The organism is Geoanaerobacter pelophilus (assembly GCF_018476885.1).
GTDB lineage: Bacteria > Desulfobacterota > Desulfuromonadia > Geobacterales > DSM-12255 > Geoanaerobacter > Geoanaerobacter pelophilus.
This window is the reverse complement of record NZ_JAHCVJ010000002.1, coordinates 113,830-575,202: the sequence shown is the minus strand read 5'-3', so window position 1 is coordinate 575,202 and position 461,373 is coordinate 113,830. Positions and strand designations below refer to the sequence as shown.

Below are 461,373 nucleotides of genomic sequence, written 5' to 3'. Positions count from 1 at the left end.
GGTTGTCAGTGTGATAACCCTGTTGTTCTTATGCTGGCTTGACTTCATAACCGGTTATGAATTTGGCTTCTTCATTTTCTATTTTGTACCGGTTGCCTTTGCCTCATGGTATGGGGGAAAAGGCAAGGGCGTCGCCATGGCAGTGATGAGCAGCATCTGCTGGTACCTTTCTGATCGACTCACCCACCATCCCTACTCTCGTCCCTATTTTATCTACTGGGAAACATTCATGCGCCTGGCCTCATTCCTTACCACATCATTGACCCTTTCCAGAATCAGAGGTCTGGTATTAAACGAAGAGAAACTGATGGCCGACCTGGTGGCAGCACACGAAGAACTCCATCAATACCGTAAGGTTGATCAGGACAAGTAAGCAGCATGAAAAAATCTTAGTCAAAAGCATTTAACCACCTATTGCATAAAGCCCATTCTAATGTATTGTTAGCTCATAAATTCCCACACTGTTTTTACATGATTCTTGCTGGAGTTAAGTAAAAATATACAGTTATGTCGGTTTCATTTTCATAACGGAGGGGTGATGAAATTATTCCGACAAACGCTGCTTGCCGTGGTCTTGACAGCTATCATCGGCGTTCTTACCCACACCGCAGTTACCAAATACGTCGTACACAAAGCAGAAGAAAACCTCCAGAGCATCATTCTCTCCCACAGGGCATTCCATGCGTACATCCAGCAGGTGATGCACCCTGCCTACTACAAGGCCAAAGACGAAGGGAAGGTCGCTCAGGATTTCTATGCACCGCAACTGCTCTCGTCATCCCATATCATTAGGGTTATGCACGGTCTCTTCAACAAGGAACGAGAAAAAGAAGGGCTACCTCTCGTTTACTACAAAATGGCCTCGCAAAACCCCAGAAACCCGGTGAACATTGCCGATGACAGAGAAGCGTGGCTCATAAAACTTTTCAACGACCAGCGTGACCTCAAAGAGCATACCGAGATCAGAACCATCAATGGCAAGAAATATTTGCTCTACGCCAAACCGTTTCTCGAAACCAATCAAGCATGCCTACGTTGCCACGGCAAGCGCACAGATGCGCCTGTCGGGCTGCAACAGATCTATTCCGGTCAGGGGGGATTCAATGAATCTGCCGGAATAATCCGAGCAATCGAATCGATCCGTATTCCTCTTAATGATGAATTCACAGCCGCATTCGTCGCAACCACCGCAACACTAGCCGCCGCAGCTATCCTCATCGCTCTCTATCTCTTTAACATGCGGCTTCGCCAAAGAATAAGGGAGAACACCGCTGCTCTCGCCATAAGCGAGGCGAATTATCAGCACTTCACTGCCCTCACCTCTGATTATGTTCACAAATGCGCACGTAAAGGGAGTGCCCCGTACCGGATACAGTGGGTCGGCGGTGCCCTGAAAACCATATCGGGATTCAGCGCCGAGGAAATGCTTGAACGTGGATGCTGGGTGTCAATCGTGCACCCAGACGACAAGCAAGCCACGGTTGAAGCCCTCGACAGGCTTAGACCTGGGGACATCAAGGAGATTTCTTTCCGGATTATTGTCAAGGATCAAAGCGTTCGATGGATTTTGGATACGTGCCAGTGCGAACAGGGGACATCGAACGATGAACTGATATTGTACGGTGCTGCATCGGACATAACGGAGCGCAAGCAAGCCGAGGAGATGCTACAGTTCACCCGTGCCAGTGTCAATGCCGTGTCGGATGCAATCTTTTGGGTCACGGCTGACGGTCGTATCGTTGATGTAAATGATGCTGCCTGCCAGTCTCTTGGTTATTCACGTGAAGAGCTGTTAAAGATGGAAGTCTCCGACATTGACCCCAGCAATAGCAGTGAAGACATGCAGCGCCAGTTCCCCGAACTCCGCAGGCAGGGTACCCTGCGCTTTGAAGCAACTCATTGCGCCAAAGACGGTCGAGTATTCCCGGTAGAGATCGCTGCCAACTATGTGTGCTATGGCGCCGAGGAGCGCAATTGCGGTATTGCCCGGGATATTTCCGATCGTAAGCGTAATGAAGAAGAACGACTCAATCTTGAGAAGCAACTGCTGCATGCCCAAAAACTGGAAAGTCTTGGCGTCCTTGCCGGAGGCATAGCCCATGATTTTAACAACCTCCTAACCTCAATCGTCGGCAATACCGATCTTGCCTTGCTGAGGCTTAATCCGGAATCACCGGTGCGCGACAACCTACAGAGAGTCGAGGAAGCTGCTACCCGTGCCGCCGACCTTGCCAAGCAGATGCTCGCTTACTCAGGCAAAGGAAAGTTTGTCATCGAACCAATCGATCTGAATCGCATAGTAGAGGAGATGGCGAAGATGCTGGAAGTCTCTATCTCCAAAAAATGCGTATTGAGATTCAACTTCGCTGAATCGCTTCCGACTGTTGATGCAGACGCCACTCAGCTGCGCCAGGTCATCATGAATTTGGTCATCAATGCCTCTGAAGCGATAGGCAACAAGAGTGGGGTAATCGCAATCAGCTCTGGCTGTATGCAGTGTGATCGGCGGTACTTAAGCAGCGCGTGGTTGAACGAACAGATTCCCGAAGGTTTGTATGTCTGGCTTGAGATCGCCGACACCGGCTGCGGCATGGATAAGGAAACCGTGTCTAAAATATTCGACCCGTTCTTCACCACCAAGTTCACTGGCCGCGGCTTGGGGATGGCGGCCGTTTTGGGAATTGTCCGCGGCCATAAAGGGGCCATAAAGGTTTACAGTGAACCAGGTCGTGGGACGACGTTCAAGATTCTGCTCCCGGCAGGAGGCAGGCCAAAGGAATTGGGCAATGAGATAGCTGACGAGCATCTAGAGTGGAAAGGCAGTGGAACGGTTCTGCTGGTTGACGACGAGGAAACGGTCATCGCCATTGGTACTGAAATGCTGAAGGAACTCGGATTTGATGTTTTGACGGCAATGGATGGTAGGGAGGCGCTGGAGGTTTTCACGCAGCAACAGGGCAAGATTTGCTGTGTCATCCTTGACCTGACCATGCCACATATGGATGGCGAGCAGGCGTTCAGGGAACTACGCCTGCTTGCTCCGGATGTTCAGGTAATCATGTCCAGCGGTTACAACGAGCAGGAGATCAACCAGCGCTTTGCCGGCAAGGGGCTGGCAGGATTCATCCAAAAGCCTTACAAACTGTCGATGCTAAAGGAGGTTATCTTGAATGTTAATCAAGGAATCGACACAGTTGTAAGTTAGGTGCTGAATGAAGAGCCAGGCGTCATAGACGGTAACTTAAATACATGTCAAAAACCATCATCGAGAAAAATATGGGGGAAGCCTCACGGTGTGCAAAGTCGAAACGGCGCGGAATTCAGGATTGAAGTGTGAGCTGATTGCCAGCGGCTGGAAACCGCCTGTTTGCCGGGTGTCGCCTACTGTATTGACATAACCGGCAGGAAACATTATTGTATTTATTAATTTGAATGTTGGCATAAAGAAGGCAGTTATACCGATTTAATCCATTGCTGATGCTTGGCAGTGAACTGGCCTTACTTGATCCTAAGGCAACAGAAGCGAAGCAAAAGAATGAAACAACGCCTTGTCTGTACATTGGGCCAACGATGCTGAAAAGAGTTCTCCTGCTTAGTGGAGTTGGCCTTACAGTGGCCCTGCTCTGGTTTGCCATAAGCAATTATCGGACAGCAGTGCCTTTGGCGGAAGAGAATCTCCGGGGAGTTGCCCTGTCCATTTCTTCGGCTGTAGAAAACGCGGCAGTCCATGATCCTACCTTTCACTCCCTTAATACCCTTCGCCCCAAAGATTTAGCCTTTCTGGCAGTGCTGGACAGAGACGGCATCTATCGGTTCCATTCAAATCCCGATCTGATTGGGACTCGTTCAGATGATGGTCGCTACTCTGCGGTACTACAAAAAGCAGATGCGATTGAAGGCCGGGTTGTGCTCGGTACCGGGGAAAAAGCCTATGAATTCCTGGCTCCGCTTTACCTTCCTGACGCGGAAATGATCTTGCGGTTGACCCTGCATACCTATCGAGCCGATGCCGTTGTCCGCAAGGCAGAGTTGAACATGACGATCCTCATCGGGCTGCTGCTCACCGGCTGGGTCATGGCCGCCTTTATTTATCGTTTTGCCCTGCGGGAAGAGCTGCATCATCTGGAGATGGCCCGACAGGAAGGCCTGGCACGTTTAGGTGAGATGGGGGCAACGCTTGCCCATGAAATCCGCAATCCATTGGCAGGCATCAAGGGGTTTGCCCAGATTATCGAGAAGAAGCCTATCGATAGCCGTAACAGTGAATTCGGCCGGCTGATTGTTGCGGAAGTCCTCCGCCTGGAAAATCTCGTCACCAGCCTCCTGAGCTATGCCAAGACCGAGCGAAATGCGGTTAGTCTTTTCTGGCTCAAGGAGCTGATTGCCCATTCCGTGGCCCTAGTGAGCGCTGAACTCGCACAACAGAAAATTACACTGGTCACTGACTGCGCCGAGAGTGTGCAGTGCCGAGGTGACCGGGATCGTCTGGGACAGGTCCTGCTCAACCTGGTAAAAAACGCTGTTCAGGCAATGCCGGATGGCGGAACTTTGACCATTGCGGCACAGACGAGAGGTAGAGGCGTGGTTATTTCAGTCTCCGATACCGGACAAGGCATAAATGAAGAGGACCAAGCCAGGATATTCGAGCCTTTTTTTACCACAAAGGCCAGAGGAACCGGCCTGGGACTAGCGCTTTGCAAAAAAATCGTCGAGGAGCATCAGGGGACCATCAGCGTAACAAGCGCTGCCGGTAAGGGAACCTCGGTTATTATTGAACTACCCGGCGGGGTATGGGAGTGATACGACACATGACCGAAACAAAAGGGTCCATACTGTTGGTGGAAGACGATGCAACGTTCAGGATCTTCATCCAGACGATTCTTGAAGATGAGGGGTATCAGGTCACGGTTGCCGGTGACGGCCGTGATGGCGATCGCCTGCTTAAACGAGAGAGCTTTGACCTGGTTATTTCCGACCTGAAGATGCCTCACAAAAGCGGTATTGAGCTGTTCCGGGAAACCAGGCACGACCCGGGGGCTCCGCAGTTTATCTTTCTGACCGCTTACGGCACCGTCGATGAGGCGGTATCTGCCATGAAGGAAGGCGCCATCGACTTCCTCACCAAGCCGCTTGCCGCTCCTGAAACACTGTTAAACCTGGTGAACCGGGTCATGGAAAACCAGCAGCTCACCAGAGCCTTGCGCACTATTAAGGAGACTGGGTCATCTGGTCTGCCTCCTGATGAACTGATTTTCGCCGGCCAGGCAATGAAAAATGTACGCAAGCTGGTCCTTGATGTTGCCGGAACAACGGCAAATGTGTTGATCTACGGTGAGAGCGGCACCGGTAAAGAGTTGGTAGCCAAAACTATCCACCTGTTAAGCCCCAGAAGCAAGGCCCCCTTTGTCCCTCTCAACTGTGCCGCCATTCCGGAGAACCTCTTGGAAAGCGAACTGTTCGGGCATGAAAAAGGGGCGTTTACCGGGGCAATCCAGGCCAGACAGGGGAAGTTCGAACTTGCCAGAGGTGGGACAATTTTTCTTGATGAGATCGGCGAGATGCCGGTTGCATTACAGGCCAAGCTCCTGCGTGTTATCCAGGAACGCGTTTTTGAACGGGTTGGTGGCAGCAAGGAGATCAAGGCTGATGTCAGGGTGATCGCTGCAACCAATAGAAATCTCCAGGATGAGGTGGTTGGCCATCGCTTCAGGGAGGATCTGTACTACCGGCTGAATGTTTTTCCGATTCACCTGCCCCCTTTGCGCGAGCGGGTCGATGCCATGCCGTTGCTGGTAAATTTCTTTCTGGAGCGGTTCAGCGGGCAGATCGGCAAGAAAATAAAAGGGGTTGAAGCCGGTGTGCTGCGGGCCATGCAAAGTTATCCCTGGCCGGGGAATGTTCGCGAATTACAAAATGTTATGGAACGAGCTGTGATCCTTGCTCAGGGGTTGGTCCGGGCGGAAAACCTCCCGGATGCATTGCTGCGGCTCCCTGAGCCGCTGGTGCTGGACAGCCGGGATTACCTGAAAGCGGTGGAACGGGATATGATTGTCAAGGCGTTGGCTAAACATGGCGACAATCGCCGCTTGGCAGCAGAGGAACTGGGCATTTCCCGCCGGACTCTGCAATACAAGCTGAAGGAGTACGGCCTGTTGGCAGCCGATTAGTGTGGTGCAGAGTTCTTCGCAACAGGTGCAATAAATTGCACTAAAAATGGCATTACCCATAAAACAGTATTGTCTGTTGTGTAATAAATTCAAGCTGTTGTGGGCTTATGCGTTCTTGGCACAAACAATGGAATTCCTCCTTGCAGATCAACCATTTTAAAGGAGGACCATTCAGATGAACAAGACCACAGCACTCTATGCAGTAACAGTACTCGCAGTAGTCGCTTTCTCCGGCATTGCTTATGCTCGGGGAGGCAATCCGGGCGGCCAGGGACATGGCAGCGCCAACCACCAGGGACAGATGTCAAATCCAGTCTGTAACACTACAGGCATGAGCCAACAGTCAGGAACCCAGATTCGTCCGATGGACGGCACCGGCAAGCGCTATGGCCAGACTCGCGGTAAAGGCATGACACCGGCAGCCCCTCAAGCAGCTGTTACAGTATCGGTAAACTAATATTCAGGGAGCAGTCACCGCATGAAAAAAGGTCGCTTTTTACTTCTCGCGCTCGGAGCCTTCGGGATGGTTTGCCTGATGCAGGGTGCTGCGCTTGCCGGTTTCGGTTTCGGTGGCGATGATACTGGAAAAAGCGGCCTTGACCTGAACCGCGGTTACGACATCAACACGGTAACGACGATGTCGGGCAAGGTTACAACGCTTCCCCGTCAGATCGAGAAGGAGCATGTCGTTATCGAAATCAGAAGCGGTCACGATCCGGTTAGCATCTGCGTAGGCCCCCACGCATACTGGGAAGCTAAAGGGGTATTGATCAAGCTGAATGACGAGCTGAGCGTCAAAGGGGCCATTGCCCAGGGACAGGATGGCAAGACGTACCTGCTGGCGCAAAAATTGATGAACAAAACAACGGGCACCCAGGTGGAGCTCCGTAATGAAAAAGGGATGCCTTCCTGGTCAGGGCGAAACATGAACGCCGCGGGTTCTGGGCGAACCGACGGGGGGATGCGCAATCAGGGTGGCGGCATGATGCGCGGTGGCGGTGGCGGGATGATGCGTCGTTGATGTTTCCCTGGTAAGACCTGCTGATGGAAGAATGAGGTGAAGAGCGGTGTTAGATGGATTTAGAAAATTGTCATGGCTGGTATTCCTGTCCGGAATTGTATTATTACCTGCAACGGTGCTGGCTGGTGAGCCACTACTTACTTTTGGGGCTGGTTTCGAGTTCACTTCCGGAGATTACGGGACTGCGACGAGAACCAACTCGGTATATGCGCCGGTTACAATCGGGTTTAACCCATCTGACCGATTGGGATTGTCTCTTGAGATACCTTATGTCTACCAGAGCAATACCAATGTGATTGCCGGGCAGTTTCGCCAGATGCAGGGCCAGCAGATGGGCATGCAAAGTGTGGCCGGAGCAATGGCTGGCCCTGGCTCCGGAGCCGGCATGGGTAATAATTCGCTTCGCTCCAGTGCCAACAGTGACCCCTCAAAGGCTCAGAGCGGCATTGGCGATATTATTCTGAAAGCGGGCTATGTGCTATTTCAGGAGTCGGATTTCCTGCCACAGGTCCGCCCTGCTGTTTCGGTCAAGGTTCCCACTGCCGACAAAAACAAGGGGCTGGGCACCGGCGAGTTTGACGAAGGGGTCAGCGTTGAGCTGTCCAAGTGGTTTGGCGATTGGTATACCTTCCTTGAGCCAGGCTATACGATCCAGGGCAAATCAGCGGACCTGTCCCTGAAGAACTACGTCAGCTGTAACGGCGGGTTCGGATACCAGGTAACGGACAACTTTCGTCCGATGTTAATTATCAAAGGATCAAGTGCCTTGGCCGATGGTTTGACCGAGCTGCTCGAAGCCCGGCTGAAGCTGAAATACCAGGCGACTCCACATACCGGTATTGAAGGGTATCTTGCCAAGGGGATTACCACTTCAAGTCCTGATTACGGGACCGGAATAGCAGTTTTTTACGATTTCTAACTTTTGAGACAATAGAGGAGTTAAAGATGAGAAAGATTATTGGTGTACTGGGTTTGCTAAGCGTGGCGTTTATGGCAGGATGCGGCAGCAGCGGTAGTTCCGCTCCTGCAACACAAGTAAGCGGTGCCGTTGCCGATGGTTATCTGCAGAATGCCCAGGTGTTTCTCGACAAGAACGGCAATTACCAATTGGACGCTGGCGAACCATCGACAATGACAGATGCAAATGGCGCCTATACCCTGAGCATCGATCCCGCCGATGTCGGCAAATACCCGATTGTGGCCGTAGCGATCAAAGACCAGACCATTGATAAGGATACCGGCTTGGCAGTGCCGAACAGTTATGTGCTCTGCACTCCGGCTGCCGGTGTTTCCGGCACGGTCAGTAACTTCATCAGCCCGATGTCGACCCTGCTGCGGGAAAAACTGGAGGCCAATCCCGGCATGACCTTGGCCGAGGCCATGACCCAACTGCGTAACCAACTGAACATGCCTGTCGGGATGAACATGACCGGCGACTACGTTGCCGGTAGCATGGCTGGGCAGTATCAACAGCAATACCAGGAAATGCATCAGGTCGCCCAGCAGATGGCGGGTCTGATGGGGGCGGAGTCAGGATTGGTCATGAACGGCAATAACGTGAACATGGGCAGGTTCCGGAGCATGATGGGACAGATCAATCAGAACATGCCCCAGATTACCGATAACGTCGGCCAGGGGCTGGGAATGTCCAGCACTTTTATGAACTCCATGAAGACCCAGATGCAGACGACGCTTGGCGGAATGCCTGCTGCGAGCGGGTTTATGAATTACTCGGGTGGCCGGATGACCCCTGGAACAGGCATGATGAGCGGTAGCGCAATGCGGTAGCATGGGAGTAACCGATGTCGGATTCGTTCGACTTATGGTATTATTGATTTTTAATACGATTTCTGCAAAAAGGAGAGAATTTATGAAAAAGGTACTGATTGCCCTGCTGTTTGTGGTTAGCGCTGCAATACCTGTTTATGCCCAGATGGATGGCATGCCGATGCATGATCGTGCTGGTCATGGCCATGAAGGTCAGGGGCCGATGATGGAGATGGGCGGTATGGATCATATGGGCGACATGATGGGAGCTTGCCTGGATAATGCCGATAAAATTGGCCTTACTGATGAGCAGGTGAAGAAACTGACCCCTATTCACCGTGAGATGAAGAAAAAGCTGATTCGGAGCAAAGCTGATATTAAAATTGCCGAAATGGAACTTATGGATATCATGGAGGTGAAGGATTTCGACCTCGAAAAAGCCACCGCAGCGGTAAAAAAAATTGCTGATATGAAAGCGGCCCACCATATTGAAATGCTAAAATCTATGAAAGAAGTCCGGTCGGTCTTGACAGAAGAGCAGTTTCAGAAAATGAAGAAACTACACCCGATGAAAAAGGGGACTAAGGCAAAGCAAAAGAAAATGATGAAGAAATAGGTTATCGTAAAGAGAGGTAATCAAGATCGATGAAGACCGTTTGCCATGGCAAGCGGTCTTTTTTTATGGGGATTAACTTAGCCAACTGTTCTGGCTTTGACAGCAGGTGCGAACTCTTTGTCTGTAAGTAAAATATGGTTCAGCAGCCACTCTTCCAGAAAGAAAACAACTTCGACATTATAGATCTCCTCAGACGCCAGGAATTTATCCAAAAAACCATTTAAATGAGCCTTGAATTTTTCATGTTCTGTCATATGAGGTACCAGTTTATGGTAACCAACACTCCGCATTAATTCTTCTTCTGCTGAGAAATGATAATCTGCATAAGAAAGTAGTTCGTGAAACAGATACCTGACCTGATTCTTGTCCTGCAATTCAATAATGGCTTTATATGCCATATTGAGTAACTCGATTAGGTGTCGGTGATGTTTGTCGATCTGATGTATCCCAATGTTGAATTTATCTTCCCACTCCACAATGCTCATTATCACCTCTTTCAGGACCGACTGCATAATAGCTTTCTTGGCTGTTTTTAATTGTACCCTGAAGGTGTCACCCTGACAATGTAAGCGGGCAAAATGACAATGGGCTCATCTCGGCCAACGAACTGGATGAACTGGAGACCGAGCAGAAGAAGGCGGAACATCAGTTTGAAGAGGCCCAGGAGCGGCTGAAGACAAAAACCATCCTCAGCACCATTGACGGAGTTGTTGCCGAGCGGATGCTTGCCCCCGGAGATTATGTGGGTGAAGCGCCGATACTCAAGCTTGCCCGTCTTGACCCGCTCAAGGTGGAAGTCATTGTTCCGGTGCGACGATTTGGCGCCATCAAGACGGGGATGAAGGCTGAAGTACGTCCGGAACAGCCTGTTGGCGGCGTTTATATCGGCAAGGTGACTATCGTGGACAAGGTCATCGATGCGGCGCAATACCTTTATCGTGCGGGTGGACATTGCCAACCCGTCACTCAAGATACCGTCCGGCCTGCGATGCCGGGTAAGGTTTCTGAAATAATCAGAAGCAGAGCAGTAGGTCACCGTGGTGATTATGGAGCAGGCGCAGTGCCTTCGTTTCCTGCTCTCCTTTCGCAGTTCCCTATTTTACCTTGGTCAGCACCACTCCATTCGGAGCAACCAGCCGGTCGTCCTTGATTTCAAAGTTAACCGGACCGGGAGGCGTTATGACTGATACCTTGTTTTCCTTCTTAAGAACGACCCACTTCATGGCCTCACTCTGCTGCCTGCCTTCTTTATCAGGCCAGTAGGCCCGTCCGGTATGATTGCTGGCAAATACCAATACGCCCTTCGGGTTGCCGATTTCCTGCCAACGACCCACCAGTTGCTTATTCGGATCCTTGGTACAGCCCCCCAGTAAAAACAAAAAGGCTATCAGTAAAAAACATGCTTTCTTCAACATTTATCCCCTTCCCTGCTGATGACTGGCACTCGGCTATATAAATAGCAAATCCGCGTGAAAAATCAAAATACAATAACAGAAATGGCACGACTTCCCTCAATCACGGCTGCCAACAGTATTTATGCTTAATGCCAAGGCAATATTCTGGAGTTATGCTGAAAATGGCGGCGCAAAGTGGTCCCTGAAGGGAGCTGAATATCCGAACTGTCTCAAATCATAAGGCTATTTGACTGAAAGATAATGGCACGTGTTATGTACTGAAGGAAATATCGCGGCTCTTAGAGTGAATATCTGCTGCCGCCGTGTTTAAAGTTTGCATTCATGGGTTCTTGGCGTTATGTAGATGTTTATATTCAGGCTTTTTCTGGTATTACTTTCCTGGTGAGGCTTTGGCCCCGATCATGTTTTGTGGCGCCAAAGAGGTCTGCTGACGTAAAAGGGTTTGTGACAAGATAACCAATGATGACGCTATCCGCCACAGATTACGATGCCATAAGGCTATCGGTCCAGGTTGCCATTGCCGCAACGCTATTTTCGTTGCCGTTCGGCCTTGCTGTGGCCTATTTGATCACCTTTGTCCGGTTCCGCGGCAAGGTGCTGCTGGAGGTGCTGGTCAATCTGCCGCTGACCCTGCCGCCGGTAGTTGTCGGCTATTTCCTGCTGCTGTTGCTCGGGAAAAATGGCTGGCTGGGCTCTCTGCTCAACGATGCCGGCATCAGGCTGATCTTTACCCTCAAGGCTGCGGTAATCGCCTCCGCTGTGGTCGGTTTTCCCCTGCTGGTGCGCTCGCTGCGCATCGGTATGGAGGCCATCGATCCGCAGCTGATCAAGGCTTCCCGATCTCTCGGAGCGCCGTGGCATGACACCCTGCTAACGGTCATTCTCCCCTTGTCGCTGCCGGGGCTGGCAGCCGGCTCGTCGTTGATGTTCGCCCGCAGCCTCGGTGAGTTCGGCGCCACCATCATCGTGGCCGGCAATATTCCGGGTGTTACCCAGACCATCCCCCTGGCAATCTACGAGTATGCCAGTTCACCTAACAGTGAGCATATGGCGTTAACTCTCTGTCTGGTTTCGGTGGTGATATCGATGGCAGTGCTCTTTCTGCATGAAATACTGGTTAAGAAAATGACAAAGAAGAACTGACATGCGCATTTCCATGAAAGCAGAGAAGAGTTTCGGCGCCTTCACCTTGTCAACTGACTTCGTGGTCAGCGGTGACCGGCTCGGAATTTTCGGCGTATCGGGCAGCGGCAAATCGACCTTGGTGAGCATGCTGGCCGGTCTTCTGGAGCCTGACAGTGGCGAGATCCTTTTGGATGGAGACTGCCTGTTCAGCAGTGCCAAGAGAGTCAACCTTCGTCCGGAGCAACGCCGGATCGCCATGGTTTTTCAGCAGCACTGCCTGTTTCCTCACCTGAGTGTCAAAAACAACCTGCTTTACGGCTTTAAGCGCTGCCCGGCAAAACATCGCACCATCGACTTCGACAATCTGGTTGAAGTGCTGAAGCTTAAAGATCTGCTCAGCCGTGGGGTCACAAACCTGTCAGGCGGCGAAAAACAGCGGGTCGCCCTGGGGCGGGCCATACTGGCCAATCCCCGGCTGCTGCTGATGGACGAACCGCTTTCGGCATTGGACGACTCCCTGCGGTTTCAGATCATCCCCTACCTGAAAAGCGTCAGTGAACTTTTTGGCATTCCGTACCTGTTTATTTCCCATTCCCTGGTCGAAATGCGCTTGATGGCCGATTCGGTACTGGTGTTCGAGAACGGAAGGATGGTCGAGCAGGCCAGCAGTGAGCAGTTGGCCCGCGATCGCATGGGAAAGAGTCCGGTAGGCTACATCAACCTTCTGGAGTTGAGCGCCATGTCCGAGCGGGACGGCATGTGCGCCTACCGCTGGCAGGGGGGGGAGCTGCTGCTTTCAGGCAGTAATCGTGACACGGTCAATGGCCTGTTTGAGCTCTCTTCCAAGGACATCATCCTTTTCAAGAAACATCCGGAAGCCATCAGTGCCCGTAATCTGCTGCAATGCACTGTGGTCGGCCTGTTTGAAAGCGGTTCGAAAATGGGGGTTGAGCTGCAGTGCGGCGAGGGGAAGCTGGTTGCCGAGATCGTGCCGGAGGCTGCCCGGGAACTGCAAATTGCCGCGGGTGGGGTGATTCATGCTGCCTGCAAGGCATCGGCATTTCGGAGGCTGGCCGGTAATGGCAAGGTTTGACCGTTAGTCGGGAGGCTGCCTACAGCCAGCCGAGGCGTTTACAGGCACCGTAGACCAGGTAGATGCCGACGCCGGAGACAAATACTCCAAAAAGGAGCCGCAGTTGCGGCCCTTTCATCTGGTTCGCCAGATAGGCGCCCCCCCAGGCCCCGACGAACATGGTAGCTGCGACGATAAAGGCTGCCTTGAGATCTACGTTGCCGTTCCGATAGTATTCAAGGGTTGCGGCCAGACCGATCGGCGGGAGCAGAACGGCAAGGCTGGTTCCCGTTGCCTTGTGGTGTGAGAACCCGGCCCAGTAGATCAGGGCCGGGACAATGACGATGCCGCCGCCGATGCCGAACAGCCCCGAAGCCACCCCGCCACCCAAGCCGATGATCGCAAATGTAACCCATTGAAACATGAAAAAACCTCAGTTCTCTGTTTTATCTGTAACTTGATGCCGGGGAACAGCAAATCCATTCACCGTTGGAGCATTTACCTTTAATGATAACAGCGATGCACTTTGATCGCAATGAGTTGCATAACGGCATGATTGCAGATTCTTTTATGCAATAATTGTTGCTTATTGCTTAAAACATTGCAGGTTCACAATTGCTAGAGCCCCAAGATAAAATTTCTTTTTGATCCGATTAACCAGGCAGTTAAATTGGTGCAAGCAAAATAATTGGACCTTTTTTCTATTTTCACCTGCTGCTGTCACGGATTTTTCAGGGGCCTGCCACGCGGCATGTATGCTGCATAACTGTTAACACTAATTCAGAATTACAAGCCCTCATTCCCAACCGGGGTATTTAAAAGGTGGAGAGTGGTATAAATGGCTGATGCAAAGATAATCATATACTTTGGGGCGCCAGGGCATGTTTAGATCTTCTCGGGCCAACATTGCCTTGGTCCTCATGGGGATCTATCTCATGATCACCATAAGCCCCCTTGCGCCTCTTGCCCTGCAGTCAGCGGTAATCTCCCATGCCGTTACCGGTGAATGCACCGGCGATTGCGCGATTTGTGGTTGTGCCCCTGAGCGGAGCGCCACTCACAGCTGTTGTTGCTGGCAGAAAAAGTTGCAGAACGGGCAAAGCGAAGACCAGGAAGAGGTAGAATCTTGCTGCCAAAAAAAGCAGAAACCTGCTTCAGTTCCTGGCGCCAGCTACAAAAGTTCTCCATGCGGCAGTGGCAAGCTGATCGCTTTATGGGGTGGTGAATCGTTTGAGTACTATCTGGATTCGAACGACGCAGAACCTCTGATTTTCAACAAAGCAACCCTTGTCCCATCTCCTTATCGCACTCTCACCGGAAGATCGGTAGCCCCACCAGACCCGCCTCCAAAACTCTGCATTCTCTCCTGATAACTGCTTGAAAAGGCCAGTTCACTGTCACCAGGGTCACTCACAATCGGCGATCTGCGTCACTGCTGGAATGACTTCTGCCAACAGAGAAGGATCTGTACGCTGTCAGCGTATCCGAGGCAGCGCGCTATAGCCAGGTTCTTCTCTCGGCGGTTATGTCTGGACAGCCTCTGGTGCCTTATGGAACCGGCCCCTGTGCTACGGAAGCAAATGCCGAAGTGCATCCAGCACCGGGCATGTTGCCGTAGTGTATCCCCATACATTCATCCAGGGAGGGATCCGTGTTTTATAAACCGTATTGCATAGGTGTTCTTTGTTTGCTCTGTGCCGCTGGGGCATATGCAGAGGAGGCGGCACAGGGCCGCCAACAGCTCGACGACGTGGTTGTGACTGCCACCCGGACCGAGCGGAAAACCGAGGAAGTGGCGGCAGGAGTGAGCGTGGTCGGCAAGGAAGAAATTCAGAACAGCCGCATGTTCGGCATCAAGGAGGCGCTCACCGGCTTGTCCGGCGTCCAGTCCGAGACGAAAAACGGCGGTTACGACTCGCGGCTCATTATTCGCGGCGCCGGTCTCAAGGCCCGCTACGGCGTACGCGAGATCATGGTGTTGCTTGATGGTGTGCCCATTACCGACCCGGACGGGCTTTCGCGTTTCGACTTCATAGACACCCAGCTCGTGGAGCGGATCGATGTGGTGAAAGGGCCAAATTCCACCATGTACGGCGCCAATGCCGCCGGTGGCGTGGTGAATATCATCAGCCGCAATCCTTTTGAGGAGATCAAGAGCCTGAAGATCGGCTATGGCAGCGAAAATACCCAGATGTACAACCTCATTTACGGCACCAGCTTCGGCTCGACCTATGTCACCGTGGCAGGGAGCCGCAAGTCAACCGACAGTTGGCGGGCCTGGAACAAATTCGACACTAGCCAGACCAGTCTAAAGATCGGTCATCTGCTGGACGAGAAGACGTCCATTGACTTTAATTTCAGTTATACCGATGCCAATATCCAGCTGCCCGGGACGTTGACCAAGTCTCAGTTCGACAGCGACATCAGCCAGCTTACCTCTGAACCGTGGCGTCACTCGGGGCGCTACAGCGAGATATACTTCACCAACCTGAAGCTGGAAAAGGAGATCGGCGACTTCAAGCTCAAACCGCTCGTCTATTTCCAGCACTGGCAGCATTATCATCCGGTTACCGGGGCGATCAATGACGGTAGTGCCGACATCTACGGCAGCGATATTCAGGTGGACTGGAAGCATCATCTGCTCGGCTTGCCGGGAGTGCTTACCTCTGGGGTGTCGGCTCAGGTGGATACCCCCAATGGGAAAAAGTATACCTTTAGAGATGTCAGGACCCTGCCGACTGGCAGAATCACCGCTACTCTCTCTGACGCCTCGGGGTCTCTGATGCAGAGCGATGATGACACCGTTGCCAAGTGGGGGGTCTATGCCCAGGAATCGTTACAGCCGTCGCAATCCTGGATTGTCGATATCGGTGTCCGCTTTGACCAGGTACGGTTCGACCTTTCTTCTGATCTCTTCCAGGAGTTCGATTATGCCAGCGGGAGGTATGTGGCAAACCGGCAACAGATCGGTGTGGACAAGGCATTCAATTATGTGAGCCCGCGGATCGGAGCTGTCTACAAGGTAAATGACAGTTTGAACCTTTACGGAACAATAGCCACCGGGTTCCAGACCCCTCAGTCGAGTGAGCTTTCAGATAATCCCAATCTAGACCCGGCCACGACCATTAACTATGAGGTCGGAGCAAAGAGCCGTTTCTCCGGTGGCCACAGTATCGACCTTTCCCTGTTCTACATGGATGTATCCGATGAGATCGTGCAGACATACCTTGTCGGCGGAGCGACCACGTACAGCAATGCCGGCTCAACCATCAAAAAAGGGATCGAGCTGTCCGGCAAGTATCAGGCATTGACCAGTCTCTATCTGGGAGGGACTTATACTTACAGCGATTTCAGTTATGACAGCTTTCAGGAGCCGGTCCAGGGACAGCTCCTCAATAGGAGCGGCAACCGGCTGCCATATATCCCGGAGCATCAGTACAATCTCTATGCCTTTTACAAGCACCCTTCCGGGTTCAAAGCCAAGCTCGATACCTACAGCTGGGGCAGCTACTTTGTGGATAATGCCAACTCAGAAAAATACGACGGCTACGAGTTTCTGACGAACCTGCTGGTCGGTTACGAGGACAAGCACTGGGACATTACCTTTGACGTCAACAACCTTTTCGACAAGCACTATGCCATGGAAGTAACCAAGGACACTGCCACCCGTTACCGTCCCGGTGCTCCTATTACCTATTTTGGCAAGATTTCCTACAAATTCTGAGGTGAGGCATGCAACCGAAATCCATCATCATATTCATCATTGCCGTTGCCGTCAGCACCCTGGCAGCCAGCTACCGCTTTCATGACTCGGCACATGCCATGGGAACTCTCAAGAAGGGGGGAGGCGTGACGCGTCATCCGCCAGAACTGGACGGACAGAAACAGTCTGGTTCGCTTATTGTTACGGCCAAAGTGATACCGCCATTCCGGGGAGATGCCCGGGTCGTTCTTGAAGGGGCTCCGGGCTACAGCTATGCCCTTCATAATTCTGAGCCGGCAATCAGATTGCCGTTCCATCATCGTCCAATGTTTCGTGACAATGTCTACCATGACCTCCGCCCCAACGACCGGGTGGCGCTCTGGGTGGTGATGAAAAAAAGAGCGCAACTGCCGGTTGTAATCAATCAGGCGCAAAAACAGGATGCGGAAGCTGTGTGCTGCCCATTGGACCCTGATACTTCGAATGTTGCCCCTGGTAAGCAGCCGGGGCAACGCCCCGAAAAGAAAGGTCCGATGCTCGCTTTCTATGATAACCGGAGCAACGAACGACTGCTGGCGGTACCGATCCGCTTTACCGGCACAGGAGGGGGGCGTCATGGCGAATAGTGATTCTGCCCGGTCCTTTATGGCCCGGCACCGTACCGGCATTTTGCTCTGCTCACTAATGCTTTTCCTGCCACCGCTGGCCCTGATTGTTCAGGTGACTTCGGCTGATGTCGATCTCTGTGGTTCATGGTGCCCGCGCATGTTTTTCGCCATCAGGAAAGGTGCAGGAATAGGAGAGATTATCGGTGGCGTTGCCCGAAGCTACATGGGGGTGGCCCTGGTTGTCGGGATGCTGGTGACAACGATCTTTTTCGGCCGCTACTGGTGCAGTCACCTTTGCCCGGTTGGCGGGGCTACCGAGCTTGGCAGCAGACTCATCCCCCGATTTCTGAAGCTGGATTTCTCTGCTATCCCGGCGGCGCCGGTCCGCTACGGCTATTTTGCCGTCTATCTCGCCGCGCCACTGATCGGTATCGGCAGCCTGTGCTGCAATTACTGTAACTTCGCCACCATCCCCCGACTTTTCGGCGCCCCATTTATCCAGGCCGACATGGCCTATTTCCTGCGCACTGCCGGAATCATCAACCTGGCCCTGATCATCCTGCTCGGGTTCTTGGCTCACGGTGGCCGCGCCTATTGTAATTTTCTTTGCCCGATCGGCGCGTTGGATGCACTTGCCAGCCGCTTCGGCAAACGTTTCGGCAAACGGGTACAGGTTGATACACACCGCTGTAACGGCTGCGGAGAGTGTCATGCCGTCTGTCCCACCTGGGCCATTGCGGTTAAGGGGACAGCGGCCATCGATCAGCTCTCCTGCATGCCGTGTCGGCAATGCGAAAAGGTCTGTCCGGAAGGAGCCATCTGTTATGCGAAGTCTGTCTGAAAAAGTGACTTTTGGTATGGTCGAGGTCGTTGGAGGGGTCACCGGCATTGCGGCCTCTTCAGGGGCATGCGGCGCCTCGGGTTGTTTGACCTGCTTCGGTTGTGCCGGCATGGGGCTGGTGCTGGTTGCTGCAACATTTGTGAAACGAGCGAAAGAGGCACGACATGGACGGAATGTACACCATGAAAGAAATACGGCGATCAATCACTCCCTACCCAGGTAAGTGGTTCGGAATTTCCCTGGGGCTGCATCTGGTCGCATATGCTCTGATGGCAGCGTTCTCATCACAACTAGCGCCGCCTAGGGCGCCGGTCATTATCGACCTGACCTTTGACCCAGGGGTGGTTGCCAAGGAGGTTGCTTCACCCTTGCGCCAGTCTCGGAGTCCTGGATCGGCAGCAGCTACTCCGCGACCTCGCCCGGTTACGCCTGTTGAGACGAGGCAGGTTGCCGCGGATGTGCCGCCCCCAGCCCCGATGCCGGCTCCGGCCAGTGTTGCCCCGGTTTCCGGAGTGCGGGACAGCCTGCCGCTCAAAGCCCAGGGCGATGCGAATACAAATGCTCAGGCTGCCCGCCCGGGCAATGCTGCAGCCGGCGTTACGCACAAGGAGCCAGTGGCACAGGTTGCCGCAACCGGTCATGGGGATGCTGCCCCGGAAAAGGCCAAGCAGCGATACCTCAGAGAACATTTCAGCTATATTCGCGACCTTGTCATGAAAGGCCTGGTCTATCCACACCAGGCGCGGAAGATGGGGTGGAGCGGCAAGGTGACCGTATCTTTTCTGGTGTGCGAGGACGGCAGTGCCCGCGAGGTAAAAGTGGTGGAAAGCTCAGGGCACCAGATGCTGGACCGATGCGCGATAGAGACCATCCGTAAGGTGGCGCCGTTTCCCAAACCTCCGTTGCCGGCGGAAATTGTCATTCCGGTCCTCTTCAAGTTGATGTGACCCGGCCTCCAGCCTGGAAGCTGTTCAATGCAGGCCCCTGCAAGCTTTTTGCAGGGGCCGGTGCTGTTGATTCCATTGTGTCAGATCACGGTAATGTGCTACTTTGCCAACCAAGTGCTGATGAGCGCTGCCACTGTCCCCCAATGAAATGACGACGCTTATGACTCTGAAGGAACCTATCTCCGGCCGCCGGGTTGTGTTGGCAATGCTCTTGGCCGTGAACCTGCTGAACTACATTGATCGGCAGGTTCTTTACGCCGTCTTCCCCCTGGTGAAAGGTGATCTGCGGCTTTCCGATACCTCTCTCGGCTTGCTGGGGAGCGCCTTCATGCTGTCATACATGGTTGCCGCCCCTTTGTTCGGCTGGATCGGTGACCGGAAGAACCGGGTGCATCTGGCGGCCGGAGGGCTTGTTGTCTGGAGCCTGGCAACCGCCGGCGGAGGCCTTGCCCGGAGCTATGCGGCACTGCTGGCGGCGAGGAGCGTGGTGGGAATCGGTGAGGCAAGCTTTGGTACGGTATCGCCCGGGCTTATTTCCGACTATTTCCCCCAGGAGCGCCGAGGCCGCGCATTGGCATACTTCTACCTGGCGATCCCGGTGGGTAGCGCACTGGGGTACCTGGTCGGCGGTATTGTCGGGCAGCGCTACGGCTGGCAGAGCGCCTTTCTTCTGGCAGGTATCCCCGGGTTGCTTCTGACCATACCTCTCTGGCGGCTCAAAGATCCGGCCCGCATCAGAAATAGCGCCAGTATTGCCGCACCACGAGGCTCATACCGGCTGTTCCTGCAAAACCGCTCGTTCATTACTGCAACGCTGGCCATGGCCGCCATGACCTTTGCTCTGGGCGGACTTGCCCAATGGACCCCCTCATTCCTCAACCGGATGCATGGCTTGGATGTGGCAAAAGGGAATACTATTTTCGGTGCCATGACCGTGGTGTCCGGTATTCTCGGCACCCTCAGCGGCGGCTGGCTGGGGGACAGGATGCAGGCACGTTCGCCATCAGGCTATCTGATGGTCTCCGGCTGGGGGTTTGTCCTCGGAGCGCCGGTGCTGGCGCTGGCCATCTCCTCCGGCGATCTGACTACCTGTCTGGCGGCGATCTTTGTTGCCGAAACCCTGCTGTTTCTCAATACCGGCCCGCTGAATACCGTTATCGTCAACGTTTCGCCGGCCAGTTCCCGCGCCATGGCTTTTGCCATCAATATTTTTGCCATTCACGCCTTAGGTGACGCGGTTTCGCCAGCCATCATCGGCATGTTTTCCGATGCTTTCGGTCTGCGGAGCGCCATGCTGATCACCCCGGTCGCCATTGCCGTTGCCGCCTTTTTCTGCTTCCTATGCTGCCGCTGGATTGCCGGAGACGCGGAGCGCAGCGGGGACCAATCACTGCCCTGCAGTTAAAAGAATAAGTCGCCCATCCCTCTTTTGATATTGCCAACTGCTCTCGATTTGCACTAAGGCCGCAGCCGGATATACTCTCAGAAAAAGTTTTTTTGGGAGGGGATTATGAACCATGCCGAGTTTAGGGAACGCATCGAAGCATGCCGGCAGCCCGGACATTGTTTCATTAAATGGTGGGGGGAAGACGAGGCGCTTGTCGATTATGAAATCCTTGATAGCTTTCTGCGCAAAATCGAGACGATCGATGGCGCAGCAGGGTTCGAGCTATTCGACATGGAAGGAATTTGGCAGGTACTGACAGAACTGGACCCTGACCCGCTCACCCGGGAACCGGCAGCAGCAGGGGAAATTATCCGCTGGGTGTGGAAAGATCAAAGCGGCAAAGAGCATGTGACTACCTTCCCGTTTACGCCTGAAGGGGTCATGGAGCTGATGGAGAGCGAGTTTTTCGACTGATCCCGCTGCTTCATCTTCGTCTGCGTTGGCTATAAATCTCTTGCTACCCGGAAGCCGAGATAGACATATCTGTCGGTTGGCTTGCCACGGCCGCGGGCCGATGACCTGACATAGCGCGGCTTGCTGCCGAATGATCCGCCGCGTTCGACGCGCCGCTGATCTTCTCCGGTTTCCCAGGCAGTGCCATCGGCAGGCGCACCTTCGTAACTCTCATGCCACCGGTCCTGGCACCACTCCCAGACATTGCCGGCGGTATCAAACAGGCCGAACGGGTTTGCCTGAAACGATCCGACCGGCGCGGTTTTCTTGCCGTCAAACTTGCTGCCCGCCCCTTTGCAGTTGGCCCGGTTCTCTCCGATATTAAATCCCCACCAGTAGCGGTCTTCGCTGCCGGCTTTGGCCGCGTACTCCCATTCCGCTTCGCTGGGGAGCCGGTAATGTTTCCCGGTCTGCTCAGAGAGCCATTTTGTGTAAGCCACGGCATCGTTCCAGGAGACGTTGATCACCGGCCGTCGCTCTCTCCCCCAGTTGGAGAATGGGAACCAGCGCCGGCCGTCCTTTGGTTTCTCGCGGCCGGTTGCCGTGCAGAAGGTGTCATACTCGGCAAAGGTTACTTCGTATCGACCCATGGCAAAGGGCTTGGCAATGGTGACGCGATGTACCGGCTTTTCGTCGCTGTCGCCGCCACCCTGAACTGCACCCATCCGGAAGCTGCCCGCAGGGATGACTACCATTTCCGGGCCATCGCTGCCGTTGCTCAGCCGGTCCCGCACAAGCGCGCCCGGCTTTTCTGCGGCCCCGGCGGCAAGGGGAATAGCAACTACCAGATAAATTGCCAGCAAAATTCGGCGTAACCAGTACATGAGCCAACAACCTCGATCTTTGATTAGAATGGCAAACCGTCATTATACGAAAGGGGGAGGCGGTTATCGCGCCTCCCCCTTGATCAATCTCTCCGCCATGCCGTCGGCTTAGGGGCCTCTCAGCGAGTTCCCTTAAAAGTGGGCTCCTTTGTGCCGCTTTAGGCAATTCCCGCAAGGGGCAGCACACCGCGACCGCAAAAGGCTCCCGTGAAATAAGCATTCCGCCTGGGCTTTGTAAGCCTAACGAGCATGACAGAGAGAACGTTAATCTTGTGTCATTCTACTCGGCTCAACAGAAAAAAATCAAGGAGCTTTTTCGTCCCAGCCAAGAAAGACGGTCAGCCGGTCGATTTCCCCCATAAGCCGGTCAAAGCCGGCAAAGGTCAAAGATTGCGGGCCGTCAGAAAGTGCCTTCTCCGGTTCGGGGTGCACCTCAACCAGAACGCCGTGAGCCCCACCTACCAGGGCGGCCTTGGACATCGGTGGCACCAGGCTGCGCTTGCCGGTGGCGTGCGAAGGGTCAACCATGATCGGGAGATGGGAGAGTTCCTTTATCAGCGGCACAATGGCCAGATCAAGCGTATTGCGGGTAGCGGTTTCAAAGGTCCTGATTCCCCGCTCACAAAGGATGACGTTGTGATTGCCCTCGGCAAGGATGTATTCGGCTGCAGCAAGGAACTCTTCAACGGTGGCACTCATTCCCCTCTTGAGCAGAACCGGCTTGCGAATCTTGCCGAGTTCCCGCAGGAGGTCGAAGTTCTGCATGTTACGGGCGCCTACTTGAAGCAGATCGGCATGTTCAGCCACCAGCCCCACGGTGTCGGGGCTCATCACCTCGGTGACGATAGGGAGGCCCACTGCTTTGCCGGCTTTTTCCAGGAGCAGCAGCCCCTCTTCCCGCATCCCCTGGAAGGTATGGGGACCGGTCCGCGGTTTGAAGGCGCCGCCGCGCAGCAGCATGGCCCCGGCCTTTTTCACGGCGCGGGCAGTTTTCATGATCTGCTCCTCGCTCTCAACGGCACAAGGGCCGGCAGCGACTACTGGCGGCCGCCCCTCGCCGATCTCGACCGTGCCGACCTTGACAATGGTGTTGCGGGGGTGGAAGTCACGCGATACCAGTTTGTAAGGCTTGGAGACGTGGATTACCTCCTGCACGCCGGGAAGGTCGCGGATGGTAGAGTCATCGACGTATCCCTTGTTGCCAAGCACGCCGATGGCGGTGCGCTCGCTTCCGGGAATGGGAGCCGCGGTCAATCCCAAAGCCTTAACCGCCTCTTTCACCGCATTGATCTGCTTGTCCCCTGCCTTGTGGTGCATTACGATAAGCACGATTGTCACCTCCGGAGTATCGCATTATTGAAAAAAACGAAAAATTGCGGCCAGCGAAAAACTTCAAATGCAAAGTTTGTGAAAACCTGAGTAATTCATGAATAACCGGACTTTTTACGAAGCCTGCAAACAATAACAGGGGTAAAGGTGCCGGTCAACCCTTTACGCTTTTAATTTGCTCTGTACATGATACAATTACTCGATATTTTTCGGCAGGATGAATCGCATGGACTCTAATGAATTAAAACGGCTTCTCGAAGGGGTGGCAACGGGAGAAATCTCGGTGGAGCGATCCCTGGAGAGGCTCAAACATCTCCCTTTTGAAGACCTGGGTTTCGCCAATGTCGATCACCACCGGGAACTGCGGCAGGGTTATCCGGAAGTGATCTTCGGTCAGGGCAAGAGCATCGGTCAGATCGAGCGGATCATGGTCGCCCTGCTTGATCGGGGTAACAATGTGCTGGTCACCAGGCTTGCGGAAGAGCAGGCGCTGGCCTTGTGCGCCCGCTTCCCCAATGCCTGTCACCACCAGGATGCTCGGTGCATTACCGTTGAGCAGCGACCGATCGAGATTGTTGGCCGGGGCACGGTGCTGGTTATCTCCGCCGGTACTTCCGATATCCCGGTTGCGGCTGAAGCGGTGGTGACGGCAAGGATCATGGGCAACCAGGTCGAGCAGCTCTTTGATGTGGGGGTGGCAGGTATCCACCGTCTCCTGGCTCGCCGGGAGCTGCTGCAGACCGCTACGGTGCTGGTTGTGGTGGCAGGGATGGAGGGCGCGTTGCCGTCCGTGGTTGGGGGGCTGGTGGATCGCCCGGTCATTGCGGTACCGACTTCTGTCGGCTATGGCGCCTCTTTCGGCGGTATTGCCGCTCTCCTGGGGATGCTGAATTCCTGCGCCTCAGGGGTCACGGTCGTCAATATCGACAACGGGTTCGGCGCCGGTTATGCCGCATCCCTGATAAACAGGGCGTCATGAAAACCCTCTACCTTGATTGTGCAGCCGGGATCTCCGGAGACATGACCATCGGCGCGTTGTTGGATCTGGGATTGCCGCTGGAGGTCCTGCAGGACGGGCTTGATCGTCTCGGTCTCCCTCCCGGTTCCTTCCGGATCTCGCTAGAAAAAACCTCAAGGCTCGGTATTACCGCGACCCACTTCGTGGTAGATGCTCCGGACCAGCACCACCACCGCCACTATAGTGATATAAAAGGACTGATAGCTGCCAGCGGGTTGACCGATGCGGTAAAGGCGCTGTCCCAGAAGATCTTCCTGCGGCTGGCCCAGGCCGAGGCCGCTGTCCACGGTGTGCCGCTCGACAAGGTTCACTTTCACGAAGTCGGCGCCATTGATTCGATCGTCGATATTGTCGGTACTGTCATTGGCCTCGATTATCTGGGAGTGGCAACGGTCATCAGCTCTCCCCTGCCGTTTGGCTCAGGCTGGGTCGATACCGCCCATGGCCGGCTACCGGTACCGGCTCCGGCAACGGCAGAGCTGTTCAAGGGGCTGCAGGTTACGCCGGACAGCGTACCGGGTGAGTGGGTGACCCCGACCGGCGCGGCAATCGTTGCGGCATTGGCAACGGCTTGCGGCCCGGCGCCGGCAATGACCATGGCGGCCATCGGTTGCGGGGCCGGGACCAAAAAATGCGAGCAGCGGCCTAATCTGCTGAGGGCCTTCCTGGGAGAAACTGCCGGGGATCAGGAGCAGATTCTGGTGATGGAGACCCATCTTGACGATATGAATCCGGAAATCCTCGGATTTCTCATGGATCGTCTCTTCGAGGCCGGGGCGCTCGATGTGGCGCTCGCCCCGCTCCAGATGAAAAAAAACCGGCCAGGGACAAGGTTGACGGTAATCGCTGACCGGACAAGGCTTGACGAGCTTGCCCGGCTGGTGCTCACTGAATCCACTGCCATAGGGGTACGTTATTACCCGGTGGAACGGATAACTCTTGAGCGGAGCCTGGAATCATGCAGTACCTCGCTCGGACCGGTCCGGGTCAAACGGGTGCGGCTGCCTGACGGCAGATCGCGGGTATATCCTGAGTTTGAAGAGTGTCGCCGGCTTGCGATCGAGCGGGGAATGGCGCTGCTCGATGTCTACCGGCTCGTTGAAAACGAAGCAGCGGAACGTCCATGACTTTTCCGGCTTCGGATAAATTGGCCGTTGCCTCTGCCAACATCGGCGAGCTTATCCGCGAGCTGGCTGTTTTGCTGAAAGACAGGGGATTGACCATTTCGACAGCAGAATCGTGTACCGGCGGGCTTCTGGCAGAGTTGCTGACCGATATCTCCGGCAGCTCGGAATATTTTCTCGCCGGTGTCGTGGCATACTCCAATGCTGCCAAGTCTGCTTTTCTCGGGGTCCCCCCCGCTCTTATCGAAAGCTGCGGCGCTGTCAGCGCTGAAGTTGCAGCGGCAATGGCCCAAGGGATTCTGCGCTGTACCGGCAGCGATCTCGCCATAGCGGTAACCGGAATAGCCGGACCGAATGGCGGGACGCCGGAAAAACCGGTTGGCACCGTTTATCTTGGGTTTGCAGACTGCAGCGGTTGCCGCACCCGGCTGCTCAACCTTTTCGGTGACCGACATCAGATTCGCCTGCTCTCAGCCGCCAATGCAGTTGACTGGATCCTGGGCCACCTCTCTGCCGTTTCTCATGACAGGAAAAGGTAAGCGTATGAGCCCCAAGAGAATGGATCAGCTCTCTCAACTCCTTTGCACAGGGATCGGCCTCCTTTTTGGCCTGGTGCTGTCAATCGAGCTTGGCGCATGGGAACGTGCCGAAGTTATTTTCTGGCCAGCGGTTATTTTGATCACCAGTTTCCTGCTGGTTCAGCAGTTGATGCTCAAGAACGGGCGCGCCGAACTTGAAAGAAAAGAGGCCGACGCCCTGGAGCGGCTGGTTGATATGAAACGGGAAGTAGACAAGACTGCCCGTCGCTACAAGTGTCTTCTTGAAGGGGCCGGCAATGCCGTGTTCGTCTTTGATGCCAGAACCAACCAGCTCCAGGAGGTTAACCGGAAAGGCACCGAGCTGTTCGGCTACAGCAAGGAAGAGATGCTTGCCCTGACCGGCAAGGATCTCACCCCTACCTCTGAACGGCGGCGCTTCAGCGACTTGGTCCGCAGGGTCAAGCGCCGGGGGCGAGGCAGGGTCGAGTCCCTGACATTCCGGGGGAAGAATGATGAGGAGTTTCTTGGCGAGGTTGAAGCACGGCTGATCGACCTGGATGATGAAGAAGTGGTCCATGTAACGGTGCGCGATATCACTTTCAAGAGCCGGGCGGAAAAAGAGATCAAGCAACGCAACCGGGAGCTGTCGATCCTGAACAGCATCATCGCCAAAGCCAACCTGAGTCTGCAGATGGATAAGGTGCTCGATGTCATCCTGACCGAAACCATGGAGGCATTCGGGGCAGAGGCCGGCATGATTCATCTGCTGGATGGGGTTACCAACAAGATGCCGCTGGCAATCCAGCGGAATCTGGCCGATGAGATGGTTCAGCTCATTGAGCAATGCGTCTGCCCTACCCAGGAACGGCATTGCTGCCACTCGCTGCCAGCGGCTCATCAGCGGCCGTGCCAGGTGGTTCTGGCCGCCGGCGACCACGGCTGGCAATCTCTGGCAGGGGTTCCGCTTTTTGCCAACCAGAAAGCGGTGGGGATTCTGCATATTTTCTCGGAAACGGTCCGTTCCTGCAGCCAGGAAGACATCCGCTTTCTCAATACTGTCGGCAACCAGATCGGCATGGTCATCGAGCATGCCCGGGTCTTTGCCGAGCTCTCCTGGAAGACCGAGGAGCTGCTGCGCTCGTATACCCTGCTGGAAAAGAACAGCCATCAGCTGGCGCTCTCTCAGAAACGGCTGAAAATGAACCTTGCCCTGGTGGAGCGGGCCAATAAGGACCTGGAACGGCTCGACCGGATGAAGACCCATTTCCTGGGGATTGTTTCCCATGAATTCAAGACCCCGCTGACCAGTATCATCGGTGGCACCCAGTTCCTGATGGCAAGCAACGGTGTCTGGTCTCCCGAAGAGGAACGCCTGATAGCGATCATCCACGAAGGTGGCACCAGGCTCAATGACATTGTGACCAACCTCCTCAAGGTTGCCCGGCTTGAGTCCAAGAGCTTCTCCCTGAGCAAGGCGCCGATAAACCTTGAGGATATGCTCAAGGAGCTGAATGAACATTTTGTTCCGGTGCTGGGAGAGCGCGGCCAAAGGTTGACCATGGGGCATATCGAAGCCATTCCCTCCTTTTTCGCCGACCGGGAATATCTGGAAGAGGTTTTTTCCCAGCTATTGGAAAACGCGATCAAGTTTTCCTCTGACGGTGGAGATATTTTCATTTCCGCCCATATTGTTGACCGTTCACTGCTTGAGGCCAAAAGAGAAGTCCTGTCGCAGTTCAATGCCGCATTCCTTGAAAACGCCGGGACTGCAAGTTTCATCCTTGTTGAGATCAGGGACAGCGGTATCGGCATCAACAAAGACGATCATCTGCATATTTTCGACAAGTTCTATGGGGCCGGCGACATCCGCCATCACTCCAGCGGCAAGACCAAGTTCCAGGGCAAAGGTCCTGGATTGGGGCTTTCCATCGTCAAGGGGATGATAGAGGCCCATGGAGGGATGGTCTGGGTGGAAAGTCCTCACCAGGACCCCGACAAATCGCCGGGAAGCTCGTTTTTCGTGCTGCTGCCGACCGAGGAAGCCGAACTCCAGCCGGTACTCCCTTTCATGCATGGCAGTGACGACTCCGGCCAGACAGAGGAGACACATCCGCCACTATTAAACTGATCACAGTCCTCTTACACCAAAGAGGGGTTGAAAACTCGAAGGGTTATATGCTATCACCCACACTGCCGCCAGTGTTTGACGGTTTTTAAGACAACGACAACGGAGATTCGTTCATGAGCGATCGGGAAAAAGCTATTGAGCTTGCATTGACACAGATTGAGAAGCAGTTCGGCAAAGGGGCCATCATGCGGCTCGGCAACGATGAAGCACTGCCGGATGTTGCCGCCATATCCACCGGGGCGCTCTCCCTGGATATCGCCCTTGGGGTGGGAGGCGTTCCCCGCGGCCGAGTCGTGGAGGTCTTCGGGCCGGAATCTTCCGGGAAAACAACCCTAGCGCTGCATATCGTCGCCGAGGCCCAGAAACTCGGTGGTATCGCCGCTTTTGTCGACGCCGAACATGCCCTTGACATCGGTTATGCCCGCAAGCTCGGGGTTAAGACCGACGACCTGCTGGTATCGCAGCCGGACACCGGCGAACAGGCCCTGGAAATAGCAGAGATGCTGGTGCGCAGTGGAGCGATCGATGTCCTGGTAATAGACTCGGTTGCCGCCCTGGTGCCGAAGGCCGAAATCGAAGGCGAGATGGGTGATTCGCACATGGGGCTCCAGGCCCGGCTGATGTCCCAGGCGCTGCGCAAGCTGACCGGTATCATCAGCAAGTCCAACTGCTGCGTGATCTTCATCAACCAGATCCGCATGAAGATCGGTGTGATGTTCGGCAACCCGGAAACCACAACTGGCGGCAATGCCCTGAAGTTTTACGCCTCGGTCAGAATGGATATCCGCAAGATCGCCGCGCTCAAGAAAGGTGATGATATCATCGGTTCGCGCACCAGGGTCAAAGTGGTCAAGAACAAGGTGGCGCCACCGTTCAAAGAGGTGGAGTTCGACATTCTCTACGGTGAAGGGATCTCCAGGGAAGGTGATGTGCTTGACTTGGCGGTTGACCGGAATATCGTGGAAAAAAGCGGGGCATGGTACTCCTACGGCAAGGAACGGATCGGTCAGGGGCGTGAAAACGCCAGGGTTTTCCTGAAAGAGCACCCTGAGACCATGACCGAGATCGAAACCAAACTACGGGAAGAGGTCAGCCGCTAAGCGCTTTAAAGCCAGTTCACCTTACCACTGATCGACACTTGAGGGGGGCACCATGAACCTGAACGAGATCCTCACCCTTGCCGTTAAGGCACGAGGTTCCGATATCCATTTTAAGAGCGGGCAGCCCCCCATAGTCAGGATTGACGGCAAGTTGCACCCGATGCCCAATGTGCCGCGGCTCACCCCGGATATAATTAACGAGCTTGCCAACAGCATCATGAACGAACGGCAGAAGATGCAGTTCGCCCAGCATTATGAAACCGACCTTGCCCACGGCATTCCGGGGCTTGGCCGGTTCAGGGTAAGTGTCTACAACCAGCGGGGTTCAACGGCCATGGTGTTCCGCTCGATCCCGTTCGCCATTCCGACCCTGGATTCACTAAATCTGCCGCCGGTCCTGAAAAAAATTGCTGCCGAGGAACGCGGCATGATCTTGGTGACCGGCACCACTGGCAGCGGCAAGTCGTCCACTCTGGCGGCAATGATCGATTATATCAATGACACCCGTACCACCAATGTCATTACCATTGAAGACCCGGTGGAGTTCCTGCACCGCGACAAGAAAAGCATCATCAGCCAGCGCGAGGTCGGCTTTGATACCCTCAATTACGCCTCGGCGCTGAAAAGCGCCCTGCGCCAGGATCCGGACGTGATCCTGGTCGGCGAGATGCGAGATCTGGAGACGATTGAAACAGCGATGTCTGCGGCAGAAACCGGCCATCTGGTGATGTCAACGCTGCATACCCTCGATGCCGCTGAAACCGTGAACCGGATCATCTCGGTCTTTCCGCCGTACCATCAGCGCCAGGTGCGGACGCAGCTCTCATCCGTTATCAAGGGAGTCATCTCCCAGCGCTTGGTGCCGCGGGCAGACGGCAAGGGGCGGGTGCCGGCAGTAGAAGTGCTGCTCGGCACGGCGCGCATTCGGGAATGTATCGATGACGAGATGAAAACCAAACAGATTCCGGAGGCGATATCCCAGGGGGTTATCTCCTATGGCATGCAGACATTCGATCAATCTCTGATGAAACTGTACTCTAGCAAGCTGATCTCCTATGAAGAGGCGCTGCGGCAATCCTCAAACCCGGATGACTTCGCTCTCAAGGTCTCGGGAATTTCCTCAACCTCCAATGCCAGCTGGGACCAGTTTACCAAGGAGGAGAAACCGGACGAGAATGTCGGGGAAGACGGCAAGATCAAAATTGAGAAATTTTGATGACTGAAGAGGCGAAGGCCCGTGAATCGGCTCTGCGGATCCTGGCGCGCCGGGATCACAGCACGGCTGAGCTCAGGCGTAAATTAATCCGCAACGGCATCTCTCCGCAGATTGCAGACGCAACTCTCGCGGCTTTTCGGGAAAAAGGTTATATTGACGACCGCCGTTACGCAGAACACTGGGCAACGGCTGCCCTTGAAAACGGCAAATGCTACGGTCCCCGTCTGCGCGCGGAACTCCGGCAGAAAGGGATTGAGCCGGCCATTGCCGATGAAGTGATCAGCGGACTGACATCCGGGGCGAATGAGGCTGAGACCTTGCGGATGCTGTTACGGCGCAGGTTTCCTGATTTTGAGCCGTTAGTCGCGGATGTCCGTGAAAAACGCCGGATATTCGGCTTCCTGCAACGGCGAGGGTTTTCCGCAGGGGCGATCATGGCTTTTTTCAAGGACGTTAGCGACGAAGAATAAATTTCCACTTGTGTTTAGCAAATAATTCCAAGCAGAGGATCAATAAATGACCGGCAGAGAACTCAGGGCAAAATTTCTTACCTTTTTCATGGAGCGTGGCCACACCATAGTGCAGAGCTCAGGGCTCGTTCCGCACAACGATCCGACCCTGCTTTTTACCAATGCAGGGATGAACCAGTTCAAAGACTGCTTTCTCGGCATGGAGAAGCGTGATTACGTGAGAGCCGCCAGTTCGCAGAAATGCGTCCGGGCCGGCGGCAAGCACAACGACCTGGAGAACGTCGGCCGCACTGCTCGTCACCATACCTTTTTCGAGATGCTGGGCAATTTCTCCTTCGGCGATTACTTCAAAAAAGAAGCGATTGCCTATGCCTGGGAGTTCCTGACCAAAGAGTTGAAACTCGACAAGAGCCGGCTCTATGTGACGGTTTATACCGATGACGACGAGGCCGCCGAGATCTGGCATCAGCAGGAAGGGGTGCCGAGAGAGCGGATCTACCGGTTCGGCGAGAAGGACAACTTCTGGTCAATGGGTGATACCGGCCCTTGCGGCCCCTGTACCGAGATTTTCTGGGACAATGGCCCAGGAACTGGATGTGGTAGCCCGGATTGTGCGGTCGGCTGCGATTGCGACCGTTACATGGAGATCTGGAACAATGTCTTCATGCAGTTTGACCGGTCAGCAGACGGCACCCTGACACCGCTCCCCAAGCCATCAGTCGATACCGGCATGGGGCTTGAGCGGATTTCCGCCGTGATGCAGGGGGTAACGTCCAATTACGACACTGACCTGATCCAGGGGATCATCAAACATATTGAAAAACTGTCGGGCAAGAAATATCGGACCAATGACAAAGACGACGTCTCGATGCGGGTCATTGCCGACCACTCCCGCGCCGTAACCTTCCTCATCTGCGACGGCGTGCTTCCGTCGAACGAGGGGCGCGGCTACGTGCTCCGCCGGATCATGCGCCGGGCAGCCCGCCATGCCAAGATGCTCGGTTTTGCCGAACCGGTCCTGTACCGGGCGGTGGATGCAGTGAACAGCATCATGGGGGACGCCTTCCCGGAGCTGCTGGAGCGGGAAGAATACGTGAAAAAAGTGATCAAGGCCGAGGAGGAGCGTTTTGCCGAGACTCTGGACCGTGGTCTTGCCATCCTCAATGACGAGGTTGCCAGCCTGAAAAAGTCCGGGGTCCATGTGATCCCTGGGGAGATAATCTTTAAGCTTTATGACACGTTTGGCTTTCCGATCGACCTTACCGCCGACATCGTGGCTGCCGAAGGGTTCATCCTTGACGAGGCCGGTTTCGAGGCCTGCATGGAGCGACAGCGAGAGCAGGCCCGGGAGAACTGGAAAGGGTCCGGCGAGGAGGGGATTGCGGCCATCTTCAAGAACCTGCACAATTCCGGGGTGCGAACCAAATTTGTCGGCTACGGTGAAAAATGCTCCTACGGTACGGTCACGGCACTGATCCGTGACGGCAAAGAGGTGAGTGAGGCCGGAGTTGGTGAGGAGATCGAAATTGTCACTGATTCGTCCCCGTTTTACGGGGAATCAGGGGGGCAGGCCGGCGATACCGGCACCATTTCTACTGGTTCGGCTCATTTGACGGTCAAGTACGCTACCAGGCCGTTTGCCGATCTCATCGTTCACCATGCGGTGGTCACTGAAGGGACTATCCGCAAAGGAGACGCCGCCGACCTGAAGATATCGTCGAAAGAGCGCTCGGCAACCGCCAGAAACCATACCGCAACCCATCTCCTGCAGTCTGCCCTGCGTCAGGTGCTCGGGGACCATGTCAAGCAGGCTGGTTCTCTGGTGAACCCGGAGCGGCTGCGCTTCGACTTTACCCACTTTGCGGCCATGACCGATGAAGAGCTCTCCCGGGTCGAGGAGCTGGTCAACGGTTACATCATGGAGAACTCGGATGTCAACGCTACCGAGATGAGCGTCAGCGATGCCATGGAGAGCGGCGCCACCGCTTTTTTCGGTGAAAAATACGGCGAACGGGTCCGGGTGGTGCGGGTCGGTGAGGTCAGCATGGAGCTGTGCGGTGGTACTCATGTTCATGCTGCCGGTGAGATTGGCCTGTGCAAGATTATCTCCGAGGCTGGGATTGCCGCCGGAGTGCGCCGGATCGAAGCACTGACCGGTACCGGCGCGCTGCGCCACGTGCAGGAGCTGGAAGAAGGCAAGCGCCGCATTGCTTCGCTGCTCAAGGCCGAGGGCTCTGACCCCGTTGACAAGCTTGAGAAGCTTATTGCCCGCCAGCGAGAGATGCAGCGCGAGATAGAGGCGTTGCAGGGGAAACTGAACTCTGCCCATTCTTCGGATCTGCTCGCGGAAGCCAAGGAGGTCAATGGCGTGAAGCTGCTGGCAGTAGAACTCCCCGGCGCCAACCCGAAAGGGCTGCGAGAGCTGTCTGACACGCTTAAGGACCGTATCGGCTCCGGCATCATCGTGCTTGGCGCTGTTGCCGACAATAAGGCCAATCTGCTGGTTGCCGTTACCAAAGATCTGACTGCCCGGTTCAAGGCCGGCGACCTTGTCAGAGAACTGGCGCCGATCATCGGCGGCAGCGGTGGCGGCAAACCCGACCTGGCACAGGCAGGCGGCAGCAAGCCGGAGAACCTCAAGGCTGCTCTTGATAAAGCTGCCGAACTCATTGCCTGATAACCGGAGCGACAACTCTCGTTGAAAACGAAGATTTTACCGGTTTTGAACTATTTTACCTCAAAGGATCCTTATGGACCTCTCCCAAACGCAAAGCAGTGTCCCGGTCAAAGGAGATGGCACTAAAACGATCCTGATTGTCGATGACGAGGCAATCATTCGCGATCTCTGCAGCAGGGCGCTCAAGGGGTATCATGTCCTTGAAGCGAGCGACGGCACCGATGCCCTCTCGCTTTTCGAGCAGGGGGGGATTGATGTCATTCTGACAGATGTCATGATGCCGAAGATGTCCGGTCTTGATCTCCTGAAGCGGGTGAAGGAGATCGATCCGACTTCCGTTGTGATCATCATGACCGGTTTCGCGGAAAAGGAGGTCATCCTGAACGCCCTGAAGGATGACGCCGATGACTTTATCGCCAAGCCGCTCAACCTGCTGCAGCTGAAAACCGCTGTTGACAAGGCTTTGGTCAAGAAAGAACTGAAAGAAGAGCTGGCGAGCCTGAAGAATCTCGACCGGCTCAAGACTAATTTCCTGTCGCTCATCTCGCATAAATTCCGGACCCCGATCACCGCAATCTCCCTGTTCCTCCAGAACCTTTCCACCGGTCTTTTTGACCAGGAAGACGACATCTACCGGCAAAATGTAAAAATGGTGTACAACGAGGCCTGTTATCTGGAGCGGATGGTGGCTGAGCTGCTTACCTTCAGCCGGGTGATGGCCAACGGCGAATCGCTTCGCCTGGAACGGTGCGACATGGCAACCGTCATCATGCAGGCGATAGCCGAGTCCAGGGAGGTGCTGAGCAAGACCAGCCTCCAATCGGTTCTCGACATTGAGCCGCTGCCGCCGGTATCTGCCGATCGGGAGAAGCTGGGCTTTGCCATACGCCAGATCATCGAAAACGCCTACAAATTCTCAGGGGAAACCGGCACAGTCACCATCTCGCTGAAAGCGTCCGGCGATCGGGCAGTATTACAGGTGCGCGACTCCGGTGCCGGAATTTCCCGGGAAGAGCTGCCAAAGATATTCGAAAAATTTTACCAGGTAGACCCAGCCAACACCGGCCAGGTAAGGGGCTTTGGTTTGGGGCTTTATTATGCCCGGGAATTCGTTCGCCTCCACGGCGGAACAATCAGCATTGAAAGCGAAGCCGGCAAGGGGACCTGCGCCTCCATCACCATACCGCTAAACGATGGAATGCCAGCCGGTTAATTGTAGTTCACGTGACTCGAGTAATAGTTAAGAATTTTCGAGGATGTCATGAAAAAAAATGTGGGGACCTTAGACCGGATTATCCGGTTTACTCTCGGTTTGCTCTTTATGTATGTCGGGTTTTTCGATAATCCGATAGTTACCGGCGGAACGTTCAAGTTTTTAATCGGAGTATTCGGGACAATTGTTTTTCTTTCGGCACTCTTCAGGGTCTGTCCAATGTATTGGATTGTAGATTTAGATACTACAGGCAAAGGCTAGCTTTTTGCATTTTCAATTTCGCAGTACAATGCCACTGTATTCCTCCCTAAGCTTTTTGCACTGTAGAGAGCAATATCTGCCGAATCAATAAGCGCATCAGGGGTTTTCACCGCAATTAGTGAAAGCGACGAGACGCCGGCACTGATGGTGAAATTGATCTGCTGCCCTTTGAAATTAACAGATAGGGCTTCAATTGCTTTACGTATTCTTTCTGCCGTTTGGTTCGCTTCGCTGATTGCCACTCCAGGAAGGATTATCGCAAACTCCTCACCGCCAAACCTGGCAACTACGTCATAAATGCGAACATGAGATTTCAAAAGGGTGCCGAGGGCAATCAGTACTTCATCTCCCCCGAGATGTCCGTATTTATCATTGATACTTTTGAAGTGATCCATATCCAGCATTATGCATGACAGCTCTTCGCATGTACGGACTGACTTTGTTACCGCCATTTCAAGGGCATGCATCATATAGCGCCTATTGTAGACATCTGTCAAAGGGTCTATCGAGATGAGTTCCTTTATCTTCATGCGCATAATTTCAAGGTTTTTGGCGAGCTTTCCGACTTCATCATTGGAGGGACTAAAGTCCAGTGGTTCTCCATAGCTGAATGTTATAATGTCTTCACTCGCTTTGCTCAGTTTCACAATCGGTTTTGCGAGTCGATGAGCTATGAGCAGCACAATCCAGATTGAAATCCATCCAAGCAGCAGCAAAGCGGTGATAACCCTGTCTTTCAGTGTTATCACATCAGCAAGCATAACCTTCTTGGGAACGAGATAGGTAAGGCGGACTGAAACAGTTGAGCCTACATAAGAAAAAACATCGAACCGGTTGTTTAGCTTGTCAGCTTTGGCACGTGCTTCCGAACCAAATTCAGCAGGCTGGATGTCGGGAAAATCTTCTTTATTCCCTGGATAAACGGTAACGATGTGCTGACTGTCAAAAAAGACCATTAGAAGTGAATCTGGGATTGCCTGCTTTTTTAAAAAAGTTTCTAGGCTGCGGCTATTGACCCTCACCAATATAACAAAATTGGTCTTGGCCCCATTGTCATCCGTAATTGGCAGGGCTACGAAAAGCTCTTTGCCGACATTGAAGCTTGTTAATTTGTGATTACTGAGTATGGAGTGAAAAGAATCCGGGAAACCAATGCCGACCATTCCATAGGAAATAGCCAGATCTTGGCCATGCACATCGTACAGCGCTACTCCGCTAAGGACCGGGTGCTTTCTGAAATGATCGAAAATGTGGGCCATTCTCTGCGGATCGGGCCGGGTCAGTCTGCCATCTTTCACCAGAGGCTGCAAAGCATGCGTGACGACTTCAAGCTCCCGAACGAGATAGGCATCTACCATTTCTGCGGCATTCCTCGCAGAAGAATCGAAGTATCTTTTACGGTCTTTGAGGATTGTTTCGGAAAAAGTGAGATAGGTTATTATTCCGAGGGCAGTGAGCATACCGATTACCACTACGCCAAAGCTGGATACGAGTTTAATGCGGATATTCACGATGCCTCGCAGGTATGCGTTAATTGCTTCATTGTAGCAGAAAACTCCCTGGCGTCCACGGCGATATGTTTATCGATCTTCCCGTTGAAAATTTCAAATACGGCGCATTTCTCTGCGTAAAACCTGCTATCGGGGCTCATAAAGGTTGATAATTCACCTCGTTCTGCTATAGTAACCTCTTCTCATTATCCGGCATTTCTGCCTGCTTACGGAGATTCTATGCAGCATCTGATCGACAAGGCCAACACCCTGATGGAGGCCCTTCCCTATATCCGTCGTTTCTCAGGCAAAACGATCGTCATCAAGTATGGCGGCCATGCCATGGCTGACGAGCAGCTCAAGGAGTCGTTTGCCCTTGATGTCATCCTGCTCAAGTCGCTCGGCATCAACACGGTTATCGTGCATGGCGGCGGTCCGCAGATCAACGAAACCCTCAAACGGTACGGCATTGTTTCCGAATTCGTTCGCGGCATGCGTGTTACCGACAGCGAGACCATGAAGGTCGTGGAGATGGTGCTGGTGGGCCAGGTCAACCGGGAGGTTGTCGGCTATCTCAACCAGCATGGCGGTCGCGCCGTGGGGCTTTCCGGCAAGGACGGCACCCTGCTCCTTTGTGAAAAGATGCTCCAGGAGATCAAGGGCGACGACGGCAGCGTCGAAATGGTTGATATCGGTTATGTGGGCAACGTGGTGAAGGTCAATCAGGAGCTGATCCAGACCCTTGAGCATGGCAAATTCATCCCGGTGATCGCGCCGGTAGGGGTCGGTGCCGACGGCGCAAGCTACAACATCAACGCCGACCTGGTCGCCGGAAGGATCGCCGGGGCGCTGAAGGCAGAAAAGCTGATGTTGCTGACCGATGTCGAAGGAGTCAAGGACAAGGGTGGAACCCTGATACCAAGCATTCCGCTGGCCGATGTGCCGCGCCTGATCGATGACGCCACCATCTCCGGAGGGATGATCCCAAAGGTTGAATGCTGCGTCGATGCCCTGAAAGAAGGGGCGAGAAAAGCCCATATCATAGACGGCCGGGTCCGGCATGCCGTGCTGCTGGAGATTTTTACCGATGTCGGTGTGGGAACGGAGATAGCATAGATGAAACGCGCTAGTTGCACCATCTTGGCGCTGTCCTCGAATCTCCGCTTGTGCGGCGTAGCCTGCTACACCTCCGCGGGAGCTTCTGCGGGAGCACCAACCTGACGCAACTATCACGTTTCCTGGAGGACAGATAATGAACTCTGCACAATGGATAGAAAAATCTGACAAATACATAATGAAGACTTATGGCCGCTACCCGGTGGTGCCGGTGCGCGGCGCAGGGTGCAGGGTTTGGGATGCGGACGGCAAGGAATATCTCGATTTCCTGGCAGGCGTGGCAGTGAACAACCTTGGTCACTGTCATCCCAAGGTAGTTAAGGCAATCCAGGATCAGGCGGCAACCATGATCCATTGCTCCAACTACTACCAGATCCCGCCGCAGATCGAACTGGCCGAACTCCTTTGCAGCCATTCGTTTGCCGACAAGGCGTTTTTCTGCAACTCCGGGGCCGAAGCGAACGAGGCAGCCATCAAGCTGGCCCGGAAATATAGCCGGGAAACCCACGGCAATCCGGAACGCTACGAAATAATCACCGCCCTTGCTTCGTTTCACGGCCGAACCATGGCAACGGTCTCCGCCACAGGGCAGGAGAAGGTGCAGAAATTTTTCGATCCGCTACTGCACGGTTTCCGCTATGTGCCTTTCAACGATGCCGCTGCGCTTGAGGCCGCGATTACCCCCCAGACCTGCGCCATCATGCTGGAGCCGATCCAGGGCGAGGGGGGCGTAGTGGTGCCGTCGGCCGACTATTTTCGGGCAGTGCGGGAGATCTGCAATCGTCACCAACTGCTGTTGATCTTTGACGAGGTCCAGGTGGGGATCGGTCGGACCGGCAAGCTGTTTGCCTACGAGCATTTCGGTATCGAGCCCGATATTATGACCCTGGCCAAGGCTCTGGCCGGCGGTGCGCCGATCGGCACTATGCTGGCACGGGACGAGGTCGCGGCATCCTTCAGCCCCGGCACCCACGGCTCAACCTTCGGCGGTAATCCGCTGGTAACTGCCGCCGCCATAGCTACCATAAGGTGCATCCTGGAAGACGGCATCCTCAATCGGGCCGAGGAGATGGGAGAGTATCTTCTCGGAGAACTGGAAGCCCTGGCTAAGAAGTTCCCCTTTGTCGCCGAGGTGCGTGGCATAGGCTTGATGATCGGCATGGAGCTGACCGTACCGGCCGGCGATGTCGTTAAAAAAGGCCACGAGCGGGGCGTTCTGCTCAATGTGGCCCAGGACAAAGTGCTGCGGTTTGTTCCGCCGCTCATCGTTTCCAAGCAGGAGGTAAACGAGATGATCGGCATTCTCGAAGGAATATTTCAGGAGGTAACGGCATGACCCGCCATTTCCTGGCGCTCAGCCAGTATTCAAAAGCGGAACTCGACGCCCTGTTCAAGCTGACCGGCGAGTTGAAGGCCAAGCAGAAGAGCGGCCTTGAGCATCACCTGCTCAAGGGGAAGAGTGTTGCGCTGATCTTCGAGAAATCATCGACCCGCACCCGCATCTCGTTTGAGGTCGGCGTGTTTCAGCTCGGCGGCCAGCCGCTGTTCATCTCCTCGGCAACCTCGCAGATGGGACGCGGGGAGCCGATCAAGGACACTGCCCGGGTTATGTCCCGCTATTGCGATGGCGTCATGATCCGGACCTATGGTCAGGAGATCGTGGACGAATTTGCCCAGTATTCGAACGTGCCGGTCATCAACGGCCTGACCGACAAGTTCCACCCCTGCCAGATCATGGCCGACATCTTCACCGTCATCGAGCACAAGGGGCGCTACGACGGGCTCAGCTATGCCTGGGTCGGCGATGGCAACAACATGGCCAACACCTGGATCGAGGCAGCCGCGATCTTCGGTTTTGAGCTGCGTCTTGCCTGCCCCAAGGGGTATGAGCCGGATGCCGGTGTCCTTGCCTGGGCAAAAGACCGCGGGGCAAAGCTGGTCCTTACAACCGATCCCCGCGAGGCGGTAGCCGGGGCCGACGTACTCAATACCGATGTCTGGGCCAGCATGGGTCAGGAAGCGGAGCAGAAAGTTCGGGAGAAGGCGTTTGCCGGTTACTGCCTCGACGATGCCTTGCTCAGCCTTGCCAAGCCGGATTGCCTGGTCCTTCACTGTCTCCCTGCTCACCGTGGCGAGGAGATCAGCGACAGCGTCATCGAAGGGCCGCGCTCCGTGGTCTGGGACGAGGCTGAGAACCGGTTGCATGTACAGAAAGCGATTATGGCAACTTTGATTAAATAGCGTCACATAAAAGGAGAGACCACAGAATGGCTAAACCCAAGACCGAAGTGAAAAAGATAGTCCTTGCCTATTCCGGCGGGTTGGACACCTCGATCATCCTCAAATGGCTGAAGAATGAGTACGGCTGCGAAGTCATCGCCTTTTCCGCCGATCTCGGCCAGGGTGATGAGCTAGATCCCGTCCGGGAGAAGGCGTTTGCCACCGGCGCCAGCAAGGTCTACATCGACGACCTGAAGGAAGAATTTGTTCGCGACTTTGTTTACCCGATGTTCCGCGCCAATGCGGTCTATGAGGGGCACTACCTGCTCGGTACCTCCATTGCCCGGCCGCTGATCGCCAAGCGCCAGATGGAGATCGCCAAACTTGAAGGCGCCGACGCTGTTTCCCACGGCGCCACCGGCAAGGGGAACGACCAGGTCCGCTTCGAGCTGGCCTACTACCATTTCGATCCGTCGATCACCGTGGTTGCCCCGTGGCGGGACTGGAAACTGAACAGCCGCGCCGCCCTGGTGAGCTATGCTAAGAAGAACGGCATCCCGATCCCGGTTACCAAGAAGCGCCCCTGGTCCAGTGACCGCAACCTGCTTCATATCTCCTTTGAAGGCGGCATCCTGGAAGATACCTGGGCTGAGCCACCCGAGAACATGTACGTGCTGACCAAGGCCCCGGAAAAGGCTCCCAATAAGCCGCAGTTCATCGAGATCGAGTTCAAGAACGGCAATGCCGTGGCAGTGGACGGCGTTGCCATGTCCCCGGCCCAGCTTCTGGCCCACCTGAACTACATCGGCGGCGAGCACGGCATCGGCCGGGTTGATCTGCTGGAAAACCGCTCGGTAGGCATGAAGTCGCGCGGCGTCTATGAGACCCCGGGTGGCACCATCCTGCGCGAGGCCCACTCCGCCGTGGAGCAGATCACCATGGACCGCGAGGTGATGCGGATTCGCGACTCGCTCATTCCGCAGTATGCCTGGCAGATCTATGCCGGCTACTGGTTCTCGCCGGAGCGGTTGATGCTGCAGACCCTGATCGACGACTCCCAGAAGACCGTCAACGGTGTGGCCCGGCTCAAGCTGTACAAAGGCCACTGTCGCACTGTCGGCCGCAAGTCCGAGACCGATTCCCTGTTCAACCTCGACTTTGCCACCTTTGAGAAGGACCAGGTCTACAACCAGGCTGACGCCACTGGCTTCATTAAGATCAACTCCCTACGGCTGCGGATCCAGTCGTTGATGAAAAACAAGAAGTAACCACCGGTCACATATAACCGAAAGCAGAGGGGCATGGCCAGGTCATGCCCCTTTGTTGCGTCTGCCGTGTCTGGGTAGCGGCAACAGTGCCCGAGGGTCTTTTCCGGCGGAAGCGGTCGGTTATTTTTAGTTGCAACTCCAGGCTAATCGGGTAAACCTTACTTATACATGACGCGAACCAAGCCCAAATTCAAGAAAGACCATATCGTTACCTCGGTGGTAGCGGTTATTCTCAATGAGAATAAAGAGGTGCTACTGACCAGAAGAAACATTCAGCCGTTCCAGGGGGAATGGGTGATGCCTGGCGGCAAGATCGACCTCGGCGAGCCGATTGCCGCTGCGCTGGAGCGTGAGGTCATGGAAGAGGTCGGCCTGAAGGTGGAGGTGGAAGACCTTATTGACGTGTTCGAACATATCACTCCGGGCGAGGAAAATTACCACTTCATAATTCTCTATTACCTCTGCCACCCCTTCTACTGTGACATCAGCCATAATTCTCAGGAGGTTGACGAGGCGCGGTGGGTCAGTCAGGCGGATCTGGTCAATTATAAGATGCCGGTAGGAACGAAGTTCATTCTGCGCAAGATCTTCCCGGACCTGGAGCGCCGGACAGCGGGTACGGAGACCGCCGCACCTCAGCCAACATGATCCAGATAATCGACAAAAAACTGAACCTGGAGTTTCCCCTCGGCCACCACCTGCATTGCCTGATCGCGCAGGTACCGAACAGTCTGAGACGGGTGCCTGAAGGGTATCTGCTGACCGATCCGGAGGAGAAGTGGCTGCAGGTGAAAGCGATCCTGGAACTGGTAGCCGCCGGGGACGGTAACCTGAAGAAGCTCCATTTCCTGATGCTGCCCGAGACCAGCATCCCGTATCGCAATTTTGACGACATGATCTCAGCCGTTGCCGACAGCTTTCGGGTGAATACGGTTACCATGTTCGGGGTGGAGCATGTCTCGCTTAGGGAATACCGGGCCCTGCTTGAACGGTTCAGGGAAGATAACCAGGAGGCGATTGAACTGGTGGACCGGGACATCGACTCCGGTGATGTCCTGGAGATGCCGGTCAACTGGTGTTGCATCGTCGTAAAAGAGGCTTCGGGAACGTTGCGGGTCTTTCTGGAAGCAAAGAGCCATCCGTTTCATGGCGAAGAGTTCCTGGACAAGGGGCATGACCTCTACCGGGGGCGGCACGTCTATTTCTTCCGCTCCCGACCGTCCTGTTTCAATTTCATGATCCTGATCTGCCTGGATTACCTCTACCGGGATCTTTATTCATCTAACATCAAGCAGATTATCGACTACGCCAACCAGCTGTTTTTTACGACACGGCAAGGGCTTGACACCCTGTTTGTCATCCAGTGCAACCCGAAACCCGAACATCCGAGCTATCGCGATGTCATCTCCGGTTTTTACGGCGAGTACCTGGAGGATTTCCCCGGTGTCAGGGAGACGGTGACCGTATTCGGCAACAGCTCCAGCGACACCTCCCTGGAAGGTTCGACAACCAAAGGGGGATACGGCCATTCCAGCGTGGTAATCAATCGACGCCATAAGCTGGTGCAGATGCAGCAAAAAGAGTTTGCCACCGACGATTTCGGCGGAGCGCCGGTATGCCGCCTCCGCTTCGGAGCAGAAACCAGGCTGCTGTATTTCAATCTCCCGCTGCATCACGATCTTGACCCCCGCACCTCCCGCGTTCCGCTCAAGGTCCACAATATCATGCGTTATACCGAAGACCGCCGCTGGGAAAAGATCCAGGAGATGTAATTGTTGGGAGAGTCAGCCCGAGCAAAAACCTTCATACGCTTGCAATGGTTGATAAAATTGCAGCATCCGCAGCAAAATTGAGGTATATACAAACACTCGCGTACCTCCGTTGGTTTCGCGCGGGTTAGATCATTCAGATTACACAACAGGAGATGTACCATGTCCAAAGACAAACTCTGGGGGGGGCGCTTCACCCAGCCAACCGACAAATTCGTGGAAGAGTTCACCGCGTCGATTGATTTCGACAAGCGGCTCTATCACCAGGATATCAGGGGTTCAATTGCCCATGCCCGGATGCTCGGCAAGCAGGGGATCATCCCGATGGAGGATGTACTCGCTATTGAAAAAGGGTTGAATGAAATCCTGCAGCAGATCGAGGCCGGCACTTTCGATTTCTCGATCTCGCTTGAAGATATCCACATGAACATCGAGGCGCGGCTCTCGGAAAAGATCGGCGAGGCCGGCAAAAGGCTGCATACCGGGCGTTCTCGCAACGATCAGGTTGCCCTGGACATCCGTCTCTATCTCCGCGACGAAATCGTGGCGATCAGCGCCTATCTAGATATGCTGATCGATGCCCTGATCAGCCAGGCAGAGGCAAACCTCGGGGTGATCATGCCCGGCTTCACCCACCTCCAGACCGCTCAGCCGATCCTTTTTTCTCACCACATGCTTGCCTATGTGGAGATGTGCAAGCGGGACAAGGCCAGGATGGAGGACTGTCTGAAGCGGGTCAATGTGCTGCCGCTCGGCGCCGGTGCCTTGGCAGGGACCACCTTTCCGATCGACCGGGAACATGTGGCCGAGATCCTCGATTTCTCCGAAGTGACCCGCAACTCGCTCGATTCGGTGTCGGACCGTGACTTTGCCCTGGAATTCATTGCCGCCGCCTCTATCCTGATGATGCATCTGTCGCGCTTCTCTGAAGAGCTGATTCTCTGGTCCACCAGTGAATTCAAGTTTGTGGAGCTCTCCGACTCTTTCTGCACCGGCTCCTCGATCATGCCCCAGAAGAAAAACCCCGATGTCCCCGAACTGGTGCGGGGCAAGACCGGCCGGGTTTACGGCAATCTTATGGCACTGCTCACGGTGATGAAAGGGTTGCCGCTGGCCTACAACAAGGATATGCAGGAGGACAAGGAGCCGCTGTTCGATACCATTGACACGGTCAAGGGTAGCCTCAAGATCTTTGCCGACATGATCCGCGAGATGCGGATCAATGTATCAACCATGCGAGCCGCAGCTGCCAAAGGGTTCTCCACTGCCACTGACGTGGCCGATTATCTGGTGCGCAAGGGGTTGCCGTTCCGCGATGCCCATGAAGTCGTGGGGCGTGCTGTCCAGTATTGCATCGAAAACGAGATGGAACTGAAAGAGCTTTCTGTGGCCGAATGGCAGCTGTTCTCCGGCAAGATCGACCGAGACATCTTTGCGTGCATCACCCTGGAGGCCAGCGTCAATGCCCGTGCTGCCACCGGGGGGACGGCTGAAGAGCGGGTCAGGATGGAGATCGAGCGGTTGAAGGCCGGGAAATGATCAGGTTTGCCGCTGTTGTCTTGATGCTGTTCTGTCTGACCGCCTGTGGCAGGAAAGGGGCGCTCATAGCGCCGGAAGCGCTGGTGCCTGCCAAGATCAAAGATTTTACGGTGGTCCAGAAAGGTGAGGAGCTGCAGCTTTCCTGGTCTTTGCCCAAGCGGCTGGAGAGTGGCGGCAAGCTGACCGACCTTGCCGGGTTCAAGCTACTGGCGCGTGAGATGTCATTGGGCGCCGGCTGTCCGGATTGCCCGGAATCATGGCGACTGCTCAAGCAGTTTGATCTTGAATACCTTAAAGGTGCAACCAGTCTGGGAGACCGGCTGTTTTACCGCGACTTGGAGGCGAAACAGGGGATCGGCTACCACTATCGACTGATCGCTTTCACCAAGGGTGCTGCAGAAAGCGCTCCTGCTGAGGCCCGGTTCACCAAACAGCCGCCGTTACCTGCACCGGTCCTGAAAACAACGGCAACCACCAGCTCGGTAACCCTAGAATGCTCTGCGGTCGCCCTCCCCGCTGGATACCTGCCGACAGGGTGCGCCATCTACCGGGCAAAACAGGGAGAGTCGGCACCACTGACCCCGTATGCAAGACTTGCTAACTTCGGTAAATATGAGGACACCCTGCTGGAACCTGGGGTGACCTATCTATACCAGGCTACACAGACTGCCACAGTCAATGGCTACAGCTTTGAAGGAGTCCCGGCGACAGCTTCGGCCAAGCTGGCTGAACCGGATTAACCGTCGCTGAACCGGTTCAGCAGTCGCGGAATACTGCCAGCCGCTTTTCCAGAAAAGCGGCCATCCCCTCCTGCTGGTCAGCAGTGGAGAAACTGTTGGCGAACAGCTCCACCTCGTAGGCACACCCCCTGGCGATATCCATTTCAAGGCCGTTGACAATCGCCTGTTTGCAGAGCTGCACCGCCGGTTGGCCCTTTACTGCAATCTTCCGGGCTAGCTGACCTGTCTCTGCCAGCAGTTCACCCGGCGCCACCACCCGGTTCACGAGGCCAATGCGAAACGCCTCGCTGGCATCAATCATCTCACCGGTAAGGATCAGTTCCAGCGCCCGCCCCTTGCCGACCAGCCGTGGTAAGCGCTGAGTGCCGCCAAAGCCGGGAAGGATGCCGAGATTGATCTCAGGCTGACCGAACTTCGCGTTCTCTGTTGCGATCCGGATATCGCAGGCCATGGCCAGCTCGCAGCCGCCGCCCAAGGCATAACCGTTCACCGCTGCGATAAACGGTTTGGCGGACTGTTCGATTTCAGCGAAAATCCGGTGTGCTCGAAGCGACATTTCCCGGGCCTGCATCGGCGTCATCTCCCGCATCATGGCAATATCCGCCCCAGCAACGAACGCCTTGGTCCCGCTACCGGTGAGGATCGCTACGCGAATCTCAGGATTGTTGACAATCTTTCCTACTACATCGCCAAGCTCTGCCAGGGTTTCAAGGGTCAAGGCATTCATGGCCTTGGGACGGTTCACCGTGACGGTCGCCACTCCTTCCACTATCTCAAACAGCAGGTTCTCCAAAGACATTTCACCCTCCAAGGTCGATGCTCACATGATACTTGGTTTGCGAATTGATCGACCGTGCGGCCATTAGAAGCAAGATGAAACTGGGACACCAACTAAAAAGGGCTACACGCCAAAGACGTTATAGCCCTAAATTTACATTCATTTCAACAAAACCTAAAAAGGTGTTCCTCAAAACGGGATGTCGTCATCTGGGTTGAAGGCCGGCTCATCGTAGGACGGGGCCGAATTGTAGTCACCACCGGTACGCCCGCCACCCGGGCGGCCTCCTGATCCTCCTGAGCCTCCGGAGCTGCCTTCCCCTTTGCCGCCGAGCATCTGCATCCGGTCGCCGACGATCTCAGTGGTGTAGCGGTCGCGCCCGTCTTTGTCCTGCCACTTCCTGGTCTGGAGACGCCCCTCAATGAAAACCGTGCGCCCTTTGGCCAGATACTCGCCAGCGATCTCCGCCTGGCGGCCCCAGAGGACCACATTGTGCCACTCGGTCCGCTCCTCCATCTCGCCGTTCCTGTTCTTGAATTTTTCGCTGGTGGCAATGGAAAAGCTTGCTACTGCCTGTCCTGACGTGGTGTAGCGGACTTCAGGGTCTTTCCCCAGATTGCCGATCAACATCACCTTGTTGAGACTCGCCATTTTGGTAACTCCTTTTGATCTAATTGCCAAGATATAGCTATTCAATAGTTATTTTTCGGTATCCTATATCAATTTGTCCTGCGAGGCAAAATTTTCGTTTCCGCAATGGCGAGAAAATTTGTTTTCAGCGGAATATCAGGGCATTGTATTGGCCGGCGGCGGCCAAAGCCGGACTAGTACCTGCAGCAGGGCATCGTGGCTCCAGGCAGTACACCGGTATTGCAAGTTTTTGGATATTTTATTTGCGTACCAATTATTTCTGCGCTAATATTTTTTAGACAAACCTTATCTGCCGGCAACCGGTAAAACGACAAAGGAGAACAAGATGAAAACGGGTGGATCGTGGTTATCAGCATTACTGTTGTGCAGCCTTGTGGCAGCTTCCGGCTGCGCCAAGCAGGAGTTGGTGAAAAAGGAAGATTCAATGGCACCAGCGGCAAGCACAGTAGCCAAGCAGTCTGCCAGTTCAGAGCTCGGCAAGAATGCCGCTCTCACTAAACAGGAAAGTGCAGGAGTTCCTGTGAAGCCGACCACGCCGGCTGCCGATCAGGAAGTGACGGCCAAGGCCACAGCAAAGGCAGCACTGGAAAAGGTCTACTTCGGCTTTGATTCGGCAGTTCTTTCCGACCAGGCTCGCGAAGTATTGGTAAGCAACGCGAAATATCTGAAGAATAATCCTGCTGCCAAGATCCGCATTGAAGGCAATTGCGACGAGCGCGGATCAGCCGAATATAACCTTGCCCTTGGTGAAAAGCGCGCCAAATCGGCGCAGAGCTACCTGGTATCAATGGGCGTTTCACCCGAGCGGCTGTCAACGATCAGTTATGGCAAGGAAAAGCCATTCGATTCCGGCCATGATGAGAGTGCTTGGGCCAAGAATCGGCGAGACGAGTTTGCGGTTCTCTCCAAATAATGGCTGAACCTCTCCCTGCCCTCGGAGTAAGGGCAGGGAGAGGTAGCTTGATTTCCTCCTGCAGCTCTCCCCGTTCATCCTCCCTCCGGATAAGCACATTTTGTTGACTCTGTAAGTAAAAACAAGTAGATTTGTGCCGATTAACTGTGCGGGATTCAATAAAATGCTTCGTGCTCACCTATTCCTTTTGATCTTTATCCCGCTGACCTTTGCCTTTGCGGCAGTTGCGTTGCTCTGCACTCTTTTTGACGGCACCGGCAGCGCCTACCACCGGATTGCATGCGCGTGGAGCAGCACCAGCCTCTGGATGGCCGGAGTCGCCGTAGCCGTGACCGGCCAGGAACATATCCCGGAGAATGTTCCTGTCATATTCATGAGCAACCACCAGAGCAATTTCGACATTTTGGCTCTGTATCAGGCCATCCCCCGGCAATTCTCCTGGATCGCCAAAGAAGAGTTGTTTTCCTACCCGGTGTTCGGCCATTCCATGAGGCGGGCCGGGTATATCCCTCTTGACCGGAGCGACGGCCGCAAATCACTCAAGAGCATGATTGCGGCAGCTGCAAGGATCAACCAGGGGAGCAGTGTCGTGATCTTCCCGGAGGGGACACGCTCTGAAGACGGTGCCCTTATCCCGTTCAAAAAAGGCGCCTTTCTTCTGGCAGAAAAGGCCAATGTGCCCATTGTGCCTGTATCTATTAGCGGAAGCGGTGAGATAAACCCTGCCAAAAGGCGCTGGCTTAAGCCCGGCACCATCCGTATCAGATTTGCCGAGCCGATATCCGAGACAGCGCAGTCAGGCCGCAAGCGTACCGAGCTGATGGATCAGGTTCGGGCGGCAATCGCCGCAAACCTGGAGATATAAAATGATTTTAGCCATTGCCTTAATTGTGTGCGGTCTTGCGGGGGTGGCATGGGGCCTTCCCGCCATGCACCGCCTGCGCAAGCCTTTTGATATCCTTGCTTCCCTCCTGGTCTTGGTCGGGGTGATATCTTCTCTTCTGGGGGCGCTCATCCTTACTGTTCCCGGCTTTTTCAAAGGATATTTATGAGTAAAGCCAGAAGCATTGCCGAACATGTGATTGTCGCTGCCCTGATCTCCATCGTGCTGATCTGGGGGAACACCCTGTATCGCCAGTGGAGCCAGTATGGCATCGGTGAAGATGCCATGGCCAAAGGCGATGCCATTGCCGCCATCTCGGCCTATGAGGCCTCCATCCATATGTACACGCCACTTAGCCCTCTGGTCGAGCGTGCTGCGGAACGTCTCTGGCAACTCGGCCAGCAGCTTGAGCAGAAGGGGGATGCCCCCAAGGCATTGGTCGCCTATAGGGCGCTGAGAAGCTCTTTTTACGCGGTGAGCAGCCTGAATACCCCCGGGACTGATTGGATTGCCCGCTGTGACACTAGAATCGCCCTGCTGGTCAACACACAACCTACCCGCTAGATAGGATTAAATGGACCTTTTACCAAAAGACTCTTCAGGACTCAAAATCATCCCTCTCGGCGGTTTCGGTGAGATCGGCCTTAACATGGCTGTCTTCGAGTACGGTGAAGAGATCATTCTTGTCGATTGCGGCCTGATGTTCCCAGACGCATCAATGCTCGGCATTGACCTGGTGGTGCCCGACATAACTTACCTGCGTGATCGCGTTGAACAGGTCCGGGGTATTTTCCTGACTCACGGCCATGAAGACCACATTGGCGCGCTGCCGTACGTTCTCCCTGAAGTCAATCCACCGATATTCGGTACCGCTCTGACCCTCGGGCTGGTCAAGGCCAAGCTGAAAGAGTTTCATCTTGACGAGAAGGTTGACCTGCGAGTGGTCAAGCCTCGGGAAACCGTTACCGCCGGCTGCTTTTCCGTGGAATTCATCCGCGTCACCCATTCCATTGTCGATGGCTGCGGTCTGGCGATCCGCACCCCCGAAGGGGTGGTGATTCACACCGGCGACTTCAAGATCGACCAGACACCGGTGGATGGCGAACTGACCGATCTTGCCACCTTTGCCCGCTACGGCGAGGAGGGGGTTCTGGCGCTGATGTCCGACTCCACCAATGTCAAGCGTGAGGGGTATACCATCTCCGAGCGGGCTGTCGGCGAGGCATTCCACGAGCTGTTCCCCAAATGCCCCGGCAGGATCATCGTTGCCGCCTTCTCCAGTAATATTCACCGGGTCCAGCAGGTGGTAGAGGCAGCTGTGGCCAGTGGCCGCAAGGTACTGCTCAACGGGCGCTCCATGATCGCCAACGTCCAGATAGCCAGGGAGCTTGGCTATCTGCGGGTTCCGGAAGGGTTGCTCATCGATCTGAAAGAGCTGCCGCATCTCCCCAAGGAGCAGGTCTGCATCATCAGTACCGGTTCCCAGGGGGAGCCGATGAGTGCCCTCACCCGGATCGCCATGGATGACCACAAGCAGATCAAGCTGACCAAAGGCGATACTGTCATCCTTTCCTCCCGCGTCATTCCCGGCAACGAGAAGACCATCACCGACATGATCAATCACCTCTACCGCCGCGGCGCCGAGGTCTTTCATGAGCAGGTTTCCGAAGTCCATGTTTCGGGCCACGCCAGCCAGGAAGAGTTGAAGCTGATGCTCAATCTGACCCGTCCGCACTGGTTCATCCCGGTCCATGGCGAATATCGCCATCTGGTGCGCCATGCGCGACTTGCCCAGAAGGTCGGCATCCCTGCTGAGCGCTGCATTGTGGCCAATAACGGCGATGTCATGGCATTCTCCGCCGGCGAGGCGTGTATTATCGGCCAGGTCGAGAACGGCCGGGTCTTTGTCGACGGCAAAGGGATCGGCGATGTCGGCGAGATCGTGCTGAAAGACCGCAAACACCTATCCGAAGACGGCATGGTCATCGTCATCATCGGGATTGCCATGTATAACGGCCAGGTCATCTATGGCCCGGACATCGTGTCCCGTGGCTTTGTCTTTGAAGATGAGAGCCAGGATTACCTGGAGGCAGCACGCAAGGTGGTGACCGACAAGCTTGCGGAACTGAACGCCGAGGTTATGGGCGATCTCAACGAGGTCAAACAGGAAGTGCGGGCAACGCTCCGCCGGTTCTTTAAAAAGACCATAGAGCGGCGACCGGTGATCCTACCGCTTATTCTGGAAATGTAGGCCGATGAACGCGCTGCGTCCCCTGCTCAGATATAAGGTTCTCATCCCTCTGGCGCTGATTCTCGGCCCGGCCCCATATTTCCACGAGCCGCACTTGGCGGAAAAGCTCCGGATGCTGATGGCCGGCGCTCTCCATAAGCCGCTCGATATCTTTGATCTCTTCCTGCATTCCTCTCCCTTGCTGCTGCTAGGTTTCAAGGCCGGCGCCGACATCGCCCGGCTGACCTTCACCAAAAAGAGTTCCGCTTAGAGCCTTTGCATGAAAGATGACCATTACTGGATGGGAGAAGCGATCAAGGCCGCCAAGAAGGCCGGAGCCCGTGGCGAGGTACCGATCGGCGCGGTAATCGTTCGTGATGGCAGGATTCTTGGCTCAGGCTACAATCTGCGCGAGTCAAAGCAGGACCCGGCAGCCCATGCCGAGCTCGTTGCCATCCGTCGCGCCGCTCAACGTGCCGGCAACTGGCGGCTCACCGGTGCCACCCTGTATGTGACGCTGGAGCCGTGCCTGATGTGTATGGGCGCGTCGATCCTGGCGCGGATCGACCGGCTGGTGTTCGGCTGCTTCGACCCGAAGGGGGGCGCCGCCGGATCGCTCTACGATCTCTCCAACGACAACCGCCTGAACCACCGGTTCGCAGTGGAGAGCGGCGTCCGGGGCCAGGAGTGTTCCGAGTTGCTCAGTGACTTTTTCCGGGAGTTGCGACGGCATAAAAAGCGGGGATTGAGCGATTGATCGCACTGATGTGTTGAAATAATTCGTCAGATGGGATATACAGGAGACCTTCACGGAGAGGTGTCCGAGTGGTCGAAGGTGCCTGACTCGAAATCAGGTGTACGGCAACGTACCTAGGGTTCGAATCCCTACCTCTCCGCCAAAAAACAATCCGGCAATGTCCGATGTAGTATTGAACGCCCTGAGAAATCAGGGCTTTTTCTTTTATGGTTGTCCGATATAGTTCTTCCCTGTTCCTTGACATACCGTAAACGATACGGTATTTCTTACGGTATTCGCCATGCTTTAAAAGTCAGATACCGTAAATGGAGGTAAAGGGCCATGCGTAAAAGGATTGTGCCACTTTCCGATGTTCAGGTAAGAAACGCGAAATCGAGAGAGAAGGATTTCAAGCTTTCCGATGGCCAGGGGCTTTACCTTTTGGTGAACACTGCTGGGGGCAGACTATGGCGGCTTGATTATACTTTTGCCGGGAAACGCAAAACCCTAGCTCTTGGTTCCTACCCTTCCATATCCCTTGCAGATGCCAGACAGCGTCGTGAAGATGCCCGAAAGCTGTTAGCCAATGGAGTTGACCCAGGCTTAATAAAGAAGGCTCAAAAGGCTGCACAACAGGAAGCCGGAGAAAATAGCTTTGAGGTAGTTGCCCGCGAATGGCATGCAAAGTTTGCCCCCACATGGTCAGACTCTCATGCTTATTGGGTGATACGGCGTCTGGAACAATATATTTTCCCGTCGATGGGAACAAGACCTATTGCAGAACTAAAGGCCCCTGAAGTGCTCAGATTATTGCGACTTATTGAAGATCGGACACTGGAAACCGCACACAGGGTAAAGTTTGTACTCGGGCAAGTATTTAGATATGCCGTTGGAAGTGGAAGAGCCGAACGCGACCCGACAGCAGACCTCAAAGGCCAACTGGCACCTCGCAGCAAGAAACACTTTCCAACTCTTCTTGACCCAAAAGAAATTGCTGGATTGTTGAGGGCAATCGACGGATATAAAGGAACATTTCCAGTCAAATGTGCTCTAAAGCTCGCTCCTCTTGTATTCCTTAGACCCGGAGAATTGCGTAATGCTGAATGGTCGGAGTTTGACCTTGATGCGGGCGAATGGAACGTACCTGCTGAAAAATTGAAGCTCAAAAAACGAATTAAAGAAGAACGTAAAGGCCAAAAGCACCTTGTTCCACTGTCGAAACAAGCTGTTGCGATATTGAGCGACTTGAGGACACTGACCGGGAATAGCCCTTACGCGTTCCCCTCAGTCAGGTCGCTCCAGCGACCTATGAGCGAAAACACCGTCAACGCAGCACTCCGTTGCATGGGATACGACACAAAAGAGGATATCAACGGCCATGGCTTCAGGGCTATGGCGAGAACGATTATTGAGGAAACTCTTGGCTTCCGTCCCGAAATAGTTGAGCACCAGCTCGCTCATGCAGTAAAAGGGCCATTGGGGCGCGCTTACAACCGCACAACTCACCTTGAAGAACGCCGTAAGATGATGCAGCTATGGTCGGACTATCTCGATGGACTCAAGGCGGGTGCCACTGTGTTACCGTTTAAGCAAAAGACAGCTTGATTCATGACAACTATCATTTGACGAAACCTCTAAACTACATAACATGCTGATAACATGGAATATTGACACGGACGGCATTCGATGGTATAGCTAACTCACAATTAAATAGCAAAAAGCAATAAACCCTAAACATGCATGGAGGCAAAGTTGGACCTCTCTGCATATTTAGGGTTTTTTTTTGCCAAGTTCTCACTATCAGCGGAGGCAGAAATGAAATTATTACGAATTAAACAAGTTTTGGAAAATGTGCCCGTCAGCAAAAGTACTATATGGAAATGGGTAAAAGAGGATAAATTTCCTGCTCCCCAAAAGATGGGATGTTGCACAGTTTGGAAAGAAGAGGACGTGCAACGTTTTATTGATACCGTATTTCCAGACCATTCTTAAAGGATATGCCAATGAAAGAGCAGCCTATCGCTATTCTGAAAAATATTTGCAATCAAGAACCTTATGTGTCCGCCCGTGTCATTGCAAAGTATTTAGGACTAAACATCCACACAGTTTATAAGCAAGCGCAACGCCAGCAGATTCCAAGTCATAAATTTGGGAAGAGCCGCCGTTTCAAACTCTCAGAAATAGAGGCGGTAATTCAAGGTAAACAATCATGAGCAAGGTGATGATTCAAAATATCAGCCTGAGGGGAACGTTGGCAGCAGAGTTCTATGAGCGTTCACTTGAACCAGGCATGACTCATCGGAAACTGGAACAATTCGTTTTCAATATCATAAGAAGTGACAGCCCCAATATTCTCAAAATCCAAAATGACAACTCAACGCTTCTTATCGGCAAGCGATCCGAAGTCGGGATGTTTCCACCGGACTGGTAGCTACAACTAATAGAGGATTCATGGGTAAGATTCAAAGTGTAATAAGGTGAGTGTATATGGCAATAACAATAAAGAATAAACAGACTGGGGAGATCATAAAGCATGGGAAGCCAGTAGTAACAAGTATGACGATAGACTTTCTAACCATGACAGTTAACGTCCCTGAAAAAGAAAAAAGTGACGTTCTTAATGCCTTTATTGCTTATTGCGAAAATTGGGGAATAAAACATCATGCGACAGGGCTCTATAGAAACCAAGCAAAAATCAATTCAAACAAAGGTCAAATAATCCTTAGCATAGACCCATGGATTGAGGATCACAACTTCATCAGAGCTGAATTTAACCCGAGCAAAGTAAGTATTTATGAAGTCGCAACCGCATTGAATTTGCTCCTTAAAAACGGTTTCGAGAAGCTGATACATGAAGGTCGGATAACACGGATCGACCTAGCATTTCTTGTAAAGTATCTGCATGTAAGTAACCTGTTTGTCTATTATCCAAAATTTCAGTACAGCAAGAACACCCTGAAATCTGGAAAGATACAAACAGCGTATCTAGGTGATGATTCAGGCCCGAAAATCCTTGCCATATATGACAAGAATGCCGAGATACAGAACTGCAACAATAAACCTAACATGCCTAAAGAGAATATCCCCCCGTACCCTCTCACCAGAGTTGAGTTGCGTCTTAGAAAACAGAAAAATCTAAAATTCACAGACTTAAAGAATTTGGAGAATCCCTTTTCTTCGATGAGTATGGTAACTTCCCCAAAAACAAAAGATGATCCATTGCGTCTGGCCTTCCTCCGGCTCTGTCGCTATGAAGGTTTTAATGCTGCCCTCAACATTTTCAAAGACAAGAAAAAAAGGCAAGACTTTCGGGATTCGTTCTTTTCGGAAGGTGATAGTTCATGGTGGAATCCCGATGAGTTGTGGAAAACTTTGCCTGCAGCACTCGATAAAATTTATCCGTTCTCAGTCAAGGGATTGCACTTAATTTCAAAGGTTTAGCTTTATTTGGACAACTCAGAGCGTACTCCTAAAATTATCTCACATCGGCAAACACTGTATAAAATCCCACCAAGTAATTTCCTGCTAATCACTACTCCTTCATTTATTTGCATTGTTTTAGCGCTTCTGCTAGTTTTTGTAAGAGTGCGCTAACCTCAAAAGCGTAAATCATGATATCCGGCATGCTAAGGCCACAAATCGATGCGCTTTTCGACCTGACCAGATGATGTAAATTTGAGTCAGCTTCGATATATGCAAGCTCTCGTCTTCTGCTTCGCTACAAAAAACCCTCAAGACGTTGGCAAGAAGGAGATCAATATGACTTAGAATAAAAAGCATGGGGTCACGTCTACATACATGCGGAGTATGGACTCGACTCATTTAAAGTTCGCTATCCGAAGGGAGAATTCATGGTTTTTATCAGCTACAGTCATAAAGACGAGGCATGGAAAGATAACGTCGTAAAGCATCTCGGCGTGCTCGCAAATGACGGCCAATTGGCGTTGTGGGATGACCGCCGGATTTCGGGGGGGGATAATTGGCTGCCTGAGATCGAGAAAGCAATTCATTCATGCGACGTTGCATTACTCCTGATATCGGCCGACTTTCTCACCTCAATGTTCATCCTAGGAAAAGAAATACCTCCTTTGTTGCAGCGCCGAGAAAAGGACGGTGTTCGCGTTATACCGGTCATCTTGCGCCCCTGCGCCTGGGATGATGTTTCTTGGTTGCAATCCATCCAAGCCAGACCCAAAGATGGTAAAGCGCTTACTTCCATGACCGAAAACGATGCTGAAGAGGCATTGGCGTTGTTAACTAAAGAAGTAAATCATCTGATAAAGACAACTCCTACCGTAGAAAATCCTTCCACCCCTTCGCTAAGACCTAACTATCACCCCTCCAACCCGGTTTTTCATGTTCCTTATGCTACAAAGGGGAACCAGGTAATCGGCAGGGACGAGGCACTTTCGACCGTTAGACAGCATTTAGTGGAGGGACGCCGGACAGCCATCGGCCACACCGTATCATTCAAGGGGCTCGGCGGCCTTGGCAAGACGCAGCTCGCCGTGGAATATGCCCATCGGTATCGTGATTCCTATCCAAATGGCATTATCTGGCTCAACGCAGACCAGGAAATCGACGCCCAATTGACGGAGTTGGCGGTCTCGGCCCAATGGATTGCCCCTGAATCAGACCACAAGGACAAGCTGGACGTGGCCAAGCAGCGACTCCGTGGCCATGGCAACTGCCTAATCATTTTTGACAACCTAGAAGCACAACAGGCGATTAGCCCTTATTTCCCCAACCCCCATAGCACCGCCCACATCCTTGTCACCAGCCGGTTTGATCAGCCTGGCTTCACCCCTATCCCCATAGATCCCCTAGATCCAGAGTGCTCTTTTAAGCTTCTTTGTCAAGAATCTTGCCGTCTACCGGAAGATCCTACAGAGGAAACAGCAGCGCTGGAAATTGGGACCATTCTTGGCGGTCTTCCTTTAGCCATTGAACTGGCTGGGGCTTATCTTTGTCACCGCAGAACCTTCACCTTCGCCGATTATCTGGCTAAACTTCGAGAAGATCCCCTGAAAGCACTGCCGGAAAAATTTCTCAGAAGTTTTACTGGACATGACCCCGATCTTTTTCGAACACTAAAGATCAATGAAGAACTTTTTGAAGAAGAACCTCTTCTTACGCCGATTCTCAACCTTCTTACATGGAGCGGCCCCGCAACAATGGGGATCGAACTCATGGCATGTCTGCTCGGCAAGACGCCTGCTGAACTTCGCGGTGCCATGGCACTTGGTGTTGAGTTGCGAATTATCCAGAAAATTCAGGGAGCAGAACGCTATGCAATCCATCGACTGGTACGCGAAGTACGAAAAGTTGAAATACCTATAGCTGGGGAAATGATTTGGGCTGAAAATATTGCCAATAAGCTTGGAGACTGGTTCCAGGGATTGAGGGAAGAGTTTAAAAATTTACCAAGTTATGAGGCTGAGATAGATCACTTAATTGCCTGGTGCGACAACTGTAGTGGACTCCCCCGGACAAACGCCCGCTTGACCTGGCTTCAAGCATATCCACCTTATCACCGAGGTGATTACCGAAGAGCTCATGACATTGTGAAATCCTCTTTTTCAATGATCGAAAAAGAGAGTTCTGAGCCGACGGAATTGAACGCCCATATTAATGACGATCTTGGTCATACATATGGATTAATCGGCGACTTCAAAACTGCCCTAAAACTCAAGGAACATGCACTTTCAATCAGGTTAAGCCTCTTTGGTGAAAACCACTCCGATACTGTATTATCTTACAAGAGTGTCGGCATCGCTTACTGTGATTTGGGTGACTACAAAAAAGCTCTTGAATTCCATAGGAAAGCGCTAAATATCTGCCTTACTCTCTTTGGAGATAAACATCACAAGACTGCCTCTTCATACGACAGTGTCGGAACTATTTATAATTACCTGGGAGACTGCCAGACAGCATTAGAGCTTCTGCAGAAGTCTCTTGACATTAGCCGAGAGCTTTTTGGCGAAGATCACCCAGCAACCGCTACTTCATATAATAATATTGGCAACATCTATTTTAGTTTGAGGGACTACCGAAAAGCTTTAGAGTTTCAGCAGAAGTCAGTTGACATATACTGTAAGCTTTTTGGTGATAACAACATTTTTAGCGCCACTTCATATAATAATATCGGAAATACTTGCTGTGCATCTGGTGACAACAAAATGGGCCATGAGTTAATTCAAAAGGCCCTAAATATACGTCAGTCATTATATGGCGAAAACCATCCGGATGTTGTCAGATCATTTTTTAGTTTAGGAATATCCTATTACAGACTCGGCAAATCGCAACTAGCCGTAGATGCATTGAATAAAGCACTTCTTGTTGGAAAACGCATACTGTCAGCTACACATCCTTTGCTTGTAGATATCCAAGAAAACCTAAAAACTGTGCAGTCGCAGGCAAAAGGATTCCGTGCTTTTTCTCGTAAGAAAAGGCGATAACCAATGACTATTACAATATTTTGGCGTGGGATCATATTGGCATTTGAGCTCATGGCGAGGCACTGACCATAGGATTTGCGGTTGAAGGTTACAGAAAGGCAAGTCCCAGTTTTTGTCTGGACTCGATCGTGACAGAAAACCTTACCGACGGTCACACTCATTCCCGTTGCTGGGAAATGTTTCTTTCCAATGACCAGATTTGTCCGCAATGAGGCTTCAAGGCGACCATAACTTATAGTCACTTATATTCACTTCTTCTGTTTCATAGCCCCACACGTCACAGACATATATTATTTAAAATAAGCTGGACAAATCGGGCTTGCCAATTTACGTGGTCACTATATTATTACAGTACACGACCATTCACTGTTTTTATACATGGAGGTAAATCACAATGGCTAACGGTAAATTCGTTGGATATATAAGAGTATCAACCGCAAAGCAGGGAGCTTCAGGCCTAGGGCTTGAAGCACAGCGTAAAGCAATCAATGATTATCTAAACGGCGGGAGCTGGGAACTGATAGCGGAATATGTTGAAGTGGAAAGCGGCAAGCTTAACGAGCGTCAAGAACTTCAAAAGGCATTCAAGCACTGTCAGGTGACAGGAGCAACGCTAGTCATCGCAAAGCTCGATAGGCTTTCACGAGATTCACACTTTATTGGGTCAGTCATGAAGTCTGGTATCGAGTTCGTGGCTTGTGATATGCCAGCTGCCAATAAATTCACAATTCACATTCTCGCAGCTGTAGCAGAGCATGAGCGGGAGATGATCAGCCAACGCACCAAGGCAGCACTTCAAGCGGCTAAAGCCCGTGGCAAGACTCTGGGGAATCCTGGGAACCTAAATCAACACGCAGCGGCTATGGGACGAGTCCTAGGGGTACAGGCTCGGCAGGGCAAAGCAAACGATTTCGCGGGAAGTCTCTCCCCCATCATCCAGGATTATACGAACCAGGGAATGAGCTTGAATCAAATGGCGCGGGAGCTGAACAATAGAGGCATACTCACTGCCAGAGGGAAGCAGGGGAGCTGGACCCCAACCGCTGTAAAGAATGCTATGGCTAGGCTACCTCAAGCAATTTGATATAAGGCTACTTCGGGAGATCAATAATGAACGAAGAAATGACTATCGAAAGTATATTCATGCTCGCGGCCAAACGAAGCCTCAAACCTCGGGCCTGGACGTGGAAACCCTTACAAACCTATAACGGCTTTACCCATGATCAAAGAGTTTTGAAATGGCAAGCAATTTATCTTGGAATTCAGCTTGGCCTGATTACTCCAGCAGAGGACTATAATTGCGATATCTGCGGGACAAGCCCCAACCACGCAACAATCTCCTTCCACTCGGAAGATTACTCTAGCATGACAGGGCACTTCCCATTGTGTCAAAGTTGCCATACTCGAATCCATAGACGCTTCACCAACCCAATACCATGGGGGGAAATACTAGATAAATACGGAGATGGTTCAAAATGGTTCGAACGTCTTAAGTGAATACAATCAGCGTTTGTAGAAAGTATGCGACGGAGTTATGGTTTTGTTCACGAGATTGATTTTATATGCCGTATTTTTCGTATAGGAATAATCAATAATAGCTCAAAACATCAATAGTATAGGGCCATTAATTCATATTATGTATGTGACTTTGGTTCTCGTTTTGAGTATGTGAACTAATAACTTTCAAAAACTCCTGAAGTTTTTTACATTATATTTTGGAGGCATAACACTACTTGCAGTGCTGATAATAAATCGACTTTGACAAAACCCAGAAATCCCTGAATTCCAAATGAAAACGACATGATAATTTCATCCCGGATTATCGTGAACCACTCATATATTGATTTTAAGTCGCTTTCAGCATTCCACTCCAAGAATCTCAACTCAATATTTTTTCAATCATTTGCAATACTAAGTCGATTCTGATATTTTCCGTAAAATTAAACTGGTCTCACTGATTTAATGAGGAGTTAACATGAGAACAAGAATTGGTGATGTCGAAACGAAATATAGTGTTCGTGGTATTCCTTCTTATCAAATTGAGCTCTGGCATGATGGGCTCAAAAAGCATCGCTTAATCAAAGGTGGTGATTCTACTATTATCCGCCGCAAGGCCGACTTACAGTCTAATGAATGGGATGAGAAATGGAATCAGATGCAAACAAAGGAGACAACTAGACTTAGCAGAGAAACAAAAAAACAAACAGGTGTAAGACTTACAGAGGAAGCGCAGAAGGAACTTGATCGTCTCAGTAACATCTTATTGCACACGCTGGATATCAACGATGCCATAAATTGGGAAGCATTAAAGGATTCAACTCAATACCCAGAGCCAAAACCGAAGAGAATTACACAAGAGGTCAAGCCTACTAAAAGAAAAGCTACAGAGGAGCCAAAAAGAAATCAGCAAAAATATCAGCCCAAATTTGGCATCCTTGATAAGATATTTGCTTCACGGCGTGAGAAGATTGAAAATGCATGTAACAACCTTTTTATATCAGATCACGAAGCTTGGAAGCAGGAAATTTTAAACATTGAAATTGATCATGCTGCAGCAGTAAAAGACTATGAAGAGGCTTTACAGATGGAAGAACGTGCTTATCAAAGAGAGCTTCGAAAGTGGGAAGGTTTGAATACGGATTATATAAAGAAGCAGATATCGGCAAATGCAGTAATTGACAAAATGCGAGAAGACTACGTTAGCGGTATACCAGAAATAATTATTGAATATTGTGATATGGTATTATCAGCATCTGATTATCCCGATTATTTTCCTAAAGAGTTTGCCATTGATTATAACAATGAAACTAAAATACTACTGGTTGATTATACAATGCCAGCTCCAGAACATATTCCGACACTGAAAGAAGTGAAATATATTCAAGCTAGAGACGAACTTGTTGAGCAACATCTTTCGCAAACGCAACTTTTAAAGTTATATGACGATATTCTGTATAATATCGTACTCCGCACAGTACATGAGCTGTTTGAATCTGATGTTATTAACGCAATAGATACTGTAGTCTTTAATGGTTGGGTAAAATCTCTTGATCGTAGCACAGGAAAAGATATCAACCCTTGTGTTATGTCGTTGCAAGTTAGACGAAATGAGTTTTTAGCGATTAACCTGGCAAATGTTGATCCAAAGGCGTGTTTCAAAAGTTTGAAGGGCGTTGGGAGTTCAAAGCTTCACAGTTTAGCTGCAGTGCCGCCGATAATGCAAATGAGGCGAGAGGACGGGCGATTCGTTTCAGCATATGAGGTCGCAAATACACTTGATCCCTCAATAAATCTTGCTGCCATGGACTGGGAAGATTTTGAGCACCTAATACGAGAAATATTTGAAAAAGAGTTCTCTGTTAATGGCGGTGAAGTTAAAGTTACACAGGCAAGTCGCGACGGAGGAGTGGACGCAGTAGCTTTTGATCCAGATCCAATCCGAGGTGGCAAAATCGTCATTCAAGCAAAACGATATACGAACACTGTTGGCGTTGGAGCCGTCAGGGACCTATATGGTACCGTAATGAACGAAGGCGCAAACAAGGGGATTTTAGTTACCACTTCAGACTACGGTCCTGATTCTTATGAATTTGCCAAAGGCAAACCAATGATTCTTCTAAACGGTGCTAATCTTTTGCATATGCTGGAGAAGCATGGACACAAAGCAAAGATTGACATTCCTGAAGCACGGAAATTAGCCATGTCGCAAGCTGCACTGTGACCCGAAATTATAATGAATACTACAGGAATCTTGGCGTTAACCTAATCAGTCAGCATCGGGTATATGGAGGTATCCTAAAAACTGACTTGTATACCTTGCCCTTATTGCACCTTAAATTAACTGTATTGGAAGTTTGCAGAGTCAGAACTTTACGGTATATTTTACGGTATGATTATTTCTCATCATAAATATATTGCAGTAACAACAAATGCTTAAACTGACTATTCGGCCGACTACCTCGCCACTAAATCAAGGGGTTACGGCTACTGGCTGTAGCCCTTTTTTCCTTTTTTCATTCAGATCCTTCTCGTTACTTGATGCACTCGACATGGCATTGCCTGAGTTTTCCTGATTGCACTCTGTTGTGTACTCAGTTGAGTAAGATTGCTCCCTGGGAGCAGTGGGGTAGTGTGGTTTACCCCGCTTGAAGGCGGCTATGCGTGCTAAAAAAAGCAGTAATTTCAACTATTAATAACATTTATTTTCAATTGAGCGATTAAGGCACAATCGATGCTTATTGTAGAAAGCCAGAATAACTAACGAAGTCACTAACTCGCAAAGGCTGCATCATGAAAACAATCGGATTACCCAAGAAGCAAGGACTATATGATCCCCAGTTCGAGCATGACGCATGCGGCGTCGGTTTCGTCACCAATATCAAGGGGAAGAAGTCACACGAGATCGTCCAGCAGGCCATCACTGTCCTGGCCAACCTGGACCACCGTGGTGCGGTCGGTAGCGAACATAATACCGGCGACGGTGCTGGCATTCTCATCCAGATGCCCGACGCCTTCTTTCGCTCCGTCTGCCCTCAACAGGGTATCGAACTCCCGCCGGTCGGCGACTACGGCGTTGCCATGCTCTTCACTTCGCCGGAAGCCACCGAGCGGAGCGCCGCCAAGCATATCTTCAACCGGATCATTACCGAGGAGGGGCTGACCGTCCTTGGCTGGCGCGAGGTGCCAACCGACAATTCCCTGCTGGGCGATACGGCCAAGGCGGGCGAGCCACTGGTACGGCAGATTTTCTTCAAACGCGATGCCTCGTGCGCCGATGAAGACGCATTCAACCGCAAGCTCTACGTTGTGAATCAGCGGGCTATCCATGAAATCCGCGACAAGGGGGTCGATCCCCACTGGTACATCTCCAGTATGTCGACCCGGACCCTGGTCTACAAGGGGATGCTGATGCCCGCCCAGCTGGACCAGTACTATCCCGACCTGCGCGACCCGGCCATGGAGACGGCCATCGCCGTAGTGCATTCCCGCTTCTCCACCAACACCTTTCCCAGTTGGGACCGGGCTCACCCCTACCATTTTCTGGCCCACAATGGCGAGATCAACACCCTGCGAGGGAATGTGAACTGGATGCATGCCCGCCAGTCCATGTTCAACTCGGAACTGTTCGGCGACGACATCAAGAAACTGTTGCCGGTGATCAATACCAATGGTTCCGACTCCGCCATGTTCGATAACTGCCTCGAATTGCTGGTGCTGTCAGGTCGCTCGCTCCCCCATGCAGTGATGATGATGGTACCTGAGCCGTGGGAGAACCACGAGAACATGAGCAGGGAGAAGCGGGCTTTCTACGAGTACCACGCCTGTCTGATGGAGCCGTGGGACGGCCCGGCGGCCCTCACCTTCACTGATGGCCGGATCATCGGTGCCGTGCTTGACCGGAACGGTCTGCGCCCCTGTCGTTACTACTTAACCGACGACGACCTGGTGATCATGGCGTCCGAGGCCGGGGTCCTGCAGATACCGCCTGAGAAGGTTATCAAGAAAGGACGGTTGCAACCGGGCAAGATGTTCCTGGTAGATACGGTGCAGGGGCGGATCATCTCCGACGAGGAGATCAAGCAGGATCTCGCCACTGCCAAGCCTTACGGTGACTGGGTCAAGGTAAACCACCAGTTGCTGGCGGACCTGCCCAAGTCTTCCAAGGTGCAACCTCTTGAGCATTCCCCACTGTTGCAACGACAAAAGGCATTTGGCTACACCTTTGAGGACCAGCAGACGATCCTCGGCCCGATGGCTACCGATGGCATCCAGCCGCTCGGCTCCATGGGGACCGATACTCCGCTGGCGGTGCTGTCGGAGAAGCCTCAGCTGCTGTACAACTATTTCAAGCAGCTTTTTGCCCAGGTGACCAATCCTCCTATTGACCCGATTCGCGAGGAGATTATTACCGCCACTTCGGTTCGGATCGGCTCCGAATCAAACCTGCTCAAGCCGTCGCCGACCAGCGCCCGCGTGATCAGGCTGGAGCAGCCGATCCTCACCAATGACGATTTGGACAAGCTGCGTAACTTGAGTCGGGCCGGGTTCAAGACCACGACCCTGTCTCTGCTCTTCAAGGCAGCCGATGGTGCTGCGGGAATGGAGCAGGCCTTGGAAAGCCTGTTCAGTACCGCCATTCGCTTTATTGAGTCCGGCACTACCATCCTGATCCTGTCGGATCGGGGGGGCAATGAAGAGTATGCTGCCATCCCGGCCCTGCTGGCCGTGGCCGGCCTGCATCATTACCTGATCCGCACCGCCACCAGAACCCATGTATCGCTGATCCTGGAGTCGGGTGAGCCTCGCGAGGTGCATCACTTCGCGGTCCTGCTCGGGTACGGTGTTACCGCCATCAACCCTTATCTGGCCTTCGAGTCCATCGACGACATGATCCAGCAGGGGATGTTGCCTGGTCTTGACTTCAAGACCGGAGTGAAGAATTTCATCAAGGCCTCGGTCAAGGGGATCGTCAAAACCATGGCCAAGATGGGGATCTCTACCATCCAGAGCTATCGGGGCGCCCAGATTTGCGAGGCGGTCGGCCTGCACCAGTCGGTCATAGACAAATATTTCACCTGGACCCCGTCCCGCATCGGCGGCATCGACCTGAACGGCATTGCCGAAGAGCTGCTGCAGCGTCACCGCAAGGCCTACCCGCAGCGGGTGGCAGTGGAGCCGACCCTTGATCCGGGCGGGCAGTACCAGTGGCGCAAGGACGGGGAGGAGCACCTCTTCAACCCTCTGACCATCCAGTCGTTGCAGAAGGCGACCCGTACTGGCGACTACCAGGAGTTCAAGGTTTTCTCCAGCTTGATCGACGACCAGAACGAGCGGCTCTACACCCTGCGGGGCCTGCTGGACTTCAACACCGAAATCCGGGTGCCGGTATCGATCGACGAAGTGGAGCCGGTAGAAGAGATCATGAAGCGCTTCAAGACCGGCGCCATGTCCTACGGCTCCATCAGCCAGGAAGCCCACGAAGCACTGGCCATCGCCATGAACCGGATCGGCGGCCGTTCCAATACCGGAGAAGGTGGCGAGGACCCGGTACGTTTCACCTGGACCAATGAGCAAGGGGACTCCAAGAACAGCGCCATCAAACAGGTTGCATCCGGCCGGTTCGGCGTCACCAGCAACTACCTGACCAATGCCGCGGAACTGCAGATCAAGATGGCCCAGGGGGCCAAGCCGGGCGAAGGTGGCGAACTGCCGGGCCACAAGGTCTACCCGTGGGTGGCCAAGACCCGGCATACCACGCCGGGCGTCGGTCTGGTATCGCCGCCGCCGCATCACGACATCTACTCCATCGAGGATCTGGCGGAACTGATTCACGACTTGAAGAACGCCAACCGCCGTGCCCGGATCAGCGTCAAGCTTGTTTCCGAGGTAGGGGTCGGCACCATTGCGGCCGGGGTGGCCAAAGCCCATGCCGACGTGGTGCTGATCAGCGGTTACGACGGCGGCACCGGTGCTTCGCCGCTCTCCAGCATCAAGCACGCCGGCCTGCCGTGGGAGCTCGGCCTGGCGGAAACCCACCAGACCCTGGTACTGAATAACCTGCGCAGCCGGATCATCGTCGAGGTGGACGGCCAACTCAAGACCGGCCGGGACGTGGCCATCGCCGCTCTGCTAGGGGCAGAGGAATTCGGCTTTGCCACCGCACCGTTGGTGACCCTCGGTTGCACCATGATGCGGGTCTGCCACAGCAACACCTGTCCCACCGGCGTTGCCACCCAGGACCCGGTCCTGCGGGCCAAATTCGCCGGCAAGCCGGAGTACGTAGTCAACTACATGCGCTTTGTGGCCCAGGAAGTCCGGGAGATCATGGCCGAACTCGGCTTCCGGACCTTCAACGAAATGGTCGGCCGGGCCAACCGCCTGGAGCCGAAGCGGGCCGTCGCCCACTGGAAAGCCCGTGGTTTGGACTTCAGCAACATCCTTTACCAGCCGGAAATGGGGATCAATGGGAGCCGCTACTGTACTGAAACCCAGGACCATGGCCTGGACAAGTCTCTTGACATTACCCGGCTGCTGGCAATTTGCCAGCCGGCCATCGAGAAGGGTGAAAAGGTCACAGCCGAACTGCCTATTACCAACATCGATCGGGTGGTCGGGACCATCGTCGGCAACGAGATCACCCGCGCCTTTGGCGCAGACGGGTTGCCCGACGACACTATCAGGCTCAAGTTTACCGGTTCAGCCGGTCAAAGCTTCGGTGCCTTCGTCCCCAAAGGAATGACGCTGGAACTGGCCGGCGATGCCAATGATTATGTGGGTAAAGGGCTCTCCGGCGGGACCATCGTCATCTATCCGCCTGTCGGGTCGAAATTCAAGGCGGAAGAAAATATTATCGTCGGCAACGTGGCTTTCTACGGTGCGACCAGCGGCACCGCTTACATCAGCGGAATTGCCGGAGAACGGTTCTGCGTACGCAATTCCGGGGTCAATGCGGTGGTTGAAGGGGTCGGCGACCATGGCTGCGAGTACATGACCGGCGGCACCGTGGTGGTGTTGGGGGAAACCGGCCGCAACTTCGCTGCCGGCATGAGCGGCGGCATTGCTTATGTACTTGACAATGACGGGCAGTTCCGGACCCATTGCAACACTGAGATGGTGGCCTTGGAGCACCTTGATGACAAGGACCTGGCAACCCTCAAGGCTATGATCGAGCAGCATGCCCAGCTGACTGACAGTGCCCGGGCAACGATCATCCTGCTCAACTGGCGGACCTATGCCCATAAATTTGTCAAGGTCATGCCGATGGATTACAAGCGGGTCCTCCAGTCCCTGGAGCGGGCGGAAGCCGCGGGACTCTCCGGAGACGAGGCACTGGCGGCGGCATTCGAGGAAAATGCCGCTCAAGCAGGTCATTAATCGAGAGTTACTTTTTTAGATAGGATAGAGCTATGGGAAAACCAACCGGATTCATGGAATACAATCGCGAGCTACCGGCTGATCGCGAGCCGCTGGAGCGACTTAAAGACTGGAATGAGTTTCATCTGCATCTCCCGGAGCAGGCGCTTCGCACCCAGGGGGCCCGCTGCATGGATTGCGGCATTCCGTTCTGCCATACCGGCATGCTGGTGAGCGGCATGGCCTGCGGTTGTCCGATCAACAACCTGATCCCTGACTGGAACGATCTGGTCTACCGCGGTCTCTGGCGCCAGGCGCTGGACCGGTTGCATCGGACCAACAACTTTCCGGAGTTCACCGGCCGGGTCTGTCCGGCCCCGTGCGAGGGGTCATGCACCCTTGGCGCCACAGAACCTGCGGTCACCATCAAGAACATCGAGGTCAGCATCGTTGACCGCGCCTGGCAGGAAGGGTGGATCACCCCTTGCCCACCGCAAAACCGGACCGGCAAGAAGGTGGCAGTGGTCGGCTCCGGGCCGGCCGGTCTCTCGGCCGCCGCCCAGCTGAACAAGGCTGGACACCAGGTGACGGTATTCGAGCGGGCCGACCTCCCTGGCGGACTCTTGATGTACGGCATCCCCAACATGAAGCTGGACAAGCGGGACGTAGTGCTGCGCCGGATTCAACTGCTGGAGGCCGAGCAGATCACCTTTGTCTGCAACACGAACATCGGCAGCGCCGACTATCCTGTCGAGAAACTCCGTAGTGAATTCGATGCCGTTGTCCTTGCTACTGGCGCCACCCTCCCCCGCGACCTCCCCATCGAGGGGCGCTCGCTCAAAGGGATCCACTTTGCCATGGATTTCCTTACCGCCAATACCAAGGCGCTCCTCAATGAAGGAGCAGACTATATTTCAGCCGCGGGTAAGGATGTGATCATTATCGGCGGCGGCGATACCGGCACCGACTGCGTCGGAACCTCCCTGCGCCATGGCTGTAACTCGGTGGTGCAGCTTGAGATCATGCCCCGCTTCCCCGACAGCCGCGCCGATGACAATCCCTGGCCCGAGTGGCCCAAGACCCACAAGGTCGATTACGGCCAGGAAGAGGCTGCCGCTAAATTCGGTGCTGACCCGCGGGTGTTCCAGACCACGGCGACCAGATTCGAAGGCGATGCGGACGGCAACGTCACTGCCATTCATACCGTTCAGGTTCAGTGGGAGAAAAATGCCCAGGGGCAGTTTGCGCCCATTCCGGTACCCGGGACTGAGCAGGTTCGGCCGGCCAGCCTGGTGCTGTTGGCCATGGGCTTTCTGGGACCAGAGCAGGAACTCCCAGGTGCGCTCGGTCTTGAACGGGACGGCCGGAGCAATATCAAGGCGGACTATGGCCGCTATGCCACCAGCGTCGAGGGTGTTTTTGCCGCCGGCGACTGCCGCCGCGGGCAGAGTCTCGTGGTCTGGGCCTTCAACGAGGGGCGGGGCGCGGCGCGAGAGTGCGACCGCTACCTGATGGGGACAACGGAACTGCCCTGAACGTAGCAGAATATCGAAGGGCCGGCTTCAGACCGGCCCTTCTTTCGTTTAGTTTACGCAAACATGCTTTTGCTTCTCGGCTTGATCAGTCATCCCCCTCATCGCCTGCCATAGTATCGATATGCCCTCTTTCTGCCATTGTTTTATGGGCTCCGAGCCAGACACTCACGACCAAACCGGCAGAAATGAGCATGGTCAGCAGCATGCCGAATTTCAATCCGTAAAATTCCCAGCCGATGCTTGTCATGATCATTACCTCCTTTTCAGCTACTTCTTTCTGATAACATTATATCACTGAATATTCAGAAAAGTGTATGTGCTTTAGACAATGCCGCCGCAGAGATAATCATGGCAAAATGATGACAATATCTTGGAAATCCTTGACAAATCAGAGTGTCACGGTATTTTAAAAGGCACTAATCGCTTGATGTATACAATATGATTCGAGGCGGCGCTATGGCAAAGACCGATAAACGATGCAACATAAAGCTCTTATCCTGTAAAGGAATGATCAGCGCATTGTCGTTGCTCGCACTGGCCCTGCCTGCGGATGCGGCCAGGAAACCGGCGCATCTTGAAGCTGAACTGGCTTTGGCCACCACCAGGGAAGACTTGCAACTCTTCTGGGATGAAAAAGACCTGATCGTGGAATCCGCCACCCGCACCGACAAGCCGCTCTCCCAGACTGCGGAGAACATGGTGGTGATCACCGCTGAAGAGATCGAGAAGATGAACGCCCACTCGGTGGATGAGGTACTGAGCCGGGTGCCGGGGGTGTTCGTCGATTTCGGCCAGCCAGATTTCGTTACTACTTCCGGACTCTATATCCAGGGATCCAAATCGACCCAGGTGGCGGTCAAGATCGACGGTGTGCCGCTTAACCTCCTCTCCGGCGACATCGCAATGACATTTGAGGTGCCGCTGCAGATCATCGAGCGGATCGAGATCGTCAAAGGGGCCGCCTCCTCGGCCTGGGGTTCGGCGCTCGGCGGGGTGATCAACATCATTACCAAGGAGACCGGCGATACCGTCCTGCCACGAGGCGGTCTGTACGGCTCTATCGGCGAGGCCAAATCGCTGGATTATGGCGGTGAACTGTCGGGCAAGGCCGGGCCGGTGGGGTACTATCTGCATGCCGGTCGCCAGGAGTCGCAGGGGTTGCGCGTTAACCATCTCCTTAAAAACACCCTGTTCGGCAAGCTGACTGCTACCCCGACCAGCGACTTGACCCTGACCGTCAGCTCCGGTTTCATGGACCCGGACATCAGCTATGCCCCGCCGAAGGCGTTCAAGTTTGGCGAAAACCTGAAAGGGCGTCTTGACTCCAGCATTTTTTTCATTAACAGCGTGGCGGCTTACCGCTTCAGCGATGAACTGAGCCTGCATGTCAACCTTCATTCTATAAGGCTGGCAAATGACTCCACCTCGACCATGATCCAGTCGAACCGGCTGTATAACGGCAACAGGTCAGCTGACAAGACCATAGGCGGCGACATCCGCCTGACCTACAGCAGCGGCATCCACAACGCGGTGCTCGGGGGAGAGGCGAGCAACGGCGATACAGAAGTCACCACCCAATTCGGCCCGATCCTGTCGGCGGCGCTCGGCCTTCCAGCCAACAGCACGGTTTACCCGGATATCACCCGCTCGGCAGTCTATGCCAACGACACCGTGACCATTGGCCCGGTAAGCGTTACCCCCGGCATTCGCTATGACCACAACGATATTGCCGGTGGTTTTGTCTCGCCGAGCCTGGGGTTCGCCTGGAAAGTGGCTGACCGCACCGTGGCCAGGGCCTCGGTGGCTAGGGGGTTCACAACCCCAGTGCTGACACAGATGCAGGGGGGCGGGCCGATGCTCACCCCCAATCCGGATCTCAAGCCGGAGCAGGTATGGTCATACCAGGCCGGTATCGAGACCGGTGCCCTTGATTACCTGAACCTCTCAGCCACCTATTTTCGGCACGACGTGAAGGACGAACTGACCCAAACTGTTCTGTCGCCCATTATGGTTTACACCGTGAATGGTGGTAAAGTCACCCGGCAAGGGTACGAACTGGGGGCTGAGACTGTTCCGTTTTATTATTTGTCGCTGAAAGCGGCATTTAGCTATGTACGGATCAGCCCGGATTCCGATCTTTCGGGGCAGGATAATTACGTGACCCAGTTGCGGCTCCGCTACGATGACCGGAAATCGCTGAATATCGATCTCTACGGCCAGCAGACCTGGTGGAACCTGGTTAACTCGCAACCGGCGCAAGGAGCTAAATACAACAACTTCATCTGGGACCTGACCGCCACCAAGCGGTTCCAGCTTACCGATACCACGACAGCGGAGATTTTCGGCACTGTCCACAACATGTTCAGCGGCTCGTCGTACACCTATTATTTGTATGAGAATCCCCAGCGCTGGGTTGAAGGCGGGGTACGGTTCAAATTCTGATCCCGATTGTCGCCCTCGGTGCAGGCCATCTTTTAAGAAAGCCCCTCTCTGTGCGCTCCCCGGCCGATGAGGCATGGAACCGGTGGGTGCCCTTTCATGTAAATCGCCTTGACATTTCGCGCTGTTACGCGTATTGGTGGTCGCAGTTGCGAAGCTAATGAGAATGGAATCCCTGGAATAATGAACTGCTCAACTCCCCGAATTTTTCGTCTTGTTTTTGCTTTGTTGTTTGCCGCTATCATCTCCGGTAATGCCAGTGCCGCCGAGGTGGTGCTGGTTGGGGATACTCAGCTGAAGCCGGCGCTGGATATTATTGCCGGGGTCAAAAAAACTCTTTCTGCCTCACTGCGGGTCTATTCGCCGGCAGAGGTCAAAGGCCGGCTCAAGAGCATCGTGGAACGGGAAGAGGCCAAGGTTGTCATTGCGCTCGGCAAGGAGCCGCTTAGCGAAGCAATGACGCTGCCGCCTTCTATTCCGGTCATCTTCGACCTTGTGGTCACTCCGCCGGCGGTGAATCGCCCCAATACAACCGGATTTTACCTGGCTACCCCGGTGCGACCATATGCCGAGCTACTGAGAAACCATCTGCAGACCATCAAGCGGATCGCCGTGGTCGGGAGCCGTGAGCAGCTGAGTATCCTGGCCCGCGAGCGGATTCCACTCTTTGAGTCCTATAGCGTAAGAACCCCCTACGAACTGGTCAACACCGTGCGTCAGTTGGATGAGGCGGATGCGATCCTGCTGCTCCCCGACGCCTCGTTGCTGACCACTGCGGCCATGGATGAGGCGTATCTCCTTTCGTTCCGCCGCGGGATTCCGCTGCTGGGGATTTCAGAAAAGCATGTCAAGCAGGGGGCGCTTCTGGCCCTGGTTGTCGATATGATAGGCGTGGGCAAAACCATCGGCGAATACGCCACCAAGGCGTTGCATGGGGTCAACATCGGCCAGTTTGCCCCAGCGCCGGGTAAACGGTTCGAGCTGTACCTGAATACCGATACCGCCCGACGCATGAAGATCACCCTCCCCGAACAGATGGTGAAGACCGCCAAAAGGACCTTCCCATGAGGATGTCCTTCAGAACGAAGGCACTCCTGTTTGTAATCCCTGTGCTGGTGCTGATCTCCCTCAGCTACACCTACGAGTCGCTTCGCATCGAAAAACGGATCATCAGAAGCGAAATCCTCAAGCGAGCTGAAACCATAACCACTCTTGCCACGAAAACCGGCGAACTGCCGCTTCTCTCGCTCAACCAGGAGCAGATAGCCAACGCGGTTGCCTTTCTTAAAGCCAATTCCGAAGTATCTTCAGTAACTTTTTACGATGCCAATCACCAGGTTCTGCTGCACGACGGGGCACCGGCAGCGACCAAGGCGCCGGAGGTCAGTCATAATGCCCCGGTCTCCATGGTGGAGGGAGACGATTATTTCCTGTTCTTTGCGCCGATCAATGCGGTCAAGGCCAAGGACGAACTGGCTTTTATCGGCAGCGGCGAAATGTCGGAAAAGGTGCTGCAGAATATCGGCTGGATCAGGCTCGGCTTCTCAAAAAAGTCAATGCGTCAGACCGAGCAGAAACTGGTTGTTCAAGGGTTGGGGCTGGCGGCGTTCTTTACGTTGTTGGGCTCGATCCTGGTCTATGTGTTGATAAGCATGGCTACCCGACCTTTGGCGCGAATCGTGGCCGTTGCCAATGATATTGCCCGCGGCGACCTGAGCCGTAATATCGAAATCGAACGGACCGATGAGCTGGGCGCCCTGGCGTTGGCTTTTTTCAGCATGAAGAATACAATTCGCCAGGTGCTCCGGGAAACCGAGACCATTATCAGCGGAGTGCAGGCCGGAAATCTGGCAGTACGGAGCAGTGCGGAGCAGTTCCAGGGGGAATGGCGTGACCTGATCGAAGGGGTCAATCACCTTACCGACGCCTTTTCAACGGCCAATACCGAGCTGCAAGCGACCAATGTGGAGTTGAAACTGGCCAAGGAGCAGGCCGAGGCTGCCAACCGCGCCAAGAGTGATTTTCTCTCCAGCATGAGCCATGAACTACGGACGCCGCTCAATGCCATCCTGGGGTATGCCCAGATCCTCAAGCGCCAGAAAAATATGACAGAGCCCCAGCGGCAGCAGCTGGAAATCATGCATAGCAGCGGCGAGCATTTGCTGACGCTGATCAACGACATCCTGGATGTGGGGAAGATCGAAGCGGACAAGATGGAGATTGAGGCCGTCACCTTTGATTTGCCGGCTTTATTGAGACAGGTCTTTAACCTAACCAAGCTTAATGCCGAAGAGAAAGAACTGGGGTTCGATTATCTGGCCGACACGCCGCTGCCCTCTTATGTGCGGGGAGATGAGCGCAAACTCCGGCAGATCCTGCTCAACCTGCTTTCCAATGCGGTAAAGTATACGAACCGCGGCAATGTCAAAATGCGTGTCAGTTATGACATCGCTGGCGAAGGGGTGTTTCGCTGCGAAATAGAGGATACCGGGATCGGTATCCCTCCTGATAAGCTGGAAGCGGTTTTCGAGCCGTTCTACCAGTTGCCGGCAGATCGGAAAATCCGCGAAGGGACCGGCCTGGGGCTGAACATTACCAAACGCCTGCTGGCGCTGATGCATGGCCGAATCACTGTGGAGAGCGAGCCGGGCCGCGGCAGCAATTTCTGCATCGAGGTGGAATTGCCGTCGATCATGGATGATGATGCGCCATTGGCAGCTGCAGAGTTGCATGTCACCGGCTATCGGGGCGATCCGAAGCATATTCTGGTCGTTGATGACAATATCGGCAATGCTGCACTATTCGTTTCGCTGTTGGAGCCGCTTGGCTTCGAAATTGATACGGCCAGGAACGGTCTGGAGGCGTTACAGCGGGTTGAGGAGCGTCGGCCGGATCTGGTGCTGATTGATCTGGTGATGCCGGAAATGGATGGCCTGGAAGCGGTCACCGCAATGAGGCGAAAACCAGAGCTGGCTGCCACCAAGATAATCGGAGCCTCGGCAACGGTGACAGAGAGTGTTGACAAGGAAGAGTTTGTGGCGGTGTGCGACGCCTTCGTGGTGAAACCGGTCCGCATTGACCTCTTGTTAGAGAAGATCGGCGACTTGCTCGGGATCGAGTGGCAAACAGAGAAGCCTGAATGGCTGAGGGCCAGCGTCAGGGATGCTGACAAGGATGATGCTCCCTTTGCAGTTCCTTCGCCTCAGGAGCTGGAAAATCTGCATGATCTGGCTCTGAGGGGCGATATGTCCCGGATTGTTGAATGGGCCGTTGAGCTGGAACGGAAAAATGCCGCTTATGCATCTTTTGCTGCCAAGTTGCGGGAGTTGGCGGGAGGATTCAGGTCAAAAGCGATCCTGGCGCTGGTAGAACAGTATCGAGGTGGTGAATCATGATAAATGGTAAAGAGAAACAGGTCATCCTGACGGTTGATGACGATCCCAACAATCTGGCCGTTGTTATGGATTGCCTGACTGAGTGCAATTACACCATCCTCGTTGCCGAGGATGGTGAGAGCGCTATTGCCCGGGCTGACTATGCCAAGCCGGACCTGATTCTGCTCGATGTCATGATGCCTGGCATCGACGGCTTTGAGACCTGCCGCAGGTTGAAGGCCCAGAGAAGCACGCGGGAGATCCCGGTGATCTTCATGACTGCTTTGGCGGAAACCGGGCATAAGGTCAAAGGCCTTGAGGCAGGGGGTGTCGATTACATTACCAAGCCTTTTCATCGCGAAGAGCTGCTGGCCCGAATTGCTGTGCATCTTCAGCTCAGAGAGCTGACCTCCCGGCTGAGTGAAGCAAACGAAACCCTGGAGAAAAAGGTTTACGAGCGGACCCTTGACCTGGCCATAGCCAATAGTGAGCTGGAACAGGAAATTGCCGACCGTCAAGCTGCCCAGGAACAGCTTCAGGAAAAGGCTGCCGCGCTCGAAGAAAAGATTGCGGAGCTGCAGCAGACCCAGTTGGCGCTAGGCAAAAGCGAAAGAAAATTTCGTGCAGTATTCAACCAGACCTTTGAGTTGATGGGACTGCTGGCTCCTGAGGGGTCGTTGCTGGAGGCCAATCATACCGCACTGGCTTTTTGCGGTGCCGACGAGGCAGAAGTCATTGGCAAACCTTTCTGGGAGACTCCGTTGTGGTCTTACTCCGAGGAACAGCGGGCAAAAGTTCGCAATGCCGTGGCAGAGGCCGCTGCCGGCGAGATTATGCGTTTCGAGGCCGAGTATCGGGATGCGGCCGGCAAGATCAGTTTCATCGACTTTTCTCTGAAGCCGCTGATGAACGATGACGGTCAGCTCCTGATGTTGATCGCCGAAGGGCGCGACATCACCTCCAACAAAAAACTTGAAAATGAACTGCGCCAGGCACAGAAGATGGAAGCGATCGGCACCCTGGCGGCTGGTATCGCTTACGACTTCAATAATATCCTTACCTCCATTGTCGGCAATACTGAAATGGCCCTAGATCAAATGCCGGTCGATGACCCGGCGCGGCGCAATATCGAACGGGTGCGGCAATCAGGTTTCCGTGCCACTGATCTGGTCAAACAGATTTTGACCTTCAGCAGGCAGGCGGAGCAGGAGCGCAAACCGGTACTGTTGGCAGAAACCATCAAGGAAGTTTTCAACCTGTTGCGCTCGACTTTGCCGTCTACTATCGACATCCGCACTACCAGCGAAATCGACCCGCTGGATAGCATGGTGTTGGCTGATTCGACCCAATTGCATCAGGTGATGATGAACCTCTGCACCAACGCTGCCCATGCGATGCGCGCCGAGGGGGGCGTGTTGGCAATCGGCCTGGATGAGACAATGGTGGATGCCTCGCTGGCCTCCCGCTATCCAGACCTGAAGCCGGGACCGCATCTTGTCCTGACGGTGAGCGACACCGGCCAAGGGATGGACTCCTCGACCGTCGCCCGGATCTTTGACCCGTACTTCACGACGAAGAAACCGGGCGAAGGCACCGGCCTTGGACTTTCGGTAACACTGGGTATCGTCCAGGGCCATGGGGGGGCAATTTCCGTCTACAGTGAGCCGGGTCACGGGGCCCGATTTAAGATATATCTCCCAAAGGCCAAGGAGAAGACGGAACAGGTGGTTGTCGAGACAGCGACCTCGCTGCCCACAGGGGATGAACGGATCCTTTTCGTTGACGATGAACAGCTCCTTGCCGACATGGCTAAGGAGATGCTGCAACCCCTTGGCTATCAGGTCGCCGCTGGAACCAACAGCATTGAAACCCTGGAGTGCTTCAAAGCGCAACCTTTGGCGTACGATCTGGTGATCACTGATATGACCATGCCGGGTCTGACCGGTCGGGAGTTGGCCAGGGAGCTTTTAGCTGTTCGTCCGGATATTCCGATCATCATGTGTTCGGGTTTTACCGAGTTTGTCAATGCGGAAGAGGCAAGAGAAGCCGGGATCCGTGAGTTTATCATGAAACCTTATACTACCGGGAGCCTTGCCAAAACCGTACGCAGGGCCTTGGATGGCGACAGTTGAAAGAGTGATTGCTAACGTCAATCCAGAAAAACCAATATTTGCAGTGCCTGAGCGCCCCGGAACCACGGGGCGTTTTTTTGTGCATGCTTGACTGATGCGCCCATTTCCGGCATCAGCTTCACCTCTGTCGGATTGCCCTTGACATAACCCTTATCGGAGAGAAACTTTAGCTGATTGTTCAACTTTCATTTATCGGATCGCCATGTTCACCGGATTAAAAAATCTCAGGCTGAGCGTCAAAATCGCCATGCTTGGCGCCGGCAGTGTTCTTGTCACTGCTACCGCCCTGGTCCTGTTGGCATTGTGGCAAAGCAATCAATATAACTCGCTGGCACAATCCGAAGTGGACAAGCTGATCACCTCAGATTTCAATCATGTCACCGAAGGGGTGTACAACCTCGTCAGAACCCAGCATGAAGCCGCCCTGGAGCGCTTGAATAGGCCGCTCAAGGTAAGCGATGAACAGGCAATAGCCGCCCATGTTCGCCGACGGATACTGAGTATTAAGTTGGGGAAGACCGGCTATGTCTATCTACTGAAAGGCAAGGGCTCGAACCGGGGGAGCTATGTCATCTCCCAGAAAGGCGAACGCGACGGGGAAAACATCTGGGAGACCAAGGACTCTGACGGCCGACCGGTTATCAAGAGCATTATCGCCAAGGCGATTGCCTTAAAGCCGGAAGAGTTTGCCTCTGAGCGCTACCGCTGGCAGAATCCTGGAGAGCTGCAACCGCGATGGAAAATAGCACAGCTCGCCTATTACGAGCCTCTCGACTGGGTAATCGGCTCAAGTGCTTACGAAGACGAACTGCAGACGTACAAGGAGGTGCTGAACCAAGGCCAGAACCGATTGATGAAAACGTTGGGGATTGCCGGAGCAATCATCTCCTTGTTAATTGGCCTGCTCGGCGTTGCCCTCGCGTTGACCATCGCCCGTCCGATAAAGCAGTTGAAGCGAGGCGTTGAGACCATAATCGACGGCAACCTTGACCAGGTATTGGCGGTAAACGCAACTGACGAAATCGGTTCCCTGACCCAATTATTCAACATCATGACCGCTAGGCTCAAGGAGACCCACGAAGAGATCCGGCAGATGGTCGCAGGGGTTGTCGAGAGTGAAGAACTGCTGCGGCTGGCCGAGGAGATCTCCCATGTCGGATCCTGGTCGCACGACCTCGCAACCGACAAACTTTCCTGGTCTGACGAGGTGTTCCGCATTGTCGGCCTTGAGCCGCAATCGATCGAGCCGACTTATGATGCTTTTCTCGCCATGGTTCACCCGGAAGACCGGGCGCTGGTCAAATCGGCATATTTAGAATCGGTTGCTGCCGGCAACAGCAGTTATGAGATCGAGCACCGGATCATCCGGGAGAAATCAGGGGAGGTCCGGGTGGTGCTGGAGCGCTGTTTCCATGTCTGCGACAGCGCTGGGCAAATCATCAAGTCCACCGGCATGGTGCACGACATTACCGAGCGCAAGCAGGTTGAGGCGGCGCTTGAGCGACGGATTATGTCGCTGACCAGGCCTCTGGACGAAAACTGGAGCATTGATTTTGAAGACCTGTTCAATCTGAGCGATATCCAGAGGTTGCAGGATGAATTTGCCAAGGCTACCGGGGTAGCTTCGATAATCACCTATCCGGACGGCACTCCGATTACGCAACCGAGCGGTTTCTGCCGACTGTGCATCGACATTATTCGTCAAACAGAGAAGGGGCTGGCAAACTGCTATAAATCCGACGCAATGCTGGGGCGCCTTTCTCACAATGGCCCGGCAATCCAGCCATGCATGAGTGGCGGCCTGTGGGACGCCGGCGCCGGTATTTCGGTCGGCGGTCGGCATATCGCCAACTGGCTCATCGGCCAGGTGCGCGACGAAACGCAGACCGAGGAGCGGATGCGTGAGTATGCCCGAGAGATCGGCGCCGACGAACAGGAGTTGATCGCAGCGTTTCGCGAAGTCCCTGCCATGTCGCAGCAACAGTTCGAGGCTGTTGCCGGTGCCCTTTTCACCCTGGCCAATCAGCTCTCCACAACAGCTTATCAGAATGTGCAGCAGGCGCGGTTCATCGCCGAGCGCAAGCAGATGGAAACGGAACTGCATCTCCTGAATTCGGAGCTGGAGCAGCGGGTAGCGGTGAGAACCGCTGAACTTGAGCGGATGAACATTGAACTTGAGAGCTTCTGTTACTCGATTTCCCATGAGATTCGGGCGCCTATTGCCAGGTTGGCCGGGTTCAGCAGTACCATAAAAGAGATTGCCGATAACCCGGACCCCGAGCTGCTTGTTTACTGCGCCGAGCGGATTGAAACAGCCAGCAACCGCCTTCGTACGGTCATCGACAGCTTGTTGACCCTCAATCGCCTGTCTCGTGCCGAGATCACGCTAATGCCGGTCAATCTCTCCGAGATAGCAGTGCAGGTAATGAACGAACTGCTTGAGGACAGTAGCCGGCGCAGCATTGAGCAAAACATCTGCCAGGGGATTGTTGTCCTCGGAGACCCAGATATGCTGGAAATCTGCATGAGGAATCTCTTGGGCAATGCCATCAAATACACGGAAAAGACACAAAAGGCTGTTGTCGAATTCGGGCAGGCCGGCACAGGCACAGAGCATGTCTATTTCGTCAGGGACAATGGGGCAGGGTTTGACATGGAGGGGAGTAAAAACCTGTTCGTCCCTTTCTGCCGCCTTCACTCAGTAGAGGAGTTCGAAGGGATCGGTATCGGTCTGGCAACAGTGCAGCGGATTATTGAAAAACATGGCGGGAAAATCTGGGCAGAGGCGACGCCCGACAAGGGGGCGACCTTTTTCTTCACCCTCAAATCCTGACATGCCAGGAGTGGCTATCGGTAGCTTTTCCTCCGGAAAAGACCGGTCTTGATCGAAGCGATACGATCGAGAAACAGAACCCCGTCCAGGTGGTCCATTTCATGCTGCAGGGCAACCGCCTCGAATCCGGTTGCCTCCAGCTCACATGCGATACCTTGCTCGTTGAGGTAACGGATGACAACCCTGGTCGATCGGGCCACATCACCGGTATAGTCCGGCACGCTCATGCACCCTTCCCGCATAAACGCTTCCCCGTCGCGCTCAACAATCTCCGGGTTGATCAGGGCCAGCAGGCCATGGTTGTTCTCTTTGCCGAGCTTGCTGTTGGAGACATCCACCACGCAGACCCGCAGGGAAACCCCGATCTGCGGGGCAGCAACCCCGACTGAGCCGGGGCCTTCGCGCATGGTGTCGATCAGGTCCTCCAACAGCCCCTTGATTTCGTCATCAACGGTCTCCACGGCGCGAGCCATCTTCTTCAGGATCGGATGGGGGTATAGCAGTATCTTCTGGCTGGGCATGTGATCAGAGGGCGACCGGCGTGATGCTACGCACGGTAATCTCCACCTTCAACTCCTTCCGCAGATTTTCCAGCAGGCCGGATACCGTGTCGATGGTAACCCCGTCCGGCAGGGTAGCCTCCAGCATCAGCACATAGACCGGTTCTTCGACCGTGCCGATCAGCTTGGTATTCAGGTCGGCGATGTTGACCCGATGATCGGCCAGCACCCTGGTGACCCGGTAGACGATCCCGGGCTGATCAGAGCCGTACACCGAAATCAGGCACAACTCCCCCTCCTCCTTGATCGGGCAGATCTCTGCCTCCGAGAGGGTGCGGACATAGGTGACCAGGCCGGTCCGCTCATGCAGCTCCTTGAATTCGTCAACCAGTTTTGCCTTGGTGAACGGCTTTTCGTGGGAAACAATCAGGATCATGGCAAAATCGCCGCCGAGCATGGTGCAGCTCGAATCCTCGATGTTGCAGCCCAGGCGAAACAGCACTTCGGTAACATCGGCCACAATCCCGGGCCGATCCTTGCTGATAATGGTCACGGCGAAATGAACCAGGTTTTCCTTGCGACAATGGGTCATAAGCGTTACTCCCTCTGGAACTACAGCTTGTTGATAAACACTTCCCGCGGCTTACTGGTGCCGTCGGAGGGGCCGACGATCCCTTCCTGTTCCATCTTCTCGATGATTCTCGCCGCCCGGTTGTAGCCGATCCGCAGGCGGCGCTGGATCATGGAGATTGAGGCTTGCTTGGCCTCGGCCACCAGGGCTACGGCGTCGTCGTAGCGTTCGTCGAGCTCTTCATCGTCACTGCTGCTCTTGTCGTCACCGACTTTCACTTCGAGGATTCGTTTATCGTAAATCGGTTTCCCCTGCTTCTTGAGGAAATCGACTACCCGCTGCACTTCGGCATCGGAGACAAAGGCGCCGTGGCTCCGTTGCAGCTTGGAGGTGCCTGGCGGCAGGAACAGCATGTCGCCCGCTCCAAGGAGCGATTCCGCGCCGTTGCAGTCGAGGATGGTGCGCGAGTCAATCTTGCTCGATACCTGGAATGAGACCCTGGCCGGGAAGTTGGCTTTGATCAGGCCGGTGATGACATCCACCGACGGTCGCTGGGTGGCAAGAATCAGGTGGATGCCGGCGGCGCGGGCCATCTGGGCCAGCCGTGCAATCGACTCTTCGATCTCCCGGCCGGCCACCATCATCAGGTCGGCCAGTTCGTCGACAATGACGACAATGTACGGCAGGTGACCGTGCTCCAGCTCTTCTTCCTTGTCGAGAAAGGCCTGGATGGCGGCATCATCGGTCTCCGGTTCCACGACCTCGTCAACAACGACGATATCCTGGGCCTTGAGCTCTTCGATCTCTTTTTCCTGCTTTTCCAGGGTCTTGTTGTAGGAGTCGATATTCCGGACCCCTTTGTCGGCCATGAGGCGATAACGCCGCCCCATCTCCTCCACTGCCCAGCGGAGCGAGATGGACGCCTTCTTCGGGTTGGTCACTACCGGCAGCAGCAGATGGGGGATGCCGTCATAGACCGAAAGCTCCAGCATCTTGGGATCGACCATGATGATCCGGACATCCTTCGGCGTGTAGGTGTAGAGGAGCGACAGGATCATGGTGTTGATCGAGACCGATTTGCCGGAACCGGTGGCGCCGGCCACCAGCAGGTGCGGCATCTTGGCCAGGTCGGTCACCAGTGGCAGACCGGCGATATCTTTTCCCAGAGCCAGCGGCAGCTTGTATTTCCCCTTCTGGAAATCCTCGCTGGTGAAGATTTCCTTGAGCGCCACCATCTCCCGGTCGCGGTTGGGCAGCTCGATGCCGACCACCCCTTTGCCCGGAATCGGCGCGACGATCCGGATGGAGAGCGCCTGGAGCGCCATGGAGAGGTCATCGGCCAGCCCGGCGATCTTGCTGACCTTGATCCCCGGTCCCGGAGCGAATTCGTACATGGTGACCACCGGGCCGGGACAGATCTCCACCACTTCACCATCCACGCCGAAATCGCGGAGTTTTTTCTCCAGCAACCGGGCGTTCATGGTAAGCACTTCCTTGTCCACCTTGCGGTTGCTCGCCTGCGGAGCATCAAGCAGCGACAGCGGCGGGGTACGGAAACCATCCTCGCTCTTGGCGAATTCGAACAGCTCCTGCTGGGGTTTTAGCTTGTCGGACTCCTGTTTTTCCTTCTTTACCGATTTCGGCGGCACCGGGATGTTTACCTGAACCGGCTTGATCACCGGTTCGGGCTTGTCGGGATCCTTGGCCCTGGTATCTTTCATGATCTCCCGGTTCAGGGCCTTTTTCTCGCGGTACCGTGCCCAGCGATCTCCCATGGCATTGATCCACCAGTCAGCGAACAGGACAAAAGAGAAGCGCGACATGATAGTGATCGAAGCGGCCAGAACCGGCAGCAGCAACAGCAGCGCCCCGGCAACCCCCAGCAGCCCCTTGAGCATGGCGGCGGTTTTGTAACCAATGGCCCCGCCGGTCGGAACGCGCTGGCCGAACAGGGTGGTAAATTCGATATTGAAGGCGAACAGGGCCGACACCGAAACCATCAGGCCAAAGAAGGCAATGACCTTGTACACCGTTATCTTAAGCTCTTTGAAGCGGAGCAGGCGGTATGCGGTATAGAGCATGGCGCCGGCAATGATATAGCCGGCCACGCCAAAGAACTGGAGCAGCAGGTCAGCCACCTGGGCCCCCAACCTGCCGCCGAAGTTATGGACACCGCTTTCGGTGGAGAAGGTATTGAAGGAAAGGTCGTCGGCGTTGAACGAAATCAGTGCCACCAGTACAAACAGACCAGCGGCGCCAAGCAGCATCCCTTTGATCTCGCTGGTCAGCTTATCCTTTTTCGGGGCTTGGTCGTCCATGAAAGTCCTATAAATAAGGTGTTGAGAGTTGTGTCGACAATCTGAGAATTAGTACCACAAAAGAAAGGCGCGCACAATCATCTCCGCTCCTGCATCTTTTCACGCAATGCCGCGCGGAACATCTCGGCAGCCGGCGATAGAGAGCGCCCCCGACGCCAGACCAGGGAAAAACTCCGCTTAAGATCGATATTATCGACATCCACGGCTGCCAGTTCACCATTGGCCAGTTCCCCGGCTACGGCGAACTCTGAGAGAAAGGCCGGGCCGCATCCGGCCAGAACCGCCTGTTTGACTGCTTCGCTGCTTGAAAAAACCGCGCCGATTTTAAGTTCCTTTTCACTCACTCCGGCACTGCGCAACAGAGCGGCAACCGCTCGGCCGGTTCCTGAGCCCTGTTCCCTGGCTACCAGAAACTCTGATTTCAGCTCGGCAAGAGCAATCCGGCGTTGCTCACCCCAATGGTGGCCTTGTTTTACGACCAAGCGCATGGTGTCGCTGCCTACTACTTCTGACTCGAAGAACCGGTCATCGGGAACAATACCGACAATCGCCAGCTCCACTGATTCCTCTTTGAGTAATAGCAGTGCTTCGTTGCTGTCGCGAATCTCGGCGCAGACCGTTATTCCCGGAGCCTGCTTACGCAAAGCGACGACGACTTCAGGGAGCAGATAGGTGCCGGGGATGCTGCTGCCGGCAACCCGCAGTTCAACATGCTCTCCCCTGCGGAACCGGCGCATCGCCTGTTCGGTATTCCTGAGGGCTGCCAGCACCTGCTTGGCGCTTATCAGCAGTGTCTTGCCCGCCTCAGTCGGCACTGCGCCCCGGCCGGTTCGATCGAGCAACTTGACCCCGGCTGACAGTTCCAGTGCGGCAATATGCTGGCTGGCCGTGGACTGCGTAATGCAGGTCGCCTCCGCCCCCTTGGAAAAGCTGCCACTTTCGGCAATGGCCACCAAAACCTCAAGCTGCTTGATGTTCATATGCCATCCTATTCCCGGATCTCCTGCCCGGGGCTGACGAATGAAATCCCCTGGCCGCTGGTGGCGCCGATCATCACGCACTCGATCACCGGCGCATTGATGACCTTATCAGCAGTCCATCTGACGATGAAATTGGCCCCGAAACCGCCGCTGGTGTCCTTTTCCTCGACGTACACATGGGTTGTTCCCAACGGACCGAGGGTTAGCGGCCGGTCGAGGTGCCTCCTGACAAGCCTGCCGTCATTGTCGTAATAATCGATTGTCGTGACGCGAAACGATGCCGTCATATCGGTATTGCGGATACTGAGCATGGCTGCCAGATGAAACGGGTTTTTCTTCGGGCCGCTGTAAACATTGGAGTAGACCGGAACGTACACGGTTTGCCCCTTGGCAAGGCGTATCTCCGTCGGCGATCCCCAACTGGGATCCGGCAGCATTGAGCCGACTAGAAGCACGAGGAGCAGGAGTAGGTGCGGGGTGTTTCTGGCGATCATGGCGAACTCCTTGGTTTACGGTATATTCAATACAGTAATGATTTAATTCCGGGCAGACTGCCCATGATCCTACCATAACAAAATTTAATCGGAACCTGAAAATGGACGTGCTCTTCGACCTCGAAATCCTTTTCGGTTTAGCCATCCTGACTGTTTTGCTGGTCCGGCGGCTGGCGCTCCCCTCGATCATCGGTTTTCTGGCCGCCGGCATGATTGCCGGGCCGCATGCCCTGGGCCTGGTCAAGAGCAGCCATCAGGTCGAGCAGATGGCCGAGATTGGGGTGGTGCTCCTGCTGTTCACCATCGGCATCGAGTTCTCACTCAAAGAGCTGATGCGAATCCGGCAGATGGTCTTCCTCGGGGGAGGCCTGCAGGTTAGCCTTACCATTGTCGCCATAACTGCAATCAGTGTCGCCTGGGGGTATCCGGTCAATCAGGCGGTCTTTTTCGGCTTTCTGGTGGCGCTTTCCAGCACGGCCATCATCATGAAGCTGTTGATCGATGCCGGTGAAATGGATGCGCCTCATGGCAAAACCACCCTCGGCATCCTCATTTTCCAGGATCTCTGCGTGGTGCCGCTGATGCTGGTGACCCCCCTGCTGGCCGGCAATGGCCAAGGTCCCGGAGGCGTGCTGCTGATTTTGCTCAAAGCGGTCGCTGTGGTGGCGGTTGCCCACTATGGCGCCCGCTACCTGGTCCCATGGATTTTACGCCAGGTGGTCAATGCCCGTAGCCGGGAATTGTTCATCCTGACCGTCATTTTTATCGGCTTCGGCACGGCATGGCTCACTGCCGAGGCCGGGTTGTCACTGGCCCTTGGGGCATTCATCGCCGGTCTGGCGATCTCGGAATCCGAATACAGTCAGCAGGTGCTGGGTGACATTATCCCGTTTCGCGACGCCTTTATGAGCCTGTTTTTTCTCTCGGTCGGCATGTTGCTCGATCCGGCAGTGCTTTTGAAATACCCGGTGCTGGTCGTCGGTATTGTCACAACGATTGTCCTGGTCAAGTTCCTAGGGTCCACAGCAGCCGCACGGGCGATAGGCCTTCCCCTGCGCATTGCCATTTTTTCAGGGCTGGCACTGGCCCAGATCGGTGAGTTCTCCTTTGTCCTCTCTCAAAGCGGACTCAAGCACGGTCTTATCTCGGCAGATGTTTACCAGCTTTTTCTCGCCGCATCCATCGCTACCATGGCCCTGACCCCGCTCTGCCTGCGCCTGGCAGCGCCGCTGGCAGCGCTCGCTACCAAACAGCTTCCTGCCTGGCTTACCAGGGGCAATAACTCGCTGGTGGGACGGGAAAAGCGAGTCAGGTTGTCGGACCATGTCATTATTGCCGGTTATGGGCTGAATGGCCGCAACCTGTCAAAGGTGCTCAAGCATCTGGCTCTCCCCCATCTCATCATAGATACCAACCCTTTCACCATCAGCAGTGAACGGAAAAAGGGGGAGAAAATTATCTTCGGCGATGCCTCGCAACCTGAGGTCCTGGAACATGCCGCGATAATTCAGGCCAAGACCCTAGTCATTGCCGTCTCCGATGCCGCCGCCAGCCGGCGCATTGCCGCTCAGGCGCGGCAGCTGAATCCGGCCATCCATATCATTGCCCGGACCCGCTATCTGCTGGAAGTTGAACCGCTGTACCGTCTTGGGGTGAATGAGGTGATCCCGGAAGAGTTTGAGACCTCGGTGGAGATCCTGTCCCGGGTGCTCCGGACCTTGCTTGTCCCGCAGGACGAAATCGAACAGCACGTCGCCGAGGTACGGCGCGACGGTTACGGCATGCTGCGCGCCATGAGCCGCAGGCACAGCCACGCTGTGGGGATCAGTGGTTATCTTTCCGGGGCTGAAATCGCCACATTCAAGGTTCGGGCAGGATCGCAACTGGCAGGGGAGAGCCTCAGCAAGGGAACGATCCGCAGCCTGTCCGGAGCAACGGTGCTCGTCATCAAGAGAGAGCAGGAGGTTATTCCCAATCCTGACCCGGTATGGGAGTTGCTACCGGGCGATGTGCTATTGCTGCTGGGTACCCCGGAACAGCTGGCTGCAGCCGGTCGGCTGTTCTCGCCCCCGAAGCGATAAGCCGGCGGCTCAGTCAGCCGGCTCAAACATCTCCTTGCCGACGCCGCACACCGGGCAGACCCAGCCATCAGGGAGCTCTTCAAAAGCGGTTCCTGGAGCAATGCCGCTGCCGGCGTCGCCAAGCTCGGGATCGTAGATATACTGACAGATGGTGCAGACATACTTTTGCATTGGGCAACTCCTTTTCATGGGGAATTTACGCTTACCAACAAACATGCTGGTTTCTGTTAGAATATACCAGAGTGCGGCCACTTTGCAGCAACAGCTCTGGAGGAAAAGTTTTATCAGGGAGGTAAGCTGCCCGTTGAACACGTTTGCCTGTTGCTGCTATTTACCTAAATCATCCTCATCTGGAGAAAATGCATGCCTGAAAACCTATTGATCCCGTCCGTTGATCTGAGAGTCGGTGCCTTGGAGGAGTACAACCGCAGGCAGAAGGAAAAGGCCTTCAGGAATGACAGGAAACAGAAGCCCCGGCCATGCGTCACCCTATCCAGGGAGTTCGGCTGTGAAGGATACCCGTTGTCCGAGAAACTGTGCGAGATGATGATTCAGAGGACCGGGGAACCGTGGGTGATCATAGACAAGGCGGTTCTGGAAGAGGTGGCAAAGCGCCACAACATTTCGGAAGAGCTGTTGAAGGGGCTGGGTAAAAGAAACCGGATTCTGGAAGAGGTCCTCTCGACCTTTTCCCCGGAATGGAAAAGCGATAACGAGTATTTTCAGTTATTGTGCCGTCATGTGATCTCGCTGGCGGAGCAGGGCAATGTCATCATCCTTGAGCTGGGTGGGGCCATCATCACCCGCCACATTGAGCACTCCTACCACTTCCGGGTCTACGGTTCAATGGATTTCAAGGTTGCCAGTATTTCCCAAAGGCTGGAAATCGAGCCGGAAGAGGCCGAGAAGCTGATCGAGCGGCAACAGCGGCAGCGGGACCGCTTCACCAGGGATTTTTTGAGCCAGGATGACCACAACCCCGCTTTATACGACGTTCTGTTCAACAATGACCGGAATTCACCAGAAAAGATGGCCTGCATGATCGCCTGTTACCTCGAAAATGAGCTGCGTGCCTGCGGCGGCTTGAAATAACCGGCGTTGCCTAGCGGACGCAGATCTGCCCTGTAATACTCCCCTGCGTATATCTATTTTTGGCTCATGCCTGTAACTATGCGTAATTGCATAGTTTTGCGCCAGTCACCCTTTCTCTTGACAATAACAAAATCGTACTTATTTTTTTGACAGAAAGTCAGAAAAGAAAGGAGGTAATCCACATGGCAAGCTGGGATGTATTCAGAGAATTGGACAACCTTAGAAGGGAGATCGATGAGGCGTTTCGTGGAGCAGGATTAAACCGGCCGTTTGGCACAGCTGTACTTTCGCCGGCAACTGCTCGCCGATTCCCGCTGGTCAACTTCAGTGAAGATGAAGGGCACATTTATGTGGAAGCGCTGGTGCCCGGCGTCGATCCCAAGGAGATCGACCTCTCGGTACTACGCAATACCGTCACCATCAGCGGAGAGCGGAAGCCGTTTGTCGAACAGCAGGGCCAGATCGTACACCGCTCGGAGCTTGGTTCCGGCAAGTTTTCCCGTACTCTGGAATTGCCGGCCGATATCGATCCGAACAACATCTCTGCCGAGTGCAGGGACGGCATCATGACGGTCACCATGGCCAAGGCCGAACATGCCAAGCCGAAGAAGATCGACATCAGGCCAGCCTGAAAAATATCTTTAACATGATTGCTTAAAGCAGAAAGGGGGTAATGGATTATGGCAGCGCACGGAATCACTGAAAAGAATGAGGAAAGAGCTGTACAAAGCCGTGAAGAGACGCGGTCTAGCGAAAAATATATCAAGCCTGCGGTAAATATCATTGAGACCGAGGAAGGGCTCACCCTGACTGCAGATCTTCCCGGTGCAATCAAAGATGCTCTGGATGTGAATGTGGAGAAAGGGATTCTGACCATCAGCGCGCCGGTCAACCACAACATGCCCGGTCGGCCGGATTACACGGAATTCGAACTGGCTTCATACTACCGGCAGTTTTCAATTCCCGAGAGTCTTGACCACGAAAAGGCCAAGGCCGAGTTCACCAACGGCATTCTGACTCTGCGGGTGCCCAAGGCTGAAGTTGCCAAGCCGAGGAAGATTGAAGTCAAGGTCGGCTAGAGTATCAAAAATCAACGCTACCTGGGGCCGCCTTGTGCGGCCCTTACTTATTGGCCGGGCAGGTTTAATTACATTGCTTGTCAGTGCCAGTTCTGTCAATCTGGCTCATCAAAAGCAGTCGAGTTATGGAGGGCCAGATGCCCCATCAGATTGATGAGCTGATCCGCCGCATAAAAGAGCTGGAAGAGGAGCTGGAAGCCGAGCTTAAGCAGAAGCGCGAAGAGTTTCAATTTAGTATTGAAAAAAAGCGGGTTCGCTTTGCCGAAGAAGTGGCTCGCCAGCAAAAGCGCCTCAAAACCGGTCTGGTCCACTACCTGTTGCAGTCCCGGCCACTCAATATCATCACCGCGCCAATCATCTACTTTGGGTTCATCCCGTTCGGAATGCTGGATTTGTTTCTTTCCCTCTATCAGGCGTTTTGCTTCCCCATCTACGGCATCCCCAAGGTGAAGCGCGGCGAATATCTGGTTTTTGACCGCGAAGACCTCCCGTATTTGAATGTCATCGAAAAATTCAACTGTTTCTACTGCTCCTACGGTAACGGCCTGTTTGCCTATGCCCGGGAAATTGCGGCACGCACTGAACAGTACTGGTGCCCGATCAAACATGCCCGCAGGATCAAGGCGGCCCATGACCGTTACCCGCGGTTTTTTGAATTCGGCGATGCCGAAAGTTACAGTAAGGGGCTGGAGAGATTGCGCAAGGAATATGATAAAATCAAATAACTATATTTGAGGTCGAGCGAGGCGCGTATGGTGAGTTATCTGGTTCACTGCCCGTCCTGTGGCACAGCCAATAGTATTCCGGCCGATAAGGAAGGGGTAACAGGTCGTTGCGGCAGCTGTAAAAGCCCCCTGCCACAGCTTTACTGGCGACCGCAACAACTCTCAGACAAGACTTTCGACAGTTTCGTCAAAAACTTTCCCGGTCCCATCCTGGCCGAGTTCTGGGCTCCCTGGTGACCGCACTGCACCTCATTCGCACCGGCGGTGCGAACAGTTGCGGAGAAACTGGCAGGCACAACAGCGGTCGTTCAGGTGAATACCCAGGAAAACAGCCTGTTGCCGGTGAGGTTTGCGGTACGGGGAATTCCAGTCATGGTGCTCATCCGCAACGGAAAGGCCGTGGCAGAACTTGGTGGTGCCCAGTCAGCTGAGGCGGTAATCGCCTGGTTCAGGCAGCATCAAGCGAAGAGCGGCTAAAAACGATGCCTGACAGAGCAGGCTGGACCTAAGTGATATAACATCTATTCAATCCATGGGAATGTCGTGAATACTATACTGATCATTGATGACGAGCCAGCGGTTCTTAGCAGCTTTGCCGCTTTTTTTGAAGACTGTGGCTACCGGGTTCTGAAGGCGGCTAATGGCTATGAAGGGTTGGACCTTTTCAGGCAGCACCGGCCAGACATAGTGTTTACCGACCTCCGCATGCCCGAGCTTGACGGGTTTGCCCTGCTCTCGCTAGTGAAGGAAGAGAGTCTTGAAACTCCGGTGATTGTGATTTCGGGAATCGGGGTCATTGCTGATGCCATCAGGGCGGTAAAAATGGGGGCGTTCGATTTTATTTCAAAGCCGGTGAGAGATCTGACAGAGCTGGAGATCATCGCGAAAAAGGCTTTGGAGACAAAGGAACTCCGCTGCGAAGTTGCGGCGCTCAGGGATCGAATCCTTGATGGCAAACTCCTCCACAAAGAGGCTTTCCGTGCCATAATAACCAACGACCCTGGGATGACCAGGATTTTTCAATATATTGAAGCGATCTCGCCAAGCAGTCAGCCGATACTGATCAGCGGCCAGACCGGAACCGGTAAGGAGCTCGTCGCAGGTGCCATACACAAGGCAAGCGGCAGAAAAGGGCAATTCGTCCCCTTGAACCTGGGTGGGCTGGATGACCAGATGTTCTCGGACACGCTTTTCGGGCACCTCAAAGGCGCATACACTGGCGCCGATCGACTGCGGGAAGGGATGATAACCCAGGCTGCCAATGGCACCCTGTTTCTTGACGAAATCGGTGAACTGACGGATTCTTCTCAAGTCAGGTTGTTGCGGTTGCTACAGGAACAGGAGTATTTTCCCCTTGGCTCTGATGCCCCTCGTAAGAGCAGCGCCAGGGTTGTTGCAGCAACAAACCGGGACCTCACCGTCATGGTCAAGGAAGGTCGTTTCCGCCAGGACCTTTTTTACCGGCTTTGTACCCACCAAGTCCAACTCCCCCCTCTTGCCAGACGCAAGGAGGATATCCCATTGTTGCTGGACTATTTTCTGGATGAGGCTGCGACAACTATGAACAAGCCGAAGCCGGCCATTACTCCAGAATTGTATCACTACCTGAATACCTATGCCTTTCCAGGCAATGTCCGTGAACTGAAGTCTATGGCATATGATGCCGTTGCCAGGCATAAGCACGGCTCGCTCCCCAAGGAAAGTTTCGTAAATGCCATGGGAAAAGGTTTGGGAGCTGAATCCTTTTCTCATGAAGAGACGCTCGCCCTCATCCCGGTTGCCGGCGACCGGATGCCGACTCTCAAGGAAGCAGAGGAAGCTCTGGTTAGCAAGGCCCTGCAGTTGGCTGACGGCAACCAGGGTGTTGCCGCCCGTTATTTGGGAATCACCCGCCAAGGTCTGAACAAAATGCTCAATCGCAAAAAAGAGCGTTGATGCTGCGCGTCACCCTTGTCAACTTTGTTGCTTGAGCAACGTTGTTGCAGATACTCTCATCTCCTAACATGCTGATATCTAATATGTTGTTTCTCTTGGCTGCATGTCTCGGCAACGATGTTGACACGGGAGTGTATGCGTCTTGCAGGGTATAACCCATTAATCTTCTGATGTTTTCTCTGTAGCGGCCGATCGGCATCCTCTGTGCTGCATCTGTTTCGTCCAAAGTTCTGCAGTCCAATATTCTGCAAAAACCAGTGGCAGTCCAATAGTATCCGGACTAAAAACAGACACAATGGGGGAAGAGATGAAAAAATGGAGTGATTTCAAGGTCGGAACAAAGCTGATGGTTCTGGTGACATCTGCTTGTTTGGCGCTGACAGTTGTAGGCTCGCAAGGACTGATGGGAATGCGTAATGCCAACCACAGCTTGGCGGAGTCTAACAGCAGCATGGAGCAGACTGCACTGCTGGGCCAGATGAAGAGCGATTTTCTCGCCATGCGGCTCGATCTTGTCTACATGATGGCACTCAAAGATGAGGTAAAGCTTAGGGAGAAGTGGCTAGACTTTTCTGCTAAAACCTCTGCAGTCAGGGAATCTTTGAAAAAATTCCAGACATTTAAGCTCGATGCCCGTGAAGCTGAGGCGATAATCTCCTTTAAGGACGGTTTTGACCAGTACGTAATGACAGGTACCAAGCTGGGTGAGATGCTGCTTGCCGCGCATGCCGCCGGCAGTGGGAGCGCCCTCTCCGATGCCATCAAATATGGCACTGGCGTTGTCGCCCCTCTCTATAACAAGCCTGCTGAGACTGTTGCCACACTTGTTGCTGAGAACGTCAAGCAGGGGGCGGCGATGTTCTCAGCCTACAGCGCCACATATAAACGCTCCTTCGCCGTAACGCTTGGCATTATTGCCGCCTCGGTCATCGGGGCGTTCCTGCTCGGTCTTTTTATTGCCAGTTCTGTGACAGGTCCATTGAACATGGTATTTGCCGCCATGAAAAACCTGGCTGCCGGCGATCTCAGTACCCGCTGTCAGATAAACACCAAAGATGAAATGGGTCTTCTTGCAGTTGAAGTTAATCTGATGGCGGAAAAACTGAATCATACCATTGCCCTTGTTGCTCAAAACGGGATTGAGGTCGCTTCTGCCGCCAATCAGCTGCATTCAACCTCAGAACAGATCGCCACAGGCACTGAGCAGGTTGCCGCACAGACCCAGACCGTTGCCACTGCCAGTGATGAAATGGCGGCAACAACATCGGACATTGCCCGCAACTGCCATGTTGCAGCCGACAATGCCGGCAAGGTCAACGAGGCTGCCCTGACCAGTGCCGAGATCGTGCAGCACACCATCTCCGTAATGAGCCTTATCTCCGACCGGGTCAAGGAGTCGGCTCAAAAGGTGGAGACCCTTGGAGCACGCTCCGAAGAGATCGGCGAGATCATCGGGACCATAGAAGATATTGCCGACCAGACCAACCTGCTGGCGTTGAATGCCGCAATCGAAGCTGCAAGGGCAGGAGAGCAGGGACGGGGTTTTGCTGTCGTAGCCGATGAAGTGCGAGCCCTGGCCGAAAGGACCACCAGCGCAACCAAGCAGATTGCCCAAACTATAAAGACCATTCAGCAGGAGACCCGCGGCGCAGTACAGTCAATGGTTGAAGGGGTTAGGGAGGTGGAAACCGGCACCTCTGAGGCCGCACGGTCCAGCGCAGCCCTCCAGAACATTCTTGACCAGATTGGCTCACTCTCGATGCAGGTCAACCAGATAGCTACTGCAGCCGAAGAGCAGACCGCAACAACCGGTGAGATAACCAATAACATTCAGCAGATTGCATCCGTTGTCCAGTTGACGGCTAACGGCTCTCAGGAATCGTCAGCCGCTGCTGCCGAACTGGCTCGTTTGGCCGAAGAGCTGCGCTCACAGGTGGAGCAGTTCAAGCTTGCAGCGTGATTGCTCTGGTCCAAAGACGGTTCCTTTTTCTCTTTTGCCCTGAAAGTTCACAACGGGATCTGCGCTATGCACTTGACGCAGTAATGAGCAGAGCCCGTCCACCCTTTCAGAAAAAGGAGCGCTAATGACGTCACCTTTCAGGATAGTTCTCATTCCCGTACTGGTTTTCACGGTAACTGTGCTGGTTGCCTTTACCTTTTCTCTCACCCATATTTACCAGGAAGCCGAGTCGCAGTCCCGGATAGATATGGAGCGGAGAATAAAGACCTTTTGGGAATTGCTCCGGCAAAAAGGGGACGAGTTCAGGGTGGTTGAGGGAAAGTTGCTCGCCGGAGACTATGTTATCAATGGCAACTATGAACTGCCCGACAAGATCCAGGAGATTTTTGGCGGTACGGCAACAATCTTCATGGGTGATACCCGGGTTTCCACCAACGTCCTCAAAGATGACGGCACTCGTGCGGTAGGCACCAGGCTGATCGGCGATGCCTACAGCGCCATCTTTGTCAACGGCAAGTCATACCGTGGCGAGGCAACGATTCTCGGTAACCCTTATTTCACCGCCTATGACCCTATAAAAAACGCCAAAGGTGACACTCTCGGTGTTTTGTATGTCGGGGTAGAAAAGAATGCCTTTCTAGCCAGTTATGATGAGCTCCGCAGGGACATAGTGTTTGCAATTGTTGCCATTGCCACGATCTTCTCTATTCTGTATCTGCTGCTAATCCTTGCCGGTAAACGTTTCGCGACAGCCCAGAAACTGGCGATCAAATTCATGCAGGAGCTGATTGATTCCATACCAAACCCTGTCTTTTACAAGGATCTAAATGGCAGATATCTTGGCTGCAACAAGGCTTTTGAGATGTATCTCGGCATTCCCAGAGATTCTCTTGTCGGGAAAACTGTTTACGATGTTGCTCCTCCTGAGATAGCTGATCAATACCGGATAAGCGATACAAAGCTTTTCAACTCCCCGCATGGCACAATCCAGCAGTATGAATCCAGGGTTCAGAATGCTGATGGCGTCCTCCGAGATGTGATTTTTTATAAATCGCGGTTTTCAGACCATAATGGATCTCTCGGAGGGTTGGTAGGCAGCATTCTCGATATCTCAGAGCGTAAAAATGCCGAAGATGCCCTCAGGTCTCTACAGTTCCAGCAGCAGGCTATTCTCGACAATATCCCGGACATGGTGTGGCTCAAGGATGTTGAAAGTCGCTTTCTGACGGTCAATGAAGCTTTCTGCAAGGCCTGCGGGCGTACTCCGCAAGAAATTGCCGGAAAGTGTGACAGCGACATCTGGCCCCTCGACCTCGCTGAACAATACCGGCGAGACGATATTCTTGTCATGGACTCCCTGGCGCAAAAGAGTGGTGAAGAGTTGATTTCAGACACGGCAGGCAACCGTACGTGGATTGAAACGGTCAAAATGCCGGTTTTGGACAATGCCGGCAAGCTGATCGGCACAACCGGTATCGCCAGAGACATCAATGCCAGAAAACAGGCCGAACTGGTCTTACGGAGGAATGAACAGAACCTGGCTAATATTGTCAGCTCTTTGCCTGATGCCACCTGGGCAATAGATACCATGGGCCGGATCATCGCTTGGAACAGGGAATGCGAAGAGATGACCGGTTTTAAGGCAGAGGCCATGCTTGGCAAGGACAATTACGAATATGCCATCCCCTTCTATGGAGAACGGCGGCCAATCCTTATCGATGTTGCTCTTGAGCCAAATCCCCAACTTGAAAACAGCTATGTTTCATTCGAGCGAAGCGGGGATGCCGTCGGCGCAGAGATATTCGTCCCGCATTTTCGCACTGAGGGGATGTATCTCTGGGGGACAGCCCGGCGACTTTATGACGCCTCCGGCAAGCTGATCGGCGCCATCGAATCTGTTCGCGATATTACCGAGAAAAAGCAGAGCCAGATACGTGAACGGTCTCGCTCTGAAATACTTGAGCATATTGCCAAAGGCAGTTCGTTTTCAGCGGTTCTCGATGTTATCACCCTATCAGTGGAACGTGAGAAACCAGGGGCACTATGCTCCATCCTGCTTGCCAACAAAGAGGGGACCAGGCTATTCCACGGGTCAGCTCCAAGTCTGCCGGATAATTACATAAAGGCTGTTGACGGTACCCGCATCGGCAAAGGCATCGGCTCCTGTGGTACCTCTGCCTATCTCCGGGAGCGGGTAATCGTCGAAAATATCGATACCCACCCTTACTGGCGAAACTTTCATCCGGCAGCTGAAGCCGGCCTTAAATCATGCTGGTCCGAGCCGATTCTCTCCTCTGGCGGCAAGCTGCTCGGCACCTTTGCTATCTATTATCGAGAAAGCCGCTTGCCTGGACCTGATGCGATCCGGCTCATAGAGTCGGCAGCCCACTTTGCCAGCATCGCCATAGAGCATGCCGAGACTGAGAACGCTCTCAGGGAGAGCGAGCGCAACTACCGGGAACTGGTGGAAAATGCCAACAGTATTATCCTTCGGATGGATACTTGCGGACGGGTTACTTTTTTCAACGAGTTTGCCCAACGTTTCTTTGGTTACACCGAAGATGAACTGATCGGTCGGCACGTCATCGGAACTATTGTGCAGGAAGAGGGAAGTGCCGGTCAATGCCTGGCGGATATGATCAGTGGTATCTGCGAAAGCCCAGAAAAATATGCCTTGAACGAGAACGAGAACATCAAAAAAAGCGGCGAACGGATACGCATCTCCTGGTCAAATAAGGCTTGCCTGGACGATAACGGCAACCTCAGAGAAATTCTCTGCGTTGGGCAGGATATAACCGAGCGCAAGCGGCTTCAGGAGATGCTGGTCCAAACTGAAAAGATGATGACCGTCGGCGGTCTTGCCGCAGGTACGGCCCACGAACTGAACAACCCTCTCGGTGCTATCCTGCAGAACGCCCAGAATATAATCCGCCGGGTTTCCCCCGGTCTCCATGCAAACGAAAAGGCGGCCGCAGAAATCGGCATGGAATTCGATAAAATCCGGACATATATGGAACATAGAGGGATTATCGAAATGCTCAAGCATATCGATGTGTCAGTGAACAAGGCAGCCGATATTGTCTCGAACCTGCTCACCTTGAGCCAAAAGAGCGTTTCCCTGGTAGAGATGTCCCGTCTTTCGGATCTTGCCGACAAGGCAATAGCTCTCGCGGCAGCTGACTATACCCTGAAGAAGAAATTTCAGTTTCACCAGCTTAACATTATCCGGGAATATGCTGCAGATCTGCCGGAAGTGCCTGTCAATGCTCAAGAGATCGAACAGGTGATTTTCAATATCCTGAAGAATGCTGCCCAGGCGCTGTCAGGCGCTGATCCTGCCAAAGATCCAAGAATAATCATCCGTACATCCATACAAGGCAGATTTGCCCAGCTTGAAATCGAAGATAACGGCTCAGGGATCAGGCCAGAGTTTATCCCGAGACTTTTTGAACCGTTCTTTACTACCAGAGGAGTTGGCGGAGGCGTAGGACTGGGGCTTTCCGTTGCCTACTCACTTATTGTCAATAACCACAGTGGCCAAATCTTAGTCGATTCCGCCTTCGGAGCGGGAAGCAGCTTCAAGGTGCTGCTGCCGCTTAAGTAAGAAACGTCAGGGTGATTTGCATGAATGTAGAGATTGAGGAGCGAAAGAACGGGCTGACACTGCTGACGATTGAAGACGAGATCGGGCTCAGAAAAAGTATTGCCGACTATTTCGAAGACAGCGGGTTCACCGTCATAGAGGCGACTGACGGCAATGAGGGGCTGGCTGCATTCCGCACCCATAAACCTGACATCGTTTTTGCCGACCTCTGCATGCCGAACGTTCACGGCCTGGAAATCATTCCTGTGATGCACCGCGAGAGCCCCCTAACGCCGGTCATTGTCGTATCCGGCGCCGGGATGCTTCAGGATGCGGTTGAGTCGATGAAGCGCGGGGCATGGGATTACGTCTCGAAGCCGATTCGCGAGTTGGCCGCCCTCGAGCAGTTGGCGTACAAGATGTTGGCGCGTTCGGAGGATCTCAAGAGAGAAGCAGAGCGCAACTGCGACTTACAACAGAAATTAATGCGGGATCAGGACCTTGATTCGTTGACTGGCCTGCCCAATCGGAAGATGTTCAGAGAGCAGGGCGGTAAAATGCTTATGCATGAATCTGCCGGCTGCCTGGGGCTGATAGATCTTGATAATTTTAAGGCTATAAAGGAATCGTTTGATCACGAATCCGGAGATCAGCTGCTCATAGAAGTTGCCGATCGCTTGCGAGCAATGTCCTCGGGGAGCAACCTGCTGACACGGCTCGGCGGCGATGAGTTCGCCTGTTTAAAGATCCTGGATGCGCCACCATGCCCCGAAAATCTTGAGCAACTGGTAGACAACATAAAATCTGCATTTGCCGCTCCTTTCAATCTGAAGGGAGAAGAACTGCTCATTACTGCCAGTATCGGTATAGCATGCTCCCCAATTGATGGCGAGACCATTGACGATCTACTGAAGAATGCCGATACCGCCTTGTCGCGCGCAAAGCAACAGGGTCAAAACAGTTATAGGATCTACAATGCCGAGATTTCCGCCAGGTCAACAGGCTGGATAACGCTGCAAACCAGGTTGCGACGTGCTCTGGAAAAAAATGAGTTTGTCCTTCATTATCAACCCCAGGTCGATGTTGTTTCTGGTGAAATCGCCGGGGCGGAGGCGCTTATCCGATGGCAGCCGGATGGAGGGAAGCTTGTTCCACCGGGAGAGTTCATCCCAGCCCTGGAAGAGTCCGGTCTTATCCTTGATGTCGGCGAATGGGCACTGAGAACAGCATGCGTCCAACAGCGTCAATGGTTCTTGGCCGGTTATCCGCCGATCACCATGTCGGTAAATGTTTCGGCAGTGCAATTTCATACAGCTCAGTTCGTTGAAAAGATGGCGGTTATCCTTGCCGAGACGGGAATGGATCCGTCATTCCTTTGTCTTGAACTGACCGAGAGTATTGTCATGAGGGATGTGGCTGATACCATCGACACTCTTGGAAAGTTACGGGTACTAGGGGTCTCTCTTTCACTCGATGATTTCGGCACGGGCTATTCATCTCTCTGCTATCTCCGGAAAATGCCGATCAGCGAACTGAAAATTGATCGATCTTTCATTGCATCGCTGTCACATGACCAGAACAGCTCCATGATCGTCAGCACCATCATCAGCATGGCACACTGCCTGAACATGCGAGTGGTTGCAGAAGGAGTTGAGACTATGTCACAGCTGGAGTACTTGCGCACCAATAGTTGCCAGACGGTACAGGGTTTCCTGTTCAGCAAACCAGTGCCGGCGTGCGAGTTCCCTTCATCAGGCTTTGCTCATACCTAACGATGGATTACTGTTCAAGTTGGCTGAGTGATTGCCGATACAACAGGTAATGATTTGGCGCTGGCTATATGCCTAGCAGCTTATTGCACAGCAAGAAATGTGACCGGTTACTGATCGACCTGTTCAATCCCGGATACTCTGATGTCCCGCGGACCCCATGCAGCAATCATCGAAAGGAGTTGTTCATATGATGCGAAAAACCATTCTTTGTTTAATGGCATTGCTGTTAGCTGCGGCCCCGTCCCTGGCTGAAGAGTTGAAAATCGGGGCCGGCGCCGCACCCACAGAAAACGTGCTCAAGCCAGCCAAGACCGCTTTTGAAAAAAGCACAGGAGTGAGTCTCTCCATTGTCGCCAACGGCCCCAAACAGGCGTTCGTTGATCTGGATCGAGGTAGTGTGGATGCCGCTGCCGCCGGACTGTCCTATGACGACTGGCTGGCACTCCTGAAAAAAGAAGGGGTTGTCGTTGCCGATCCGACCGCGTACAAGCCGGTTATTATTGGCAAAGACAAGGTCGTGGTCATTGTGCACAAGGATAATCCGGTGGCAAAACTCAATAAGGAGCAACTTACCGGGATCTTCAGCGGCAAGATCAATAACTGGAAGGAAGTCGGAGGTAAGGATCTGGCGGTTCTGGTTGTTTGGGGAAGTCTCACCCAGGGAACCAACTCGATGTTCATCAAAAATGTCATGGATGGCGCCAAGCCTTCAAGTGAGGTAATCCCGGCATCGACCGCCGAGGATATCCGGCAGAATGTTGCTGCCAATCCGGAGGCAGTCGGCATTGGACCTCAGGCGATAGTCAACTCATCGGTTCGGTCGCCGGAAACCCCGGAAGTCGCTCGGCCAATTACCCTGATAACCAAAGGGGCGCCTTCGGCTAAGGTTAAAAAGCTGCTTGATTTCATCAAAACGACGGAGAAATGACAGCCTAAAAAGCTGTTATCGCCATATATACTTGAGCAAAAAGGCCGGGCCATCCCGGTCTTTTTGTTATTTGGGGTATTCAACGAACATTCGGAGTGGTATATACTCCCCCTTTAGCTACCTGATAATGGCCAGGGACCACGGCAATGACTCGCAGCGCAACGCAGAGCTGAGCAAAGAAAAGCGGCAGAGGTCCGTTAACGGTTGCCGAGGAGGATGAATGGGGAGAAGCACTCTGCTCAACATTATTGAACAGATCGAGCCTGGGATCGTTATCCTGAACCAGGATATGAGGGTATCCCACATCAACCGCATGTTCATGCTGCTCTTCAGCGGGGTCTCGCGGGAACAGCTGTTCCAGGGAGATATTTTCGGTTTTCACAGCGAGGAGAACCGCGGCCGAGTCAGCGAAATGCTGCGCCTTGCTGCTGAGGCGAAACGGCAGATCCCGCTTTCGCTCAAGATCATCCGCAGCGATGGCCAGGACCGCTATCTGCTTATCAAACTGATCCCGTTGGTCGATCGGGAGATGGCTGATGAGAGGATCAGCGCGCTCTTTTACGACATCACGCCGTATATCGCGACCGAGCGGAAGCTGACAAGGGTTCCGGTGACCTCCCGCAACGAGATTCACCTCCTCAAACCGGAAGAGATCGTCTATTTCAAGGCGGACAACATCTACACCACGGTTCGCACCGAATCCGGTGAGTACCATTGCGACCTCGCGCTCGGCGCCGTGGAGAAACGGCTCTCCCAGGAGATGTTCCATCGCATTCACCGGAGTTATCTGGTCAACACCGCCAAGGTGCGCAAGGTGCTGCGCGACCCGCCCGAATGCTCGGTGGAGATCGCCGGAAACGAGGTGCGCCTGCCTATCAGCCGGGACAAGATGCAGGAGTTCCTGGTCGCTGTCGGCTTGAAGTAGCCCTGCGTTCTAATCCGTTTACCCGAAAAATCCTACCCTTCACAAGTTCCAGCCCCCTTTTGCAAGCCTGGTGTTTCCGTATGTCCCCCTCATCGATTAACCTGATCCCGGAAGCTAACCGCGGGGAGGAATCTATGAACGAGGTGAAGGCATTAAACAATGACCACAGGAGCGTAGATCCGGCAGCAGTGGAAATGCTGCGGATCGCCGATCGTGAGGGGTACTCCAACATCTGGGAGCGTTACGAGAAACAGCAGCCGCAATGCGCTTATGGCCAGCTTGGCACCTGCTGCCGGATCTGTTCCATGGGTCCGTGTCGCATCGATCCGTTCGGCGACGGCCCGACCCATGGCGTCTGTGGGGCAACCGCCGACACCATAGTGGCCCGCAACCTGGCGCGCATGGCGGCAGTCGGCTCTTCCTCCCATTCCGATCATGGCCGCAAGGTGGCCCAACTGCTCCGGGCCGTGGCCAACGGCAGCAATACCGATTATCGAATCACTGATGCCGATAAGCTGATGGCAGTCGCGGCCCGCCTCGACATCCCGACCACCGGGCGTCAACAGCTGGAAATAGCGGCGGATGTGGCAAAGGTCGCCATCGACTGTTTCGGCAACCAGGATGAAGAGCCGCTCGTCTTCCTGGAAAAGTACATGCCCGCCAAACGCTTCGCGCGCCTGAAGGCTCTTGAAGAGTCACTGTACCAGACTACCGGCGCCAAAACCGGCTTTCTCCCCCGTGGCATCGACCGCGAGGCTGTAGATATCCTGCACCGGACCCATTTCGGCTGCGACCATGACCCGCTGTCGCTGGTGGCCCAGTCGGTCCGCTGCTCGCTCTCCGATGGCTGGGGCGGCTCGCTGATCGCCACCGAGCTGCAGGACATCCTTCTCGGAACGCCCACCATAAAATCGGTCAAAGCCAACCTGGGGGTTCTGGAAGAGGAGAGCGTCAATGTCGTGGTCCATGGTCATGAACCGATCCTGTCGGCCAAGATAGCAGAGATGGCTCAATCGGCGGAGAACCGCCAGGCCGCTGAAGCTGTTGGCGCCAAACGGGTCAACGTGGTCGGGCTCTGCTGCACCGGTAACGAGGTGCTGTTGCGCCAGGGGGTCGGTATGGCCGGCAACGAATCGCACAGCGAGCTGGCGATCATGACCGGCGCGGTGGATGCCATGGTCGTAGACGTTCAATGCATCTATCCTGCGATTGCCGATCTCGCCTCCTGTTTCCATACCAAGTTCATCACCACCAGTGAACAGGCCAAGATCCCCGGCAGCCTGCACATCCAGTTCGACGAGCACCATGCCGACGCCATTGCCAGCCGGATCATCAAAACCGCCATCGACGCTTTCCCCAACCGGAACAAGGGGCGGGTCTATATCCCAAAACACACGGCAACCGCAGTGGTCGGCTTCACGGTCGAAGAGATCCTGAAGGCCCTGGGAGGCACTCCCCAGCCGCTCATTGATCTGATTGTCAACGGCACCATCAAAGGGGTGGCCGGCATTGTCGGCTGCAACAATGTCAAGGTGCAACAGGACCACTTCCATCGCGTGCTTACTACTGAACTCCTGAAACGCGACATCCTAGTGATCGGCACCGGCTGCTGGGCAGTTGCCGCTGCCAAGGCTGGCCTAATGGACCTGTCGGCTCAGGAACTGGCCGGGCCTGGATTAAAGGCGGTCTGCCGGCAACTGGGGATTCCGCCGGTGCTGCACATGGGATCGTGCGTTGACTGTTCGCGCATGCTCAACCTGGCCGGGGCCATTGCCGACCATCTCAAGGTCGATATCTCGGATCTGCCGCTGGTCGGTTCCGCCCCGGAGTGGACCACGGAAAAAGCGGTCGCCATCGGCGCCTACTTTGTCGGCTCCGGGATTCCGGTCCATCTCTGGCCGCTGCCACCGATTCTCGGCGGGCCAGAGGTCACCAGGATTCTTACTCAGGACGCGAAAGAGGTTCTGGGTGGCTGGTTCTTCGTCGAAGAAGACCCGGTCGCGGCAGCAGACCAAATGGAACGGATCGTTATGGAACGGCGCAGCGCGCTCGGCATCTGACAAGGGGGATTGCTATGTGCCAACCACAACAAGAAGGGCTGCGCGTCGTGATCACCGGCAAGGGTGGAGTGGGGAAAACCACCCTTACCTCCTGCCTGGCAACGGTGCTCGCTGCCAACGGCATCAATGTCCTGGCTGTGGACGAAGACCCGCAGATGAACCTGCCGAATGCGCTCGGCCTGGCTGCCGATGCCGCCAGCCGGATCGTGCCGCTCAACCGCCATGCCGATTATATCGAGGAAAAAACCGGTATTCGCCCCGGCCGGAGCGGCTGGGGGGCGATGTTCAAGCTGAACCCGGACGTCGATGACGTGGTGGAACGTTTCGGACTGAAAATCCGCGATAACTTGAACCTACTGGTGATGGGGACCGTCAAGCAGGCTGGGGGGGGCTGCCTTTGCGCCGAGAACGTGCTGCTGGATGCCACGATCAGGCACCTGGCACTGCGGCGTAACGATGTTATCCTGCTCGACACCCAGGCAGGGATGGAGCACTTCGGTCGGTCTCTGGCCAAGGGGTTCGGCCAGTGCCTGGTGGTGGCCGACAACACCTTCAACTCCCTGAGCGTGGCCTGCCACTCTGCTAGCCTGGCCCGTGAGACCGGCATTCCTCTGGTATTCCTGGTAATCAACCGGATTGCTCCCGACGGCAATGCAAAGCTGGAGCGGTTTCAGCAGGAGAACGGCTGCAGGTTGGATGAGGTGTTCGACGCCATCGTCGAGCTTCCTGCCGAGCCAAGACTGGAAAGCCTCGATCCGGATGTTACCAGAATCATGGCAGAACAGGAGAGCCGCTATGCGGCGGCAGTCACCAGACTGGCCTCGCTGCTCAATGCGCCTCCCTGCAGCTGTTCGTCCAGCGCAGCAACACATCATCACGCACATTAGGTGAGGGAGATTCCCCATGAAAAGGATATTTGTCGATTACAAGAAATGCCTGGCCTGCAAGGCCTGTGAATCAGCCTGCGCCGTGGAACAGCATCCGTGCCACAGCCTGATGGCGGCCTTGGGGGACCACAAGACCCAGGTGAACGTTCGGGTTCTGGGCATCGACCATGAGGCGTTCCCGCTTTCCTGCCGTCACTGCGACCCGGCGGATTGCCTGAACGCGTGTCCGTCAGGCGCCATCAGCCGCGATCCGGAGAGCGGCGCAGTGCTCCTCGATGCGGCACTGTGCAAGGCGTGCGCGATGTGCGCCATGGTCTGCCCGTTCGATGCCATTTCGTTCAAGGTAACACACCGCTCGCTGTATGGTCGCGATGTTGCCTACAAATGCGACCTTTGTAACGAGCGGATCAAGGAGGGGAAGAGCCCGGCCTGCGTGACAGCCTGTCATTCCGGGGCGCTGGTCTATGCCGAACATGATGCCCTGCGAGGCAGGCAGGCGGTAAAGAGCCTCCGTACCTATCTGCTTGGGGCGGAAGGGATACCGGCGCACGTTGAACTGTTCAGGGAGCTGCGCCGGAAGGAGTTCGCCCGGCGCCGGGATGGTGAACAATGAAAGTTGTGACCGTAGGAACCGGCATGGCAGCAGCGGAGTTCGTGCAGCGCCTCCGCCTGGAGGGATTTGGCGGCGAGATCGTCATGTGCAGCGACGAAGGCTTTGCCCCGTACTCTCCATGTGTGATCCCGTTCTATCTGGCTGGCGAGCCGCTGCAGACCGTGTACTGGAAAGGGGCGGATTTTTACGACCGCTACCGGGTAACGCCCCGCCTCTCTGATCCCGTGGTCGAGGTGGATACGGCTCGGCGGCTGGTGCGAAGCGCTGCGGGGCGAAACGCCAGTTACGACCGGCTCTTCTTTGCCAGTGGCGCCCGGAGCTGGTATCCGCGCCCCGAATGGCTTGAAACCACTGGGGTCTTCGGCTTCAAGACCTTGACCGACATGGTGGCCATCGACCGCTATGTCAGTGAGAATAATATCAAGAAGGCGGTGGTTTTCGGCGGTGGCTTCATCGGCGTTGATGCTGCCCTGGCGCTGTGGCATCGGGGGCTTGAGATAACTCTGGTGCACCGCAATACTCGTCTGCTCTCGCAGATGACTGACGAGGACGGTGGCCGGTTCGCCACGGCCAAGCTGGCAGCAAAAACCGGCATTGATATCCGCCTGAAAACCACGGTCAACGAGATTGTCACGAATGGCGGGCAGCTCAAAGCAGTCGAACTTGCAAACGGTGAGCGGATCGAGACTGCGCTCCTGATCGTCTCTATCGGGGTTTCCCCCAATTCTGAGGCGCTGTGCGGTAACGACAAAGGGGTGGCGAGCAATGACCAGATGCTGGCCGATCCAGACATCTACACCGCAGGGGATGTCGCCGTGACCAGGCATGCCGTGACCGGCGAGCAGGGGATCTTTGCCACCTATCCCAACGCCATGCAGCAGGCGCGCATTGCAGCCCGTCATCTGGTCCATGGCGACGGTTCTTTCGGCGGTTCCATCAATACCAATGTGCTAAAAAAGCATATCGATTTTCCGATCGTCTCGGCAGGCCGCTTTGAGGGGGAGCCGTACACCTGGCAGCAGGGAGATATCTGGCGGCGGGTCTATCTGCAGGACGGCATGATCAACGGCTACCTCATCATCGGCGACACGCGCATCTCGGGCTTTATCTACCATCTCTACCTGTCCCGCAAAAGGGTTGACAGGAACATCGGCACGATCATTTCTGAACCCCGTCACGACAGCTATTATCGCGGCGTGCTCGGAGTTCATTAAGCTACTCTCGAAAAACACCGAGGGCGACTACCAAACAAAGAGTTGAGCTTGGTAACAGAGGTGCTATTATGGGCCTCCAAAGGAGACCAGCTGATGACGATTCGATCACTTAAAACCAGTGTTTTTGCCTTACTGACGGCACTTTCGCTTTGCTCTATGGCCATGGCTGCAGCGAGCGGCGCAACTCAGCCAAAGCAGCAGGCGGTATCAAGCGATAAATCTGTTCTCGATGAGGTATTGCCGGCCAGTAACGCCTACTTCAACCGCTTCCCGTTTATGCGGGCCGAAGATGTCTTTGACAAGATTGTCACCGCTGGCGACCAGTCCTTTTTGCTGGTTAGCGTTCAGTCTCCGGACGAGTACGCCAGGGGGCATGTGCCCGGGGCGATCAACATCCCGTTGCCGGAGCTTGCCAATGAGCAATCCCTTAAGCGGCTGTCGCGGGACAAGAAGCTCGTCTTCACCTGCGACAACGGCCATCGCTCTATGGCTGCGGCCCTGTTTCTTGGTCAGCTCGGTTATGAGACCTATGCCATGTCGATGGGGCTTAGTTACTGGAATGGCCCTGAATCCGGGATCGCATCCCCCTATCCCGGTTCGGCAGGCTATCCGGTCAGCACCGTTACTGCTACTACCCAGGAATCCCATGTGCCCCCGGTCATTGCTGGTAACAACACAAACGGTCAAGAGGCCATCATTGAGCGAACCAGAGCGGTTCTTGCCAACGAACGCAATCTGTTCATTGACAGAAAAGAGGTGTATGACAAGGCGGTAAAGGGTGGCGATAAGGGGTATCTGCTGGTCAGCCTCCAACGGCCGGGGGATTACGCCAAGGGGCATGTGCCGGGGGCAATCAATATCCCGGCCAGCGACATTGCCAAGTTGGAAAGCCTGCGCAAGCTCCCCAGAGACAAGAAGATCGTGCTGATCTGCTATGTGGGCCACTGGGGCGGGTCTGCGGCACTTTTCCTTAGGCAGCTGGGGTATGAGGCGTATGACATGCGCTTTGGCACTCTGGGGTGGAACAATGCTACGGAGGGGCTTGGCGAAGCCAAGGGCTATCTGGTGGCATTGGAAAAGACGCTGAATTTGCCTGTGGAGAAAGGTACTCTCAAGAGATAAAAGATTATCATGTTTCAACTGCAGCTGGAATGAGAAAGGCGGCCGATCGGCCGCCTTTGCTGTTTCAAAGACTGTAGCGCGGCAGCAGGTAACGGCCGACGTAGTTCTTGGCAAACTGATAAGCGGTGCGGCCGCAGCGCTTGCTCTTTTCGTGCGACCAATCGATGGCCTCGCGCTCCAGCTCCTTGGTTACCGGAATCTCTACCTTGCGTTCCCTGGCCTCGCGGGCCACTGCCAGGCGGACTGCATCCAGGTAGCGATCCTGGGAAAAGGCATAGAAAGCGATCCAGAGACCGAAACGGTCGGAAAGGGATACCTTTTCCTCCATGGCTTCGCTTTGCTGCATCTCACCCTTGACGAATTTACCGCCAAGGTGGTCGGACTCGTACTCCGGCAGCAGATGACGGCGGTTGGAGGTCACATAGATCAGCACATTTTCCGGTGGGGAATAGACTGAACCATCAAGGGCGCTCTTCAGCATTTTGTAACTCAACTCGCCAACCTCGAAAGTCAGGTCGTCGCAGAGCAGGATGAAGCGGTATGGCTGGTCTTCCACGGCATTGAAGATCTCGGAAAGGTAGATCAGATCTTCTTTTTCAATCTGAATTACCCGCAACCCCTTTGCGGCAAACTCGTTCAGCAACGCCTTTACCAGCGACGACTTGCCGGTGCCCCGGGAACCCCATAAGAGTGCATTGTTGGCCGGCAGTCCGGCCAGAAACTGGCGGGTGTTATGGATCATCACTTCTTTCTGCTCTTCAACGCCAAGCAGTTCGGCCAGCGTCGTGGTATCGGTGACCTTTACCGGTTCCAGATAACCAGAGAACGAATGCCTGCGCCAGTTGGCAGCATAGCAGACGGACCAGTCAACCGGTTTGACTGTCCGGGGAAGAAGCATTTCTACAGAACCGAGCACACGCTCCAGTTGGGCAACAACTTCGGGTTTCAGGTTGAGCATTGCTTTTTTCTCTTTCAAAGGGAATGGCACACACCACTACAGGGGCTGACGCGGCCTCACGGTTGCGCCGGAACACCGGTGGCTGAATTGTCTAGGCTAATGGAAACGGATGACACGGGCGGGGGTTCCGAAGAGGCCTGATTCAGTATGCGAGCACTTCGTATACACCAGAGCAAAGCAAGAAGTCAACTTGAAATGTCATAGATATCAAAAGGTTATAGGCTTTTAATCAGCCAGGATGTTGCCGGTTAGGCAAATGCTGAAGACCTATTTCACAAATGGTGACATTCGTAATCAGTTGGAGAGCGGTCCACTAAACAGCAAAGGCGGCCAGGAAGGCCGCCTTTGGAAGGTATTATGGCATTGCATTTTCAGGATGCTTGCTTCGTAAATGCTTATTTTTTCTTTTTTGCTACCCTGGGGGCTCTGGGTGCTTTTGCTGCAACCGGTGCCTCGGCAGGAGGCAGAAAAGAGGCCGACGGGGCCGACTCAAGGGTGGTGAAGTGAGATGCCGCAATCTTTCGGCTTTTGCCGTCGCTGAACTGAATCATCACCGAGGTAGGGGTAACTTCCAGAATTTTACCTGCGCCCCATTCCTGCCCACCGGTGTGACTTACGATATTGCCGACTTTAATCATCATTGCTTCTTACCTACTTTCTTTTTGCAGAGGTTATGATTGACAATTATCAATTCACGGGCCCAATACAAGAGAAGGATAATTATCAATGCACTCAATTTTGCTGATTTAAGTATACAGTAAGACGCTGATTTAGCAAGAAATATCCTTGTTTTTATCGTCACGCCGGGTAGCAATAACATGTATGGATCGCGTCAATGTCGTATTGGTAGCGTCTTGGTTATAGTTATGGCGAGACTTTCAATGTAAGATATTCTCGAAAATAACTGGAAATGTGGGACACGATCATTATTATTTCTTTTGAGCGTTTGAATATAATAGATTGACTTTATCTGATTAAAGCTGTTACTGTCACTTTAAGTTCAGCATTGAGCCGAACAAAAAAACAGGAAGTATCAGGAGAAAGTACACAAATGGTAAACGGAACAGTAAAATGGTTTAATGACAGCAAGGGTTTTGGTTTTCTTGAGCAGGAAAATGGCGACGACGTATTTTGTCATTTTTCCGCAATCGCAGGTGATGGATTCAAGTCCCTTGCTGAAGGCGATAGAGTTACGTTTGAAGTGACAAAGGGTCCGAAAGGGCTTCAGGCCGCTAACGTTTCCAGAATCTAACCGCAGCATCCAGCAGACACAAAAAGCCCCGGGATCTCTCGGGGCTTTTTTATTGCGATCCCCCGGTATATTTCAGAGGAGCGATATCTCATGGCAAAACCCAATTATCAATTCCAGAAGAGGCAGAAGGAACTTGAGAAAAAGAAGAAAAATGAGGAAAAGCTGCAACGCAAGCGGGAAAAGTTGACCGACCAGGCCGAAGACGGCACTGAGCAGCCCGCATCCGACGAAACCCCGGAAACATGACATAAGGAATCACATGCATTTCAAACAGTTCAATTTTCACCCTCTTATCGCAGCCGGGGTAACTGCTGCAGGTTACGATACCCCAACTCCGATTCAGCAACAGGCAATTCCACCGATTCTGAGCGGTCGCGATGTTATGGGACTTGCCCAGACCGGTACCGGCAAGACGGCCGCTTTTGCCCTGCCGATCCTCCATCGCCTTGTTGACGGACCACGCGGCCGAATACGGGCTTTGATTGTTGCCCCGACCCGCGAACTCGCCGAACAGATCCATGAGTCGATCAATACGCTGGGCCGGAAAACCCGGATCAGAAGCATCACGATCTATGGCGGGGTCAACATCAATCCACAGATCCAGAAACTCAAGCAAGGGGTCGAAATCGTCGTTGCCTGTCCGGGGCGGCTGCTTGACCACCTTTCCCAGGGCACCATCGACCTGAGTCATGTCGAGGTGCTGGTGCTGGACGAAGCTGACCAGATGTTCGACATGGGGTTTCTGCCCGATATCCGGCGCATCTTGAAACAGATTCCGGAACAGCGCCAGAACCTGCTCTTCTCCGCCACCATGCCGGCAGATATCAGGGCCCTGGCCAACGATATCCTGAGAGACCATGCTACCATCCAGGTCGGCAATACTGCTCCGCCGGTCACCGTGAGCCACGCTCTCTACCCGGTGGCACAGCATCTCAAAACTGCCCTGTTGCTGCAACTGCTGCAGCACACCGACACCGAATCGGTGCTGGTTTTTACCCGCACCAAGCACCGCGCCAAAAGGGTTGGCGAGCAGCTGGAAAAGGCAGGCTACAAGGCGACATCGCTGCAGGGCAATCTCTCCCAGAACCGGCGGCAGGCGGCCTTGGACGGCTTTCGTGACGGCACCTACCAAATCCTGGTTGCCACGGACATTGCTGCCCGCGGCATTGATGTTTCCCAGATATCCCACGTCGTCAATTTTGATATTCCCGACACTGCCGAGGCCTATGTCCACAGGATCGGCCGGACCGGTCGTGCCGCCAAAAGCGGCGATGCCTTTACCATGGTTACCAATGATGATGCGGCCATGGTTCGTGCCATTGAAAAGGCCTTGGGCACGGTTCTGGGGAGGCGTACGGTCGAAGGGTTCGATTACTCGGTTCCGGCACCGCACAAAGATACCGAATTTGCCCGGCCCCCGCGGGAACCTCGCCAAGTTCGCAAACCTTCCGGTGGCGCCAAAAAAGGGAACGCAACGGCCAAAACCGTGAAAACCGCGCCGGCAAAAGCAAATCCAGCGGTCTCCTCGCAACAGGCGCAACCGAAACCAGCGGTAAGCGGCAACAAATCTGGCTTAAGAACGCCACAACGAAACAAGGCCCGGCAAGCAGGCCGCCATTCTTAGGATTATCAGCGCCGGCCGGTGAACAAATAGATGAGTCAGTAACAGCAAAGGCGACCGATGGGCCGCCTTTGCTGTTACCAATGACCGTTAAATATTGGCTGCTATAGGGTCAGATCAGCATGCCCCTGGCAGAGAAGGTCGCGGGTCTGCGCCACCTCGGCGTTTTCCAGGTACTCTTCGAAGCCCATGGCCCGATCGATGATGCCGCCGGGAGTGATTTCAACGATCCGGTTTGCCACGGTTGCAACGAATTCGTGGTCATGGGAAGCAAACAGCACCACCTCGCTGAAGGCAATCAGACCGTTATTCAGTGCCGTGATCGATTCCAGGTCGAGGTGATTGGTCGGCTCGTCGAGGATCAGGGCGTTGGCGCCGGTGAGCATCATCCGGGCCAGCATGCAGCGGACCCGCTCCCCACCGGAAAGGACCGTAGTTTTCTTGGTCGCTTCGTCCCCGGAAAAGAGCATGCGGCCGAGAAAGCCGCGGGCAAACGACTCTCCCTCGGTAGGGGGCGAGTATTGGCCGAGCCACTCGATCAGGTTCAGGTCATTGCTGAAGAAGGCGCCGTTCTCCTTGGGGAAATAGGCGCTGGTAATGGTTACTCCCCAGCGGAAGCTGCCGCTGTCAGGCTCCAGCTCGCCGGCCAGGATCTGAAACAGGGTGGTTTTGGCCAAGCCGTTAGCGCCGACAAAGGCGATCTTGTCTCCCTTGCGTACCGTCAGGGTCAGGTCTTTCAGCACCGCTACCCCGTCGATCTCTTTGGAGAGGTCAGTGATTTCCAGGATGATATCGCCGCAAGGCCGCTCCGGCTTGAACGCCACGTAAGGATACTTGCGCGACGACACCGGCATCTCCTCCACGGTAAGCTTTTCCAGCAACTTTTTACGCGAGGTGGCCTGCCTGGCCTTGGAAGCGTTAGAGCTGAAGCGCTGGATGAACTCCTTGAGCTCATTGGCCCGGTCGGTAATCTTGCGGTTCTCGTCCTGCTTCTGTTTCAGGGTCAGCTGGCTCGCCTGATACCAGAAATCGTAATTCCCCACGTAGACCTGGATCCGGCTGAAGTCGATATCAGCCACATGGGTGCAGACCTGGTTGAGGAAGTGGCGATCATGGGAGACGACTACCACGGTATTGGGGAAGCGGAACAGGAAATCCTCCAGCCAGGAGATGGACTTCAGGTCCAGGTGGTTGGTCGGTTCGTCCAGCAGCAGCACGTCCGGGTTGCCGAACAGCGCCTGGGCCAGCAGCACCCGCACTTTGTCCCCGCCTTCAAGTTCCTTCATCTGCTTGTGGCGCAACTCTTCCGGGATGCCGAGACCGTTCAGCAGTACCGCTGCCTCAGACTCGGCCTCGTAGCCGTTCATTTCGGCGAACTCGGCTTCCAGTTCCGCCGAGCGGATGCCGTCTTCTTCGGAAAAATCACTCTTGGCGTACATCGCTTCACGGGCGATCATTACTTCATACAGTCGGGCGTGCCCCATGATCACGGTGTTGAAGACCGTGTGTTCGTCGAAGGCGAACTGGTCCTGCTTCAGAACGGCAATTCGCTCCCGCGGCCCTACCGAAATGGTTCCTGAATCTGCCTCCACCTCTCCGGCCAGGATCTTCAGAAAAGTCGATTTGCCGGCGCCATTGGCTCCGATAAGGCCATAACAGTTACCGGCAATAAACTTGATGTTGACATCCTTGAAAATGACTCGCTTGCCATAGGACAAGCTTATGTTGTTGGCACTGATCACGCGTTTTCTCTCTTTCTGCGCCCACAAAAAAACCACAGGGTTGTCCCTGTGGTAGACGCGTAACCTTTATAGCATGTTACGGCTCGTGGATCAATTCATTAAAATCATACCCCGGCGATACCTAACCAGAACGGCACAGTCCCGAAGGTAACTTAATTGGTCCGCACGATGCGAATTGTACAGCTCCTTGCCTTGCCGGCCTTGAAACCGACGGCTCAGTAGGTTATACTGCCGCACCAATTGCTGCTCTGTGGAAGAGAGCAGCCCTTCCCGAAACTCCCTGTTGCAGCCGGAGGATACTCCTGTGGGGCTTTTTTTCGACCTGTTTGAACGTCTCGGTATTTTTGCCATTCTTTTTATCTTTCTGCTTCGGTTCAAGGCGTTCAAGCGTCTACTCACCGGCGATGCCGACCGGTATGACAAGATGTTTATGGCATTGGCTTTTGGCATGGCCGGAGTCGTGGCCACCTATGGAGGCTTCCCGGTTCAAGGGGCCATAGCGAACCTGCGTGGTGTGCCAGTTGCCTTGGCAGGGGTTCTTGGAGGGCCGCTTGTCGGACTGACATCAGGCTTGGTGGCCGGCAGCCACCGCTTTCTCATGGATCCATACGGCATGACCTCTTTGCCGTGCGGCATTGCCACTATGGTGCAGGGGGTGACGGCAGCCATGCTTTACCATCGCCTGCGACGGAAGCAGTACGACAGCATCGCTGCTTTTATGGTAGGCGCGGTCAATGAAGGGTTAAAGATGCTGCTGATTCTGCTGATGCAGCCGTACGAATCGGCCATCAGCCTGGTAAGCCTCCTGGCAATACCTTCAATGCTTGTGAATGGCCTGGGAATTGCGGTTTTTGTACAACTGATATCAACCGTGTACAAGGAACAGCAGCTGGCCAAGGCCGAACAGGCCCAGACTACGCTGGGCATCGCTTTCCGAACGCTTCCATTCTTGCGCAATGGACTGACAAAAGAGAGCGCACGGGAGACCGCTGCAATCATCAGGGAGATGACCGGGATTGATGCTGTGCTGATCGCCGATAAAGAGCAGATCCTGGCATCTGAAGGGTGGGACAGTGACCGGTCGCACGTCAGCCCGGCTGCTGTTGATGTTGTGCAAAGTGCCTTGGTGACCGGCCAAATTTCGCTTGCCATGACCGCCGCCGGAGCGGGCATCAATCCGGAAGCGTCCGGGCTACGCTCAGCCGTGGCCGTGCCTCTCAAGAAGCAGGGGCAAACCATCGGTGTTCTTGCCCTGTTTCGGGGCGTAGAACAGGGAATCACGCCGCTGGACCAGGAACTGGCCTCAGGCTTGTCGCTGTTGTTTGCCAACCAGATGGAACTTGCGGACCTGGAAAACCATCGCAACCTGGCTGCCGCCGCCGAGATCAAGGCCATGCAGGCTCAGATCAATCCGCACTTCCTGTTCAATGCCATTTCCACGATCATCAGCTATATCAGAACCGATCCCAAGACCGCTTCCACTCTACTGGTTAATCTGGCTGAACTTTTTCGCAAAAGCACCGCCACCACCGACCGCGAGGTGCCGCTTTCCGTTGAGCTGGAGCATTGTGATGCCTATCTGACCATTGAGAAGGCGCGTTTTGAAGAGCGGATCGATGTCCGGTACGAAATCGACGATAGCGCTCTTCCCTGTCCGGTTCCGCCGCTAATCCTTCAGCCGTTGGTGGAGAACGGCATCCGCCATGGCCTGCTCTCCAGAGACGGAGGAGGCAGGATCAGTATCTGTGCTCACAAGGATGAGCATGAGTTGCTGATTCGCATCGAAGACAACGGCATCGGCATCAGCAGAGAACAGCTGGCCACCCTGTTTACCGATCATTCCGGAGGGCCGGCAGGTGAAGGGCTGGGTATTGCCCTGAAGAACGTCAACGGCCGCCTGGTGGCGCTTTACGGTAAGGATCGGGGGCTTAAGATCGAAAGCGAGCCGGGAGTGGGCACTGCCATCTCCTTCTCCGTGCCGGTGCCGGCATGACTATCTCGGTCCTGTTGATTGACGATGAAGCCCCGGCGCGGCGGGAACTTCACTACCTGTTTGAGCAGCTCGACGATGTTACCATAGCGGGCGAGGCTGCCTCTTCCGTGGACGCACTGCGGCTGCTGCGACAGTTAAAGCCGGACCTGCTGTTGTTGGACATCCAGATGCCGGGGCTTACCGGTATTGAGCTGGCCCGGATTATCCAGGAGTTGCCGGAACAGCCGCTGATAGTATTCTCCACTGCCTATAGCCAGTTTGCCGTTGATGCTTTCAGTGTCGAGGCCTTCGATTACCTGCTGAAACCGGTGACCCTTGAACGCCTCGCCAAAACCATGGAAAAGGTACGCAAGCATCTGACCCTGTGCAAAAAGCCCGCGGAACCGCTGTTACCTGATCAGCCCCATGAAGAGCGCAAGTGGATAGCTGCTCGCCAGGGGACTAAGATTCTTCCCATAGCCCCGGAGAGCATTATCTTTGTCCGGTGCAACGAAACCGTAACCCATATTCACACCTCGGATCGGGCCTATCATACCGGTCATACTCTCACCGCCCTGCAGGAACAGCTTGAGCCGTACGCCTTTTTCAGAGCCCACCGCAACGCCCTGGTCAACCTCAACTGCGTCCTGGAGATCATTCCCTGGTTCAGCGGTAGTTGCAAGCTGGTCATGAACGATCCGGCACGCACCGAGATCCTGGTCAGCCGGTATCATGCCAGGGACCTCAAAAAGCACCTTATTGCCCAGTCGTAGCGCCGCGTCTAATCTATTCAGTCTCCCGTATCTGCCATTCAGGCCGCGAAAGTGCCGTTCGCCGGTTCGCAGTTTGTGCTGCTGCCGCTATCGGTTATGGTGTAATCGGGACAAGGCGCCATATTGTGCCGTTGCCCGCTACCAATCAAAGGAGGCAAGGTTATGTCGCAGATCCATGATGAACAGGAAGAGGTTCCGGAAGGTGGTTTCAGCAGGCGTGATTTTATCAAGACCGCTGCGGTGGTCGGAGCCAGTGTGCTGGCGGTGCAGGCCGTAGGAACCGTGCGCGAGGCCAATGCCGCTGAAGAGACGAAAAAGGCCGCTGCCGGCGCCACTGCAGCTGCTACCGGCAAGAACGCTCTTAAGCTCGACCAGGTGCTGAAGGTTGCTCGCGAGAAACTCTATCCCCGTTGCCGGGTCTGCCCCGAATGCGACGGCGTAGCCTGTTCGGGCGAGACCCCCGGTTTTGGCGGTATCGGTTCCGGCATGTCGTTCAAGAACAACTACACCTCCCTGCAGAAGGTGCAACTCAGGATGCGCACTTTTCACGATGTAAAGAAACCGGACACCAAGGTTGATATCTTTGGCTATACCCTGCAGGTTCCCTTCACTAGCGCCGCTACCGGTGGTACTACCTACAATATGGGCGGCAAAATGGGCGAGGAGGAGTATGTTGAGGCGATCCTCGGCGGTTGCCTGCAGGCCGGCACCCTTGGGTGGGTAGCCGACGGTATCGGCGACCCCATGGATGTTTTCGAACGCCGGCTGAAGGTTCTGGCTGAAAAGTTCAAAGGGAAGGCGATCGTTACCATCAAGCCCAAGACCCAGGAAGAGATCATCAAGCGGATCAGGATGATCGAACAGGCCGGCGCTCTTGCCTATGCGGTAGATATCGATTCTGCTGGCCGGGCAGCCCGGGCAGTGCCTGGACAGACGGTTGAGCCGAAGACTCCCCAGCAATTAAGGGAACTGGCCAAGGCCAGCAAACTTCCATTCATCGTCAAGGGGATCATGACAGTGGAAGAGGCGGTATTGGCCTATGAAGCGGGCGCAGCAGGCATTGTGGTCTCCAATCACGGTGGCCGGGTGCTTGACCATACCCCTGGCGTAGCCGAGGTGCTGGCAGCCATCAGCGACAAGGTCAAGGGGAAGATGGTTATCTTTGCCGATGGCGCAGTTCGCTATGGCGCAGACGTCCTGAAACTTGCGGCGCTCGGAGCCGACGCCGCACTGGTGGGGCGGCCTTTGATCCGTGGCGCCCATGGTGGCGGTGCCGAAGGAGTGGCTCTCATGCTCAACAAGATGAAAAACGAACTGGTCGATTCGATGGTACTTACCGGCGTGGCATCAGCCAGCAAAGTGCCCCGTTCGATCATCGCCTAGGGGGAGCCATGAGATCCTTACTATTGGCTGTGTTATTGACGATTGCCTTCGTATCTCTGGCCTTTGCTACCGGTCAGGGGAAATCGCTAAACTACGGCGGAGCAGGGCAGGGAAGGGTGATTTTCGACGGCAGGGTTCATGCCGCCAAAGGGTATGTTTGTAAGGACTGCCACAGCTCCCTGTTTGAAACCCGCAAGCAAGCCAAGATCACCATGGACGACCATGCTGGCAGTGGCAAGTGCTTCGGCTGCCATAATGGCAAGACCGCATTGGCCGATTGTGCTGCCTGCCACCGTAAGGAAGCCGAGAAAACGGTGGTCAAACTGCACGGGGCCGCCAGTGTGGTGGATAGCCTGGTCAACCCGCACAAGAAGACCGTGGAAAAGAACACCGGCTACGTCCTGGATGTTGTCAAGAGTAATGCCGGCAAGGGGTTGATCGACTTGGCGGATGGCAAGTGTGACGCCTCCATGGCCTCGGCCTCAGTGGATACGGTGGTTCAGGCTGCCAAGGGCGCCGGCCGCGAGGTGGACGGCTCCAAGCTGCAACTGCATGTAATCGCAAAGGACGAGGTGGTCTTCGTGGTCAACCCCGCCAACAAGGTGCAGAAACTTTCCCTGCAGCAGGTAAAGGAAATCCATACCGGCAAGATAGTCAACTGGAAAGAGGTGGGCGGGGATGACCTGGCGATCACGGTGGTGACCGATACCCTTGCCAGTGCCACACGCGGGCTCATCAAGCAGTCGGTGATGAAGAACGAGGAGTACCGGGCCGATACTCTGCCGGTCAATGTGGCACAGATCAGCGACGAAGTGGCCAAAGTGCCCGGAGCCATTGGTGGTCTCGGCGCCGGTTTTGTAAAGCCGGAGTTGGTGCGGAAACTCGATACCGGCAGCAAGGTGGAGCGCCCACTGGGGCTGATTACCCTCGGGCCGCCGTCGGCAAAGGTCGCCAAAGTCATCGAAGCCTATAAAGCAGCCCTCAAGCAGTAGCTAACAGACGCCCTTCACCTTCACTGTCTACCGGAAAGCCCGCATTAACGCGGGCTTTCATTTTTCAGGGATTTAGCAGTTCAGGGATTACGGGGGACGCAGTTCCTGCAGCATTGCGGTACAATATAACAGTCGGCATAAACAGCTTACGCCAGGACTATCTCAGTGCCGTTCCCACCGATAACTGCCTGCTCGATCCCTTCAATGGCGGTGATGGCCGCTCGCTTACCGCCGCTCTCCAGGAACTGCACGGCTGCTTCCACCTTGGGTCCCATGGAACCGGCAGGAAACTCACCCTCGGCCAGATAGCGGCGTGCCTCGCTAACGGTCATCCGGTCGAGATAACGTGCGTCAGGGGTGTCGTAGCCGATGGCAACCCCCGGCACATCGGTGGCAATGACAAAGATATCCACCCCCACCTCCCCGGCAAGCCGGGCGCTTGCCAGGTCTTTGTCGATCACCGCATCGACGCCGTGAAAGGCGCGCCCATCGCGAATCACCGGAATGCCCCCGCCGCCGCAGCAGATGACAATGAAATCCAGGTCAATGAGGGCGCGGATCTCGCTCTTTTCCACGATGGTGACCGGTCGCGGCGAGGCAACCACCCGCCGGTAACCCTTGGCAGTTTTGCGCACCGGCCAGGGGAGGCTTTTTGCCTCTTCCTCGGAGTAAAAGGGACCGACCGGTTTGGAAGGGTCGAGGAAAGCCGGATCGCTTTCAGCCACCACTACGTAGCTGATCAGGCTCACCAGGTGCCGATTGCCGAGCCCGGCAGCTTCGAGTTCGCCGTCCAGGGTTGATTCGATCATGTAACCGATCTGCCCCTGGGTCTGGGCCACCAGGATCTCCAGCGGCAGCCGGGGCACTGCGCTACAGCACTCTTGTTGCAGCAGGAGATTGCCGACCTGCGGGCCGTTACCGTGGGTGATAATGATCCGGTAACGCTCAGATAGCCGAGCGATCTGTTGCATCGGCTGCCGGAGGTTTTCAAGCTGTTCGGCGATGGTCCCCTGCTGGCCGGCCCTGATAAGCGCATTGCCGCCGAGCGCGATCAAAATGGTTTCTTTTTTTGTATTATGCCGCATGATGCCCGCCACTTTTAATGTCAGGAGCCGGCCCAAGGCCGAGCGCCGCCGCCACACCCTGGTGAACGATCCGGCCGTCCAACAGGTTCAGAGCAGACGCCAATTCGGGAGATGCCTGCAGCGCAGCTGCGCTCCCCGACTTTGCCAGGATCCGGATATACGGCAGGGTTGCATTGGTCAGCGCCAGGGTGGAGGTCCTGGGGTATGCCCCGGGCATGTTGGCCACGCAGTAGTGGATGATTCCGGAAACGCTGTAGACCGGCTCGTCATGGGTCGTGGGGTGGCTGGTCTCAACACACCCTCCCTGGTCGATCGCCACATCCACGATCACCGCTCCAGGCTTCATCCTGGCGAGCATCTCGCCGGTAATGACGACCGGTGTCCTGCTGCCGGTTGCATAGAGCGCCCCGATAACGATATCGGCTGCAGACAGCTCATCATGCAGGGTGTCGTCAGCGAGGATCCTGGTACGCACCGCTCCTCGGAAGACCTGGTCGATTTGCTGCAGCCGTTCTACCCCCCGGTTCAGCACGACGGTCTCCATACCGATGCCGAGTGCGATCCGTGCTGCCCCGGCGCCGACCGTACCTGCGCCAACAATAACTGCTCGCGCAGGCGGTACACCCGGCATTCCGCAGGGCAGCAGGCCATTACCTCCCTGTGGCCGCTGCAGATAATAACTCCCCATGATTGGTGCCATTCTGCCGGCGATCTCACTCATAGGCTCAAGTAGTGGTTTCCTGCCGTCCTTTTCCAGGGTCTCGTAGGCAAAGGCGGTCACTCTGCTTGCCAGCAGCAGTTCGACGAGGGGGCGGTTAGGGGCAAGATGCAGATAGGTGAATAGCATCTGTCCCGGTCGCAACAGGGCGCATTCGGTCGCAAGCGGCTCCTTGACCTTGACCAGCAGCTCTGTCTCGCCAAACAGAATCGCGCGTTCCACCAGCGCTCCACCAGCCAAGCGATAGTCGTCATCACTGAAGCCGCTGCCAACCCCGGCGCCATGCTCGACCAGAACCTCGTGACCGTCAGTTCGCAGCTGCCTGACCCCTTGTGGAGTCAGGGCCACACGATACTCTTGCGCTTTTATTTCACGGGCAACCCCAACACGCATCTGCCACCTCCGCAACACGTTACGGCAAAAAGTAAAGGCGGCCATCAAGCCGCCTTATGATTCAGAATGGCAGTCTTCTGCGGCTACCCTTTCAGCTCGAAAGACACCTTGAGAACCACCTGATATTCAGCGACCTTGCCGTCAGGTCCTATGTGGCCGCGGATCTCCTGCACCTCGAACCAGGACAACTTGTCAAGCGAGGTCTGCGCCTTGACCAGAGCTGTTTCAATAGCCGCTTCAATGCTGCCGGCGGCAACACCTATTATCTCGACTTTTTTATAAATCCTGTCATTGCCGTACATGGAAATCCCCTTTCACATAGCGCTCAGACTGATAGAGTAAGCATAACAGAGTCTTGGCCTCCCGCAACAAGCAACACCTGCGCTGACGGCACAATTGGCAAATAGTCACACTAATCTTAGCCGCATGTTAACCGGTAGTTGCATGGTCGGAATTCTGCTATAATATAAGCAACCGGAGAGTTAATGTGATGGAGATGGAAGTTCCAAGTGGCCGCCAATTTTAACGAGCGCCAGGGAGGTTCATCATGAGAGCCAGCAGAAAACGGATGGCAAGGGGCATGTTTCACGAGGTACGGGGTACGGTCAAAAAGTTTGTCGGGTCCTTGTTCTCCAACAGGAAGCTGGAGGCGAAGGGTAGGGTTGAGCGTATCGCCGGTAAGCTTCATGGTAAAATCGGTAAAGCCCAGGCAATGTGCGGGTTTTAACGGCTGAGACTTCGTACTGTCTGATCAGTTTTATGTCTTCAGCAGGAATGTGGTGTGATAAGGCGGCCCAGCGGCCGCCTTTAGATTAATTAGCAGAGCGCGGAGAGCGGTTTTTAACTTTTACAACGGAGAGACAAATGGCAGATATCGATGTCCCTGATTATGAGGAACTGGCGGAACAGGCAAAGAACAGGTTCGGGCGGCGGGTCGCCCTGGTTACGGCACTGTATGCGGTGTTGCTGGCCATCACCTCTCTGGGGGGCAACAATGCCGGCAAGGATATGATGCTGTCGCAGCAACAGGCCTCGAACCAATGGGCTTTTTACCAGTCAAAGGTAATGCGGGAACATACCTACCGGATCGAGGCCATCAAAACAAAGGCGTTACTGGTAGAGCGCGGCGGAGCTATGGTGCCTGAAGCCAGAAAACAGTACGTGGAGTTGCTGGCATTGGCGGAAAAGGAATCGGCTCGTTATGCGGCCGAGAAGAAAGAGATCGAGGTCAAGGCGAAACAACAGGAGCAATCCCGCGATGTCTCCATGAGAAAAGACCCGTACTTCGACTTTGCAGAAGCCTTTCTCCAGATCGCTATTGTGATGTCTTCCATTGCCATACTGTCCAGCTCTTTTGTGGTGTTCTGTATTTCCGCGGCATCCGCAGCCTGCGGAACTCTGCTCATGGTCAACGGTTTTACGCTGATGTTCGCCTTGCCCTTTCTTGGTTGAGGCAAGTGGCGCAAAGCAGCGTTTAGTGAGGTTCAGTCGCTGTCGTCACAATCTGATTCACGGTTACTTTGTCGGTTGCCTAGCCATGCTCAGCACATTCAGCGAATAAAGCAGCAGCCCTAGCCAGATGAAGCCGAAACTCGCCAGGTTGGCCGCGGTAAACGGTTCGTGGTACAACAACACGGCTATCAGAAAATGCATGGTCGGGGTCAGATACTGCAGGAAGCCGATGGTGGCCAGTCTGAGCCGGCGCGCCGCCGCTGCGAACAGCAGGAGCGGCAGCGAAGTGACCAGCCCGCTGCAGATGAGCAGTGTAGCAATCCCCCCGCCTGAATGCCTGAAACCAGCCACCCCAATAATCTCGGCATACGCGAGATAGCCAGCCGCAGCAGGAGCCAGAATAAAAGTCTCGACTGCCAGTCCGGCAAGGGCATCCACCCCTGCCACCTTGCGCAGCAGCCCGTATGTGCCGAAGGTGGCTGCCAGGGTCAGCGCGGCCCAGGGAGGTGCGCTCTGTTGAGCTGTGATCAGCGCCACGCCGATAAATGCCAGCACCAAGGCTGCAACCTGCATCCGTCTCAGCCTCTCCTTTAAACGGAATACCCCGAGCACGACCGAAACGAACGGGGTCATGAAGTAGCCGAGGCTGGACTGCAGCACCTCGGCATGACCGACGGCGATGATGAAGATGAGCCAGTTGGTGGCGATGAGCAGGGCCGTGGTGACCAGGAGCAGCAGGTTTCCTCGAGAGGAGAAGGCGGCGGCAACCTCACCCCAGCCGCGGCGCAGGGTGATCAGAATTGCCAGAAAAAGCGCCGACCAGATAATCCGGTGACAGACCACCTGCAAAGGAGGTACGCTTTCCAGCCCCTTAAAGTAGATCGGGAAAAATCCCCAGATGAGGTAGGCGGAAATGCCAAAGGTCAGCCCCACTGAAGAGGGGCTAGTTGTCGGAATCTTGTTCACGCTTGAGCCGATTAAAAATTTGGTGGTTGCGTCTGCTATGTAACACAACTTTCCTGGCCCAAACAGTTAATAAAATTACATGCTGGGCAGAGTCTACAGTCTGGTCTCCTTGATTGTAGCGTACCCAATGGCTGGTATTATTGCTTTAGTACAACATCAAGGAACCCTGGATGGCCTGATCAGGAGCACAAGGAGTAACCCCATGAAGCAAAGCCCATTCCCGCCGCATTATCGGCATGAGCACGGACCGATAAAGAACGTCAACGAAGTCATCAAGGAGCGGTTAACTATTGGCCAGAAAGCGGCGGACTGGATTGCCGCCAAGGTGGGCTCATGGCATTTCATAATTGGCCAGTCGCTCCTGCTTACCTTGTGGGCGCTTCTCAATGTCACCGCCTGGGTACGGCACTGGGACCCCTACCCCTTCATTCTGATGAATCTGGTGTTGTCGCTTCAGGCGGCATATACCGCCCCGATGATCATGATGAGCCAGAACCGCAAAGCCGATCACGACCGGATTGAGGCACACGTCGATTATGAAGTCAATCTGAAGGCGGAAACTGAAATCCAGGTCATCTTGGAGAACCTCGAAGCGCAAAACACGGTCATTGCCGAGATCCACAAGATGTTAGAGGAACTGCGCAACAAGAGAGCAGGGGAGACCTAAGCTAAGTCCGGAAACGAAATAGGCGGCCAATTGGCCGCCTGAATTAGCGGTTCCCCAGCATATCACCTGGGCGAAGTTTGTTGTTACGGCCACGGTCGATACCGAGTATCATCAGAGAACCTCCCCGGTCGCGGCGTAACTATTCGCAACGGCACCTGAGCAATTCCTCCCCCTCCAAACCCGGCTTGCACTAGTGCCATCCTGTAGATTTTTATGAAATTGGACTAAAATGGTCTTGTGGAGTTGATTCTAAAGGGGAGGTGGCCCCATGAATTCATTCATGAGCAAATACAGTGACCATTGTTACGCGCTGATGCGGATAGTTGTCGGGTTTCTCTTTCTTTGGCATGGCGTCCAGAAGCTGTTGGGCTTTCCGCCGGGTATGCCTGACAATGTCCCGGCATTCATTACCTATGTCGCCGGTCCGATCGAGCTGTTTGGCGGCACCTTAATCATGATCGGCCTGCTAACTCACTGGGCTGCGTTTATCACCAGCGGGCAGATGGCTGTTGCCTACTGGATTGGGCACGGAACCAAGGCGCTGCTGCCGCTTCAGAACAACGGCGAACTGGCGGCGCTTTACTGCTTCGTGTTCCTGTTCATTGCCGCCTACGGGAGTGGCATCTGGAGTGTTGATGGCTTGCTAAAACGACGAAAAGATCATGGTTAAGCATGGACCCAGCGCTGGCTGATTACCGGCGCGGCTGCTTGGGGAGCGGTTTAAGGAAATTCACCGGCTAGCCTCGACCTCACTCAACAGTTCCAGGTACATGGAGTAACGGTCGTCCGGAATCTGTCCCAGTTCCACCAGTCTGATGACAGCACAACTTGGTTCGGTCCGGTGTCGGCAGTTGCGAAAACGACAGCGCATCTCCCCATGTTCTTCGAACCCTGGGAAGTGGCTGGACAGTTCCTCTGCCGTGATATCCACCAAGCCGAAATCCCTGAACCCGGGGGTGTCAACCAGTTCGCCACCTCCGGACAGTGCATGCAACGTGGAGACTGTGGTGGTATGTCGCCCCAGCCCATTGTAATCACTGACCGTACCCACCTTGAGGTCAATCTCCGGGCAGAGGGCGTTAAGCAGCGAACTTTTACCGACGCCGCTCGATCCGACAAAGACCCCTCTGTGTCCCTCATTCAGAAAAGCTTGCAGTGGCGCCAGCCCAGTCTGGTTCTTGGCGCTGAGGGCAAAAACGGGAACCGAACCGACATAGATCCGCTGAAGGTTGGCAAGCAGTGCGGAGGTGTCGTCCAGATCGCACTTGCTGACCACCACGAAGGGTTGCAACTGAGCTACCCGGGCCGAAACAATGGCCCGGTCTATGAACCCGGACGGCGAGTTGAGTGCGACCACTATTCCAAGCACATCCAGGTTTGCCGCAACCAGGTGGATGCCGCCCCGGGCATCGCGCCGTCGCAGTTCTGTCCGACGGGGCAACCGCCTCAGGACTTCACCCGTGACCTCCACATCATCGCCGACCACATGCCCGGAACTCCGCTTAACCCTTACCATGCGGCGTTTGCCCGTTGTGAAGAGAACTTCGACCTCAATGCCATGGTGGGCTGTTATTAAACCCTGGCATGCCTGATCCTGAGAGGTGCTTTGCGTAGCTGAGGCCTTACCGGTCCTGTTATGTTCCCTTTTCACTGGGTGACTCTCTCATTCTGCGCTCATAAAAAAACCACAGGGATGTCCCTGTGGTTCAGAGGCTGCTAAATATAGCATGTCTGTGGCTAACCGTGCAATTTATTTGCTGTTATCAGGCTGTGCAATCCTCTTGTTGGCTGCTTACCGAGGGGGCTGCTCCAGGAGCGGCTTGAGGAATTTTTCAAAGGTAGTCAGCTGTTTGGCTGATAACAGGTCGATGTTGCCTTCGTTATCGAGCAAAAAGGTGCCGACGCCGATCACTGTCCTGGCCAGGTAGCCGGTCCCCTCGACACTCCGTTCAATCTCGTCCCTTTGTTTGCTGATCAGGTTGCGCAACCGGCGCATGTCGATTTCCATGGTTACCTCCTGTGTTTGTCGAATCACGCCCGTGGCGTTACCGGAATTTTAACGTCATATCGTTGCCCAGTAAAGGGCCATGGTGCGTTGTGCTGAAGAATCCGTAATTTTAGTCCTTGTCGGCTAATAATCAATAGTTCTGTGCCGTTATGAAAAGCTGAACAGGCCTTTGAAAAATCTGCGGACTTTTCCGGTAAAGCTTTTATCGACCTTGCGCTGCATGCCGCTGATATCTGGCGTCTCGGCCAGAGCCATGCGGTATTCCGCCTCGCTCAGCACCCCACTTTGCCGCAACTGGCGCAGGATCGTGTCGGAGCGTTTCAGTACCCGGTCCAGGTGCCGGTACGGGTTGTAGACCTTTTGCGGGCCCGGAAGCATGGCAGCGAGGAACGAGCATTCCCTGGGAGTGAGGGCGCTGGCCGGTTTGTTGAAATAGTAGCGGGCACCATGGTCGATGCCGTACACCATTGGCCCCAGCTCGATGATATTGAGGTAGAGTTCAAGAATCCGTTCCTTGGTCAGCTCCTGCTCCATCCGCTTGGCGAGGTAGAACTCCTCGATCTTGCGGGTAACGGTTTTTTCCCGTGAGAGAAAGAGATTCTTTGCCGTTTGCTGGGTTATGGTCGAGGCGCCGCGTGCAAAGCGCTTCTTTTCCAGGTCATACTTGATAGCGTTTTTGATCGCTTTGACATCAATCCCCTCGTGTTGATAAAAGTTGGCGTCTTCCGACACGATGACTGCCCACTCCATTTCCGATGGGATGCGTGACGCCGGGGTCCAGTGGGGATTCGCCGGGCCTACGATAAATGGATGCTGTTTACCCTGCCAGTCCCTTACCTGGATGGTCAGGCTCAGATGTCTGTCGGCAAGTCCTGTTACCGAGGGGAGCCGGAAGAGCGTGATACCGACCCAGGCTGCGTAAGCCAACAGGCTGATGAGAATGATTGCTGTCAACCATTTTACGACCTTCAAAGATGCCTCCACCTGCCGGTTCCGGCGAGGAGCGAGTATATCCGAATCAATCGTAGATGGCACGAATTGTATTTGCCAATAACCGAATGGTGCGCATTCTCCAAATAGATGCTGCTTCCGCTGCATTGCGGTACAATATAACAAGAAAGCGGTTCAGCATGTCTGTCCGCTCAGATCAGTGAGGAAGTTCATATGTCCAATAAACGACCTTGTAGTGACTCCCCTTCCGGTGCGATTCTACAGGCGTTCGGCGAGTTCAATCGTGGGGACTGGTATGAATGCCACGAGACGCTCGAAGACCTCTGGATCGGTTCCGAGGATGAACCGCGCTGGTTCTACCAGGGGATGCTGCAGATCGCCGTTGCCCTGCTGCATTGGCGCAATGAGAATTATGGCGGTGCAATCTCTTTGCTGACCAGTGGCATTAAGTATTTGCAGCGGGTCCGGCCGGTTTGTCAGCGCATTGAAGTAGCACTGCTCGCCGCCGAGGCGGAACGTTTCCGGGAAGAACTTTCCAGGCTCGGCCCGGAGCGGATGAACGAACTGCCAGACGCGCTGATTCCCAAAATGCGCCTGGCGCCAGGCGATAGTTTGCCCTGCGCGCAAGTTAAAAGCCCGTAACTAACCTCCCATTGCGTTCATCTGAGGATGAGGGTAAACTGCCGCCCGGAGGATTGCTTTGTGACTCTGCTTTACAGCCTCGACCTGCTTGGCACTGCGGCTTTCGCAGCGTCCGGCGCGCTGGCGGGTATCCGGCGCGACATGGACCTTTTCGGCGTTCTACTCCTGGGAATGGTAACGGCAACCGGCGGCGGAACCCTGCGCGACCTGTTGCTGGGGGACACCCCGCCGTTTATTTTCAAGGACGAGACCTATTTCTACCTGTCAATCATCGTAGCGCTTGCAGTTTTCCTGTTTCACCGCCGGATCGGCTTTATTGAGTATCCCCTGCTCTATCTTGATGCCCTGGGGCTGGGGACCTTTGTGGTAATCGGCACCGGCAAGGGGCTTGATTTCAATATCGGCTTCGTCGGTTCGGTCATGATGGGTGTCATGACCGCCACGGCAGGAGGGATGATGCGCGACGTTCTCTCGTCACGGGTACCGCTGGTGCTGCAAAAAGAGGTCTATGCCTCTGCCTGCCTGGCAGGAGGAACCCTCCTCTATCTTCTCCATCAGACGCCGCTTCCTTCTTCCTGGGCGCTGGCGCTTTCCGCCATTGCCACCACCATGCTTCGTCTCTGCGCCATCCGCTTCAACTGGTCACTGCCGAAGGCCCACCACGCAGGCAGTAACAGCTGATCTCCCCCCTGTTTGTCTAAGCACTTTCCACCTGCGCTGCCAGGCTGTTGGCAAGGTTGCTCAAACTGGCGGCGTTTTCCAGCCCATCGATAAAGCGTTGCGGTATCCCTGTCAATCCTACCTGGGCACCAACCAGGGCACCGGCCAGGGTGGCGCGGGCCTGGTTCTGGCCACCACCGTTGATGGCATGAAGCAGGGCGGCCTCGAAATCGTCGTGGAATCGTGCCGCCAGATAGTAGACCGCAGGCAGCTGGTGGTAGATGGCACAGGGCATGCCGTAGACAATGGCAACCTTCCAGGCCGGCTCGATCCGAATCTCCGGGTCAACTGCGGCTGCTGCCATGTATGACGGTGTCAGCAGGGCATCGGGGGAGGCGAACAGCCCGGCATGGGACGGGTCCGGATCGCCGGGACGGGGTGGTTGCAGATTGTCGCTGGTGATATGGTGAAACGGGAGTTCCCCCTTGTTGACCAGCCGCATCAGCTTGCCCGAGAGTTGCGCGTTCAGGGCATGCCCCTGTACCAGCATGCCGAGCACAGCACCGTAGGCCACGGTCATGGAGACTATCGCCGGGTCGTTCTGGGTCAAAATGGTGTTAGCGGTGATGGTGGCTGCGAGGCGGCGAGGGTTGCGGGCATAGCGCACCGCCAGGGCCAGGGTACGTTCGATTGCCTCGGTGTCGTCGGCATTGCCGCCGGTCCGGCCCCAGGGCAGCTGTTGTTGCACCCGCTGACGCCACAGTTCGCGGATCGACTGGCTGGTATATCCTCCCGGCCCGCTGATTGGAGTGCCGTCAAGCAGCGGCAGCAGCTCCTCGTCCATGCGGCGGCAGAAATCAGCTTCGTGGTAACCGTTGCTGGCAACCAGTGACTCTAAGGTCAGCCTGAGGATGAAGCCGGCTTGGGAGAGCTGGCCTGCTTTGAGCCCGCTATGGTATCGGCCCGGCTTGGGATCGGTATAATCGGTGATCCACTCGCCGTAGTCACGGCGCAGCTCGTCAAGATCGTAATACCAGTGCGGGCCAAGCCCCATGGCATCGCCGATGAAAGCGCCCATGATGGCCCCTGCCGCACGGTCCTGAATGGTTCTCTCTGACATAGTGACCTCCCCTGAGCAACAGTGCGCCCCTACCGTAAATAGCGCAGAGCCTTACCCGCTCTTTCGGGCGACTATGAACAGCTCGATATCGATCCGGTCGTGCACCAGATGCATGCCCAATTTTTCAAACAGCTTGCCGGAACCGTAGCAGATGTTCCACATGGTTCGGTCGATGTCAAAGGTTGCCTGGGCCTTGAGGCTGCCGTCCTCCTGGGGCGCCACGGCTGCCGGGAAGGCTATTTCCCGGGTAACGCCTTTGATGGTCAGTTCTCCCTGAACCGTGTGATCGGGCGTTCCCGGTGTGGCTTCGGTGATCGCTTGCCAGCCGGTAATGGCAATGGAGGCGACCGGGTAACGGTCGACGGCAAAAAAGTCATCGGATTTCAGATGTCTGATGAGCATCTGCCGGTAGGTTTCGTCTTTCAGGTCCAGGTTGCTGATGCCGGTCATGTCGAGGCTCATTGCCCCACGCTGCAAGGCGCCGCCGCTGATGACGATCTCGCCATCCGTGAAGGGGATCCGGCCGTAGTGGCGATTGTTGAAATTGCGGCCGGTCCACTCCAGCACTGAGGCTGCCGGATCGAGCCGGTAAATGCCGTCTGCGAGGACCGGTTCCGGGGCAATCGGCGCAACTGCTTCTGCTGGATAGCCGCTGGTAGTCCAGCCATTCAGGCCGCCAGCCAGCAATCGCACATCGCTATAACCGGCTTTCAACAGCTTCTCCCGTGCTGTTGCCGCCGCCAAGGTGGTGCCGGAGGCGTCATAGAGCACAATCGGCCTTGCTGGGTCGGGTGCCAGCTCGGCAATGCGGTCCAGGAACACCATCTCATAGACACAGGCGTTACAAGCCCCGGGGATGTGCCGACCGGCGTAAATCTCAGGCGGGAGTACATCTACAACAAGCAGGGCATCACCATCGGCAAGCCGCTTGCTCAGCTCCTGGCAGGTAATGGTAGCGGTCATGACTGCGCCCTCCTTTCGCGTTATCTGTATAAATACATTTTAGCGCCGCTCTCCATTATTTGCCAGTAATTACGCAAGGTTAAGTGTGGCTCATAATTTACCTGAAGGCAGATGTTGCAGCCGGTTCAGTTCTCGCTGATAGGCCTTGGCGCTGTTGTAGCCGCGTGTGCCGAACGGCTGCAGTTTTTCCAGCCAGTGCAGCTCAACTGCCGCCAGTAACTGTTCGACGTTATCACCCGGTTCCGGTTTGTCCAAAGTAGCGAGGATGGAAAACTCGAAGCTCTTGGCGCCAAATTCGGTCAAGTCCTTTTGCAGCTCCCTGCTGAACACGACCTTGCCCATACGCAGCTGGAACAGCCTGCTGTTGCGGGTCCCTTCGAGATTCTGGCTGCTGCCCACATAGATCCGGCCATTTACCGTGTTGCGGATCTGGTAAATGCCCATGTCCGGCTGGTTTTGCTTGTACAACCGCTTGATATCGGCGCGACTGGAATTCTTTTGACTGTTCACGGCAGCATCTCCCTCTGAAACCGGCCATGGCAGCTTGGCCCCTGCAGTGCCGGGCTGTTCTTCGCGCCAATAACTGCTGCCGTCCCGCTGAATCATCCCTTCGTCCACCAGCAGGCGGCGAATGGTGCAGTAGTCGTCGAAAACCGGCTGAATCAGCCCGGTAACTTCCTGTTCGCTGTAACGGTGCCCAGCTTTGAAGCGCAAGGCAAACTGCTCCAGGACAATCAGCCGTTTCTTGTGCTGCGCCGGCAGTTTCTCCAGCCGGCCATGGCGGAAAAACGACTCCAGCACCTTGTAGCGGTACTGCTCCATCCGGTTGTCCTGGAGTTCTTTACCAACCGGATGCATCGAAACAATCTCGCGCAAAGTGGTGTTGAAGATCTCGTCATTGGCCTGAAACACAACGTAGTACTGCTCTTTGTGGCTGCTGACCAGGCCGGATTGTTCCAGCTTGCGCAGGTGAAAGGAGACGGTCGATGGGGCAAGTCCGTGGCGCTTGGCAATCTCCTCCACATACTGGGAGCGCTCCAGCAGCGAGTTGACAATGGCCAGTCGCGACCGGTCCGCCAAGGCCTTCATGATGGCAATGCTTTGTTCGGTTTTCATAAACGACTCCTGATTCGATATGCGTCGAATTAAAATATGCATAATTGCTCGTCGGCTGTCAATCTGTTTTTATTGTTATCGAATCACAATCTGGCGTTTTGGTAGAAACAGCGAAGGCGGCCAAGCGGTCGCCTTGTGAATTGGGGATTGCCCAGTCATTTCGTTCTGGTGTCAGGCTATGGGTCGCCGTCATCGGTTATAGCCATCAGCGATATGCCTATCTGGGCGATACAGAGCAGGGTAAGGATGGCGAGAATAGCCAGCCCGGGCAGTTGCCTGCTCAGGCTGCCGGTTGCAATGCCAAGGAAGGCAATCAGATAATAGGGCAAAGCCAGTCGCCGGATCATCCCCATTTCCTCTTCACGGGTCGAGGCCAGGAAAATGGCGCTCAGGGCCAGGACGGTCAGCCCCATGGAACAGCAGAGCAACCACCGTTCAAACAAGGGCAGCGGCTCTGTGGGTTGCAGGGAAATGACATGCTTGATGCCAACCGCTACGGCAGTAATCCCCATGAGCAGCGGCAGATGGGCATAAAGCCACTGCTGATAGTATTTTAAGTGGCTGCGAGCTTGTAAGCGGCGGGTCATGGCCCCCTTTGCCCCCTCGAAATAGCCCCACCACAGCGCAAAGGCTATCAGCAGCCCCATGAGGCCCGCCAGCGCGGAAACCAGCGTCAAGCCGTTCTTGCCGATGCCAAATACCACGCTTGCAACCGCTTCGCCGATGACAATGATCGTAAACAGTCCGAACCGTTCCGGCAAGTGAGAGAGATGCGGTGGGAACCTCACATGTAGTTGCCCTGCAGTCAACGGTGCGGCGAAATCTACCAACAGCGCCGCCCCCCAGAGCCAGAAACGCCAGGGGGCCGGAATCAGTATGGAGCCTGCCCATAAGGCCGCTGCTGCGCCAAACCCATGGACGTAGCGGTCAGTCAGGGGCCGGACCGCCGGGATATGTCTGCCGGCGCGGATATATTCAGCCACGAGGATGAAGCGTACCGTGGCATAGGAAAGCGCGAACCCGGCCGATCCAGTGGTCAGTGCCGTGGGAACATGCACCGCCAGACTGGCGACCGCAGTCATCTGCAGCATGGTGAGGAGACGATGTAACAGATCTTCGGTATCAAAGCGGGAGAGGTAAAAGGTGTGCCCGGCCCAGGCCCACCAGACCGGAATGAAGATCATTGCGAACTTGAGGAATCCGGTTGGCGAATAGTCTGCACTCAAGCCGTTGGCCAACTGGGAGAGCGCCGCCACAAAGACCAGGTCGTAGAAAAGTTCCAGCCAGGTCGCATGCCTTTCTACTTCGGCGGTGTTGGCCGAGCGAAGGGTTGGCGGTTTGATAAGACCTTTTTTCAACATGGCCGGTAACCTTGATCTTGCCACACTAGCGGCAGACAACGCTGATAGGTTGGTGTCCTTACTCTAAAGGTTATCGCATAAAACCGGCTTCGCCACTTGGTGCCCAAAACACCAAAGGCAGCCGATTGGCTGCCTTGCGGGTTGAGTGGAAAGGTGGCATTCAGGTTACTTGATGTTCTTGCTGGTGAAGAGGATCACCTTGTCTCCCACGAAATTAACCGTGATGTTCTGCTGTTCGTTGCCCCAGATGCAGTTTCTCACGAACAGGGCTTCCGAGCAGCTATCGGGCTTGCCGAGGATCTTGATCACCTCGCTGTAGCCCAGCCCCATCTTGATTTTAGAATAGTTCTCCATGGTCAGCTTGCTGCAACCAACAAGCATGACCAGCGCAACTAGTACGACTGCCAAACGCATCCTTACGAGCATAACCCTGTCCTTTTCTGATGATCACCGTAGCCGGCGCTTTTTGGTCTTTGGCCTGGGAGGTATGGCAAGTGGAACAAATTCGGGTTCATAGCCGACAACGAAGCTGACAGTGCTCTCGTTGCGCATGCTCAGGAAGTGCGCGTTGTTGTTGTCAAACGGGCAGATCGGGACAGTGCAGGGCGCAAAACCGAACCTCTGATAGTAGCCGGGCTCGCCCAGAACAAACAAAGTCTGGTTCTTGATCGCCTCCTGGCGCAAGGCAAATCTGAGCAGCTCAGACCCGATTCCCTGTTTTTGAAAGTCAGGCGCTACGGCCATTGGAGCCAGATGCAGGCCGCAGAGTTCATTGCCGTGATAGGCATTGGTAAAGGCGATGTAAGCGATGACCTTGCCGACATGAATGCAGACCCATTCGTGCATAGGCCGGCCATTTTCGTGGAGCTTCTTCACCAGCGTGGTTTCATAATCGCTGCTGGGAAAGGCGCGCTGCAAGAGCGCATAGGCCTTGACGCGGGTTTCGTCAGTCACTTTCTGTATTTTCACAATAGTCCCCTGTCACACCGTGGTTATCGGCTAAAATGCAAATGGCCGCCCCCTTGCCGGCTAAGCCAGCAGCAACGAGATTGCATGGAGCAGCAGGCCGATCACCCCGCCGACCAGGGTGCCATTCATCCTGATGAACTGCAGGTCGGAACCGATGCTCAGTTCAATCTCGCTGGCATAGTCATCGTTTTCCCATTGCTGCACCGTGCTGGTAATATGACCGGCAATGGCTGTGCGCAGCGTGTCCCCGTATTTTATCACCAAAGCTTCCAGGTGCTCGTTCAACGACTCTTTCAATCCCGGTTCGCGCGACAGGGTGGCGCCGAGCCCGGCTATCGCTGCCGTAATCTTTTCCTGTACCTTTGACTCGGGCTGGCGCAGGTCACTGCTCAGCCAGCTCTTCAGGTCGCCGGCAAGGTTCTGCGCATAATCGGCTATCGACTGGGTATGCACCACCTCGCGTTTGATCGCCTCGACCTTGGTGCGTAGCTCCGGGTCGGATTTGAGCCTGGCGATGAACCCGGTCACGGCAGTGTCGAACTTGTACCTGACCTCATGGAGAGGATCGGCATTAACCTCCTGGATGAAGGCGTTGATCCTGCTGGCGACCTTTTCCCCCGCCCCCTTGGAAAAACTTTCCCGATTGGGGATAAAGGCACTCAGCAGCGGGTATTCCTTGGTGCACATGTTGTCGATGGCAGTGGCCAGCCTGGCCTGGGCTTCCGCAGTTGCCAGCCAGGCGGCAAAGCGGCGCAGCAGGTCGTCAAGCACGATCTGGTGGCGATTGTCTTTCCTTAAGGTTTCGAGCATCGCCCCGGCAGAAGAGGAGAGATCGAAGTTTTCTATCCTGTTGCTCAGAGCGGCTCTGAGCAACTGTTGTACCCGTTCGTCATCGATGAAATCCAGGGAGTCGGAGCACAAACGGGTCAAGCCCTTGGCCAGGCCGGTGCTATTATCCTTCGACATCAGGTAAACGGCAAGGTGCTCCGCCGGGTTATACTCCCGCAGCTTGGCAATCAGGGTGTCGCTGGCCAGGAACTTGTCGCGGATAAAGTCGGCCAGGTTCCCGGCAATGACATCCTTTTTGCTTTTAATGATGGCCGTATGGGGGATCGGTATCCCCAATGGGTGGCGAAACAGCGCCACCACAGCAAACCAGTCAGCCAGGGCGCCAACCATGGCGGCCTCGGCAAAAGCGGCCAGCCATTCCCAGGCGCCATGTCCCTTCTGGCTGCGAGCAACCACGAATAGTAGGGCCGCGCCGATCATCAATCCCGTCGCTATTGCCTTGTTTCTGATCAATATCCGTTTTCTGTAGTCCACACGCTGTCTCCAGATCTGGTGTCGTCTAACAACAAAGCCGCTTCATCAGACCGAAGCGGCTTTCCCTTACGCCGTTAATGTATGGCATGGGGGCACCGCTTTTGTCAACGCCTGGTGCATCACAGCAGCCCAAATGGCCGGCTCCTGGGTTCTGCTACGCAATTACCTGTCAGCCATCATCAGTGATAAGGCGTTTCCCCCTGAGATGGATTATGCTATGATTCCTGACCCAAAAGGTAAGACACTAACCCAATAAGGAGTAGACAATGGCAAGAGCCACTGCCCGCCACATCCTGGTGGCAAGCAAGGAGGTCTGCGAAGACCTCAAGAAGCAGATTGAAACTGGCGCCGACTTTGCGGCCGTTGCCCAGCAGCATTCCCTTTGCCCATCGGGCAAGCAGGGTGGCGGTCTCGGTGAATTCGGCCCGGGCCAGATGGTTCCGGAGTTTGACCAGGCAGTATTCACCGGCGAAGTGGGCAAGGTCCTCGGTCCGATCCAGACCCAGTTCGGCTACCACCTGCTGGAGGTTACCAGTCGCACTGCATAGGCAGGCCTTTTCTGTAACAACAAGGGCCTGGCTGCTTTAATAAAGCAGCCAGGCCCCGGTACGGTTTTCGATCGTCACTTACCTATTTCCCCAATAATCCCAGATGCCGGTCATCCTTGGAATGCTTGCATACTTAGCCGTAGCTCCTCGGCCAGCTCCTCAAGATTTGCCACCTCCAGGTCGGCCAGTTCGGGCCACCGGAAGGCGCCGGTGAGGTCCACATGAATGGTGGCGGTGCCGGCAGCGCGCCCCACCTGCAGGTCGAACAGATAATCTCCCACCATTACCGCCTCGTCCGGGGTGCCCCCCCATGAACCGAGAAGTTTCGTTATCCCCTCTGGGTGCGGTTTTGGCACAGCTTCGTCGCGACCGAGGATCGCTTCCGGAGTAAAGTACTGCCTGAGGCCGATCTGTTCCAGCGTATGGAGGGCAATCTCCCGCGTATTGCGGGTAAGGATGCCAACCTGAGCACCGCGCCTCGATAACAGATCAAGCAGCCTTTCAGCGCCGGGCGCAGCAGCGGTCTTGGCCGCCAGCTCATACTCGATCGCCATCAGCCGGGCATGCTTAGTCGCGGCCTCTGCAGCCGGCAGAGAGGCAAGAAAGCCGAGAATGTCAAGATCACTGTCTGCCATGCCGAGCGTTTCCCGGATAGCGGCAAAATCATGCACCGCCAGGGTCAGAGTTCCATCAAGATCGAAAATCCAGCAGCGCCGATCAAGTATCTGGTGATAATGTGCCATAGCAGCAGGATAGCCTCTTTTGTCCTTTGCGGCAATCGCCATATTCAGGGGAGAGAAGACACCAACGACAAAGGAGGTTCCGCTCGAAAAAGAGCCTGTCCCTTAGCGCGATCTTAATGGCCCTTCAGCGAGCGAAAACTTACCAGCGTGCGTTGTTTTTCGTCGTAGAGATTCAGGCGCAGCGAACCCAGGCTCTTACGCACGGTGAGCGGTTTGACTTGCTGAAGTTCCGCTATTGCCTCGAAGCACTCCTGGAGCCGGTAGTTCGGAATTCCGGGACGCATGTGGTGGACATGGTGGAAGCCGATATTGCCCGTCACCCACTGCAACAGCGGTGGCAAGCGGTAATACGACGCCCCTTCCATGGCAACCCGCCACGGGTCCCACTCCTCGTGACGGGCCCAGTAAACCCCTTCGAACTGATGCTGATTGTAGAACAGCCAGATGCCGAGTGTTGCCGCCATTATCAGTACCGGCAGCTGGACCAGTACATAGGTTCTTAGTCCGATGGTCAAGCCGGCTGTTAACCAGATGACGACCAGTGCCAGATCGGTGCAGATCACGCTGATGAAGTCGATCTTCTTTGCTCCCGGAGACGGATAGCGGTTGCGCAGCAGAAAATAATAGAGCGGTCCGATGCCCAGCAGGATAAGCGGGTGACGGTACAGCCGGTACGCCAGTTTTTGCAGCGGTGCTGCCGACCGGTATTCGTCGACGGTCATGGTGGTGATGTCTCCCATGCCGCGCCGGTCCAGGTCGCCGGCAGTAATGTGGTGCCCGGCGTGGCTTCTGCGCCAGTCATGAAAAGCAGTGAACGTGAGGATGCCGCACAGGTAACCGACATTTCGGTTCCAGCGTGGCGCGGAGAACAGTGAGCCGTGGGTGCAGTCATGGAACAGGATGAAAATCCGGGCAAACAAGGCGGCGGCTGCTATGCCGAGAGTCAGGGTGAACCAATAAGGGTAGCCGTTTTGCACGGTGTAACCCATGGTAGCCAGCAGGGCGAGATAGGGAATGATGGTAGTAAGCAGTTGCCGGACTGCGGTACGGTTGTCAGCCTTGGCAAAGCGGGCGGAGGACTGGTACCACGCCGGTTTTTCAGTCTTGGTGATCACCAACACCGGGTTGAAGGACATAGGCAGCCCCTTCGACAGAAGACTCGGAACCTCGACAAGAATAAAGTATAGCAAAACAACACTGATCGACAAATTCTACGGAAATCGGACCACGGCTGATAACTGCCAGCACTACTTCAGCCGTGAGTTCAGCGGGGCAACAAGCAATGTTGGGTTAATGCCCTGGGTTTTGGCGTGATCTTCAATAAAGAAAAAAGGCGGCCAACTGGCCGCCTTTAACATTAAGCGTGAATAAATCGGTTGTGACCCGAGAGAAACAGGCCTGATTAATGTACCTGGGCCGCTATGCTGAATTGTTTCTCAGCCTTCTTGATCTTTTTAGCAGCCTTTTTTTCCTTCGGGGTCGTGGCGGCGGCTTTTTTGCCTTCTTTCCTGCTGCTCGTGCCTTTACTCATGATTTCTGCTCCTTAGTGCCGACTCGTATGGTGGGTATTCACCAAAGGTACGACTGATCTAACTATAGCATACATTCATGAAAGCACAGGATTTATTACTGGCGTGACCAGGACTCGGTTTTTGCATTTGTTGCCTTGTCCCCCGAGATCCCTCCTGTAAGCTACAGCAGCTCAAGCGGCGGCTCATCCAGCGCCGCCATCTGTTCGCGCAGCTCCAGGATCTGTTCGCCCCAGTAGCGCACACTGTTGAACCAGGGAAAGGCAATCGGAAACGCCGGGTCATCCCAGCGGCGGGCAAGCCAGGCGCTGTAGTGCAGCATGCGCAGGGTGCGCAGCACCTCTATCAGCCGTAACTCGGCTGGATCGAAGTCGAAGAATTCATTGTACCCTTCCAGCAAGGCATCCAACTGGGAAATCTTGCGCGAACGCTCACCGGACAGCATCATCCATAAATCCTGAACCGCCGGGGCCATACGGCTATCGTCGAAATCCACAAAATGGGGGGCATGGTCGCGCCAGAGAATATTGCCGCTGTGGCAGTCGCCATGCACCCTGATGTAGCGAATCTGCCCGGCTGCAGCCAGCCCCTGTTCGATCTTCTCCAACAGCTGATCGGTCAAGGCGGTGTAGCTTTCACGATACTCAGCCGGAATAAAGTTCTCCCGGATCAGGGCAACGCTCTCGTGGCCAAAGCTGAGGCTATCCAGAGTTGGCCGATAACGAAACGGCTTGACCGCGCCGATACGATGCATCCGGCCCAGCATCCGGCCCAGGATCAGCAGGTTGTCCAGATTGTCAAACTCCGGGGCATGCCCCCCTTGCTGGGGGTAGAGGGCGAATTTCAAGCCATGGTGCCGAAAGAGGCTCTCACCGGCGGGATTCTGCCAGGGCGCTACTACCGGCAGCTCATGTTCGGCAAGTTCGAGGCTGAACTGGTGCTCCTCGATGATCTGCTGGGAAGACCAGCGCCCGGAACGGTAGAACTTGGCGATCAGCGGCTTGGCATCCTCAATGCCGACCTGATAGACGCGGTTCTCGTAGCTGTTCAGGCTAAGATTGCGGCAATCGCAGTGAAACCCCTGGCTCTCGACGGCGTCCATGACAAAGTCAGGGGTGAGTTTGTGAAAGGAATGCTGGTGTACTGTCATTGTGCTCTTTCGCCTGGTTGTCCGGTTGCTTTCATCGGCACATTGTTGTGCGGGCGGCTAAGAATCGCACATTTTGAAAATTAAGCACAACCTATTTTGCACAAAGTCACCTCTTGTCGCTTTGTCTGCGCCGTTGCAAGCAGAATAGAGGTGGAAATGGCTCCAGCATCACTTTGGGAAACTATTGACAAGCCACGATAGAAATGATAGCAATGCTTGAAAATTGCTTGAGCGATAGACGATAATACTCAACCATTCGCAAGAATGGGGCGGAAAGCCTATAGGGTCTCACCGAGACAGCCGGGTTGCCGAAATATCACACGATATTTGGCCTCGGCTTTTTTGTTGTCAAATCAGTCAGTCGAGGTCGAACAAGCCAGGTGCGGCAAAGCTTAAAATTGGTGGTAAGCGATAATACTCAACCACCCGCGAGGGTGGGGCGGAAAGCCTACAGGGTCTCACTGAGACAGCCGGGTTGCCGAAATATCACGCGATGTTCGGGCCCGGCATTTTTTTATCAAGAACATTGTTGGGAAAGGGACCTCATTCAACCCATGTGCCGAATCATTGATCTGTCACGCTTAGCAAATTTAGGACTGCGCCTGCTGGCGCTATGTCTGGTCCTGGCAACTCTCAATGGCTGTGCCGTTATGAAAAGCGTTAAGGGCGATTCGGCGCTGTTCTCCGGCCCGCTTGCCCAGGATATCGAGAAGAACGAATTTTCCGTGGCCCGTGGCGACGACGTCATTGGCCGGCTGGCTACCGTGAGGCTGGAACCGGGAGACACCCTGCCGGATATTGCCCGGCACTTCGGCCTGGGACTCACTGCCATCAGCGCAGCCAATCCCGGCGTTGATGTCTGGGTGCCGGAACCCGGAGCGCGCGTGGTATTGCCGCTGAATTTCATCCTGCCGGACGCCCCGCGCAAGGGGATCGTGATTAACTTGGCCACCATGCGGCTGTTTCACTTCAAAGGTGATGGTAACTCGCTGGCGGTGACGACCTACCCGGTAGGCATCGGCACCAAAGAGCGCCCCACCCCCACCGGTCAGATGTACGTGCAACGCAAGGCAACCCGACCGACCTGGTATGTGCCTGCGTCCATTGCCGAAGATCATCGGAAAAAAGGGGATCCCCTGCCGGCAAAGGTTCCGCCGGGGCCTCTGAACCCCCTGGGGGACCGCGCGCTCTATTTGAGCAAAGCAGGCTATTTGATCCATGGCACCAATAAACCGGCCAGCATCGGCCTTAAGGCAAGCAATGGCTGTTTGCGGCTTTATCCGGAAAATGTGCAGATGCTCTACGACGACACCCCGGTAAAGACTCCGGTCGTGATTGTTAACCAGCCCTATCTCCTCGGCCAACAAGATGGGGTGCTGTATCTGGAGGCACATAAGCCCCAGGAAGACTCAGGTGTTGCTGAGCTGGAGAAGGTTTACGCAAAATTGCGGGACCTCGAAAAGAAAGCGGCGACTACGCTTGACTGGAAAAAAGTCAAGGAGGTTCAGCTGGCGGCCCAGGGAATTCCAGTGCCCATCTTTGCGATGAGACAAGGAGCCGCAACAGAGGCCGAACCGCCGATCGCAGTTGCACACCCGGCCAAACTGTACGGACGACCGGAATTACCGGAACTGAAACCTGATGCCTGGTATGTGCTGGCGGCTACTGTGCGTGACGAGACCGATGCTTTGCGGCTTGCCGCCATCATTAACCACCAGGGGCCACCGATCCCGGCACGGGTATTGGCAAAGAACGACAGCCACCGGGTAATTGCCGGCCCGTTTCCCGATATCAGTGCGGCCAGGGATGCGGTAAAACGCTTGAAAATAGATTTGGAAATAGACGGGATCTTGATTGAGCCTGACCAGCAGGGCTAGTCGCTGCCGCTTTATCTCAGGTCGGAGATGCGGTGAGCGGTGCATGTCCTCTCATTTTGCTGAGGGGACTTAACTAAACGGAGGTGACAAAAATGAAGAAAAGTCTTTTGGGGATCGCGATAGTGCTTGCTTTTGCCGCGTTGACCGGCTGTGCAACAACAAGGGAACTTGAGCAAGTGCAGGCGCAGGAAAAGCTGATTGGGGCTAAAGCCGATCAGGCAGTGCAGGATGCACAGGCTGCCAAGGCAGCAGCTGATGCCGCCAGATTGCAGGCAGACGCTGCCGCCGCCCGCGTCGAAAATGCGGTGAAGGCAGCGGAGGAGCGGGAAAAGGTAGCCGCTGAAAAGGAACGGATTGCCGATGAAAAGGCGGCAAAAGCCGAAGCCGTTTTCCAGAAATCAATGAGGAAGTAAGATTTGCCGATAATGAATGGCAGGGGCAAAACCCTGCCATTTCATTAGCTGGTTAGGATTGCAGCTCTGAGACTTTTTTTGATGCTTTTGCGTAGGGGAAAGCGATGCGTGCAAGGGGAATTAGCCACATTGGGCTAGCTGTCGGACTCTGGCCGTCACACAGGATTCGTGCCCGGATTGGTCGGCTCTTTATCGGCGTCGCGATGGTCCTGATCTGCGGCTGCAGCCACTTCAGTGACGATTTTAAGGCCAAGTCGACCTTTGAAGAAGCGAACACACTCTTCAGTCAGGGGAGCTATCCGGCCTCTCTGAGCAAATATCAAGAGATCATTGAAAAATATCCTGCCACAACGGATCGGGTGCTGTTCGAGATGGCTATTGTTTATGCCCATCCGCAGAACGAGCAAAAAGATTATCAGAAGGCCCTGGAATGTTTTCAGAAGCTGATAAAGGATTACCCGGGGAGCGGCTATCGGCAGGACAGTGAAATGATGGTCTTTTACCTCAACAATGTTACGGCTAAAGACCGGACGATTGCCGGGCAGCAACAACTCAACGAGACGCTCCGCCAGGAAGTTGCTGCTCTCCAGCAACAGGTGAAACTCAAGGAGACCGAGATCGAGCTGCTGCAGCAAAAGATTGCAGCACTGGAACAAAAGGCTGCTGGCCTGGCAATCCAGAAGGGGTCGGCAGACAGGATCCTGATTGAAAAAAAGCAGCGCCGCTTGACCCTGTTCTCCAAGGGCGAGGTGCTAAAAACCTACAAAATTGCCTTGGGGGGGAACCCTGACGGTCCAAAGGAGAAACAGGGTGACAACAAGACCCCGGAGGGGATCTATGCCATAGATTCACGGAACAAGGACAGCCGTTATCACCTGTCGCTGCATATTTCCTATCCCAACGAGCGCGACAAGAAGCGGGCAAGACAGCTGGGAGTCGCTCCGGGTGGCGATATCATGATCCACGGCATTAAGAACGGGTTCTCGTGGGTTGGCGATATGCACACCGGCATTGACTGGACAAAAGGGTGTATCGCTGTCACTGACGAAGAAATAGAGGAAATTGCCAAGGCAGTGCCAAATGGCACCGTTGTCGAGATAAAGCCATAGCAGACCAGACCACAACCGCTTGGCCGCATGTGGCATGCCGTAATGGTGTCACCGTAATCCCCGAGGTCCTACTCAACACAGCCCGTGCAGGGCAGTTGCGAACGCCTGCAAGGTTCTGGCCCGCCGCAGTTCCTTGAGCGGTTTGGTCAGTTCCGGATCATCCAGGTAGGCAATGATCTCCTTGATCTTGCTCAGCACCTGCATGTCGCCGCAGAACAGCTGGCTATAGCGGGTCAGCATCTCCCTCAGATAGCGGGCAAGCTCCAATCTCCGCTCTTCCCGGCTGGGTTCGGGAGGCACCTCTCCCCGCAGGCGCAGGAACAGCAGCGGATCGGCAATCGCGCCCCGCCCTAGCATCAGCCCGGCAGCGCCGGTTTCGCCCAGAAGCAGGTTGCCATCGGCAGCGCTCCGGATATCCCCGTTGGCAATCACCGGCAGCAGGGTCTCCCGCACTACCCGGGTGGTGACCCCATGGTCGGCAACTCCCTGGTACTTCTGGACCACGGTCCGGGGATGCAGCACCAGAAAATCCACTCCACTCGACTCGAAGAGCGGCAGCAACGACAGGATCTGGTCCGGATCGTCGTAGCCGGCCCGGATCTTTACGGAGAACGAGCCGGCGATGACCTCCCGCAGGGCGGGGATGACCTCTGCCAGATCATCCGGGCAGCGGAGCATCCCCCCGCCGGTCATGCCGCCGCCCATCCGACCATAGGGACACCCCATGTTGAGATTGATGTGAGCAGCTCCAGCCTCCTGCGCCACCCTTGCCGCCGAGACCAGCGCCTCCCGCCCATGCCCCACCAATTGGACTACCAGCGGCACCCCTCCCTGCTCAGTGGCCACATCCCGCAGGTCGGCAGCAGTGAGCGACGTTCCCGCCGGCGCGGTATTGACGCGCATAAACTCGGTAAAGATGACATCGGGCCGGACATGCTCGATGAAATAGGCGCGCAAGGCCCGGTTGGTCAGCCCCTGCATCGGCGCCAACATCAGCGGTGTGGTCCCGGTTTGCCACGGAAGTACCGTGTTCAATGTTTCCGGTGTTTTCTGCGCGGAGTAGCTGACGGTCGTGTCATTATGGGGGAAAAGAATAGGCATGCTGCACATTGTTGCTCACCTGGCGGAAAAATATCAAGCATGGAAATAGCAAAGCTGTCGGACTGGCTCTCTTTTTAACTAATTTTATGCAATAAACTTACAGAGATATGTTGCGCCGCACCGGTCGAAAATGCTACATAGATGGGCAACCCTCTTCACGTTGCCCTGATAGGATCAGGGAATGCGGAGTCATATCACATTTATGAGGTTTAAAAGCATGACAATGACAAACTTCGGTCCGACCAAGCTGGAGGCAACGCTTATCCCGAAAATAGCGCAGCAGTGGGGAACGCCGGTGTATCTGCATGATCAGGAATTCATAGAAAACAGCTGCGAGCAGCTGCTGAACATGCCCAATGCCTATGGGCTGCATGTGCGCTACGCCATGAAGGCCAACTCGGATCGTACCGTACTGCGGGTTGTTACCAATAAAGGGCTGGATCTGGATTGCTCGTCACTTGATGAGGCAGCCCGTGCCTTTAGCGCCGGGATTCCGTATAGCCGGATGATGCTGACCACTCAGGAGGTGCCGACCGGTGAGGAACGCGCCGAACTTGAGGCGATGATCAAAGCGGGCCTCAAGTACAATGTCTGCTCCATGACCCAGTTCCAGCTGATTGCCGACTTTGCCAAGGCTAACCGCATCGACCTCTCCATGCGAGTCCATCCGGGTGCTGCCGGCGGCGGTGAAAGCGCCACCCGCGATACCGGCAGCGAATACTCCTGTTTCGGCGTGCATCTGAACGATGTCCCGCAGGTAAAGGCCCTGGCCGATGAAAAAGGGTTGCGCTTTACCCAGGTGCACGTCCATATCGGTTCCGGGGGCGACCCGGAAAAATGGCGCCAGAACATCGACCGGGAGCTCGGCTTTGTGAAGAGCTATTTCCCTGATGCCACAACTGTCAGCTTTGGCGGGGGGCTCAAGGTCGCCCGGATGCCGGGAGAAAAACAGGCCGACATCGCCGCGCTGGGTGCCTATGCCAAGCAGCGGATCACGGAGTTCAAGGAGGCCACCGGTCGCGAGCTGCAGATGGAGATCGAGCCGGGCACCTATGTAGTGGCCAACTCGGGCCATATCATCACCCGGATCATCGACAAGAAGCTGACCAACGAGCTGAACTTCCTGATCGTCGACGGCGGCATGGAACTGCTGACTCGCCCGCTCTTGTACGGCTCCGAGCATCCCATTGCCATTGTCCGCCAGGACGGTACCCTGCTTTCCAGTGAGTACGACAGTACGCCAACTGCCGGGTTGAAATCGTTCGGCATTGTCGGGCGCTGCTGCGAAAGTGGCGATTCGGTGCGTCTGGACAACGACGGCAACATCGTGCCGGTGCTTATCGCTGAACCGGAAATTGGCGACTATGTGGTCATCGGCGGCACCGGTGCCTATTCCGAGAGCATGTCACCGGAAAACTACAACTCGCACCGCAAGCCGGGAGCCGTCATGAAGACCAAGAGCGGTGAACTGGTTCAGATCAGGAAGAAACAGGTTCGGGAGCAGATCTACCAGAACGAGCTGGATGTGCAACTGTAATTGATCAGTCATAGCTAGTGAAAGAGGCCAAGGGGCATGCCCCTTGGCCTCTTTTTTGTATAAGACAGCTGATAATAGAAACTGGCTGCTGAAGCCGGTTATCAATTTTCAGATCATAAGATAGGCCCTGTCGGAAATCTACGGCTTCGAGGACAGCTACCGGTATTACTAAAAATTGGCAGCTGCCAGCCGATATGAATTCCTGTAGTCCTGGCAAGCGAGCATTGCTCGCGATAAAATTAGACATTTACCTGGAGAGAAAGGTCATGCCTGACACTTATTTCGCCCCTGCCGGGCGGTCTTTTTCCGAACAGCTTGAGGAACAATGCAGGATTATTGATTCCAATCCATTAGCCCAGTCACTGCTGGATGCCATGCCTGATCCCGCCTTGATCCTGAACGGTCAGCGCCAGATTGTGGGAATTAACAGCCGATTGTTGGCGGTCTTTGGGGCACAGTCGGCAGAAGCTTTTATTGGCTTGCGCCCGGGAGAAGCCTTTGCCTGCATTCACCATCAAGAAGGACCCGATGGTTGCGGCACGGCACCGAGCTGCTCGGTTTGCGGGGCAGTGATGACCATCCTCGCCTGTATTGAAACCGGCCAGCAAACTCGGGGAGAATGCCGGCTCACATTGCGCCAGAAAAGAATTGTGGCTCTTGATCTTGAGATTGTCGCAACACCTTTGTACATAGGAGGAGAACCATATTTTGTCTGCGCGCTCAAGGATATCGGGGCTGAAAAATGGAAGTCGGTCATGGAGCGTACATTTTTCCATGACATCATCAATACTGCCGGTGGTATTCGCGGTCTCGCGGCACTATTGGCGGAACCGGAACTCGATCACAAAACGGAGCAGGAATGTAAACAATGGATGCTTTCCCTTTCCGATACCCTGATTGATGATATCAAGCATCAGCGGAATCTTATTGCCGCGGAGAAAGGGGAATACGTTCCAAAGTTAGAACATGTTGATCTTGGTGTGATGATGAAAGAACTGCGCGAGTCGTTTATTCATAATGAACGGACTGCGGGCCGTGGAATTTTGCTGGAGGTTCCCCCTGCTATCTCGATCAAAACCGACCCACCGATTTTTCGCAGAATCGTCGGCAACATGCTGATGAATGCCATCGAGGCCGCGCCTTCTGGGGCTTCGGTAACGGTAAGGTGCAGCAATACCGGAGAGACGGTACGGATCGAGGTGGAAAATCCGGGAGATCTTCGGGAAGACGTTCAGCTGCAGATATTCAAGCGCTCATTCAGTACGAAATCGACCCATGGTCGCGGGATTGGCACTTACAGTATCAAGCTGTTCGGTGAACAATATCTTGGCGGTGAGGTTGGATTCAGTTCCGGTGAGGGAAAGACCAGGTTCTATATCCTGCTGCCGGCAGGATAAATTGAACTGCAGGCGTTGAAACCTGTTTGCTGAAAATGGAAAGGCGGCCGATCGGCCGCCTTTTGAATTATCAAACCAGGTGCTCAGGCAGGGTTGATGGAAGCTGCTACACCCCAGAGGGGTCTTTAGGAGATGCAGCTTGTAGCGATCAAGGTATACTTAACTTACAGATCCGATGCTCGAGAATAGACCACGGCAGAAAAGGAGGCGATCATGACGGTAGATGTCCAGGAGGCAATCAAAAATTCACTGCTTACAGAGAAGAGCGCCATGCTCTTTTACCAGTACGGTGCCCAACAGTTCAAGGACCACGGCGCCAAACGTACCTTTGAACTGCTGGCCAGCGAAGAGCGGGAACATGCCGGCCATTTCCACCGGATTTACCCCGGCAGCGACATCCCATCTTTGGACGAATTCCTGGCGATCCAGGCTTCTGACGAGTCAACCTGGCTTGCTGTGGCGAAAAAAGTATGCGGTGCTGAGTTCACCGAGCAGAAGGCTCTTGAGGTGGCTCTGAACAAGGAGAAACAGCTGGAAGAGGCGCTGAGGGAGCTGGCCGTCAGAATGGACGATCCTGAAGTCCGGGCAGTGTACGAGTTGAATGCCTGTGAGACTCACAAACACTACCTGTTGATCGAGGCGGAATATGCACGGATCATGGGGATGGTGGACGAATCTGACATGGATACCTTTGTCAGGGAGTAATCCCCTCCGGGCAACAAGAAAGGCGGTCGAGTGACCGCCTTTGAATTACCTATTTATCCCCGGAATTTTCAGCAGGGGGACCTAATTCCAATTATCAATTTTCAGGTCATTCGGTGATGGCTTTCCTGTGCCCTTTTCCACATACTCACGCAGGCTTAACAGGAATGTGGCCCACTTCATACTGCAGTGATAGGTTGCTTCAACCGCCTCGCGCCAGTTTCTATGGCCGAAGAGGACAATGGTCTGATTGTCCTGCTCTGACAGTTGGAAGGTGATGTCTGTGCCAATCCATTCAGCCGGCCCTTCTACACAGCGCCAGCGAACCTCTTTATTCTCGCCCAGCTCTTGCACTTCCATAACCATCCCGCCCAGTAGTTCGCCTGACTTCGTGCGGAAGCGGAATTCGATCTCCCCTCCGACCCGGGTATCACCCGTAACCTCCTCGGTCCACCAGTGGGCCAAGCCTTCCAGAGTTGTCAGCGCGCTATATACTTGAGCCACCGGGGCCTTGATTCCTATTCGATGTAGAATGTCTACCATCTTAATCACCTCCAGTTCTATTCGTATGGTGAGGTCTCCTTGATATATGTTGTCAAAAGGCAAAGCAGGTGCAGCCGATCCCCCAGCTGCCACCCTTCCCGACGACCGTATGGGTATGCTGATGCAGCGGATTGCCGCATGACCTGCTGCGGCTGACGCTTACACCTGCGACAGCATGGGTATAACGGTACGCGCCACCATAAACCCCGGTCGGCGCCCAGTTCGGCGACACCGGCGGCAGCGGCGGGGCCAGTCCGGCAAACTCGGCACTGCCATGCACAATCTTGCCATCCATGATCGTCAGCACTGACTCGATACCCTTAATCTCATCCTCCGGAACCGTGAAGTAATCGGCTGAGAGTACGGCCAGGTCGGCCAACTCCCCTGGGATAATCCGCCCCTTTTTATTGTCGTCCCCTGAGAACCAGGCACTCCCCTCGGTGTAGAGGCGTAGAGCCATGTTACGGTCGAGGCGGTTCTTCTCATCGTAGAGCGTCAGCCCACCCACTGTCTTGCCGCTCACCAGCCAGTAGAGCGACACCCAGGGGTTGTAGCTTGAAACCCTGGTTGCGTCGGTACCGGCCCCGACAGGAATTCCCAGGTTCAACATGCGGGCGATCGGCGGTGTTCGCTGTGCTGCTGAGGCGCCGTAACGATTCACAAAATATTCACCCTGGAAGGCCATCCGGTCCTGGATGGCGATACCCCCTCCCAGCGTGTGTACCCGTTCCATGCTCTGCTCCGAGATGGTCTCGGCATGGTCGAAGAACCAGCGCAACCCGTTGAATGGGAGTTCCCGGTCGATCTCTTCGAACACGTCCAAAAAACGGCTGATCGACTCATCGTAGGTGGCGTGCAACCGGAACGGCCAGCGGTTGGTGACCAGCAGTCTGATCACCTTCTGCAACTCGGCCTCCAGAACCGGCTGTAGTTCAGGCCTCGGTTCCAGGAAGTCCTCGAAATCGGCCGCCGAAAAGACCAGCATCTCACCGGCGCCATTCATCTTGTAGATGTCATTGCCCTGTCCAGGCGTGACGATCCCGGTCCAGCCGGCAAAGTCGTCGTACTCCTCTTTCGGCCGCTGGGTAAATAGGTTGTAGGCGATGCGCAGGGTCAGCTGGTTCTGCTCAACCAGATGCTCGATAACCCGATAGTCATCCGGGTAGTTCTGAAACCCGCCGCCGGCGTCTATGGCACTGGTAAGCCCCAGCCGGTTCAGCTCCCGCATGAAGTGGCGAGTCGAGTTGACCTGATCGTCGAAGCCGAGCTTCGGTCCCTTGGCCAGGCTGGAATAGAGGATCAGGGCATTCGGTTTGGCGATCAGCAGCCCGGTAGGGTTGCCGTGCCGGTCGCGCTCGATCAGGCCGCCGGGAGGGTCGGGGGTCTCCTTCGTATAGCCCATGGCATGCAACCCCGCCCGGTTGACCAGGGCCCGATCGTAAAGATGCAGTACGAAGACCGGGGTATCCGGCGATGCTGCGTTGATTTCATCCAGGGTCGGCATGCGCCGTTCTGCGAACTGGAATTCAGTCCAGCCCCCCACGACCCGCACCCATTGTGGGGCCGGTGTAGCCAGCGCCTGCTCCTTCAGCATCCGCAGGGCAATTGCCAGTGATGGCACGCCGTCCCAACGCAATTCCATATTGTAGTTAAGGCCGCCGCGGATGACATGGATATGGGAATCATTCAGACCCGGAATCACGGTGTGCCCCTTCAGGTCAATGATCTGTGTGGTCGCGCCGGCCCGTTGCAAAATGGTTTGCTCATCACCAGTCTCCAGGATTCGACCCTCTGCGATGGCCACCGCTGATACTTCCGGCAACAGTGGGTCGAGAGTCGCTATGCTCGCGTTATGTAAAATGAGTTCTGCAGTTTTCATCGGAATCACCTCGCAACGGGCCGCTTTCTATCTCGGCCACTTTCATGGTCAGTTCCCTGCTACTCCGGCGCGGCTGGCTGGAGCGCCATGCACCATGGTGTAGGCATACTCAACTCCCTGTCCATAGGCACCGCAGTGCTCTTTAACCACTTCGATGACCGCGTTGTAGGTATCTTTGCTAGCCCAGTCACGTTGGTATTCAAGTAACACCTGCAGTGCGGTGACCGGCACCACACCGGCCTGCTCGATACGCCGCATGGCGGCATTGTGGGCCGCGACACTGGTGCCGCCTGAGGCGTCTTCGACGGCATAGACCTCGTAGCCTGCCTTGAGCGCCTCAAGGGCCGGGAAGGTCAGGCAGACTTCAGTCCAGAGCGCTGCCATGATCAGTTTTTTGCGGCCGGTAGCAACGACTGCCTCAACCAGCTTGGCATCTTCCCAGGAGTTCATGCTGCTCCGTTCGACCGGCTCCTGATCCGGGAAGATGTCGAGTATCTGTGGCCACATGTTGCCGGAGAAACTTTTCGTTTCTACGGTAGTCAGTATTGTGGGGACATTGAAAATTTTTGCTGCCTTGGCGAGCAGCATGACGTTGTTGAACAGGGTCTGACGGTCGATATTGGCAACTCCGAAGGTCATCTGCGGTTGAAAGTCGATCAGTATCAGAGCGCTGTTCTGCGGGTTCAATAGTTCGGTTTTCATGGCATGCCTCCTAATGAGACAATTATTGTCCTCTATAAGTCAACAATAGACCTCTGACCTTAAAATATCAAGCCAACGCCATAAGTCCGATCCTGGAAATGATGTGCGGCTGGGCGCGGCAGTATCTGCAGGGTTGAGAACAGTTGCGCCATGGGTATAAAAACAGCAAAGGCGGCCAATTGGCCGCCTTTGAATTAAGTATGGAGTCACTCTTTCTTTTTCTCCTGCTGCTGGCGCGGTTGCTTAGTGCGCTGCCGCGGTAGATTGCCGCTGCGGAGTTGCTTGATGATCACCTCCAGCCCTTTGTCCTTATGGGCGATCCACCAGTCGGCACTTTTTTCCTGGGTAACAATGGCTTCAACCGCCTTGAAGATCTCCGGCGAAGTCTCTTGCCAGACCTTCAGCCGGTCCTTCCTTATCTTCTCTGCCCAGACAACCAGTTTGGGTGCCCCTGTCAGCTGCATCTGTGCTCCTTTCCCGTTCATGGGAGTCCTCCGGTTAAATCAGGGGCCTACTCGGTTTCCTTCAAGGTGGCCGATCGACCGCCATTCGAGTTAAGCATGGTGTTCCCGGAACTCAACTTGTTATCTGGTTCTCCATAGCTGCTGACCATGTGCGTATTTGCTGTGCTTCTTTTTCCGAGATGCCCAGCGACAGCAGAAAGGCATGGTGGGCCTCCGGCTCCCGCCGCTCAAACTCCACATGGAGCTTTTTCATGGCAGCGTCATCCATCCCGGCAGCGCGCAGCATGGCAACGAACATCTCCTTGTTCACGGTGGCACCCGGTCCACCCTCACCCTGCACTTTCAACATCCCGGCCAGCAGGTGCTGCTTGGTGCGCAACGCCTCGATCTCCGCGCCGATCTCATCCAGACGCCGGCGCAACACAGTGGTCGTGTCGTCACCGGCAGTGGCGAGAATCGCCCTGATCCCGTCGATATCCATGCCGGCCCGGCGCAGAGAGCAGATCGACTCCAGCCGGCCTTGATCAGCGGGAGAGTACTGGCGATAGCCGGCCTCGCTCCGTCCCGATGGCGACAGCAGCCCGATCCGGTCATAGTAGAGCAGGGTACTGCGGGACAGACCGAACTGCCGGGCCAGTTGAGAAATGTGGTACATACAGACTCCGAAAGTGCCCCCGGCGCACAGCCGGGGGCAAGTCATATTATGCTGATTTCGCTCTGATTTCTGCGATCTTTTCCGCCGGCAGCCCCAGCCACTCCAGGAAACTCTGGTGCCCGGCCGGGTTTTCCCGCTCAAACAGGCGGTGCCACTGCTCCATCGTTGCCTGATCCAGGCCAATGGCCTTGAAGCGGGCTACCCACTCCTCCACGTTTACCTTTGGGTTCATCGTCGTTCTCCTTTTCAAATCGTGTAATTGTATCATGGCCATGACAGGGACAACGCTAAACTGTGAACTGGTAGACGGGTCAAGAGATATTTTGTTGCCAGGGAACTTCCCCTGTTTTCTCCCAGCCGTAAAGGACGAGATCGCCGTTACCGTTACGGCGGGGACTCAGACCCAGCTCCTCACTCTCCATCCCGAGTCAACCTCCGGATGATGCTGGCATGAACCGGGAACTGGCTGAGCAAGTCGGAGCGGCTCCCCATCTCGAAATCGGCAAAGTCGAAGCCGGGGGCCACGGTGCACCCCACCAGCGAGTAATCTCCCGTGGTCTCGGCACCGAACCAGCACCCCGCCGGCACCACCCCCTGGAACGTTGCGCCCGTGGTCGGATCGCTCCCCAGCGTCAGGGAACAGTAGCTTCCTTCGGGGGTTATCAGGTGCACGATCAGGGGTGCTCCGCCATAGAAGTGCCATAGCTCGTCCGACTTGATCCGGTGGAGCGCCGATATGTCACCTCGCTCCAGCAGGAAGTAGATCGCCGTGGAAAAAGAGCGCTCGCCGCCAGCCCGATCCGGGAGGAGAGTGCTGGGAATGGCCCCGCCCGCTCGGTAGGTCTCACGGTACCACCCTCCCTCCGGATGGCGTGTCAGGCCGAGGGATACAATCAGCTCTGCGCTGGCCGGTCCCATGGCACAGTCGGGGGCCACAAGTCTGAAGCGGGGCATTTCGGTGCCGTCCACCAGCACTGTCTCCTGAAACATCGCGAACGGACGCACCCAGAGGGAATTATTGTCGTAGAGGCAGCGGTAGACCACCATGAGTTCATCCGTCTCGCTGTGGCGTGCGGTGCCGATCACCCGGTACTCGCCCCCCTTGTAGTGCCGGTAAAGCCCCGGCGCCGGTTCCTGATGCATGGCTACTTTCTCCGATCTGCCCGTAATAACGATTGTGGTTTAATACCGGTAACGACCGATCCTAAAGCATGATACCGCATTTTTCCGGGGAAAACAGTAAAGGCAGCCGATTGACCACCTTTAGAAATAGTAACCTATCTCAAATTCTCCAACGGGAAATAATATGTAAATATCTTCGCAAAGAGCAGTAAAATGAAGGTGACAGAGCAATCGTCAAGGAGTCAGCACCCTGACCGCTCACCACCGACACAATTGCAGAGCGGCGCCGCACGAAGGAGAAATGACATGGCAACGCATACAAAGAACACAATTTGCCTTTGGTACGACCGCGACGCCGAGGAGGCGGCACGGTTTTACGCCAAGACCTTTCCTGATTCATCCGTTGACGCAGTACACCTCGCACCGGGGGACTATCCCTCCGGAAAGAAAGGGGATGTGTTGACGGTCGAGTTTACCGTGATGGGCATTCCCTGCCTCGGGCTTAATGGCGGTCCCGAGGTCAAGCACAACTGGGCATTCTCGTTTCAGGTCGCAACCGCTGACCAGGAAGAAACGGATCGTTACTGGAACGCCATTGTCGGCAATGGTGGCGAAGAGAGTTCCTGCGGCTGGTGCCGGGACAAATGGGGGCTGTCGTGGCAGATTACTCCGATCGCCCTGACTGAAGCGATAACTGATCCCGACCCTGCCGCTGCCAAGCGCGCCTTCGAGGCGATGATGCAGATGAAAAAGATCGACATCGCTGCCATAGAAGCGGCACGGCGCGGTATCGTGCTTTATAGTGGTGGGGTCTGCAAAGAGTGCTTGCATGAAGATTTTGATTCTTGCGTCTGCCCTGAACCAAAGGGGGGCGCGTAAACAGCAAAGGCGGCCGCTTGGCCGCCTTTTACATTAAAGTATGGTCCCTGCGGTCACTAGCGGTGGACTTCGTCATGACTGCCGATATCGAGGAGGATGATCTCCTTGTCGGTGATCATAACGGTCAGGGTGATCCGGTAGCTGTGGGTGATGCTCACCGCCTGGATTCCCTTCAGTTTACCGGTTAGATGGTGATATCTCAGGTCGGGCTGAAACGGGTCGTTCTCCAGGTCGCGCAGGGTAGCGGCGAGTTTGGTGCGCAGATCGCGATGCCGGTCAACGAACTTTTTCGCGGCGCGGGTAAAACCGGCTGTCCAGACAAGATCGTACATGCCTAGTCGTTCAGTCCCAGCTCTTTGATCAGGTCAGCGGCACTGCCCCGCTTTACCCGGCCGGCCTGCACATCCTCCAGCGACGCCTTCACCCGGGCCACATACGCTTCCTCCGCCTCGGCCACCAGCTCTTGGTAGCGAGCCTCGGATAACACCACGTACTCGGGCCGGTTGTTGCGGATGACATGGACGTCGCCCGTGGCGATCAGGTCGTCCACTGCAGCAATACCGCGGCGTTTTATCTCCTGGGCGGGGATGGTATTCATATAGGTGCTCCTAAAGATACTTGATTAAGTACTTGATAGTGTGCCACAGGTGATAGTGACTGGCAATATAATCTTGCACAAACAGCAAAGGCGGCCGCTTGGCCGCCTTGTGAGTTAGTATGGTGTCTACGGGATTCCGTGCTAACGCTGAAACTGCTGACGAATCTCCTCAAGTCTGCGGCGGTTTTTGCCAAGGTCCCAATAACCGGTGCGGGCGGCGGAACGCCAGTGTATCAGGCTGTTGGGGCCATCGAGGATGAACAGACCGTCATCGACAAAACCGAGGAAGGTCCTGAACTCGACCCGAATGGTTGTGCTGTCCGCGGCAATGATCTTGGTGTCGGTCCGTTGCCCCAGGATCTCCTTCAGCCGGGCCATGACAGCCTCGGGCGGGCCGGTGAGGGCAAGCGGTGCGATGAAATGGCTGTCCGTTGCCTGGCTGGAGACGCAGTTGGGCGACGCCGGGCAAGAGGGGAGGGGTGGTTCCGGAACTGCCATAACGGTCGAGGCCATCAGAACCACCAATGTGAGAGTAGTAAGTTTCTGGAAGGCGCGAAAGAATGTGCCAGCATAATGGTTAAGGTAAGTACCAGCCATAGTCAAAGGGTAGCGGCAAATAACAGAAAGGCAAGCGGCTGCTTTAGTCGAGGACATGAAGCGCCGGAAGCTTGTAAATAGGTCTGGTGTCCCCCAAATTATGCCTCGTAATTTCAGCAATGCACTCCTGCATAAATAATGGATGTCCCCAGTTTTCCCAAACCCGCACGTAAATGACATAATTCAACTTGAAACTCTAAATTAAGGCTAGTATACTTGCCTTAAATAGGAGCACTAAGGAGTATAGCAATGATTGCTTCAACTGCCGAGCTTATTGCCGTCCTGCGTCGATACAATCCGTGGTGGTCCGGTGGGCGTTTTGCCGATCTCCCTCCTTGGCGCCGGGCAGCGTTCAAGGAAATCAGCGATTGGATGCAGGCACCTCCCGCAGGCCGCGCACTACTCCTTTCGGGAGCCCGGCAAATAGGTAAAACCACCCTGTTCCTCCAGTCAATCGACCAGCTTATCCAACAGGGCGTTCCACCAACCAATATCCTCTACGCAACATTCGATCATCCGCTGCTCAAGTTGATTGGCCTGGACGGGTTACTGCAGCTCTGGCGCGAGTTCGAGCCGGGTCGCGACGGGATCGAATACCTCTTTCTCGACGAAATCCAGGCGACCAAGGACTGGCAGGTTTGGCTCAAACATCAGGTTGACTTCGAGAAGCGTCGGCGCATTGCAGTTACCGGTTCTGCCACGCCGCTGGAAACCGAGCACCTCGAATCCGGTGTGGGCCGTTGGCACACTGTCCGGCTGGCAACCCTCTCCTTTTACGAATACCTGCAAATCCGCCAGGATCCGATTCCCGAACTTCCGGCAGTTTCTTCCCTGATTGAACTATTCGACAGGCCCGCAAACTGGTTCGCCCGCATTGGCGAAGAAGCCAGGCCGCTCACCGGTTTGTTCCATGAGTATCTACTGCGGGGCGGTTTTCCCCAGAGCTCACTGGTCAGTAGTATCTCTATGGCACAGAAGCTTTTGCGTGAAGATATTGTCGATAAGGTGCTCAAACGGGATATGACCGCACTGTTCGGCGTCAGACGGGTACTTGAGCTAGAGCAGACCTTTCTTTATCTCTGTCTGCACGATGGCGGGCTGCTGGACATCCAGGCGCTTTGCGGCAACCTGGAGGTCAAGAAGGCAACAGCTAACAACTTCATCGACCTTCTGGAAGCAACTCACCTGATCTATCGTTTGCGCCCATTCGGTTACGGCAAGGAGATCCTGCGTGGCCGGGTCAAAGTCTACCTGGCTGATGCCGCCATCGCACCGGGTGTCATGCTCAAGGGAAAAGAACTGCTCGAGGATACCGTTCAACTCGGCCAAGCAGTGGAAACCGCTTTCTTCAAGCATGTCTTCAGCCGCTACTACCAACGGAGCATGGCGTTCTCCTACTGGCGGGGGAAGAAGGATCAGGAGGTTGACATTATTGCCGATACTGGCAAGCGGCTGGTCCCCTTCGAGGTGAAGTACCGTGGGAAGAACGTCGAAATTACCGAGCTGAAGGGGCTGATCCAGTTCTGTCAAGAGCGCAAGGTCAACCGGGGGTATGTGATTACCAAGGATGCCGCCGATTTCGGAGTGCTGCAGCTGCCAGGAGGTGAGCAGGCGCGGGCACTTAAAATACCGGCACCGTTAGCCTGCTACTGGCTCGGGCGTTCGGAGTTGGATGACCTGCAGGGGCTGGAGGCATAGATACAGCAAAGGCGGCCGCTTGGCCGCCTTTTGAATTAAGAATGGTGCCCCCGGAACTCTTCTATTTAATAACAGAGACGGCTATATATGCATCTTTTTGGGGTTCGTGTCCAAGATTATAATGCTTTCTCGCAAGTGTGGTCTCTGTTCTTTTCTTTTGGAAAGCTCATCCCATTGCTGACAGGATACCCGTTTCAAGTAACGGATTACCTTGATGTCTCTTAAGAACCATCCTACCTGAGTAGCTATATCAGCTATTATCAAATCTACAGGCAGTTCAACACCAGCGTATGCGGATGTAGAGACGACAATCCATACGCTAGCGTCCTTTTTTGCCATCAACTTTAAATTTACGAGGATTTTCTTCATGTCTTCGAAATAGGCTTGTACCATTGAAGGTATACGATTATTCCAAAGACTTCCTTTTCTCGCGTTCAGTTCTTGAAAACTTTCGAAAAAATGCCTGCCAAAATACTCCTCGTGCGGTTCAGCCCATTTTACCTGGACATGGGAACGCAGGGTATTATGACGTAGTATCTGCAGCTGTTCATTGTTCAACACGAAACGGCCTAAAAACAATTCCGGCCGATATACATCAGTGTAGTCAAAAGAGTTGAGATAAGGCGGGGACATTACGCAGAGTTTAAACTTTTGCTTTTGGAAAATACCAGAAGTCATTTTCCGTGAATCACCGATTTTTATCGATGATTCGATATCCTTGTCGATAGGACATATTTCAATATCATGGATAACTTCTTGTATCCTCTTTTCAAAGGCATCAACGAAGTCTGAGACCCCAAAGGAGCGTTCTTGCCAATCCTTACGATATCTAAGGCACTTCCCGTCCTTAGTCGCATTACAGACATCCATTGCGGCACCAATCAGGCAAAGCCGTGCTAAGTCGCGAACCGGTTTATACATGTTGCCCGTCGAAAGCCACCCGCCTTCGAAAGCTCGTAATACCTGTTTGTTGAACAACCACTTTTCTGCGTTGCTGGTTTCCGAAAAGGTAGAAAAATGCTCAAGCGGAGAGACTTCACCGCGCCGTATATTGGCAATAATGGTGCGGAGCTGTTTACTGATGGTGTCCGGTTTACATTGGGTCAATTTTGTGGCTGACACAAAGGCAAGAAATGGATTAACTTCGAATCCAATGGCTTTATAACCATTCAAAGTAGATGTAACCGCAACTGTGCCACTTCCACTGAACGGGTCAACGATGAGGTCTTTTGATTTATCACATTGGGCATCTTCTAAAGCATAATTAACCAGGTTCGGTGAGAATGCTTCTTTGAAATGATACCATCTATGCCTTGGCATATCAGTATTATCAAGCGCACTCAGACTGACTTGATTTGGTACAAATGACATCGCATTCAACGGCATATAGGCTCCGCAAACATTCTAATTGGTCTCGCAAAATCAGGCCTAATCGTGTGAAATTCAGGGGCATAGGCAATTTCTTGATTTCTATAATGCGCACCGTTCGCAGCGTTAACTGAGGTGGATGCGGTGTTGAGACCATAACGCCTGCCGTCAATCACGACGAGATAACCCATGGTCGTATGAACCGGGGCTTGTTGTTGGTTCCCGTCGAGATAATCATTCAATTGCTGGGCACCTTCTCGTGCGCGAGCATCAGTATAAGTGACGAAGTTACCTTCATCGTTCAACGACTTGCCTAACCACTTTATTTCAATCAAGGCCAGCTTAGACGTTAACATCCATGTTACTTTGATATCGACAGGGTGGCTGTCATCAACCACCTGTTCCGGTCTTACCTCGGCATCCGGCAGGACGGTTTTTAAGTAGTAGGTCAATGAATTTCTCATCGTTTCTTCAGGACCTGGCTTGAAGAAGAGTCTGTCGCTTCTCGGCCCGGAATGCCAACATTCGGAAAATATCGGGCATGATGAGAATCGGATGGCTCGGGCGCTGTAATTTTCTAAAGCGTCTGAAAGCTCCCCGAATGTGGGTATCGCGAAAACACTGGCGAAGGTAGGACATGGGTTGATTACTGGTGTGTCAGCGCCTTGCACCACGAAGGACTCGTTACGATGGGCATATTGGTAAACTATTCCAACCGCTGACAACTCGGCACAATCAACGGCGACATCATTCCAAAGCCAATAATCACCATTTCCATCTTGAACCATTAAGCTACAATTCCCATTATTCATGTCGTATGCTTGGCACAGATTGGTTAAGTCACGGAAAATTGTTGGCTGGCCGTATCTGTCGATTAAATTGCCATCCGCGATAGGTTTGAATATTACAAGAGTCCCTTGTGTTAACTCAGGGTCAACATGGACATATACGGTCTTTATCATGGAAAGCAGGTGCCTGAGAGCTAGAGTCCCATCAGAACCGAAGGCTCTCGAAACAACTGCGACATACATTGTTTCGACAATTTGATTAAGTTTGTCGATATCGATTCGCATTTAAATATCCACGTCGAGCTAGTTCTGAATTCCCGACAGGTAGGTGACCCAAACCACAGACGGTATCATTAAATCGTCAACAGCCACACCTATTGCCTTGCTTAAGACATCAAACTGTTCGTACAACATATCCACGCCATCGGTCGTCAGCAACATGCGCTTTTGGGCCAGCGCAATCGAATTGTTAATCTCAGGTTCGTTCATTATTCCGTTGCGTATCATGCCTATTGGCATCGCAAGTACACAAGAACAAGCACCTTCAAGATACGGCTCCCGCTCGGTAAACATCGTCATTTTCAATAATTCTGAAAATTCAGTCTCGCCGCTGGGGGTAACAATGATGTGCTTGTCATCGCTGATTGCGACCGTTCCATTTCGCAGCAGATACTTTATCGATTCATCCAAATCCGCGCTATAGGGATGACCTTGCGGTGTGGCAGCAAATGGATACCCCCAGAAGGCAACTGGCTGTTTCTTGTATAACCACAGCAGGCAAGATAGATACGAGAATAGATGAATCTCGGCAATGCTTACCTTCTGCATGCTATTGGATAGCTTGGAGGTGATTGACAAAACGTCAAAATACGATGAAGGATTAGGCATTGAGGCCATCCAATGCCTTTTCTATTTCATCGTAGGCTTTATTGAATAATCTCTCTTCAGACAGCTGAACATCGGATAGCTCTGTCCATGTCGTCATCTTGTGAAGAACCATCTTGTCTCTTCTGCAATCACCGGCCAATCGAAGAAGGAGCTGTGAACTGTTGATATTTGCAGTCATCAGCACATTGTGTCTAGTGCTTGCAAATAGTGCTATCATTTGCCCGGCTCTACTTTCATATGCGATATCCAAAGAACCTTCAGGCGTGTCTATAAATAGACAAGCTTCGCCCCCTGGACTTGATACATATCTTGCGATTGCCATTCTAAGGGCAATGTCGAGAAAGAACCTTTGGCTTTCAGACAATTGGTACTCTTCTCTGCGTGCTGACCCCCGCATTTCCAGCATAAGTGACAGGTTTGGAGAAGCTATGGATGAACTGACATTCATCCTGATTTCAAGCTCAATGCCGAGGAACAACGATGCAAGTTCTCCGAACAGAGGGACAAACTGAGACTCGGCAGCGATGTAAGCTTGCTGAAGTTCCTTTTGGAGCTTCAGGAGGGCCTTGGATTTTTCGTCACGTTTTGCATATTCCTTGTCTTTTTGGCTGATTAGCTCGGCCATTTCATCGTTTAACTTACTCAGAGCTGATTCTATGCCAGAATACTTCGACTTGTTGTTCAATACGAATTGTTCGTTTGCTTTTTCGAAGTCGGTAAGTTCTTTTTCTTTTGTTTCAAGTTTATTGGTTGATATCAGCAATTCGGATGAGATGCGTTCTTTACCTTTGACGATATCGCTTAGTTTGGTTTTTATTGTCTGTATGCTTGCATCTATGCCTTGTAGCTCTTTGAGATAGTCTGTATGGTTGGCAACATTCTCCAACGATGATTCACAAAGCGGGCAATGGCTGGAATTTATTTTGGTCAGTATTCGGCCTATCGAATCCTCGTGTTCGGTACCACATACAGCGCATCTATTGTCATTCAGTGATGAGGTGATTATTGGATTTGACTTGATGTTTTGGCTGCCAAGCAAGCGCCTGGAGAACATATTCGTATAATCATTTTGCAAGGTAGATAATTGCGAACTCAGCTCCATCCACATCAACGTGGTGTCGTCCAATTGTTTTTTCTTTGATTCAGCTTCTTTCCTTAAGCTGTCCACTTCATTGGTGAGAGATTGATGGTAAAGTTCAAGCTTGTTCAGGTCAACATCGGTCAATTTATCTTGTGAACTTGATGTGGCCTGGATTAGCGACTCTATCCTGCTCCTGACATTGGAGGCTTGATAATTCAGGTTTCTTGCTCTTGAGGCTGCACGTTCGGCTTCACGACGCAATTTGTCAGCTTCCTGGGCCTTTTGGTAATCAGAACCGATGCACATATACAAGACTTGGTTAAGAACCTTATCATCCCATAATAGAAGATGACGGCTTTCATCGAACGTAAAGACAAAATGCTGTAAGAAAACAAATTGGGAAAAGGACTCTAAGCCGACAGCTTTTGTCATGTCTCTCTGGAATTGGTCATGCAGCTCTGTTCCGGATTTCCCGGCACCGTCATACTCTACCGTACCATCTGCATCCGTTGTGAAATATGCTCTTAATTCACTCGGCTCAAATATGCCCCGAGTTACATGGAAAAATGATTGACCTACTTGCAGGGTCACACAGATTTCTGTCACATCTCTATCATTCTCAGCTATTCTGCCTGTAAAAAAGTCTTTGCTGAAATTGATGCCAAGCTTGTAATACTCATCCACCGATTTGAATTCACGATGGGGCGTTGGCACTATGCCAGTAATGCCGAAGTTCAAGGCAGCCAAGAACGTTGACTTACCCAATCCATTGGCTCCAGCCAAACAAAACACCCCATCTGGAAATGAAATATCAATGTTTGGTTGAAGAGAATAAAGCGAGAACCGGTTCAGTTTGACATTGCGAACTTTTGGTAATGTTAGTTTTTTTGCATGAGGCATATAAAGGCCCTTTTATGAGCAAAATGTTTCCTGCTTTGCGAGGAATATATTTAAATTTTGATTTGGACCAATTCTGGGGACAGTTTACTTAATTCCCTTCACAATCATCTGAACTGAATCCACCAACAAGTTTACTAATTCAAAATATCACTTCTTCGACATCTCCCCCAATACTGCCAGTTTCGCTTCCTCCGCCAGCTTTACTGCTTTGCGCGCAACTTCTTTGTCTGCTGATTCGCCCGGATAGCGGTATTCAACGGAATAGGCATTAAGGATTGCCAGTGTCGGTCTTATCAATTCAAGGGTTGGATAACGCTCTTTCAACAGATCAAGCAACAAGGAAAGATTGTGGGTTTTACCGAAGGGCTTTTCTGTTTCTTGCAACAACGCTTTCAGATATTTCTCGGCGCATTGCTGGGCGTGGAAGCAGGCAGCATCATAGTTTGGAGCCGTTCTGGCTCGTAACTCGCGATGCGCTGTTGCCAGATCTCCCTCCGCCTTTTGTATCCACTCAATGGTGAGGGGCTGCATACAGCTCCTTCCCCGTGGTTACGATTTCCCGCAGGAAAAAATCGTTCATGGCCAAGCGTTCTCGGATCTGCCGTGATGAGCGGACTATGAGTTCAACCGGCAAGGTCGGCTTCAGGCGGGTGATTATATCTGCGGCAACCCGTGCTCCCGAATCCTCACCCGGCATCACCACCAACAGATCCACATCCGACTCTTCCCTGGCGCTGCCAACGGCATAGGAACCGAACAGGATCACCTTCTCGGGCGAAAACTCGCGCGCCACATCCGCTGCGAACTGCTGTATGTCGCTGAACGATACTATAGCCATATCGGTTCTCCTGCTATGCTAATACCACAAAAGAAAGGGCGCCGCAACGGGCGCCCTTTCTATCTACTTGAGATTCTTTTTAATTCGTTCCACCGCCTCAATCACATTCTCGCGATGGCCGAAGGCCGACAGCCGGAAGAAGCCTTCGCCGCTGGGGCCGAAGCCGGTGGTGCCGACCACGTTGCACTCGAGACTGTGATTGTCGAAGAGAGAAGATTTCATGCTTGCGCCCGCCGCAACAGTATTAAAATATACACAAAAAGTCAATGAAGCACTGCCGTAACACCTGAAAACCTTTTTGGTAACCGCAGATGAGTGGGGTGAACGCTGAAAACCCGGTTAGGGGAACATTGGTGCATGAGCCTCAATCGTCTTCCGGAGACGCCCACTCTCCGCTCTTCCATCGCTCCACCGCCGCCCCGGCCCGAAACCCCAGCAACCCTGATTCGAGCGCAATTCGTCTCAACACCGCCAAGCAGGGTTCGCTGTTGTAGTGGATCGAATAGACCGCCGCCATTCCGGCCACAACTGGGTTGGCATCGTCAACCAATGCCAGCAGTGCCTCTCTGCCGACTTCACCCTCGCCGATGATTGACCCGTATAACCCGGAAATCACCCGCGCATGGGTGGCAGCGCCTTTTTCGTTCATCGCTTCCATCGCCTTGTGGTGCGCCGTGGCTGCTGCGGCAAATCGACGCAGCAGTCGTGCCAGTTTATCGTCGGACATGTTCAGTCCCCCAATCCCCTGCCCATCGTTTGTTCCCATCTTTTCAGTCACTTCGGCTTTAACATATATTTTACATCCTCGCAAGGGACAGGGGAATTCCGGGGAGGGATGGAAGAGCGGCAGGAGCTGGAGTTCCCCAAGGGACAAATTAAGTAAACAGCAAAGGCGGCCTTTGGGTCGCTTTTATCCCGCTAGGTTCATCTCCCCAGATCGACCAGCACCCAGTCATTGTCGGCATAGAGGATTCGCACGCCGGGTGACGATTCCAGGCGGTAGAGCAGCGGGTAATACTTGGGCTCATAGCGGTTGATCAGGAAATCGGCGCCAAATCGGCTCCGGATTATGGCAGCAGCATCGATAGGGGTCTGTGTTTCGAGCTGTCTCCAGAGATCGTACAGCGCCGGGTGCCGCACTGAGAAGAATGTTGGATCCAGGGCCACCATAAAGTACCGGTCGGGTAGATCCAGCATGAAGCGGCCGGTCCGGTCCCATTCGTGGCTGAAAATATGCGCCCCCGGCGGGATCGTATCGCGCATGGTCTTTACCAGGGCCTGCGGGAGGTCATCCTGTTGCGAGGTCAGGGTGGCCAGGGTCTGTCGGCTGCAGAGCAGGGTGTAGGCAAGCGACAGCGCGAACACCATCGGCAGCAGCCGGGGATAAGAGATCCGGCGGGAGGCCAGCGCCATGGTGGCGACGGCCAGCGGCACGAAGTACTCGGCGAATTTGCCGGAGGTGACGGTGAGCAGGGCGAACCCGGCAGTGGCCAGGGCGAAGGAGGTCAGTATTTCGTCACCCTGCCGCCGTTGGCGCCAGGCGATGACGCACCCGACAGCTCCCAACACCGAAACTACCATCAGCCAGACACTCCATTGCCTCAGGGAGAACGGCAGCAGTTCCGCGCCCATGATCAGCTTGTCATGCCCGCCCCAGGTGTTATTGACCAGCATTTCGGTCATGTTGACCCAGCTGACGCCGAAGAGGTGGGCGGCGTTGGGGTGAATGGCCACTCCTGTGAGGATGCCTGCCAGGACTACCGCAGCGGGCTGCCAACGGAGCTGCTTGCCGGTTAGCAACTGCGCCATGGCAGTGCAGGTGAGTACGATCAGTGGCAGCTGCCAGAACGCCACGTAGATCCAGGGGAAGGCCAGCGCCGCCAGCGCCAAGGCCGGGAGCCGCTGTCGTGCCGCTGAGTGCAGCATGATGAGCACCAGGGCTATCGCCAGAACATAAGGGCGGACCACCGCCATACGGACCAGGAAGATGCTGGAGGCAACTAGCGGCAGGATCGCCCAGAGTCCGGCCTGTCGCACCCCCTCCCGATCCAGCACCAGATAGAGAGCAAAGAGCAATGCCGCGGTGCTGCCGGTGCCGACGATCCGGCTCGCCGTAACCAGGTCGAAGGACTGCAATGGGACGAACAGGAGGTGGAAGAGCAGTTCCTTGTCGGCATAGTGGTCGGCCAGCCAGCTGAATTCGGTCCAAGGGAAAGCGTGCAGGAGTCCATGTTGGGCAATCAGCCGTCCGACCACGAAGTGGTAGACAGTGTCGCTGTCCACCGGGAAGGGAACAGCAGCTTGCAACGCTGCCGCCAGGACGATGAACAGCGCCAGCCAGGAGAGATCATAAACCAGTCGGGATTGTCTACCAACGTTTATTGCCATCTGATCTGTTTCCTAAGCAGGAAGGGCGGCCTCATCGGCCGCCCTTCAGATAATGCTATTTCAAATTCTTTTTGATCCTCTCCACCGCCTCAATCACATTTTCGCGATGGCCGAAGGCCGACAGCCGGAAGAACCCTTCGCCGCTGGGGCCGAAGCCGCTTCCCGGCGTCCCGACCACGTTGCATTCGTTCAAGAGCTTGTCGAAGAAGTCCCAGCTGCTCATGCCGCCCGGGGTCTTGAGCCAGATGTAGGGAGCATCTACGCCGCCGTAGCAGGTGACGCCGGCTGCGGTCAGCCCTTCGCGGATGATGCGGGCATTCTCCATGTAGTAGTCGATGATCTCCTTGGTCTGCTTCCACCCTTCGTCGCTGTAGACCGCTTCGGCAGCGCGCTGAACCGGGTAGGAGGCGCCGTTAAACTTGGTGGTGGTGCGGCGCAGCCAGAGCTTGTTGAAGCTGTACTTCTCGCCAGTGCTGGTGGTGCCCATAACCTCTTCCGGCACGACCACCAGGCCGCAGCGGACGCCGGTGAAGCCGGCGGTCTTGGAGAAGGAGCGGAACTCGATGGCGCACTTCTTGGCCCCTTCGATCTCGTAGATGGAATGCGGGATCTCCGGGTTGGTGATGAACGCCTCGTAGGCAGCGTCAAAGAAGATGATCGCGTCATTGGCATTGGCGTAATCGACCCACTTCTTCAGCTCAGCCTTGCTGGCCACGGTGCCGGTCGGGTTGTTGGGGAAGCAGAGGTAAATGATGTCCACCTTCTGGGTCGGCAGCGACGGGATGAAGCCGTTGGCCTCGTTGCACGGCATGTAGACGATGTTCTGGTAGTACCCTTTGTCGTCTGCCTCGCCGGTGCGGCCGATCATGACGTTGGTGTCGTTGTACACCGGGTAGACCGGGTCGCCGATGGCCACCACGTTGTCCAGGGCAAAGATGTCGAGGATGTTGGCGCAGTCGCATTTGGAGCCGTCGGAGATGAACATCTCCTCGGTCTTTAAGCTGACGCCGAGCGGCTTGTACGACTTTTCGATGATGGCGTTGATCAGCCAGTCATACCCCTGCTCCGGGCCGTAACCGGCAAACTGGTCGGTGGTGCCGAGATCGTCCACTGCTGCGTGGAATGCCTTCAATACAGCCGGGGCCAGCGGACGGGTGACGTCGCCGATACCGAGCCGGATTACCTTGGCTTGTGGGTTGGCAGCGCTGAACTCGCGCACGCGGCGGCCGATCTCCGGGAACAGGTAGCCAGCTTTTAACTTAAGGTAGTGATCGTTGATTTTTGCCATTCGAAAAAATCCTCCAAACGTAGTCTATAAAGTTAGGGCGGCCTGAGCCGCCCAGATCAATTATTTTAATCCTAATACGTCCTGCATGTCATACAACCCAGGTTTTTGGCCCACCACCCACTTGGCGGCACGGGCCGAGCCGCGGGAAAACATGTCACGGGTCATGGCGCGGTGGGAGATCTCGATCCGCTCTCCTTGGCCGATGAAGTAGACGGTGTGCTCGCCGACGATGTCGCCGCCGCGCACGGTCTGCATGCCGATCTCTTCCTTGGTCCGTTCGCCGCAGATCCCTTCGCGGTGGTAGTTAGCCACCTTGTTATAGTCCCGTCCCAGCGCTTCGGCGACGACCTCACCCATGCGCACGGCAGTTCCTGACGGTGAGTCTTTTTTCTTGTTGTGATGCAGTTCGACGATCTCGACGTCGAAGTCGTCGCCCAGGATCGTGGCCACGTCTTTCAGTACTTTGAAGCAGACATTGACCCCGACGCTCATGTTGGGGGCGAGCACTGCCGGGATCTCCCGGGCCAGTTCTGCTGCCAGGGCCCGTTCTTCCGGGGTGAAGCCGGTGGAGCCAATGACGATCGATTTTTTCTTGAGGCTACAGACTTCCAGGTTCTTGAGCGACACCTTGGGGGTAGTGAAGTCAATCAGCACGTCGCACCCCTCGACCACGGCATTGAGGTCGTCGGTGATGGCAACGCCCAGGGGGCCGCAACCGGCGATCACTCCGGCATCCTGGCCGATCTGCTCGTGACCGGGCCGTTCCAGTGCCCCGGAAATCTGGCAACCTGCCTCCTTGACCGCTACGATGATTCTCTGACCCATGCGGCCGGCGGCACCGCAAACAGCTACTTTAATCATGTCATGCCTCACGTATGAATTCGTAGGGCGATTCTTGGAATCGCCCAGAGCAATATCAGATCAGTTTATATTCCTTCATGATGGCCGTAAGCTTTTCTTTGTTGGCCGCGCCCATTTCGCACAGCGGCAGACGAACTTCTGCGGAGCATTTGCCCATCAGACCCAGAGCGGTCTTCACCGGGATCGGGTTGCTCTCGATGAACATGGCGTTGCCGATCTTGAGCGTATCCAGGTGCAGCTGGCGGGCCTTGGCCAGGTCTCCGGCAAAGAAGGCATCGGTCAGGTCGCCGACGGTCTTGGGCATGATGTTGGCCAGTACCGAAATGACCCCTTTGGCGCCGCAGGCCATCATCGGGAAGGTGATGAAGTCGTCACCGGAGAGGACGTCGATCTGGTCGCCACAGAGTGCCAGCACCTCGGACGCCTGCTGCAGCGAGCCGGTGGCTTCCTTGATGGCAACGACGTTCTTGTGCACAGCAATCCTGGCTACGGTCTCGGGGAGCATGTTGACCCCGGTGCGGCCCGGTACGTTGTAGAGGATCTGGGGGATCGCTACGGCGTTGGCTATTGCCGTGTAGTGGCGCACCAGCCCTTCCTGGGTCGGCTTGTTGTAATAAGGGGTCACCAGCAGCACGCCGTCAGCGCCGGCTTCTTTGGCCTTCTGTGACAGCTCGATCGCTTCGGCAGTGGAGTTGGAGCCGGTGCCAGCAATGACCGGGACCCGCTTCTTCACCTGGGCGATGACCGTCTTGATCACCTCCATATGCTCATCGTAATCGAGGGTGGAGGCCTCGCCGGTGGTGCCGCACGGCACGATGGCGTCGGTGCCGCCTTCAATCTGGAACTCGACCAGCTCGCGGAGCTTTTCAAAATCTACCTGGCCGTTGTTGAACGGGGTGACTATGGCGACGATGCTTCCTTTAAACATGATCTTCCTCCTCTTAAAGGATAGGGTAATGTTCAGTAACAGGCAATAAAGGTTATGTATGGTCCGACCTTGGCAATGCCGGCGCCGGTGATTGCCGGGTCGCGCATGTTCCGGTCGTGTTCAGGCGACTTTTGCCAGCCTTTAAACAGGCCATGGGCTGTTGAAAAATTCCAGGCCACGTTTTCTACGCAGCTGTTGGCACCGGTTGCCGTTGCTTTCCGGAAGCTGGCAGGAAAACCGTCATGGCTCATGCGGCCGACCTTGCGCATCGCCAGGCTTTCTTCATACGCCAGGTTGACGTAAGTCGGGCGCATGGTGAGCGGCTTGAGCCGGTGTTCCGCCCGATACTTGTTAATCAGTGCCAGCAGGTCATCTTCGTAGGTACCGGCCAGTGCCGGTCCTGCCAGCAGCAGCATCAGCAGGATGGCCGGCAAGGCCCTTGTCAAGAGCGTATCCATCAAACCTTGCCCGATAAGCATATTGGGTTCAGTGCTTATCCCTCCGGATCTTATGTCGCATATTATCTGAAAAGTTGCCAAACAGGGCTGTATGCGATAAAAGTGTTTTTGTGTATCATAAGGCACGGGAAAAGTAAAGATTTTCGGCAGTTTTACCGAAAGGGGGAGAGCCATGAAGATCCGCAAGAAAATCCTTGATTACGAGTACGAGGAGGTGCTCGATACCCGGACCCGCGAGTTGATCCGGGTCGGTTGCGCCGTGGCGGTCGGCTGCCCCACCTGACTGAAGAAACACTTCGCGGTCGCGAAGGAGGCAGGAGCAACCGAGGCGGAACTGAAGGAGGCCATGGCCTACGGCATCATCGCTCCATCCGGCCGGGCGAAAAATTTTGCCCTCAGCATGTTCGACGAGCTTGATTTGAAATCACCCTGACCTGATAATAGCGGATAATGACTGATCCAGTGACAACCGAAAATCGGGGCGGCCACCTGAAGCGGCGCCGCCCCGTCTCCATCAGACGCAACGTCATCAATCTCTCCCTGCCAGTACTCCTGTCATCGCTGTTTCAACGACTGGTCTCCATTGTCGATATCTTCCTGGTGGGCGGACTGGGCGCTGCCGCCATAGCAGCCACCGGGCTGGGGCAACTGCTGGTCTTCGTCACTATGACGGTGTTCTGGGGGCTGGCGACCGGCACCACCGTAGTTATTGCCCATTTATGGGGGGCCGGCCGGCGCAGGGAGGGGAAGCGGGCGGCGTTCGCCGCGTTCGTTGCCTGCGGCGTCATGGCAATCGTGGCATCGCTGCTCGGGTATCTGTTCGGCACCGACCTGGCGAGATTCCTCGGCGCCAACGACGAGATCATCCGCTTCGGCGACAGCTACATCAGGCTGGTCTTTCTCTGGTTCGGCTTTACTGCCGGGTTGAATATCCTCTCCGCCATCATGCATGGCAACGGCGACACCCGGACCCCGATGGTGGCGATCATCCTGGTCAATATCCTCCATGTCCTGATTGCCTGGCCGCTGATCTACGGCAAACTGGGTTTCCCGCGGATGGAGGTGATCGGCGCAGCCTATGCCATCAATATCTCCGAGTGCTTTGGCTTTACCTTCCTGTTGTTCCAGGCGTTCCGGCGGCGTTACCTCAAGATCGGCATCCCGAGCCTGGAGCTGTTCAAGCGGATCTGGCATGTCGGCTATCCGGTGGCTCTGGAACGGATCGCCCAGCAGTCGGGGCAGCTGTTCTATTCCAAGTTCATCATCTCCTACGGCACGGCTGCCTATGCCGCTCACCAGATCGGGTTGTCCATAGAATCGCTCTCGTTCATGCCCGGGGCCGGCATGGGGATCGCGGCGGCCACCCTGATGGGGCAGTCGCTCGGTGCGCGCAAGTTCCGCCGGGCAAAGATAGGGCACCGCGAGGCGCTACGCCTGGCAATCATCGTCATGTCGATCATGGCGCTGCTCTTTTTCTTTGCCCCGGCGCCACTGATCAAACTGTTCACCCACGATCCGGCGGTCATTGAAAAGGGGTGCGTTTTCCTGCGGCTGGTCGCTTTTGCCCAGGTGCCGCTGGCCATATCGTTTGTCTATGCCGGGAGCCTGCGCGGCACCGGCGACACCCATTACGTCTTCCTGGTGACCCTGTTTGCCATGTGGGGAATCCGGGTGTTGCTCGCCTATATCGCTGCCGAGCTGCTGCATTGGTCGCTGTATGTGGTCTGGGGGGTATTCCTGGTGGATTGGCTGTTCCGGTCGATCGCTTTCTGGTGGCGTTATCAGAAGCGGGACCTGCACCAGGTCATTATCTGAGGTTTGCTTTGCGGCACAAACAATAAAAGGGGCTTGCGCCCCTTTTTATTGCGTTGTCTGTGGAAGCCGGGCTATTTCAACCTGAGGACAACCGGGATGATCCGGTCGCTCTCTTTATCCCGCAACTGCAGCCGGATAGACTTGGCAGAGTCGGCTTCACCCGGGAAAAAGAGAAAACCGTTGGCAAGATGACTGGCCGGAATAACCTTGCCTTCCAGGCTCTTGGCCCGCAAGTCATCGGTTATCCGGTATTCGCGATCCGATGAGGTCCCTTCTTTTACTCCGCCGAAGATCGCACCACCGGCTGCGCCCAGTGCGGCACCCTTGCCGAGGGCTGAACCGACATTAGAGCCGGAGACTATTCCCAGGGCAGCGCCAATTACCGAACCGGCCGCAGCGCCGATCAATGCTCCCTTGCCGGCTCCTTTACCGAAGAAGGAGGCCAGCTGCGTTGATTGCTCAAGCCGCTCGATCGCCACTCCGGTAGGGATAAGCGTCCAGTACTTGCCGGTGTCATCCACCAGAAAGGTCTGGTTGGCAACCACTTCCAGGCTGGAACCGCTGTTGTTGTTCAACACCAGCTGTACCGGCAGGAGTCCAGCCCCCTTGATATCAAAGCCGAACGCGGTTTCAGCTGCATCCGCATTTGCATACGCCTCGCCACCGATGGAAATTCCGTTTATCACCTGATTGTTCATGTAATCTTCCGGCGGGCGGAACCCGGCGTACTGGGTTTTGTAGGTGGTGCACCCGGATATCACGAAAACAGTCAGAATAATGAGCGACATTAGCTTGTTGCGCATGGATTTTCTCCTCTCCCGTTACCCAATTTTATATGAACATTATATCAACTTAAAGCCGACAGGGTGAAATAAAAGCTGGCGCCCTTATCGACCTCGCCCTCAGCCCAGACCCGGCCGCCATGGCGTTGCACGATGCGCCGCACCGTGGCCAGGCCGACACCGGTCCCTGGAAACTCGTGGGCGGTATGCAGTCTGCTGAAGGCCTGGAAAAGCCGGTCAACGTACTCCATGCGGAACCCGGCGCCATTGTCCCTGACATGATAGACGGTCTCGCCGTCAATCCGGGAAGAGCCGAAACTGATCTCTGCCATCGGTTTTTTGGAGGTGTATTTCCAGGAGTTGTGGATGAGGTTCTGCACCACCGCTTTGAGCAGCCCTTCGTCGCCAGCTGCCGTCATCTGCTCTTGAATGTTGAAAACAACCTTGCGCTGCGGATACTGCAGTTGCAGTTCTGCCGCGACGGTCTGTGCAATTTCGCTCAGGTCCACGCTAGCGCACTGCAGTTCGGTCCGCGCCGCGCGTGACAGGCTCAGCAGGTCGTCGATCAGCTGGAGGGTCCGGTCGGTGATGTCGAGCACTCGGAGGATATAATCGCGCTCGGTGCATGCAGAAGCCTCCAGCTCGTCGAGGAGCAGCTGGCTGAAGCCGCGGATTCCGGTAAGCGGGCCGCGCAGGTCGTGCGATACCGTATAACAGAACGCTTCCAGCTCTTCGTTGGCCAGCTCAAGCTGGGCGGTTCTGCTCTTGACCCGCTCTTCGAGCCGCTGGTGCTGATAGGCGATTTCGTCAAGGGCCTGCTTGCGCTCAATATGCTGGCAGAGGGTGATGGCCGCAGACCGAAGAAAATAAATCTCGGAATCTTCCCAGTCCCGCTCCCGGTCACACTGGTCGAATCCGACAAAGCCGAACAGCGAACCATTGACCTGCATCGGCAGGATCAGAATACTCCTGATCTGTTGCGACTCCAGGAATTCTCGTTCTTCCTGCGAGAGCTCGCCGATTTTGCCGGTTACCGGCTTGCCCTGATGCAGGATCGGCATCCAGCGCTTGCAGGGCGAGTATTCCATCTGCACCCGCTGCAGAGACTGGTTGTCTATCTGTGGCTCTATACCGGGGGCGCACCATTCGGCGCGTTGGCTGGTCAGCACCTGCCCCTCTTCGCCGGGGTGATTTTCAAAGATATAGACCCGGCTGGCATTGGCCGCCAATCCCAACTGGCGCAGGATCTCCTCGTAAGCCTCGCGATAGCCGGGGTTAGACAGCAGCAGCTGGTTCACCTCTGACAGGGCCTTCAGGTAGCGGCTCCGGCGCTGCAGGGCCTGTTCGACCTGCATCCGTTCCCGGATCTCTTCTGCCAGTCTTCTTCTGGCCTGCCATTCGCGGTAAGCGACAAATATCAGGATTGCCCAAGTAACGGCAGGGAGCAGCACTTGAAGGGAAATTGCTGCCGGGTCGATGTCGAAGAGCCAGGGAGGAGCGTTCATTGGACCTTACCTATGCCGGATATCAATCGAGCATGCACGATATCACCAAATATACTCCTTCGCAATCTCTCGCTTGTCATGGCCATAGAGAATATGCAGGACCCGGATAGCTTTCAGCTTGACCGGGGAGAGGCTGCCGAGTGGCATAAAAACGATTTTCTTTCCCATACGGGCGGCTATCTGCCTGAAAATACTGCGCGGCGGACGCGGCGCAACGTAGACCACGTGGGGGTCGATGGTGTAATCAAGGGCTGCCAGTAACAGCAGTTCGTGTTTGCCGCGGGCAAAGGCATAGTCGGGATCGCGCCATACGTCGTGCATGCGCATCGGCGGATAGGAAAGCATGAAGCCGCCGTATTCACAGCGGCAGATGCCGGGGCCGGCTACATTGTCGGCCGGCGGGGTGGCGTAGAAGGCCATGTCAGATTCCTGGTCATGCTCGCCGAGCCAGGTCATCATATAGGGAAACCTGGTGCCGTCACGGTCGTGATCAAAGATCACCACCACGCTGCCGACGCCCCCTTTGACCCGCTGCTGCTCTTTGACGTAGATCTTCCCCTCATGGATATTGCGCAGGGTCTCGCGCATGTCGATGCCGTCGAGCAACGACGAGGTCAGCGGCTCAACCCGCCATTGCTCCTCGGACAGCTGCTTGGCCCCCTTTTTCTTTAGAAAACGGCCATAATCCTCGATTGCCAGGTCTTCCGGCGGGAAGGAGCAGATGGAAGCGTTGTCAAACCCTTTCAGCCAGTCGCCCGGATGCTTTTCCCGTTTTCGCTTGAGGAACTGCAGCGGCGACAACCCCTTGCCGAGTCGCTGCTGCCGGGGGCGAAACCTGATCAGACGGCTGCCGCCCCAGACATCCTCCGGGGAAAGCCTGATGTTCGGCAGCTCCGAGTCCTCGCGCTGCCAGGGATAAAAGGTCGCCAGGCGGCAGAAGGCAAAGGCGAAATTATCATCCACACACCCCCTGGCGCTGGCCAGCAGCTGGAACAGATCGGGCAGCAGCCGGCCCGAAAGCGCGGCGTAGTTGCGGGCAAACCGGAAAAAAGTGCGTTTCTGCCAGATATGGACCGGTTCCCCGGTCTCCTGTTTGTAGTGCTTTGCCGTTTCCTGGAACAGCCTCAGCTGGATCCGTTGCCGATCCGGCATCTCTCCTTCTGCCCCGACATGGAGTGCTGTCCGTTCAAGCGCCCGGCGCAGGATGCTTTCCTCGGAGACTTCGGTTTTGCCGCCATTGATCAGTTCGAGCATCTTGTAGCGCTTGCGCAGAGACCCCTCTTCTGCGGCCGGTTCCGGGGGGAGCTTGCTGCGCCGCAGCTCGTAGATTGAAGAGATGAACGGAAACTCTCCGAGGATCTCACGACACGAATCAGGGTGGAGATTGGCGATATTGACCCCGGAACGGCGGCTGCGTGTCAGCGGCTGGGTCTGCGGCAGGGAAAACTCGGTTCGCAGGCGCTCCAGGTGCGACATGCCGCAGAGCAGCAGGATCCGCTCATGATTTTTCGCCAACTGCTGCAGCCGCCAGGCCATGCCCGCTTCCCGGCGCCGGTCGATAGTGGACGGCGTTGTCGTAGCAGTCGCGCAGCAGTACTGAAGGTAGTACGGCGCCAGGCCGATTCGGTGCACGGCGTAGGAGTCCGGCAGCAGGTCGTGGTGCTCAGGATACTGTTCGACATCCAGGTCGATCAGCTGGAGCGGGATCTGCCGCTCCAATGCCAGCCGGGCTCCCTCCACCAACGGATCTGCCGGTTCGATGAGCAGATACGCCGTCTGGGTGCCGCCGTTTCCCTTGAGATCGTACCAAACAACGGAAATTTCGGGCAGCCGGCGTACCCCCCGGATAAATTGCTCTTCTATAGTGTCAGGGAGTTCAATGGCAATGCAGTCCGGCTTGACCCGGTCGATGGCCTGGCGCACCAGATGGGCAAACTCCATCCGGTAATGGAGAATCGGCAGGGCGTGGACCGGGCCGAACTGTTCCAGATGCAGGCGGTGAGGCATTAGCCCTGATCGCCTGCCACCTGGTTGCGCCCCTTGCGCTTTGCCAGGTAGAGCAGCTTGTCGGCCCGATTGAGCAGTTCTTTTGAGTCTGAAGCCGGGCTAGGGATCTCGCTTATTGCTCCCAAGCTGATGGTGACGCATGGGGCAACCATGGAGAACTGATGGGGGATGGCAGCTGATTCGATGGCCAGCCGGAGTTTTTCCGCCAGGACCAGAGTCCCCGGCATCTCCGTATCCGGGAGAACACAGATGAATTCCTCACCACCATAGCGGGCGATGAAATCTGCGGGTCGTTCCAGTGAGGCCTCCAGCAGATAAGCGACCCGTTTCAGGCAGTCGTCACCAGCAAGGTGGCCGTAAGCATCGTTGTAATCCTTGAAATGATCGATATCGATCATGATGATGGACATGGGACTCCGGTTGCGGATCGCCCGGCGCCATTCCCTGTCAATGAATTCGTCGAAACCTCGGCGGTTGTGGAGTCCCGTGAGTCCGTCCATGCAGGAGAGCCGCCCCAGGAGGTCGCGCTGGCGTTTCAGCTCCAGCTGGTTCCGGACCCTGAGCCGGACGATGGAGGGATTGAACGGTTTGGTGATATAGTCGACGGCCCCAAGCTCAAGCCCTGACGACTCATCCTCCTGTTGGGACATGGCAGTGATAAAGATGATCGGGATGTCCTTGAGCAGCGGATCAGCCTTGAATTTTCTGCAGACTTCGTAGCCGTCCATGTCAGGCATCATGATGTCCAGCAGGATTAGGTCCGGGAGCGAGGTGGCCGCAATCTTGAGGGCATCCTTGCCGTTGGTGGCAAAAAATACCCGGTGGTTCTCCTGCAAGGCATCATTGAGGAGTTGGATATTGATCGGGGCATCATCAACCACCAGCACTTTGGGGAGCTCATTGACTGTCTTCATTCCTTCTCCTCGATCCGAATCTGCAGTGCCGCAGCCAGTTGCTCCAGTAACGAGAGGGCGAGCCTGAAATCGAGCCTCTTGACATGTTCCATGATGGCTAGCCCTTTAGCGTTGGTCTCGCCGTGCGCCAGCAGGGTGCAGAGAGCCGTGCATGGCCGGATTGCCTGGAGGTCTTGCAGCTTCAGCAGATGGGCCAGTTCATTGATGACCGGCACTAACCCTTCACTGGAGATATCACCGTTGTTTACCTGAATCTGGAGACCGGTGGCGGTAGATGAGAACTTTTCGGCAGTTTCGATGACTTCGCCAAGGTACCGCTCCAGCTTATCAATAAGCCAGTTAACATCTTCTCCCGTATTCCGCTGGATGACGTCTTCCAGCATTTTGGTGGTGTCGTAGAGTTTTTCGGCGGCAATATTGCCGGACACCCCCTTGAGCCCGTGGATCAGTCGCAGCGCCGCATCCCGGTCACCGCTTTCCAGCGCTTCGCGGATGGCTGCTGCAGTGCCTTTATAGCCGCCGGCGAAATCAGCAAGGATCGATCGAAACAGTTCGATATTCTGGCCGACCCTGGCGAACCAGGCTTCCAGGTTGATCCCGGGCAGGGCCGGCAAGCCGCCATAATGCCGGGCCAGTCCTTCTTTACGTCCTTCCTGCGGCCGTTCGACCGCAGCGGCGAACCGGAGCAGGGTGGCATACAGTTCCATGACATCGATCGGCTTGGCAATATGACCATTCATCCCTGCTTTCAAACAGCGCTCCTTTTCCTCGACCAGGGCATGGGCAGTCATGGCAATGATCGGCAGGCTTTCCAGGCCATGGGTCTCCCGGATCATTCTGGTGGCTTCGTAGCCATCCATGACCGGCATCTGGATATCCATAAGCACGGCATCGAACTGGGGGTCAGCCTGGTTCACGGCAGCCACCGCCTCCTTGCCGTCGACCGCTATTTCTGTAATCACGCCGACATTCTTCAACACTTCCTTGGCAAAGAGGCGGTTCACGGCATGGTCTTCGACCACAAGCACCCGCATCCCTTCGAGCCCAGAGAGCTTTTCCGATGTTTCGCTGTCCCGTTCGGCATCGTGCTGCAACAGTTCGTTGCCGTAACCCATTGCCCTGCAGATGGAGCGATAGAGCCGTTGCGGATGAAACGGCTTTGCCAGGAAATCCTTAACATCAAGCTCTCGGGCCTTCTGGCGGATATCTTCATTGCCGAATGCCGAGACCATGACCACCACGGGCAGCGCGTCGATTAACTGCTCGCGCCTGATCCGTTCCACCGTTTCCAGGCCGTCCATTCCCGGCATGAACCAGTCCATAAGCACCAGCCGGTAAGGGTCGCCATCCTCGCCGGAAGCAGCAAGCAGCTCTGTTAGCCCCTCTTCTCCGGAAGCGACTGCCGTGACCCTGAAGCCATGAATGGTCAGTTCCTGCTGCAGGATCTCCCTGGCAGACACGTTGTCGTCAACCACCAGCACCCGCATGTCGCGCAACGGGAACGGTTCTTCAATAAGTGCCGGATGCTCGCCGGCGCGTTTCAGGGTCAGGGTGAAATAGAAGCAACTCCCTTGCTGCGGAACGCTCTCCACCCAGATATTCCCCCCCATGAGCTCCACCAGCCGACTGCAGATCGAGAGCCCCAGCCCGGTGCCACCGAACTTGCGGGTAGTTGAGCTATCGGCCTGGGTGAATGGCTGAAAGAGCCGGAGCCGTTCTTCTTCCGTCATGCCGATGCCGCTGTCCCGGACCGAAAAGAGGAGAGAGACATCATCTTCGTGTTCCCGAAGCTCTTCGACCGATACCTGCAGGACCACCTCGCCATGTTCAGTAAACTTTACCGCGTTGTTGAGCAGATTGCCCAGGACCTGGGTGAGCCTTAATGGATCGCCTTTCAGCAGTGGCGGGATCCGCGGGTCAACGGCGTAGAGGACTTCAAGCCCCTTGGCTTCAGCCCAGACCGTGATGATGTCGGCAAGGTTGTCCAGCAGGTCGGGCAAGCGGAATTCGACCGATTCCAGCACCAGCTTGCCGGATTCGATCTTGGAAAAATCCAGGATGTCATTGATGATGCCGAGCAGCGATTGGGCGGAAGAGTGGATCTTGGTCAGGTAGTCGCGCTGCTTGGGGGTCATTTCAGTCTGGAGCGCCAGGTGGCCGAGTCCGATAATGGCATTCATCGGAGTCCGGATTTCGTGACTCATGTTGGCCAGAAACTCGCTCTTGGCCCGGTTGGCACTTTCTGCGGCGACTGTGGCGCTGATAAGCTCCTGCTCCAGGATTTTACGCTCTTCAATGTCGAAGCAGTAGCCAATATAACCCAGGAACTCCCCGGTCGGCGAGAAATTGGGTCTGCCGAAATCGATAAGCCAGCGAAAGGCGCCATCGTGGCGCCGTAGCCGGTACTCCATCTCGAACGGTTCCCGGCTGTTGAAGGCTTCAAGGTAAATTTTGAGGCAGTGGTCGAAATCGTCTGGATGGACGCCTTCCGCCCAGCCGTTGCCCAACTCCTGTTCAATGGGCCTGCCAGTGAACAGGAGCCAGCTCTCGTTGAACCAGTCGCACAAGGTGTCGGTGCCAGCGCGCCAGATCAGGGCCGGTGCCCGTTGCAAAATGGTCAGGTAGTAGTTCATCGACTCCATTACCTGAGCTTCTGCCTTTTTACGTTCTTCATTCTCTGTGGTCAAGTTCCTGGTCAGTTGCGACAGCTCTTCTGTCCGCTCCTGTACCCGCTGCTCCAGCCTTTCATTCATCTGCACCAGGAAATGCTCAGCCTCTTTTTTGCGTACAATGCGCCACATGGCGTCCATTATCAGGGTGACAACGGAAATATCCTCATCGCTATAACCGGTTTTCTTGTTGGAAACGCCAGCAAGCAGCACGATCCGTTCGCCATCGAACAGCGGCACGTTCATGTGATTGACCAACGCCACATGCCCTTCGGGAAGCCCTTTCTTGAGGGGATTCGCTGCCATATAATCATTAAAGATCATTGGGCGGCGCTGACGGATGGCTTCACCCCAGATGCCGACATCAGAAACTTTGTAGAGAGTCTGTGGATCGACCACCATGCATTGAGGCATAACATCTTTGGACCAGGCATGGAGATTCAGCAGCGTCTCGTCCTCATTCAGAAAATAGATATAGCCGATCATACTTCCGGTCAGACGTACTGCTTCTTCGAGGGCAAAATTCTTGAGCTTGTCATCAGGGCCGCTGATCATTTGCGACAAGCGGTACAATGACTCGAAGACATCTTTGTTGTGCCGCAGACGCTCATCGTCAGCGTGCCGCTGTTCTGCCATCTGGTCAAAGGCCACAGCCAGTTCGCCGATCTCGTCAGTCGGCGCCAGTCCGATCCTGTGTTCAAGATCTCCCTGGGCCATGATCTCAATGCCGGATCGGAATTTCTGGACCGGCTGAGCAAATGCCCGATAGACAAGCCAGGAGGTAACCGGCACGCTTAATGAGATCGCCAGCAGGAACAACAATTCCAGGTAATCCAGCCGCTGTGCCCGTGTTTCTGCCTGGCTATGGTTGATGTCGTGCAGATTGGTCAGCAGGGGGGATACAGTCTGGAGTTCCTGGAGCAGGCGGCTGGTCAGCCGATCGGAGAACCGCTTCCAGGTTGCATCCCGGTTCTGGGGACCAAACTCTTTGGTGTGGGGACCATACTGGTTGAAAAGATAGCCGATGGTCTTGTAGTGGTGGGTCACTTCCCTGATGATCCGTTTGTCCTCAGGTGTTTTGAATACCGGCCCGCTCTCGGTCATTTTCTGGCCAATGGTCCGGTAGGTGGCCTGCCACTGCTCATGGGCGCGTAGTTCCGAATAGATGTAATATTCATGGGTGAGAATGGTCAGGTCGGAAAAGAGTTTCTGGATTTCATCGGAACGGATTGCCCGGTAATTCAGCCTGTCTACCTCCCGTGACACCCAATATTGGGCCACGGAAGAGCAGAGGAGAATGAACACCGGAACAACGGCAATTATCTTGAGCTTTGTGCGAATCTGCATGAAATATGTCCCGCTATTTTAGTTTCACTGCCGAGGGATCAATCCCTTTTAACACTGACGGATCAAGAAACCGGAGATAATTGGGAAGTGCTTTAGTCTTCACAACCCCATTTTCTCTCATCCACCGGGCTTCGTCTTCCAAGGCCAGCAGCAGGACCTGATCCAGTGTTACCTTGTTATGCTGTTCCGCAATGATGCTTTTCAGGTCGTCATGCCGGATGTTCAGCTTCTGGGACAGCATTTTGGTCAGCTCTTCCGAATTCTGGCTGAGCTCTTTTTCGGCTCGCAGCAATGCCTTCAATACGCTGTGCGCAACCCCTGGGTTGGCGGCCAGCCACTCTTTCCTGACCACGAGGCAGGCAGCATGGTTGGTAAGCCCCGGCTCGGTGAAGACCACCCTTTGCTGATCAGGGATCGCCTGTTTTCCCTTGAGGTAGGCAATGTCAGAGCCGGCAAAGGCATCAATTTCGCCGCGCTTCAGCGCATCGGTAATTTCTGCATGGGAAATGTCGAGAATTGTTATCCGGTCAGCAGGAATATGGTTCTTTTTCAGGAACTGGTCGAGGAAAAAACCTGAAATTGTCCCTTTTGACACGCCAATCCGCTTGCCAGCCAGATCGCCCAGTTCATTAATCCCTTGGTCGCGGCGTGCCACAACCTTGATTCCATTGTCCGAGGAAGCAAGAGTGGCAATGATGACAATGTCATCGCGGTCGAAACTCTGGCGTACTAATGGGAATTCTCCGGTCAGGCTGGCATCGCATTGCCCGTTCAGGAATTTACCCATGGCAGCCTTGCCATCGCCAACCAGTTCAATTTCTGCGGCTATCCCCTCTTCCCGGAAGAATCCTTTTTCCTTGGCAATCAATGGCAATGTTGCCAGAATCCCCCCTTGGCAAATCTTGAACGGGCGCTGTTTAACAGGAGGGGCCGGCTCATTGCGGCTACAGCCGGCGATAAACGACAATAAGAGGGCTGCCAGGACCAGCATGCTCCCTTTACCCGAGGTGAGAATAGTTCGCAAGGTTTGCCTCCACTCAAAAATTGACACTTTGCGGCGACACCTTCTGCAGCATTTCCGGCACCATGATCGACTTGAAGCTCTTGTTGACAGCCTTGCCGCCCTCTCGCTCCCTGAGCCATCTGGCATTGTCTTCGAGAGTGAGCACCATTGCCGCATCGAGCGACAGTTTCGGGGTTATGTTTTCCCATATTTGCTCTGAAATCGCCGGCGAAGTCTTCAGGTAGGCACTGAAAAGCTGTTTGGCCTCTTCAGGTTTTTCGTTCAACATCAGTTCTGCTTTTGTCAGGGCCGCCATCATCCGATTGATGTCACCCTTCTTCTTTTGCAGTGTTGCGTCCAATACCGTGAGATAGCCGTGATTCAGGACAATGCCCGGATCGTCTACGACAACGACTTCATTGCCAAACTTTTCCTTCAGGCTGTAGGCGTTCATATCCGTGGTCACGATAGCGTCAAGCTTGCGCTCAAGAAACGCCTGGTGGAGTTCATTGCCCTTCATGAACTGGAGCTGCACATCTTTTTCCGTCATCCGGTTCTTGTTCAGGACCAGATCGAGAAAAAAATGGGGTGCCGTGCCTTTGGTAACCCCTATGCGCAGCCCTTTCATGTCTCTTACCTTGTGGACTTCGGCATTCTTCCAGGAGACGATAGCGCTCAAACGGTCCGACTTGGCTATGCCGGTTATGATTCTCAGGTCATCCCGTTTGGTACCGAAATCGGCCACCGGGGTATCTGCTGATGTGGCAATATCGCAGTTTCCAGCAAGCATTGCTTCCATCGCATCCCTGCCAAGGGCATACGGCTTCAGCTCGACCTTCAGCCCCTCTTTGGCAAACAACCCTTTTTGCTCGGCAATGGTGACCAGGATGCTGTAGGTGGTGCCGGTACAGATCTTGAGCGGTTCAGTCGCTGGGGTAGCCTTTGATTCAGCTCCCTGCCCTGGTGGATTTTGGGTACAGCCCAAGAGAAAGCCTGCGAAGATTGCAGTGATTAGGATCGCAGCGCCTTTTAAGCCGGTCATGGCAACTCCTCTGTATGGAATTGTTAGATTTTAACAAGTGATTCCGAGGTTACAACCATGTGGCGGAGAGAAAAGCTAGAGGCTGGAATCAGGCAGGCTGAGAGACAGGGTGGGCTTATCCCGGACGGATATAGCGCAGCGACTCCTCACCGAGAATCCTTTCCACTGCCAAAGGGAAAAGCTCCTGCGGCTCCTTGCCAGTCGCGTGCATCATTTTCAGGGCATAGCGGGCGATGTTGATTCCGTCACGAACCGAATAAAGCTCATCCGCAGCATGAGCCCGCTGGAGAAAATCCACCACATATTTGAGGATTCTGGTGCCGGCAAACGGCAGATTTTCCTTGAGGATCTGCAGCTCCTCGTCAGCATCCGGAAAATCGATGTATATCTGGGGCTGCAATCGGGAATGGATGTATTCCGGGATATCGAAGGTCGAGGCGTCCTCGTTCATGGTAACGACAAAACGGAAATCCGGATGGGCCTGAATGCGCAGTCCGGTTATGATCGATTCCACATACCTTCGGTCGTCGAGCAGCGGCGCCAGTGAGGCCCAGGCCTTCTCGCTCATCCGGTTTCCCTCGTCGAGGATCAGCACGCCCCCCTTGAGCATGGCCGAAACCAGCGATGACCCGGCATATTGAATCTTGGCATCCGGCCCGACCACCGGCGAAACGATGAGATCTTCCGGCCTGGTATCCATGGTCGCCTGAAACAGATACACCGGCCGCTCCAGGTGCCGGGCCGCGGCATAGGCAAGGGTTGTTTTGCCCACCCCGGGTTTGCCGATCAGTCGCGGGCTGAACGGGATATCTCGTTCGTCAATGACCATCCAGGCTGCCAGCAACTGCTTGAGCAGTTCGGTCTGGCCCACCCATTTCAGCGGCAACTCAACCGGGTTGGCCAGGGTGAGTGCAATTCCGTCCAGCGTGATCCGTTCCATGAGCGACTCCTGTCTTACCGGTCAATAACATACATCATAGCCAGTTTTGCCCGATTTTCCAGGCACTGTCGGCAGAGTTCGCCGGCGTCCTGCCAGAACTCCTCGGAAAGCCACTCCCCGGCCTCAGCAAAGAGCGAGTCATCAGCCGCCTCATCATATTCTGCGTGACAGATACTGCATCGTTTCATAGCCATTAATCCGTTTACATTGTTGCAAAAGGACCAAATTGGTCCTATAGTGGTCAGAAAAAAACAGGAGTACTACTGATATGCTGACCATGAATGACATCAAGGCCCATTACTTCTTTACCGAGGAAGACGCCGTTCTTCTCAAGTCGTTGCAGCCGCTGATCATTGACAACCAGGAGCGGATGACGGCCCTTTTCTACGATTACCTGCTGGGCATTCCGGAAACCTCTGAGCTGTTGAAGGATGATGCCAAGCTGGAGCGGCTGAAGGCCACCCTGAAAAGCTGGTTTGTCGAACTCTTTTCCGGCAGGTACGACAATCAGTATCTTCATGCTTTGCAGCGGGTCGGACTCGCCCATGTCCGGGCCGGCCTCAATGCCCATTTTGTCAACGCCTCCATGAACATTGTCCGGCACTTTGTCATCGAACTGCTCCAGGAACATTATCCCGAAGTGAAGGTACGGCGCAGCTATCGGAATGCGGCGGAAAAGATCATCGATATCAACCTTGACATCCTCAGTGCTTCCTACCAGGAAGAGGCGCTGAACAAGGTCTTTGTCTCGCACCGCCTGGAGTCGAAGCTGATTACCGTTGCCGAACGCTTTACCTACGGCCTCAACCTGATCCTGGTGGTCGCCCTGGCCGGGGTCTCCATCTCCGTGGTGGCCCTGTTTTCCTGGGACATCCTGCATATCTTCCGGGGCGATGTCGAGAAAGGGATTCTCTCGGCCCTTGGCTCGCTGCTCATCCTCTGGATGATGATCGAACTGATGGACAACGAGATCAAGAACCTGAAGGGCGGGCACTTCAACATCCTGGTGTTCATCGGCGTCATCATTGTTGCCCTGATCCGTGAGATCCTCATCTCCACTCTGCGCCGCGATGAACTGACCACCCAGGCCTTCCTGGCAGGCACCTTGCTGATCCTCGGTGTCGTCTACTTCCTGGTGGCCAAGAGTCAGAAGATCCGCGCCTAGCTAAACGGGGCGCAAACGCGCAACCGTTGCGCCCCGTTTAGCTCTTATTCCCCTCCTGCTGCACCAGATCCGCCAGACATTCGATAAACAGCGGTGAGCTGTTGAGGGACTCGGTACGCCGGAAATCGGTAATGCCGAGCTGTCGCGCCTCGCTGCCGTATTCGATGTCGATCTCGTGCAGGGTCTCGATATGGTCCGAAACAAAAGAGAGCGGCACCATCAGCATGTTCTTGCAGCCATGGGCCGCGAGGTGCTTGACCATCTCGTCAGTGGACGGTTCCAGCCACTTCACCGGCCCGGCCCGCGACTGGAAAGCGAGGTGGTACGAAACCTTCTCAAACCGTTCCATCACGAGCCTGACTGTTTCTTCGATATGGGACAGGTAAGGGTCACCGTCATCGATAAACGACTGGGGCAGCGAATGGGCGGAGAAGAGTAGTTCCACCTGCGAGCGGTCAGCAAAACCGGCCAGCCCGGTTTCGATCTTCTCTGCCAATGCCTGAATGTAGAGCGGGTGGTTATAAAAGCTGTCGATGTAGCTGACCTCGAACTGGACCCCGGCTGCCTGCAATACCTTGTTCAGCTCGTTGATGCTCGAACCGGTAGTGGCGCGGGAATAGTGGGGGTAGAGGGACAGGGCGATCACCCGCGAAATCCCCTCTTTCCTGATTGCCGCCAAGGCCTCCAGGGTTGAGGGGTGCCAGTAGCGCATGGCCACGAAGCAGCGGTAATCCGGGCCGAGCTTCTCTTCTAGGGCCTTTGCCTGGGCGTCGGTAAGCTCCCTGAGTGGCGATTTGCCGCCGATCTGGCGATAGTTTTCCATCACTCGCGGAGCGCGGCGCCTGACGATAAACCGGGCGATAAGCGGCTGGAGAAACGCCGGGCCGATCTTGATGATGTCCCGGTCGGCAAAGAGATTGAGCAGAAACGGCTCAACTGCGTCCAGGGAATCCGGCCCCCCCATTTGGAGCAGGAGAATTGCGGTTTTAGCGGACATTGTGACCTCGAATCGTGCGGCATTGAAGTGAGCGCACTATAGCACACCTCTTTCAGAGAATCTTGCGCTGTTTCAACCACTCTCCCGCCATCCGCCAGAAGGCATCCGGGTCCGGCGGGCAGTCGTTGTGGCTGCAGTTGAATTCGATGAATTTGACCTCTCTGCCTGCCTTGGACAGCTCCAGGCCGTGACTGAAAGGGATGATGTCGTCCTGCCTGCCGTGCGCCAGCAATATCGGGCCGGGAAAGCGCCTTACCGCAGCCAGATTGTCGAAAACATCCCGCACCATGAACCCCGGCAGCAGGAACCTTCTGGCAAAGGGGCGGGCCGAGGTAAAGGTGGACTGCAGCACCAGTGCTGCCAGTGGCCGGTATCGGCTCAGGGCGCAGGCCGGGCCGCCGCCCACCGACCTGCCGAAGGCGATGATCCGTGCCGGATCAACGTCGGGCCGGCTGCTAAGAGCATCATACCCGGCAACCGCCGCGGCAGTTATACTCTCTTCGCTGGGGGCCCCTTCCGATCTACCGTAACCGGGGTATTCCACCAGCATGACGTGCAGTCCGAGCCGGCGCACCCCCTCCACCTGGCCTGGGAGAAAATCGATTACCTCGCCATTGCCGTGGAAAAAGAGCAGGGCCGGGCTTCGTGCCCCGGCCGGAATGCCTTTGGCCGGGAGGAACCAAGTCTCGACCTTGCCTGTAGCAGTGTCCAGCCTTGCAACCGACAGCTCCGGCGAGCTCTTGGGAGGGGCCGGCGCTACCTTTATCCCCCGGCCGGGATACATGATCGTTCTCTGGCCCAAATAAAGGAGCAGGGCATAGCAGCCGTAAGCAACGGCGGCCAGAACCAGCATCCTCAAGAGGGGCGGCGTAGAAGTCATCTATTCTTTAGCTGCTCAATCGCCTCGTCGCTGGCTCGTTGCGCTGCGGCCACGCAATCGTTGAGGCCGATGCCGCGGTAGGAGTTGCCGGTCAGGATCAGGCCGGGATGGGCCTTTGCTTGCTCTTCGAGCCCGGCCAGCCGCTTGGCGTGACCAACTGTGTACTGGGGAATCGCCTTCTCATGGCGGAAGATCTTGACGAAATCGGGCGGCTCGTTGATCCCCATGATGGTTTTCAGGTCAGCCTGGACCCGCTTCTGCACCTCCTCGTCCGGGAGGTTGATATACTCGGGGAAGCAGGCGCCGCCCATCATGCTTCTCAGCAGGACATGCCCTTCCGGTGCCCGATTCTCGAAGATGCTCGAATCCCAGAGGGTGCCGAGGATGTTCTTTCCTTCCTGCTTGGGGATCAGGTAGCCGAAGCCGTCCAGATCGCGGCTGATCCTTTCCCTGCGGTAGCCGAAACAGACCACGGTCATGGTTGCATAGGGGATCTCGTTGAGCAGCGCGGCCATGCCGGCATCCAATCCTTGCAGCATCCCGGCAGTGGCATAGGCCGGGGTTGCCAGCACCACCGCATCGGCTTCCAACTCTCCCCGGTCGCTGATGACACGATATGGCGCAGTCGAGCCTTTCGCAACTTTTTCCACCTGTTCATCAAGGGTGACAGCTGCTTCGCCGATCCTCGCTGACAGAATGTCGGTCAGATCTTGAATGCCGCCGCGGAAAGAGGTCAGTACTCCGCCGGGGCCGGCAGCGCTGGCAACCACCTTGCCTTCGGCAATGTCCTGTTTTTTCTTCTTGGCCAGCTTGATCATCGCCTTGATCAAACCGCCGTATTGGGCCTCAAGTTCGGCAATCCGCGGGAAACAGGACTTGAGCGACATGGTTTCCGGGTCGCCGGCAAAGATGCCGGAGACCATCGGAGCAATCAGCTTACGGAGCGCCTCGTCACCCAGCCGGCGCCGGCCAAAGGCAGCCAGGGTCTCGTCTATTTCTCCCTGGTACTGGGGAATGAGCGGTTCCATGGCAAGACGCAGTTTGCCGGGCCAGGAGATCAGCTTGCTGGCAAGAAAGGAGGGGCCGTTCTCCGGCAGCCGGTGCAGCACCCCTTCGGAGAAGATGAAGCGCTTCCGGGCGTTGTCATTGCTCCTGAGCAGCTGGCTGTCGGCGCCTGCTTGCCGGCACAGCTCCAGGGTCTGCGGCTTGTTATCGAGAAAGCCGTTCGGCCCCCATTCGCAGAGAAAACCGTTATCCTTGATGCTCAGGATCTTGCCGCCGGTCCGCTTCTCTTTTTCCAACAGCATTACTTCGAGCTCTAGACCGGCACTCCTGGCCTTTTCTCCAAGCAGATAGGCTGTTGCCAGCCCGGATATCCCCCCGCCAACCACTATTGCCCGTTTCATGAAGCAGACTCCTTATTGAGGCGAAACTCAGCCGGAAATTATGACGAACAGAAAGAATAGTAACGGCAGCACAGCATCACGTCAAGGTATACAGCTCATTGACAGGCAGCGAAGAAGCGATTAGATTGCTATCGTATAGATTGAAAGGAGCGGCATCAATGGCAGACAATGACTATTACCAATCGCTCGGCCTCCAGAAAGGGGCTTCGCCGGATGAGATCAAAAAGGCGTATCGCAAGCTGGCAGTGAAGTTTCACCCGGACAAGAACCCGGGAGACAAATCAGCCGAAGATCGCTTCAAGGAGATCAATGAGGCGTATGCAGTGCTTTCCGATCCCCAGAAAAAAGCCCAGTACGACCAGTTCGGTTCTTCGGGCTTCCACCAGAGATACAGCCAGGAAGATATCTTCCGGGGGTTCGATGTCAACGATCTGTTCCGGGATATTGGCGGTTCGGAGGATATTTTTTCGCGAATTTTCGGTGGTGGCGGAGGGTTTCAGCAGCAGCGCGGGGGAAGAGGTGCGGGAATGCGCCGCCAGCGGGGCGAAGATTTCACCATGGAGCTGAAGGTCTCGTTTCGCGATGCCTACTCTGGGGCTGAAAAGAAAGTGGCATTTTCCAAGAACGGCAAGCGGGAAGAGCTGGTGGTCAAAGTGCCGGCCGGGGTGGAAAACGGTTCGAGATTACGGCTGCAGGGCAAAGGAGGCGAAGGGTTCGGCGGAGGGGCCCAGGGTGATATCTACCTGACCATCGTGGTGGGGAGCGATGCGCAGTTTACGCGTGAGGGTGACGATATCTTGACCGAACGCTTGATCCGGTTCAGCGAGGCGGCCCTTGGATGTTCCCTTGAGGTGCCCACCCTTGAAGGCGCCAAGCGGATCAAGGTTCCTGCCGGTATCCAGCCCGGCACCAAAATTCGCCTCAAAGGGCTCGGTTTCCCGCATATGGGGAGCACCGGTAAGGGAGACCTCTATGTGAAGGTCGGAGTAAAGGTTCCGGAAAGTCTTGCCGCCGAGCAGCGGTCGCTGCTGGAGAAACTGGCCGAACAAGGGCTGTAGCCGGTAGCGCCGCGGCGCTACCGCCTGATCATGGCTTGATCTCGATAGCGGCATTTTTCCTGAGGTCGCTGACCCATTGATTAAAGCGGGCCTCTGATTTCTGCCGGTACAAGGTTTCCTCGATCTCCCCTTTTACCTCATCGAACGGCTTGATATCGCCGAGAAACTTCTTTTCCAGCTTGATGATATGCAGACCTGACTTGGAACGGACCGGATCACTGACCTCGCCGGGATTCAGCTTTATCACCACAGCCTCCATCTCCGGCAGCAGGTCCCCCTTCTTGAAGGTCCCGAGTTCGCCGCCGTCAGTGGCGGCATTCGGGTCATCGGAATACTTCTTGGCCAGTTCCGCGAAATCGGCGCCACCCTTTGCTTCTTTCAAAGCCTTGTCGGCCTTTTCCCTGGTCTTGGCCAGATCGCTGTCAGTGGCATCCTTTGGCAGGGCAAAGAGAATATGTCTGGCGCGGTACAGTTCCTGTTCACCGAATTTGGACCGATTGGCCTGATAATACTCCAGCACCTCTTTCAGCGTTACCTGGACCTTGGCTTTGACCTCCTGGCTCATCAGTCGCAGCCGTTCCAACTGATCCTTGATCTGTGCCTTGTATTGGTCAAAAGAGAGCCCCTGGCCTGCCAGCGCTTCGATCAGCCGCTCCTGGGACATCTTGTTCTGCTTTTTCACCTCTTCAATCGACTGCCTGATTTCCTCTTCAGAGACCTTGATGTCAAGCTCCTTGATCTTCTGATCCACAAGCCTCCGATCGATCAGGCGGTTTACCGCCGCAGTGCGGAGCTTGAGCTGCTCTTCCGGGGTAAATGGCTCCTTGCGGTTGGCCTCCCGGGCCATCACCTTGAATTCGTTGTCAAGATCGCGGTTGGTAATGATCTCATCGTTGACAATGGCCGCTATGCTGCTTATTACCTCAGCCCCGGCGTTCGCCGCGGGATAGGACGCCAGCAGCAGGGACAGCACTAGGAAAATGCGAATCATTGATCGCCTCTCTTCAATAAAAAAGGCCGGGAACGTGTCCCCGGCCCTTCATGATGTTTGGATATTATTTCTTTTCTGGGGCCGGAGGAGCCGATTTGGGGGCCTCTGGCTGCTTGTCTTTGTCAGCGCCGTCGCCGGAGCCATCCATCTTTTTCAGGACATCTTCCTTGATGGTATATTTTGAGCTTTTCTTGAGCTCATCTTTCAGTTTCTGGAAGACTTCCTGCTGCTTGGTCGGCAGCAACGCGGCCTTGATCTGGTCTTTCACCTCGGCAAAAGCTCTCTGCCCGGCGGCCCGCTTGCCGGTCAGCTTGATAATGTGAAAGCCGAACTTGGTCTTGACGATGCCGGAGGTCTCACCCTCCTTGAGGCTGAAAGCGGCCTTTTCAAACTCCGGAAGCATTGAGCCTTTGCTGAACCAGCCGAGATCGCCGCCTTTGGCACCGGCGGAATCCATGGAGTTCTTCTTGGCGAGTTCCTCAAAAGAGCCGCCAGCCTTGAGCTTGCCGAGGATCTCCTGGGCCAGCTTTTCGTCTTTTACAAGGATATGGCTTGCCTTGATCTGGTCGCCGCTTTTGAACTTGTCCTTGTTCTCGTCGTAGAATTTCTGCAGATCGGCATCAGAGATGTTGGACTGCTCCTCGACCTTCTTCTTTAGATAGGCCTCAACCACGAGGCGTTTTTTGATATCTTCAAGCTTGTCGGCCACGAGCTGGCTCTTGTCAATGCCGTCCTTTTTGGCCTGCTGCAGGATCAACTCCCGGATGACCATGGTTTCCAGCATTTCCTTCTTGCCTTCAGCGGTCTCAGTCATCGGTTTGAGGTACGGAGGGAGATTCTCCAGCTCTTTTTTGAAATCTTCGGTGGTAATGGTGGCGCCGCTTACCTCGGCAAGCACTTCCTCGCTACTTTTTGCAGGTTTTTGGCCTTCTTCGCCCTTCTTGGCGTTGCACCCGGCAATCAGTGCGGCACCGGCCAGGACCAACGCTAAACTATTAAGAATTCTAGGCACGTTAAAACTCCTTGCGACAAGGTTTTATGGTAACTGCGGCACGCTAACATACCTGGCCAAGGCATTTCAAGAGATTTCTGGCCTCGCTGAGGATGCCGTCGAATGAGCGGTCCGTCAGTTCGGCAATGAGCCGGAAATCCGGGGTAAACTGGTACTTCTTGGGCTGGCTCCTGACCAGGCCGATGATGGTGTCCGGCGAGACCACGGTCTTTTGATGGAACGAGAGCAGCAAACGGCTGCCATCGAACTCGATCTCCTGGATCAGCCGCTGTTTCAGCATGATCCGGATTTTCATCACCTCGATCAGGAAGGTGACTGCCGGCGGCAGCGGCCCGAAGCGGTCGGCAAACTCCTGGCCGACATCGGCGACGTCCTCCTCGTTCTGCGCCTGGGTGAGCTTTTTGTAGAGAATAAGCCGCAGGTTCGGTTGCGGCACGTAATCTTCGGGGATGAAGGCCGGCACGCGCAGCTTCAGTTCCGGTTCGATCCTGATCTCACGCTCTTCCCCTTTCATCTGGTCAACCGCCTCTTCCAGCATCTCGGTATACAGTTCAAAACCGACTGCGGCAATCTGGCCCGACTGCTTGCCCCCCAGCAGGTCGCCGGCGCCGCGGATCTCCAGGTCATGCGTGGCGATCCGGAACCCGGCCCCGAGCTCGGTAATCTCCTGCATGATCCGAAGCCGCTCCCTGGCATCCTGGGAGATCGCCCCTTCGCCGGGGATCAGGAAGTAAGCGTAGGCCCGCTGCTTGGAGCGCCCGACGCGCCCGCGCAACTGGTAAAGCTGGGACAGGCCGAAGGAGTCGGCGCGATTGATGATCAGGGTGTTGGCGGTCGGGATATCGAGTCCGGACTCGATAATGGTGGTGCAGAGCAGCAGGTTGGTCTCGCCGTGCATAAAGCCGAGCATCACCTTTTCCAGCTCTTTTTCATCCATCTGGCCATGGCCGACGGCGATCTTCGCCTCCGGAATGATCCGCTGCAGATGCTCCTGCATCAGGCCGATACTCTGTACCCGGTTGTGGACGAAAAATACCTGGCCGCCGCGGCGCAGCTCGCGCAGTACCGCCTCACGCACCAGCTCTTCGGAGAACCTGGCCACAAAAGTCTTGATCGCCAGCCGGTCCACCGGCGGAGTGTCGATGATCGACAGGTCGCGGATCCCCATCATCGACATATACAGTGTTCTCGGGATGGGAGTGGCAGTCAGGGTCATGATGTCAACGGTGGCACGGTATTTCTTGAGCTTCTCCTTGTGCGCCACCCCGAACCTCTGTTCTTCGTCAACGATGAGCAACCCCAGGTCCTTGAACTGGACATCTGCCTGCAGCAGCCGGTGGGTGCCGATGACGACATCGACTTCCCCTTTGGCCACCCGAGCCAGCGTCTCTTTTTGTTCCTTCGGGGTTCGAAAGCGGGAGAGCATCTCGACCGTTACCGGGTATTCGGCAAAGCGCTTGAGGAAGGTCTCCTGGTGCTGCTGCGCCAGGATGGTGGTCGGCACCAGCACTGCCACCTGCTTGCCGTCCATCACCGCCTTGAAGGCGCCGCGCATGGCCACTTCGGTCTTGCCATAGCCGACATCGCCGCATACCAGGCGGTCCATCGGCTTGGCTGACTGCATGTCGGCCAAGACATCCTCGATGGCCGCCATCTGGTCAGGGGTTTCATCCCAGGCAAAGGAGGCCTCGAACTCTTTGAACATCTCGTCCGGCGGCGAAAAGGCATGCCCTTCCTTTACCTGGCGCTCGGCATAGATCTTCAGCAGTTCGCCGGCCATCTCTTCCACTGCAGCGCGGGCCTTGGCCTTGGCCTTCTCCCACCCGGCACCGCCAAGCTTATCGAGATGTGGCTCGACCCCCTCGGCACCCACATAACGCTGCACCAGATTGAGCCGGTCCACCGGCAGGTACAGTCGGTCGCTGCCGGCGTATTCAAGTAGGAGAAAATCCCCTTCGACATCACCCAGGGTCAGGTGTTGCAGACCCCGGTAGATGCCGACGCCGAAATCGAGGTGCACCATATGGTCGCCCGGTTTCAGTTCAGCCAGGGAGGTGAGGATCTGCTTCTTGCGCGCCTCGGTAAGTCCTCGCCGCCGTGAGCGGGGGCCGAAGATCTCCTCTTCCGCCACCACCACGAGCTTCTCATCCGGCAGGCGAAAGCCTCGGGCAATGTCTCCGGTAAGGATCGAGACTCGCCGATCCCGGCGCTCCACCAGTATGGGAAAAGGATTCTCGTCAAGGGCCACCGGCAGCCCGTGGGGGGAAAGCAGATCGTAAAGCCGCTGCGATTGGGCTTTCTGGCTGCAGATCACCATGACGCGCTGCTGGTCGGCAAGCCAGTCGGAAATCTTATCGACCAGCGGTTTGAGGACCCCTTCGCTGTCTGGTGACAGGGACAGCCTCAAGTCTGAGTTGTCCTGGCATTTGATGGCAGTGGTGGTTACGCTCTGGTCAAGCAGTTCGAGCGTCGGCAGTGAAACAGCAGGCCCTGCTGCGATCAAACCCTTCACTTGCTCGCCAGGCAGGAACAGGGCGCTTCGCTCGCAGACAATCTCTTCGCGCTCCTGGGCCTTGGCTTCGGCAAGTTCGAGCTCCCCGGCAAACCTCTCAATTGAGGCATCTATGGCATCGGGGTCGGTCAAGACCCTGATGGCGGCGCTGCCCACGTAATCGAACAGGGTCTCCAGATCGGGGTGAAACAGTGGCTGGAGATACTCGACTCCGGGAGGATAAATGGCGTTCTGCAATTGCTCCAGCAGCTCGCGCCGCCGGGGCAGCGGGATGTCAAGAGAGTCGCACAGCTTTTTCAGCCGCGGCGGCAGTTGCTGCATCACCTCGTGGTTGAGGATGATCTCCCGGGAGGGGAGCAGGACCAGCTCTTCAAGGGGATGCAGCGACCGCTGGGTCAGCGGATCGAACGTTCGGATCGTCTCAACGAAATCGCCGAAGAACTCGATCCTGACCGGCGCGGCAAGGTTCGGTGGGAAAATGTCCAGGATGCCGCCTCTGGCGGCAAATGAGCCGCGGTCTTCAACCAGCGGCACGTGCGAGTAGCCAAGCCTTACCAATTTTGCCAGCAGTGCTTCGCGGTCAGCCTCTTCCCCGGCCAACAGGTAATCCGAGACCTTCCCCAGGTCGGCCCTGGAGAGGACCCGCTGGCAGAGCGCGGTGACCGGCGCGATCACCACCTTTGCCGTGCCGCTGGTGATGGCGAAAAGAGTGTTGAGCCTGCGACCGGTAAGATCAGGATGGGGTGAGGCATGCTCAAAGGGGGTGCTTTCCCAAGCGGGGAAAGTAAGGACCCCTTCCTGGAAGCCGCTGTAGAAAGATAATTCGCGATGCAGCTCGTCGGCGGCATCGCTATCCGGGGTGATGACGAGTAGCGGAACCGGCGTTGCCGGCATGATGCGGGAGAGCAGCCAGGCCGGAGCAGAACCGCGCAGTCCTGTTATGGATAATCTTCCGGCAGGAGATGCTCCGCCGGCCATCAGTTCTTTAATTTTTGCGTCTATGGCCATAACGGGTGAGGATAACAGAAATCTCAGCTATGTTCCACATCTAGAATAAGCTGTCGGACCCGGTTGCTGCCACTGCGTACTCAATCGTCAGGCTCTCCTGCCGGACAAATATTCCGCACTTTAATGAAAAAGCTTGCTTTGCTGTTAAATATATTGGTATAAGAGATATTCACTTTGCCCTGGCGGGCTAGTATGTCGTCCTCTTCAAGCAGGTTGCAGCTCTTCACAGCACCCCACTGGTATTCCGCAGGCCGCCTTTCTCGATCCGCCATCGCTTAAAACTCAGTTCAATAATATGCGTCCACCTGAAGGAATGCGCCGTTTTCGGTTTTGTCCGGCTATGTCTGCCTGCGACCGTCAGTGCCTCACCTTGAACGGCGGGCACAAACAGCAGTCCGGAAAGTTCCGGACCAATCCAGAAAGAAGGAACAGTTAATGACTTTTGCTGAACTCAACCTCTCTCCCTCAATTCTCAAGGCGCTTGACAACTGTGGCTACAAAGAACCGACCAGCATCCAGGCCGAAGCGATCCCCAAGGCGATGGCCGGTCATGATATCATTGCCTCTGCCCAGACCGGCACCGGCAAGACTGCCGCTTTTGTGTTGCCAGCGCTGCAACGGCTTTCATCTCCTCCGGTTGCATCAGGCAAGGGACCGCGTATCCTGGTTCTGACCCCGACCCGCGAACTGGCAAACCAGGTTACTGACGCGGTCCGTGCTTACGGCAAACTCATGCGGGTCCGGAGCGGCGCCATTCTCGGCGGCATGCCGTACCGCGAGCAGCTGCGGATGCTTTCCGCGCCGGTTGACTTTATCGTTGCCACGCCCGGCAGGCTCATCGACCACCTGGAAAATGGCAGGCTCAATCTGTCGCGCCTGGAGATGCTCATTCTGGACGAAGCCGATCGGATGCTGGATATGGGCTTTGTCGAAGATGTGGAGAAGATTGCTGCTGCCACACCGGCCGGTCGCCAGACCCTCCTGTTCTCGGCAACGCTTGATCATCGCATCAAAAAACTTGCTGGCGGGCTCCTGAGAAATCCTGAACTGATTCAGATCGCGCCAAACCAGATCACCCACGCCAATATCGAACAGCGCCTGCTGGTTGCCGACAACCTGCCGCACAAGAACCGGCTTCTGGAGCATCTCCTGGCCGAACAGGATGTAACCAAGGCGATTGTCTTCTCCGCGACCAAACGCGATGCCGATTCCCTTGCCAAGGACCTTGCCGCGCTCGGCCACAAGACGGCAGCGCTGCACGGTGACATGACCCAAGGGGCGCGCAACCGTACCATCACCAACATGCACCGCGGCCAGGTGAAGGTCCTTGTCGCCACTGACGTTGCGGCCCGAGGTCTTGACGTAACCGGCATCAGCCATGTCATAAACTTCGATCTCCCCAAGTTCGCCGAAGACTATGTGCACCGCATTGGTCGTACCGGCCGCGCTGGGGCATCGGGGATCGCCATCTCTTTCGTCTCCCATAACGAGATTAGCTACCTTGACCGGATCGAGAAGTTTACCGGTTCTGCTCTCCCCGTGCATGTCATTCCCGGTCTTGAGCCGCTTCAGGCGCTGCGCAGGCTTGCCAAGGGGAAAGGTGCCGGTGCTTCGCGCGGGCGTTCCGCTGCCGGACCCGCCAAAAGCGGGGCGAGGAGCAATGCTTCAACGGCAAACACTCCAGCTAGCAGCAAGAACAAGCGATGGGGCGCTCCGAGGCGTGATCAGGCTCCGGTAGTTGTCTACCGGAACAAAAGCCAGAAGGCCAGCTGACGTTCTGCTTTTCTGCAGGGCAATTGAAGACCGTATAGATTAATAGCGCCCCCTGACCGTTTACCGGCAGGGGGCACTTTAACTTTCCGCTTGCTACGTTCTGCCATATCATTGTAAGTTCCCCCCATGAAATGGCTCCTCATTACCTCGGCCGGCCTCTACCTGTTCGGCTCCTATTCCCGTCCGCTTTTTCTTGCAGGGCTCGTAGCAGAACTTATTCACATGGGGATGCGCGGCACAGCCCTGGGCCGCTTGCCATTGATCGGCCCCCATGACACCCTGGCATTCTTTTCCACCTCCATTGCCCTGATGGGGCTACCGTTTCTCTACGCCCGGGGCGTGAAAAAGGATTCGACCCTTTCCTGGAGCATCGGCGCCCTGGCCGCCCTTTTTGCCCTGCTGGCCCTGCCGTTTCGCTCCATGAACATGCCGTTGCCCCCGGTGCTCAACACCCTCTGGTTCGAACTCCACGTGGCACTTGCCTTTTTCGCCTACGGACTGTTCGGCATCGGCGCGATCCTTGGCGGGCTGTACCTTGCCCGCAACGACCGCACGTTGCTTGACCTCCAGTACAAGGCGGCGCTGATCGGCTATACCTTTTTCTCGGCATCGATGGTGTCAGGCGGGATCTGGGGATATTACGCCTGGGGCACCTACTGGCTCTGGACGCCCAAAGAGCTCTGGACATCGATACTCTGGCTCTTCTACTCGCTGTACCTGCACCTGCGCCTGAAAGGGGCTAATGCCGACCGACTGGTGGCCTGGGCCGGGATTATCGGCTTCGGGGTGACCCTGTTTACCTATCTTGGCGTGAGCATGCTGATGAAAAGTTCGCATAGTTTCTGATCGTGGTCTTTTTGGTGATTTTATGAAAAAACTGTATGATTTCCTTACGTCCCTTGACCTCGGCATCTGGCTGGTTTCCGGGGTGATGCTGTTCCTCGGCATTGGTTCTTTCATTGCCAAGGAAGGATCGGCCATCAATGATGTTCCGCTGTTCATCTGGCTGACCCAGGCGCCGCCTGCCGAGACCTGGTGGCTTTGGATCACGGTTGCCATTCTGGCGGTATTGGCGCTAAATACCGTGCTGTGCAGCATCGAGTCGCTCCGGGCCAAGTGGCAGCGGGGAAGTTTTCTGATCCGGATTGCCCCGCAGCTGATGCATCTTGGCTTCCTGTTGATCATGCTGGCCCATCTTTCCAGCGCCTATGGCGGGTTCAAGGATGGCGGGCCGCTTCCTGAAGGCGGGGCATTCAGTTTCCCCGACGGTTCCCGGCTGGACCTGGTCAAGCTGGATGTCCAGATTGGGCCGATGGGGATGCCGCTCGATTTCAGCGGTGTCTTACGGCATTCGACACCTTCCGGGGTTATCAAAGGGACCTTCAGCCCCAATCATCCTTACTTTTACAAGGGATTCGGTGTCTATTTGAAGAATGTCGAGCCTTCTCCAGTCAGGACCGCCCTGGTTGAAATTCACCGGGAGCCGGGAGCGCCATTGGCCCTGGCTGGCGCGCTGTTCTTTACCGTTGCCAACCTCATGCTGATCTGGCTGAGAAGAGGAAAAAGAGCGGCGTAATCTGGACTTTTGTCTCGCTACCGTTGAATAATGTGAATGCAGTATTATCTGGGAAAAATCTGTTAAAGCTTCAACTCCCCTTTCCGATAAGAATCCAACCAGCAGCTGCGAATGCTTTTGCTTACCCTTCCTGATACGCACTCGTCGCCTATTCCCTTTCCGGTCCGAAATTTCTGCAGATTCAATGACTGATAGCCTGCTCCAGTCATTTGGATGCTATTTCGGAAGGCACCGGCTGGAGAGTTAGATGCAAGACATCTTCGTGAACAGTATCATGTCGGAAACTGTAGTATGCACTTCTTTGGACGCAACCCTGCAGGATGTCACCACCCTGATGCGGGACAGCAAATGCTCCTGCGTGGTGGTAACTGAGAACGATATCCCTGTTGGCATTGTTACCGAGTTCGATTTCATCCGGTTACTGGCAAGCAGGGGCGCGCGAGAGGTGTTTTCCGCGATCAGGGTATCGGGGATCATGTCCCGGCCGGTGGTTTCCATTACCGAAAACACCACGCTGTTCGACGCCTTGGTCATAACAACGGCACGGAAATTTCGCCATCTCCCGGTTGTTGATGCTGACGGCAAGCTCAAGGGGATTGTCAATCTGGTCGATCTGGCCCAGGCCCATTTTCATACCTATGAAAAGCAGCGCGAGATCATCGAACAGACCATATCCACCCGGACCCGCGAGTTGGTGGAAGCCAATGACAAGCTCAAGGCGCTTTCATTCGTAGATGCCCTGATGGGGATCGGCAACCGGCGGGCAATGGAGGTCGACCTGGAGCACTCTCATGCCCAGGCGGCCAGGTATGGACGCTCCTATAGCGTGGCCCTCTTTGATTTCGATTTCTTCAAGCGTTACAATGACACCTACGGCCATCTCGCCGGAGATTATGCGCTGAAAACCGTTGCCGGTGCCATTGCCGGCCGGATCCGCACAGCTGACCGGGTCTATCGTTATGGCGGGGAAGAGCTGCTGCTGCTTCTGCCGGAGACTGAACTGGATGGCGCGGAAATACTGGTCGAGCGGGTGATGCACGCGATCAGAGGGGTGGCAATTCCACACTGCAAGAGCCCGTACGGGGTTGTTACCCTGAGTTGCGGCATCGCCTCATTCCCGCTTGCTGGTGAAAACTGCAGTTCCTGGCGGGACGTCGTCGCCATTGCTGACCAGGAGATGTACCGGGCCAAGCACAATGGCCGCAACAGGTCGTGCCGCTTACGCCCGAAAAAGCTGGCGGAAAATATCAGGGATTCGTTGCTGGTCCTTGAGCCTGACCCTCACTTTGCAGGGGCATAGCCCCATTTCTCCAACAACATCAAAACAGGATCCGGCCGGGAGCGGGAAGTGGTTGTCATCACCAGCGCGCTGGGCTATTGTAACGCCATGTCCGAAAAAAGATTCAATGCCTTCACTGCTGAGCTGCGCCGGCTCTTCGGCTGCCGGGTGCAGCGAATATCGGTTGACGCCGGGTTTACCTGCCCGAACCGCGATGGCAGCGTCGCTTCTGAGGGGTGCATCTTTTGCGGCGGCAACGGCTCCGGCGCTAAGGGGATCGTGCGCGACCGCTCCGTTGCCGAGCAGTTGGCGCATGGCAAGGAGTTCATGATCGGCAAGTACGGCGCCGGCAAGTTCCTGGCGTATTTCCAAGCGTATTCCAATACTTATGCACCGGTAGCTCACTTGGCCAGGCTTTATGACGAGGCGCTGGCCGTTCCTGATGTCGTCGGTTTGATCGTCGGCACCCGCCCCGATTGCCTGCCTGATGATGTCCTCGATCTGCTGGCGGATTATTCCCGAAAAACCTATTTGTGGCTGGAACTGGGGCTGCAATCATCGGTGGATCGGACCCTGGTTGCCATCAACCGCGGTCACGATACCGCCTGTTTCGTGGCAGCTGCCGAGCGCTGTGCTGCCCGAGGCATCAAGGTCTGCGTCCACCTGATCTTCGGCCTGCCGGGAGAGACCCGGGAAGAGATGCTCAAAACGGCAGACCTCCTGAACCAGCTCGGGATCGGCGGGGTCAAGCTGCATCATCTCCATGTGATGAAGGAGACCCGGCTGGAGGCGATGTATCAACAGGGGGAGCTGGAGCTGCTGGAGCGGGACCAATATGTTGGGCTGGTCTGCGATTTTCTGGAGCGGCTCGATCCGCGGATGCTGGTCATGCGGCTGGTGGGTGACGGCGGCTTCAACATGGTGGCCCCGGCGTGGGGAACCGCCAAGTTCGTGCTGCTCAACACCATCGATCGGGAGTTCGAGCGTCGCGGCACCCGGCAAGGGAGTTCCGTAAATAAAGATTGATCCAGGCGCGAAGACTTCGCAAGGTCAAGGCATACGAGGAGCTGGATGTGAGGGTCTGATTGCGCTCAAAAATGTCCAGATGCTAGGCACCGAGGAGCGAGAAGTGAGGCGTAGCAGCGCTACGCCGCAGCGACGAGCGACGAAGGGAACAACGCAGATGGGCGTTTTCAGCGCAATCAAGTCAGAACGGATGTCCTAGGCCGACAAATACCGCCGGACCATCCTTGCCGAACCCCAGATCCACCCTGCCAACGATGTTCGGTCGGACAATCGCCCGGAAGCCGACGCCGGGGTTGAATTCGAAGTTGCGCGAATTGGCCTTGTCCAGCTTTTCGATAACCGCGCCGAGATCAATGAACGGTGCCAGTTCCCAATCCGCAGTAACGTCAAAAATCTCCCACCGGAACAGCCGGATTCTCTCCTCAAGATTGCACAGGAAGTAGCTGGAGTCGATGAACCGGTTACGGCCGTAGCCCCGCAGGGTCGATTCTCCGCCGAGGATACTCCTCTCCAGGAATGGTACCGAGCTGCCAAGGGTCTGATTGTAGGCAAGCCGAAAGGCAGTGATGTAGCGGGTATTGTCCAGCGGGATGTACCCCTTGGCCTCTGCCTCGTAATGCTGGTAATTGGCACTGCTGCCGAGGTTCTCCGAACTGATTTCCACCGAAACCCTGGCGTAGCCGCCGAAAGTTGGAGCGATCATGCTGTCCAGGGTGCTGTAGCTGAGCCCGAATCTCTGGGCATGGGCGGTGAAGCCGTCGCTGCCCGGCACTTCGGCCGGGTTGAAGACGTCCTTTAAGAACGGTACCCCTTTTACTGCCCCTTCACGGATGGAGACGACCCGCAGGCGCTCTCCGGTAAAGAAGCTGACATGTCGCCAGAAGTTGTAGGAGGCGGAAAGCGTAAAGCCGGTCTCCTTGTTGGCATAGTTGGTTTCGTTGTCCTTGCTGCTGTCGGACTGGAAGCCGAAAAAGCGGGATGAACCGTCGGTCAGATGAAAAGCAAAGGCATTAAGCTCAAGTTTGCCATCTAAGAAACTCTTGTCAGTGATCCGCAGTTCATAATCGTTGTTGATCTTTGTCGACTGCGAGAGGTTGGTTTCCCAATTCCGGGAGGGGGTGGGGTAGAATGCCCCATAAAGTGAGGTCGTGACCCCGAAGTTTTCATTGTAGTTGACCTGCGGCGCCACCAGGGTGTTGATCTCATCTTTGGCGTTGTGGATGAGGAACGCGGTCAGTGCGCCGCCAGTTATCCCTTCATTGGGACTGGAGGCAATCACCGGCAACGGGATGCTCACCACCTTAACCTGTTTCGGCGAGTCAGCATTGGTAAGTGGGAAGGGGAGGCTCTCCCTGGGGACCATTGAGGTGCAGGCCGCAAGCGTTAATGACAGTAGGAGAATGGTAAATTTTAATAGTTTCATCACGGTCAACGAAAAAAAGAAATGGGGCCGACTACTCGGCCCCACAAGATAACCTACCTCCGGAATTTTCTCAACCCGGAACCGCCATTACCCCCAGCGAAGGAGTCCCGGCTCGTATATTGGCCCCAGTTCGGGGTGGCTGGGCATGATCCTGACCAGAAAGCCGTGACGCCCGCAGAACCGGCATTCAAGCTCTCCCTGGAAGCGATAGGTGCCGCCCCCCAGATCTTCAGCTTTGGTAAGGGGGATCAGTTCGCCGCCGACAATGTTGCCCCTGGAATCAAGCACTCCAAAATAGGCATCGACCGCGATTTCGTTCAAGGTCAGGTCACCGAGAAAAATCCGGGCAGAGGCCATGATTTTTGAGCCGCTGGCAACTTCGTCGGTGCCATTGGACTCAATGCCGTCGATCCTTATCTTGTGCCAGATAGATCGGATATTGGCCTTCCATTTCGAGAGATCGCTGGCCAGCTTTAAATCGTCTTCAGCCAGTTTCTTCCAATGGCTGTAAGAGTGGGTGTAGAAACGATCGGCATATTCCTGCACCATCCTGTCGGTGCTGAACACCGGACAGAGGGACATCATCGAGTTTTTCATCCATGAGATCCAACCGCGTGGCATGCTGTCTCCGCCGCGGTCATAGAACAGCGGCACCACCTCTTTCTCCAAGAGATCATAGATGGCGCGCCCTTCCACCTCATTCTGGTATTCGATATCGCTGTAGACTTCACCCTTGCCGATGGCCCAGCCGTTGTTGCCGTGATACCCTTCGCACCACCAGCCGTCGAGGATGCTCATATTGAGGCCGCCGTTGAAAGCGACTTTCATGCCGCTGGTACCGCTGGCTTCTAGCGGTCGGCGTGGCGTGTTGAGCCAGACATCGACCCCCTGGACCAGGTGGCGGGCCACCGACATGTCATAATCCTCGATGAAGACGATCTTGTGCCGGAACGGCTCCTGTTTGGAGAACTGGACGATCTGGCGGATCAGTTCCTTTCCTTCGGTATCGTGCGGGTGCGCCTTGCCGGCAAAGATAATCTGTACCGGCCGCTCGCTGTTGTTGAGGATTCGCGCCAATCGCTCCGGATCGCGGAGCAGCAGGGTGCCTCTTTTGTAGGTGGCAAAGCGACGGGCAAAGCCGATGGTCAGCGTCTCGGGATCAAGCACCTCGTCCGCCGCCTCGATCTCTTTCGGCGTGGCGCCTACCTGGGCCAGTTGGGCTTTCAGCCGCTCGCGGGCAAAGCCAACCAGACGTTCCCGGCAACGCTCATGAATCCGCCACAACTCGGCATCCGGAATTTTCGACATTCTCCGCCATACTCCTTGGTTGGTCGGCTCTTCCAGCCAGCGGTTGCCGAGGTATCTAGTCAGGAGCCCGGCCATATCGTGGGAAAGCCAGGTTTTGGCATGAACACCGTTGGTGATGGAAGAGAGCGGCAGATGCTCTTCCGGGAGCTCGGGCCAGAGATTTTTCCACATCTGCCGGGACACTTCGCCATGCAGTTCGCTGACGCCGTTGGCATGCGCCGCCAGTTTCAGCGCCAACACCGCCATGCAGAACGATTCATGGTGGTTGGCCGGATTTTGCCGTCCCAGTCCGAGGAACTCATCCTTGGACATGCCGATGCTCCGGTAATATTTCCCCAGGTATTTTTCGAGCAGGTCGGGGTGGAAGTGGTCGATTCCGGCCTCCACCGGAGTATGCGTGGTAAAGACGGTCCCGGCGCGCACTGCCTCCAGTGCCTCGTTAAAGGACACCTTGAATTTCGCCATCATCAGCCTGATTCGCTCCAGCCCCAGGAAGGCGGAATGGCCTTCATTCATATGGCAGACGTTGGGGATGATGCCGAGCAGCCTGAGCGCGCGGACGCCACCAATGCCGAGGAGAATCTCCTGGCGGATTCTCATCTCCTGGTCGCCACCGTAGAGCTGGGCGGTAATCTCCCGGTCCTCGGGGGAATTTTCCTCAAGGTTGGTGTCAAGCAGGTAGAGCGGTATTCTGCCGACTTGTACCCGCCAGATGTGGGCCTTCAGCTTGCGGCCGGGAAGATCGACCTCCACGGTAAGCGGCACCCGGTTTTCGTCACGCTCCAGATGCAGAGGGAGGTTGTAGAAGTCGTTTTCCGGGTAGTATTCCTGCTGCCACCCCTCGATATTGAGGTACTGCCTGAAGTATCCCTGCCGGTACAACAGCCCGACACCGACCAGCGGGATGCCGAGGTCGCTTGCTGATTTCAGGTGATCGCCGGAGAGAATGCCGAGACCGCCGGAATAGATGGGGAGCGACTCGTGAAAGCCGAATTCCATGGAAAAATAGGCGGTAGAGAGCTGATGGTCCTTGCCGTGCATCTTTTCAAACCAGGTCGTACCAGAGAGGTATGCCTGCAGCTTTTCGTCCACCTGCTCCAAGGTTGACATAAACCCTTCGTCGGCGGCCAGGCTGTCAAGGGTCGCCTGCTGCAGGGTGCCAAGCATCTCCACCGGGTTATGCCGGACGGTATGCCACAACTCCAGGTCGATTCGCTTGAAAAGCTCCCTGGCTTCGGGCTCCCAGGTCCACCAAAGGTTGGTGGCGATTTTCTGCAGGCGGGAGAGCTCGGGCGTAAGTGACGGGATTACGGTGAAACGGTGCAGCATGGTCTTGAAATCCATAGAGGCCCCTTTAGAGACGGTAATCTGCAATTTGTTAGTTGCGCAAGCTATCGGCCGTTAGCGCTAAGGCTTTTCGATGCCGAATTTGTCAAGCCGGTACTGCAGTGTTTTGTAGCTCATGCCGAGCAGCGGAGCGGCTTTGGCAATAACCCAGCCGGTTCGGTCCATTGCCTTGGTGATCAGTTCCCGTTCAAGCTGTTCCAGCGATACCCCTTCAGGGGGGAGATCAAAACGGATGGCCTCGACCGGGGAACTGCTCTGGGTGACTTCTCCCGGCAGATCCTCGGGCTGGATCAGGTCTCCTTCAGCCATCATGACTCCGCGCTCGATAACCGACTCCAGTTGCCGGACATTACCCGGCCAGGTGTAGTTCATCAGGTACTTTAAGGTCGGCTTGGCTATTCCTTTTATAGAAAGTCCTGAGGCTGAGCTGTATTTTTTGACAAAGAAATCGGCAAGCGCTGCGATGTCGTTGCCCCGCTCTCTGAGCGAAGGGAGATTTATGCGAATGACATTGAGCCGATAATAGAGATCTTCGCGAAACCCGCCTCGCTTGGTTTCCGCTTCAAGGTCCTTGTTCGTGGCAGAGATGATCCTGACGTCAACGGGAATATTGACCTTGCCGCCGACCCGGCGGACCTCTCGCTCCTGGATCGCCCTCAGCAGTTTGGCCTGCATCGAGACATTCATTTCGCCGATCTCGTCCAGAAAGACCGTGCCGCCGGTGGCAGCCTCGAAAATGCCGGTTTCCCGGGCAGTAGCGCCGGTAAACGAACCTTTTTCATGGCCGAACAGTTCACTCTCAATAAGGGTTTCCGGGATAGCGGCACAGTTGATGGCGAGGAACGGGGCGTTACGCCGGGGTGAAAGCTCGTGAATGGCCCGGGCAACCAGCTCCTTGCCGGTGCCCGACTCACCGTAAATCAGGACAGTGGATGTGGTTGGGGCGATCTTGTTGACAATCCGGTAGACCTCTTTGATCTTCTGGTGGTCGCCGATTATCTGCGGCAGCGTGATCGTGTCCTGCAGTTTCTTGTGCAGCAGCCTGTTTTCGTGCTGCAGGGTAATCTGCTCAAATGCCTTGCGCAGGGTAATCAGCAGCTTGTCCCGGTCCAGCGGCTTTTCCAGGTAGGAAAACGCCCCTTTTTCCATGGCCTCTACCGCGGAATCGACACTGCCGTGGGCAGTCATCATTATTACCGACTGGTCCGGATTCTGGGCAAGGATCGTCTCAAGGAGTTCCATGCCGGAGAGCCCCTGCATTTTCAGGTCGGTCAGGATCAAGTCGAATTCACTCTGTTCGAGCTTTTTGAGTGCTTCCCGGCCACCGGGCACTGATACGGCCTGATAGCCTTCACGGTTGAGGATTGCCTCAAGGATGTCGCGCTGGCCTTTTTCATCGTCAACGATAAGGATGCTGCCGGTCATTCATACTCCTCTTTCTAAACTATTGGGTCACCGGCCGGGTGGGTAGGGTCACGGTGAAGATCGTCCATGCGCCTGGTTCGCTGGCTACTTCGATGGTGCCGCCATGTTCCCGGATGATCCGTTCGGTTATGGCTAAGCCAAGGCCGATACCCGCTTCTTTGGTTGTAAAATAGGGCTGGAAAATCTTGTCCAACTCTTCGGGGTTGATGCCGGTCCCTTCATCGGCGAATGTCAATTCGAACTGGTTCTTGTCGGAGTCAAGCCTGGCACCAAGGGTTATGGCGCCGCCGTCCGGCATTGCCTGGGATGCATTGGTGATGAAGTTGACCAGACAGTTACGCATCAGTTCCGGATCAGCCCACATCAGCGGCAGGTCCGGCGCAATATCGGTTATGATCTTTATCCGCTGTTCCTCAAGCTTATCGGCCAATACCGGGAGCGCTTTATTGACAAGCTCTGAATATGATACTTCGCTTGGCCGAATTTTCAACGGCCGGCCGTAATTCATGAAATTCAGTACCATGTAATTGGCGCGCCGCACCTCTTCCTTGATCTTGTCCAGCAGATCGCTAAGGTCCGAACGCGAGCCGTCACAGGCAACTTGAATCTCGTTTTTGAGGTGATCGGCGGCCAGGCTGATGTAATTGAGTGGGTTTCTGATTTCATGGGCAATCCCAGATGCCAGTTGCCCGACCCGGGACAGGTGCTCAGCCTCGTAAAGCCGCTTTTCCAGAGATTCGCGTTCCCTGAGCTTTCCTACCATCTCGTTGAAGTTTACCGCCAGTTCGCCGATTTCGTCGCCGCTTTCCACCGGGAAGGTAACGCTCAGGTCTCCGGCAGAAACTTTCTTGACCCCTGCGGCGAGGCGATGAATCGGGTCGGTGTAGCGCCGGGCCAGGAAGATGATAGTGGCAGTACCGAAAATAAAGACCAGGAAAGTGGCTACCAGGCGGCGGACGAAATTATCGTGCTGAATCTCCCGGATATTGTCCAGCAGCAGGTTGATCTCAACGAATCCCAGCTGCTGGTCGCCGATGATCACCGGCACCACTAGTTTATAAGGCTTGACAATCGTCCCTGCCACCCCTCGCGCCCCTTTGGCGCCGGGGATGGGTTTGAACCCCTTCTGCAGCTTCTTCAGGTCCCGTTGCTTGCCGATCTTGGCCGGGTCAGACGAGTCGATGATTTCTCCGTCGTTGTCGATGATGTTGATCTCGTCGATCCCTTTTTTCCGGGCTTCATCGACGTATTCCGACAGCTTTGAGGTCTCGGCATCGGTCTCGGAGGTCAGGTCCTCGACGCTCTTCTGCAGTACTTCGGAAATGGCGCTGGAGCTGTCCTGGATCTCTTCGACCAGCTTGTGCTGACTGTACTGGTTCATGACGAACAATGTCAGCACGGCGATGACCAGCAGGGTAAGCATGATGATGACCAGCTTGGTATTGAGTTTCACCGGGGAACCCTCATTTCTTGTTCTGGAGCTGAAGGCGGAATTATACACCAGCAGTTCCGGCGAAACAAGGAATGCCGCTGCAAACCGGGCAATCGGGAGATGGCTATCTCTTACCGGCTTTTTCTGGTAGTATCCTGAGAAACCAGTCGCGGAGGGCCGATTAACCGATGCATGAAATGTCCATTACTCAAAGTGTGGTCGATATTTGTCTGGAACACTCAGCCGGGCGCCGAGTACTGTCAGTTACCATGGAGATCGGCGCCCTCTCCGGAGTAGTGCCGGATGCCGTGGAATTCTGCTTTACGGCATGCTGCCAGGGAACCCTGATGGAAGGGGCGCGGCTGGATATCATTGCCATTGAAGGAGTCGGTCGATGTACCGCCTGTGGCCTGGAGTTTAGCCGGAAATCATTGTTCGACCCATGCCCGGCCTGTGGCGAATACGGGATAGAGCAGCTTGCCGGTGAGGAACTCAGGGTGAGGGAGTTGGAAATTGCCGACGACCCGTTATCATGATGATGCGCTGATTCGAATTGCGGGGCTTAGGCCGCTGTGGCTGCCGGTTCGCCCTCCAGCTTGAACTTATTGACCATCAACGAAAGCTTCTTGACCTGTTGTTCCAGGTTGTGTGCCGCTTCTGACGATTCAAAAGCGCTTCCGGCGTTCTGGCGCGTTACCTCGTTAATCTGTGCCACCGCCCGGTTGATCTGCTCGATGCCGCTCGCCTGATCCTGGCTGGCAAGTGACATCTCCTCGGTAAGAGACCCAATCGTATATGCCCCTTCAACCGCACCGGCAAGATGGCCATCGATCTCCCTTGATAGCGCTTCACCTTTGCGTGACAGCACCACCGAGTTCTGGATCAGGTTGTCGGTCCGCTTTGCCGCATCGGTTGACCGTCTGGCAAGTTGGCGGATTTCATCAGTGAGGACCTCGAAATCGTTGCCTGCCCCCTCTACATGGGCTGCCTCGATGGCAGCGTTGACCCCCAGCAGATTGGAAAGCATGGCAATGTTGTCGAGGTCGTCTATCAGGTACTGGAATTCATCCATAAACCGCCCGGTTTCACTGGGGTCCAATGAGGCATCAAGCCGGATGTTTTTGCGAAAATCCTCCATCTTTGCGGCTGCGGTTTCGCATCTCATGGAAAGGTTGCGGATCTCGTTGGCGACCACGCCAAAGCCTCCGGCAGAGGAGCGCACCCGAACCGCCTTGTCCGCCGCGCTGGTGGAAAGCGTGTCGGTCTCCTTTGCTATGGCTTCTATCTCCTGGACGATCACGGCGGTATTGTCGGCAGACGAGCGGATGTCGGCCATGGCCTCCAGCATCCGTTCCATAGATTCTTTTGCCGTGGTAACCGAGTCCGCTGCCGATTGAGCGGTCTGACGGGCAACATCGGTATTGCGTGCACTGTTTGTGGAAGCCGCAGCCATATGAACCAGGTTCTGCGATGTTTCGGAGAGTTGGCGTTCCTGCTCGGCGGCGCCGCTGGAAACTGACTGGCTGCTCTTGGTAATCCGATTGCCGACGTCGGAAACAAGTTCAACTGTCTCGGAAACTTGCGAAATTGCTGAATGGAGGGCTTCGGCAGTTGTGTTCATTGCCTTCTTTATGACGGCATGGTCGCCGTGGTAGTGGCCCCTCATCCGCGCACTCAGGTCATAACCGGCAAGCCGGCCAAGCACGTCGCTCGCCTCACTTACCGGATGGGTGACCGCATCCAGGGTGCCATTGACTCCTCCGATCAGATCATTCCAGATCCCTTCGAAATCCCAGTTATTGCCCCGTGTCATCAGCTTGCCCTCTTCGATACTGACGATCAGGTTCCGGGTTTCACTGTGCAGCCCGTACAGGGTTGCCAGCAGGGTATTCAAGTTTCGTTTTATACTGTCATACTCTCCCTTGTAATCATCAATGATGAAAGGGGGGATCCTGCCATGGGCAATCTCGTCGATGGCCCCTGCCGCAACCCGGAGCGGCGTCACCAGGGTGTCAAGCATCCTGTTGACAAGCCCGATCAGTTCGGCATCCTCACCGCGATAGCAGCTGCAGTCGCCGCGTTTGTCCAGCTCGCCGTTCATCATCGCCTCGGCCAGCTTCTGGATCTCGTCGTGAACTCTTATGCCCCTGATGGGGTCTGCAACCGTTGACGCCTTTGTCTTCATTTCTGGATCCTCATTGATGCTGTGCTATAAGGTCTATACAGACAGCAACTGCCTTGTCGATTGCCTGGGCTGTTGCCGGGGTCATAAACTCCTTCATTTGGTTGAAACAACGCCCTTCTATGCCGACCAAGGTGATTTTGTCAGGCAGTCGCTCCGGATAGAGCAGTTTTCCGACGTTGATGGTCTCCTTCAGGCCGATGCCGTGCGCTGATATGGCGCTGTTATCGCAAGACGGGACCTCTTCCCACGGGAGGCAATGGATGGTTCCGGCTGGCGCGCCAAACTGCACCGCATCGACAACGATCATTGTCCGCTCTTTGCCGGTAAGGCTATCCAGTAGAGCGATTCCGCCCACCCCTGCATATTCCAGCCTGGTGCCTTCCGGAAGATCCCGCGCCTGCAGCCTGGAAAAAATCTCATGGCCGACAGCATCGTCGGCTACCAGTTCATTGCCAATGCAAACAACCAGAGTATGGGAGCGTATGTCCAGGGTCACTGGGTCCTGATCTTTGCCCGGCACTGCTGTCCGGACGAGACGATCTCGGATTTCACCGGGCGGCTGATCAGTTCGTTGACGATCCCGTCCAGGTATGAATGAAAGAGCCGGCACATGGCCCCGCCGGTATCGATGCCGCGCTGACAACAGACCTCGCGCAGCGAACAGCGCTGAAAGATGAGCTCCTGTTCCCGGTCTTCCCCTTCAATGGTGAATTCAAACCCGGCTTTCATCCTGGCGGAGAGAACGGCTATCGCCTCGTCAAGAGACGGCTTGTTCAGGTGCACCGGGAGCTTGCGCGCCATTTCCCGTCCGGCTATCCGACCGACAGGCGCGGTTGCGCCTCCCATGATATTGTCAATCGTCGCAGTGAAGATATCGATCAGAAAGGCAACTTCGTTGAAGGCATTCCGGTGGTCGTCAAGAGTAACTTCTTGCAGGGGCTCGCTGCTCATAGGAACTTCTCCATCCTGTTGCAGAATTCGAGGTCGCGGTAAAAGTTTTTCACTGTGTGGAAATTAGCGTGGCTGAGTGCGCCGGACGGGCAGATATAGGCACAGCTGAGGCAGGCGATGCAGTCTTCGGCATGCTTGATCTCACAGAGCCGCTTGGCGCCGTCGAACTCGAAAACCTTTGTCGGGCAGATATCGACGCACATCTCGCACCCTCTGCAGGCCTGTTCATGTAGGGTAATCTCGACCATCAGTCTTGCCTCCGAATGGTTTGTAGCACCTCGTTTCCGTGGGTCACGTGGATCTCCAGCGGCATTGTGCCGAGGGCATGGGTTGCGCACGACAGGCATGGGTCGTAACAACGGATGCCGAATTCAATGGCATTAAGCAGGGCGGCATCATCTTTCTTGCCGACGACATGTGACGTTGCCGCCTGCATGATGGTGCGGTTGATCGAGGTATAGTTCTGCTGGGTGGCCACGATAAGGTTGGCTGCGCGGACTATGCCGTTATCGTCGATCTCGTAGTCATGGAACAGGGTGCCACGGGGCGCCTCAACGTGCCCCACCCCCCTGCCGCCGAGATATTTGGCCGGAACCCGGGTTTCTCCTCGAATCTCGGGGTTGTTGATGGCCTGAATGGCGTATTCGACCGCCCAGATCAGCTCGATCAGCTTGGCATAAGGTTGCAGCACCGTGAGATGGGCCGGGGTGCCGAACTGCTTCCTGAACTCGGCGCATTCGCTGTCGGCCCATTCGGTGCCGTAGCTGCCGGCGACATTGAACCGAGCAAGGGAGCCGACCCGGTATTCGTGGAGATTCCCTTTTTGCGCGAAATGGACCTGCTTCATATATGACCAGTCGATAACCGATTCGACCAGATTGCTATGGTACTCATGGGTGGGGAATTCGGCCATGACCTTTCCGGTCTCGTCTATCGCTTTAAGCTCCCCTTCGATCATCGAGATCGTGCCGTTCCGGACAGTCCCCAGGGACCATGACGGAGTTGACCACTCAGTAAGCATTTCCGGATGGCTTGCCACCATCTTGAACAGGAGCTGTTTCACGGCCGGAGCGAGCTCTTTCAGCAGGGCCAACGCTTCATCAAGCCAGGTACGGAGTTGGGCGGTTTTTTCGTTATCAAGGGTGAAGGTGATGCCGCCAACCACCGAGGTTACCGGATGCGTGCCACGACCGCCGATCATCTCATTGATGAATTGGCCGATGCTGCGGATCCTGAGCGCCTTTTTGGCCAGTTCCGGATTGGCCTGGACAATGCCGACCACGTTCCGGATGGCCGGATCGGCATCAAGCCCCAGCACCAGGTCAGGTCCCTGAAGCACGAACAGGGAGAGGGAGTGGGAATGCACCAGGTGCCCCATGAACATCAGCTCGCGCAGGAGTTTAGCCGCTGGTGGCGGTTCAACACCGGCGGCATGGTCCAGGGCATTGGTGGCGGCGAGATGATGGGCTGTGGGGCATACCCCGCAGATACGGGCGGTGATGAGCGGTAGCCGGTCGGCCTCCATCCCTACCAGGATCTTTTCGAAACCCCGCAGCTCATTGACCACCAGCCCGGCGGAGGCGACTTCCCCGTTGTCGGCAAGGTTGATGAATACTTTGGCATGACCTTCAATGCGGGTTACCGGGTCAATGGTGATCGTTTTGCTTTTATTCATAGTCTGCCTCTGCATTGCCGATCCATTTCTTAATCAGGAAAGTGGGCTTTTCGCCGATCATTGAGGTGGCCATGGTGTAAGAGTAGTGAGATTTTGAGGTTCGCTCGATCTCCCGAATAATGGTGTCCTTCGGGATCTTGGTCAGCTTGGCCATCCGCTCGCCGATCTCGGTGCGGATATCCCGGTTCGGTTCGGTCAGCACCTGCATGGTAGCGCCTGCGCAGCCGGTGCAGGTCACACCGTTTTGTGGGCAAGGGGACATGCAGCGATCGAGGGTGACAGATCCCATGCAGATATACCCCTGGCTCAGGAAGCAGCGATCAGGATCGGCGATTCCCTCGGATATTTTCAGGATCCGCTCCACGTCGGTCTTTTCCATGGCCCGCTTGCAGCGGGAGCAGACCGTTTCCTTGGTTGCCTTCGGCGTACGCCCTTCCAGCAGCGCCAGCAGGCCGTCAAAGATGAAGGCCGGATGCGGAGCGCATCCGGGGAGGTAGAGATCGACATCGATTACCGAATCAAGAGGGGTAACGGTTGCCTCAAGTGGCGAAACCATGGCCTTGGGGGTGGCACCGGGAATGGTCGTCTTGTTGTTGGCATAGACGGCATCGAAAATCTCTTCCCTGGTATGGACGTTGCCAGCACCGGCGATGCCGCCGTAGACGGCGCACGAGCCCATGGCAATGATCAGGTCGCAGCTCTTTCTCATCGCCTCTGCTGCATGGCGGTCATGTTCGGTCCGGATGGCGCCGGAAACGATCCCGACTGTTGCCTTGGGGTAATCCTTGATATCGGTCAGCACCGGGCAGCGCTGGATGCTGACCGATTGCAGGACTGTCAGGATCTTTTCGTGGAGATCGACGATTGCCACATGGCAGCCGGCACAGTCGCTCAACCATTCAATATTCAGGGTCACTGCCGGGCTGCTCTCTTTGGCAGGTTTTTCAGAACGACGGGCACTCATCGAGACAATTCCTTTCTCTTCCGTGGCGCTGCGGTCTTTGCCGGCCTATGGATGGTAAGCTTCTTATAACAGGCATTTTCGCCGGCATGCAGAATCTCCAGGGTGGAATCGCACCCCATTATTGTCTGGAGCGCTCCGGAAAAGAAGCCGAACATCATGTTGCACAGAGACCCCTTCTGGTGATGGCCGAAGCGGAACAGTGACTGACGGATCATGCAATCCCTGAAGACCAGATTGATCTCGTCACCTTCCGGGGCAGCCTGGATCAGGGCAGGACGGTCATGGGGCTGGAATGCCTCGAAATTCCAGAGGCAGCTGTTCGAGGCGAGGACCTTGGTCACTGAGTCAAGGGCCTGCTCGATGTCATCGGTTTTGGCGATGTTTTCGGAGAGGCTCATTCCCAAGCGCTTACCGGCAAGGTAGGAAATGCTGTTTGCCGATTCGCCGATGGCCTCCTCGATGCCGCTGGCAATGGCGCCAAGAAATGTCATGGTTTCCTGCAAAGAGGCTCGGGTTGCACTAAGCTCGCTCATGGTCCGGTTCACCTTATTTATTAAATAGTGGCAATCCATGCTAATGTGTTCTCATGTATCGGTGTTAAAAAAATGGACTTTAACTATTTTTATATAAATTGCAGTAGGTTATTTGCGTAGCCCAAAGGTCGCGTGATGTGTATACATCATCCGGGCTATTTCACGGTATACATGATGCAGAACTGTTTGACCTTCAGAAAAGGATAGAGTAGTCTCGGGGTTATCCAGGTAACTGGGGGATATGACCGGAAAAACGGAGGACTGCTACGAATGTGCACTACCTGCGGGTGCTCACCGCATGACCATCATCATGACGACCATCACCACGAACATGAGACGACCGGCCCTGGCCGGAACGTCATTCAGGTGGAGATGGACATCCTGGCCAGGAACAACCGGCTGGCAGCAGGCAACAGAGAACTGTTTGCCGCAAAAGGGATCTTTGTGCTCAACCTGGTCAGCTCGCCCGGTTCCGGTAAGACCACCCTGCTGGAGCGGACGCTCCGCGAGATCGGCGGACGGTTTCGCTGTGCCGTGATCGAAGGTGACCAGCAGACCGATAACGATGCGGTGCGGATTGCTGCCACCGGAGTGCCTGCCCGGCAGATCAACACCGGCGCTGGCTGCCATCTGGACGCCCACATGGTGGGGCATGCCCTGGAGCATTTCGACCTCGATAGCCTTGACCTCATATTCATCGAAAATGTCGGCAACCTGGTCTGCCCGGCATCGTTCGACCTCGGCGAACAGCACAAGGTGGTGGTGCTTTCCGTAACAGAAGGGGAGGACAAGCCGCTCAAGTATCCCCAGATGTTTCATGCCGCCGATGTCATGCTGCTCAATAAGGTGGATCTTCTACCCCACCTGGATTTCAATGTTGACAAGTGCGTGGAGATGTCGCGCCGGGTTAGGCCCGATGCCCTGCTGTTACAGGTGTCGGCCCGGACCGGCGAGGGAATGGCCCAGTGGTACAACTGGCTGGCTGCAGGGGTCGAGGCAGCAAAAGCCGCCAACCGGTAACCGGGTAATGAGCTGAAAAGGGTTCGTGTCAAGATAACAGGGATTGTGCAGGGGGTCGGTTTCCGCCCTTTTGTGTACCGAGTTGCCCACAGTCTCGGCCTGACCGGCTGGGTCCGCAATGACCCTTCCGGCGTTATTGTTGAGGCTCAGGGGGACGACGGCTTCTTGGAACGCCTGGCAATTACCCTGCAACATGAGGCGCCCCCGCTGGCCGTGATCGGTGCCCTGACGCAGGAATTCCTTCCCCTGCTTGAAGGGGAGAGTGACTTCAGGATTCTTGCCAGCGCCCATGGAGCGGCAACCGCCGAGATTGCCCCTGACACCGATATCTGCGAGGATTGCCTGGCCGAGCTGTTCGACCCGGCGAACCGGAGATTCCGCTACCCCTTCATCACCTGTACCAACTGCGGTCCCCGCTACTCGATAATCACCGGTTTGCCGTATGATCGGTTGCTGACCACCATGGCCCCGTTCGCTCTCTGCCCTGACTGCCGTACTGAATATGAAGACCCACGAGACCGGCGTTTTCATGCCCAACCGCTGGCCTGCCCGGCATGCGGTCCATCCCTCGGCCTTTTTGATGCCAAGGGTAGGCCTGTCCCCGGCGATCCGCTTGAGGCTGCGATCGGTCTGCTGCGAGAAGGGCGGATTGTTGCGGTTAAAGGGGTAGGCGGTTATCACTTGGCAGTAGCGGCCTGCAGCAGCGAGGCGGTTCAGGAACTGCGCCGCCGCAAGCGCCGTCAATCCAAGCCATTTGCCGTGATGTTCCGGGATGTTGCTGCAGCTGGAGAGGCTGCCAAGGTTGATGCTCTCGAAGAGCGGCTGCTGACGGGACCGGAGCGGCCGATTGTGTTGCTGGCAAAGCGTGAATCGGCCATTGCGCTCGAAGTGGCACCAGACAGCAATTATCTGGGGGTGATGCTGCCGTCGTCACCGCTGCATCATCTGTTGCTCAATGATTTCGGGGCTCCGCTGGTTATGACCAGCGGCAACCGCTCGTCCGAGCCGGTTGCCTTCGCTGATGACCAGGCCTTTGTCAACCTTGCCGACATTGCCGATTATTTCCTGACCAACGATCGTCCGATACGGACCAGGGTCGATGATTCGGTCATCATGGTGTTCCATGGCAATCCCCTGTTTCTGAGGCGGTCGCGCGGCTATGCCCCGCGTGCTGTGCAGCTGGCAGAACCTCAGCCGTCAATATTGGCCGTAGGGGCAGAGTTGAAGGGGGCTTGCTGTCTGACCCGCGGCTCGCAGGCATTCCTCAGCCAGCACATTGGTGATCTTCAGAATATTGAGACGCTGCAATCGCTGGCAGATACCGTCGATCATCTGAAGCAGCTGCTTGAGGTTGCCCCGGTTGCAGTGGCGCACGATTTGCACCCAGATTACCTCTCGACCCGCTTTGCCCAGGAACAGCCTGACGTCATGCTGGTGGCCGTGCAGCATCACCATGCCCACATGGCGGCTTGCATGGCGGAAAATCGTCTTACAGACAAGGTCATTGGCGTGGTCTTCGACGGTACCGGCTATGGTGTTGACGGTACAATCTGGGGCGGCGAGTTCCTGGTCGGAGATTATGCCGACTTTCGCAGAATGGGCTCGTTCCGCCAGGTGTTGCTCCCCGGCGGCGACGCTGCAGTAAATGAACCATACCGGATGGCCGTTTCCTGGCTCTATGATACGCTCGGAGCCGACGCCTTTTCGCTCCCGGCAGACCGGTTCCCGTTTCTGCATACCCCGGAGCTGCCGCTGCTCAGACAGATGATCGAGCGCCGTATCAATGCGCCGCGCACCTCCAGCTGCGGCCGGCTGTTCGATGCCGTATCAGCCCTGATCGGGGTGCGGAGCACTGTTTCCTACGAGGGCCAGGCCGCCATCGAGCTGGAGGCAATTGCCGAAGGCGCGGCCCATGACCGGGGTTATCCCTGGCAGATTGCCAAGATCGACGGCCGGTTGGAAATAGACTGGCGACCGCTGTTTGCCGCGCTCCTGGACGATATTGCCGCCGGGGTATCCCCGCGGGAGATGGCGGCCAGCTTCCATGGCACTGTTGCCGCTGCTTCAGTAGAGATGTGCCGTTGTCTGCGACAAGAGACCGGGGTAGAGGACGTGGTTCTTTCTGGTGGGGTGTTCCAGAACCGCCTGCTTACCGAGAACCTTTGTTTGCTTCTCAAGGAGAACGGCTTCAAGGTGTTCAGCCACCGCCTGGTGCCCCCCAATGATGGAGGCTTGGCATTGGGCCAGGCAGTGATAGCCGGAAGGAACGCAACTTTTCCGCAATCTCTGCGTTGATCTTCGGGATTACTTGTGCGACGTAGTCGTGCTACGCCTCCGCGTAATCCCTTGATCGCCTTGACCTTGCAAAAAATTTGCGTCCCTGAAAACATAAGGAGTTTGAATATGTGTCTGGGTGTGCCTATGCAGGTTGTGAGTGTTGACGGGACTGATGCCGTTGCTGAGATAGACGGAGTACGGCGCGATGCGAGCCTGATGCTTCTTGACGAGGAGGTCAAGGTTGGCGATTACGTCATCGTCCATGCCGGCTTTGCTATTTCCAAGCTGGATGAGGCCGAGGCCTTGGAGACCCTCGCCATAATGAGAGATATCTTTGATCCCGAGGATATGGCATGAAATATCAGGATGAATACCGTAACCGGGAACTGGTCCAGGGGCTTGCGGCGCATCTGGAAAACCTGGTGGCCGGCTATGCGGGAACCATGACCTTTATGGAGGTCTGCGGCACCCACACCATGTCGATCTACCAGTATGGCTTGCGCGGGCTGCTTCCTGCCCAGGTGCGATTGATCTCCGGCCCCGGCTGCCCGGTTTGTGTCACTCCCAACAGCTACCTCGACAAGGCGATCGCCTGCTGCCGGATTCCAGGCGTGGTGGTGGCGACATTCGGCGATATGCTCCGGGTGCCCGGCACCTCTTCCTCTCTGATGGAAGAACGTGCCAAGGGAGCGGACGTGCGGATCGTCTATTCGCCGCTGGACGCAGTCAAGCTGGCGGCGACAAACCCTCAGCTCAAGGTGGTTTTTCTGGGAGTAGGCTTCGAGACCACGGCCCCGACTATTGCCGGCAGCATCCTTGCGGCCAGACAGCAGGGGCTTGGCAATTTCTTTGTCCTGGCGGCGCACAAGACCATGCCGGTGCCGATGGCAGCGCTGGCCTCCGATCCCGAGCTAGCCATCAGCGGCTTCATCTGCCCGGCCCATGTCAGCACCATAATCGGTGCCGACGCCTACCAGCCATTGGCCCGTGATTATCAAAGGCCCTGCGTCATTACCGGCTTCGAGCCGGCTGATGTGCTTCAGGGAGTGGCGATGCTTGCCGCCCAGGTGGTTGCCGGAGAAAGCCGGGTGGAAATCCAGTACAGCAGGGCGGTTAAGCCGCAAGGGAATCCCAAGGCCAGGGCGATACTTGACGAGGTCTTTGCCCCGTGCGATGCCGAATGGCGAGGGCTGGGGATGATTCCCGGCAGCGGTCTGGCAATAAGGGAGGAGTTTGCCTCCTTCGATGCCGAGCGAATGCTGCCGCTAACCCCGGAACTTTCCCGAGAGCCGACCGGGTGTCGCTGCGGCGATGTGCTCAAAGGGAAGATCACCCCCTTTGACTGCCCGCTGTTTGAGCAAACATGTACCCCTGAGGCGCCGGTAGGTGCCTGCATGGTTTCTACTGAAGGGACCTGTGCTGCGGCATATAAGTATGGCAGGTAAGGAGTGAATAGATGAACGACGATCTGATTCTTTTAGGTCACGGCAGCGGCGGGGTGTTGTCGCACAAGCTGCTGTCCGACCTTATTATTCCGGCCCTCTCCGGAACCCCTCTATCCGGGCAGGATGATGCCGCAGTGCTCAATATTGATGCCGGGCGGATCGCTTTTACCACTGACTCGTATGTTGTTGATCCGATTTTTTTCCCCGGCGGCAATATCGGTTCGCTGGCGGTCAACGGCACGGTGAACGACCTGGCGATGGTCGGGGCGACACCACTCTATGTCAGTTGCGGGCTGATCATCGAAGAAGGGTTTTCCCGCAAGGAGCTCTCCGCGATTGTGACAAGCATGCGCCAGGCAGCAGACTTGGCCGGAGTGCGGATTGTGACCGGCGATACCAAGGTGGTGCCGCGCGGTAAAGCCGATCGGATCTTCATCAATACTGCCGGAATCGGTGCTTTCGTTACAGGTCAGCCGCTGAGCGGCGCCAATGCCAAGCTAGGGGACAAGGTTATTGTCAGCGGTACTATCGGCGACCATGGTATTGCCGTGATGGCTGCCCGCGAGGGGTTGTCGCTGGCGACCGAGATCCAGAGCGATTGTGCCGCGCTTAATGGCCTTGTCAACGAGATGCTGGCCATGGCGGGAGATTCGTTGAGGGTGCTGCGCGATCCCACCCGGGGCGGGGTGGCAACCACCATCAAGGAGATTGCTGTCCAATCCGCAGTTACTATTACCCTGGACGAGGCGGCGCTGCCGGTGGATCCCGCGGTGCGGGGGGTTTGCTCCATACTGGGACTCGATCCCCTCTATGTTGCCAACGAAGGGAAACTGCTGGCCGTGGTGGCGCCTGCTGCTGCCGAGGCATTGCTTGAAAGGATGCGGCAGCACCCACTGGGCAAGAATAGCGCTATAATCGGAGAGGTCGCAACCGCTGGCGTCGGCAAGGTGCAGATGAAAACCGCCGTGGGTGGGGTCAGGTCTGTGGAAATGTTGGCCGGAGAGCAGTTGCCGCGCATCTGCTGAACTTATAATCATGGTTTGAATTATCAAGGGGAAGGCTGCGGCCTTCCCCTTTTTTTTGTCCCTAATTTAGCGTTAATAGAAAAGCGTTAAAATTGTTACATGTTGATAATAAAGAATATTTCTTGACATCTAAACAGTAGGGTATAAAAATATAAAACAGTTTTCCTTTATTGCGGAACAGGAGGATGCCGATGGCCAAAGAGAACGATGCGAGTTACACGGAAGATAACGGGGCGGAATTTAAAGGGAGGGTCTCCGAACTCCTCGAGCAACGGGGGGTTTCCAGGCGCGACTTTATGAAGTTCTGTTCGACCATGGCTGCTGCTCTGGCCCTGCCGCCGGCATTTGCTCCGAAAATTGCCCAGGCGCTGGACGAGGTGAAGCGGCCGACCCTGGTCTGGCTCGAATTCCAGAGTTGCACCGGAGATACCGAAGCCCTGTTGCGGGCATCCGCTCCCACGGTTGCAGAAATAGTGCTCGACATCCTTTCGATCGATTATGCCGAGACCATTATGGCTGCTGCCGGTCATCTGGCAGAAGCCAACCTCGATAAGGTCGTCAAGGAAGAGAAAGGTAAGTATATCGCGGTGGTCGAGGGTTCGATTCCGCTTAAAGATGACGGTGTGTACTGCTGCATTGGCGGCAGAAGCGCCGTAGATCGGGCAATTGAGGTTTGCGGCGGCGCTTTTGCCACCATTGCCGTCGGCACCTGTGCCTCGTACGGCGGACTCCCAGCTGCGGCACCTAACCCAACCGGTGCCGTTGGCATCAAACAGGCGGTCCCGAGCGCGACGGTGGTCAACCTGCCGGGTTGCCCGGTGAATGCCGACAACCTCACGGCAACGATCGTCCATTTCCTGCTTCTGAAGAAGCTTCCCGCAACCGACAGCTTTGGCAGGCCGCTCTTTGCCTATGGCAAGAGGATCCACGACAACTGCGAGCGCAGGCCGCATTTCGATGCCGGCCAGTACGTCGAGGAGTGGGGCGATCCGGGCCATCGTCGTGGCTTTTGCCTATACAAGATGGGATGCAAGGGGCCGCAGACCTTCCATAATTGCCCCACCGAACGGTACAACGAGCACACCAGCTGGCCGGTGGCTGCCGGGCATGGCTGCGCCGGCTGCTCACAGCCTAACTTCTGGGACGACATGGGGCCGCTCTACCGAAGGTTGCCGAACGTGCCGGGCTTTGGCATAGAGGCCACAGCTGACAAGATCGGCCTTGGCCTGGTCGGCGTGGCTGCGGTCGGTTTCGCGATTCACGGCGCCCTGAACGCCATGCGCAAGGATAAGGAACCTGAAGACACTTCGAGGGAGGGATAACTGCTATGGCGAAGATTGTCGTTGATCCAATAACCCGTATCGAAGGGCACCTGCGGATAGAGGCCGAGATCAGCAACGGCCGGATCGTCGATGCCTGGAGCGGCAGCACCATGTTTCGCGGCATCGAGAAAATACTGAAAGGACGCGATCCGCGTGATGCCTGGTACTACACCCAGCGGTTCTGTGGAGTATGCACCACGGTTCATTCCATCGCTTCCATCCGGGCCGTGGAGAATGCCCTTGGCATCAAGGTTCCGCCCAACGCCGATATCGTCCGCAACATCATCATGGGGATCCAGAATGTCCAGGATCACGTCATCCATTTCTACCATCTCCATGCCCTCGACTGGGTGGACATAACTTCGGCTCTCAAGGCTGATCCGGTCCGCACCGCGTCTTTGGCGGCATCTATTTCTGATTGGCCGCTCAATTCGCCAACATATTTCAAGGGGATCCAGGAGCGGCTAAAGGCATTTGTTGCCAAGGGGCGGCTGGGACCGTTTGCCAACGCCTATTGGGGTCACTCGGCGATGAAGCTCCCTCCCGAGGCCAACCTGATGGCAACGGCCCATTATCTGGAAGCGCTGGAATGGCAGAAGGATGTGATCAAGATCCACGCCTACCTGGGGAGCAAAAACCCGCATCCGCAGACCTTCCTGGTCGGCGGCATGGCGATCCCGCTTGATGCTGACTCACAGAATGCGATCAATGCCGACAAGCTGGCCGAGATCGGTGGCCTGCTGAAAAAAGCCAAGGAATTTGTCGAGAAGGTCTATATCCCGGACCTGTTGGCAGTAGCGTCATTCTACAAGGACTGGGCTGCCATCGGCGGCGGGGTAGGCAACTACCTCTCCTACGGCGAGTTCCCGGACCCGGTAACCGGCAAGCAGTTTTTCCCGCCGGGGATCATTCTCAATAAGGACCTCAGCAAGGTTCATCCTGTTGACCAGAAGAAGATCGCCGAATATGTGGACCATTCCTGGTTTGAATACTCCGGTGGCCAAGGCAAGGGGGCTCACCCGTGGGATGGCGAGACCGAGCCGAAATATACCGGCCCGAAACCGCCTTACCAGCATCTGGACACTGACCGGAAATACTCATGGGTCAAGGCGCCGCGCTACAACGAACTGCCGATGGAGGTCGGCCCGCTGGCCAAGCTGCTGGTGGCCTACGCGTCAGGGCACAAGGAGACCCAGGCTGCGGTGGGGCTGGTGCTGAAGCATCTCAATGTCGGTCCCGAAGCCCTGTTCTCCACGCTCGGCCGAACCGGTGCCCGGGGGCTCGACTGCCTGATAACCACCCAGCAACTGCCGGTCTGGCATGGCCAGCTGGTGGAAAGCATTGCCAGAGGCGATCTGCGGATTCATGCCGGCGAAAAATGGGACCCGTCCACCTGGCCCAAAGAAGCTGCCGGCTACGGTTGGCACGAGGCGCCGCGCGGCGCGCTGGGGCACTGGATCAAGATCAAGGATGGCCAGATCCTCAATTATCAGGCAGTGGTGCCATCGACCTGGAACGCTTCGCCGCGGGATCACAAAGGGCAGCGGGGGCCGTATGAAGAGGCGCTGATCGGCACCCCGATTGCCGACCCGAACCGGCCGGTGGAGATTCTTCGGACTATTCACTCCTTTGACCCGTGCCTGGCCTGCGCGGTACATGTCGTCGATGCCACCGGTAATGAATTGATTCGGGTGAAGGTATCCTAGAAAGGGGGGAGCATGAGCAGCCAGTGCAAGTTCAAAAGATATATCTGGGAGCTGCCTGTCCGCTGGTGCCATTGGATCAATGTGCTCAGCATCGTTACCCTCTCGGTCACCGGCTTCCTGATCGGCTACCCGATCTCGCTCGGCCATTCTGCCTCGGATTTCACCATGGGGTGGATCAGGTTCATTCATTTCACGGCCGCCTATCTCTTTACCGTCAGCGTGCTGTCCCGGATTGTCTGGGCGTTTATCGGCAACCAGTATGCCGGCTGGATGGAGTTTTTTCCCCTGTTCAGTGAAAAGGGAAGAGGAAAGCTGGTCCGCATGCTCAGGTATTATTTCCTGATCGACAAGGAGGTGCCGGAGACCATCGGCCATAATCCGCTTGCAGCCACAGCCTATTCCCTGCTGTTTTGTTTCTACCTGATCATGATCGTCACCGGTTTTGCCCTGTACTCCGAGCATGCGCCGAACGGCGCGATGCATGCTGCTCTTGGCTGGGTGACAACGCTGGTGTCCAACCAGGGGCTGCGCTTGATTCACCATCTAAGCATGTGGTGTATCTTCGGTTTTGTCATCAACCATATCTACAGCGCCTGGTTGATGGATATCAAAGAGCATGGCGCAGAGATTTCCAGTATCTTCAGCGGCTTCCGTTTTACAGTGCATAGGGAGAAGGAATGAGCGCGGCACTTCGGACAATGGTGCTTGGGCTGGGCAATCTGGTGATGAGCGACGACGGCGTCGGGGTCCGGGTTGTGAACCATCTTGCGGACTGGTACCGGTTCCCTGATGATGTCGTGTTGCTTGACGGTGGCACGCTTGGGCTGGATATTCTGCCGAGGCTGGAGGGGATAGACCGGCTGCTGGTTGTTGATGCCGTGGATAATGGCAAGTCGCCGGGTGATCTGGTCAGGCTTGTCGGTGATGAGGTGCCGGTGGCCCTTTCGACAAAGCTTTCGCCGCACCAGATGGGGTTGAAGGATTTACTGGCCGTGGCGGAGTTGCAGGGGATCCTGCCGACAGAGGTTGTGCTGGCTGGTGTTCAGCCAGGGAGCATTGAAATGGGGATGGAGCTTTCAGTAGAGGTGGAGGGAGCGTTGAGCGGCCTGGCCGGATTGGTGCTGTCTGAACTGGAGAGATGGGGGGTCGCTCCGGCTCAGTAAGTCTTGTACTGGCTGTCAGCGCAACTAAAAGGCCGTCCGGATGACTCCGGTCGGCCTTTTTCGCATTTAGCCGTGCGAAATCCTTTAGTGGAGAAATATATATCTTTGCATCTTTAGAAAATGCGCTATTATTAAAAAATGATTATCTAATTTTTAGCGGTTATCGTTTATCAGCGCTACCAGAAGGGGGAGTGGGCATGTTGCTACGCCGATTCTTTACTGCATGCACCATTGTTGTGCTCCTGAGCTGTATCGGCTGCAGCCGGGAAGAGTCGAAAAAGATTGATCTGACAAAGGCCGAGGCTATAAACCACGAAAAAACAAGTAAGCCTGATGCGGTCAGAATTGCTGTGGGAGGGATGATAACGCCCCAAGACGGCTTTGCCTATTACCGGGAGTTCCTTGACTACATCGGGGCTGAACTTGGCCAACCGGTGCAATACGTTGATGCAACCAACTATGAAGAGATCAACGCCAAGATTGAAGCGCGAGATATTGAGGGGGCTATCGTCTGCAGCGGCCCTTATGTCGACGGCCACAAGAAATTCGGCATGGAACTGCTGGCTGCCCCCATGGCCTATGGCGGGACAGTCTACTACTCATACATCATTGTCCCCAGAGACAGCTCGGCAAAAGGGTTGGATGACCTCAAAGGAAAGGTGTTCGCTTTTACTGATCCCCTTTCCAATACCGGTAAACTGGTTCCTGAATACCTGATTGCCAGAAAAGGAAGTAGCACCAAGGCCTTCTTCAGTAAAACGGTCTTTTCCGGGTCGCACGACAAGTCCATCCTGGCAGTGGCTGATAAGCTGGTTGACGGAGCTGCCGTTGACAGCCTGATCTGGGAGTATTTAAACAAGACCAAGCCGGCATTGACGGCAAAAACCCGTATCCTGCTCAAGTCTGAACCTTATGCAATACCGCCGTTTGTCGTACATCCAGCTCTTGATCCGGGACTCAAGGAGAGGCTGCGCATGATCTTGTTGAATGCCCACAAAAACCCCCGGGGCAAGGCGCTGCTTGACAAGATGATGACTGAGCGCTTTGTAGCAATTGATGACAAGGCCTATGATTCTATTCGGGAAATGAAAAAATGGCTTGCGGGTAAGGGGCTGGAAAACTAAGCGGAAATTGATATGGCCACATTGAGCCTACGCGGGAAAATTATTCTTTTTGTCCTCGGAATATCGGCACTCACAGTTGCCGTCATGGTCCTGATTGTCGTGTTGTTTGTGCAGCCGCGCCTTGAATCCAAGCTCGAAAAACGCGGAGCATCGATAGCCCATGCCATCTCCTCGCAGTGCATTAACCCAATACTGAGCAGGGAACTATTTCAACTTGAGATGTTTTTTCGCGAGCTGATCAATACCGAAAAGGACGTCGAGTATTTATTTGTCCAGGCTCCTAACGGAGAGGTGCTGGCTCATTCCTTCGGCCAGAAATTTCCGGTGGCCCTGAAAGGGCTTAAGCCGAAGATAAATGGGGGCGGTCACGGCATTGTCCGGCTCCGTGCGGCAGATCGCGATATCATCGACATCTCATTGCCGCTTCTAGACGGCAACCTGGGGCGGCTGCATGTGGGGATGGCAGCAGCTTCAATCCATACCGATGTTAATGAAATCCTTGGATCTCTAATTAGTATTGTCGCTATCCTGTTTATCTCGGCATTGTTGATCGTGTGGTTTCTGGAGCAGCGGGTCATCAGACCGTTACGGGAAATCAGGGCGGTTTCGGCGCGTGTTGGTGAGGGGGAGCTTGACCAGCGGGTCACAGTGAACTCTCGGGATGAAATCGGCAACCTTGGCGAGGAGTTCAACCGGATGCTCGACTCCATCAAAGAGGCCCAAGAGAATATTATTCAGGAAAAGGAATTGCTGGCGGAAAGCGAGGAGCGGTTCCGCAAGCTCTTCGCTGAACATGATGCCCCTTTTTGCCTTGTTGATCCGGCTGACGGGGCAATTGTTGACGCAAATCGCAGTGCGTCCAGGTTCTACGGTTATAGCCAGGATGAGCTGCGCAAAATGAATATGGGAGAAATCAATGTTGCTCCCCGAGAAGAGCTGGAAAAAGCAATGCAGTGCGTGGCCAACAGGACCAAGGGGTTCTGTGTGTTCCCTCATCGCCTGAAGAGCGGGGAAATCAGGACTGTCGAGATCTACTCATCGCCGATTGCCATGGCGGGGCGTTTTCTGCTCTTTTCCATTATGCACGATATTACGGAACGAAAAGCCGCAGAGGCAGAGCTGGTGCAGTTGAATCTGACGCTTGAGGATCGGGTTCGTGAGCGGACAGCCGAGTTATCCGCTGCAAACAGTGAACTGGAGTCGTTCATCTACTCGGTTTCTCACGAAATGCGGGCACCGATCGCTCGCATGGAAGGGTTCAGCGAAATTCTGTCCGAGATTTCCCCTGAAGGGGAGCAGCGTTATATCGCTCAAAGAATTGGTGTTGCCAGCAAGCGGATGCGTGATGTTATCGATGCCCTGCTGACGCTGAGTCGCCTGTCACGAGCTGAATGCATCCTCGAACTGCTAGATTTGTCTGCCATTGCGCGACGGATCGTAACTACGCTGCAGTTGTCGGCGACCCATTCACCCACAATACACATCTCTGATGGCATGACCGCAACCGGCGATCGTGGCATGATCGAGTTGTGCCTGCAGAATCTTTTGGGCAACGCCTTCAAGTACACAGCGAAAACAGAGGCCCCTGAGATCTCATTTTTTATGGAAGCGTCCGAAGGGAATGTTGTCTTCACGGTCCGCGACAACGGAATCGGATTTAATATCGAGGATACCAAGCATCTCTTTGAGCCATTCGGACGACTTCACGGGCAGCACGAGTTTAAAGGGGACGGCATTGGCCTCGCCATTGTCGCCCGGATCATTGACCGGCACTCCGGCCGGATCTGGGCTGAAGCCGAGCCAGGTAAAGGGGCAGCTTTTCATTTCACTTTGGGAAGTTAGGTTTTTCTGAAAAGACACTTACAAAAAAAGCGGGACCGCTGACCGGTCCCGCTTTTTATATTATATCATGTGCCTTCTATCTAGTGCAGTATCGATACAGCACCAGTGTAGAGGTCATACTTAGCTGGCACAATCTTAGCGCCTTTGCTCTCAACAAATTCCTTGATAATAGCAGATTTCTTTTCCAGTTCTTCGGCGACCAGTTTGGCATTTTCGGTGATGGCCTCTTCCAGGTCTCCGCCATGTGCTTTGGCTGCTGTTACCGCAGGCATTATAGAGTCTACAAGGCTCATGAGATTGGGCGATTCGATTGAGCCTTCAGTGTAGTTGTAGGTTGCGGTAACTGCCCCGCATTTGCTGTGACCGAGAACCATAACCAGCTTTGCGCCAAGATGCTCAAGAGCATATTCAATCGAGCCCAGTTCGTGGGGCGCCACTACGTTGCCTGCAACGCGGATTACAAAAACTTCCCCCAGACCTTTGTCAAAGATAATCTCAGGTACTGCCCGCGAGTCTGAGCAATCTACTATGATGGCATAAGGTTTTTGACCGTTTACTGCCAGGTCTTTGCGGACACTTGGCGAGCTTTTGTGGTCAAGTCCGTCAGTATTGCCTGCAATAAACTCCTTGTTGCCTGCCATCAGTTTGGCAAGAGCCTCGTCGGCAGAGACACCGCTGCCGGCTTCGCTTGCTCCCGCAACAGCGGACCAGGCCAGACATGCTACAACAGTTACGTGGATAAAAACTCTTTTCAATGCTTTCATTTTCATGCTCTCCTAAATTAAAATTTCACCTTGACGTATAGCCCAAAGGTATTATTGGAGGTTGTGTATACATTACAATTAGGTCGTAATCAATTGAATAATGATTAGATTTGCTTGATTAATGTCTCTCTGAAGATTGGAATATATGCTTGGTATAAAAAAAGCGGGACCGATTGCCGGCCCCGCTTTTTTGTTGCTGTCTGTCGTATCGTCTACATCTTGCTGAGCAGCGGCACGATGAGCAGTGACACGATGTTGATGATCTTGATCATCGGGTTGACGGCCGGGCCGGCAGTGTCCTTGTAAGGGTCGCCGACGGTGTCGCCGGTAACGGCAGCCTTGTGGGCCTCGCCCCCTTTGCCGCCGTGATGGCCGTCTTCGATGTATTTCTTGGCATTATCCCAGGCGCCGCCGCCAGTGGTCATGGAGATGGCGACAAAGATACCGGTGACGATGGTGCCGACGATCACGCCGCCGAGCGCCTTGGGGCCGAGGGTGAAGCCGACGATCACCGGAGCAAGGATCGGGATCAGGCCAGGGATGACCATCTCCTTGAGAGCGGTCTTGGTAACGATATCGACGCAGGAAGCGTAGTCGGGCTTGCCGGTGCCTTCCATGATCCCCTTGATCTCGCGGAACTGGCGACGAACCTCAACGACAACTGCGCCACCGGCCTTACCAACCGCTTCCATGCACTGAGCAGCGAAGTAGTAGGGGAGCATGCCGCCGATAAAGAGGCCGACGATGATGTACGGGTCGGACAGGTCAAAGGTGATGTTCTTGCCGACCAGTTTCAGCTCATCAACGTAAGAGGTAAAGAGGATAACGGCAGCCAGACCGGCAGAACCGATGGCGTATCCCTTGGTAACAGCCTTGGTGGTGTTGCCGACTGCGTCGAGCGGGTCGGTAACGTCACGGACCGATTTGTCCAGTTCAGCCATCTCGGCAATACCGCCGGCGTTGTCGGTGATCGGGCCGTAAGCGTCCATGGCAACAACGATGCCAGTAAGCGACAGCATGGAGACTGCAGCAATGGCAATGCCGTAAACCCCGGCGCACTGAAAGGAGATGATGATCCCTGCAGCGATGACAATTACCGGTGCTGCCGTGGCTTTCATGGAAACGCCGAGACCAGCGATGACGTTGGTGCCGTGACCGGTGGTTGAAGCCTGGGCAATATGCTGAACCGGGGCGTATTCAGTGGAGGTGTAATACTCGGTAATCCAGAAGATGGCTCCGGTTACTACCAGGCCGACAATGGCTGAAATAAAGATATTGAGGGCGCTGAAGGTCTGACCGGCTGCATTGGTCAACCCCTGCGGGAACATCTGGACGGTAACAAAATAGAAGGCGATGCAGGCAAGAACTGCCGAAGCAATGAGTCCCTTGTAAAGGGCCGGCATTATTTTCCCGCTTGCGCCGAGTTTTACGAAGTAAGTGCCTATGATCGAAGTAATAATGGAGATGCCGCCAAGGATCAGCGGATAGCTTACTGCTGCAGAGTTGCCGACAAAAGCGATTGCTCCGAGCAGCATGGCTGCAATCAGTGTTACCGCATAAGTTTCGAACAGGTCAGCGGCCATACCGGCGCAGTCGCCGACGTTGTCGCCGACGTTGTCCGCGATAACTGCCGGGTTGCGCGGATCATCTTCGGGAATTCCCGCTTCAACCTTACCGACCAGGTCAGCGCCGACGTCAGCGCCCTTGGTGAAGATGCCGCCGCCGAGACGGGCAAAGATGGAGATCAGCGAGCCGCCAAAGCCGAGGCCGACCAGCTGGCTGACTACGTCTTTTACCGGTGCGCCCGGCATCATCGTCTGCAGGGCCAGGTAGTATCCGGCCACGCCGAGGAGGCCGAGGCCGACAACCAGCATGCCGGTGATTGCGCCACCTTTGAAGGCGACGTTGAGAGCTTTCTCAATGCCTGATTTTGCTGCTTCGGTGGTACGGACGTTGGCGCGAACCGAGACAAACATGCCGATAAAACCGGTAAGGCCGGAGAAGAGTGCGCCTATGGCAAAGCCTACGGCGGTCTTGACTCCGAGGGTCGCAAAAAGGGCAACGAACATGACGGCACCGACAATTGCAATGATAGTGTACTGACGCTTCATGTAGGCGCCGGCACCTTCCTGGATTGCGGCTGCAATCTGCTTCATCCGGTCATTCCCCTGCGGGAGCGACAGGATCCAGTTTGCCGAGAGCAGGCCGTAAACAACCGCTGCAGCGGCGCATGCCAGGGCGAAATATACTGCGTACTGTTCCATGATACGAAAAACCTCCTGTGTATTGTTTGCCTGTATCGATAGGCGTTGATGTGCGGTGGTGCCAAAAACGAAAAAATATAATAGGAATTCGGTTGAAATGTCAACAGAATAAATGAGTTAATTAATTAGGGCTGGCTTCGGGAAGCCTGTCAAGCCCTTGACAGAAAGCGCCCTTCCTTGGTGTCGACCTTGATCTTTTCCCCTGATTCCAGGTAGGGTGGCACCTGGATTCTGAGGCCGGTCTCCAGCACCGCCTCCTTGGTCTGGGCTGTGGCGGTAGCGTTCTTCAGGACCGGCGCGGTTTCAGTGACGGTCAACTCTACGGATTGCGGCGGGTCTGCGCTGACCATTCTCCCCTGGAACAGTCCAAGGGTCATTTCGGTCCCTTCAAGAAGGTAGGGGGATATCAGGGCGAACGCCTCTTCTTCCATCTCGAACTGCTCATAGGTCTCAAGGTCCATGAATATTCCGCGATCGCCGTCGGCATAGAGGAACTGTCCCTTGTGGCGTTCAAAGTCGGCTTCCTCGACCTTGTCGCCGGAACGGAAAGTCTTTTCCAGAACCTGCCCGGTCAGAAGGTTACGGTATTTAGTTTTGACCATGGTGCTGGCGCCACGCGCTGAAGGGGACTGGTAATGCACGTCAATAATGATGCACGGCGCGCCATCCAACTGGATAACCAGTCCTTTCTTGAAATCACCTGTTGTAACCATGTGTATCTCCCTGTCTGTTAAATTGGCGTACTTTTTAGCAAATAGTGGAACAAAAAACAAGTGAGCCCGCCGTTTTCGGCAGGCCCACGGTGTACTGCTGATTTCCTTGCGCTGGTACGTTTCCTTTCGCTGCTACATCCCTTTTTTCAAAAGGGCCGCTACTTCCTTGGCGTGATAGGTGAGGATCAGATCGGCCCCGGCGCGCTTGAACGAGATCATGGTTTCAAGGATGACCCGCTCTTCGTCGATCCAGCCCATCTTTCCGGCAGCCTTGATCATGCTGTACTCGCCGGACACGTTGTAGGCGGCAACCGGAAGGTTGGTGTAGTTGCGCAGTTCGCGGATGATGTCGAGATAAGGCAAGCCCGGTTTGACCATGACGATGTCGGCGCCTTCCTCGATATCCATCGAGGCTTCGCGGATCGCCTCCAGCCTGTTGGCGGGGTCCATCTGGTAAGAGCGGCGATCGCCGAACTGGGGTGTAGATTCCGCGGCTTCGCGGAACGGGCCGTAATAGCCGGAGGCGTATTTGACCGCGTAGCTCATCAGCGGCAGATGGTTGAAGCCGTTATTGTCGAGTACTTCGCGGATCGCCATGACCCGCCCGTCCATCATGTCAGAGGGCGCCACCATGTCCGCGCCGGCCTGGGCATGGGACAGCGCCTCCTTGGCCAGCAGCTCCAGGGTAGAATCGTTGTCCACATCGCCATCCTTGATGATGCCGCAGTGGCCATGATCGGTATATTCGCACATGCAGACGTCGGTGATCACCACCAGGCCTGGCACCTGCTTCTTGAGGGCGCGGATCGTCTCCTGGATGATGCCGTGGTCGGCATAGGCGTCGCTGCCTACTGCGTCCTTGGTTTCCGGGATGCCGAAGAGGATGACGGCCGGAACGCCGAGGGCGTGGACTTCCTGCGCTTCTTCGACGATGTTTTCAATTGACTGCTGGTAGATCCCCGGCATGGAAGAGATCTCCTTCTTGATTCCTTTGCCGAAGGCGGAAAACATCGGGTAGATCAGATCATTGGCAGTGAGGGTGGTCTCGCGGACCATCTTGCGGAACGCTTCTTTACCACGGATGCGGCGGGCGCGGAAAGTCGGGTAGAACATGCTTATTTCTCCTCGTTGGAATGGAGTGAACTGAAGTATCGTACTATTTCATCGGTCATTGTGGCAATAGTATATTGGCTCGGCTCGATGGCTACCTTGAGCCCCATCTCCTGGCAGGTCTTTGAGGTGATCGGCCCGATGGCCGCTACTGCCACCCCTTCGAGTAGGTGCAGAAAACGGTTCTCGCCGAGGAGCTTCGCCAGGTTATCGACAGTGGATGAAGAGGTAAAGGTCACACACTGGATCTTGCGCTCTTCGAGCGCCTGCAGGATCGCCGGGGGGACGTCTTCAGGAAGGATGTTCCGGTAGGCAACCGGGTCTGTTACCTCTGCTCCCATTTCGCCGAGAGCCTTGGGGATCAGGTCGCGGGCACGGTCTGCCTTGGGGTACAAGATCCGCTTCCCCGCGAGTTCCATGGAGTGGAAGGCCTCAATTACCCCTTCTGCCTTGTAGCTTTGCGGGATCATATCCGGTGTTATGCCGTGTTGGGCAATGGCTGCCGCTGTCTTGGGGCCGACTGCGCAGATCTTGCAAGAGCCGAGGGCACGGCTGTCGAGTCCCAAGGCATGGAGTCGCGTGAAAAAGTGTTGGACAGTGTTGATCGAGGTGAAGATGACCCAGGAAAAAGTGGCAAGTTCTGCTATCGCCGTATCAATAGCGACTGTCGATTCCGGAGCAACTATCTGTATGGTCGGACACTCCCAGACCGTGGCACCGAGCTCTTCAAGCAGGGCAGTGAATTCGCCTGCCTGGTCAGTAGCACGGGTAACCAGCACCCCCTTACCGAAAAGAGGCCGGGAGTCAAACCAGCGGAGTTTGTCTCGCATCCGCACCACCTCGCCGACAATGGTTATGGCCGGCGCCTTGAACCCGGCTTTTCTTGCCTTGGCAGCGATATCGGCCAGGGTGCCGATCAATACCTCCTGCTCAGGTCTGGTGCCCCAGCGGACCAGAGCAACCGGGGTTTCAGGGGGACGGCCGTGGTCGATCATGTTGGTTGTGATCTGCTGCAGGTTTTTGACCCCCATGTAGAAGACAACAGTGCCGCTGCCGAGAGAAAGCCGCTGCCAGTCGATCTCGGAATTTTCCTTGGCCGGGTGCTCGTGGCCGGTGACCAGGGCAACCGAGGTGGTGATGTCGCGATGGGTGAGCGGGATGCCGGCATAGGCTGCTGCGCCCAGGGCTGCGGTTACACCCGGAACAATCTCAAAAGGGATGCCCGCAGCTTTAAGCGCCTCGCACTCTTCCCCACCGCGGCCAAAGACAAACGGGTCGCCGCCTTTGAGCCGCGCTACAACTTTGCCGTCCAGTGCCTTTTGTACCAGCAGGTTATTGATCTGCGACTGCTCGTGATTATGCGCCCCGCCGATCTTGCCGGCATAAATAAGTTCGGCATTCTTGCCGGCATGGGAGAGCAGGGAGTCGTTGGCAAGGTAGTCGTAAATGACTACCTCTGCCCTGGACAGGCAGTTCAGCCCCCTGACCGTTATCAGGCCGGGGTCGCCAGGTCCGGCACCGATCAGGTAGACATAGCCGTTATTGCTGGTCATAGGTGGTGTCCAAAGAAAAACGCCGCCGAAGCGGCGGCGTTGAGGTTATGGCGTCATTACAGTTGCTCGTTAAACGTTTTCGTCCACGCGGCCGATCTCCCGCTGATAAACCTCTTCGAGAATCTCTTTGCCGCCGTTGCGCAGGAGGCGTTCGGCCAGCTCGCAGCCGAGGTGCTCACAGGAGTCAACCGGCCCGCTGATGCTTTCTTTGAGGGTACGGGTACCGTCAACCGAAGCAATGAAGCCGGTCAGGGTCATCTGGTCGCCGTTTACCTCACCAAAAGCGGCAATTGGCACCTGGCAGCCACCTTCGCAACGCTTGAGCAGTGCGCGCTCAGCCCGTACCGCATAGCTGGTGGCAGGATGGTTGAAAAAGGCGATCGCTTCCTTTACCGGTTCGTTGCTTAAGTCGCACTCGATCCCCAGCGCTCCCTGGCCGATGGCCGGCAGGGAAAGGTCGGTGGCAAGGAGCTCCGTGACATTCTCGGTATAGCCGAGGCGGTTGAGGCCAGCCGCTGCCAGGATCACGGCGTCAAGACCTTCGGTGTCAAGCTTCTTCATCCGGGTTTCGACATTGCCGCGAATGACGACCATCTGCAGGTCGGGGCGAACCTTGAGTAGCTGGGCCTGCCGCCGCAGGGCGCTGGTGCCGACCTTCGCGCCTTGCGGCAGATCGGCGAATTTTACCCCTTTGGATATCACGGCATCACGAGGGTCTTCACGTTCGGTAATGCAGTAAAGTCCCAACCCTTCTGGGAAATCGGTTGGCACATCCTTCATGCTGTGTACGGCGATGTCGATCTCGCCGCGGAGCATTGCTTCTTCTATCTCTTTTACGAAGAGCCCCTTGCCGCCGACCTGTGCCAAAGGAACATCGAGGATTTTGTCACCAATGGTCTTGATCTTGGTGAGGGTCACTTCCATGTCCGGGTAGCGCTTCTCCAGTTCCGATTTGACCCAGTTTGCCTGCCAAAGTGCGAGTTGGCTGGCGCGGGTGCCGATGCGTAGCTGTTTTAATGCCATTATTATTCTCCTTGGTACGGCACAGGAGCTGGGCGCAAGGTGTATCCGCCAGTCGCCTGAAAGCCGATTTGTTTTTCGTTATTCTTCCAATTCTCCAAGTTCCTGCTGCCCCTCGTCCTCGGTCTGCAACTCGAACAGTGCACGCAAGGCGTCGATGTAAAGGTCGGTCCGCCCCCCCTGGCCGGCCTTTTTCAGCAGGCTGGTCGGCGGGTGCAGCAGTTTGTTCATGATTGCGTTGGTCAATCCTTCCAAACGCTTCTGACCATCCGGGGGGAGATCCTTCCAGCCGGACAGAGTCTTTTCCAGTTCGGCGCGACGGATTTCATCGAATTTGGCGCGGAGGGCAACGATCGTGGGGGTTACTTCTAGGGAGGAGAGCCATTTGAAAAACTGGCCGATCTCCTGGTTGACAATATCTTCGGCCTTTTTCGCTTCCTCGGCCCGTTGGGCCAGGTTGGCCTGGACCACTTCCTGGAGGTCGTCAACCGTATAAAGGTAGACGTTCTCAACGTCGTTCACCTTGGGGTCAATATCGCGCGGTACGGCGATGTCGATGAAGAACATCGGTTTCTGCTTGCGTCTGCGCATGACCTCTTCAAGGTCTTTGGGGCCAATGATGCAGTGTGGCGCGCCGGTCGACGAGAGGATGATGTCTGCCTTGTGCAGGTAATCGAACAGATCCTCGAACTTTACGGCCCGTCCGCCGAACTCGTCCGCAAGCCGCTCGGCCCGCTCGAAGGTACGGTTGGTGACCATAACCCCGCGGACGCCGTTGTTCAGGAAATGTTTGGCGGCAAGCTCGCACATCTCACCGGCGCCGATCAGCATGACGGTCTTGTCGTTTAGCTCATCGAAGATCTTTCTGGACAGTTCAACTGCGGCAAAAGCCACGGAAACTGCAGATGAGGCAATCTTGGTTTCCGTGCGGACTCTTTTGGCAACGGAAAACGCCTTATGCAAAAAACGGTTGAGAATGATGCCGGATGATTTGAATTCAGCGGCGTAGCCGTAAGAGGTCTTTATCTGGCCGAGGATCTGCGGTTCTCCTACCACCATGGAGTCGAGGCTTGAGGCAACCCTGAAGACGTGCCGAATCGCTTCTTCACCGTGGTGGGCGTAGAGGTGTGGATCGAGGTTTTCCAGCGAGAGGTTGTGGTAATCGGCAAGAAAGCGCTTTACCCTGGCGATGCCGCCGGCAATGTCGTGCGTGGTTACGTAAATCTCAACCCGGTTGCAGGTGGAAACAATAATCGCTTCAGTGATGTCAGGGATGTCAACAAGTGCCTTCAGTGGCTTTTCCATGTTGGTCGGCGCGAAAGCCACTTTTTCCCGGATATCAACAGAGGCGGTCTTGTGCGATAGCCCCACTACTATGATGTTCATCTGCGAAAAGTCCCCGCTTTACTTGTAGGTGTGTAATCCAGAGAGTAAGAGATTAACCCCTAAAAATGTGAAAAGGAGCACGAAAAAGCCGGCGATTGCCAGGATTGCCGCCTTGCGGCCGCGCCAGCCGGTGGTGAGGCGCCCGTGGAGCAGAGCTGCATAAACAAACCAGGTAATCAGTGACCAGGTTTCTTTCGGGTCCCAACTCCAGTAAGTTCCCCAAGCGGTTTCTGCCCAGATGGCGCCGGAAATGATTGCCAGGGTGAGCAGCGGAAAGCCGAAGGTCAGGCAGCGATAATTGATATCGTCGAGCTTGTCCAGCGAAGGGAGCTTCTGATACATGGCCCCGAGTTTTCTCTGTTTGAGGAACCGCTCCTGGATCAGGTACATGATGCCGGCGCCGAAGGCAACGGTGAAGCTGGCATAGCCAAGGAAGGCAACGACAGTGTGCACAACCAGCCATTTGCTCTTGAGTGCCGGGTTGAGCGGAGCAATCCCCATGGGGAACAGCATGGAGATGGACATCAGCACCAGAGCGATCGGAATCACAAAAGAGCCGAGAATGGTTACCTTGTATTTACGCTCGAAGACAATGAATACCCCGACAATTGCCAGGCTGAAAAAAGACAGCGATTCATGCAGATTGGTGATGGGTGTCCGTCCCCCCTCGTAGTAGCGAGCCAGGGTAAACAGGGAGTGGAGGAGAAATCCACCATAAATGACCCAGCGGGAGGCTTTTGCCAGGGCTGGTTGTGGCTTGACCAGATAGGCAAGGTAGATAATTGTGGCGGTAAGGTATAACCCAAGTGTTACGAAATAAAGAATTGCATTCATGTAGTGGTCTCTTTCCGCATTCCAAGATCATTCAGGGTGAAGCCTGGACCGCAGAGCTCCAGAAGGAGGTGTTCTACTTCTCTAAGCAATCCGTTTCTGAAGAGTTCGGGGATTGGGCTGTTTGCCAGGCTGCTTAAAATCTGCTTATTGTATCTGTGGTTATCGTTTTGAGTCAATAGCTTTTCTCTGACTTTCCCCATGAGCGCAGCAGTTTCGGCATATTCCCGGCCATAAGTTGTTGCCAGCTGTTTCCTTATTTTGCGGGACAAGGCGGGGGCTTTGCCGTTGGTGGTTACCGCAATGGTAAGATCTCCGCGCCTGACTACAGCCGGCGAATTGAACGAACTCAGTTCCGGCGCGTCTGTCACATTCACCGGAATTCCGGATGCCTCAGCCTCGCGCGCCACCTGCCGGTTGGTCTCAGGTCGGTCTGTGGCGGCGAACGCGACAGCCGCACCAGCCAGATCTCCCTCGGAGTACCCCTTTGCCAGGTAGTTTACCATGCCGTACCTGACCAGTCTTTGCAGGCAGGCCGCCAGCGATGGCGCAATAACCGTGACCTTCGCCTTGCACCTGATAAGGGGCAGGCATTTGCGTGTCGCAACCTTGCCACCTCCTACGACTACCGCAGATTTACCTTGCAGGTTGATGGCTATTGTCAGTTGAGGCATTGCGCTAGGCCTTTCCTAGTGGAGCTACCGGCACGAAGTTCATAATATATCATGTTCGCTGCCATTTTCCATGCTCTCTCCTTTCGTTACTGTCCGATAGGGAACTTGGTCTTGATTTTTCCGGGCAGTAGGATATAGTTTCTTCATAATAAACCAATCTTTCAAGGAGTAATTTTATGGCTAGTGAATTAGTTTTTGCCTTTACTGACGCTAATTTCGAGGCTGAAGTTTTGCAGAGCAATATTCCGGTAATCGTCGATTTCTGGGCTACCTGGTGTGCCCCATGCAAAGCGATAGCGCCTCTCATTGACACCATTGCCCAGGAGTATGACGGCAAGGTCAAGGTGGGCAAGGTAAATGTCGATGACAACCCCAACATCCCTTCCAAATATGGGGTGAGAGGTATTCCGACCATTATTCTCTTTAAGGATGGCAAGGTTGTGGACCAGGTCGTGGGCGCAGTTCCCAAGTCTCAGCTTGAAGCCTTAATCAAAAAGGCGCTTTAGCCAGGCGAAATGAACGGTTATCGCTTTTCAATGCTTTTTTTTATTGCTCTGGTTTTTGTGCCTCTGGTTGCCTTGGCGGCTCCTCAGAAGGGGGAGCCTGCTCCCCCTTTCAAGGTAACAAGCACTACCGGACAGCAGATTGTCTTGTCTGATTATCGAGGCAAGGTGCTGTTGCTTGAATTCTTCACTACATGGTGTTCTTCCTGTAAAGATTCGGTTTCGCATCTGGTAAAGCTTCATCAGAAATATGAAAAGCAGGGTCTGCAAGTCCTTGGCCTCAACCTGGATGATGATGGTGTCAAAATTGTCCGGGAATTCGCCACTGCCAACCGGTTGAATTATCCGGTAGCGCTTGCCGGCGAGAGCATGCAGACTGACTATGGTTTGAGGTCGGTGCCAACTCTTTATGTGATCGGCAAAAAAGGGCTCATAGCCGAAAAATTCATGGGATACAACGAAGAAGTTGAAAAACGGCTGGACCTGCTCTTGCGAAAACTCCTCTCCGAATAGTTGCCAATAGCCCCTAAGACCAAATCCGAGTTTAATGACATTTATTGAATTTTTTTGTCATGAAATTGACTTTATGGCTTGCTTTGTCATGCCTGTCTGCTGGTAATGTCTTGTAAAACCAAGACTGACAAGCGGTTATGGCTTTAGAAGCCCGGCGTTAAAAGGTTTGCATGAGATGGCACTTAATTTGCTTAAATGATTTGTCGGTCCGGCGGCCGACGGAATTCCTGAAGTCATCGAGGTAGGTAAATTGGGAGGGATGATGCATTCCTGTACACCTGAAGACATGGTCAGTGGTTGTATCGCCGAAAAACGGCCAACCCCCGGCAATCGGGCCGATGAATTTGCCGATATGGAAAAGCGTCTTGGGGAGATGACATTTATCAGCCGGTTCATGGCTGCGACAAGTGCCAGTCTCATCCCTCAGGATATTTGTGCAATCGCCGCCCGAAACCTCTATGATTTCATCCCTTACAGCAGCATTATTTTCTCGCTTTCGCCGGATTTTGACGTCGAGCCCCTGATTTTTTCTCCAGGCAAGAGGGATGGCAGCAACTGTCAGATTACCAGGGAGAACGTTGCCCCGGATCGCTTCCGGGAGTTTCAGATTGACGAACGGCTTCTGGGGGTCATTTCCATAACTTCTGATAGCGGCCAAAAAGGGGTGGACATGGTCCTTCCCGAAAAGATGGGTAAAGTCAGGGTCATATTTGACGCAGCAAGAATAGATGTGCTCCCTGCACTGTTTTCAGAAATAGCCGGTCACTTCTCCAGAGCGCTCAAGAATGCGCTGGCCCATGAAAAGGTCAAGGAGCTTGCCTCTAAGGACGGTCTTACCGGAGTATTCAACCGGCGGGTTTTTGACGAACTTCTGGCCGTTGAAATGAAGCGCAAGGAACTGAAGCCGATCTCTTTGCTATTGATCGATCTTGATGATTTCAAAAAGATCAACGACAATTATGGCCATCCTGCTGGCGACCAGGTGCTTGCGACTGTGGGGAAAATACTCAAGGAGGGGTGCCGTGGATCAGACCTGGTGGCACGTTATGGCGGAGAGGAGTTTGCCGTAATGCTTCCGACAACGGCATCTTCGGTAGCTTTTGATATTGCGCAGCGTTTAAGGTCGAGGATTGCCGGCACTGTCTTTGTTTTTGACGGCAAATCCGTCAAGCTGACGGCAAGCATCGGCATCGCCCAAGCCACTCATCGCTGCAGTGACTCTGTTGACCAGCTTGTGAGCCGCGCTGACCAGGCCCTTTACCGGGCCAAGAAAAATGGCAAGAATATGACATATATATATACCTCCAAGTCGGTGGAGATCAGCAACAAGCCGGCTGCAAGAGGCTCGCAAATGGCTTGGCTTAGAACGGCTTAATTCCTTCAATGTCAAATCGGATTTCAGGCTGCCTTTATGCGGCTTTCCCTGGCGAAGTGTTCCCTGGTGTCATCCACGCCTGATTCTGCAGATTTATTCAACAAAATCTTGTCGTTCAATTAAAGTATCCTCTTGTTAAGCCGAAACTCATTTTAAGGCAAATGATTTTATCCAAATGGCTTGGCAGAGGCTCATATCCATGTCTGAAGAGACAAACATGGCAGAACGGGTAATAAGCTACTTTGATGAAGAGTTTGAGTCGATCAGGGATCAGCTCGAATCAGGGCAGCTTCTCGATTACAAGGAGCGGGTTATTGTCAGTAGAAAGATTGATGAGGCACTGTCTCGGCTCTCGCCTTATGTGAGAAGTGAATGGCGAGCGCGTCAGGTTGTAAAAAGCGGTGAAACCTTACGAGAGCGCTTACTCTCTGTCCGGGACATTATTTCAAATCCACCAATCTGAATATAGTCGGCATCTTTTTGTTGACTTAATGAGCAGATTGCTGTATCAAATGAGTTTCGCGCGCAGGTTGATTTTCGAGTCCCCTTCGTCTAGCCAGGCCCAGGACACCGCCCTTTCACGGCGGCGACGCCGGTTCAAATCCGGCAGGGGACGCCAAATTTAAAAAGGCCACTTTTCTTCGGAAAAGTGGCCTTTTTCTTTTGGTGGTCATCGACTGTAACTGAAGCAAATCAGAAGATTTGTTAACGAATTAAAGCAACGTGATTCTTTCTATAGCACGGTAAGGCTGAAGTCTTTGGTAGCAGTGGTTGGAGTCCCCTGGCTGTCAGTCACCTTGAGAGAGAAACTGTAGCTGCCTGCTGCCGTTGGTTTGCCAGAGATATAACCTGTGGCGGAATTGAGGATGATGCCCGGAGGCAGGCTGCCTCCGGCAAGAGACCAGATGTAAGGTTTGATGCCTCCGCTGGCAATGATGCTCTTGCTGTAGCTGACACCGATGGTGGCGCTGGTTAAAGGGCTGGTCGAGGTGATTGACAAGGACCCGATAACAACATTCAATGAAAAGGCTTTGGATGCGGAAACTGACGGCACTTGATTGTCAGAGACCTTGACGGTGAAGCTGAAGCTGCCGGCCATGGTTGGGGTGCCGCTGATGGTGCCTGTTGAGGGGTTTTGGCTTAGCCCCGGCGGCAGACTGCCTGTTGCCAGTGACCAACTGTAAGGCTTGATCCCGCCTGTGGCGCTGATCGATTTGCTGGCAGAGGATCCAAGCGTTGCGTTTGAGAGGCTGGATGTGCTGATAGTGAGCGGGCCGACCGCTACGTCAATGGATAACTCTCTGGTGGCCTCAAAGGGCAAAGCCTGGCTGTCAGTCACTTTTACGGTGAAGCTGTAGTTGCCGATGCTGGTCGGGGTGCCGCTGATGTAACCGGTGGTGGCATTGAGGCCAAGGCCTGGAGGTAATGTCCCGCTTGCCAGTGACCATCTGTAAGGTTTGACTCCGCCGGTAACGGTGACCGATTTGCTGGTTGACGATCCAAGATTCGCGCCGGTGAGGCTCGTGGTGCTGATCGCAAGCGGTTGAGGCGTTATGTTCAGTGTAAATGCCTTGCTGAAGGCTGCTGCCGCAGCTTGGCTGTCTTTGGCTTTGACAGTGAAAGCGTAGCTTCCAACAATGGTCGGTGTGCCGCTTATCGTCCCGGTTGTGGCGTTGAGGGTCAGTCCGGTCGGGAGGGTTCCACTTGCCAGCGACCAGGTATATGGTTGAACTCCGCCTGTGGCGGTCAAGGTGGCTATGTAGGTCTTGGACACCGGTCCACTGAGCGGGCTGGTGGTAGTTATGGACAGCGGATAAAGATTTGGGGAGGCGCTGGCTGTGATTCCGGTGCTGATGTTGCCTGCCTTATCGGATGCGCAGAGACGGTAATAGTAGCTGGTGCCGTTGCTAAGCCCGGTGTGGCTGTAGCTGGTTGCCGTTCCACTGTAGATCGGCGTGCCGCTGCAGGTACCAGGAAAAGTTGTAGTTGATGCGTATACCTTGTAGCTTGATATGCCGCTATTGGTGTCGCTGAAACCGGACCAGGAAAGTTTCACCATGCCGTATTCGGAGGTGGCAGCTAAGCTGCCTTCGGTTGGGGCCATGGTGTCAAAAATGATGATTTTTGACGCAGTCATCTCCGGGTTGGTGGCGGCGGTGAAGGTAACGGTGAGGGGATTTTTGCCTTCAGCAAGCCCGGTAAGTGGGCAGGACCAAGTGGTGGCAGTAGGGTAATTAACTGTGCCTACAGTGGTAACGGTTGGACAGTCGATACTGACGGTGGTGCCGCTTTCCCTGGTGCCGCTGCAGGTAAGGTTCGGGGTTTTTGTCGGCGACGTTGCCGTTTTAAGGACGTTGGTTCGTTCAAAAAGGATATTTCGCTGCACAGTGGTGACAGTGCCGTTGCTTTCAGTGACGGTAACGATGATCGGGTAGAGTTTGGGCTCGGTGAAGGTAAGTGCTTGACTGAATGCGCCGGCGCTGCTGATAACCGGAGTATAGGTGTTGCCTCCAGCGGCAATGCTGACGGCGACTGGGGTGACGGCGCTGGTTACGCTCCCTTTCAGGGTCAGAGCAGCTGTGGTGGTCTCCAGGTCTTGTATAGGGGTGGTGATGGCGACGGTGGCATGCTGGCTGTCGGAGATGACGGTCCGTTTAAGAGAGTTCTTTTTGTTGTTAAGGTCGGTTACAGTGGTCTGAATGGTGTTGAAACCGGCTTTCAGGTTGACGGTGGCAGAGAAGCCGGTACCGGTTATGGCGGCCAGCTGCGGCGGGCCGCCGTTGACGGTTACCGTTACGGTAGCGGTTGGGTCAGTGATGGTGCCGGTTACCTTGTAGTAGTTCTTGTTAGTGGTGCTGTTGTCAGCCGGTGCAGATACTGAGAGGGTTGGCAGCAGTTGATCAAAGGTAACGGTGCGAGCATCGGTGGTCTGGTTCCCTGCGCTATCGGTAGCGACAGTATTGATGGTTCCATTATCGGGATCAAGGACCACTGGTGTGTTGAAGCTCCCGTCAGGGGTCACCGCCACGGGGGTGCCGTCTATGGTCAGGCTTTGCACTTGTATGTTGTCGGTGATGGTGCCGGACAGGTTGATAACAGGGTTGGTGGTGCCACTGCCACTGGCCAGGGTGGATAGGGTGATCATCGGTGCTGCCGTATCGGCAAAGGTGGCGCCAACATTGCGGGGCTCAGTCATGGCAATGGTACAGGTTGGCTGGGTACCGGTACAGGCACCGCTCCATCCTGTGAAAGCGGAGCCAGGGTCGGCCTGTGCCGTCAGTTTGACCGGTGTTCCGGTGCTGTAGGTTGCGGTACCGGTGTTGTCAGCCCAGGAAAGACTGCCGCTGTCTGTTGCGACAGTGCCTCTGCCACTGCCTGCTTTGGTGACAGTCATGCCTTGCAGGGCTGTATACGCCAAGCACTGGTCAGGTATGCCACCATACATGCCGTTACATGTCCATGACCATGGACCGCTACCAACAATTCCATTAATGCCTTGAGTGGTGTCGATAGTGCTGCCGACTGAACTGTCACAGAGATCTGTTGCTGGCGCTACGGTGAAAATACCTTTGTTGGCAGTCCCGCACCTGCCGGCTATCGGGCAGGAGGCGGTAACGAATGTCTTGTCGATTCCATCGTAGCTGCCGGCATTATTGGCAACTTTTATCCGGTAATGATATCTGGTCCCGCAGGTCAGACCTGAAACCGCAAATGATACCGGGGTGTTCAAGGCGGCTGCGTCGGCAGTTCCGGCATTGACTGTAGTGCCGTATGATGTCGAAAGCCCGTATTCAAACATGACCGTTGACGGATTATCGTTGTTGGAAGAGACCAGCCCGTTCAAGGTTGCACTTGTCGAGGCAATGGCTGATGCCTCAAGGGTGTCTCCCTTGGGAGTGAGAGCGAAACCAGGCACAACGGCGCCTTTATAGATTGCCCCTCCTGATACCCCATATACATTGGCATAAGCGGCGACGGCATCCTTGAACATGCCGTTGATGGCGGCATTTACCAGTGTCCCGTTGGCAAACCAGGAACTTCCGCCATTTACTGTTTCGAATACCCCCTGATCAGTTGCCGCCGAGATGATCCCGCTTTTTTCCGGATAGAGATACAATGCAAATACCTGTTTGCCCGGCAAGCCTATCGACACCCAAATGCTGTCTCCCGGAGCTTTTCTGAAGACTCCGTTACTGGTCCCGGCATAAACAGTATTGTCGTTGAAAGGATCTGTGGCGATCGAGATCATGTTGATTCCGGAGATTGTCCCCATGCCGTTCCAGGTGACTCCTTTGTCGTCACTTTTATAGATCTGCTCGGAGGTTTGCGCATAGATTCTTGACGGGTTGCGTTCGTCGTAGATCAGCCTGTTGACAGTGCCTGAGACCGGGGCATACGTGTCGAACAAAGGTCTGCTGCCGTTGTACAGATTTTTAAGTGAAGTATAGACCGCCGAACCAGCTGCCGCAGATGCTTCTCCTGATTGCCCAACAACTACGGCTTTTGCGGAATAAGGCCCATTGGACTTCAGGCTGGCGGTACTCGTATTAAAGCGGTTCCAGACAATGCCGGCATCCAGTGATTTGTAGACGCCGTTAGCGGTCGCGGCATAAACGGTTCCAAGAGTTTTAGGGTCGATTGCCACCGAAAACGTGGAATAAGCGGTGCAACTCGGATTATTTCTGCACCATATCGTATCCAGGTCTGAAACGGATCCGTTATGCCTGTTCCATACCAAGCCACCGTCCGACGATCTGTAGACTCCGCTTGAAGTCCCCGCAAAGATATTCTGCCCACTTACGGCAAGTGAATAAACTGTTTCTGGAAGCGTAGCGAGTTTATTCCACACGATGCCGTCAGAGATGCGAAACTGGTTCGGCCAGGCAGCGGTCAGCCAGCAGAGCGTGAAACCGAACGCCATTGCGACTGCAAAAATGCGACTCCACTTTTTTTTCATCTTCTTGCTCCTGTTTTAAAAAAAGCTATAGATGACTATTCAATGAGTGAGGCAATAGGCGGAATGCCCTAGCTGTCAGTTACCTGAGAGCGGAGACTATCACAGATTATATTATGTTGAAAATATTTTAATGTATTTGCCGGGAGGCAAAACAGGGGTAACACGTTGGGGGAATTGGTTTTTTCTTTGCTACGTGCATTGATTTTATTGAAATTGCTTCATAAGCGTCTTATTATCCCTTGGGAAATGTATGTGCCAGCAGCGATGTCAATTCCGAAGGAGGCGAGCGATGAGCATGCAGGGGGATGTCAATCGGAGGCGTTACATTATGGCGACATTGCTCGCGTTGGTTGTTGCGCTTGGGCACGGTGCGGCATTGGCTGCCAATGCCAAGCTTTCTGAGGGGCTAAGTACCTCTTATCACCAGTCTCTCGACGCAGCCTACACAGCCATTGCCAACGGCAATTCCCCGATTATTGCGGCTCAAGCCGGCACTTTCAGGGGGAGCCTGGATTTCAACCGTACCTGGGACGTCAAGCTCAAAGGCGGGCTTGATGCCAACTACGGCAGCATTGTCGGCAATACCATCATCGAAGGGGACCTTACCATCACCTCCGGGTCTGTCGAGGTTGACGCCATTAGCGTGACTTCGCCTGCGGCCAATCCGGTAAGGATCATCTACCTGCATCACAGCACCGGCAACAACGTCTGGTACGGCAGTGTCCCGGAATTCATCTCATCTTACAACAGCTCCTATAACACTGATTATCAGATAAGCGAGCGTGCTTACCCGAACAGCCCCTATCCGTGGGAAAACTACCCGTACGATTACTGGAAACTCTGGGTCGATACCACTGGAGAAACCGGTTATCAGCAGCAGGACACCCTGGACACCCTGGCCGCCAATTATGATGTCATTGTCTTCAAGCACTGTTTTCCGGTGAGCGACGTCGAAGCGAACATCGGCGCTCCTGATGTCGCCTCCAGCAGGAAGTCACTGGAGAATTACCAGTTGCAGTACAATGCCTTAAAGTCGCGACTGCATCAGTTCCCGACCAAGAAGTTTATTGTCTGGACCGGCGCTGCCCTGACCCAGGGATCAACCACGCCGGAGAATGCCGAGCGGGCCAGGCAGTTCTTCAGCTGGGTGCGGAACAGTTGGGATGAAAAAGGGGACAATATCTTTGTTTGGGATTTCTGGACCCTGGAGACCGGCGGCGGGCTGTATCTGTTGCCCGAGAATGCTGCAAGCAGCGGGGATTCCCATCCCAACGGGACGTTCTCGGCAGCGGTTGCTCCACTCATTGGCAAGCGGATCGTGGCTGTCATCGAAGGGGCCGGCGACTCAGGGAGCATCACCGGCGAGTAGCGCCGCCGAATTCACAGTAAAGAGGGTCGATTGCAGAGCATGGCAAATATCCTGATCATCTATTCGACTACTGATGGCCAAACCGGAAAAATCTGCGAGCGTTTGCGGCAGGTTATCGAGCAGCAGGGCCACCAGGTTACGGTGGTTGCCATCGCGGACCAAGCCGGGATCGACCTGGCAGCTTTCGACAAGATCGTTATCGGCGCCAGCATCCGCTATGGCAAGCATAGTCCGCAGATCAGCGCCTTTATCGAGGGGAACAGGCAGATTCTGGAGAGCAAGCCCAACGCCTTCTTCTCGGTCAATGTCGTCGCCCGAAAGCCGGAGAAAAGCAGGCCGGAGCAGAACCCTTACCTGCAGAAGTTTCTCCGGAAGATCTCCTGGCAGCCGCAACAGCTTGCCGTCTTTGCCGGCAAGATCGATTATCCCAGCTACCGGCCAATAGACCGGTTCATGATCCGCCTGATCATGTGGATGACCAAAGGCCCGACTGATCCCACCGCAGTTGTGGAGTTCACCGACTGGCAACAGGTCGAGGAGTTCGGCCGGGTCATCTGCGCTATGTAGGGGGATTGGTATTGCTGGCTGAAAGCTAGGGAGAAAAAGTATTAATCCCGGCGGCAACGCCGATGCTTTTGTAAATCCTGATCTCTTCCCACGGTTCGCTCAAGATTTCCCCAATCTCCAGGTTCTCCCAGGGGCCGTTCATGATGCCGTCATGGATTGCCCAACTCCTGCCGTGCACTGTCTGCTCCATGCCCGGCATTCGGAACGGGGTCGAACCGTCCAGCTTTTTGAACAGCTCCCCCCCTGGTTTGAATTCCCGGTCGATGGTCTGCATCATTCTCCGGCCGTTCAGGTAGTCGAAACCGTATTTTTCGTATCTCACGGCATTATCGTAGGTGAGCGGCTCGGCCATGATGATGTCCATGCCGAGCGAGTCGACGAACCGTTCGAACAGTACAAAAAATTCGCCGAACATCCTCAGGCCGCGGCTGGTCTGGTTGGGGAAAAGACCGGCCTGCATCGCCTTGATCTCTTCCGGGATGTTACGCCCGAGACGGGTGAACAGGTTATCAGCGCCCTTTTCATCGACATCGACAGCGAATCTCGGTGCCGTGGGGTCATTGATGATGCAGAACGACAGCTCCATCTGGTGGTAATGGGTTTCGGCGATATCGAGGAAAAAGGTGGTGCGGGGGGAATCGGGATCATTCCTGACCTCGATGCGGGCCAGCCCCATCCCTTCCGGAGCGATGATGGAGACTCTTTTCCGCTGGTCTGGTCCAAGAAACGTCTCCGCAGAAATATTCAGCATGGCGAACAGGCGGGGGGGGATAATCCTTGAGTAAATGGCGTCCTTGTTCCCTGCGGGCAGGGCGTTGATGTCGCGCAGGCCGGAGAGCGGTTTCCCCTCTTCGGAATAGATAGCTTTATTTCCCGGCAGCTTCGGCACACATCACTCCTGCAGCATCGATGGTTTCTGGCCCCTGTTGCTGCATCAGAACATGTTTTCGGTATGGTGGGCCAGAGGGAGGTTAATACTGACCGTTGTCCCTTCACCCGGCGTGCTGGCAAGGGTAATCGATCCACCGTGACCTTCGACAATGCCATAAGTGACAGCGAGTCCCAAGCCGGTACCGTTCTCTTTGGTCGTATAAAATGGGTCAAAGGCCCGGGCCAGCTCCTCTTCGGTCATCCCTTTGCCTTCATCGGCGATTTGCAGGGTTGCCGTGTCGCCATTGGTGATGATGGTGCCACGGATGGTGCCGTTTCCGCTCATTGCCTGGCCGGCATTAATCAGGATGTTAACCAATACCTGAATCATCTGCTGCTGATCGGCAACAATGGTGGCATCGGATTCAGGCAACACCACGGTAACATGTTTTACTGCTTCGTGGGCCCTGGCTAGTTCCACCGATTCCGCCAGCACTTTGCTCAGGCTGAGCGGCGCGGTCCGTGGTTCGTCAGACCGGGAAAATTCCAGTAGTCTCCGGGCAATGGTCGCGCAGCGCTGCGCTTCGCTGGAAACCCTCTCCAGGTCCGCTTTCCCCTGCTCGCTTGTTTCTCCCATGGCCAGCGAGGTGTGGAGCATGATCCCGGTGAGCGGATTGTTGATCTCATGGGCAATCCCGGCAGCCAGGGTGCCGAGGGAGGCGAGCCGCTCCGACCGCTCCAGCAGAACTCGTGCTGCCAGGAGTTCTCCGGTCCTTTTCTCTACCTCGTCTTCGAGCGAGGCATTGATGTCGCGCAGGCTTTCCTGCGATTTCTGCAAGGCGGCCGCCATCTGGTTGAATTCGTAGCCGGCGGCGTCAAATTCGCGGATTTTGGTGATGCCGACCCGTTCGTCGAGGCTTCCGGCAGCCATTGCCTGGGCCTTTTCCGAAAGCGAGTTGAGTGGCCCTGAGACGAATCTGCGCAGCGCCCAGAAGGTAATGCCGCAGGACAATGACCCCCAGATGAAGGCGAGCATCCAGACATTGTCCACCAGATTCGCGTAAACGGCATCCATGGCTACCAGCGGTATCTGGGTGGTGAGGATGCCGAGCGCCCGCTGCTCCTTTTTGTGATAGTGGCAGCTCTCGGTGCATTGGGGCGAGTTCGGGATGATCCGGGCGTAGGTGAGAATCCGTTCCTTGCCGGTTTTTTCGATGCGGAAACCGGCGTCCTTGACGCTGCTGGATCCTTTTTCGTGGCACAGGGCGCACTCTGCGGCGCGAATGGTATTGTTCTCGCTGTCCGAGACGCTGCTGGAGATGACCCGGCCGTTCTTGGCCAGAACCCGCACCGGGCCGCCGCTCCCCTGGAGACCGATCTCCTCGATCACCTGGTGAACGAGGACCTGGTCGTTTTTCAGCATATGGCTGCGGGTGGCCCCTAGTATGGCAAAAGCGGTGCGTTCGGCTTCGCTTACCGCCCCTTTTTGCAGGGCGGTCCGAATCTCCCTGGTGGTGAGATACCAGGCCCCGGCGGCCAGGATAACAGCTGAAATCAGGATATACAGCGCAAAGATATCGCTGATGCTTCTGACATAGGCAAACTGTTCCGGTGACGGTGTCTTTGCTCCGTTCTGTCCCTTAGTCATCACTGTTCCTTGGAATTCTCGCCAGGTGGCGGCGGATTGACTCCTCGAAGGCTGCCTGCCTGTCGCTATTGTAAACCATCGACGAACCGATTTCAGCAGCGAGTATCGCGTACTGGTATTTTTTCGGCAGACGGGAGACCCGGCGCCGGTATTTCGGCTCCTCTCGCATCACCCTGGGAAGATGGGCCAGGATGGCATTTTTGAAGAGCGGCTGCAGGGCCAGTTCCGGCCGACTCTGGAAAAAGGCGAACAGCTTGGCATAGAGGGCATTGATCTCACTGCTGAGATTGAAAGAGATGTCGGTGAAGAGCGCACCTGGCTCTTCGCGCTGGCGCTGGAGGATTATCCGCGCCTCGTCCCCTGCCCGTTTCTCCAGGATCTCCAGGACATCGGCCACGTAGCGGGTCTTGATGGCAAGAAACTCGGCCTCGGACAGCAACAGGTTGGCAATGATCTCATATGACGATGAGATTACCCCGCATTTGTTGGCAGACGAATCGCGCATGATGACCACCCCGTTGCGCTGTAGCTTGACCCTGGCTTCGGGGGTGATGAAGGAGTTGGCCCCTTCGACAATCACCCGCGCCGACGGGGTGCCGTCCGGCAGCAGAAAGTTCTGCCAGTTGCCGGCGTCGATGGTCTCGGGCCGTCCTCCGGCCGGGATAAACAGATCAGCCGGAACTGTGAACGGGAGCTCGCCGTACTGACGGGAAAAATCATCGATGGAGAGCCACTCCTCCTGCAATTCCCCCCCGGACTTGGTCACTTTTCGAAATAGCTCCCGCACCCCTTCTTTCCTGCTGTTGCTGCGGAAGAGGATGAACCCGCCATCGTGCAGCGCCAGCGGGTTGAAGCCGTCCAGATCCTGCTGCAGCACGATCTGCCTGAGCTCGTCCGGCTCAGCGCCGGCCGGATCGTACAGGGCGGCAGTGCCGTCCAGGATCAGGCGGATCGATACTTGCGGACAGCGTTCCAGCATGATCCGGATCGCGTTGCCTGCCACATCGCCGTTGGTGCCGCCAGTGAACTTTACGCTGAAGCTGTCCCTGCGGATATCGATCCCCAGCTCTTCCATGGTTATTTCGGCAAACTTGACCACCCCGGTCGAGGTAACGCCGTACTCCTTGTGATTGATCCCCACTTCCTTGCTGGAAATCACGCCGATGCCGAGCAGGTAACCCCGCTTTGCCGAGAGTCGGGCAATGGTCTCGATCATGGAGTCGTGCATGTTCTCATCCGGGCCGAGTTCAATCGGCTCGTCTTCCCGGTAATAATCGACCACCAGCGGGTGAGCGGCCACACCGTCTCTGGTGACGAAGATATCGAGAAAGGCGTTGATCACCCCGTACTGAAGCTTGTACAGCCGCCAGGTCTCTAGCTCCCGTTCCCGCTTGCGTCTCAGGTCCGAAGAGTCGAGAACCAGCACCATCTTTGAGCCGCCTTCGTAGATATCCTTGTTCTTCAGGTGCTGGGTGTGGGCCAGGACAAAGTTTTCCCGGAACAGGGTGTTGGCGCTGGTAATGAAATCGTCCGGGTCGCGGGCCAGCACGGTGCGCCAGCCCCCCCTGGCGATGTCGGAAAAGCCGATATGGTAGCCGAAGCCGAACCTGCTGAAAAAGAAGGTCACCCGGAACGGCTTGGCTGGTGGCAGATCTGCGGTTGCCTCCGGAGCCAACTCGTCGAGATACCTTGGGTTCAGCCGGAAAGCCAGCGCCTGCTTCTCCGGCACAAAGAAATTAGTTTTCAGGGTGTTGCGGATTAGGGCCAGGGTGCAGTCGAATATGGCGCGGCGGATGCCGTCCAGGTAGCGGTGGCCGGTGTTGTATTCTTTGATCGCTTCCTCTGTTTCTCCAAGCAGCCGGCTGAAATCGGCCTCGCGGTTGCTGTTGTGCGGATCGAAGCGGGTCCGGAACAGCTTCACCAGTTGCAGGGAGATTTCGGGGTGGCAATGGAAGGCACTCTGCACATCTTCCAGGCCGAAACGGTCGGGCAGGTTGTGGGCCAGGTTGGTGTGGCAGAAGGCGATGAAGGCGTTTACCAGCGAGGCGTCTTCGCCGGACATCAGGCCGGTGGTGACAAATTCGCGGTAGCAGTACGACCGGGTAGCCAGAATCTGCGAGTTGTACAGCTCCTGCTGGAGCTCGGCGAACAGGGCGGAACCGCGCTCGAACACTAGTTGGTCGCGCCGTTGCACAATGAAGGTGCCGAGAAAATAGGGATGGACCCCGTTGGATATGGTCAGGCAGTAGGCCCGGTTGACGCCGAGATTGAGCCGGTTGAACACCTCCATGATCTGGCTGAGGAAATCGGTCTGTGGCGGGTTGCCCACGGCGAAATGGACCCGCGACTCCCGCCCCTCTTCGATCAGCTCGACATCGAGGTAGACCCCGCAGTTCCGGTTACCCTGCTGCAGCAATTGCAGCACCTGGGCGACCCTGCCCGGCGCGGAATTGCGCACGTAATTCTCGTTGTTGAGCCAGATCAGGGCCAACAGCCGATCGAAGTCTTTCATGGCGAATTCGGGATAGAGCCGCTTCAATTCTTTGAGCGTTTTGCTCCTGATGGCAGGCGGGATGACCGGCTTGGCCGCAGCGCAGATCTCCTCGTTGCTCTTGCGGTCAAACTCGAAGCGCTGGATCTCCAGGGTCCGGTCATGGCTTGGCATGGCCCCTTCGGAGTGGGAGAACATGGCATAGGAGATTTCGCTCTCGCGCACGCTCTGCAGGGTCTCGTACAGGGAACCGGGGAAGTTGGCGATGGCCTGGATCAGGATCTTGTCGCGGTCGGCCAGGATCAGGCGGCGATTGCTGCGCAGGGTCCCCAGCTCCTTCTCCAGGATCGCCAGCGCTTCCGGCTCGTCCTTCATGGAGACGAAGAAATAGGGGTTCATCTGCGCCTTGAGCCAGGCTCGGTTGGCAGTGCGCGGAGAGGCGGGTAGCAGAGCGGTCCCTTGAGGGGTCATGGTCGGTCACTCCTTGGAGAAGTACAAGCTCAAGAGAAAATCTACCGTAGATGGGAGAATTTGCCAGCGCTGGAAGGGTAATACATTTGTGAACCGAAAACAACAGCCGGAATAGCGGCGGCTGCCAGCCTCATTGCCTTACTGACAGCGCGGAGAAACGATCCTTACTAAGTATATAATCTAATAGTTTACTTTCAGGTTTTTTGATAACTGGTAAACTGTTTACAATAGTCTGGATTCTGTAAGCGAAAGTGAGAATCTGCGAAGGAAAAGCTATGATCACCGAGCGCAAACATACGCAAGAGGCGCTGGCCGAGAGCGAGCAGCGTGTCCGGCGTAAGCTGGAGAACATCATCGCTCCGGAAGACATCGCCGATCTGGACCTTGCCGACATCATCGACGCCCCGGCGCTCCAGGCCCTGGTCGATGATTTTCATCAGCTTACCGGCATGCCGATGGGATTGATCGATCTCAAGGGGCAGGTGCTGGCCGGGGTGGGGTGGCAGGATGTCTGTACCAAGTTTCACCGGGTCAATCCCGACTCTTACCGCAATTGTCTTGAGAGCGACATCCAGCTTTCGGCCGGCATCCCCCATGGCGAGTACAAGGTTTACAAGTGCCGAAACAACATGTGGGACGTGGCAACGCCGGTCATGGTGGGCGACCGGCAGTTGGGCAACCTGTTCATGGGGCAGTTCTTCTTTGAGGACGAGCAGCCGGATTACGGATTTTTCCGGGCGCAGGCCGCCAGGTTCGGGTTCGATGAGCAGGCGTATATCGCGGCCCTCGAAGCTGTGCCCAGGCTGAGCCGGGAGACGCTGCACACCAGCATGAACTTCTTCATGAAGCTGGCCGACAATCTTTCCCGGCAGGGGTACAGCAACCTGAAGCTGGCTCGCTCCCTGGCGGAACGGGATGCCCTGATGGCGTCGCTTCGGGAGAGAGAGCAGGAGAAGGAAACCGCGGTGGTCTTTCTCCGTCTTGTCAACGAGAGCCAGGGGTCCAGAGAACTGATCCGGGCAGCGACATTGTTCTTTCAGGAATATTCCGGGTGTGAGGCGGTCGGAATCAGGTTGCGCGACGGGGACGACTATCCTTACTACGAGACCCGCGGCTTTACACCGGAGTTTGTCGAGAGCGAGAACCGGTTGTGCGATTACGACGAGACCGGGAGCGCTGTCCGCGACGATAACGGCAACCCGCTCATCGCCTGCATGTGCGGCAATGTGATCTGCCGCCGCTTCGATCCGGTCAAACCATTCTTTACGGCAAACGGGAGCTTCTGGAGCAACAGTACCTCGGAACTGCTCGCCTCCACCTCGGAGGCGGACCGGCAGTCCCGCACCCGCAACCGCTGCAACGGCGAGGGGTACGAGTCCGTGGCCCTGATTCCGCTGCGCCAGGGCGAGGAGCGCCAGGGGCTTCTCCAGTTGAATGACCGGCGAAAGGGGCGTTTTACTCCTGAGACAATTGCCCTGTGGGAGCGGTTGGCAGACTATCTTGCCGTGGCCCTGGCAAAGTTCCGCACCGAGGAAACGCTTGCTGCTGCCAAGGAAACGCTGGAAATTGAGCGAGACATCCTGCAGGCCATCATGAACGGAGCGAAGAACTCCCACCTGATCTACCTCGACCGTAATTTCAACTTCGTGCATGTCAACGAAACCTATGCGCGAACCTGCGGCTATCGGCCCGAGGAGATGATCGGCAGGAACCACTTTTGCCTCTACCCTAACGCGGAAAACGAGGCGATCTTTGCCTGCGTACGCGATTCCGGCGAGCCGGTGGCGTTTCGCGACAAGCCGTTCGAGTTTCCCGATCAGCCGGAACGTGGCGTCACCTATTGGGACTGGACCCTCACGCCGATCAAGGACCTGTCAGGCCAGGTCGCCGGGCTGGTTTTCTCGCTCTATGAAACAACGGAGCTGAAGCGGGCCGGGGAGGAGATTCGGCGACGCTCCGAGGAACTGCGCGCCACGAACGAGGAGCTGAGCCGCTTCAACGAGGCATCGGTGGGGCGCGAACTGCGCATGATCGAGCTGAAGAAGGAGATCAACGAGCTCTGCCGGCAGGCAGGACTGCCGCCGCGTCATCAGCTGGATTTCGAGGAGGGAGATTGATGAAGCGTCACGCTCCCGCCTCACCCCGCAGAGATCGATACTTCATCCGGCTCATGGCTGTTGCAATGGCTCTGGCGATGGGCGCCTGTTGCTGCGCCTGTTCCAGGACGGACCGCACTCCTGCCGGGCCAACAGAAAAAATCACCCTCGCCTATGGTGTCCAGCCCGAGTCAGCCCTTGCCCAGGTCGCAGAAGCGCGGGGCTATTATCGCCAAGAGGGACTGGGCACGACGATTCACCTGCACCCTTACGGGAAAAGGGCGCTTGCGGACCTGCTGGCGGGAAAGGCGGACTTTGCCACGGTCGCCGAACCACCGGTCATGTTTGCCATCATGAATGGGGAGAAAATAGCGGTCATCGCGACCATTTATACGTCCACCCTGGGGCACGCCATCCTGGCGAGGAAGGACCGGGGGATTTCCTCGTTCCGAGACCTAGCGGGAAAGAAGATTGCCGCGACTTTGGGGACAACCGCCCATTTTTTCGTGGACACCATACTGGTTACCCATGGCATTGCCCGGAAAGATGTCGAGGTCGTTGACCTGAAGGCAGAGGAAATTCCCGACGCCCTGGTGCGGGGCGATATCGATGCCGTTGCCACGTTTTCGCCCTACCTGGAATTGACGCACAAAAAGCTGGGCGATCGGGTAATCATCTTCAGTGACAGGGACGTCTACCGGTATACCTACAATGTTGTCGCTACGCAGGATTTTATCCGCAAGAACCCGGCTAAGGTCAGGAAGATGCTTCGCGCCCTGGTCAGGGCCGAGGAATTTGCCCGGGAACATCCGGAGGCGGCACAAAAAATCGTGGCCAATTTCAGCGGGATCGAGTTCGCCACGCTCCGCGATACCTGGCCCAACGCCCGATTCACTGTAAGCCTCGATCAGTCGCTGCTGCTGGCACTGGAAGACGAATCGAGGTGGGCGGTCAACAGCGGGCTGATACCTCAACGGGATATCCCCAATTACCTCGATTTTATTTACTTTGACGGTCTCCGATCGGTCAAACCGGAAGCAGTAAGGATTTTACGGTAGGGGCAAGGCGCAACCATGCGGATCAAAAACAGACTGCAACTTAATGCTGCCGTTTCGGTGTTGACGGCTCTGGTCATCTGTCTCATGCTGGGTTTCATGCTCGTGCGCATCAACATGCTCAATGCAAGCGCGCAGATCGCCGGCGAAAACGTGGTAAATGCCCTTGAAAGGGTCACGCTAAGGAACGACTACATCCGGAACAACAGTGCTCGGGCAAAAGAGCAGTGGTTTGTAAAGCATGAGCAGATGGGCAGACTCCTCAAGTTGGCCGCGGAAACTTTCCGGGATGCCGAGGACAGGAAAATAATCGCCGAGTGCATAATAAATCAGGATTCGATCGGGAAAATCTTCTCGGCCATTGTGGCAAACCGGGAAATGCCGGGTACTAACCGGGGCTCGGCCGCCATGTCGCAGGAGGTGGAACAGAGGCTGATCAGCCAGCTGAACATGCGGGTCTATGACGAAGTCATCTATGGTCGCCAGTTGCTGGAGTCGAGCCGGGAGGCCCGGGCTTCCGCCCTCCGGCGGGCAGCTGGTGCAATCATCGGTCTGCTGGCAATCGTCATGATCTCGACCCTGGTCAGTTCATGGACCATGAACCGGGCGATCTCCGGTCGCATGATGCGTTTACGCAACGGCGCCGCCATTATTGGCGGAGGCGACCTTGATCATCGTATCGACATCAGGGGTGATGACGAGTTTGTCGAGCTCGCGGCATCATTCAATAGCATGACCGAGAAGTTGCGCGGCTCTTATGATGACCTCAAAAGAGAGATCGAAGAGCGCAAACTTACGGAGCAGCAGCTTTCTTACGCTACCCAGCGTTTGCAGGCACTGATGGAAGCGGTTCCGGTCGGCATCAGCTTTTCCGACGATGTCACGTGCCAGAGCATCACCGGCAATCCCGTAGCGCTTACTCAGTTCGAGATATCGTCACAGGACAATCTGTCCGCATCAGCGCCCGACGCCGAAGCACCGGGCCGCCAGGTGCGATTCTTCATGGGCGGCAGAGAGATCTCCGACGCCGAGTTACCGTTGCAGCGGGCTGTCGCAAAAAACATGGTAATCCCAACGATGGAGCTGGAGGTGCTGATGCCGAGTGGCCGGCGCTGGTTTGCCGATGCCTCCGGTGCACCGGTGCGCGATGCGCAAGGCAACGTCATCGGCGGGATCGCAGTGACAGTGGACATCACTGAGCGTAAACGGGCCGAGTCAGCGCTACAGGAAAATGAGGCGCGACTGCGCCTGGCCCAGGAGAGCGCACATGTAGGGATCTGGGACTGGAAGGTCGAAACCGGGGAGGTGGATTTCACGCCGGAGCTCAACAGGCTGTACGGTCTGGCTCCTGGGACCATCAGGACATATCAGGATTGGCGTGAACGGGTGCATCCGGCAGACATCGGAGGAATCGAGGCAGTACGTGATGAAGCCATTGCGAAGCACGAACCGTTTGATCTTGAATTTCGCGGACGACACTCTTCCGGAGAGTATCGCTGGATATCCACAAAGGGTGGAGCGATTTACAATGAAGCGGGCAGTGCTGTTCGTGTGCTGGGTGTCAATATCGACATCACCGAACGCAAGCAGGCTGAGGAAGCGCTACGCCAGGCAATGGTGGAACAGGAGGCGATCTTAGAGTCCGTTCCGCTCCTCATTTCCCTGCATGGTCGCGACGGAGCTTGGCTCAAAGTCAACCCGGCCGTGGTTAAACTGTTCGGCCTAGATCCCGTTTCGGCCTCACGCGAGGAGATTGCCAACAGGCTGCAAGCCCGGTTTCCGGACGGCACCCCTCTCACCGAGAAGAACATGCCCTCCTCGCGAGCGCTCCAAGGTGAATTAGTTCGCAATGTAGAGTATGTCATCACGGATTCCGAGGGGACAGACCATGTTCTCATGATCAATGCGGTACCGCTTCAAAAAGACGGGAACGTATATGGAATGGTCTTATCTCAGACAGACATCACTGATCTCAAACTGGCCGAGAAGGCGCTGCGGGAGAGCGAGGAGCGCAAGCGCATGGTTCTCGAAGCCAGTGAGATCGGAACCTTCGAGGTTGACCTCCAAACCGGCGAAGGGCGCTGGAACAATGTCGAGTACGCATTGCTGGGGCTTGAACCGGGTGACGCTCCAGGCAGTCCGGAACGCTTTTTCCAGTATGTTCACCCCGATGACGTCGGTTTGTTGACGTCCAACTGGGAGAACGCCCTGCGGAGCGGAGAGTTGGACGCGGAGTTTCGCATTGTGCGTGCCGACGGCCAGGAGCGCTGGCTGGCGGGCAAGGGGCGGTTCCTCTACGAAAGCGGGGGCGATAACCGACCCTTACAGTTTCTGGGGGTGAACTTTGACATTACCGCCCGCAAACAGGCTGAAGAGGCGCTGCTTCTCAAATACTCCGAGTTGGAGACGGCCACTAAACTGGCGGAAGACAAAAGGCTCCGGTTGGCAGCCATGATGGAAGCCTTGCCCATAGGTGTAGCCATAACCGATGCCTGGGGCGGCTCAGTCCAGTCAAACGACGCATTTGAACGGATTTGGGCCGGACCGCGACCGGAAACCCATAGCATTGAGGACTATACCAAATACCAGGCATGGTGGGCCGATACCGGCAAGCCTGTTGAACCGGAGGAATGGGCGTCCGCCCTTGCCGTCATAACCGGTAGGGGCGTAACCGGGCAGTTGCTGAAGATTCAGCGGTTCGACGGTTCCGAGGCCTTTGTCATCAACAGCGCCTCCCCGATCCGGGACGCCGAAGGCGCTATTGCCGGCTGCGCCGTGGCCGTTCAGGATATAACGGAGCTGAAACGGGCTGAGCAGCAGATTAGCGGCCAACTGGAGGAACTCCGCATCCTGAACGAGGATCTGAAGCTCTTTAACAAATCCTTTGTGAGTCGGGAATTTCGCATGATCGAATTGAAAAAGGAGATAAACGAACTCTGTGCGCAGAATGGCGAACAGCCGCGCTATCCGCTTGAGTTTGAAATGAGTGATGACGTGGAGTAGTTACTATAAACATAAGTTTTCGCTGGTATATATGGAAGGAGTTTGAGTCATGGCAACCAAAAAGAAAACCGAAGCTCTGATGAAATGTCCGACCGGGATCAAGGGGCTGGACGAGATCACCGGCGGCGGCCTCCCGCAGGGACGGCCGACCCTGATCTGCGGCGGCACCGGCTGCGGCAAGACCCTGCTGGCCATGGAGTTTCTGATCCGCGGGGCGACCGAATTCGGCGAACCGGGCGTCTACATGTCGTTTGAGGAAAAGTCCGAGGAGCTTGCCAAAAACTTCGCTTCCCTTGGATTCGATCTGGATGATCTTGCAGTTCGCAAGAAGATTGCCATCGATTACGTGCACATCGAGCGGAGCGAGATCGAGGAGACCGGCGAGTACGATCTGGAGGGGCTCTTTATCCGCCTCGGCCACGCTATCGACTCCATCGGCGCCAAACGGGTGGCCATCGATACGGTCGAGGCACTCTTTTCCGGATTTGCCAACGAGGTGATCCTGCGGGCGGAACTACGCCGCCTCTTCGGTTTCCTCAAGTCGAAAGGGGTCACTGCCGTCATTACCGGCGAGCAGGGGGAAAAGTCATTGACCCGCTTTGGCCTGGAGGAGTATGTGGCCGACTGCGTGATCTTCCTGAGTCACAAGGTGGACCAGCAGATCGCCACGCGCCGACTGCGGATCGTTAAATACCGCGGCTCGGCCCACGGCACCAACGAGTACCCGTTCCTGATCGACGAGCAGGGGTTCTCAGTCATGCCGATCTCGTCCATCGGCCTCGACCATGCTGCCTCCGTTGAGCGGGTTTCCTCCGGTATAGCGCGCCTCGATACCATGCTGGGTGGGAAAGGTTACTACCGGGGGAGCAGCGTCCTGGTCACCGGCACCGCCGGGACCGGCAAGTCGAGCATGGCCGCCCACTTCGTCGATGCCGCCTGCCGGCGTGGCGAGCGCTGCCTCTACTTTGCCTTCGAGGAATCCCGCAACCAGATCATCCGCAACATGCGCTCCATTGGCATCAACCTTGAGCAGTGGGTGAACAAGGGTCTTTTGGAATTCCGCAACTCTCGCCCGACCATGTACGGCCTGGAGATGCACCTGGTCACCATGCACAAGGCGATTGAAAGTTTCAAACCGGCCATCGTCGTGGTTGATCCGATCTCCAACCTGGTGGCTGCGGCGAGCGACCTGGAGGTTAAGTCCATGCTCTCCCGGCTGATCGACTTCCTGAAGATGAAGGGGATCACCGCTTTCTGCACCGACCTTACCTCTGTCGGCGGGAGCCTGGAGCGTACCGACGTGGGGATCTCGTCGCTCATGGACACCTGGCTCCTGCTGCAGGCCATCGAGGGGAGTGGCGAACGCAACAGAGGCCTGTACATCCTCAAGTCCCGCGGCATGGAACACTCCAACCAGGTCAGGGAATTCCGCCTGTCCGACAGCGGTGCCCTGCTCATAGATGTCTATGTCGGCGCCGGCGGAGTGCTGACCGGCGCGGGCCGGGTAGCCCAAGAGGCGAAGGAAAGGGCCGAGACCCTGGAGCGGGACCAGGATATCGAGGCTAAGCAGCGCGACATCGAACGGAAGAAGGCGGTGATCGAAGCGAAGATTAAGGCACTCCGTACTGAATTCGAAGCGGAGAGGGATGAGTTGGAGCGGGCCATCGCCCGTGAAAAAATTCACCAAAAGGCCCTTGACGAAGATACCCGTTCAATGGCGCGGGCGCGAATGTCGGACGATCTTGCGCCAGAAAAGGTGAGCATTGCCAAGGCTGGGAAGAGAGGGCGCAGATGACAAGCGAAATAGAGTCAAAGGCGCCGAGCAAGATCAAGGCAGAAAATGGAGAAGAGCACTATCAGTTGAAGCTTTACGTCGCAGGCCAGACACCCAAATCCATTGCCGCCTTCGACAACCTGAAGCGGATCTGCGAAGAATACCTGAAAGGGAAATTTAGTATCGAGGTGATTGACCTGTTGGTGAACCCGCAACTGGCCAAGGGGGACCAGATCCTGGCCCTGCCGACCCTGGTGCGCAAGCTCCCCGAACCGATCAAGAAGATTATCGGCGATCTCTCAAATACCGAACGGGTGTTGGTTGGCTTGGACCTGAAACCGAGATGAAAAAGGAATTGTTATGTCTCCCAAAATGACCAAAACAGCATTGGAGACCATTGAAGCTGCGAGCCGCGACTCCGGCAGCCAGCCATATATCCTGCGGCTCTACATCGCCGGGCTCACCCCGCGTTCCCAGGAGGCGGTTCGCATTATCACCGGGATCTGCGAGGAGCATCTGGCGGGACGCTACAACCTTGAGGTAATCGACCTCTACCAGAACCCGGTGCTGGCCAAGGGGGAGCAGATAATTGCCGCCCCTACCCTGATCAAGAAACTGCCGCTGCCGCTGCGCAAGATCATCGGCAATATGGCCGACAAGGACAAGGTCCTGGTGGGGCTGGATCTGCGGCCAAAAACCGATGGGCACGGCAAGGTATGATATGACGATGAAACATGGGGACAACAGGACCAGGGAGGAGTTGCAGGGCGAGATCGAACAGCTTCGCTACCGGCTCGACGAGGCCGAGCAGACCTTGGAGGCCATCCGCAGCGGCGAAGTTGACGCCCTGGTCGTGGCCGGGCCCCATGGCGACCAGATCTTCTCCCTTACCGGCTCCGAGCGCATCTACCGCCAGATTATCGAGACCATGAACGAGGGCGCCCTGACTGTGACCATCGACGGCACCATCCTCTTCTGCAACCAGCGCTTCTGCAGCTTGCTACAGTATCCAATGGCAGAGATCATCGGCCGGAATTGTGCAGATTTCGCGCCCCCCTCAGGACTACCGCAGCTGAAGGCGTTACTGGACAATGCCCAATCCGGGCCGGCGCAACAGTTTTTCCATCTCTGGGCTGCCGTTGGCCCTCCTGTACCGGTTAATATTGCCGCCAGCATGCTCGTGACGGAAACCGAGAACAGCATCTGCCTGGTAGTCTCGGATCTGACTGAACTGGAAAGGCAAGCAAATTCCATCTATGATTTGCTCCGAGAGAAACATATCCTGGAGGTGCATCAGACCGAGTTGAACGCCAGTAACGAAGAGTTGCGGGACTCGCAACGAGCGGCCCTGAATCTCGTCGAGGACGTCGAAATTGCCCGGCGAAAGGTCGAGGAGGCAAACAAGGAGCTGCGGCGGGAAATACTGGTACGCAAACAGGCCGAGGAGGAGTTGCGCAAACGAGAGCGTCTCTTTCAGGACGTCATCGATGGCAGCCCTTCCCCCATCTTCCTCAAGGACCGCGAGGGAAGGTTCATTACCATCAACGCGTCGTTGGAGATCTTGCTGGGCCGCTCGCGGGAAGAGATACAAGGCAAGACAGACTATGACATTGCCACCAAGGAAGTCGCCGACTACTGGCGGATTAACGATCAGCAGGTGATGGCAACAGGCAAGGCCATCCAGATCGAGGAAGTGGCGGATCTTCCGGATGGACACCATGTGTTTCTGGCCAACAAGTTCCCACTGGTGGATAGTGATGGCCACATATACGGTGTCGGCGGCATCTCACACGACATCACCGACCGCAAGCAGGCCGAGGAATTGATCAAGAAGTCGTTGGCAGAGAAGGAGGTGTTGCTGCGGGAGATCCACCACCGGGTGAAGAACAACCTCCAGGTCATCTCCAGCCTGGTCAGCCTGCAGGCCGATACCCTGGCCGACGAGAGCCTGGCCGCGGTGTTCGGCGACGTACGCGACCGGGTCCGCTCTATGGCGCTGGTCCACGAGAAACTGTACCAGACGGGCGACCTGGCAAAAGTGAACTTTGGCGACTACGCCGCCAGTCTCTTGAACTATCTTTGGCGCTCCCACGGCGCACTGGCCGAGAAGGCGCGGCTTAACCTCGCGGTCGCGCCCGTGGCGCTGCCGATCGAGGCAGCAGTGCCGTGCGGGTTGATCCTGAACGAACTGGCCGGTAACGCCCTCAAACACGCCTTTCCCGATAACAGGAGCGGCGAAGTGTCGGTAGGGCTGGATCAAGATCAGGTTACCGCTGAGGTGTGCCTTTGGGTGCGCGACAACGGTGTCGGCCTGCCGGCGGATACGGACTGGCGTCAATCCCGCTCGCTGGGGCTGCGACTGGTGCAGATGCTGGCTGGCCAGCTGCGCGGTTCGGTGGAAACGGGTACCGGTCCCGGCACCGAATTCAGGATCACCTTCCCCCTGAAAGGGGTTTCATTGTGAGCAAAATTGCCATTCTGATCGTCGAAGATGAAGCCATCGTCGCTGCCGACCTGGCTGCAAAAGTCCGGCAACTGGGCTATGAGGTTGCCGGCACGACCGCGACTGGCGAGGAAGCGGTCGAGCTCGCCTGCCGCCAGCGGCCGGCGCTGGTGTTGATGGATATTCGCCTGGCCGGTGCCATGGACGGTATCACGGCAGCAGAGCAAATTCATCGCGAGTGTCATTTGCCGGTACTGTTCCTGACGGCGCACTCTGACATGGGCACAGTTGAGCGCGCCCGACAGGCGGAAGCGTTCGGCTATCTCCTCAAGCCGTTCGACGAGCGCGATCTGCGCATTCAAATCGAGATGGCCTTATATAAACACACCGCGGAGCAGCAGCTGCGCGAACGTAAGGAACAGCTGACCGGAATCAACCAGATCCTGCAGGCTGCCTTGGCCTGTGCGACCGAGGAAGAGCTTGGTACCGCTTGTCTGGAGGTTGCCGAAAAAATCACCCAAAGCAAATTCGGGTTCATCGGCGAGATCAACGAGAGCGGCCTGGAGGTCATCGCCATCAGTAACCCCGGCTGGGACGCCTGCAACGTCCTCGACAGTGGGGAAAATCGCCGGCAACCGGGTAATTTCAAGATTCACGGCATCTATGGGCGGGTTCTCCTGGCTGGCAAGAGCCTGTTCACCAACGCTTCTGCCCGGCATCCGGACAGCATCGGTCTCCCCCCGGGCCATCCCCCGCTGGCATCTTTCCTGGGCGTGCCGCTGCTGCGTGAAGGGCGGACCATTGGCATGCTTGCGGTGGGCAATCGGGACGGGGGCTATGCCCAGGCGGAGCAGGACGCGCTCGAAGCGTTGGCCCCGTCGATTGTGGAAGCTTTCCTGCGCAAGCGGGCGGAGGAGGGAATCCGGAAGACCGCCGCTGACCTGCAGACCGTCAACAGCAAACTCCTCGAATCGCGCCGGGCCGCGCTCAATATGATGGAAGACGCCCTTGCTGCCCGGCAGCAAGCCGAGGAGACGAGTTTCGAATTGCAACGGGAGATCAGCCAACGGAAGCGGGCCGAAGAGTTGCTGCGGTTGGCCTACGACGACCTGGAACAGCGAGTGCGGGAAAGAACGGAGGACCTGGCAACGACTGTGGAAACCCTGTTGGGGGAAATTGCCGAACGGGAGCGGGCAGAACGCAGCCTTAAACGTCTCAACCGGCTCTACGAAGTGTTGAGCGAAACCAACCAAGCGATCGTTCGCGTTGTTGATCACGAGTCCTTGTTCCGTGATTTCTGTCGCATCGCTGTGGAGCATGGCGGCTTCATCCTGTCCTGGGTGGGGCTGGTGGATGAAGAAACAGGCCAGGTGCGGATTGTGGCGGCCAACGGCGCCACCGCCTATCTGGACGAGATCCGGATCACGGTCAATAATGAACCGACCGGGGAAGGCCCCACCGGCATCGCTATCCGCCAGGGGAGCTACTGCATCTGTAACGACTTCCAGAACGACCCATGCACCCAGCCCTGGCATGAACAGGGTAAGGTCCATGGCATTCGTGCCTCGGCGTCTGTGGCCCTGAAGGAGGGGGAGCGGGTGGTTGGCGCTCTCACACTGTATTCCGGCGAAAAGGACTTTTTTGACCGGCAGCATGTGGCTCTGCTCAAACAGATGGGAGCGGATATCTCTTTTGCCCTCGACAATTTCACTCGGGAGCATCGCCGCCTGAAGACCGAGCAGTCCCTGCGTGAGGAGACTCTGGAACGGCTGCGCACCTTGGAGGAGTTGCGGGAAAAGGAACAGATGCTCATCCAACAGAGCCGCCTGGCAGCAATGGGGGAGATGATCAACAATATTGCCCATCAGTGGCGCCAGCCGTTGAATGTCATGGGCCTGATAGTGCAACAGATGCAACTGTATTATGAAGTGGGCACATTCAGCAAAGAATTCCTGGATGCAAGCGTGGTGAAATCGATGGATTTAATCAACCACATGTCTCATACCATAGATGATTTTAGGGATTTCTTTAAACCGGACAAGGATAAGGGTGAATTCAGAGTCAAAGAGGTGATTTCGAAAACATTGACTCTGATTGAGGATGGGCTCATGAATCAGGAGATCGCCATTGATTTCCAATGTAATGCTGATCCGAAAATAGATGGTTATGCGAACGAATATTCCCAGGTGTTGCTCAATATTTTGATGAACGCCAGGGATGCCTTAATGGAGCAAGGTCCGAAAAACGCCCAGATTACAGTAACCGTCGATGTTGAAGCCGATAAGTCAGTGGTGACCATTGCCGATAATGCCGGCGGCATACCAGAGGAAAATCTGTTCAAGATCTTCGAGCCCTATTTCACCACGAAAGGGCCGGACAAGGGTACTGGCGTGGGTTTGTTCATGTCGAAAACCATCATAGAAAAAAATATGGCTGGCCGTCTCACAGTGCGAAACAATGATGGTGGCGCTGAATTTCGGATAGAGGTTTGAGTTAATACTGCTTATTGAAGCACCTTGGCGACTGTCAGCTATTGCAGTTGCGGCGAGGCGAGGGTGCCGCGGATGGGGATCAGGTAGTTCCCCGGCGAGACGGTGTATTTGGCAAGCAGCAGAAAGACGAACTTCTGGCTCTCCAGAAATTCGGGTTTGGGCATCAGCTCCACTTTCAGGTTGAGCGGGGTGGCGGCCGGCTGGTACCCTGCCGGGAAATCGCCGCTCAGCCGCACATAAAGGCCGTCCCCCTTGAGGGTGACGCTTTCAAGATTAACTTTCCCCTCCTTGATCCGCAACATCCCCTGCATGGTCTTGTATGAGGCGTCCGGCAACTGGGTGCCGCTGATGGTTACCCCTTTCAGGTCGAGATCGCGCGCCTCGATCTGCAGTGCTCCTTTGGCTCCCTTTCCCTGCCCGGCCACCTCGCCCTTGATTCGCAAATCGCCCTTTGCCTGGGCTCCGGCAACCGTCTTGAAGAACGGGATCGCCTCCAGCCGGATATTGCTACAGGAGAGATTAAGTCGCCCCTTGCGAGTCAATTCAGCTTCACTCTCGATGGTTCCGGTGCCGATTGTTGCCTTGGCCGAAGCGACCACCCGCCCGAGGAACAGCGGCAAAAGCCTAAGCCGCAGCTCAAGGCGGTCAAATGACAGCAACTCACCACTCTGGCCCGAGAGCGAGAACCCTTTGGCGTTAATTCCCAAGGGAAACGCCTTGCCAAAAGAGCTTGCGGTGATGGTCAGACCGTAGGGGGCAAGGGCCCTGGCTGCCAGTCGTTGCAGTTCGGCTGCCGGCACGAACATGATGGTCAGGCAGAGAAAGAGCAGCAGGCCGGCGATGCTTGCCGCAAAGGGCTTGAACCAGGAGGGAAAGCGGTTCATTTTGCTGCCGGGCCCTTCCTGAGGGCTACTGTCAGAGAGAGATCCAGGCGCGACGGGTCATCAAAGCGGGTCTTGAACAGCGCTTTTCTGACTGTAACCGGTTTGGCGCCGTATTCGAGTCGGTACAGCAGGTTGACCGCTTCATTCGCTGTCAGCGCATCGATCCTGATGTCGGCAAGCTCTTCGACAAACCCGGCCCGTTCCTCAGATTTCAGCGGTTTCACCTGGAGCGCTTTCCCCTTGATGCCGATCTCTTCAATGAGTTTGGCCGGCGAATCGTCCGGGCGCACCGCTGCCTGCAGGTTCAAGGCCCGCTGGGAAATCGAGGCCGCTTCCTTGTAGCGCTGCTTTAGTACCAGCATTTCCGCGATATCGGCCTCTCCGGCAGTGCGTTTTCTTTCCAGCTTTTTCACCTGGTCATTGGCATACGAGTAGAGCAGGCCCAGCGCCAGGAGGCTTGCCAGGCCGATACCCAAACGGAGGCGGACCCGCGGATCCAGATCTGCGAAGCGGGCAACCATCTGCTTAATGGCATTCATCAGTTACCCTCCTTCATGGCGCCGCGGAACACGAACGAGACCGTTCCGTCGCTCTTGGATTTGATCTCGGAGATCTCGGCAGTGGCCAGAGCCTTGGCTGCCCGGCTTTTGAAGTCGTTGACCGATTTGGCATCCCCCTTGAGCCGCAGGTTCACCCCTTCAATTTCGGTTTCATAGAACCCCGAGACCTCGTCACCCTTGAGCTCTGCCAGCTTCTTCAGGGCAGGAAGCACCCGTTGCGAGCCGCCGCTCCCGGAAAGGCGCCTGATTTCGGAGCGAACCTCGCCGACGGCATCCGGCGATTTTTTCCGGGACGGGAAAATCTCGCGGTAGGAGGTGGTTATTGAGGCATCGAGCGAGGCGAGGTCGCGGCGTACCAGGAAATATCTCAAGCCTACCTCGGCAAAGAGGAGCAGTACCAGCGAGGCAGCCAGGATGGCGGTGAGCCTCAGGCGGCGGAGGTTTTTTTCCTGACCGGCAGTGTAGGCCAGCGAGCCGCTCCGGAAATTGACGATTGTCCCTGCAGCGCAGGCGCTGGCCACGGCATAGGCCCCGGCCATGTCTCTGGCGGCCATGACGTCACCGCCAAAGGCATCCAGGTGCTCTGCAGTCAGGGGCAACTGGTCGGTGCGGCCTGTTTCGTCGCCGATCCTGAAAATCCCGGGGACCGCGGAGTTGTTGGCGATCTCAAAGGCCGACACTGTGCGCGAGAGCTCCCGGTCATCCTGTGAAGCCGGTAGCGCCCTGACCTGCAGGGGGCCGGCAACGGTGCCGATCATCAGGGCATTGCCGTCGGTGACCACTGAGGGGGTATCTGCATCCTGGGGGAGGAGATAGTTCCAGTGGAGCATGGAGCAGGTGACAATTTCCGGTTCAACCCCGGCTGCGGCCAGCTCCTCGATGAACGGACCAATGCTGCTCTTGCGGCTCCAGACGGCCAGCAACGAGCCGGTAGCCAGCGGCAGGCCGTCAAAAGTCATCTCTTCAGCCGGTACCGCCATTTCTCCGCCGAGTTCCATGGGGAGAATCTCTCTCAGGGTCCGGCGGTCGGTGACCGGCAGGCTGAGCTGGCGCGCATGCACCAGCGCAGGAGGGATGGCAACAATGACCTTCTCTCCGGGCTCGGGCTGATCAAAGCCACTGAGCAGCTCGCGGTATACCCCTGACTCCGGGACCGGCCTGCGCACACCCTGCAGGAAAGTGAAAGTCTTGCGCCTTAGTGAGAACCGGGCAATTACGGCATCACGTCCGGTGAATTGAATGATGAGATAGGTCATTTGCTATGCCCTCTTGAAGACCGCAGAACCGATTGCAAGATCGATGGCAAAGCCATCCCCTTAATACTCCCGCCAATAAAGAACCTGTGGCTTGGCACTGCCAAGCCGGACTACCGCCTCGATGGTCCGGCCGACATCTTGGACCCGCCCCTCGCTGCGGAGCCGGTACGTATTTCCTTTGACGCTGATGTTGGTCAACAGCCCAGTGGCGATGGTCTCGAACCCGGAAACCCTGGCCAGTTCAGCAGGGTTCCTGAACGGGGTTGAGGAGCGGTATTCCAGCACCCGTTGAGCCATGTCGTCGCTGATCCGGTCGTCCAGGCCGGCAATAACCTCTTTGGACGCAGTGTTGATGTTGATCGGTCCGGTCGGCGCGCCGGGGATATCGGCATACACTGTTATGAACGGCCGGATTGACTCCAGGGGCGTCCCGGCAAAACCTTTGACCAGTGCCAGTTCGTCTACGGTTTCCAGCTGCCCGTTCTTTGCCTTGTAGGGCGGGGTGAGAGAGCTGTAGTAATCGGACTCGGCCCCGGTCGGGTGTGGATAGTCATTGAGGTCAAGCCAGTCGGCCAGGGCATCGATCAGATCATTACCGTTCTCGATCTTGAGCTTGCGCAAGAGCCGGCCTGCGACTGCAGCAGTGAAGCTGCCACCCAGTTCCCCGTTGGGCGGGGCAACGTAATTGAGATTGACCTTACCGCTCTCGTCCTCGATGACCAGACGCAGCTCGCCCCGTTCATCGTTGAACTTCTGCGGCGTTGCCCACTGATCCGACAGACTGTTGTAAGACTGGTTCCGTAACGACAGTTGCAGCAGCTTGATCCCGCCGGTGATCCCCGATTCGGCCAGCAGGCTTGCCTGTTGACCTGCCACGAAGGAATGGCGGGCCGAGGTATCGACAAAGACCTCGGCGGTGAACTCGGCGGTCAGGGCCACCAGCAGTGCTGTTACCAGCAGGGTAATGACCAGGGCAAACCCCTTTTCGTTTTTCATTGGGGTGCCATACGGAGCGTTGCCAGCGTTGAGTAACCTACGGTGTTGTTCCCTTCCTTGACCTGCAGGGTCACCCGGACCGCCTTGGGGAGATTGCCGTTGATGGCGGTGTCCCAGCTTTTGACCCACTTGCTGCCGTCGCTGGAGCATTCTACCAGGAACCCCTCGATCTTCTCAATCTGCGGGTAGGGCATCGGCTTTGCGCTCTTGTGCAGGTCCTGTGCGGAGCGGTTCAGGTCAAGCATCTCCTCTCTGGCAACCGTGGTGTACTCCACGGCAAGCTGGTCGGAAACCGGCTGGCCACCGGCAACCGGCGGGGCAATGGTGACAAAGGCAAGCCGCGACGCCGGTTTGCCGAACTGGTCACGATCCTCGACCACAAAAGGGGTCAGCGGCTTGCCTGACCGATACCAGGAAGATGAGAGTTCGCGCCTCAGCAGGTCGAGGGTCTCGCGAACTGCGCGCCGCTGGTCCATGGCAGCAACAGTTGTTTCCTTCCCCTTGAACAGGGTGAAGTAGCTGCCGTAAAGCGCCGAAGCAATTATTGCCAACAGTGCCAGGGCCACCAGAACCTCAAGCAGGGTGAACCCGGCGGCACCTTTGCCCGGCCCTCGGCAGCGCTGCGGCTGACGGCGCAGTGAAGCCGTCATGAAAGTTTTTCCCGGTAGTGTTTCAGCTTCAGGTTCTTCTTATGATGATCCCAGAAAACAGTCAGATTGAGGCTCTCCACTTCCGGCCAGGGGGATGGTTCGGTGGCCAGCTCCCACTCGATTTCCGGCCAGGAGGGGGCGAAGTCGCCTTTGCCGGTTTTCTCCCCGCGCAGGCGGCTTTCGTCGATCTTGCTCCGTGCCAGCAGCATGGCTACGGTCTCTTCGCGGTCGCGGTTGGCGATGTCAAGATGGTAGCCGAATGATGAGATAACCGTCACGAGAACGCCGGCAATGATCGCCAATGCCACCATGACTTCCAGCAGAGAAAACCCTTTCACTGACTGATCTCCCGGTATCCCTCTTCTACCTTGACCTGACCGCCGTAAGGAAAGGCCGTGACCGTCATCTGCCTGCCTTCCGCTCCTTTCAGATGGATCAGGGTAATATCGGCAACACCTGCCGGGCCGATATCGATGATGAGCTCGCCGCTGCTGACTTTGCCGAGTCTTGGGATCTCAATATCGCTGACCGTTACTCCGTCGACCAGGATCTGCCGGTTCAGGAACGGATCCTGGGAGCTGGTTTCGGTGCCTCCCGGGGGGAGCGTTGTTATGGTGATCTTCCCTTCACCCGGCAAAAAGCGGAGACGGTGCACCAGCCGGGTCACCGTGACCTGGTCCCTGACATAGCGCATGGTCGATGCCAGGGTGCGGGCTGATCTTTTCAGGGCAGCGCCGCTGGTGTCGGGCAGTCTCGGCAGCACCAGCAGCATGGTCATGGCGAGAATCACCAGTACCACCACCATCTCGATCAGAGTGAACCCGCCTTGAGAGTGCTTCATGGCAAGTTGCAGCCATATTCAGGAGTGGGCAAAAGCCACATTCCTACTGGAGGTTCCAGTTGCAGATGTCGCTCCCCTTACCTTCGCCACCCTTGACGCCGTCGCCGCCGAAGGAGCAGATGTCATAGTCGCCATGCTCGCCTGGTGACAGGTAAACATAGTCGTTGCCCCAGGGGTCTTTGGGCACTTTTTTGCTCTCCAGATAGCCCCCTTCCTTGTAATTCTTGGGGATGACGCCGGTGGTCGGCATAGTCACCAGGGCGTTGAGCCCCTGCTCGGTAGAAGGGTAAGCGCCGGTGTCCATCTTGTAGAGCTTGAGTGCGGTCTCCATGTTCTTGATCTGGACCTTGGTGTCTGTGACCTTGGCATCATCGGTCCGACCGATGAGCTTGGGACCTACCAGGGCCGCCAATAGCGCCAGGATGACGATGACCACCATGATTTCGATCAGGGTAAAGCCGCGGTTGTCGAGCCTGTGATTCTGCATATGCCAACTCCTCCTGTTTCGTTCCTGTGCAACAATCCTATTTAATCAACTGATTGAGCTGGAATATCGGCAAAAGTACCGCCACGACGACGGTGCCGACTGCCAGCCCCATGGCCAGCACGAGCAACGGCTCCAACAGAGCCATGCCGCGGGTCACTGACGTCTCGAACTCTTTTTCAAAGGCACTGCCGGCGCGGTTCAGCATCTGCTCCAGTTCACCGCCCCGTTCGCCGACGGCGATCATGTGGATCAGCAGCGGTGGGAACAGCGGGCTTTGGGCGAGAGAGGTTGAGAGTTGTCTCCCTTCGATGATCTCGGCCTTGACCTTGTCCAGCGCCTCGCGGAAGGCGTAATTGGCAACCACCTCAGCGGAAATCTCCAGCGCCTTGATGACCGGCACGCCGCTGGAAAGCAGCAGGGAGAGCACCCTGCCGAACCTTGCCAGGGCCAGTTTGCGCAGCAGCGGCCCAACCAGCGGCAGCTTGAGCCAGAGATGATCGAGTCGTCTCCGGAATTCCGGTTTTCCTTTCATCCGGTCATAGCCGAGCGCTAGTCCGCAGGCGGCGATGACCAGGGTCCACCACCATTTCTGCAGGAAATGACTGACGACCAGCAGAGCGATGGTGATCAGCGGCAGAGTGGCGCGGTTCTGTTCAAAGACCGTGACTATTTTCGGCACGACAAAGGCGAGCAGAAAGAGCATCACGCCGCTGCCGACTACGGCCATCAGGATCGGGTACGCCAGGGCAGTTGAGACCCTGCTCCTGATGGTGGCCTGGTCCTCCAGGAAATCGGCCAGCCGGTCCAGAACCTTTTCCAGGGCGCCGCTTGCTTCCCCTGCCGAGACCATGGCGATGTAGCTGTCACTGAAGACATGGGATTCGGGGGTCAGGGCCTTTGCCAGACCGCTGCCTTCCTTGATTCTTTCCCTGATCCGGCCAAAGATGTTGCGCAGTTCGCCTGGCCGCTCCTGCTCCTGGAGCGCCGAGATCGCCTCATAGACCGGGACCGATGACGCGAGCAGGGTGGCCAGCCTGCGGGTCGCCAGGGCCAGCTCCGGTTGAGGGACCCCCTTGCGCATGCGCCAGCGGGAGGCCCCGGCGGAGATCTCTTCGGCCGGGGTGATCTCCTTGGCAAAGAGCCCCATGTTTTTCAGCCGGAGCCTTGCTTCACGGGGGGTATCAGCCTCGATCGTCCCGGTTTTTACGGCACCGCCTGCCTTGTATGCATTATACCGATAAGTCGGCATAATCTTCCTGGGTCACCCGGAGCAGTTCCTCGATGGTGGTGATGCCTGCGGCGACCTTTGTCATGCCGTCTTCGCGCAGGGTGGCCATGCCGTGTGCCACGGCGTATTCCTTGATGAGACCGGCCGGCTTGCGTTGCATGATCATGCTGCAGAGTTCACTGTCGATCGGCAGCATCTCGTAAATGCCGATCCTGCCAATGGAGCCAAGGTTGAAGCATTTGTCGCACCCTCTGCCCCGGAACAGCTTTGGCGGCAGGGTCAGGCCGGGGTATTCGCGGTCCGGGGTGTACTCTTCCCGGCAGTGCGGGCAGATTACCCTGACCAGCCGCTGTGCGATCACTGCGGACAGGGTGGAGGCGACCATGAACGGCTCCACGCCCATATCGACCAGGCGGGTTACGGCGGTTGCGGCATCGTTGGTATGGAGCGTGGAGAGGACCAAGTGGCCGGTGAGGCTTGCCTGCATGGCGATCTCCGCGGTTTCCGCGTCCCGGATCTCGCCGACCATGATGATGTCCGGGTCCTGGCGCAGCACCGACCTGAGGCCATTGGCAAAGGTCAAGTCGATCTTGGCGTTGACCTGGATCTGGCCGACCCCCTTCAGCTGGTACTCGATCGGGTCTTCTATGGTGATGATGTTCTTTTCCGGGGAGTTGATCCTGGTCAGGGCGGCGTAGAGCGTGGTGGTCTTGCCGCTGCCGGTCGGGCCGGTAACGAGGATGATGCCGTTGGATCTGGCGAGCAGCCGCTCCATGAGCGATACCTGCCTGTCGGCCAGGCCGATGTTGGAAAGGGAGATAACCCCTTTCTGCTTGTCCAGCAGCCTGAGCACCACCCGCTCGCCGAAAAAGGTCGGGATAATGGAGACCCTGATATCCACGTCCCTGCCGGCAACGATAACCCGCAGACGGCCGTCCTGCGGCAGCCGCTTTTCCGCGATGTTCAGGGAGGCCATGATCTTCACTCTGGAAATCAGTGCTTCCTGGACAACCTTGGGTGGGGTCAGCATCTGGTACAGCACCCCATCGATCCGGAACCGGACCTCCAGTTCCCGCTCGAATGGCTCGATGTGGATATCGCTGGCCCGCTCCTTGACTGCCTGGAAGAGAATGGAGTTAAGCAGCCTGATGACCGGCGCCTCATCGGTGAGGTCAAGGAGGTCCTTCGGGTGCGACAGTTCCGAGGCAATGGTGGAGAGGTCTTCCCCCTCCAGTTCCTCGACAACCTCCTGGGCAGAGCCGGCCAGCTTGGAATAAAGACGGTTTATGGCGTCCAGGACCTCTTTGGGCGGGACGACGATTCCCTGAGCCGGGGCAGCATAGAGATCGCCAAGCTCGTCAAGCGCAGGAAGATCGGTCGGGTCGCCCATCGCCACCTGCAGCCCGTCATTATCCAGGCGCAGCGGCAACACCTGTCTGCTGCGGGCAAAAGCCAGCGGCAGCTTGTGGAGCAGGGCCGTGTCTACCAGCGAGTCGTCGATCTCATCCAGAAAAGGGAGATCGAGCCGGGTTGCCAGTGATGCGTGGTCGAGATTGCTCATGGTTTGATTTGCAGCTCTTCCCGGACGTTCAACGGGGCATCCTTGCTGAGGGCTTCAGCGAAGCTGCTCTTCTGAAGCTGCGAGGTTGCCGCCAGGTCGGCAGCATCTTTGACGATGTGCGGGGTGAGCATGATCATCAGGTTGGTCTTCTGCCGGATCTTGGTCTTGGTTTTGAAAAGCCAGCCAAGGCCGGGGATGTCACCCAGAAAAGGGATCTTGTTGACCGTCTCATTTTCGCTGTCCTGGATCAGGCCGCCGATGACCACCGTTTCCTTGTCCTTGACGATAATGCTGGTCTTGGCCGAGCGTTTGGTGGTGACCAGGTCGATCGCCTGCCCCTTGCTGTCCTTGACCGCCGAGATCTCCTGGTTGATATCCATCCGGATATAATCCCCCTCACTGATCTGGGGCTTGATCTTCAGGTTGATGCCGATGTCCTTGCGCTCCACCGAGGTTGTCTGAAATCCGGTAGTAACGGTCGATGAGCCCTGGAACGGGACGTTTTCGCCGACATTGATCTCAGCCTCTTTATTGTCCGTGGTCAGGATGTTGGGGGTGGAGAGGATATTCAGCAGGCCGTTCTTGTCCAGCGCCTTGAGCACTGCGGCAACGTTGGCCGGTCGCGCCTCGAAATTGCTCAGCAGCGACGAAGATGTTGAGCCGCTCAAGCTGCCGAGGACCGAACTCAGGGTGCCGAGCGGGTCGTAAATACCGGCGACAGCCAGATACTTGTCAAGCGCTGCCCCGCCGACAACGCCGCTTTGCATCCCCAGTTCCCTGGATTTATCCAGGGAAACCTCGGCAATGAGAACCTTGACAAACACCTGCTTGCTGCGGCGGTCCAGCTTTTTTATTACCTGGACCAGGTTGTTGTAATCGTTGGGCGAAGCCATGATCACCAGGGAGTTGGACCCCTTGTCCGGGGTGATGCTGATCTTGCCGCTCTCAAAGGGAGAGGCCTGGGGAGTTGCTGCCGTGCCCGGTTGCGCTGTTGCCTGCACGCTGATCCCCTTGACCACACCATCCAAGACCTTGGCCATCTCAGTGGCGTCGGTGTTTTCCAGGTAATAGACATTGACCTTGCTGCTCGCCTCGGGCGGGATAACGTCGATCACCTTTACCAGACGTTTCACGTCTTCCTTGAGGGCTTCGGAGCCAAAGACCACCAGGGCGTTGAGCCGCGAATCAGCCACCACGGTGCCGCTGCCGGCGGACTGACCGGCAGGTTTTGCCCCGGTTTTATCCTTGCTGCCGATCCAGTCCTTGACCACATTGGCAACACTCTCGGCAGAGGCATTTTTGAGAAAGACCAGTTCCGCCCCTTCCCGCTGCTGTTCCGTATCGATCTTGTCAACCAGACCGACGATCTTCTGGATGTTGAGAGCCGAATCGACCACCAACAACAGGTTGCCGGGGCCAAAGGCGGAGATGTAGCCGTCCTTGGAAACCACCGGCTGCAGGAAGGTGACTGCCTCGCTGGCAGTGATGTTTTCCAGGGAGATGACCCTGGCCACGTAGGAATCGTTTACCGGCAGGCGCTCCCCGTCTTCGAGGACCTTCATTCCGGATTGCTTGGCGGAAGCAATCGGCACGATCTTGTTGACCCGTCCCGAGGGGACAACGGTAAACCCTTTCAGCTCAAGCACCGAGGTAAAGACGTTGAACGCCTCGTCATTGGAGAGCTTGGCCGGGGAGTAGACCGAGATCTTTCCCTTTACCCGCTCGTCCATGATGAAGTTGCGGCCGGTAAGGTCGCTGATGAACTTGACCATGGTCGAGATATCGACATCGTTGAAGTTGAGGATTACCCCTTTGGCTGAGGCCTGGACCGGCAGGGCGAAGAGGATGAGGCTTATGATGAGATGGCTGAGTCGTTTAGGCAAGGCAACCCCCGCTAGCGAATATCGTAATTGAATGAAGACGGCTGGCCGTCGCGGATCATGTCCAGCTTGATTCTGCTTTGGCCCTTGAGAGAGGCGAATGATTGAATCGCTTTTTCCGGCGAATCGATCGGAAAGTCGTTGATGCGCAGGAGCACGTCGCCGTTCTTGATGCCGATGGTGGCAAAGATGCCGGTCGGCTTGACCTCGGAAACCCGGAAACCTTCCACTTTGCCATCTTTGGTGCTCGGCAGCATCCTGGCATCGGTCATGGCCTGGCCGATGTTGTCCAGGGCGGCGTTCAGGGCGCGCTGGTCGATAACGTAACTGCCACTACCAATCTGGGTGGCAAGGCCGCCCTGTTGGGGCACCGGATTTGCGCCCGGTCCGGCTGGCCCTGCTCCCGGAGCAGTAGGGGACAAGATCTTGATCCGCTTGCCGCTGATCAGGACTTCAGCGTATTCCTTTTGTACGGAAACCAGTTGGCCGGCATCGAATACCCGGTCGCCGAGCCTGAAAACCCGCTCCTCCCTGGTCCCGGTCTTTTGGATCAGGGCAAAGGTTTCGCGAAAAGAGCCGAGGGCGCTGCCGAGCAGGAGCATGTCCCCCTGGTTCAGGGGCGGGGCCCCAGGCTTCTGGTTGGCAGCAGCAATGGTGATGGTACTGAGTTTGCCGCGGGTTGCGGTGCCGAATAGCCCTTGTTCGAGTATCGGTGCAAACGAGGTGATATCTTCGTTCAGCTTGGCGACCGGAGCTTGCTGGGAGGTCTTTGCGGTGGGGCCGGAGGATGCCGGGGCAATGCGTGCAATTCGACGGGTAACCAGATCGGCAGAAATCATTGCCAGAGCGGTTATGATAAGAATCGCCAGGAGGCTGTTAACCGGCGTTATCCATTTCTCCATATAGAAAACCTTGTCCATGGCTGATTAACAGTGGTGAATGATAGTTGAAGAGGTTTGGTTATGCAAGGGAAAAGAGGCCGGGAGACGGGATCAGAACAGAGTTGATGGCGGTGTGGCGGTGTGGTATGCTTCTCTTTCATTTTCGTAATCAAGGGAGCCATGTTGAAGCCGATTCTGGTGATTGCCTCCGTAGTGCAGGAAGTTTCCCTCCTGATACGCAACATGAGCTGCGAGCGCGTTACGGATCGCGGCTTCCCAGAGGTCTATACCTGCCGTGCCGGGCAACGGCCTATCGTCATTGCAACCTCCGGGATCGGCAAGGCGAACGCCGCAAGCATCACTGCTTCGTTAATTATGCAGTGGCAGCCTGAGTTGGTAATAAATACCGGCTGTGCCGGAGCCTACCCGGAAGCCGGGCTCAAGATCGGCGATCTCGCCCTTGCTGTCAGCGAGATCTTTGGGGATGAAGGGGTCATGACCCCTTCAGGCTGGCAGGGGCTGGAACACATCGGTATTCCGATGCTTGAGATAAAGGGAGAGCGATACTTCAATGAAATACCACTCTCTTTTTCCGTGGCGGAAAAGGCCGGGCAGCTTGCCGTAGCGCTTGATCTGCCCCTGCGCCGGGGGCGGTTCCTGACGGTTTCGACCTGTAGCGGCACGGAACAACGGGGGCGAGAGCTTTGTGACCGTTACAGCGCGCCGTTATGCGAAAACATGGAAGGCGCCGCGGTTGCTTTGGTTGCTTTGCAGCATGGGGTTGACTGCCTTGAGGTAAGAGGAGTAAGCAACCTGGTGGAGGATCGCGATCTCTCCCGCTGGGACATCCCCTTTGCCGTGGAACAGTCCCAGCGCTTTATTCTCAAATTTCTCGAAGGTTACTAACCGATGGCGATGTCTCAAGCAAAAGATGCCACGTTTGACGCAGCCAAGCCAAGTCTCACCCTTGGGTTTTCTACCTGCCCGAATGATACCTTTATCTTTAATGCCCTGGTAAATGGCTTGATTCCGGCGCCCTTCCGCTTCTCGGAGAGGTTGGAGGACGTAGAAACCCTCAACCGTCTGGTACTGTCCGGGGCGCTGGATGTGAGCAAGGTGTCATACCACCTCTTCGGCCATGTTCGCGACCAGTACTGCCTGCTCCGCTCCGGTGGGGCCCTCGGCAGGGGGTGCGGCCCGCTGCTGGTTGCTTCTGAAAAACTCCAGTTAGCGCGGCTTCGCGAGCTTCCGATTGCGGTGCCAGGCGAGTATACTACCGCCTGCCTGCTACTCAGGATGTTTGATCCACTGCTCACCCGGCTGAAGTTCATGCCGTTTCACGAGATCATGCCTAGCGTGATTGCCGGAGAGGTGGCTGCCGGGGTAATCATTCACGAGTCGCGCTTTACCTACCAGGAGTCGGGTCTGGTGAAGCTGCTGGACCTCGGTGAGTGGTGGGAGGAAACCACTGGTTTCCCTATCCCGCTTGGCGGGATCGTTGCCAGGCGCTCGCTGGGGCGAGAGGCAATAGCGCTCCTTGACCGCGCTCTGGCGGACAGTGTGGCTCATGCCTTTGCCAACCCGGGTGCGGCGATGGCATATATCCGCAGCCATGCCCAGGAAATGAGCGACGAAGTTTGTGCCGCCCATATCTCGCTGTACGTAAACGATTTCTCCGTTGATATGGGAGCTGAAGGGCAAAAGGCGGTAGCGTGCCTGATCGAACGTGCTGAACAGGCAGGGGTGATCCCCCGGAGCAGTAATGGGATTTTTGTTGACTGAGACATTTTGAAGCCGGAAGAGGGGCCATGCTAGAACGTAACATGCCGGTACGTGTGCTGCTGATAGACGACGATGAGGATGACTACGTCATCACCAGGGAACTGTTGGCCACAAGCCGCTGGGGGGTATTTAACCTGGAGTGGCTCTCCTCCTATGAGCCCGGACTTGAGGCGATGCTCGCCAACCAGCACGATATCTATCTGCTCGATTACAATCTCCGTGGTCGCAACGGGCTTGATCTTATCCGTAATGCCCGGGAATCCGGCTGTTCCGGTCCGATGATCGTCCTTACCGGGATCAATAACAGGGATATTGATATTGAGGCGATGCAGTCAGGGGCCGTTGATTTCCTGGTGAAGGGAGAGCTGGACAGCGGCATGCTGGAGCGCTCCATCCGCTATGCCCTGCAGCGAAACCAGGCTGAGGAATCTCTAAGAAAGACGGCATCCGGTCTGGCCAAGGCCCAGATGATTGCCCATGTCGGCAACTGGGAATGGAACATCCGTTCCAACGACATGTCCTGGTCTGATGAGATCTACCGGATATTCGGCCTCTATCCGCAGGCTTTCGAGGCCTCCTATGAGGCCTTTCTCCGGATTGTTCACCCCGATGACCGGGCCTTGGTAAACCGCAAGGTGAACGAGGCGCTTTACGACCGGCAGGGCTATAGTTTCGAGCACCGGCTGATCATCCCGTCCGGTGGGGAGCGGATGGTTCACCAGCAGGGCGAGGTCACCTATGATGACAACGGTACCCCGCTGCGGATGATGGGAACGGTCCAGGATATAACGGAACGGCGCAACTCCGAGGATGCGCTGCGTCTCATGGAAGAGAAATACTCCAAGGCCTTTCATTCGAGCCCTGACTGGGTGGTTATGACACGCATAGCCGATGGCCGATATGTCGAAGTTAACGACGCATTTCTTCAGATCACTGGGTATAGCCGGGAAGAGGTGATTGGCCGTACCTCCATAGATCTGGGAATCTGGGTTGATCCCCGCGAGCGGGTCAGGATGCTGAAGCTGCTCGACGAAAGGGGTAAAGTTCGCAACCTGGACGTGACCTTTCGCATAAAGTCCGGTGCCACCCGCTTCATGGTCTGGTCTGCCGAGGTCATTGAGTTTAACGGCGAAGCTTATCTGATTGCCGTGGCCAGGGATGTTACCGAGCAGAGAAAACTGGAAAACGACCTTGTCGCGAGCAAGGCCGAGCTGCTGAGAAAGCACGAAGAGCTGTCGCGCATTTTTGCCCAGGTCGAAACAGTCAAGAAAGAGTGGGAGATGACCATGGACCATGTCGGCGACATGGTCATTCTCGCTGACCGGGACGGCAAGATCAAGCGGTGCAACCGCGCCTTTCAGCAGTTTGTGGGGCTTGGCTACACCGAGATCCTCGGCACGGATTGGGTGGAACTGCTGCACCAGTACGACCTGATTACCGGCATGATCTACCTGCAAAGCATTGAGCTGTACCATGAACCTACCAGCCGCTGGTTTGTGCTCAACCCTTACCCCTTTGACGATCCTGACTTCCCCGATCTTTCAGGAACGGTCATTACCATTCATGACGCTACAGAGTTAAAACAGATCTCGGCCCAGCTGGAACAGGCAATCCGTGAGCTGGAAGCCCGCTGATTCGCGAACCTCCTCCTGCCTATTTTTCCCCTTCCCTGATCGGCTTTGCGGGGTGCTCCCTGTTAGCTGTGGTTTGGTAAAATATTAATAATATCAAACACTTGTATTGTCTAGCGGCGGTTTTTTCTTGACCTGCTGTTCGGGTGCGTGCTATAAGACAGCCTCGCCCAAAAGGAGGTGCGCATGGCGCCAGTGAACCTGCGGGGCAGACTTGTTGCCGCGCTTATTGCCGGCCAGCTGTTCCTGCCGCTCCACACACTTCCTGTGCAGGCCGAACCTGTAGATGTAGCCAATGGTCAAGCGCAGAGTGCCGAACAGGCACAACCGACAAGCAGTGGAGTAGAAGGTTACGCTACTTACTATGCAAAGCGGTACAACGGCAGACGGACAACATCCGGGGTGCGCTACCGCCCCGAGAAACTGACAGCAGCGCATTCGACGCTTCCGTTCGGGAGCAAGGTCCGGGTGATTAACCCGGCCAACGGTAAAGAAGTGGTGGTTACCGTGAATGATCGCTGCAAAAAACGAAAGCAAGCACATATTGACCTTTCCAAAGCAGCCGCGCAAAAGCTCGGTTTCTTCGGCAAGGGGCTCGTGAAGGTGCAGATCATCCCGCTGGAAGAAGAGGCTGGGTAACGAGCGCAACAAAAAAACTACAGGGCGAAAAAGAAAAGGCCGGGGGTAATCCCCGGCCTTTTCGCATTCTCATCTCATACGGCTTCGCCTATAAATCCGAAGGATTTTTCGGTGAGGAGTCACTAAAAAGTCCATCTGCTGAATGATCAGCTTGTCTTTAGCGCGTCCGCTTCGCTCACGCGCCGGTAATTGCTGTGCAATTACACGTCACTGCGACGTAGCCTACGGCTACGACTCATTCCTCAGCTTTCGCAAGCCTTGCAGCTGGAGCTTTTTGCTGTGCCGTGCGCTTTCGTGTCTGAATGTTTATGTTACTGTTGCTTCTTGGCCTTCTTCTGAGTCTTTGCCTTTGATTTTCCTTTGGCTTTCTTGCTCTTCCCTTTTTTACCCTTCGATCCTTTGCCTTTTTTATACTTTCTCGGTTCTGAAGAGAGTTCATCCCGGATATTGCTCAACAGCACGGTTGGTTCTTCCAGTGCCGGATCGGCCTTTTTGGCTGCTTCCAGTGCCTCCTTGGCCTCTTTGATGTTACCGGTTTTCATATAGGCCCGGCCAAGGGCGTTTAGTGCCTTGGCATGGTCCGCTTTGATGGCGACTGCAGCCTTGTAGGAGGAGAGGGCATCTTCATAGCTCTTCTTGAATTCGTAGACGAGCCCCAGCTTGTAATGGCTGTTAGCGTCATTGGGGTTCATCTCAACGTTTTCCTTGAGCAGGGTAATCAGATCGTCGTAATTCTTGTTCTTGACGTAGATCGACGTCAGGGCGTTGCGCGCTTCCGAGTCGTCTTTCTTGAGGCGCAGGATCTCTTTGAACTGCTTTTCGGATTCCTCTGCCATGTTGTGTTTGCGATAGAGCTGGGCAAGGTCGCGGTGGGCCTCGATGTTGTCGGGTTGCAGCTTGATCGCGTCGGTATATACTGCAATCGCCTCTTTCGGATCCTTGGCGTTCCCCAGAATCTTAGCCAGCCGCAGATAGACATTGACATCGTCGGTCCTTAACTTCAGCAGCTCCCGGTATTGCTCGATCGCCTGATTAGCGCTGCCACGGTTGGCGTAGATCTCGGCAAGCCGGTAACGGGATTCGGCATGGTCAGGGGCAAGCTTGGCGGCCTTGCGGTACTCGACAACCGCTTCGTCGATCAACCCTTTTTTCTCGTAAATTTGACCGATATTATAAAAAAGCGGGGCGCTGCCACCCTTCAAACGGGCAACTTCGCGAAAGGCGGTGATAGCCTCATCGGTGCGTTCGCTTGCCGCGTAGGCCTCACCCAGTTTTTGGTAGGAGTCTGGCCATTCCGGGTTCAGTTTGATGGCTGATTGAAATTCGGCCAGTGCCTTTTCAAATCTCCGCTCTGCCATGAAGGCGTCGCCTTTTTTGAGATGTTCGAGATAAAGGTCCGGAGCCGGCTTGGGGGGCACGCCGGAAAGCAGATATTCGTAGTCTGCGGATTTTTTGTCGCCGAGTTTTTCGTAAAGCTCGGCGAGCCGCTTGTGGGTATCCTTGTTCTTCGGGTTTGCGGCAGCGGCTTTTTTCAGCTCTTCCAGCGCTTTATCGGTCTGGTTGCGGGTAATGGCTATTTCTGCAAGCCCTACCCGTGCCGCTTCAGCAGTAGGCGCTGAGAACAAGGCCCGTTTGTATTCGGTTTCGGCATTTTCCAGCTGCCCCTGGCGTGCGTAGACCTTTGCCAGGTCTGTATGGATCTGCGGATCTCCTGGAGCCGCCTTCAGCGCCTCGGCAAAATGATACTGGGCAAGGGAATAGATCTGCCGTTCACTGAAGATTTTCCCCAAGCCGCTTTGATATTGGGGCAAAGGGTTGGTTTTAACCGCCTGGGTAAGCTCAACTGCAGCGTCATCAAGCATCCCTTTTTCCAGATAGAGCAGCCCAAGGTTGCCGCTTGCCATGGCAAACGACGGGTCGATTCGCAGCGTCTCCCGATATTCGTTAATTGCGGCATCTCTATTACCGCTATTCTCCAGTCTGCGACCCCTGACATAGTGACCTGCCGGCCCTTCGGGGCAGGCCAGGCTGGCACTGGTCTCGGCCCTAGTTTTATCCGTGTCGCTTGCGGTGGAGGCCTCTTCGATCATTTCACGGGCTTCAGTGCATTTGTCCTTGTTGCCAAAGCTCCAGTTGAACCCGCAGTTCAGCAGACAGAGGATTCCTACGGAAATAATAGTCAAAGGTCGCTTCATAGTCGCCTCTTTTTGATGTTTGTGAAAAAATTTGGGGGATTATACATATCGCAGGCTGCAAACTCAATGGTTTTCAGCCTCAAGGCCCTTGTTTGGCCCGTTTCCAAGCCCTTCGGCCGCCGTTACTTCCCCTCACGCCTTGACTTTCGAGGTAAAGATGGTTAAATCTTCACAGTCTCTGTTGTGTAGCCGCTAAGTGGGACCAGTTTCCCCCAAATGGAGTTAGAATGTCAGTGATTCCCAAGGACCCGGTGGATTGGCTTACGTTGTTCCGGCAGCAGGTTGAAGTAATTTTCAATTACCTTTCCAGTGCCGAGCGGTTGGGTGGCAAGGATGAGCATGAGTATCTGCCGCTGGTTGACATTTTTGACACCGCCGACAACTACGTGGTTGAGTTTGAGCTGCCTGGGTTCGACCGGAAAGACCTCAGGCTGTCGGTCTGTTGCAATACTCTGCTGCTCGAAGGGGTAAAGCGCCGCGAAGGGCGCAAAGGGTGCCGTTTTATAAGAGTTGAACGCCATTTCGGCCATTTCTCGCGGATGATCGAGATTCCGCCGTCCGTTGATATCCAAGGGGTCAAGGCCCGCTATGACAAAGGTACGCTTTCGGTCACCTTCCCCAGGTTGCATGGCAACCAGGAAGTCATTCGGGACGTGCCGATCGAGTAAACTGCACTGAATTAATCACTAGGAGATATTTATGGATAACAACAAGCAGCCGGAAAGCGAAGAGCTTAAGATCCCGGAAATACTACCGCTGCTTCCAGTCAGGGATGTGGTGGTCTATCCCTATATGATCCTGCCGCTATTCGTAGGGCGTGAGATCTCTATTGCCGCTGTCGATCAGGCCCTTTCCGGGGACCGCCTGATTTTCCTCTCGACCCAGAAGGATGTCGGCGATGAGGATCCGGAGCCGGAAGCGATTTACGATGTCGGGACCGTGGCGATGATCATGAGGATGCTCAAGCTTCCGGACGGTAGGGTGAAGATCCTGGTCCAGGGGCTTACTAAGGGGCGGATTACCGAGTATATTTCGTCCCGGCCGTACTACTCGGTCAGGGTTGAGCGGATCGTCGAACCGGTGGATGCCGAGACCTCTCTGGAAACCGAGGCGCTGATCCGGACCGTTAAGGAACAGCTGACAAAGATCGTCGCCCTCGGCAAGGTTATCTCGCCGGAGGTTATGGTCATTGTCGAAAACATGCAGGATCCGGGTAGCCTGGCCGACTTAGTGGCAAGCAACATCGGGCTGAAGGTCGAGGAGGCCCAGAAGCTGCTGGAGATCTTCGACCCCATCGAGCGGCTGAAAAAGGTCAACGAACTCCTGAACAAGGAGAATGAACTGCTTGATATGCAGGCCCGCATCCAGTCGGCAGCCAAAGAGGAGATGGGGAAAAGCCAGCGCGAATATTACCTGCGGGAACAGTTGCGGGCCATCCAATCGGAGCTGGGGGAAAGTGATGCCCGCGCCGAAGAGATCGCCGAGATTCGCAAGGCGATCGAGACTGCCAAGATGCCGCCGGTCATAGAAAAAGAGGCGCTCAAGCAGCTCGGGCGCCTGGAACAGATGCACCCTGACGCTGCGGAATCCGGGATGCTGCGCACTTTCCTCGACTGGATGGTTGAGTTGCCTTGGTCTAAGTCGTCAAAGGACTCGCTTGACATCAAGAAGGCCAAGAAGATCCTCGATGAAGACCATTACTACCTGGACAAGATCAAGGAGCGGATCCTTGAGTTTCTGGCGGTGCGCAAACTGAAGAAGAAGATGAAGGGGCCGATCCTCTGTTTTGTCGGTCCTCCGGGGGTTGGCAAGACATCACTCGGCAAGTCGATTGCCCGTTCCATGGGGCGCAAGTTTGTCCGGATCTCCCTGGGCGGGGTACGGGACGAGGCCGAGATCCGCGGCCACCGCCGGACTTATGTCGGCGCGCTTCCCGGCAGGATTCTCCAGGGGTTGAAACAGGCAGGTTCCAACAATCCGGTGTTCATGCTGGACGAGCTGGACAAGCTCGGCTCGGATTTCCGCGGCGATCCATCTTCGGCGCTGCTTGAGGTGCTTGATCCCGAGCAGAACTTCATGTTTTCGGACCATTACATCAATCTGCCGTTCAATCTTTCGAACGTCATGTTCATTGCTACTGCCAACCAGATCGATACCATTCCGGGGCCGCTGCGCGACAGGATGGAGGTTATCTCCCTGGCCGGTTATACCGAGGAGGAGAAGCTGCAGATCTCCAAGCGGTATCTCGTGCCGCGCCAGACCCAGGAAAACGGCATTTCTGACAAATTTATCTCTTTCACTGATGAGGCGATCAAGGCGGTCATTGCCAAATATACCCGCGAATCGGGCTTAAGGAATCTGGAGCGCGAGATCGGCACCATCTGCCGCAAGGTGGCCCGCAAGGTGGCAGAGGGCGAGAAGCGCCATTTCACCATCAATGCCGCTGCTGTGGCCAAATATCTCGGCCCGCCCAAGTATCTTCGCGAAGAGGAGATGGAGAAAAATGAGATCGGCCTGGTCACCGGGCTTGCCTGGACCCCGGTGGGCGGCGAAGTCCTTTATGTCGAGGCTACCATCATGCAGGGCAAGGGTGGTCTTACCCTGACCGGCCAGCTGGGAGATGTTATGAAGGAGTCGGTCCAGGCCGCACTCTCCTGGATCCGGGCCAAGGAAAAGGAGCTTGGACTTGCCGAGGATTTTTTTCATACCACTGAGATTCACGTCCATGTGCCGGCTGGTGCGATCCCCAAGGACGGCCCGTCTGCCGGGATCACCATGGCGACGGCCCTGGTTTCGTCGCTGACCAAGATTCCGGTGCGTAAGGATGTGGCCATGACCGGCGAGATCACCCTGCGGGGCAAGGTGTTGCCGATAGGCGGCCTCAAAGAGAAGATTCTGGCAGCGGTCCGTGCCGGCGTCACTACTATTGTCATTCCTGAGCAGAATATGAAAGACCTGGAGGATGTGCCGAAAAACATCCTGAAAAAGGTCACCATTGTCCCGGCCAAAGTGATTGACGACGTGCTGAAGGTCGCCCTGGAAACCTGGCCGCCGCCTACGCCTAAACCTGCCAAGGTGCCGGCGCCTGCCGGCAAACCGGTGCGCCGCGCACCTCGGGCAGTGCCCCGGGGGACTGCTTGAATATCGCTTCATTGGGTGAGTTCGGCCTGATAGGCAGGATCGCGGAGCGAGTATCGACAAAGGATGGGGTGCGTTGCGGCATCGGTGATGATGCCGCAGCCTTGGAGCCAGCGGCCGGTTCGGTGCAATTGGTGACATCCGATATGCTGCTGGAAGGGGTCCATTTCGACCTCGCCTACACCCCCCCGGAACTCCTTGGCCGGAAATCCCTGGCAGTGAACCTCTCCGACATGGCTGCCATGGGGGGCAAAGCCCGCTGGTTCCTGTTATCGCTGGGGCTCCCGGCAGCAACGGATGTTACTTTCCTTGACCGGTTTGTCAGTGGCATGCTGGAAATGGCAGGACTTTACGGAGTTGCCCTGGTCGGTGGCGATACCTGCGCTTCGAAGTCAGGGCTGGTCATCAGCATAACCCTGATTGGCGAACAGTTACCGAACAGGGTTGTCTATCGTAGCGGCGCAAAGCCAGGAGATCTCATCTGCGTAACCGGCACTCTGGGCGATTCCGCTCTCGGCCTCGCTGAACTAAGGCAGGGGAAGCGTGACGGTGTCGCTGTGGCCCGCCATCTCGACCCGGTGCCGCGCTGCTCCGAAGGGCTCATGCTGGCCGAGGCCGGTATTCCGTCAGCAATGATCGACCTGAGCGACGGCCTGTTGGCGGACCTGGGCCATATTCTCGAAGGTTCGGGTGCCGGGGCGCGGTTCGAGATCAGCAAGATTCCTTGCTCTCCCCACTTCAGCGAGCATGCTGCCAAGCTGGGCGCTGATCCGCTTCCTCTGGCCCTTTCCGGCGGCGAAGATTACGAGCTGCTGTTTACTGCTGCTCCAGAGTGCTGGCCTGATATCGAAAAACTGTTTGCCGGCGCGCCATCCCAGGTGACCGTCATCGGTGAGATTACGGCAGCCGGCGGAATTCAGGCGGTTCTTCCCTCCGGGGAGCGGTACCTGCCTGATTCTGAAGGGTTCCGACATTTTTGAGGGAACATGGCCCTTGTTATCCCCAACTCTCCTTCAGTTGTAAATGATATCCAGGAAATCGCTCCGGAAGAGCTTGATGCCATTCGGCGACTGCTTGAGGAGCGAATCGGCTTCAATCTCGGCATGTACAAAGACAAATGTGTTATGCGCCGCATCAATATTCGGATTCGGGCGACGAATTCCGCTACTCCCAAGGACTACTGCCGGCTTCTCGCCCAGGATGAACGAGAGCTGCCGCATCTAGCCAAGGCTCTCACCATCCATGTAAGCCATTTTTTCCGCAATCCCTCGGTATTCGATTCGTTGTGCAATACAGTCATCCCGGAGATCTTTTCGCGATACCTCAAGGACGGTCGGGAGCTGATCTTTTGGAGTGTCGGCTGCGCCACCGGCGAGGAGCCGTACACGCTGGCCATCATTCTGCGGGAATATTTTACTGAGCTGATCGAGAGGGTGCCGGTGCGGATCATTGCCACTGATATCAATGCCGAAATTCTCGATATCGCCCGCAGGGGGCTTTATGGACCGGAGCGGGTTGCAGAGGTGTCGCCGGATCTTCTGGCGCGCTACTTTACCGCCGAAGGGGTAAAACTGCGGCTGGCGGCTGAGATCCGCAACATGGTGACCTTCAGCCAGGAGGAGATCTTCTCGGCAGGGTTTGAGCGAAAATGCGATCTGATCCTCTGTCGGAATGTCATGATCTATCTCGAACGACCCTGGCAGGAGCGGATGCTGAACGGATTTGCCGAATCGTTGAGCGGCGGCGGTTTTCTGGTACTGGGAAAGTCAGAGACCATGGTTGGAGAGTCACGCCGGTTTTTCCTCCAGGCAAACCCAGTGGAGCGAATTTATCAGGCAACGGCTCATGCTTTCGAAGGCTCTGGCCGATGAGCATAAGGTGGGCGATGTCCACGGCCAACATCTATCGGCAGTTTATCGCGGCAGGAGGATGCCATGTATATTCAGATAGGCTATAAATTCATTCTCGGATGCATGGTGGTGGTCGCGTCTGTGGCGTTTGTCCCGGATTTGATCCGCAAGCTTGGATATGCGCCGGAGATCACGACGATCCTGTCTTATGTCGTTGCCGTTACGGTCGGGCTCATTCTCGGCTGGGTATTTTCCCGGCGCGTCAGCCGGAACATCGCCTTGCTAACCTCTTCCACCGAGGCGATCAGCTCCGGTGACCTGACCAGTGATGTTGCCCTGCACAACTCCCGCTTCCCCGATGAGACGCAGACCCTTGCCGATTCCATCAATGTCATGGCCGAGAATCTCCGGGCGCTTGTCCGGCAGATCCGGGACATTTCCAGCAGGGTTTTCGATGAATCCCGAACGCTGTCATCGTCTGCGCTCGAAATCAATGCCTCTACCGAAGAGGTGGCCCAGGCGATCGAGCAGATATCGCGCGGCGCTGAAAGCCAGGCTGAAATGGTTACCAAGAGTTCCAGGGTAATTCATGAGATGGCCATTTCCGTCGATCTGGTGGCAAAACGGGCAAGAGAGGCGGCAAAGGCGGCTCGCGATACCAGCGTCACGGCTAAACGGGGTGGCGAGCTGGCCAACGATACTCTGGAGCGAATGAAGGATTTTTACGGTTCAGTGGAACTTACCGGGCAGCTCTTTCTGGAGCTCAACAAAAGGCTCCAGCATATCGGCAAGATTGCCGACATCATCCTGGATATTTCCCGTCAGACCAACCTGCTGGCCCTGAATGCCTCGATCGAGGCGGCTCGGGCGGGCGAGTACGGCAAAGGTTTCGCCGTGGTGGCGGAGGAGGTGCGCAAGTTGGCGGACGGCACCGGGACTTCGGCGACCGAGATCGTCGAATTGATCGCCAGCATCAAGGAGGACGGCCAGAAGGTGTCTGAGACCATCACGGAAAGCGGTCGCTCCATTGCTGCAGGGAAAAAGAACATCGATATTACTGCCGCTGTCTTCAAGGAAATCCTGGCAACGGTGAGCGAGACCGAACGTCGCGCCAACAGTATTGCCGACCTTTCCCACATGCAGAACGAAGGCGCCGGGAAAATGGTCGAAATGGTGGATGAAATCGCCCGGGTCGCGGAAGATAATGCCGCGTCAACGGAAGAGGTGTCGGCTGCTACCGAAGAGCAGTCGTCGGCCATGCAGGAAATGGCTGCCGCTGCCCGGGAGCTGGCGGCCATGGCGGAAGAGATGATGCGCTGCGTCGAGCGGTTCCAAGTAGGAGAACCGGATGGCCGGTGATGCTGACCGTCTGGTGCTGTTTAGTATGTCAGGCCAAAAGATGGCCATAGATCTAGCAACGGTAACGGAAGTGGTCGAACTCCCGGAAACCTGGCCGATCCCGCTCGCCCCGTCATTTTTCAAAGGGGTCATGAATTTCCACGGAGCGCTGATTCCGCTCCTCGATCTTGGCTGTTATCTCGGTCCAGGGGCAACTGGTGTCGCCGGCAAGGCCCTGGTTCTTGATCGCTCCATCGCGGACCTTGCCCTATGGGTCGAAGATGTGGAGCGGGTGCTCCCTTCTGCCGATGCCGCCCTGGTGGGCGGAGGCGAAAGCCCGACGGTGGCCGTTCTGGAGATAGCCGGCAATGAAGTACTGCTTATCTCGGCAGAGGCCCTTATCGATAAACTGGAAACTGATCTGTTGACGATGCAGAGGACATTTACCGGTTTGGAGGAAACCGCCTGACATGGATATGTCCCAGTACCGGGAACTGTTTCTCGCTGAGGCCAGGGAGCACTTGCAGACCCTGAACGGGATGATCGCTGCCCTCGAAGAGGTTCCCGGCGATCAGGAAAAAATCAATGCCCTGTTCCGGTCGGCCCATTCCCTGAAGGGGATGGCCGCCTCGATGGAATACGGCCAGATTGCCGATCTGGCCCATCGCATGGAAGACCTGATGACCAGGGTCCGCAGCGGGGAGTTCCCTTTCAGCTCGGAGATCGCCGCGCTGCTGCTGGAAGGGGCCGATCTGGTGGCCTTGCTGCTGGACGATGTCGAGACGCAACGGCCGTTTAGTGCCGACATCGGCCCGATATCAGAGCGGCTGGCAAGCTTTTCGCCAACAACCGTGCCTGCCGAAGCTCCACCTCTGCTCGAACCTGTTGTAGCTGCCAAACCTGTTCAGCAAGTCACCGATGCCGTGCCTGAACCGATTCATACCGTCCGGGTCAGGACCGAGATTCTCGATCGATTGATCGACACCACCGGTGAACTGTTCACCAGCAAACACCGGCTGCTGAACATAACTCAGGGGGTTGAAGCGCCACGGTTGAAGGAGACCCTCAATGATCTCGGCAAACTGCTCAGAGAGCTACACCAGACGGTGATGCAGGCTCGTCTGATGCCTTTTGCCACGCTGGCCGAACGCTTTCCCCGCGTGGTCCGCGATCTTGCCCGCAAGCAAGGAAAGGAGATCTCCTTTGTCGTTGAGGGAAAGGAGATTGAGCTGGACCGAGGGGTCCTTGAAGAACTGGCCGATCCGCTGCTCCATATCCTGCGCAACGCAGTGGACCATGGTATTGAATCCACGGAAGCGCGCTTGCTCGCCGGCAAAAAAACGGTAGGCCGTATCCGGCTTGCGGTCCGCCGCGAGAAGGATCAGGCTGTTATCGTTGTTGAGGATGATGGCCGGGGAATGGATCCTGACGCCCTTGTCGCATCTGCTGTGGCCAAGGGGCTTTTGACTGCCGAGCAGGGGGCGCAGCTCGCACCTGAAGAGGCTTTGATGCTGACCTGCCTCGCCGGATTCTCTACTGCCGCGCAAGTCACCGATGTTTCTGGGCGCGGGGTAGGGATGGATGCGGTCCGGGCAACGGTTCAGACCTTGGGCGGCAGTCTTGCCATAAGCTCCGAGCCCGGCAGCGGCAGCAGGATGACGCTCCGCCTTCCTCTCAACATCGCCATCATCAATGTGCTGTTGATTGGTACCGGTGGGTTCAAGATGGCAATTCCGGTCAATGCTGTCCTCAGGACCCTGGAAATAACCAAAGAGCAGATCTTGGTGCGCGAGCGACGGGCCTATCTCCTCCTTGACGATGCGGAAATTCCGCTGCTCAGCCTTAACCGGATTATCAGGGCCCCTGGGAAGAGCCCAATGTCCGGGTTCATTCCGGTGATAGTGACAATGATCAAGGGGAAACTGGTGGGGCTCATTGTTGACCGGGTGATCGGCCACCGGGAGATCCACGTAAAGCCTGTGGGCAGACCGCTTAGCCGGTTGCGTGGGCTCGCTGGAGGCGGGATTCTCGGCGATGGCGAGATCGTCTTTGTTCTTGACCCGGCAACCTTGCTATAAGTGGTTGCGTGGCGGTCGCAGTTGTGGCACAATCCCCCGGTACAGGAGGGTGCATATGATTAATTTCCGGGCTCTTTTCTTGGGTATGGTCTTGCTTTTGGGGTGCGCCGCAACTGCTTTTGCCCAGACACCTTCTTTGCCGCGTGTTGCCGTCAGCCTCAGGGATGTGATCGACACCGTGGAAAAGTCTTTTTCCAGTGAAGCTGACAGCCGTTACAGTGACGACACGATCTTCCTTTATGACCTCTCGGCGGATTTTGTCCAGAAGACCATCATGGCCGGGAAAACCCCGAAGGAGATGATGGCTGACGGCGAGTTTCTGTTCAAGAATGCCGATTACAAACACCGTGATCCGCTCAAGTTCCGTTTTGAGTATTTCCGCCCCACGAGACATGAAATAGTTACCGACGGGATCTCGCTCTGGACCTATCTCCCGGCTAACCGCCAGGTTATTCTCAGCGACATGACCTCGTTCTTTGACCCCCAGTATTCCGATCCGACAAGAAATCGGGGTTTCACCTTCCTGCAGGGACTGCCGCGGATCTCCAGGGACTTTCAGATTACCTATTCCACCCAGGGGCGGGATATGAACGGCAACTATATCCTCGAACTGACTCCGCGTCAGGCGATGGAAACGGTGGAAAAGCTGTTCATTGTGGTCAACAAGGATGCGGTGACGCGCTATGTCCAGTACAATAACCGTCACATCATCAATCCGAACAACAAAGGCAACCGGATGAAGGATTATCCTCAACTGGCCTTCCCCATTCTCTCCACCACGGTTATCGATCACAAGGGGAATGCCACGGTCATGGAGTTCAGCAACATCAGGCCCAATACTGGTCTCGGCGACCTGTTGTTCAGCTTCAGCATCCCGGCCGATGTGCAGACGGTCCGGCCTCCCGGCAGTACCGGTAGGCCTTGAGGCGTCATTATGAGGCGACATCCGGCTGTGTCGCCTTTTTTGCGAGAGGATTATTCATGCTGATGAAGAGAATCGTGCTGTCAATGGTTACCCTGGCGCTTGTTGCCATGGGGGGGGAGGCGCAGGCTGCCGCTACTGGTTCTGCAGAGCTCAAGGATGTGATTGCAACCGTCGAGCAGGGGTACCGGCAGTTGCGGGACCTGCAGGCGGATTTCAGTCAGAAGACCACGCTGGCAGCAATCAAGAGGGATGAAAAAGGGGGGGGCGAACTCCTCATGCGCATGCCCTCCGGCGATGCCGCCATGTTTCGTTTTGACTACCGCAAACCGAAACAGCAGATCGTTTCTGACGGCAAGCAGGTCTGGTTCTATATCCCGGAAAATAAACAGGTCATGATCAGCGATGTCAAGAGCATGCTGGCCCAGGGGGGGGTGGCGCTCAACTACCTCACCGGTCTCGGCAATGTATCGCGGGACTTCAAAATAAGTTTTGTCGCTAAGGGGCGTGATGCCAAGGGCAACTACCTGCTTGAACTGGTGCCGAAAAAAGCCGGCCAGGCTTTTGCCAAGCTCCAGTTGACCGTACCTGCCGGTTCGGTTGAGAAATTCCGCAAAAACGGCGAGGCAGAAGATCCTTTCCCGATTGTCTCGTCGGTAATTTTCGACCAGCTGGGGAATCGCACTGCCATTGACTATTCAAAGGTCAAGGTCAATCAGGGGCTCTCCACTGGCAGGTTTCAGTTCAAAGTTCCGGCAGGAGTGGAAGTCATAAAGCCTTAATTTTTATTACAGGAGGATCTTTACATGCCGTCATTCGACATCGTTTCCAAGGTGGACATGCAGGAGGTCGACAACGCGGTTAATCAGACCGTCAAGGAGATTGCCCAGCGCTACGACTTCAAGGGGTCGAAGAGCGAGATCACCCAGGAAAAGGACAGCATCAAGGTGCTGGCCGATGACGACTTCAAGCTCAAGGCCGTGATCGACATTCTCCAGTCCAAGTTCTTCAAGCGCGGCATCTCCATCAAGGCCCTTCAGTACGGCAAGGCCGAAAACGCCTCCGGCGGCATGGTGCGCCAGATCATCACCATCCAGCAGGGGGTCTCCAAGGAGAAGGGCAAGGAGATCATCGCCGTTATCAAGGAAAGCAAGATCAAGGTCCAGGCCCAGATCCAGGATGAGCAGGTGCGAGTCACCGGCAAGAACCGCGACGACCTGCAGGAGACCATTGCCCTGCTCAAAGGAAAAGACCTCGATATCGAGATGCAGTTCGTGAATTTCAGAGAGTAATGGGGGATCATTTGGAGAAGACTCAGCAAAAAGTCAGCATGGTCAGCCTCGGCTGCCCGAAGAACCTGGTGGATGCGGAGGTGATGCTTGGTTACCTCTCCCAGAACGGTTATATGATCACCACCGATGAGCACGAGGCCGATATCATCATCGTCAATACCTGCTCGTTCATCAAAGAGGCGAAGCAGGAGAGCGTCGACACCATCCTCGACCTGGCTGACCGGAAGCAGGACGGTAACTGCCGGCTGCTGATCGTTGCCGGTTGTCTGCCGCAACGCTACCAGCAAGAGCTTGCCAAAGAGCTTCCCGAAGTGGACATCTTCGTCGGCACCGGTGACTATCCGCGCATTGCCGAGATCATTGCCGAAAAGGACGAGGCCGAAGGCCAGATTCTCTATACCGGCGATCCCAACTACCTGTACGATACCGAACTGCCCAGGATGCAGTCTACCCCGCTCTACACCGCCTACCTGAAGATTGCCGAGGGGTGTTCCAACTGCTGTTCATATTGCGTCATCCCTTCGTTGCGCGGTGGCTTTCGCTCCCGACCGCCCAAGCTGGTCTTGGAAGAGGCGCGGCGCCTTGTTGCCAATGGCGCCCGGGAGCTGAACCTGGTGGCGCAGGACATCACCCTTTATGGGAGCGATCTTGAGGGTGGGATCAATCTCGAATGGCTGATCAAGGAGCTGCACGGTATTGGCGGGCTCCGCTGGATCCGGCTGCTCTACGCCTATCCCGACGGGATCACCGACGGCCTGCTGACGGTGATCCGTGAGGGGGAGAAGGTCTGCAAGTATCTCGATATCCCCTTGCAGCATATCAGCGACCCGGTGCTGAAACGGATGAACCGGCGCAGCTCGGAGGAGGATATCCGGGCGCTTATTCCGAAGATCCGTGCCGAGGTGCCAGGCATTGCCCTCAGGACCTCGCTGATTGTCGGTTTTCCGGGCGAGACCGAGGAGGATTTCAAGAAGCTGCTTCATTTTGTGGAAGAATCTCAGTTCGACCGGCTCGGGGTATTCTGTTACTCTCGCGAGGAGGGGACTCCTGCTGCCGAGATGCCGGACCAGGTATCGGAGCGGATCAAGCGCGATCGCTACAAGAAGTTGATGCGGGCTCAGGCCCGGTTGTCGTTCAAACGGAACCGCCGCCTGGTGGATCTGATTGAGGATGTCCTGGTTGAGGGATACAGCGAGGAGACCGAATTGCTGTTGAAAGGGCGAACCTCGCGCCAGGCCCCGGATATTGACGGCCAGGTCTACATTACCGCCGGGCAGGCGGATGTAGGGGATATTGTAAAGCTCAAGATTACCGACTCCTCGGACTATGATCTGATTGGTGAGATAATATCTGAGTAATATCAGTATGTTGCCGTTGCGGCTTTTCCCTTGACAAGCGAAGAAATTGCTGTATTATTTCGTCGCCCTGAGGGGCCATTTAATCATATTGGAGTTTACTGCACATGGTTGATAAACAGTCAGAAATGAAGGCGATCCTCCTGAAGATGAAAGAGGACGCGCTTAACGAGATAACCAAGGCGATGAAATCCGGGGCAAATGTTGTCACTGGTGAGCCGAGCGGTGATATTTACGACCAGGCCTCCAGCGAGCGTGACCGTGAACTCGGCATGCTGCTCGGCGATCGTGAGCGTGAAAAGCTGGTCAGTATCGACGAGGCCTTGTTGCGGCTTGACGAGGGCGAGTATGGCATTTGCGAGGAGTGCGAGGAAGAGATCCCCCTGGGAAGGCTCAAGGCGTTGCCGTTTGCCCGTCATTGCGTCAAGTGCAAGTCCGACATCGAGCGCCAGCAGGCACAGACCAAGCGATTCGAAGAGGACAGGGCTTACCGCGAGATCGCCATCGGCGAGGAAGATGAAGGGTAAGCACCGGATTATCCGGCAAGCTGTAGCAAAAGGGCGCCTGCATGAGGCGCCCTTTTTTTATCTCTTTAGCAATCGGGCATACTCGGCAGCGCTTATACTATTATGCCAGTGACCGGTGGCCTTACCGATAATTGAACCACCCCAGAAAATGCCCACAACTAGAACGGCAAAGAGCGCCCCGGCAATGGCGATCCTGCCACCGGTAAGTTTCATTTCCAGCGCCCCGGCAGCTCGGCAGTTGCTGATACAGCGCCAGCAGCCGATACATTCCGGCGAGTGGATCCGCTCTTTGGCCATAACCGGGAGATACGAAGGGCAAAACTGGCTGCAGACCCCGCAGGAGACGCAGGCTGCTTTACTGCGGGTTACCTTGAGCGGCGACAGCATCGAGGTCAGCCCCAACAGCGCACCGTACGGGCAGAGATAACGGCAGAAGGCGTTCTTCAGGGGTATGGAGAGCAGGACGAGAATGCTAATGACGGTAAGGGGCAATCCGGACATCCCGAGAAAAAAATCCAGTAGTCGGACATCTGCGACTTTGTGGTAATCGCTGGTAATGAAATCGGCCACCGCTGCTGCCGGCATTTTCCAGAGGATCGATGCCAGAAAGAAAGTGAGCAGCAGGTATTTGAGCCCGCGCAACGGAAGGTCGAGCCAGGTTGGCGGCCGGAAGTTGCGCTTGGTCGCCCGGAACCCTGTTTTCCAAAGCAGTTCTGATACGGCTCCCACCGGACAGATCCAGGAGCAGAAGGCCCGTTTGAGCAGCAGCGACACGGTAATTGCCGTGATGAATATGACAACCGCAGCCGGGTGAATCTGGTTGATGGCGCCGTTGACCAGCCAATCCTTGACACCAAGCAAGCCAGAGATCGGCAGAAAGGCCTCGACCCCGGCCGGCCGAGGAAATGGAAACGTTGTGGCGCCTGAACTGAAATAACCGACGAATTGGTAAAAGCGGAAACCGATAAACAGGCAGAATATCAGAAAACCCCATTGTATCGCGATCCTCAGTGGCTGGACGTATTTCTGGTGCATCATGACCTCCGGGAGAGATGATTATCCTCAAAGATATACTGGCGAGCCGTTGCTGTAAATCGGAAACAGAGCGGTTTTTTCCCGGCAGTTATTGACGAATTGGAAAATCAGGCTATTCTGTGTTGAGGTGAACAGGTAGGGCGAAGTTATTGGGGGGAGTTGATGTCGGATCAGAAGTGCGTTGCCCTAACTGATTGCGGAGATGTCTCGGAAACCGAGAGCTATATCCGTCAGTTGGAAAAGGAGCTCACTCAAGCGCAAAAGCTGGAAGAAATCGGCATGGTTGCCGGAGTGGTGGCCCATGACCTGAATAATATCCTGACCCCGATATTCGGCTATTCGACCATCTTGAAGCGGGACATGGATAAGGATCACCCGCTGGCCAAGGCCGTTGGGGTGATCGAGAAATCTGCGGAACGGGCTGCGTTACTGGTCGGCAAGTTACTTGGTTGTTCCCGGCAGCTTGAAGCGGTCAAGACTCCCTTTGCCGTTGCCAAGACCCTTGACGCTGTCCTCGATAGCCTGAACGGAAAAGCCGTTACTCTTGAGAAGCGGTTTGCTGATGTGCCGCTGGTGCTTGGCGATGCTCACCAAATCGCGATGGTGATAAGGGCAGTTATTGACAATGCCCTTGAAGCGATTGAGACTGGAGGCAAAATCGCCGTAGCTGTTGATACCGTTGACCTCGATGATGTCTTTTGTAAGCACCACCCGCCGACCAAACCCGGGGTTCACGTCTGTATTGCCATTGTCGACGACGGTCATGGGATGCTGCCGGAAGTTATGGCGAGGGCCTTTGAGCCGTTCTTTTCAACAAAGACCATAGAGTTATGCGCCGGAATAGGATTGACCCTGGCGCATACCATTACCAGAAAGCATTGCGGCTGTGTTACCCTGGAAAGCGTTCCTGGGAAGGGCACCACCGCCAAGATTTATCTCCCCGCCATTAAAGATTAACCAATCTCCGTTTAGTGAAGTGACATATTCTGTCTCACTGTCCTGATATGCTTGTCACATATCGATAGAGGAGGAGACAGATGGAACCCTTGGTGCTTTTCTCTGCCCTGCTGGTGGTGTATTGCTTCGGATTGACGTTTAAAGATGAGTGGCTGGATTGGCGGCGGCATGAGGTCAAGCCGGTCAGGCGGACTCATCCGGTGCGGCATCGTCCGGTGAAACGGTTTTCAAGAAAAGCTGTCTGTCCAGCAGGTGGCGGGGTTGCACGTTGGAAAGCGCCCGCAAGATGCTCTGCCTGATATGGGGGATATCCCGCTCCAGTTCGCTGATCAGCCGTTTCATCCTTTTGCGCTGCATGTCGGCCTCGCCGCAGGCCGGGCAGCGGCAGCATACCACCGGGAAACCCTTCAGTCTGGCGAACTCTATGATCTGGGCCTCAGTCACATAGACTAATGGCCGGATCACCGTGGTTATGCCGTTGTCAGCAAGCATGGAAGCGGCCATTGACTTCAGAGACCCGACAAAAAACTGGTTGAGCAGCAGCGTTTCGGCAAAGTCGTCGAGATGATGGCCAAGCGCCAGCTTGTTGCAACCGAACTTTTGCGCAAGCTCATAGAGTGCGCCGCGCTTGAGCCGGGCGCAGATTGAGCAGTAGGAGGAGCCTTCCCGCCGTTTTGCCTGGATTATCCCGTAATGATCGGTCTTTTCAACATGATGCGCGAAACCGTGTTCTTTGAGATGTCCGGCAATGATGTCGGTCCTGAAGCCGGGATAGCCCGAATCGATGGTGAGCGCCATGATTTCGAACCGGATTGGCGCCCGCTGTCGCAACGCTTCCAACAGATGCAGCATGGTGTAGGAATCCTTGCCGCCGGATACGGCAACGGCAATCCGGTCTCCCTCGGCAATCAGGCCATGATCGGCCACTCCCCGTCCGACGGCGTTCTTGATCTTCTTGTAGAGTTTTGCCTCATCCATTGAGTAAACCGCACTCTGCCTTGTCAATTGCGATGCCGTGTGAGCTGCAAATCTCGAGGAAAATGTTGTCGATTGGGGCTGTTGCCTGAACCGGCTGGCCTGAAGGCCCTTTGAAAGCCATTCGCCGGCAGTGGAGCATGATCCGCTCTGCTGGCGGAGCGCCGTAATTGACGTCGCCGATAATCGGCAGTCCGGAGTGCGCAAGGTGAACCCGGATCTGGTGGGTGCGGCCGGTCAGCGGTTTGGCTTCGATCAGAGCGGCATTGTCGCCTCTGGCAATCACCCGGAAGTCGGTCACTGAGTCTTTCCCAGGCTGCATCACTGCGTAGCGAAACTTGTTGAGCTTGCCGATCGGCGCATTGACCTGCCATGAATCTTCTGCCGGGGACCCCGAAACAACCGCCCAATATACCTTTTCTACCCTGCCGGCCTTGAATTCGCCGGCAATATACGAGGCCGTCTTTTTGTTTTTCGGGAAGACCAGCACCCCGGAGGTGCCACGGTCAAGGCGATGGACAATCCGCGCCTCCTCGTTCAGGCCGATGGTTCTCAGATAACAGCCGACTGCGTATTCAGCGGTCCCTTTCAACTGGTACGGGGTGCGCTGGCTATTGATGCCGATTCCCTTGTTGATGGCCAGGCAGTCTTGATCTTCGTACAGCATGTCGGCAGCGGTATAGACGAGGTCGATGCACCGCTCCTTCTCAATCAAGCCCAGGGCTATGGCATCGCCCTGGTGCAGTTGCCGCGAAGCGACGCGAACCAGGGCCATATTGACCGTGCAGCTTCCCCAGTCGAGCAGGCGGCGGATTTCAGTCTTGGACAGCTGGGGAAAGAGCGCTTTCAGGCCGTCGTCAAGACGGACGCCCTGCTGCTCTTTGCCCGCGGTTGCCAGGAGGATCATGCCTCTCTCCTGCTGGCGCGCAGCAGCGCCACAATGGTCTTGCCATCGATAATTCTGCCGTCGCAGGCCATTGCCAGGGCGTCAGAAAGCGGTACCCGCACCGGATGGATATCCTCGAACTGCTCCTGTGCGGACTCTCCCTGAGTAAGATCGTTGGCAAGAAACAGATAGATCTTTTCGTCAAATACTCCCGGAGATGAGTAGATAAAGCCGAGCGGTTCGAGGGTGGTGGCTCTCAGCCCGGTCTCCTCCAGCAGTTCCCGCCGGGCGCAGTCAACCGGGTCTTCTCCGGTGCTGAGTCGGCCGGCCGGGATTTCCAGGGTAAATTCGTTTATCGCCGGTCGCGGCTGCCGGATAAGGGTAACCGTCCCGTCTTCATGAAGCGGGAGAACTGCCGACCCGCCGGGGTGACGGACAATCTGGAAGGTGTGCCATCCCTTATCGCTGATCTTGACCTCCATCTGCTCAAGGTCAACAACGATACCATTGAAAATAATCGATCTGTTACGTGTCTCCATGGTGTTGGTAGATAGCATGTTAATACAGTTCTGGGAAGTGGATTTCGATGAAAGTAAAATAAGAAAAGCCTTATTTTGCATGCTTCTGGTGGGTGCATTCATGAAGGGGATAAAAAGCCCTGGTTGTACGGGGCATTCATGCAATAGGCTTTTTGTCGGCAGGTTTATGCAGCGCTGTCCAAGCTGAAGTAGAAGGTGGCTCCTTTGCCGACTTCGCTTTCCGCCCATATTTTGCCGCCGTGCCTCTCGATAATTCGATGGACGGTTGCCAGGCCGATGCCGGTGCCTTCGTACTCCTTCCCATGCAAACGCTGGAATGCTGTGAACAGCTTGTCCTTGTATACCATGTCGAAACCGACACCATTGTCCTTTACATATAAAATATCATTGCTTTTTGACGGGATCTTGCCGACGGCAATGACCGCTTCGGGGGTCAGCGAGGAATATTTCCAGGCATTGCCGATCAGGTTCTGTAAAACCATCTCCAGCAAAGATGCATCACCCTTGGTAGTAAGCCCTTCTGCGATGTCGAAGCGTGTGGTGCGGTCCGGATCGGATTCCTGAAACATTGTGGCAAGTTTATGGGCACAAGCACTCAGGTCCACATCGACAACGTTCATCTCTGCCCGTGAAACTCTGGAAAACCTTAACAGATCATCGATCATCACTCCCATGCGGCTGCTTGCGGCACAGATTCTGTCGAGAAAATCCCGGCCATTGTCATCAAGTCGATCGCGGTAATCTTCACGGAGAATGTTTGTAAAACCGTTGATGTGGCGCAACGGTGCCCGAAGGTCGTGGGAAACGGAATAGCTGAAGGACTCCAGCTCAAGATTGGCCAGTTCGAGAGCGGTTTTTTGGCACTCCAGATCTTTGTTGAGCCCAAAAGCCTCCTCTTGAGCCTGTTTCCTCTGCTCAACTTCAAGTTGCAGGGTCTTGTTCATTGCAGTAAGCTGCTCGGCAACCTGCTTGATTGGTGATATGTCGAGGGCCGTGCAGACGATGCCCTGAATCATCCCTTCATTATCAGGCATAACGGATGCCGTAAAATATATCGGTACAATTTGCCCATCTTTCCGTTGGCAGCAAGTCTCGGTACTGATTTTTTGCCCCTGGTCGGCTGTCGTGGGAACCTGGGCCGGCAGGACGTCATAGAATATCTTGCCGGCATCGGCCCCAGTCAATTCCCCTGGTTCGTATCCCAAAAGCTTGTAGGCGGCATAATTCGCATCAAGTATCGAATGGTCCGGAGAAATAATAAGCAGGGCCTCGGTCATGCTTTTAATGATGTTGTTGACGTATTCTTTCGAAACTGTCGTCTGCTGCAGATCTTTAGCCATCTGGTTGAAGCTGTCGATCAGCAGCTGCATCTCACCGACAGCGTGCATGTCGATTCTGGTAGTAAGATCTCCTTTGGCAAGTTTTCTGGAGGCATTTGCCAACTCTGAGACAGGTTCAAATATAAGCCGTCCCGAGACAATAAACAGGAGTATGGCCAGTACGATGGTAATAGCAATATTAAGGACGATGATGACGGAAATAGTATTCTTAATGTTGCTGATAATATTATGTTTTGTCAGGCAGACGACAACTTGCCCCAAAGTCTCAGTACCGGTGGTTATGGGAGAGGTAAGTACAACCGAGGATTCATTCTTTTCGATGAATTCCAGTATCTGGGGCACGTTATGAATGTCATGCAACATGAATTTAATGTGTTCGAGATGGGGCGATGAGTAATTGATGCTGGCAAATTGTGATGTAAGAATTTTACCGCTGTTATCGCGGATGATGATGTAGAGGATCTCCTCATCGTATCGTGCCTCATTGACTATGGAGTCAATCTGCACGGTGTTGCCCATAATCAATGCATCCAGGCACAGCTTGGATACATACTGAGCAATACCTTTCCCTTTTTGGGTCAATACGCTCTGCTGGTTAACCCCCTCGTTCACCGCAATAATTGCGCTCAGTGCAAGAGTTCCTGCCAGCAGCACCAAGGCTATGGTTGAAAAAAATCTGAATTTGATGCTTTTTATGGAGAATTGCAACTTCATATGGGGGAGGTGGTGCTTCCTTTACAATGATTTCCTGCAAGCCTATTCTAAAACTCTGATAGCCTTTTGCAGTAATGCTTTGGGAATCTCGACCTGCGCGGCCTTTGCCGTTTTTTTGTTTATGATCAAGCCTGGTTTGATGGAGTGTTCTATCGGAATTGACGACGGCTTTGCCCCTTTGAGTACAGCTGCAGCTTTTTTGCCGGCAATGACCCCGAAAGCATAGGGATCTCCGCACACGGCGAGCATTACCCCTTTCTCTGCCAAATCCTCAAGCATGGTGATTGTTATGACCTTCGAGTTGTTGGCAAGTCCGACAATCTGCGAAAGATTTGCCCCGATAACGCTGCTGCCTGATAGGTACACTGCGTCAACAGTGCTCATTACATCGGGCAGGATCTGCACAATATCTTCTTTTTTAGCCAAGATTACCGGCAGCACCTCTATCCCGTGCTTTTTCTGCAACTTCTGCAGATCTCGCAGTTGGGACTCGGTATTACTTTCTCCTGGTGTGTACAGCACTGCGAGTCTTTTCGCCGGGTAGACCTCTTGCAGTCGGATGACCAGTTCCGACAAATCGAACATTGTACTTACCCCGGTCACATTAGTGCCGGAATTGTTCCAGCTCTTGGCCACCCCTGCCCCGATGGGGTCATAGAACTGGCTGAATACTATCGGGATGTCTTTGATCTCCCTGGCAGCGACAACTGTTGCGTTGGTCCCGATAGTGATCAGCAGCGAAAGATTGTCAGCAGCAAAGCTTCTCACCAGATTGGCCGCCTTTGCCTTGCTCCCGGCCGCATTCCCCATCAGGAATTTAACTCTTGGTTCTTTGTAGCCGGATCTGGCCAGTTGTTCCTTGATGCCCTTAAACGATTCCTGATAACGGGCCTCGTCGCTGAAGATAAGCACACCGATCTTTATTTCAGCCTGCACATCGGGAGGGCAGAGAACCATCATTGCCAACACCAGCAACGTCAACCAGGAAACACAACTGCGGATCATCTCTGCTCCTCTACACTGTCGGGCCTTTAAAAAAACGTGGGAATAGTTGCAACGCTGGTTATTTGTATACTCCCGCACCGATGATGATTTCATTGGCTGCTTCCAGATAGGTCTGCTTTGTTTCAATCCTGTTGGTGGCCGGATTTGTCCATTTATACGAAACCCATCCCTGTCCTTTCCTGCCGACAGCCATGAATTCCTTGACAAATGCCTTGCCATCCATGTCTTTAAGCTCAATAAGTTGTTTGCCGATCAGCTTAGAATTCGCTCCGTGGGCGATCTGGGTACCATTGAAGTCCCACACTGTCAGATATAACTCACCATTAACAAACTGTCCTTTGGGGTTGCTGAACTCAGCCAGGGCTCTGTCTTTACCATTGGCCTTTAAATAGGCAACAGCTTTTTTTACCAAAGTCTTTGCATCATCCCTGGTCTGGCTTGCTGCCATGGCGACCACTGAGAACGTGATCCACAGAACAGAGATGATGATTGCTGATACAAACCTTGTCAACTTAGCCTCACTCTTTTATGTCGGTGTCATATTTCCAGCCACGCCAACAGGTTCGCTGTAGCTGTCTTTGAAATAGTTGCGATACCAGTCAAAAGTTTAGCAAAAATGTTGACAATATCTAGGGTTGCAGTTCCATACAAAATCATACAGTAACAATGGAGAACGCTCGGAATACATTTTTTATGCAAAAAGAGAGGCTACAGCGCTGGGCTGTAGCCTCTCTTCTTCTTTTATTGCTGCTGTCAGGACGTCTGGCGGTATTTATCGAAATACAAAAAAAAGACAATACCCTGATGCTTGACGTTTTTTAGTTTTCGGTCATAAAGTGCTGCTCGTACAGGTCTTCCAGGCTCTGCAGATGTCTGCTTTCGTCGGCAAGCAATCGCTGGAATAGGGCAGCATTCGGTGCGCCGGCACACCCTTCGGACATTTTTTTGTAGAAATCAATGGCCCCTTTTTCGAGGTGAATGGCATACGCCAATGCCTCGCGGCCGTCGGAATCCGGGTTCAACTCCTTTTTCGGCAATATATAGCCGAGGTTCATGGTTGGTACCGGGCGGATCATCTCATCGCCGTTCCCCATCTGGCCGAGGAGCAGCGCCTTTTCCAGTTCCTGCTTGTGGTTCAGTTCGTCCAGGGCCGAGTCCCTGAGAATCTCCTTTGCGCCCTTGTTTTTCAGGATACGGATGGAATTCAGGTAGTTCCTGAACCCCTCTTCTTCCATCTGAATGGCCATCTCTATTGCAGCTTCAAAGGTATAACAAACCTGGTCGCTCATTGGTGGGCTCCTCCGCGTCAAAATTAACAGACTTTTAGCACAATTGAGCCGTCAGCACAAGCATGATTGTATACAGCATGCCGGGTGGGTTCTGGCTATTGCCAATCTCTGCGGTAAAATTTTCTCAGATAATGAAATCATCTGGTGCGGAGTGGCTATGAAAATATTCCTTGCAGGCGGGACCGGATTTGTCGGCGGCAATCTGTGCGAAATTCTGGCCGCAAGCGGTCATGAAGTGAGGCTGTTGGTGCACCGGCGCCGCGACAGCAAAATAGCTGGGGTCGAGCAGGTTGAAGGGGATGCAGCTGATCTCGAAAGCTTTGCTGGCGGTGTTAGTGGTTGTGATGCCGTTATTAACCTGATCGGCATCATCCGGGAATTTCCCGGAAAAGGCATGACCTTCGAGAAGCTGCATGTCGAGGCCACCCGCAACCTGGTTGCCGCAGCAGGCATGGCCGGCAGCAGGCGCTACTTGCAGATGTCGGCACTCGGCACAAGGCCGCAAGCGGTATCCTTTTATCACCGGACAAAGTGGCAGGCCGAAGAGCTGGTGCGTGGTTCCGGGCTGGAATGGACGATCTTCCGTCCTTCCCTGATCTTCGGACCCGGCGACGCCTTTGTTAACATGCTGGCCGACCAGATCAGAAAACTGCCCTTTGTGCCGGTCATCGGTGACGGTCAATATCGAATGCAGCCGATAGCCGTTCAAGACGTTGCCCGCTGCTTTGCCATGGCCCTCGGCATGCCGCAAACCATTGGCAAGAGTTTTGAGCTGTGCGGTGCGGACCGTCTGACCTATCTGGAGATGATCGATACCATTGCTAAGGTTTTGGGGAGGAGCAGTCCGGTGAAGATGAAAAACCCGTTGCTGCTGATGAAACTGGCCACTGCGCTGTTGCAGCAGTTCCCGCTTTACCCGGTGACCATGGACCAGATCCAGATGCTCACCGAGGAGAGTATCTGCGACGGCTCCTGGCGGGAGACGTTCGGCTTCGAGCCGGTACGGTTCAGCGAGGGGATCGCCTCATATCTGAAGGTGAGGTAAGGCCGCCTGATTAATGTTTATGGTGATGGTGATGGTCGTGATGATGCTCATGAGGGTGATCATGATGATGGTGATGATCATCAGGGGTAAAGACCGGAATCCGACCTGAACAGACCGGGCAGCCCTGCATTGAGAGAGGTTTTTCCAGCCGGCACTCGGCCAGCAGCTCGTCGTCACCGAAAATGTCGCGGGTAAGACCGTCGGCCCGTACCTCGCCATCCTTTAAAACAATGACCCTGCTGCACAGCTCCATCACCATGTCGAGATCGTGACTGGTGATGATCCTCGTATGCTGGAATTCCCGCATGAGTCCCATCAACTGCCGTCGCGCAAAGGGATCGAGCCCGTTGGTCGGCTCGTCCATGACCAGGATGTCAGGCGACATCGATAGTACGGTGGCGATGGCGACTCGCTTCTTCTCGCCGCCGGAGAGGTGATAGGGTGGCTTGTCTTTCAGGTGGGCCGCGTCTACCCGCTCCAGCGCTGCCATCACGCATTGCTCGGCATCGGCACTGGTAAACCCCAGGTTGAGCGGGCCAAAGGCAACGTCTTCAAAAACTGTCGGCATGAACAGTTGGTCGTCAGGGTCCTGGAAAACCATCCCTACAGTCCGGCGAATTTCCGGGAGGGTTCCTTTGGAGAGCGGGAAATCGCCGATTTTTATTGAGCCGGATGTCGGCGCCAGATAGCCGTTGAGATGAAGCAGCAGGGTCGATTTCCCTGCGCCGTTGGCGCCAATGATGCCGACTGACTCGCCGTGGGTAATGCGGAAAGAGATATCCTTCAGGGCGGCGGTGCCGTCAGGATAGATGTGGCGGAGGTTTTTCACCTCTACAATATGATGGCTCATGGCAAAATCCCGGTCATTAGTCCTCCCAGGAGCTGCGGGAGGTTATTGAGTCTGAAAATGACAAACAGTGAAACCCAGCCGATCAGGAAGACGGACTCAGCCATGCCGAAGCGGGAGATTTGCCGGGTGCGAAATTCTCCGTCGAACGCCCGAGCAATCATCGCCATATGGATCCGCTCTGCCCGCTGCCAGGTGCGGAGCAGCAAGTGGCCGATTAACGAGCCGTAGCTGGCAATACCCAACCCTTTTTTGCCACAGGCCCGGAGCTGTCTGGCGCGGGATGCTCGTCCTGCTTCTTCGGTCAGCACAAAGATGTAGCGATAGAGAAACATCAGCTGGACCGTAAACGCCTGCGGCGTGCCCATCTGCTCCAGTGCCCGGCAAATTGCCGGGAAACCGGTCACCGCCACCAGGGTGAGCGCCGCAGTGACCGTAAGCATGGCTTTGACTATGATGGCGATCCATGACACGACGCCGCCGGAAATGACGATCGAGCCGACAGCCAGCAGCGGCGACCGGTCCAGGAGCGGGTTGAACATCCCTACGACAAAGGCAAAAGGGAGCACCAGTACGGTTTTGCGAATGATGAAGCCTGCCGGCAAGTTGGCTGTGCCGATCAGAGCAGCCGGGTAGATGAAGAACGGGAGGAGTGGGGACAGCTCGTATTTGCCGAAGGAGACAACTGCAATAATGAAAACCAGGGTTGCGATAACCTTGGCGCGTGGGTCAAGACGGTGCAGACTGCTGCTGCCGTTTGCCAGCAGGTCGAGTTGCTTGAAATCCAGGATGGCGCCGTCAATGGAGAGCATAAGCCCCTTAAACTGAAACAGGGAGAGGTTTGGGCCTCTCCCTTCTTTTACCGAAGTTGTCTGGCATCGGGATTTTTACACGATATTACTGCACGGTTCAAGTCAGAACATTACTTGGGACCTGATGCCAAGGATAGCGACGTCAGCTGCATCCCTGTTGCCGGTTGGTTGCATTATGTACTGGAATACCGGCGCGACATTGATCTTGTCGTGCAGCTTGATGCTGTAATAGGTTTCAACCAGTTTCTCCTGGGCAGACAGCTCAGCTCCGGCTATCTGGCCATAGGCCACGGCACAGGTGTCGTCATTTCTGCCGGGGATCAGGCCAGTATACTGCAATCCCGCGCTCCAGCTTCTGCTGGTCAGGTAGACATTCTTTTCCCTTTGGGCATAGCGAGCGAATAAGGTGAGTTTGTCGCTAAGCTGCTGGTCTACGCTGATCCCGGCGTTATAAGCACTTTTGTTTTGTGTCTTGACGCTATTATCCGGTTTTGAAGCGTCAACGGCGCTATAAATCCTGTAGTTACCTTGAAGTTCCCTAAATGTCACCTTTGCATCAAGTTCGGCAATGCCGAAACCGTTCGAGGTAATGCCGTCGCCGGAAGCGGTGCTGCTGGCGTAACCGACACCGAAGGTCAGGTTGTCGCCGAGTTTGGCATGCACCCGCACACCGGGGCCATTCAATGGGAAAGAAACCGTAGGTGCATTCGTGAACAGGCCGGCAAGGAACTGGCTGGTTTCGTCGTTGGCAACCGCGTTGTTGTCAAAGTAATCGGTAATGTCAATTTTGCCCAGAGTCGCTATCAGCCTGTCGTCAAACAGCGACTGTTCCACAAAAGCCTTGTAGAAACGGACATTGTCACCGTCATTCGTGGCGAGGCCATTAAGTCCTCCCAGGCTGGCGACCCTTCGGTCAATACCGGTGCCGCCTGCGGCCCGAATGTCGACAACGGCTATAGTACTGTCAGTAATCTTGAAATTGAATACCAGGTCGCCGCGACCGGTTGCATCGCCACCGTCCTTTTGTTGCTTGTTGCCGATGGAATTTTGAAACACCCCGACCAGGGAGCCGCTCAGGGAGATATTTTTCGTCAGTGGATAAAGCGATGTCCCAAGCCCCTCGTTCCGGGTCTGGAAAGCCCTTGTATGCACCAACAACATCTCACTGCGCAGATCTTCTTCAATCTCCTGGAGCCGGTTCAGATCTTCACTGGAGACCGCTGCAGCCCCTTCTTTGATGACCTTCTCCGCCAGTTTTTCGGAAATCTGGCTGAGTGACGCCGCAATGTCTATCCGGGTCAGTTGTTGCTTTCCTTCGAGAAACTCCTTGGAGAAGACCCCTTCAATCTTGTATTTGCTGGCAATGTCAAGCAGCACCTTGCATGCCTGGTGGTCGATATTGACTTGATCCGGAATCTTTGCCTCGGGATGGAGGGCAAAGGCCGGCATCGCAGAGACAATGAGTGTTAGTGAAATAATCAGACTTAATAATGTGCGCCTTGAAACGTGCATACCCGCCCCCTGTTGGATTACTGGCATAAATCGACAACGGTCTTGTGAAATTGAAAACCGTTTTCAATATACGTAACGGATAATTATTTTGTCAAGCCTGGTTTTTTTGTTTATTGCCTCTATTGGGGAGCGACTTTAACTACCGAGCCAATTTTTTCAGTACCGTGGCTATGACGAAGACGAGCCCAAGAGTGAGCAGGCCGCCGACAATACCCGAGACACTGGTTCCCAATTTCCCCTCTTCTTCACGCTTTTCCTTGCTTGCTGGTGTTGCTGTCTGACCCGTCTGTCGGGCATCTTTTGTTATAGCAGCCTCTGGTTTCTTTAAGGCATAACCGGGGAAAATGGCTAGTTTCTCCTGCAGCGAAGACAACGATCCATGTATGCCGTTTTTTTCTGCCTCAAGTTCCTCTTTTCCGGTCACTTTTTTTATGGACCATTCAAGGCCATCAGGGTTTTCAGAAGCAAACCAGGAAATCATTCCCCCGGTAAAAAGCGCTACGGCAAAAAAGACGAGCACAATAATACGCATCGGCATGCCAGAAGAAATATTTAGCGGCTGCATTCCTGAAACGATTTCAGGCTTGGCCCTGTAGACGAAGGAAACTACGGCAGCAGAGACAACTCCTTCCACTGCACCGATTCCCAGATGGATCGGCTGCATCAGCATGATAAAGGTGGAGAAGGGGAGGGATGATATCCCGGAAAAGACTGTCTCAAGGACAACACCTAAGGCTCCCAGTTGCAATCCAACTACTGCTGAAATCAGAGAGGCGGCAGCAATTTTTCCCTGAGTCGGTCTGTCGCCGACTAGGGGCCTGTAGAATAAGGGATAGGCTATGAATGCGGGGAAGAACCCGAGGTTGAAGATGTTGCAGCCGAGGGCCAGCAGGCCGCCATCGGCGAAAAACAGCGCCTGCACCACCAGCACCGAGGCGATGGTGAGGAATGCCGCATGTGGCCCCAGAAGTATGGCTAGGATCAAGCCGCCACCAAGATGTCCGCTGGAGCCGGTGGCCGGTATGGTAAAGTTAATCATCTGGGCGGCAAAGATGAATGCTCCGAGAACGCCCATCAGAGGTATCTTGCTGTGGTCCATCTCTTTCTTGACCTTTGCTGAACAGTAAGCAATGGCGCCGGCGCTTGCCGCCCACAAAGTCCCTCCAACTGCCGGTGATATCAACGCATCTGCCATATGCATGGAAAAATCCCTCATAAAAAATGAATTTTGAAGGACGGTAGCACATAAGTATAAATCGTGCTACATAAATAGCACGAAAAGCGAAATCGTATACGTCACGCATTTTCGCACTTTCGTTTTTGTTTTGTGTAGGGAAATCGGTTACTATCTCTCCAAATTGAATACGCTCCGGGGAGGTATCCCATTATGGGGAATACGGTCAGATTCGGGATTTCACTGGATGAAAAGCTGCTGGAGAGTTTCGATGAGTTGATTGAGGAGAAGCGATACATGAACCGTTCCGAGGCGATTCGTGACCTGATTCGCGCTTCGCTGGTCGAGAACCGGGTTGCTTCTGAGGACGCCGAGGTGGTGGGGACGGTAACGCTGGTCTACAATCACCACGTGCGCGACCTGTCCGACAAGCTGACCGAGCATCAGCATGCCCACCACGACCAGATCATTTCAGCACTGCATATCCATCTGGATGCGCATAACTGCCTGGAGGTGCTGGTGGTCCGGGGGCCGACCCGTGATGTGAAGCGGATTGCCGATGAACTGATCGGCGTTAAAGGGGTTAAGCACGGGAAGCTGGTGATGACCACCACCGGCGAGGGATTGCACTGACGTTTTATAGATAACCTTTGTCAGCCAGGCTGACATAATTCTTGTCACCGATGATGACGTGATCCAGAACCCTGATCCCCATTAATTCTCCTGCTTCTTTCAGGCGTCGGGTAAGCTCCAAATCTTCGCGGCTGGGAGTTGGGTCGCCGGTGGGGTGGTTGTGAACCAGGATGATTGCTGCCGCTGAGTCGCGTACCGCCGGATTAAACACCTCGCGCGGATGTATGATGCTCTGGTTCAGGGACCCTTCGGAAATCGGCACTTCCCGGATAATCCTGTTTTTACCGTCGAGCAGCAATGCAACGACATGTTCCTTTTTCCGGTTTTTAAAACGATTCTGAAAATGCTGAAATATTTGGCTGGGAGCGGTGTAGCGGTCGCCGCTTGACAGCGATTCACTGCTGCAGCGGCCGGCAAGTTCGAGCGCTGCCTTGATTGAGGCTGCTTTGGCCGGTCCTGTTCCTTTGATCCGGCAGATTTCTGCGACAGACGCCTGAGCAAGGCCTCGCAGGTCGCCGAACTTCCGCAGCAATTCTCTGCCCAGGTCGATCGCGCTGACTTTGGCGCTGAAGTCACCGGTTCTGATGATCAGCGCCAGCAGTTCGGCGTCGGACAGTCCTTCTGCCCCATTTTTAAGGAGCCTTTCTCTGGGGCGTTCTCCTTCAGGCCAGAGCTTTATGCCTCCTGCCACCTCAGTCCTCCTATCTAGCCACAAAGAGCCAGATCAAGACAGCCGCACCTGCTAGGAGACGGTACCAGACAAACAGGTACAGTGAGTTCCGTTGCACATATTTTAGCAGGAAGGCAACACTTGCATAGCCAAAGAGCGCCGAGGTGACGATGCCGATCAGCAGCAATTGGGTTTCGCCTGCTGGGATGCCGTGCTTGAGCAGATGGCCGAGCTTCAGGATGCCGGCTCCGGCGACAATCGGGAGCGAGAGCAGGAAGGAGAAACGGGCCGAGGTTTCACGGTTATAGCCGAGAAGTAAGGCGGCGGTGATGGTTATTCCGGAGCGAGACACTCCCGGAATTAAGGCCAGGCACTGCGCCATCCCCACCATCAAAGCGCTTCCCAGGGTCAATCGTTCCATCTTCCAGCGCTTGGCGCCCATGGTGTCGGCAAAGGCCAGGATCAGTCCGAAACCGATCAGGAACGAGGCAATCAGCAATGAGCTTGATCTGAAGATGTCTTCTATGGTTTGTTCGAACATTTTGCCGATGATAGCGGCCGGGATGGTTCCGGCTATTATATAAAAGGGCAGGCGTTGTTGCGGCGACAAGGCCCTTTTTGCTGCCAAACCGGTGAAGAAGTTGAGGGTCAGTTCGATAATGTCGCGCCAGAAATAGGCGCAGAGCGCAAGCATGGTTCCGAGGTGCAGTGCCACGTCGAACGTCAATCCCGACTCCTGCCAGCCGAGAAGGCGCGGAACCATTATCAGGTGGCCGGAACTGCTGATCGGCAGGACTTCGGTGAGTCCCTGAAGCGCTCCGAGCAGAGCTGCTTGAAATTGATCCATCAATGATCTCTCCTCATTGGATAAAGCCGTGCCAGAGTAGAACAGGGGGGGGAGAAATGCAAGGGATATTGGGATGAAGCCGGGGATAATTTGTTGCGTTGGCGTTACAATGCTGTGGCAATGTCAGGCTGTTTATGTTAAATATGTTCGGTTTCATAAGGTGAATATCACTAGCTGGTTGAGTTCAGGAGGCCCAATATGTTCGGACTTATTCCCAAAGAGGAAAAGTTTTTTGCCATTTTCAAGGAGATGACCGTCACTATCATCGAGGGGGCTAATCTCCTGAAAGACATGATGGACAACTTCGAAGATCCGGCCACAAGCCAGAAGCGTATCAAGGATGTTGAGCACAAATGCGACCAGCTCACTCACGATATCATCAAGAAGCTGAACAAGAGCTTTGTCACCCCGTTTGATCGGGAGGACATCTATGCCCTTTCTTCCGCTCTTGATGACATCATGGATCTGATAGACGCCTCAGCCCAGCGTTTTGTTATGTACAATGTTGAAAAGCCCACCCCTGAATCTAAAGAACTTGCCTTCATAATACTCAAGTCGTGCCAGACTATCGACAAGGCAGTAGGGATATTGGGCGGCAAACTGGAGCCGATATCAGCCTATTGCGTTGAGGTCAATGCCCTGGAAAATGAGGCGGACCGGGTATGCCGCGAGGCGATAAGCCGTTTGTTTGACGAGGAGAAGGATGCTATCCAGTTGATCAAGTGGAAGGAAATCTACGAAACCCTTGAGCGGGCAACCGACAAATGCGAAGACGCTGCAAATATTCTTGAAAGCGTGGTGGTAAAGAATGCTTGATCCCGCATTCATCATGCTCTGCCTGGTTATCCTGGCAGCACTTTTGTTCGATTATATCAACGGCTTTCATGATACCGCCAATGCCATAGCCACCTGTGTTTCCACTCGGGCGCTGTCGGTAAAGGCCGCCATCTTCATGGCAGCCGGGCTGAATTTCGCAGGCGCCATGGTTTCGACAAAAGTTGCCTCTACAATTGGCAAGGGAATAGTTGATGCCGGACAAGTTACTCAGATGGTCGTTTTTGCTGGGATAATCGGAGCTATTATATGGGACCTTATTACCTGGTACTATGGACTCCCCTCTTCCTCATCACATGCAATAATCGGAGGCCTTATCGGAGCAGTTGCAGCTCATGAAGGGTTTGCGGTGCTGCACTGGGCAGGCCTCAAAAAAATAGTGCTTTCGCTTATAATATCTCCCGTTATAGGAACTGCCATAGGTTTTGTTTTCATGGTTATAATGCTGTGGACGTTTCGCAGGACATCTCCTGCCCCTTTGAATAAAGGGTTCAGAAAGCTGCAGATACTTTCTGCCGCAGTCATGGCATTTGCCCATGGCACGGCTGATGCCCAGAAGTCAATGGGTGTCATCACCATGGCTATGGTCAGCTACGGACTGCTGCCGGTGTTCGATGTTCCCGTGTGGGTGAAAATTGCCTGTGCCGCTGCAATGGGGCTCGGAACAGCTGGCGGTGGCTGGAGGATCATCAAGACTGTTGGCAAGGATTTCGTCAAGCTGCAACCGGTTCACGGCTTCTGTGTCGAAACCGCCTCAGCCGGAGTTATTCTGGGGGCGTCATCCTTCGGTATGCCTGTCAGCACCACCCATGTAATTACTTCAGCTATACTAGGTGTTGGACTTTCTAAACGGCTCACCGCTGTTAACTGGAGTGTGGCTGGGCGGATACTGGTCGCCTGGGTATTAACCATACCGGCTTCGGCAATTGTGTCCGCTATGGTTTACCTGATTTTTAGCCCTTTCCTGGGCAAATAGCCTTCAGTCTTCGATATCATCACCAACTTCTTCCATCTCCCTGGTCAACTCGGCCAGGGATTCGTCTTTCTTCCTGAATTTGATCACAAGCCAATAGCAGGCCGCGTATCCAACCAGTGCGGCGGCAAAGCCGAGCAGCGAGGAGCCGAGAATCAATGAGGCGGCCTGCTCCTTGAGGTCGTCCCAGTCAAGGCTCTTGAACGAGATCTGGATCGGCGGCAGTCCGCGCATCATCTGCCCGAGTTTGTGGCTCAGAATGAGGGCGGGCGCCACGGTGAGCGGAGTGTTGACCCAGGCGCCGGTTATACAGGTAAGCTTGTTCAAGCGGAAAACGAAAGCCGCGGCTATAGCCAGGGGGGTATGGGCCCCGAAAAATGGGGTAAAGCTGATGAACGTCCCTACTGCAAACCCTGCAGCAATATGAGCTGGATGGCTGTCCAGCGAGAGAATCTCTCTGAACCGCTTTTTCCATTTTTCCTTATCGATCACGATTAATCCTTTTAGTAAATTCCGGGAAGTCTAGTTTCCCGACCTCTCTTTGTCAATCTCTTGCGTTAATTCAAAATTAAATTCTGGTAATTTACCCCTTGCATGGTGTGAAATATTCTGTAGATTTTAAGTTGACAGTATCAAAAAGATTATATATATAAAAAACACTATATATTGCTTTGTCTAGGGGTGCGCATGCGCATGCATAAAATTCTGATAATTATTGTTCTTCTTGCCTTTGCCAACGCTTCATATGCCGAGGAACAACTTGGGCTTAAAGAAGCGTTGAGCCTTGCCCTGGAAAAAAATCTCCTGGTAAAGGCGTCAAGCTATGAGAGTGCCGCTAATGCGGCCGGGGTCAAGTCGAGCCGTTCCCGTTACCTGCCGCGCGTTATTTTTGAAGAGCGTGCCGTCTTGACCAACTCCGGCACCAGGGCATTCATGATGAAACTTGACCAAGGGCGGTTCTCGATGGCCGGCGACCTCAACCATCCTGACCCCACAGGGGACTTCCAGACTGCTTTCACGGTCGAGCAGCCGCTTTTCGACATGAACCTCATTCGTGGAATGGATGTTGCCGGCTTAGAGTTGTCGCTCAGTGACCATGCCCTCGAAAAGAGAAAGCAGGAGATCGCCTTCCAGGTTTACGCTGCCTATCTTAATGTACAGAAGAGCAGGGTGCAACTGTCAGTAGCAGAGCAGGCCGTCAGGGATGCCACTGAGCACCGGAGGATTGCCGGGGTGCGGAGCGAGTCCGGGGTCGGACTGAAATATGACGAGCTGAGGATCGCTACCTTTCTTGCCGAGCTGGAACAGCAGAGAATAACCGCTGAAAATGAAGTGAAACTGGCACGGCTGCGGCTTGGCCAGGTTGTGGGGTTGCCGTCCGGGGCTGCTCCCGGCATTGCAGAGCATGTCACTGCTCTTGAGTTGACGGTGTCTCAGGAATATCTCGAGCAAGAGGCACTTATCGGCAGGCCTGACATCAAGGAGTCGGCCGCGGAAGTTGCCAGGGGTGATGCTGCTGTTGCTGTTGTTAAGGGGAGCAATTGGCCGACACTGTACGCATCCGGATCGTACCAGATGAATGATCGCGACCTGCCGGGCGGACGAGATAATGACAGTTGGGTTGCCGGAGCTGTGCTCAGATGGGATATTGCGGGACCTCTCAAAAATCGGGGCGAGATTGAGCGGGCACGGGCCAAGAGGAATGCCGCAGAGTCTTATCAGCAGGCGTTGAGGCAGGAGGCCTCAATCCAGATCAGGGAGGCGTTGTTGCGTCGTTCCGAGTCGGAGAAGCGCTTGGCAGTTTCCAGAACCGCAATAAAAGATGCCGAAGAGATGGTCCGGCTCGTCAGCAAACGGTTTGAAAATGATCTCTCAACAGCTGTTGAACTGCTGGATGCCCAGACTGCGCTGAACCGGGTACGTGCCCAGCTTGCCGAAAATGAGGCAGGTTTTGCTCTGGCAACTGCCACTGTTTACCAGAGAGCAGGGCTTTTTTTGAAGGAGGTAGTGCGATGAGGATGAGACTGGTGGCGTTTATTGTCGCCTTGATGATGGCTGTAACCGGGTGCAGCGGAGACCGGCATGAGGGGACAACCAGCAAAGGTGTGGCTCAGGTGGTCAAAGGGGTGCGCCTTGAACAGGTTACTGCAAGTGAGGTTCCGCAACGTCAGGAGGCGGTGGGGACGGTTATGGCCGTTACCAGCGCAGTTGTCGCGGCGCGCGTTGCCGGCACTATTACGGCCATGAACGTCAAGGAAGGGGACCGGGTCAGGAAGGGGCAGACACTGGCGGTTCTGGAAGCCAATGAGACGCTGGCCGGCGCTTCGGCAGCTGAGGCTGGAGTCGAAGAAGCAAAGCGGGCGCTTGAAGAGGCAAAATCGAGAAAGAAGCTGGCTGACGGCACGTTTCAACGCTTTCAGAAACTTTATAGCGAGCAGGCAGTAACGAAGCAGGAGTTTGAGACCCGGAAGTCCGAGCAGGAGGTTGCCGAACAGGGGGTGCTGCGTGCCGAGTCAAGGCTGGTGCAAGCGAAGGAAAACTCCAGGGCGGCCGCGGTTATTTCCGGATACACCCGCCTGGTCTCGCCGATCAGCGGGGTAGTGACCGCAAAGGCGGCGGACCGTGGGGCCACGGTATTTCCGGGGACGCCGGTCCTTTCGGTTGAGGAGGAATCGGGTTACCGGCTGCATGTTCAGGTGCCAGAAACGCTCAAGGGGGGAGTGACTGCAGGACAGTCAGTGGAGATGGTCATTGACGGGCAACAGCCCCGGTCCGGGGTTGTCTCGGAAGTGGTCCCGGTTGTCGATCCGGCCAGCAGGACCTTTACCGTCAAGATTCCGGTCAGCGGCAAGGGGGTACGTTCCGGTACTTATGGCCGGGTCTATCTGCTGCAGGGCACTGTCCGCGGCATCCTGCTCCCCAGGGGCGCGGTGCTGGAGCGCGGTACTCTCACGTCGGTCTGGGTGGTTGACAGCGGCAATATTGCCAGGATGAGGCTTGTCAAACCGGGCAGAATAGTGGGTGACAAGGTGGAAATCTTGTCTGGCGTTACAGTAGGAGAGCGGGTGGTGGTTAGCGGGGCGGATAAGGTTACTGACGGCGTGAAGGTGGAGTGACAGCATGACTGAACTAGGTTTTGCGGGGAAGATCGCCCGGGCATTTATAAATTCAAAGTTGACGCCGCTTATCGTTGGCGCAGCGCTGTTGCTCGGCCTGTTTGCGATCAAGATGACTCCTCGCGAGGAAGAGCCGCAGATCGTGGTGCCGATGATCGACATCTTCCTGCCGCTTCCCGGTGCATCACCTGCAGAAGTTCAGGAGCGGGTGGTAAAACCACTGGAACGGAAGCTTTGGGAGATAAAAGGGGTCGAATACCTTTACTCCATGAGCCGCCCCGGCATGGGGATCATCACGGTCCGTTACCTGGTCGGCGAGGATATGGAGAAGTCGCTTGTTAAGCTTTACAACAAGGTGATGAGCAATCGCAATCTCCTGCCCCCTGGTGCCGGTGAACCGCTGGTTTCCCCAAAATCGATAGATGACGTTCCGATCCTTGCTCTTACCTTGTGGTCAGATCGTTACGATCACGCCACTCTGCGCACCGTTGCCAAAGAGGTTTGTGACGAGCTGAAAAAGGGGGAAAATGTTGCCGAAGCAATGGTCACCGGCGGCGTGTCCCGGCAGGTACGGATAGCTCTTGATGCCGGTAAGCTCGCCTCGCGCAGGGTTTCACCCCTTGAGGTCGCAGCCAGCTTGCAGAAAGGTAATGCTAGTCAGGCATCCGGTGCCTTCAGCGAGGCCAACCGGGAAATGCTGGTGCAGACCGGGGAGTTCTTTAGCGATGCCGAGGCGTTGCAGCGGTTGGTGGTGGCAGTCAGGGACAATAAGCCGGTGTACCTTGCCGACGTGGCAACAGTGAAAGATGGCGTTACCGAGCCTCAGGATTATGTCTTTTTCGGACTCGGTCCTGCGGCCGGTGTTGGGGAGCACACACCGGCGCAGCAGCATAACGCCGCCAGGAACTATCCCGCAGTTACTGTATCCGTGGCCAAGCGCACCGGCGCCAATGCCACCTGGGTAGCGGAAGACCTGATGAAAAAGGTCGAGTTCCTGAAGGGAAAGGTGATTCCCTCTGACGTGCAGGTGACGGTTACCCGCAACTACGGAGAAACTGCCAAGGAGAAGAACAACGAACTGCTCTTTCATATGTTCCTGGCCGCAATCTCGGTAACGCTGCTGATCGCCCTGTTCATGGGGTGGCGCGCCGGAGCCGTGGCCGCAATCGCAATTCCGGTGACCCTGGCACTTACGATTCTCATCTTCTATCTCATTGGCTACACCCTGAACCGGATCACCCTCTTTGCCCTGATCTTCTCCATCGGCATCCTTGTCGATGATGCGATAGTGGTGGTGGAAAACATTCACCGCTACTTCACCACAACCAAATTGAAGCCGTTGGAAGCTGCGGTGCGGGCAGTGGACGAGATCGGTAATCCGACGATTTTGGCCACCTTCGCGGTTATCTGCTCCATCCTGCCGATGGGGTTTGTCGGTGGGTTGATGGGGCCGTACATGCGGCCGATCCCGGTTGGCGCCAGCATGGCAATGCTCCTCTCCATGTTCATTGCCTTTATTGTAACGCCGTACTTTGCCTATCGCTTCATGAAAGGGGAATCTCACGCTGGCAGCGATGAGCAGCCCGAAGACTCGAAACTGACGGCGTTCTATCGCAGGGCCATGGGGGCGCTTATCCACAAAAAGCCGCTACGCAACGGTTTTCTGGTGGCTGTGGTGCTCCTGCTGCTGGCTGCCTGCTCGCTCATCTATTTCAAGGCAGTGACGGTGAAGATGCTGCCGTTTGACAACAAGAACGAACTGCAGGTGATCATCGACGCGCCGGACGGGACGCCGCTGGAGCAGACCGCACGGATAGCTGCAGAGATGGGCGATGCCCTCAGAACAGTACCGGAAGTGGTAAATTTTCAGACCTATGTCGGGGTGAACTCTCCCTTCAACTTCAACGGGCTGGTCAGGCACTATTATCTGCGCAAAGGGCCGAATCTGGCCGATCTACAGGTGAATCTCACCCATAAGGCCGAACGGAAACTGCAGTCCCATGATATTGCCAAAAAAATCCGGCCGCTGGTGAAGGCGGTGGCGGACAGGTATGGCGCCCGGGTCAAGGTGGCAGAGATTCCGCCCGGCCCGCCGGTACTTTCCACGCTCGTTGCCGAGGTTTATGGGCCTGATGATGCCACCAGGGCCGATATTGCGAAAAAGATCAAGGAGATCTTCAGCAAAACCCCGGGCGTGGTTGATGTTGATTGGTATCGCGAGGATGACCGCCAGAAAGTTACTTTTGCGGTGGATCGGGAAAAGGCTGCCATGAACGGCATTGCCGCTGAGGATGCTGCCCGGACTCTCGGTATCGCCCTTGGTGGAATGGATGCCGGACTGCTGCACCTGCCGAAAGAAAAGGAGCCGGTTACCCTCAATCTGCGGTTGCCGGTAAGCGACCGGAGCTCGATTACTGCCCTTTCATCCATCTACCTGCAAGGTGAGAAGGGGAGCGTGCCGTTATCGCAGCTGGTCAAACCGCTACAGGGGCTCGAGGAGAAGTCGCTGTACCGTAAGAACCTGAAAAACGTCGTTTATGTGATCGGTGACGTTGCCGGCGCTGTCGAGGCACCGGTGTATGCTATTCTCAAAATGCAGAAAGAGATTGCCGCCATCCCGCTGCCAGGAGGGTACAAGATCGAGCAACTTGCCTCTCGGCAGCCGTGGAGCGAAGAAAAGCCTGGTCTCAAGTGGGATGGCGAATGGCACATTACCTACGAGGTGTTCCGCGATCTCGGTCTTGCCTTCGGTGCGGTGATGGTACTGATCTACATCCTGGTGGTGGCCTGGTTCAAGGATTTCACCACACCACTGGTGATTATGGCGCCGATTCCGCTGACCTTGATCGGCATCTTGCCGGGGCACGCCCTGTTTGGGGCGTTCTTTACCGCAACATCTATGATCGGTTTCATTGCCCTAGCCGGAATTATCGTCCGAAACTCTATCATCCTTATCGATTTCGCTGAGATTAAAAGGCGCGAAGGGATGGCGCTGGACGAGGCAATTATCGAGGCCGGTGCGGTAAGGTTCAGGCCGATGCTGTTAACCGCAGGCGCAGTGGTAGTCGGAAGCTTTGTGATTGTTTTCGATCCGATCTTTCAGGGGCTGGCGATTGCCATGATGTGTGGCGAGATCGCCTCCACCACCCTGTCGCGGGTTACCATACCGGTACTTTACTATCTTGTGCAGTCGTGGAAAGAGCGACATCATGTGGGTGAAACAAAGGAGGAGGTTTGATGTTCTGGCAAAAAAAGAAACAGCAGTCGCTTGAAGCCATGGAGCTTGGCGAACTCTGCCGAATCGAGGGGGAGGCTCTGTATCGCTCGGGTAAATACCACTGCGCCGAGGCGGTGCTGGAAGTAATCAGGAAGCACTTCACTCCGGAGGTGCCGGAGTCTCTGGTTCATACGGTAAGCGGTTTTGGGGGCGGCTCCGGTTCCGGATGCATCTGCGGCGCGGTTTCCGGTGGTACGGTGGCTCTGGGGCTGGTGCTGGGTGACGACAAGAAGCGGATCAGCCATCTGACCAGGGAGCTTCACTCATGGTTCAAAGATAAATACGACTTTACCTGCTGTAAGATCATCCGGCAGAATCACAAAGGGGTCTGTCCGGTGTTGACCGGAGAGGTGGCAGGCAAGATCGCGGAAATGCTGTCTGCCCGGTAGGGGCAATTCGCGAATTGCCCTGGATAAAAAATAGGAGAAAAACCATGAAAGAGGAATTTTACATCGAACGTATCGTCAGGATCGTAGCCGGAAGCTTTATCTTGGTTTCGCTGTTGCTGGCCCATTTCCATTCACCCTACTGGCTCTGGTTCACCGGGTTTGTCGGGCTTAACCTGTTCCAGTCCGGGTTTACCCAGTTCTGCCCGATGTTCAATATTCTGGCCAAGCTGGGAGTCCCGCGGTTTCCCAAGGGATGCTGCCCTAAATGAGATTCCGGGTCACCATCTTGTGTGACAACTCTGTCGGGCCGATCAGCGGGACCCTCGGGGAGCACGGCTTTGCCGCACTGGTTGAATGGGGTGGCGGCTCGCTGCTCTTCGATACCGGCGGAGGCGATACCTTACTGCACAATGCGACCAGGATGAACCGCGACCTCCGGCAGGTGTCGGCTGTTGCCCTTTCACACGGGCATTACGACCATACCGGCGGACTGCGGCAGTTCCTGCAACTGGCAGGAACCAAGCCGATTTATGCCCACCCGGCGCTCTTTACCCCGCGCTATCGCGTCAAAGATAACGGCGAGTCGTTATCAATCGGTATCCCTTTTGGTGAGGAGTATCTTCGAGGCATTGGGGCGGCATTCGATTTTGCCGACGGGAGCAGGGAGATTGCCCCGTCAATCTTCCTTACCGGGAGTGTGTCACGCAGAAACAGTTTCGAGCTTGGCGACAGCGGCCTTTTCTGTGACAGCAAAGGTTGCCATGCCGATCCGCTTGGTGACGACCAGTCTCTGGTGATCGTTGGTGAAAAAGGGCTGGTGCTGCTGCTTGGTTGCTGCCATGCCGGGTTGATCAACACCATTGAAGCGGCGCGGGAATTGACCGGGGTGGAGCGGGTACAGGCAGTAATCGGCGGGACGCATCTCGGGTTCTGCTCCCAGAAGCAGTTAGGCGCAACAGTCAATGCCTTGCGCCGCATGGGGGTTGGCAAGATCTACGGTGCCCATTGTACCGGGTTCACTGCCGCTGCCAAGCTGCACCAGGAGCTGCCGGGGCAGTATCACCACGCCATGGTAGGGACATCGGTCGAAATATAGAAAATTTCCAACAGGGGGGATTTAATGCTCAGGATTGCATCTTTGGTTTTTCTGCTGGTACTGGTTGCTGTTACTGCCTTTTCGGCGGGCTACCGGAATATTGCCTCTGCCGAGGCGAAAAAAATCATCGAACAGAAGAAAAATGTCTACCTGCTTGATGTCAGGACCCGGGAAGAGTATCGCCAGGCGAGGTTGAAGGGATCGGTACTGATACCGATCAATGAAATCGAACGCCGCCTGAACGAAGTTCCCAGGAATCGTCCGGTTGTTGTCTATTGCGCTGTCGGGTCACGCTCCAATCTGGTGGCTGGATTCCTGTCAAGTAAGGGATATGGTGAGGTCTATAACATGCAAGACGGTATCATGGGGTGGTACCGAAATGGGTTCATGGTGGAACAATGACCATTGATCAGCACAATGAAACCGCTTTTAAAGAACAGGCCCTTGTTTTGAGAACACTGGGGCATCCGGTCCGATTGCGAATCGTGGTTGGGCTATCGGGACGGTGCTCCTGCGTCAAGGAGATTTGGGAATGCCTGGGTTTGCCTCAGGCAGTGGTATCGCAACACCTAAAGGTCATGAAGGAGAACGGGATACTGGATGCCAGGCGGGAAGGGACCAGGGTCTGTTATTCTCTCAGGAATCCACGCCTGGCTGAGATGGTGAAACTTCTGCCTCTTGACTGCTGAACGGCATGATCTCCCGCTGCAGTTTCTCTGTGGAATTGGCCAGGGCGTCTATCTGAGCCACTATCTCCTTCGAATTTCTCACGTTCTCCAGCATCATCAGCCCTGATTCACCGATGCATTCTTTCAGGTTGTCGCTGAGGGTTAATTGTTCCAGAGCCTTCTTGCGCAGCAGCTTCATCCGCTCGTTATCCTCAATGACGCTCTGCAGATAAAGGTGGGTGCCTTTTGTCTGTTCCTGAGTTGATATGATGACCTTGCGCGACAGGTCACGCATCTCTTCCAGCGCCGAGACCACGAGAATTGTACCCCGTTCCTGCTCTTTGATCGAGCGGGTTACCTGATGGACCCGTTCCAGGTTCTTGTCCGCTTCCTCGCTGATTACCCTGCTGCCCGATGCCTGCTTTACTGTTGTTGCGGCAATTCTCTGGATCATCTGGGCAACTTCGGTGGAAGTGGCCTCGATTTTTTCAAGGGCCTCGCTGGTCATGGCCGAGATCTTTACCCCGCTCTTGCCGCGGTCCTTGCCGATTGCGATTGCCCTCTGCACAGATGCGGTTTCCTTCTGGATGTTTTTTACCAGGTCTTGGATCTCGCTCGCAGACGATGATGTCCGATGGGCCAGCGAACGCACTTCGTCGGCTACTACAGCGAAGGCTTTGCCGCGCTCTCCTGCCTGGGCGGCGATGATCGAGGCATTCAGCGACAGCAGGTTGGTTTGCTCAACAACCTCCTGGATCATCTTGACAAACTCTCCAACCCTTGCAGAATAAACTGAAAGCCGGCCGATGGCATTAAATGACTCTTCAGTGCTTTGCTCTATCTCGTGCATTGCCTTCTGGGTGGCAGTCATGGCCCTCATCCCGTCCTGGGCCAGCATTCTTACGTTGACGGAGCTTTCCACCGCTTTCTGGGTGTTGTCGCGGACATTGTTGATTGCCGTAGTAATTTGCTGGATTGAACTGGATGTCTGCTCGGTAGAAGATGAAAGTGCGTCGATGTTTCCAGAGATTTCCTTAAGGTTGGCGGCCATCTCCTCGATGGAGGCCGATGTGTTCAATACGCTGTCGGAATAGTTGCGAATCGTCTGGGCAATGGAATCGGTGGTGGAGTTGATCTCGGTGGCAAAGGATGAATGCTCGTCACTACGGACGCTCAGGTCTTCAATCTCTTTCATGAGTGCTTTAAAAAAATCATTAACTTTGGCAACAGACTCAAGAGTTTCATTTTCTTTTTCAGCATAGGTTTCATTGCCCTCAACCATTTTGCGTGAAGTCATGGCGAGCGCGTTGGATTTATTGATATAGTCTTGGGAGATGACCGCAACATTTTTGACCATGGAAACGACTTGGTCAAGAAAGCTGCTGTGACACAGTTTCAAGGATTCCAGTTCATCTTTGCCGCTGTGAGGAAAGTCGATAGTCTTTTGCGGGAAAATACGGGAGAGAGAATCAAAATTTGACTGTAACTGGAGTTGCAGTGCCTGCTTAATTACCAGGGCGCAAAATGATCCAACAAGCAATCCGGCGACGATGCAACCAAACATGTAAAGTGGGGTAAATGCCTTGCTTCCGAAAAAAATAGCAGAATAAAACGGGAATACCACTCCCATGACAATTCCGAAGGAAAGCATGAATAGTCTGATGCTTCTCAGCGAAGTGAGGTATGCTTTGAACATGTACTCTCCGTAATGGACGGCAACTTATTTATTACGAATCTTTACCATGCGAATTGCTAAGCGTCAAACCAACAGAGCTGTTATACAGGAATAACTCGCTTTGCTTGCGACCTGAACAGCGGGTATGGAAACTTTTTCTTAAGTAGAATGACACTTTCCCCGATAGGTAAATCTATGGAATCATCAGGAAATACGGGATATGCAGCCGATTCTGCCATGGCGGGCAGGTTTGCCGGAGTTTCCGGAGTCGCCGAATCTCTGGTAGAAAACCTTTCCATCGGCATGGTCATGGTTGATAACGAAGGGACTATCTGCTACCTGAACCAGATGGCAGAACGGATCTTGCAGATTTCCCGGCAGGATGTAGTCGGGAAACGGGTCTACATGCTTCCTTTAAAGACGGCTATTTACAAGGTGTTGGGAGAAAACTGCCGTGACTATCCAGTTGAGATGAACATCCATGGCCTGGTTGTCCAGGCACGGGCAACCTCGGTAATCTGCAGAGAAGGGGCATGCCTTGGTGATATGTATGAATTGCGCGACATAACAGCCGAGAGGCGTGAGCAGCGGAAGAGCGATGAGTTTGTTGCTTCTATGACCCATGACCTCAAGTCACCGCTTACGGTGATGCTCGGCTATCTGGATGCACTTGTCGGCGATCCGAAGGTATTGGCTGGAGAACGGGCAGCGCAGTGCGTGGCAGAGATAAAAAGAAGCGGCCACCGACTCCAGGGGATGATCGAAGATATTCTCGATTCATACCGCCTGGATGCAGGCCTGGTGGAGATTCGCCGCGAATTCTGTAATATCGGAAAAGTATTGGCTGAATGTTGTGCTGATTTGGCCCAGGATGCGGAAACTCACGGCATCGCATTCAGTTGCACCGTCGATCCGGCGATTCCGATAGTTAAGGCCGATGCCAAGCAGATCGGCAGGCTCTTTTCCAATATCATCAGCAATGCCATAAAATTCACTCCCAAGAGCGGGGAGATCAAGGTCTCAGGTTTCATGGACGGCACCGATATAGTCATGGAGGTTTCTGATACCGGGATAGGCATTCCGGCAAAGGACCAAGAGCGCATTTTCAATAAGTATTTCCGTTCGGCAAAGGTCAAGGGATACAAAGGTACCGGGTTGGGGCTGACCATCTGCAAGGCCCTTGCTGAGGAGCATGGGGGTAGCATTGAAGTTGCAAGCAGTGAAGGCGAAGGGAGCTGTTTTCGGGTAAGGATTCCTACTGAGAGCCAATCGCCCTAAAGATTTACCCTGAACTGCCGAAACAGAAGTTACATTACATGCTACATGCATTACCGATTCTCACATTTGTGCTGATTCCGCCAGGGTAAGGGTTGCGTATCGGATATTACCGTGTAATGTTTATCCTGACAATTTTTCAAGAGACACAAGGAGGTATTACCAATGGCCAATGTACTGATTGTCGACGATTCATCAACAATGAGAAAGATCATCTCTAGGTCCTTGCGGCAGGCTGGTTTGCCGGTAGACGACATTTTCGAGGCAGGTGACGGCATTGAAGGTTTGAATGCGCTCTCAGCCAACAAGGTCGATCTTGTGCTCTCCGATATAAACATGCCCAACATGGACGGGCTGGAATTCATCAAGGCTTTGCGCGCCAATGGCAGCAAGGTGCCCATAGTCATGATCACCACCGAGGGTGGGGAGGACATTCTCAAAGAAGCGATGAACAGCGGCGCCAGCGACAGTATCAAGAAACCGTTTACCCCGGAGCAGCTCAACGAAAAACTGGGAGGGCTGCTATGACACTTAATACCAATGTTTCGCAGGCCGCCCATATCAAAGAAGAAGACCTCCGGGGTTATGTGATTCATGCGACAAAGGAAGTATTCAGTACTATGGTAATGATGGACGTCGCCGATTCGTTTCCGCTAGCGGAACCGGTAACCCATTTTCACTGTAGCATAACTGGAATGGTCGGACTTGCCGGGACCTATACCGGGATTCTTTCTATCCATTGCCCCAAGCCTTTTGCCATGAAAATTACTTCCAACATGCTGGGCATGGAAGTTGATGAAGTGGGCGAGGATGTGAACGATGCGCTTGGGGAGATTGCCAACATGCTTGGCGGGTATGTAAAACAGATTCTCTCCAAAGGCGGGTTGGACATAAGTCTCTCGATCCCTACGGTTATCTCCGGGGAAGAGTACACAATTAACGCCATGACTGACAGTGATTGTGTCATAATTCCTTTTACCTTCGAAGATGCACGGTTTTTGGTGGGACTTAAATTAAGTAAAGAAGGCTGAAAACCTGCCGGGTGACCATGAAACAGCTTAAACTCAAAGATATGATGGATGCTGCCTTGACCCAGACGGGCGAGGAGAGCAGCATGCTGCTCGGACAGCAACTGAACATCGACGAAAGCGACACGGTCTCCACCAACAAGGTCACCTATTTCTCCGACATGGACGACGCCATTTTTGTCGCCAATGTTGAGGCACGGGAGGAGTATAACGGCCAGTTTTACATGATCTTCTCCCTGAGAGACGCCATTTTGCTCAGCGGCCTGCTGCTGGGGATTCCGCCTGCCAGGGTCAATGAAAAACGCAGACTGGCCATTATGGAGCCGGATGATATTGATGCCTTCGGCGAGATAATGAACCAGATAATCGGCTCGTTCAACTCGGTTTTCAAGCCGTCGCTGCCCCAGAAAATTCATCTTAAGCTGAATGCCCCGAAAAAATTCATACCTGGTGTCGATGAGATGTCGGATGATGAGCCGATACCGACCGGTGATTATGTCCTGTTCCGGGCCCAGTTGAATATGGAAGGGCTGGAGATGGACCGGTTGAATATCCTGGTCCCACTTGAGCTTGCCCACCAGATCGAACCCCCTGCTGCTGAACCTGAGCCTGAGTCTGAAGCGGTTTCCGATGATCAGCCTTCTGCCACGGAGAGTGCCGGAGCATCTGCTGCAGGGGCCGATGTGGCAGGCGGGGCTACTATCTTGCTGCTTGAGGATGACGAACAACTCAGGGAGATTGTCAAACAGTCGTTAAGTGCAGCAGGCTTGTGCGTCGTAGCGGCGTCGCTCAAGGCTGACATCAGGGAAATCTGCGCTCAGAGCAATGCCCGGGTCGCCGTTGTCGGAGTTGCAGATACCGAGGACCGGGAATTGGCACTCTGTATCAAGCTTAATGCAATGAACCAGGACTCCCCGCTTCCTATAATCATGTGTGCTCCGCAATGGACCCGTTCCGGAGTTTTGAAGGCGCTTAAATACGGGGCCCGGGACATTGTGCTCAAACCTTACGATGCCGATGAGCTTGTCTCAAAAGTCAACAGGTTCCTGAAGGCTGCGTGATGACGCGGCTGCGATTCATAGCTTCTTGTATCTCGCTGGTGCTTTCAGTTATCGGAAGCTCCTCCGATGCCGCCGCAGAAATTCCGTCACGTCTTCGTCGCATTGATATCCGTCCCCACCAGGATCACACCCGGATCATTTTCCAGCTTGACCAGGGAACTGAGTACTCAGTAAATGAACTCCCCGGCAATCGCCTGAAGGTGACTTTTTCCAGTGCCGATGCTCCACTGCTTCGCCGGCTCAGAAGCTATTCCGACCAGCATATAAAAGGGGTTGCCGTTGCCCAGCGCGGCAACTTCGTGCGGGTCACTATCGGTATGAGCAGTGCGGCGGAAGGGGCAAGGGTCATTGACAGTTGCCTGCCGACCCTTACGGTGGATATCGGACCGCGTTTCCGGACCCGCCGCGATGTCCCATCGCTGCCTGAAGGGCGAGAGTCGATCTGGAACGGCGCCGGCCGATTTGTTAAGGAATATGACCCTCCGGTACGTTCTGAGCTCCCTTTTGTGCCGACAGACCAGCAGTCGCTGCGCGCCCTGCTCAGCGAAGAAGAGACCCGACAGTTTTTGGCCGGGGAAGCGGCTGTTTACAAAGGGCAGGCGGCAGATGCGCTAAGTATCTTAAGCTCTTTTCTCAACAAGGATTCCAAGATTCTTTCTTTGGCCACCTATCGTTGTGGCCAGGCGTATTACTGCCTCCTCGATTATGGAAAGGCTCTTCAGTTTTTCCGGCAAGGCGAAAGCCTCTGGCCGCAATTCCTCGATCTGAGCGTTGATGCCAAGTTTGCCTATGCCGACTGTCTCATCAGGAACGGGGAACTTGCTGCGGGCAGGAAGCTGCTCTCCGGTTTGATAGCGGACAAGGCCGAGAAAAAATCGGCGCCGATCCTGCTGGTGCGGTTGGCAGACATCCTTGCCCGGCAGAAACTGGAAACAGAATCAAGAATAATTTATAGCAATGTCATCCGGTTCTTTCCTGAGAACAAGGCTGCAGTCTATGCCGCATTAAAACTCGCCGACAGGAGATTCCCGGAGACTGACACTTTTGCTTATCCCGGTCTAAGAGACGAATATCTCCGCATAGCCCAGGTATCCAGTGACTTCATTGTCAGGGAAGAGGCTTTTTTCAAGGCAGCGCTCCTGGATTCACTGTTCGGCAGCGGAATGAATGCGCTTACCGCAGTTGCCGATTATGAAAAACGGTACCCTCGAGGGATTTTGGCGTCTCTGGCCCGTTCCATCCATCTTGATCTGATGCCGGTTGTCTACAAGGAAGTAAAGAAGGCAGGCGAACCGGAGCTTATGGTCAAGGTCATGGACCGGAATGCCGACTACCTTGCCAAGTGCATGGACGAGTCATCATTTATTGGCGATCTTGACCAATCATTTACGGAGCTTGGCCAGGTTCAGGAGGAAAACCGCCTTTTTGGCCGGCTGGCACGCCGCGATTGGGCAGTCCGGCAGGCCCCGTTTCTGTACGGTAAAATCATGGATAACGCCATGTCCCTTTCTGACTGGGCTCTTGCAGAGTCTACCGGACGGGAGTTCATCCGGAAGTTCCCCCTTTTGACCGAGACACAACGGGCCAGGGAACTGCTCGGCGATCTCGGTTACCGGAAGGGCGACCTGGACGCGGTCAAGGCCGATCTTGCTTTTCTTCTGGACCCAAAAGTGCGTGCCGGAATTCCTGAGAGCTATTATTATCTTGGCAAGTCCTTGGAGGCCGGTAAGTCATTGCCGCAGGCAGTGAAGGCAATGGAGCTTTTTATTACGGCCATGAACAGCCGAAGGGCAACGTCTCCATTGTTGGCAGATGCCTATTTTGTGGCGGGGACGTCATATCAGGCATCCCGGAATAATGCGAAAGCGATGGAGTATTTAACTGCCGGACTTGTCCAGGCGCCGCAGGAAGGGCGTGATCGGTTTCTTTTCCGGTTGGGAGAATTGAGCCGGAATCAGGGGCAGACCGCAGAAGCGAAAAAGAATTGGGAAAAGATCGTCAAGGAAGGGCGTGACCCTGTCTGGCAAAAGCTTGCGTCTCAGAAACTGGCTGACCTTGAGTGGAAGGAGCGGCCTGGCGCGGATATTTAAATAGAGTCAAAAAAATGGCTTTTGTCAAAAATGATCATGAGGCGCCTAGCAAAGGCGCCTTTATTGTTTTGTAATGGCTCAATTTTATTAATTAAATTGGATGGTATATCTTTTGCTCAAAGGCAGTGGATAAGGAGGGATTACTATGCCGATTGAGGGGATATTTTCCAATACCATAGAGCTGCTTGGGAAAAGCATCGACCTGAGGGCAAAAAATCACAATCACATCTCTGCCAATCTTGCCAATGCAGAGACTCCTAATTATATTCCGGCGACGCTTTCGTTTGAAGGAGAGCTCAGGGATGCCTTGAAGTCCAATAAATCAGCAAATCCTGGGAAAAAAGCGGTGTCACATCCTCGACACATCCCGTTGAAGGGACAGGCCAATTCACTGGCGTCAGTTGAGGGGAGAATCGTCGAAACCCCTGCGCCGGGAATAGGTCGTGACGGTAATGCCGTAGAACTGGAACAGGAGATGGGGAAACTGGCTGCGAACCAGATCATGTATAATGCGTCGGTGCAGATAATCGGCAAGAAATTCGAAGGTCTCAAAAGCGCTATCAAGGGGCAGTAGCCGGGTAGTTAATTATGAACAGGGATGATGCCCATCCCGAACAGTGAGGTTAAAGATGGACTTCTTTACATCCATGGATATCAGTTCCTCGGCATTAACCGCGGAACGGACCCGAATGAATCTCATCTCCAGCAATATTGCCAATGCAAATTCGACAAGAACCCAGGAAGGCGGACCGTACAAGCGGAAGGATGCGGTTTTTGCCTCAACTGCGCCGGCTGCAGCCTCCTTCAAGTCGGCGTTGCAGAGTGCTGCCCGGAAGAATTCCGCGGGGGTCGAGGTTATCGAGGTGGTGGAAGACCCAAACCCTCCCCGCCTTCAGTATGACCCTTCGCATCCGGATGCCGACGCTCAAGGGTATGTTGCCTATCCGAACGTGAATGTTGTTGAGGAGATGGCCGACATGATAGCTGCTACCAGGGCGTATGAGGCTAATATCACCGCTTCGCAGGCAGCCAAAAGCATGGCTATGAAAACTCTGGAGATCAGCAGGTAGCATCAATAGTAAACAGGAGTGACACATGGATATCAAGGCTATAGAAAGCGGGTTCGGCATTGGCAAGGCGTTTCCTTCCTCTGGTGCTGCAGCGCCGCAGGTATCTCCTTCGGAAGGTTTCAGTAAATTCCTGGGGGAGATGATAGAAAAGGTCAACACTTCCCAGGTCGAGTCGGATCAGGCAGTGCAGCAACTCGTTACCGGCGAGACCAAGTCGCTGCACGAAGTAATGATCGCCATGGAGAAGGCCAGCATCTCCTTCCAGTTCATCACCCAGGTCAGGAACAAGGCGGTTGAGGCATATCAAGAGATCATGAGAATGCCGGTCTAGTAAAATCTAATCACAGAGTAGTCAATGCCAGATAATTTGAAAAAATATATTGAGCCGTTTCTTGCACTGTCTCCTGCCAAACGTTGGTTGGTGGGAGGGATCGTCGGACTGTCGATTGCCGCCTTTGCCGTGTTGATTGTCCTGGCAAACAAGACCGATTATCGGCCATTGTTTGCCAACCTGAACACCGAGGATGCCGGCGAAATAGTCAAAAAACTGAAAGAGCAGAAGGTCCCGTATCGCCTGTCGCCGGACGGCAAGGCGATTCTGGTGCCTTCGGAAAAGGTCTACGAACTCCGCCTGACTCTTGCCTCTGAAGGTTTGCCGCAGGGTGGCGGTGTCGGCTATGAAATTTTCGACCGGAAGAATTTTGGCATGACCGAATTCGTCCAGAAGCTCAACTACCAGCGAGCGCTCCAGGGGGAACTTTCCCGGACGATATCGCAGCTAGCCGGTGTTGAACAGGCCCGCGTGCATCTGGCAATTCCGGAAAAGAGCCTCTTCAAGGATGCCGAAAAGCCGGCGACTGCCTCGGTTGTGCTGAAGATCAAAGGCAGCCGCAGTCTTCGGGAATCCGATGTCCAGGGGATAGTGCATCTGGTGGCTGCGTCGGTCGAGGGGCTTGATCCGGAACATGTGACCATTCTTGACGGCAAGGGGAAGATCCTCTCCCGCACCGGGCCGCTCGATGCCACATCCAAGTTGACCGGTACCATGCAGGAGACCCAGAAGGCCTTTGAAAAGAGCACTGAGGAGCGGTTGCAGTCACTGCTTGACAAGGTGGTGGGCACCGGCAAGTCGGTGGCAAGGGTTTCGGCATCATTCAACTTCAAACAGGTGGAAAAGTTTGAGGAGCGCTACGACCCCGAGGCTGCAGCAGTAAGAAGCGAGCAGCGGAGCGAGGAAAAAGGCGGAGGCAGCGCGATTACCGGGGTGCCTGGTGTTCAGACAAACCTGGGCCGAGCACCGGCAGCCCAGCCACAGGCAGGTGGTGGCGGGTCCAAGAGTGATGAAACACTCAATTACGAGGTGAGTCGGTCCACTGCCCGGACCATTGAGCCTGTGGGTTCGCTGTCAAAGGTTTCGGTAGCGATCCTGGTAGACGGCAAATACGATACCCCGGCTGCCGGCAAGGACGGCAAAACCGGCAAGGCCAAATATACGCCGCGGACCCCTGATGAGCTTACAAAGATTGAGGCATTGGTCAAGAGTGCCGTCGGCTTCAGCGCCGAACGGGGAGATCAGGTTACGGTTGCCAACATCCCGTTTCAGGACACCGAAGAGATGGCGTCGGCGACCAAGGATGAATGGTGGAACGCCCCGTTCTTCCTGTCCCTGTTGAAATCCGTATTGATAGGTATCGGCTTCTTTGCGTTGCTGTTCCTGGTTATTCGTCCAATGCTGAAATCATTAAGAGCCAGTATGCCCCAGACGACCTTTGTGCCTGAGGAAGATGCAGAAGAACAGGTTCGGCAGATGATTGCCTCCCAGCAGAAACAACTTGCCGTGCAGGCAAGCAGTCAGATGGAGTTGATCGAAAAGATCAAAACCGAGCCGTATCAAGCGTCACAGATTATCAAGAACTGGCTGGATAAAAGAGACGACTGACCATTGAATTGGCGGTAAATGTTATGGAGTGGGGTAAGAAATGACAGGAGCGGAAAAGGCCGCCATACTCCTGCTATATGTGGGGATAGATGCAACGACCAAGGTCTTCCAGCACCTGGATGACATGGATATCAAGAAGATCAGCCAGAGCATGGCCAGCCTTGGCCATGTGTCACTGCCGGTAATACAGGAAGTGGTGGATGAGTACAACAAGATTACCAGTCCAGACGCCGGATTTTTCTCCCAAGGGGATGAGTTTGTCCGCAAGATCCTGGAAAAGGCCCTTGGTGTCTCGAAAGCGGATATGCTGCTGCAGGAGCTTCATACCACCAGCATCGGTGATATTGAGGACATCCTCTCGGAAATGGATGCCAAGACCGTCGCCAACTTCCTGTCACAAGAGCATCCGCAGACCATTGCCGTTATTGTTGCCAAACTGCGGCCCAAGCAGACCAGCGATATAATTGCCCATCTTCCGCTTGATCTGCAGGCTGAGGTCATTATCCGGATTGCCGACGTTGATCAGGTTTCTCCGGAAATCCTAAAGGATATCGACGATGTCATCCGGCGAGAGCTTACCTCTCTGGGTGGGGTCCAGAGCTTCAAGGTTGGTGGTGTTGAAAAGGTGGTCGAGATGTTCAACCATCTGGATCGGAGCAAGGAGAAGCATATCCTGGACAAGCTGGATGTGATGAATCCGCCGTTGGCAGAGGTCATCAGGAAGCATCTCTTCACCTTCGAGGATATCTTCAAGCTGGACGACCGCTCCATTCAGGCCATTATGCGCGAGATTTCAAACGATACCCTGACCCTTGCCATGAAGGCGTCCACGGAAGAAGTGAAGGAAAAAGTGTTCCGGAACATATCGAGCCGTGCCGCAGAAATGATAAAAGAGGATCTGGAGGTCATGGGTCCGGTCCGTCTCTCCGATGTCGAGAAGGCGCAGACCGAAATTATCAAGATCGTGCGCAAGATGGAAGAAGATGGCAAAGTTGTTATTGCCGGGCGCGGCGGAGACGACGTCCTTGTCTAGAGTCATCAAAGAAGCCAACCTTAAGCATTGCTCGGTGTTCAACGTGAACTACGAGGATCTGTTGGGTAACGGCAGCAAGGAGAACGGAGCGCCACCGTCATATCTTGAAGCAGACGGCTTTACCCCGCTGTTTTTCAATGAACATCTCGGCGCAGTCAATGACGTCGAGGTCCATGATGCTGCTGCCGCTGAGGTCTCTCTTGAAGCAGGGATCGCCCCGGCAGCGGATATCCCCGAGGGGATGATTTATATTTCCGAAGACGAATTGCAGGGGCAGCTTTCCGATGCCTATGCGCGGGGCGCCGAAGAGGGGCGGCAGGTTGCCGAGCGCGGTCTGGCCCATGTATTCAAGGCCCTCAGGGATGGGGCCGATACCCTGGCTGCTTTGCGGGACAAGGTTTTACGAGAAAGCGAGGTCGATCTGCTGAAGCTGTCCAGCCTGGTGGCGAAAAAGATCGTTCTTCAGGAGCTCAAGCAGGACCCGCAGATCTTGGCTAATATCGTTGCTGCTACGATAAGCTGTTGCTCTGACCAGGAAAGGATATCAATTCGGCTCAGCCCGGATGATTACCAGATGGTCATGGCTAATCGTCAGATGATTCCGGCCGATGAGGGGCGTGTCGTCTTGGTCCCGGACAATGCGGTGAAGCTGGGTGGTTGCCTGGTGGAAACGACGACCGGGACTGTTGATGCGCGGATAGAATCGCAGCTAGACGAGGTGTACAATCGGTGCATGGAAGAGCGTGGAATACCTCAGGAATCCTTGATCGTAGGCGTTGATGAGGAACAGGGGTTATGAACGAGCCTGCTGTAGACTTTACGAGATACCTGGCTGTTGTTGATGACATGCGGCTGATCCGCTTCAACGGCAAGGTAACTCAGGTGGTCGGCCTGGTAATAGAAGGGTTCTGCCCGGATACTGCCGTGGGCAGCCTTTGTGAAGTTCACCCGGCTGACGGCGCTCCCATCCCGGCAGAGGTGGTAGGCTTCCGTGACAACAAGACGCTGCTGATGCCGCTTGGCGAGCTGCGCGGTGTGGGGTTGGGGAGCCTGATCACGGTTCTCAGGCAAAAGTCGTCAATGAAGGTGGGCCCGGGGTTGCTCGGGAGGATCATCGATGGTCTCGGTGTTCCGATTGACGGTAAAGGGCCGATTATTGCCGAAGAAGAGTGCCCAATTTACGCCACTCCGGTTAACCCGCTGCAGCGCGAGCCGATCAGGAAACCACTGAATCTGGGAATCAGGGCCATTAACGGGCTGCTTACCTGTGGCCAGGGACAGCGGGTCGGCATCATGGCTGGCTCCGGGGTCGGCAAGTCAACCATGCTGGGGATGATCGCCCGCTATACCGAAGCGGACATCAACGTCATTGCGCTGATCGGCGAGCGAGGCCGGGAACTCAGGGAGTTCATAGAAAAGGATCTCCAGGCCGAAGGGCTGCAGAAGTCGGTGGTGGTTGTGGCCACATCTGATCAGCCCCCATTGGTGCGGATGCGCGGGGCGTATATCGCCACCACCATTGCCGAGTACTTCCAGTCCAAGGGTAAAAAAGTGCTATTGATGATGGACTCGGCAACCCGTTTTGCCATGGCGATGCGGGAAGTAGGACTTGCCATCGGCGAGCCGCCGACCACCAAAGGGTACACGCCTTCGGTGTTCGCTGCTTTGCCCAAACTCCTCGAACGGACCGGCAATTTCCAGAACGGCAGCATAACTGGCCTCTATACCGTGCTTGTCGAGGGCGATGATTTTAATGAACCGATCTCCGACTCTTTGCGCAGTATTCTCGATGGACATATCACCCTTTCTCGAGAGCTGGCGGCTAGAAACATTTATCCGCCTATCGATGTGCTCCACAGCGCCAGCAGGGTCATGAATGACGTCACTGCCAGGAGTCACCAGAAGCTTGCCGGCAGATTCAAGGAGTTGCTGGCAACCTATCGGCAGTCGGAAGACCTGATCAACATCGGGGCGTACAAGTCCGGAAGCAATCCGAAAATAGACGCTGCCATCTCCAAGATGAACGAGATGACTGCTTTCATCAAACAGGACGTTTATGACGGAATCGGCATGGAACAGTCGCTGGCAGAACTGCAAAACATCTTTCCCGATGAGGAGTAGGTTGCATCGGTCTACATGGGTTTAGCAAGGTGCAGAACGATTTCTGCGGGAGCTGCGTATGCAGAACAGAGGCTTCAAGCTGCAACAGGTGTTGAATTTTCGGAAGGAAGTCGAAAAGGCCCGATCTCTGGAACTCGCCGAAGCAAAGCGCGAGCTGGATCATGCTGCAGAGCGGTTGAAGCGGGAGGAAGAGCATGCCGCGAAGGTGTCTGCAGAGCTGGCGGCCAAGCAGGCCAAGGGGATCAACGCCAATGAGTTCCTTATGTACTCCAATTTCTTTCACAAGAAGAGCAAGGATATCAAGCGGCAGCGGGAAGAGGTCGATACCCTTGACGTGAAGGTTGCCGAGCGGCGGGAGACATTGCTGGTCGCTTCAAAGGAGAAAAAGGTCTTGGAGTTGTTCAAGGAGAAAAGGGTGGCAGCAGATAAAAAAGCGCTTTCGATCAAGGAGCGTGATTTCATCGATGAGATTTCTGTTCAGAAGAAAAGCCGGTTGACTCCATGATCGCAAGGGTATGCAAAGCAGGTGCAGCATTGTTGTTGATTCTGTTGGCTGCGTGGGGGGCAAACAATCATCGCCCGGCGTTCGCTGCCAGCGCCAAGGAGGCCGAGCGTCAGGCCGCAGCTGCCAAGCGCGAGAGCCAGCAGAAAAATGTGGCTGATGAGCTGCAAGGCATCGAAAAAAGGCGTCAACAGGTAATGGAGAAGGAAGCAGCGCTGGCGGTAAAGGAACAGGAGATAAACCGCGCCGCCGCAGCTCTGGATGCAAAGATCAAGGAGTTGGCCGCCGCCCAGAAAACACTGGAAAACGCCTTGAATGACAAGAAGAAGAAAGATGCTGAATACGCCTCCGAGCGATATAAAAAGATGATCAAGCTTGTGAAAGGGATGAAACCGGAGGAATCGGCAAAGCTGCTTGACAAGCTGGACGAAGAGACGGCCATTGGCGCGCTTAACCAGCTCGACCAGAAAACAATCATCAAAATGGCCAAGTATCTCAACCAACCGCGGCTGGTTCGCTGGTTAAATGACAACCTTCAGGTTGCAACGAAAAAATAACGTGTTTCAATTAGTTGTCATGTGTGACGGCTATTGACTATTCCAACAGAGAAAGGAGGTGAGACAGAATGGATATCATGAATGTGATGATGAACAGTATGACGCAGTCTTCTGCAATGCTGACTGCAACGGGGGGAGCCCCGGCGCAGGGTGGGACCGCCGGTGCAGATACCGGTAAGTCGGCGCTTTTCTCGACGCTACTCGGTTCCATGCAGCAATCGCAACTGGCGGCTTTGCCACCACAGGCAGCAGTTGAAGGGGACGTGCCGGCAATGGACATCAAGACGCTAATGGCTCTCCTGCAACAGGTCGCGCAAGGCGGAACCGAAACCGCTGAACAGCCTGCCGACGGAATGCCGGCAGCAAAGGAGTTTAAGGCCTTATCACTCGTACAGCTGCTGAATGGGCTGAAGGACAGGCTGGAAGCTCCGAGTGCCGAGATGAACCAGGCAAAGACCCAAACCATCAATGCAGAAGGCATTGAGCAACTGGTTGCAGAGCTTCGGACACTCTTCGGGCAGGAAGGTGAGTCGCTGCCGAAGATTTCGGAGAAATTGCTGGGGCGTCTCAGTCCGGAACTGACTGAGAAAATCGGAGCAGCTCTTGGGCAGAAAACTCAAGAGGTCACCGATGAGGTCCCGCAGGGTCAGGAGCAGGATGCTAAAGACCAGTTGATGGCACTTCTGACCGCCATCAGCGGATTATTGTCGCAGTCCCCTCGCCAGGCCCCGGAAAAGAAGGTGGAGACTGGTGAAGAGAGTGCAATGCCGGGTATTATTCCGGTGGTTACTGCTGAGCAGAAGAAGAGTACCACGGCAACAGTGGCCGATGCGGTAACCATGCAGAAGCGTCAAGATCCTGCTGCGGTTATGGCAGCTGATGCCGAGGTGAAAGCTGTTAATCCTGAGCCGGAAAAGCTGGCTAAGACCTTTGCCGGACCTGATTCGACACCGGTCGCCGAACCGGTAAGCCAGGCTAAAGTTGTGAAGCCGCACAATGCACCGGTTCAGATCCTTCCTACGGCATTGCCGGTATCGCTGCCGGAAGAGATTGCAGTGGATCAGCCTCAGGAAAAGATCAACCTCGCAGCAATCGACTTAGTGGTAACAGAAGAAGAGGCAATGCTGGAAATGTCGCAACCGGAAGCAGGATCGCAGAAGTCTGAAGCAGCGGCAAACCGGGAGCTGCCGAAGTCGGAGTCAGTTTTTGCCTTGACTGCAGATGGCAAGTCGCAGCTGATCGCCAATGATCGGCCTGTTGCCGAGAGTTCAAGCACAACTGTGACCCGCGAACAGATCGTGAGCCAGGTGAAGGAAAAGCTGGCAGAGCACCGGATCACGCAGGACAACGGTCAGGTCACCATCAGGCTCAACCCGGCTGAACTGGGTGAGTTGAAGATCAATGTAAGGATGGACGACCAGAGGCTTCGGATTGAAATCGTTGCCGAAAACAGGACCGTAAAAGACGCTCTCATGGAGAATCTCGGAACGCTCAAGGAGGCACTTGCCCGCCAGAACATCGAGATGAAGCAGTTTGATGTCTCCACGGGAAGCAAGCAGTTTTTCCATCAGGGGTTCCGCGAAGGGCGGCAACAGGAACAGCAGTACGTTGCTCCCCGGCAGGCAGGGTGGCTGACCGGCAACACTGCAGCTCTGGACCAGTCCGCTCCGGCAGTCTGGCAACCGCGCGCTAACGCCCTGCTCGACATGGTGATGTAAAGGAGGTTGAAACATGACAGTTAATGCAGCAACAGCAGTAACCGACTCGGCTTCAGGTGCGGCGGCAATGAAAAAAGCCACCGGCATGAACAAGGATGATTTCCTGAAGCTGTTTATAACCCAGATGAAGAATCAGGACCCGTTGAGCCCGATGGACAGCACGGCGTTTCTGGGGCAACTAGCCCAGCTTACGCAGGTCGAGCAGGCCTACAACACCAACAGCAACCTGCAGAACCTCATTGCAGCTCAAAACGGCAGCAATAACCTTAACGCCGTATCTTTCCTCGGCACCACTATTCTTGCACAGGGGAACCAGGTCAATCTTGCGGCCGGCCAGCAACCGACCATCGCCTACAACCTGGCAAGCGGAGCTCAAAAGGTGCTCGTAGAGATCCGGGATTCAGCCGGAGCAGTTGTTAAAAGCGTTGCTAGCGGTAGCACGTCATCCGGCGACAACAGCTTTGTCTGGGATGGCAAGAACGACAAGGGCGAGGCCCTGGTAGCGGGCGTCTACAGCGTGTCAGTCAGCGCAATCGATGCCAAAGGCCAGCAGTTCTCCGGCACTCCGTTGATCCAGGGGCGCGTGGATGGCGTATCTCTTGACAGCACGACACCTCTGCTCACCGTCGGTGGGGTGAGTGTGCCGCTGAGCAGCGTATTGAATGTGAAGAAAGGAGCATGAACGTGGTGGACAGGATATTTATCCCAAGTCCGATCCAGGTTCCTACCCAGAAGCCGGTTTCGACAACCAAGCAATCCGGGACTGTCGAAGGCGGTAACACGTTTGCCAAAGTACTCCAGGAAAAGCTCCCGTCACAAGGGGTTCGCTTTTCGCAGCATGCTCAAGACCGCCTGAAGGCAAGGGGGATAAGCTTTTCCGAAAATGACCTGCAAAAGCTGGAAGGTGCAGTTGATTCCGTAGCCAAGAAGGGCGGGAGAGAGTCGCTGGTCATGCTGGGGGATGCGGCACTGGTGGTGAGCGTTAAGAACCGGACAGTAGTAACTGCCGTGGATCGGCAATCAATGAAAGGAAATGTGTTTACCAATATCGACTCAGCCGTAGTTCTTTAACCAAGTTATATCGACAGAAATTAAATGGGCTGGCCCTCCTGAGGAAGCCCTATCGAAACGCCGACCGACTGACGCGTTTCACACAAAAAGGAGGCAGTAATGAGTATAACATCCGCAATGTTTACCGGTATCAGCGGCCTCAACGCCAATGGCGAGGCCATATCCGTCCTTGGCAATAACATCTCCAACTCAACACCATCGGCTTCAAGAACGCCAGAATGCTGTTCTCGGATGTCCTGTCATCCAGCATCGGCAACAACTCCCAGATCGGCCGCGGCGTCCAGATCCAGGCCGTGCAGAACAACTTCAGCCAGGGTTCTTTTGAGAATACCGAGAATGTCACCGACCTGGCGATCCAGGGCGATTCATTCTTTATCGTCAAGAATCCCGGAGAAGCGCAGCGCTACACCCGCGCCGGTGCTTTCAGCTTTAACAACAGCAACATTCTGGTCAATCCTGACGGCATGGAAGTAATGGGGTATGGGATCAACCAGACAACCGGCCTTAACAACGGAGTTCTCGGCAATGTAGATCTTACCAACTTTTCCACGCTTTCTCCCAAGATGACCTCAACGCTGAACATCCGGCTGAACCTGGACTCGACGAAAACCATCCCGGGAGGCGTTTCTTCGGCCCTTACAATGGCTGGTAACCTTGATTCAGGTGCAGCGGTTGCCGCAACCGTTGGGCCTCTGGCAACGACCATTACCGACAATTCCGGAATTACCCGAAACGCCTCACTTACCTTCACCAAAACCGGAGCAACAACCTGGAGCTGGTCGGCAGACGTTACCGGCGCCACCCCGGCAACCGGATCGGCAACCGGGACCATCGACACTGCTGCCCTTGCGAATCAAACCGCCAATATCACCATAAACGGGGCGTCGCAAGCGATAACCTTCGGTTTCAGCGGTCTTACCGGCAATGCCGCAGCATCCACTGCTGCGGTTTCCGCCACTACGACAACGCCGGTTACGGCCTTCAGCACCACCGACCCGGTCGGTACCTCCAACTTCTCCAACAGCATGACGGTCTACGATTCGCAGGGCAACCCGCATGCAGTTACCACCTACTACCGCAAGACCGGCGTCAACGCCTGGGACTGGCATGCCAACGTTCAGGGTGGCACCCCGGCCTGGGTCGACGGTACCATGACCTTCAGCACGGCTGGGATCCTGACTGCCCAAACCCCGGCTGCCACCACACCCCAGAACATCACCTTCGCCGGGGTAACCAATCCGCAGCCGCTGCTCTTTGATTTTGGCGTGAATTCCTCGACCCAGGCTGCCAGTGCTTCTATTATCAACTCGCAGATTCAGGACGGTTACTACCAGGGGAGCCTGGCCAAAATCCAGGTTGATCAGAAGGGGTACGTGGTTGGCGTTTATTCCAACGGCCAGTCGCAGAAGCTTGCCCAGGTGGCCCTGGCCCGCTTTGCCTCAACCAACGGCCTGTCCAAGGTTGGGGGCACACTATTCGAGGAGACCCTTGCCTCGGGTCAGGCAATGATCTCTGATGCCAGTTCTCCAGGAGTGGGGAAAGTGCTCTCCAACTCGCTTGAGCAGAGCAACGTGGACATGGCTGCCCAGTTTGTCAAACTGATCCAGGCCCAACGGGCGTTCTCGGCAAACTCGAAGACCATTACCACTGCCGATGAAATGACCCAGGAACTGCTGAACCTCAAGCGCTAACTTATCATGTCAGAGACCTGGCAGGTTTTGCTAACCTGTCGGGTCTCTGAAGTCAAATTACTGACTTAAGCCATTCAAAATCCCTGGAGTTTCGGGATTCACTCCCTTTATATTTATTCCCTTTAATTCCCTAAAAGGCAGCGCTTTGCAGTTATCAGGCGTTTTTTGGCGGCCAATTTTCTGACTTTGGCCAGAGAATCCGCTCTGGCACCCCAGTTGCAATGGGGAGCGGGTGTGAAGAAACTTGTGATGCGGAGAGGGAGGGCCGTAAATGGCAGCCAAAGACGAACAGGTAAAGGACGAGCAGGCTTCCGGCAGCAAAAAAAAGCTATTCATCATAATCGGCGCTGCCGTTGCGGCAGTAGTAGTCATTGTTGTCGTGCTCATGATGACCATGGGTGGCGGCAAGAAAGAAGGTGGCGCAGAGAAAAAGGCTGAAGCCAAGAGCGAGGGTGGCCATGGCGGGGGCCATGGCGGAGAGGCCGGCAAGGCCGCAGTGACGGTATTCCCGCTTGAGCCGTTCATCGTGAACATATATGATGGCCAGGAGGTGCGCTACCTCAAGGTGAAGGTTGAGTTTGAAATGTCTGCCCCAGAGGTAAAGGCTGAAGTTGAGGCGCGACAAGCGCCGCTCCGCGATGCCATTCTGGTGCTTCTCACCACCAAGACGCTTCAGGAGGTTCAGGACCTGCAAGGCAAGAACCAGCTTCGCGAGGAGATCCTGACCTCTGTCAACAAGATACTACCACCGGGAAAGATCACCAAAGTGTACTTTACGGATTTTGTGGTTCAGTAGGAATAAGGAATAACCTATGGAGAACATCCTAACCAAGGAAGAGATAGAAGCCCTTCTTTCGGCTGTCTTCGAGGGGAAGATCGACCCGGAAAAGGAGCTGGCAAAGGAGAGTGGGGGGGTCAGCAACTATAACCTCTTCAGTTCTGACTCTTCCAAGGGGTTCATTCCGAACCTGGACATCATATATGACAACTTCATTCGCTACTACCGGGCGAGTCTCTCCAACCGCTTGCGCAAGTTGGTCGAGATCAAGAAGGGTGGGGCCAGAGCCTTCAAATTTGACGACTTTCTGCAGACCCTGCCGTCACCGGTATGCATGGCTATTTTCAAGATCGACCCGTTAAAGGGTGCGGCCATGATTGCCTTTGATACCACCATGGTGTTTGCCGTGGTTGACGCAATTCTTGGTGGGACCGGTACTCCGAAAATTCCGGAGAACAACCGGACCTTCACCTCCATCGAACTGCGCCTCATCGAGAAGGTAGTCAAGGACATGCTGACCGATATGGAGAAGGCCTGGGCGCCGCTTCATGCGACAAACATGAGCCTGATCAAGATTGAGTCAAACCCCCGTATGGTCAGCATTGTCCCGCCGGAATACATGGTGATAACCATGAGCCTGCAGGTACAGATCGAAGAGACAGTAGGGAATCTGACCTTCGCTGTGCCGTACATGACGATCGACCCGATCCGTGACAAGCTCAAAGCGGGCGCACAATTCACCATGATGGCCGTTGATCCGCACTGGTCGATTCGCCTTTCCGAGGAGTTGCTGGAGGCTCCTCTTGAAGTGTCGGTGCAGATGGGGACCGCCAGTATCACACTTTCGGATCTGCTGGGGATGAAACCCGGCGATACGGTCATGCTCGACGATTCCCGAAGCGGCAGCGAGATCCAGATCAGTATCGGGGGGATCCCGAAATTCATGGGAATGCCCGGTGTTCGCGGCGGTAACAAGGCAGTGCAGGTGACCAGTATGAAACAAAGAGGGGGATAGCGTGCCGGATAATGTTGATGTGGAAGAAGTAAAAAGCGCGGCCCAGGAAAAAAAGAGCCTGGATTTCATCCTGGATATACCTCTCCAACTTACTGTTGAACTGGGGAGAACTAAGCTGCTGGTCAAGGATGTGCTTGAGTTGAACCAGGGGTCTGTGGTGGAGCTGGGCAAGCTGGCCGGGGAGCCGCTGGATGTATTTGTCAACTCCAAGCTGGTGGCGCGGGGTGAAGCAGTAGTAATAAATGAGAAATTCGGCATCCGGCTTGTTGACATCGTAAGCCCCAACGAGAGGGTGGAGAAGGTGCTGTGAGATTAATTCCCTCGGCCCTCATTTTTCCTGCATTCGCAGGAGAGGCACTGGCCCAGGGGCAGTCAACGCTGGAGGGGCCGTCTCTACTCTGGAGCATGTTGCAGACTCTCGCAGCCCTTGCGGTAGTCATCGGCTTGATCCTGCTTTTTTACTATGTAAGCAACCGTTGGCTCAGGGGGGGGCTGGCAAATGGCAATCCCCAAAAATATATTCGGATCATTGAGACACGTTTTCTGGCACCTAAAAAATCTCTGCTGCTGGTAGAGGTCGGTGGCGAATATCTGCTTCTTGCCAGTTCAGGAGAGGGTTTGCAGTTCATCAAACAGATCGACATGCTCGAAGAGATCGAAATCATCGATTCGCCAATGCTCGGCAAAATAGTTCCAGAAAATCTCCAGAACAAAATCATTGACCTGATGTCGAGGCGGCCAAAAGAAGCTGCCGTGGCAACACCGACGCGGGCAGCCGGCGGTAGTACGAAGTGAAGCTGCGTACCCTGGCAATAGTCATTCTCTGTCTCGGGTTTGCCGGTTCTGCCTTGTGTGCGCCGGAACCGCTGGCCATCCCATCGGTCAGCGTCGGCCTCGGCAAGGCCACCAAGCCCGGCGATGTGGCGGTAGTGCTACAGATCTTCTTCCTGATGACAGTCCTTTCGCTTGCGCCGGGGATCCTCATCATGACAACCTCATTTACCCGGATTGTCGTGGTGCTCTCCTTCCTGCGCAACGCTCTGGGCACTCAGCAGGCGCCGTCGAATCAGATCATTATCGGGCTGGCCCTGTTTCTTACCTTTTTTGTCATGTCGCCGGTCTGGCAGCAAATCAACCGAGATGCCCTGCAACCGTACAAGTCCCAGACCATCAGCCAGGAAGAGGCAGTGAAACGGGCGATTGCTCCGGTTCGCAAGTTCATGTTTTCGCAGGCACGGGAGAATGATATCGCCCTGTTTGTCAATATTTCTAAGATGCCGCGCCCGAAAAACGCAGATGATATCCCGACGCTGACGCTGATCCCGGCGTTTATGATCTCGGAACTGAGGACTGCCTTTCAGATAGGATTCCTGATCTATATCCCGTTTCTGGTGGTAGACATGGTGGTTGCATCAGTGCTCATGTCCATGGGGATGATGATGCTCCCGCCGGTCATGATTTCGCTGCCGTTCAAGATTCTGCTCTTTGTGCTGGTGGACGGCTGGAGCCTGATCGTCGGGTCTTTGGTGAAGAGCTTTGGATAGGAGAAGATACGCATGACCCCGGAGCTGGTAGTGCAACTTGCTCGTCGCGCCTTTGAAACAACGCTGCTGCTGTCGGCGCCGCTCTTGATTTTCAGCCTGGTGGTCGGCCTGCTGATCAGCATTTTTCAGGCAGTAACCTCTATCAACGAGGTAACCCTGACCTTTGTGCCGAAGATTGTTGCGGTAATGGTTGCCATGATAATCTTTTTTCCCTGGATGATGAGTTACCTGTCTGATTTTACCCGAGAGATCTATTCCCTTATCGCTACCATGAGACATTAAGCGTGTTGTCGCCGCTTTCCTTCGCATCTCTTGGCGAATTCTCTTTTTTCACCCTGGTGATGGGGCGGGTTGCCGGGATCTTTGCCGCTACCCCGATGTTTGGCGGCAAGGCCGTCCCGATGCGGGTCAAGGCCGGCCTTTCTCTGGTCATGACCATGGTCCTGTTCCCGGTCATCAGGACGACCCTCCCGGAACTGCCCACTGATTCTGTTTCCCTGATATTACTGGTGATCCGCGAAACAATGATCGGCATCACCCTTGGCCTTTTATCCCAGGCGATCTTCGCTGCCGTTGAGTTTTGCGGTCAACTCCTGGGCATCCAGATTGGTTTTGCCATGGTTAACCTCTTTGACCCGAGCATGGGGGGGCAGCTCTCCATCATCGCCGTCTTTCAGACAATCCTTGCCACGCTGCTGTTCATGGCGCTCGGTGTGCATCACTTTTTCATCCGGTCGATTGTGGAGAGTTACCAGTTGCTGCCGCTTGGCGGCTGGCACATGAGCGGACCGCTGCTGCAGTTTATCACCGGCACGGTGACCGGGATGTTTGTCCTAGGAATAAAGCTTGCCGCTCCGGTCATGGTGTCACTGATGGCTGCTACCGTGGTGCTGGGGATCATGGCTCGCATCTTTCCGCAAATGAACGTATTCATCATCAGCATGCCGCTTAACATCGGGGTCGGGTTCCTGATCCTCGGCACCTCTCTCATGGTTTTCATGCATACCCTGGAAGGGGCCTTCGGCCAACTCACCCGGCAGATAAAGGTGCTGTTCAAGGTTCTCTCCTAGGCGGCGGTCATGTCGGATCAAGACAAACATTCCAAAACCGAAGAACCTACCAGTAAAAGGCTCTCGGAAGCCCGGGAAAAAGGAAATATCCCCCGGAGCCGAGAGCTTTCCTCCTCGCTTACCCTCCTTGCCGGAATCGTTACCTTGTATGTAACCAGCGGGCTCATGCTGGGAACCCTCAAGAGCCTGACTGCCGATGTTTTCGGTGGCATGGGCACTTATCAAATAACTCATGCCGGCATCCAGGCGCTCATGGTTAAAATGGCGGGGAATGCCCTGCTTTCGCTGGCCCCGTTCTTTATCGTCATGATACTGGTCGGTGTTGCGGTGAATTTCGGTCAGGGCGGGATTGTGTTCACCCTCGACAAACTGGAATTCAACCTTGATAAGCTGAACCCCTTGAAGGGGGTGTCAAAGATCTTTAATAAGGACGGTGTCTTTGAAGGGGTAAAATCCCTGGTGAAAATATTCATTGCCGGGTATGTCGGGTTCAAGATCCTCAAGGAAGAAGTGACTGCTCTCTCATACCTTGTGGAGAAGGACATCCCCGGGATTATGGAGTTTATCGGCAGGCTGTCGTTCAAATTGGTGCTCCATATTTCTGGCGTGATGTTGATCTTGGGGATTCTGGACCTTCTGTTTGTAAAGTGGCGACACATAGAAAACCTGAAGATGACCAAGCAGGAGGTGCGCGACGAGCACAAAAATACGGAAGGCGACCCGCACGTTAAGGCAAAGATCCGCCAGCAAAGAATGATGATGTATAAAAGAAGGTTGCGCACCACCATTCCCAAGGCGGATGTCGTCATCACCAACCCGACCCATTATGCCGTGGCGCTCAAGTACGACAAGACTGAAATGGCTGCGCCGGTGGTTTTGGCAAAGGGGATGGACTATCTGGCGCTACGTATTAAGGAGATTGCTAAGGAAAACAGGGTAATGCTGGTGGAGAACCGCTTCCTGGCCAGGGAGCTCTATGCCCAGGTCAAGGAGGGGGAGGAGATTCCGGAGGCTCTTTACGCAGCTGTTGCTGAAGTGCTTGCCTATGTCTACAGTATCAAGGGTAAAATATAGTTGCCGCTGGCAACGCAAGTCTAAGACCGGTATTTAGCACCCTGTCTCAACGCGCGAATGACCTGTTTAGCTTGGGCCACAGCCAGTCATTGACGTTTTGCATTACGTTTTCATTGTCAGTCAAAACATTGACCCCGCTTCATTCAAAATGCCGTCGCCACTCTGCAGACGCATCCCGCACCATCATTCGAAAGAACTGGCCTCGCTAGCTAGAACGTCACCCCTAGAGCCCTCAGAGCCTAAAAAGAACAGATGTCTAGTGGCGGAAGTCACTGGCACACCGGTTGCACCTAGTGTGTCTGCATCTGTATAACTTTAGTGTCATCGGGATTTTACAAATGGCTCAAACGTCTGCTCCCGCTGTTCAACTTGCAGCTATAAAATCAAATTCTGATGTGTATTTGGCGTTGGCAGTCATCGGTGTTCTTGCCTTGATGATCATTCCGCTGCCGCCGTTCATGCTCGATATTTTTCTCGCGGCCAACATCACAACCGGTCTGGCAATTCTGCTTGTTGCTTTGTACATCCAGCAACCCCTTGAGTTTTCAGTTTTCCCCTCTCTCCTATTGATCACGACACTTTTTCGACTGGCGCTCAACATTGCCTCCACCCGTTTGATTCTGCTGCACGGCAGCGAAGGGGCAGAGTCGGCAGGTGCAGTCATCAAGGCGTTCGGCCAGTTTGTTGTCGGTGGTAACTATGTTGTCGGCGCCGTTATCTTCCTGATTCTGGTCATCATCAACTTCGTCGTCATCACCAAGGGTGCCGGACGTGTTGCCGAAGTTGCCGCCAGGTTTACCCTCGATGCCATGCCCGGCAAGCAGATGGCCATTGACGCCGACCTGGGGAGCGGGCTGATTAATGAGCAGGAAGCTAAAGCCCGTCGCATCAAGCTGGGGCGCGAAGCGGATTTTTACGGTTCGATGGACGGTGCCAGCAAGTTCGTCAGGGGGGATGCCGTCGCCGGGGTCCTGATCATTCTGGTGAATATTATCGGCGGCTTCATCATTGGCGTCTGGCAGCAAGGGATGGCGCTTGCCGATGCCCTTTCCAATTACACCCTGCTTACTATCGGCGAAGGGTTGGTCGCCCAGATCCCGGCACTGGTAATCTCAACCGCTGCTGCCATGATTGTGACCCGCTCCGCTGACGAGAACAACTTTGGCCATGAGATGACCGGCCAGATGATGCTGTACCCGAAAGCGTTTTATATTACCTCGGGGGTCATGTTCGGGTTGGCTTTGGTGCCGGGGTTGCCTCATTTTGCCTTTTTCCTGCTGTCGGGCGTGGCCTACCTTGCCGGTAAGCTCGGCAGCACTCATGCTGCTGAAGTCATAGAAGAGGCAGAGATCGCAGATCTTCGCGCTCCTGAAGAGGCTGTTGATCAAAGCGGAGCCATCAGGCCGCTCGACATGCTTGAACTGGAAGTCGGCTACAGCCTGGTCCCTCTCGTCGACGCTGCCCAGGAAGGGGAGCTGCTCGAAAGAATCCGATCGATCCGCAAACAGTTTGCCCAGAAAATGGGATTTGTGGTGCCGCCGATTCATATCCACGACAACCTGCAGTTAAAGCCGAACGAATACGCCATTCTGATCAGGGGTGCCAAGGTCGGTGGTGGCGAGCTTGCTGGTCAGTTTCTGGCAATGGATACCGGTGGTTCCACCGGTGGTGTTGAGGGGCTGAGGACAACCGAGCCGGTCTTTGGCCTGCCTTCGGTATGGATCAAGGGTGCTGAGCGGGAACGTGCCCAGCAGCAGGGTTACACGGTCGTCGACAATACCACGATCATTGCCACCCATATCAGCGAAATCATCAAGAAGCATTCGAGCGAACTGGTTGGGCGTCAGGAACTGCAGCAACTTCTGGACAATCTTGCTGCGACTTATCCCAAGGTTATTGAGGAGCTGGTCCCGAACCTGCTTAACCTGGGGACCGTGCTGCGGGTGATCAAGAACCTGCTCAAAGAGAATGTCTCGGTACGGGATCTGAGAACGATCCTGGAGACGCTGGCCGACTACGCTTCGGTGACCAAGGACCCGGATATTCTTACTGAATTTGTGCGACAGGGGCTGGGGCGCTACATTGTGGAGCAATACAAGCGCGAAGACGATGTGCTCTTTCTGGTGACCCTGGATCGGGATGTTGAAGAGGTTATCGCCGAATCGGTCCAGGTCACCGAGCAGGGGAGCTATCTGGCGATAGAGCCAGGAGTGGCGCAGAGGGTGATCAACAGTATCCGCAACCTTCTGGAGAAGTTCGAGCAGTCGGGTACATCGCCGGTTTTGATCGCTTCGCCCAATATCCGTCGCCATGTGAAGTTCCTGACCGACCGGTTCATTCCAAATCTTGCAGTACTTTCCCATAACGAAATTCCGCCCCACATAAAAATTCAATCTTTTGGAGTGGTGAGCATCGATGCTAGTTAAAACATTCAAGGCTACAGACATGTCCGAGGCCCTGAGGATGGTTAAGGCCGAGATGGGCTCTGACGCGATGATCCTCTCTTCGCGCAAGGAACGGAGAAAAGGGATTCTGGGAATTTTCTCCAAACCGTTTTTTGAGGTGACCGCGGCGATTGATCCGCGGCCGGCGCCAAAACCGGTCCCTGCCCCGCGTGAGAAGGAAGAGCGAGAGCTTACGACGAAAGAGGAGTTCCAGAAGTCGATGCTCGGACCTTTGGCGCGGGAACTCCGCGATCTTCGCGAGAAGGTTGAAAAGCTCTCGACCCGGGAGAATCCGCCGCCGGTGCCATTCAAGGCCGAGGTGACCGCGCCGAAATCCGGTGGAGACAACGGCACCGGCAACATTGCCAGGACCATCCCCAAAGAGGATATGGAGGAGCTGAAACAGTACCTCTTGAATGCCATCAAGGTTAAAGAAAAGCCTGACGTGGTGCCCGCGGCATTTCCCCAGCACAAGGCCGAGCCGGAGGATGTGAAGATTCTGGATTCGGAACTGCAGGGCGTCGAGCGGGTCCTTGCCAGGCTTTCTGGTGAGTTGCGCGAGGCCGGTATAGAAAAGGACGCCGTTGGGCCGCTGCTGGAGCATGTCCGCCCCATGGCGGAAATTACCGATGATCAGAAAGAGTTGAAGCTCTCTCTAATCGATGCCTTCTCCAGCGTCATTAAAACTGCCGGTCCGCTTCGGATGAAAAAGAACGGTCCGCGAATCATCGCCCTGGTCGGCCCCACCGGTGTGGGCAAGACCACTACCACAGCCAAGCTTGCAGCAATGTATGCCATGCACAAGGGCGCCAAGGTTGCCCTCGTCACCACCGACAATTTCAGGGTCGGGGCGTTCGAACAGCTCAAGACTTATTCCAAGATCATGGGGGTGCCGCTGGAGATCGCTGTCACCTCTCAGGATCTGGCAAAGGCGACTGAAACCCACGCCGACAAGGATCTGATCATCATCGACACTGCAGGTAGAAGCCCCAAGGACCATGGTCGCCTGGATGAATTGAAGGCACTGTTGGATTCCGGGCTCGACATTGAAATGCATCTCTGTCTTTCAGCAACAACCAGAGACAAGGAACTGGCCGACGCTATCACCAACTTCAGCGTGCTGCCGATTTCAAGCCTGCTTTTTACCAAGCTTGACGAAGCGGAGAATCTTGGGAGTATCGTGAATACCCATCATCGGTGCAAGCTGCCGCTTTCCTATTTTACCAACGGCCAAATGGTGCCTGAGGATATTGTGGTGGCGACCCCGCGTAAACTGGCTAATCTCGTCATGAAGGAGAATGCGTAAAATGAACATGATGAGCGGCCATCAAGATCAGGCAGATTCATTAAGGCAGTTGGTGCGGTCCATGGACAACACCAAGCGGGTACAGCATCAGGCAAAGGTAGATGGTGCAGGGCGCGGTGTCAGGGTCATCTCAGTTACCAGCGGCAAGGGGGGGGTCGGCAAGAGCAACGTAGTTGCCAATCTCGCCATAGCGCTTTCCCAACAGGGCAAACGGGTGCTGATTATTGATGCCGACCTTGGTGTGGGCAACATTGATGTCCTGCTCGGGCTCTCTCCGCATTTCACCCTGAACCACGTCCTTTCCGGCGAGAAGCGGCTCAAGGAGATCATCATGACCGGCCCGGCGGGGATCAAGCTTGTTCCTGCCGGTTCCGGCGTTCAGGAATACACCAGCCTCGGCTACTGCGAGCGGATGCGGATCCTGGAGGAGCTGGACGAACTGGAAGAGGAGTTCGATGTCGTTATCATCGACACCGAGGCTGGAATTTCCGAAAACGTGACTTACTTCAATACTGCGGCCCAGGAGATAGTCGTTGTGGTCTCACCGGAACCGACTTCCATCACCGACGTCTATGCCCTGATCAAGCTCCTTGCCACAAGGTACGACGAACGAAGATTCAAGGTGTTGGTCAACATGGTGCGGGACACCAGGGACGCTCTGCTGGTGTTCTCCCGTCTGTCCCATGTCACCAGCCGTTTCCTTGACATCTCACTGGATTACATCGGTTGCATCTTGTGGGATGACAAGCTGGTCGATTCGGTGAGAAGCCAGAAAGCGGTCATAGATCTGTTCCCGGAGTCAAAATCGGCCCGGTGTTTTTCCAAGCTGGCCAAGCATATGAGTGAACATGTCACTGCCGCGCGCATGAAAGGGAACATCCAGTTCCTTTTCCGGCGAAACTTCGCGCAGAAATCTTACAATATGGATACCGTATGAATTGCCTGCTGAAGGCATACGAAGAGGAGGCGCAACGGGCAACCATTCCCAACAGGGATGAACTGATCGTTGCTCACCTGCCGCTTGTCAAATTCCTGGTCGGCAAGATTGCCGCTCAATTGCCGCATCATCTTGATCGTGAAGACCTGATGAGCGCTGCCGTGATCGGGCTCATCACTGCTGCCGAGCGGTTTGATCCGACCCGCGGCGTTCAGTTCAAGACCTTTGTTGAGCAGCGGATCCGCGGGACAATCATGGATGAACTCCGTTCCCAGGATTGGTTGACCCGGTCTCTGCGAGAGAAATTCAAGCGGCTGGAACGCGAGTTTGCCGTGCTGGAGCAAAAGCTTGGCCGGAACCCGACCAGCGAGGAAGTTGCCTCTGCCATGGAGATGGATCTGCAGGAGTACTTCCAGCTGCTGGAAGAGGTCCATTTCCTGTCGGTGGTCAGCCTCGACGATTCCTGGGAAGATGAAGAGGGGAGTCCGTTCGGCCTGCTGGATGTGCTTGAGGACGAACGAGTTGTCAGTCCGCAGAACCAGTTGATGGCGCGGCAGATGGTAGATGGTCTTTCCGAGGCAATCGAAGGGCTGCCTGAGAAAGAAAGGATTGTAGTTACCCTTTATTATTTTGAAGAGCTGAATCTCAAAGAGATCGGCGCCGTTCTGAGCCTCACCGAGTCGCGCATCTGCCAGCTGCACAGCCAGGCGATCATGCGGCTACGGACCAAGATGAAGACGTTCCGGTAACAAAGGAAAGGAAGCGTATGAACAGCGGATTGTATGCCGCCCTCAGCGGCAGTATTAACTCGATGAAGCGCTTGGATATCATCTCCAACAATATCGCCAACGCCAACACTCCCGGCTTCAAAAAAGACCGGCTTGCCTTTGAGTCGCAACTCAAGCAGGCAAGCGAATCCGCCGTGAATCCGCCTGCCGGTGGGGATGCAACACCGGTATTCTCCGGTGACCGGTTTTATACCGATTTTTCAACAGGGACGATCCAGCAGACTGGCAATGTCCTTGACATCGCCATTGAAGGGGACGGTTTCTTTGCTGTCACCACCCCCAATGGCCCGGCATACACCAGGCAGGGAAATTTCCGGATGGATGTTTCCGGGCGGCTTGTGACAGCAGACGGCAATGCGCTTTCCCCGGAAGTGGTGATCCCCAACAACGCCACCCAGATAACTATCGGCAGTGATGGGACTGTTTCAGCTTATCTCCCGGGAGAAACCACTCCGGTGACCGTCGGGACATTGCAGGTGGTTGATTTCCCCCAGCCGTATGCGCTGCAGAAGGTAGGGAGCGCACTGTTTGTGCCGGCAGACCCGCAGGTGGCACCGGAGCCCGCCACTAATGCCGTAATCAGCCAGGGGGCACTGGAAGGCGCCAATGTCAGCACCATCTCGGAAATGGTCATGCTGATTGAAAATTCACGATACTTTGAGGCCTGCACCAAGGTGGTGAAGAGCTTTGATGATATGACAGCAAAGGCCGCAAACGACCTGGGTAAAGTTTAAGGAGGTTTTTTTATGATACGCGCACTGTGGACAGCAGCATCAGGCATGCAGGCCCAGCAGACCAATATCGATGTGGTTGCCAACAACCTCGCCAACGTGAATACGGCCGGCTTCAAGAAGAGCCGGGCGGATTTCCAGGATCTCATGTACCAGAACCTCAAAACAACCGGGGCTCCTTCGACCAATACCACCCAGATCCCCTCTGGTATCCAGATCGGCCTCGGCACCAAGGTGGCGGCAGTAACCAAGCTGTTTACCCCTGGCAATGTCAACCAGACCGGCAATGAGCTCGACATCGCCATCGAAGGAGAAGGGTTCTTCCAGGTGCAGATGCCGGACGGCTCTACTGCTTACACCCGCTCAGGCACATGGAAAAAGGACAGTCAGGGTCGGGTTGTTACCTCGGATGGCTATCCGATGACGCCGGAGATTGTTGTCCCTAACAATGCCACCCAGATTACGATCGGTAACGACGGGACAGTATCGGTCATGCAGTCCGGCCAGAACACCCCGACCAATGTCGGCACCATCCAGCTGGCAACGTTTTCCAATCCAACCGGGCTGTCAAGCTTGGGGAAAAACCTCTTTGTGAACACTGACGCCTCAGGTGCGGCCACAACCGGGACCGCCGGGCAGAACGGCGTCGGTACCCTTGCCCAGGGGTTCCTTGAGATGAGCAATGTCAGCGTCATGGAAGAGATGGTCCAGATGATCATTGGCCAGCGCGCCTATGAAACCAATTCCAAGGCGGTCCAGGCTGCTGATGAGATGCTGCAGCAGGCCAACAACCTCAAACGGTAGCTCAGGCGAATCTGATGCGTAACTTGCTGCTCGTCATAATGCTCGCTGTTTCTCTCGTCTCGGTGCAGTCGCGTTTTGGCGATAGCGCCGAGGTTCAGCTGATCAAGGAGCAGGAGATCCGCCGGGTCATCGGTGAGTTTGTCAAAAGCCGTACCGACAGCCTCGCTGTGGAGGCGAACATCAAGAAAATCGGCTACAAAGGCGACCTGACTCTCCCCGCTGGTCAGGTTGACTATGAAGTAAAGGCCCCTCAGCAGTGGGAAGGTTGGGGGAGTGCCAGTCTTGCAGTCATTGTCAGGGTTGACGGGAGGGTCTTGAAAAACATCCCGGTACGGGTCGAGGTCGAGGCCCTGACCGATATGGTGGTCACGACCCGGCAGATGGAGCAGGGGGAAATAATCGGTAATTCGGATGTGGCCGTGCAAAAAAGGGATCTTGCCGCTGCCGGTAACAAGATCTGCCGGAGTATCGCCGATGTCGTGGGGAAACGGCTCAAGAGCTCGCTTCGGGGGAATGTTCCTTTGAGGAGCGATCAGCTAGAGAAGCTCCCCTTGATCAAATCCGGTCAGGTCGTGACGATACTGCTGGAAAATGAGCTTATCCGCGTTACTGCAACCGGTCGCGCCAAAGGAGCCGGTGCTGCCGGTGACTCGGTCATAGTGCAGAACCTTGCTTCCCAGAAAGATATCCAGGCGCGGGTCGTTGATTCAGCTACGGTAAAGGTGGAGTTTTAGCCGAATATGCCAAGAAAGTTTTTTATGAAATTGCTGCTTATTCTCATGGGGATGTTCCTGGCTGCCTGTACGCACCAGACCGCAGGAATAAAGACCCCAGCATTTGACGAGCAGTTGACCCAGCCGAAGGCCAGCTATGCCAATGGTTCGATCTGGCAGGCCTCTTCCGGCGGTTTTGCCGAGGATATAAAGGCGCGGAGAAAGGGTGACACGCTGACCATCCTCATTACCGAGACCGCCAGTGCCAGCAAAGAAGCGAGTACCGGCACCAGTCGCGGGTCGAGCATTTCAGCAGGCATTCCCAACATGCTCGGTCTTGAAACCAATATGACTGGCATCAGCAAGTGGATGGATCTGGCCAACCTGATCAACGCGAGCGCCAGCTCCAAATTTGATGGCGCCGGATCGACAACGCGGAAGGAAAACCTTTCGGCTACCATCACTGCCAAGGTTATAGAACTGCTGCCAAACGGCAACCTGGAGATAGAGGGGCGGCGGAACGTAAAGGTCAACAACGAAGACCAGGTGATCCTGGTTGAGGGCACGGTCCGGCCCCGGGATATCAGTGCCGACAATGTTATAAACTCCAGCTACATTGCGGATGCCCGGATTACCTACGGCGGCAAGGGTATTATCAGTGATCGTCAGAGCCCGGGGTGGTTGATGAACTTTATTGACAAGGTTTGGCCGTTTTAGGGAGGTGAGCGCTTAAGGGGAATGCTGATGATATGCATCTCGTCCGGCGCTGACACTATGATCAGAAAAACCATTCTAATAATGATGCTTTGTCTCCTCATTCCTGCTGCTGCCCATGCAATCAGGATCAAGGACATTGCTGCGTTTGACGGCGTTCGTGACAACCAGTTGATCGGTTACGGTCTGGTAGTCGGCTTGAACGGTACCGGTGACGGCAACCAGACCAAGTTCCAGGTGCAGTCGCTGGTCAATATGCTGGAAAAAATGGGTGTTACCATCAATCGTGCGGACGTGACCGTGAAAAACGTCGCTGCTGTGATGGTGACTGCTACCTTGCCGCCGTTCGCCAAGCAGGGATCAAAGATCGATGCGCTGGTGTCGTCGATGGGTGATGCCAAGAGCATCGCCGGCGGCACGCTGCTGATGACCCCGCTCAAGGGTGCTGACAACCAGGTATATGCCGTTGCCCAGGGGGGAGTGATAACCAACTCGTTCTCCTATGGTGGTCAGGCGGCGTCAGCCCAGAAAAACCACCCAACAGCCGGCAGGATTTCTGACGGAGCGCTGGTAGAGCGCGAGTTGCCCAATGCTCTTGCCGACAAATCAATGTTGCGCCTTAACCTTTTTAAGGCGGATTTTACAACGGCAGCAAGAATAACCGCGTCGGTAAACGATAAGTTTAAAGCCCAGGTCGCCTCCAGCAGTGATGCCGGGTCAATAATCGTGACCATCCCTCCGGGGTACCAGGGGCGCACCGTCGAGTTTGTGGCCGAGCTTGAGCGGCTTGAGGTCCGGCCTGACACCGTTGCCAAGGTGGTACTCAATGAACGGACCGGCACGATTGTCATTGGTGAAAATGTTCGTATTTCGTCGATTGCTGTTTCCCACGGCAATTTGACGCTGCTGATCCGGGAGACACCGCAGGTGTCGCAGCCGGGCCCTCTCAGCGGAGGCGAAACCAGGACTGTTCCCAGGACTGAGGTCAAGGTTAAGGAAGAGACCGGCGGCTTGGCGATTGTCCGTGAAGGAGCGAGCATCGGTGATGTGGTACGGGCGCTCAATGCTTTGGGGGTCACCCCGCGGGATCTTATTGGCATCATGCAGGCGATAAAGGCAGCTGGTGCGTTGCAAGCAGAACTTTCCATAATCTAAGAGGGAAACAGCATGGAGATAAAAACGGTTCCTCTTGATATAGCAGCAACAACGGCACAGAACCAGCGTACAACCGGTAAGAAGGCTGCTGGCGTGGAGCCTGACGCAAAGACCCGTGCCTCTGCGAAAAAAGTGGCTACTGAGTTCGAGGCCATGTTTGCGGGGATGATGCTGAAGTCGATGCGTTCCTCTCTCTCGCCGAACAAACTTACCGGCGGAGGGCATGGTGAGGAGGTTTTCCAGTCCATGCTTGATCAGGAATATGCATCGGCTATTGCCAAGCAGGGAAGCCTGGGAATCGGCAGTACCATTGAAAAGCAGCTGCTCGAAGATGCGCGGCGCCAGGGTGCCGCCAGACGCAATGCAAGCGGCAAACCTTAGTTAATAGAGAGGAAAACAGAGATGCCAAGCTGTCTGCCTCAATTGGTAACGTCCCTTAACAGCAAGCTTGACGGCATGCAGAAGCTGTTTCTGCTGCTTAAGGATGAGCAGAAAAGCATCATTGAAGTTGATCTCGCAAGCCTTGAGACTCTGGAGTCCCGCAAGCGCGATCTGCTGGGTGCTATGGAGCGCGGCAATGCCGAGTACCGGTTGCTGCTACGGGATGCTGCCAGGGAGCTCAAGCTGGAAAAGGCTGAAAGCCTGTCACCATTGATCCAGAAGAGCCCGGCACCGTTTAGAGAGACCCTGAGCAAGCTGCAGTCGTCACTCCTGGAAACCGGCGACTCCCTGAACAAGGTGCTCGACCTGAATCGCGATCTGCTGGAGGCATCGCTCAAGCATGTAAGGGAGAATATGGCTTTTTTTGACGCCATCATGAACAGGAGAAAGACCTATGGTGATGCAGGAACCATGGTCATGAATGGCAGCAAGTCCAGGCTGGTCTGCAAGGAGATCTGACATGTCCATATCCGACATTTTCAACGCGGCAACTACCGGCATAACCTTGCAGCGGCTCGCTATCGAGGTGACCGGCGAAAATGTCGCCAATGTCAATACCGAAGGGTATTCCCGCCAGAGAGTTGTCCTGGAGACAGCCCCGGTGCGTACGGCCAACAAGTATTCCCTCGGGACAGGTGTCCAACTGGGGGGAATCCAGCGCAGTTACGACGATCTGCTGCAGAAACAGGTGATGGCGGCAAGCAGTGGCTATCAGCAGAATCTTGCCCAGGAGACAGCCCTCAGCCAGATTGAACCGCTCTTCAACGAACTGACCGAGAGCGGGCTTGGCCAGACGATCCAGGATTTTTTCGATTCATGGAGTGATCTTGCCACGAAGCCGCAGGGAACGGCGGAGCGTCAGACGGTCCTTGCCCGTGCCCAGATCATGCTCGACTCTTTTCATCAGATAAATTCGAGTCTTGAAACTGTCAGGTCAAATGCCGACAACTCACTTGAGGCCATTACTGGTGACATCTCGGAAAAGGTCAAAACTATCGCTTCATTGAATGACCAGATTCAAATGACTGAGCTCTCTTCCGGTGCCAGTGCCAACGAACTTCGCGACAAACGGGATCTGGTGATGCGCCAGCTGTCGGAAAAGGTCGGCATTACCTATTTTGAGGAGCCGAACGGCTCGCTGGCGGTCAGCCTTGTCAACGGCCAGCAGCTGGTCAATGGCAGCAGTTACAGTACGCTGTACACCCACCCCAATGCAAACGGGCTCAACGATATTTATATAACCCAGATGGGCAATCCCCCGGCTGCGCCGGATTACAACATCGACCGAAACATTTCAAGCCTGGTGGATGGGACGGTCGGTGAGCAGGGAGCGCTTGGGGGGACATTTCTTGTCAGAGACGGCATAGTGCCTGATATGCAGGGAAGGCTTGATGAGCTTGCCTATAAGATTGCCAGCCAGGTAAACGAGCTGCACAAGGCTGGTTGGGGACTTTCGACCACATCGACCAATCTCGACTTTTTCCAGATCACCCCATTTAATCCAGCCACCCTGAACGGCAATACCACGCTCAACAGTAACCTGGTTACGAACATCCAGACGACCGGTTTAAGGACCGGGATGTCGGTCAGCGGCGCCGGAATCCCAGCCAATGCCATTATTACCGAGATTCTCAGTCCCACCAGTTTCAAGCTTTCGCTGCCGGCAAGCGCTACCGGCGCAACTGTGCCTCTGGTGGTAGCCGGCGGCTACAGCAAGTCTTCGGCTATTGTCATGAACATCAGCGATCCGCGCGATGTTGCCGCAGGGCAAAGCGATCCCCAGTTCTACGGTGCCGGCGCTGCTACCGGAGATAACAGGAATGCCCTGGCCATAGCCAAGCTCATGACCAATACCAGCGAGTTTTCAGTCGGTGCTACCAATGTCGCGGGATATTACTCTTCTCTGGTCAGCGAGGTGGGATTGCAAGCGCAGAGCTTCACCAATGTTACCACCAGAGGTGATGCTTATCTCAAGCAGTTGTCAACACTCAGGCAATCGGCCTCTTCGGTTTCTCTCGATGAGGAACTTACCACCTTGATCAAGTACCAGAAAGCGTTTGAGGGGTCAGCCAAGATGATCAATGCTGCTACGGAAATGCTGGATATTGTCCTGAACATGGTTCGTTAAGGAGTTTCACCATGCGTATCACTGAGAATATGTCGGCAGACAATGCCTTGTATAACATTCAAAAGGGCCGGGCAAAACTGAATCGTATCCAGGAGCAGATCGCCTCCGAGCTCAATTACCTGCGGCCCAGCGATGACCCGATTTCTACCAGGTACATCCTCGATCTGGAGAACAAGCTCAAAGAGAGCAACCAGTATGTGAAGAACATCAAGAACGCCGACATCTGGGTCTCAGTCACCAACCAAACGCTGACCACCATGGGGGAACTGCTCACTCTGGCGAAATCGACGGTCTCGAATATTTTAGGCGGGAGCAACGACCAGAGCCTGACCAAGATGGCAGTCAATCAGCTTACTGAATACAAGAAGCAATTAATCGACCTCGGCAACACCCAGGTCGGTGACGATTACATCTTTGGCGGGTTCAAGAACAAAAATGCCCCGTTCCGGAACGATGTCTGGACACTGCAGAGCGATACCGTGGTGGGAAGTACCGCAGTGGCTAATGTTGACACCACCAGTCTCATGGTGGGGATGCCGGTTACCGGTGTGGGCATTCCGCCGAACACCACGGTCAGCGCCATCAACGGACCCAACTCCCTTACTCTGTCTCAGGCGGCAATTGCCGGTTCCGGTGTCGGCACTTTTCTCACTTTCGGCATGGATACCCAGGTAACCGGAGACTTGCAAACCGGCAGCACCACGCTGAAAAACGTCAACAACCTGAGCAACCTGTCTGTCGGCATGAAGATCAACGGCGCCGGGATTCCGCAAGGCACTACCATTACCGGGATTTCAGCTGATTCAAAGACCATTACCATTTCTAATGCTGCTACGGCAACATCGGCCGGTACCGCCCTGGCCTTCACGATCCCCAACAGCATTTCCGGCAAGACCAATGTTGGCATTGCCACAGTTTACAATATCTTTGACACCACCGGTCTGCAGCCCGGAATGTCGGTGAGCGGCCCCGGTATTCCGGCCAATACAACCATTGCGTCAGTGGATTCCAAGAACCAGATCACTCTCAGCAAAGCCTCGCTGCAGACGATCGACGGCGTCATGCTTTCTTACAGCAATGATGGGGTTGCTGCCGGTACGATAGCCGCAAATACCACTAACGGAACCAATACCGTTACAACCATGAATACGAACGGTCTGGCCCCTGGGATGCAACTTGCCGGCAACGGCATACCGTCAGACACGAAAATATCTCAAGTAATCCCGGCCGTGCCCGGGCCATTTGCCGGAGACCGGACGTCCGGCAGCAAATACATAACCTTTCCCGTTCCCCCTGCCGGGTTGGCTAGCGGCATGCCGGTGACCGGTACCGGAATACAGCCTGGCAGTACGGTTGTACAGGCCAATGTTGTCAGGCCGGGGACAATCTCAGGAATTCTTGGTCCTGGCGGTGGTTCCATCGTTTCTGTAGATACTGCCGGATTCGTGGCAGGATTACCGGTAACTGCTGCGACCGTTCCGGCAGGCACAACCATAAGTGCTGTTTATAATCCTCCGGCAAATCAACCAATATGGGGCGCTATAAACGCCGGTTCAAATGTGCTCGGGGGCCTGGGTGCTACCACCGCCCTTCTTCAGCCCGGAATGACGGTTACCGGGCCGAATATCGCTGCCGGCACGACCATCACTGCCATCGGTCCCTTGGCCGGCGAAATAACCCTTTCAGCTCCTGCTAGCTCCGCAGGGTCCGGTGGCTTCAGCTTTGGCGGTGTGGTTGAGCTGAGCAGCAATACTGCTCCAGCCGGGTCGGACACCCTGACCTTTGATGGGGTAATCGAGATCTCCAATCCCGCAACAGCAACCACCAATGCCAATGATATCGCTTTTGGCGGCGTACTCACTATTGACAAAACCGCAACGGCGACCGCAACCGGTTCCACGCTTACATTGCCGCTGACAGGTGACATCTCGACCGCCGCGCCAGGCACCACGGTTTCCAATGTCTTTGACACGACCAACATGTCTGTGGGGATGACCGTAGCCGGCCCGGGCATACCTTCCAATACAACGATCACGGCCAAAACAGCCACTACCATAACCCTGTCCAATGCCGTCACCATGACAGCCGTCGGGTCACCGTTCTCAATCAAGTTGTCCGGAGATACGACCGCAGGATCGGCAACGCTGAGCAATATTTTTGACACCTCGACCCTCACCGTCGGCATGCCGATCACCGGGGCCGGTATACCGGCTGATACCGTCATTACGGCAGTAAATCCCCACTCGGTGACCCTCTCCCAGAATGCGACAGCAACAGCGACCAATGTGCTCCTTGAACGTGCTATCAGCGGCAACACCCAAGCACAAAGCAAGGTACTGACTGGGCTTTTTTCCACCGCAAGCCTGTTGGTGGGGATGCCGGTCAGAGGGGCAGGAATCCCGGACAACACAGTGATTACTGCCATCAATTCGCCGACATCCATCAGTATCTCCAATGCCCCGACTGCAACGGCAAACGGCATCTCCCTTTCTTTTGACCGGGATTATACCGGGTTCTTTGGCACCGATGATGCGCTGAATGTGGAGATCGATCACGGCGTATCTTTTGCCATGAACATCTCCGGGGGGAAACTTTTGCGTGGCCAGTTGCAGAATCCGGTTCCTCCTGCAACCCAGGTTGGGATCGATATAATCCGGACCCTTGACAACCTGATTACCGCAATAGCGAACAACGATTCGGCATCAATCCTCAAAGGGGTCAACGACCTGAAACTGTCCAATGACCAGATGAACGATGCCAAAGCCGAGGTCGCGGGCAAGATCCTTCGCCTGGATTCAGCGGAAAAGCTGCACACTCGCACCGAAAACACCTTGAAGGATCTGATTTCGGAGAGGCAGGACCTTGATACTACCAAGGCCGCAGTTGAGCTGAGCAAGCAGAATACTGCTTTTGAGGCGACTCTTTCGGCAACTGCCAAGATTATGCAGATCTCGATTCTGGACTATCTGAAATGATGTTAAGGGGCATTGCATGATTCGACTTACCAGATTGAACGGGAGCGAATTTTATCTTAATCACTCCCTGATTGAGACGATAGAGGAAGCACCAGACACCCATCTGACGCTTTCGAATGGGAATCGCTACCTGGTACTTGAGCCAGCCAGAGTTATTATTGATCGGATAATGTCGATGCAGGCCCAGGTGTTAAGGCGAGTCACTCATGACTCTTCCCTGAAATATCTGCAGCGGCGCAATGCTGAGAGCTATCGTCCATTTTGCAGGCTGGAGCGGGATTAAAAAATTAAAAAACTTCCGGGATAACTGAGACTACTTATGGATTTAGCTACTATTATCGGACTTGTTCTCGCCTTTGGCGGGATCATCGGCGGCGCACTTGAAGAGGGGTTAAGTATCAAGGCCCTTATCCAGCCGACTGCCGCCATCATTGTTTGTGGCGGCACCTTCGGAGCTGCATTCGTCAGCTTTCCTTTGCCGGTGGTCCTTAAGGCTTTCAAAGATGTCAAGATGGCTTTTCTCATGCCTACTGAAAAACATGAGAACATCATCAAAGATATGATCGGCTATGCGGCCAAGGCCAGAAGAAACGGTCTGATCTCCCTGGAACAGGAGGCGCAGAGCATTAAAGATCCATTTACCAAGAAAGGGATCTCTCTGGTTGTTGACGGCATAGACCCGCAGAAGCTGAAAGAGGCGATGGAGATCGAAATCGATTCATACGAGGAGCATGAAAAAGGGAGCGCCGAGTTTTTTGAAGCAGCCGGCGGCTATGCCCCTACCATCGGTATCATCGGTGCGGTACTTGGTCTTATCGTTGTTATGAGTAACCTTTCGGATACCTCCAAGCTCGGGGCCGGTATCGCCGTTGCCTTTGTTGCCACCATCTACGGTCTCGTGGTGGCAAACATCTTCTGCCTCCCGATCGGTACCAAGATCAAACACCGGATCAAGAGCGAGCTGCTCCGCAGGCAGATGGTCGTGGAAGGCCTCATCGCCATACAAAACGGGGAGAACCCGCACTTCATCGAACAGAAACTCAGGGCGTTCATTCCTGCACACGCACCGGAAAAGAAATAGCGACCACTCATGGCTAAAAAGAAAAAGCATGAAAAAGAACCGAACCATGAGCGCTGGCTGGTCTCCTACGCAGACTTCATCACGCTTCTGTTTGCCGTCTTTGTTACACTCTACGCAATGTCGCAGACCGATAAGAAAAAGGTCGAGCAGGTCATGGCCTCCATTCGCGAATCTTTCGGTTACAGCACCACATCCTTGGGTGGGAAGCCGGCAGTAATCGACGCCGGCAATATCAGCATCATTCCGACGCTCAAGCCCCAGGTCATGCCTCCTCCGGTGAGAAAACAGCCCAAAGATATTGCCAAGGGTCGGGTGCACGCGGAAGAAAAGGATCTTCTGGCAATAAAGGCGTCCATCGAGGCCTATCTGCTTAAGAAAGGCGCTCAGGACAAGGTCGGTCTTGAGATCGGCAAACGGGGCCTGACAGTGAGCCTGAAAGAGGCAGGCTTTTTCAATTCCGGCAGCGATATCGTGAAAAAGGACTCCATGGAGCTGCTGGCGATGATTGCCGAATCACTCAGCCACTACACCAACCCTTATCGTGTCGAGGGGCACACCGACAATGTCCCGATCCGGTCCGGCAGATTTCAGTCAAACTGGGAGCTGTCGACCAGCAGGGCAACCAACATCGTGCAATATCTGATAGAGGCCTATGGCTATGAGCCGGAGCGAATGTCGGCTGCCGGTTACGGAGAGTTCAGGCCGGTGGCCGACAATGACTCTGCGGAAGGAAGAGCGAAGAACCGGCGGGTCGATATTGTATTGCTTTCGGGCGGCAGTGAGACCATGGAACCTTAATGGCTCCATGATTGAGGCTGATCGAGCTGTCAGAACTGGTTGCGCAGGGTGTTGCGCTGCTCATTGAAAATATAGGTGATGATATTTTCCCGGTCGCGTTCCGCCAGAAAGACAAACTTCATGGCAGTAGAAAATGCCGGGCGGTTGTCAAGGGTCAGGCGGATTTCGGTGGAGCGGATTATCGAAACAACGGCGTCAATCACCTTGATCGACGCAAGTGGTAGAAATATGCTGATATTGAGATAGGTGCCGGACTCGAACGCCTCGGAAGTCTTGACCCTGAGCCCCCCACCACTAAGGTTTATTCTGCTTGGTTCGATATCAGGCCCATTGTCCCAGTTAAGCACCTTGAAACTCCCCTGAAAAGGAACCACCTTTGGCGGGTCAATGAATTCGCCCATCATCCTGCGCGCCTTCCAGATCCCTTCCACGCTGTTGATCTGCTGCTCATCAGGCATCGAATAGAGTATGGGGATGAATACATCCATCCGGAAATGCTCTCTCCGTTGCTGGATCTCCGGCTCTCCCCGCAGCTTTATCGTGAAGTTTCTGGCGACAGTCGCTTCAAGCACACCTTGACAGCGGCAAAATGCCCAGTTTTCACTGCTGAGGATGATCGCTGGCGATCCTTCAGGCACTTGGGCGAGTTGCTCGGTGCTGCTGCCGAATGTCTCAAGGTGGAGCACGCTGCCGTCTATGGATAATACGACGGCATTGAGGTCAACCACGTTGTTGTCTGGGAGTTGGAAGCCAACCCTGATCTGATGCTGCGGCCTCAGGTAGGCGCTGTAGATACTGTTCGTTTCTGTCAAAGCGCTGACGCCTCTCTATTGCTTTCATATTTTTGACAATGTCTGCAAAGGCAGGTGCAAGGCCTTCGGAGGGCCCGCCGGTAACAACCGCCAGGCTCTGCTCTTCAGGTCTTCATAGCACAAAGGGGGGTAAAGCAAGATCTGTGCTCATTCCATCTCTGTGCTTAGTTCATATCGACGTGCACTGAGAATTCATTAAGTGAAAAAATATATTCAAATGGTAAATTTTTTTCTAAAGATTTCAGAAAGGGTGTCGATAAAGGTTAAACAATGAATCCTTAAAAACGATTAAAAAGGCCGGAAAGGAGGATCATCACAGAAAAGAAGGCCTGACATAATCACTTGCATGCACCCCGTATGGGGACAACCGGCCGGCAGAATGCCGAGACCGAATTCCAGAAAAGGAGCTTCACCATGGCACTTAACGACATTTCCTTGACCGCAGGGATGCGGAACAACCTGATTTCCCTCCAGAGCACCACCACCCTTCTCAACAGAACCCAAGATCGTCTTTCAACCGGCAAAAAGGTCAACACCGCTCTCGATAACCCGACCAACTTCTTCGCAGCGCAGAGCCATACTCAGCGCGCCGCTGACCTTACCGTTCGTAAAGACGGCATGACCGAGGCTGTGCAGGGCGTGCAGGCCGCTAACAAAGGGATCACAGCTATCACAGCCCTTATCGAAGCTGCCAAAGGTCTTACCCAGGCTGCCCGTTCCGCCGACACCGCCAACCGCGATACCTTGGCCCAGCAGTTCAACACCATCCGTTCGCAGATCGATCAGTTGGCCCTGGACTCTGGCTACAAAGGGAAAAACTTCCTTAACACTGACAATCTTACTGTCCTTTTTAATGAAAACGGTGGGTCATCTCTCACGGTCTCCGGTTTCAACGCCTCTTCAACCGGCATGGGGATAACCCAGGTAACTGTTGCTGTTGCATCTACCACTTCCAGCGCAGTGGGCGACAGCTTCACCGCAACCGGCGTACCTAATGTGGCTACCCACTCTGCGACACTTGCTGCCGGTTTGCCGGCAGGAGCAATCGCATCATCTACCTATTATGTCGGCTCAACAGCTGTTGTCGTCAGCGGTGGAAACATTAATAGCGGTGTAGAGCAGTTTACAATTGATTTGGCTGCCGTAACGGCTGGAAATACCGGGTCTAACCTGCTGGCGTCCGGTATGATTACTATTACTGCAGTTTATATCAATGGCGTAACAGGTGCTGCCGGTACATTGGCTGCTGCACAAGCTTCAATTGCAAATGATTCATCGGGCACATACACAGTTAACTTCTCGGGCGTAGCCACTGGCACATTCCCGACAGGCGCAGCCATCTCCTTTGACATTGCTGTCGCTTCTCACATGGCCACTGGCAGTGCAGTAGCAACAAACTTGACTACCTTCAACCTTGCTGGAACTGATACTGCTTCAGGCCTTCAGTCTCTTCCATCTGGTGTAGAGGTTTTTGTCGATGGTGTTTATGCTGCCACTGGAACCTATACCCTCTCTACCGGTCAGATTGTATTTAATGCCACTGATATTCCTCCTTCCGGGACAGTTACATATAAATACAACACCGGTTTCGTTGCCGGCGGCGGAATGGTAAGCACCAACCAGACCGTATTCTCCGGGACAACTGCGCTGGGGGCAAACCAGGCAATTACCTCCGTGACTGTAGGTGGGACAGCCGTTGCTACTGGTAGCTATAGTGTAACCGGCAATACTGTGACCTTTACCTCCGGCGTTGCAACCGGTGCTGCAGTCCAGTTCCAGATTACCACCACCACCGCGGCAGTTACCGGCGGCTGGGCAGACGATACCGGCATCGATAATACGGTTAATCAGCTCAATACTGCTATCAACACCCTGCGAACCCAGTCGTCCAACCTCGCTTCTAACCTGAGCGTTGTTACCATTCGTCAGGACTTCACAGACGGTATGGTCAACACCCTGCTCAAGGGCGCTGATAACCTGACACTGGCCGATATGAACGAGGAAGGCGCCAACATGCTGATGCTGCAGACCCGTCAGCAGTTGGGCACAACCTCACTGAAGATGGCATCAGACGCAGCTCAGGCAGTTCTGAGACTGTTCTAGTAACCAATGGGCCGACCGGCATGCCGGCGGCATGATGGGGAGGGGGCAGAACGCCCCCTCCCGGATTTACCTGTAGCAGTCATAACCCGATGGCTGACCAGGGCAACTCCCGAGGCGGGAGGAAAAAACCCATGACAATACAACCGCTCAAGAATGATCAGGCTGTAACGAACATGGCCAACACTGCGGCACAAGCCGCTGCCACTACAAAAACCTCTCAAACCGTTGACCAGCAGCAATCATCTCAGTCTTCTTCGCTCAAGGCGCTAGCTCCATGGCAGAAGACGGATGTCACCGAAAATAGCAGCGATGCTACAAGCGCGCTTCGTCTCAACTCCATCCAGGAAGACAATACCACGCGGTCAGCCCAGGCACGGACTGTTCATGTCTCTGCTGCCGTTGATAAGAAACTGGAGGAGATGAAAGAGGCGCTCAGCAGCATTGTCAAGAGCTACCCTCCTTTCCCGTATGGGAGTGAGAAACGCGTCCAGTATCTGATGAGCATCAGCAGTATCCGCGATCAGATCGAGGCGATGACCATTCCCCCGGATCCGTCCAAGGGGGAGGCGACCAAGATTTGGGCCGACATGTTCAAAGGGGTCATTATCGCTCCCCTTGTTCCGTCCGGTCCGGCTGAGGCGACCGATACCGAAGTTGGTGCGGCACTTTCCGCAGTGAGTACCATGCAGGCCGGCCTTGCCGGCAGGCGCTCAGCGCTGGAGAAGCAGCTTGGCTTGTCTCCTCAGGGATCAGAGCAGTCGGCTGTCCTGCTTAGCCAGTCTACGGCTCAACAGCTCGCTGCCAAGCAGTTACCAATTGCCACTCGTTTCAGCGAGGTACTCAAAGGCCTTTAGACAAAGAAGTGGCTGTAGATCAAACAGGGTGAAGGCGGCACGGCTCGTGCAATCTTCACCCTGTTTTTGTTTTTAATTAGTCGGATTATCGATGCTGCCGCTGTAAATTATAAAGATTTCAGGTTGTTAAGTGAAGAAAGCATGTCAGTTTATCTCAGGTCAAAATCGTGACCTTCTCCAAAATTTTGAAGGAGCTGATTCATGTCTCTCAAGATAGCATTGAAGCCGCATGAGAAGATGATACTGGGTGGGGCTGTCATCCAGAACGGGGACAAGCCGGCTACCTTTTTCGTCGAGAACAATGTCCTGGTGCTGCGGGAAAAGGACATTGTCAAGGAGGAGGATGCCGATACCCCGTGCAAGAGGATCTATCTGACCGTGCAGCTCATGTACCTAGATGAACAGAACCTAGCGCGCTATCATGCGATCTACTGGAAACAGGTAGGAGAGCTGACCGATGCAGTCAAAACCATGATCCCCTTTATCGATGAGATTGGGGAGCATATCCTGGTGGCTGAATATTACAAGGCACTGAAAGTGGCAAAAAAGATGATCGCCTATGAAAAGGAGTTATTGGATCATGCAAAAGGCCGCGTTTAATACTTATGCTGCAATGCAGAAAGATGGGCTCACCGGCAGGGCACTGGAGGCGGCAGTACTGAACCGTGCTGCCAACATGCTCAAGGAGTGCCAGACTCAATGGGGTACCGAGGGCCACGACGAGCGTTTCGACGCAGCCGTGACTTTTAACCAGCGGGTATGGACTTTTTTTCAGGCAGAACTGTCTGACCCGGAAAACCCTTTCCCTTCCGAGATAAAAGAGAACATCCTGAACCTAAGTATTTTTATCGATCGACGCCTGATCGAGGTCTTGATGAACCCGGCTCCTGAACTGCTATCTGCGGTCATCAGCATTAACCAGAATATCGCTGCCGGTCTCATGGAAAAGCCTGATAATGATGGGACCAAGCCGGTTGCCGAGCCTGGCACTCTGACGGTAAGCGCCTGATAAATTGATGATAGCCTACCCTCTTTTGCCGATGGCTCGCACTGTCGCCTAGTAAAAATATTGACTATCGCAATCAGGGAGGAGCAAGGAGACTGCATGCATGTAACCATATCAAATATAGAATTTGAAGTGGCAAACACCACACAAGGCGTGGACGAACTGTTTTCACGTATTGACAGCTCCATGAAGGATTTCGGAGTTTACTTCAGTCACTTGGTTGTCGATGGTGTTGAAGTGACCGATGCACCGCAGAATTATCTTGTCGAAAATGTCACTGGTATTAGTGATGTTGAGGTGATCTTTCTGACTGCCAATCAGTATTTCGAGCAGGTGATGAGTGTCCTGGATACCTTTCTGGAAAAGGCAACGCCGACACTGAAAGAGGTTGCTGATGAGTTTTATGGCCGTCCTGACGACGATACCTGGTTCAGGTTTGAAGCCTGCATCAACGGGATCAACTCTCTGCTCGGTATTATAAATTCGATGATCTCAGCTCCAGAATTTTTTGGCGAGACCGAAGGGATTTCCAGCCTTGGTGAGTCCATCGGCCTGCACCTTGATAATCTCAAGCAAGCAGCGACACTGAATGACTATACCCTGATGGCAGATATCATGAACTACGAATTGGTGGATTTTCTCGAAAAACTGCATGCCACAGTGCAGGGCATGGTGAGGAGACATAACAATGTCACTCATTGACAATATAGCTACTCTGAAGCGACTGAATGCTACCATCTGGAAAACGCTTAAGCCATTTATGGATGAGTTGGATGGCTCTTCGTTCAAAACACAGGTGTCGAAAAGCGGCATCCCCACGCTGGTTTACGAGAAGGATGGCGCCACAACCGCTATCCATAGCACCTATGATCCGTTGCATGAGGCAAAGGTTTTTGCCCAAAAACTTCGTGAAAGTGACACCTCACCGTATAACCACGTATTTTTCTATGGAGTAGGACTCGGGTACCATATCGAAGAATTCCTCAACGATCATCCTGACATGTTTTTCACGCTTTATGAGCCCAATCCGCATGTCTTCTGCCATTATCTGATGTCCCGCCGGCTCGACGATCTGCCGTTGCGGCGGATGAAGAGCTTGTATATTGTCTTTAACCCTGAGCTCGAAGAGTCATACACCATTGATTTCTTCAACCGTTATCACGACCGGCCGTTCTTTGTGACACTTCCGGCATATCAACGCTTGTTCAGTAAGGAATTCGAGAGATTCTCGACATTTTTTGTCGACTCAATAAATCTGATCAGGTCTAATCGCTATACAACTCTGGCTTTTGAAAAACGTTGGACGATCAACAGTATGATCAATTTGGTCTCCAATCTTTATGTGCGCAATATCTTAAATCATGAACCCGGAATGTTCAGTGGCAAACCGGCGATACTGGTAGCAGCTGGCCCTTCACTTGAGGATGAGTACGAAAACCTCCGCCGTATCAGACAGGAAGGGACTGCTTATATCTTTGCCGTGGGTTCGGCTGTCAAAGGTTTGGTTGCAAACGGCATTGAACCGCATGCGGCAATTACCATGGATCCCGGGGAGCCGACGCAATATACGTTTACCGAGATTATCGAACAAAACATTACCACAATTCCTCATATATACGGCACGTCTGTTGGTTTTGAAACGGTGCGCACCTATCCTGGGCCGCAACTCTTTATGGCCATGGACAAGGATCCCGTATCTCCATTCTTCTTGAAGAGCGAAGATGGTGCCCCTCTTGGCGTGGTCAATGACGCCCCGACGGTTGCTATTACCTCTCTTCAACTCCTTGGCCTTTTGGGGTTTAACCCGGTTATTCTGGTGGGCCAGAACCTGGGTTTTAGAAATAACCAGAACTATGCTCAGGGGATAAGTTATGGCCAAGGTGGGGGTAACCGTGATCATATGGCGACTGACAGCGAGTTGGCCGATGTCCGTACTATTGAGGATGTGTACGGTAATGAGATGCAAACAAATAAAATATATTATCTGTTTAGAAAATGCATAGAAATGATGATCTGCAGATATCCCGATGTAAAGGTTATCAACACAACCAAAGGTGGTGCGAAAATAGCTGGTGCGCCTTTCGTTGAACTGAATTCGCTTATGATGGACCGCCTCACTGACCGTGTAGTTGATGAAAATTGGCTGGATAAGATCAAGCCGGGCAGCTACAGCCTCAAGTATCTGCTAGAACGTAGAAAACGGATGAGCACCAGTCTTGTGCATTTGAAACGCCGCATCTCTGATATGGAGAAGATCATTGCTGAAATCAATCAGCACGTTGCTTATCGCAATCCGCGCCAATTAGAGGAAGATTTCAAACGCCTGGACAAAATCTTCAACAACATAGCCAGAAACGATTTTTATCGCACCTTTATAACCCCACTCAATATGCTGGAGACGGCAATATTCGGCAACGGCATGGCCCAGGTGCATGCTGAGATACTTCCCGCAGAGCGTGCAGTGCATGTGGTTGAAAACTTCGGACGATACGTTCAGCAATGCAAACGGGACATCACCTATATTACCGATGTGCTCTATCCATATATCGTAGCTAATATCGATCTGTTTTCCAAATGGGTGCAAGACAAAGCAGTCATGGAAGCGACTCCTCCTGAAGCGCAGCTGCCTGAGATTGATGGAACCTTCACACAACCAGAAAAGGATATCGTATGATGAATTACCGCTCTATTCTTGTGACCGGCGGAACCGGTTCATTTGGTAAAAAATTCGTAGAAACAATTTTGGCGAATTATCCTCAGGTTGAACGTCTCGTTGTCTATTCCCGCGACGAACTGAAACAGTATGAAATGAGTCAGGTTTTTTCTGAGTCGGAGTACCCGGCAATTCGTTATTTCATTGGAGATGTGCGTGACAAGGATCGCCTGATCCGAGCGTTCGAGGGGATTGATGTTGTGATCCATGCTGCTGCGCTAAAACAGGTTCCAGCCTGCGAGTATAACCCCTTTGAGGCGGTGAAAACCAACATCCTCGGTGCTCAAAATGTTATTGAAGCGGCAATTGCTACTGGTGTGAAAAAAGTAGTTGCGCTCAGCACTGACAAGGCAGCAGCGCCGATTAATCTCTATGGTGCAACGAAGCTCTGTTCGGACAAGCTTTTTACTGCGGCAAATAACTATCGTGGCAAGCGTGATTTGAGCTTCTCGGTAGTGCGGTATGGCAATGTAATGGGAAGCCGCGGGAGCGTTATCCCATTCTTTCTGAAAAGGCGTAGTGAAGGAGCTATTCCAATTACCGATGAAGGTATGACTCGTTTCAATATCACCCTGGAAGATGGCGTTAAATTAGTATTGTTTGCTCTAGATGTTATGTGGGGCGGAGAAATCTTTATCCCTAAAATTCCAAGTTATCGGATTCTGGAGCTTGCTGACGCGCTTGCGCCCGGCAGTGAGAGAGAGGTAGTTGGCATTCGCCCCGGTGAGAAGGTTCACGAAGAGATGATTACTGAAACGGATGCCTTAAATTGTATCGAGTTTAAAGACTATTACGTGATTCTTCCTTCATACCCTCTTTGGGATGTAAACAAGTTTATAAAAACCTACAATGGCAAACCCTGTAAACCTGGATTTCGTTATAACAGTGGTGAAAACAATGAATGGCTTACAGTGGAACAGATTCGGGAGCTGGTAAGGTTGCATGTGGATCCCGAGTTTAAATGTTGATCTATCATAGCTCGAAAGAACGAGTGAAATGACAAAAGAGTTCATCCCCTACGGAAGACAATCAATCTCTGAAAATGACATTCAGGCAGTGGTAGATGTGCTGCGGTCCGACTGGCTGACTCAGGGGCCTTCGGTTGAGCTGTTTGAGCGCACCATTGCCGATTATTGCGGCGTTAGTCATGCTACTGCAGTTAATAGTGCCACCTCCGCTCTGCATATCGCCTGTCTCGCTGCCGGCCTCGGTTCTGGCGACACTCTCTGGACTTCACCCAATACCTTTGTGGCATCAGCCAACTGCGCCCTTTACTGTGGCGCTCGTGTTGACTTTGTGGATATTAATCCGCGAACGTACAACATGAGTGTCGATGCGTTGCAGGAAAAACTGATCAAGGCAGAACATGCGGGATGTTTGCCCAAGGTTGTCATTCCGGTGCACTTTGCCGGTCAGCCTTGTGAAATGGCACGAATAGCTGAGTTGTCCTCACGATACGGATTTAAGACTATTGAGGATGCTTCGCATGCAATCGGTGGGAAGTATCAGGGTGAGCCGGTTGGCAACTGCCGCTATGCCGACATGACGGTATTCAGCTTTCATCCGGTGAAGATCGTCACCACCGGTGAAGGCGGAGTCGTAACCACCAATAATCGGGAACTTCATGAGCGTTTGGTGCGGTTGCGCAGCCATGGAATAACGCGGGATCCCGCTTTGATGCAGGGAGAGAGCCATGGTGACTGGTACTATCAACAGGTTGAGTTAGGCTACAACTATCGCATGACTGATATGCAGGCGGCTCTTGGGGCCAGCCAGATGCGGCGAATTGATGAGTTTGTGGCAAGGCGTCATGCATTGGCTCATCGTTACAACAGCTTGTTGGCCGGGATGCCGCTAATTCTTCCCTGGCAAGATGGCACCGGCTATTCTGCGTATCACCTTTATGTGGTTCGTGCGGATTCCAAACAGACGGTAATCGGCAGAAGACAGGTATTTGATGCCATGCGAGCTGCAAAGATAGGGGTCAATGTTCATTACATACCGGTACACACCCAGCCCTATTTCCGTCAAATGGGCTTTGCCGAAGGGATGTTTCCTGAGGCGGAAAAATACTATTCTGCTGCTATAAGCCTGCCGATGTTCCCGGCAATGACCGAAGCACAACAGGATAGTGTGGTTGCTGGTTTGAAGATCGTTTTTGTTTGAATTTCGCGGGAAATCTTTAGCCGTAGCAGGGGGAGTGAATGGGAGTTCAATTTATTGCCGAGGTTTCAAGTAATCACAGCCGCGATCTCAAGCGGTGTCTGGATTTTATTGATTGCTCTGCTGATATTGGCTGTGATGCGGTCAAGTTCCAATTATTCAAGATTGAAGAACTGTTTGCTCCTGAGGTGCTGTCAGTAAATGAGCAGTTACGTCGCAGGAAAGAGTGGGAGCTCCCTGTGTCGTTTCTGTCTGATATTGCCGGTCGCTGCCGGGAAAAAAATATCCAGTTTTCATGTACCCCCTTTTACCTGGAAGCGGTGGATGAACTGCTGCCGTTTGTGGATTTTCTCAAAATCGCATCATATGAACTGCTCTGGAATGATCTGCTGGTTAAATGTGCAAAGACCGGCAAACCGGTAATCTTGTCCACTGGGATGGCTACGCTGGATGAAGTGAGTAGAGCAGTGACTGTGCTCAGAAACGCCGGATGTCTGGATCTTACTTTGCTCCACTGTGTTTCCGGGTATCCTGCACCAGTGGACGAATGTAATCTTTCCGTAATAGAGACTCTTAGATCGGCAACAGGTTGTTCCGTTGGCTGGTCTGACCACTCTGTCTCAACTGGGGTCGTCAATAGAGCGATCAATCGCTGGGGTGCATGTACCGTTGAATTCCACCTGGATCTTGATGGCGCTGGAGATGAGTTTAATGCCGGGCACTGCTGGTTGCCGGAGCAGATTGCGTCTCTTATTGCCGACGTAAGAACAGGTGAGGGTGCAGACGGAGACGGTATCAAGAAACCTTCTCCTAAGGAACTCCCTGACAGGGACTGGCGCGCCGACCCTGAAGATGGTTTAAGGCCTTTAAAGCATGTGAGAATAAACTACAAGGGGTAGAATATGGCTACTGTTGCGATAATACAGGCCAGAATGGGGTCAACGAGGCTTCCCGGCAAGGTTTTGAAGAGTGTTTTAGGCAAGCCGATGCTCTGGCATATTGTTAACCGGGTGAGAAAAGCCGAGGGGGTTGACGAAGTTGTAGTTGCAACGTCAGATCTCTCCGCGGACGAACAGATCAGGCAATTCTGCTCAGAAAACGGAATTCCCTTTTTCGGTGGCAGCGAAACGGATGTGCTGGACAGATTTTACCGAGCAGCAAAGGAGCATAATGCCGATCCGGTACTTCGCATAACGGGTGATTGTCCGTTTGCCGATCCAGTTATAATCGGAAAACTCATCAGAATGTACCGGGAGGGCAATCATGATCATATCGGTGTCGCAACCGGGGCCGGGGCTCTGTATCTTGAACAGGGCCGGTTTCCTGACGGGCTTGATGCGGAATGCTTCAGTTTCGCTTCTCTGGAAAAAGCCTGGAAAGAGGCGACACATGGCAGTGATCGGGAACATGTAACCCCATACATCTGGCGCAATAAAGATATTTTCAGAACAGGTTTCCTGATGTGCGATTGTGGCGATTATTCTCATTTTCGCTGGACTGTAGACAACGATGCTGACTTTGCTCTGGTTACGAAAATTTATGAGACGTTATATTCTGACAATCACGTTTTTCTGATGGATGATGTTATCACTCTGTTAAAGGAACGACCTGACCTGAGCGAGATGAATAGTGATTTCATCGGCAAGGAAGAATATGAAAAGGTCTGGCAGGCCGGAAAAACCGAAAAATAGGAGACTGGATATGGGAACAGGACAGAAACTGTATGATAGGGCAAAGGGTATTATTCCGGGGGGTACCCAACTTCTTTCCAAGCGGCCGGAAATGTTTTTGCCTGAACAGTGGCCTGCCTACTACCAAAGTGCCAAAGGAATCACGGTAACGGATCTGGATGGAAATAGCTTCATAGATATGAGTATCATGGGAGTAGGCGCCTGCATACTAGGGTATGGCGACCCGGATGTAGATGCAGCTGCAAAGTCTGCAATCGATAATGGAGTAATGTGCACACTGAATGCGCCTGAAGAGGTTGAGCTTGCTGAGCTTCTGTGTGAGCTTCATCCCTGGGCCAGCATGGTCAGGTATGCGCGTTCCGGCGGAGAGGCCATGTCTCTTGCCATTCGCATAGCCAGGGCGCATACAGGCAGAGAAAAGGTGGCTTTTTGCGGGTATCACGGCTGGACTGACTGGTATCTCGCAGCAAATCTCGGCGCTGATAACAGTCTTGATGGTCATTTGATGCCTGGCCTGGATCCGGCGGGCGTTCCCTCTTCTCTGCGAAATACAGCATTTCCTTTTCATTTCAATCAAATTGATCAGTTGAAAGATATTGTCTCCCGCTATGGAAAAGATCTGGCCGTCATTGTTATGGAGCCGGGCCGCGAGACCTATGCTGAAGATGATTTTGTTACGGAAGTCAGAGAAATAGCAACATCTACCGGTGCGGTTCTTATTTTTGACGAGATAACCACCGGCTTCAGAATGACCGCGGGTGGCATTCATTTGTTACAAAAGGTAAATCCTGATATTGCGGTGTTTGCCAAGGCGATGGCCAACGGATATGCCATGTCGGCGGTTATCGGAACTTCAGAAGTAATGGAATCTGTCCAATCGACTTTTATCAGTAGTACCAACTGGACTGAACGGATTGGGCCGTCCGCGTCAATCGCGACCATCAAAAAGTACCGGAAGGAAAACGTGGCCGCCCACCTTATCGAGATTGGTACTTCTGTCATGAAAGGATGGGAGGATGCTGCACATGAAGCGGGCATTAAGCTTCACGCCAGCGGACTTCCCAGTCTTAACCATTTCAGTTTCGAGCACCCTGAAGAGGTTGCACTGACCACTCTGTTTATTCAGCTTATGCTTGAACGTGGTTACCTGGCCTTCAACCAGTTCAAGCCTTCCTTTGCCCATAAGAAGGAGGATATTTCGTCATACATGAGAACAGTGTCTGAGGTCTTCGCACTGTTAAAAGAGGCCATTGATAAAAATGATATTAAGGAGCGTCTCAATGGGCCAGTTGCGCGACGCGGCTTTTACCGGTTGACCTCAGCCAAAACAGAAGGACACCGGTTGTGAATTATCGACCTTTCGGGAAAACCGGATTATCTGTATCTGAAATTTCGTTCGGCACCGTATCTCTTGGCGTTGACTATGGTATAGAAACGCCGGGTGGTTTTGGTCGGCCGGATGAACAGGAAGCGATTCATCTGCTTGAGGAAGCCTTAGAGTCGGGGATTAATTTGTATGACACCGCTCCTGCATATGGGGAGAGCGAGCGGCTGCTCGGCCTAGCTCTCGGGGCGAAGAAGGACGCTATTTTTGCCACAAAAATTACAATACCCCCTGGCATCTCTTCCGAGAATGAACTCAAGATCATTCTGGAGTCGTCGCTCGAATCCAGCCTGGAGAAGCTTCGTCGCGATTATGTGGATATTCTGCAAATACATAATGCTACAGTCGAAACGCTCGCTCAGACTCCCATAACCGAGGTTCTTTCAGCAATAAAGAAAACAGGCAGAGTTCGTTGTTTGGGCGCAACTGTATATACCGTGGATGAGGCTCTGGCTGTTATAGCTGCCGGTGAATATGAGTCGCTCCAGGTAGCTTTCAGTATTCTTGATCAACGGATGGCAGACAGGGTATTCCCCGCAGCCTATTCTGCCGGAATTGCCGTAATGTGCCGCTCGGCGCTGCTCAAGGGTGTCTTGTCGCCAAAGGCACAATGGTTACCTGAAGAATTGAAATTCCTTCGTGAAAGGGTCGATGAGCTGGTTAAGCTTTTCGGGATTTCATATGAAGATCTGCCTTCTTTTGCAACCAGGTACTGTCTTTCCAGTTCTCAAATATCAACAGTGCTGACTGGAGCGAGGACTAGTGAGGAGCTGCAGGAAGCGCTGTCATCGGCGTTGTTGGGAGTATTGCCGGAGCACATCTGTTCATCAGCAGGAAGATTGTCTCTTGCCGATGAAAAACACTGGAACCCGAGTTGCTGGCCTATAAAGTGATTACCGGTTGAAACGTACCTATCGAATGTTACGAAAAAATCTGGAACGGTGACAATCATGAAGAATCAATGTCGTATATGCGGGGCAAATGACGGAGTTTTTCTCCTGAGAAAAACGCGGGGCCCGTTTAGTTCGGAATGGATTCAATGCAGTCATTGCGGCAGCGCTCATATTGCTCCTTATCCAACAGAGAATGAGCTTACAGAATACTACAACTCCAACTATACCGAAATGGAACTTGCGGATAAAATTGACACCGGTGTTAATCACAAGCTCCGGTATTCCGATGAATACAAGCCGAATGTTTACAATGAATACTCTTATTCTTTAGCCGATGCGCGTTGTGATCTGAGCAAAGTTGCAGAACAAGGCGATATTCTGGATTATGGATGTGCTAACGGCGTTTTCCTGGAATTCTTGTCGAATAACGGCATCTCCAAAGAAAAGCTTTACGGTTATGATGTCGGCGCCGACATGATTTCCGATGCCATACGGAATGGTTTTAACTGTACTGCCTCTATTGAGGATTTGTCGGAGAAGAAGTTTAGTCTGGTAACTCTTTGGGATGTGATAGAGCATGTACCTTATCCGAAAGACACTGTCAGGCAAATTAAATCGTTATTAAAGAATGGGGGAGAGGTACTAGTTCAAACGCCACATTTCAATGATTTGGCAATCCTTCTCGGGGACGTTTTTGCTCATTATATTGTAGTGGAGCATTTAAACCTGTTTTCGCGAAAGGCATTGCTCACTATATTTGAAGATGAGGGTTTCGAGTGCATAGCGCAAAGCTCTTTTGGCGCCAATGCTTACGAAAAAAATGTCTCTGAACCCTACAAATCGGCATACGACAAATTAGCCAAGAAATATGATTTTGGGGCTACCCAGGTGCTTTACTTCAAGTTGATCAGTTAATTAGATAATCATCGGAGCTGAACTATGACCATTGATTGCAGTAACCATAGCGGAGAAATTCTTGATCGGAGCAACTCATTTGACGTTATCAAGTGCGAGCAATGCGGGTATATCCACATTACCCCGCTTCCGACCGAGGAAGAGCTGAACAAGATCTATGGCGAGGAATACTATACCGTAGAAAAGCCGCTATTTATCGAACGCCAAAAAGAGGATATTGAATGGTGGCGAACCATTTTTGATGATCGCTATACCTACCTGGAAAGCCGAATTGGGGAAGCTGAACGAACAATTCTCGATATTGGCTGTGGCCCTGGATTCTTTTTGCAGCGAGGGAGCGAAAGGGGTTGGAAGGGGGTTGGTGTGGAGCCTTCGCGCCAGGCATCCGCACATGCACAATCGATCGGCTGTGAGGTCCATAATCTTTTTCTCCAGCAGGCAGAAAAAGAACTGAACGGCAAGAACTTCAATGTTATTCATATGTCAGAGGTGCTGGAACATATTCCGAACCCTTCTGAAATCTGCGCTATTGCAGAGAGGTTGCTTAATCCGGGAGGTATTCTATGTGTAGTTGTCCCGAACGACTACAATCCCTTGCAAAAAGTCTTGCGCAGGCAGCAAGAGTATCGTCCCTATTGGTTGGCTCCACCGCATCATATCAACTACTTTACGTTTGCTGACATGGAAAATCTGTTACAGGCGACCGGTTTTACGGTTATTCACAAGACTGCTATGTTTCCGATGGAGCTGTTTCTGTTGATGGGTGACAATTATGTCGGGAATGATCAGCTTGGCAGGGAATGTCACGGCAAGCGCAAGCGACTTGACATTGCTTTGTCATCTGCAGAGCTTCAGCCGTTTCGTCTGGAACTGTATGAGTTGATGTCGCGGCATGAAATAGGGAGAGAAATGATCATATATGCTCAAAAGCCGGTGCAGGCATGATGAGCCGGTCATGATACTTATCAGAACCTGCGGTGACGCCAGAGTAGGTATGGGGCACCTGTCCCGGATGTTAACCCTGGCAGCCACCATGCGGGACGATTTCAACCGGGAAGTGGTATTTCTTGTCAACCGGAATGTCGCCAGTGAAGAACTGATTCGTAGCAGGGGATTCAACGCCCTCACCTACCAGGAGTATTCTCCGGAATGCCTTGGCGGAGTTCTGGATGCAATTCCGGTTGAACAGATCGTTACCTGTGTTATTGACGCTCCTGAGATAGAGAAAAACGAAGTCAGCCTTTACAAAGGGCTTGGTATACGGGTAGCTGTTGTGGTGTGCAAGGGGCCGGCACGCCTGTTGGCTGATATTAACGTATTCCCTGTTGCCCACTATGACTTTTTAGCTTTGGGTTGGTCTGGGTACCAGGGGGCACTTCTTGGAGGGGCTGATTTCGTTGTGCTCCCGAAGGAGTTTACCAGTCGGCAGGCCTCTGGATTGATTCCTTACGAAAAGCGCCGGAAGATTCTTGTGACCATGGGTGGAGCGGATCCGAACAGTTTAACCATTATGATAATGCAGGCACTCCGGGGTGTGGCGCGGGATAATCCGGTCGAGATTGTCCTAGGTCACAACTGTCGCTGTAAGGATGAGGTCAGAAAAATTAACGATGAATATGACAATGTTTTTGCCATCAGGGAAAACATCGAAAACATGGCGCCTATTATGGAGGATGCTGCTCTTGCCATAACAGCCCTCGGAATAACCATCTATGAGCTTGCCAGCATGGGAGTGCCGACGGTTGTTATCAACAATTTCTCCCATGACGAAGATGATGCCGATGGCCTGGAGAAGTTGGGATTCATGAGGTTGCTTGGCAATTATAAAAATCTGACAGTGGAGTTTTTGCGCAATAACTTGGAATCGCTTTGGAATGATTTGGCTTCCCGCGAGGTTATGGCAAACAAGGCCGCAATGGTGACCGACGGAGTCGGCACTCGCAGAATCTGTGCTGCATTACTCAATCAAACGGGAGTTGCATAAAATTATGAACAGAGATAAGGCCATCTGGCTTTTTGCCGGCGGACAGATGCAGGAACCGGCTGCAAAAAAGATCAAATCTCTCGGTTATCGATTAATCATTACAGATAGATCACCGGACTGTCATTGTGCTCGTTTCGCAGATGAAGTGGTGGCCCTCGACACCTTTGACATATCGGGGAATCTGCAAGCAGCGCCGGGTTTAGCGCGTAAATTCAGGATAGAGGCTGTTCTGACCGCAGCCGCAGATTGCCATGAAACAGTTGCTATTGTCGGCAGCTCACTGCAGCTCAATGCTCTATCTCCAGAGATTGCCAATGTCTGCCGCTATAAACAGAAGACCAGGGCCATACTCGCTGAAGCCGGATTGCCACAGCCCGCCAGTGCCGTGGCCAGTAATTTGGATGCTGCCCGGCAATTGTTACACAGTTTTGGCGGAAGCGGCGTGCTGAAGGCAACTAATAATTCGGGGAGTCGCGGATTTGCTGTGGTTAAAGATCCTGATGAGGTCACGGCGGAACTATTCGATGCTTCTCTTGCCGCTGGCACCAGCGGACTTGTTATTGTCGAGGAAAAGCTTGAACCGGTAAAGAATGAGATCGCCGAACAGTCATTGGAGACTGTCTGGTATGATGGCAAGATGTATTTCCTTAACTGGGTGGACCGTCTTTTCAGAAACGATTTTTCACGTTTTTCATGTCTGCATGAAGAGGGATTGTATGATGATACCTCCTGGGCCGTCGAGATCGGTCATCTAAATCCTGCACTTCACGACTATGAAACATTGCAACAGGTAGTGAAAATGGTCTATCAGGCCGGTTTGGCCATCGGCATGCACACCCAGCGAGGCGGTCATATTCTTAAAGCTGATATCATGTTGACCGAGCGCGGCCCTTATATAATCGAATTGACCCCGAGACTTTCCGGGGGATGGGACAGTTCTGCCAGTACGCCGACACGGGGTGCAGATTTCATCGGCGGGGCCATTATGCTGGCTCTTGGAAAACAACTCGATCTTGAAATGTGGCACGACTTTTTTGCTTATAAGAATTCATCATTGTTTGCTGCCGTCCTGGCCTTAATCAATCCTGGAGCAGTAGACTGTATTGGTAGAAAATTTTCAATTGGTACTGGTTTCCAGCAAGAAACAGCACTGGCCAGCGCCATGACTAATCTCAAGGAGAGACACTATGTTCTATCAGTGGAGTAATGCCAACCGCCTGCAAACCCTTCAGGTGAGCGGTGGCAACAACCAGTTGTTGTTTGCCAGCGAACAAGAAAAAGCCGAAGTATATCTGGAAGGTGGAACCATCTCCCGGGTAGTCTGCCATTCTAAAAGCGGGACTACAGAGATTCTGGCAAAAGACGCATATCATATAGTAGTCGGGGAATCCAACTGGCAACGTGATGTCTATCATTTCCTTAAACCCGGAGGTCCGGCTCCAACGCTTAGACTTGGTATCACAGTTCATGCTGGTGCTGGAACATGGTCCAGCTTGCCGCATCCGTTTGAGTTGAATCTAGAACCTGACTTTGAAGAAGTATTTTTTCACCTACTGGAGGGAGGCAGTCAGAGTGCTGTTCAGCTTGGCCGAGGAGTATGGGCTGACAATACCGCTGTGGACGAGGCCTGGTTGGTAAAGGATAGAACATTCAGTACCATTCCGATGGGGTATCATCCAGTAGTTGGTGAGCCGCATGTAAAAGTTGCCTACGTTTGGGCTTATCTGGCAAAGAAACCTTCCTGGGAAAAGGTCTGAGTATTTTAGGAGATATCTTTCGTAGCGGGTATTCACCGAATTTCAAGTGAGTGTCATTAGGCACCCCGGTGCTTGTAGTGTGTGGTTCAATAAAGGGGAATTTGCAATGATTGATCTCAATGGCAAGGTAGCGGTCGTGACTGGCGCAGGTAGTGGCATTGGCGCTGCGGTGGCCGGATATCTGCACCGGCTTCATGCCCAGGTTAATTTGTTGGCAATGTCAGAGCAAAATGTGGCCGCGGTAGCACGTCAGCTCGATCCTGATGGCGTTACAGCCAGTTATCATCTCTGTGATGTCAGAGACGAGCAGTCGCTGATTTCGACTCGTGAGGCGATTCTGCAGCGAATGGGCAGAATCGACATCCTTGTGACCTGCGCAGCTGCGCCGGCTGCTGCAGGGAAATCTGAGGATTTGAGTTTTGCCGATTGGCGAATGGTTCTTGATACAGATCTGGACGGAGCTTTTCTCAGTTGCAAAACATTTGCTGCGCCGATGCTCAGGAATAACTACGGAAGAATAGTTAATATGACCAGCTTCCATAATGTGGCAACCTACCCGAACCGGCTTGCCTACAATGCCGCTAAATCGGGAGTTGAAGGGATTACCAGGGCATTGGCTGTGGAGTGGGGAAGATTCGGCATTACGGTAAATGCAGTTGCCCCTGGCCCGATCAGGACACCAAGAACATCCTGGTTTCTTGAACAAAGTCCGGATGTGGAGACGGGCATGACTGGTCGGACGCCGACTGCCAGGATTGGTGAGACAGATGATGTCGCGTCACTGATCGCCTATCTGGTCTCTAGCGAAGCCCGACATATCAACGGTCAGCAGATCGTTGTTGATGGTGGCTGGACTAAATCGGCATGGTGGGGTTCGCACTGCCAGGGATAAGAAAAGAGAACTACAGTAATGGCTTTCCCCGATATTTTCTCTTTAGATAAAAAGACCGCAGTTATAACCGGGGCTGGCGGTGATATTGGCGCAGCAATAGCACGGGCCATGTTGGCTGCCGGCGCGAATTTAGTGCTTACGTCACTGTCAGTTGAACGACTTGCTGATACTTACGCTTCTCTAGGGAGTGGTTGTGATTCAAGAGTTCTGATTGCTCCTGCAGACGTAACCGATCCGGCTCAAGTGGATGGTGTGATTGCAAGTGCAGTTGCCAAGTTTGGTTCAATCGACATACTGGTAACTGCAGCTGGTATACAGCTGCGTAAGCCAGCGCTTGATTTCAGTTTAGCTGAATGGGAGCAGATATTACGGGTCAATTTAACAGGCACTTTTTTATGTTGTCAGGCTGCGGGCAAAGTGATGCTGCCGAGGGGAGAAGGTAAAATAATCACTATTTCGTCACTAACAGCCGAGATAGGAATTCCGAATATAGCGCCCTATGCCGCCAGCCGGGGCGCAATCAAGCAGCTTACCAAATCATTGGCAGTGGAATGGGCTAAATCGGGAATCAATGTCAACTGTATCGGCCCTGGCCGGATCAGAACCAAAATGACAGATGACATCTTTAAGGATGATGCTATTCGCACGAGTTTCCTGCGTCTCATCCCGGCTGGCTATGCTGCTACGCCAGATGATATTTCCTGGATAGCAGTATTTCTGGCATCATCGGCAGCCAAGTATATCCATGGCCAGACTATCTATGCCGATGGCGGGTGGTTGGCTGCTGGAGGCAGCTCTCTCGGCTAGCAGGCACGGCATAAACTTTAGACAGAGGTCTGAATAGATATAATGACTCTACAACGCCTTAATCTGTATACCTGTTTTCATCTTAATCTCGCCTACTCCTCTATTGAAGTAGAGGATCGGGCAAAGGTTGTGGAAAAGTGTTATCGTCCCTTGCTGGACATCATTGCGAAGCTCGGGTTCAGATGTGGCATTGAGGCCAGCGCGTATACTCTTGAAGAAATCCGGGAATATGACCCCATATGGATTGAAGATATCAAGACGCTCATTTCTTCCGGTGTCTGTGAGTTCATTGCAAGTGGCTACTGTCAGTCAATAGGGCCTCTGATGCCTGCTGAGGCTAATGCCGCCAATTTTGCTATTGGTAACCGGCGCTATAGTGAGATTATAAATACTATCCCCCAGGTTGTTCTGGTAAACGAACAGGCTTTTTCATCTGGTATGATCGCTCATTATCTTGACGCTGGATACAAGGCAATGGTTATGGAGTGGAATAATCCAGCCCTGACCAATCGCGAATGGCAATCGGAATGGAGATACCACCCACAATTTGCTGTGGATCAACAAGGAAGAAAAATCCCTGTTATCTGGAACAATTCGATTTTTTTTCAGAAGTTTCAGCATTACTCTCATGGTGAAAAAGAGCTTGAGGAGTATCTCGGCTATATCGCTTCGCATCAAGCCCCGGCGATTCGTTTCTTCCCGCTCTACGGTAATGATGTGGAAATTTTCGATTTCAGACCTGGGCGATATCATACAGAGGCTCAATTGGGGGCTGAGAGTGAGTGGAAGAGGATTGAGCGCCTCTTTAAAAGGCTGAAAGATGATGAACGATTCATCATTATTTCTCCGTCGGATTCATTGAAGTTCATGGATATGCCGGATGCAGGCAATGAATTGGCTCTTGAAACAGCTGCTATACCTGTTCCAGTGAAAAAACAGGAAAAGTATAATATTACCCGTTGGGCAGTAACTGGCAGGGACGATCTTGGAATAAACAGCAGCTGCAAGAAAATCTATAAGTCGCTGAAGCATGGCGTAAACCGTGATCCAGAAGCATGGCGAGAGCTTTGCTATTTATGGAGCAGTGATTTCAGGACGCATATAACGGAAAAACGTTGGTCTGAATATCAGCTCCGGCTGAAATCAGCGGAGAACAGATATTGTCAGACGTGCGAAATTAAAGAGATTCAGCCGCTGGAGACGGATCAGTTCCCGGATGATGTCCTGGTGTCAAGTGAAGGGCGTCTTCTTAAAGTCGAAACTAGACACCTGATGGTTGTCCTCAACAAGCGCCGGGGGCTGGTAATCGATGGTTTGTGGACAAAGGGAGAGACAGGAGAGAAGTTGTGTGGCACTTTGCCTCATGGGTATTATGATGATATTACTCTGGGGGCGGATTTCTATAGTGGTCATCTTATATTTGAGAGCCCTGGGAAACCAAAATTGACTGACCTTGAAAAGATCGACCCGGTGATCAAGTGGGACAAGAATTCTAAAGCCGCGTCAGTTTCATTTGTGATGCAGACATCGTTAGGCGATCTAAAGAAACAGATTAGAGTTTATGCCGAAGTCAACACCATTGAGTATATATATGAATTGCACTGGAACTCCTTGCCGGTTGGTTCTTTACGCTTGGGGCATATTACGCTGAACCCTGAGGCTTTTGACAAATCGACGCTTTTTTTCAGGACCCATAATGGTGGCCGTGAGATGGAAACATTTTCAGTCGGTGGGCAAAGTATCAACCACGGAGAGCATGCCTCTTTCCTTGTATCTGCCAAGCATGCACTGGGCATGACTGAGGGGGTGCTTGAGGTCGGCGATGCAGACAAATTCATGCGCATTTCTTTAGGCGATAGTTCACCCGCATTGCTGGCAATGATAAAATACGTTTCTATTAAAGATACCTATTTTTTAAGATGTTCTTTCTCTGCCAGAGAGATGGATGAAACAAGTCGTCAAACGCTGCTTAATGCCCCTCTAATATTTAAGATATCAGTCAATTGTCATAGCCTCAAGGAGTGTTAATTAATGAATATCCTGGTGCTCAATCTTTCATTACGTCCCAAATCGCCACTTATGATTTTCCCCGTTGGCCTTGGTTACATTGTAACAGCCATAAAAAACGCAGGTTTTGATTTTGATCTGGTTGATATTGATGCCTACAGGTATGAGGATGTAGAGCTTGACGCCTTGATTTCCCGAAAAAGCTACGATGTCGTATGTATGGGATGCATCGTGACAGGGTATAAAATGGTCAAGGAGCTTGCCGCAAAATTGAGAGGCTATCATCCAAATATCAAGATAATTGTCGGGAATACTGTCGCTTCATCAATTACTGAAACATTGCTTTCCAAAACCGAAGTAGACATTGCTGTAATTGGAGAGGGTGATGTAACTATAGTTGATTTGCTGACGCATATCAAAAACAATGGCGATCTTGGGGAGGTTCCCGGGATTTGCCTGAAGCAAGGGTCTCGCTTAATTACAACTCCACCGCGCGCATTGATAGCAGATATTTCAGAAATCCCTTTTATTGATTTTTCAATTTTTGACATCGAATTATATATTAATAATAGTAAACTTCAGCTAAGCGAAGGTCTCCCGATCCCACGCGAAAAAATTCGAATGTTGCCAATTAATACTGCTCGTGGATGTATTGCAAATTGTACGTTTTGCTATCACGCATTCAAGAGTTATCCTTATCGGTATCGGTCAGTGGCTTCAATTTGCGAAGAAATTGAACAACTGGTTCAGCAATACAATATTAACTTTGTTGGTTTCAGTGATGAGTTGACATTGTTTAACAAGAAGCGGGCAATTGAGCTGGCGGACACAATGATCGAAAAGAAGCTTCCAGTCATCTGGGGAGTTTCATGCAGGGGAGACTTGTTTGATAGCGAGGATGATATCGCAATTATTAATAGAATGAAGGAAGCCGGTTGTATTTCAGCTTCTTATTCTCTTGAATCCGCAGATGAGCACATTCTTAAATCAATGAATAAGCATATGAAGGTAGAACAGTTTGAGCGTCAAACAGAACTCTTTCATAAAGCAGGGCTTGCCGTCTATACAAGCCTTGTCTTTGGCTTCCCGGAAGAGACACCTGAAACGATTAAAAAAACTTTCGATTGTTGTGTAAAATGTCAGATATATCCCTCAGGTGGGTATCTTTTGCCACAGCCGGGTTCTAAAATGTATGACTACGCTGTTGAGCATGGTTTCATCGTTGATGAAGAAGACTATTTACTAAGTCTGGGTGACCGTCAGGATCTGCGACTCAACATGACGACTATGCAGGATGACGAACTTGAGCGATGCGTCATGGAAGGTTTGCGTGAATGTAACGAGCGTCTGAATCTGGGGCTTAAAGATGAAGAGTTGATTAAAAGTACTTATTATAGGAGCACTAATAAGGATGCCGTTTCCTGAATAGGGTGTTGTTACTCCTTCGCTACTATTCCCCGAAGCTTGCTTCGATGAGAGAATCAAATTACTGAGAAAATACCCCGCAGCTAGCTGCGGGGTATTTTATTCAGAACGGTTTCCCGGCAAATCCGTCAAACTCATCTCCAGTGCTATCCATTGCCTTGCCGTCAATATTTTTGCCTGAGAACTTGAAAACAAGGTGCGACGGATCGATAACCGCGCTCACGTCGGCATTTTGTTTCAGGGAAAATGTTACGGTGGCCAGCCGGCTTGTTACGTTGTAGGCAACACTCTTTATTATCGGCAGATTGGCTTCTTTTTGCGGGTTCGGGGTATAGCCGTAATTGTAGTATCCGGCTGCTCCGCCGTTTGCTTTTCTGATCTGCCAGTTCGCAAGGCTTTGCACAGAAACTGGATCCATATCACTGTTGAACTGAAAGTCCATGGTAAAGGTTTTTGACGCATTGGCTTGGGACAGGGTGTGCTTGGGATCGGTCGCGGTCAACATCTCAAGTGTAGTGTTTGGCCCCAATGTTGGTAGAAAGGGGTCATAAGAGCCGGCGCTGACATTAGTAAATTTGGGTTTCAGAGTGGCAGCCTGAAGTTCGAGGGCCGCAGTAGAATCAATTTTTTTTAGCTTGGTAATCTGCCGTTCCAGGTTATAGTCATCCCCTTTGCCTGCATAGGCATATCCCAATTCAGTTTCGGCCAAAGTAAAATTTTCGTGTTTCAGGCTGAGTGCCTGCTTAAGGTTTGTTATTGCTGCATCGAATTTCCCCATTTTATTATAGGTCTGGCCCAGTGCATAGAAGCCGTTGGCGTCGCGCGGGGCTATCCGGCTTACCTTAAGGAATTCGGTTTCCGCGTCTTTCAGCTTATTTTGCAATAAATATGTCTGCCCCAGACTGTAATGAGCCAGCTTATCATTAGGGCTGATCGAGACCGCTTTCTTGTAAGATTTCTCAGCGTCTGCGTACTTTTTGTCTTGGGCATAAGCGTTGCCTAGATTTACTGCCGCGTCCTTGTCGAATGGCTTCATCGCTACGAGTTTCTTGTAGGTGTCAATGGCTTCCTTGTTCTTCTTTTGTGAGAGATAGGTGTTGCCCAAGTAGGTGTAAGCATCCACGTTTGAGGAGTCCAGTGCCACCGCTTTCTTGAAAAATTTGATGGCTTCGTCCGGACGGCTTTTCTGGAGCATGCGAACGCCGGCTATGAGCTGATTGTTGGCAAGAGAAGCCCTTTGTGCCTGCTGAGTTTCAGCAGTCGGCAGAATGGCCAAAAAGAGTGAAGTCCCATTGTCAGAAGTAGTTGCCATCGCTTTTCCTCGATCCCATTTTTTGCTATATAATTATAGCAGTTTTTTTCAGAGATGCATTGGGAAAAGCTGCTATTGTTTTGAAAAAGGATGTTGTTCTTTACTGGAGGAGAGTATGCCTGAAAGAGATGATCCGATAAGTGGCATTCTGGGTATCAGGCCTGTAAGCGGGGAGCGCGGCCGGACCGGGCAGGAGCGGCGGGCTGTCAGGCAGCTGCCGAAAAAACCGGGCAAGGACAGTGTGGATATCTCTTCCCGGGCGCGACGGCTTGCCGACATTGAGGATTTGCTGGCAGGGGACGAGAACGGCGGCGATGGCCCCAAGCTCCTCAAACACGACGATTAGCTTCTAGGCAAAGGCCTGCCGATCCTTTTCATAAGCTTCGCTGAAAGTATCAAGCAACTCGGCAATCTGCACTTCTGAGAGGTTGGCAAGTTCTGCTGCCTTGCTTTGCGCTGGTAGCAGCGTTTCCTCCGGGTCTCTGGTGCCGATGCCTAGCTTCCTACAGAACTGATCCGCGAGATTGACGACCGCTGTCAGTTTGATCAGATAATCATCATCGGCCGGCGTGAACTCCAGCTTGTGGTGTTGCATTATGGTAGTAAAGAGCGCATCAGGAAAGTTCCATTTCTTGATGACATAGGCTCCTACCTCGTCATGAGAGAACGGATAGATGCTCTTTTCTGCCGCATCGAACGGGATGCCGTCATTGTAGCACTTCTGCATGACCAGTTGGAACTTGTCCCGGTCCAGAGAGTTCATGATGGTTTTACCGATATCGTGGAACAGGCCGGCAAGGAACGCCTCTTCTTCGTTGGCCAGCCTGGTTTTTGAGGCAATAATGCGTGCCGCAAGGCCGGCGCCGAAGGAATGCTCCCAGAGCATCTGTTCTGTCAGTCCGAACGGCTTGTACACCTGCTTTACCGATGCTGCAACAACCAGGCTTTTCAGAGTGGTAAAGCCGAGGATGACAATGGCCATGGAAAGGCTCTGGATCTGACGTTGACAGCCGTAAAATGAGGAATTGGATATTTTCAGAACTCGTGCCGCCACTGCCGGGTCTGAAGCGACAATTTTGGCAAGTTCATCCGCAGTCGCGTTTTCGCTCTCCAGAAGTTGCATGACTTTCATGGCAACTACAGGTATAGTTGGCAGGTCGCCGGCAGCCATTATTGCCTGTTCCAGTTCCTTGTTCATGATAAACATGCTCCGTTTCGCTAAATAGATGGCCTGTACCACGCATATAATTTATACCCGTTTAATTTAAATCGGCAACTCTTTGGGTTTATTTAATCTCCGCATTAGCCAGGCACTGGAAGAGGATAAACGTGCATATCAAAAATGTTGAGTTCATCAAGAGTGCGGTAAAGCCCGACCAGTATCCGCCGGCGGAGTTGCCGGAGGTTGCCTTTGTGGGCCGATCCAACGTCGGCAAGTCATCGCTGATCAACCTGCTGGTCAATCGCAAGAACCTGGTAAGGACCAGCAACACTCCGGGCCGGACCCAGTTGATAAATTTTTTTTCGGTAAACAGCGATTCCTTCATGCTGGTTGACCTCCCCGGTTACGGCTTTGCAAAGGTGCCGCTGGATGTCAAGAAGCAGTGGGGGCCGATGATGACGGCGTACCTCTCGAAGCGCGAGACTCTGCGCGGGGTGGTGCTGATCCTGGACGTGCGCCGGGTGCCGAGCCAGGAGGATATCCAGATGCTCGACCTGCTCCGTGCCCACGACATTCCGCCGATAATGGTAATCACCAAGTGCGACAAGGTCTCCAAGAACGAGCGGAAACGCCAGGCCCAGATAATATCCAAGACCATGCAAGTCCAGGAGTCCGAATTTCTGTTCTTCTCAGCGCTTTCCCGGGAAGGGATCGACGGGATCTGGGGTGCGCTCGAACCGCTGGTCAACACCCCACAATCAGTTTGACTTTCATTGGGCGGTCTGCTAGAAAAGACTGAAAATTAAATATCATACCAATCAGGTGCGCCTGTTTTCCGCAGGCGATAATAGGGAAGAGGGTGAAAATCCCTCGCTGCCCCGCAACTGTAATCGGTGACGAAAGCCGCTGTGTGCCACTGGGATTTCTTGGGAAGGCGCGGCCAGTAGGATGATCCGAGAGTCAGGAGACCTGCCCGATTGGCAATTCAGGAACCTTCGTGGGAGAGGGACCGGCGCCGATTTAATCATGACCCCGTCTCCATTTCAGGAGGCGGGGTTTTATTTTATGGCAAAAGTAATATTGGTAACAGGCGGTAGCCGCAGTGGCAAGAGCCGACTGGCTGAGCAGCTGACCGAGGGCTTCGGCACTCCGCTTGGTTACATCGCCACGGCCGCAGCCGGTGATGCCGAGATGGCGGCGCGGATCGCCCGGCATCAACAGCGGCGCGGCCCGGAGTGGCAGACTCTAGAAGAGCCGCTTGACCTGTGCGGGGTCATTACCGGGCATGACGGTTATTTTCAGGCAATGCTGGTCGATTGCCTCACGCTCTGGCTGACCAACCTGTTATTGCAACACCACAGCCCGGAGCCGGCGCTTGCCGAAGTGACACGCCTCACCTCGGCCTTTGCTTCGCTCAAATCCCCCCTGGTGCTTGTTTCCAGCGAGGTCGGCATGGGGATCGTGCCGGAAAACGCCCTGGCCCGATCGTTTCGGGACCTGGCCGGCGAGGCCAACCAGCTGATCGCTGCAGCTGCCGATGAAGTGTACGTTGCGATCGCCGGAATCCCTCTGAAACTCAAAGGTTGAAAAAGGAGATAAAGATATCTATGGACCTGCTGACCAAAACACTCGCGGAGATCAAGCCGCTTGATGACGAGTTGCTGGATGCCGCCCAGGCAAAGCTGGACAATAAAACCAAGCCTCTCGGCTCTCTCGGCCGTCTCGAAGATTTTGCCCGTCGAGTTGTTGCCATAACCGGCAGTCTGGCGCCGGAGACTGGGAAAAAGATCATCTTTACCTTTGCTGGCGACCATGGCGTTGTCGAGGAGGGTGTTTCGGCCTTCCCGAAGGAGGTAACGCCGCAGATGGTGCTGAATTTCCTGCGGGGCGGTGCGGGTGTTAATGTCCTGGCCCGTCACGCCGGGGCCGAGGTTCGTGTTGTCGACATCGGCGTCGATTACGATTTTGCCCCGCAGCCGGGGCTGATCATCAGAAAAATTGCCCCTGGCACGAAAAACCTCAGTATCGGCCCGGCAATGACCAGGGCTGAGGCCATAGCTGCCATTGAGGTTGGCATCGAGCTGGCGCGCTCGGCCAAAGAAGAAGGGGCAGCCATGATTGCCACCGGCGAGATGGGTATCGGCAACACCACACCGTCATCGGCCATAATAGCGGCATTTTCCGGGATTTCGCCCCGCGAGCTGACTCACCGCGGCACCGGCATTGACGATGCAGCCCTCGACCGGAAAGTGTCGGCTATTGAGCGCGGACTGAAAGTGAACGCTCCCGATGTTGCCGACCCATTGGATGTACTGGCCAAGGTTGGCGGTCTGGAGATTGCCGGCATTGCCGGGCTGGTACTCGGCGGCGCTGCCTGTCGTCTGCCGGTGGTGGTAGACGGCTTTATCTCGACAGCCGGAGCGTTGATCGCCTGCGAATTGAACCCGGATGTCGGGCAATACCTCTTTGCTGCTCATCATTCGGTCGAAATCGGCCACCGGGTCATGCTGGAACGGATGAAGCTGGAGCCGATCCTCGATCTGAAGATGCGGCTCGGCGAAGGGACCGGCGCAGCCCTGGCTATGGGGCTGATCGAGGCGGGCGTAAAGATACTTAAAGAAATGGCCAGCTTTGAAGAGGCCGGCGTGACCCAATCCAATACTTGAGCGCTACCGGTGTCGCCTCGTCATCAGAATCCTCATCGTACTGCAATGGACGCGGAGCTTCTTTCTCGGCGCCTTGGGATCATCTCAACTCTTGAATTGTGAGGCTGGGCCAAAATTAACATGAGACTATTCGTCATTGCCTTCCAGTTTCTGACCATTGTTCCGCTGCCGTTCCAGGTGCGGTGCGAAGAGCGCGATCTCGGGCGTTCCATGGCCCTGTTCCCGCTGGTCGGGCTTGCCTTGGGCGGGATGCTGGCCGGTGTCGATTTCTTGTTTGCCGGACGAGTGGCAGCTGAGGTGGGCGACCTGCTGCTGGTGACGCTGTTGTCCCTGATTACCGGGGCGTTGCATCTCGATGGCCTGGCCGATGTCTGTGACGGGTTTGCCGCCAGGGGGCCGAAGGAGCGATTCCTGGCCGTGATGAAGGACTCGCGGGTCGGAGCGGTGGGAGTCGTGGGTCTTATCCTGGGTATCGGTCTGAAATACCAGGCGATTCATGCGTTGAGCCCCGCACTCAAATGGCAGACCCTGCTGCTTTTCCCCATGGCGGCCCGCTGTGCCCAGGTTGTTACTGCCGTCGGCGCCCGGACTGCCCGGACCGAAGGGCTCGGCGCAGCCTTTGTCAACGGGGTCGGCCCGTTGCAGCTCATGGCAGCCCTGCTGTTGACCGGGGTGGCAGGATGCGCGCTGCTGGGGCCATCATGGCTGGCTCTGCTCCTGGTACTGTCACTCTGTACCTTTGGCTGCCGAAGATACTTTGAGCAACGGCTTGACGGGGTTACCGGCGATATCATCGGCTTTGTCAGCGAACTGAACGAAATTACCGCGCTGATTCTGATCCCTGTTTTTTGCGGTAGAATATAAAAGGACTGTTATGACGGCAAAAACACGCATTTATCTCATCCGGCACGGCGAAGTCGAGGGGGCTGGTGCGCCACGGTATAATGGCCATGTCGACGTCTCTCTGAGTGAGCACGGGGTGGCGCAGTACCATGCATTGAAGCCGCGGCTCACAGATGCCCGGATAACGGCCTGTTACAGCAGTGATCTGCAGCGCTGCCGGATCGGGGCAGGGATCATTGGTGAACATCTCGGCATTGAGCCTGTCTTGGACCCGGCACTGCGCGAGCTGAACATCGGTATCTGGGAAGGGATGACTTGGGCCGAGATCCAGGAGCGGTGGCCGCACGAGTGGCAGAGCCGCTTGGCAGATATCGTCAATTACCGGGTTCCCGGCGGCGAAAACCTGCTGGACCTGGAAGGCCGGATCATGCCTGCTATTGACCGGATAACGGCAAATCATCGCGGGGAAAATGTCCTGGTGGTGGCCCATGGCGGGGCAAACCGGGTGGTGTTGCTCAATGCCATCGGCGCACCGCTGTCCAGCCTGTTCAATATCGAGCAGAACTACAGCTGCGTCAACATCATCGATTGCTACGAAGACGGCAACAGGGTGGTAAAACTGTTAAACGGGTGATGGAAGGGAGACCGTATGAAGGCATTTGTCATTGCCGCCCCCCACAGCGGATCAGGAAAGACCACCATTACCCTGGGTATCATGGAGGTACTGAGACGAAACGAGCTTATCGTTGCGCCGTTCAAGGTAGGGCCTGATTTTATCGATCCCGGTTACCACCGGATGGTCACCCGCCGGCCATCGATCAACCTTGATGGCTGGATCTGCGGCAGTGAGGGTGTCAGGGAGAGTTTTTTCCGGTACACCAAGGGTGCCAATATCGCCGTTATCGAAGGGGTCATGGGTCTGTTCGACGGCTTCGGCGGGGTTTCGGCGGTAGGGAGCACCGCCCAGGTGGCCGAGCTGCTCAATGCGCCGGTCATCCTGGTGGTAGATGCCCGCGGCCAGGCCCGAAGCGTGGCCGCACTGCTCAAAGGGTTCACCGAGTTTGATCCTGATATCACCATTGCCGGGATTATTTTCAACCAGGTCTCCAGCGACAGTCATGCTGATATTCTGGCCGAGGCCGTGGCCTCGCTCGACTCGCCACCGGCGATTCTCGGCTGCATCCCGGCCGACAGCCGCCTTGCCATCCCCTCCCGCCATCTGGGACTGGTCACGGCGGAAGACAATCCGCTCTCCCCTACCTATCTGGATTATCTGGCAGCAACGATTCGCGAGCATGTCGATATGGCCGCTCTCTGGGCAATTGCCGAGGGGAGGCCTGATGACCCGCCAGTCCCATCGGTGTCGGCCGAAGAATCTGCTCCGGCAGTAAAGATCGCTGTTGCTCGGGACGAGGCTTTCTGCTTTGTCTATGAAGAGAACCTCCGGCTCCTGAGCGAAGCGGGCGCCGAGTTGATCCCGTTTTCGCCGCTTCGCGACACCGGCCTTCCGGCTGGGGTCACCGGGGTCTACCTCCCTGGCGGTTATCCCGAACTTTACGCCGAAAAATTAGCGGGTAATGAAGCGGTGAAAAGCTCAATAGCCGGTGCCATCAACGACGGCATGCCGGTTTATGCCGAATGCGGCGGTTTCATCTATCTCACCGCCGGGGTTGCCGATTCCCCGGAGCAGGAAACGGTTGCCCATAGTTTCGTCGGGATCTTCCCGGTTGTCACCCGGATGCTCCCCAGACGAAAGGCGCTCGGTTACCGCGAGGTGGAGCTTTGCGGTAACAGCATTCTTGGTGGCCAGGGGGTGGTGGCCAGGGGGCACGAATTCCACTATTCGGAGATCTCGGCCATGCCGCAGGAGATTGAGCGGATCTACGCGGTGCGCAAGGGGAAGACCGATCTTGGCGCCGAGGGATACCGGATCGGCAACTGCCTGGCCTCCTATATCCACCTCCATTTCGGCAGCTGTCCGGAAATGGCGGTAAACTTTGTGGCCAGCTGCCGGGAATTCGGAGCATTGCAGCAATGATCAGACTTTTTGTGCTGTTGTTCGTGCTCTATGCTGCTCCGGCTCACGCCATGCACATCAGCGAGGGAATCCTGCCGCTTGGCTGGGCCGCTGGCTGGTTCGTGGTTGCCGCGCCGTTTGTGGTACTGGGGCTCAGGCGGCTGAACAGCCTTTCCCGCGATGATCTGTCGCTGAAGCCGCTGGTGGGGCTCCTGGCGGCGGTGGTGTTCATCATCTCCTGTATGCCGATTCCGGTACCGACTGCCGGTACCTGCTCGCACCCCTGCGGCACTGCCATCTCCGCGGTGCTGCTCGGCCCGTTGGTCAGTGTGCTGATTTCGACCGTGGCGCTGTTGATCCAGGCGCTGGTCATGGCCCACGGCGGCCTTTCCACGCTCGGCGCGGATATCGTCTCCATGGGGGTGGTTGGCTCTTTCGTCGGCTACGGCGCCTTCCGGGGGCTCCGTTCCATGGGGGCCGGACTCGGTCTGGCAGGATTCTGTGCCGGGCTGCTCACTGACTGGGCCACCTACCTGACCACATCGCTGGAACTTGCTACGGGAATTCGGGGGAGCGACCCGCTCTTCCCCCTGTTTAGCAAGATTGCCCTTGCCTTTGTGCCTACCCAGCTGCCGCTGGGGATCCTTGAAGGGGCGATGACCGCCGGCATGGTGCTGCTGCTGCACAAGAAGCGGCCCGACCTGCTGGTGAAAATGAAGGTGCTGAAAGTAGAGGAGGTTGCATCACATGCCTGACCGAAAACGAAAATTCCGCATCATCCTGATGCATATTGTCATCCTGCCCTCGCTGCTGTTTGTCTTTTACTTCTTCTCTCTGGCGCCTCGGCCATGGACCGGGGTTGACGAGGCGGTGGTGGAGAAGATCGCCAAGGAGCATGGCCGGGAGGCCAGGTCACCACTGATCAATACCGACCGAGGGGACCTGCTGCTGTTTGTCTTTCTTGTTGGCGGAGCAGTGGGTGGCTTTATTGCCGGTTACTGCTGGCGGGCACTTACGAAAAAAGATTCTGCCAGGACAGGAGACACGAAGGAATAATGCGCTTTGCCAGCGGTGACATAACCGGGAGCAGTCATTTTCTCGCCCGCGTCGACAGCCGCCTGAAGCTGCTGGCCAGTCTAGCACTGCTGGTGATGGTGGTCAGTCACCGGGGGATCTGGTTCCCGCTGTTGACCGCCGTGGCCGGTGTCGGTACCTGCTTCACCCTGGGGGTGCGGCTCCGGTTGCTGTTGCTCCGCTTTAGCGAGCCGCTGGTCATCGCCCTGGTGGTGCTGGTTCTGAAGGCTCTGTTTAGCGGCCATGATCTGCTCTGGAGTTACAGTATCGGTGGCTTTGCCGTTACCTGCCACCAGGACGGGCTGCTGGAGGGGTGTCGCATTGCCGGCCGGATCATGGGTGCCGTAGCAGTGGTGGCAACCGTTGGCTTTGCCACACCGTTTACCGAGATATTGGCCGCACTGGCCTGGTTAAAGGTGCCGCAGGGGTTGATCGAGGTGACCATGTTTGCCTGGCGCTACCTGTTCGTACTGGCCGACGATGCCCAGGTGGTCTATGCTGCCCAGCGCAACCGGCTGGGCTATGTCGGTTACCGTCGCAGCTTCCGTTCTTTTGGCACTCTGGCCGGGGCACTGGTGATCAAGGCGTTCGATACCAGTCAGACCATGACCACGGCTATGGTCCAGCGCGGTTACGATGGCAGCCTGCCGATGCTCAAGCACAAACCGTTTCGCCTTGGCGAAGTTGCCAGCGCGCTGTTGGTGGTGCTGGCAATGGGGGTGCTATGGCAGATCTAGCCCGGCTCTCGGTGAAGCTTGATCGTTTTGCCTACCCGGACGGCACACTGGCGCTGGCGGATATCAGGTTGACGGTCGCTGCCGGCGATTTTCTGGCTCTGCTCGGGGCCAATGGTTCCGGCAAGACCACGCTGCTGAAGCTGCTGGATGGATTGATCCGCGATTACCGCGGCAGTGTGCTGCTCGATGGCCAGGACATCCTCAAGCTGCATCCCAAAGAGATTTACCGGAAGATGGGGCTGGTGTTCCAGAACCCGGACGATCAGCTGTTTGCTCACACCGTGGCCGAGGATGTCGCTTTTGGCCCCCGCAACATGGGCTTTGACGATAGCGAGGTGAACCGGCGGGTGGCGGCAGCCTTGACTCAGGTCGAGATGGACGGCAGCGGCCACCGGAATATCCACCATCTGAGCTACGGCCAGAAAAAGCGGGTCTGTATTGCCGGACTGCTGGCCATGGGACACGGGATCCTGCTCCTTGACGAGCCCACCGCAGGCCTTGATCCGGTTGGTGAACAGCGGATGCTTCAGTTGCTGGCCAATCTGAATCGCGAGCACGGGGTTACCATCATTATGGCGACCCATGCAGTAGACCTGGTGCCGCTGTTCGTCCAGCGCCTTGCCATCCTCGACAAGGGGCGATTGACAGCGGTCGGCACGCCGGCAGAACTGCTGGCCGATCCGGCTGCCATGGCCGAGGTCAGGTTGCGTCTGCCACAGGTTGCCGAGCTTTTTTGGCAGCTGCGCCATGAGGACGGCTTTCCGCCAGGGCCTCTGCCGCTCGGCATTGCCGAGGCACGGCAAGAGATCGTGGCATTGCATAGACACAAGGAGAAGAAATGAAAAAGACCGCTATTTTACTGATGGCCCACGGCAGCCGTATTCCCGAGGCCAATGACGCAGTGCAGGAGATTGCCGCCATGGTCAGGACCATGACCGGATACGAGATCGTCGAGGTTTCCTTTCGCGAGATGCACCTGCCGAACATTCAGCAGGGGATCGATGCCTGCGTAAAGCAGGGGGCGGAGCGGGTGCTGTTGATGCCGTATTTCCTGTTTATCGGCGCCCATGTCCAGGAGGATCTGCCGGAAGAGATGGCCCAGGCTCGGGAGCGCTACCCGAAGGTCGAGTTTGCCATGGGGAACCATCTCGGGGTGCACCGGAAGCTGGCCGAGGTGGTGGTGGAGCGAATTGCCGAAGGGCTGACGACAACGGGGTGGCACTGATGTCCGTGCATCTCCGTCCGGAAGAGATCGAGGCCGAATCGTTCCGGATGATCGATGAGGAGGCCGGACCACATTCCTGGCCCCCTGCCGAGTGGCAGATCGTGCGGCGGGCCATCCATACCAGCGCCGATTTTGACTATAGCCGGACAATGCTGATGTCTCCTGATGCTGTAAAGAGGGGCGTTGCGGCATTGCAGGCCGGCCACGCCATTGTCACCGACACCACCATGGCACTTTCCGGCATCAGCAGGCTACGACTCGATCCGTTCGGCATCTCTGCCAAATGCCTGGTGGCTGATCCGGTGGTGGCCAAGGCTGCTGAAAAGCTCGGGGTAACCCGCTCGCTCATGGCGATGCGCAGTGCTGCCGCTGACCCGCAAAACGGCATCTTCGTCATCGGCAATGCCCCGACAGCGCTGTTCGAGCTGCTGCGTCTGGTACGAGAGGAAGGGCTGAAGCCTGCGCTGGTTGTGGGGCTACCGGTGGGGTTTGTCGGTGCGGCCGAGAGCAAGGAGGAACTGGTGCGGACCGCAGAACAGTTTCCGTTCCCCTACATCACCAATCGTGGTCGCAAGGGTGGCTCGAACGTGGCAGCGGCGGTTGTAAACGCGCTGCTGATCCTGGCAAACGGGTAGGATGAAGAAACCTCTTCGCCACGGGTATACTACCGGTGCCTGCGCAGCGGCTGCTGCCAAGGGAGCGGCGCTGCTGCTGCGGGACGGGTGCCCGGCTGAAACCGTCACCATTGACCTGCCGACCGGTGGAAAAGCGCAGTTCAGGCTGCACAGGCAGGAACTGACGCCCGATTGCGCAACATGTAGCGTCATTAAGGATGCCGGAGACGACCCCGACATCACCAACGGTGCGGAGATTGTGGCCTCTGTCTCGGTCAAGGGTACTAGTGGCATTAGCATTGCCGGTGGACAGGGTGTCGGGCGCGTGACCAAGCCCGGCCTGGCAGTAACAGTCGGCGAGTGGGCGATCAATCCGGTGCCACGCCGAATGATCGAGGCAGAGGTCCGGTGCGTGCTGCCCGAGCCGACTCCGGTTCTGATCAGTATCTCCATCCCCAATGGCGAGGAGCTGGCGAAAAAGACCCTGAATGCCCGACTGGGGATCATTGGTGGCTTGTCAATTCTCGGCACCACCGGTATTGTGCGGCCGATATCGGCCAAGGCCTGGACCGACACCATTGATGCGTCTGTAGATGTGGCGCTGGCCTGCGCCTGCACGACTGTGGTCTTGTCAACCGGTCGGACCAGCGAGCTGGTGGCCCAGACCCGGCTGCAGCTACGGGAAGAGGCGTTCGTGATGATGGGGGATCATGTCGGTTATGCCCTGAAATGTTGCGCTCGGAAGGGAGTAGCCGAGGTGGTGCTGGCCTGCCAGTTTGCCAAGCTGCTCAAGATCGCCTGCGGCCACGAGCAGACCCATGTCTCGTCGTCCGAGCTCGACCTGGGGGAATTGGCCGGCTGGTTGCGTAGCGAGCCAGCGGTTGCACAGCTTGAACCGGTTGCCGTGCACGCCAATACCGCGCGTCAACTGCTCGAGGAATCGAGCAACGACCCGGAACTGTTGCGGCTGGTAGCGCTCCGGGCCAAGGTGTTCGGCCAAAAGCTGGCGCCGAATTGTGCAATAAAAGTTTTGTTGGCAGGTTATGATGGCAAAGTGCTATATTTCGCCTGAGCATATTTGGCTTCGCCAAAAGTCCATCTGCTGCGTTACGCTCAATCTTCGTCACTGCGACGTAGCCTACGGCTACGACTCATTCCTCAGCTTTCGCAAGCCTTGCAGCTGGAGCTTTTTGCTGTGCCATTAAGGGAACATCATTACTAGGGAGGTTGTCATGCCTCAAAAAATCTATCTGGTTGGCGCCGGCATTACCGGTTGGGAAGGTTTCGGACCTAAGGCCCAGGAGGTTATTGCAAAGGCCGATCTCCTGATAGGTCATCAGCGGCACTTGGATATTTTCCCGGATTTTGCCGGTGAAAAACAGGAGCTTGGCGATCTCTCCATCATGCTGGAGTTGTTGAAAAACTCCGACAAGCGCACGGTAATCCTCGGTTCCGGTGACCCGAATTTCTTCGGCATCGCCCGGTTTCTGCTGCGCAACCTCCCCAAGGAGCGGATCGAGATCTTTCCCAACGTGACCAGCGTCCAGTATGCCTTTGCCAGGATCAAGGAGCCGTGGGACGATGCGGTCTTTGTCTCGGTCCATGGTCGGGGCATGGGGCGGGCGGTTGACCGGATCGTGGCCGCGGAAAAGGTTGCCATCCTGACCGATGGCGTCAATACCCCTGCCGCCATAGCCAGGGACCTCATTGCCCGCGGTGCGGAAGGCTATGATGCCTGGCTTTGCGAAGACCTGGGAATGCCTGGTGAGAAATTCACCAAGACCGATGTCCGGGGGCTGCTTGATCTCAAGCATTCGGAACTCAATATCCTGATCCTGATCAAGACCTGGGAGCCGAACCTGATTCACTACCCCTTGATCGGCATTGAGGATGAAGAGTTTGCCACTTCGAAAAAGTTGATCACCAAGCAGGAGGTGCGGGCCGTTACCCTGGCCAAGCTCCGTATTCAGGACGACCTGGTCATGTGGGACATCGGCGCCGGGAGTGGTTCGGTCTCGATCGAGGCGTCCAACCTGATGCCGAATGGCAAGGTGTACGCCCTTGAGCGCAACGCCCAGTGCCTGGGATTCCTGCGCGATAACCTGAAAAAGTTCGTGGCGCGCAATGTGATGCTGGTGGAGGCCTTTGCTCCGGAAGGGCTGGAGGAGCTGCCGGAACCTGACCGGGTTTTTATCGGCGGTTCAGGCGGCATGCTGGAGGAGATCATCGAAGCGGTAGACCGGCGCCTGAAGTCGGAAGGGGTGATCGTTCTCAACGCCGTAACTCTCGATACCCTGACCAAGTCGGTGGAGTTCCTTGAAGACCACGGCTATACCGTGGAGGTGACCTGCGTCAATATCTCCAGGACCCGCGGCCTGACCGAGTACAAGATGTTTGAGGCGCATAATCCGGTTTATATTGTTGCGGCCTGGAAAGAGAGCGAATGACGGCGTCGCAAAAAGTCCAGCTGCTGCGTTACGCTCAATCTTCGTCACTGCGACGTAGCCTCTGGCTACGGCTCGTTCCTCAGCTTTCGCAAGCCTTGCATCTGGAGCTTTTTGCTGTGCCTTATCAGGTGATGTATGAATGAAATCAACAAAGTTGGAACCATCTACGCGGTCGGGGTTGGGCCCGGCGACCCGGAACTGATCACGCGCAAGGCGGAACGGCTGATCCGCGAGGCAGATGTCATCTGCACTCCGACCGGCCGGGACGATGCTGCCAGTTACGCCCTGTCTATCGTTGAGCCGCTTCTTGACCGCAGCCGGCAGCAGGTTCTCACCCAGGTCTTCCCGATGCGCAAGGTGCAGGACGGCTTGGACGAGTTCTGGACCCGCTCTGCCGCCGAAGTGGCCGAGCATGTCCGTGCCGGCCGCACCGTGGTGTTCATTACCATCGGCGACCCGCTGTTGTACTCCACCTTTCTCTACCTGTACCGGGTGTTACGGGCAGATTATCCTGATATTCCGGTGGAGATCGTGCCTGGGATATCGAGCATCAATGCTGCTGCCGCTGCCGCCGGTGTGCCGCTCGGCATGGCCGGTGACCGGATTGCCGTGCTCCCGGCGGTTTATGAGGATGAAGAACTGCAACGGACGCTGCAGGAGTTCGATACCATCGTGCTGCTCAAGGTACACAAGGTGTTCGACCGGGTCTATGCGATGCTCTGCCGGAACGGCATGGAAAAGGGCGCGGTATTTGTCCGGCGCGTCGGCTCGGACCAGGAAGAGGTCGTCTTTGATCTGGGTTCCCTGGTTGGCAAAGAGCTCGATTACCTGTCCATGATGATTGTTTGTAAACGATTACAGCGAGGTGACTTATGAGAAAACTCCCGTTTCTTCTCCCGTCGGTCCTGGCTCTCTTGCTCAGCTTACCGCTTGCTGTCGCTGCGGAAGATGAGCCGCAGCCCGAGGCGCAATCGCTGGAATCTCAGGCCGTGGTGCAGCCGGTGAGCGAGGTGGGGCGCTACCAGCTTTTTGACAGCCAGTTTAGCGTCGCCTCCCTGAAAGGACCGGAGTTGTCGGAAAAGAACCTGTTCCGGATCGATACCGTTACCGGCACTGTCTGGATCGGCAAACAGGCCCAGTATATCGACCGGAAGAGCGGCAAGGTGATACAGCAGCGCTACTGGGAGCCGTTCGAGCAATATCTGGAAGGGCAGGCGCCCGCTCCGGCAGGGCGTTAGCATGAATCTCCATTTTGTCGGCGCCGGTCCGGGCGATGCCGAGCTGATTACGGTAAAAGGGGCGCGGTTGCTGGGCTGCGCCGATGTTGTCGTTTACGCCGGCAGCCTGGTGGACCGGGAACTGGTTCGTACCTATGCCCCGAACGCCCAGGTGTGGGACTCAGCCGGGCTGACCCTGGCCGAAACTACGCAACTGCTGGCCGATGCGGTCATTGCGGGTAAAGCAGCTGTGCGGCTGCATACCGGCGATCCTGCTATCTACGGCGCGATCCAGGAACAGATGGCTGAGCTTGATAAGCTGGGGATTGACTACGAAGTGGTGCCGGGAGTGACCAGCGCCTTTGCTGCCGCGGCCGCGCTCCGGCAGGAACTGACCCTGCCCGAGGTGTCGCAGACGGTCGTCATAACCCGCTTGGCCGGGAGGACTCCGGTGCCGGAGCGGGAGCGGCTGGCGGAAATAGCTAGAATCGGCGCGACGCTGGTTATCTATCTGTCGGTGGCAATGATTGATGATGTCGTCGCTGAACTGCTCACCGGCGCCTATACGCCGGAGACCCCGGTGGCTGTGGTTTCCCGGGCATCGTGGCCAGACGAGCAGACTGTCGAAGGGACGTTGGCGGATATCGCTGCAGAAGTGAAAGCCGCAGGCATCGGCAAGCAGGCCGTCATCATTGTTGGCGATGTGCTCAAGGCCCGCCGTGAGGGGCTCACGGCAGTATCTAAATTGTACGACGCCTCATTCTCTCACGAATTCAGAACGGTTTCCTGATATCTCCATGAGATTGCCCCATACCATGCAGGCGATAACGGTAACCGAGGTCGGCTCTTTCGAGTTCGGCCGGCGCGAGGTGCGGTTGCCGGAACCCGGCGAGGTGCTGATCAGGGTTACGGTTACCGGGCTCTGCCGCACCGACCTGAAGATCATTCGTGATGGGCACCGGGATCTCATTCTCCCTCGTATCCCCGGCGAAGAGGTGGTCGGCAGGATTGTCGCAGTCGGCGCCGGGGTGAGCGGGATCGCGATCGGCCAGAGGGTCTACGTCTATCCCGGCCAATGGTGCGGAGAGTGCCAGGCCTGCCGGAGTGGCGCTGAAAACCTCTGCCGGGCGATGCGGATTATGGGGTTCCACCGCGATGGCGGATTTGCCGGGTTTGTGACCGTGCCGGCGCAAAGCGTTATCCTGCTCCCTGACGCGTTGAGCGATGAAATCGCTGTTTTCGCCGAGCCGCTCTCCTGTTGCCTCAATGCCCTGGAACTGGCCCGCATTGCTCCGGGTGACCGGCTCGGTATCTGGGGTGCCGGGCCGGCCGGGACGCTTCTGGCGAGAGGAGGGGCTGCCAAGGGCGCTGTGCCGACGCTCATCGATTCTGATCCCCGAAGGGCTGAGCGCTGCGGTGGCCTGACCAGCCCACCGAAAGATCTGTTTGATGTCTGCGTCATCGCGGTCGGCGCTGCTTCTGCCTATGACCAGGCGCTGCAGGCACTTGCTCCGCGCGGCAGGCTGGTGGTTTTTTCCGGCCTTCCCCGGGATGGCGGGCATATTCCGGCTGATTTCAACACGCTGCATTACCTTGAGCAGACCGTTGTCGGGGCGTATGGCTGCTGTTATCGCCATGGCCAAGAGGCGCTGGCAATGCTGGCGTCTGGCAGCCTGCACGTCGCTGATATGATAAGCCACCGGATGCCGTTGGCAGAGCTAGGGCAGGCCCTGGAGCTGGTAGCGGCCAGGGAAAGCATGAAGATTCACCTTTATCCGACAGAGGAGAGTTAGGTTTTGACAATGACCACCCAGGAGTTCGGCGCAAAAATCCAGCGTCTGATTGAGAAGAAGAGTCTTTCATTTGACGAGACCTACGGCATGTTCCGGCAGGTGCTGCTTAACCACCAGCCTGACCTGCAGCAGGGGGCCTTCCTTGCCGCTCTGACAGCAAAAGGGGAGACGGTGGAGGAGATTGCCGGGGCCTGGGCTGCCATCGACGAACTGGATACGGTCCACTTTGAGGGCGAGATGCCGGGTCCGCTCTGCGAAAACTCGGGCACTGGCATGGATCAGCTTAAGACCTTCAATGTCAGCAGTGCTGCCGCCATCATTGCGGCTTCATGCGGGGTTGCCATGGCGCGCCACGGCGCCAGGGCCATCACCTCCAGCTGCGGCACCGTTGACCTGATGGAGGCGGTTGGGGTCGATGTCGATTGTTCGGTCAGCACCGTTGGCGAGAGCATCCGTGCCACCGGCATCGGCCTGTTCAACGGTATGAGTCCTCATGTCCACCCAGGCGCGCTGGGCAGGATCCTGTCGCAGATCCGTTTCGGTTCCACGCTCAATTTGGCGGCCTCTCTGGCAAATCCGTGTCGGCCGACCCTTGGTCTCAGAGGGGTGCACTCGCCCCATCTGGTGGAAAAAAGTGCCCAGGTAATGCGCCAGATCGGCTATCGCCGGGGTTTGGTGGTTCATGGCAGTGATGCGGCGTCAGGACTGGGCATGGATGAGATTTCTGTCTGTGGAGCGACGTCGATATGCGAATTTACCCCTGCCGGGACCATCAGCTATGAACTGCACCCGGTCGATTTCGGGATCTCACCGGTCCCGGCTGCGGAGGTAGCTGCTACCGGCCAGGTTGACCTGGAGGCGCGGCGTTTTATCTCGGTCCTCAAAGGAGACGGTCGCTATAGCGCCTGCGAAGACTTTGCCTGCCTGAATGCCGGGGCAATTCTGTACATTACCGGGCAGGTCCCTGAGATGCGCCGCGGCTTGGATGTTGCCAGGCAGGCTGTTGCCTCCGGCGGCGCTATTGCCAAGCTGAGGGAATGGGCAGGGTGCCAGGGTGTTGCGGGTGGCGCTGGCTTGAGGCGTTTCGATTCTCTGGTTGCTGATTGTGCTGCCTGACGATGGTGCGGATCGCGATCATTGCCATAACCCGTAACGGGGCGCGTCTTGGCACCCGGCTGCGCGACGGCCTTGGCAATGCCGATCTCCATGTTCTGAAGAAATATGCCGGCCAGGCAGGGAAAGGGGCTGCGACCTTCGATGGTGAACTGGGCGCGTTGCTGGCCCGACTGTGGCCGGAGTATGGCGGTTTTGTCTGCATTATGGCGACCGGCATCGTAGTCAGGCTGGTGGCGCCGCTTCTGGAGAGCAAGGAGCGTGACCCTGCCGTGGTGGTCGTGGACGATGCTGGCCGCTTTGCCATTTCCCTGCTTTCCGGGCACCTGGGAGGTGGCAACCTGCTGGCGGAACGGACCGCTTCGGTCATCGGCGCCAGGGCAGTCATTACCACCGCGACCGACAGCAATGAATTGCCCTCGTTCGACATGATTGCCCAGGCCGAGGGATGGGAGATCGATGATATCTCCAGGGTCAAGAGCCTGAACGCCTGCCTGCTTGACAACGAAGAGGTGGCGATAGTCGATCCTACTGACCGGTTGCGTTTTCATCTGCAGGGTAAGGCGACCATCTCGGTTCACGATGCGCTGATCGGCGCTCTGAGGAGTTCCGCCAAAGGGGTGGTTCTGGTCTCCAGCCGCCTGGTGCCGCCGCAGTTTCAGAACGACCGGATGCTGGTGGTTCGTCCCAAGAGTCTTTACCTGGGGATCGGCTGTAACAGGGGCACAACTACAGACGAGATCGGGGCAGTGGTGGCATCGCTGCTGAAGCGCCAGTTCCTCTCTATCAAGAGCGTGGCAGCGATCGGCACTGCCGAGGCCAAGAGAGAAGAGGCGGGGCTTATTGAGTTTGCTGGGCAGAACCAGATTCCGCTCCGGTGTTACAGCAGCGAAGAGCTGAATGAGGTGGCTGTGCCGTCGCCGGTTTCGCAGCATGCCATGGACGCGATCGGCGCGCAGGGTGTGGCGGAGCCGGCAGCACTCCTTGCCTCGGGTGGCGGGGAGCTGATCCAGCCCAAGTTCAAGAGCGGCAACGTCACGGTTGCCATAGCGGAGCGTACATGAGCAGATTATACGTCGTCGGGATCGGACCCGGCGGTGTTGAGCATATGACGATGGAGGCGCGCCGGGCAATTGAGACGGCCCAGGTTGTCGTGGGTTACAAGACCTACCTGGACCTGATCAAACCGATGCTGGTCGGCAAGGAGGTTGTCTCCTCCGGGATGCGCCAGGAGGTGGCCCGCTGTCGGGACGCCATCTCGGCCGCAGCTGCCGGCGCTGATGTTGCCCTGATTTCCAGCGGTGATGCCGGGATCTACGGCATGGCCGGAATAGCGCTCGAACTGGTGGCAGAGTGCGCCGAGCCGCCTGAGGTCGTAGTCGTCCCCGGAGTCTCTGCTGTCCAGGCGGCAGCGGCGCTGCTCGGGGCACCGTTGATGCACGATTTCGCGGTTATATCGCTTTCCGACCTCCTCACTCCCTGGGAACTGATCCGGAAACGGCTTGCCGCTGCGGCAGCCGCGGATTTTGTCATTGCCCTCTACAATCCGAAAAGCGCCGGGCGCAAGACCCAGCTTGCCGAAGCCAGGGAGCTGATCATGGCGGCAAGAGGGGCGGCAACTCCGGTCGGCATTGTCCGGAACGCGTTTCGCAAAGGCGAGGAGAAACGGGTAACCACCCTTGGCGAGATGCTTGATTGCACGGTGGACATGTTTTCCCTGGTGGTGATCGGCAACTCTGCCACCCGGATTGACGGCTCCGGGCGGATGGTGACCCCGCGAGGCTATGAAACCGGTGCGCCCGCTGCTGTGCGGTCTTTGCCTGCTGATGCCGGCAAGGCCGATCCCCGGACTTTTAATCTCGACCGGATTCAGGGCCGGGCCCTCATGTTTTGCGGCACCGGTTCCGATGTCGGCAAATCGGTGCTGGCCGCCGGATTCTGCCGGATTCTTGCCAATCACGGCATCAAGGTGGCGCCGTTCAAGTCCCAGAACATGGCGCTCAATTCGGCAGTAACCCCTGAAGGAGGGGAGATCGGTAGGGCTCAGGCGGTCCAGGCCGAGGCGTGCCGTATTCCGCCGCACACCGACATGAACCCGGTGCTGCTCAAGCCGTCGTCTGATACCGGTAGCCAGGTGATTATCCAGGGGCAGGCGGTCGGGCATATGCGGGTTCAGGAATACACCGCTTTCAAGCCGACTGCTTTTGCCAAGATCCGGCAGAGCTTTGCCCGGCTCCGGTCAGCCTATGACTGCATCGTCATCGAGGGGGCCGGGAGTATTGCCGAGATCAATCTCCGGGCGCATGACATTGCCAATCTCAAGGTGGCGGAGATGGCCGATGCCCCGGTGATTCTGGTTGCAGACATCGACCGCGGCGGAGTCTTTGCCCAGATCGTCGGCACCATGGAACTGCTTGAGCCGGGGGAACGCCAGCAGATAGCCGGCGTGCTGATCAATAAGTTCCGCGGCGATCCCTCGTTTCTTGGGCCAGGGATTGCAGAGGTAGAGCGGCGTACTGGTATTCCGGTGCTCGGCGTAGTTCCCTGGTTCAGCGGTTTCCGGCTGCCGGAAGAAGACAGCGTTGCGCTGCAGCGCCGCGCAAAAGTCCTCAGGATCAGGCCACGCAAGGAAAAACTCTCGATTGGGGTGATCAAGCTCCCCCGGATCTCCAACTACACCGATTTCGATCCCCTGGAAAACGAACCGGACGTGGTCCTGCACTATGTGGAGCAGGCAGAGCATCTGGAAAATCTTGACCTGCTGATCATCCCCGGCAGCAAGGCAACCATTGCCGATCTGAACCACCTGGCCGAAACCGGCCTTAAGGAAGCGATCCGGAGCTTCAAGGGTGAAATTGTCGGGATTTGCGGTGGTTACCAGATGCTCGGCAAGCTGGTGCTCGATCCGGATTCGGTGGAATCTGAGATCCGCCATGCCGAAGGGTTGGGGCTGATCGATGCTGCCACCGTGATGCATGCCGAAAAACGGACCCACCAGACCGTGGCATCGCTGCTCGAAGCCGGCCGGGAGTTTGCCCCGTGCCGCAGCGGCGTCATTCGCGGTTACGAAATTCATATGGGCGAGACGGTCCTTGGCGAAGAGCTGCGGCCGTTTGCCCGGCTGACCAGCCGCTCCGGGGAGAAGGTGGATCTGCTCGACGGCGCAGTTTCCCCGGACGGGCGGGTGATGGGGACCTATATCCACGGGATCTTCGACAATGCCGGGTTCCGGTCTGCCATGCTCAACCGGCTCAGAAGGAAGAAGGGGCTATCGACGGTCACTCCGGTCATTGCGGACAGCGATCCTCTTGACCTGCTGGCCGCGCACCTGGAGAAACACCTGGAAATCCCCAAAATCCTCCGGCTTTGCGGTCTTGAGGGATGATGACCCTTTCCCCCGCGGCCCTGCTCGGGGCGGTGCTGCTCGATCTGGTTCTCGGTGATCCCCGCTGGCTGCCTCACCCGGTGGTGCTGATCGGTCGCTTGATCACCAGGGTGGAAACAGTTCTCCGAAAGATAACGGCAAATGAACGCGTTGCCGGAATAATACTGCTGCTCATCACGGTTGGCGTCAGTACCGGTGGTGTGTCTTTGCTGCTGTGGCTCGCTGGCCTGGTCCATCCCTGGCTGGCCCAGATTACCGGGATGCTGGTCGGCTACACCTGTCTCGCGGCCCGCTCGCTGCATGCAGAGTCGGCACGGGTCAGCGAGGCCCTCGGGCGAGGCGATCTTGCGGCAGCGCGTGCCAGCCTGGCCATGATTGTCGGCCGCGATACCGAGCATCTCGAAACGCCCGACATCTGGCGCGGCGCAGTGGAGACCGTGGCTGAGAACAGTTCCGATGGGGTCATCGCCCCGCTGTTATTTCTCATGGTCGGCGGACCGGTAGCTGCCATTGCCTATAAGGCCGTCAATACCCTCGATTCCATGGTCGGATACAAGAATGAGCGCTATCTCCATTTTGGCTGGGCCTCGGCACGGTTTGACGACCTGTGCAACTGGCTTCCGGCGCGGGTTACCGGAGTGCTGATGGTTATCGTTGCCCCCCTGATCGGGTTGTCGGCAGGAGGCGCCTGGCGGATCATGCTGCGCGATGGCCGAAACCATTCTTCGCCGAACAGCGGCATTCCTGAGGCTGCCGCGGCCGGTGCGCTGCGGGTACGGCTCGGCGGCAGCAACCGCTATTTCGGGCAAGAGGTGGTGAAGCCGACCATCGGCGAGCCCCTGCACCCTCTGGATGCCAAGGCATGGCAGGGAGCCGTGAGATTGATGTATGGCGCAGAGGGGGCATTGGTGGTGGTGTGGCTGCTGACGGCAGTAGCCTGCAGAGGTGCGTCATGAGCCGGTACGATCACGGAGGGGATGTTTTCGGCACTGCCCGCAGGTCGGGGGTAGATCCGGAGAAGCTGCTCGATTTCTCCGCCAGCATCAACCCTCTCGGCATCTCGGCAGCGGTCAGGTCGGCGCTGCTGGCAGCGGTTGACCGCCTGGTCCATTACCCCGAACCGTTTGCCGCGCCGTTGCGGGAAATTCTCGCTTCCTGCCACGGGGTGGCACCGGAACAGATCCTCCCGGCCAACGGTTCAACCGAGCTGATCTACCTTCTCCCCAGGTACGTCCGGGGTAAACGGGCGCTGATCGTTGCCCCGGCATTCTCAGAGTACGCCAAAGCATTGACTGTAGCCGGTTGGGAGGTGCGTTATCATCTTCTGTCGCCGGATGACGGTTTTTGCCTGGTGCTTGATGCGCTCCAGGAGAGCATCGAGCAAGGCTGCGACCTCCTGTTTCTCTGCAACCCGGGAAACCCGACCGGGCGGCTCTACTCCAGGGAGGAAATGCTGGCTGTTGCCCGGATTTGCCGCGCAGCCGGGGTCTTTCTTGTGCTGGATGAGGCGTTCATGGATTTTTGCGGTGAAGAAGCCTCACTGGTCCCGGAACTGGCCGCATCCGGAAACGGAGTGGTCCTGCGTTCCCTGACCAAGTTTCATGCAATTCCCGGCTTGCGGCTTGGATATGCCGTGGCATCAGCCGCTGTCTGCGAGCGGTTGGCAGAACTGCGCGGGCCATGGAGTGTCAATGCCCTGGCCCAGGCAGCAGGGGCGGCCGCTGTCGGCGACATTGCCTATCGCGATGCGACCAGGGAGTTTGTGGCGGCCGAGCGGCAAAACCTCCGGCAGCAGCTGTCGGAAATCTGCGGGCTGCTCCCTTTTAGCGGGGCTGCCAACTATCTGCTGGTCAAGCTGGATGCTGGCCGGTCAGTCAATGATTTGTGCGACAAACTGCTTGTGCGTTACGGCATTATTGTCAGGGATTGCAGCTCCTTTGTCGGATTGGAGGGCGGCTATTTCCGGGTGGCGGTCCGTACCTCTCAGGAGAACAGGCTTCTGGTAAAATCTTTGCGAGAGCTGTTGCCAGGGCGTCAATGATGGTGTAAAGTTCTACCTACTCGGGTGTCGGATTATTTGACACTTTTGGGTGATACGGTTTTGCCGGCTCAGTCAATGTGACGTAATTACGAGTAGATGTGTTGTGGGTATGTTTTTTGCTTTTAATATTGGTTAAGGATTTCTAGCTGTTGGCGATGACTGCCTTTTGGAGGGGAAATATGGAAAAGAGAAAATATTCACGGGTTCCGTTCCATGCGCCGGTATTTGTCAGCAGCCGTGGCAGGACCTATGCGGGCGAAGTTGAGAATGTCTGCCATGGCGGCATGTTCATAAAGACCTATGGCGATTTCAGTGCCGGGGAGCAGGTGCTGGTTTCCGTGAGCTTTATCGAAGGGAGTTCCAATCTTTCGGTGACCATGCCTGGCAGGGTTGCCCGACAGACCAGCGATGGTGTGGCCCTGCATTCGCCGCATATCGACACCCATTCGCTGATTCACCTGGAGTATCTCATGGCCAGCAACAATGATAAGCGCGACCAGTTGATGACCGATTTTGTCGATTATGTCACTTCCCAGCAGGACCGCCGGCTGCTGTAACCCATCTCTTTCGGCTGCCGCAGAAATGACCAGGCGGCAGCCGCTATCGTAATCCCCCGAATTTTAATCAGAAAAAGGTGTTTACTTCGCTTTGCGGAACTGCTGGTTCCTGATCTGGGCGTTGTGCTTGTGCATGTCGAGGATCAGTGCTTCCATCTCGCGATCAGTAAGGTAGCCGGATTGAATAAAGTATTTCCCCAACTTCTGCTGCTTTGAGCGCTGGTGGGTCAGCAGCAGTGACAGCTGGTGCTCGGTCAGCAGTCCGTTGCGCACGGCTTTTTCGCCAAAGAATCCAGAGAATTTCTTGCAGGAGAGGATCGCTTGCACCGCTTCATCGGTGAGTAGTCCCCAGTTGCGGGCTATCCGTCCCAGAGTCGGGCGTTGGCTTCTCTGCCAGACCAGGGCGGAAATAAGGGATTGATAAGAGATTACGCCGCGATAGTAAAGGTAACGACCGATTTCAAGATGCCTGCGCGGCAGTGGGCCATGGTGGTAGACATGCCCGTCATTGGTGCTCTTGCGAGGCTGATGTCTTTCCTTCGGTGGAGTATTGGCCATTGCCGGCCTTTTTTGCTTCACAAAGGCGGAGAGAACATTGTAGGCTTCGGTGACGCGATGAAAGGCCTCCGGCGGCGTGGCGTGCCGGGCGGAATGACCTGCACAACAGTCGGGGTGGGTCTCCCTGGCTCTTTTGCGAAAGGCGGCCTTGACCCCTTCCGGCTGGAGATATGAGAAAAACTCGACCGGTGGGTCTAAATCGTTGCCGAACAGCACTTTGCAGGCGCTGCGGAGTTCAGCTTCATTGAAAAGTCCGATCATGATCACCCCGTTTGCTTCCGGTTGATTTATACCTCACGACACGAAATAAGGCAATATTTGTGAAGAACCATTTCTTGACATCATTGGGCGTCTGACTATTATTGAGCTGGACTTTAACTGGTGGCTTTTATGTTGGCGTTTGGGGGTGGATGAATGAGGGTCGGTTTAGCGCTGCTATTGATCGTAATGACGCTGTCTGTTGCTGTTGGCTGCAAGCAGAAAGCTGCTGCGCCTCCCTCGTCGGATGCCGGTCTCTCGGTGGTTACCACACTTTTTCCGCTTTACGACATGGCCCGCTCTATTTGCGGCGACAAGGCAACTGTTCGCCTCCTGGTTCCTCCCGGCGTCGAGCCGCACAATTTCGAGCCCCGACCGGATGATATGGTGACGATCAGCAAGGCCGGTCTGTTTATCTACACCAATCGTTTCATGGAACCCTGGGTCGCCAAGCTGATCAGCGGCATTGGTTCCAAACAGCTGACTGTTGTCGATGCCAGTGCCGGCCTGAGCTTGCACCCCGCCGGTGCCGATGATCACCATGAGCACGCCGGACATGACACCGAAGAAAAAGGGCACGCCGGAGGGATGGACCCCCATGTCTGGCTGGATCTCGAAAATGCCTCGAAGATGGTGGATACCATCCTTGCCGGTGTAGTCAGCCGGGACCCGGCCAACCGGTCTATCTATCAGGCAAATGCAGAATCCTATAAAAAGAGGCTTGAGGAGCTTGACCTCCGTTACGCGAAGACCCTGGGGGACTGTAGCAGCCGGGCCCTGCTCCATGGTGGCCATTATGCCTTCGGTTACCTTGCTCGGCGCTACAACCTTGATTATCTGGCAGCAACCGGTGTTACTGCCGATGCCGAGCCGACTCCCAAGCGGTTGGCAGAGCTGGTTACCCAGATCAGAAAGCTTGGCATAAAGGCCGTTTTTACCGAGGAGCTGGTTTCGCCGAAACTTGCTGAGACCTTGGCCGGAGAGACCGGGGCGGAAGTGCTGAGACTGCACGCCGGCCACAACGTCAGCAGGGACGAACTGGCCAGGGGGGTAACCTTTCCTGCCATCATGGAACAGAATCTTGCTGCACTCGCCAAGGGGCTGCAATGCCGCCAGTAATCGCAGTAAATGGCCTGTATTGCCGCTACGGGGTAACGCACGCCCTGACCGATGTGAGTTTTACGGTTGATGGTGGTGATTACATCGCGGTGGTTGGCCCCAATGGCTCGGGTAAGAGCACCCTGGTAAAGGCGCTGCTTGGCTTGGCCGGTTGCGATGAAGGGGATGTCACCCTGTTCGGCACCTCACTGCAGGAATTCAACGACTGGCACAAGGTTGGCTATCTTCCCCAGAATCTCAACCTGTTCAATCCGATCTTCCCGGCAACGGTCAGCGAAGTGGTCGGCCTCGGGTTGCTTGCCGGAAAGCGTTTCCCTAAGAGCATCAACAGAAGCGATAGCACCAGGATTGAAGAAACGCTGGAGCAGATGGGAATTGCCGATCTGCGGCGCCGGCTGATCGGGGATCTTTCCGGGGGACAGCAGCAGAGGGTCCTGCTGGCCAGGGCGCTGGTAAACCGGCCGCAACTGCTGATTCTCGACGAACCGACTGCTGCACTTGACCCTGAGACCAGGGACCGGTTCTATACGCTGCTGGCTGATATCAACCGCAACAGCGGCACGACCCTGATGCTGGTGACCCATGATTCGGCGACAGTCGGCGGCTGTGCCTCCAAGCTGCTCTATCTTGACAAGAAACTGGTTTTTTACGGTACCTTCAAGGAGTTTTGCGCTTCGCCGGAGATGACCGGGCATTTTGGGGGGGCGGCACAGCACCAGATCTGCAGATTGCATTAACGCGAATTCGGTAAAAGTCCATCTGCTGCGTTACGCTTGCCCGTCGTCACTGCGACGTACCTTCCAGGTACGACTCGTTCCTCAGGCCTCGCAAGCCTTGCATCTGGAGCTTTTTCCGAATCCGTGGGGAGTTGGTTTTAACTATGGGAATTATGGAAACCTTGTCATACGGCTTCATGCAGCGGGCCTTGCTCGCCGGGTCGCTGATCGGCGTGCTCTGCGCGGTGCTTGGCTGTTTCCTGGTGCTGCGGCGGCTGTCGTTGATCGGTGACGGCCTGGCCCATGTCACCTTTGGCAGCGTGGCCCTGGCGCTGTTTTTCAAACTCTACTCGGCAGCGGCAATCCTGGTGTCGTTACCGGTGGTCATGCTCTGTTCTTTGGGGATCCTGCGCCTTTCTGAGCGCGCCAAGCTGACCGGTGACACGGCCATTGGCATTGTCTCCTCGCTCGGCATTGCCGTCGGCGTCTTGCTGGCCAGCCTTGGCGGCGGTTTCAATGTGGACCTCTTCAGTTACCTGTTCGGCAATATCCTGGCCATCAGCAGGGAAGAGGTGATCCTGGCAATAACCCTGTGCGGGGTGGTGCTGGTGCTGGTAACCTTTTTCTACCATGACCTGATGGCGATCACCTTCAATGAAGAGCTGGCGCGGGTCGCAGGGGTCAGGACCAAGGGGATCAGCGCCATGCTGGTGCTGCTCACCGCCCTGACCGTGGTGCTGGCCATGAAAGTGGTCGGGATCATGCTGATCTCGGCCCTGCTCATCCTCCCCTCGTCGTCCGCCCTGCAGCTTGCCAAGGGGTTCCGGGCGGCCCTGCTGCTGTCCGCCGCTCTGGCCGTCACCGGGGTGATCGTCGGCATCTTTGTCTCGGTGGCTCTTAACCTGCCGACCGGGGCCACCATCGTCCTCCTCAATTTCGCAATCTTCGCCCTGGTCTATTCCGGCAAGCGGTTACTGGCAAGGGACTGAAAGTTTATTTCATTCGATTGCCTGCTTACGTCCTATTGGGTAGGTCACCGGCCATGAGCAGGTAAAATGTAGTAATGGAGAGTTGAACTAATCATGGAGAATAGAGATGTTCAATGCGAAAAATATTCTAATTTTGTTGTTGCTAACAACGATTAAATCAGCTTTTGCAACTGAGCCTGTAAAGAGTGAATTAGTAGTAGGAACCCGCGAACAATTTCGCGCTTGTCTGGATTCAGAAGACATTCTCAACAGTCGCCGTAAACTTATTGATGAGCACCTTGCCGCAAACCATGCAACTATGAAGCAGATACAAGACGAGTCCGCTGCTATTGTTGAGGAGCAAAAACAACTGATTTCTGCTGGTGCACTACAGTTTGATATGTTTAACAGGCGAGTTGAAGAACACAATAAGTTAGTTAAAACTGCAAACGAAAGTGCCGAGAAGATGAAAGCTGAACAAGACGCCTACAACGAAGACATGATCGACCACAACAAAAGGTGCGCGACCCTCGTGATCAACATAATAGATCGCCAAGCGGTATTATCGGAACGCAAGGGAAAACGTTAAAGCATAACCACCGAAAAAGTAACTCTCCATATTTCCTTTAATTTGGGGAAGCTTCTTTTTTTATTTTAAAAATTCCTAAGGGGGAAATGACTCTTTCCCGAGCAGAAAAAGAGAAGGAAACAATAAAAAAGATCGACCACTTGAAGAAGTTAAGGCATCTCTGTGGTACGTCTGCTAAGAGAAAGTCGAAATTGTCGATGTCCCTGAAATGAATTCCCTCATGACCTGAAAAAGAAAGATGATCGTCAGGCAACCAACGTCATGACGCATCCGTGTTACGGGAATGCCGGCGGGTATGAGGTCAAGCGCCACCCTTCCGGTTCGATGGTGTCGAAGTACTGCCAGGTCTGGGTATCCACGACCGTCTTGATGGTGAGCCCGCTCTTCAGGTGGTAGTCGTACTCGACGATGACCGTCGCCTTTTTCTGCTCCTTGGAGAAATCAACCCCCTTGATCCTGTAATCGACAACCTTCACCCTGTTGAAACCGGTGGCTTTCTCCAGATACTCGGGCCTCATCGGTTCCGAGACCAGGAATGCGGCACTGGAGACCTCCTGCCAGCGGATCAGTTGCTGGTAATCCCGTACGCTGGTGTCCAGGGTTTCCCTGGTGATCTTCATTGAAGCGCACCCAGTTATCAGTAGCAAGGCAACCGCCAGTAATCCGAAACGTCTCGTCATTTCATTTCCCCTCTCGTATGAAGCGAATCAGTTCTGCGGCAATAGCATACCGGCCGAATGGCGGGATCAGGTAAAACCCGCCGACCTTGTGCCTGGCTGCAGTTATGAACTCCTTGGCAATCCTCACCCCCTCTGCAACACCGGCCTCCTTTTCCTTCCCTTTCATCCTGGTGCGGATCTCGTCCGGGATAACGATGCCCGGCACCTCGTTGTGCAGGTACTCGCAGTTCCGTTCGCTGACCAGCGGGAGAATTCCCGGCAAAATGGGGATCCCCAGGTGGGCGGTCTGCTCAAGCATCGCATCAAAGACCGCTTGCTCGTAGATCGGCTGGGTCTGGACAAACTGGGCGCCGTTGGCGAGCTTTTTCTCCAGCCGTGTCACCTGGACCGCCATTTTCGGCGAGTTCGGATTAAAGGCGCAGCCGATGGTGAAGCCGGTGCCGGTGCCGATGCTGTTGCCGACCGCATTGACCCCATTGTTCAGGTCTTTGATCAGTTTGATCAGTTCAAAGGAATTCAGGTCATAGACTGACGAGGCCCCTGCCTGGTCGCCGAGCCGTGCCGGGTCGCCGGTGACTGCCAGGATGTTACGGAGGCCGAGGAGGCTGGCGCCCATCAGGTCGGACTGGAGGCCGAGCAGGTTCCGGTCGCGACAGGTGATATGGGGGATGACCTCGATCTCAACCTCACGCTGGATCATGCTGCCGAGGGCGATGTTGCCTACCCGTACCCGTGCCAGCGGATTTTCCGCCAGGTTGATGGCATCGGCGCCGGCGCTTTTCAACGCCTGGCTCCCTGCCAGCACCTTTTCGATCGCCATGCCGGGGGGAGGGTCGAGTTCTACGGTAATGATCGGCCGTTTTCCCCAGTCGGCCAGAAAGCCCGATTTGAGCGGTTCGCTGCTGTCGAGCGCCTTTGCTGCCGGGGATTGACTGATAACGACCCTGGGCGAAGGTTTCGCCCCTTTGAGGCGGAGGGCAACGGCGCGAATATGTTCCGGAGTGGTGCCGCAGCAGCCACCCACCAGTGTTGCCCCGCCGGCAGCCATCTCGGCCGCCATGCCGGCAAAGTATTCGGGGGTGCAGCGGTAGATGTGGCGGCCATCGACGAATTCCGGGAAGCCGCTGTTCGGATAGGCGGAGAGCGGCAGAGTCGTTGCCTTTGCCAAACGCTCGACGATCCGCAGCAGCTCCAGAGGGCCGGCGCCGCAGTTGGCGCCGATGACGTCGGCGCCTGCCGCTGTCAAGCTACTGGCAACCTGTTCCACGGTAAATCCGGCGGCAGTTCTTCCCCCCTCGACATAGGCCATGCTGGCAATGACCGGTAGACCGGTGGCCTTGGCAGCAGCGACGGCAATAACTGCCTGGTCCAGGTCGGAAAAGGTTTCGAGCAGCAGCAGGTCAACGCCCCCTTCAGCCAGGGCGGTTGCCTGTTCCAGAAAAATCGCCCGCTGTTCGTCCGGTTGCAGAAGCTTCTCTTCCCCCTTGAGCCTCGCCAATGGGCCAATCGAGCCGGCAACCAGTGCCTGGTCCCCGGCTGCCTGCCTGGCTATGGCTGCCCCGCGCCGGTTGATCTCGGCAACTTTGGCTTCAAGGCCGATTGCCTGCAGGCGGGAACGGTTCGCCCCGAAGGTATTGGTCTCGAGGACCTGGGCTCCGGCAGAGAGATACTCCTGGTGCAGCTCCAGCACCAGCTGCGGCCGGATGATGTTCAAATGCTCGAAGTTTACCTCAAGCCCGATCCCCTTGGTATAGAGCATGGTGCCGATGGCGCCGTCGCCGACAAGGACCTCGTTTTGCAAACGGTCTATAAGTTTCATGGCCTCTTTATTGGTTTTGCTGGAGTTTTTTTCGCTATCTGTTAAAATGCCCCGCTACATAATGGAAGCTGAGGAGAAAACTGATGCTGCATGAAGCAATGAACTGGCTGGTCACAACAATCGGCGCCATGGGTTATCCCGGCGTCTTCATCCTGATGGCCATGGAGAGCTCCCTGATCCCGGTTCCCAGCGAGCTGGTGATGCCGCCGGCAGGCTACCTTGCCCAAAAGGGGGAGATGAACATGGTTGTCGCCATCCTCTGCGGCACGGTCGGCAGCCTGGTCGGCGCCTATGCCAACTACTTTGCCTCTCATTATCTCGGCCGACCGCTGGTGCTGAAATACGGAAAATATGTCCTGATCTCTCCGGAGAAATTCGCCAGGGTCGAGACATTCTTCCACAAGCATGGCGAGATTTCAACCTTCATCGGCAGGCTGCTGCCGGTGGTGCGCCATCTGATCTCCATTCCGGCCGGACTGGCCGGGATGAACCACCTCCGCTTCTCGCTCTACACCCTGGCCGGGGCCGGGATCTGGTGCACCATCCTGACCCTGATCGGCTACGTGATCGGCAAGGAGCAACAGCTGATCATGCAGTACTCGCATCAGGCGGTGCTTGGTGTGCTCGTTTTCAGCGCACTGCTGATTGCTGTTTATGTCTGGCTGCACCGCCGGAAAGCTGCGAAAGCCGAATAGATGTCTGCCGGACAGACAGGTAAGAAAATTGCGCTTGTCCTGGGTTTTGCCGGGCTGCTGGCTTTTTTCTATTTTTCAGGGCTTGGCAGGTTCCTGACCCTGGCCACCCTCAAGGCCAACCGGGAGGCGCTGGCATTGTATTACGCCGACCATCGTCTGCTGATGGTTGGCTCCTTCATCGGCGTCTATATCGTCCAGACCGCGCTTTCGCTTCCCGGAGCCGCACTGATGTCGCTGGCTGCCGGCGCGATCTTCGGGGCCTTCAGCGGTACCCTCTATTCGGTCATCGGTGCCACCGTGGGGGCCACGGCTGCCTTTCTTGCCACTCGCTACCTGCTGCATGACATGATGCAGCGCCGGTTTGGTGAACGGCTGGAAGGGATCAACCGCGAACTGGAGCGGCGTGGCCTGAACTACCTGCTGTTTCTCCGGCTGGTGCCGGTATTCCCCTTTTTCCTGATCAATCTTGCCGCAGCCCTCACCAGGCTGCCGTTTCGCACTTTTTTCATCGGCACCTTCCTTGGGATCATCCCCGGCGGTTTCGTCTTCTGCAATGCCGGCGCCAGTCTCGCTTCGGTCAGCAGCCTGTCGGAAGTGGCCTCGCCGCGAGTCCTCGGTTCGTTTGCCCTGCTGGGGCTGTTCGCGCTGTTACCGGCACTTTACGCCAAATTCAGGGAGAGAGGGGAAAACCATGAATAGTTACTACGATCCGGCAGACCTCGGCAAGTTTAGCGAGATCGGCAAGGAAGCGCCTCATCTGGCGACGAAGTTCTTCGATTACTACCAGGCGGTCTTTAGCGAGGGGGAACTGACCGAGCGGGAAAAGGCACTCATCGCCCTGGCTGTGGCCCATAGCGTACAGTGTCCCTATTGTATCGATGCCTACACGCAATCATGCCTGGAAAAGGGTTCCAATCTGGCGGAGATGACCGAGGCGGTCCATGTGGCCAATGCCATCAGGGGGGGCGCGTCACTGGTGCACGGGATCCAGATGCGCAAGGTTGCGGAGAAGCTTTCCCAGTGACTCCGGATTGCAGCGATAGCGTCGGTTGTTCCGGAATCAGGCCGTTCTCCAGCTGCCTTGCCAATCACGGTCTGGTGCTGACCCGTGACAATGCCACTACTCTCCAGATAAACGTGGGGTTGAACTGCAACCTGTCATGCCGCCATTGTCACCATTCCGCAGGCCCCGGTCGGACAGAGACGATGAGCCGTGAGACAATGGCCGCGGTCACGGCCTATGCCGCCAGGGTGCCTTTTGCTGCCATTGATGTCACCGGTGGCGCTCCGGAACTGGTGCCGGGGATTGCCGATTTCCTGGCGGAACTGGCCACTGTCTCGCAACGGCTGATGTTCCGTACCAACCTGGTGGCGCTCCATGATCATGGCGGGGATGAACTGGTCAGACATTGCGCTGCACTCAAGGTGGCCCTGTTTGCCTCGCTCCCCTCGATCAATGAGGGCCAGGCTGATGGCCAGCGAGGCTCCGGGGTTTTTGCCACCAGCGTGGCGATGTTGCGCCGCTTGAACGAGGCGGGTTACGGCATCCAGGGAAGCGGCCTGGAGCTGAACCTGGCCGCCAACCCAGCCGGCGCCTTTCTCCCCACAGGTCAGCAGGCTGCAGAGCGCCGTTTCCGGCAGGAACTGACGCGGCGTTACGGCGTAGAATTCACCAATCTGGTTACCTTTGCCAATGTGCCGTTGGGAAGGTTTCGCGACTGGCTGGAAACCTCCGGGAACTTGGCCGGTTACCTGGAAAAGCTAGCGGCAGGCTTCAACCCCTGCACTGTTGCCGGCCTGATGTGCCGCAGCCAGGCGGTAATCGACTGGCGCGGCTATCTCTTTGACTGCGATTTCAACCTGGCCGCAGGTCTGCCACTCGGCGGCAGGCCGATCCACGTCAGCGAACTGTCCGGGCCACCTCCTGCCGGTTTAGCCGTTCCGACCGGCGACTACTGTTACGCCTGCACCGCCGGGGCCGGGTTTACCTGCGGCGGTGCAATCTCTTCCTAAGTCACCTGCTGCCTAAGCTTGCCATAACATAATTCCCCCCTGTTGCTGCCGCCTCTAGTATTAATGAACTTCATTTTCCCCAAAGTGCTATAATTAGACCATAAGAGGAGGTGATGTTTATGAACGCCATCAACTACATGATCGAATTCGAGGAAGATGGCCTTCACCTGTATGACGCTCTGGCGTGCGACTGCGCCAACGACGAGCTGAAGACAACATTCAACCTGCTGGCAGATTCGCAGAGGAAACACCTTACCGAACTGCTTGAATTAAGGGACCGGGTTGGCGTTGGCGGGGCAAACTCGGTACTCGTTGAGCGGGTAGCCAATGTCCCGAACGGATTCAAGCGGCTGCTGGAGAGCCACGACATCCATCGCGAACTGAAGAGTGATCCTGATGCTGTCTGGCATATCCTGAACGCCGAAGAGGATTACATAAAGCTGCTTGACGGGATGGCAAAGAGTGAGCCGGTAACAGAGGTGCGCGAGCTGATGCTGAGGATGGTGGAGGACGAGCGGGAGCACCTGGAAAAAATCGTCAATATCTATGATTTTATCAAGGCGCCGCATACCTATCTCGAATGGGGCGAGTTCAGTAACCTGCACCCTTTGTAGGGAGGAGGTGGAGAGGATGAAACGCAGCGAATATGAACGGGTCTGCTACATGACCGAACAGCGGGATGACAAAGTTGCCTTGCGCAACCTGAAGAGCGGCAAGGTTGGCTATCCTTTTGGCTGCACCATGGCCGGCGAGACGGTCCAGATCAAGCTTGAAGATGGCGGCCTGGATTCCTGGAGCCGCGACGAATGCGTTGAAGAAAAGTAACGGCAAGCAATTGCCTGACCGATATCAGTTTCAGCCTGCCTTTGAGCAGGCTTTTTTGTTACAAGTTTGAAAAATCCAGCGTGGTTGTTTGAACATTTTTAGGGGGATGATATGCTGTTAGTAAAATTTCATGGCAGTATTTTGGTGAAAAAGCTCATGTTTTTCTCGTGTCAGAGTTTGGCCTAGCGTCATATTGCAATGGCGCTATGTTAAAGGCAAACCTGGTTTTGACACAGTAAATCGCTAAGGAGGAAAGTATGAAAGTAAAAACCTTACTGCTGTTGGGAATTGTCGGTAATGTCGCGATACTGGCAGCGATCCTCCTTGTGTTTCTGTTTACGAGCAACAGCAATTCGCGCAACATCAACGAGATGGTCTACGGTGATATGCCGGTGCTGCTCGGCTTGAACGAGGCGCTTGCCCAAGGTGCCCGTTGCAGCATAGCCACACGCAACGTGGTCATCAATCCTGCAGACACCAAGACGCGAGAGAACTTCAAGGAAGCGGCAAAGCTTATGGATGCGGCTTTCGACGAAGCGATTAAGGCCAGTAGCGACGACCCGTCCATGAAGGCGGAAATCGAGAAGCTCAAGAAGCAGGGCGAGGAATATCGTACTATCGCCTGGGAGATCCAGGAGGTCTCTGCAGCCGGAAACCGCGATCAGTCAGTTGCCATGATGAAGGAAAAGGAGGTTCCTCTCTGGCGGGAGCTGCGCAGCAAGGTCATGGATATCGTCAAGAAGAACAAAGCCAGTTTCAAAAGCGCCTCGGTCAATATTACCGGCACCATGAGGACCGGGACCATCCTGATGATAACCCTGTGTGTGCTAGGCATTGTCATTGTGCTGGTCAACTCTGTGCTGATCGCCCGCAATATCTTCAAGCAGTTGGGGGGTGAGCCGGCTGAAGTGTCGCATGTTGCTCGTGCCATTGCCGACGGAAATCTGGCCATATCTTTGAAAAAAGGTCAGAGCGGCATCTATGGCGCCATGGAGATCATGCTCGGCAATCTGCGGCAGGTCCTGGAGCTTGTCAATCGTACATCCCAAGAGGTTGCTGCGGCAGCTGTCGAGTTGAATGCCAATGCCCAGCAAACAGCCACCGCCTCCCATGAAGTGGTGGAGCAGACCAATACCGTGGCAGTTGCCGGTGAGGAAATGGCGGCGACCAGCTCGGATATCGCCCATAATTGCCACAATGCCGCGGAAAGTTCGTCACACGCCAGCAGTACCGCGCAGAACGGTGCTGAGATCATTCGTAATACCATTGCCAATATGGAGAGCATTGCGGTAAAGGTGCGCAATTCCGCTGAGGTGGTTGAGCAGCTGGGGGTCCGGTCCGAACAGATCGGCGAGATCGTTGGCACCATTGAAGACATTGCGGATCAGACCAATCTTCTGGCGCTAAACGCCGCCATAGAAGCAGCCCGTGCCGGCGAGCAGGGGCGCGGCTTTGCCGTGGTGGCCGACGAAGTGCGGGCCCTGGCCGAGCGCACTACCAAGGCAACCCGCGAAATCAGCGAGATGATCAAGTCGATCCAGAATGAAACCAAGGCTGCTGTGGGGGTCATGAACGAAGGTGTGCGTGATGTTGCGCAGGGAACGTCGGAAGCGGGCCAGTCAGGGGAAGCGATAACGGAAATCCTGGGGCAGATCGATCAGGTAACAATGCAGATCAGCCAGATTGCAACCGCGGCAGAAGAGCAGACCGCAACGACTCAGGAGATATCCAAAAATATGCAGCAAATCTCCGATGTCGTTGCCATGAGCGCCAGGAGCTCCCAGGAGATATCGCAATCAGCATCGCAACTGACACGGCTGTCGGTTGACTTGCAATCGCTGTTGGAAAAGTTCCGCCTGACGTGAGTCGGGCCAGGGGCTTCATGCCCTTAGAGCAGCAGCCTGACCGGGTTTTCCAGGATATGCTTCAGCTCTTTGAGAAACCTGGCGGCATAGGCACCGTCCAGCAGCCGGTGATCAGCTGAAAGGTTCAGGTTCATGATCCTGCTGCTAGCCGGCTGGCCGTTTTTCACGATCACTGTTTCGCGCAGCGCGCCGACTGCAAGAATCGCCCCCTGTGACGGATGGATGACTGCGGAGAAAGTAGTGACACCGTACATCCCCAGGTTGGAGATGGAAAAGGTTCCTCCCGACAGTTCGTTCTCACTCAATTGACCGCTCCGGGCGCGCTTGATCAACCGCTCGGAGGAGAGGGCGATCTCAGCCAGCGTCATCCGGTCGCATCCCCTGATTACCGGCACCAGCAGCCCTTCCTCAAGGCTTACGGCAATGCCGATGTTGATCTCACCATGCAGGATAATCCGGTCTCCGCCGAAAACGGCATTTACCATGGGAAACGCCTTCAGTGCCAGCGCCGCTCCCTTGATTACCATATCGTTGATCGATACCGGCGTGCCGCTCGCTTTCAGCTCCCGCCGCACCTCTCGTGCTGCCTCCATATCGACTTCCATGGTCACGGAAAAATGGGGGATTTCGCGCCATGCCTTGTCAACGGAGCGGGCAATTGCGGCGCGCATTTTGGAAAGTGGCTGTTCGCTGTCGGCCGGAGGTTCGCCCTTGTGGAAGCTGCTGGTTGCAGGCGGCTCCGCTTGCTCGGGAGGCAGAGACTCGGCAATTGCGGCCTCGGAATGGGCCAAGATCACGCCACTGTAGCGCTCCAGGTCTTCCAACAGGATACGCCCTCCAGGTCCGCTCCCCTGAAGTTGTGACAGGTCGATCCCCATCTCCCGTGCCTTGCGCCGCACTACCGGCCCGGCTAACTCTTCATGGTGGCCGTTTTTGGCCGGCACTGATTCGACAAGCGGAGGGGCGGCCGGCAACTCTTCGCTAGAGATGATTTTTTCCGGGCCGATGCCGATCCGTGATACCGGCGGCTCCGGTTCTGCCTTGGCGACCGCTTCTCCGGCCGAGCCGATCAGGCCGATCACCGTACCTACCGGCACCAGTTCGCCGCTATGCACCCGCTGCTCCAGCAGAATGCCAGAGGCAAACGCCTCCAGGTCCATCACTGCCTTGTCGGTCTCTACTTCGGCAATGACCTCGCCTCGCTGCACCTGGTCGCCGATGCTTTTTTTCCAGGAGCCGAACACCCCTTCGGTCATGGTGTCAGAGAGCTTGGGCATGACAACTTCAATGGCCATGGAGAGCCTCCTTCACTGCTGCGATAATGTTCGCCGCCTGCGGAATGCAGATTTTTTCGATCTCCCGCGAATACGGCATCGGCACGTCCAGTCCGGCTACCCGCTTTACCGGTGCCAGCAGGGTGTCGAAGCAGGCCTCGTGAATCCGGTGGGCAATGTCGCCACCGAGTCCGGCGGTGCGCCAGCATTCCTCTACCACCACTGCCCGGCCAGTCTTTTGCGCCGAGGCGATCAAGGTTGTCGTATCCAGCGGGCTGAGGGTGCGCAGGTCAATGACCTCGCAGCTCACCCCTTCCTTGGCCAGCTCATCTGCAGCCTGCAGCGCCAGGATGGTCATCCGCGCATAGGCAACAATGGTGACGTCCGAGCCCTCACGCACGATGTTGGCCTGGCCGAACGGCACCAGAAACTCCGGATCTGCCGGCACCTCCCCCTTGCTGTTGTAGAGCAGCTCATGCTCCAGGAAGATCACCGGGTTGTTGTCGCGGATGGCGGTTTTTAAAAGCCCCTTGGCATCAGCCGGGAAGGCCGGGTAGGCCACTTTCAGTCCTGGGCAGTGCATGAAATAGCTCTCCAGGCTTTGCGAATGCTGGGCCGCCAGCTGGCTGCCGCCGCCCCCAGGCATCCGCACCACCATGGGGAGAAAGGTCTGGCCGCCGAACATGAAGCTGATCTTGGCCATATGGTTGATGATCTGGTCCATGGCCAGCAGGGCGAAGTTGACCGTCATCAGCTCTGCCACCGGCCGCAGGCCACCCATGGCCGCGCCGACTGCCACGCCGACGATGGTGTTCTCCGAGATCGGCGTATCCTTGACCCGCTCTTCGCCGAATTCAGCCAATAATCCCCGCGTCACCTTGAAGGAGCCTTCGTACAGCGCCACATCCTCGCCCCAGACCACTACCGAAGGGTCGTGGCGCAGCTCTTCCTTCAAGGCCAGATTCAGGGCGTCGCGATAAGTCATTTCAGGCATGATAGGCACCTCTTAAAACTGTCTCTATTCTTCATTTTTCTCCAGAAGTCCGTAACCAAATTCTTTGTATTTCGCCAGCTGTTGCTTTGTCTTCTTCGATGCCTTCAGCGTTCCAGCTTGTATCCGCCGCAACGCGTCTTCGGTGATAGAAAGGAATTCCAGATAATCCTCTTGCACAAATGCCTTTTTTGCAGCAGCTACATACTCTTTCGAGGTTTTGAAGTAATAACTTTTCTGAGGGATGTCGGGTCGCGATTGTTCCTTGCTCAGTTTTGTTGGTTTGTTAGCCGTTGTCACTTCGGGGGCTGTGGATTTGGGAACAGGTTGAGTGGGTGGTGATAGCGGATTTGCCTCATTCATACGAGTAGCCGGGTTGTACACATTAGCTGCTGGATTATTGATCTGTGTTGCCGGGTTATAGATCTTGTCCGCAGGGTTGTTTATCTTCTCAGCAGGGTTTTTTATCTTATACATTTCTGCCGAGGCAGCGGCATGCAGACATAGTATTACAACAATTTGGGCAACTATTTTTCTCGGCATTGCATCCCCTCACTCCAGATCTTTACCGGTGCCAGTTTACTGGCTATTGCGCCACAGTAGCGCTTTTCACACGTAAATATCCTCGTACACCGCCGAATCAGAAGGCCAGGGGGACTGTTCGGCGAACTGTACCGCCTCCTGCACCGTGGCCTGGGCTGTGGTCAGAATAGCGTCTAGCTGTGCCTGGGTAGCGATCCCCTCTTGCAACAGGCTTTTGGCAAAGGCCGGGATCGGGTCGCGGGATTTCCACACCTCGTGCTCGGCCGCCGAGCGGTACTTGGCCGGGTCGGCCATGGAATGGCCGCGGAACCGGTAGGTAGTTGCCTCGATAAAGTAGGGGAGCCCGGTTTCCCGCACCTTCTCTGCCCCGTACTTTACCGCTTTGTACACCGCGATGACATCCATGCCGTCCACTTTCTCCGACTGGATGTCGTAGCCGCAGGTGCGGCGGTGGATCGAGGCCATGGCCGAGGAGCGGTGCACCTCGGTGCCGATGCCGTAGAAGTTGTTTTCGCAGACGAACAGCACCGGCAGTTCCCACAAACGGGCCCAGTTGAGCGATTCGTGAAAGGTTCCCTGGTTGACCGCGCCATCGCCGAAAAAGCAGGCGGCGATCCGGTCTTCCTTGCGGTACTTGGCGCTGAACGCCAGGCCGACGGCTATCGGGAACTGGCCGCCGACAATGGCGTAGCCGCCCATGAAGTTAAGGCTGGGGTCAAAAAGGTGCATCGAGCCACCCTTGCCTTTGCAGATGCCGGTGGCCTTGCCGAGCAGCTCGGCCATCACCCGCCGCGGCTCGGCCCCGCGGACAATGGCCTGGGCATGCTCGCGGTAGGCGGACAGGATGTAGTCGTCCTTGTGCAGCCCGGCCGTGGCTCCCACGGCTACCGCCTCCTGGCCGCTATAAAGGTGGAGGAAGCCGGTGATATGCCCCTTGGTGTACTGCTCGGCGCATGACTCCTCGAATTCCCGAGACAGCACCATCTGTTGGTAAAGCCTTATCAATTCATGGTCGGGCAGAACTGCGCGCAGCCTGGTTTCCATAGCTATCTCCGTAGTCGAATATCCTTTTGCTATGAATAAAGTTTATCACTCATTGCCGGCCATGCTCGGAAAATGTGAGCAGCAAAATCCAGGCAATTTTTGCCAACCTGAACTTGCGATGAGGAGTGGTAGAAAAAATGGAAAAAAATTTTCCATTTTTTAGAACCTCTCAACTAACCGTTATTGCAGGGCATTTTTTAGGGATGACAAATTTTTTTCCATTTTGGTCGAGTCCAAGGACGCCTCATAACATGCTGAAACTGAACTTCTTTTTTGGGTGTTAAAAATTAATGACAAATTTTTTTCCATTTTAGCCTCTCCGTGGCCGCCAATAATTATCCTCCATTTTGGGGGCAATAACCGTGAAGTGGCTGCTGGCAGGGTTTAAGGTCTATTGGCACATTTGTTGGAATACAGTTCGGTCGCCGGGAGTGCGTCCGCACAGCCGCACCTGGCAAGGCTTTAGCTTTGTCGAACTAATATCACCCAGGAGGATTTCATGCGAAGAATCATCGTCATGCTCACGGTTTCCCTGGCTTTTGCCTCCCCTCTTTTTGCCGGACAGTCAAGCGACACACCGATACTAGTGATCGGTGCCTCGTTTGAAAACGGCAAAACCCCGATAAACGATGCCCTGGCCGCGCCGGTCGGTGGCGTGGCCGTTAATCTCGGCAGCTACCTTAGCCTGGGAGACGCCTTGGTCAGAACAGAGCACCTGAACGGCATGGTTATCAACGAAGCCCAGGGAGGCGCTACCACTTTTGACCGGGCGGCATGTCTTAGCGATTCCTGTCTGCCCATCTACTGGCAAGGGTACGAGAAACAGTTGCGAAAGGCCTTGATGCGCGTGGCTGTGCCTGACCCGGCCAACCCGCAGCAGCCGCTTTACTACAACGCCAAGTACCTGGTGGTCGGTACTGCCAACGATTGCCTGCACGCCGATGCCTTCGGCGTCCCGCAAGGTGAGTCAACGCCCTGTGGGACAGCGCAATTAAACGCCTATCTGGATCGTCTGCTGGCGGTCGGTCGGCAGGCCCAGGCTCTAGGGATAACTCCGGTGTATTATGCCTACCCGAAATACGAGGATCTTGATCTGCCCCTGGCCAAGCAGTTGTATGGCATTTCCTGGATTATGGATGAGCAGTCGTTCAACGAAATGCGCGACCTCCACCGGACTCGGCTTGCAGCAGAATTACCGGGAGCCCTGGTTGTTGATGCCTGGAAGCATTTTCAAAATATCGGCGACGGCCTGCACCCCAAGCCCAAATCAACGAGCGATGCCGCCAAGCGGATCGCTGACGCCATCAACAACCATATGAAACACGGGAAATAGCTTTCCGGGGAAGGTGTTTGGCGCCATGTCGGCACAGCGATAGGTGTAGACCGGACCAGTTGTCGTTATTGCAGTCAGGATCAACAAGAAAGAGTAAAAGGGATAACTGGAAAATGAACACAATGGTTTTGCAACAGATATGGCGCTGGTTAGGGACAGTAGCAAGGCGGCTATCCAGAAAACGGTCAAAGCCGCCGCGGAGGTTTTTGCGGAGGCAGTAAGGAAGGAGGCAAGTCATCTTTCTCTAAATGAATTATGAAGGTCTGCACCACAATAAATTTAATGTAATGATTATTCCGGCTGAGGGTGCTTCCTCAGTCGCTGTGGACTCGCCAATAAGTAGTTGGCCGTACTTCAATAACTGATTATAGGGATAGCTAATGAACATCTTAAAGATTAACCTCAAAAACTGCTACGGCATCCAATCCTTGGATCAAGAATTTGACTTTGCTTCAACAAACCCGATAAAACCAAAAGCCAAAGCCTACGCTATCTATGCTCCCAATGGATTGATGAAGACGTCTTTTTCAAAGACTTTTGAAGATCTCGCAAAAGGAAACGCACCTAAAGAAGAGCGCTATAACCGTCCATCAACGTATGTTGTTGAGTCGGATGGTAACGCTATTCAAAAGGAGGAAATCTATGTTGTTAAGTCGGAAATCGACATCAAAGCGGATAGTCCTGCCATCACAAATATTCTTGTAAACCCTGCAAGCAAGGCAAGATACGACGAGCTTCTTATCGACCTCGACAAGCAGAAAAACAAGCTCATCGGTTCTCTTCAGAAGTCATCGAAGGTCGCAAAAAAGGAAATAGAGCGAGAAATTCTTAACGACTGGGCTATAGGAGATTTCCCTACTTGCATTAGAACAATTAAAGCAACCACTGTCGAAGATGACTTGAGTCCATATGAATACAACACCATTTTTGACCCCAAAGCCATCGAAGTTCTTAAAAGCCAGGAATTCATATCAAAGGCGAGCGAATTCAATGAACGCTACCAAGAACTTTTTAGTCAAGCCGGAACGATTTACCAAAAAGGTGTCTTCAATCCCACGAAGGCTGAAACATCATTTACCACACTCGACAAGCAGGGATACTTTGCAGGAGGCCATCGTGTTCATCTGAGAGGTGAGTCAGACTCCATTGACAAAGAAGCCCTAAATCAGAAACTACAAGCAATCCATGCAAGAATTGATGGCGATGAGGAACTTAAAAAACTGCGCGCAAGCCTTGCCAAAAACGCCCAAGCTCAGGCACTAACCGATCTCATAGAAAGCCTTTCAGCGTCCCAGGTTGAATTTATTTTAGAGAAACTTCAACCTCGGAATCAGGCGCAGTTCCGCAAAGACCTTTGGTCCTACTACATCCAGAACAACACAGATGCATCAACTTACCTTGAGTCGTATGCTGCAAACAAAGAAGAACTTGAACGCATTGAAGCAGATGCTGCGCTGGCCGCGCCCAGATGGACTGAAGCTGTTGAGCTTTTCAATGATCGCTTTGTAGATATGCCCTTTACTCTCACAATATCCAATCAAACACAGGCTGTACTAGGCAAAGAAAAAGCCGAGCTGAAATTTACTTTCAGAGATGGCACCGATATGGTCGAATGGAAACGATCTGAACTTAAAACTCTCAGCCAAGGTGAAAAACGCGCCCTCTACCTCCTCAATTTTATTTTTGAAGTTGAATCCAGAAAACTGGCAAACCAAGAGACAATTTTTATTATCGATGATATTGCCGATTCATTTGACTACAAAAACAAGCATGCCATCGTCCAATACTTGGACGACCTTTGCAACACCGGATATTTTTACCAGATCATTCTGACCCACAATTTTGACTTCTTCAGAACTCTCGCAAACAACTTTGTTCACCGAGATAGATGTCTTATGGCCAACCGCAACAGTTCCTCCATCACGCTTGCCAAAGCAGAGGGAATCAAAAATTACTTCATTGGAAAATGGAAAAACAATGTAGCGACTAGTGATTGCATTCTTTGTGCAACTATTCCATTTATTCGGAACTTGATTGAATACACCAAGGGAGAAAGTGACCCTGATTATCTGACGCTTACCAGTCTTCTGCATTGGATGAATAATACAGACACAATTACTGTTGGTGAATACCTGACAATTTACAATAGTCTATTTGGAACAAGTCACGATTCTAGCAACACTCGATCCATGAAGGATTTACTTTTCACAAAAGCGAATGAAATTTGTGCTCACTCTACACATGATGGATTAAATCTGGAAGACAAAGTATTGCTGTCTATCGCGACACGCATGCAAGCAGAGATATTTTTGACTACCGAGCTTCGCAGGCTAAAAAGAGATTCAAGCTACTGGTTTGAGGGAAAGGAACAGTTCGGCAACCTTATAAAAGAGTACTCAGCTCTAACTCCTTCTGCACGCGAACTGCGCACACTGGAAAAAGTTAGTATCACAGTGAGTTCCAACATCCACCTAAACTCGTTTATGTATGAGCCAATTCTTGATCTAACAATTGACCACCTAATTAGCCTTTACAATGAAGTCTGTGGATTATCCCATATTTAAAGACTTCGAAGAAGTCACACCTTGAAGAGGCATAATCTGAAATGGATACCAACCAGCCCCATGGACTCCGACCGCCCGGAAAGCCTGGGCGGGCGGGTCATGGGGGCACCCCGTTAACTCAAATGACAGAGGACAAGGTACTGTGCCGATTATGAGCCGACCAAATGGGCCGTGTTTAAGAGGAGCTGTGGGCATATATACGGAGGAGCAACAATGCGAAGGGGAATGATAAATTTGGTGCTGGGGCTGCTTGCTGCTGCCGTGTTGTGTCTGGCAGGCTGCGGCGGTTCCGGCGGGGGCGGAGCTGTGGCAACCGTTTATGGGACTGCCTCTGAGGGGGCGTTGATTACGGGGCAGATTGTAAAACTCAAGGATGCCGAGGGGAGGTCAGCTCTGGATGCAACCACCGACCCGGTTGACGGCAGTTACTCGATTGACGTCACCGGCCTAACGGCGCCATTCCTGATAACGGTTCACGGCAACAACGGTTACTACCTGTCTCTTGCCCCAACTGCCGGCAAGGCCAATATCAACCCGATAACCACCAGCGTCATTGCCCTTGCCTCCGGTGCAGCAAACCTGCCGACACTGTTCTCCAGCTTTACCCCTGAGCAGCTTGCTGCCATCACCAGCGGCTATAGCGCCAAGTGTGCCTTGCTGACTGCATCGCTGCGAGCGGTGCTGCCGAACGGCATTGGAGTCGATGACTATTTTACCGGCACTATCACGCCGGGCAGCGGTATGGATGGACTGTTTGATAGCTATCGGATCTCGGTAGATCCTGTTTCCGGGATCCTGGTCAAATCCAATGACGCCGCTGCTGGTACACTTCTGTCAATTCCGGTTGCCGCCATTAACGCCAACAACAACGACCCGCTTCCCCGAATAACCACCCGTACAGTGTCGATATCTGCGACCGGCACCAATGTTTGGACGGTCTATGGCTGGGGATTGGACCGGATCGGCGGCATTTCCTTGTCCATCAGATACGAGACTGCCTTGGGGAACCCTGTGGTCACTCCGGGGAGTGTGTTATCCGGGGCACTGACCTCAGCAAATACGACGATTCCTGGGAAAATCGGATTTGTAGCAGCAAAATCAACTCCGTTTAGCTCCTCATCCGGAGATATTGTGACGATTACTTTTGGCAGCGGGACCGGTAAAGTAACCGGGATGACCGTTACGTTAGCCACTGCGGATGATAATCCTACGGTTGTTCCGGCTATTCCAAATATTATCGATCCAGCTTCTCCTGAAGTCTCAACACCGGTCCCTTCGACCGAAGGCTATGCCGCTCAAGCGGGAATCTGAAACGAGTGGCAAGCACAACAAAAAAGCGCCGCTCCTTTTAGGGCGCGGCGCTTGGCGTTTACGGTAAATTCTGACGTTACTTGGGGACCTTTTCCCAGTCTTCGAGGAATTTCTTGATCCCGGCGTCGGTCAGTGGATGCTTGGCGAGCTGCAGCATGACGCTGTAGGGGATGGTGGCGACGTCGGCGCCGATCATGGCTGACTGGAGGACATGGACCGGGTTGCGAATGCTGGCAACGATGATTTCTGCAGTGTAGCCGTAGTTGTCGAAGATGGTCCGGATTTCTTCGATAATCCCCATGCCGTCCTGGGAGATATCGTCGAGACGGCCAACGAACGGCGACACATAGGTAGCGCCTGCCTTGGCTGCCAAGAGCGCCTGCATCGGGGTGAAGATCAGGGTGACGTTGGTCTTGATCTTGAGCTTGGTCAGCTCTTTGGTTGCCTTGAGCCCTTCTGGGGTCATCGGCACCTTGACCACGATGTTCTTGTGGATCTTTACCAGTTCCTTGGCTTCTTTGATCATTCCCGGCGCGTCAAGAGAGATGACTTCGGCCGAGATCGGTCCGTCAACAATGGAGACGATCTCTTTGATCACGTCCTTGAATTTCCGCCCGGACTTGGCAATCAGCGACGGGTTGGTGGTGACGCCGTCAACCAGTCCCAGCTCGTGGGCTGCTTTGATTTCGTTTACGTCTGCTGTGTCGATAAAAAATTTCATTTTCCCTCCGGTTAGAAGCGTGCCTTTTCCGCAATCTCGGCGTTGCCTGCGTCATCGCTTGTGCGACGTAGCAATACTACGTCTCCGTGCTCTTCCTTGGCGCCTTGACCTAGCGAAAAAATCGCGTTTCTTGTGTTTTAGTTATGGTAGCTACTTATGCTCTAATTGATCTCGATATTTCTCCAGGCACTCCATGGAACAGAAATAGATCCGCTCCCCTTCGACGGTGCCGACAATCGCGTCGTCCTTGGCCACGTAGACTCCGCAGACCGGGTCGCGCACCGCTTCCTCGCCCGGCTTGGCAACCGGTTCTTCGGTCTTGCGGTTGGCAATGAACCCTTTGACAATCTTGAAGCCCACATAGATCAGGATCAGCCATATCAGCATGCGCATCGAATTTACCTATATCTTCTTAACAGTTCCGGTATCCGGGGCAGCGCGGAGCAGTTGCCCTACTTTTTTGCAGAGGCCCGGGTGAACGGCATCAGGTGCGATTTCTTGCAGCGGTACCAGGGCAAAGCGTCGCTCATGAAGCCGCGGATGGGGGATGACCAGATCAGGGGTGTCGAGCACCAGGTCATCGAAGAGCAGGATATCAAGATCCATGCGGCGCGGCCCCCATCGTTCTTCGCGGGTGCGGCCAAAGACCTCGCTTTCTATCCACTGGAGCCTGGCAAGCAGTTCTGCCGGTTCCAGAGGCGTTTCCAGGCAGAGCGCCGCATTCAAAAAGTTGTCCTGGGGAGGGCCGACCGGCTCGGTCTCGTAGAAACCTGAAAGCGCAGTTATCCTCGATCCGGGTAGTTTGCCGAGCTCTGCCACTGCCCTGAGCAGATGCAGTTCCCGGTCGCCGATGTTTGATCCGAGGGCGATGTAGACCGTGTGAATCACGTGCGGATTAGAGCATAAAAGAGAGGATTTTTCAACCGTTACTGGAAGAGGATCGCCAATGGACAGCAAGCCAGACGGTTTGGGCCTGCGGATCGGTCCAGGTGACTCGGTGCCTTGTGCGGGAAGGGATCAGCAGGTAGTCGCCCGGCTTCATCCTTGTGGGAGAGGCATTGTCGCCGAGCTGTAGTTCCGCGCCTCCGGAAAGCAGCAGCACCCATTCATCCCAGTCCTGGTCATACCACTCATCAGCGGTGGTTGTCTGCCCCTGGGAGATGATCCGCTCGATCCGGACCTCTCCCTGCTGGCACAAGGTATGGAAAACCTCGCTGGCTGATGCGTCCGGGAGGTGGGCGAAGATGTTTTCCAGACCCTGGCTCATAAGTTACTTACTGGTGGCAGGGGTTTCCGGCTGGACGATGATCTCTTCCAGTAGCGGCTTCTGCTCCGCATCCGGTTCCGGTGCAACAGGGGTCGGCGCCGGTTTCACCGGGGGCGAGGCAACTTCCTTCGGTTTCGGCTGGGTGATTTCGCTTTGCTCCGGCGGCGCCGCTTTTTTGGACTCTGCCTGCAACTGGCCCAGTGCTTTCTTGAGGGTTTCGTTTTCTGCCTGAAGCTTCTCCCGAAGCTCTTGGTCAGTGTTCAGCTGCTTCACTTGAGCGGCAAGGGCATCACGTTCCGCTTTCAGGGCGGCCAGCTCTTTGCCCACCTTGTCGTTTTTGGCAAGATCGTCCTTGAGCCGGGCGATCTCGCCCCGCAGGTCATCGAAAACCTTGACCTTTGCTTTAACTGCGTCCGCCTTTTTATGCAAAACCGCCAGCTCGGCTTCGGTTTTGGCTCGCTCAAGCCGCGAATCGGCCAATTTCAGGGTCAACTCCACCAGTGTCGCCTGGTGACGGATCTCTTGCTCGGCTTCGTCGGCGAGCCCGCCAAACATCTTTTCCCCTTGCTTGAGAGCTACTGACGCCTTGTCGAGATATCTCAGCGCTGTATCCAGATCTGCAGTGGCGGCCTTGTTTGCCCCGGCTTTTTCCCGCATCTGTTCCACCGCAGTTTGGCTTTTTTCGATCAAAAGCCGCGAGCCCTCGCGGTCAGCGGCAAAGGAAAAGGTTGATCCAACAGAAAAGGTTATCAAGGCAGCTGCAATCGCAATTCTCATATCACTTCTCCTCTCCCTGAAGATACCGCTCCAGTTGGGCTTCGAGCTTTTTCAGCTCCACGCGTTGCACCGCCACCTGTTCCAGCAGTTCCCGTTCCGCCCCTTTTGCTTCGGCAATGGTCAGCAGCAGGGTTGCCAGCTCTATCTTCTGTTGGCTAAGCTTGTCATTGCCGACTGCGGTCGCGGCCTGGGCTGCCGCAATGGCAGCCACCGCGTCCTTGAGTGAATCAGCGGCGTATTCCGAGATTTTACCTGACTTGGCCTCGCTAGCCTTTTCCTCAAGTTGCTTCAGCCGGGCCGCTGTACCTCCGGAAACCGCTTCAGCCCATGCGGGGCCGTTGGTTAAAGCCAAAGCCAGCGAGAGTAAGAGAACTGATTTACGCATGCAAAACCTCCACTCATAAAAATGTAGATTGTATGATAACACAACTCGTTAACCTGGCAAACCCGGCTATTTGCAGGGGTTTACCCCTTCGCATGGCACGGCGGTCTGGCACAGGCCGCAGCCGGTCTGGTTGACGCCGTAACTTGGGCCCACCTGCTGCTGGGCAGTGATATAGACATGCTCCCGGCAGAGGTTTTTGTCGTGTCCCTTGCTGGAGAGCGCTTTCACCGGGCAGCGCGGGATGCAGACCCCGCATCTGCCAACGTTGTGATAGAGGCAGTTGTCATAGACCCCTTTGAGCTGGCCTGGTGAAGCCGGTAGCTCGATGGCCGCGACAACGCTGCCGAGGCGGTGGGCAATGCCGCGTTCACTGATAAAGCCGTCATTGAGGCTGAAGGTGCCCAGTCTCGCTGCATAGGCAACGTGTCGCTCCGACCAGGTGGAGGTGAGCCCGCCAAGCGAAGCATTGGCTTTGTTCCAGCCGTCAACCAGCAGCGGAGCCGCAGCCTTGATGCCGCGGGACGTTAACCACTCCACGACCTGACGCCGCAGCTGGGAGTTGAATATTTCGCCGAAATGCCTGGTAAGTGCCCATTCCCGTGACGGGAAGAGTTTTTCCCGGCGGTTGCTCAGCCTTACGGCGCTGTTGATCGGCAGCACCCAGGAGATGACTGAAAGCGGAGTAACCTGGGTTCCGAATCCCGCCTGTGCCATCACCTCATTCGGCAGCCAGTGAAAAGGGCCGACGATCTCTTTGTACTGCAGGAACAGCGGATCGTTTCCTGCTGCCACTCCTATCAACGGCTCGTCAAAATAGCGGCCACCGCCCGGCATTTCGTTGCCCGGCGAGGTGCTGACTGTCTGCTTGATCGCTGCTGCTAGCTCTGCCAGGATGTTACCAGGAGTCATGCGGTCACTCCTTTCAATGGCCGGTCACAGTGCGCGAGACTAGGGTGTTGCCGGAAATTCAAAGTTGTTAACCCAGAAAAACCCATCTTCGCCATTTTCCACGGCGCGATAACTGTAGACATTACGGAGGATATCGCCCGGTTGCGGTTTCAGCGGCAACTCGATGACAAATGCCGCGGTTTCATACTGTCGCAGCTCGGAAGGGTGAACGAGCAGTTTCGTGGTTGCCTTCTCTGTACCGTTTTGCGACAGAAGGGACACGGTGAGCGTGAGGTCGTTGACCGCGAAGTAGCGGTTATTCTTGGCATATCCATCCAGCAGCAGGGAATCCGGACCGGTTTTCTGGTTCCAGCCGAAGGTTATGTCGTAATTGGCGCGAAGCTGCTGATATTCAGCAGGGTTGATGGCTTTATACCCGGCCGACTGGCAGCCGGTAAGCATTGAGACGGACAAAATAAGTGTCGCCAGCATGACTATTGCTCTCATAATCTCCTCCTTTACAGGTTTCCTCCCCGGCGATGAAAGCCTTTTCTGGATCTGAAGCTCGATGTCGGCCAGATACTTACTTCTTTTTCTAATTATAGCACAGGCTGGCAAACAGGTGAGATTATGAGCTCCTCTTCATGGTGCTGGTCGTGCTATAATTAACTCACAGGAGAGCGATGTGCTAAGGGGGTGAAAGTCATGAAAGGTGCGATGTCTCCAAAGGCAATGACCGGGATGAAAAGCACTGCCCCGATGCTGGCCAGGCATGAGCGGATGATCCGCCGGGCAACCAACCACAATCTGCATGTTATTACCCATCACGGCAAGATCATGGTGGGACGGAAGGGGAGAGCATCCTGACGTGCCGCGTTGCTTGCCGGTACTTGAAAGAGCCCGAACTCACTCGGGCTCTTTTTTTGTCATGACAATACCGCCCAACAGCTCCTGCTCACGGCAGCACCACCAGCACAACGCCGCCGGCCAGTACCACCAGGTTGCAGATAGCAGACACTCCGTGGAGTTTCGAGAACTCTTTGCGGAGCGGGTGATCCTTGGTCGTCGTTTCAAATGAGCCGATCTGCTGCTTCAATGCAGCGGCTTTGGGTTCGACATAAAATGCCTGGAACGATGTTACCAGCAGCATGACAACGATCAGCACCAGCGGCGCTTTCTGGCCGAAGCCACGCCCTAGCAGGCGGCACACCAGGGCAATAACGCCGCAGGCCATCCCCCAGCGGAAATATCCGGGGAAAAGGTTGCCGACAATCCGCCCGGCAATGTCCCGACTCTCGGTCTTGAACAGGATCGGCGTCAGCATGAGGGTAAAGATGGCGTTTCCCCCGGCCCAGAGGGCTATGGCGAGTCGATACACGGTTTCAGCAAACTTCATTACTGCCTCCTTGATGGTAAATAGATCAGGTAGCTGGTTATTCCTATGGCAATGGCGATGAGCAGCACCCGCAACCAGGTGGCTTTGATGACCAGAAACGCTGATATCGGGATGGTCACCCAAACCATGGAGATGGCTGTAATCTTTGCCCGGATTGGAATCCCGGATCCGTCAACATAGCCCTTGATCAGGGGGCCGAGCCGGTCATGTTCTAAAAGCCATTGATGGAATTTTTCGGAACTGCGGGCAAAACAGGCTGCTGCCAACAGCAACAGCGGTACTGTGGGGATCAGTGGCAGGAATATCCCGATTATTCCCAAGGCTGTCGAGGCAATTCCTGCACAGACTAAAAACCAACGCACCACCGGGTTCCTGCGGTTTGCGGTTCTGTGTGGTGCTGAAGGATTGCTGGTATCGGTAATGGTCACGTCGGATCGTCCTAAAAATGGTGTCGTTGTCAGCAAGGCAGGCTATGCATGGCGTGTTGGCAATGGCTTTTATTCGGCCATCTTTCGCCGGAAAATCCAGACTGCCGCGATAAAGGCAATCAGGGCAGTGGTATAGAGCAGGGCGAGAAAGCCGAACATGATCTTGCCGTTTACCAGGGCCTGGCGGGCCCCCTCAAAGAGCGCAGTTGTGGGGAGGCCCCTGACGAAGTGCCCCAGCGGCTCAGGGTAGGAGGACAACGGGAAAAACAGCCCTGACATGAAGATCAGCGGCATGATGAACACTGCTTCAACCCGGCCGATGGTCTCGGGTTTGTCCATCAAGGTGCCGGAGATGACCCCGGCGCAGGAGAAGAGCACGGAACCGGGTACCAGAAACAGGAGGTACGTGGCAAGATGGCTCGGCGGGAAACGGAACGGGGTGATCAAGGAGATGACCAGTCCCACAGCGATCCCTTTTACCAGGCCGTGGGTGAACCCGGAGAACAGCTTGGCGCAGACAATGCCTGATACCGTTACCGGCGTCACCCGGTATGATTCGATGGTGAATTGCACTCGCCGGTGAAACCAGAGGCTCCAGACGCTTTCACTGTAGGCGGCATTGACGGCGGTCATGGTGATCAGGCCGGGAGCGATGAACAGGCTGTACGGAATCCCTTCCACCAGGCCGATGTAACCTTTCATGCCGATGCCGAAGGCCAGATAGATGGTCAGCGGGTAGGCGACGACCGCCACCATCTCGGACATGATGCTGCGCCGGAGGACCAGCATGTCCCGGCGCCAGATGGCAAGTGCCCCGGACAGGCTCATTCGCGCACCCCTTTTCCGGTGAGAGAAATGAACACCTCTTCGAGGGTCCGTTCCTTGAGGGAAATCCGCCTGATCTCGTTGCCGGCCAGTGCCGCAACCATGGCAGAGAGGCATTCCCAGTGCTCCAGCTCGATGGTTGCCTTGTTGCCGTTCAGAGTGAGATTGCGAATACAGGAGAGTTCGCCTAGTGTTGCAGCAAAGGCCTCGGCTGCACCTCCGAACTCAACTTCGTAGAGGGCGCCGCCGGTCAGGCGTTCCTTGAGTTCTGCCACGCTCCCCAGGGTGATCAACCTGCCATGGTCCATGATGGCGATTCGTTCGCAGAGCTGATCTGCTTCTTCCAGGTAGTGGGTGGTGAGGAAGATAGTCATGCTGCCTGATATGGATTTGACATAGTCCCAAACCGCATGGCGTGACTGTGGGTCGAGACCGGTGGTCGGTTCATCAAGGAACAGTATCCGGGGCTGGTGGATCAGGGCCCGCGCCACTACCAGCCGTCGTTGCATCCCCCCGGAAAAAGTGTCGGGGAAGTCCTTTTGCCGCCCGCTAAGTCCGAATAACTCCAGCAGTTCGTCAATCCGCTTGCGGCTGTCAGCCCCCGGCATGCCATGCAGCCGGGCATGGAGTTCCAGGTTCTCCCGTGCCGTCAAGTAGCGGTCCAGGCTGTTTTCCTGGGGAACCACACCGATCAGTCGCCGGATTTCCTGACTGTGGGCCGCGGTATCAAGCCCTTCCACAAAGGCGGTGCCAGATGTGGGGCGCATCAGCGTGGTGAGGATCCGGATCAGGGTCGTCTTGCCGGCGCCGTTGGGGCCGAGCAGCCCGAAAATGCTTCCCTGCGATACTTCCAGATCAAAGGCGTCAAGCGCAGTCAAGCTGCCATACTGCTTGGTAAGTGCTTGGGTCGATATGGCTGAGGTCATGGTTCTTTCTTGCCGCTTCTGTTTTTGTCACCTTGACGGTGCGTCAGGTTGCGGTAATCATACACGTATAAAGGTTATCAGACAATGGTTACCGGAGGCTTGATGGACCAGGCGGTTTATGCCCGGCGCAGAATGGTGAATCTCCTGCAGTCAGCAATTATAATGGCTGGGCTTGCCGTTGTATTGCTGCTGATGGCATGGCTTTTTGCCGGGCTGCCAGGTGTGGTCATGGTCTGCGTTGTTGCCTTGCCGGCACTGGCTTTCGGTGGCAGGCATGCCCCGGCCTTGGTGCTGAAGATGTACCGGGCTGTTCCGGTGGAGCGCATCCAGGCGCCTGCTCTCGGCGATCTCCTGGAAAAACTGACTATCAACGCCGGGATGTCTGAGCCACCTCTCCTTTACTACATTCCGAGCAGAGCGGCTTTGGCGTTTTCCGTCGGCCTGGGACGTAGCGGCGCCATTGCGCTAAGCGACGGCATGTTGCGCCTCCTTACCTGGCGCGAACTGGTTGGCGTGGTTGCCCATGAAGTCTGTCATATTGCGAGTCACGATACCAGGGTCATGGGGATCGCCGACCTGGCAAGCCGCATTGCCGCGGCTATTTCACTTGCCGGGCAGCTGCTCATTTTCATCAATCTCCCTGCGTACCTGTTCAGCGACCACGCGCTGCCCTGGTTCCCGCTGTTTATAATGGCTGCAGTCCCATATGTCATGACTATGTTGCAGTTGGCCCTGTCCCGTTCGCGCGAGTATGAGGCTGATCTTGCCGCTGTTGGCTTGACCGGTGATGCCGAGGGGCTTGCTGCGGCCCTGGACCGGATCGAGCAGAATGAGATGCCGTTGGTGCGGCGCTTGTTTGTCCCTGGTGGGGGGATCGAGGTGCCTTCGGTGCTGCGGACCCATCCGGCAACTGCAGAGAGGATCAAGCGTCTCCTGGAGTTGTCAGGGAGATCTTCAGGACCTAAAGGGGCCGATACGGTGATTGCCCACGATCAGTACGGCAGGCCGGTGATTGTCGATGTGGAACCGCCGCGAAAATCTCCCCGGCGGCGGATCGGAGGGTTCTGGTATTAACCGGACCGATGATTGACTGGGCTAGCGGCCAGCGGCCTGCTGCTCTTCGGCAAGTGCTGTCTTTACCGCCTCATCATAGGAGAGCAGCGGCAGTGGTATGATGTCACGGATGCTGTGGTTGCGGCAGATCACCTCGTTGGCAAGCCCTTCGATGAGCGGCATGGAGACCGATGGCTTTACCGGGGTTATCAGGGCGACCCAGTACGAGGAGAGCCGGGGGGTCAACAATGGCACCGGTAGGATGAAGAGCTTCCTGTCGGCAAAGCTGGCAAACCGTTCCATCATTTCGCGATAGGTGAGAATATCCGGTCCGCCGATGTCAAAGGTTTTGCCAGTGGTCTCCTCATTGTCGAGGCACCCGGCCAGATATGAGATCACATCCCTTATGGCGATCGGCTGACAACGGGTTGAGACCCAGCGGGGGGTGATCATCACCGGCAATCGCTCCACCAGAGAACGAATCATTTCGAAAGAGGCGCTGCCAGCGCCGATGATGACTGCCGCCCGCAAAAAGGTCGTGGCAAAGGCGCCTTGTCGGAGAATTTCGGCCACCTCCAGCCTGCTGGCCAGGTGTTCGGAAAGGCCGTTGATTGTTTCGCCAAGGCCGCCGAGATAGATGACGCGGCGGATCCCGGCCTTTTCTGCTGCCTTGCGGAAGTTGTCCGCAGCTTCGCGATCGCGGCGTTCAAACCCTGCCCTGCCACCGGACATGGAGTGGACCAGATAGTAGGCGGTGTCTACCCCATCAAGCGCCTTCCCTAGGGAAAGCGGCTGCAGCAGGTCCCCGGCTACGGTTTCGCTGCCGGCAAACGCTGGGGGCGCGGAACCTCTGACCAGCAGCCGCAGCTTTTTGCCGCGCTCCAGCAGTTCTTTTACCAACCTGGTGCCGACAAAGCCGGTGGCGCCGGTGACCAGGATAAGTCGGTTATCAGTCATTGCTTCCCTCCAGAAATTCGAGAATGGCGGCAGCACAGGCTGCAGTTTCTTCCTCGTGAGGATTGTGCCCGCAAGCCAGGATTACCAGACCAGACCCCTGGATCTCTTGGTGCAAGCGTTGTCCGTTGCCAAGACGCACGACCCGGTCGTGTTGCCCCCAGATAATCAAGGTGGGGACGTCAACCAGCCCATGGTAAGGAGTAGCTGTTAATCGGTCTACCTGCCGTGCCGTGGCAAGCAAGGCGGCAATCGTGCCGGTGCCGCGGAAGCAGTCCATGTAGCGCGTGATTCGTGCCGGTGTTACCTGGGCTGGCTGCTGGTAGACATGCGTTAGATTATAGCGCACCATTAGCCGTAACGGTATCATGGTAAGGAGAAACCAGCCGAGTACCGGTTGGCGCAGCCAGCGGAAAAATCGCGGGAATGGTTGCTGGTAGGCGGCGGCATCGATCAGTACCAGCCGTGAAATGAGTGCTGAACGCCCGGTAGCTTTGGCCTTGTGCCAGGCAAGCAGGGCGATGCCCCCGCCGAGTGAGTGGCCGATCAGGGTTATGTTGCGCAACCCGAATCCTTCAATGACATCCAGAACCATTAAGGCCTGATCCTCCGGGCTGTAGGCATTGTCCCGCGGTTTGTCGGACCTGCCGCTCCCTTTGAGATCCAGCAGATAAAGCCGGTATCGGTCATGCGGGAAGTGCGGCGCGATCTCGTCCCAGGTAACCGAGGATGCGGCAAAGCCATGGATGAAGAGCAGCGACTGTGGGCCGTTGCCGCGGATGTCGCAGGAAAGCTTGGCGCCGATGGTAAGGCAGGACGGGCAGTTCATGTCATTTCTTTCAAGTAATGCATCTTGTATCATTTCCTCAACCGTGATAAAGAACCGGAATGCTCCCGGCTAACGGGAAATTGAGACAGGAGGAATGTTCAGTGAAAAAGCCTCAGATCATCTTCAAGTACCTGTTTGCAGAAGATTATAACCCGGTTTACGTTAACGGCGCGCATGGAGGCGTTTCGCCGCGTGGTGAACTGGTAGTCCACTTTTACCTGGAAAGGTCCGGTATCCCGGTGGCAATCACCCAGGAAATCAATGCGAACGGGACCATTGGCGCGGTAATCGACGAAGTCCCGGCAGATTTCAACCAAACCCTGTATCGGGCGGTTGAGTCAGGCATAGTGCTGAATTATGAAAGTGCCCGCACCATTCATGGCTGGCTCGGAGAGAGGATCAAGGAACTTGAGGCGCTCCAGCAGGCCAAAGAATCGATGCAGTTCACCGGAGCTGATCCCGCAAAGGATATCACTCACTGAACCTGTTGTCTGGTGGAAGCCTGTTTGAGGCTTCCACCACCTTTCATATGTCCAGCACAACCGTAGTTTTCCATACTCCCCCGGTTTTAACGACTTCAAAGAGATGCAAGGTAACTCCTTTCACGTCAACCTGTAACGGATGTCGTCCCGGATCGATCTTTTCCCCGGCCAGGGTCACTGCCAGTTCCAGCATGCCGTTTTCGTCTTTTATGGCAATGTTTATCACTCGCAGCAAGAGGCGATGGGTGTCCTTGATAAAGACCAGCTCCCCGAGAAAGTCAAAAAGCAGCATGTCGACAGCATCGTTTTCCAGTACCAGGGTCAAGGTCTCGCGTCGTGCAACCGTGGTCACGTCTGCCACCATTACGTTCAAGGTTGCTTCAGCTGCCTCGACAAACATCTCTTCCATAGTCGAGCCCCATGCCTCAAAGGCGATGTCGGCAGTGGCTACTGTTTCGAGAAAGCGGTACGGCATGGCTACCCCTTGATGTTGCCCATAGGAAGCAGTTTGACGATTCTTTTGCTGAGCCCTGCGAGTTCGGTGACAGCAGCCACTTCATCGATATCCTTGTAAGCTCCTCCAGCCTCTTCTGCCAATCCCCCCAGTGAATCGGTCATTATATAAATTCCCCGTTGTTCGAGCTGTTGCTGAAGTCTGTCTCCGCGGAACAGCTTCTTTGCCTGGTGACGGCTCATGGTCCGGCCACTGCCATGAGCCGTGGTGGCAAAGGTTGCATTGCTGCCCGTCATTCCGGAAAGCAGATATGATCCGGTCTCCATGCTCCCGCCAATAATAACCGGCTGCCCACTTTCCCGGTAACAAGCGGGCAGTTCCGGCGATCCTGGCCCCAGTGAGCGGGTGGCGCCCTTTCTGTGGACCAACAGTTCGCGGGGGGCACCGTCTATCAGATGGCGTTCAAGCTTTGCCGTGTTGTGGGCAACATCGTAGAGCATCCGCAGCCCCAGATCGAATGGATCGCGATGGAAGATGTCACTGAACACCTCGCGAATGCGGTGCAGGATCATCTGCCGGTTGGCAAAGGCCATGTTCACGGCGCACTTCATCGCTGCATAATAATCCTGGCCTTCCGGGGAGCGGAACGGGGCGCAGGCCAGTTCCCGGTCGGTGACGGATAGTCCGTATTTGGGCCCCATGACCTTCAGAAACCGCTGGAGGTAGTCAGTGGCAATCTGGTGGCCGAAGCCGCGGCTGCCGCAGTGGAACATGATGACCACCTGGTTGGGGATGGTGATGCCGAATGATCGGGCAATTTTCTGGTCTAAAACATTTTCCGGGCGAGCTACCTGAATCTCGCAGTAGTGGTTGCCGCTGCCGAGAGTCCCCAACTGCTCCAGGCCGCGCTCAATCGCCTTGTTGCTGACCTTGGCGCTGTCGCCACCGGTAAAGCATCCCCCCTCTTCGGTCAACTCCAGGTCTTCGGCAACGGCATACCCTTTTTTCAGGCACCAGCGCGAACCTTGTTCCGCAATATGCCGGAACTCGCTTTCCTTGACCTTCAGGGTGCCATGACAGCCAACACCGGTAGGGATTCGCGAAAAAAGCCGGTTGACGAGATCGTGCAGCCGCGGCCGAACCTCTTCTTCAGTCAGGTTTGTCAGCACCAGCCTCATGCCGCAATTGATGTCAAATCCTATCCCTCCGGGTGAGATCACCCCACGTTCGGGATCCATTGCCGCCAAACCTCCAATGGGGAAACCGTAACCCCAATGGCCGTCAGGCATGCAGTAGGAGTAGCCGGTAATTCCCGAAAGGCAGGCGACATTGGCGGCCTGTTCGAAGACTGCATCTTCCATGGCGTTGATCAGTTTTTCTGATGCGATAATCCGGGCAGGCACCAGCATCCCTTTTTTAAAGGTGACCGGCAGTTCCCAGGTGGTGGGGGAAATGCGGATGAGATCTTTGGGGAGTGGCATGGTTCGCCTCCTTTATATCATAGACATTCTACCTGAAAAATGAACAACGGCAGCGGAATGTTCACTTACAGTAGCACAAAAGCTCAATGGCGATGCCGCGGGATGGAGAGGCGCTGCAGAAGGATGGGGTAAGAGGCCCGGCGAGGATAGCAGACAGTGCAACGCTCAGGTTGCACTGTCTGCGAACATCAGCTAATTGGCAGTCACAGTAATAATCATGCTCTGTTCCACAGAGTTCCCCACGATATCGCTGACCCTGATGAGGACATTCTTTGCCCCAAGTTGGGCAGAGGTCGGTGTCCAGGAGACGAGGCCGGTAGTAGATACCGTCATGCCTGACGGCGCGGTCAAGAGAGTATAGTAAAAGCTGTCCCCGCTGAAAGGGTCGCTGATAGTCATTTGGTAATTGTATGCTGTCCCTTGACTGGCAGAGGTTTGCGGTGTCGAGGTGATCACAGGGGCATGGCTTGCCTCGTTAGGGCCGTAGGAACAGGTTGTCTTGGCATAAGGCAGAGTGGTCACGCTCTGTTCGGCGCTGTATGGCGAACGCTCGGTCCCTCTGTAGGAACGCACCCTGTAGTAATAGGTTTTTCCAGGTCGCAGGCCGCTCCGGTCGATATATGAAGTTTCATCGCCCTTGGTGATAGTTGCGATATTCGCCCAGCGACCGGAAGCCAGCTTAGTTTCAATCTCGTATCCTTCAGGGAGAGCACAACCGGACGGGATACAGACTGATCCATCGTAGGTCCATACCACTGTGACACTTGTCGGGTTTGCCGGAGTCAGTGAAGAGATGGCAACGTTCCCCAGAGTGAGGGTTATCACCGTTGCCTCGCTACTCGGTGTGGAGTAAAGGCCCGATGTATTCCAGGCCAGGACCCGGTAGAAATAGGTTGTGCCGGCCTTGAGCCCAGTATTCTGGTAGCTGGTGCCGGACTGTTCAATAACCAACTCCCAGTTGCCGCTTCCTTCCTTGCGTTCCAGCCGGTATTTCGTGGCATTCAGACTGGCGTTCCAAGTCAGATCCACGCGGGTATTGGATATGGCCGTTGCCGTTAATGCGACCGGTGCGGCCGGGGTCGTTGTGGTCGATTGCACGTTACTCGCCGTTGAATAGCCGTTAACGATATTCTTCGGCGAAACTCTGTAGTAGTAGACGGTTCCCGCCAGAACAGAGGTGTCGCAGTAGCTGGCAACATCCTTGAGAGTGCTGAAGGTCGTCGGCCAGGTGGTGTTGTCAAGGCTTCTCTCTATACGGTATCCTTCGTTGGCAGCCACATTGTTCCAGCTGAGGCAGATGTTGCCTGCCGTGATGCCGGAGAGCGGGTTCAGTGTCGGCGTGGCGAGCAGGGTGGTCTGGGTGGCCGGAGTGGTGGAGTAAGGGGAATCCCCGGAAGCGTTATAGGATCTTGCGCGGAAACAGTAGGCCGAGCCGGTGGTGAGGCTGCCGATGGTTACCGTGACGCCTGCTAGTGGATTTTCGGTGATCCCGGTCCAGTCTTCAGCTGAGCAACTTGCCGCTACCCTCGGTTTATACTGGTATCGGTAGCCGGTGGCACCGTAACTGGAGGACCAGGAGATGGTGACCGAGGTAGTGGAGGCCGGAGTGGCGGTCGGAGTGCCCGGCGTCGTCGGGATGGTGAGCGCGCTGGGGATTGCGCTGGTCCATATGGAGTTGCCGTTGCCCCATACTGCCTGGACCCGGAAAAAGTAGGTCGTGCCGCCGATCAGTCCAGGCACGGTACGTGACGTGACATTACCGGAGAAACTCCCGGGGCTGGTAAAAGTGCTGGCGGTGCTCCATTGGAGAGTGTAGCTGGTGGCTCCGGCGACTGCGGGCCACGAAACGTTGACGGTAGTCTGGGTTGCCCCTGACGCCGTGATGTTGGTAGGTGCCTGCAGGTAGGTGATGACGCGTGGCGCGGATACTCCGGCATTGTTGAACGCCTTGACTTGATAGCAATAGGTTGCCCCGGCGGTCAGCCCGGACGGGGTGTAGCTGTAAGTAGTGGCGGCAATGGTGCTCGGGGTGACGGCTGACCAGTCCTCAGTGGCACAGTCGGCTCCGGCCAGCTGCTTTTGATAGAGGTAGTAGCCGGCTTCACCGGGTACGTTTTCCCAGTTGATGACGCCGGCAGTCACGGTCATGGTGGCCGGGGTCCTGGGGGTGGTAGTGGCGTAGATCTCGTTGCTGTAGGCTGAGTAAGCCGACGTGCCGATCTTGTACCTGACTCGATACTGGTAGGTATTGCCAGCGGTCAGCGCCGGGGTGCCGTCGAGGTAGGTTACCGTGTCAGGGGCGAGCGGCATCGGCGTGGTGGTCAGGGTGGTCCAGGCGGTCCAGCCGGTCGGCGGGCTGGCCGGACTCTCTTCCTGGTTGTTCAATGTTCGTCGCTGGATCTCGTAACCGCTCTCGCCGGTGGCGTCGGCCCAGGTGAGTTGGATAGCAGTGGCCGATTGCGGAACAACCGATGACAGGCTGGTCGGGTTGACCGTGGTAGTGGCCGGCGTGGCCGTGGATGTTGAGCTGCTGAGGCCGTTATAGGCATAGACCTGGAAGTTGTAGGCAGTGGCCGGGGACAGTCCGGTAACGGTATAGGTGATGGTGTCCTTGGCAAGGGCCAGGTTCAGCCGCACTCCGTCCTTGATGATGTCGTAATTGGTTTCCCCGAGGATATCAGTCCAGGTGAGGGTTACCGAGTTGTTGGAGATGTTAGAGGTGGTTGGCGCAGCCGGTGTGGGAAGTACGGTAGTGGCTGTCCGCTCCGGAGAGCTGAAGGTAGAGTTGGCGCCAGTCAAAAGCCCCTGCATCCGGAACTTGTAGCTGCGGCCGGGGATGAGCGAAGTGACATTCCCGGAGACCGAGTTGGTCGCGAAGGCGGTGACGTTCGTCCATCCTCCCCAGTAGGCGCCGTTGACATCGGCGCAGGAGACGGGGTCGGTATTGGTGCAGGCGGCGTAGGATGCCTGGTAGTTTGATTCGTTGCCGTTGGGGCTGTTGTTGGTATCGGTCCAGCCCAGGGCGACCGTGGTGGTGTTAGTGCCGGTTGCCGTATTGAGGGTCGGCGCCTGGAGCAAGGTGGTGGCCGACACCTCGGCGCTGTAGGCCGAGTCGCCGGAAGCATTGCGCCCTTTCAGGCGGTAGTAAAACAGGGTGCCGGAGTACAGCCCGGTGTCGTTGTAGGTGATGCTGTTCTGTGCCAGGTTGCTGCCGACCTGGCTCCACGTTCCCCCGGTGCCGGTTTTGCGCTCCAGGATATACGCCGTTTCGGTTGCCAGATCGGTCCAGGCGAGGTTGATCTGGCTTGACGATACGACCACGGGGGCACTCATCACCGGTACTGAGGGGAGCGATTGCTCGATGTAGGGGGAGTCACCGACAGCGTTGGACGCCTTGATGCGGTAGTAGTAGACCGTGCCGCCGGTGAGACCGGTGTCGCTGTGGGTGGTTACATCGGCAGCCTTGGAGGTCAGGACTGTCCAGCTACCGGCAGCGCCGACCTTGCGTTCGATGGTATAGCCAGTCTCGCCGAAAACATTGGTCCAGGAGAGATTGATCTGGGTGGCAGAGACGGCAGTCAGGGTCAGCGGGGCCGGGGCGAGCGGCTGCGTGTCGGTCTGCACGTATTTCGTCTCAGTCTCCCCGGCATAGGCGGTTACCCGGTAGCAGTAGCTGTTTGTCGGGGTGACGGTACTGTCGGTGTAAGTGACCTGGTTAGCTAGCGGGCTTGCCAGCAGGGAGAAGGATAGGGTCGCTGAACTGCATGCCTCGGCCTTGCGGTAGATCCGGTAGCCGTCCTCCGCCAGAGAGTTGTCGCTCCAGGTGAGGGTGACGCTGGCGTTGGTGGTGGCGGTTGTTACCGGGTAGGGGGGCTGGAGGGTGGCACCCGACATCTTGAAGACCAGGTAGTCGGCATTGAGTGACTCGTTTTCGCTGTAGCCGGCCATGAACGCCTCGCCCAGGCGGTTGACGGCAACCGAGGATGCTTCGGCCATATACCCCTCGGTGTTTGGGTCTGTTGTCCACTCCTCTATGCTGGGGATCGCAGTTCCGTCGAGGATTGTCCCATCACTTTTGATTCTGAATGCCAGGGCTGAGGTGTTGGTCCAGTCGGTTGTGCTTCCGGCGACAAAGATATTGCCCGAGAGGTCCGTACTCATCGATTTCAGCTCTTCGTCGGTATCCGGCCTCAGGATGGTTTTCGACCAAACTTCATCACCGTTTGCGTTGTAACGGATGACATGAAAATCATCATCGTTGTTCCGGGTAGTTCTCGTTCCGGCTACTGTTACGGACGATCCGTCGATGGGGTCGACCGATATCGCGGCCGCCCAGTCGTTGCCGTGCGCCGGCCCGTCGTATGGATTCCCCCAGAGTCTTCTTTTAGGTGCTACATTGGCCCCATCGTACTTGATGGTGTAGAAATCCCGACCGTTGCTGGCGGTGGTGACAAAGCCGCTCACATACGGATTGCCGGCCGGGTCGATGGCCAGAGCCAACCCCTGATCATCGCCATAGCCGCCGTTATAAAGATCTTCCCAGATCTGCGCGCCGGTGGCGCCATTGTATTTTGCGGTATAGATGTCGAAATTGCTGCCGTTATGGCTGGTCCCGGTAATGAAGATGTCGCCGTTTTTGTCAAAGACAACAGCCGAAGGGATATCGTCTCCCAACTTGTCGATGATTACCGGGATCCATGCACGGGTGCCGTTGGCTAGGTATTTGATGAGATAAATATCCTGATTGTTCCGGGAATTCCTGCCGTAGCCCACTACCGCAATGTTATTGTTGGCATCGGCGCTGGATGATATGGCCGTGGCCCGGTCATCGATTCCTCCCGGCCCGTTGAACTGGTCCTCCCAGGCAAAGTCCTCTCCGGTGGACGGGTATTTAATGGTGAAGATGGAGTTGATGTTGCCGCCGGCCTGCGCTAAGAACAGTTCGGAGTGTCCTGAAACCAGGACATCATTGTTTTGGTTGATAAAGAGGCAGGTCGGCACGTCCAAGCCGTTCTGGGCGCTGTCGTAGCGGTCGTTCCAGAGCTGGCTGAGCGACCGGTCGAACTTCATGGTGAGGTAATCGAGTCCGCCGCCGCTGCCCGGGACCCCTTCAATCATCTCCTTGCTGTCGCTGTATCCGGTCACGACCGGATTATTGTCCGGTCCGACTGCTATTACTTTGGCAAAGTCGTCGCCGTTGTAAGTGCTGTCAAAAATATAAGGAGTTGTGTTCGGGATAAAGTTGATGTACTGCGCGATGGTCCGGGTCGTGTTGCTGAAATGGGAGGAGTTGTTTGCGTTGAATGCCCTGACCCGATAGTAATAGAAGGCATCGGCAGTAATGGTGGAGTCGGTATAGCTTGTCGAGCCCACTGGCAGCGGATCGATCGGCAAGTCGGCGAAATTGGTGCACCCCCAGCCGGTACAGCGCTGAATGATGAACCCGGTCTCAACAGAGTGCAGGTAATCCCATGATAAGGTCACGGAGCTGTTGCTGGTAAGGGTGGCTTTAAGGTTGGTCGGAGGATTGATGAGATCCGGATCGTATTTGACCACGTGGTAATCAAGGCCTGTGACCGCTGAGTCGGTCCAACCTGCCACCAACACGTTGCCTGCGGGGTCAATCCCGATCCCTATGGTGCGGTCGTTCCTGCCGCTGGAGACATCCATTCCGACTTGCCATAGTTCGGTCCCGTCGCTTTTTCTGTATTTGACGGTTTGATAACTGTCGTTGTTATTGTTGGAGATTGTGTAGCCGGTGACAAACAGGTCCCCGCTTTCATCTACGACGATCCCAGTGGCTGAAGCGATATCATCATTGCCGTTGTAAGAGTTGAAATTCTTCTCCCAGGCGATGACCGGGGTTTTTACCTGCGGGTCGGCGGGATCGACATATTTTGCCGTGTAGAAGTCGTGCTTTGCATTAAGTGTCCAGGTATATCCGGTGACATAGACTCCGGAAGCGTCAACAGCCAGGCCGGTAGGCTCGTCGTCAAAGGCGCCATTGAAGACCTGCTCCCATATTACATCACCGGTCGTGGCAGAGTATTTGGCTGTGTAGATGTCCTTGTCCAGATTGTTGACTGTTACCCCGGTGACAACCACGTTGCCGAGCGGATCAAAAAGGACCTGCTCGCCCATATCATCCTTGCTGCCGCCCTGTGCCGAGGTTGCATAGCGCTTCTGCCATGATGTCTCTGCTGCGATGTCGTAACGTATCGTCAGGATATCGTAGTCGCTGCCGTTCCAGGAGCGGCCGGTAACAGCAACCTTGCCGTTCCTGGCGGCAATAGACTCTGCAATGTCGTCGCCGTTGGGGTGCCCATAGATAGCTGTCCAGTTGGGGGTATTTGAGTTGTCGATCCGGCCGTCTTTGGGGTATCTGAGGATAATGTAGTCGAGGTTGCCCTGGCTGTTCTGGGTATAGCCGGCAACGAATACATCGCCGTTCTCGTCGGTGGTCACCGCCATGCCACTGTCTATGCCGCCGGCTGCTCCGTCGTAGGTATGCTGCCAGATGACGGTGCCGTTGGCTCCGTTGTATTTTATGGTGTGCATGTTGTTGTTGGTGCCGGTTGTGCCGTCAAGGACACGACCGGTGACAATGATGTTGTCATCCTTGTCCACAGCGATGGCATTGGCCTGATCACTGCCGCCGATCTTGTCGAAGTGGGCCCGCCAGGCAACGCCGCTACCATCGGACTTGAACTTTACCGTCCAGAAATCGTTGTCCGTGTCTCCGTTAAGATTGCGATAACCGGTGACGATGACATTGCCGCTGGAATCTACTACGGAACGGCGAGCCTCCTGCTTGCCGGCCTGGGAATCCTGACTTTGCCAGATGACGTCACCCCCGGCCGCGAAGAGCTCGCCTGCCCCGATGGCCAGAAACGATGCTGCGGCTATGGCCGGCAAGAGGAGTGACCGCAATCCTCTTAAGATGGTGCGGCAGGTTTTTCTATGATCAAGTAGGTTCATTGGCGAGCCTCCGGGTGTATTGGATGCAGTCACGTCGTTTACGGCACTGTCGGCCATGGTGTCTTCAGGTTCCAGTAGTTTTTATTCGGCCAGGTCCCGCTGGTGTGGCAAGCGATGCCTGCCTCATAGGTGGCGGAGTTGCCTAGCAGATCGCCGTTCGGGTACCCTCGATACTGACCATGGCTCCCCGCATACGAGACTTGGCTGCTGGCCTTCCAGGGAACCCCTCCGGATGCCCGGTTGCCTCGGTGCTGGTAGTCGAGGCAGTTGGTCTGCATCAGCCGTGGCAGGCCGGAGTTGTGCGGCTGGTGGCACTTGGAGCAGGTGTAGTTGTGTTCAGTGTTGGCACCCCAACCCTTGACCGATTCGTGGATCCGGTCGATGCTTTTCCACCCCTTGTCCTTGTTTATGCCATTGGTAAGGCTCGACTTGGCGTGGCACTGGAGGCAGAGCCCGGCAAATTTGCTGTCGTCCTCACTGATTTTTCCGCCGGCTCCGAAGGTGTTCCGGTCGATTCTGTGGTTCGTTATCGGGGTAACGGATGGATACCAGTTGTACTGTCCCCACGAGAGTGCAGTTGAGGAGGCCCCGGACGGATCCGGCGGCGGAGAGTCCTCCTTGTACGGAGAGGTCATCCAGGTTCCCTTCAGAAGCGGCACTGCATAGGCCTGGTCGGTGCCGAACGTTGGCGAGACCCCATGCGGGTCATGGCATGCGGCGCAGGTTCCACCGATTGTGTCGGCCGGCGTAGTCGCCAGGGGTGAGGATGCCTTCATGTGCCCGCCGACAATGGTTGCCTTGGTGGCCCGCTCGCTGAACCGGGCTGTTGACCCCTTGGTTCCCTGGCCGAATTTCGGGGTGTCTTTATAGCCCATGATTGCTGCCGTGGCCCCGAAGGTTGACTGGTAGCCCCACGGCGTAGTCCCGGCGTTCTGGGTCAGGTGACAGTCAAAGCATTGCCCGGCACCGGCGCTGTAGGGGTTGATCGCCGCCAGGTTTTCGTTGGAGGACGCTTTGTAGCTCATTGTATAGCCGCCCTTGCCCGCCTGGGTCTCTTTCAGGTTGCCGCCGTTCTTGGTCCCGTTAAAGGTCTCGTAGCTGGTGGTGTTGCCGGTAACCTTGGAGCCGTGCGAGCTGTGGCAGTCGAAGCAGGTAACGCTGTAGCTGCCATTCCTGCTGTTGCTGATGGTGGAGTCGGTACCGGTGGTCGCGCTCCAGCCGCCGGCATTGGCCGTAGCATTGCCGTGTGCCGAGAACGCTTTGGCTACGCCGTACTTGCCGGTGGTGTTGTACTGGCTCCACCGGGCGCTGCCAGTCTGGGAGTAACGGGCATCGATACTTTTCTTATCCCAGGCGTACTCTCGCGGTGTCCGACAATCGCCAAACGGCTGGGTGTCGTTGTTCTGGTCGCTATGGCAGGAGATGCAGTGGGTGTTCAGTTTGGTGACCTCTTTCCTTGAGGTGGAAAGGACTGCAAAACTGACTTTGCTTGCCAGGAACTGGATGGCTGTGGATTTGTTCTTGTATACTGCCGGACGGAACCGGGCACCCCATACCACCAGGTCGACTTTGGCGTTCTTGACGGTGGAGTGGTTCTTGTAGTTATACCCCTCGTGATGCCGGACATCGATCAGCCCTTCCGGCGTTGCTTCCCAGTGGCAGGCATAGCAGTGCTTGTTGTTGACCTCAACCCCCTGGACGTGGTGCGAGTTGGCCTTCATCTGGCTCATGACGTCCATTCGCAAGCCGATCGCGCCGCCGTGGCACTTGGTGCAGTCGCGCGGGAGACCGAATCCGGAATGGCGTGGCACTGGTTTGTTCAGATGACAGGCGTTGCAGCTCTGCTTGTTGCCGTGACTGTCGCTGAAGCGGTGTTCGTGGCAGGTAGTGCAGACGCGGCTGGAGTTATGGCCATCGCCTCCATCACTCCGGAAATGTTGACTTCCGGAAGAGTGACAGACATTGCAGATGCCGTCGTATTTGCCTTCACTGTTCGGGACGATCCGGGCATAGTCAAGGCCGCTCTGCTTGCGGGTGAAACTTACGGCGGCCCTTGTTAGCGGCTTGCCGAACTTGCCGTCAGTGGTGGTGGCGACCATGCTCTGGATCATATAAATATTCTTGTCGCCATGCGGATCGTGGCAGTCCCAGCAGAATTTACCGCCCTTGGTGACCCCAGTGTCCTGCAGGGTCTTATAATGCTTGTAGCCGAAATGGGCCGATGTCGCCCGCGCCTTCTTCGGCTTGATCCATCCGGTTCCCGGGTTGAAGCCCAGCGAATATTTAAACGGGTCGCTGGAGGTGTGGCAGTTCACGCACTTGTCGCCACTGTCGTCGTCATGGCACTTGAGGCAGACACCCATCATAACGTACTGGTTTTTGATGTCGTCTTTCTGGGCTTTGCTCCAGGTGCCGGCGTTGCTGTTGTGCCCCTGATGGGCTCCGCTGGTGAACAGCCCACTGTCCGAAGTGTGGCAGGTAATTGCGCCATCAACCCCGTTGATGCAGTTGGCGGTATATTTGTGGTTCGTATAGCGGGTTTCAGTGGAGCCGTTGGCCAGTTTAAAGCGGATCCCGGTTGTCATCGCCTGTGGGGCCAGCGATTCCGTCTGGTTCACGTGACAGCCGACGCACTCGCTGCCGTCGGCGGTCCACTCCATGTGACAATAGACGCACTCCTTTTCAAACCGATTTTCAAACTGACTGTGGATCCTGAGCCGGAATGGGTTGCTGCTGTAATTATGGAAGACTCTATTGTCATGGCAATACCAGCAGGGGTTTCCGGGGAAGTTTGCTGCAGGGTTTCCTGACGAGGGATAGCGTCCTGAGGTTGAATACCGGCCATGACCGGTGTTTGCCCATTCGGTAAGATTGATTTTTGCCTGAGTGCCGTTGAAAATCGCGCCGAAGTCGTCAACGTCGGCGTTGGTCGTCCCATGGCAGCCTAGGCAGATGATGGTGCCATTAACTGTTTCGCCCCATACGGGGTCTGTTCCCATGTTGATGTGGCAGCTCGTGCCTGAGCAGGTCTTGGTGTCTTTATTGTAACTCCCGCCATTCTTGAAGGAGACATCGAGGATACGGTTGACGTGTTTGTTGCCGTTCAGGTGGGCGACTTCGTTCATGGAGCCGGTGGTGTGCGGATGACATCCCGTGGCATTGCAGCTGTTGTCAGCCTGTTTGATGGTAAGGTAATGGCACAAGTCACAGGAGAAGTTGGTTTCTATGTGCCTTGTGTGTGAGTTGGCCCGTGTCTGGCCGGCGCCCGCGTTCACGAACATCGGAATTGCTGATTTCCATTCTTCGCCGCGTGGCCATTGATACTCATTGGTAGTACCAGGCTTCAGGAATTTGGACGGCAGGGTCCAGATCTTACCGGTGCTGTCGGTCCTGCCGTCATGGCAGCTGGTGTCACTGCACGACTCGATGGGATGGCCATGGCACGTGTTGCATTTGGTCTGGGGTTCTGTCCACGAGAACGGTCTGACCGATGCCGGATTCGGGCTGCCGTCACTATGGCAGTAAACGTTGTAGCATTTCTTGGTCGCCTGCTCGTAACTTGCTTCGTCTTTCCCGACAATGTTCCACTCCGGAGCCATTTTTACATCTTTTACCCCATTGACGTGTTTTGTCTTGTCTGAGATCTCTCCTGCCGTATTGACGGTGTTGTAGTGGCAGTAATAGCAGGAGTATTTCCTGATCCATTGGGGGCCGACAAGCCTGCCATGGCCATTAGACGTCATGTTGAGGTACGGGGAGCAGATCTGGGTGTCGCTGTTCCAGGTCCCGCCGCTTGAGTAGCAGTTGAACTGTTTATTGTCGACGGATCTTCCTTTATGGCAGGAAAAACAGGCTGTTGTTTTGGTGGAGGACCAGGTGATGGGCATGTTGGGGCCATGTCCCTGACCGTCGTCATGGCAGTAAATGTTGCTGCAGCTGCCGTTTCGAGCCGGATGCTGGCTGGGAAGATAGTTCGGGTAATTTACATCGCCATTATAGCTGCCGCCACTGTTCGGCGGGGTGTTGAATCCGACAGTGAGAGACCGTTCCCCGGACTCAAGGGGATGCGTGATCGGGTTCAGGTCATTTCGGTGGTCAGGATGGCATTTGATGCAGCTTCCAGTGCCGGTGCCGTAATAATCGCCATGCTTCTTGCCGTGGGCACCGTCTTTGGGGGGAGCGTCATGGCAAGAAGCGCAAGTATCGGCAGGTAGATGGTCACCCCAGGTCGGGGTTGGCGCTTCGAAGTGGCAGTTCGCTCCGCTGCATGCTGCCGCAACGGGCTCCGGAGTCTGAGGGAAAACGATGGCAGCGTCGTTTGAAGAAAGATTTTTGTAAACCGTCCTTTTCGGGGACTTGTTAACCTTGGCATTGAGCGAGATTACACCATTGCGGTGCCCGCTGTAATAGGTAGAGCTTCCGGAGTGACATTTTTCGCAATTGGAACTTGAAGAGTTTTGCGGGAGATGTTTTCGGTGGCTACCCCGAAAAGCACCTGTTAGCGGGTTTCTTTCACCAGAGGGGTCATCCAGCGGGCGGATGTCGGCAGGCTGTTTGTTGCCGTGACAGCCATAACAGTCGATAGCCGCTTGTGCCGTTGCCGGGCGCATAAAGATAAACGTTGCAACCAGAGCCATTATTATAAATGAGCAGGAGTGATACCCGCTCCTTGGCCAACGGTTCATGGTGCCTCCTTGATGCAAGCTTTTGGTGGGTATTCAGTTGTAGATGTCTTTCACATTTATAAGCTCATCCTGTATCTGCGCGAATGCCCGGCAGACGCTGGAGAAATTTTCCAATTGTAATGGTAAGTCCGGTCGTCCAGTAGTTAATGAATTTATTAATAGTTAGGCATGCAATATTATTACCATATAATTATATGTAGCTAATATTAGTAATTACGATAACTTGTGCTAATAATATAGTTTTAATTATTGAGGGTGGTTGCTTTTTACCGTGGGGTAAGCCAAATGGCGCATGGTTTCCCGCTCGCTTTTGTCATGTTTTTCTTAATGATTTTGCAGGAGTTGGCTAGAGTTGGGTGTGCCGGATAATAAGCCTGTGGGGGCTGCGGTGGTATGGAAATTGCGTTCAAGAATAAAATTATATAATTATTCGCCTTTAATTGTAAGTTTGTAACAGATAGTCTCATGCCAATGACAATTTTAGCCTTGCCGGCTGGCAGTCATCTGGTTCATGCCGGTCATATGAGGGAAATTCACCGATCGATTGCAGGATAGATTCACGTTATTTAACGTAACCGGATTCTGCGTTATGCCTATCTTAATGAAGGAGAGTGAATATGCATGAGGATAATCGAGGCGAAGCCGATCTTGATTTCGCGCCACCGAGAAAAGGGATTTCGCGTCGCGATTTTCTTAAATATTGCGGCTTAGTAGCAGCTGCTCTCGGGCTTGATGCAACCTTCATCCCCCGGATTGCCCAAGCCTGGGGTGGTACTCGTCCTCCTATAATTTGGCTCCAGTTTGCAGAGTGTACTGGATGTACCGAATCTTTCCTCCGTTCGACCAACCCTTTTCTTGATGACATTATTTTTGGAGCCGCTTCACTGGAATACCATGAAACCCTCATGGCGCCTTCAGGTCAGAACGCCACCCAAAACCTGCTGAATGCAGCTGCAAATTACCGGGGACAATTCATCTGCATCTGCGAAGGAGCCATTCCTACGGCAGACAATGGTGTCTATGGCATGATCGGCGGCAAGACCATGCTTCAGATAGCCAAGGACATCTGCCCAAAAGCCAAAGCAGTTATCAGCTTCGGCGCCTGTGCGTCTTTCGGCGGTGTTGCGGCAGCAAACGGCAATCTCACCGGTGCAAGGGGGGTCCATAAGGCGCTCGGAGGGTATCCTACAATCAACATCCCCGGTTGCCCGCCCAATCCGATCACACTCGTCGCGACTCTCACCACTTACTTGCTTAACGGCTCTTTCCCTCCGCTTGATGGCTATGGCCGCCCCCTCTTTGCCTACGGGACCACTAACCACGAAAACTGTGAACGCAAACTCTCCTGTTCTGCCAAATGCCTGTACTATTACGGCTGCAGAGGGAGGACAACCTATAACAACTGCTCTTTGGTGAAGTTCAATAATATTGTGAACACTCCCGGTTCTCCTGACGGGTGCTGGCCAGTGCAGGTCAATGCCCCCTGTTATGGGTGCAGCGAGCCGCGTTTCTGGGACCGCAGCAATTTCTTCTTATATAACGGTCATTACATTAATGCTTGTGAGCCAGTAGGCCCATGAAGCTTAGTTGCTTCTGAAAGAGCTCATTAAGGAGACCCAGTTCATGTCAAGCAAGATTGTGATAGATCCGATTACCCGCATCGAGGGTCATCTGAGGGTGGAAACAGAGGTAGCCGATGGCCAGGTAATTAAAGCCTGGAGCACAGGGACTCTCTTCCGGGGGATTGAGCCGATCCTGAAAAACCGCGATCCGCGTGATGCCTGGATGATTACCCAAAGGGTCTGCGGAGTCTGCACCTATGTACACGGAATTACGTCGATCAGAGCTGTTGAGAATTCAATTGACTCCTTTTTTACTGTTCCCGAAAATGCCCGAATCATTCGTAACCTCCTTGGAGGTGCTCAGTTCGTCCACGACCACATCGTCCACTTTTACGCCCTCCACCTCCTTGACTGGGTTGATGTTACCAGGGCCATTGCGGCTACCGATATGGACGCGGTGGTCACAGCAGACCAGGCAATATCGTCCAGCCGCACACGAGATGCCGCTTTTTTTGCCGATGTAAAGCAAAGGCTTTCGGACATTGCCGGCAGCGGCCAGCTCGGCCCCCTGGCAAACGGCTACTGGGGGCATTCCGGATACACCAACCTCTCTCCGGAACTCAGCCTGATCATGATGGCCGATTACTTGGATGCGCTTCGTATCCAGACGCGGATCATCAAGATTCACGCACTCTTGGGCGGCAAGAATCCTCACCCCCAAAGCATGTTGATCGGGGGGGTGTCGTTGGACCTGGCGATGGACGAATCCCAATGGTCTGCTTTGTACTCTGACCTTAACAATCTCTGTTATGAGGCAAAGACCTTCGTTGATACTTTTTATCTCCCGGATGTTGCGGTTATTGCCTCCGCATACCCTGAATACAGAGCCATCGGCGGCACGGATAACCTCCTTTGCTTTGGCGGCGTTGCCGATCTCTCTTCTGCGGGTGACCTGATGTTCCCGCGTGGCGCTATTTTCAACAGAGCGACTGGTTCAGTGCAGGCGGTGAACGAGGCCGCAATCACGGAACATGTGGCGCGGAGCTGGTACGCCGGTTCTGCGGCGCTGAATCCTGCCAGTGGAGCAACGGCCCCATCATATACCGGGCTTGATCTCGATGAAAAATATAGCTGGCTCAAAGCCCCTCGTTACAACGGCCAACCAATGGAGGTCGGCCCTCTGGCACGTGTCATGGTTGCCTACGGTCTGGGGGCTGTACCGGCCATTACCCAACTTGTTGGTGATTTTCTTGCCAATACCGGCATGGCACTGTCTGACATGTATTCGACCATCGGCCGCACTGCTGCCCGAGCCATCGAAACAAAATTTATCATCGACAGTATGTATGCTGACTGGGTCAATGAACTTATGAATAGGATAAACCCTCAATTTACCACTGATACTGTCGGTCGGGTCGGTTTTACCTTGCCTCCTCAACCTACCTGTAGTGGTTCCTTTCTCACTGAGGCGCCGCGCGGGGCCTTGGGGCATTGGGTTAGCTACTCTTCCGGTGGAGGCAATCCGCAGATCGTCAATTACCAGATGGTTGTTCCTTCCACCTGGAACTTTGGGCCACGAGATCTGAGCGATGTGGCGGGACCTGTGGAGCAGGCTCTCATCGGTACTCCGGTTGTCAATCAGCAGCAGCCGCTGGAAGTTCTCCGGACGGTGCATTCTTTTGACCCTTGCATCGCTTGTGCTGTCCACTAAACCCCGTTTCATCGTGTCGGGTGGGGTTATTGGGTCTGTAATTTCGCCTTTGGCAAGAATTTGGGAGGTTGATCATGAAGGGTGTTTACCGGCAGGTCACAGTAATCGGAATGCTTCTTGCGCTGGTGCTGCCGGGCCTTTGCGTGGCCGCCGACCCGCTCACCATTGATACTGCGCCGTTGTTGGCTATTGGTACGGTTGATCTACCCTATACCGAGCAATTACTCTCTGCATCTGGGGGGACCTCCCCATATTCATGGAAGGCTTCGGGGATTCTGCCTCCAGGCCTTACTGTATCCTCCGCCGGAGTTGTTTCCGGTACCCCGACATCAGGGGGAAACTATAATTTCCTGGTCAAGGTTACCGATGCCCTATCGGCAACTGCCAGCAAGCAGATGTTTCTGAATATTTCTTCTGGCCGAGTGGTTTTGCCAGAGACCATGCCGTCAAGATACGGAAACTGTACAAATTGCCATGCGCAGCCCACACCAGGGGCGCCGGTTACCACGATCAGTTCCTTTCCGCCATCTCCGAGCAATAGTACCGAAGCTGCGTTCACATTCGAATCTCGCCCGGCTACATACACAGTTAAAACCGAATGCAGTATGGACGGGGAACTGTTTGTCACCTGCACCAGCCCCATTACTTATTATTCTCTGAGTGATGGTTCCCACACCTTCATGGTCAGGTCTATCGGAGATGCAGGGGAGATAGAGTCGCCCCCAGCGAGCTACAGCTGGGGTATCTATACTGTTCCTCTGGCGATTGCCACGGACTCACTGCCAAATGCCATGATTGGCGCCCCTTATGGGCAAGCCCTGAGCGCGACGGGGAGTACGCCACCGTTCACTTGGTACATCCCACCAGGCTATCTACCTGCAGGCCTGAGTCTGGACCCGGCCACCGGGGTCATTTCTGGTACGCCGTCATCTACTCCAGGGCACTATGAGTTCGTTGCCCAGGTTACTGATCCATTCAACACAACAGTGATGAAACAGCTCAGTATCCAGATAGTTGCTCAGCCATTAATAATAACGACCGAATCTTTGCCGTCAGGATTCCAGGGCGCCGCTTATAATCAGACACTGACTGCAAGTGGCGGTATGATGCCTTACAATTGGACTGTCCAATCGGGGAGCCTCCCTGCAGGCCTTTCATTGGCACAAAGCACCGGGGTTATTTCCGGTACTCCGAGCGTTTCAGGTTCCTTCTCATCTACCTTCAGAGTAACTGATGCGGTGAATGCACTTGCAACAAAAAGCCTGACAATCGTGATTGCCCCGCTTGTCAAGGTTCCTCCTGATGCCACCTATTCGTCATTACAGGAAGCGTTTAACAATGTGCCGAACAACGGTACAATTCAGGCGATGGCGACAACTTTTATTGAGAATGTCGTATTGAACAGGCTGGTAGCGATAACCCTCAAAGGGGGTTATGAGCCTACCTATACCAGCAATGGCGGTGTTACCGTACTGCAAGGAACTTTAACCGTCCAAAGAGGTAGTCTGTCCATAGAGAATGTTGCAATTCGCTGAGTCGAGGTTGTACTCTATCGCTGCGACCGCTGGTTGACAACTTCCTGACTCCGGTATACAGTTTAATTCGAATATCTGGATGAGGCTCCGATTGTGACTATTGTTTTCCCGCAATTGGAGCAATTTGTCATTGAACTTGAAATTGTTGGAATTGCGGGTAAACTGATCTCAGTCTAATTAACGGAAGGAGGTGGGACGGATGAAAAAGCAATACATTGCGCCGCGCATTGTGGGGAGTTCGGCAGTCCATCCCTGTTGATAACAGCTGCGACCGGTGAAAGAGGGCATTATCCACGAATTGGTAATGCCCTCTTTGATTTGGTCCTGACTCTCTTAGTCAGTAGATCGGCATGAATCGGGGGAAGATATGATCCGATACATTGAGATAAAAAGTCGGGCGCGCACCGAATTCATCGACATTACTGCTCAGGTGCAGGAAGTTGTTAAAAATGCCGGTATTCGTAACGGCATCTGCCAACTGTTCGTCATGCACACCACTGCAGGAATCATGATCAACGAAGGGGCGGATCCTGCAGTGCAGCGCGATATGATCGGCTTTCTTAATAAGCTTGTCCCCCACGATCCCTATTTTACCCACGCAGAGGGTAACTCTGACGCCCACATCAAGTCGTCACTTATCGGCGTTGCTAAAAGTGTCTTTATTGAAAACTCCAAGCTGTTGCTCGGCACATGGCAGGCGGTTTATTTTTGCGAATTTGATGGCCCCAGGCAGAGACGCGTCGCTTTAAAAATAACAGCGGATGAAGGTTAATCATGCCGGGGTGAGGCTTTTTTCACAAACCTGGCGGTATAACTCTTCTCCATCAATGAATTTTTCTATTTTGATGCCGAACCCCGCTTTTTTTACCAGCCTTGCCATTTGGGGCGGTACTCTTTTGGCCCACATGACCTTTCCCATGACTGAGATGGATTTTTCATCGGGAAGAGTCAGGGTTACTTTGATCAGCATCCCAGGAGGGTAGATATTTGTTGTCTTGATAAACATTCCTTCAGGACTTATATCCTCAGTGAAACCAAGCCTTGTTGCCTCTTGTTCCCCGAATCGAAGTGCAAACCTGCGCCGATGCCTCTTGATGTAACGTTTTTCAGCCATGGCTTATTTCCTCAGTAATTAACAATAGCAACTGAGCAAGCAGTATATCATCGTGGTTTTCAGGTGCAAACGGGCAGCTGAAAAAACTGAAAAGCAATTATTTCAGACAATCAAGTGGTCTCTCCTTTTTTAATCCTTGCTTTAACTACCTTGATGCTGGGGCGCACCCCTTCTAGCTCGTAATAGGTTTTTGCCAGAAACCTTACGGTGACTATCTTATGAATATACGCCTGGGTTATCCGGTATATGATCTTGCGCAACCTTGAAGGCTTGGTGCCAAGGAGCATGGGGCAGTAGTTGGAGAGTTGCAGGACTATCTTTAAGCCACTTGGTACCGGTTTTGAGATGAAAGAGAGCTCACCGCGACTGCAATTGTCTTTTTGAACCAGAAAGCCGCCACTGATTGACAGTGTTGCGGTTTCAGAGTTTTCGGAACTGGTAGGAGGGTGGCTGGTGAAACTGATTAGACTGATGCCTGTGTTCAGGAGGCGGAACTCAACGGTGTCGTGTGCTTGGTAAGGTCTGATCAGCGACATGGTAAACATTCTGATATAATGGAAATATCTACTCAGAAGATCATTTGGTGTGAGTTGTCCTATATAGGCGGGGGGGAGTACAATCCATTGGATCGAAAAAACAGAGGAGTCTTGTAACAGAACCTGCTGGAGGCCAATTTTTTTCCGTGGTTTGCGGCGTTTCTCCAACATCGGGATCTCCCTGAGGGATATTGATCAACCATAGCATAAAGAGAGGGGCTTGTCCCGCGCTCTCTTGGCATCGGCTGTTGTTTGCAAGCAAAAAGCGGTTAACAGCTCAGGATTGATATGCTATAGTTCGCCAATCCGAGAGCCCAGAGGTCTTCTGCTGGTGCGACGTTCTGCCAATACAATCCAGAGAGGGGGAACATCTATGAAGAAGAGAATCGGAGTCGTCCTGTCGGGATGCGGTGTGTTTGACGGCAGCGAGATTCACGAAGCTGTCTGCACTCTTCTGGCAATCAACCGGAATGGTGCTGAGTCAATCTGCATGGCACCTGACATGGAACTGTCGGAGGTCAACCACCTGACAGGAAATGAAACCGGTGCCAAACGGAATGTGCTGGTTGAATCGGCCAGGATCGCCCGGGGGAAGATCAAAAACATCGCTGAGGTCAAGGCTGCAGATTTGGACGCGGTGATTTTTCCGGGAGGATTCGGGGCGGCGAAGAATCTCTGCACATTTGCCTTTAAGGGGCCGGAAGCAACTATTCAAGCGGATGTTGCCAGGTTATTGAAAGAGATGGTTGCAGCAAAAAAGCCGATAGGGGCGATCTGTATAGCCCCAGCGCTGATTGCCGCAACTCTCGGCAAGGAATATGCCCCGAAAGTGACTATTGGCAACGATAGCGGGACTGCCAGCGCAATTAATCAGACAGGCAGTAGTCATGTCGATTGCCCGGTGACCGAGTTTGTTGTTGACCGGGAAAACAAGATCGTATCAACACCGGCATACATGCTTGCCAGTAATATTGCTGAGGCGGCTGACGGCATTGAAAAGGCAGTAAAGGCGGTAATTGATCTTATTTAACTGTTTAATTCGAAAGGAGAAACTATTATGCGTAAAATGTTGGCACTGATCTGCATGACCGCGATTCTGGCAATTTCAACAGCTCAGGCGGAAGCCCAGAATATTAAAGGCAAAGTCGGAGTTACCGCGAGGTTGGGTTTCCTGATCCCGGCTGATAGCGATTATAATGATAATAAGCTTGAGACAGATGCCGGATTTAACTTTGGTGGCGGCTTTATTTACGGGATAGATAAAAACTGGGCGGCTGAGATTGATATCACTCGAACTGAATTTGGTTCCAACAGGGTTTCCGGCGCAAATACCGGGGATTTTGAAGTTACCAATATTTCCTTAGGTGGGCAATACCGGTTTGAAATTAATCATCCTACCTTGACACCTTACGTTGGAGCGGGTCTTGATATTCTCCTGAGTGACTACAGCCATCCGCAAGATTCCGTTTCTGTTGACACGACAGTAGGTGTTCATGCAAGCGGCGGGATCGATTATTTCCTGACCCGCAATATTGCGTTGAATGCAGAGGGTAAGGTTGTTGTTGCCCCTGAAACCGATATTAACGGTCCATCGGGAAGAAAAGGCAATTTTGATCCGTCAAGTTTTTCAGGGATGTTTGGCGTCAGATTCTTCTTCAACTAAAACAAGCTGTATAATTATTTCATACTGTAAGGCGGCCATAGGCCGCCTTTTTTTGTCCTTAGTTAAGACGCATGCCTGTAATTTAGGCAGAGGTGTTGTTGCGTTGATGCAAAAATACCACGCGTTTGTTGCAGTAATGCAACTTTATAGGCATTTTGAGGTAAAAATTTTACTTCAAGATTTCTTTGAAATGACGATAATTACTGTACATATATTGTATTCATTTCTACTAACAATACAGGCATGATTTATGTAGTAAAATTTATACATGACAGGCATCTAAAACTGGTCGATTCTTCGTAAAGGAAGCGAGGTTGATCATGAATACCGACACTATTGACGAGGCCATTGACAAGTACGTCAGCGAACGCATGAAAAAAGGGAAAAAAACGGCAAGCGAGCGCTTTTTGACCTATGCTTATCTCAAGCATGGCGGGGATGAACTTGCAGAATTCATGAAGAAAGTGGGCGGGCTTTCCCGGTATTACATCAATTTTCTGAATGTAATGGAAAATCCTTTCCGGGGGCCGGAGATGGCTTGGCTTGGGGCCATGATTGTTGTGGCCATTTTCGGGGGGTACCTTGCGAGCCAGGAAGAATCACGACTGCTCGGCATCCTTGTTGTGTCAGGCACTCTTGCCCATGCTTGGTCTTTGCTCTGCGAGGTTGCAAAGAAGTGGCTTGATGTTGGCGTTATGATCGCAATCTATCGGGAAATTCTGGAACTCGCAGAAAATGAATTTAAATCTGCGATATAGCACGTTGTTGCTGGTTAGATTGGTATCGACTCAATACTAGTTTACCTTCAGCTCTGCGATTACAGTAAAAGCTGAGTATATTGTTTGCGTCAGCGAATTTACAGTTGACAATATGTCTCCCTTAGTGTTTATTTTGTATACCCCAGTTAATTCCATGACTATGCACATATTCGTGCTTGCCTCGGCAATCCTGCATTAAACTCAATTACATAAACTACGGAAGACTATCTCTTAATACGATCATTCCTGCACATATCCAAGTTGGAACATAGTTGACGGTTCTGAACACACTACCCATTTCAGTCGAAGTAAATTTAGGGGCTGATTTGTGGGATCCCCCAGGAGAACAGATGAACTTACAGGAACTTAAAGGCAAAAAAATTAATGATCTTGCGGCTATTGCAAAAAGCCTCAATATCGAAGGGGCGTCAAGCCTGCGTAAGCAGGATCT

Annotated in this window: 432 protein-coding genes, 2 tRNA genes, 1 other RNA gene, 3 pseudogenes and 3 riboswitches (2 of these 441 cut by a window edge); of the genes and pseudogenes, 278 read left to right on the top strand and 160 right to left on the bottom strand. The window is 55.0% G+C overall.

Annotated features, from left to right (window positions below; translation table 11 throughout):
* The 9 genes from KI809_RS08105 to KI809_RS08065 form a co-directional block, all read left to right on the top strand.
* Positions 1–373 carry the 3' portion of a hypothetical protein gene (locus KI809_RS08105; RefSeq protein WP_214171026.1) on the top strand. It extends 83 nt beyond the left edge of the window, so only the last 373 of its 456 coding nucleotides appear in the window; its start codon lies beyond the left edge, outside the window; the stop codon is at positions 371–373.
* 165 nt (positions 374–538) lie between these two features.
* Entirely contained in the window at positions 539–3,205 is a 2,667-nt protein-coding gene (locus KI809_RS08100) for a hybrid sensor histidine kinase/response regulator (RefSeq protein ID WP_214171025.1), read from the top strand.
* A gap of 365 nt (positions 3,206–3,570) precedes the next feature.
* Entirely contained in the window at positions 3,571–4,800 is a 1,230-nt protein-coding gene (locus KI809_RS08095) for a two-component system sensor histidine kinase NtrB (RefSeq protein WP_214171024.1), read from the top strand.
* An 8-nt stretch (positions 4,801–4,808) separates the two neighbouring features.
* Positions 4,809–6,167, top strand: coding sequence for a sigma-54-dependent transcriptional regulator (locus KI809_RS08090; protein WP_214171023.1), 1,359 nt, complete (start codon positions 4,809–4,811; stop codon positions 6,165–6,167).
* 175 nt (positions 6,168–6,342) lie between these two features.
* Positions 6,343–6,624, top strand: a complete 282-nt coding sequence (locus KI809_RS08085) for a hypothetical protein (RefSeq protein ID WP_214171022.1) — start codon at positions 6,343–6,345, stop codon at positions 6,622–6,624.
* A gap of 21 nt (positions 6,625–6,645) precedes the next feature.
* Positions 6,646–7,188, top strand: a complete 543-nt coding sequence (locus KI809_RS08080) for a MamS/MamX family magnetosome protein (RefSeq protein ID WP_214171021.1) — start codon at positions 6,646–6,648, stop codon at positions 7,186–7,188.
* Positions 7,189–7,234: 46 nt separating this feature from the next.
* Positions 7,235–8,107, top strand: coding sequence for a transporter (locus KI809_RS08075; RefSeq protein WP_214171020.1), 873 nt, complete (start codon positions 7,235–7,237; stop codon positions 8,105–8,107).
* A 26-nt stretch (positions 8,108–8,133) separates the two neighbouring features.
* Entirely contained in the window at positions 8,134–8,976 is an 843-nt protein-coding gene (locus KI809_RS08070; protein WP_214171019.1) for a hypothetical protein, read from the top strand.
* Positions 8,977–9,058: 82 nt separating this feature from the next.
* Positions 9,059–9,571 carry a Spy/CpxP family protein refolding chaperone gene (locus KI809_RS08065; protein ID WP_214171018.1) on the top strand — a complete coding sequence of 171 codons (513 nt, stop codon included), beginning with the start codon at positions 9,059–9,061 and terminating at the stop codon, positions 9,569–9,571.
* A 77-nt stretch (positions 9,572–9,648) separates the two neighbouring features.
* Here the strand turns inward: KI809_RS08065 and KI809_RS08060 are convergent, their stop codons facing one another.
* From KI809_RS08060 to KI809_RS08050, 3 genes are all read right to left on the bottom strand, one after another.
* Positions 9,649–10,056 carry a bacteriohemerythrin gene (locus KI809_RS08060; RefSeq protein ID WP_214171017.1) on the bottom strand — a complete coding sequence of 136 codons (408 nt, stop codon included), beginning with the start codon at positions 10,054–10,056 and terminating at the stop codon, positions 9,649–9,651.
* 47 nt (positions 10,057–10,103) lie between these two features.
* The gene (locus KI809_RS21055; protein WP_246559274.1) at positions 10,104–10,541 is read right to left on the bottom strand and encodes a hypothetical protein; all 438 of its coding nucleotides are present in this window, start codon (positions 10,539–10,541) and stop codon (positions 10,104–10,106) included.
* A gap of 124 nt (positions 10,542–10,665) precedes the next feature.
* The gene (locus tag KI809_RS08050; protein WP_214171016.1) at positions 10,666–10,986 is read right to left on the bottom strand and encodes a hypothetical protein; all 321 of its coding nucleotides are present in this window, start codon (positions 10,984–10,986) and stop codon (positions 10,666–10,668) included.
* Between the two features lie 459 nt (positions 10,987–11,445).
* Between KI809_RS08050 and modB the strand changes: the two genes are divergently transcribed.
* Positions 11,446–12,129 carry a molybdate ABC transporter permease subunit gene (modB, locus tag KI809_RS08045; protein WP_214171015.1) on the top strand — a complete coding sequence of 228 codons (684 nt, stop codon included), beginning with the start codon at positions 11,446–11,448 and terminating at the stop codon, positions 12,127–12,129.
* A gap of 1 nt (position 12,130) precedes the next feature.
* Positions 12,131–13,204 (top strand): molybdenum ABC transporter ATP-binding protein, encoded by a 1,074-nt coding sequence (modC, locus tag KI809_RS08040; protein ID WP_214171014.1) that lies wholly within the window; start codon positions 12,131–12,133, stop codon positions 13,202–13,204.
* A 19-nt stretch (positions 13,205–13,223) separates the two neighbouring features.
* Here modC and KI809_RS08035 read toward each other — a convergent pair whose 3' ends face one another.
* Positions 13,224–13,607, bottom strand: a complete 384-nt coding sequence (locus KI809_RS08035) for a sulfite exporter TauE/SafE family protein (protein WP_214171013.1) — start codon at positions 13,605–13,607, stop codon at positions 13,224–13,226.
* Positions 13,608–14,064: 457 nt separating this feature from the next.
* Here KI809_RS08035 and KI809_RS08030 point away from each other — a divergent pair, with 457 nt between their 5' ends.
* The 8 genes from KI809_RS08030 (at position 14,065) to KI809_RS07995 (ending at position 21,143) form a co-directional block, all read left to right on the top strand.
* On the top strand, positions 14,065–14,553 hold the full coding sequence (locus KI809_RS08030) for a hypothetical protein (protein ID WP_214171012.1): 489 nt from the start codon (positions 14,065–14,067) through the stop codon (positions 14,551–14,553).
* 281 nt (positions 14,554–14,834) lie between these two features.
* Positions 14,835–16,907: a TonB-dependent receptor gene (locus KI809_RS08025; RefSeq protein ID WP_214171011.1), complete on the top strand. Its 2,073-nt coding sequence runs from the start codon at positions 14,835–14,837 to the stop codon at positions 16,905–16,907.
* 8 nt (positions 16,908–16,915) lie between these two features.
* The gene (locus KI809_RS08020) at positions 16,916–17,512 is read left to right on the top strand and encodes a hypothetical protein (RefSeq protein ID WP_214171010.1); all 597 of its coding nucleotides are present in this window, start codon (positions 16,916–16,918) and stop codon (positions 17,510–17,512) included.
* Positions 17,502–18,335, top strand: a complete 834-nt coding sequence (locus tag KI809_RS08015; protein ID WP_214171009.1) for a 4Fe-4S binding protein — start codon at positions 17,502–17,504, stop codon at positions 18,333–18,335. Before KI809_RS08020 ends, KI809_RS08015 begins: the two co-directional genes overlap by 11 nt.
* Positions 18,319–18,558 (top strand): hypothetical protein, encoded by a 240-nt coding sequence (locus KI809_RS08010; RefSeq protein WP_214171008.1) that lies wholly within the window; start codon positions 18,319–18,321, stop codon positions 18,556–18,558. Before KI809_RS08015 ends, KI809_RS08010 begins: the two co-directional genes overlap by 17 nt.
* Positions 18,500–19,282: a TonB family protein gene (locus KI809_RS08005; protein ID WP_214171007.1), complete on the top strand. Its 783-nt coding sequence runs from the start codon at positions 18,500–18,502 to the stop codon at positions 19,280–19,282. Before KI809_RS08010 ends, KI809_RS08005 begins: the two co-directional genes overlap by 59 nt.
* 160 nt (positions 19,283–19,442) lie before the next feature.
* Positions 19,443–20,687, top strand: a complete 1,245-nt coding sequence (locus KI809_RS08000) for a spinster family MFS transporter (RefSeq protein ID WP_246559273.1) — start codon at positions 19,443–19,445, stop codon at positions 20,685–20,687.
* A 105-nt stretch (positions 20,688–20,792) separates the two neighbouring features.
* Positions 20,793–21,143, top strand: a complete 351-nt coding sequence (locus tag KI809_RS07995; RefSeq protein WP_214171005.1) for a hypothetical protein — start codon at positions 20,793–20,795, stop codon at positions 21,141–21,143.
* Positions 21,144–21,172: 29 nt separating this feature from the next.
* Here KI809_RS07995 and KI809_RS07990 read toward each other — a convergent pair whose 3' ends face one another.
* The 3 genes from KI809_RS07990 to aroF all read right to left on the bottom strand — a co-directional run bounded on the left by KI809_RS07990 (position 21,173) and on the right by aroF (position 23,335).
* Positions 21,173–22,006: a formylglycine-generating enzyme family protein gene (locus KI809_RS07990; RefSeq protein ID WP_214171004.1), complete on the bottom strand. Its 834-nt coding sequence runs from the start codon at positions 22,004–22,006 to the stop codon at positions 21,173–21,175.
* A gap of 85 nt (positions 22,007–22,091) precedes the next feature.
* A non-coding RNA gene (gene ssrS / locus KI809_RS07985) (6S RNA) lies at positions 22,092–22,268 on the bottom strand.
* A gap of 41 nt (positions 22,269–22,309) precedes the next feature.
* Positions 22,310–23,335: a 3-deoxy-7-phosphoheptulonate synthase gene (gene aroF, locus KI809_RS07980; protein ID WP_214171003.1), complete on the bottom strand. Its 1,026-nt coding sequence runs from the start codon at positions 23,333–23,335 to the stop codon at positions 22,310–22,312.
* A 226-nt stretch (positions 23,336–23,561) separates the two neighbouring features.
* Here aroF and larB point away from each other — a divergent pair, with 226 nt between their 5' ends.
* From larB to KI809_RS07930, 10 genes are all read left to right on the top strand, one after another.
* Entirely contained in the window at positions 23,562–24,314 is a 753-nt protein-coding gene (gene larB, locus KI809_RS07975; protein ID WP_214171002.1) for a nickel pincer cofactor biosynthesis protein LarB, read from the top strand.
* Entirely contained in the window at positions 24,311–25,480 is a 1,170-nt protein-coding gene (gene larC / locus KI809_RS07970) for a nickel pincer cofactor biosynthesis protein LarC (protein ID WP_214171001.1), read from the top strand. The genes larB and larC overlap by 4 nt, the downstream gene beginning before the upstream one ends.
* Positions 25,477–26,016 (top strand): CinA family protein, encoded by a 540-nt coding sequence (locus KI809_RS07965; protein ID WP_214171000.1) that lies wholly within the window; start codon positions 25,477–25,479, stop codon positions 26,014–26,016. Before larC ends, KI809_RS07965 begins: the two co-directional genes overlap by 4 nt.
* Positions 26,017–26,020: 4 nt before the next feature.
* A complete protein-coding gene (locus KI809_RS07960) occupies positions 26,021–28,144 on the top strand; it encodes a sensor histidine kinase (protein ID WP_214170999.1) in 2,124 nt (707 codons plus the stop codon).
* 113 nt (positions 28,145–28,257) lie between these two features.
* Positions 28,258–29,244 (top strand): recombinase RecA, encoded by a 987-nt coding sequence (gene recA, locus KI809_RS07955; protein WP_214170998.1) that lies wholly within the window; start codon positions 28,258–28,260, stop codon positions 29,242–29,244.
* Positions 29,245–29,296: 52 nt separating this feature from the next.
* Complete coding sequence (locus KI809_RS07950) at positions 29,297–30,460, top strand: type IV pilus twitching motility protein PilT (protein WP_214170997.1); 1,164 nt, start codon at positions 29,297–29,299, stop codon at positions 30,458–30,460.
* The gene (locus KI809_RS07945) at positions 30,460–30,930 is read left to right on the top strand and encodes a regulatory protein RecX (protein WP_214170996.1); all 471 of its coding nucleotides are present in this window, start codon (positions 30,460–30,462) and stop codon (positions 30,928–30,930) included. The genes KI809_RS07950 and KI809_RS07945 overlap by 1 nt, the downstream gene beginning before the upstream one ends.
* Positions 30,931–30,976: 46 nt before the next feature.
* The gene (alaS, locus tag KI809_RS07940) at positions 30,977–33,607 is read left to right on the top strand and encodes an alanine--tRNA ligase (protein ID WP_214170995.1); all 2,631 of its coding nucleotides are present in this window, start codon (positions 30,977–30,979) and stop codon (positions 33,605–33,607) included.
* Between the two features lie 73 nt (positions 33,608–33,680).
* Entirely contained in the window at positions 33,681–34,820 is a 1,140-nt protein-coding gene (locus KI809_RS07935) for a hybrid sensor histidine kinase/response regulator (protein ID WP_214170994.1), read from the top strand.
* Positions 34,821–34,868: 48 nt separating this feature from the next.
* Positions 34,869–35,081: a YgaP family membrane protein gene (locus KI809_RS07930; RefSeq protein WP_214170993.1), complete on the top strand. Its 213-nt coding sequence runs from the start codon at positions 34,869–34,871 to the stop codon at positions 35,079–35,081.
* Here KI809_RS07930 and KI809_RS20855 read toward each other — a convergent pair.
* A complete protein-coding gene (locus KI809_RS20855) occupies positions 35,078–36,592 on the bottom strand; it encodes a diguanylate cyclase (RefSeq protein WP_214170992.1) in 1,515 nt (504 codons plus the stop codon). The two genes, KI809_RS07930 and KI809_RS20855, sit on opposite strands and share 4 nt — an antisense overlap.
* Before the next feature lie 219 nt (positions 36,593–36,811).
* On the opposite strand from KI809_RS20855, the gene argB reads away from it, so the two are divergent.
* The 8 genes from argB to KI809_RS07885 all read left to right on the top strand — a co-directional run bounded on the left by argB (position 36,812) and on the right by KI809_RS07885 (position 45,223).
* A complete protein-coding gene (gene argB / locus KI809_RS07920) occupies positions 36,812–37,687 on the top strand; it encodes an acetylglutamate kinase (protein WP_214170991.1) in 876 nt (291 codons plus the stop codon).
* Between the two features lie 136 nt (positions 37,688–37,823).
* Positions 37,824–39,023, top strand: a complete 1,200-nt coding sequence (locus tag KI809_RS07915) for an acetylornithine transaminase (protein ID WP_214170990.1) — start codon at positions 37,824–37,826, stop codon at positions 39,021–39,023.
* Complete coding sequence (argF, locus tag KI809_RS07910; protein ID WP_214170989.1) at positions 39,020–39,928, top strand: ornithine carbamoyltransferase; 909 nt, start codon at positions 39,020–39,022, stop codon at positions 39,926–39,928. The genes KI809_RS07915 and argF overlap by 4 nt, the downstream gene beginning before the upstream one ends.
* 26 nt (positions 39,929–39,954) lie before the next feature.
* Positions 39,955–41,175, top strand: a complete 1,221-nt coding sequence (locus KI809_RS07905) for an argininosuccinate synthase (RefSeq protein WP_214170988.1) — start codon at positions 39,955–39,957, stop codon at positions 41,173–41,175.
* Positions 41,176–41,343: 168 nt separating this feature from the next.
* The gene (locus tag KI809_RS07900; protein WP_214170987.1) at positions 41,344–41,823 is read left to right on the top strand and encodes an NUDIX domain-containing protein; all 480 of its coding nucleotides are present in this window, start codon (positions 41,344–41,346) and stop codon (positions 41,821–41,823) included.
* Entirely contained in the window at positions 41,820–42,947 is a 1,128-nt protein-coding gene (locus KI809_RS07895) for a hypothetical protein (RefSeq protein ID WP_214170986.1), read from the top strand. The genes KI809_RS07900 and KI809_RS07895 overlap by 4 nt, the downstream gene beginning before the upstream one ends.
* Before the next feature lie 159 nt (positions 42,948–43,106).
* Complete coding sequence (gene argH, locus KI809_RS07890) at positions 43,107–44,483, top strand: argininosuccinate lyase (protein WP_214170985.1); 1,377 nt, start codon at positions 43,107–43,109, stop codon at positions 44,481–44,483.
* Entirely contained in the window at positions 44,480–45,223 is a 744-nt protein-coding gene (locus KI809_RS07885; protein ID WP_214170984.1) for an LptM family lipoprotein, read from the top strand. The genes argH and KI809_RS07885 overlap by 4 nt, the downstream gene beginning before the upstream one ends.
* Positions 45,224–45,239: 16 nt before the next feature.
* Here KI809_RS07885 and KI809_RS07880 read toward each other — a convergent pair whose 3' ends face one another.
* On the bottom strand, positions 45,240–46,022 hold the full coding sequence (locus KI809_RS07880; RefSeq protein ID WP_214170983.1) for an enoyl-CoA hydratase-related protein: 783 nt from the start codon (positions 46,020–46,022) through the stop codon (positions 45,240–45,242).
* Between the two features lie 168 nt (positions 46,023–46,190).
* Positions 46,191–46,652 carry a single-stranded DNA-binding protein gene (locus tag KI809_RS07875; protein WP_214170982.1) on the bottom strand — a complete coding sequence of 154 codons (462 nt, stop codon included), beginning with the start codon at positions 46,650–46,652 and terminating at the stop codon, positions 46,191–46,193.
* A gap of 325 nt (positions 46,653–46,977) precedes the next feature.
* Here KI809_RS07875 and pal point away from each other — a divergent pair, with 325 nt between their 5' ends.
* The 19 genes from pal to KI809_RS07780 all read left to right on the top strand — a co-directional run bounded on the left by pal (position 46,978) and on the right by KI809_RS07780 (position 68,260).
* Positions 46,978–47,565, top strand: coding sequence for a peptidoglycan-associated lipoprotein Pal (gene pal, locus KI809_RS07870; protein ID WP_214170981.1), 588 nt, complete (start codon positions 46,978–46,980; stop codon positions 47,563–47,565).
* 163 nt (positions 47,566–47,728) lie between these two features.
* On the top strand, positions 47,729–48,430 hold the full coding sequence (locus KI809_RS07865; RefSeq protein ID WP_214170980.1) for a lysophospholipid acyltransferase family protein: 702 nt from the start codon (positions 47,729–47,731) through the stop codon (positions 48,428–48,430).
* Position 48,431: 1 nt separating this feature from the next.
* On the top strand, positions 48,432–48,617 hold the full coding sequence (locus KI809_RS07860) for a hypothetical protein (protein WP_214170979.1): 186 nt from the start codon (positions 48,432–48,434) through the stop codon (positions 48,615–48,617).
* Positions 48,614–49,012 carry a tetratricopeptide repeat protein gene (locus tag KI809_RS07855; RefSeq protein WP_214170978.1) on the top strand — a complete coding sequence of 133 codons (399 nt, stop codon included), beginning with the start codon at positions 48,614–48,616 and terminating at the stop codon, positions 49,010–49,012. The genes KI809_RS07860 and KI809_RS07855 overlap by 4 nt, the downstream gene beginning before the upstream one ends.
* A 10-nt stretch (positions 49,013–49,022) precedes the next feature.
* Positions 49,023–50,699: a ribonuclease J gene (locus KI809_RS07850; protein WP_214170977.1), complete on the top strand. Its 1,677-nt coding sequence runs from the start codon at positions 49,023–49,025 to the stop codon at positions 50,697–50,699.
* A gap of 4 nt (positions 50,700–50,703) precedes the next feature.
* Positions 50,704–50,949, top strand: coding sequence for a hypothetical protein (locus KI809_RS07845; protein WP_246559272.1), 246 nt, complete (start codon positions 50,704–50,706; stop codon positions 50,947–50,949).
* Positions 50,950–50,958: 9 nt separating this feature from the next.
* Positions 50,959–51,435 carry a tRNA adenosine(34) deaminase TadA gene (tadA, locus tag KI809_RS07840; protein ID WP_214170976.1) on the top strand — a complete coding sequence of 159 codons (477 nt, stop codon included), beginning with the start codon at positions 50,959–50,961 and terminating at the stop codon, positions 51,433–51,435.
* A 54-nt stretch (positions 51,436–51,489) separates the two neighbouring features.
* Positions 51,490–51,577: transfer RNA gene (locus KI809_RS07835), tRNA-Ser, on the top strand.
* 179 nt (positions 51,578–51,756) lie between these two features.
* Entirely contained in the window at positions 51,757–53,019 is a 1,263-nt protein-coding gene (locus KI809_RS07830) for a tyrosine-type recombinase/integrase (RefSeq protein ID WP_214170975.1), read from the top strand.
* A gap of 210 nt (positions 53,020–53,229) precedes the next feature.
* Positions 53,230–53,406, top strand: coding sequence for a helix-turn-helix transcriptional regulator (locus KI809_RS07825; protein ID WP_214170974.1), 177 nt, complete (start codon positions 53,230–53,232; stop codon positions 53,404–53,406).
* An 11-nt stretch (positions 53,407–53,417) separates the two neighbouring features.
* Positions 53,418–53,627 carry a helix-turn-helix domain-containing protein gene (locus tag KI809_RS07820; protein WP_214170973.1) on the top strand — a complete coding sequence of 70 codons (210 nt, stop codon included), beginning with the start codon at positions 53,418–53,420 and terminating at the stop codon, positions 53,625–53,627.
* Complete coding sequence (locus KI809_RS07815) at positions 53,624–53,845, top strand: hypothetical protein (protein ID WP_214170972.1); 222 nt, start codon at positions 53,624–53,626, stop codon at positions 53,843–53,845. The genes KI809_RS07820 and KI809_RS07815 overlap by 4 nt, the downstream gene beginning before the upstream one ends.
* Before the next feature lie 56 nt (positions 53,846–53,901).
* Positions 53,902–54,855: a hypothetical protein gene (locus KI809_RS07810; protein WP_214170971.1), complete on the top strand. Its 954-nt coding sequence runs from the start codon at positions 53,902–53,904 to the stop codon at positions 54,853–54,855.
* 410 nt (positions 54,856–55,265) lie between these two features.
* Positions 55,266–57,872, top strand: a complete 2,607-nt coding sequence (locus KI809_RS07805; RefSeq protein ID WP_214170970.1) for a tetratricopeptide repeat protein — start codon at positions 55,266–55,268, stop codon at positions 57,870–57,872.
* Positions 57,873–58,266: 394 nt separating this feature from the next.
* Positions 58,267–58,956 carry a recombinase family protein gene (locus KI809_RS07800; protein WP_214170969.1) on the top strand — a complete coding sequence of 230 codons (690 nt, stop codon included), beginning with the start codon at positions 58,267–58,269 and terminating at the stop codon, positions 58,954–58,956.
* 26 nt (positions 58,957–58,982) lie between these two features.
* Positions 58,983–59,369 (top strand): hypothetical protein, encoded by a 387-nt coding sequence (locus KI809_RS07795; RefSeq protein WP_214170968.1) that lies wholly within the window; start codon positions 58,983–58,985, stop codon positions 59,367–59,369.
* 478 nt (positions 59,370–59,847) lie between these two features.
* Positions 59,848–61,593 carry a restriction endonuclease gene (locus tag KI809_RS07790; protein WP_214170967.1) on the top strand — a complete coding sequence of 582 codons (1,746 nt, stop codon included), beginning with the start codon at positions 59,848–59,850 and terminating at the stop codon, positions 61,591–61,593.
* A gap of 569 nt (positions 61,594–62,162) precedes the next feature.
* Complete coding sequence (gltB, locus tag KI809_RS07785) at positions 62,163–66,746, top strand: glutamate synthase large subunit (protein ID WP_214170966.1); 4,584 nt, start codon at positions 62,163–62,165, stop codon at positions 66,744–66,746.
* Positions 66,747–66,778: 32 nt separating this feature from the next.
* Positions 66,779–68,260, top strand: coding sequence for a glutamate synthase subunit beta (locus KI809_RS07780; protein WP_214170965.1), 1,482 nt, complete (start codon positions 66,779–66,781; stop codon positions 68,258–68,260).
* An 85-nt stretch (positions 68,261–68,345) separates the two neighbouring features.
* Here KI809_RS07780 and KI809_RS07775 read toward each other — a convergent pair whose 3' ends face one another.
* Positions 68,346–68,507, bottom strand: coding sequence for a hypothetical protein (locus tag KI809_RS07775; protein ID WP_214170964.1), 162 nt, complete (start codon positions 68,505–68,507; stop codon positions 68,346–68,348).
* 209 nt (positions 68,508–68,716) lie between these two features.
* Here KI809_RS07775 and KI809_RS07770 point away from each other — a divergent pair, with 209 nt between their 5' ends.
* The 5 genes from KI809_RS07770 to KI809_RS07750 all read left to right on the top strand — a co-directional run bounded on the left by KI809_RS07770 (position 68,717) and on the right by KI809_RS07750 (position 79,038).
* Positions 68,717–70,702 (top strand): TonB-dependent receptor plug domain-containing protein, encoded by a 1,986-nt coding sequence (locus KI809_RS07770; protein ID WP_214170963.1) that lies wholly within the window; start codon positions 68,717–68,719, stop codon positions 70,700–70,702.
* A 180-nt stretch (positions 70,703–70,882) separates the two neighbouring features.
* The gene (locus tag KI809_RS07765) at positions 70,883–71,767 is read left to right on the top strand and encodes an ABC transporter substrate-binding protein (RefSeq protein WP_214170962.1); all 885 of its coding nucleotides are present in this window, start codon (positions 70,883–70,885) and stop codon (positions 71,765–71,767) included.
* Positions 71,764–74,094: an ATP-binding protein gene (locus KI809_RS07760; RefSeq protein WP_214170961.1), complete on the top strand. Its 2,331-nt coding sequence runs from the start codon at positions 71,764–71,766 to the stop codon at positions 74,092–74,094. Before KI809_RS07765 ends, KI809_RS07760 begins: the two co-directional genes overlap by 4 nt.
* Positions 74,091–76,205, top strand: a complete 2,115-nt coding sequence (locus KI809_RS07755; RefSeq protein ID WP_214170960.1) for an ATP-binding response regulator — start codon at positions 74,091–74,093, stop codon at positions 76,203–76,205. The genes KI809_RS07760 and KI809_RS07755 overlap by 4 nt, the downstream gene beginning before the upstream one ends.
* A 202-nt stretch (positions 76,206–76,407) precedes the next feature.
* The gene (locus KI809_RS07750) at positions 76,408–79,038 is read left to right on the top strand and encodes a PocR ligand-binding domain-containing protein (protein ID WP_214170959.1); all 2,631 of its coding nucleotides are present in this window, start codon (positions 76,408–76,410) and stop codon (positions 79,036–79,038) included.
* Between the two features lie 14 nt (positions 79,039–79,052).
* Here the strand turns inward: KI809_RS07750 and def are convergent, their stop codons facing one another.
* The 5 genes from def to KI809_RS07725 all read right to left on the bottom strand — a co-directional run bounded on the left by def (position 79,053) and on the right by KI809_RS07725 (position 83,901).
* On the bottom strand, positions 79,053–79,559 hold the full coding sequence (gene def / locus KI809_RS07745) for a peptide deformylase (protein ID WP_214170958.1): 507 nt from the start codon (positions 79,557–79,559) through the stop codon (positions 79,053–79,055).
* 4 nt (positions 79,560–79,563) lie between these two features.
* On the bottom strand, positions 79,564–80,130 hold the full coding sequence (locus KI809_RS07740) for a glycine cleavage system transcriptional repressor (RefSeq protein ID WP_214170957.1): 567 nt from the start codon (positions 80,128–80,130) through the stop codon (positions 79,564–79,566).
* 20 nt (positions 80,131–80,150) lie between these two features.
* Positions 80,151–82,427, bottom strand: coding sequence for a DNA translocase FtsK (locus KI809_RS07735; protein ID WP_214170956.1), 2,277 nt, complete (start codon positions 82,425–82,427; stop codon positions 80,151–80,153).
* 77 nt (positions 82,428–82,504) lie between these two features.
* Positions 82,505–83,407, bottom strand: a complete 903-nt coding sequence (locus KI809_RS07730) for a LysR family transcriptional regulator (RefSeq protein ID WP_214170955.1) — start codon at positions 83,405–83,407, stop codon at positions 82,505–82,507.
* Positions 83,408–83,415: 8 nt separating this feature from the next.
* On the bottom strand, positions 83,416–83,901 hold the full coding sequence (locus tag KI809_RS07725; protein WP_214170954.1) for a DUF3124 domain-containing protein: 486 nt from the start codon (positions 83,899–83,901) through the stop codon (positions 83,416–83,418).
* A gap of 95 nt (positions 83,902–83,996) precedes the next feature.
* Between KI809_RS07725 and KI809_RS07720 the strand changes: the two genes are divergently transcribed.
* Positions 83,997–85,982 (top strand): monovalent cation:proton antiporter family protein, encoded by a 1,986-nt coding sequence (locus KI809_RS07720; protein ID WP_214171066.1) that lies wholly within the window; start codon positions 83,997–83,999, stop codon positions 85,980–85,982.
* A 9-nt stretch (positions 85,983–85,991) separates the two neighbouring features.
* Here KI809_RS07720 and rd read toward each other — a convergent pair whose 3' ends face one another.
* Complete coding sequence (gene rd / locus KI809_RS07715) at positions 85,992–86,153, bottom strand: rubredoxin (protein WP_214170953.1); 162 nt, start codon at positions 86,151–86,153, stop codon at positions 85,992–85,994.
* A gap of 192 nt (positions 86,154–86,345) precedes the next feature.
* On the opposite strand from rd, the gene KI809_RS07710 reads away from it, so the two are divergent.
* The 16 genes from KI809_RS07710 (at position 86,346) to KI809_RS07635 (ending at position 105,877) form a co-directional block, all read left to right on the top strand.
* Positions 86,346–87,074, top strand: a complete 729-nt coding sequence (locus KI809_RS07710) for a cytidylate kinase-like family protein (RefSeq protein ID WP_214170952.1) — start codon at positions 86,346–86,348, stop codon at positions 87,072–87,074.
* Between the two features lie 182 nt (positions 87,075–87,256).
* Positions 87,257–87,706 (top strand): Hsp20/alpha crystallin family protein, encoded by a 450-nt coding sequence (locus KI809_RS07705; protein ID WP_214170951.1) that lies wholly within the window; start codon positions 87,257–87,259, stop codon positions 87,704–87,706.
* A 48-nt stretch (positions 87,707–87,754) separates the two neighbouring features.
* Positions 87,755–88,153, top strand: coding sequence for an Hsp20/alpha crystallin family protein (locus KI809_RS07700; RefSeq protein WP_214170950.1), 399 nt, complete (start codon positions 87,755–87,757; stop codon positions 88,151–88,153).
* A 137-nt stretch (positions 88,154–88,290) separates the two neighbouring features.
* On the top strand, positions 88,291–88,878 hold the full coding sequence (locus tag KI809_RS07695; protein ID WP_214170949.1) for a hypothetical protein: 588 nt from the start codon (positions 88,291–88,293) through the stop codon (positions 88,876–88,878).
* Between the two features lie 27 nt (positions 88,879–88,905).
* Positions 88,906–89,355 (top strand): thioredoxin family protein, encoded by a 450-nt coding sequence (locus KI809_RS07690; RefSeq protein WP_214170948.1) that lies wholly within the window; start codon positions 88,906–88,908, stop codon positions 89,353–89,355.
* Positions 89,356–89,421: 66 nt separating this feature from the next.
* On the top strand, positions 89,422–90,813 hold the full coding sequence (locus KI809_RS07685) for a sigma-54-dependent transcriptional regulator (protein WP_337833290.1): 1,392 nt from the start codon (positions 89,422–89,424) through the stop codon (positions 90,811–90,813).
* A 307-nt stretch (positions 90,814–91,120) separates the two neighbouring features.
* On the top strand, positions 91,121–92,773 hold the full coding sequence (locus tag KI809_RS07680; protein WP_214170947.1) for a methyl-accepting chemotaxis protein: 1,653 nt from the start codon (positions 91,121–91,123) through the stop codon (positions 92,771–92,773).
* A gap of 124 nt (positions 92,774–92,897) precedes the next feature.
* Positions 92,898–96,377 carry a PAS domain S-box protein gene (locus tag KI809_RS07675; protein ID WP_214170946.1) on the top strand — a complete coding sequence of 1,160 codons (3,480 nt, stop codon included), beginning with the start codon at positions 92,898–92,900 and terminating at the stop codon, positions 96,375–96,377.
* Positions 96,378–96,397: 20 nt separating this feature from the next.
* Entirely contained in the window at positions 96,398–98,128 is a 1,731-nt protein-coding gene (locus KI809_RS07670; protein WP_214170945.1) for a putative bifunctional diguanylate cyclase/phosphodiesterase, read from the top strand.
* Between the two features lie 187 nt (positions 98,129–98,315).
* Entirely contained in the window at positions 98,316–99,056 is a 741-nt protein-coding gene (locus KI809_RS07665; RefSeq protein ID WP_246559271.1) for a substrate-binding domain-containing protein, read from the top strand.
* Positions 99,057–99,276: 220 nt separating this feature from the next.
* Positions 99,277–99,981 (top strand): LytTR family transcriptional regulator DNA-binding domain-containing protein, encoded by a 705-nt coding sequence (locus KI809_RS07660; RefSeq protein WP_214170944.1) that lies wholly within the window; start codon positions 99,277–99,279, stop codon positions 99,979–99,981.
* A 134-nt stretch (positions 99,982–100,115) separates the two neighbouring features.
* Entirely contained in the window at positions 100,116–102,041 is a 1,926-nt protein-coding gene (gene cooS / locus KI809_RS07655; protein ID WP_214170943.1) for an anaerobic carbon-monoxide dehydrogenase catalytic subunit, read from the top strand.
* Between the two features lie 14 nt (positions 102,042–102,055).
* Positions 102,056–102,928, top strand: coding sequence for an ATP-binding protein (locus KI809_RS07650; protein WP_214170942.1), 873 nt, complete (start codon positions 102,056–102,058; stop codon positions 102,926–102,928).
* Positions 102,929–102,944: 16 nt separating this feature from the next.
* A complete protein-coding gene (locus KI809_RS07645) occupies positions 102,945–103,541 on the top strand; it encodes a 4Fe-4S dicluster domain-containing protein (RefSeq protein WP_214170941.1) in 597 nt (198 codons plus the stop codon).
* Entirely contained in the window at positions 103,538–104,755 is a 1,218-nt protein-coding gene (locus tag KI809_RS07640) for an NAD(P)/FAD-dependent oxidoreductase (protein ID WP_214170940.1), read from the top strand. Before KI809_RS07645 ends, KI809_RS07640 begins: the two co-directional genes overlap by 4 nt.
* A 93-nt stretch (positions 104,756–104,848) precedes the next feature.
* Entirely contained in the window at positions 104,849–105,877 is a 1,029-nt protein-coding gene (locus tag KI809_RS07635) for a rhodanese-like domain-containing protein (protein ID WP_214170939.1), read from the top strand.
* A 64-nt stretch (positions 105,878–105,941) separates the two neighbouring features.
* Here KI809_RS07635 and KI809_RS07630 read toward each other — a convergent pair whose 3' ends face one another.
* Positions 105,942–106,835, bottom strand: coding sequence for an ATP-binding protein (locus KI809_RS07630; protein WP_214170938.1), 894 nt, complete (start codon positions 106,833–106,835; stop codon positions 105,942–105,944).
* Between the two features lie 395 nt (positions 106,836–107,230).
* Entirely contained in the window at positions 107,231–107,476 is a 246-nt protein-coding gene (locus KI809_RS07625; protein WP_214170937.1) for a DUF3553 domain-containing protein, read from the bottom strand.
* A 410-nt stretch (positions 107,477–107,886) separates the two neighbouring features.
* Between KI809_RS07625 and KI809_RS07620 the strand changes: the two genes are divergently transcribed.
* From KI809_RS07620 to KI809_RS07610, 3 genes are all read left to right on the top strand, one after another.
* Positions 107,887–108,087 (top strand): cold-shock protein, encoded by a 201-nt coding sequence (locus KI809_RS07620; protein WP_214170936.1) that lies wholly within the window; start codon positions 107,887–107,889, stop codon positions 108,085–108,087.
* Positions 108,088–108,177: 90 nt separating this feature from the next.
* Entirely contained in the window at positions 108,178–108,333 is a 156-nt protein-coding gene (locus KI809_RS07615) for a hypothetical protein (protein ID WP_214170935.1), read from the top strand.
* A gap of 13 nt (positions 108,334–108,346) precedes the next feature.
* Positions 108,347–109,711, top strand: a complete 1,365-nt coding sequence (locus tag KI809_RS07610; RefSeq protein WP_214170934.1) for a DEAD/DEAH box helicase — start codon at positions 108,347–108,349, stop codon at positions 109,709–109,711.
* A gap of 101 nt (positions 109,712–109,812) precedes the next feature.
* On the opposite strand, the gene KI809_RS07605 is transcribed toward KI809_RS07610, so the two are convergent.
* Positions 109,813–111,450, bottom strand: a complete 1,638-nt coding sequence (locus KI809_RS07605) for an ABC-F family ATP-binding cassette domain-containing protein (protein WP_214170933.1) — start codon at positions 111,448–111,450, stop codon at positions 109,813–109,815.
* A gap of 304 nt (positions 111,451–111,754) precedes the next feature.
* On the opposite strand from KI809_RS07605, the gene KI809_RS07600 reads away from it, so the two are divergent.
* The 4 genes from KI809_RS07600 to KI809_RS07585 all read left to right on the top strand — a co-directional run bounded on the left by KI809_RS07600 (position 111,755) and on the right by KI809_RS07585 (position 116,570).
* Positions 111,755–113,443 carry a LytS/YhcK type 5TM receptor domain-containing protein gene (locus KI809_RS07600; protein WP_214170932.1) on the top strand — a complete coding sequence of 563 codons (1,689 nt, stop codon included), beginning with the start codon at positions 111,755–111,757 and terminating at the stop codon, positions 113,441–113,443.
* Positions 113,440–114,195 (top strand): LytR/AlgR family response regulator transcription factor, encoded by a 756-nt coding sequence (locus KI809_RS07595; RefSeq protein WP_214170931.1) that lies wholly within the window; start codon positions 113,440–113,442, stop codon positions 114,193–114,195. The genes KI809_RS07600 and KI809_RS07595 overlap by 4 nt, the downstream gene beginning before the upstream one ends.
* A gap of 162 nt (positions 114,196–114,357) precedes the next feature.
* A complete protein-coding gene (locus tag KI809_RS07590; RefSeq protein ID WP_214170930.1) occupies positions 114,358–115,578 on the top strand; it encodes an alpha-hydroxy-acid oxidizing protein in 1,221 nt (406 codons plus the stop codon).
* Positions 115,579–115,586: 8 nt separating this feature from the next.
* The gene (locus KI809_RS07585) at positions 115,587–116,570 is read left to right on the top strand and encodes a substrate-binding domain-containing protein (RefSeq protein ID WP_214170929.1); all 984 of its coding nucleotides are present in this window, start codon (positions 115,587–115,589) and stop codon (positions 116,568–116,570) included.
* Positions 116,571–116,716: 146 nt separating this feature from the next.
* Here the strand turns inward: KI809_RS07585 and arcC are convergent, their stop codons facing one another.
* The 3 genes from arcC to KI809_RS07570 all read right to left on the bottom strand — a co-directional run bounded on the left by arcC (position 116,717) and on the right by KI809_RS07570 (position 119,068).
* Positions 116,717–117,655: a carbamate kinase gene (gene arcC, locus KI809_RS07580; RefSeq protein ID WP_214170928.1), complete on the bottom strand. Its 939-nt coding sequence runs from the start codon at positions 117,653–117,655 to the stop codon at positions 116,717–116,719.
* Positions 117,645–118,766: an alanine dehydrogenase gene (gene ald, locus KI809_RS07575; protein WP_214170927.1), complete on the bottom strand. Its 1,122-nt coding sequence runs from the start codon at positions 118,764–118,766 to the stop codon at positions 117,645–117,647. The genes arcC and ald overlap by 11 nt, the downstream gene beginning before the upstream one ends.
* Before the next feature lie 83 nt (positions 118,767–118,849).
* On the bottom strand, positions 118,850–119,068 hold the full coding sequence (locus KI809_RS07570) for a dodecin (RefSeq protein WP_214170926.1): 219 nt from the start codon (positions 119,066–119,068) through the stop codon (positions 118,850–118,852).
* A gap of 245 nt (positions 119,069–119,313) precedes the next feature.
* On the opposite strand from KI809_RS07570, the gene KI809_RS07565 reads away from it, so the two are divergent.
* Together KI809_RS07565 and KI809_RS07560 are read left to right on the top strand one after the other, a co-directional pair.
* Entirely contained in the window at positions 119,314–119,493 is a 180-nt protein-coding gene (locus tag KI809_RS07565) for a CsbD family protein (RefSeq protein ID WP_214170925.1), read from the top strand.
* A gap of 137 nt (positions 119,494–119,630) precedes the next feature.
* The gene (locus KI809_RS07560; RefSeq protein WP_214170924.1) at positions 119,631–120,218 is read left to right on the top strand and encodes a DUF4337 domain-containing protein; all 588 of its coding nucleotides are present in this window, start codon (positions 119,631–119,633) and stop codon (positions 120,216–120,218) included.
* Between the two features lie 63 nt (positions 120,219–120,281).
* Here the strand turns inward: KI809_RS07560 and rarD are convergent, their stop codons facing one another.
* Positions 120,282–121,184: an EamA family transporter RarD gene (gene rarD, locus KI809_RS07555; protein WP_214170923.1), complete on the bottom strand. Its 903-nt coding sequence runs from the start codon at positions 121,182–121,184 to the stop codon at positions 120,282–120,284.
* 202 nt (positions 121,185–121,386) lie between these two features.
* Between rarD and KI809_RS07550 the strand changes: the two genes are divergently transcribed.
* Positions 121,387–121,851: a DUF1003 domain-containing protein gene (locus KI809_RS07550; RefSeq protein ID WP_214170922.1), complete on the top strand. Its 465-nt coding sequence runs from the start codon at positions 121,387–121,389 to the stop codon at positions 121,849–121,851.
* 268 nt (positions 121,852–122,119) lie between these two features.
* Complete coding sequence (locus tag KI809_RS07545; protein WP_214170921.1) at positions 122,120–122,521, top strand: DoxX family protein; 402 nt, start codon at positions 122,120–122,122, stop codon at positions 122,519–122,521.
* 60 nt (positions 122,522–122,581) lie between these two features.
* On the opposite strand, the gene rsgA is transcribed toward KI809_RS07545, so the two are convergent.
* The 3 genes from rsgA to KI809_RS07530 all read right to left on the bottom strand — a co-directional run bounded on the left by rsgA (position 122,582) and on the right by KI809_RS07530 (position 124,831).
* Positions 122,582–123,502 carry a ribosome small subunit-dependent GTPase A gene (gene rsgA, locus KI809_RS07540; protein WP_337833289.1) on the bottom strand — a complete coding sequence of 307 codons (921 nt, stop codon included), beginning with the start codon at positions 123,500–123,502 and terminating at the stop codon, positions 122,582–122,584.
* 141 nt (positions 123,503–123,643) lie between these two features.
* Positions 123,644–123,859, bottom strand: a complete 216-nt coding sequence (locus KI809_RS07535) for a hypothetical protein (RefSeq protein ID WP_214170920.1) — start codon at positions 123,857–123,859, stop codon at positions 123,644–123,646.
* A 147-nt stretch (positions 123,860–124,006) separates the two neighbouring features.
* Positions 124,007–124,831, bottom strand: coding sequence for a transglycosylase domain-containing protein (locus KI809_RS07530; protein WP_246559270.1), 825 nt, complete (start codon positions 124,829–124,831; stop codon positions 124,007–124,009).
* Between the two features lie 192 nt (positions 124,832–125,023).
* Between KI809_RS07530 and KI809_RS07525 the strand changes: the two genes are divergently transcribed.
* Together KI809_RS07525 and KI809_RS07520 are read left to right on the top strand one after the other, a co-directional pair.
* Complete coding sequence (locus KI809_RS07525; RefSeq protein WP_214170918.1) at positions 125,024–125,452, top strand: DUF309 domain-containing protein; 429 nt, start codon at positions 125,024–125,026, stop codon at positions 125,450–125,452.
* Positions 125,453–125,512: 60 nt separating this feature from the next.
* Complete coding sequence (locus tag KI809_RS07520; protein ID WP_214170917.1) at positions 125,513–126,133, top strand: trimeric intracellular cation channel family protein; 621 nt, start codon at positions 125,513–125,515, stop codon at positions 126,131–126,133.
* Positions 126,134–126,149: 16 nt separating this feature from the next.
* Here KI809_RS07520 and KI809_RS07515 read toward each other — a convergent pair whose 3' ends face one another.
* The 7 genes from KI809_RS07515 to KI809_RS07485 all read right to left on the bottom strand — a co-directional run bounded on the left by KI809_RS07515 (position 126,150) and on the right by KI809_RS07485 (position 132,964).
* Entirely contained in the window at positions 126,150–127,232 is a 1,083-nt protein-coding gene (locus KI809_RS07515; RefSeq protein ID WP_214170916.1) for an ADP-ribosylglycohydrolase family protein, read from the bottom strand.
* 51 nt (positions 127,233–127,283) lie between these two features.
* The gene (locus tag KI809_RS07510) at positions 127,284–128,195 is read right to left on the bottom strand and encodes a YceI family protein (protein ID WP_214170915.1); all 912 of its coding nucleotides are present in this window, start codon (positions 128,193–128,195) and stop codon (positions 127,284–127,286) included.
* A gap of 90 nt (positions 128,196–128,285) precedes the next feature.
* A complete protein-coding gene (locus KI809_RS07505) occupies positions 128,286–129,311 on the bottom strand; it encodes a metalloregulator ArsR/SmtB family transcription factor (RefSeq protein ID WP_214170914.1) in 1,026 nt (341 codons plus the stop codon).
* A gap of 176 nt (positions 129,312–129,487) precedes the next feature.
* Entirely contained in the window at positions 129,488–130,672 is a 1,185-nt protein-coding gene (locus KI809_RS07500) for a low temperature requirement protein A (protein WP_214170913.1), read from the bottom strand.
* 165 nt (positions 130,673–130,837) lie between these two features.
* Positions 130,838–131,098: a DUF3862 domain-containing protein gene (locus KI809_RS07495; RefSeq protein WP_214170912.1), complete on the bottom strand. Its 261-nt coding sequence runs from the start codon at positions 131,096–131,098 to the stop codon at positions 130,838–130,840.
* Between the two features lie 21 nt (positions 131,099–131,119).
* Positions 131,120–131,641: a GNAT family N-acetyltransferase gene (locus KI809_RS07490; protein ID WP_214170911.1), complete on the bottom strand. Its 522-nt coding sequence runs from the start codon at positions 131,639–131,641 to the stop codon at positions 131,120–131,122.
* A 60-nt stretch (positions 131,642–131,701) separates the two neighbouring features.
* Positions 131,702–132,964, bottom strand: coding sequence for a DUF445 domain-containing protein (locus KI809_RS07485; RefSeq protein WP_214170910.1), 1,263 nt, complete (start codon positions 132,962–132,964; stop codon positions 131,702–131,704).
* Between the two features lie 266 nt (positions 132,965–133,230).
* Between KI809_RS07485 and KI809_RS07480 the strand changes: the two genes are divergently transcribed.
* Positions 133,231–133,512: a peptidylprolyl isomerase gene (locus KI809_RS07480; protein WP_214170909.1), complete on the top strand. Its 282-nt coding sequence runs from the start codon at positions 133,231–133,233 to the stop codon at positions 133,510–133,512.
* A 110-nt stretch (positions 133,513–133,622) separates the two neighbouring features.
* On the opposite strand, the gene KI809_RS07475 is transcribed toward KI809_RS07480, so the two are convergent.
* From KI809_RS07475 to KI809_RS07465, 4 genes are all read right to left on the bottom strand, one after another.
* Positions 133,623–134,255 (bottom strand): HAD family hydrolase, encoded by a 633-nt coding sequence (locus tag KI809_RS07475; RefSeq protein WP_214170908.1) that lies wholly within the window; start codon positions 134,253–134,255, stop codon positions 133,623–133,625.
* A gap of 113 nt (positions 134,256–134,368) precedes the next feature.
* The gene (locus tag KI809_RS07470; protein ID WP_214170907.1) at positions 134,369–135,391 is read right to left on the bottom strand and encodes a fatty acid desaturase; all 1,023 of its coding nucleotides are present in this window, start codon (positions 135,389–135,391) and stop codon (positions 134,369–134,371) included.
* 266 nt (positions 135,392–135,657) lie between these two features.
* On the bottom strand, positions 135,658–135,786 hold the full coding sequence (locus KI809_RS20695; RefSeq protein ID WP_281416846.1) for a hypothetical protein: 129 nt from the start codon (positions 135,784–135,786) through the stop codon (positions 135,658–135,660).
* 161 nt (positions 135,787–135,947) lie between these two features.
* Positions 135,948–136,934 (bottom strand): serine/threonine protein kinase, encoded by a 987-nt coding sequence (locus tag KI809_RS07465; RefSeq protein ID WP_214170906.1) that lies wholly within the window; start codon positions 136,932–136,934, stop codon positions 135,948–135,950.
* A gap of 236 nt (positions 136,935–137,170) precedes the next feature.
* Positions 137,171–137,247, top strand: a riboswitch (cyclic di-GMP riboswitch).
* Positions 137,248–137,340: 93 nt separating this feature from the next.
* Positions 137,341–137,417, top strand: a riboswitch (cyclic di-GMP riboswitch).
* Positions 137,418–137,488: 71 nt separating this feature from the next.
* Here KI809_RS07465 and KI809_RS07460 point away from each other — a divergent pair.
* From KI809_RS07460 to KI809_RS07450, 3 genes are all read left to right on the top strand, one after another.
* Entirely contained in the window at positions 137,489–138,811 is a 1,323-nt protein-coding gene (locus KI809_RS07460) for a L,D-transpeptidase family protein (protein ID WP_214170905.1), read from the top strand.
* A gap of 92 nt (positions 138,812–138,903) precedes the next feature.
* A complete protein-coding gene (locus tag KI809_RS07455) occupies positions 138,904–139,224 on the top strand; it encodes an Lpp/OprI family alanine-zipper lipoprotein (protein ID WP_214170904.1) in 321 nt (106 codons plus the stop codon).
* Positions 139,225–139,328: 104 nt separating this feature from the next.
* Positions 139,329–140,333 carry a L,D-transpeptidase family protein gene (locus tag KI809_RS07450; protein ID WP_214170903.1) on the top strand — a complete coding sequence of 335 codons (1,005 nt, stop codon included), beginning with the start codon at positions 139,329–139,331 and terminating at the stop codon, positions 140,331–140,333.
* A gap of 72 nt (positions 140,334–140,405) precedes the next feature.
* Here the strand turns inward: KI809_RS07450 and KI809_RS07445 are convergent, their stop codons facing one another.
* On the bottom strand, positions 140,406–141,443 hold the full coding sequence (locus tag KI809_RS07445; RefSeq protein WP_281416845.1) for a tRNA dihydrouridine synthase: 1,038 nt from the start codon (positions 141,441–141,443) through the stop codon (positions 140,406–140,408).
* Positions 141,444–141,651: 208 nt separating this feature from the next.
* Here KI809_RS07445 and KI809_RS07440 point away from each other — a divergent pair, with 208 nt between their 5' ends.
* The 3 genes from KI809_RS07440 to KI809_RS07430 all read left to right on the top strand — a co-directional run bounded on the left by KI809_RS07440 (position 141,652) and on the right by KI809_RS07430 (position 145,073).
* Positions 141,652–142,971 (top strand): diaminopimelate decarboxylase, encoded by a 1,320-nt coding sequence (locus tag KI809_RS07440; RefSeq protein ID WP_214170902.1) that lies wholly within the window; start codon positions 141,652–141,654, stop codon positions 142,969–142,971.
* Between the two features lie 266 nt (positions 142,972–143,237).
* A complete protein-coding gene (locus KI809_RS07435) occupies positions 143,238–144,368 on the top strand; it encodes a PAS domain-containing sensor histidine kinase (protein WP_214170901.1) in 1,131 nt (376 codons plus the stop codon).
* A 213-nt stretch (positions 144,369–144,581) separates the two neighbouring features.
* Positions 144,582–145,073 (top strand): ferritin-like domain-containing protein, encoded by a 492-nt coding sequence (locus KI809_RS07430; protein WP_214170900.1) that lies wholly within the window; start codon positions 144,582–144,584, stop codon positions 145,071–145,073.
* A gap of 81 nt (positions 145,074–145,154) precedes the next feature.
* Here KI809_RS07430 and KI809_RS07425 read toward each other — a convergent pair whose 3' ends face one another.
* The 7 genes from KI809_RS07425 to KI809_RS07395 all read right to left on the bottom strand — a co-directional run bounded on the left by KI809_RS07425 (position 145,155) and on the right by KI809_RS07395 (position 150,456).
* The gene (locus KI809_RS07425) at positions 145,155–145,613 is read right to left on the bottom strand and encodes an SRPBCC family protein (protein WP_214170899.1); all 459 of its coding nucleotides are present in this window, start codon (positions 145,611–145,613) and stop codon (positions 145,155–145,157) included.
* A gap of 52 nt (positions 145,614–145,665) precedes the next feature.
* Positions 145,666–147,492 (bottom strand): amidohydrolase, encoded by a 1,827-nt coding sequence (locus KI809_RS07420; RefSeq protein WP_214170898.1) that lies wholly within the window; start codon positions 147,490–147,492, stop codon positions 145,666–145,668.
* A 48-nt stretch (positions 147,493–147,540) separates the two neighbouring features.
* Positions 147,541–148,194 carry a hydrolase gene (locus KI809_RS07415; RefSeq protein ID WP_214170897.1) on the bottom strand — a complete coding sequence of 218 codons (654 nt, stop codon included), beginning with the start codon at positions 148,192–148,194 and terminating at the stop codon, positions 147,541–147,543.
* Positions 148,195–148,400: 206 nt separating this feature from the next.
* Positions 148,401–148,679 (bottom strand): hypothetical protein, encoded by a 279-nt coding sequence (locus tag KI809_RS07410; protein ID WP_214170896.1) that lies wholly within the window; start codon positions 148,677–148,679, stop codon positions 148,401–148,403.
* A gap of 91 nt (positions 148,680–148,770) precedes the next feature.
* A complete protein-coding gene (locus KI809_RS07405; RefSeq protein WP_214170895.1) occupies positions 148,771–149,313 on the bottom strand; it encodes a MerR family transcriptional regulator in 543 nt (180 codons plus the stop codon).
* A gap of 46 nt (positions 149,314–149,359) precedes the next feature.
* Complete coding sequence (locus KI809_RS07400) at positions 149,360–149,545, bottom strand: MerR family transcriptional regulator (protein ID WP_214170894.1); 186 nt, start codon at positions 149,543–149,545, stop codon at positions 149,360–149,362.
* 179 nt (positions 149,546–149,724) lie between these two features.
* On the bottom strand, positions 149,725–150,456 hold the full coding sequence (locus KI809_RS07395) for a cupin domain-containing protein (RefSeq protein ID WP_214170893.1): 732 nt from the start codon (positions 150,454–150,456) through the stop codon (positions 149,725–149,727).
* A 285-nt stretch (positions 150,457–150,741) separates the two neighbouring features.
* Between KI809_RS07395 and KI809_RS07390 the strand changes: the two are divergent.
* Positions 150,742–151,224: pseudogene (locus KI809_RS07390) on the top strand (VOC family protein); the annotation flags it as partial.
* A 146-nt stretch (positions 151,225–151,370) separates the two neighbouring features.
* Here KI809_RS07390 and KI809_RS07385 read toward each other — a convergent pair.
* The 3 genes from KI809_RS07385 to KI809_RS07375 all read right to left on the bottom strand — a co-directional run bounded on the left by KI809_RS07385 (position 151,371) and on the right by KI809_RS07375 (position 152,425).
* A complete protein-coding gene (locus KI809_RS07385; RefSeq protein ID WP_214170892.1) occupies positions 151,371–151,646 on the bottom strand; it encodes a type II toxin-antitoxin system RelE/ParE family toxin in 276 nt (91 codons plus the stop codon).
* Between the two features lie 2 nt (positions 151,647–151,648).
* Positions 151,649–151,912, bottom strand: coding sequence for a prevent-host-death protein (locus tag KI809_RS07380; protein WP_214170891.1), 264 nt, complete (start codon positions 151,910–151,912; stop codon positions 151,649–151,651).
* A gap of 141 nt (positions 151,913–152,053) precedes the next feature.
* Positions 152,054–152,425: a DUF1499 domain-containing protein gene (locus tag KI809_RS07375; protein WP_214170890.1), complete on the bottom strand. Its 372-nt coding sequence runs from the start codon at positions 152,423–152,425 to the stop codon at positions 152,054–152,056.
* 333 nt (positions 152,426–152,758) lie between these two features.
* On the opposite strand from KI809_RS07375, the gene KI809_RS07370 reads away from it, so the two are divergent.
* On the top strand, positions 152,759–154,207 hold the full coding sequence (locus KI809_RS07370; RefSeq protein WP_214170889.1) for an ATP-binding protein: 1,449 nt from the start codon (positions 152,759–152,761) through the stop codon (positions 154,205–154,207).
* An 81-nt stretch (positions 154,208–154,288) separates the two neighbouring features.
* Here KI809_RS07370 and KI809_RS07365 read toward each other — a convergent pair whose 3' ends face one another.
* The 13 genes and pseudogenes from KI809_RS07365 to KI809_RS07305 all read right to left on the bottom strand — a co-directional run bounded on the left by KI809_RS07365 (position 154,289) and on the right by KI809_RS07305 (position 165,981).
* Positions 154,289–155,593 (bottom strand): DNA methyltransferase, encoded by a 1,305-nt coding sequence (locus KI809_RS07365; RefSeq protein WP_214170888.1) that lies wholly within the window; start codon positions 155,591–155,593, stop codon positions 154,289–154,291.
* Complete coding sequence (locus tag KI809_RS07360; RefSeq protein ID WP_214170887.1) at positions 155,584–156,648, bottom strand: hypothetical protein; 1,065 nt, start codon at positions 156,646–156,648, stop codon at positions 155,584–155,586. Before KI809_RS07360 ends, KI809_RS07365 begins: the two co-directional genes overlap by 10 nt.
* A gap of 18 nt (positions 156,649–156,666) precedes the next feature.
* Positions 156,667–157,251, bottom strand: a complete 585-nt coding sequence (locus KI809_RS07355; RefSeq protein WP_214170886.1) for a hypothetical protein — start codon at positions 157,249–157,251, stop codon at positions 156,667–156,669.
* On the bottom strand, positions 157,244–159,232 hold the full coding sequence (locus KI809_RS07350; RefSeq protein ID WP_214170885.1) for an AAA family ATPase: 1,989 nt from the start codon (positions 159,230–159,232) through the stop codon (positions 157,244–157,246). Before KI809_RS07350 ends, KI809_RS07355 begins: the two co-directional genes overlap by 8 nt.
* A gap of 147 nt (positions 159,233–159,379) precedes the next feature.
* On the bottom strand, positions 159,380–159,763 hold the full coding sequence (locus tag KI809_RS07345) for a HEPN domain-containing protein (RefSeq protein WP_214170884.1): 384 nt from the start codon (positions 159,761–159,763) through the stop codon (positions 159,380–159,382).
* Entirely contained in the window at positions 159,744–160,070 is a 327-nt protein-coding gene (locus KI809_RS07340; RefSeq protein ID WP_214170883.1) for a nucleotidyltransferase domain-containing protein, read from the bottom strand. The genes KI809_RS07345 and KI809_RS07340 overlap by 20 nt, the downstream gene beginning before the upstream one ends.
* 63 nt (positions 160,071–160,133) lie before the next feature.
* A pseudogene (locus tag KI809_RS07335) lies at positions 160,134–160,268 on the bottom strand (LL-diaminopimelate aminotransferase); the annotation flags it as partial.
* A gap of 166 nt (positions 160,269–160,434) precedes the next feature.
* Entirely contained in the window at positions 160,435–160,797 is a 363-nt protein-coding gene (locus tag KI809_RS07330) for a hypothetical protein (protein ID WP_214170882.1), read from the bottom strand.
* Between the two features lie 197 nt (positions 160,798–160,994).
* Positions 160,995–162,458 (bottom strand): hypothetical protein, encoded by a 1,464-nt coding sequence (locus KI809_RS07325; RefSeq protein ID WP_214170881.1) that lies wholly within the window; start codon positions 162,456–162,458, stop codon positions 160,995–160,997.
* 55 nt (positions 162,459–162,513) lie between these two features.
* Positions 162,514–163,746 carry an LL-diaminopimelate aminotransferase gene (locus KI809_RS07320; protein ID WP_214170880.1) on the bottom strand — a complete coding sequence of 411 codons (1,233 nt, stop codon included), beginning with the start codon at positions 163,744–163,746 and terminating at the stop codon, positions 162,514–162,516.
* A gap of 60 nt (positions 163,747–163,806) precedes the next feature.
* Positions 163,807–164,607 carry a 4-hydroxy-tetrahydrodipicolinate reductase gene (gene dapB / locus KI809_RS07315; RefSeq protein WP_214170879.1) on the bottom strand — a complete coding sequence of 267 codons (801 nt, stop codon included), beginning with the start codon at positions 164,605–164,607 and terminating at the stop codon, positions 163,807–163,809.
* A 55-nt stretch (positions 164,608–164,662) separates the two neighbouring features.
* Positions 164,663–165,535 carry a 4-hydroxy-tetrahydrodipicolinate synthase gene (gene dapA, locus KI809_RS07310; protein WP_214170878.1) on the bottom strand — a complete coding sequence of 291 codons (873 nt, stop codon included), beginning with the start codon at positions 165,533–165,535 and terminating at the stop codon, positions 164,663–164,665.
* A gap of 32 nt (positions 165,536–165,567) precedes the next feature.
* Positions 165,568–165,981, bottom strand: a complete 414-nt coding sequence (locus tag KI809_RS07305; RefSeq protein ID WP_214170877.1) for a CAP domain-containing protein — start codon at positions 165,979–165,981, stop codon at positions 165,568–165,570.
* A 184-nt stretch (positions 165,982–166,165) separates the two neighbouring features.
* On the opposite strand from KI809_RS07305, the gene KI809_RS20690 reads away from it, so the two are divergent.
* The gene (locus KI809_RS20690; protein ID WP_281416844.1) at positions 166,166–166,426 is read left to right on the top strand and encodes a GSU3128 family (seleno)protein; all 261 of its coding nucleotides are present in this window, start codon (positions 166,166–166,168) and stop codon (positions 166,424–166,426) included.
* A gap of 29 nt (positions 166,427–166,455) precedes the next feature.
* Positions 166,456–167,808, top strand: coding sequence for an MATE family efflux transporter (locus KI809_RS07300; RefSeq protein WP_337833288.1), 1,353 nt, complete (start codon positions 166,456–166,458; stop codon positions 167,806–167,808).
* A gap of 71 nt (positions 167,809–167,879) precedes the next feature.
* Here the strand turns inward: KI809_RS07300 and KI809_RS07295 are convergent, their stop codons facing one another.
* The 9 genes from KI809_RS07295 to KI809_RS07255 form a co-directional block, all read right to left on the bottom strand.
* Complete coding sequence (locus KI809_RS07295; protein WP_214170875.1) at positions 167,880–168,611, bottom strand: glycine zipper family protein; 732 nt, start codon at positions 168,609–168,611, stop codon at positions 167,880–167,882.
* Between the two features lie 44 nt (positions 168,612–168,655).
* Complete coding sequence (locus KI809_RS07290; protein ID WP_214170874.1) at positions 168,656–170,095, bottom strand: sensor histidine kinase; 1,440 nt, start codon at positions 170,093–170,095, stop codon at positions 168,656–168,658.
* Between the two features lie 42 nt (positions 170,096–170,137).
* Positions 170,138–172,102, bottom strand: coding sequence for a hypothetical protein (locus tag KI809_RS07285; RefSeq protein WP_214170873.1), 1,965 nt, complete (start codon positions 172,100–172,102; stop codon positions 170,138–170,140).
* Positions 172,102–173,016, bottom strand: coding sequence for a diguanylate cyclase (locus KI809_RS07280; protein ID WP_214170872.1), 915 nt, complete (start codon positions 173,014–173,016; stop codon positions 172,102–172,104). Before KI809_RS07280 ends, KI809_RS07285 begins: the two co-directional genes overlap by 1 nt.
* A complete protein-coding gene (locus KI809_RS07275) occupies positions 173,013–177,032 on the bottom strand; it encodes a response regulator (RefSeq protein ID WP_214170871.1) in 4,020 nt (1,339 codons plus the stop codon). Before KI809_RS07275 ends, KI809_RS07280 begins: the two co-directional genes overlap by 4 nt.
* Positions 177,033–177,045: 13 nt before the next feature.
* A complete protein-coding gene (locus KI809_RS07270) occupies positions 177,046–178,056 on the bottom strand; it encodes an ABC transporter substrate-binding protein (RefSeq protein ID WP_214170870.1) in 1,011 nt (336 codons plus the stop codon).
* A gap of 13 nt (positions 178,057–178,069) precedes the next feature.
* Positions 178,070–179,077, bottom strand: coding sequence for an ABC transporter substrate-binding protein (locus tag KI809_RS07265; RefSeq protein ID WP_214170869.1), 1,008 nt, complete (start codon positions 179,075–179,077; stop codon positions 178,070–178,072).
* Positions 179,078–179,192: 115 nt separating this feature from the next.
* On the bottom strand, positions 179,193–180,017 hold the full coding sequence (locus KI809_RS07260) for an AAA family ATPase (RefSeq protein WP_214170868.1): 825 nt from the start codon (positions 180,015–180,017) through the stop codon (positions 179,193–179,195).
* Positions 180,018–180,031: 14 nt separating this feature from the next.
* Positions 180,032–180,205 carry a hypothetical protein gene (locus KI809_RS07255; protein ID WP_214170867.1) on the bottom strand — a complete coding sequence of 58 codons (174 nt, stop codon included), beginning with the start codon at positions 180,203–180,205 and terminating at the stop codon, positions 180,032–180,034.
* 80 nt (positions 180,206–180,285) lie between these two features.
* Here KI809_RS07255 and KI809_RS07250 point away from each other — a divergent pair, with 80 nt between their 5' ends.
* Entirely contained in the window at positions 180,286–181,182 is an 897-nt protein-coding gene (locus tag KI809_RS07250; protein WP_214170866.1) for a protoglobin domain-containing protein, read from the top strand.
* Between the two features lie 37 nt (positions 181,183–181,219).
* Here KI809_RS07250 and hemH read toward each other — a convergent pair whose 3' ends face one another.
* Genes hemH through hemG (KI809_RS07235) form a run of 3 tightly spaced genes read right to left on the bottom strand, consistent with a single transcriptional unit; the run spans position 181,220 to position 184,465 of the window.
* Positions 181,220–182,179: a ferrochelatase gene (hemH, locus tag KI809_RS07245; protein WP_214170865.1), complete on the bottom strand. Its 960-nt coding sequence runs from the start codon at positions 182,177–182,179 to the stop codon at positions 181,220–181,222.
* A gap of 52 nt (positions 182,180–182,231) precedes the next feature.
* Complete coding sequence (locus KI809_RS07240; protein WP_214170864.1) at positions 182,232–183,059, bottom strand: alpha/beta hydrolase; 828 nt, start codon at positions 183,057–183,059, stop codon at positions 182,232–182,234.
* The gene (gene hemG / locus KI809_RS07235) at positions 183,056–184,465 is read right to left on the bottom strand and encodes a protoporphyrinogen oxidase (RefSeq protein ID WP_214170863.1); all 1,410 of its coding nucleotides are present in this window, start codon (positions 184,463–184,465) and stop codon (positions 183,056–183,058) included. Before hemG (KI809_RS07235) ends, KI809_RS07240 begins: the two co-directional genes overlap by 4 nt.
* 158 nt (positions 184,466–184,623) lie before the next feature.
* Between hemG (KI809_RS07235) and KI809_RS07230 the strand changes: the two genes are divergently transcribed.
* Positions 184,624–185,523 carry a DnaJ C-terminal domain-containing protein gene (locus tag KI809_RS07230; RefSeq protein WP_214170862.1) on the top strand — a complete coding sequence of 300 codons (900 nt, stop codon included), beginning with the start codon at positions 184,624–184,626 and terminating at the stop codon, positions 185,521–185,523.
* Positions 185,524–185,551: 28 nt separating this feature from the next.
* Here the strand turns inward: KI809_RS07230 and KI809_RS07225 are convergent, their stop codons facing one another.
* The 3 genes from KI809_RS07225 to mfd form a co-directional block, all read right to left on the bottom strand.
* Positions 185,552–186,514: a peptidylprolyl isomerase gene (locus KI809_RS07225; protein ID WP_214170861.1), complete on the bottom strand. Its 963-nt coding sequence runs from the start codon at positions 186,512–186,514 to the stop codon at positions 185,552–185,554.
* A 64-nt stretch (positions 186,515–186,578) separates the two neighbouring features.
* Entirely contained in the window at positions 186,579–187,517 is a 939-nt protein-coding gene (locus KI809_RS07220; RefSeq protein WP_435052248.1) for a peptidylprolyl isomerase, read from the bottom strand.
* Positions 187,518–187,569: 52 nt separating this feature from the next.
* Complete coding sequence (mfd, locus tag KI809_RS07215) at positions 187,570–191,016, bottom strand: transcription-repair coupling factor (RefSeq protein WP_246559268.1); 3,447 nt, start codon at positions 191,014–191,016, stop codon at positions 187,570–187,572.
* Between the two features lie 465 nt (positions 191,017–191,481).
* Between mfd and KI809_RS07210 the strand changes: the two genes are divergently transcribed.
* The 5 genes from KI809_RS07210 to mnmL all read left to right on the top strand — a co-directional run bounded on the left by KI809_RS07210 (position 191,482) and on the right by mnmL (position 196,700).
* Complete coding sequence (locus tag KI809_RS07210) at positions 191,482–192,819, top strand: DEAD/DEAH box helicase (protein WP_214170859.1); 1,338 nt, start codon at positions 191,482–191,484, stop codon at positions 192,817–192,819.
* Positions 192,820–192,945: 126 nt separating this feature from the next.
* Complete coding sequence (locus KI809_RS07205) at positions 192,946–193,665, top strand: cytochrome c biogenesis protein (RefSeq protein ID WP_214170858.1); 720 nt, start codon at positions 192,946–192,948, stop codon at positions 193,663–193,665.
* Positions 193,666–193,687: 22 nt separating this feature from the next.
* On the top strand, positions 193,688–194,395 hold the full coding sequence (locus KI809_RS07200) for a cytochrome c biogenesis protein ResB (RefSeq protein WP_214170857.1): 708 nt from the start codon (positions 193,688–193,690) through the stop codon (positions 194,393–194,395).
* A gap of 247 nt (positions 194,396–194,642) precedes the next feature.
* Entirely contained in the window at positions 194,643–195,695 is a 1,053-nt protein-coding gene (locus KI809_RS07195) for a GGDEF domain-containing protein (protein WP_214170856.1), read from the top strand.
* 87 nt (positions 195,696–195,782) lie between these two features.
* Entirely contained in the window at positions 195,783–196,700 is a 918-nt protein-coding gene (gene mnmL, locus KI809_RS07190; protein WP_214171060.1) for a tRNA modification radical SAM protein MnmL/YtqA, read from the top strand.
* Positions 196,701–196,881: 181 nt separating this feature from the next.
* Here the strand turns inward: mnmL and KI809_RS07185 are convergent, their stop codons facing one another.
* From KI809_RS07185 to KI809_RS07170, 4 genes are all read right to left on the bottom strand, one after another.
* Positions 196,882–198,123, bottom strand: coding sequence for a BamA/TamA family outer membrane protein (locus KI809_RS07185; RefSeq protein WP_214170855.1), 1,242 nt, complete (start codon positions 198,121–198,123; stop codon positions 196,882–196,884).
* 87 nt (positions 198,124–198,210) lie between these two features.
* Entirely contained in the window at positions 198,211–200,775 is a 2,565-nt protein-coding gene (locus KI809_RS07180; RefSeq protein ID WP_214170854.1) for a glycosyltransferase family 1 protein, read from the bottom strand.
* Positions 200,776–200,838: 63 nt separating this feature from the next.
* Positions 200,839–202,203 (bottom strand): sigma-54-dependent transcriptional regulator, encoded by a 1,365-nt coding sequence (locus KI809_RS07175; RefSeq protein WP_214170853.1) that lies wholly within the window; start codon positions 202,201–202,203, stop codon positions 200,839–200,841.
* Positions 202,204–202,222: 19 nt separating this feature from the next.
* On the bottom strand, positions 202,223–203,656 hold the full coding sequence (locus tag KI809_RS07170) for a sensor histidine kinase (protein WP_214170852.1): 1,434 nt from the start codon (positions 203,654–203,656) through the stop codon (positions 202,223–202,225).
* A 167-nt stretch (positions 203,657–203,823) separates the two neighbouring features.
* On the opposite strand from KI809_RS07170, the gene KI809_RS07165 reads away from it, so the two are divergent.
* Positions 203,824–204,171, top strand: a complete 348-nt coding sequence (locus KI809_RS07165) for a hydrogenase maturation nickel metallochaperone HypA/HybF (RefSeq protein WP_214170851.1) — start codon at positions 203,824–203,826, stop codon at positions 204,169–204,171.
* Between the two features lie 26 nt (positions 204,172–204,197).
* On the opposite strand, the gene KI809_RS07160 is transcribed toward KI809_RS07165, so the two are convergent.
* Genes KI809_RS07160 through KI809_RS07130 form a run of 7 tightly spaced genes read right to left on the bottom strand, consistent with a single transcriptional unit; the run spans position 204,198 to position 209,943 of the window.
* Entirely contained in the window at positions 204,198–205,820 is a 1,623-nt protein-coding gene (locus KI809_RS07160) for a methyl-accepting chemotaxis protein (RefSeq protein ID WP_214170850.1), read from the bottom strand.
* Between the two features lie 10 nt (positions 205,821–205,830).
* Complete coding sequence (locus tag KI809_RS07155; protein ID WP_337833287.1) at positions 205,831–206,316, bottom strand: hydrogenase maturation protease; 486 nt, start codon at positions 206,314–206,316, stop codon at positions 205,831–205,833.
* Entirely contained in the window at positions 206,313–206,771 is a 459-nt protein-coding gene (locus KI809_RS07150) for an L-2-amino-thiazoline-4-carboxylic acid hydrolase (RefSeq protein WP_214170849.1), read from the bottom strand. The genes KI809_RS07155 and KI809_RS07150 overlap by 4 nt, the downstream gene beginning before the upstream one ends.
* On the bottom strand, positions 206,768–207,019 hold the full coding sequence (locus KI809_RS07145; RefSeq protein ID WP_214170848.1) for a 4Fe-4S dicluster domain-containing protein: 252 nt from the start codon (positions 207,017–207,019) through the stop codon (positions 206,768–206,770). The genes KI809_RS07150 and KI809_RS07145 overlap by 4 nt, the downstream gene beginning before the upstream one ends.
* A complete protein-coding gene (locus KI809_RS07140) occupies positions 207,019–208,446 on the bottom strand; it encodes a Ni/Fe hydrogenase subunit alpha (RefSeq protein WP_214170847.1) in 1,428 nt (475 codons plus the stop codon). Before KI809_RS07140 ends, KI809_RS07145 begins: the two co-directional genes overlap by 1 nt.
* Positions 208,439–209,410, bottom strand: coding sequence for an NADH-quinone oxidoreductase subunit B family protein (locus KI809_RS07135; RefSeq protein ID WP_214170846.1), 972 nt, complete (start codon positions 209,408–209,410; stop codon positions 208,439–208,441). Before KI809_RS07135 ends, KI809_RS07140 begins: the two co-directional genes overlap by 8 nt.
* A complete protein-coding gene (locus KI809_RS07130) occupies positions 209,407–209,943 on the bottom strand; it encodes a hypothetical protein (RefSeq protein ID WP_214170845.1) in 537 nt (178 codons plus the stop codon). Before KI809_RS07130 ends, KI809_RS07135 begins: the two co-directional genes overlap by 4 nt.
* A 270-nt stretch (positions 209,944–210,213) precedes the next feature.
* On the opposite strand from KI809_RS07130, the gene hypB reads away from it, so the two are divergent.
* The 11 genes from hypB (at position 210,214) to KI809_RS07075 (ending at position 222,867) form a co-directional block, all read left to right on the top strand.
* Positions 210,214–210,963, top strand: a complete 750-nt coding sequence (gene hypB / locus KI809_RS07125) for a hydrogenase nickel incorporation protein HypB (RefSeq protein ID WP_214170844.1) — start codon at positions 210,214–210,216, stop codon at positions 210,961–210,963.
* 12 nt (positions 210,964–210,975) lie between these two features.
* Positions 210,976–213,258 carry a carbamoyltransferase HypF gene (gene hypF / locus KI809_RS07120; RefSeq protein ID WP_214171058.1) on the top strand — a complete coding sequence of 761 codons (2,283 nt, stop codon included), beginning with the start codon at positions 210,976–210,978 and terminating at the stop codon, positions 213,256–213,258.
* 108 nt (positions 213,259–213,366) lie between these two features.
* Complete coding sequence (locus KI809_RS07115) at positions 213,367–213,597, top strand: HypC/HybG/HupF family hydrogenase formation chaperone (RefSeq protein ID WP_214170843.1); 231 nt, start codon at positions 213,367–213,369, stop codon at positions 213,595–213,597.
* Positions 213,594–214,685 (top strand): hydrogenase formation protein HypD, encoded by a 1,092-nt coding sequence (hypD, locus tag KI809_RS07110; RefSeq protein WP_214170842.1) that lies wholly within the window; start codon positions 213,594–213,596, stop codon positions 214,683–214,685. The genes KI809_RS07115 and hypD overlap by 4 nt, the downstream gene beginning before the upstream one ends.
* 11 nt (positions 214,686–214,696) lie before the next feature.
* On the top strand, positions 214,697–215,710 hold the full coding sequence (hypE, locus tag KI809_RS07105) for a hydrogenase expression/formation protein HypE (RefSeq protein WP_214170841.1): 1,014 nt from the start codon (positions 214,697–214,699) through the stop codon (positions 215,708–215,710).
* A 191-nt stretch (positions 215,711–215,901) separates the two neighbouring features.
* Positions 215,902–217,032 (top strand): hydrogenase small subunit, encoded by a 1,131-nt coding sequence (locus tag KI809_RS07100; protein WP_214170840.1) that lies wholly within the window; start codon positions 215,902–215,904, stop codon positions 217,030–217,032.
* 5 nt (positions 217,033–217,037) lie between these two features.
* The gene (locus KI809_RS07095; protein ID WP_214170839.1) at positions 217,038–218,738 is read left to right on the top strand and encodes a nickel-dependent hydrogenase large subunit; all 1,701 of its coding nucleotides are present in this window, start codon (positions 217,038–217,040) and stop codon (positions 218,736–218,738) included.
* A gap of 12 nt (positions 218,739–218,750) precedes the next feature.
* Positions 218,751–219,419 carry a Ni/Fe-hydrogenase, b-type cytochrome subunit gene (cybH, locus tag KI809_RS07090; RefSeq protein ID WP_214170838.1) on the top strand — a complete coding sequence of 223 codons (669 nt, stop codon included), beginning with the start codon at positions 218,751–218,753 and terminating at the stop codon, positions 219,417–219,419.
* On the top strand, positions 219,416–219,901 hold the full coding sequence (locus tag KI809_RS07085) for a HyaD/HybD family hydrogenase maturation endopeptidase (protein ID WP_214170837.1): 486 nt from the start codon (positions 219,416–219,418) through the stop codon (positions 219,899–219,901). Before cybH ends, KI809_RS07085 begins: the two co-directional genes overlap by 4 nt.
* 197 nt (positions 219,902–220,098) lie before the next feature.
* On the top strand, positions 220,099–221,025 hold the full coding sequence (locus tag KI809_RS07080; RefSeq protein ID WP_214170836.1) for a substrate-binding domain-containing protein: 927 nt from the start codon (positions 220,099–220,101) through the stop codon (positions 221,023–221,025).
* A 12-nt stretch (positions 221,026–221,037) separates the two neighbouring features.
* Positions 221,038–222,867, top strand: a complete 1,830-nt coding sequence (locus tag KI809_RS07075; protein ID WP_214170835.1) for a sensor histidine kinase — start codon at positions 221,038–221,040, stop codon at positions 222,865–222,867.
* Positions 222,868–222,947: 80 nt separating this feature from the next.
* On the opposite strand, the gene KI809_RS07070 is transcribed toward KI809_RS07075, so the two are convergent.
* From KI809_RS07070 to KI809_RS07030, 9 genes are all read right to left on the bottom strand, one after another.
* Entirely contained in the window at positions 222,948–223,631 is a 684-nt protein-coding gene (locus tag KI809_RS07070; protein ID WP_246559267.1) for a carbonic anhydrase, read from the bottom strand.
* Between the two features lie 212 nt (positions 223,632–223,843).
* Entirely contained in the window at positions 223,844–225,895 is a 2,052-nt protein-coding gene (locus KI809_RS07065; protein ID WP_214170833.1) for a sodium-translocating pyrophosphatase, read from the bottom strand.
* A 149-nt stretch (positions 225,896–226,044) separates the two neighbouring features.
* Positions 226,045–226,608, bottom strand: a complete 564-nt coding sequence (locus KI809_RS07060) for an elongation factor P (RefSeq protein WP_214170832.1) — start codon at positions 226,606–226,608, stop codon at positions 226,045–226,047.
* A gap of 132 nt (positions 226,609–226,740) precedes the next feature.
* Entirely contained in the window at positions 226,741–227,721 is a 981-nt protein-coding gene (gene hemB / locus KI809_RS07055; protein ID WP_214170831.1) for a porphobilinogen synthase, read from the bottom strand.
* A 2-nt stretch (positions 227,722–227,723) separates the two neighbouring features.
* Positions 227,724–229,271: a uroporphyrinogen-III C-methyltransferase gene (gene cobA, locus KI809_RS07050; protein WP_214170830.1), complete on the bottom strand. Its 1,548-nt coding sequence runs from the start codon at positions 229,269–229,271 to the stop codon at positions 227,724–227,726.
* A gap of 69 nt (positions 229,272–229,340) precedes the next feature.
* A complete protein-coding gene (gene hemC, locus KI809_RS07045; protein ID WP_214170829.1) occupies positions 229,341–230,294 on the bottom strand; it encodes a hydroxymethylbilane synthase in 954 nt (317 codons plus the stop codon).
* Positions 230,295–230,372: 78 nt separating this feature from the next.
* A complete protein-coding gene (gene hemA, locus KI809_RS07040) occupies positions 230,373–231,677 on the bottom strand; it encodes a glutamyl-tRNA reductase (RefSeq protein ID WP_214170828.1) in 1,305 nt (434 codons plus the stop codon).
* Between the two features lie 18 nt (positions 231,678–231,695).
* Positions 231,696–232,511, bottom strand: a complete 816-nt coding sequence (ccsB, locus tag KI809_RS07035) for a c-type cytochrome biogenesis protein CcsB (protein ID WP_214170827.1) — start codon at positions 232,509–232,511, stop codon at positions 231,696–231,698.
* Positions 232,508–233,182 carry a precorrin-2 dehydrogenase/sirohydrochlorin ferrochelatase family protein gene (locus KI809_RS07030; protein WP_214170826.1) on the bottom strand — a complete coding sequence of 225 codons (675 nt, stop codon included), beginning with the start codon at positions 233,180–233,182 and terminating at the stop codon, positions 232,508–232,510. Before KI809_RS07030 ends, ccsB begins: the two co-directional genes overlap by 4 nt.
* Before the next feature lie 176 nt (positions 233,183–233,358).
* On the opposite strand from KI809_RS07030, the gene trxA reads away from it, so the two are divergent.
* The 5 genes from trxA (at position 233,359) to KI809_RS07005 (ending at position 236,192) form a co-directional block, all read left to right on the top strand.
* Positions 233,359–233,688: a thioredoxin gene (gene trxA, locus KI809_RS07025; protein ID WP_214170825.1), complete on the top strand. Its 330-nt coding sequence runs from the start codon at positions 233,359–233,361 to the stop codon at positions 233,686–233,688.
* Positions 233,689–233,697: 9 nt separating this feature from the next.
* A complete protein-coding gene (locus KI809_RS07020; RefSeq protein ID WP_214170824.1) occupies positions 233,698–234,198 on the top strand; it encodes a TlpA disulfide reductase family protein in 501 nt (166 codons plus the stop codon).
* 262 nt (positions 234,199–234,460) lie between these two features.
* Complete coding sequence (locus KI809_RS07015) at positions 234,461–235,573, top strand: GGDEF domain-containing protein (protein ID WP_214170823.1); 1,113 nt, start codon at positions 234,461–234,463, stop codon at positions 235,571–235,573.
* A gap of 199 nt (positions 235,574–235,772) precedes the next feature.
* Positions 235,773–236,036, top strand: a complete 264-nt coding sequence (locus KI809_RS07010) for a hypothetical protein (RefSeq protein WP_214170822.1) — start codon at positions 235,773–235,775, stop codon at positions 236,034–236,036.
* 78 nt (positions 236,037–236,114) lie between these two features.
* Positions 236,115–236,192 (top strand) — tRNA-Glu (locus KI809_RS07005).
* A gap of 114 nt (positions 236,193–236,306) precedes the next feature.
* Here KI809_RS07005 and KI809_RS07000 read toward each other — a convergent pair.
* The gene (locus KI809_RS07000) at positions 236,307–240,530 is read right to left on the bottom strand and encodes a putative Ig domain-containing protein (protein WP_214170821.1); all 4,224 of its coding nucleotides are present in this window, start codon (positions 240,528–240,530) and stop codon (positions 236,307–236,309) included.
* Positions 240,531–240,819: 289 nt separating this feature from the next.
* Here KI809_RS07000 and KI809_RS06995 point away from each other — a divergent pair, with 289 nt between their 5' ends.
* The gene (locus KI809_RS06995) at positions 240,820–241,899 is read left to right on the top strand and encodes a hypothetical protein (RefSeq protein ID WP_214170820.1); all 1,080 of its coding nucleotides are present in this window, start codon (positions 240,820–240,822) and stop codon (positions 241,897–241,899) included.
* A gap of 39 nt (positions 241,900–241,938) precedes the next feature.
* Positions 241,939–242,466, top strand: coding sequence for a menaquinone-dependent protoporphyrinogen IX dehydrogenase (hemG, locus tag KI809_RS06990; RefSeq protein WP_214170819.1), 528 nt, complete (start codon positions 241,939–241,941; stop codon positions 242,464–242,466).
* Positions 242,467–242,491: 25 nt separating this feature from the next.
* Here hemG (KI809_RS06990) and KI809_RS06985 read toward each other — a convergent pair whose 3' ends face one another.
* The 3 genes from KI809_RS06985 to KI809_RS06975 are packed head-to-tail and all read right to left on the bottom strand — an operon-like array spanning position 242,492 to position 247,946.
* Complete coding sequence (locus KI809_RS06985; protein ID WP_214170818.1) at positions 242,492–243,355, bottom strand: hypothetical protein; 864 nt, start codon at positions 243,353–243,355, stop codon at positions 242,492–242,494.
* Between the two features lie 45 nt (positions 243,356–243,400).
* A complete protein-coding gene (locus KI809_RS06980; RefSeq protein ID WP_214170817.1) occupies positions 243,401–244,984 on the bottom strand; it encodes a sensor histidine kinase in 1,584 nt (527 codons plus the stop codon).
* Positions 244,977–247,946: an NAD-glutamate dehydrogenase domain-containing protein gene (locus tag KI809_RS06975; protein ID WP_214170816.1), complete on the bottom strand. Its 2,970-nt coding sequence runs from the start codon at positions 247,944–247,946 to the stop codon at positions 244,977–244,979. Before KI809_RS06975 ends, KI809_RS06980 begins: the two co-directional genes overlap by 8 nt.
* 275 nt (positions 247,947–248,221) lie before the next feature.
* Between KI809_RS06975 and KI809_RS06970 the strand changes: the two genes are divergently transcribed.
* The 8 genes from KI809_RS06970 to KI809_RS06935 are packed head-to-tail and all read left to right on the top strand — an operon-like array spanning position 248,222 to position 260,809.
* Positions 248,222–250,063: a PocR ligand-binding domain-containing protein gene (locus tag KI809_RS06970; protein WP_214170815.1), complete on the top strand. Its 1,842-nt coding sequence runs from the start codon at positions 248,222–248,224 to the stop codon at positions 250,061–250,063.
* Positions 250,063–251,100: an ABC transporter substrate-binding protein gene (locus tag KI809_RS06965; protein ID WP_214170814.1), complete on the top strand. Its 1,038-nt coding sequence runs from the start codon at positions 250,063–250,065 to the stop codon at positions 251,098–251,100. The genes KI809_RS06970 and KI809_RS06965 overlap by 1 nt, the downstream gene beginning before the upstream one ends.
* A 15-nt stretch (positions 251,101–251,115) precedes the next feature.
* On the top strand, positions 251,116–254,100 hold the full coding sequence (locus KI809_RS06960) for a PAS domain S-box protein (protein ID WP_214170813.1): 2,985 nt from the start codon (positions 251,116–251,118) through the stop codon (positions 254,098–254,100).
* A gap of 49 nt (positions 254,101–254,149) precedes the next feature.
* Positions 254,150–255,895, top strand: a complete 1,746-nt coding sequence (gene kaiC, locus KI809_RS06955) for a circadian clock protein KaiC (RefSeq protein WP_214170812.1) — start codon at positions 254,150–254,152, stop codon at positions 255,893–255,895.
* Positions 255,892–256,221 carry a circadian clock KaiB family protein gene (locus KI809_RS06950; protein ID WP_214170811.1) on the top strand — a complete coding sequence of 110 codons (330 nt, stop codon included), beginning with the start codon at positions 255,892–255,894 and terminating at the stop codon, positions 256,219–256,221. Before kaiC ends, KI809_RS06950 begins: the two co-directional genes overlap by 4 nt.
* A gap of 13 nt (positions 256,222–256,234) precedes the next feature.
* On the top strand, positions 256,235–256,594 hold the full coding sequence (locus KI809_RS06945) for a circadian clock KaiB family protein (RefSeq protein ID WP_214170810.1): 360 nt from the start codon (positions 256,235–256,237) through the stop codon (positions 256,592–256,594).
* Between the two features lies 1 nt (position 256,595).
* Positions 256,596–258,338, top strand: a complete 1,743-nt coding sequence (locus KI809_RS06940) for a sensor histidine kinase (RefSeq protein WP_214170809.1) — start codon at positions 256,596–256,598, stop codon at positions 258,336–258,338.
* Positions 258,335–260,809 carry a GAF domain-containing protein gene (locus KI809_RS06935; protein WP_214170808.1) on the top strand — a complete coding sequence of 825 codons (2,475 nt, stop codon included), beginning with the start codon at positions 258,335–258,337 and terminating at the stop codon, positions 260,807–260,809. Before KI809_RS06940 ends, KI809_RS06935 begins: the two co-directional genes overlap by 4 nt.
* Positions 260,810–260,847: 38 nt before the next feature.
* Here KI809_RS06935 and gspN read toward each other — a convergent pair whose 3' ends face one another.
* From gspN to gspC, 12 genes are read right to left on the bottom strand one after another with little or no spacing between them, the layout of a single operon-like run.
* Positions 260,848–261,693, bottom strand: coding sequence for a type II secretion system protein GspN (gene gspN / locus KI809_RS06930; RefSeq protein ID WP_214170807.1), 846 nt, complete (start codon positions 261,691–261,693; stop codon positions 260,848–260,850).
* Positions 261,690–262,232, bottom strand: a complete 543-nt coding sequence (locus KI809_RS06925) for a general secretion pathway protein GspM (protein WP_214170806.1) — start codon at positions 262,230–262,232, stop codon at positions 261,690–261,692. Before KI809_RS06925 ends, gspN begins: the two co-directional genes overlap by 4 nt.
* Positions 262,232–263,509, bottom strand: coding sequence for a type II secretion system protein GspL (gene gspL / locus KI809_RS06920; RefSeq protein ID WP_214170805.1), 1,278 nt, complete (start codon positions 263,507–263,509; stop codon positions 262,232–262,234). Before gspL ends, KI809_RS06925 begins: the two co-directional genes overlap by 1 nt.
* Positions 263,510–263,569: 60 nt before the next feature.
* Positions 263,570–264,505 carry a type II secretion system minor pseudopilin GspK gene (gene gspK / locus KI809_RS06915; RefSeq protein WP_214170804.1) on the bottom strand — a complete coding sequence of 312 codons (936 nt, stop codon included), beginning with the start codon at positions 264,503–264,505 and terminating at the stop codon, positions 263,570–263,572.
* A complete protein-coding gene (locus tag KI809_RS06910) occupies positions 264,502–265,155 on the bottom strand; it encodes a type II secretion system protein GspJ (protein WP_214170803.1) in 654 nt (217 codons plus the stop codon). Before KI809_RS06910 ends, gspK begins: the two co-directional genes overlap by 4 nt.
* Positions 265,152–265,493: a type II secretion system minor pseudopilin GspI gene (gspI, locus tag KI809_RS06905; protein ID WP_214170802.1), complete on the bottom strand. Its 342-nt coding sequence runs from the start codon at positions 265,491–265,493 to the stop codon at positions 265,152–265,154. Before gspI ends, KI809_RS06910 begins: the two co-directional genes overlap by 4 nt.
* Complete coding sequence (locus tag KI809_RS06900) at positions 265,490–265,996, bottom strand: pilus assembly FimT family protein (protein ID WP_214170801.1); 507 nt, start codon at positions 265,994–265,996, stop codon at positions 265,490–265,492. The genes gspI and KI809_RS06900 overlap by 4 nt, the downstream gene beginning before the upstream one ends.
* Positions 265,997–266,039: 43 nt before the next feature.
* Positions 266,040–266,483 (bottom strand): type II secretion system major pseudopilin GspG, encoded by a 444-nt coding sequence (gene gspG / locus KI809_RS06895; protein ID WP_214170800.1) that lies wholly within the window; start codon positions 266,481–266,483, stop codon positions 266,040–266,042.
* Positions 266,484–266,520: 37 nt separating this feature from the next.
* A complete protein-coding gene (gene gspF, locus KI809_RS06890; protein WP_214170799.1) occupies positions 266,521–267,732 on the bottom strand; it encodes a type II secretion system inner membrane protein GspF in 1,212 nt (403 codons plus the stop codon).
* The gene (gene gspE, locus KI809_RS06885) at positions 267,713–269,272 is read right to left on the bottom strand and encodes a type II secretion system ATPase GspE (RefSeq protein ID WP_214170798.1); all 1,560 of its coding nucleotides are present in this window, start codon (positions 269,270–269,272) and stop codon (positions 267,713–267,715) included. The genes gspF and gspE overlap by 20 nt, the downstream gene beginning before the upstream one ends.
* Positions 269,269–271,155, bottom strand: coding sequence for a type II secretion system secretin GspD (gspD, locus tag KI809_RS06880; protein ID WP_214170797.1), 1,887 nt, complete (start codon positions 271,153–271,155; stop codon positions 269,269–269,271). Before gspD ends, gspE begins: the two co-directional genes overlap by 4 nt.
* Before the next feature lie 11 nt (positions 271,156–271,166).
* Complete coding sequence (gene gspC, locus KI809_RS06875) at positions 271,167–272,054, bottom strand: type II secretion system protein GspC (protein ID WP_214170796.1); 888 nt, start codon at positions 272,052–272,054, stop codon at positions 271,167–271,169.
* Positions 272,055–272,213: 159 nt separating this feature from the next.
* Between gspC and mqnB the strand changes: the two genes are divergently transcribed.
* The 4 genes from mqnB to KI809_RS06855 all read left to right on the top strand — a co-directional run bounded on the left by mqnB (position 272,214) and on the right by KI809_RS06855 (position 276,085).
* Positions 272,214–272,939 carry a futalosine hydrolase gene (mqnB, locus tag KI809_RS06870; protein WP_337833286.1) on the top strand — a complete coding sequence of 242 codons (726 nt, stop codon included), beginning with the start codon at positions 272,214–272,216 and terminating at the stop codon, positions 272,937–272,939.
* Positions 272,940–272,942: 3 nt separating this feature from the next.
* Entirely contained in the window at positions 272,943–273,815 is an 873-nt protein-coding gene (locus KI809_RS06865) for a 1,4-dihydroxy-6-naphtoate synthase (RefSeq protein ID WP_246559266.1), read from the top strand.
* A 26-nt stretch (positions 273,816–273,841) separates the two neighbouring features.
* Positions 273,842–275,449, top strand: coding sequence for a PAS domain-containing response regulator (locus tag KI809_RS06860; protein ID WP_214170795.1), 1,608 nt, complete (start codon positions 273,842–273,844; stop codon positions 275,447–275,449).
* 183 nt (positions 275,450–275,632) lie between these two features.
* Positions 275,633–276,085, top strand: coding sequence for a septal ring lytic transglycosylase RlpA family protein (locus KI809_RS06855; RefSeq protein ID WP_214170794.1), 453 nt, complete (start codon positions 275,633–275,635; stop codon positions 276,083–276,085).
* A gap of 311 nt (positions 276,086–276,396) precedes the next feature.
* Here KI809_RS06855 and KI809_RS06850 read toward each other — a convergent pair whose 3' ends face one another.
* Positions 276,397–278,280, bottom strand: coding sequence for a tetratricopeptide repeat protein (locus KI809_RS06850; RefSeq protein WP_214170793.1), 1,884 nt, complete (start codon positions 278,278–278,280; stop codon positions 276,397–276,399).
* A 227-nt stretch (positions 278,281–278,507) separates the two neighbouring features.
* Here KI809_RS06850 and KI809_RS06845 point away from each other — a divergent pair, with 227 nt between their 5' ends.
* The 12 genes from KI809_RS06845 (at position 278,508) to KI809_RS06790 (ending at position 290,780) form a co-directional block, all read left to right on the top strand.
* The gene (locus tag KI809_RS06845; RefSeq protein ID WP_214170792.1) at positions 278,508–278,948 is read left to right on the top strand and encodes an Hsp20/alpha crystallin family protein; all 441 of its coding nucleotides are present in this window, start codon (positions 278,508–278,510) and stop codon (positions 278,946–278,948) included.
* A gap of 31 nt (positions 278,949–278,979) precedes the next feature.
* Positions 278,980–281,421 carry an endopeptidase La gene (lon, locus tag KI809_RS06840; RefSeq protein ID WP_214170791.1) on the top strand — a complete coding sequence of 814 codons (2,442 nt, stop codon included), beginning with the start codon at positions 278,980–278,982 and terminating at the stop codon, positions 281,419–281,421.
* On the top strand, positions 281,418–282,398 hold the full coding sequence (gene thiL, locus KI809_RS06835; RefSeq protein WP_214170790.1) for a thiamine-phosphate kinase: 981 nt from the start codon (positions 281,418–281,420) through the stop codon (positions 282,396–282,398). Before lon ends, thiL begins: the two co-directional genes overlap by 4 nt.
* A 6-nt stretch (positions 282,399–282,404) precedes the next feature.
* Positions 282,405–283,289: a CheR family methyltransferase gene (locus KI809_RS06830; RefSeq protein ID WP_214170789.1), complete on the top strand. Its 885-nt coding sequence runs from the start codon at positions 282,405–282,407 to the stop codon at positions 283,287–283,289.
* 63 nt (positions 283,290–283,352) lie between these two features.
* Positions 283,353–284,627, top strand: a complete 1,275-nt coding sequence (locus KI809_RS06825; protein ID WP_214170788.1) for a methyl-accepting chemotaxis protein — start codon at positions 283,353–283,355, stop codon at positions 284,625–284,627.
* Entirely contained in the window at positions 284,617–285,075 is a 459-nt protein-coding gene (locus tag KI809_RS06820; protein ID WP_214170787.1) for a chemotaxis protein CheW, read from the top strand. Before KI809_RS06825 ends, KI809_RS06820 begins: the two co-directional genes overlap by 11 nt.
* Before the next feature lies 1 nt (position 285,076).
* On the top strand, positions 285,077–286,684 hold the full coding sequence (locus KI809_RS06815) for a chemotaxis protein CheA (RefSeq protein ID WP_214170786.1): 1,608 nt from the start codon (positions 285,077–285,079) through the stop codon (positions 286,682–286,684).
* Positions 286,685–286,739: 55 nt separating this feature from the next.
* Positions 286,740–287,609, top strand: a complete 870-nt coding sequence (locus KI809_RS06810) for a LolA family protein (RefSeq protein WP_214170785.1) — start codon at positions 286,740–286,742, stop codon at positions 287,607–287,609.
* A 56-nt stretch (positions 287,610–287,665) separates the two neighbouring features.
* On the top strand, positions 287,666–288,388 hold the full coding sequence (locus KI809_RS06805; protein WP_214170784.1) for a LolA family protein: 723 nt from the start codon (positions 287,666–287,668) through the stop codon (positions 288,386–288,388).
* A gap of 24 nt (positions 288,389–288,412) precedes the next feature.
* Complete coding sequence (locus KI809_RS06800; protein ID WP_214170783.1) at positions 288,413–288,898, top strand: YajQ family cyclic di-GMP-binding protein; 486 nt, start codon at positions 288,413–288,415, stop codon at positions 288,896–288,898.
* A gap of 38 nt (positions 288,899–288,936) precedes the next feature.
* Positions 288,937–290,256: a 30S ribosomal protein S12 methylthiotransferase RimO gene (gene rimO / locus KI809_RS06795; RefSeq protein ID WP_281416857.1), complete on the top strand. Its 1,320-nt coding sequence runs from the start codon at positions 288,937–288,939 to the stop codon at positions 290,254–290,256.
* A 104-nt stretch (positions 290,257–290,360) separates the two neighbouring features.
* The gene (locus KI809_RS06790; protein WP_214170781.1) at positions 290,361–290,780 is read left to right on the top strand and encodes a TraR/DksA family transcriptional regulator; all 420 of its coding nucleotides are present in this window, start codon (positions 290,361–290,363) and stop codon (positions 290,778–290,780) included.
* Positions 290,781–290,837: 57 nt separating this feature from the next.
* On the opposite strand, the gene KI809_RS06785 is transcribed toward KI809_RS06790, so the two are convergent.
* The gene (locus KI809_RS06785; RefSeq protein WP_214170780.1) at positions 290,838–291,815 is read right to left on the bottom strand and encodes a 4Fe-4S binding protein; all 978 of its coding nucleotides are present in this window, start codon (positions 291,813–291,815) and stop codon (positions 290,838–290,840) included.
* Between the two features lie 162 nt (positions 291,816–291,977).
* On the opposite strand from KI809_RS06785, the gene KI809_RS06780 reads away from it, so the two are divergent.
* Complete coding sequence (locus KI809_RS06780) at positions 291,978–292,772, top strand: sensor histidine kinase (protein WP_214170779.1); 795 nt, start codon at positions 291,978–291,980, stop codon at positions 292,770–292,772.
* A 183-nt stretch (positions 292,773–292,955) separates the two neighbouring features.
* On the opposite strand, the gene ttcA is transcribed toward KI809_RS06780, so the two are convergent.
* The 7 genes from ttcA to KI809_RS06745 all read right to left on the bottom strand — a co-directional run bounded on the left by ttcA (position 292,956) and on the right by KI809_RS06745 (position 299,520).
* Positions 292,956–293,750, bottom strand: coding sequence for a tRNA 2-thiocytidine(32) synthetase TtcA (gene ttcA, locus KI809_RS06775; RefSeq protein ID WP_214170778.1), 795 nt, complete (start codon positions 293,748–293,750; stop codon positions 292,956–292,958).
* The gene (locus KI809_RS06770) at positions 293,743–294,654 is read right to left on the bottom strand and encodes an RluA family pseudouridine synthase (RefSeq protein ID WP_214170777.1); all 912 of its coding nucleotides are present in this window, start codon (positions 294,652–294,654) and stop codon (positions 293,743–293,745) included. The genes ttcA and KI809_RS06770 overlap by 8 nt, the downstream gene beginning before the upstream one ends.
* A complete protein-coding gene (locus KI809_RS06765; protein WP_214171055.1) occupies positions 294,651–295,172 on the bottom strand; it encodes an NUDIX hydrolase in 522 nt (173 codons plus the stop codon). The genes KI809_RS06770 and KI809_RS06765 overlap by 4 nt, the downstream gene beginning before the upstream one ends.
* Before the next feature lie 164 nt (positions 295,173–295,336).
* Positions 295,337–297,226 (bottom strand): ATP-binding protein, encoded by a 1,890-nt coding sequence (locus tag KI809_RS06760; protein WP_214170776.1) that lies wholly within the window; start codon positions 297,224–297,226, stop codon positions 295,337–295,339.
* A gap of 42 nt (positions 297,227–297,268) precedes the next feature.
* Complete coding sequence (locus KI809_RS06755; RefSeq protein ID WP_214170775.1) at positions 297,269–298,231, bottom strand: ABC transporter substrate-binding protein; 963 nt, start codon at positions 298,229–298,231, stop codon at positions 297,269–297,271.
* A gap of 58 nt (positions 298,232–298,289) precedes the next feature.
* A complete protein-coding gene (locus tag KI809_RS06750; RefSeq protein ID WP_214170774.1) occupies positions 298,290–298,742 on the bottom strand; it encodes a cache domain-containing protein in 453 nt (150 codons plus the stop codon).
* Between the two features lie 307 nt (positions 298,743–299,049).
* Positions 299,050–299,520 carry a ferritin family protein gene (locus KI809_RS06745; RefSeq protein WP_214170773.1) on the bottom strand — a complete coding sequence of 157 codons (471 nt, stop codon included), beginning with the start codon at positions 299,518–299,520 and terminating at the stop codon, positions 299,050–299,052.
* Between the two features lie 157 nt (positions 299,521–299,677).
* On the opposite strand from KI809_RS06745, the gene KI809_RS06740 reads away from it, so the two are divergent.
* Positions 299,678–300,565, top strand: a complete 888-nt coding sequence (locus KI809_RS06740) for a complex I NDUFA9 subunit family protein (protein WP_214170772.1) — start codon at positions 299,678–299,680, stop codon at positions 300,563–300,565.
* Between the two features lie 10 nt (positions 300,566–300,575).
* Here KI809_RS06740 and KI809_RS06735 read toward each other — a convergent pair whose 3' ends face one another.
* The 4 genes from KI809_RS06735 to KI809_RS06720 all read right to left on the bottom strand — a co-directional run bounded on the left by KI809_RS06735 (position 300,576) and on the right by KI809_RS06720 (position 304,937).
* Positions 300,576–301,415, bottom strand: coding sequence for an energy-coupling factor ABC transporter ATP-binding protein (locus KI809_RS06735; RefSeq protein ID WP_214170771.1), 840 nt, complete (start codon positions 301,413–301,415; stop codon positions 300,576–300,578).
* A complete protein-coding gene (gene cbiQ / locus KI809_RS06730) occupies positions 301,412–302,224 on the bottom strand; it encodes a cobalt ECF transporter T component CbiQ (protein WP_214170770.1) in 813 nt (270 codons plus the stop codon). Before cbiQ (KI809_RS06730) ends, KI809_RS06735 begins: the two co-directional genes overlap by 4 nt.
* 102 nt (positions 302,225–302,326) lie before the next feature.
* Positions 302,327–303,736, bottom strand: coding sequence for a carbohydrate porin (locus tag KI809_RS06725; protein WP_214170769.1), 1,410 nt, complete (start codon positions 303,734–303,736; stop codon positions 302,327–302,329).
* A gap of 139 nt (positions 303,737–303,875) precedes the next feature.
* On the bottom strand, positions 303,876–304,937 hold the full coding sequence (locus KI809_RS06720) for an energy-coupling factor ABC transporter permease (protein WP_214170768.1): 1,062 nt from the start codon (positions 304,935–304,937) through the stop codon (positions 303,876–303,878).
* A 186-nt stretch (positions 304,938–305,123) separates the two neighbouring features.
* Between KI809_RS06720 and nikR the strand changes: the two genes are divergently transcribed.
* Positions 305,124–305,543 (top strand): nickel-responsive transcriptional regulator NikR, encoded by a 420-nt coding sequence (gene nikR, locus KI809_RS06715; RefSeq protein WP_214170767.1) that lies wholly within the window; start codon positions 305,124–305,126, stop codon positions 305,541–305,543.
* A gap of 4 nt (positions 305,544–305,547) precedes the next feature.
* Here nikR and radC read toward each other — a convergent pair whose 3' ends face one another.
* Together radC and uppP are read right to left on the bottom strand one after the other, a co-directional pair.
* Positions 305,548–306,234 carry a RadC family protein gene (radC, locus tag KI809_RS06710; protein ID WP_214170766.1) on the bottom strand — a complete coding sequence of 229 codons (687 nt, stop codon included), beginning with the start codon at positions 306,232–306,234 and terminating at the stop codon, positions 305,548–305,550.
* Positions 306,235–306,244: 10 nt separating this feature from the next.
* Positions 306,245–307,060 carry an undecaprenyl-diphosphatase UppP gene (gene uppP / locus KI809_RS06705; RefSeq protein ID WP_214170765.1) on the bottom strand — a complete coding sequence of 272 codons (816 nt, stop codon included), beginning with the start codon at positions 307,058–307,060 and terminating at the stop codon, positions 306,245–306,247.
* Between the two features lie 198 nt (positions 307,061–307,258).
* On the opposite strand from uppP, the gene KI809_RS06700 reads away from it, so the two are divergent.
* Positions 307,259–307,876, top strand: coding sequence for a DUF47 domain-containing protein (locus KI809_RS06700; protein ID WP_214170764.1), 618 nt, complete (start codon positions 307,259–307,261; stop codon positions 307,874–307,876).
* On the top strand, positions 307,869–308,870 hold the full coding sequence (locus KI809_RS06695) for an inorganic phosphate transporter (RefSeq protein ID WP_214170763.1): 1,002 nt from the start codon (positions 307,869–307,871) through the stop codon (positions 308,868–308,870). Before KI809_RS06700 ends, KI809_RS06695 begins: the two co-directional genes overlap by 8 nt.
* A gap of 3 nt (positions 308,871–308,873) precedes the next feature.
* Here the strand turns inward: KI809_RS06695 and KI809_RS06690 are convergent, their stop codons facing one another.
* Complete coding sequence (locus KI809_RS06690) at positions 308,874–309,359, bottom strand: DUF2062 domain-containing protein (RefSeq protein WP_214170762.1); 486 nt, start codon at positions 309,357–309,359, stop codon at positions 308,874–308,876.
* A 195-nt stretch (positions 309,360–309,554) separates the two neighbouring features.
* Here KI809_RS06690 and KI809_RS06685 point away from each other — a divergent pair, with 195 nt between their 5' ends.
* From KI809_RS06685 to KI809_RS06650, 8 genes are read left to right on the top strand one after another with little or no spacing between them, the layout of a single operon-like run.
* On the top strand, positions 309,555–310,883 hold the full coding sequence (locus KI809_RS06685; protein WP_214170761.1) for a TolC family protein: 1,329 nt from the start codon (positions 309,555–309,557) through the stop codon (positions 310,881–310,883).
* A complete protein-coding gene (locus KI809_RS06680; RefSeq protein ID WP_214170760.1) occupies positions 310,880–311,983 on the top strand; it encodes an efflux RND transporter periplasmic adaptor subunit in 1,104 nt (367 codons plus the stop codon). Before KI809_RS06685 ends, KI809_RS06680 begins: the two co-directional genes overlap by 4 nt.
* Before the next feature lie 4 nt (positions 311,984–311,987).
* Positions 311,988–315,221, top strand: coding sequence for an efflux RND transporter permease subunit (locus tag KI809_RS06675; protein ID WP_214170759.1), 3,234 nt, complete (start codon positions 311,988–311,990; stop codon positions 315,219–315,221).
* Positions 315,221–315,649 carry a C-GCAxxG-C-C family protein gene (locus KI809_RS06670; RefSeq protein ID WP_214170758.1) on the top strand — a complete coding sequence of 143 codons (429 nt, stop codon included), beginning with the start codon at positions 315,221–315,223 and terminating at the stop codon, positions 315,647–315,649. The genes KI809_RS06675 and KI809_RS06670 overlap by 1 nt, the downstream gene beginning before the upstream one ends.
* A 44-nt stretch (positions 315,650–315,693) precedes the next feature.
* Positions 315,694–315,918 (top strand): YgaP family membrane protein, encoded by a 225-nt coding sequence (locus KI809_RS06665; RefSeq protein WP_214170757.1) that lies wholly within the window; start codon positions 315,694–315,696, stop codon positions 315,916–315,918.
* Entirely contained in the window at positions 315,915–316,745 is an 831-nt protein-coding gene (locus KI809_RS06660) for an MBL fold metallo-hydrolase (protein ID WP_214170756.1), read from the top strand. Before KI809_RS06665 ends, KI809_RS06660 begins: the two co-directional genes overlap by 4 nt.
* Positions 316,746–316,769: 24 nt before the next feature.
* The gene (locus KI809_RS06655) at positions 316,770–317,147 is read left to right on the top strand and encodes a rhodanese-like domain-containing protein (protein ID WP_214170755.1); all 378 of its coding nucleotides are present in this window, start codon (positions 316,770–316,772) and stop codon (positions 317,145–317,147) included.
* Complete coding sequence (locus KI809_RS06650) at positions 317,144–317,434, top strand: ArsR/SmtB family transcription factor (RefSeq protein WP_214170754.1); 291 nt, start codon at positions 317,144–317,146, stop codon at positions 317,432–317,434. Before KI809_RS06655 ends, KI809_RS06650 begins: the two co-directional genes overlap by 4 nt.
* On the opposite strand, the gene KI809_RS06645 is transcribed toward KI809_RS06650, so the two are convergent.
* Positions 317,382–319,109 carry a methyl-accepting chemotaxis protein gene (locus KI809_RS06645; RefSeq protein WP_214170753.1) on the bottom strand — a complete coding sequence of 576 codons (1,728 nt, stop codon included), beginning with the start codon at positions 319,107–319,109 and terminating at the stop codon, positions 317,382–317,384. The two genes, KI809_RS06650 and KI809_RS06645, sit on opposite strands and share 53 nt — an antisense overlap.
* Before the next feature lie 174 nt (positions 319,110–319,283).
* On the opposite strand from KI809_RS06645, the gene KI809_RS06640 reads away from it, so the two are divergent.
* The 42 genes from KI809_RS06640 (at position 319,284) to KI809_RS06430 (ending at position 358,740) form a co-directional block, all read left to right on the top strand.
* Complete coding sequence (locus KI809_RS06640; RefSeq protein ID WP_214170752.1) at positions 319,284–320,366, top strand: sensor histidine kinase; 1,083 nt, start codon at positions 319,284–319,286, stop codon at positions 320,364–320,366.
* A 162-nt stretch (positions 320,367–320,528) separates the two neighbouring features.
* The gene (locus tag KI809_RS06635; protein ID WP_214170751.1) at positions 320,529–320,891 is read left to right on the top strand and encodes a response regulator; all 363 of its coding nucleotides are present in this window, start codon (positions 320,529–320,531) and stop codon (positions 320,889–320,891) included.
* Complete coding sequence (locus tag KI809_RS06630; RefSeq protein WP_214170750.1) at positions 320,888–321,394, top strand: chemotaxis protein CheX; 507 nt, start codon at positions 320,888–320,890, stop codon at positions 321,392–321,394. The genes KI809_RS06635 and KI809_RS06630 overlap by 4 nt, the downstream gene beginning before the upstream one ends.
* A 17-nt stretch (positions 321,395–321,411) precedes the next feature.
* Positions 321,412–322,452: a response regulator gene (locus tag KI809_RS06625; protein WP_214170749.1), complete on the top strand. Its 1,041-nt coding sequence runs from the start codon at positions 321,412–321,414 to the stop codon at positions 322,450–322,452.
* Positions 322,452–324,542 carry a tetratricopeptide repeat protein gene (locus tag KI809_RS06620; RefSeq protein WP_214170748.1) on the top strand — a complete coding sequence of 697 codons (2,091 nt, stop codon included), beginning with the start codon at positions 322,452–322,454 and terminating at the stop codon, positions 324,540–324,542. Before KI809_RS06625 ends, KI809_RS06620 begins: the two co-directional genes overlap by 1 nt.
* A gap of 145 nt (positions 324,543–324,687) precedes the next feature.
* Entirely contained in the window at positions 324,688–325,116 is a 429-nt protein-coding gene (gene flgB, locus KI809_RS06615; protein WP_214170747.1) for a flagellar basal body rod protein FlgB, read from the top strand.
* 55 nt (positions 325,117–325,171) lie between these two features.
* On the top strand, positions 325,172–325,612 hold the full coding sequence (gene flgC, locus KI809_RS06610; RefSeq protein ID WP_214170746.1) for a flagellar basal body rod protein FlgC: 441 nt from the start codon (positions 325,172–325,174) through the stop codon (positions 325,610–325,612).
* A gap of 25 nt (positions 325,613–325,637) precedes the next feature.
* Positions 325,638–325,943 (top strand): flagellar hook-basal body complex protein FliE, encoded by a 306-nt coding sequence (gene fliE / locus KI809_RS06605; RefSeq protein WP_214170745.1) that lies wholly within the window; start codon positions 325,638–325,640, stop codon positions 325,941–325,943.
* 24 nt (positions 325,944–325,967) lie between these two features.
* A complete protein-coding gene (fliF, locus tag KI809_RS06600; RefSeq protein WP_214170744.1) occupies positions 325,968–327,551 on the top strand; it encodes a flagellar basal-body MS-ring/collar protein FliF in 1,584 nt (527 codons plus the stop codon).
* A gap of 40 nt (positions 327,552–327,591) precedes the next feature.
* Positions 327,592–328,584 (top strand): flagellar motor switch protein FliG, encoded by a 993-nt coding sequence (fliG, locus tag KI809_RS06595; protein ID WP_214170743.1) that lies wholly within the window; start codon positions 327,592–327,594, stop codon positions 328,582–328,584.
* Complete coding sequence (locus KI809_RS06590; protein WP_214170742.1) at positions 328,577–329,383, top strand: FliH/SctL family protein; 807 nt, start codon at positions 328,577–328,579, stop codon at positions 329,381–329,383. Before fliG ends, KI809_RS06590 begins: the two co-directional genes overlap by 8 nt.
* Positions 329,380–330,705 carry a FliI/YscN family ATPase gene (locus KI809_RS06585; protein WP_214170741.1) on the top strand — a complete coding sequence of 442 codons (1,326 nt, stop codon included), beginning with the start codon at positions 329,380–329,382 and terminating at the stop codon, positions 330,703–330,705. Before KI809_RS06590 ends, KI809_RS06585 begins: the two co-directional genes overlap by 4 nt.
* Positions 330,706–330,763: 58 nt before the next feature.
* Positions 330,764–331,210 carry a flagellar export protein FliJ gene (gene fliJ / locus KI809_RS06580; RefSeq protein WP_214170740.1) on the top strand — a complete coding sequence of 149 codons (447 nt, stop codon included), beginning with the start codon at positions 330,764–330,766 and terminating at the stop codon, positions 331,208–331,210.
* On the top strand, positions 331,207–331,764 hold the full coding sequence (locus KI809_RS06575; RefSeq protein ID WP_214170739.1) for a hypothetical protein: 558 nt from the start codon (positions 331,207–331,209) through the stop codon (positions 331,762–331,764). Before fliJ ends, KI809_RS06575 begins: the two co-directional genes overlap by 4 nt.
* Before the next feature lie 68 nt (positions 331,765–331,832).
* Positions 331,833–333,482 carry a flagellar hook-length control protein FliK gene (locus KI809_RS06570; RefSeq protein WP_214170738.1) on the top strand — a complete coding sequence of 550 codons (1,650 nt, stop codon included), beginning with the start codon at positions 331,833–331,835 and terminating at the stop codon, positions 333,480–333,482.
* A 13-nt stretch (positions 333,483–333,495) separates the two neighbouring features.
* Complete coding sequence (locus KI809_RS06565; RefSeq protein ID WP_214170737.1) at positions 333,496–334,164, top strand: flagellar hook assembly protein FlgD; 669 nt, start codon at positions 333,496–333,498, stop codon at positions 334,162–334,164.
* Between the two features lie 2 nt (positions 334,165–334,166).
* Positions 334,167–334,553: a TIGR02530 family flagellar biosynthesis protein gene (locus tag KI809_RS06560; RefSeq protein WP_214170736.1), complete on the top strand. Its 387-nt coding sequence runs from the start codon at positions 334,167–334,169 to the stop codon at positions 334,551–334,553.
* 218 nt (positions 334,554–334,771) lie between these two features.
* Positions 334,772–336,244: a flagellar hook protein FlgE gene (locus tag KI809_RS20475; RefSeq protein ID WP_246559263.1), complete on the top strand. Its 1,473-nt coding sequence runs from the start codon at positions 334,772–334,774 to the stop codon at positions 336,242–336,244.
* Between the two features lie 271 nt (positions 336,245–336,515).
* Positions 336,516–337,040 carry a flagellar basal body-associated FliL family protein gene (locus KI809_RS06545; protein WP_214170735.1) on the top strand — a complete coding sequence of 175 codons (525 nt, stop codon included), beginning with the start codon at positions 336,516–336,518 and terminating at the stop codon, positions 337,038–337,040.
* Positions 337,041–337,056: 16 nt separating this feature from the next.
* The gene (gene fliM / locus KI809_RS06540; RefSeq protein WP_214170734.1) at positions 337,057–338,037 is read left to right on the top strand and encodes a flagellar motor switch protein FliM; all 981 of its coding nucleotides are present in this window, start codon (positions 337,057–337,059) and stop codon (positions 338,035–338,037) included.
* A gap of 1 nt (position 338,038) precedes the next feature.
* Positions 338,039–338,347 carry a flagellar motor switch protein FliN gene (gene fliN / locus KI809_RS06535; protein ID WP_214170733.1) on the top strand — a complete coding sequence of 103 codons (309 nt, stop codon included), beginning with the start codon at positions 338,039–338,041 and terminating at the stop codon, positions 338,345–338,347.
* Positions 338,344–338,832, top strand: a complete 489-nt coding sequence (gene fliO / locus KI809_RS06530) for a flagellar biosynthetic protein FliO (RefSeq protein WP_337833285.1) — start codon at positions 338,344–338,346, stop codon at positions 338,830–338,832. Before fliN ends, fliO begins: the two co-directional genes overlap by 4 nt.
* An 11-nt stretch (positions 338,833–338,843) precedes the next feature.
* Complete coding sequence (fliP, locus tag KI809_RS06525; RefSeq protein WP_246559290.1) at positions 338,844–339,581, top strand: flagellar type III secretion system pore protein FliP; 738 nt, start codon at positions 338,844–338,846, stop codon at positions 339,579–339,581.
* A 12-nt stretch (positions 339,582–339,593) separates the two neighbouring features.
* Complete coding sequence (gene fliQ, locus KI809_RS06520) at positions 339,594–339,863, top strand: flagellar biosynthesis protein FliQ (RefSeq protein WP_214170731.1); 270 nt, start codon at positions 339,594–339,596, stop codon at positions 339,861–339,863.
* A 2-nt stretch (positions 339,864–339,865) separates the two neighbouring features.
* The gene (fliR, locus tag KI809_RS06515) at positions 339,866–340,651 is read left to right on the top strand and encodes a flagellar biosynthetic protein FliR (protein ID WP_337833284.1); all 786 of its coding nucleotides are present in this window, start codon (positions 339,866–339,868) and stop codon (positions 340,649–340,651) included.
* A 9-nt stretch (positions 340,652–340,660) separates the two neighbouring features.
* Complete coding sequence (gene flhB / locus KI809_RS06510) at positions 340,661–341,725, top strand: flagellar biosynthesis protein FlhB (RefSeq protein WP_214170730.1); 1,065 nt, start codon at positions 340,661–340,663, stop codon at positions 341,723–341,725.
* 338 nt (positions 341,726–342,063) lie between these two features.
* On the top strand, positions 342,064–344,151 hold the full coding sequence (flhA, locus tag KI809_RS06505) for a flagellar biosynthesis protein FlhA (protein WP_214170729.1): 2,088 nt from the start codon (positions 342,064–342,066) through the stop codon (positions 344,149–344,151).
* Positions 344,141–345,475, top strand: a complete 1,335-nt coding sequence (flhF, locus tag KI809_RS06500) for a flagellar biosynthesis GTPase FlhF (RefSeq protein WP_214170728.1) — start codon at positions 344,141–344,143, stop codon at positions 345,473–345,475. Before flhA ends, flhF begins: the two co-directional genes overlap by 11 nt.
* 1 nt (position 345,476) lies before the next feature.
* Positions 345,477–346,412 (top strand): MinD/ParA family protein, encoded by a 936-nt coding sequence (locus KI809_RS06495; RefSeq protein ID WP_214170727.1) that lies wholly within the window; start codon positions 345,477–345,479, stop codon positions 346,410–346,412.
* Complete coding sequence (locus KI809_RS06490) at positions 346,409–347,161, top strand: FliA/WhiG family RNA polymerase sigma factor (protein WP_214170726.1); 753 nt, start codon at positions 346,409–346,411, stop codon at positions 347,159–347,161. Before KI809_RS06495 ends, KI809_RS06490 begins: the two co-directional genes overlap by 4 nt.
* Positions 347,162–347,178: 17 nt before the next feature.
* Positions 347,179–347,934, top strand: a complete 756-nt coding sequence (flgF, locus tag KI809_RS06485; protein ID WP_214170725.1) for a flagellar basal-body rod protein FlgF — start codon at positions 347,179–347,181, stop codon at positions 347,932–347,934.
* A gap of 12 nt (positions 347,935–347,946) precedes the next feature.
* Positions 347,947–348,735, top strand: a complete 789-nt coding sequence (gene flgG, locus KI809_RS06480; RefSeq protein ID WP_214170724.1) for a flagellar basal-body rod protein FlgG — start codon at positions 347,947–347,949, stop codon at positions 348,733–348,735.
* 14 nt (positions 348,736–348,749) lie between these two features.
* Positions 348,750–349,469 carry a flagellar basal body P-ring formation chaperone FlgA gene (gene flgA, locus KI809_RS06475; RefSeq protein ID WP_214170723.1) on the top strand — a complete coding sequence of 240 codons (720 nt, stop codon included), beginning with the start codon at positions 348,750–348,752 and terminating at the stop codon, positions 349,467–349,469.
* Positions 349,470–349,493: 24 nt separating this feature from the next.
* Positions 349,494–350,165 (top strand): flagellar basal body L-ring protein FlgH, encoded by a 672-nt coding sequence (locus KI809_RS06470; RefSeq protein ID WP_214170722.1) that lies wholly within the window; start codon positions 349,494–349,496, stop codon positions 350,163–350,165.
* Positions 350,166–350,222: 57 nt separating this feature from the next.
* The gene (locus tag KI809_RS06465; protein WP_214171051.1) at positions 350,223–351,317 is read left to right on the top strand and encodes a flagellar basal body P-ring protein FlgI; all 1,095 of its coding nucleotides are present in this window, start codon (positions 350,223–350,225) and stop codon (positions 351,315–351,317) included.
* A gap of 12 nt (positions 351,318–351,329) precedes the next feature.
* Positions 351,330–351,698, top strand: a complete 369-nt coding sequence (locus KI809_RS06460) for a rod-binding protein (protein ID WP_214170721.1) — start codon at positions 351,330–351,332, stop codon at positions 351,696–351,698.
* A gap of 21 nt (positions 351,699–351,719) precedes the next feature.
* Complete coding sequence (locus KI809_RS06455; RefSeq protein ID WP_214170720.1) at positions 351,720–352,217, top strand: flagellar protein FlgN; 498 nt, start codon at positions 351,720–351,722, stop codon at positions 352,215–352,217.
* A gap of 1 nt (position 352,218) precedes the next feature.
* On the top strand, positions 352,219–353,886 hold the full coding sequence (flgK, locus tag KI809_RS06450) for a flagellar hook-associated protein FlgK (RefSeq protein WP_214170719.1): 1,668 nt from the start codon (positions 352,219–352,221) through the stop codon (positions 353,884–353,886).
* An 11-nt stretch (positions 353,887–353,897) separates the two neighbouring features.
* Complete coding sequence (locus KI809_RS06445) at positions 353,898–356,861, top strand: flagellin family protein (protein ID WP_214170718.1); 2,964 nt, start codon at positions 353,898–353,900, stop codon at positions 356,859–356,861.
* 16 nt (positions 356,862–356,877) lie between these two features.
* Positions 356,878–357,144 carry a flagellar FlbD family protein gene (locus tag KI809_RS06440; protein ID WP_214170717.1) on the top strand — a complete coding sequence of 89 codons (267 nt, stop codon included), beginning with the start codon at positions 356,878–356,880 and terminating at the stop codon, positions 357,142–357,144.
* Between the two features lie 36 nt (positions 357,145–357,180).
* The gene (locus KI809_RS06435; RefSeq protein ID WP_214170716.1) at positions 357,181–357,942 is read left to right on the top strand and encodes a flagellar motor protein; all 762 of its coding nucleotides are present in this window, start codon (positions 357,181–357,183) and stop codon (positions 357,940–357,942) included.
* Positions 357,943–357,951: 9 nt separating this feature from the next.
* Positions 357,952–358,740 carry an OmpA/MotB family protein gene (locus KI809_RS06430; RefSeq protein ID WP_214170715.1) on the top strand — a complete coding sequence of 263 codons (789 nt, stop codon included), beginning with the start codon at positions 357,952–357,954 and terminating at the stop codon, positions 358,738–358,740.
* Positions 358,741–358,769: 29 nt separating this feature from the next.
* Here KI809_RS06430 and KI809_RS06425 read toward each other — a convergent pair whose 3' ends face one another.
* Positions 358,770–359,552 carry a PilZ-like domain-containing protein gene (locus tag KI809_RS06425; protein ID WP_214170714.1) on the bottom strand — a complete coding sequence of 261 codons (783 nt, stop codon included), beginning with the start codon at positions 359,550–359,552 and terminating at the stop codon, positions 358,770–358,772.
* Positions 359,553–359,966: 414 nt separating this feature from the next.
* Here KI809_RS06425 and KI809_RS20685 point away from each other — a divergent pair, with 414 nt between their 5' ends.
* The 21 genes from KI809_RS20685 to KI809_RS06315 all read left to right on the top strand — a co-directional run bounded on the left by KI809_RS20685 (position 359,967) and on the right by KI809_RS06315 (position 382,146).
* Positions 359,967–361,655: a flagellin N-terminal helical domain-containing protein gene (locus KI809_RS20685; protein ID WP_281416835.1), complete on the top strand. Its 1,689-nt coding sequence runs from the start codon at positions 359,967–359,969 to the stop codon at positions 361,653–361,655.
* A gap of 131 nt (positions 361,656–361,786) precedes the next feature.
* Positions 361,787–362,509, top strand: a complete 723-nt coding sequence (locus KI809_RS06410; protein WP_214170713.1) for a hypothetical protein — start codon at positions 361,787–361,789, stop codon at positions 362,507–362,509.
* Positions 362,510–362,710: 201 nt separating this feature from the next.
* Positions 362,711–363,109 (top strand): flagellar biosynthesis repressor FlbT, encoded by a 399-nt coding sequence (locus tag KI809_RS06405; RefSeq protein ID WP_214170712.1) that lies wholly within the window; start codon positions 362,711–362,713, stop codon positions 363,107–363,109.
* Positions 363,090–363,518, top strand: a complete 429-nt coding sequence (gene flaF, locus KI809_RS06400; RefSeq protein ID WP_214170711.1) for a flagellar biosynthesis regulator FlaF — start codon at positions 363,090–363,092, stop codon at positions 363,516–363,518. Before KI809_RS06405 ends, flaF begins: the two co-directional genes overlap by 20 nt.
* Before the next feature lie 96 nt (positions 363,519–363,614).
* On the top strand, positions 363,615–364,217 hold the full coding sequence (locus KI809_RS06395) for a DUF8042 domain-containing protein (protein ID WP_214170710.1): 603 nt from the start codon (positions 363,615–363,617) through the stop codon (positions 364,215–364,217).
* Positions 364,204–366,189, top strand: coding sequence for a motility associated factor glycosyltransferase family protein (locus KI809_RS06390; protein WP_214170709.1), 1,986 nt, complete (start codon positions 364,204–364,206; stop codon positions 366,187–366,189). Before KI809_RS06395 ends, KI809_RS06390 begins: the two co-directional genes overlap by 14 nt.
* Entirely contained in the window at positions 366,186–367,196 is a 1,011-nt protein-coding gene (pseB, locus tag KI809_RS06385; protein ID WP_214170708.1) for a UDP-N-acetylglucosamine 4,6-dehydratase (inverting), read from the top strand. The genes KI809_RS06390 and pseB overlap by 4 nt, the downstream gene beginning before the upstream one ends.
* Positions 367,197–367,224: 28 nt before the next feature.
* Positions 367,225–368,394, top strand: a complete 1,170-nt coding sequence (gene pseC, locus KI809_RS06380) for a UDP-4-amino-4,6-dideoxy-N-acetyl-beta-L-altrosamine transaminase (RefSeq protein WP_214170707.1) — start codon at positions 367,225–367,227, stop codon at positions 368,392–368,394.
* A 38-nt stretch (positions 368,395–368,432) separates the two neighbouring features.
* Positions 368,433–369,290 carry an N-acetylneuraminate synthase family protein gene (locus KI809_RS06375; protein WP_214170706.1) on the top strand — a complete coding sequence of 286 codons (858 nt, stop codon included), beginning with the start codon at positions 368,433–368,435 and terminating at the stop codon, positions 369,288–369,290.
* Between the two features lie 3 nt (positions 369,291–369,293).
* A complete protein-coding gene (locus tag KI809_RS06370; RefSeq protein WP_214170705.1) occupies positions 369,294–370,082 on the top strand; it encodes a cytidylyltransferase domain-containing protein in 789 nt (262 codons plus the stop codon).
* 10 nt (positions 370,083–370,092) lie between these two features.
* Positions 370,093–371,430, top strand: coding sequence for an aminotransferase class III-fold pyridoxal phosphate-dependent enzyme (locus KI809_RS06365; protein ID WP_214170704.1), 1,338 nt, complete (start codon positions 370,093–370,095; stop codon positions 371,428–371,430).
* Entirely contained in the window at positions 371,427–372,359 is a 933-nt protein-coding gene (locus KI809_RS06360; RefSeq protein ID WP_214170703.1) for an aldo/keto reductase, read from the top strand. The genes KI809_RS06365 and KI809_RS06360 overlap by 4 nt, the downstream gene beginning before the upstream one ends.
* Before the next feature lie 57 nt (positions 372,360–372,416).
* Positions 372,417–373,274: a class I SAM-dependent methyltransferase gene (locus KI809_RS06355; RefSeq protein ID WP_214170702.1), complete on the top strand. Its 858-nt coding sequence runs from the start codon at positions 372,417–372,419 to the stop codon at positions 373,272–373,274.
* Between the two features lie 24 nt (positions 373,275–373,298).
* Positions 373,299–374,219 (top strand): class I SAM-dependent methyltransferase, encoded by a 921-nt coding sequence (locus tag KI809_RS06350; protein ID WP_214170701.1) that lies wholly within the window; start codon positions 373,299–373,301, stop codon positions 374,217–374,219.
* Positions 374,220–374,229: 10 nt separating this feature from the next.
* Positions 374,230–375,258 (top strand): PseG/SpsG family protein, encoded by a 1,029-nt coding sequence (locus tag KI809_RS06345; RefSeq protein ID WP_214170700.1) that lies wholly within the window; start codon positions 374,230–374,232, stop codon positions 375,256–375,258.
* A gap of 4 nt (positions 375,259–375,262) precedes the next feature.
* Positions 375,263–376,465: an ATP-grasp domain-containing protein gene (locus tag KI809_RS06340; protein ID WP_214170699.1), complete on the top strand. Its 1,203-nt coding sequence runs from the start codon at positions 375,263–375,265 to the stop codon at positions 376,463–376,465.
* Positions 376,446–377,015, top strand: coding sequence for a 5-deoxy-glucuronate isomerase (locus KI809_RS06335; RefSeq protein WP_214170698.1), 570 nt, complete (start codon positions 376,446–376,448; stop codon positions 377,013–377,015). The genes KI809_RS06340 and KI809_RS06335 overlap by 20 nt, the downstream gene beginning before the upstream one ends.
* Positions 377,016–377,121: 106 nt before the next feature.
* The gene (locus tag KI809_RS06330) at positions 377,122–377,907 is read left to right on the top strand and encodes an SDR family NAD(P)-dependent oxidoreductase (protein ID WP_214170697.1); all 786 of its coding nucleotides are present in this window, start codon (positions 377,122–377,124) and stop codon (positions 377,905–377,907) included.
* An 18-nt stretch (positions 377,908–377,925) separates the two neighbouring features.
* The gene (locus KI809_RS06325) at positions 377,926–378,714 is read left to right on the top strand and encodes an SDR family NAD(P)-dependent oxidoreductase (protein WP_214170696.1); all 789 of its coding nucleotides are present in this window, start codon (positions 377,926–377,928) and stop codon (positions 378,712–378,714) included.
* Between the two features lie 42 nt (positions 378,715–378,756).
* Complete coding sequence (locus KI809_RS06320; protein ID WP_214170695.1) at positions 378,757–380,742, top strand: glycoside hydrolase family 57; 1,986 nt, start codon at positions 378,757–378,759, stop codon at positions 380,740–380,742.
* A 3-nt stretch (positions 380,743–380,745) separates the two neighbouring features.
* On the top strand, positions 380,746–382,146 hold the full coding sequence (locus KI809_RS06315; RefSeq protein ID WP_214170694.1) for a B12-binding domain-containing radical SAM protein: 1,401 nt from the start codon (positions 380,746–380,748) through the stop codon (positions 382,144–382,146).
* Between the two features lie 103 nt (positions 382,147–382,249).
* Here the strand turns inward: KI809_RS06315 and KI809_RS06310 are convergent, their stop codons facing one another.
* On the bottom strand, positions 382,250–383,458 hold the full coding sequence (locus KI809_RS06310) for a tetratricopeptide repeat protein (RefSeq protein ID WP_214170693.1): 1,209 nt from the start codon (positions 383,456–383,458) through the stop codon (positions 382,250–382,252).
* Positions 383,459–383,573: 115 nt separating this feature from the next.
* Here KI809_RS06310 and KI809_RS06305 point away from each other — a divergent pair, with 115 nt between their 5' ends.
* Positions 383,574–383,804 (top strand): hypothetical protein, encoded by a 231-nt coding sequence (locus KI809_RS06305; RefSeq protein WP_214170692.1) that lies wholly within the window; start codon positions 383,574–383,576, stop codon positions 383,802–383,804.
* 3 nt (positions 383,805–383,807) lie between these two features.
* Here KI809_RS06305 and KI809_RS06300 read toward each other — a convergent pair whose 3' ends face one another.
* A complete protein-coding gene (locus tag KI809_RS06300) occupies positions 383,808–384,656 on the bottom strand; it encodes an HDOD domain-containing protein (RefSeq protein ID WP_214170691.1) in 849 nt (282 codons plus the stop codon).
* A gap of 131 nt (positions 384,657–384,787) precedes the next feature.
* Here KI809_RS06300 and yihA point away from each other — a divergent pair, with 131 nt between their 5' ends.
* The 24 genes and pseudogenes from yihA (at position 384,788) to KI809_RS06180 (ending at position 406,349) form a co-directional block, all read left to right on the top strand.
* Entirely contained in the window at positions 384,788–385,387 is a 600-nt protein-coding gene (gene yihA, locus KI809_RS06295; protein ID WP_214170690.1) for a ribosome biogenesis GTP-binding protein YihA/YsxC, read from the top strand.
* Positions 385,388–385,423: 36 nt separating this feature from the next.
* A riboswitch (cobalamin riboswitch) is annotated at positions 385,424–385,611 on the top strand.
* 74 nt (positions 385,612–385,685) lie between these two features.
* A complete protein-coding gene (cobU, locus tag KI809_RS06290; RefSeq protein WP_214170689.1) occupies positions 385,686–386,207 on the top strand; it encodes a bifunctional adenosylcobinamide kinase/adenosylcobinamide-phosphate guanylyltransferase in 522 nt (173 codons plus the stop codon).
* Positions 386,208–386,227: 20 nt separating this feature from the next.
* Complete coding sequence (gene cobT / locus KI809_RS06285; protein WP_214170688.1) at positions 386,228–387,286, top strand: nicotinate-nucleotide--dimethylbenzimidazole phosphoribosyltransferase; 1,059 nt, start codon at positions 386,228–386,230, stop codon at positions 387,284–387,286.
* Between the two features lie 120 nt (positions 387,287–387,406).
* The gene (gene cobS / locus KI809_RS06280; RefSeq protein ID WP_214170687.1) at positions 387,407–388,150 is read left to right on the top strand and encodes an adenosylcobinamide-GDP ribazoletransferase; all 744 of its coding nucleotides are present in this window, start codon (positions 387,407–387,409) and stop codon (positions 388,148–388,150) included.
* A 10-nt stretch (positions 388,151–388,160) separates the two neighbouring features.
* Positions 388,161–388,763: an alpha-ribazole phosphatase gene (gene cobC / locus KI809_RS06275; RefSeq protein ID WP_214170686.1), complete on the top strand. Its 603-nt coding sequence runs from the start codon at positions 388,161–388,163 to the stop codon at positions 388,761–388,763.
* Between the two features lie 15 nt (positions 388,764–388,778).
* Positions 388,779–390,167: a cobyrinic acid a,c-diamide synthase CobB gene (locus KI809_RS06270; protein ID WP_214170685.1), complete on the top strand. Its 1,389-nt coding sequence runs from the start codon at positions 388,779–388,781 to the stop codon at positions 390,165–390,167.
* On the top strand, positions 390,164–390,901 hold the full coding sequence (locus tag KI809_RS06265; protein WP_214170684.1) for an energy-coupling factor ABC transporter permease: 738 nt from the start codon (positions 390,164–390,166) through the stop codon (positions 390,899–390,901). Before KI809_RS06270 ends, KI809_RS06265 begins: the two co-directional genes overlap by 4 nt.
* A 91-nt stretch (positions 390,902–390,992) precedes the next feature.
* A pseudogene (locus tag KI809_RS06260) lies at positions 390,993–391,202 on the top strand (cobalt transporter); the annotation flags it as partial.
* Entirely contained in the window at positions 391,202–391,957 is a 756-nt protein-coding gene (cbiQ, locus tag KI809_RS06255; protein WP_214170682.1) for a cobalt ECF transporter T component CbiQ, read from the top strand. The pseudogene KI809_RS06260 and the gene cbiQ (KI809_RS06255), both read left to right, overlap by 1 nt.
* On the top strand, positions 391,945–392,799 hold the full coding sequence (locus KI809_RS06250; RefSeq protein WP_214170681.1) for an energy-coupling factor ABC transporter ATP-binding protein: 855 nt from the start codon (positions 391,945–391,947) through the stop codon (positions 392,797–392,799). Before cbiQ (KI809_RS06255) ends, KI809_RS06250 begins: the two co-directional genes overlap by 13 nt.
* The gene (locus KI809_RS06245) at positions 392,796–393,182 is read left to right on the top strand and encodes a sirohydrochlorin chelatase (protein ID WP_214170680.1); all 387 of its coding nucleotides are present in this window, start codon (positions 392,796–392,798) and stop codon (positions 393,180–393,182) included. Before KI809_RS06250 ends, KI809_RS06245 begins: the two co-directional genes overlap by 4 nt.
* Entirely contained in the window at positions 393,182–393,817 is a 636-nt protein-coding gene (locus tag KI809_RS06240; protein WP_214170679.1) for a precorrin-8X methylmutase, read from the top strand. The genes KI809_RS06245 and KI809_RS06240 overlap by 1 nt, the downstream gene beginning before the upstream one ends.
* A 1-nt stretch (position 393,818) precedes the next feature.
* Positions 393,819–394,868: a cobalt-precorrin-5B (C(1))-methyltransferase gene (locus tag KI809_RS06235; protein WP_214170678.1), complete on the top strand. Its 1,050-nt coding sequence runs from the start codon at positions 393,819–393,821 to the stop codon at positions 394,866–394,868.
* A gap of 160 nt (positions 394,869–395,028) precedes the next feature.
* Positions 395,029–396,243: a precorrin-6y C5,15-methyltransferase (decarboxylating) subunit CbiE gene (gene cbiE / locus KI809_RS06230; RefSeq protein WP_214170677.1), complete on the top strand. Its 1,215-nt coding sequence runs from the start codon at positions 395,029–395,031 to the stop codon at positions 396,241–396,243.
* Positions 396,244–396,378: 135 nt separating this feature from the next.
* A complete protein-coding gene (gene cobI / locus KI809_RS06225; protein ID WP_214170676.1) occupies positions 396,379–397,119 on the top strand; it encodes a precorrin-2 C(20)-methyltransferase in 741 nt (246 codons plus the stop codon).
* Positions 397,116–397,481: a hypothetical protein gene (locus tag KI809_RS06220; protein ID WP_214170675.1), complete on the top strand. Its 366-nt coding sequence runs from the start codon at positions 397,116–397,118 to the stop codon at positions 397,479–397,481. Before cobI ends, KI809_RS06220 begins: the two co-directional genes overlap by 4 nt.
* Position 397,482: 1 nt before the next feature.
* On the top strand, positions 397,483–398,250 hold the full coding sequence (cobM, locus tag KI809_RS06215; protein WP_214170674.1) for a precorrin-4 C(11)-methyltransferase: 768 nt from the start codon (positions 397,483–397,485) through the stop codon (positions 398,248–398,250).
* A 7-nt stretch (positions 398,251–398,257) separates the two neighbouring features.
* Positions 398,258–399,253 (top strand): alcohol dehydrogenase catalytic domain-containing protein, encoded by a 996-nt coding sequence (locus KI809_RS06210; RefSeq protein ID WP_214170673.1) that lies wholly within the window; start codon positions 398,258–398,260, stop codon positions 399,251–399,253.
* Positions 399,254–399,262: 9 nt separating this feature from the next.
* Positions 399,263–400,369 (top strand): anthranilate phosphoribosyltransferase, encoded by a 1,107-nt coding sequence (gene trpD / locus KI809_RS06205; RefSeq protein WP_246559288.1) that lies wholly within the window; start codon positions 399,263–399,265, stop codon positions 400,367–400,369.
* Between the two features lie 2 nt (positions 400,370–400,371).
* Positions 400,372–401,430: a cobalt-precorrin 5A hydrolase gene (locus KI809_RS06200; protein ID WP_246559262.1), complete on the top strand. Its 1,059-nt coding sequence runs from the start codon at positions 400,372–400,374 to the stop codon at positions 401,428–401,430.
* Positions 401,427–403,751, top strand: coding sequence for a cobyric acid synthase (locus tag KI809_RS06195; protein WP_214170671.1), 2,325 nt, complete (start codon positions 401,427–401,429; stop codon positions 403,749–403,751). The genes KI809_RS06200 and KI809_RS06195 overlap by 4 nt, the downstream gene beginning before the upstream one ends.
* Complete coding sequence (gene cbiB, locus KI809_RS06190) at positions 403,751–404,707, top strand: adenosylcobinamide-phosphate synthase CbiB (RefSeq protein ID WP_214170670.1); 957 nt, start codon at positions 403,751–403,753, stop codon at positions 404,705–404,707. Before KI809_RS06195 ends, cbiB begins: the two co-directional genes overlap by 1 nt.
* Entirely contained in the window at positions 404,614–405,792 is a 1,179-nt protein-coding gene (gene cobD, locus KI809_RS06185; RefSeq protein WP_246559261.1) for a threonine-phosphate decarboxylase CobD, read from the top strand. Before cbiB ends, cobD begins: the two co-directional genes overlap by 94 nt.
* Before the next feature lie 179 nt (positions 405,793–405,971).
* The gene (locus KI809_RS06180; RefSeq protein ID WP_214170669.1) at positions 405,972–406,349 is read left to right on the top strand and encodes a PilZ domain-containing protein; all 378 of its coding nucleotides are present in this window, start codon (positions 405,972–405,974) and stop codon (positions 406,347–406,349) included.
* Positions 406,350–406,430: 81 nt separating this feature from the next.
* Here KI809_RS06180 and KI809_RS06175 read toward each other — a convergent pair whose 3' ends face one another.
* Entirely contained in the window at positions 406,431–407,168 is a 738-nt protein-coding gene (locus KI809_RS06175; RefSeq protein ID WP_214170668.1) for a J domain-containing protein, read from the bottom strand.
* A 153-nt stretch (positions 407,169–407,321) separates the two neighbouring features.
* Between KI809_RS06175 and KI809_RS06170 the strand changes: the two genes are divergently transcribed.
* The 4 genes from KI809_RS06170 to KI809_RS06155 all read left to right on the top strand — a co-directional run bounded on the left by KI809_RS06170 (position 407,322) and on the right by KI809_RS06155 (position 410,557).
* On the top strand, positions 407,322–408,284 hold the full coding sequence (locus tag KI809_RS06170; RefSeq protein ID WP_214170667.1) for a metal ABC transporter substrate-binding protein: 963 nt from the start codon (positions 407,322–407,324) through the stop codon (positions 408,282–408,284).
* Complete coding sequence (locus KI809_RS06165; RefSeq protein ID WP_214170666.1) at positions 408,272–409,021, top strand: metal ABC transporter ATP-binding protein; 750 nt, start codon at positions 408,272–408,274, stop codon at positions 409,019–409,021. Before KI809_RS06170 ends, KI809_RS06165 begins: the two co-directional genes overlap by 13 nt.
* 143 nt (positions 409,022–409,164) lie before the next feature.
* On the top strand, positions 409,165–409,989 hold the full coding sequence (locus KI809_RS06160; protein WP_214170665.1) for a metal ABC transporter permease: 825 nt from the start codon (positions 409,165–409,167) through the stop codon (positions 409,987–409,989).
* Positions 409,990–410,095: 106 nt separating this feature from the next.
* Positions 410,096–410,557, top strand: coding sequence for a hypothetical protein (locus tag KI809_RS06155; protein ID WP_214170664.1), 462 nt, complete (start codon positions 410,096–410,098; stop codon positions 410,555–410,557).
* Positions 410,558–410,832: 275 nt separating this feature from the next.
* Here KI809_RS06155 and KI809_RS06150 read toward each other — a convergent pair whose 3' ends face one another.
* Positions 410,833–411,237 carry a hypothetical protein gene (locus KI809_RS06150; RefSeq protein WP_214170663.1) on the bottom strand — a complete coding sequence of 135 codons (405 nt, stop codon included), beginning with the start codon at positions 411,235–411,237 and terminating at the stop codon, positions 410,833–410,835.
* A gap of 1 nt (position 411,238) precedes the next feature.
* Positions 411,239–413,056, bottom strand: a complete 1,818-nt coding sequence (locus KI809_RS06145) for a bifunctional homocysteine S-methyltransferase/methylenetetrahydrofolate reductase (RefSeq protein ID WP_214170662.1) — start codon at positions 413,054–413,056, stop codon at positions 411,239–411,241.
* An 83-nt stretch (positions 413,057–413,139) separates the two neighbouring features.
* Here KI809_RS06145 and KI809_RS06140 point away from each other — a divergent pair, with 83 nt between their 5' ends.
* From KI809_RS06140 to KI809_RS06110, 7 genes are all read left to right on the top strand, one after another.
* Positions 413,140–413,751 (top strand): DedA family protein, encoded by a 612-nt coding sequence (locus KI809_RS06140; RefSeq protein WP_435052245.1) that lies wholly within the window; start codon positions 413,140–413,142, stop codon positions 413,749–413,751.
* Positions 413,752–414,450, top strand: coding sequence for a TVP38/TMEM64 family protein (locus KI809_RS06135; RefSeq protein ID WP_214170661.1), 699 nt, complete (start codon positions 413,752–413,754; stop codon positions 414,448–414,450). It abuts the gene before it with no gap.
* Positions 414,443–414,775 carry an arsenosugar biosynthesis-associated peroxidase-like protein gene (locus tag KI809_RS06130; protein WP_214170660.1) on the top strand — a complete coding sequence of 111 codons (333 nt, stop codon included), beginning with the start codon at positions 414,443–414,445 and terminating at the stop codon, positions 414,773–414,775. Before KI809_RS06135 ends, KI809_RS06130 begins: the two co-directional genes overlap by 8 nt.
* Positions 414,772–415,764: an arsenosugar biosynthesis radical SAM (seleno)protein ArsS gene (gene arsS / locus KI809_RS06125; RefSeq protein ID WP_337833283.1), complete on the top strand. Its 993-nt coding sequence runs from the start codon at positions 414,772–414,774 to the stop codon at positions 415,762–415,764. Before KI809_RS06130 ends, arsS begins: the two co-directional genes overlap by 4 nt.
* Before the next feature lie 119 nt (positions 415,765–415,883).
* The gene (locus KI809_RS06120; RefSeq protein ID WP_214170659.1) at positions 415,884–416,378 is read left to right on the top strand and encodes a ferritin family protein; all 495 of its coding nucleotides are present in this window, start codon (positions 415,884–415,886) and stop codon (positions 416,376–416,378) included.
* Between the two features lie 16 nt (positions 416,379–416,394).
* The gene (locus tag KI809_RS06115) at positions 416,395–416,589 is read left to right on the top strand and encodes a hypothetical protein (RefSeq protein ID WP_214170658.1); all 195 of its coding nucleotides are present in this window, start codon (positions 416,395–416,397) and stop codon (positions 416,587–416,589) included.
* A 257-nt stretch (positions 416,590–416,846) separates the two neighbouring features.
* On the top strand, positions 416,847–418,454 hold the full coding sequence (locus tag KI809_RS06110) for a methyl-accepting chemotaxis protein (RefSeq protein ID WP_246559260.1): 1,608 nt from the start codon (positions 416,847–416,849) through the stop codon (positions 418,452–418,454).
* A 23-nt stretch (positions 418,455–418,477) separates the two neighbouring features.
* Here the strand turns inward: KI809_RS06110 and KI809_RS06105 are convergent, their stop codons facing one another.
* The 4 genes from KI809_RS06105 to pdhA form a co-directional block, all read right to left on the bottom strand.
* Positions 418,478–419,749, bottom strand: coding sequence for a dihydrolipoamide acetyltransferase family protein (locus KI809_RS06105; RefSeq protein ID WP_214170657.1), 1,272 nt, complete (start codon positions 419,747–419,749; stop codon positions 418,478–418,480).
* Complete coding sequence (locus KI809_RS06100; RefSeq protein WP_214170656.1) at positions 419,739–420,722, bottom strand: alpha-ketoacid dehydrogenase subunit beta; 984 nt, start codon at positions 420,720–420,722, stop codon at positions 419,739–419,741. The genes KI809_RS06105 and KI809_RS06100 overlap by 11 nt, the downstream gene beginning before the upstream one ends.
* 24 nt (positions 420,723–420,746) lie before the next feature.
* Complete coding sequence (locus KI809_RS06095; protein ID WP_214170655.1) at positions 420,747–421,262, bottom strand: SAM domain-containing protein; 516 nt, start codon at positions 421,260–421,262, stop codon at positions 420,747–420,749.
* Between the two features lie 66 nt (positions 421,263–421,328).
* A complete protein-coding gene (gene pdhA / locus KI809_RS06090) occupies positions 421,329–422,306 on the bottom strand; it encodes a pyruvate dehydrogenase (acetyl-transferring) E1 component subunit alpha (protein WP_214170654.1) in 978 nt (325 codons plus the stop codon).
* A 499-nt stretch (positions 422,307–422,805) separates the two neighbouring features.
* On the opposite strand from pdhA, the gene KI809_RS06085 reads away from it, so the two are divergent.
* The 3 genes from KI809_RS06085 to KI809_RS06075 all read left to right on the top strand — a co-directional run bounded on the left by KI809_RS06085 (position 422,806) and on the right by KI809_RS06075 (position 427,514).
* A complete protein-coding gene (locus KI809_RS06085) occupies positions 422,806–423,639 on the top strand; it encodes an SGNH/GDSL hydrolase family protein (protein ID WP_214170653.1) in 834 nt (277 codons plus the stop codon).
* Between the two features lie 380 nt (positions 423,640–424,019).
* Positions 424,020–426,203, top strand: a complete 2,184-nt coding sequence (locus KI809_RS06080; RefSeq protein ID WP_214170652.1) for an ATP-binding protein — start codon at positions 424,020–424,022, stop codon at positions 426,201–426,203.
* A 213-nt stretch (positions 426,204–426,416) separates the two neighbouring features.
* Complete coding sequence (locus KI809_RS06075; protein WP_214170651.1) at positions 426,417–427,514, top strand: hypothetical protein; 1,098 nt, start codon at positions 426,417–426,419, stop codon at positions 427,512–427,514.
* Positions 427,515–427,590: 76 nt separating this feature from the next.
* On the opposite strand, the gene fsa is transcribed toward KI809_RS06075, so the two are convergent.
* The 8 genes from fsa to KI809_RS06035 all read right to left on the bottom strand — a co-directional run bounded on the left by fsa (position 427,591) and on the right by KI809_RS06035 (position 432,059).
* Positions 427,591–428,235 (bottom strand): fructose-6-phosphate aldolase, encoded by a 645-nt coding sequence (fsa, locus tag KI809_RS06070; protein ID WP_214170650.1) that lies wholly within the window; start codon positions 428,233–428,235, stop codon positions 427,591–427,593.
* 150 nt (positions 428,236–428,385) lie between these two features.
* Positions 428,386–428,628, bottom strand: a complete 243-nt coding sequence (locus KI809_RS06065; protein WP_214170649.1) for an eL24 family ribosomal protein — start codon at positions 428,626–428,628, stop codon at positions 428,386–428,388.
* A 9-nt stretch (positions 428,629–428,637) separates the two neighbouring features.
* Positions 428,638–429,123, bottom strand: coding sequence for a 2-amino-4-hydroxy-6-hydroxymethyldihydropteridine diphosphokinase (folK, locus tag KI809_RS06060; protein ID WP_214170648.1), 486 nt, complete (start codon positions 429,121–429,123; stop codon positions 428,638–428,640).
* 31 nt (positions 429,124–429,154) lie between these two features.
* Positions 429,155–429,502 carry a cupin domain-containing protein gene (locus KI809_RS06055; RefSeq protein WP_214170647.1) on the bottom strand — a complete coding sequence of 116 codons (348 nt, stop codon included), beginning with the start codon at positions 429,500–429,502 and terminating at the stop codon, positions 429,155–429,157.
* A 3-nt stretch (positions 429,503–429,505) separates the two neighbouring features.
* Positions 429,506–430,279 carry a hypothetical protein gene (locus tag KI809_RS06050; protein WP_214170646.1) on the bottom strand — a complete coding sequence of 258 codons (774 nt, stop codon included), beginning with the start codon at positions 430,277–430,279 and terminating at the stop codon, positions 429,506–429,508.
* Position 430,280: 1 nt separating this feature from the next.
* Positions 430,281–430,664 (bottom strand): hypothetical protein, encoded by a 384-nt coding sequence (locus KI809_RS06045; RefSeq protein ID WP_214170645.1) that lies wholly within the window; start codon positions 430,662–430,664, stop codon positions 430,281–430,283.
* A 66-nt stretch (positions 430,665–430,730) separates the two neighbouring features.
* On the bottom strand, positions 430,731–431,573 hold the full coding sequence (locus KI809_RS06040) for an epoxyqueuosine reductase (protein ID WP_246559259.1): 843 nt from the start codon (positions 431,571–431,573) through the stop codon (positions 430,731–430,733).
* Between the two features lie 39 nt (positions 431,574–431,612).
* Positions 431,613–432,059: a hypothetical protein gene (locus KI809_RS06035; RefSeq protein ID WP_214170644.1), complete on the bottom strand. Its 447-nt coding sequence runs from the start codon at positions 432,057–432,059 to the stop codon at positions 431,613–431,615.
* 198 nt (positions 432,060–432,257) lie between these two features.
* Here KI809_RS06035 and KI809_RS06030 point away from each other — a divergent pair, with 198 nt between their 5' ends.
* Positions 432,258–432,419 carry a hypothetical protein gene (locus tag KI809_RS06030; RefSeq protein WP_214170643.1) on the top strand — a complete coding sequence of 54 codons (162 nt, stop codon included), beginning with the start codon at positions 432,258–432,260 and terminating at the stop codon, positions 432,417–432,419.
* A gap of 88 nt (positions 432,420–432,507) precedes the next feature.
* Here KI809_RS06030 and KI809_RS06025 read toward each other — a convergent pair whose 3' ends face one another.
* The 4 genes from KI809_RS06025 to KI809_RS06010 all read right to left on the bottom strand — a co-directional run bounded on the left by KI809_RS06025 (position 432,508) and on the right by KI809_RS06010 (position 435,127).
* A complete protein-coding gene (locus tag KI809_RS06025) occupies positions 432,508–432,948 on the bottom strand; it encodes a DUF4149 domain-containing protein (protein ID WP_214170642.1) in 441 nt (146 codons plus the stop codon).
* The gene (locus KI809_RS06020) at positions 432,948–433,376 is read right to left on the bottom strand and encodes a YbaN family protein (protein WP_337833282.1); all 429 of its coding nucleotides are present in this window, start codon (positions 433,374–433,376) and stop codon (positions 432,948–432,950) included. Before KI809_RS06020 ends, KI809_RS06025 begins: the two co-directional genes overlap by 1 nt.
* Positions 433,377–433,445: 69 nt before the next feature.
* The gene (locus KI809_RS06015) at positions 433,446–434,204 is read right to left on the bottom strand and encodes an ABC transporter permease (protein ID WP_214170641.1); all 759 of its coding nucleotides are present in this window, start codon (positions 434,202–434,204) and stop codon (positions 433,446–433,448) included.
* A complete protein-coding gene (locus KI809_RS06010; protein WP_214170640.1) occupies positions 434,201–435,127 on the bottom strand; it encodes an ABC transporter ATP-binding protein in 927 nt (308 codons plus the stop codon). Before KI809_RS06010 ends, KI809_RS06015 begins: the two co-directional genes overlap by 4 nt.
* A 102-nt stretch (positions 435,128–435,229) precedes the next feature.
* On the opposite strand from KI809_RS06010, the gene KI809_RS06005 reads away from it, so the two are divergent.
* On the top strand, positions 435,230–436,201 hold the full coding sequence (locus KI809_RS06005) for a zinc metalloprotease HtpX (protein WP_214170639.1): 972 nt from the start codon (positions 435,230–435,232) through the stop codon (positions 436,199–436,201).
* A gap of 21 nt (positions 436,202–436,222) precedes the next feature.
* Here the strand turns inward: KI809_RS06005 and KI809_RS06000 are convergent, their stop codons facing one another.
* Both KI809_RS06000 and KI809_RS05995 read right to left on the bottom strand, forming a co-directional pair.
* The gene (locus KI809_RS06000; protein ID WP_214170638.1) at positions 436,223–437,137 is read right to left on the bottom strand and encodes an NAD(P)H-binding protein; all 915 of its coding nucleotides are present in this window, start codon (positions 437,135–437,137) and stop codon (positions 436,223–436,225) included.
* A complete protein-coding gene (locus tag KI809_RS05995; RefSeq protein WP_214170637.1) occupies positions 437,130–437,963 on the bottom strand; it encodes an alpha/beta fold hydrolase in 834 nt (277 codons plus the stop codon). The genes KI809_RS06000 and KI809_RS05995 overlap by 8 nt, the downstream gene beginning before the upstream one ends.
* Before the next feature lie 101 nt (positions 437,964–438,064).
* Here KI809_RS05995 and KI809_RS05990 point away from each other — a divergent pair, with 101 nt between their 5' ends.
* Positions 438,065–438,445, top strand: coding sequence for a hypothetical protein (locus KI809_RS05990; protein ID WP_337833281.1), 381 nt, complete (start codon positions 438,065–438,067; stop codon positions 438,443–438,445).
* Between the two features lie 43 nt (positions 438,446–438,488).
* Here KI809_RS05990 and KI809_RS05985 read toward each other — a convergent pair whose 3' ends face one another.
* From KI809_RS05985 to KI809_RS05970, 4 genes are all read right to left on the bottom strand, one after another.
* Entirely contained in the window at positions 438,489–438,920 is a 432-nt protein-coding gene (locus KI809_RS05985) for an archease (protein WP_214170635.1), read from the bottom strand.
* Positions 438,921–438,922: 2 nt separating this feature from the next.
* Entirely contained in the window at positions 438,923–440,380 is a 1,458-nt protein-coding gene (locus KI809_RS05980; protein ID WP_214170634.1) for an RtcB family protein, read from the bottom strand.
* Between the two features lie 192 nt (positions 440,381–440,572).
* Positions 440,573–447,358, bottom strand: coding sequence for a fibronectin type III domain-containing protein (locus tag KI809_RS05975; protein WP_214170633.1), 6,786 nt, complete (start codon positions 447,356–447,358; stop codon positions 440,573–440,575).
* A 38-nt stretch (positions 447,359–447,396) separates the two neighbouring features.
* Positions 447,397–452,043, bottom strand: a complete 4,647-nt coding sequence (locus KI809_RS05970; RefSeq protein ID WP_214170632.1) for a CxxxxCH/CxxCH domain c-type cytochrome — start codon at positions 452,041–452,043, stop codon at positions 447,397–447,399.
* A gap of 617 nt (positions 452,044–452,660) precedes the next feature.
* Here KI809_RS05970 and KI809_RS05965 point away from each other — a divergent pair.
* The 4 genes from KI809_RS05965 to KI809_RS05950 all read left to right on the top strand — a co-directional run bounded on the left by KI809_RS05965 (position 452,661) and on the right by KI809_RS05950 (position 457,623).
* Positions 452,661–453,623, top strand: coding sequence for a hydrogenase small subunit (locus KI809_RS05965; protein WP_214170631.1), 963 nt, complete (start codon positions 452,661–452,663; stop codon positions 453,621–453,623).
* 43 nt (positions 453,624–453,666) lie between these two features.
* Positions 453,667–455,316 carry a nickel-dependent hydrogenase large subunit gene (locus tag KI809_RS05960; RefSeq protein WP_214170630.1) on the top strand — a complete coding sequence of 550 codons (1,650 nt, stop codon included), beginning with the start codon at positions 453,667–453,669 and terminating at the stop codon, positions 455,314–455,316.
* 74 nt (positions 455,317–455,390) lie between these two features.
* Positions 455,391–456,851, top strand: coding sequence for an Ig domain-containing protein (locus KI809_RS05955; protein ID WP_214170629.1), 1,461 nt, complete (start codon positions 455,391–455,393; stop codon positions 456,849–456,851).
* Positions 456,852–457,218: 367 nt separating this feature from the next.
* Complete coding sequence (locus tag KI809_RS05950; RefSeq protein ID WP_214170628.1) at positions 457,219–457,623, top strand: secondary thiamine-phosphate synthase enzyme YjbQ; 405 nt, start codon at positions 457,219–457,221, stop codon at positions 457,621–457,623.
* On the opposite strand, the gene KI809_RS05945 is transcribed toward KI809_RS05950, so the two are convergent.
* Positions 457,624–457,965, bottom strand: a complete 342-nt coding sequence (locus KI809_RS05945; RefSeq protein ID WP_214170627.1) for a PilZ domain-containing protein — start codon at positions 457,963–457,965, stop codon at positions 457,624–457,626.
* Between the two features lie 110 nt (positions 457,966–458,075).
* Entirely contained in the window at positions 458,076–458,501 is a 426-nt protein-coding gene (locus tag KI809_RS05940; protein WP_246559258.1) for a hypothetical protein, read from the bottom strand.
* A 373-nt stretch (positions 458,502–458,874) separates the two neighbouring features.
* Here KI809_RS05940 and elbB point away from each other — a divergent pair, with 373 nt between their 5' ends.
* From elbB to rho, 4 genes are all read left to right on the top strand, one after another.
* Positions 458,875–459,531 carry an isoprenoid biosynthesis glyoxalase ElbB gene (gene elbB, locus KI809_RS05935; RefSeq protein ID WP_214170625.1) on the top strand — a complete coding sequence of 219 codons (657 nt, stop codon included), beginning with the start codon at positions 458,875–458,877 and terminating at the stop codon, positions 459,529–459,531.
* A 27-nt stretch (positions 459,532–459,558) separates the two neighbouring features.
* On the top strand, positions 459,559–460,164 hold the full coding sequence (locus KI809_RS05930; RefSeq protein WP_214170624.1) for a porin family protein: 606 nt from the start codon (positions 459,559–459,561) through the stop codon (positions 460,162–460,164).
* Between the two features lie 320 nt (positions 460,165–460,484).
* Entirely contained in the window at positions 460,485–460,922 is a 438-nt protein-coding gene (locus KI809_RS05925) for a GSU0071 family protein (RefSeq protein ID WP_214170623.1), read from the top strand.
* A gap of 350 nt (positions 460,923–461,272) precedes the next feature.
* A protein-coding gene (rho, locus tag KI809_RS05920) for a transcription termination factor Rho (RefSeq protein ID WP_214170622.1) crosses the window boundary here: on the top strand, positions 461,273–461,373 show its 5' portion. The gene runs 1,147 nt beyond the window's last position; 101 of the gene's 1,248 nt are visible here — the first part of the coding sequence; its start codon is at positions 461,273–461,275; its stop codon lies off the right edge, out of view.

Coding starts and splice junctions, on each gene's coding strand:
- KI809_RS08100 (WP_214171025.1), top strand. CDS start 539: ATGAAATTATTCCGACAAACGCTGCTTGCCGTGGTCTTGACAGCTATC.
- KI809_RS08095 (WP_214171024.1), top strand. CDS start 3,571: ATGCTGAAAAGAGTTCTCCTGCTTAGTGGAGTTGGCCTTACAGTGGCC.
- KI809_RS08090 (WP_214171023.1), top strand. CDS start 4,809: ATGACCGAAACAAAAGGGTCCATACTGTTGGTGGAAGACGATGCAACG.
- KI809_RS08085 (WP_214171022.1), top strand. CDS start 6,343: ATGAACAAGACCACAGCACTCTATGCAGTAACAGTACTCGCAGTAGTC.
- KI809_RS08080 (WP_214171021.1), top strand. CDS start 6,646: ATGAAAAAAGGTCGCTTTTTACTTCTCGCGCTCGGAGCCTTCGGGATG.
- KI809_RS08070 (WP_214171019.1), top strand. CDS start 8,134: ATGAGAAAGATTATTGGTGTACTGGGTTTGCTAAGCGTGGCGTTTATG.
- KI809_RS08065 (WP_214171018.1), top strand. CDS start 9,059: ATGAAAAAGGTACTGATTGCCCTGCTGTTTGTGGTTAGCGCTGCAATA.
- KI809_RS08060 (WP_214171017.1), bottom strand. CDS start 10,056: ATGAGCATTGTGGAGTGGGAAGATAAATTCAACATTGGGATACATCAG.
- KI809_RS08050 (WP_214171016.1), bottom strand. CDS start 10,986: ATGTTGAAGAAAGCATGTTTTTTACTGATAGCCTTTTTGTTTTTACTG.
- modB (WP_214171015.1), top strand. CDS start 11,446: ATGATGACGCTATCCGCCACAGATTACGATGCCATAAGGCTATCGGTC.
- modC (WP_214171014.1), top strand. CDS start 12,131: ATGCGCATTTCCATGAAAGCAGAGAAGAGTTTCGGCGCCTTCACCTTG.
- KI809_RS08035 (WP_214171013.1), bottom strand. CDS start 13,607: ATGTTTCAATGGGTTACATTTGCGATCATCGGCTTGGGTGGCGGGGTG.
- KI809_RS08030 (WP_214171012.1), top strand. CDS start 14,065: ATGTTTAGATCTTCTCGGGCCAACATTGCCTTGGTCCTCATGGGGATC.
- KI809_RS08020 (WP_214171010.1), top strand. CDS start 16,916: ATGCAACCGAAATCCATCATCATATTCATCATTGCCGTTGCCGTCAGC.
- KI809_RS08015 (WP_214171009.1), top strand. CDS start 17,502: ATGGCGAATAGTGATTCTGCCCGGTCCTTTATGGCCCGGCACCGTACC.
- KI809_RS08010 (WP_214171008.1), top strand. CDS start 18,319: ATGCGAAGTCTGTCTGAAAAAGTGACTTTTGGTATGGTCGAGGTCGTT.
- KI809_RS08005 (WP_214171007.1), top strand. CDS start 18,500: ATGGACGGAATGTACACCATGAAAGAAATACGGCGATCAATCACTCCC.
- KI809_RS08000 (WP_246559273.1), top strand. CDS start 19,443: ATGACTCTGAAGGAACCTATCTCCGGCCGCCGGGTTGTGTTGGCAATG.
- KI809_RS07995 (WP_214171005.1), top strand. CDS start 20,793: ATGAACCATGCCGAGTTTAGGGAACGCATCGAAGCATGCCGGCAGCCC.
- KI809_RS07990 (WP_214171004.1), bottom strand. CDS start 22,006: ATGTACTGGTTACGCCGAATTTTGCTGGCAATTTATCTGGTAGTTGCT.
- larB (WP_214171002.1), top strand. CDS start 23,562: ATGGACTCTAATGAATTAAAACGGCTTCTCGAAGGGGTGGCAACGGGA.
- larC (WP_214171001.1), top strand. CDS start 24,311: ATGAAAACCCTCTACCTTGATTGTGCAGCCGGGATCTCCGGAGACATG.
- KI809_RS07965 (WP_214171000.1), top strand. CDS start 25,477: ATGACTTTTCCGGCTTCGGATAAATTGGCCGTTGCCTCTGCCAACATC.
- KI809_RS07960 (WP_214170999.1), top strand. CDS start 26,021: ATGAGCCCCAAGAGAATGGATCAGCTCTCTCAACTCCTTTGCACAGGG.
- recA (WP_214170998.1), top strand. CDS start 28,258: ATGAGCGATCGGGAAAAAGCTATTGAGCTTGCATTGACACAGATTGAG.
- KI809_RS07950 (WP_214170997.1), top strand. CDS start 29,297: ATGAACCTGAACGAGATCCTCACCCTTGCCGTTAAGGCACGAGGTTCC.
- KI809_RS07945 (WP_214170996.1), top strand. CDS start 30,460: ATGACTGAAGAGGCGAAGGCCCGTGAATCGGCTCTGCGGATCCTGGCG.
- alaS (WP_214170995.1), top strand. CDS start 30,977: ATGACCGGCAGAGAACTCAGGGCAAAATTTCTTACCTTTTTCATGGAG.
- KI809_RS07935 (WP_214170994.1), top strand. CDS start 33,681: ATGGACCTCTCCCAAACGCAAAGCAGTGTCCCGGTCAAAGGAGATGGC.
- KI809_RS07930 (WP_214170993.1), top strand. CDS start 34,869: ATGAAAAAAAATGTGGGGACCTTAGACCGGATTATCCGGTTTACTCTC.
- argB (WP_214170991.1), top strand. CDS start 36,812: ATGCAGCATCTGATCGACAAGGCCAACACCCTGATGGAGGCCCTTCCC.
- KI809_RS07915 (WP_214170990.1), top strand. CDS start 37,824: ATGAACTCTGCACAATGGATAGAAAAATCTGACAAATACATAATGAAG.
- argF (WP_214170989.1), top strand. CDS start 39,020: ATGACCCGCCATTTCCTGGCGCTCAGCCAGTATTCAAAAGCGGAACTC.
- KI809_RS07905 (WP_214170988.1), top strand. CDS start 39,955: ATGGCTAAACCCAAGACCGAAGTGAAAAAGATAGTCCTTGCCTATTCC.
- KI809_RS07900 (WP_214170987.1), top strand. CDS start 41,344: ATGACGCGAACCAAGCCCAAATTCAAGAAAGACCATATCGTTACCTCG.
- KI809_RS07895 (WP_214170986.1), top strand. CDS start 41,820: ATGATCCAGATAATCGACAAAAAACTGAACCTGGAGTTTCCCCTCGGC.
- argH (WP_214170985.1), top strand. CDS start 43,107: ATGTCCAAAGACAAACTCTGGGGGGGGCGCTTCACCCAGCCAACCGAC.
- KI809_RS07885 (WP_214170984.1), top strand. CDS start 44,480: ATGATCAGGTTTGCCGCTGTTGTCTTGATGCTGTTCTGTCTGACCGCC.
- KI809_RS07880 (WP_214170983.1), bottom strand. CDS start 46,022: ATGTCTTTGGAGAACCTGCTGTTTGAGATAGTGGAAGGAGTGGCGACC.
- KI809_RS07875 (WP_214170982.1), bottom strand. CDS start 46,652: ATGGCGAGTCTCAACAAGGTGATGTTGATCGGCAATCTGGGGAAAGAC.
- pal (WP_214170981.1), top strand. CDS start 46,978: ATGAAAACGGGTGGATCGTGGTTATCAGCATTACTGTTGTGCAGCCTT.
- KI809_RS07865 (WP_214170980.1), top strand. CDS start 47,729: ATGCTTCGTGCTCACCTATTCCTTTTGATCTTTATCCCGCTGACCTTT.
- KI809_RS07860 (WP_214170979.1), top strand. CDS start 48,432: ATGATTTTAGCCATTGCCTTAATTGTGTGCGGTCTTGCGGGGGTGGCA.
- KI809_RS07855 (WP_214170978.1), top strand. CDS start 48,614: ATGAGTAAAGCCAGAAGCATTGCCGAACATGTGATTGTCGCTGCCCTG.
- KI809_RS07850 (WP_214170977.1), top strand. CDS start 49,023: ATGGACCTTTTACCAAAAGACTCTTCAGGACTCAAAATCATCCCTCTC.
- KI809_RS07845 (WP_246559272.1), top strand. CDS start 50,704: ATGAACGCGCTGCGTCCCCTGCTCAGATATAAGGTTCTCATCCCTCTG.
- tadA (WP_214170976.1), top strand. CDS start 50,959: ATGAAAGATGACCATTACTGGATGGGAGAAGCGATCAAGGCCGCCAAG.
- KI809_RS07830 (WP_214170975.1), top strand. CDS start 51,757: ATGCGTAAAAGGATTGTGCCACTTTCCGATGTTCAGGTAAGAAACGCG.
- KI809_RS07825 (WP_214170974.1), top strand. CDS start 53,230: ATGAAATTATTACGAATTAAACAAGTTTTGGAAAATGTGCCCGTCAGC.
- KI809_RS07820 (WP_214170973.1), top strand. CDS start 53,418: ATGAAAGAGCAGCCTATCGCTATTCTGAAAAATATTTGCAATCAAGAA.
- KI809_RS07815 (WP_214170972.1), top strand. CDS start 53,624: ATGAGCAAGGTGATGATTCAAAATATCAGCCTGAGGGGAACGTTGGCA.
- KI809_RS07810 (WP_214170971.1), top strand. CDS start 53,902: ATGGCAATAACAATAAAGAATAAACAGACTGGGGAGATCATAAAGCAT.
- KI809_RS07805 (WP_214170970.1), top strand. CDS start 55,266: ATGGTTTTTATCAGCTACAGTCATAAAGACGAGGCATGGAAAGATAAC.
- KI809_RS07800 (WP_214170969.1), top strand. CDS start 58,267: ATGGCTAACGGTAAATTCGTTGGATATATAAGAGTATCAACCGCAAAG.
- KI809_RS07795 (WP_214170968.1), top strand. CDS start 58,983: ATGAACGAAGAAATGACTATCGAAAGTATATTCATGCTCGCGGCCAAA.
- KI809_RS07790 (WP_214170967.1), top strand. CDS start 59,848: ATGAGAACAAGAATTGGTGATGTCGAAACGAAATATAGTGTTCGTGGT.
- gltB (WP_214170966.1), top strand. CDS start 62,163: ATGAAAACAATCGGATTACCCAAGAAGCAAGGACTATATGATCCCCAG.
- KI809_RS07780 (WP_214170965.1), top strand. CDS start 66,779: ATGGGAAAACCAACCGGATTCATGGAATACAATCGCGAGCTACCGGCT.
- KI809_RS07775 (WP_214170964.1), bottom strand. CDS start 68,507: ATGACAAGCATCGGCTGGGAATTTTACGGATTGAAATTCGGCATGCTG.
- KI809_RS07770 (WP_214170963.1), top strand. CDS start 68,717: ATGGCAAAGACCGATAAACGATGCAACATAAAGCTCTTATCCTGTAAA.
- KI809_RS07765 (WP_214170962.1), top strand. CDS start 70,883: ATGAACTGCTCAACTCCCCGAATTTTTCGTCTTGTTTTTGCTTTGTTG.
- KI809_RS07760 (WP_214170961.1), top strand. CDS start 71,764: ATGAGGATGTCCTTCAGAACGAAGGCACTCCTGTTTGTAATCCCTGTG.
- KI809_RS07755 (WP_214170960.1), top strand. CDS start 74,091: ATGATAAATGGTAAAGAGAAACAGGTCATCCTGACGGTTGATGACGAT.
- KI809_RS07750 (WP_214170959.1), top strand. CDS start 76,408: ATGTTCACCGGATTAAAAAATCTCAGGCTGAGCGTCAAAATCGCCATG.
- def (WP_214170958.1), bottom strand. CDS start 79,559: ATGCCCAGCCAGAAGATACTGCTATACCCCCATCCGATCCTGAAGAAG.
- KI809_RS07740 (WP_214170957.1), bottom strand. CDS start 80,130: ATGACCCATTGTCGCAAGGAAAACCTGGTTCATTTCGCCGTGACCATT.
- KI809_RS07735 (WP_214170956.1), bottom strand. CDS start 82,427: ATGGACGACCAAGCCCCGAAAAAGGATAAGCTGACCAGCGAGATCAAA.
- KI809_RS07730 (WP_214170955.1), bottom strand. CDS start 83,407: ATGAACATCAAGCAGCTTGAGGTTTTGGTGGCCATTGCCGAAAGTGGC.
- KI809_RS07725 (WP_214170954.1), bottom strand. CDS start 83,901: ATGATCGCCAGAAACACCCCGCACCTACTCCTGCTCCTCGTGCTTCTA.
- rd (WP_214170953.1), bottom strand. CDS start 86,153: ATGCAAAAGTATGTCTGCACCATCTGTCAGTATATCTACGATCCCGAG.
- KI809_RS07710 (WP_214170952.1), top strand. CDS start 86,346: ATGCCTGAAAACCTATTGATCCCGTCCGTTGATCTGAGAGTCGGTGCC.
- KI809_RS07705 (WP_214170951.1), top strand. CDS start 87,257: ATGGCAAGCTGGGATGTATTCAGAGAATTGGACAACCTTAGAAGGGAG.
- KI809_RS07700 (WP_214170950.1), top strand. CDS start 87,755: ATGGCAGCGCACGGAATCACTGAAAAGAATGAGGAAAGAGCTGTACAA.
- KI809_RS07695 (WP_214170949.1), top strand. CDS start 88,291: ATGCCCCATCAGATTGATGAGCTGATCCGCCGCATAAAAGAGCTGGAA.
- KI809_RS07680 (WP_214170947.1), top strand. CDS start 91,121: ATGAAAAAATGGAGTGATTTCAAGGTCGGAACAAAGCTGATGGTTCTG.
- KI809_RS07675 (WP_214170946.1), top strand. CDS start 92,898: ATGACGTCACCTTTCAGGATAGTTCTCATTCCCGTACTGGTTTTCACG.
- KI809_RS07670 (WP_214170945.1), top strand. CDS start 96,398: ATGAATGTAGAGATTGAGGAGCGAAAGAACGGGCTGACACTGCTGACG.
- KI809_RS07665 (WP_246559271.1), top strand. CDS start 98,316: ATGATGCGAAAAACCATTCTTTGTTTAATGGCATTGCTGTTAGCTGCG.
- KI809_RS07660 (WP_214170944.1), top strand. CDS start 99,277: ATGGGGAGAAGCACTCTGCTCAACATTATTGAACAGATCGAGCCTGGG.
- cooS (WP_214170943.1), top strand. CDS start 100,116: ATGAACGAGGTGAAGGCATTAAACAATGACCACAGGAGCGTAGATCCG.
- KI809_RS07650 (WP_214170942.1), top strand. CDS start 102,056: ATGTGCCAACCACAACAAGAAGGGCTGCGCGTCGTGATCACCGGCAAG.
- KI809_RS07645 (WP_214170941.1), top strand. CDS start 102,945: ATGAAAAGGATATTTGTCGATTACAAGAAATGCCTGGCCTGCAAGGCC.
- KI809_RS07640 (WP_214170940.1), top strand. CDS start 103,538: ATGAAAGTTGTGACCGTAGGAACCGGCATGGCAGCAGCGGAGTTCGTG.
- KI809_RS07635 (WP_214170939.1), top strand. CDS start 104,849: ATGACGATTCGATCACTTAAAACCAGTGTTTTTGCCTTACTGACGGCA.
- KI809_RS07630 (WP_214170938.1), bottom strand. CDS start 106,835: ATGCTCAACCTGAAACCCGAAGTTGTTGCCCAACTGGAGCGTGTGCTC.
- KI809_RS07625 (WP_214170937.1), bottom strand. CDS start 107,476: ATGATGATTAAAGTCGGCAATATCGTAAGTCACACCGGTGGGCAGGAA.
- KI809_RS07620 (WP_214170936.1), top strand. CDS start 107,887: ATGGTAAACGGAACAGTAAAATGGTTTAATGACAGCAAGGGTTTTGGT.
- KI809_RS07615 (WP_214170935.1), top strand. CDS start 108,178: ATGGCAAAACCCAATTATCAATTCCAGAAGAGGCAGAAGGAACTTGAG.
- KI809_RS07610 (WP_214170934.1), top strand. CDS start 108,347: ATGCATTTCAAACAGTTCAATTTTCACCCTCTTATCGCAGCCGGGGTA.
- KI809_RS07595 (WP_214170931.1), top strand. CDS start 113,440: ATGACTATCTCGGTCCTGTTGATTGACGATGAAGCCCCGGCGCGGCGG.
- KI809_RS07590 (WP_214170930.1), top strand. CDS start 114,358: ATGTCGCAGATCCATGATGAACAGGAAGAGGTTCCGGAAGGTGGTTTC.
- KI809_RS07585 (WP_214170929.1), top strand. CDS start 115,587: ATGAGATCCTTACTATTGGCTGTGTTATTGACGATTGCCTTCGTATCT.
- arcC (WP_214170928.1), bottom strand. CDS start 117,655: ATGCGGCATAATACAAAAAAAGAAACCATTTTGATCGCGCTCGGCGGC.
- ald (WP_214170927.1), bottom strand. CDS start 118,766: ATGCGTGTTGGGGTTGCCCGTGAAATAAAAGCGCAAGAGTATCGTGTG.
- KI809_RS07570 (WP_214170926.1), bottom strand. CDS start 119,068: ATGTACGGCAATGACAGGATTTATAAAAAAGTCGAGATAATAGGTGTT.
- KI809_RS07565 (WP_214170925.1), top strand. CDS start 119,314: ATGAGAGCCAGCAGAAAACGGATGGCAAGGGGCATGTTTCACGAGGTA.
- KI809_RS07560 (WP_214170924.1), top strand. CDS start 119,631: ATGGCAGATATCGATGTCCCTGATTATGAGGAACTGGCGGAACAGGCA.
- KI809_RS07550 (WP_214170922.1), top strand. CDS start 121,387: ATGAAGCAAAGCCCATTCCCGCCGCATTATCGGCATGAGCACGGACCG.
- KI809_RS07545 (WP_214170921.1), top strand. CDS start 122,120: ATGAATTCATTCATGAGCAAATACAGTGACCATTGTTACGCGCTGATG.
- KI809_RS07535 (WP_214170920.1), bottom strand. CDS start 123,859: ATGGAAATCGACATGCGCCGGTTGCGCAACCTGATCAGCAAACAAAGG.
- KI809_RS07525 (WP_214170918.1), top strand. CDS start 125,024: ATGTCCAATAAACGACCTTGTAGTGACTCCCCTTCCGGTGCGATTCTA.
- KI809_RS07515 (WP_214170916.1), bottom strand. CDS start 127,232: ATGTCAGAGAGAACCATTCAGGACCGTGCGGCAGGGGCCATCATGGGC.
- KI809_RS07510 (WP_214170915.1), bottom strand. CDS start 128,195: ATGACCGCTACCATTACCTGCCAGGAGCTGAGCAAGCGGCTTGCCGAT.
- KI809_RS07505 (WP_214170914.1), bottom strand. CDS start 129,311: ATGAAAACCGAACAAAGCATTGCCATCATGAAGGCCTTGGCGGACCGG.
- KI809_RS07500 (WP_214170913.1), bottom strand. CDS start 130,672: ATGTTGAAAAAAGGTCTTATCAAACCGCCAACCCTTCGCTCGGCCAAC.
- KI809_RS07495 (WP_214170912.1), bottom strand. CDS start 131,098: ATGCTCGTAAGGATGCGTTTGGCAGTCGTACTAGTTGCGCTGGTCATG.
- KI809_RS07480 (WP_214170909.1), top strand. CDS start 133,231: ATGGCAAGAGCCACTGCCCGCCACATCCTGGTGGCAAGCAAGGAGGTC.
- KI809_RS07475 (WP_214170908.1), bottom strand. CDS start 134,255: ATGGCACATTATCACCAGATACTTGATCGGCGCTGCTGGATTTTCGAT.
- KI809_RS07470 (WP_214170907.1), bottom strand. CDS start 135,391: ATGTCCTTCAACCCGGTGTTGGTGATCACCAAGACTGAAAAACCGGCG.
- KI809_RS20695 (WP_281416846.1), bottom strand. CDS start 135,786: ATGAGTAAAGGCACGAGCAGCAGGAAAGAAGGCAAAAAAGCCGCCGCC.
- KI809_RS07465 (WP_214170906.1), bottom strand. CDS start 136,934: ATGACAGTACACCAGCATTCCTTTCACAAACTCACCCCTGACTTTGTC.
- KI809_RS07460 (WP_214170905.1), top strand. CDS start 137,489: ATGTGCCGAATCATTGATCTGTCACGCTTAGCAAATTTAGGACTGCGC.
- KI809_RS07455 (WP_214170904.1), top strand. CDS start 138,904: ATGAAGAAAAGTCTTTTGGGGATCGCGATAGTGCTTGCTTTTGCCGCG.
- KI809_RS07450 (WP_214170903.1), top strand. CDS start 139,329: ATGCGTGCAAGGGGAATTAGCCACATTGGGCTAGCTGTCGGACTCTGG.
- KI809_RS07445 (WP_281416845.1), bottom strand. CDS start 141,443: ATGTGCAGCATGCCTATTCTTTTCCCCCATAATGACACGACCGTCAGC.
- KI809_RS07440 (WP_214170902.1), top strand. CDS start 141,652: ATGACAATGACAAACTTCGGTCCGACCAAGCTGGAGGCAACGCTTATC.
- KI809_RS07435 (WP_214170901.1), top strand. CDS start 143,238: ATGCCTGACACTTATTTCGCCCCTGCCGGGCGGTCTTTTTCCGAACAG.
- KI809_RS07430 (WP_214170900.1), top strand. CDS start 144,582: ATGACGGTAGATGTCCAGGAGGCAATCAAAAATTCACTGCTTACAGAG.
- KI809_RS07425 (WP_214170899.1), bottom strand. CDS start 145,613: ATGGTAGACATTCTACATCGAATAGGAATCAAGGCCCCGGTGGCTCAA.
- KI809_RS07420 (WP_214170898.1), bottom strand. CDS start 147,492: ATGAAAACTGCAGAACTCATTTTACATAACGCGAGCATAGCGACTCTC.
- KI809_RS07415 (WP_214170897.1), bottom strand. CDS start 148,194: ATGAAAACCGAACTATTGAACCCGCAGAACAGCGCTCTGATACTGATC.
- KI809_RS07410 (WP_214170896.1), bottom strand. CDS start 148,679: ATGAACGGGAAAGGAGCACAGATGCAGCTGACAGGGGCACCCAAACTG.
- KI809_RS07405 (WP_214170895.1), bottom strand. CDS start 149,313: ATGTACCACATTTCTCAACTGGCCCGGCAGTTCGGTCTGTCCCGCAGT.
- KI809_RS07400 (WP_214170894.1), bottom strand. CDS start 149,545: ATGAACCCAAAGGTAAACGTGGAGGAGTGGGTAGCCCGCTTCAAGGCC.
- KI809_RS07395 (WP_214170893.1), bottom strand. CDS start 150,456: ATGCATCAGGAACCGGCGCCGGGGCTTTACCGGCACTACAAGGGGGGC.
- KI809_RS07385 (WP_214170892.1), bottom strand. CDS start 151,646: ATGTACGATCTTGTCTGGACAGCCGGTTTTACCCGCGCCGCGAAAAAG.
- KI809_RS07380 (WP_214170891.1), bottom strand. CDS start 151,912: ATGAATACCATCCCCGCCCAGGAGATAAAACGCCGCGGTATTGCTGCA.
- KI809_RS07375 (WP_214170890.1), bottom strand. CDS start 152,425: ATGGCCTCGACCGTTATGGCAGTTCCGGAACCACCCCTCCCCTCTTGC.
- KI809_RS07370 (WP_214170889.1), top strand. CDS start 152,759: ATGATTGCTTCAACTGCCGAGCTTATTGCCGTCCTGCGTCGATACAAT.
- KI809_RS07365 (WP_214170888.1), bottom strand. CDS start 155,593: ATGCCGTTGAATGCGATGTCATTTGTACCAAATCAAGTCAGTCTGAGT.
- KI809_RS07360 (WP_214170887.1), bottom strand. CDS start 156,648: ATGCGAATCGATATCGACAAACTTAATCAAATTGTCGAAACAATGTAT.
- KI809_RS07355 (WP_214170886.1), bottom strand. CDS start 157,251: ATGCCTAATCCTTCATCGTATTTTGACGTTTTGTCAATCACCTCCAAG.
- KI809_RS07350 (WP_214170885.1), bottom strand. CDS start 159,232: ATGCCTCATGCAAAAAAACTAACATTACCAAAAGTTCGCAATGTCAAA.
- KI809_RS07345 (WP_214170884.1), bottom strand. CDS start 159,763: ATGCAGCCCCTCACCATTGAGTGGATACAAAAGGCGGAGGGAGATCTG.
- KI809_RS07340 (WP_214170883.1), bottom strand. CDS start 160,070: ATGGCTATAGTATCGTTCAGCGACATACAGCAGTTCGCAGCGGATGTG.
- KI809_RS07330 (WP_214170882.1), bottom strand. CDS start 160,797: ATGTCCGACGATAAACTGGCACGACTGCTGCGTCGATTTGCCGCAGCA.
- KI809_RS07325 (WP_214170881.1), bottom strand. CDS start 162,458: ATGGCAATAAACGTTGGTAGACAATCCCGACTGGTTTATGATCTCTCC.
- KI809_RS07320 (WP_214170880.1), bottom strand. CDS start 163,746: ATGGCAAAAATCAACGATCACTACCTTAAGTTAAAAGCTGGCTACCTG.
- dapB (WP_214170879.1), bottom strand. CDS start 164,607: ATGATTAAAGTAGCTGTTTGCGGTGCCGCCGGCCGCATGGGTCAGAGA.
- dapA (WP_214170878.1), bottom strand. CDS start 165,535: ATGTTTAAAGGAAGCATCGTCGCCATAGTCACCCCGTTCAACAACGGC.
- KI809_RS07295 (WP_214170875.1), bottom strand. CDS start 168,611: ATGCGCAACAAGCTAATGTCGCTCATTATTCTGACTGTTTTCGTGATA.
- KI809_RS07290 (WP_214170874.1), bottom strand. CDS start 170,095: ATGAACGCTCCTCCCTGGCTCTTCGACATCGACCCGGCAGCAATTTCC.
- KI809_RS07285 (WP_214170873.1), bottom strand. CDS start 172,102: ATGCCTCACCGCCTGCATCTGGAACAGTTCGGCCCGGTCCACGCCCTG.
- KI809_RS07280 (WP_214170872.1), bottom strand. CDS start 173,016: ATGAAGACAGTCAATGAGCTCCCCAAAGTGCTGGTGGTTGATGATGCC.
- KI809_RS07275 (WP_214170871.1), bottom strand. CDS start 177,032: ATGCAGATTCGCACAAAGCTCAAGATAATTGCCGTTGTTCCGGTGTTC.
- KI809_RS07265 (WP_214170869.1), bottom strand. CDS start 179,077: ATGACCGGCTTAAAAGGCGCTGCGATCCTAATCACTGCAATCTTCGCA.
- KI809_RS07260 (WP_214170868.1), bottom strand. CDS start 180,017: ATGGAACGGATCACGCTGGACGGAATTGCACTCACCCTGGCCAACCCG.
- KI809_RS07255 (WP_214170867.1), bottom strand. CDS start 180,205: ATGAAACGATGCAGTATCTGTCACGCAGAATATGATGAGGCGGCTGAT.
- KI809_RS07250 (WP_214170866.1), top strand. CDS start 180,286: ATGCTGACCATGAATGACATCAAGGCCCATTACTTCTTTACCGAGGAA.
- hemH (WP_214170865.1), bottom strand. CDS start 182,179: ATGTCCGCTAAAACCGCAATTCTCCTGCTCCAAATGGGGGGGCCGGAT.
- KI809_RS07240 (WP_214170864.1), bottom strand. CDS start 183,059: ATGACTTCTACGCCGCCCCTCTTGAGGATGCTGGTTCTGGCCGCCGTT.
- hemG (WP_214170863.1), bottom strand. CDS start 184,465: ATGAAACGGGCAATAGTGGTTGGCGGGGGGATATCCGGGCTGGCAACA.
- KI809_RS07230 (WP_214170862.1), top strand. CDS start 184,624: ATGGCAGACAATGACTATTACCAATCGCTCGGCCTCCAGAAAGGGGCT.
- KI809_RS07225 (WP_214170861.1), bottom strand. CDS start 186,514: ATGATTCGCATTTTCCTAGTGCTGTCCCTGCTGCTGGCGTCCTATCCC.
- mfd (WP_246559268.1), bottom strand. CDS start 191,016: ATGGCCGGCGGAGCATCTCCTGCCGGAAGATTATCCATAACAGGACTG.
- KI809_RS07210 (WP_214170859.1), top strand. CDS start 191,482: ATGACTTTTGCTGAACTCAACCTCTCTCCCTCAATTCTCAAGGCGCTT.
- KI809_RS07205 (WP_214170858.1), top strand. CDS start 192,946: ATGAAATGGCTCCTCATTACCTCGGCCGGCCTCTACCTGTTCGGCTCC.
- KI809_RS07200 (WP_214170857.1), top strand. CDS start 193,688: ATGAAAAAACTGTATGATTTCCTTACGTCCCTTGACCTCGGCATCTGG.
- KI809_RS07195 (WP_214170856.1), top strand. CDS start 194,643: ATGCAAGACATCTTCGTGAACAGTATCATGTCGGAAACTGTAGTATGC.
- mnmL (WP_214171060.1), top strand. CDS start 195,783: ATGTCCGAAAAAAGATTCAATGCCTTCACTGCTGAGCTGCGCCGGCTC.
- KI809_RS07185 (WP_214170855.1), bottom strand. CDS start 198,123: ATGAAACTATTAAAATTTACCATTCTCCTACTGTCATTAACGCTTGCG.
- KI809_RS07180 (WP_214170854.1), bottom strand. CDS start 200,775: ATGGATTTCAAGACCATGCTGCACCGTTTCACCGTAATCCCGTCACTT.
- KI809_RS07175 (WP_214170853.1), bottom strand. CDS start 202,203: ATGACCGGCAGCATCCTTATCGTTGACGATGAAAAAGGCCAGCGCGAC.
- KI809_RS07165 (WP_214170851.1), top strand. CDS start 203,824: ATGCATGAAATGTCCATTACTCAAAGTGTGGTCGATATTTGTCTGGAA.
- KI809_RS07160 (WP_214170850.1), bottom strand. CDS start 205,820: ATGAAGACAAAGGCGTCAACGGTTGCAGACCCCATCAGGGGCATAAGA.
- KI809_RS07150 (WP_214170849.1), bottom strand. CDS start 206,771: ATGAGCAGCGAGCCCCTGCAAGAAGTTACTCTTGACGACCACCGGAAT.
- KI809_RS07145 (WP_214170848.1), bottom strand. CDS start 207,019: ATGGTCGAGATTACCCTACATGAACAGGCCTGCAGAGGGTGCGAGATG.
- KI809_RS07140 (WP_214170847.1), bottom strand. CDS start 208,446: ATGAATAAAAGCAAAACGATCACCATTGACCCGGTAACCCGCATTGAA.
- KI809_RS07135 (WP_214170846.1), bottom strand. CDS start 209,410: ATGAGTGCCCGTCGTTCTGAAAAACCTGCCAAAGAGAGCAGCCCGGCA.
- KI809_RS07130 (WP_214170845.1), bottom strand. CDS start 209,943: ATGAGCGAGCTTAGTGCAACCCGAGCCTCTTTGCAGGAAACCATGACA.
- hypB (WP_214170844.1), top strand. CDS start 210,214: ATGTGCACTACCTGCGGGTGCTCACCGCATGACCATCATCATGACGAC.
- KI809_RS07115 (WP_214170843.1), top strand. CDS start 213,367: ATGTGTCTGGGTGTGCCTATGCAGGTTGTGAGTGTTGACGGGACTGAT.
- hypD (WP_214170842.1), top strand. CDS start 213,594: ATGAAATATCAGGATGAATACCGTAACCGGGAACTGGTCCAGGGGCTT.
- hypE (WP_214170841.1), top strand. CDS start 214,697: ATGAACGACGATCTGATTCTTTTAGGTCACGGCAGCGGCGGGGTGTTG.
- KI809_RS07100 (WP_214170840.1), top strand. CDS start 215,902: ATGGCCAAAGAGAACGATGCGAGTTACACGGAAGATAACGGGGCGGAA.
- KI809_RS07095 (WP_214170839.1), top strand. CDS start 217,038: ATGGCGAAGATTGTCGTTGATCCAATAACCCGTATCGAAGGGCACCTG.
- cybH (WP_214170838.1), top strand. CDS start 218,751: ATGAGCAGCCAGTGCAAGTTCAAAAGATATATCTGGGAGCTGCCTGTC.
- KI809_RS07085 (WP_214170837.1), top strand. CDS start 219,416: ATGAGCGCGGCACTTCGGACAATGGTGCTTGGGCTGGGCAATCTGGTG.
- KI809_RS07080 (WP_214170836.1), top strand. CDS start 220,099: ATGTTGCTACGCCGATTCTTTACTGCATGCACCATTGTTGTGCTCCTG.
- KI809_RS07075 (WP_214170835.1), top strand. CDS start 221,038: ATGGCCACATTGAGCCTACGCGGGAAAATTATTCTTTTTGTCCTCGGA.
- KI809_RS07070 (WP_246559267.1), bottom strand. CDS start 223,631: ATGAAAGCATTGAAAAGAGTTTTTATCCACGTAACTGTTGTAGCATGT.
- KI809_RS07065 (WP_214170833.1), bottom strand. CDS start 225,895: ATGGAACAGTACGCAGTATATTTCGCCCTGGCATGCGCCGCTGCAGCG.
- KI809_RS07060 (WP_214170832.1), bottom strand. CDS start 226,608: ATGGTTACAACAGGTGATTTCAAGAAAGGACTGGTTATCCAGTTGGAT.
- hemB (WP_214170831.1), bottom strand. CDS start 227,721: ATGTTCTACCCGACTTTCCGCGCCCGCCGCATCCGTGGTAAAGAAGCG.
- cobA (WP_214170830.1), bottom strand. CDS start 229,271: ATGACCAGCAATAACGGCTATGTCTACCTGATCGGTGCCGGACCTGGC.
- hemC (WP_214170829.1), bottom strand. CDS start 230,294: ATGGCATTAAAACAGCTACGCATCGGCACCCGCGCCAGCCAACTCGCA.
- hemA (WP_214170828.1), bottom strand. CDS start 231,677: ATGAACATCATAGTAGTGGGGCTATCGCACAAGACCGCCTCTGTTGAT.
- ccsB (WP_214170827.1), bottom strand. CDS start 232,511: ATGAATGCAATTCTTTATTTCGTAACACTTGGGTTATACCTTACCGCC.
- KI809_RS07030 (WP_214170826.1), bottom strand. CDS start 233,182: ATGCCTCAACTGACAATAGCCATCAACCTGCAAGGTAAATCTGCGGTA.
- trxA (WP_214170825.1), top strand. CDS start 233,359: ATGGCTAGTGAATTAGTTTTTGCCTTTACTGACGCTAATTTCGAGGCT.
- KI809_RS07020 (WP_214170824.1), top strand. CDS start 233,698: ATGAACGGTTATCGCTTTTCAATGCTTTTTTTTATTGCTCTGGTTTTT.
- KI809_RS07015 (WP_214170823.1), top strand. CDS start 234,461: ATGCATTCCTGTACACCTGAAGACATGGTCAGTGGTTGTATCGCCGAA.
- KI809_RS07010 (WP_214170822.1), top strand. CDS start 235,773: ATGTCTGAAGAGACAAACATGGCAGAACGGGTAATAAGCTACTTTGAT.
- KI809_RS07000 (WP_214170821.1), bottom strand. CDS start 240,530: ATGAAAAAAAAGTGGAGTCGCATTTTTGCAGTCGCAATGGCGTTCGGT.
- KI809_RS06995 (WP_214170820.1), top strand. CDS start 240,820: ATGAGCATGCAGGGGGATGTCAATCGGAGGCGTTACATTATGGCGACA.
- hemG (WP_214170819.1), top strand. CDS start 241,939: ATGGCAAATATCCTGATCATCTATTCGACTACTGATGGCCAAACCGGA.
- KI809_RS06980 (WP_214170817.1), bottom strand. CDS start 244,984: ATGACTAAGGGACAGAACGGAGCAAAGACACCGTCACCGGAACAGTTT.
- KI809_RS06975 (WP_214170816.1), bottom strand. CDS start 247,946: ATGACCCCTCAAGGGACCGCTCTGCTACCCGCCTCTCCGCGCACTGCC.
- KI809_RS06970 (WP_214170815.1), top strand. CDS start 248,222: ATGATCACCGAGCGCAAACATACGCAAGAGGCGCTGGCCGAGAGCGAG.
- KI809_RS06965 (WP_214170814.1), top strand. CDS start 250,063: ATGAAGCGTCACGCTCCCGCCTCACCCCGCAGAGATCGATACTTCATC.
- KI809_RS06960 (WP_214170813.1), top strand. CDS start 251,116: ATGCGGATCAAAAACAGACTGCAACTTAATGCTGCCGTTTCGGTGTTG.
- kaiC (WP_214170812.1), top strand. CDS start 254,150: ATGGCAACCAAAAAGAAAACCGAAGCTCTGATGAAATGTCCGACCGGG.
- KI809_RS06950 (WP_214170811.1), top strand. CDS start 255,892: ATGACAAGCGAAATAGAGTCAAAGGCGCCGAGCAAGATCAAGGCAGAA.
- KI809_RS06945 (WP_214170810.1), top strand. CDS start 256,235: ATGTCTCCCAAAATGACCAAAACAGCATTGGAGACCATTGAAGCTGCG.
- KI809_RS06940 (WP_214170809.1), top strand. CDS start 256,596: ATGACGATGAAACATGGGGACAACAGGACCAGGGAGGAGTTGCAGGGC.
- gspN (WP_214170807.1), bottom strand. CDS start 261,693: ATGAACCGCTTTCCCTCCTGGTTCAAGCCCTTTGCGGCAAGCATCGCC.
- KI809_RS06925 (WP_214170806.1), bottom strand. CDS start 262,232: ATGAATGCCATTAAGCAGATGGTTGCCCGCTTCGCAGATCTGGATCCG.
- gspL (WP_214170805.1), bottom strand. CDS start 263,509: ATGACCTATCTCATCATTCAATTCACCGGACGTGATGCCGTAATTGCC.
- gspK (WP_214170804.1), bottom strand. CDS start 264,505: ATGAAAAACGAAAAGGGGTTTGCCCTGGTCATTACCCTGCTGGTAACA.
- KI809_RS06910 (WP_214170803.1), bottom strand. CDS start 265,155: ATGACGGCTTCACTGCGCCGTCAGCCGCAGCGCTGCCGAGGGCCGGGC.
- KI809_RS06900 (WP_214170801.1), bottom strand. CDS start 265,996: ATGAAGCACTCTCAAGGCGGGTTCACTCTGATCGAGATGGTGGTGGTA.
- gspG (WP_214170800.1), bottom strand. CDS start 266,483: ATGCAGAATCACAGGCTCGACAACCGCGGCTTTACCCTGATCGAAATC.
- gspF (WP_214170799.1), bottom strand. CDS start 267,732: ATGCCGACTTATCGGTATAATGCATACAAGGCAGGCGGTGCCGTAAAA.
- gspE (WP_214170798.1), bottom strand. CDS start 269,272: ATGAGCAATCTCGACCACGCATCACTGGCAACCCGGCTCGATCTCCCT.
- gspC (WP_214170796.1), bottom strand. CDS start 272,054: ATGGAGAAATGGATAACGCCGGTTAACAGCCTCCTGGCGATTCTTATC.
- mqnB (WP_337833286.1), top strand. CDS start 272,214: ATGTTGAAGCCGATTCTGGTGATTGCCTCCGTAGTGCAGGAAGTTTCC.
- KI809_RS06865 (WP_246559266.1), top strand. CDS start 272,943: ATGGCGATGTCTCAAGCAAAAGATGCCACGTTTGACGCAGCCAAGCCA.
- KI809_RS06860 (WP_214170795.1), top strand. CDS start 273,842: ATGCTAGAACGTAACATGCCGGTACGTGTGCTGCTGATAGACGACGAT.
- KI809_RS06855 (WP_214170794.1), top strand. CDS start 275,633: ATGGCGCCAGTGAACCTGCGGGGCAGACTTGTTGCCGCGCTTATTGCC.
- KI809_RS06850 (WP_214170793.1), bottom strand. CDS start 278,280: ATGAAGCGACCTTTGACTATTATTTCCGTAGGAATCCTCTGTCTGCTG.
- KI809_RS06845 (WP_214170792.1), top strand. CDS start 278,508: ATGTCAGTGATTCCCAAGGACCCGGTGGATTGGCTTACGTTGTTCCGG.
- lon (WP_214170791.1), top strand. CDS start 278,980: ATGGATAACAACAAGCAGCCGGAAAGCGAAGAGCTTAAGATCCCGGAA.
- KI809_RS06830 (WP_214170789.1), top strand. CDS start 282,405: ATGGCCCTTGTTATCCCCAACTCTCCTTCAGTTGTAAATGATATCCAG.
- KI809_RS06825 (WP_214170788.1), top strand. CDS start 283,353: ATGTATATTCAGATAGGCTATAAATTCATTCTCGGATGCATGGTGGTG.
- KI809_RS06820 (WP_214170787.1), top strand. CDS start 284,617: ATGGCCGGTGATGCTGACCGTCTGGTGCTGTTTAGTATGTCAGGCCAA.
- KI809_RS06815 (WP_214170786.1), top strand. CDS start 285,077: ATGGATATGTCCCAGTACCGGGAACTGTTTCTCGCTGAGGCCAGGGAG.
- KI809_RS06810 (WP_214170785.1), top strand. CDS start 286,740: ATGATTAATTTCCGGGCTCTTTTCTTGGGTATGGTCTTGCTTTTGGGG.
- KI809_RS06805 (WP_214170784.1), top strand. CDS start 287,666: ATGCTGATGAAGAGAATCGTGCTGTCAATGGTTACCCTGGCGCTTGTT.
- KI809_RS06800 (WP_214170783.1), top strand. CDS start 288,413: ATGCCGTCATTCGACATCGTTTCCAAGGTGGACATGCAGGAGGTCGAC.
- rimO (WP_281416857.1), top strand. CDS start 288,937: ATGGTCAGCCTCGGCTGCCCGAAGAACCTGGTGGATGCGGAGGTGATG.
- KI809_RS06790 (WP_214170781.1), top strand. CDS start 290,361: ATGGTTGATAAACAGTCAGAAATGAAGGCGATCCTCCTGAAGATGAAA.
- KI809_RS06785 (WP_214170780.1), bottom strand. CDS start 291,815: ATGCACCAGAAATACGTCCAGCCACTGAGGATCGCGATACAATGGGGT.
- KI809_RS06780 (WP_214170779.1), top strand. CDS start 291,978: ATGTCGGATCAGAAGTGCGTTGCCCTAACTGATTGCGGAGATGTCTCG.
- ttcA (WP_214170778.1), bottom strand. CDS start 293,750: ATGGATGAGGCAAAACTCTACAAGAAGATCAAGAACGCCGTCGGACGG.
- KI809_RS06770 (WP_214170777.1), bottom strand. CDS start 294,654: ATGATCCTCCTGGCAACCGCGGGCAAAGAGCAGCAGGGCGTCCGTCTT.
- KI809_RS06765 (WP_214171055.1), bottom strand. CDS start 295,172: ATGGAGACACGTAACAGATCGATTATTTTCAATGGTATCGTTGTTGAC.
- KI809_RS06760 (WP_214170776.1), bottom strand. CDS start 297,226: ATGAAGTTGCAATTCTCCATAAAAAGCATCAAATTCAGATTTTTTTCA.
- KI809_RS06755 (WP_214170775.1), bottom strand. CDS start 298,231: ATGATCCGCAGTTGTGTTTCCTGGTTGACGTTGCTGGTGTTGGCAATG.
- KI809_RS06745 (WP_214170773.1), bottom strand. CDS start 299,520: ATGAGCGACCAGGTTTGTTATACCTTTGAAGCTGCAATAGAGATGGCC.
- KI809_RS06740 (WP_214170772.1), top strand. CDS start 299,678: ATGAAAATATTCCTTGCAGGCGGGACCGGATTTGTCGGCGGCAATCTG.
- KI809_RS06735 (WP_214170771.1), bottom strand. CDS start 301,415: ATGAGCCATCATATTGTAGAGGTGAAAAACCTCCGCCACATCTATCCT.
- cbiQ (WP_214170770.1), bottom strand. CDS start 302,224: ATGCTCTCCATTGACGGCGCCATCCTGGATTTCAAGCAACTCGACCTG.
- KI809_RS06725 (WP_214170769.1), bottom strand. CDS start 303,736: ATGCACGTTTCAAGGCGCACATTATTAAGTCTGATTATTTCACTAACA.
- KI809_RS06720 (WP_214170768.1), bottom strand. CDS start 304,937: ATGCATATGGCAGATGCGTTGATATCACCGGCAGTTGGAGGGACTTTG.
- nikR (WP_214170767.1), top strand. CDS start 305,124: ATGGGGAATACGGTCAGATTCGGGATTTCACTGGATGAAAAGCTGCTG.
- uppP (WP_214170765.1), bottom strand. CDS start 307,060: ATGGATCAATTTCAAGCAGCTCTGCTCGGAGCGCTTCAGGGACTCACC.
- KI809_RS06700 (WP_214170764.1), top strand. CDS start 307,259: ATGTTCGGACTTATTCCCAAAGAGGAAAAGTTTTTTGCCATTTTCAAG.
- KI809_RS06695 (WP_214170763.1), top strand. CDS start 307,869: ATGCTTGATCCCGCATTCATCATGCTCTGCCTGGTTATCCTGGCAGCA.
- KI809_RS06685 (WP_214170761.1), top strand. CDS start 309,555: ATGCGCATGCATAAAATTCTGATAATTATTGTTCTTCTTGCCTTTGCC.
- KI809_RS06680 (WP_214170760.1), top strand. CDS start 310,880: ATGAGGATGAGACTGGTGGCGTTTATTGTCGCCTTGATGATGGCTGTA.
- KI809_RS06675 (WP_214170759.1), top strand. CDS start 311,988: ATGACTGAACTAGGTTTTGCGGGGAAGATCGCCCGGGCATTTATAAAT.
- KI809_RS06670 (WP_214170758.1), top strand. CDS start 315,221: ATGTTCTGGCAAAAAAAGAAACAGCAGTCGCTTGAAGCCATGGAGCTT.
- KI809_RS06665 (WP_214170757.1), top strand. CDS start 315,694: ATGAAAGAGGAATTTTACATCGAACGTATCGTCAGGATCGTAGCCGGA.
- KI809_RS06660 (WP_214170756.1), top strand. CDS start 315,915: ATGAGATTCCGGGTCACCATCTTGTGTGACAACTCTGTCGGGCCGATC.
- KI809_RS06655 (WP_214170755.1), top strand. CDS start 316,770: ATGCTCAGGATTGCATCTTTGGTTTTTCTGCTGGTACTGGTTGCTGTT.
- KI809_RS06650 (WP_214170754.1), top strand. CDS start 317,144: ATGACCATTGATCAGCACAATGAAACCGCTTTTAAAGAACAGGCCCTT.
- KI809_RS06645 (WP_214170753.1), bottom strand. CDS start 319,109: ATGTTCAAAGCATACCTCACTTCGCTGAGAAGCATCAGACTATTCATG.
- KI809_RS06640 (WP_214170752.1), top strand. CDS start 319,284: ATGGAATCATCAGGAAATACGGGATATGCAGCCGATTCTGCCATGGCG.
- KI809_RS06635 (WP_214170751.1), top strand. CDS start 320,529: ATGGCCAATGTACTGATTGTCGACGATTCATCAACAATGAGAAAGATC.
- KI809_RS06630 (WP_214170750.1), top strand. CDS start 320,888: ATGACACTTAATACCAATGTTTCGCAGGCCGCCCATATCAAAGAAGAA.
- KI809_RS06625 (WP_214170749.1), top strand. CDS start 321,412: ATGAAACAGCTTAAACTCAAAGATATGATGGATGCTGCCTTGACCCAG.
- KI809_RS06620 (WP_214170748.1), top strand. CDS start 322,452: ATGACGCGGCTGCGATTCATAGCTTCTTGTATCTCGCTGGTGCTTTCA.
- flgB (WP_214170747.1), top strand. CDS start 324,688: ATGCCGATTGAGGGGATATTTTCCAATACCATAGAGCTGCTTGGGAAA.
- flgC (WP_214170746.1), top strand. CDS start 325,172: ATGGACTTCTTTACATCCATGGATATCAGTTCCTCGGCATTAACCGCG.
- fliE (WP_214170745.1), top strand. CDS start 325,638: ATGGATATCAAGGCTATAGAAAGCGGGTTCGGCATTGGCAAGGCGTTT.
- fliF (WP_214170744.1), top strand. CDS start 325,968: ATGCCAGATAATTTGAAAAAATATATTGAGCCGTTTCTTGCACTGTCT.
- fliG (WP_214170743.1), top strand. CDS start 327,592: ATGACAGGAGCGGAAAAGGCCGCCATACTCCTGCTATATGTGGGGATA.
- KI809_RS06585 (WP_214170741.1), top strand. CDS start 329,380: ATGAACGAGCCTGCTGTAGACTTTACGAGATACCTGGCTGTTGTTGAT.
- fliJ (WP_214170740.1), top strand. CDS start 330,764: ATGCAGAACAGAGGCTTCAAGCTGCAACAGGTGTTGAATTTTCGGAAG.
- KI809_RS06575 (WP_214170739.1), top strand. CDS start 331,207: ATGATCGCAAGGGTATGCAAAGCAGGTGCAGCATTGTTGTTGATTCTG.
- KI809_RS06570 (WP_214170738.1), top strand. CDS start 331,833: ATGGATATCATGAATGTGATGATGAACAGTATGACGCAGTCTTCTGCA.
- KI809_RS06565 (WP_214170737.1), top strand. CDS start 333,496: ATGACAGTTAATGCAGCAACAGCAGTAACCGACTCGGCTTCAGGTGCG.
- KI809_RS20475 (WP_246559263.1), top strand. CDS start 334,772: ATGCTGTTCTCGGATGTCCTGTCATCCAGCATCGGCAACAACTCCCAG.
- KI809_RS06545 (WP_214170735.1), top strand. CDS start 336,516: ATGGCAGCCAAAGACGAACAGGTAAAGGACGAGCAGGCTTCCGGCAGC.
- fliM (WP_214170734.1), top strand. CDS start 337,057: ATGGAGAACATCCTAACCAAGGAAGAGATAGAAGCCCTTCTTTCGGCT.
- fliQ (WP_214170731.1), top strand. CDS start 339,594: ATGACCCCGGAGCTGGTAGTGCAACTTGCTCGTCGCGCCTTTGAAACA.
- flhB (WP_214170730.1), top strand. CDS start 340,661: ATGTCGGATCAAGACAAACATTCCAAAACCGAAGAACCTACCAGTAAA.
- flhA (WP_214170729.1), top strand. CDS start 342,064: ATGGCTCAAACGTCTGCTCCCGCTGTTCAACTTGCAGCTATAAAATCA.
- flhF (WP_214170728.1), top strand. CDS start 344,141: ATGCTAGTTAAAACATTCAAGGCTACAGACATGTCCGAGGCCCTGAGG.
- KI809_RS06495 (WP_214170727.1), top strand. CDS start 345,477: ATGAACATGATGAGCGGCCATCAAGATCAGGCAGATTCATTAAGGCAG.
- KI809_RS06490 (WP_214170726.1), top strand. CDS start 346,409: ATGAATTGCCTGCTGAAGGCATACGAAGAGGAGGCGCAACGGGCAACC.
- flgF (WP_214170725.1), top strand. CDS start 347,179: ATGAACAGCGGATTGTATGCCGCCCTCAGCGGCAGTATTAACTCGATG.
- flgG (WP_214170724.1), top strand. CDS start 347,947: ATGATACGCGCACTGTGGACAGCAGCATCAGGCATGCAGGCCCAGCAG.
- flgA (WP_214170723.1), top strand. CDS start 348,750: ATGCGTAACTTGCTGCTCGTCATAATGCTCGCTGTTTCTCTCGTCTCG.
- KI809_RS06470 (WP_214170722.1), top strand. CDS start 349,494: ATGAAATTGCTGCTTATTCTCATGGGGATGTTCCTGGCTGCCTGTACG.
- KI809_RS06465 (WP_214171051.1), top strand. CDS start 350,223: ATGATCAGAAAAACCATTCTAATAATGATGCTTTGTCTCCTCATTCCT.
- KI809_RS06460 (WP_214170721.1), top strand. CDS start 351,330: ATGGAGATAAAAACGGTTCCTCTTGATATAGCAGCAACAACGGCACAG.
- KI809_RS06455 (WP_214170720.1), top strand. CDS start 351,720: ATGCCAAGCTGTCTGCCTCAATTGGTAACGTCCCTTAACAGCAAGCTT.
- flgK (WP_214170719.1), top strand. CDS start 352,219: ATGTCCATATCCGACATTTTCAACGCGGCAACTACCGGCATAACCTTG.
- KI809_RS06445 (WP_214170718.1), top strand. CDS start 353,898: ATGCGTATCACTGAGAATATGTCGGCAGACAATGCCTTGTATAACATT.
- KI809_RS06440 (WP_214170717.1), top strand. CDS start 356,878: ATGATTCGACTTACCAGATTGAACGGGAGCGAATTTTATCTTAATCAC.
- KI809_RS06435 (WP_214170716.1), top strand. CDS start 357,181: ATGGATTTAGCTACTATTATCGGACTTGTTCTCGCCTTTGGCGGGATC.
- KI809_RS06430 (WP_214170715.1), top strand. CDS start 357,952: ATGGCTAAAAAGAAAAAGCATGAAAAAGAACCGAACCATGAGCGCTGG.
- KI809_RS20685 (WP_281416835.1), top strand. CDS start 359,967: ATGGCACTTAACGACATTTCCTTGACCGCAGGGATGCGGAACAACCTG.
- KI809_RS06410 (WP_214170713.1), top strand. CDS start 361,787: ATGACAATACAACCGCTCAAGAATGATCAGGCTGTAACGAACATGGCC.
- KI809_RS06405 (WP_214170712.1), top strand. CDS start 362,711: ATGTCTCTCAAGATAGCATTGAAGCCGCATGAGAAGATGATACTGGGT.
- flaF (WP_214170711.1), top strand. CDS start 363,090: ATGCAAAAGGCCGCGTTTAATACTTATGCTGCAATGCAGAAAGATGGG.
- KI809_RS06395 (WP_214170710.1), top strand. CDS start 363,615: ATGCATGTAACCATATCAAATATAGAATTTGAAGTGGCAAACACCACA.
- KI809_RS06390 (WP_214170709.1), top strand. CDS start 364,204: ATGTCACTCATTGACAATATAGCTACTCTGAAGCGACTGAATGCTACC.
- pseB (WP_214170708.1), top strand. CDS start 366,186: ATGATGAATTACCGCTCTATTCTTGTGACCGGCGGAACCGGTTCATTT.
- pseC (WP_214170707.1), top strand. CDS start 367,225: ATGACAAAAGAGTTCATCCCCTACGGAAGACAATCAATCTCTGAAAAT.
- KI809_RS06375 (WP_214170706.1), top strand. CDS start 368,433: ATGGGAGTTCAATTTATTGCCGAGGTTTCAAGTAATCACAGCCGCGAT.
- KI809_RS06370 (WP_214170705.1), top strand. CDS start 369,294: ATGGCTACTGTTGCGATAATACAGGCCAGAATGGGGTCAACGAGGCTT.
- KI809_RS06365 (WP_214170704.1), top strand. CDS start 370,093: ATGGGAACAGGACAGAAACTGTATGATAGGGCAAAGGGTATTATTCCG.
- KI809_RS06355 (WP_214170702.1), top strand. CDS start 372,417: ATGAAGAATCAATGTCGTATATGCGGGGCAAATGACGGAGTTTTTCTC.
- KI809_RS06350 (WP_214170701.1), top strand. CDS start 373,299: ATGACCATTGATTGCAGTAACCATAGCGGAGAAATTCTTGATCGGAGC.
- KI809_RS06345 (WP_214170700.1), top strand. CDS start 374,230: ATGATACTTATCAGAACCTGCGGTGACGCCAGAGTAGGTATGGGGCAC.
- KI809_RS06340 (WP_214170699.1), top strand. CDS start 375,263: ATGAACAGAGATAAGGCCATCTGGCTTTTTGCCGGCGGACAGATGCAG.
- KI809_RS06335 (WP_214170698.1), top strand. CDS start 376,446: ATGTTCTATCAGTGGAGTAATGCCAACCGCCTGCAAACCCTTCAGGTG.
- KI809_RS06330 (WP_214170697.1), top strand. CDS start 377,122: ATGATTGATCTCAATGGCAAGGTAGCGGTCGTGACTGGCGCAGGTAGT.
- KI809_RS06325 (WP_214170696.1), top strand. CDS start 377,926: ATGGCTTTCCCCGATATTTTCTCTTTAGATAAAAAGACCGCAGTTATA.
- KI809_RS06320 (WP_214170695.1), top strand. CDS start 378,757: ATGACTCTACAACGCCTTAATCTGTATACCTGTTTTCATCTTAATCTC.
- KI809_RS06315 (WP_214170694.1), top strand. CDS start 380,746: ATGAATATCCTGGTGCTCAATCTTTCATTACGTCCCAAATCGCCACTT.
- KI809_RS06310 (WP_214170693.1), bottom strand. CDS start 383,458: ATGGCAACTACTTCTGACAATGGGACTTCACTCTTTTTGGCCATTCTG.
- KI809_RS06305 (WP_214170692.1), top strand. CDS start 383,574: ATGCCTGAAAGAGATGATCCGATAAGTGGCATTCTGGGTATCAGGCCT.
- KI809_RS06300 (WP_214170691.1), bottom strand. CDS start 384,656: ATGAACAAGGAACTGGAACAGGCAATAATGGCTGCCGGCGACCTGCCA.
- cobU (WP_214170689.1), top strand. CDS start 385,686: ATGGCAAAAGTAATATTGGTAACAGGCGGTAGCCGCAGTGGCAAGAGC.
- cobT (WP_214170688.1), top strand. CDS start 386,228: ATGGACCTGCTGACCAAAACACTCGCGGAGATCAAGCCGCTTGATGAC.
- cobS (WP_214170687.1), top strand. CDS start 387,407: ATGAGACTATTCGTCATTGCCTTCCAGTTTCTGACCATTGTTCCGCTG.
- cobC (WP_214170686.1), top strand. CDS start 388,161: ATGACGGCAAAAACACGCATTTATCTCATCCGGCACGGCGAAGTCGAG.
- KI809_RS06270 (WP_214170685.1), top strand. CDS start 388,779: ATGAAGGCATTTGTCATTGCCGCCCCCCACAGCGGATCAGGAAAGACC.
- KI809_RS06265 (WP_214170684.1), top strand. CDS start 390,164: ATGATCAGACTTTTTGTGCTGTTGTTCGTGCTCTATGCTGCTCCGGCT.
- cbiQ (WP_214170682.1), top strand. CDS start 391,202: ATGCGCTTTGCCAGCGGTGACATAACCGGGAGCAGTCATTTTCTCGCC.
- KI809_RS06250 (WP_214170681.1), top strand. CDS start 391,945: ATGGCAGATCTAGCCCGGCTCTCGGTGAAGCTTGATCGTTTTGCCTAC.
- KI809_RS06245 (WP_214170680.1), top strand. CDS start 392,796: ATGAAAAAGACCGCTATTTTACTGATGGCCCACGGCAGCCGTATTCCC.
- KI809_RS06240 (WP_214170679.1), top strand. CDS start 393,182: ATGTCCGTGCATCTCCGTCCGGAAGAGATCGAGGCCGAATCGTTCCGG.
- KI809_RS06235 (WP_214170678.1), top strand. CDS start 393,819: ATGAAGAAACCTCTTCGCCACGGGTATACTACCGGTGCCTGCGCAGCG.
- cbiE (WP_214170677.1), top strand. CDS start 395,029: ATGCCTCAAAAAATCTATCTGGTTGGCGCCGGCATTACCGGTTGGGAA.
- cobI (WP_214170676.1), top strand. CDS start 396,379: ATGAATGAAATCAACAAAGTTGGAACCATCTACGCGGTCGGGGTTGGG.
- KI809_RS06220 (WP_214170675.1), top strand. CDS start 397,116: ATGAGAAAACTCCCGTTTCTTCTCCCGTCGGTCCTGGCTCTCTTGCTC.
- cobM (WP_214170674.1), top strand. CDS start 397,483: ATGAATCTCCATTTTGTCGGCGCCGGTCCGGGCGATGCCGAGCTGATT.
- KI809_RS06210 (WP_214170673.1), top strand. CDS start 398,258: ATGAGATTGCCCCATACCATGCAGGCGATAACGGTAACCGAGGTCGGC.
- trpD (WP_246559288.1), top strand. CDS start 399,263: ATGACCACCCAGGAGTTCGGCGCAAAAATCCAGCGTCTGATTGAGAAG.
- KI809_RS06200 (WP_246559262.1), top strand. CDS start 400,372: ATGGTGCGGATCGCGATCATTGCCATAACCCGTAACGGGGCGCGTCTT.
- KI809_RS06195 (WP_214170671.1), top strand. CDS start 401,427: ATGAGCAGATTATACGTCGTCGGGATCGGACCCGGCGGTGTTGAGCAT.
- cbiB (WP_214170670.1), top strand. CDS start 403,751: ATGACCCTTTCCCCCGCGGCCCTGCTCGGGGCGGTGCTGCTCGATCTG.
- cobD (WP_246559261.1), top strand. CDS start 404,614: ATGGCAGGGAGCCGTGAGATTGATGTATGGCGCAGAGGGGGCATTGGT.
- KI809_RS06180 (WP_214170669.1), top strand. CDS start 405,972: ATGGAAAAGAGAAAATATTCACGGGTTCCGTTCCATGCGCCGGTATTT.
- KI809_RS06175 (WP_214170668.1), bottom strand. CDS start 407,168: ATGATCGGACTTTTCAATGAAGCTGAACTCCGCAGCGCCTGCAAAGTG.
- KI809_RS06170 (WP_214170667.1), top strand. CDS start 407,322: ATGAGGGTCGGTTTAGCGCTGCTATTGATCGTAATGACGCTGTCTGTT.
- KI809_RS06165 (WP_214170666.1), top strand. CDS start 408,272: ATGCCGCCAGTAATCGCAGTAAATGGCCTGTATTGCCGCTACGGGGTA.
- KI809_RS06160 (WP_214170665.1), top strand. CDS start 409,165: ATGGGAATTATGGAAACCTTGTCATACGGCTTCATGCAGCGGGCCTTG.
- KI809_RS06155 (WP_214170664.1), top strand. CDS start 410,096: ATGTTCAATGCGAAAAATATTCTAATTTTGTTGTTGCTAACAACGATT.
- KI809_RS06150 (WP_214170663.1), bottom strand. CDS start 411,237: ATGACGAGACGTTTCGGATTACTGGCGGTTGCCTTGCTACTGATAACT.
- KI809_RS06145 (WP_214170662.1), bottom strand. CDS start 413,056: ATGAAACTTATAGACCGTTTGCAAAACGAGGTCCTTGTCGGCGACGGC.
- KI809_RS06140 (WP_435052245.1), top strand. CDS start 413,140: ATGCTGCATGAAGCAATGAACTGGCTGGTCACAACAATCGGCGCCATG.
- KI809_RS06135 (WP_214170661.1), top strand. CDS start 413,752: ATGTCTGCCGGACAGACAGGTAAGAAAATTGCGCTTGTCCTGGGTTTT.
- KI809_RS06130 (WP_214170660.1), top strand. CDS start 414,443: ATGAATAGTTACTACGATCCGGCAGACCTCGGCAAGTTTAGCGAGATC.
- KI809_RS06120 (WP_214170659.1), top strand. CDS start 415,884: ATGAACGCCATCAACTACATGATCGAATTCGAGGAAGATGGCCTTCAC.
- KI809_RS06115 (WP_214170658.1), top strand. CDS start 416,395: ATGAAACGCAGCGAATATGAACGGGTCTGCTACATGACCGAACAGCGG.
- KI809_RS06110 (WP_246559260.1), top strand. CDS start 416,847: ATGAAAGTAAAAACCTTACTGCTGTTGGGAATTGTCGGTAATGTCGCG.
- KI809_RS06105 (WP_214170657.1), bottom strand. CDS start 419,749: ATGGCCATTGAAGTTGTCATGCCCAAGCTCTCTGACACCATGACCGAA.
- KI809_RS06100 (WP_214170656.1), bottom strand. CDS start 420,722: ATGCCTGAAATGACTTATCGCGACGCCCTGAATCTGGCCTTGAAGGAA.
- KI809_RS06095 (WP_214170655.1), bottom strand. CDS start 421,262: ATGCCGAGAAAAATAGTTGCCCAAATTGTTGTAATACTATGTCTGCAT.
- pdhA (WP_214170654.1), bottom strand. CDS start 422,306: ATGGAAACCAGGCTGCGCGCAGTTCTGCCCGACCATGAATTGATAAGG.
- KI809_RS06085 (WP_214170653.1), top strand. CDS start 422,806: ATGCGAAGAATCATCGTCATGCTCACGGTTTCCCTGGCTTTTGCCTCC.
- KI809_RS06080 (WP_214170652.1), top strand. CDS start 424,020: ATGAACATCTTAAAGATTAACCTCAAAAACTGCTACGGCATCCAATCC.
- KI809_RS06075 (WP_214170651.1), top strand. CDS start 426,417: ATGCGAAGGGGAATGATAAATTTGGTGCTGGGGCTGCTTGCTGCTGCC.
- fsa (WP_214170650.1), bottom strand. CDS start 428,235: ATGAAATTTTTTATCGACACAGCAGACGTAAACGAAATCAAAGCAGCC.
- KI809_RS06065 (WP_214170649.1), bottom strand. CDS start 428,628: ATGCGCATGCTGATATGGCTGATCCTGATCTATGTGGGCTTCAAGATT.
- KI809_RS06055 (WP_214170647.1), bottom strand. CDS start 429,502: ATGAGCCAGGGTCTGGAAAACATCTTCGCCCACCTCCCGGACGCATCA.
- KI809_RS06050 (WP_214170646.1), bottom strand. CDS start 430,279: ATGAGAATTGCGATTGCAGCTGCCTTGATAACCTTTTCTGTTGGATCA.
- KI809_RS06045 (WP_214170645.1), bottom strand. CDS start 430,664: ATGCGTAAATCAGTTCTCTTACTCTCGCTGGCTTTGGCTTTAACCAAC.
- KI809_RS06040 (WP_246559259.1), bottom strand. CDS start 431,573: ATGACTCCTGGTAACATCCTGGCAGAGCTAGCAGCAGCGATCAAGCAG.
- KI809_RS06035 (WP_214170644.1), bottom strand. CDS start 432,059: ATGAGAGCAATAGTCATGCTGGCGACACTTATTTTGTCCGTCTCAATG.
- KI809_RS06030 (WP_214170643.1), top strand. CDS start 432,258: ATGAAAGGTGCGATGTCTCCAAAGGCAATGACCGGGATGAAAAGCACT.
- KI809_RS06025 (WP_214170642.1), bottom strand. CDS start 432,948: ATGAAGTTTGCTGAAACCGTGTATCGACTCGCCATAGCCCTCTGGGCC.
- KI809_RS06015 (WP_214170641.1), bottom strand. CDS start 434,204: ATGAGCCTGTCCGGGGCACTTGCCATCTGGCGCCGGGACATGCTGGTC.
- KI809_RS06010 (WP_214170640.1), bottom strand. CDS start 435,127: ATGACCTCAGCCATATCGACCCAAGCACTTACCAAGCAGTATGGCAGC.
- KI809_RS06005 (WP_214170639.1), top strand. CDS start 435,230: ATGGACCAGGCGGTTTATGCCCGGCGCAGAATGGTGAATCTCCTGCAG.
- KI809_RS06000 (WP_214170638.1), bottom strand. CDS start 437,137: ATGACTGATAACCGACTTATCCTGGTCACCGGCGCCACCGGCTTTGTC.
- KI809_RS05995 (WP_214170637.1), bottom strand. CDS start 437,963: ATGAACTGCCCGTCCTGCCTTACCATCGGCGCCAAGCTTTCCTGCGAC.
- KI809_RS05985 (WP_214170635.1), bottom strand. CDS start 438,920: ATGCCGTACCGCTTTCTCGAAACAGTAGCCACTGCCGACATCGCCTTT.
- KI809_RS05980 (WP_214170634.1), bottom strand. CDS start 440,380: ATGCCACTCCCCAAAGATCTCATCCGCATTTCCCCCACCACCTGGGAA.
- KI809_RS05975 (WP_214170633.1), bottom strand. CDS start 447,358: ATGAACCTACTTGATCATAGAAAAACCTGCCGCACCATCTTAAGAGGA.
- KI809_RS05970 (WP_214170632.1), bottom strand. CDS start 452,043: ATGAACCGTTGGCCAAGGAGCGGGTATCACTCCTGCTCATTTATAATA.
- KI809_RS05965 (WP_214170631.1), top strand. CDS start 452,661: ATGCATGAGGATAATCGAGGCGAAGCCGATCTTGATTTCGCGCCACCG.
- KI809_RS05960 (WP_214170630.1), top strand. CDS start 453,667: ATGTCAAGCAAGATTGTGATAGATCCGATTACCCGCATCGAGGGTCAT.
- KI809_RS05955 (WP_214170629.1), top strand. CDS start 455,391: ATGAAGGGTGTTTACCGGCAGGTCACAGTAATCGGAATGCTTCTTGCG.
- KI809_RS05950 (WP_214170628.1), top strand. CDS start 457,219: ATGATCCGATACATTGAGATAAAAAGTCGGGCGCGCACCGAATTCATC.
- KI809_RS05945 (WP_214170627.1), bottom strand. CDS start 457,965: ATGGCTGAAAAACGTTACATCAAGAGGCATCGGCGCAGGTTTGCACTT.
- KI809_RS05940 (WP_246559258.1), bottom strand. CDS start 458,501: ATGTCGCTGATCAGACCTTACCAAGCACACGACACCGTTGAGTTCCGC.
- elbB (WP_214170625.1), top strand. CDS start 458,875: ATGAAGAAGAGAATCGGAGTCGTCCTGTCGGGATGCGGTGTGTTTGAC.
- KI809_RS05930 (WP_214170624.1), top strand. CDS start 459,559: ATGCGTAAAATGTTGGCACTGATCTGCATGACCGCGATTCTGGCAATT.
- KI809_RS05925 (WP_214170623.1), top strand. CDS start 460,485: ATGAATACCGACACTATTGACGAGGCCATTGACAAGTACGTCAGCGAA.